413 protein-coding genes, 4 tRNA genes, 1 other RNA gene, 4 pseudogenes and 4 riboswitches (2 of these 426 cut by a window edge) are annotated in these 456,762 nt (G+C 68.9%); of the genes and pseudogenes, 254 read left to right on the top strand and 168 right to left on the bottom strand.

Annotation, left to right across the window (positions count from 1 at the left end):
• On the bottom strand, positions 1–566 hold the 5' portion of the coding sequence (locus TMO_RS14935) for a GlxA family transcriptional regulator (protein WP_014746479.1). The gene continues 421 nt to the left of window position 1, outside the view; 566 of the gene's 987 nt are visible here — the first part of the coding sequence; it begins with the start codon at positions 564–566; its stop codon lies beyond the left edge, outside the window.
• Between the two features lie 121 nt (positions 567–687).
• Here TMO_RS14935 and TMO_RS14930 point away from each other — a divergent pair, with 121 nt between their 5' ends.
• The 3 genes from TMO_RS14930 (at position 688) to TMO_RS14920 (ending at position 1,862) form a co-directional block, all read left to right on the top strand.
• A complete protein-coding gene (locus tag TMO_RS14930) occupies positions 688–1,233 on the top strand; it encodes a cysteine hydrolase family protein (RefSeq protein WP_014746478.1) in 546 nt (181 codons plus the stop codon).
• A gap of 76 nt (positions 1,234–1,309) precedes the next feature.
• Positions 1,310–1,573 (top strand): type II toxin-antitoxin system ParD family antitoxin, encoded by a 264-nt coding sequence (locus TMO_RS14925; protein WP_014746477.1) that lies wholly within the window; start codon positions 1,310–1,312, stop codon positions 1,571–1,573.
• On the top strand, positions 1,563–1,862 hold the full coding sequence (locus TMO_RS14920) for a type II toxin-antitoxin system RelE/ParE family toxin (RefSeq protein WP_014746476.1): 300 nt from the start codon (positions 1,563–1,565) through the stop codon (positions 1,860–1,862). Before TMO_RS14925 ends, TMO_RS14920 begins: the two co-directional genes overlap by 11 nt.
• A 10-nt stretch (positions 1,863–1,872) precedes the next feature.
• Here TMO_RS14920 and TMO_RS14915 read toward each other — a convergent pair whose 3' ends face one another.
• Positions 1,873–2,496: a LysE family translocator gene (locus tag TMO_RS14915; protein WP_014746475.1), complete on the bottom strand. Its 624-nt coding sequence runs from the start codon at positions 2,494–2,496 to the stop codon at positions 1,873–1,875.
• 137 nt (positions 2,497–2,633) lie between these two features.
• On the opposite strand from TMO_RS14915, the gene TMO_RS14910 reads away from it, so the two are divergent.
• Positions 2,634–3,419 (top strand): helix-turn-helix transcriptional regulator, encoded by a 786-nt coding sequence (locus TMO_RS14910; protein WP_051045523.1) that lies wholly within the window; start codon positions 2,634–2,636, stop codon positions 3,417–3,419.
• On the opposite strand, the gene TMO_RS14905 is transcribed toward TMO_RS14910, so the two are convergent.
• From TMO_RS14905 to TMO_RS14895, 3 genes are all read right to left on the bottom strand, one after another.
• On the bottom strand, positions 3,371–4,294 hold the full coding sequence (locus TMO_RS14905; protein WP_014746473.1) for an NAD(P)-dependent oxidoreductase: 924 nt from the start codon (positions 4,292–4,294) through the stop codon (positions 3,371–3,373). The genes TMO_RS14910 and TMO_RS14905 overlap by 49 nt on opposite strands.
• Before the next feature lie 151 nt (positions 4,295–4,445).
• Positions 4,446–5,357, bottom strand: coding sequence for a transglutaminase family protein (locus TMO_RS14900; protein WP_014746472.1), 912 nt, complete (start codon positions 5,355–5,357; stop codon positions 4,446–4,448).
• 99 nt (positions 5,358–5,456) lie between these two features.
• A complete protein-coding gene (locus TMO_RS14895) occupies positions 5,457–5,915 on the bottom strand; it encodes an Lrp/AsnC family transcriptional regulator (protein ID WP_014746471.1) in 459 nt (152 codons plus the stop codon).
• Between the two features lie 117 nt (positions 5,916–6,032).
• On the opposite strand from TMO_RS14895, the gene TMO_RS14890 reads away from it, so the two are divergent.
• Complete coding sequence (locus TMO_RS14890; protein WP_014746470.1) at positions 6,033–7,238, top strand: methionine gamma-lyase; 1,206 nt, start codon at positions 6,033–6,035, stop codon at positions 7,236–7,238.
• A 66-nt stretch (positions 7,239–7,304) separates the two neighbouring features.
• On the opposite strand, the gene hutC is transcribed toward TMO_RS14890, so the two are convergent.
• Positions 7,305–8,063 carry a histidine utilization repressor gene (gene hutC / locus TMO_RS14885; RefSeq protein ID WP_014746469.1) on the bottom strand — a complete coding sequence of 253 codons (759 nt, stop codon included), beginning with the start codon at positions 8,061–8,063 and terminating at the stop codon, positions 7,305–7,307.
• Positions 8,064–8,359: 296 nt separating this feature from the next.
• On the opposite strand from hutC, the gene TMO_RS14880 reads away from it, so the two are divergent.
• The 7 genes from TMO_RS14880 (at position 8,360) to TMO_RS14850 (ending at position 16,292) form a co-directional block, all read left to right on the top strand.
• The gene (locus TMO_RS14880; protein WP_322111269.1) at positions 8,360–9,349 is read left to right on the top strand and encodes an ABC transporter substrate-binding protein; all 990 of its coding nucleotides are present in this window, start codon (positions 8,360–8,362) and stop codon (positions 9,347–9,349) included.
• Positions 9,350–9,466: 117 nt separating this feature from the next.
• A complete protein-coding gene (locus TMO_RS14875; protein ID WP_014746467.1) occupies positions 9,467–10,324 on the top strand; it encodes an ABC transporter permease in 858 nt (285 codons plus the stop codon).
• Complete coding sequence (locus TMO_RS14870) at positions 10,317–11,138, top strand: quaternary amine ABC transporter ATP-binding protein (protein WP_014746466.1); 822 nt, start codon at positions 10,317–10,319, stop codon at positions 11,136–11,138. The genes TMO_RS14875 and TMO_RS14870 overlap by 8 nt, the downstream gene beginning before the upstream one ends.
• Positions 11,131–12,693 carry an HAL/PAL/TAL family ammonia-lyase gene (locus tag TMO_RS14865; RefSeq protein WP_228382234.1) on the top strand — a complete coding sequence of 521 codons (1,563 nt, stop codon included), beginning with the start codon at positions 11,131–11,133 and terminating at the stop codon, positions 12,691–12,693. The genes TMO_RS14870 and TMO_RS14865 overlap by 8 nt, the downstream gene beginning before the upstream one ends.
• A gap of 74 nt (positions 12,694–12,767) precedes the next feature.
• A complete protein-coding gene (hutU, locus tag TMO_RS14860; RefSeq protein ID WP_014746464.1) occupies positions 12,768–14,441 on the top strand; it encodes a urocanate hydratase in 1,674 nt (557 codons plus the stop codon).
• A gap of 39 nt (positions 14,442–14,480) precedes the next feature.
• Positions 14,481–15,077 carry a HutD family protein gene (locus TMO_RS14855; protein WP_014746463.1) on the top strand — a complete coding sequence of 199 codons (597 nt, stop codon included), beginning with the start codon at positions 14,481–14,483 and terminating at the stop codon, positions 15,075–15,077.
• A 102-nt stretch (positions 15,078–15,179) separates the two neighbouring features.
• Positions 15,180–16,292 (top strand): hypothetical protein, encoded by a 1,113-nt coding sequence (locus TMO_RS14850; protein WP_014746462.1) that lies wholly within the window; start codon positions 15,180–15,182, stop codon positions 16,290–16,292.
• On the opposite strand, the gene TMO_RS14845 is transcribed toward TMO_RS14850, so the two are convergent.
• Complete coding sequence (locus TMO_RS14845) at positions 16,289–17,083, bottom strand: DUF72 domain-containing protein (RefSeq protein WP_014746461.1); 795 nt, start codon at positions 17,081–17,083, stop codon at positions 16,289–16,291. The genes TMO_RS14850 and TMO_RS14845 overlap by 4 nt on opposite strands.
• Before the next feature lie 139 nt (positions 17,084–17,222).
• On the opposite strand from TMO_RS14845, the pseudogene TMO_RS32925 reads away from it, so the two are divergent.
• From TMO_RS32925 to TMO_RS14825, 4 genes and pseudogenes are all read left to right on the top strand, one after another.
• Positions 17,223–17,999: pseudogene (locus TMO_RS32925) on the top strand (FUSC family protein); the annotation flags it as partial.
• A 148-nt stretch (positions 18,000–18,147) separates the two neighbouring features.
• A complete protein-coding gene (locus TMO_RS14835) occupies positions 18,148–19,014 on the top strand; it encodes an FUSC family protein (protein WP_014746460.1) in 867 nt (288 codons plus the stop codon).
• The gene (locus TMO_RS14830; protein WP_014746459.1) at positions 19,011–19,526 is read left to right on the top strand and encodes a MarR family winged helix-turn-helix transcriptional regulator; all 516 of its coding nucleotides are present in this window, start codon (positions 19,011–19,013) and stop codon (positions 19,524–19,526) included. Before TMO_RS14835 ends, TMO_RS14830 begins: the two co-directional genes overlap by 4 nt.
• Before the next feature lie 60 nt (positions 19,527–19,586).
• Positions 19,587–20,915, top strand: a complete 1,329-nt coding sequence (locus TMO_RS14825) for a ferric reductase-like transmembrane domain-containing protein (protein WP_014746458.1) — start codon at positions 19,587–19,589, stop codon at positions 20,913–20,915.
• Here TMO_RS14825 and TMO_RS14820 read toward each other — a convergent pair.
• Positions 20,891–21,544, bottom strand: coding sequence for a TetR/AcrR family transcriptional regulator (locus tag TMO_RS14820; RefSeq protein WP_014746457.1), 654 nt, complete (start codon positions 21,542–21,544; stop codon positions 20,891–20,893). The two genes, TMO_RS14825 and TMO_RS14820, sit on opposite strands and share 25 nt — an antisense overlap.
• Before the next feature lie 91 nt (positions 21,545–21,635).
• On the opposite strand from TMO_RS14820, the gene TMO_RS14815 reads away from it, so the two are divergent.
• Positions 21,636–22,037 (top strand): cupin domain-containing protein, encoded by a 402-nt coding sequence (locus tag TMO_RS14815; protein WP_014746456.1) that lies wholly within the window; start codon positions 21,636–21,638, stop codon positions 22,035–22,037.
• On the opposite strand, the gene TMO_RS14810 is transcribed toward TMO_RS14815, so the two are convergent.
• Positions 22,021–23,271 (bottom strand): RNA polymerase sigma factor, encoded by a 1,251-nt coding sequence (locus tag TMO_RS14810; protein ID WP_014746455.1) that lies wholly within the window; start codon positions 23,269–23,271, stop codon positions 22,021–22,023. The two genes, TMO_RS14815 and TMO_RS14810, sit on opposite strands and share 17 nt — an antisense overlap.
• A complete protein-coding gene (locus TMO_RS14805) occupies positions 23,268–23,642 on the bottom strand; it encodes a YciI family protein (RefSeq protein WP_014746454.1) in 375 nt (124 codons plus the stop codon). Before TMO_RS14805 ends, TMO_RS14810 begins: the two co-directional genes overlap by 4 nt.
• Positions 23,643–23,841: 199 nt before the next feature.
• A riboswitch (cobalamin riboswitch) is annotated at positions 23,842–24,080 on the top strand.
• A 104-nt stretch (positions 24,081–24,184) separates the two neighbouring features.
• Here TMO_RS14805 and TMO_RS14800 point away from each other — a divergent pair.
• The 4 genes and pseudogenes from TMO_RS14800 to TMO_RS14780 all read left to right on the top strand — a co-directional run bounded on the left by TMO_RS14800 (position 24,185) and on the right by TMO_RS14780 (position 26,766).
• Positions 24,185–24,859, top strand: coding sequence for an energy-coupling factor ABC transporter permease (locus tag TMO_RS14800; RefSeq protein ID WP_014746453.1), 675 nt, complete (start codon positions 24,185–24,187; stop codon positions 24,857–24,859).
• The gene (locus TMO_RS14795; protein WP_014746452.1) at positions 24,856–25,185 is read left to right on the top strand and encodes an energy-coupling factor ABC transporter substrate-binding protein; all 330 of its coding nucleotides are present in this window, start codon (positions 24,856–24,858) and stop codon (positions 25,183–25,185) included. Before TMO_RS14800 ends, TMO_RS14795 begins: the two co-directional genes overlap by 4 nt.
• A pseudogene (gene cbiQ / locus TMO_RS32250) lies at positions 25,185–25,942 on the top strand (cobalt ECF transporter T component CbiQ). The gene TMO_RS14795 and the pseudogene cbiQ overlap by 1 nt, the downstream one beginning before the upstream one ends.
• The gene (locus TMO_RS14780; protein ID WP_014746449.1) at positions 25,942–26,766 is read left to right on the top strand and encodes an energy-coupling factor ABC transporter ATP-binding protein; all 825 of its coding nucleotides are present in this window, start codon (positions 25,942–25,944) and stop codon (positions 26,764–26,766) included. The pseudogene cbiQ and the gene TMO_RS14780 overlap by 1 nt, the downstream one beginning before the upstream one ends.
• Positions 26,767–26,830: 64 nt before the next feature.
• Here the strand turns inward: TMO_RS14780 and TMO_RS14775 are convergent, their stop codons facing one another.
• Entirely contained in the window at positions 26,831–28,792 is a 1,962-nt protein-coding gene (locus TMO_RS14775) for a sigma-54-dependent Fis family transcriptional regulator (RefSeq protein ID WP_014746448.1), read from the bottom strand.
• 669 nt (positions 28,793–29,461) lie between these two features.
• Here TMO_RS14775 and adhP point away from each other — a divergent pair.
• Positions 29,462–30,493, top strand: a complete 1,032-nt coding sequence (adhP, locus tag TMO_RS14770; RefSeq protein WP_014746446.1) for an alcohol dehydrogenase AdhP — start codon at positions 29,462–29,464, stop codon at positions 30,491–30,493.
• Between the two features lie 7 nt (positions 30,494–30,500).
• On the opposite strand, the gene TMO_RS14765 is transcribed toward adhP, so the two are convergent.
• The 5 genes from TMO_RS14765 to TMO_RS14745 form a co-directional block, all read right to left on the bottom strand.
• Positions 30,501–32,045: a hypothetical protein gene (locus TMO_RS14765; RefSeq protein ID WP_014746445.1), complete on the bottom strand. Its 1,545-nt coding sequence runs from the start codon at positions 32,043–32,045 to the stop codon at positions 30,501–30,503.
• Entirely contained in the window at positions 32,042–33,211 is a 1,170-nt protein-coding gene (locus tag TMO_RS14760; protein WP_014746444.1) for a hypothetical protein, read from the bottom strand. Before TMO_RS14760 ends, TMO_RS14765 begins: the two co-directional genes overlap by 4 nt.
• A gap of 311 nt (positions 33,212–33,522) precedes the next feature.
• The gene (locus TMO_RS14755) at positions 33,523–34,671 is read right to left on the bottom strand and encodes a hypothetical protein (protein ID WP_014746443.1); all 1,149 of its coding nucleotides are present in this window, start codon (positions 34,669–34,671) and stop codon (positions 33,523–33,525) included.
• 135 nt (positions 34,672–34,806) lie between these two features.
• The gene (locus TMO_RS29525; protein WP_014746442.1) at positions 34,807–36,639 is read right to left on the bottom strand and encodes an ATP-binding protein; all 1,833 of its coding nucleotides are present in this window, start codon (positions 36,637–36,639) and stop codon (positions 34,807–34,809) included.
• Positions 36,636–37,316: a response regulator gene (locus tag TMO_RS14745; protein ID WP_041605005.1), complete on the bottom strand. Its 681-nt coding sequence runs from the start codon at positions 37,314–37,316 to the stop codon at positions 36,636–36,638. The genes TMO_RS29525 and TMO_RS14745 overlap by 4 nt, the downstream gene beginning before the upstream one ends.
• A gap of 283 nt (positions 37,317–37,599) precedes the next feature.
• Between TMO_RS14745 and TMO_RS14740 the strand changes: the two genes are divergently transcribed.
• The 6 genes from TMO_RS14740 (at position 37,600) to TMO_RS14715 (ending at position 43,973) form a co-directional block, all read left to right on the top strand.
• Positions 37,600–38,538, top strand: coding sequence for a LysR family transcriptional regulator (locus TMO_RS14740; RefSeq protein ID WP_041605004.1), 939 nt, complete (start codon positions 37,600–37,602; stop codon positions 38,536–38,538).
• Between the two features lie 89 nt (positions 38,539–38,627).
• The gene (locus tag TMO_RS14735; RefSeq protein ID WP_187297787.1) at positions 38,628–40,628 is read left to right on the top strand and encodes a TonB-dependent receptor domain-containing protein; all 2,001 of its coding nucleotides are present in this window, start codon (positions 38,628–38,630) and stop codon (positions 40,626–40,628) included.
• A gap of 66 nt (positions 40,629–40,694) precedes the next feature.
• Positions 40,695–40,988, top strand: coding sequence for a DUF2218 domain-containing protein (locus TMO_RS14730; RefSeq protein ID WP_014746438.1), 294 nt, complete (start codon positions 40,695–40,697; stop codon positions 40,986–40,988).
• Positions 40,985–42,112 carry an ABC transporter substrate-binding protein gene (locus TMO_RS14725; RefSeq protein WP_014746437.1) on the top strand — a complete coding sequence of 376 codons (1,128 nt, stop codon included), beginning with the start codon at positions 40,985–40,987 and terminating at the stop codon, positions 42,110–42,112. The genes TMO_RS14730 and TMO_RS14725 overlap by 4 nt, the downstream gene beginning before the upstream one ends.
• On the top strand, positions 42,109–43,158 hold the full coding sequence (locus tag TMO_RS14720; RefSeq protein WP_014746436.1) for a FecCD family ABC transporter permease: 1,050 nt from the start codon (positions 42,109–42,111) through the stop codon (positions 43,156–43,158). The genes TMO_RS14725 and TMO_RS14720 overlap by 4 nt, the downstream gene beginning before the upstream one ends.
• Positions 43,158–43,973 carry an ABC transporter ATP-binding protein gene (locus TMO_RS14715; RefSeq protein WP_014746435.1) on the top strand — a complete coding sequence of 272 codons (816 nt, stop codon included), beginning with the start codon at positions 43,158–43,160 and terminating at the stop codon, positions 43,971–43,973. Before TMO_RS14720 ends, TMO_RS14715 begins: the two co-directional genes overlap by 1 nt.
• 92 nt (positions 43,974–44,065) lie before the next feature.
• Here TMO_RS14715 and TMO_RS29520 read toward each other — a convergent pair whose 3' ends face one another.
• On the bottom strand, positions 44,066–44,596 hold the full coding sequence (locus TMO_RS29520) for a GNAT family N-acetyltransferase (protein WP_014746434.1): 531 nt from the start codon (positions 44,594–44,596) through the stop codon (positions 44,066–44,068).
• A gap of 95 nt (positions 44,597–44,691) precedes the next feature.
• Complete coding sequence (locus TMO_RS14705) at positions 44,692–45,729, bottom strand: SMP-30/gluconolactonase/LRE family protein (protein WP_014746433.1); 1,038 nt, start codon at positions 45,727–45,729, stop codon at positions 44,692–44,694.
• Positions 45,730–46,010: 281 nt separating this feature from the next.
• On the opposite strand from TMO_RS14705, the gene TMO_RS14700 reads away from it, so the two are divergent.
• On the top strand, positions 46,011–47,249 hold the full coding sequence (locus tag TMO_RS14700) for a winged helix-turn-helix domain-containing protein (RefSeq protein WP_014746432.1): 1,239 nt from the start codon (positions 46,011–46,013) through the stop codon (positions 47,247–47,249).
• On the opposite strand, the gene eutC is transcribed toward TMO_RS14700, so the two are convergent.
• On the bottom strand, positions 47,236–48,069 hold the full coding sequence (gene eutC, locus TMO_RS14695) for an ethanolamine ammonia-lyase subunit EutC (RefSeq protein WP_014746431.1): 834 nt from the start codon (positions 48,067–48,069) through the stop codon (positions 47,236–47,238). The genes TMO_RS14700 and eutC overlap by 14 nt on opposite strands.
• Entirely contained in the window at positions 48,066–49,481 is a 1,416-nt protein-coding gene (locus TMO_RS14690) for an ethanolamine ammonia-lyase subunit EutB (RefSeq protein WP_014746430.1), read from the bottom strand. Before TMO_RS14690 ends, eutC begins: the two co-directional genes overlap by 4 nt.
• Positions 49,482–49,665: 184 nt before the next feature.
• Here TMO_RS14690 and TMO_RS14685 point away from each other — a divergent pair, with 184 nt between their 5' ends.
• Positions 49,666–50,514 carry a hypothetical protein gene (locus TMO_RS14685; protein WP_014746429.1) on the top strand — a complete coding sequence of 283 codons (849 nt, stop codon included), beginning with the start codon at positions 49,666–49,668 and terminating at the stop codon, positions 50,512–50,514.
• A 4-nt stretch (positions 50,515–50,518) separates the two neighbouring features.
• Here the strand turns inward: TMO_RS14685 and TMO_RS14680 are convergent, their stop codons facing one another.
• From TMO_RS14680 to TMO_RS29515, 6 genes are all read right to left on the bottom strand, one after another.
• Entirely contained in the window at positions 50,519–50,983 is a 465-nt protein-coding gene (locus TMO_RS14680) for a DUF3574 domain-containing protein (protein WP_014746428.1), read from the bottom strand.
• A 34-nt stretch (positions 50,984–51,017) separates the two neighbouring features.
• The gene (locus TMO_RS14675) at positions 51,018–52,706 is read right to left on the bottom strand and encodes a methyl-accepting chemotaxis protein (protein WP_014746427.1); all 1,689 of its coding nucleotides are present in this window, start codon (positions 52,704–52,706) and stop codon (positions 51,018–51,020) included.
• Positions 52,707–52,932: 226 nt separating this feature from the next.
• Positions 52,933–54,621, bottom strand: a complete 1,689-nt coding sequence (locus tag TMO_RS14670; protein WP_014746426.1) for a methyl-accepting chemotaxis protein — start codon at positions 54,619–54,621, stop codon at positions 52,933–52,935.
• A 159-nt stretch (positions 54,622–54,780) separates the two neighbouring features.
• On the bottom strand, positions 54,781–55,896 hold the full coding sequence (locus TMO_RS14665) for a lipid A deacylase LpxR family protein (protein ID WP_014746425.1): 1,116 nt from the start codon (positions 55,894–55,896) through the stop codon (positions 54,781–54,783).
• A 102-nt stretch (positions 55,897–55,998) separates the two neighbouring features.
• Positions 55,999–56,823: a type I methionyl aminopeptidase gene (gene map, locus TMO_RS14660; protein ID WP_014746424.1), complete on the bottom strand. Its 825-nt coding sequence runs from the start codon at positions 56,821–56,823 to the stop codon at positions 55,999–56,001.
• Positions 56,820–57,422: a TetR/AcrR family transcriptional regulator gene (locus TMO_RS29515; RefSeq protein ID WP_014746423.1), complete on the bottom strand. Its 603-nt coding sequence runs from the start codon at positions 57,420–57,422 to the stop codon at positions 56,820–56,822. Before TMO_RS29515 ends, map begins: the two co-directional genes overlap by 4 nt.
• A 162-nt stretch (positions 57,423–57,584) precedes the next feature.
• Here TMO_RS29515 and TMO_RS14650 point away from each other — a divergent pair, with 162 nt between their 5' ends.
• Positions 57,585–58,769 (top strand): NAD(P)/FAD-dependent oxidoreductase, encoded by a 1,185-nt coding sequence (locus tag TMO_RS14650; RefSeq protein ID WP_014746422.1) that lies wholly within the window; start codon positions 57,585–57,587, stop codon positions 58,767–58,769.
• 10 nt (positions 58,770–58,779) lie between these two features.
• Here TMO_RS14650 and TMO_RS14645 read toward each other — a convergent pair whose 3' ends face one another.
• The 5 genes from TMO_RS14645 to TMO_RS14625 form a co-directional block, all read right to left on the bottom strand.
• Entirely contained in the window at positions 58,780–59,895 is a 1,116-nt protein-coding gene (locus TMO_RS14645) for an ABC transporter ATP-binding protein (RefSeq protein WP_014746421.1), read from the bottom strand.
• Entirely contained in the window at positions 59,892–61,514 is a 1,623-nt protein-coding gene (locus TMO_RS14640) for an ABC transporter permease (RefSeq protein WP_014746420.1), read from the bottom strand. Before TMO_RS14640 ends, TMO_RS14645 begins: the two co-directional genes overlap by 4 nt.
• A 104-nt stretch (positions 61,515–61,618) precedes the next feature.
• Entirely contained in the window at positions 61,619–62,602 is a 984-nt protein-coding gene (locus tag TMO_RS14635; protein WP_014746419.1) for an ABC transporter substrate-binding protein, read from the bottom strand.
• 93 nt (positions 62,603–62,695) lie between these two features.
• The gene (locus TMO_RS14630) at positions 62,696–63,484 is read right to left on the bottom strand and encodes an anti-sigma factor domain-containing protein (RefSeq protein ID WP_014746418.1); all 789 of its coding nucleotides are present in this window, start codon (positions 63,482–63,484) and stop codon (positions 62,696–62,698) included.
• Positions 63,481–64,056 carry a sigma-70 family RNA polymerase sigma factor gene (locus TMO_RS14625; protein WP_014746417.1) on the bottom strand — a complete coding sequence of 192 codons (576 nt, stop codon included), beginning with the start codon at positions 64,054–64,056 and terminating at the stop codon, positions 63,481–63,483. The genes TMO_RS14630 and TMO_RS14625 overlap by 4 nt, the downstream gene beginning before the upstream one ends.
• Before the next feature lie 408 nt (positions 64,057–64,464).
• Here TMO_RS14625 and TMO_RS31700 point away from each other — a divergent pair, with 408 nt between their 5' ends.
• The 5 genes from TMO_RS31700 to TMO_RS14600 all read left to right on the top strand — a co-directional run bounded on the left by TMO_RS31700 (position 64,465) and on the right by TMO_RS14600 (position 69,704).
• A complete protein-coding gene (locus tag TMO_RS31700) occupies positions 64,465–64,881 on the top strand; it encodes a hypothetical protein (protein WP_041605001.1) in 417 nt (138 codons plus the stop codon).
• A gap of 342 nt (positions 64,882–65,223) precedes the next feature.
• Positions 65,224–66,321: an HlyD family secretion protein gene (locus TMO_RS14615; RefSeq protein WP_014746415.1), complete on the top strand. Its 1,098-nt coding sequence runs from the start codon at positions 65,224–65,226 to the stop codon at positions 66,319–66,321.
• Positions 66,322–66,336: 15 nt separating this feature from the next.
• Entirely contained in the window at positions 66,337–67,938 is a 1,602-nt protein-coding gene (locus TMO_RS14610; RefSeq protein ID WP_014746414.1) for a DHA2 family efflux MFS transporter permease subunit, read from the top strand.
• Positions 67,935–68,654, top strand: a complete 720-nt coding sequence (locus tag TMO_RS14605) for a TetR/AcrR family transcriptional regulator (protein WP_014746413.1) — start codon at positions 67,935–67,937, stop codon at positions 68,652–68,654. The genes TMO_RS14610 and TMO_RS14605 overlap by 4 nt, the downstream gene beginning before the upstream one ends.
• A gap of 57 nt (positions 68,655–68,711) precedes the next feature.
• Positions 68,712–69,704: an NADPH:quinone oxidoreductase family protein gene (locus tag TMO_RS14600; protein ID WP_014746412.1), complete on the top strand. Its 993-nt coding sequence runs from the start codon at positions 68,712–68,714 to the stop codon at positions 69,702–69,704.
• A 4-nt stretch (positions 69,705–69,708) separates the two neighbouring features.
• Here TMO_RS14600 and TMO_RS31260 read toward each other — a convergent pair whose 3' ends face one another.
• Both TMO_RS31260 and TMO_RS31255 read right to left on the bottom strand, forming a co-directional pair.
• On the bottom strand, positions 69,709–70,302 hold the full coding sequence (locus TMO_RS31260; RefSeq protein ID WP_041606502.1) for a lysine exporter LysO family protein: 594 nt from the start codon (positions 70,300–70,302) through the stop codon (positions 69,709–69,711).
• 2 nt (positions 70,303–70,304) lie between these two features.
• Positions 70,305–70,595 (bottom strand): LysO family transporter, encoded by a 291-nt coding sequence (locus tag TMO_RS31255; RefSeq protein ID WP_014746410.1) that lies wholly within the window; start codon positions 70,593–70,595, stop codon positions 70,305–70,307.
• A 190-nt stretch (positions 70,596–70,785) separates the two neighbouring features.
• On the opposite strand from TMO_RS31255, the gene TMO_RS14585 reads away from it, so the two are divergent.
• The 13 genes from TMO_RS14585 (at position 70,786) to TMO_RS14525 (ending at position 88,229) form a co-directional block, all read left to right on the top strand.
• On the top strand, positions 70,786–71,682 hold the full coding sequence (locus tag TMO_RS14585) for an alpha/beta fold hydrolase (protein WP_014746409.1): 897 nt from the start codon (positions 70,786–70,788) through the stop codon (positions 71,680–71,682).
• A 288-nt stretch (positions 71,683–71,970) separates the two neighbouring features.
• Positions 71,971–72,420, top strand: coding sequence for a MaoC family dehydratase (locus TMO_RS14580; RefSeq protein WP_014746408.1), 450 nt, complete (start codon positions 71,971–71,973; stop codon positions 72,418–72,420).
• A gap of 79 nt (positions 72,421–72,499) precedes the next feature.
• Positions 72,500–73,477 (top strand): bifunctional riboflavin kinase/FAD synthetase, encoded by a 978-nt coding sequence (locus TMO_RS14575; protein WP_014746407.1) that lies wholly within the window; start codon positions 72,500–72,502, stop codon positions 73,475–73,477.
• 127 nt (positions 73,478–73,604) lie between these two features.
• Positions 73,605–76,421, top strand: coding sequence for an isoleucine--tRNA ligase (gene ileS, locus TMO_RS14570; RefSeq protein ID WP_014746406.1), 2,817 nt, complete (start codon positions 73,605–73,607; stop codon positions 76,419–76,421).
• Entirely contained in the window at positions 76,414–76,950 is a 537-nt protein-coding gene (gene lspA / locus TMO_RS14565; RefSeq protein WP_014746405.1) for a signal peptidase II, read from the top strand. Before ileS ends, lspA begins: the two co-directional genes overlap by 8 nt.
• An 89-nt stretch (positions 76,951–77,039) precedes the next feature.
• The gene (locus tag TMO_RS14560) at positions 77,040–77,594 is read left to right on the top strand and encodes a DUF3035 domain-containing protein (protein WP_014746404.1); all 555 of its coding nucleotides are present in this window, start codon (positions 77,040–77,042) and stop codon (positions 77,592–77,594) included.
• A gap of 116 nt (positions 77,595–77,710) precedes the next feature.
• Positions 77,711–79,237 (top strand): M16 family metallopeptidase, encoded by a 1,527-nt coding sequence (locus tag TMO_RS14555; protein WP_014746403.1) that lies wholly within the window; start codon positions 77,711–77,713, stop codon positions 79,235–79,237.
• Positions 79,234–80,691, top strand: a complete 1,458-nt coding sequence (locus TMO_RS14550; RefSeq protein ID WP_014746402.1) for a M16 family metallopeptidase — start codon at positions 79,234–79,236, stop codon at positions 80,689–80,691. The genes TMO_RS14555 and TMO_RS14550 overlap by 4 nt, the downstream gene beginning before the upstream one ends.
• Positions 80,692–80,720: 29 nt before the next feature.
• A complete protein-coding gene (locus TMO_RS14545) occupies positions 80,721–82,004 on the top strand; it encodes a hypothetical protein (RefSeq protein ID WP_014746401.1) in 1,284 nt (427 codons plus the stop codon).
• A 14-nt stretch (positions 82,005–82,018) separates the two neighbouring features.
• Positions 82,019–83,947 (top strand): DNA mismatch repair endonuclease MutL, encoded by a 1,929-nt coding sequence (gene mutL / locus TMO_RS14540; protein ID WP_014746400.1) that lies wholly within the window; start codon positions 82,019–82,021, stop codon positions 83,945–83,947.
• Positions 83,947–85,131 (top strand): esterase-like activity of phytase family protein, encoded by a 1,185-nt coding sequence (locus TMO_RS14535; RefSeq protein WP_014746399.1) that lies wholly within the window; start codon positions 83,947–83,949, stop codon positions 85,129–85,131. The genes mutL and TMO_RS14535 overlap by 1 nt, the downstream gene beginning before the upstream one ends.
• A 282-nt stretch (positions 85,132–85,413) precedes the next feature.
• Positions 85,414–87,015 carry a B12-binding domain/radical SAM domain-containing protein gene (locus tag TMO_RS14530; RefSeq protein WP_145978142.1) on the top strand — a complete coding sequence of 534 codons (1,602 nt, stop codon included), beginning with the start codon at positions 85,414–85,416 and terminating at the stop codon, positions 87,013–87,015.
• Positions 87,012–88,229, top strand: coding sequence for a PLP-dependent transferase (locus TMO_RS14525; protein ID WP_081598932.1), 1,218 nt, complete (start codon positions 87,012–87,014; stop codon positions 88,227–88,229). The genes TMO_RS14530 and TMO_RS14525 overlap by 4 nt, the downstream gene beginning before the upstream one ends.
• Before the next feature lie 44 nt (positions 88,230–88,273).
• Here the strand turns inward: TMO_RS14525 and TMO_RS14520 are convergent, their stop codons facing one another.
• The 4 genes from TMO_RS14520 to TMO_RS14505 form a co-directional block, all read right to left on the bottom strand.
• Positions 88,274–89,167, bottom strand: coding sequence for a DUF4349 domain-containing protein (locus TMO_RS14520; RefSeq protein ID WP_014746396.1), 894 nt, complete (start codon positions 89,165–89,167; stop codon positions 88,274–88,276).
• Between the two features lie 101 nt (positions 89,168–89,268).
• Positions 89,269–89,904, bottom strand: coding sequence for an RsmD family RNA methyltransferase (locus TMO_RS14515; RefSeq protein WP_014746395.1), 636 nt, complete (start codon positions 89,902–89,904; stop codon positions 89,269–89,271).
• Between the two features lie 6 nt (positions 89,905–89,910).
• Positions 89,911–91,677 (bottom strand): pseudouridine synthase, encoded by a 1,767-nt coding sequence (locus TMO_RS32835; RefSeq protein ID WP_014746394.1) that lies wholly within the window; start codon positions 91,675–91,677, stop codon positions 89,911–89,913.
• The gene (locus TMO_RS14505; RefSeq protein ID WP_014746393.1) at positions 91,674–92,411 is read right to left on the bottom strand and encodes a gamma-glutamyl-gamma-aminobutyrate hydrolase family protein; all 738 of its coding nucleotides are present in this window, start codon (positions 92,409–92,411) and stop codon (positions 91,674–91,676) included. The genes TMO_RS32835 and TMO_RS14505 overlap by 4 nt, the downstream gene beginning before the upstream one ends.
• A gap of 99 nt (positions 92,412–92,510) precedes the next feature.
• Here TMO_RS14505 and TMO_RS14500 point away from each other — a divergent pair, with 99 nt between their 5' ends.
• The 3 genes from TMO_RS14500 to TMO_RS14490 are packed head-to-tail and all read left to right on the top strand — an operon-like array spanning position 92,511 to position 94,943.
• Positions 92,511–92,981 carry a nucleoside deaminase gene (locus TMO_RS14500; RefSeq protein ID WP_228382233.1) on the top strand — a complete coding sequence of 157 codons (471 nt, stop codon included), beginning with the start codon at positions 92,511–92,513 and terminating at the stop codon, positions 92,979–92,981.
• Between the two features lie 48 nt (positions 92,982–93,029).
• Positions 93,030–93,890, top strand: coding sequence for a flagellar motor stator protein MotA (motA, locus tag TMO_RS14495; protein ID WP_014746391.1), 861 nt, complete (start codon positions 93,030–93,032; stop codon positions 93,888–93,890).
• A gap of 3 nt (positions 93,891–93,893) precedes the next feature.
• The gene (locus TMO_RS14490; protein WP_014746390.1) at positions 93,894–94,943 is read left to right on the top strand and encodes a flagellar motor protein MotB; all 1,050 of its coding nucleotides are present in this window, start codon (positions 93,894–93,896) and stop codon (positions 94,941–94,943) included.
• Positions 94,944–94,983: 40 nt separating this feature from the next.
• On the opposite strand, the gene purD is transcribed toward TMO_RS14490, so the two are convergent.
• Complete coding sequence (purD, locus tag TMO_RS14485; RefSeq protein ID WP_014746389.1) at positions 94,984–96,255, bottom strand: phosphoribosylamine--glycine ligase; 1,272 nt, start codon at positions 96,253–96,255, stop codon at positions 94,984–94,986.
• A gap of 272 nt (positions 96,256–96,527) precedes the next feature.
• On the opposite strand from purD, the gene xseA reads away from it, so the two are divergent.
• Both xseA and TMO_RS14475 read left to right on the top strand, forming a co-directional pair.
• The gene (xseA, locus tag TMO_RS14480; protein ID WP_041606484.1) at positions 96,528–98,090 is read left to right on the top strand and encodes an exodeoxyribonuclease VII large subunit; all 1,563 of its coding nucleotides are present in this window, start codon (positions 96,528–96,530) and stop codon (positions 98,088–98,090) included.
• Between the two features lie 60 nt (positions 98,091–98,150).
• Positions 98,151–99,164 (top strand): M23 family metallopeptidase, encoded by a 1,014-nt coding sequence (locus tag TMO_RS14475; RefSeq protein WP_014746387.1) that lies wholly within the window; start codon positions 98,151–98,153, stop codon positions 99,162–99,164.
• Between the two features lie 6 nt (positions 99,165–99,170).
• Here TMO_RS14475 and TMO_RS14470 read toward each other — a convergent pair whose 3' ends face one another.
• Entirely contained in the window at positions 99,171–100,136 is a 966-nt protein-coding gene (locus TMO_RS14470) for a TerC family protein (protein ID WP_041604993.1), read from the bottom strand.
• A gap of 306 nt (positions 100,137–100,442) precedes the next feature.
• Between TMO_RS14470 and TMO_RS14465 the strand changes: the two genes are divergently transcribed.
• Positions 100,443–101,255, top strand: coding sequence for an alpha/beta fold hydrolase (locus TMO_RS14465; protein WP_014746385.1), 813 nt, complete (start codon positions 100,443–100,445; stop codon positions 101,253–101,255).
• Between the two features lie 69 nt (positions 101,256–101,324).
• Here TMO_RS14465 and TMO_RS14460 read toward each other — a convergent pair whose 3' ends face one another.
• From TMO_RS14460 to TMO_RS14445, 4 genes are all read right to left on the bottom strand, one after another.
• The gene (locus TMO_RS14460) at positions 101,325–102,230 is read right to left on the bottom strand and encodes an AraC family transcriptional regulator (protein ID WP_014746384.1); all 906 of its coding nucleotides are present in this window, start codon (positions 102,228–102,230) and stop codon (positions 101,325–101,327) included.
• Between the two features lie 9 nt (positions 102,231–102,239).
• Entirely contained in the window at positions 102,240–103,787 is a 1,548-nt protein-coding gene (locus TMO_RS14455; protein ID WP_228382231.1) for an MFS transporter, read from the bottom strand.
• Positions 103,768–104,808 (bottom strand): HlyD family secretion protein, encoded by a 1,041-nt coding sequence (locus TMO_RS14450; protein ID WP_228382230.1) that lies wholly within the window; start codon positions 104,806–104,808, stop codon positions 103,768–103,770. Before TMO_RS14450 ends, TMO_RS14455 begins: the two co-directional genes overlap by 20 nt.
• Before the next feature lie 300 nt (positions 104,809–105,108).
• Positions 105,109–106,071, bottom strand: a complete 963-nt coding sequence (locus tag TMO_RS14445) for a LysR family transcriptional regulator (RefSeq protein WP_014746381.1) — start codon at positions 106,069–106,071, stop codon at positions 105,109–105,111.
• Positions 106,072–106,243: 172 nt separating this feature from the next.
• Between TMO_RS14445 and TMO_RS14440 the strand changes: the two genes are divergently transcribed.
• The 7 genes from TMO_RS14440 (at position 106,244) to TMO_RS14410 (ending at position 113,310) form a co-directional block, all read left to right on the top strand.
• Positions 106,244–107,020 (top strand): ABC transporter substrate-binding protein, encoded by a 777-nt coding sequence (locus tag TMO_RS14440; RefSeq protein ID WP_014746380.1) that lies wholly within the window; start codon positions 106,244–106,246, stop codon positions 107,018–107,020.
• 84 nt (positions 107,021–107,104) lie between these two features.
• Complete coding sequence (locus TMO_RS14435) at positions 107,105–107,761, top strand: amino acid ABC transporter permease (RefSeq protein WP_014746379.1); 657 nt, start codon at positions 107,105–107,107, stop codon at positions 107,759–107,761.
• 1 nt (position 107,762) lies between these two features.
• Positions 107,763–108,422, top strand: a complete 660-nt coding sequence (locus TMO_RS14430) for an amino acid ABC transporter permease (protein WP_014746378.1) — start codon at positions 107,763–107,765, stop codon at positions 108,420–108,422.
• 29 nt (positions 108,423–108,451) lie between these two features.
• Positions 108,452–109,195, top strand: coding sequence for an amino acid ABC transporter ATP-binding protein (locus tag TMO_RS14425; protein ID WP_041606473.1), 744 nt, complete (start codon positions 108,452–108,454; stop codon positions 109,193–109,195).
• 13 nt (positions 109,196–109,208) lie between these two features.
• Complete coding sequence (locus TMO_RS14420; protein WP_014746376.1) at positions 109,209–110,882, top strand: N,N-dimethylformamidase beta subunit family domain-containing protein; 1,674 nt, start codon at positions 109,209–109,211, stop codon at positions 110,880–110,882.
• Between the two features lie 45 nt (positions 110,883–110,927).
• Entirely contained in the window at positions 110,928–112,304 is a 1,377-nt protein-coding gene (locus TMO_RS14415; RefSeq protein ID WP_014746375.1) for an aspartate aminotransferase family protein, read from the top strand.
• Positions 112,305–112,338: 34 nt separating this feature from the next.
• The gene (locus TMO_RS14410) at positions 112,339–113,310 is read left to right on the top strand and encodes a 3-keto-5-aminohexanoate cleavage protein (protein ID WP_014746374.1); all 972 of its coding nucleotides are present in this window, start codon (positions 112,339–112,341) and stop codon (positions 113,308–113,310) included.
• Between the two features lie 10 nt (positions 113,311–113,320).
• On the opposite strand, the gene TMO_RS14405 is transcribed toward TMO_RS14410, so the two are convergent.
• Positions 113,321–113,620: a hypothetical protein gene (locus TMO_RS14405; protein ID WP_041604992.1), complete on the bottom strand. Its 300-nt coding sequence runs from the start codon at positions 113,618–113,620 to the stop codon at positions 113,321–113,323.
• Between the two features lie 338 nt (positions 113,621–113,958).
• On the opposite strand from TMO_RS14405, the gene TMO_RS14400 reads away from it, so the two are divergent.
• From TMO_RS14400 to TMO_RS31250, 3 genes are all read left to right on the top strand, one after another.
• A complete protein-coding gene (locus tag TMO_RS14400; RefSeq protein ID WP_187297786.1) occupies positions 113,959–114,357 on the top strand; it encodes a helix-turn-helix domain-containing protein in 399 nt (132 codons plus the stop codon).
• Between the two features lie 301 nt (positions 114,358–114,658).
• Positions 114,659–114,850 carry a DUF4160 domain-containing protein gene (locus TMO_RS14395; protein WP_014746371.1) on the top strand — a complete coding sequence of 64 codons (192 nt, stop codon included), beginning with the start codon at positions 114,659–114,661 and terminating at the stop codon, positions 114,848–114,850.
• On the top strand, positions 114,822–115,316 hold the full coding sequence (locus tag TMO_RS31250) for a DUF2442 domain-containing protein (RefSeq protein WP_187297785.1): 495 nt from the start codon (positions 114,822–114,824) through the stop codon (positions 115,314–115,316). Before TMO_RS14395 ends, TMO_RS31250 begins: the two co-directional genes overlap by 29 nt.
• A 6-nt stretch (positions 115,317–115,322) precedes the next feature.
• Here TMO_RS31250 and TMO_RS14385 read toward each other — a convergent pair whose 3' ends face one another.
• The 9 genes from TMO_RS14385 to TMO_RS14345 form a co-directional block, all read right to left on the bottom strand.
• Positions 115,323–116,174 carry an IclR family transcriptional regulator gene (locus tag TMO_RS14385; protein WP_014746369.1) on the bottom strand — a complete coding sequence of 284 codons (852 nt, stop codon included), beginning with the start codon at positions 116,172–116,174 and terminating at the stop codon, positions 115,323–115,325.
• A gap of 115 nt (positions 116,175–116,289) precedes the next feature.
• Entirely contained in the window at positions 116,290–117,171 is an 882-nt protein-coding gene (locus tag TMO_RS14380) for an isocitrate lyase/PEP mutase family protein (RefSeq protein WP_014746368.1), read from the bottom strand.
• A 34-nt stretch (positions 117,172–117,205) separates the two neighbouring features.
• Positions 117,206–117,736: a 3-isopropylmalate dehydratase gene (locus TMO_RS14375; RefSeq protein ID WP_014746367.1), complete on the bottom strand. Its 531-nt coding sequence runs from the start codon at positions 117,734–117,736 to the stop codon at positions 117,206–117,208.
• Positions 117,726–119,003, bottom strand: a complete 1,278-nt coding sequence (locus TMO_RS14370; RefSeq protein ID WP_014746366.1) for a 3-isopropylmalate dehydratase large subunit — start codon at positions 119,001–119,003, stop codon at positions 117,726–117,728. The genes TMO_RS14375 and TMO_RS14370 overlap by 11 nt, the downstream gene beginning before the upstream one ends.
• A gap of 4 nt (positions 119,004–119,007) precedes the next feature.
• Positions 119,008–120,675 carry an ABC transporter ATP-binding protein gene (locus TMO_RS14365; RefSeq protein WP_014746365.1) on the bottom strand — a complete coding sequence of 556 codons (1,668 nt, stop codon included), beginning with the start codon at positions 120,673–120,675 and terminating at the stop codon, positions 119,008–119,010.
• Positions 120,672–121,511: an ABC transporter permease gene (locus tag TMO_RS14360; protein ID WP_014746364.1), complete on the bottom strand. Its 840-nt coding sequence runs from the start codon at positions 121,509–121,511 to the stop codon at positions 120,672–120,674. The genes TMO_RS14365 and TMO_RS14360 overlap by 4 nt, the downstream gene beginning before the upstream one ends.
• Positions 121,512–121,515: 4 nt before the next feature.
• Complete coding sequence (locus tag TMO_RS14355; RefSeq protein WP_014746363.1) at positions 121,516–122,493, bottom strand: ABC transporter permease; 978 nt, start codon at positions 122,491–122,493, stop codon at positions 121,516–121,518.
• 186 nt (positions 122,494–122,679) lie between these two features.
• Complete coding sequence (locus tag TMO_RS14350) at positions 122,680–124,278, bottom strand: ABC transporter substrate-binding protein (protein ID WP_014746362.1); 1,599 nt, start codon at positions 124,276–124,278, stop codon at positions 122,680–122,682.
• A gap of 167 nt (positions 124,279–124,445) precedes the next feature.
• Positions 124,446–125,036: a MarR family winged helix-turn-helix transcriptional regulator gene (locus TMO_RS14345; protein ID WP_014746361.1), complete on the bottom strand. Its 591-nt coding sequence runs from the start codon at positions 125,034–125,036 to the stop codon at positions 124,446–124,448.
• A gap of 242 nt (positions 125,037–125,278) precedes the next feature.
• Here TMO_RS14345 and TMO_RS14340 point away from each other — a divergent pair, with 242 nt between their 5' ends.
• The 8 genes from TMO_RS14340 to TMO_RS14305 all read left to right on the top strand — a co-directional run bounded on the left by TMO_RS14340 (position 125,279) and on the right by TMO_RS14305 (position 133,433).
• Entirely contained in the window at positions 125,279–126,340 is a 1,062-nt protein-coding gene (locus tag TMO_RS14340) for an ABC transporter substrate-binding protein (protein ID WP_014746360.1), read from the top strand.
• A gap of 287 nt (positions 126,341–126,627) precedes the next feature.
• Positions 126,628–127,707: an ABC transporter ATP-binding protein gene (locus TMO_RS14335; RefSeq protein ID WP_014746359.1), complete on the top strand. Its 1,080-nt coding sequence runs from the start codon at positions 126,628–126,630 to the stop codon at positions 127,705–127,707.
• Complete coding sequence (locus tag TMO_RS14330) at positions 127,704–128,558, top strand: ABC transporter permease (protein ID WP_014746358.1); 855 nt, start codon at positions 127,704–127,706, stop codon at positions 128,556–128,558. Before TMO_RS14335 ends, TMO_RS14330 begins: the two co-directional genes overlap by 4 nt.
• Complete coding sequence (locus tag TMO_RS14325; protein WP_014746357.1) at positions 128,555–129,340, top strand: ABC transporter permease; 786 nt, start codon at positions 128,555–128,557, stop codon at positions 129,338–129,340. The genes TMO_RS14330 and TMO_RS14325 overlap by 4 nt, the downstream gene beginning before the upstream one ends.
• A 278-nt stretch (positions 129,341–129,618) precedes the next feature.
• The gene (locus tag TMO_RS14320) at positions 129,619–130,440 is read left to right on the top strand and encodes a polysaccharide deacetylase family protein (protein ID WP_014746356.1); all 822 of its coding nucleotides are present in this window, start codon (positions 129,619–129,621) and stop codon (positions 130,438–130,440) included.
• Positions 130,437–131,210: an SDR family NAD(P)-dependent oxidoreductase gene (locus TMO_RS14315; RefSeq protein ID WP_014746355.1), complete on the top strand. Its 774-nt coding sequence runs from the start codon at positions 130,437–130,439 to the stop codon at positions 131,208–131,210. Before TMO_RS14320 ends, TMO_RS14315 begins: the two co-directional genes overlap by 4 nt.
• Before the next feature lie 33 nt (positions 131,211–131,243).
• On the top strand, positions 131,244–131,990 hold the full coding sequence (locus TMO_RS14310) for an SDR family NAD(P)-dependent oxidoreductase (RefSeq protein ID WP_014746354.1): 747 nt from the start codon (positions 131,244–131,246) through the stop codon (positions 131,988–131,990).
• 51 nt (positions 131,991–132,041) lie between these two features.
• Positions 132,042–133,433 carry an amidase gene (locus TMO_RS14305; RefSeq protein ID WP_014746353.1) on the top strand — a complete coding sequence of 464 codons (1,392 nt, stop codon included), beginning with the start codon at positions 132,042–132,044 and terminating at the stop codon, positions 133,431–133,433.
• 111 nt (positions 133,434–133,544) lie between these two features.
• Here TMO_RS14305 and TMO_RS14300 read toward each other — a convergent pair whose 3' ends face one another.
• Positions 133,545–133,892, bottom strand: coding sequence for a hypothetical protein (locus tag TMO_RS14300; protein ID WP_014746352.1), 348 nt, complete (start codon positions 133,890–133,892; stop codon positions 133,545–133,547).
• A gap of 264 nt (positions 133,893–134,156) precedes the next feature.
• Between TMO_RS14300 and TMO_RS14295 the strand changes: the two genes are divergently transcribed.
• Positions 134,157–134,357, top strand: a complete 201-nt coding sequence (locus TMO_RS14295) for a hypothetical protein (protein WP_014746351.1) — start codon at positions 134,157–134,159, stop codon at positions 134,355–134,357.
• A gap of 307 nt (positions 134,358–134,664) precedes the next feature.
• Here TMO_RS14295 and TMO_RS14290 read toward each other — a convergent pair whose 3' ends face one another.
• The 11 genes from TMO_RS14290 to TMO_RS14240 form a co-directional block, all read right to left on the bottom strand.
• On the bottom strand, positions 134,665–135,585 hold the full coding sequence (locus tag TMO_RS14290) for a lysophospholipid acyltransferase family protein (protein WP_014746350.1): 921 nt from the start codon (positions 135,583–135,585) through the stop codon (positions 134,665–134,667).
• Positions 135,582–136,670: a tetraacyldisaccharide 4'-kinase gene (lpxK, locus tag TMO_RS14285; protein WP_014746349.1), complete on the bottom strand. Its 1,089-nt coding sequence runs from the start codon at positions 136,668–136,670 to the stop codon at positions 135,582–135,584. Before lpxK ends, TMO_RS14290 begins: the two co-directional genes overlap by 4 nt.
• Positions 136,667–138,001 (bottom strand): 3-deoxy-D-manno-octulosonic acid transferase, encoded by a 1,335-nt coding sequence (locus tag TMO_RS14280; RefSeq protein ID WP_014746348.1) that lies wholly within the window; start codon positions 137,999–138,001, stop codon positions 136,667–136,669. The genes lpxK and TMO_RS14280 overlap by 4 nt, the downstream gene beginning before the upstream one ends.
• Positions 137,998–138,729 (bottom strand): lysophospholipid acyltransferase family protein, encoded by a 732-nt coding sequence (locus tag TMO_RS14275; protein WP_014746347.1) that lies wholly within the window; start codon positions 138,727–138,729, stop codon positions 137,998–138,000. Before TMO_RS14275 ends, TMO_RS14280 begins: the two co-directional genes overlap by 4 nt.
• A gap of 5 nt (positions 138,730–138,734) precedes the next feature.
• Positions 138,735–140,603, bottom strand: coding sequence for a lipid A export permease/ATP-binding protein MsbA (gene msbA / locus TMO_RS14270; RefSeq protein WP_145978140.1), 1,869 nt, complete (start codon positions 140,601–140,603; stop codon positions 138,735–138,737).
• Positions 140,604–140,670: 67 nt separating this feature from the next.
• Positions 140,671–141,537, bottom strand: coding sequence for a 3'(2'),5'-bisphosphate nucleotidase CysQ (locus TMO_RS14265; RefSeq protein ID WP_014746345.1), 867 nt, complete (start codon positions 141,535–141,537; stop codon positions 140,671–140,673).
• Between the two features lie 53 nt (positions 141,538–141,590).
• Positions 141,591–142,940, bottom strand: coding sequence for a TldD/PmbA family protein (locus TMO_RS14260; protein ID WP_041606445.1), 1,350 nt, complete (start codon positions 142,938–142,940; stop codon positions 141,591–141,593).
• Between the two features lie 129 nt (positions 142,941–143,069).
• The gene (locus tag TMO_RS14255) at positions 143,070–143,897 is read right to left on the bottom strand and encodes a metallophosphoesterase family protein (protein ID WP_041606444.1); all 828 of its coding nucleotides are present in this window, start codon (positions 143,895–143,897) and stop codon (positions 143,070–143,072) included.
• Positions 143,898–144,015: 118 nt separating this feature from the next.
• Positions 144,016–144,201, bottom strand: a complete 186-nt coding sequence (locus tag TMO_RS14250) for a hypothetical protein (protein ID WP_014746342.1) — start codon at positions 144,199–144,201, stop codon at positions 144,016–144,018.
• A gap of 56 nt (positions 144,202–144,257) precedes the next feature.
• Positions 144,258–146,021 (bottom strand): hypothetical protein, encoded by a 1,764-nt coding sequence (locus tag TMO_RS14245; RefSeq protein ID WP_014746341.1) that lies wholly within the window; start codon positions 146,019–146,021, stop codon positions 144,258–144,260.
• Positions 146,022–146,099: 78 nt separating this feature from the next.
• Positions 146,100–147,620 (bottom strand): UbiD family decarboxylase, encoded by a 1,521-nt coding sequence (locus TMO_RS14240; protein WP_014746340.1) that lies wholly within the window; start codon positions 147,618–147,620, stop codon positions 146,100–146,102.
• Between the two features lie 86 nt (positions 147,621–147,706).
• Between TMO_RS14240 and TMO_RS14235 the strand changes: the two genes are divergently transcribed.
• The gene (locus tag TMO_RS14235) at positions 147,707–147,988 is read left to right on the top strand and encodes a hypothetical protein (protein WP_014746339.1); all 282 of its coding nucleotides are present in this window, start codon (positions 147,707–147,709) and stop codon (positions 147,986–147,988) included.
• Here the strand turns inward: TMO_RS14235 and ubiA are convergent.
• Positions 147,954–148,910 (bottom strand): 4-hydroxybenzoate octaprenyltransferase, encoded by a 957-nt coding sequence (gene ubiA, locus TMO_RS14230; RefSeq protein WP_014746338.1) that lies wholly within the window; start codon positions 148,908–148,910, stop codon positions 147,954–147,956. The genes TMO_RS14235 and ubiA overlap by 35 nt on opposite strands.
• A 147-nt stretch (positions 148,911–149,057) precedes the next feature.
• Between ubiA and TMO_RS14225 the strand changes: the two genes are divergently transcribed.
• The 7 genes from TMO_RS14225 (at position 149,058) to TMO_RS14195 (ending at position 158,046) form a co-directional block, all read left to right on the top strand.
• The gene (locus TMO_RS14225; RefSeq protein WP_014746337.1) at positions 149,058–149,831 is read left to right on the top strand and encodes a 16S rRNA (uracil(1498)-N(3))-methyltransferase; all 774 of its coding nucleotides are present in this window, start codon (positions 149,058–149,060) and stop codon (positions 149,829–149,831) included.
• A 199-nt stretch (positions 149,832–150,030) separates the two neighbouring features.
• Entirely contained in the window at positions 150,031–151,272 is a 1,242-nt protein-coding gene (gene gshA, locus TMO_RS14220; protein WP_014746336.1) for a glutamate--cysteine ligase, read from the top strand.
• A gap of 172 nt (positions 151,273–151,444) precedes the next feature.
• Positions 151,445–152,824, top strand: coding sequence for an aspartate aminotransferase family protein (locus TMO_RS14215; RefSeq protein ID WP_014746335.1), 1,380 nt, complete (start codon positions 151,445–151,447; stop codon positions 152,822–152,824).
• Positions 152,825–152,837: 13 nt separating this feature from the next.
• The gene (locus TMO_RS14210; RefSeq protein ID WP_014746334.1) at positions 152,838–153,824 is read left to right on the top strand and encodes a MurR/RpiR family transcriptional regulator; all 987 of its coding nucleotides are present in this window, start codon (positions 152,838–152,840) and stop codon (positions 153,822–153,824) included.
• A gap of 42 nt (positions 153,825–153,866) precedes the next feature.
• Positions 153,867–154,730 carry a 3-keto-5-aminohexanoate cleavage protein gene (locus TMO_RS14205; protein WP_041604986.1) on the top strand — a complete coding sequence of 288 codons (864 nt, stop codon included), beginning with the start codon at positions 153,867–153,869 and terminating at the stop codon, positions 154,728–154,730.
• A 52-nt stretch (positions 154,731–154,782) separates the two neighbouring features.
• Positions 154,783–155,745, top strand: coding sequence for a TAXI family TRAP transporter solute-binding subunit (locus TMO_RS14200; RefSeq protein ID WP_014746332.1), 963 nt, complete (start codon positions 154,783–154,785; stop codon positions 155,743–155,745).
• 126 nt (positions 155,746–155,871) lie between these two features.
• Positions 155,872–158,046 (top strand): TRAP transporter permease, encoded by a 2,175-nt coding sequence (locus TMO_RS14195; protein WP_014746331.1) that lies wholly within the window; start codon positions 155,872–155,874, stop codon positions 158,044–158,046.
• A 78-nt stretch (positions 158,047–158,124) separates the two neighbouring features.
• On the opposite strand, the gene tldD is transcribed toward TMO_RS14195, so the two are convergent.
• Positions 158,125–159,570, bottom strand: a complete 1,446-nt coding sequence (gene tldD, locus TMO_RS14190; protein ID WP_014746330.1) for a metalloprotease TldD — start codon at positions 159,568–159,570, stop codon at positions 158,125–158,127.
• A 547-nt stretch (positions 159,571–160,117) separates the two neighbouring features.
• Here tldD and coxB point away from each other — a divergent pair.
• The 15 genes from coxB (at position 160,118) to TMO_RS14115 (ending at position 174,389) form a co-directional block, all read left to right on the top strand.
• A complete protein-coding gene (gene coxB / locus TMO_RS14185; protein WP_014746329.1) occupies positions 160,118–160,957 on the top strand; it encodes a cytochrome c oxidase subunit II in 840 nt (279 codons plus the stop codon).
• A gap of 38 nt (positions 160,958–160,995) precedes the next feature.
• Positions 160,996–162,591, top strand: coding sequence for a cytochrome c oxidase subunit I (gene ctaD, locus TMO_RS14180; RefSeq protein ID WP_041604984.1), 1,596 nt, complete (start codon positions 160,996–160,998; stop codon positions 162,589–162,591).
• Between the two features lie 230 nt (positions 162,592–162,821).
• Positions 162,822–163,754 carry a heme o synthase gene (gene cyoE, locus TMO_RS14175; protein ID WP_145978139.1) on the top strand — a complete coding sequence of 311 codons (933 nt, stop codon included), beginning with the start codon at positions 162,822–162,824 and terminating at the stop codon, positions 163,752–163,754.
• A complete protein-coding gene (locus tag TMO_RS14170; protein WP_014746326.1) occupies positions 163,751–163,966 on the top strand; it encodes a hypothetical protein in 216 nt (71 codons plus the stop codon). The genes cyoE and TMO_RS14170 overlap by 4 nt, the downstream gene beginning before the upstream one ends.
• 44 nt (positions 163,967–164,010) lie before the next feature.
• The gene (locus TMO_RS14165) at positions 164,011–164,682 is read left to right on the top strand and encodes a cytochrome c oxidase assembly protein (RefSeq protein WP_014746325.1); all 672 of its coding nucleotides are present in this window, start codon (positions 164,011–164,013) and stop codon (positions 164,680–164,682) included.
• A 172-nt stretch (positions 164,683–164,854) separates the two neighbouring features.
• Positions 164,855–165,664, top strand: a complete 810-nt coding sequence (locus tag TMO_RS14160) for a cytochrome c oxidase subunit 3 (protein WP_014746324.1) — start codon at positions 164,855–164,857, stop codon at positions 165,662–165,664.
• The gene (locus TMO_RS14155) at positions 165,664–166,071 is read left to right on the top strand and encodes a DUF983 domain-containing protein (protein ID WP_051045387.1); all 408 of its coding nucleotides are present in this window, start codon (positions 165,664–165,666) and stop codon (positions 166,069–166,071) included. The genes TMO_RS14160 and TMO_RS14155 overlap by 1 nt, the downstream gene beginning before the upstream one ends.
• Positions 166,072–166,080: 9 nt before the next feature.
• The gene (locus TMO_RS14150) at positions 166,081–166,866 is read left to right on the top strand and encodes an SURF1 family protein (RefSeq protein WP_041604982.1); all 786 of its coding nucleotides are present in this window, start codon (positions 166,081–166,083) and stop codon (positions 166,864–166,866) included.
• A gap of 78 nt (positions 166,867–166,944) precedes the next feature.
• Entirely contained in the window at positions 166,945–167,949 is a 1,005-nt protein-coding gene (locus TMO_RS14145) for a COX15/CtaA family protein (protein ID WP_014746321.1), read from the top strand.
• A gap of 35 nt (positions 167,950–167,984) precedes the next feature.
• Positions 167,985–169,523, top strand: coding sequence for a carboxypeptidase M32 (locus tag TMO_RS14140; RefSeq protein WP_014746320.1), 1,539 nt, complete (start codon positions 167,985–167,987; stop codon positions 169,521–169,523).
• A gap of 172 nt (positions 169,524–169,695) precedes the next feature.
• The gene (gene thrC, locus TMO_RS14135) at positions 169,696–171,099 is read left to right on the top strand and encodes a threonine synthase (protein ID WP_014746319.1); all 1,404 of its coding nucleotides are present in this window, start codon (positions 169,696–169,698) and stop codon (positions 171,097–171,099) included.
• 61 nt (positions 171,100–171,160) lie between these two features.
• Positions 171,161–172,438, top strand: a complete 1,278-nt coding sequence (locus tag TMO_RS14130) for a M16 family metallopeptidase (protein ID WP_014746318.1) — start codon at positions 171,161–171,163, stop codon at positions 172,436–172,438.
• Positions 172,439–172,476: 38 nt separating this feature from the next.
• Positions 172,477–172,821 (top strand): sulfurtransferase TusA family protein, encoded by a 345-nt coding sequence (locus TMO_RS14125; protein WP_014746317.1) that lies wholly within the window; start codon positions 172,477–172,479, stop codon positions 172,819–172,821.
• Positions 172,822–172,849: 28 nt separating this feature from the next.
• Positions 172,850–173,500 (top strand): GNAT family N-acetyltransferase, encoded by a 651-nt coding sequence (locus TMO_RS14120; RefSeq protein ID WP_014746316.1) that lies wholly within the window; start codon positions 172,850–172,852, stop codon positions 173,498–173,500.
• 61 nt (positions 173,501–173,561) lie between these two features.
• Positions 173,562–174,389, top strand: coding sequence for an urea carboxylase-associated family protein (locus TMO_RS14115; protein WP_014746315.1), 828 nt, complete (start codon positions 173,562–173,564; stop codon positions 174,387–174,389).
• A gap of 266 nt (positions 174,390–174,655) precedes the next feature.
• On the opposite strand, the gene TMO_RS14110 is transcribed toward TMO_RS14115, so the two are convergent.
• Positions 174,656–175,249, bottom strand: coding sequence for a YqgE/AlgH family protein (locus TMO_RS14110; RefSeq protein WP_014746314.1), 594 nt, complete (start codon positions 175,247–175,249; stop codon positions 174,656–174,658).
• A gap of 271 nt (positions 175,250–175,520) precedes the next feature.
• On the opposite strand from TMO_RS14110, the gene TMO_RS14105 reads away from it, so the two are divergent.
• The 3 genes from TMO_RS14105 (at position 175,521) to upp (ending at position 179,165) form a co-directional block, all read left to right on the top strand.
• A complete protein-coding gene (locus TMO_RS14105; RefSeq protein WP_014746313.1) occupies positions 175,521–177,746 on the top strand; it encodes a protein-disulfide reductase DsbD family protein in 2,226 nt (741 codons plus the stop codon).
• A 135-nt stretch (positions 177,747–177,881) separates the two neighbouring features.
• Positions 177,882–178,364 carry a peroxiredoxin gene (locus TMO_RS14100; protein ID WP_014746312.1) on the top strand — a complete coding sequence of 161 codons (483 nt, stop codon included), beginning with the start codon at positions 177,882–177,884 and terminating at the stop codon, positions 178,362–178,364.
• Positions 178,365–178,490: 126 nt separating this feature from the next.
• The gene (gene upp, locus TMO_RS14095) at positions 178,491–179,165 is read left to right on the top strand and encodes a uracil phosphoribosyltransferase (protein WP_014746311.1); all 675 of its coding nucleotides are present in this window, start codon (positions 178,491–178,493) and stop codon (positions 179,163–179,165) included.
• A 24-nt stretch (positions 179,166–179,189) separates the two neighbouring features.
• Here upp and rnhA read toward each other — a convergent pair whose 3' ends face one another.
• The 3 genes from rnhA to ispH all read right to left on the bottom strand — a co-directional run bounded on the left by rnhA (position 179,190) and on the right by ispH (position 181,661).
• The gene (rnhA, locus tag TMO_RS14090; RefSeq protein ID WP_014746310.1) at positions 179,190–179,645 is read right to left on the bottom strand and encodes a ribonuclease HI; all 456 of its coding nucleotides are present in this window, start codon (positions 179,643–179,645) and stop codon (positions 179,190–179,192) included.
• Positions 179,632–180,597, bottom strand: a complete 966-nt coding sequence (locus tag TMO_RS14085; protein WP_014746309.1) for a homoserine kinase — start codon at positions 180,595–180,597, stop codon at positions 179,632–179,634. Before TMO_RS14085 ends, rnhA begins: the two co-directional genes overlap by 14 nt.
• A gap of 83 nt (positions 180,598–180,680) precedes the next feature.
• Positions 180,681–181,661, bottom strand: a complete 981-nt coding sequence (gene ispH / locus TMO_RS14080; RefSeq protein ID WP_014746308.1) for a 4-hydroxy-3-methylbut-2-enyl diphosphate reductase — start codon at positions 181,659–181,661, stop codon at positions 180,681–180,683.
• A 293-nt stretch (positions 181,662–181,954) separates the two neighbouring features.
• On the opposite strand from ispH, the gene TMO_RS14075 reads away from it, so the two are divergent.
• From TMO_RS14075 to TMO_RS14040, 8 genes are all read left to right on the top strand, one after another.
• A complete protein-coding gene (locus TMO_RS14075) occupies positions 181,955–182,224 on the top strand; it encodes a CDGSH iron-sulfur domain-containing protein (RefSeq protein WP_014746307.1) in 270 nt (89 codons plus the stop codon).
• A 187-nt stretch (positions 182,225–182,411) separates the two neighbouring features.
• Entirely contained in the window at positions 182,412–182,978 is a 567-nt protein-coding gene (locus TMO_RS14070; RefSeq protein WP_014746306.1) for a hypothetical protein, read from the top strand.
• Between the two features lie 149 nt (positions 182,979–183,127).
• Positions 183,128–183,256: riboswitch (glycine riboswitch) on the top strand.
• A riboswitch (glycine riboswitch) is annotated at positions 183,257–183,382 on the top strand. It abuts the riboswitch before it with no gap.
• Between the two features lie 89 nt (positions 183,383–183,471).
• Entirely contained in the window at positions 183,472–184,611 is a 1,140-nt protein-coding gene (gene gcvT / locus TMO_RS14065) for a glycine cleavage system aminomethyltransferase GcvT (protein WP_014746305.1), read from the top strand.
• A gap of 42 nt (positions 184,612–184,653) precedes the next feature.
• Entirely contained in the window at positions 184,654–185,031 is a 378-nt protein-coding gene (gcvH, locus tag TMO_RS14060) for a glycine cleavage system protein GcvH (RefSeq protein ID WP_014746304.1), read from the top strand.
• 7 nt (positions 185,032–185,038) lie between these two features.
• Positions 185,039–186,403, top strand: coding sequence for an aminomethyl-transferring glycine dehydrogenase subunit GcvPA (gene gcvPA / locus TMO_RS14055; protein ID WP_014746303.1), 1,365 nt, complete (start codon positions 185,039–185,041; stop codon positions 186,401–186,403).
• Positions 186,400–187,965 carry an aminomethyl-transferring glycine dehydrogenase subunit GcvPB gene (gene gcvPB / locus TMO_RS14050; RefSeq protein ID WP_014746302.1) on the top strand — a complete coding sequence of 522 codons (1,566 nt, stop codon included), beginning with the start codon at positions 186,400–186,402 and terminating at the stop codon, positions 187,963–187,965. The genes gcvPA and gcvPB overlap by 4 nt, the downstream gene beginning before the upstream one ends.
• 211 nt (positions 187,966–188,176) lie before the next feature.
• Positions 188,177–190,558, top strand: a complete 2,382-nt coding sequence (locus tag TMO_RS14045; RefSeq protein ID WP_014746301.1) for an MFS transporter — start codon at positions 188,177–188,179, stop codon at positions 190,556–190,558.
• Positions 190,555–192,129 carry a glutamate-cysteine ligase family protein gene (locus TMO_RS14040; RefSeq protein ID WP_014746300.1) on the top strand — a complete coding sequence of 525 codons (1,575 nt, stop codon included), beginning with the start codon at positions 190,555–190,557 and terminating at the stop codon, positions 192,127–192,129. The genes TMO_RS14045 and TMO_RS14040 overlap by 4 nt, the downstream gene beginning before the upstream one ends.
• Here TMO_RS14040 and TMO_RS14035 read toward each other — a convergent pair.
• From TMO_RS14035 to TMO_RS14005, 7 genes are all read right to left on the bottom strand, one after another.
• Entirely contained in the window at positions 192,108–193,334 is a 1,227-nt protein-coding gene (locus tag TMO_RS14035; protein ID WP_014746299.1) for an ABC transporter substrate-binding protein, read from the bottom strand. The two genes, TMO_RS14040 and TMO_RS14035, sit on opposite strands and share 22 nt — an antisense overlap.
• Entirely contained in the window at positions 193,331–195,403 is a 2,073-nt protein-coding gene (locus TMO_RS29505) for a SpoIIE family protein phosphatase (protein ID WP_187297784.1), read from the bottom strand. The genes TMO_RS14035 and TMO_RS29505 overlap by 4 nt, the downstream gene beginning before the upstream one ends.
• 338 nt (positions 195,404–195,741) lie before the next feature.
• Positions 195,742–196,224 carry a F0F1 ATP synthase subunit B gene (locus TMO_RS14025; protein ID WP_014746297.1) on the bottom strand — a complete coding sequence of 161 codons (483 nt, stop codon included), beginning with the start codon at positions 196,222–196,224 and terminating at the stop codon, positions 195,742–195,744.
• A 5-nt stretch (positions 196,225–196,229) separates the two neighbouring features.
• On the bottom strand, positions 196,230–196,733 hold the full coding sequence (locus tag TMO_RS14020; RefSeq protein WP_014746296.1) for a H+transporting two-sector ATPase subunit B/B': 504 nt from the start codon (positions 196,731–196,733) through the stop codon (positions 196,230–196,232).
• Positions 196,734–196,950: 217 nt separating this feature from the next.
• Positions 196,951–197,178: an ATP synthase subunit C family protein gene (locus tag TMO_RS14015; RefSeq protein WP_014746295.1), complete on the bottom strand. Its 228-nt coding sequence runs from the start codon at positions 197,176–197,178 to the stop codon at positions 196,951–196,953.
• Between the two features lie 119 nt (positions 197,179–197,297).
• Positions 197,298–198,029: a F0F1 ATP synthase subunit A gene (locus tag TMO_RS14010; RefSeq protein ID WP_014746294.1), complete on the bottom strand. Its 732-nt coding sequence runs from the start codon at positions 198,027–198,029 to the stop codon at positions 197,298–197,300.
• A gap of 114 nt (positions 198,030–198,143) precedes the next feature.
• Positions 198,144–198,548, bottom strand: a complete 405-nt coding sequence (locus TMO_RS14005) for an AtpZ/AtpI family protein (protein ID WP_014746293.1) — start codon at positions 198,546–198,548, stop codon at positions 198,144–198,146.
• A gap of 722 nt (positions 198,549–199,270) precedes the next feature.
• Between TMO_RS14005 and TMO_RS14000 the strand changes: the two genes are divergently transcribed.
• The 7 genes from TMO_RS14000 (at position 199,271) to TMO_RS13970 (ending at position 206,418) form a co-directional block, all read left to right on the top strand.
• On the top strand, positions 199,271–200,428 hold the full coding sequence (locus TMO_RS14000) for a sirohydrochlorin chelatase (protein ID WP_014746292.1): 1,158 nt from the start codon (positions 199,271–199,273) through the stop codon (positions 200,426–200,428).
• Positions 200,425–201,063, top strand: a complete 639-nt coding sequence (locus TMO_RS13995) for a precorrin-8X methylmutase (RefSeq protein WP_014746291.1) — start codon at positions 200,425–200,427, stop codon at positions 201,061–201,063. Before TMO_RS14000 ends, TMO_RS13995 begins: the two co-directional genes overlap by 4 nt.
• Positions 201,060–202,298 (top strand): bifunctional cobalt-precorrin-7 (C(5))-methyltransferase/cobalt-precorrin-6B (C(15))-methyltransferase, encoded by a 1,239-nt coding sequence (locus TMO_RS13990; RefSeq protein WP_014746290.1) that lies wholly within the window; start codon positions 201,060–201,062, stop codon positions 202,296–202,298. The genes TMO_RS13995 and TMO_RS13990 overlap by 4 nt, the downstream gene beginning before the upstream one ends.
• On the top strand, positions 202,295–203,020 hold the full coding sequence (gene cobI / locus TMO_RS13985; RefSeq protein ID WP_041606407.1) for a precorrin-2 C(20)-methyltransferase: 726 nt from the start codon (positions 202,295–202,297) through the stop codon (positions 203,018–203,020). The genes TMO_RS13990 and cobI overlap by 4 nt, the downstream gene beginning before the upstream one ends.
• Positions 203,017–204,903 carry a precorrin-3B C(17)-methyltransferase gene (gene cobJ, locus TMO_RS13980; RefSeq protein WP_014746288.1) on the top strand — a complete coding sequence of 629 codons (1,887 nt, stop codon included), beginning with the start codon at positions 203,017–203,019 and terminating at the stop codon, positions 204,901–204,903. The genes cobI and cobJ overlap by 4 nt, the downstream gene beginning before the upstream one ends.
• Positions 204,900–205,745, top strand: coding sequence for a precorrin-4 C(11)-methyltransferase (gene cobM / locus TMO_RS13975; RefSeq protein WP_014746287.1), 846 nt, complete (start codon positions 204,900–204,902; stop codon positions 205,743–205,745). Before cobJ ends, cobM begins: the two co-directional genes overlap by 4 nt.
• Before the next feature lie 91 nt (positions 205,746–205,836).
• Positions 205,837–206,418, top strand: coding sequence for a HupE/UreJ family protein (locus tag TMO_RS13970; protein WP_014746286.1), 582 nt, complete (start codon positions 205,837–205,839; stop codon positions 206,416–206,418).
• On the opposite strand, the gene TMO_RS13965 is transcribed toward TMO_RS13970, so the two are convergent.
• Complete coding sequence (locus tag TMO_RS13965) at positions 206,405–207,199, bottom strand: cobalt-precorrin-6A reductase (protein WP_014746285.1); 795 nt, start codon at positions 207,197–207,199, stop codon at positions 206,405–206,407. The two genes, TMO_RS13970 and TMO_RS13965, sit on opposite strands and share 14 nt — an antisense overlap.
• A gap of 4 nt (positions 207,200–207,203) precedes the next feature.
• Entirely contained in the window at positions 207,204–208,385 is a 1,182-nt protein-coding gene (locus tag TMO_RS13960) for a cobalt-precorrin-5B (C(1))-methyltransferase (protein WP_014746284.1), read from the bottom strand.
• A 122-nt stretch (positions 208,386–208,507) separates the two neighbouring features.
• Between TMO_RS13960 and cobA the strand changes: the two genes are divergently transcribed.
• The gene (cobA, locus tag TMO_RS13955) at positions 208,508–209,353 is read left to right on the top strand and encodes a uroporphyrinogen-III C-methyltransferase (protein ID WP_041606399.1); all 846 of its coding nucleotides are present in this window, start codon (positions 208,508–208,510) and stop codon (positions 209,351–209,353) included.
• Complete coding sequence (locus TMO_RS13950; RefSeq protein ID WP_014746282.1) at positions 209,350–210,690, top strand: cobyrinate a,c-diamide synthase; 1,341 nt, start codon at positions 209,350–209,352, stop codon at positions 210,688–210,690. Before cobA ends, TMO_RS13950 begins: the two co-directional genes overlap by 4 nt.
• Here the strand turns inward: TMO_RS13950 and rhtA are convergent.
• Positions 210,672–211,568 (bottom strand): threonine/homoserine exporter RhtA, encoded by an 897-nt coding sequence (rhtA, locus tag TMO_RS13945; protein WP_014746281.1) that lies wholly within the window; start codon positions 211,566–211,568, stop codon positions 210,672–210,674. The two genes, TMO_RS13950 and rhtA, sit on opposite strands and share 19 nt — an antisense overlap.
• Positions 211,569–211,670: 102 nt before the next feature.
• On the opposite strand from rhtA, the gene TMO_RS13940 reads away from it, so the two are divergent.
• The gene (locus TMO_RS13940) at positions 211,671–212,237 is read left to right on the top strand and encodes a helix-turn-helix domain-containing protein (RefSeq protein WP_014746280.1); all 567 of its coding nucleotides are present in this window, start codon (positions 211,671–211,673) and stop codon (positions 212,235–212,237) included.
• A gap of 116 nt (positions 212,238–212,353) precedes the next feature.
• On the opposite strand, the gene TMO_RS13935 is transcribed toward TMO_RS13940, so the two are convergent.
• Genes TMO_RS13935 through TMO_RS13920 form a run of 4 tightly spaced genes read right to left on the bottom strand, consistent with a single transcriptional unit; the run spans position 212,354 to position 216,518 of the window.
• Positions 212,354–212,824, bottom strand: a complete 471-nt coding sequence (locus TMO_RS13935; RefSeq protein ID WP_041606397.1) for a group III truncated hemoglobin — start codon at positions 212,822–212,824, stop codon at positions 212,354–212,356.
• A gap of 22 nt (positions 212,825–212,846) precedes the next feature.
• Positions 212,847–213,809 carry an ABC transporter substrate-binding protein gene (locus tag TMO_RS13930; protein ID WP_014746278.1) on the bottom strand — a complete coding sequence of 321 codons (963 nt, stop codon included), beginning with the start codon at positions 213,807–213,809 and terminating at the stop codon, positions 212,847–212,849.
• A complete protein-coding gene (locus TMO_RS29500) occupies positions 213,806–214,567 on the bottom strand; it encodes a (2Fe-2S) ferredoxin domain-containing protein (protein WP_014746277.1) in 762 nt (253 codons plus the stop codon). Before TMO_RS29500 ends, TMO_RS13930 begins: the two co-directional genes overlap by 4 nt.
• Positions 214,551–216,518: a TonB-dependent receptor plug domain-containing protein gene (locus TMO_RS13920; protein WP_014746276.1), complete on the bottom strand. Its 1,968-nt coding sequence runs from the start codon at positions 216,516–216,518 to the stop codon at positions 214,551–214,553. The genes TMO_RS29500 and TMO_RS13920 overlap by 17 nt, the downstream gene beginning before the upstream one ends.
• A 147-nt stretch (positions 216,519–216,665) precedes the next feature.
• A riboswitch (cobalamin riboswitch) is annotated at positions 216,666–216,899 on the bottom strand.
• Between the two features lie 126 nt (positions 216,900–217,025).
• Between TMO_RS13920 and cobW the strand changes: the two genes are divergently transcribed.
• The 3 genes from cobW to cobO are packed head-to-tail and all read left to right on the top strand — an operon-like array spanning position 217,026 to position 222,545.
• Complete coding sequence (gene cobW / locus TMO_RS13915; protein ID WP_014746275.1) at positions 217,026–218,078, top strand: cobalamin biosynthesis protein CobW; 1,053 nt, start codon at positions 217,026–217,028, stop codon at positions 218,076–218,078.
• Between the two features lie 13 nt (positions 218,079–218,091).
• A complete protein-coding gene (gene cobN / locus TMO_RS13910; RefSeq protein ID WP_014746274.1) occupies positions 218,092–221,886 on the top strand; it encodes a cobaltochelatase subunit CobN in 3,795 nt (1,264 codons plus the stop codon).
• A 53-nt stretch (positions 221,887–221,939) separates the two neighbouring features.
• Positions 221,940–222,545 carry a cob(I)yrinic acid a,c-diamide adenosyltransferase gene (cobO, locus tag TMO_RS13905; protein ID WP_041606386.1) on the top strand — a complete coding sequence of 202 codons (606 nt, stop codon included), beginning with the start codon at positions 221,940–221,942 and terminating at the stop codon, positions 222,543–222,545.
• Between the two features lie 537 nt (positions 222,546–223,082).
• Here the strand turns inward: cobO and TMO_RS13900 are convergent.
• The 7 genes from TMO_RS13900 to TMO_RS13870 all read right to left on the bottom strand — a co-directional run bounded on the left by TMO_RS13900 (position 223,083) and on the right by TMO_RS13870 (position 231,552).
• Complete coding sequence (locus TMO_RS13900) at positions 223,083–227,339, bottom strand: AAA family ATPase (RefSeq protein WP_014746272.1); 4,257 nt, start codon at positions 227,337–227,339, stop codon at positions 223,083–223,085.
• A 27-nt stretch (positions 227,340–227,366) separates the two neighbouring features.
• Complete coding sequence (locus TMO_RS13895; protein ID WP_014746271.1) at positions 227,367–228,065, bottom strand: DsbA family protein; 699 nt, start codon at positions 228,063–228,065, stop codon at positions 227,367–227,369.
• A 179-nt stretch (positions 228,066–228,244) separates the two neighbouring features.
• The gene (locus tag TMO_RS13890; RefSeq protein WP_014746270.1) at positions 228,245–228,823 is read right to left on the bottom strand and encodes a DUF721 domain-containing protein; all 579 of its coding nucleotides are present in this window, start codon (positions 228,821–228,823) and stop codon (positions 228,245–228,247) included.
• A gap of 71 nt (positions 228,824–228,894) precedes the next feature.
• Positions 228,895–230,175: an RNA polymerase sigma factor gene (locus TMO_RS13885; protein ID WP_014746269.1), complete on the bottom strand. Its 1,281-nt coding sequence runs from the start codon at positions 230,173–230,175 to the stop codon at positions 228,895–228,897.
• Positions 230,156–230,578, bottom strand: coding sequence for a YciI family protein (locus tag TMO_RS13880; RefSeq protein WP_014746268.1), 423 nt, complete (start codon positions 230,576–230,578; stop codon positions 230,156–230,158). Before TMO_RS13880 ends, TMO_RS13885 begins: the two co-directional genes overlap by 20 nt.
• Before the next feature lie 103 nt (positions 230,579–230,681).
• A complete protein-coding gene (locus TMO_RS13875) occupies positions 230,682–231,299 on the bottom strand; it encodes a cysteine hydrolase family protein (RefSeq protein WP_041606382.1) in 618 nt (205 codons plus the stop codon).
• 40 nt (positions 231,300–231,339) lie between these two features.
• Positions 231,340–231,552: a hypothetical protein gene (locus tag TMO_RS13870; protein ID WP_014746266.1), complete on the bottom strand. Its 213-nt coding sequence runs from the start codon at positions 231,550–231,552 to the stop codon at positions 231,340–231,342.
• A 156-nt stretch (positions 231,553–231,708) separates the two neighbouring features.
• Between TMO_RS13870 and TMO_RS13865 the strand changes: the two genes are divergently transcribed.
• The 3 genes from TMO_RS13865 (at position 231,709) to TMO_RS13855 (ending at position 235,451) form a co-directional block, all read left to right on the top strand.
• Entirely contained in the window at positions 231,709–232,659 is a 951-nt protein-coding gene (locus TMO_RS13865; RefSeq protein WP_014746265.1) for a LysR substrate-binding domain-containing protein, read from the top strand.
• A gap of 80 nt (positions 232,660–232,739) precedes the next feature.
• Positions 232,740–233,915 (top strand): A/G-specific adenine glycosylase, encoded by a 1,176-nt coding sequence (locus TMO_RS13860; RefSeq protein ID WP_014746264.1) that lies wholly within the window; start codon positions 232,740–232,742, stop codon positions 233,913–233,915.
• A gap of 144 nt (positions 233,916–234,059) precedes the next feature.
• The gene (locus TMO_RS13855; RefSeq protein ID WP_014746263.1) at positions 234,060–235,451 is read left to right on the top strand and encodes a tetratricopeptide repeat protein; all 1,392 of its coding nucleotides are present in this window, start codon (positions 234,060–234,062) and stop codon (positions 235,449–235,451) included.
• A gap of 3 nt (positions 235,452–235,454) precedes the next feature.
• Here TMO_RS13855 and TMO_RS13850 read toward each other — a convergent pair whose 3' ends face one another.
• From TMO_RS13850 to TMO_RS13835, 4 genes are all read right to left on the bottom strand, one after another.
• The gene (locus tag TMO_RS13850) at positions 235,455–236,702 is read right to left on the bottom strand and encodes a site-specific DNA-methyltransferase (RefSeq protein WP_014746262.1); all 1,248 of its coding nucleotides are present in this window, start codon (positions 236,700–236,702) and stop codon (positions 235,455–235,457) included.
• Positions 236,699–237,358, bottom strand: coding sequence for a ribonuclease HII (locus TMO_RS13845; protein ID WP_014746261.1), 660 nt, complete (start codon positions 237,356–237,358; stop codon positions 236,699–236,701). The genes TMO_RS13850 and TMO_RS13845 overlap by 4 nt, the downstream gene beginning before the upstream one ends.
• A 129-nt stretch (positions 237,359–237,487) precedes the next feature.
• On the bottom strand, positions 237,488–237,859 hold the full coding sequence (locus TMO_RS13840) for a tellurite resistance TerB family protein (RefSeq protein WP_014746260.1): 372 nt from the start codon (positions 237,857–237,859) through the stop codon (positions 237,488–237,490).
• 82 nt (positions 237,860–237,941) lie between these two features.
• Positions 237,942–240,905 (bottom strand): ATP-dependent DNA helicase, encoded by a 2,964-nt coding sequence (locus tag TMO_RS13835; RefSeq protein ID WP_014746259.1) that lies wholly within the window; start codon positions 240,903–240,905, stop codon positions 237,942–237,944.
• A gap of 214 nt (positions 240,906–241,119) precedes the next feature.
• Between TMO_RS13835 and TMO_RS13830 the strand changes: the two genes are divergently transcribed.
• The 3 genes from TMO_RS13830 (at position 241,120) to TMO_RS13820 (ending at position 243,709) form a co-directional block, all read left to right on the top strand.
• On the top strand, positions 241,120–242,706 hold the full coding sequence (locus tag TMO_RS13830) for a lysine--tRNA ligase (protein WP_041606371.1): 1,587 nt from the start codon (positions 241,120–241,122) through the stop codon (positions 242,704–242,706).
• Positions 242,707–242,873: 167 nt separating this feature from the next.
• Entirely contained in the window at positions 242,874–243,194 is a 321-nt protein-coding gene (locus TMO_RS13825) for a DUF1778 domain-containing protein (RefSeq protein ID WP_014746257.1), read from the top strand.
• Positions 243,182–243,709 (top strand): GNAT family N-acetyltransferase, encoded by a 528-nt coding sequence (locus tag TMO_RS13820; RefSeq protein ID WP_041604972.1) that lies wholly within the window; start codon positions 243,182–243,184, stop codon positions 243,707–243,709. The genes TMO_RS13825 and TMO_RS13820 overlap by 13 nt, the downstream gene beginning before the upstream one ends.
• Here TMO_RS13820 and TMO_RS13815 read toward each other — a convergent pair.
• The 8 genes from TMO_RS13815 to gcvA form a co-directional block, all read right to left on the bottom strand.
• The gene (locus tag TMO_RS13815) at positions 243,702–244,871 is read right to left on the bottom strand and encodes a hypothetical protein (RefSeq protein ID WP_145978137.1); all 1,170 of its coding nucleotides are present in this window, start codon (positions 244,869–244,871) and stop codon (positions 243,702–243,704) included. The genes TMO_RS13820 and TMO_RS13815 overlap by 8 nt on opposite strands.
• A gap of 127 nt (positions 244,872–244,998) precedes the next feature.
• Positions 244,999–246,759, bottom strand: a complete 1,761-nt coding sequence (locus tag TMO_RS13810; protein WP_145978136.1) for a sensor histidine kinase — start codon at positions 246,757–246,759, stop codon at positions 244,999–245,001.
• Between the two features lie 14 nt (positions 246,760–246,773).
• Positions 246,774–247,379: a LuxR C-terminal-related transcriptional regulator gene (locus TMO_RS13805; RefSeq protein ID WP_014746253.1), complete on the bottom strand. Its 606-nt coding sequence runs from the start codon at positions 247,377–247,379 to the stop codon at positions 246,774–246,776.
• An 86-nt stretch (positions 247,380–247,465) separates the two neighbouring features.
• Positions 247,466–248,302 (bottom strand): metal ABC transporter permease, encoded by an 837-nt coding sequence (locus TMO_RS13800; RefSeq protein ID WP_014746252.1) that lies wholly within the window; start codon positions 248,300–248,302, stop codon positions 247,466–247,468.
• Positions 248,299–249,159: a metal ABC transporter permease gene (locus TMO_RS13795; protein ID WP_014746251.1), complete on the bottom strand. Its 861-nt coding sequence runs from the start codon at positions 249,157–249,159 to the stop codon at positions 248,299–248,301. Before TMO_RS13795 ends, TMO_RS13800 begins: the two co-directional genes overlap by 4 nt.
• Positions 249,156–250,070 (bottom strand): manganese/iron ABC transporter ATP-binding protein, encoded by a 915-nt coding sequence (locus tag TMO_RS13790; RefSeq protein WP_014746250.1) that lies wholly within the window; start codon positions 250,068–250,070, stop codon positions 249,156–249,158. The genes TMO_RS13795 and TMO_RS13790 overlap by 4 nt, the downstream gene beginning before the upstream one ends.
• 20 nt (positions 250,071–250,090) lie before the next feature.
• Positions 250,091–250,948 (bottom strand): metal ABC transporter substrate-binding protein, encoded by an 858-nt coding sequence (locus tag TMO_RS13785; RefSeq protein ID WP_322111267.1) that lies wholly within the window; start codon positions 250,946–250,948, stop codon positions 250,091–250,093.
• Positions 250,949–251,086: 138 nt separating this feature from the next.
• Positions 251,087–252,022: a transcriptional regulator GcvA gene (gcvA, locus tag TMO_RS13780; RefSeq protein WP_014746248.1), complete on the bottom strand. Its 936-nt coding sequence runs from the start codon at positions 252,020–252,022 to the stop codon at positions 251,087–251,089.
• 178 nt (positions 252,023–252,200) lie between these two features.
• On the opposite strand from gcvA, the gene TMO_RS13775 reads away from it, so the two are divergent.
• The 5 genes from TMO_RS13775 to TMO_RS13755 are packed head-to-tail and all read left to right on the top strand — an operon-like array spanning position 252,201 to position 257,382.
• Positions 252,201–253,751: an amidohydrolase family protein gene (locus tag TMO_RS13775; RefSeq protein ID WP_014746247.1), complete on the top strand. Its 1,551-nt coding sequence runs from the start codon at positions 252,201–252,203 to the stop codon at positions 253,749–253,751.
• Between the two features lie 5 nt (positions 253,752–253,756).
• Positions 253,757–254,860 carry an ABC transporter substrate-binding protein gene (locus TMO_RS13770; RefSeq protein ID WP_014746246.1) on the top strand — a complete coding sequence of 368 codons (1,104 nt, stop codon included), beginning with the start codon at positions 253,757–253,759 and terminating at the stop codon, positions 254,858–254,860.
• Positions 254,861–254,876: 16 nt separating this feature from the next.
• Complete coding sequence (locus TMO_RS13765) at positions 254,877–255,725, top strand: ABC transporter permease (RefSeq protein WP_014746245.1); 849 nt, start codon at positions 254,877–254,879, stop codon at positions 255,723–255,725.
• Entirely contained in the window at positions 255,722–256,531 is an 810-nt protein-coding gene (locus TMO_RS13760) for an ABC transporter permease (protein ID WP_051045385.1), read from the top strand. Before TMO_RS13765 ends, TMO_RS13760 begins: the two co-directional genes overlap by 4 nt.
• On the top strand, positions 256,531–257,382 hold the full coding sequence (locus TMO_RS13755) for an ABC transporter ATP-binding protein (RefSeq protein ID WP_014746243.1): 852 nt from the start codon (positions 256,531–256,533) through the stop codon (positions 257,380–257,382). The genes TMO_RS13760 and TMO_RS13755 overlap by 1 nt, the downstream gene beginning before the upstream one ends.
• Before the next feature lie 25 nt (positions 257,383–257,407).
• Here TMO_RS13755 and TMO_RS13750 read toward each other — a convergent pair whose 3' ends face one another.
• The 5 genes from TMO_RS13750 to TMO_RS13730 form a co-directional block, all read right to left on the bottom strand.
• Positions 257,408–259,165, bottom strand: coding sequence for a M14 family zinc carboxypeptidase (locus TMO_RS13750; protein WP_014746242.1), 1,758 nt, complete (start codon positions 259,163–259,165; stop codon positions 257,408–257,410).
• Positions 259,166–259,202: 37 nt separating this feature from the next.
• Entirely contained in the window at positions 259,203–260,048 is an 846-nt protein-coding gene (locus tag TMO_RS13745; RefSeq protein ID WP_014746241.1) for an ABC transporter permease, read from the bottom strand.
• Positions 260,049–260,060: 12 nt separating this feature from the next.
• Complete coding sequence (locus tag TMO_RS13740; protein WP_014746240.1) at positions 260,061–260,984, bottom strand: ABC transporter permease; 924 nt, start codon at positions 260,982–260,984, stop codon at positions 260,061–260,063.
• Between the two features lie 406 nt (positions 260,985–261,390).
• A complete protein-coding gene (locus TMO_RS13735) occupies positions 261,391–262,929 on the bottom strand; it encodes an ABC transporter substrate-binding protein (RefSeq protein WP_014746239.1) in 1,539 nt (512 codons plus the stop codon).
• A 117-nt stretch (positions 262,930–263,046) separates the two neighbouring features.
• On the bottom strand, positions 263,047–264,894 hold the full coding sequence (locus tag TMO_RS13730; protein ID WP_041604970.1) for an ABC transporter ATP-binding protein: 1,848 nt from the start codon (positions 264,892–264,894) through the stop codon (positions 263,047–263,049).
• Between the two features lie 344 nt (positions 264,895–265,238).
• Between TMO_RS13730 and TMO_RS13725 the strand changes: the two genes are divergently transcribed.
• A complete protein-coding gene (locus TMO_RS13725) occupies positions 265,239–266,930 on the top strand; it encodes a CHAD domain-containing protein (protein ID WP_014746237.1) in 1,692 nt (563 codons plus the stop codon).
• A gap of 30 nt (positions 266,931–266,960) precedes the next feature.
• Positions 266,961–267,650, top strand: coding sequence for an O-methyltransferase (locus TMO_RS13720; protein WP_014746236.1), 690 nt, complete (start codon positions 266,961–266,963; stop codon positions 267,648–267,650).
• 22 nt (positions 267,651–267,672) lie between these two features.
• Here the strand turns inward: TMO_RS13720 and TMO_RS13715 are convergent, their stop codons facing one another.
• The 4 genes from TMO_RS13715 to TMO_RS13700 all read right to left on the bottom strand — a co-directional run bounded on the left by TMO_RS13715 (position 267,673) and on the right by TMO_RS13700 (position 274,223).
• Positions 267,673–269,130, bottom strand: coding sequence for a sensor histidine kinase (locus tag TMO_RS13715; RefSeq protein WP_014746235.1), 1,458 nt, complete (start codon positions 269,128–269,130; stop codon positions 267,673–267,675).
• 18 nt (positions 269,131–269,148) lie between these two features.
• Positions 269,149–270,609, bottom strand: coding sequence for a dihydrolipoyl dehydrogenase family protein (locus tag TMO_RS13710; RefSeq protein ID WP_014746234.1), 1,461 nt, complete (start codon positions 270,607–270,609; stop codon positions 269,149–269,151).
• Positions 270,606–271,361, bottom strand: a complete 756-nt coding sequence (locus TMO_RS13705; protein WP_187297782.1) for a TVP38/TMEM64 family protein — start codon at positions 271,359–271,361, stop codon at positions 270,606–270,608. Before TMO_RS13705 ends, TMO_RS13710 begins: the two co-directional genes overlap by 4 nt.
• 123 nt (positions 271,362–271,484) lie before the next feature.
• Positions 271,485–274,223 (bottom strand): cation-translocating P-type ATPase, encoded by a 2,739-nt coding sequence (locus TMO_RS13700; protein WP_014746232.1) that lies wholly within the window; start codon positions 274,221–274,223, stop codon positions 271,485–271,487.
• Between the two features lie 175 nt (positions 274,224–274,398).
• On the opposite strand from TMO_RS13700, the gene TMO_RS13695 reads away from it, so the two are divergent.
• The 7 genes from TMO_RS13695 to argB all read left to right on the top strand — a co-directional run bounded on the left by TMO_RS13695 (position 274,399) and on the right by argB (position 279,820).
• Positions 274,399–274,893 carry a hypothetical protein gene (locus TMO_RS13695; protein ID WP_014746231.1) on the top strand — a complete coding sequence of 165 codons (495 nt, stop codon included), beginning with the start codon at positions 274,399–274,401 and terminating at the stop codon, positions 274,891–274,893.
• A gap of 200 nt (positions 274,894–275,093) precedes the next feature.
• Positions 275,094–275,228 (top strand): 50S ribosomal protein L34, encoded by a 135-nt coding sequence (gene rpmH, locus TMO_RS13690; RefSeq protein WP_014746230.1) that lies wholly within the window; start codon positions 275,094–275,096, stop codon positions 275,226–275,228.
• A 49-nt stretch (positions 275,229–275,277) separates the two neighbouring features.
• A complete protein-coding gene (gene rnpA, locus TMO_RS13685; RefSeq protein WP_014746229.1) occupies positions 275,278–275,775 on the top strand; it encodes a ribonuclease P protein component in 498 nt (165 codons plus the stop codon).
• A complete protein-coding gene (yidD, locus tag TMO_RS32245; RefSeq protein WP_014746228.1) occupies positions 275,772–276,188 on the top strand; it encodes a membrane protein insertion efficiency factor YidD in 417 nt (138 codons plus the stop codon). The genes rnpA and yidD overlap by 4 nt, the downstream gene beginning before the upstream one ends.
• Positions 276,181–277,887 (top strand): membrane protein insertase YidC, encoded by a 1,707-nt coding sequence (yidC, locus tag TMO_RS13675; protein ID WP_014746227.1) that lies wholly within the window; start codon positions 276,181–276,183, stop codon positions 277,885–277,887. The genes yidD and yidC overlap by 8 nt, the downstream gene beginning before the upstream one ends.
• 172 nt (positions 277,888–278,059) lie before the next feature.
• Positions 278,060–278,725, top strand: a complete 666-nt coding sequence (gene yihA / locus TMO_RS13670; protein WP_014746226.1) for a ribosome biogenesis GTP-binding protein YihA/YsxC — start codon at positions 278,060–278,062, stop codon at positions 278,723–278,725.
• 177 nt (positions 278,726–278,902) lie between these two features.
• A complete protein-coding gene (argB, locus tag TMO_RS13665) occupies positions 278,903–279,820 on the top strand; it encodes an acetylglutamate kinase (RefSeq protein WP_014746225.1) in 918 nt (305 codons plus the stop codon).
• A 96-nt stretch (positions 279,821–279,916) separates the two neighbouring features.
• Here the strand turns inward: argB and TMO_RS32775 are convergent, their stop codons facing one another.
• Positions 279,917–281,272, bottom strand: a complete 1,356-nt coding sequence (locus TMO_RS32775; protein WP_014746224.1) for a globin-coupled sensor protein — start codon at positions 281,270–281,272, stop codon at positions 279,917–279,919.
• 298 nt (positions 281,273–281,570) lie between these two features.
• The gene (locus tag TMO_RS13655) at positions 281,571–283,247 is read right to left on the bottom strand and encodes an EAL domain-containing protein (protein WP_014746223.1); all 1,677 of its coding nucleotides are present in this window, start codon (positions 283,245–283,247) and stop codon (positions 281,571–281,573) included.
• Between the two features lie 156 nt (positions 283,248–283,403).
• Here TMO_RS13655 and TMO_RS13650 point away from each other — a divergent pair, with 156 nt between their 5' ends.
• From TMO_RS13650 to TMO_RS13615, 8 genes are all read left to right on the top strand, one after another.
• A complete protein-coding gene (locus TMO_RS13650) occupies positions 283,404–284,171 on the top strand; it encodes a pyrimidine 5'-nucleotidase (RefSeq protein WP_014746222.1) in 768 nt (255 codons plus the stop codon).
• 74 nt (positions 284,172–284,245) lie between these two features.
• Positions 284,246–285,112: a 2,3,4,5-tetrahydropyridine-2,6-dicarboxylate N-succinyltransferase gene (dapD, locus tag TMO_RS13645; protein WP_014746221.1), complete on the top strand. Its 867-nt coding sequence runs from the start codon at positions 284,246–284,248 to the stop codon at positions 285,110–285,112.
• Between the two features lie 50 nt (positions 285,113–285,162).
• Positions 285,163–286,344 (top strand): succinyl-diaminopimelate desuccinylase, encoded by a 1,182-nt coding sequence (dapE, locus tag TMO_RS13640; protein ID WP_014746220.1) that lies wholly within the window; start codon positions 285,163–285,165, stop codon positions 286,342–286,344.
• A complete protein-coding gene (locus TMO_RS13635) occupies positions 286,341–286,946 on the top strand; it encodes a hypothetical protein (RefSeq protein WP_014746219.1) in 606 nt (201 codons plus the stop codon). Before dapE ends, TMO_RS13635 begins: the two co-directional genes overlap by 4 nt.
• A gap of 113 nt (positions 286,947–287,059) precedes the next feature.
• The gene (locus tag TMO_RS13630; RefSeq protein WP_228382228.1) at positions 287,060–287,584 is read left to right on the top strand and encodes a sigma-70 family RNA polymerase sigma factor; all 525 of its coding nucleotides are present in this window, start codon (positions 287,060–287,062) and stop codon (positions 287,582–287,584) included.
• The gene (locus TMO_RS13625) at positions 287,577–288,557 is read left to right on the top strand and encodes a FecR family protein (RefSeq protein WP_014746217.1); all 981 of its coding nucleotides are present in this window, start codon (positions 287,577–287,579) and stop codon (positions 288,555–288,557) included. Before TMO_RS13630 ends, TMO_RS13625 begins: the two co-directional genes overlap by 8 nt.
• Before the next feature lie 83 nt (positions 288,558–288,640).
• A complete protein-coding gene (locus tag TMO_RS13620) occupies positions 288,641–291,115 on the top strand; it encodes a TonB-dependent siderophore receptor (RefSeq protein ID WP_014746216.1) in 2,475 nt (824 codons plus the stop codon).
• A gap of 4 nt (positions 291,116–291,119) precedes the next feature.
• A complete protein-coding gene (locus TMO_RS13615) occupies positions 291,120–292,589 on the top strand; it encodes a PepSY-associated TM helix domain-containing protein (RefSeq protein ID WP_014746215.1) in 1,470 nt (489 codons plus the stop codon).
• On the opposite strand, the gene truA is transcribed toward TMO_RS13615, so the two are convergent.
• The 3 genes from truA to def are packed head-to-tail and all read right to left on the bottom strand — an operon-like array spanning position 292,505 to position 294,900.
• Positions 292,505–293,320, bottom strand: coding sequence for a tRNA pseudouridine(38-40) synthase TruA (gene truA / locus TMO_RS13610; protein WP_081598918.1), 816 nt, complete (start codon positions 293,318–293,320; stop codon positions 292,505–292,507). The genes TMO_RS13615 and truA overlap by 85 nt on opposite strands.
• A gap of 14 nt (positions 293,321–293,334) precedes the next feature.
• Entirely contained in the window at positions 293,335–294,303 is a 969-nt protein-coding gene (gene fmt / locus TMO_RS13605) for a methionyl-tRNA formyltransferase (RefSeq protein ID WP_014746214.1), read from the bottom strand.
• 42 nt (positions 294,304–294,345) lie between these two features.
• The gene (gene def / locus TMO_RS13600) at positions 294,346–294,900 is read right to left on the bottom strand and encodes a peptide deformylase (protein ID WP_014746213.1); all 555 of its coding nucleotides are present in this window, start codon (positions 294,898–294,900) and stop codon (positions 294,346–294,348) included.
• Between the two features lie 199 nt (positions 294,901–295,099).
• Here def and TMO_RS13595 point away from each other — a divergent pair, with 199 nt between their 5' ends.
• The 3 genes from TMO_RS13595 (at position 295,100) to TMO_RS13585 (ending at position 299,590) form a co-directional block, all read left to right on the top strand.
• On the top strand, positions 295,100–296,257 hold the full coding sequence (locus TMO_RS13595; protein ID WP_014746212.1) for a DNA recombination protein RmuC: 1,158 nt from the start codon (positions 295,100–295,102) through the stop codon (positions 296,255–296,257).
• Positions 296,258–296,382: 125 nt separating this feature from the next.
• Complete coding sequence (locus TMO_RS13590) at positions 296,383–298,137, top strand: hypothetical protein (RefSeq protein WP_014746211.1); 1,755 nt, start codon at positions 296,383–296,385, stop codon at positions 298,135–298,137.
• Positions 298,138–298,459: 322 nt separating this feature from the next.
• Positions 298,460–299,590, top strand: a complete 1,131-nt coding sequence (locus tag TMO_RS13585) for a hypothetical protein (protein WP_014746210.1) — start codon at positions 298,460–298,462, stop codon at positions 299,588–299,590.
• A 2-nt stretch (positions 299,591–299,592) separates the two neighbouring features.
• Here the strand turns inward: TMO_RS13585 and TMO_RS13580 are convergent, their stop codons facing one another.
• Together TMO_RS13580 and recR are read right to left on the bottom strand one after the other, a co-directional pair.
• Positions 299,593–300,903 (bottom strand): glycosyltransferase, encoded by a 1,311-nt coding sequence (locus TMO_RS13580; RefSeq protein WP_014746209.1) that lies wholly within the window; start codon positions 300,901–300,903, stop codon positions 299,593–299,595.
• A gap of 16 nt (positions 300,904–300,919) precedes the next feature.
• Complete coding sequence (gene recR / locus TMO_RS13575; protein ID WP_014746208.1) at positions 300,920–301,519, bottom strand: recombination mediator RecR; 600 nt, start codon at positions 301,517–301,519, stop codon at positions 300,920–300,922.
• Between the two features lie 152 nt (positions 301,520–301,671).
• Here recR and TMO_RS13570 point away from each other — a divergent pair, with 152 nt between their 5' ends.
• A complete protein-coding gene (locus TMO_RS13570) occupies positions 301,672–302,208 on the top strand; it encodes a DUF4269 domain-containing protein (RefSeq protein ID WP_014746207.1) in 537 nt (178 codons plus the stop codon).
• A gap of 7 nt (positions 302,209–302,215) precedes the next feature.
• On the opposite strand, the gene TMO_RS13565 is transcribed toward TMO_RS13570, so the two are convergent.
• From TMO_RS13565 to ffs, 7 genes are all read right to left on the bottom strand, one after another.
• Entirely contained in the window at positions 302,216–302,719 is a 504-nt protein-coding gene (locus tag TMO_RS13565) for a Dps family protein (RefSeq protein WP_014746206.1), read from the bottom strand.
• A gap of 180 nt (positions 302,720–302,899) precedes the next feature.
• Positions 302,900–304,039, bottom strand: a complete 1,140-nt coding sequence (locus TMO_RS13560; protein ID WP_014746205.1) for an AAA family ATPase — start codon at positions 304,037–304,039, stop codon at positions 302,900–302,902.
• 80 nt (positions 304,040–304,119) lie between these two features.
• Positions 304,120–304,521 carry a VOC family protein gene (locus TMO_RS13555; protein ID WP_014746204.1) on the bottom strand — a complete coding sequence of 134 codons (402 nt, stop codon included), beginning with the start codon at positions 304,519–304,521 and terminating at the stop codon, positions 304,120–304,122.
• A gap of 27 nt (positions 304,522–304,548) precedes the next feature.
• A complete protein-coding gene (locus tag TMO_RS13550) occupies positions 304,549–305,355 on the bottom strand; it encodes a helix-turn-helix domain-containing protein (protein ID WP_014746203.1) in 807 nt (268 codons plus the stop codon).
• A 16-nt stretch (positions 305,356–305,371) separates the two neighbouring features.
• A complete protein-coding gene (locus TMO_RS13545; protein ID WP_014746202.1) occupies positions 305,372–305,695 on the bottom strand; it encodes a YbaB/EbfC family nucleoid-associated protein in 324 nt (107 codons plus the stop codon).
• 98 nt (positions 305,696–305,793) lie between these two features.
• Entirely contained in the window at positions 305,794–307,875 is a 2,082-nt protein-coding gene (locus TMO_RS13540; RefSeq protein WP_014746201.1) for a DNA polymerase III subunit gamma/tau, read from the bottom strand.
• A gap of 101 nt (positions 307,876–307,976) precedes the next feature.
• An RNA gene (gene ffs / locus TMO_RS30470) (signal recognition particle sRNA small type) lies at positions 307,977–308,075 on the bottom strand.
• Positions 308,076–308,255: 180 nt separating this feature from the next.
• On the opposite strand from ffs, the gene nudC reads away from it, so the two are divergent.
• The 6 genes from nudC to TMO_RS13510 all read left to right on the top strand — a co-directional run bounded on the left by nudC (position 308,256) and on the right by TMO_RS13510 (position 314,452).
• Entirely contained in the window at positions 308,256–309,221 is a 966-nt protein-coding gene (nudC, locus tag TMO_RS13535; RefSeq protein WP_014746200.1) for an NAD(+) diphosphatase, read from the top strand.
• Positions 309,222–309,253: 32 nt separating this feature from the next.
• Positions 309,254–309,958 (top strand): response regulator transcription factor, encoded by a 705-nt coding sequence (locus TMO_RS13530; RefSeq protein ID WP_014746199.1) that lies wholly within the window; start codon positions 309,254–309,256, stop codon positions 309,956–309,958.
• Positions 309,945–311,399, top strand: a complete 1,455-nt coding sequence (locus TMO_RS13525; protein ID WP_014746198.1) for a sensor histidine kinase — start codon at positions 309,945–309,947, stop codon at positions 311,397–311,399. Before TMO_RS13530 ends, TMO_RS13525 begins: the two co-directional genes overlap by 14 nt.
• Positions 311,400–311,556: 157 nt before the next feature.
• Entirely contained in the window at positions 311,557–312,459 is a 903-nt protein-coding gene (locus TMO_RS13520) for a glycosyltransferase (protein WP_014746197.1), read from the top strand.
• The gene (locus tag TMO_RS13515) at positions 312,456–312,800 is read left to right on the top strand and encodes a lipid-A-disaccharide synthase N-terminal domain-containing protein (protein WP_014746196.1); all 345 of its coding nucleotides are present in this window, start codon (positions 312,456–312,458) and stop codon (positions 312,798–312,800) included. The genes TMO_RS13520 and TMO_RS13515 overlap by 4 nt, the downstream gene beginning before the upstream one ends.
• The gene (locus TMO_RS13510; RefSeq protein ID WP_014746195.1) at positions 312,797–314,452 is read left to right on the top strand and encodes an ArnT family glycosyltransferase; all 1,656 of its coding nucleotides are present in this window, start codon (positions 312,797–312,799) and stop codon (positions 314,450–314,452) included. The genes TMO_RS13515 and TMO_RS13510 overlap by 4 nt, the downstream gene beginning before the upstream one ends.
• Before the next feature lie 7 nt (positions 314,453–314,459).
• Here the strand turns inward: TMO_RS13510 and TMO_RS13505 are convergent, their stop codons facing one another.
• The 7 genes from TMO_RS13505 to TMO_RS13475 all read right to left on the bottom strand — a co-directional run bounded on the left by TMO_RS13505 (position 314,460) and on the right by TMO_RS13475 (position 321,768).
• Positions 314,460–315,668, bottom strand: a complete 1,209-nt coding sequence (locus TMO_RS13505) for a PA0069 family radical SAM protein (RefSeq protein ID WP_014746194.1) — start codon at positions 315,666–315,668, stop codon at positions 314,460–314,462.
• Between the two features lie 75 nt (positions 315,669–315,743).
• Entirely contained in the window at positions 315,744–316,283 is a 540-nt protein-coding gene (gene moaB / locus TMO_RS13500) for a molybdenum cofactor biosynthesis protein B (protein ID WP_014746193.1), read from the bottom strand.
• A 76-nt stretch (positions 316,284–316,359) separates the two neighbouring features.
• A complete protein-coding gene (locus TMO_RS13495) occupies positions 316,360–317,205 on the bottom strand; it encodes an energy transducer TonB (protein WP_014746192.1) in 846 nt (281 codons plus the stop codon).
• On the bottom strand, positions 317,202–317,660 hold the full coding sequence (exbD, locus tag TMO_RS13490; RefSeq protein ID WP_014746191.1) for a TonB system transport protein ExbD: 459 nt from the start codon (positions 317,658–317,660) through the stop codon (positions 317,202–317,204). The genes TMO_RS13495 and exbD overlap by 4 nt, the downstream gene beginning before the upstream one ends.
• Before the next feature lie 4 nt (positions 317,661–317,664).
• Entirely contained in the window at positions 317,665–318,621 is a 957-nt protein-coding gene (gene exbB, locus TMO_RS13485) for a tonB-system energizer ExbB (RefSeq protein WP_014746190.1), read from the bottom strand.
• A gap of 229 nt (positions 318,622–318,850) precedes the next feature.
• Positions 318,851–320,599 (bottom strand): lytic transglycosylase domain-containing protein, encoded by a 1,749-nt coding sequence (locus TMO_RS13480; RefSeq protein ID WP_145978132.1) that lies wholly within the window; start codon positions 320,597–320,599, stop codon positions 318,851–318,853.
• 260 nt (positions 320,600–320,859) lie between these two features.
• Entirely contained in the window at positions 320,860–321,768 is a 909-nt protein-coding gene (locus TMO_RS13475) for a uracil-DNA glycosylase (protein ID WP_014746188.1), read from the bottom strand.
• 219 nt (positions 321,769–321,987) lie between these two features.
• Here TMO_RS13475 and TMO_RS13470 point away from each other — a divergent pair, with 219 nt between their 5' ends.
• Complete coding sequence (locus TMO_RS13470; RefSeq protein WP_014746187.1) at positions 321,988–323,616, top strand: electron transfer flavoprotein-ubiquinone oxidoreductase; 1,629 nt, start codon at positions 321,988–321,990, stop codon at positions 323,614–323,616.
• 429 nt (positions 323,617–324,045) lie between these two features.
• Here TMO_RS13470 and TMO_RS13465 read toward each other — a convergent pair whose 3' ends face one another.
• The 4 genes and pseudogenes from TMO_RS13465 to TMO_RS13450 all read right to left on the bottom strand — a co-directional run bounded on the left by TMO_RS13465 (position 324,046) and on the right by TMO_RS13450 (position 328,483).
• Positions 324,046–325,551 (bottom strand): hypothetical protein, encoded by a 1,506-nt coding sequence (locus tag TMO_RS13465; protein WP_228382226.1) that lies wholly within the window; start codon positions 325,549–325,551, stop codon positions 324,046–324,048.
• 46 nt (positions 325,552–325,597) lie between these two features.
• Positions 325,598–327,031 (bottom strand): toll/interleukin-1 receptor domain-containing protein, encoded by a 1,434-nt coding sequence (locus TMO_RS13460; protein WP_041604964.1) that lies wholly within the window; start codon positions 327,029–327,031, stop codon positions 325,598–325,600.
• An 83-nt stretch (positions 327,032–327,114) separates the two neighbouring features.
• Positions 327,115–327,682, bottom strand: a pseudogene (locus TMO_RS13455) (transposase); the annotation flags it as partial.
• A 105-nt stretch (positions 327,683–327,787) separates the two neighbouring features.
• Positions 327,788–328,483, bottom strand: coding sequence for a TetR family transcriptional regulator (locus TMO_RS13450; RefSeq protein ID WP_014746183.1), 696 nt, complete (start codon positions 328,481–328,483; stop codon positions 327,788–327,790).
• A gap of 297 nt (positions 328,484–328,780) precedes the next feature.
• Here TMO_RS13450 and TMO_RS13445 point away from each other — a divergent pair, with 297 nt between their 5' ends.
• The 6 genes from TMO_RS13445 (at position 328,781) to TMO_RS13420 (ending at position 337,124) form a co-directional block, all read left to right on the top strand.
• Positions 328,781–329,977, top strand: coding sequence for an efflux RND transporter periplasmic adaptor subunit (locus TMO_RS13445; RefSeq protein WP_014746182.1), 1,197 nt, complete (start codon positions 328,781–328,783; stop codon positions 329,975–329,977).
• Positions 329,974–333,126: an efflux RND transporter permease subunit gene (locus TMO_RS13440; RefSeq protein WP_014746181.1), complete on the top strand. Its 3,153-nt coding sequence runs from the start codon at positions 329,974–329,976 to the stop codon at positions 333,124–333,126. Before TMO_RS13445 ends, TMO_RS13440 begins: the two co-directional genes overlap by 4 nt.
• Complete coding sequence (locus TMO_RS13435) at positions 333,113–334,672, top strand: efflux transporter outer membrane subunit (RefSeq protein WP_081598914.1); 1,560 nt, start codon at positions 333,113–333,115, stop codon at positions 334,670–334,672. The genes TMO_RS13440 and TMO_RS13435 overlap by 14 nt, the downstream gene beginning before the upstream one ends.
• A gap of 170 nt (positions 334,673–334,842) precedes the next feature.
• Positions 334,843–335,064 carry an SDR family oxidoreductase gene (locus TMO_RS13430; RefSeq protein WP_014746179.1) on the top strand — a complete coding sequence of 74 codons (222 nt, stop codon included), beginning with the start codon at positions 334,843–334,845 and terminating at the stop codon, positions 335,062–335,064.
• A 6-nt stretch (positions 335,065–335,070) separates the two neighbouring features.
• On the top strand, positions 335,071–336,687 hold the full coding sequence (locus TMO_RS13425) for a cryptochrome/photolyase family protein (RefSeq protein WP_014746178.1): 1,617 nt from the start codon (positions 335,071–335,073) through the stop codon (positions 336,685–336,687).
• Positions 336,684–337,124, top strand: a complete 441-nt coding sequence (locus TMO_RS13420) for a nuclear transport factor 2 family protein (RefSeq protein ID WP_014746177.1) — start codon at positions 336,684–336,686, stop codon at positions 337,122–337,124. Before TMO_RS13425 ends, TMO_RS13420 begins: the two co-directional genes overlap by 4 nt.
• 19 nt (positions 337,125–337,143) lie before the next feature.
• Here the strand turns inward: TMO_RS13420 and TMO_RS13415 are convergent, their stop codons facing one another.
• The 11 genes from TMO_RS13415 to TMO_RS13370 all read right to left on the bottom strand — a co-directional run bounded on the left by TMO_RS13415 (position 337,144) and on the right by TMO_RS13370 (position 350,004).
• Positions 337,144–337,944 carry an SDR family NAD(P)-dependent oxidoreductase gene (locus TMO_RS13415; RefSeq protein ID WP_014746176.1) on the bottom strand — a complete coding sequence of 267 codons (801 nt, stop codon included), beginning with the start codon at positions 337,942–337,944 and terminating at the stop codon, positions 337,144–337,146.
• Complete coding sequence (locus TMO_RS13410; protein WP_014746175.1) at positions 337,934–339,184, bottom strand: SAM-dependent methyltransferase; 1,251 nt, start codon at positions 339,182–339,184, stop codon at positions 337,934–337,936. The genes TMO_RS13415 and TMO_RS13410 overlap by 11 nt, the downstream gene beginning before the upstream one ends.
• The gene (locus TMO_RS13405) at positions 339,181–339,948 is read right to left on the bottom strand and encodes a DUF1365 domain-containing protein (RefSeq protein WP_014746174.1); all 768 of its coding nucleotides are present in this window, start codon (positions 339,946–339,948) and stop codon (positions 339,181–339,183) included. Before TMO_RS13405 ends, TMO_RS13410 begins: the two co-directional genes overlap by 4 nt.
• A gap of 95 nt (positions 339,949–340,043) precedes the next feature.
• Positions 340,044–341,450, bottom strand: coding sequence for an NAD(P)/FAD-dependent oxidoreductase (locus TMO_RS13400; RefSeq protein WP_014746173.1), 1,407 nt, complete (start codon positions 341,448–341,450; stop codon positions 340,044–340,046).
• Positions 341,451–341,455: 5 nt separating this feature from the next.
• Positions 341,456–342,925 (bottom strand): cryptochrome/photolyase family protein, encoded by a 1,470-nt coding sequence (locus TMO_RS13395; RefSeq protein ID WP_014746172.1) that lies wholly within the window; start codon positions 342,923–342,925, stop codon positions 341,456–341,458.
• Between the two features lie 112 nt (positions 342,926–343,037).
• Positions 343,038–343,982: a DMT family transporter gene (locus tag TMO_RS13390; RefSeq protein WP_014746171.1), complete on the bottom strand. Its 945-nt coding sequence runs from the start codon at positions 343,980–343,982 to the stop codon at positions 343,038–343,040.
• Positions 343,983–344,179: 197 nt separating this feature from the next.
• Positions 344,180–344,356: an RSP_7527 family protein gene (locus tag TMO_RS31695; protein WP_014746170.1), complete on the bottom strand. Its 177-nt coding sequence runs from the start codon at positions 344,354–344,356 to the stop codon at positions 344,180–344,182.
• A gap of 186 nt (positions 344,357–344,542) precedes the next feature.
• The gene (locus TMO_RS13385) at positions 344,543–345,130 is read right to left on the bottom strand and encodes a hypothetical protein (protein WP_014746169.1); all 588 of its coding nucleotides are present in this window, start codon (positions 345,128–345,130) and stop codon (positions 344,543–344,545) included.
• Positions 345,127–346,995 (bottom strand): ABCB family ABC transporter ATP-binding protein/permease, encoded by a 1,869-nt coding sequence (locus TMO_RS13380; protein ID WP_228382225.1) that lies wholly within the window; start codon positions 346,993–346,995, stop codon positions 345,127–345,129. The genes TMO_RS13385 and TMO_RS13380 overlap by 4 nt, the downstream gene beginning before the upstream one ends.
• A complete protein-coding gene (locus TMO_RS13375; RefSeq protein ID WP_014746167.1) occupies positions 346,992–349,397 on the bottom strand; it encodes a molybdopterin-dependent oxidoreductase in 2,406 nt (801 codons plus the stop codon). The genes TMO_RS13380 and TMO_RS13375 overlap by 4 nt, the downstream gene beginning before the upstream one ends.
• A 531-nt stretch (positions 349,398–349,928) precedes the next feature.
• A tRNA-Thr gene (locus tag TMO_RS13370) sits at positions 349,929–350,004 on the bottom strand.
• Between the two features lie 278 nt (positions 350,005–350,282).
• On the opposite strand from TMO_RS13370, the gene TMO_RS13365 reads away from it, so the two are divergent.
• The 3 genes from TMO_RS13365 to TMO_RS13355 all read left to right on the top strand — a co-directional run bounded on the left by TMO_RS13365 (position 350,283) and on the right by TMO_RS13355 (position 354,294).
• A complete protein-coding gene (locus tag TMO_RS13365) occupies positions 350,283–351,839 on the top strand; it encodes a DegQ family serine endoprotease (RefSeq protein WP_014746166.1) in 1,557 nt (518 codons plus the stop codon).
• Between the two features lie 255 nt (positions 351,840–352,094).
• The gene (locus tag TMO_RS13360) at positions 352,095–352,811 is read left to right on the top strand and encodes a response regulator transcription factor (RefSeq protein WP_014746165.1); all 717 of its coding nucleotides are present in this window, start codon (positions 352,095–352,097) and stop codon (positions 352,809–352,811) included.
• Entirely contained in the window at positions 352,798–354,294 is a 1,497-nt protein-coding gene (locus TMO_RS13355) for a sensor histidine kinase (protein WP_014746164.1), read from the top strand. Before TMO_RS13360 ends, TMO_RS13355 begins: the two co-directional genes overlap by 14 nt.
• Here the strand turns inward: TMO_RS13355 and rlmB are convergent.
• Entirely contained in the window at positions 354,255–355,109 is an 855-nt protein-coding gene (rlmB, locus tag TMO_RS13350; RefSeq protein ID WP_014746163.1) for a 23S rRNA (guanosine(2251)-2'-O)-methyltransferase RlmB, read from the bottom strand. The two genes, TMO_RS13355 and rlmB, sit on opposite strands and share 40 nt — an antisense overlap.
• Positions 355,110–355,334: 225 nt before the next feature.
• Between rlmB and TMO_RS13345 the strand changes: the two genes are divergently transcribed.
• From TMO_RS13345 to TMO_RS13065, 57 genes are all read left to right on the top strand, one after another.
• Positions 355,335–355,420, top strand: a tRNA-Tyr gene (locus TMO_RS13345).
• Positions 355,421–355,504: 84 nt separating this feature from the next.
• Positions 355,505–355,578: transfer RNA gene (locus TMO_RS13340), tRNA-Gly, on the top strand.
• 90 nt (positions 355,579–355,668) lie between these two features.
• Positions 355,669–356,859 carry an elongation factor Tu gene (gene tuf / locus TMO_RS13335; RefSeq protein WP_014746149.1) on the top strand — a complete coding sequence of 397 codons (1,191 nt, stop codon included), beginning with the start codon at positions 355,669–355,671 and terminating at the stop codon, positions 356,857–356,859.
• A 559-nt stretch (positions 356,860–357,418) separates the two neighbouring features.
• Positions 357,419–357,493: transfer RNA gene (locus TMO_RS13330), tRNA-Trp, on the top strand.
• Positions 357,494–357,570: 77 nt separating this feature from the next.
• Positions 357,571–357,768, top strand: coding sequence for a preprotein translocase subunit SecE (secE, locus tag TMO_RS13325; RefSeq protein WP_014746161.1), 198 nt, complete (start codon positions 357,571–357,573; stop codon positions 357,766–357,768).
• 21 nt (positions 357,769–357,789) lie between these two features.
• The gene (nusG, locus tag TMO_RS13320) at positions 357,790–358,323 is read left to right on the top strand and encodes a transcription termination/antitermination protein NusG (protein ID WP_014746160.1); all 534 of its coding nucleotides are present in this window, start codon (positions 357,790–357,792) and stop codon (positions 358,321–358,323) included.
• Between the two features lie 188 nt (positions 358,324–358,511).
• Positions 358,512–358,940 carry a 50S ribosomal protein L11 gene (gene rplK, locus TMO_RS13315; RefSeq protein ID WP_014746159.1) on the top strand — a complete coding sequence of 143 codons (429 nt, stop codon included), beginning with the start codon at positions 358,512–358,514 and terminating at the stop codon, positions 358,938–358,940.
• 4 nt (positions 358,941–358,944) lie between these two features.
• Positions 358,945–359,664: a 50S ribosomal protein L1 gene (gene rplA / locus TMO_RS13310; RefSeq protein WP_014746158.1), complete on the top strand. Its 720-nt coding sequence runs from the start codon at positions 358,945–358,947 to the stop codon at positions 359,662–359,664.
• 338 nt (positions 359,665–360,002) lie between these two features.
• On the top strand, positions 360,003–360,521 hold the full coding sequence (gene rplJ, locus TMO_RS13305; protein ID WP_014746157.1) for a 50S ribosomal protein L10: 519 nt from the start codon (positions 360,003–360,005) through the stop codon (positions 360,519–360,521).
• Positions 360,522–360,662: 141 nt separating this feature from the next.
• Positions 360,663–361,040 carry a 50S ribosomal protein L7/L12 gene (rplL, locus tag TMO_RS13300; RefSeq protein ID WP_014746156.1) on the top strand — a complete coding sequence of 126 codons (378 nt, stop codon included), beginning with the start codon at positions 360,663–360,665 and terminating at the stop codon, positions 361,038–361,040.
• Between the two features lie 432 nt (positions 361,041–361,472).
• Entirely contained in the window at positions 361,473–361,658 is a 186-nt protein-coding gene (locus tag TMO_RS13295) for a hypothetical protein (RefSeq protein ID WP_014746155.1), read from the top strand.
• A 118-nt stretch (positions 361,659–361,776) separates the two neighbouring features.
• Positions 361,777–365,865 (top strand): DNA-directed RNA polymerase subunit beta, encoded by a 4,089-nt coding sequence (gene rpoB, locus TMO_RS13290; RefSeq protein ID WP_014746154.1) that lies wholly within the window; start codon positions 361,777–361,779, stop codon positions 365,863–365,865.
• A 119-nt stretch (positions 365,866–365,984) separates the two neighbouring features.
• Positions 365,985–370,220, top strand: a complete 4,236-nt coding sequence (gene rpoC / locus TMO_RS13285; protein ID WP_014746153.1) for a DNA-directed RNA polymerase subunit beta' — start codon at positions 365,985–365,987, stop codon at positions 370,218–370,220.
• A gap of 512 nt (positions 370,221–370,732) precedes the next feature.
• Positions 370,733–371,104, top strand: coding sequence for a 30S ribosomal protein S12 (rpsL, locus tag TMO_RS13280; protein WP_014746152.1), 372 nt, complete (start codon positions 370,733–370,735; stop codon positions 371,102–371,104).
• Positions 371,105–371,130: 26 nt separating this feature from the next.
• Positions 371,131–371,601, top strand: coding sequence for a 30S ribosomal protein S7 (rpsG, locus tag TMO_RS13275; RefSeq protein WP_014746151.1), 471 nt, complete (start codon positions 371,131–371,133; stop codon positions 371,599–371,601).
• Between the two features lie 44 nt (positions 371,602–371,645).
• Positions 371,646–373,727 (top strand): elongation factor G, encoded by a 2,082-nt coding sequence (gene fusA / locus TMO_RS13270; protein ID WP_014746150.1) that lies wholly within the window; start codon positions 371,646–371,648, stop codon positions 373,725–373,727.
• A gap of 54 nt (positions 373,728–373,781) precedes the next feature.
• Positions 373,782–374,972, top strand: a complete 1,191-nt coding sequence (gene tuf, locus TMO_RS13265) for an elongation factor Tu (protein ID WP_014746149.1) — start codon at positions 373,782–373,784, stop codon at positions 374,970–374,972.
• Positions 374,973–375,163: 191 nt separating this feature from the next.
• A complete protein-coding gene (gene rpsJ, locus TMO_RS13260) occupies positions 375,164–375,472 on the top strand; it encodes a 30S ribosomal protein S10 (protein WP_041606294.1) in 309 nt (102 codons plus the stop codon).
• 14 nt (positions 375,473–375,486) lie between these two features.
• Positions 375,487–376,197 (top strand): 50S ribosomal protein L3, encoded by a 711-nt coding sequence (gene rplC, locus TMO_RS13255; RefSeq protein WP_041604962.1) that lies wholly within the window; start codon positions 375,487–375,489, stop codon positions 376,195–376,197.
• A 10-nt stretch (positions 376,198–376,207) separates the two neighbouring features.
• Positions 376,208–376,831, top strand: a complete 624-nt coding sequence (rplD, locus tag TMO_RS13250; RefSeq protein WP_014746146.1) for a 50S ribosomal protein L4 — start codon at positions 376,208–376,210, stop codon at positions 376,829–376,831.
• Complete coding sequence (locus TMO_RS13245; RefSeq protein ID WP_014746145.1) at positions 376,828–377,121, top strand: 50S ribosomal protein L23; 294 nt, start codon at positions 376,828–376,830, stop codon at positions 377,119–377,121. Before rplD ends, TMO_RS13245 begins: the two co-directional genes overlap by 4 nt.
• A gap of 4 nt (positions 377,122–377,125) precedes the next feature.
• Entirely contained in the window at positions 377,126–377,950 is an 825-nt protein-coding gene (rplB, locus tag TMO_RS13240) for a 50S ribosomal protein L2 (RefSeq protein WP_014746144.1), read from the top strand.
• Positions 377,951–377,968: 18 nt separating this feature from the next.
• Entirely contained in the window at positions 377,969–378,247 is a 279-nt protein-coding gene (rpsS, locus tag TMO_RS13235; RefSeq protein WP_014746143.1) for a 30S ribosomal protein S19, read from the top strand.
• A gap of 2 nt (positions 378,248–378,249) precedes the next feature.
• On the top strand, positions 378,250–378,630 hold the full coding sequence (rplV, locus tag TMO_RS13230) for a 50S ribosomal protein L22 (RefSeq protein ID WP_014746142.1): 381 nt from the start codon (positions 378,250–378,252) through the stop codon (positions 378,628–378,630).
• Entirely contained in the window at positions 378,630–379,307 is a 678-nt protein-coding gene (rpsC, locus tag TMO_RS13225) for a 30S ribosomal protein S3 (protein WP_014746141.1), read from the top strand. Before rplV ends, rpsC begins: the two co-directional genes overlap by 1 nt.
• A gap of 38 nt (positions 379,308–379,345) precedes the next feature.
• Positions 379,346–379,765, top strand: a complete 420-nt coding sequence (rplP, locus tag TMO_RS13220) for a 50S ribosomal protein L16 (protein WP_014746140.1) — start codon at positions 379,346–379,348, stop codon at positions 379,763–379,765.
• Positions 379,766–379,769: 4 nt separating this feature from the next.
• Entirely contained in the window at positions 379,770–379,973 is a 204-nt protein-coding gene (gene rpmC / locus TMO_RS13215) for a 50S ribosomal protein L29 (RefSeq protein WP_014746139.1), read from the top strand.
• Positions 379,974–379,977: 4 nt separating this feature from the next.
• Complete coding sequence (gene rpsQ / locus TMO_RS13210; protein ID WP_014746138.1) at positions 379,978–380,214, top strand: 30S ribosomal protein S17; 237 nt, start codon at positions 379,978–379,980, stop codon at positions 380,212–380,214.
• A 32-nt stretch (positions 380,215–380,246) separates the two neighbouring features.
• On the top strand, positions 380,247–380,615 hold the full coding sequence (rplN, locus tag TMO_RS13205) for a 50S ribosomal protein L14 (RefSeq protein WP_014746137.1): 369 nt from the start codon (positions 380,247–380,249) through the stop codon (positions 380,613–380,615).
• Positions 380,612–380,932 carry a 50S ribosomal protein L24 gene (rplX, locus tag TMO_RS13200; RefSeq protein ID WP_228382325.1) on the top strand — a complete coding sequence of 107 codons (321 nt, stop codon included), beginning with the start codon at positions 380,612–380,614 and terminating at the stop codon, positions 380,930–380,932. Before rplN ends, rplX begins: the two co-directional genes overlap by 4 nt.
• Positions 380,933–380,949: 17 nt before the next feature.
• The gene (gene rplE, locus TMO_RS13195) at positions 380,950–381,489 is read left to right on the top strand and encodes a 50S ribosomal protein L5 (RefSeq protein ID WP_014746135.1); all 540 of its coding nucleotides are present in this window, start codon (positions 380,950–380,952) and stop codon (positions 381,487–381,489) included.
• 21 nt (positions 381,490–381,510) lie between these two features.
• On the top strand, positions 381,511–381,816 hold the full coding sequence (gene rpsN, locus TMO_RS13190; protein WP_014746134.1) for a 30S ribosomal protein S14: 306 nt from the start codon (positions 381,511–381,513) through the stop codon (positions 381,814–381,816).
• Between the two features lie 16 nt (positions 381,817–381,832).
• Entirely contained in the window at positions 381,833–382,231 is a 399-nt protein-coding gene (rpsH, locus tag TMO_RS13185) for a 30S ribosomal protein S8 (RefSeq protein ID WP_014746133.1), read from the top strand.
• Between the two features lie 11 nt (positions 382,232–382,242).
• Positions 382,243–382,776, top strand: coding sequence for a 50S ribosomal protein L6 (gene rplF / locus TMO_RS13180; RefSeq protein ID WP_014746132.1), 534 nt, complete (start codon positions 382,243–382,245; stop codon positions 382,774–382,776).
• A gap of 14 nt (positions 382,777–382,790) precedes the next feature.
• Complete coding sequence (rplR, locus tag TMO_RS13175) at positions 382,791–383,150, top strand: 50S ribosomal protein L18 (RefSeq protein WP_014746131.1); 360 nt, start codon at positions 382,791–382,793, stop codon at positions 383,148–383,150.
• A 13-nt stretch (positions 383,151–383,163) separates the two neighbouring features.
• Positions 383,164–383,727, top strand: coding sequence for a 30S ribosomal protein S5 (gene rpsE, locus TMO_RS13170; protein ID WP_014746130.1), 564 nt, complete (start codon positions 383,164–383,166; stop codon positions 383,725–383,727).
• A gap of 5 nt (positions 383,728–383,732) precedes the next feature.
• On the top strand, positions 383,733–383,927 hold the full coding sequence (gene rpmD, locus TMO_RS13165; RefSeq protein WP_014746129.1) for a 50S ribosomal protein L30: 195 nt from the start codon (positions 383,733–383,735) through the stop codon (positions 383,925–383,927).
• 56 nt (positions 383,928–383,983) lie between these two features.
• Entirely contained in the window at positions 383,984–384,466 is a 483-nt protein-coding gene (gene rplO, locus TMO_RS13160) for a 50S ribosomal protein L15 (RefSeq protein WP_014746128.1), read from the top strand.
• Positions 384,467–384,695: 229 nt separating this feature from the next.
• A complete protein-coding gene (secY, locus tag TMO_RS13155; protein WP_014746127.1) occupies positions 384,696–386,039 on the top strand; it encodes a preprotein translocase subunit SecY in 1,344 nt (447 codons plus the stop codon).
• Positions 386,036–386,689 carry an adenylate kinase gene (locus TMO_RS13150; protein ID WP_014746126.1) on the top strand — a complete coding sequence of 218 codons (654 nt, stop codon included), beginning with the start codon at positions 386,036–386,038 and terminating at the stop codon, positions 386,687–386,689. Before secY ends, TMO_RS13150 begins: the two co-directional genes overlap by 4 nt.
• Before the next feature lie 104 nt (positions 386,690–386,793).
• The gene (gene rpsM, locus TMO_RS13145) at positions 386,794–387,162 is read left to right on the top strand and encodes a 30S ribosomal protein S13 (protein ID WP_014746125.1); all 369 of its coding nucleotides are present in this window, start codon (positions 386,794–386,796) and stop codon (positions 387,160–387,162) included.
• 9 nt (positions 387,163–387,171) lie between these two features.
• Positions 387,172–387,564 (top strand): 30S ribosomal protein S11, encoded by a 393-nt coding sequence (gene rpsK / locus TMO_RS13140; RefSeq protein WP_014746124.1) that lies wholly within the window; start codon positions 387,172–387,174, stop codon positions 387,562–387,564.
• Between the two features lie 198 nt (positions 387,565–387,762).
• Positions 387,763–388,779 (top strand): DNA-directed RNA polymerase subunit alpha, encoded by a 1,017-nt coding sequence (locus TMO_RS13135; RefSeq protein WP_014746123.1) that lies wholly within the window; start codon positions 387,763–387,765, stop codon positions 388,777–388,779.
• Between the two features lie 157 nt (positions 388,780–388,936).
• Positions 388,937–389,356, top strand: coding sequence for a 50S ribosomal protein L17 (rplQ, locus tag TMO_RS13130; RefSeq protein WP_014746122.1), 420 nt, complete (start codon positions 388,937–388,939; stop codon positions 389,354–389,356).
• Positions 389,357–389,535: 179 nt separating this feature from the next.
• On the top strand, positions 389,536–391,008 hold the full coding sequence (locus tag TMO_RS13125) for a DegQ family serine endoprotease (RefSeq protein ID WP_014746121.1): 1,473 nt from the start codon (positions 389,536–389,538) through the stop codon (positions 391,006–391,008).
• Between the two features lie 60 nt (positions 391,009–391,068).
• A complete protein-coding gene (locus TMO_RS13120) occupies positions 391,069–392,406 on the top strand; it encodes a replication-associated recombination protein A (protein ID WP_014746120.1) in 1,338 nt (445 codons plus the stop codon).
• Positions 392,403–392,798, top strand: a complete 396-nt coding sequence (gene crcB / locus TMO_RS13115) for a fluoride efflux transporter CrcB (RefSeq protein WP_014746119.1) — start codon at positions 392,403–392,405, stop codon at positions 392,796–392,798. Before TMO_RS13120 ends, crcB begins: the two co-directional genes overlap by 4 nt.
• Entirely contained in the window at positions 392,795–393,775 is a 981-nt protein-coding gene (locus TMO_RS13110; protein WP_014746118.1) for an RluA family pseudouridine synthase, read from the top strand. The genes crcB and TMO_RS13110 overlap by 4 nt, the downstream gene beginning before the upstream one ends.
• Positions 393,772–394,488, top strand: coding sequence for an HAD-IA family hydrolase (locus tag TMO_RS13105; RefSeq protein ID WP_014746117.1), 717 nt, complete (start codon positions 393,772–393,774; stop codon positions 394,486–394,488). Before TMO_RS13110 ends, TMO_RS13105 begins: the two co-directional genes overlap by 4 nt.
• Complete coding sequence (locus TMO_RS13100) at positions 394,485–395,222, top strand: ATP12 family chaperone protein (protein ID WP_014746116.1); 738 nt, start codon at positions 394,485–394,487, stop codon at positions 395,220–395,222. The genes TMO_RS13105 and TMO_RS13100 overlap by 4 nt, the downstream gene beginning before the upstream one ends.
• A gap of 275 nt (positions 395,223–395,497) precedes the next feature.
• Complete coding sequence (locus tag TMO_RS13095; RefSeq protein WP_014746115.1) at positions 395,498–397,030, top strand: acyl-CoA carboxylase subunit beta; 1,533 nt, start codon at positions 395,498–395,500, stop codon at positions 397,028–397,030.
• A 40-nt stretch (positions 397,031–397,070) separates the two neighbouring features.
• The gene (locus tag TMO_RS13090; RefSeq protein WP_014746114.1) at positions 397,071–397,337 is read left to right on the top strand and encodes a hypothetical protein; all 267 of its coding nucleotides are present in this window, start codon (positions 397,071–397,073) and stop codon (positions 397,335–397,337) included.
• A gap of 22 nt (positions 397,338–397,359) precedes the next feature.
• Entirely contained in the window at positions 397,360–399,342 is a 1,983-nt protein-coding gene (locus tag TMO_RS13085) for an acetyl/propionyl/methylcrotonyl-CoA carboxylase subunit alpha (RefSeq protein ID WP_014746113.1), read from the top strand.
• Between the two features lie 211 nt (positions 399,343–399,553).
• A complete protein-coding gene (locus TMO_RS13080; RefSeq protein ID WP_014746112.1) occupies positions 399,554–400,993 on the top strand; it encodes an FAD-binding oxidoreductase in 1,440 nt (479 codons plus the stop codon).
• A 165-nt stretch (positions 400,994–401,158) separates the two neighbouring features.
• On the top strand, positions 401,159–401,425 hold the full coding sequence (locus TMO_RS13075; RefSeq protein WP_041606286.1) for an acylphosphatase: 267 nt from the start codon (positions 401,159–401,161) through the stop codon (positions 401,423–401,425).
• Between the two features lie 38 nt (positions 401,426–401,463).
• Complete coding sequence (locus tag TMO_RS13070; RefSeq protein WP_014746110.1) at positions 401,464–401,940, top strand: DUF2937 family protein; 477 nt, start codon at positions 401,464–401,466, stop codon at positions 401,938–401,940.
• Between the two features lie 119 nt (positions 401,941–402,059).
• Positions 402,060–402,608: a biotin transporter BioY gene (locus TMO_RS13065; RefSeq protein ID WP_014746109.1), complete on the top strand. Its 549-nt coding sequence runs from the start codon at positions 402,060–402,062 to the stop codon at positions 402,606–402,608.
• A gap of 17 nt (positions 402,609–402,625) precedes the next feature.
• On the opposite strand, the gene lipB is transcribed toward TMO_RS13065, so the two are convergent.
• Positions 402,626–403,321: a lipoyl(octanoyl) transferase LipB gene (lipB, locus tag TMO_RS13060; RefSeq protein ID WP_014746108.1), complete on the bottom strand. Its 696-nt coding sequence runs from the start codon at positions 403,319–403,321 to the stop codon at positions 402,626–402,628.
• Between the two features lie 275 nt (positions 403,322–403,596).
• Between lipB and TMO_RS13055 the strand changes: the two genes are divergently transcribed.
• Together TMO_RS13055 and mgtE are read left to right on the top strand one after the other, a co-directional pair.
• On the top strand, positions 403,597–405,906 hold the full coding sequence (locus TMO_RS13055) for an NADP-dependent malic enzyme (RefSeq protein WP_014746107.1): 2,310 nt from the start codon (positions 403,597–403,599) through the stop codon (positions 405,904–405,906).
• Between the two features lie 86 nt (positions 405,907–405,992).
• Entirely contained in the window at positions 405,993–407,402 is a 1,410-nt protein-coding gene (mgtE, locus tag TMO_RS13050) for a magnesium transporter (protein WP_014746106.1), read from the top strand.
• Here the strand turns inward: mgtE and TMO_RS13045 are convergent.
• On the bottom strand, positions 407,384–408,430 hold the full coding sequence (locus TMO_RS13045; RefSeq protein WP_014746105.1) for an acyltransferase family protein: 1,047 nt from the start codon (positions 408,428–408,430) through the stop codon (positions 407,384–407,386). The genes mgtE and TMO_RS13045 overlap by 19 nt on opposite strands.
• Positions 408,431–408,550: 120 nt before the next feature.
• On the opposite strand from TMO_RS13045, the gene TMO_RS13040 reads away from it, so the two are divergent.
• Positions 408,551–409,039, top strand: coding sequence for a YbjN domain-containing protein (locus TMO_RS13040; RefSeq protein WP_145978131.1), 489 nt, complete (start codon positions 408,551–408,553; stop codon positions 409,037–409,039).
• A gap of 59 nt (positions 409,040–409,098) precedes the next feature.
• On the opposite strand, the gene TMO_RS13035 is transcribed toward TMO_RS13040, so the two are convergent.
• The 5 genes from TMO_RS13035 to TMO_RS13015 form a co-directional block, all read right to left on the bottom strand.
• Entirely contained in the window at positions 409,099–411,354 is a 2,256-nt protein-coding gene (locus TMO_RS13035; protein WP_014746103.1) for a TonB-dependent receptor, read from the bottom strand.
• A 117-nt stretch (positions 411,355–411,471) separates the two neighbouring features.
• Entirely contained in the window at positions 411,472–412,437 is a 966-nt protein-coding gene (locus tag TMO_RS13030) for a FecR family protein (protein WP_051045382.1), read from the bottom strand.
• Between the two features lie 70 nt (positions 412,438–412,507).
• A complete protein-coding gene (locus tag TMO_RS13025; protein WP_014746101.1) occupies positions 412,508–413,023 on the bottom strand; it encodes a sigma-70 family RNA polymerase sigma factor in 516 nt (171 codons plus the stop codon).
• Between the two features lie 83 nt (positions 413,024–413,106).
• Complete coding sequence (locus tag TMO_RS13020; protein ID WP_014746100.1) at positions 413,107–414,291, bottom strand: multidrug effflux MFS transporter; 1,185 nt, start codon at positions 414,289–414,291, stop codon at positions 413,107–413,109.
• 97 nt (positions 414,292–414,388) lie between these two features.
• On the bottom strand, positions 414,389–415,087 hold the full coding sequence (locus TMO_RS13015) for a DJ-1/PfpI family protein (RefSeq protein ID WP_014746099.1): 699 nt from the start codon (positions 415,085–415,087) through the stop codon (positions 414,389–414,391).
• Between the two features lie 134 nt (positions 415,088–415,221).
• Between TMO_RS13015 and TMO_RS13010 the strand changes: the two genes are divergently transcribed.
• Positions 415,222–416,232, top strand: a complete 1,011-nt coding sequence (locus TMO_RS13010) for a GlxA family transcriptional regulator (RefSeq protein ID WP_014746098.1) — start codon at positions 415,222–415,224, stop codon at positions 416,230–416,232.
• Positions 416,233–416,300: 68 nt separating this feature from the next.
• Positions 416,301–416,630 carry a hypothetical protein gene (locus TMO_RS13005; protein ID WP_014746097.1) on the top strand — a complete coding sequence of 110 codons (330 nt, stop codon included), beginning with the start codon at positions 416,301–416,303 and terminating at the stop codon, positions 416,628–416,630.
• 21 nt (positions 416,631–416,651) lie between these two features.
• Here TMO_RS13005 and TMO_RS13000 read toward each other — a convergent pair whose 3' ends face one another.
• A complete protein-coding gene (locus tag TMO_RS13000; RefSeq protein ID WP_014746096.1) occupies positions 416,652–417,557 on the bottom strand; it encodes a LysR family transcriptional regulator in 906 nt (301 codons plus the stop codon).
• Between the two features lie 356 nt (positions 417,558–417,913).
• Between TMO_RS13000 and TMO_RS12995 the strand changes: the two genes are divergently transcribed.
• The 15 genes and pseudogenes from TMO_RS12995 (at position 417,914) to TMO_RS12925 (ending at position 436,045) form a co-directional block, all read left to right on the top strand.
• Positions 417,914–418,402 carry a PaaI family thioesterase gene (locus TMO_RS12995; RefSeq protein ID WP_014746095.1) on the top strand — a complete coding sequence of 163 codons (489 nt, stop codon included), beginning with the start codon at positions 417,914–417,916 and terminating at the stop codon, positions 418,400–418,402.
• A 58-nt stretch (positions 418,403–418,460) separates the two neighbouring features.
• Positions 418,461–419,630 (top strand): isovaleryl-CoA dehydrogenase, encoded by a 1,170-nt coding sequence (locus TMO_RS12990; RefSeq protein WP_014746094.1) that lies wholly within the window; start codon positions 418,461–418,463, stop codon positions 419,628–419,630.
• A 95-nt stretch (positions 419,631–419,725) separates the two neighbouring features.
• Positions 419,726–420,919 (top strand): acetyl-CoA C-acetyltransferase, encoded by a 1,194-nt coding sequence (locus TMO_RS12985; protein WP_014746093.1) that lies wholly within the window; start codon positions 419,726–419,728, stop codon positions 420,917–420,919.
• 190 nt (positions 420,920–421,109) lie between these two features.
• Positions 421,110–422,243, top strand: a complete 1,134-nt coding sequence (locus tag TMO_RS12980; protein ID WP_014746092.1) for an acyl-CoA dehydrogenase — start codon at positions 421,110–421,112, stop codon at positions 422,241–422,243.
• A 79-nt stretch (positions 422,244–422,322) separates the two neighbouring features.
• Positions 422,323–422,925, top strand: coding sequence for a 2-hydroxychromene-2-carboxylate isomerase (locus TMO_RS12975; RefSeq protein WP_014746091.1), 603 nt, complete (start codon positions 422,323–422,325; stop codon positions 422,923–422,925).
• Between the two features lie 128 nt (positions 422,926–423,053).
• Positions 423,054–424,661, top strand: a complete 1,608-nt coding sequence (locus tag TMO_RS12970; RefSeq protein ID WP_014746090.1) for a carboxyl transferase domain-containing protein — start codon at positions 423,054–423,056, stop codon at positions 424,659–424,661.
• A 60-nt stretch (positions 424,662–424,721) separates the two neighbouring features.
• Positions 424,722–425,519 carry an enoyl-CoA hydratase/isomerase family protein gene (locus tag TMO_RS12965; protein ID WP_014746089.1) on the top strand — a complete coding sequence of 266 codons (798 nt, stop codon included), beginning with the start codon at positions 424,722–424,724 and terminating at the stop codon, positions 425,517–425,519.
• 63 nt (positions 425,520–425,582) lie between these two features.
• A pseudogene (locus TMO_RS12960) lies at positions 425,583–427,605 on the top strand (acetyl-CoA carboxylase biotin carboxylase subunit).
• Positions 427,606–427,631: 26 nt separating this feature from the next.
• A complete protein-coding gene (locus tag TMO_RS12955) occupies positions 427,632–428,543 on the top strand; it encodes a hydroxymethylglutaryl-CoA lyase (protein ID WP_041604960.1) in 912 nt (303 codons plus the stop codon).
• Between the two features lie 27 nt (positions 428,544–428,570).
• Entirely contained in the window at positions 428,571–429,971 is a 1,401-nt protein-coding gene (locus TMO_RS12950) for an SLC13 family permease (protein ID WP_014746087.1), read from the top strand.
• Between the two features lie 110 nt (positions 429,972–430,081).
• Positions 430,082–430,651, top strand: a complete 570-nt coding sequence (locus TMO_RS12945; RefSeq protein ID WP_014746086.1) for a MarR family winged helix-turn-helix transcriptional regulator — start codon at positions 430,082–430,084, stop codon at positions 430,649–430,651.
• A 235-nt stretch (positions 430,652–430,886) separates the two neighbouring features.
• Positions 430,887–431,954 (top strand): Glu/Leu/Phe/Val family dehydrogenase, encoded by a 1,068-nt coding sequence (locus tag TMO_RS12940; RefSeq protein ID WP_014746085.1) that lies wholly within the window; start codon positions 430,887–430,889, stop codon positions 431,952–431,954.
• A gap of 136 nt (positions 431,955–432,090) precedes the next feature.
• Positions 432,091–433,494, top strand: a complete 1,404-nt coding sequence (locus TMO_RS12935) for a bifunctional enoyl-CoA hydratase/phosphate acetyltransferase (protein ID WP_014746084.1) — start codon at positions 432,091–432,093, stop codon at positions 433,492–433,494.
• Positions 433,491–434,669, top strand: a complete 1,179-nt coding sequence (locus TMO_RS12930) for an acetate/propionate family kinase (RefSeq protein ID WP_014746083.1) — start codon at positions 433,491–433,493, stop codon at positions 434,667–434,669. The genes TMO_RS12935 and TMO_RS12930 overlap by 4 nt, the downstream gene beginning before the upstream one ends.
• A gap of 299 nt (positions 434,670–434,968) precedes the next feature.
• Positions 434,969–436,045, top strand: a complete 1,077-nt coding sequence (locus tag TMO_RS12925; protein WP_014746082.1) for an agmatine deiminase family protein — start codon at positions 434,969–434,971, stop codon at positions 436,043–436,045.
• A gap of 43 nt (positions 436,046–436,088) precedes the next feature.
• Here TMO_RS12925 and TMO_RS12920 read toward each other — a convergent pair whose 3' ends face one another.
• Positions 436,089–437,450 (bottom strand): OmpP1/FadL family transporter, encoded by a 1,362-nt coding sequence (locus tag TMO_RS12920; RefSeq protein WP_014746081.1) that lies wholly within the window; start codon positions 437,448–437,450, stop codon positions 436,089–436,091.
• 326 nt (positions 437,451–437,776) lie between these two features.
• Here TMO_RS12920 and aguB point away from each other — a divergent pair, with 326 nt between their 5' ends.
• The 3 genes from aguB to TMO_RS12905 all read left to right on the top strand — a co-directional run bounded on the left by aguB (position 437,777) and on the right by TMO_RS12905 (position 440,197).
• Positions 437,777–438,658, top strand: a complete 882-nt coding sequence (gene aguB / locus TMO_RS12915) for an N-carbamoylputrescine amidase (protein ID WP_014746080.1) — start codon at positions 437,777–437,779, stop codon at positions 438,656–438,658.
• A gap of 126 nt (positions 438,659–438,784) precedes the next feature.
• Positions 438,785–439,714, top strand: a complete 930-nt coding sequence (locus TMO_RS12910; RefSeq protein WP_014746079.1) for a cell envelope integrity EipB family protein — start codon at positions 438,785–438,787, stop codon at positions 439,712–439,714.
• A gap of 45 nt (positions 439,715–439,759) precedes the next feature.
• Positions 439,760–440,197, top strand: a complete 438-nt coding sequence (locus TMO_RS12905; RefSeq protein ID WP_228382224.1) for a PaaI family thioesterase — start codon at positions 439,760–439,762, stop codon at positions 440,195–440,197.
• A 4-nt stretch (positions 440,198–440,201) separates the two neighbouring features.
• Here TMO_RS12905 and TMO_RS12900 read toward each other — a convergent pair whose 3' ends face one another.
• A complete protein-coding gene (locus TMO_RS12900; protein WP_014746077.1) occupies positions 440,202–441,347 on the bottom strand; it encodes a DNA polymerase IV in 1,146 nt (381 codons plus the stop codon).
• Positions 441,348–441,560: 213 nt separating this feature from the next.
• Positions 441,561–442,550, bottom strand: coding sequence for an ROK family protein (locus TMO_RS12895; protein WP_014746076.1), 990 nt, complete (start codon positions 442,548–442,550; stop codon positions 441,561–441,563).
• 269 nt (positions 442,551–442,819) lie between these two features.
• Between TMO_RS12895 and TMO_RS12890 the strand changes: the two genes are divergently transcribed.
• On the top strand, positions 442,820–443,185 hold the full coding sequence (locus TMO_RS12890) for a response regulator (RefSeq protein WP_014746075.1): 366 nt from the start codon (positions 442,820–442,822) through the stop codon (positions 443,183–443,185).
• A 6-nt stretch (positions 443,186–443,191) separates the two neighbouring features.
• A complete protein-coding gene (locus TMO_RS12885) occupies positions 443,192–444,568 on the top strand; it encodes a PleD family two-component system response regulator (protein WP_014746074.1) in 1,377 nt (458 codons plus the stop codon).
• Positions 444,569–444,718: 150 nt separating this feature from the next.
• On the opposite strand, the gene rpmG is transcribed toward TMO_RS12885, so the two are convergent.
• Positions 444,719–444,886, bottom strand: a complete 168-nt coding sequence (rpmG, locus tag TMO_RS12880; RefSeq protein ID WP_014746073.1) for a 50S ribosomal protein L33 — start codon at positions 444,884–444,886, stop codon at positions 444,719–444,721.
• 315 nt (positions 444,887–445,201) lie between these two features.
• On the opposite strand from rpmG, the gene TMO_RS12875 reads away from it, so the two are divergent.
• Complete coding sequence (locus TMO_RS12875; RefSeq protein ID WP_014746072.1) at positions 445,202–445,798, top strand: PAS domain-containing protein; 597 nt, start codon at positions 445,202–445,204, stop codon at positions 445,796–445,798.
• Between the two features lie 31 nt (positions 445,799–445,829).
• Here TMO_RS12875 and TMO_RS12870 read toward each other — a convergent pair whose 3' ends face one another.
• The 6 genes from TMO_RS12870 to dprA all read right to left on the bottom strand — a co-directional run bounded on the left by TMO_RS12870 (position 445,830) and on the right by dprA (position 455,386).
• Complete coding sequence (locus TMO_RS12870; protein WP_014746071.1) at positions 445,830–446,603, bottom strand: ferredoxin--NADP reductase; 774 nt, start codon at positions 446,601–446,603, stop codon at positions 445,830–445,832.
• Between the two features lie 126 nt (positions 446,604–446,729).
• Positions 446,730–447,980, bottom strand: a complete 1,251-nt coding sequence (locus tag TMO_RS12865) for a Bcr/CflA family multidrug efflux MFS transporter (RefSeq protein WP_014746070.1) — start codon at positions 447,978–447,980, stop codon at positions 446,730–446,732.
• 24 nt (positions 447,981–448,004) lie between these two features.
• Positions 448,005–448,775, bottom strand: coding sequence for an HpcH/HpaI aldolase family protein (locus TMO_RS12860; protein WP_014746069.1), 771 nt, complete (start codon positions 448,773–448,775; stop codon positions 448,005–448,007).
• Positions 448,775–451,120: a ribonuclease R gene (rnr, locus tag TMO_RS12855; protein WP_014746068.1), complete on the bottom strand. Its 2,346-nt coding sequence runs from the start codon at positions 451,118–451,120 to the stop codon at positions 448,775–448,777. The genes TMO_RS12860 and rnr overlap by 1 nt, the downstream gene beginning before the upstream one ends.
• A gap of 192 nt (positions 451,121–451,312) precedes the next feature.
• Positions 451,313–454,141, bottom strand: a complete 2,829-nt coding sequence (gene topA / locus TMO_RS12850) for a type I DNA topoisomerase (RefSeq protein WP_014746067.1) — start codon at positions 454,139–454,141, stop codon at positions 451,313–451,315.
• Positions 454,142–454,240: 99 nt separating this feature from the next.
• Positions 454,241–455,386 carry a DNA-processing protein DprA gene (gene dprA, locus TMO_RS12845; RefSeq protein ID WP_014746066.1) on the bottom strand — a complete coding sequence of 382 codons (1,146 nt, stop codon included), beginning with the start codon at positions 455,384–455,386 and terminating at the stop codon, positions 454,241–454,243.
• A 196-nt stretch (positions 455,387–455,582) separates the two neighbouring features.
• On the opposite strand from dprA, the gene TMO_RS12840 reads away from it, so the two are divergent.
• Complete coding sequence (locus tag TMO_RS12840) at positions 455,583–456,581, top strand: hypothetical protein (protein ID WP_014746065.1); 999 nt, start codon at positions 455,583–455,585, stop codon at positions 456,579–456,581.
• On the top strand, positions 456,578–456,762 hold the 5' portion of the coding sequence (locus TMO_RS32585) for an AMP-binding protein (RefSeq protein WP_051045380.1). The gene runs 2,560 nt beyond the window's last position; the window shows 185 of its 2,745 coding nt (coding positions 1–185); the start codon lies at positions 456,578–456,580; its stop codon lies beyond the right edge, outside the window. The genes TMO_RS12840 and TMO_RS32585 overlap by 4 nt, the downstream gene beginning before the upstream one ends.

Here is a 456,762-nt window from a genome sequence, read left to right as displayed (position 1 = left end):
ACCATCAGCGCCGGCCCCAGCAGGCGGGCGATCAGCGCCAGGCCCAGATCGGTCCACGACATCACCCCGCCCGCGGTCATCAGATCGCCGTCGTCGATCAGCAGCCGGGCGGTATCGACCCGGATGGCCGGGAAGCGGCTGGCGAAGTGGTCGTGATAATTCCAGTGGGTGGTGGCCGGGCGGCCGTCGAGCAGCCCGGTTTCGGCCAGCAGGAAGGCGCCGGCGCAGACCGAGCACAGCACGGCGCCGTCACCATGGCGGGCGGTCAGCCAGCGGGCCAGCGGTGCGGCGGCTTCGGGCGAGATCGGCGCCGCCAGGCTGGGCGGCAGGATCAGGGCCGCCGGCCGGCCGGGGCGGCCGGGATGGCTGTCGAAGACCCGCCGTACCGCACCGGCCGCATCGGCCTGCCAGTGGCTGAGGCGGAGCGCCGGCCCCGCAGGCTGATCTTCCGCGCGCAGCCGGTCGGCGATCAGGATCAGATCGCCGAGCCCGTGGATCGCTGCCTGCTGGACCTCGGGATAGAGCAGGAGGCCGATTTCGATCAGCTCCGGCAGGGCCTCGGCCATTTGTCGGTTTTGCCTCTCTGAATGTCGGTTCCGCCAATCCACAGCCTGCCTGCATCCCGCTAGCCTGTCCATCACTGCCCGGGCGCGTCCGGGCGGAATCCCCTGTCAGGAGGCAGCCATCATGGGCAAGCGCGCCCTCGTCGTGATCGACGTCCAGAACGACTATTTCCCGGGCGGCCGCTGGCCGCTGGTCGGCATCGAGGCCGCGGCGGCCAATGTCGCCCGGCTGATCGCCACCTTCCGCGCGGCGGGCGAGCCGGTGATCCATGTCCGCCACGAATTTGCCGGTGAGGGCGCCCCCTTCTTCGCGGCAGGCTCCGACGGTGCCCGCATCCATGACAGCGTCAGCCCGGCAGAGGGCGAGCCGGTGGTGCTGAAGCACTTCCCCAATGCCTTCCGCGAGACCGGGCTCGATGCGCTGCTGCGCGAGATGGGCGTGGATCAGGTCGTGATCGCCGGCGCCATGAGCCATATGTGCATCGATGCCGGTGCCCGCGCCGCCCGCGATCTGGGCTTCGAGGTCACCGTCGCCCACGATGCCTGCGCCACCCGCGACCAGGAATTCGGTGGCGTGACGGTCCCGGCCGCCCAGGTCCATGCGGCCTTCATGGCGGCGTTGGGTTTTGCCTATGCCAATGTCGTGGCGACCGGCGAGCTGGCAGACTGACCGAAGCCGGTCCGTCCCCCTTGGTCAGTGGCAGTCTTTGGCAATTTATGCCAAAATCTTCCCGAACTGAGGGGGTATGGCCATGGCGACGATGAATGTGTCGGTCACCGACCAGATGAAGATCTGGGTGGAAGGACAGGTCGAGAGCGGGCGGTACGGAAACGCCAGCGACTATATAAGAGACCTCATCCGACGGGATCAGGAACGCAGGGCCGCACTTGCCGACATCCAGCGCCTGATAGACGAGGGATTGGCGAGCGGCAGCAGCGGCCTGTCCATGCAGGACGTGCTGACGGAAGCTCGGCGGCGGGCTGCTCTGTCGGCAGACAATGGGCTATGAGCTTTCGCGTGCTGCGGTAGAAGATATCCTCGCCGCTTACGCCTACGGAATGGCTCAATTCGGCGTCCGTCAGGCGGAAGACTATCAGGCGGGCCTTTCGCGCCTTCTGCTTTTGATCGGGGAGCATCCGGAAATGGGGCGGGTCCGCCCCGAGTTCAGGCCGCCGGTCCGTATGCTGGGGTATCGCCGTCACGTGATCGTCTATACGCGACGGCCGGACGGGAACGTGTTCGTTCTGCGCCTCCTCCACGGGCGGCAGGATATCGAGCGTCTTCTCGCAGACCTCTGAGTCCCCACCCTCACCCCCTGACCGCCACCACCATCGATCCCACCAGCAGAACCGCCAGCACCAGATTGACCGCCCGCGACACCCGCGGCCGGCGGAGCAGGCGGGCGAAGCCGGCGCCGAGCAGCAGCCAGACGACATGGCTGGCGAAGATCGAGGCCGCCAGGATCAGGATCCGCGGCCCGATCTCGCCCGGTGTGGTGCCGGTGCCCGCGAAGAGGGCAGCGAAGGCGAGCCAGGCCTTGGGGTTGGTGACCGCCAGCACCACGCCGCCGGCCGGCCCCGGCGGGCGGCTGCCGGCCTCGGGTACGCCCGGGGGCGGGGCGGTGGCGATGCGCAGGGCCAGGTACAGGATGTAGCCGGCCGATATGATCAGCAGGATGGTCGCCACGGCCGGCTCCGCCAGCAGCAGCGAGGCGAGGCCGGCGGCGACTGCCGCCATAACCGAGATCGTCCCGAGCGCGCTGCCCAGGGCATAGGGCACGGCCCGGGCCAGACCGAAGGCGCTGCCGGTTGCCGTCATGGCGATGGTGCTGGGGCCCGGGCTGAAGGTGATCGCGAGGCTTGCGGCGGCAAATCCGGCAAGCTCGGGCAGGGCGGCAGGCCCGGGCAGGGCGAGGCTGGAGAGAGCGGCCATCGATCCGGCTCCTGTACGCTGAACGAAGACGGGGGTAGTATGGCAGTATGACTGACCTATCTGCCAACCCTGGACCAGAGGCCCCGCTGCCGGGGCTGGATGCGGCTCCCGCCGCCGAGGCGGGGGTGCGGCTGCGCATGGGCGCAGGGGCGCCGGGCGTCGAGCGGCTGGCCGCGGCCTTCGACGGCCGGGCCTTCGCGCCCCATCGCCACGACACCTATGCGATCGGCATCACCACCCATGGCGTGCAGAGCTTCCGCTATCGCGGTGCCCGCAGGGCCTGTCTTGCCGGGCAGATGCATGTGCTCCATCCCGACGAGATGCATGACGGGGCCGCCGGTGCGCCCGGTGGCTTCGGCTATCGCATCCTCTATGTCGACCCGGCGCTGATCCTGGCGGCGCTGGACGGTCGGCCGCTGCCTTTCATCGCCGATCCGGTGGTGGGCGCGACGGCGATCGATCCGGTCCTGTTGCAGGGGCTGGCCGATCTGGATGCGCCGCTGGGAGACATAGAGAGCGCCGAACTGGTCGGCGGTCTGGCGGATATGCTGGGCCGGCTGGATGGTTCCATCCCGCAAGCGGCCCCGGGCGGCCGGCTGCCGGTCGCGGCGCTGGAGCGGGTGCGCCGGCTGATCGCCGACGATCCCGCCACTCGCCACACCGCCGCTGCCCTGGAAGCCGTTTCGGGCCTGGATCGCTGGACGCTGGCCCGTCAGTTCCGGCGCGCCTTCGGCACCAGCCCCAGCCGCTATCGCACCATGCGCCAGCTGGACCTCGCCCGGGCGGCGATGAGGCGGGGCATGGCGCTGTCGGAAGCCGCGCTGGACGCGGGTTTCGCGGATCAGAGCCATATGAGCCGCGCCTTCAAGCGCGGCTACGGCCTGACCCCTGCCCGCTGGGCCGGGGCGGTCGCGGCGCGCTGAGCCGCCGTCCGGGCCTGGATCGCCTTCACCACCGCCGCCATGTCGAGGCCGTCATGGCCGGCGGCGAGCGTCTCGCCGAACAGGCTGTGGCAGATGTCGAGAACCGGCGAGGCGATCTCAGCCGCCCGGGCCGCTTCGGCCACCAGTCGCGCATTCTTGAACACATCCGGAATCGATGCCTGGACGCCGTAGTCGCCGGCCCGCAGCTTGGCGAGCTTCATCCGCGACACCGCACTTGCCATCGGACCTGCATCCAGCACCTCGACGAAGCGGTCGAGATCGAGCCCATGGCCTTCGGCGAAATGGAAGGCTTCGGCGAGCCCGGTGACCATGGTGATCAGGAACAGGTTGACCGCCAGCTTCATCTGCAGCGCCTGGGGCACGGCGCCGCAGGCGACGGTCTGGCGGCACATCGGCGCCAGCAGCGGCTCGACCCGCGCCACGTCTTCGGGCGCACCGGCCAGCATGGCGACCAGTTGCCCGGCCTCGGCCGGCGCGCGAGAGCCGGAGACCGGCGCCTCGACATAGCGCCCGCCGGCGGTGCGGATTTCGGCCGCAAGGGCGCTGGAATAATCGGCCGGCAGGGTGCCCATGTTGACGATCACATGGCCTGCGACATTGGTCCGGAAATGCGCGACGCTGCGGCCCAGAACCAGATCGGTCGAGGCCTCGTCGATCATCATCAGAATGACGACATCGGCGCGGCGAAAGACCTCGTCCGGGCTTGCCGCCACTTGGGCACCGGCCGCGGCCAGGGCGTCGCATTTCTCCCGCGTGCGGTTCCACACCACCAGCGGCGTGCCGGCGCGCGCCAGGTTGAGCGCCATCGGCTGGCCCATCACGCCGAGCCCGATGAATCCGACGGTTTCGGTCATCTCGTCCTCCCGATCCGGGGCGGCCTTCGATGCCGGGGCCGCCAGTCGTGAGGAGGCTAGGGGAGGTCAGGGGCCGGCGTCTTGAACGGTTGTGACATCACCTGCCGAGACCGGGTGCAGGCGGCGCCAGCCGCTCTCCCGGGCCCGCCGTCTACAGATCTTCGACCTTCACGACGACGTCCATGACCGGCCGGTCGACATCCGCGCCGGCGAAACTTCCCGCGATCGGCAGGATCTGCTGGATATTGCGGGCCACCGCGACCGGGATCAGATTGGCAGAGCCGACCGCGCGATTGGTCGGGTCGAACGGGATCCAGCCGGCGCCGGGCACGAAGACCTCGGCCCAGGCATGCGTGGATCCGGCCGCCGCCGATCCCAGCTGATCACCGGCCGGATCGTAGAGATAACCCGAGACGAGCCGCGCCCCGAATCCCAGCGTTCTTGCCGCTTCGGTGAACAGCACGGCAAAATCGCGGCAGGATCCCCGCCCCCTGTCCAGGGTTTCGAGCGGCCCCTGCGTGCCCTCGGTTTCGCGGCTTTCATAGGCGATCCGGGCGGCAACGCCGTTGCTGAGGTCTTTCAGCAACGACAGGGTGTCGGTCGGCCTGCTCATCACGAAACCTTCGACCCAGTCGGACAGCCGTCCCGTCGCATCGACATATTGGGGCACCGCAAGTGCGCCCAGATCCGTCCAGTCGTCTGCGGCATAGAGGAACGGATAGCTGATCGCGGAGGCTGCGATCGGAAAGACCGGCCAGGCCGGCGCGCACAGTTCCATGACCGTCCGGGCCTGGATCGTCAGCGTGTCGGACGGGGTCTCGAACGTGGTGGATGCCACGGCATTCCCCGCGACGTCGTGCGACCAGTCCACGCGGGCTGTCGGAGAAATGTCGAGATCGAAGGCAAGCAGCCTGTGCTCCCGGCTCTCGCGCGGCCGGAGCATCAGCCTGTGGGGCCCCAGCGTGACGGCACGGTCGTACTGATAGGACGTCATATGCGTAATTCTGACCCGCTGGTCCGGGCCCGCGGCGGCGGCCTGTCGACGGTCGCTTCCTTCGGCCATGAATTCTGCTCCTCGCGTCTTCAGGCGGGTCGGTGTCTCGCAAGCACCTTACCGCAGGGATCCGGCCCGGATAGCCGTCATCTTGGCGAAAGGCCGGCGTCACGCCGGATCGGGCCAGGCCCCCGCATCCTTGACCGAGCTGTAGACGAAGATCGATTCGATCGAGGTGATCCCCTCGATATCGTGCAGGCGGTTGCGGACGAAATCCTCATAGGCCGCGAGGTCGGCCACCATCACCCGCAGCAGATAATCCGACTTGCCGGTGACCAGATGGCATTCGACCACCTCGTCGATCACGCCGATCCGGCGTTCGAAGCCGTCCACCACCGCCCGGTTGTGCCGGTCCAGGCGGATATGGACGAAGGCGGTGAGGCCGAGCCCGAAGGCCTTGGCATCGACCCGGGCGCCATAGCCGCGGATGACGCCGGTCTCTTCCAGGGCGCGCACCCGGCGCAGGCAGGGCGAGGGCGACAATGCCACCCGGTCGGCCAGCTCCAGATTGGTAATCCGCCCCTCGGTCTGGAGGATGCGGACGATCTGCCGGTCCTTGTCGTCCATGGCGCTGCCTCTTCCCTGGCATATATGACCCCGATCTTGCCGATTTAGGGCGAAGATGGCAATCAAATGCCCTGAGCGAGGGCGTATCATGCCTCAAGAGACAGAGGGAGACGCCCCATGACCACCTCGCGCAGCTTTTCGACCCGTGCCATCCATTCAGGCTATGATCCGGCCGCCAATGACGGGGCGTTGACCCCGCCGCTTCATCTCACCTCCACCTTCGTGTTCGAGACCGCCGAGGCAGGTGGCGAGATGTTCGCCGGCACCCGCCCCGGCCATGTTTATTCCCGCATCTCCAACCCCACCCTCGACCTGCTGGAGCGCCGCATGGCCGATCTGGAAGGAGCGGAGGCGGGGCTGGCGCTGGCGTCGGGCATGGGGGCGATCACCGCAACGCTCTGGACGCTGGTCTCGCCGGGGGACGAGGTGATCGTCGACCGCACGCTCTATGGCTGCACCTTCGCCTTCATGCGCCACGGCCTGGCGCGTTTCGGGGTGACCATCACCCATGTCGACCTGACCGACCCCGAAAACCTTGCCGCCGCCATCGGCCCGCGCACCCGGGTGGTGTATTTCGAAACCCCGGCCAATCCGAATATGCGGCTGGTCGACATCCGCCGCGTGTCGGAGATCGCCCGTGCCGCGGGTGCCGTGACCGTGGTCGACAACACCTATGCCACGCCCCGTCTTACCCGGCCGATCGAGCTTGGCGCCGATCTGGTGGTGCATTCGGCGACCAAATATCTGGGCGGCCATGGCGATCTGGTGGCGGGGCTGGTGGTCGGTGATGCCGAAACCGTTGGCCGGATCCGGCTGGAGGGGCTGAAGGACATGACCGGCGCGGTGATGGCGCCGTTCAACGCCATGCTGATCCTGCGCGGGCTCAAGACCCTGTCGCTGCGCATGGAGCGTCATTCGGCGAGCGCGCTTGCGGTGGCGCAGATGCTGAATACCCATCCGGCCGTGGCGTCGGTCTGGTATCCGGGACTGGCGGATTTCCCGCAGCACGATCTGGCCCGGCGCCAGATGGCGCTGCCGGGCGGGATGATCGCCTTCGAACTGACCGGCGGGCTTGCGGCCGGGCGCGAGACCATGAACCGGCTGGGGTTGATCGGCCGGGCCGTGTCGCTGGGCGATGCCGAAAGCCTGATCCAGCATCCGGCGTCCATGACCCATTCGACCTACACGCCCGAGGAGCGCGCCGCCTATGGCATTTCCGACGGGCTGATCCGGCTTTCGGTCGGCCTGGAGGATCCTGAGGACCTGCTGGAGGATCTGGAGCAGGCCCTGCCGCGGCCGGCGCTGCGGCGGCAGAGCGCCTGAGGCTGCGGATCACTCAGGTTGTATAGGTAAGCTGGCGGCTCCTCCGGGGGCCGCCGGCTGTTTTTGTCAGTAGCTGCTCTCCAGCCGGTAGCGGGTGCCGGGGTAGAGCAGGCGCACCGCCGTCACCACCCGCGCGCCCGACCAGGTCCGCCTGCGGACCATCAGGCACGGTTCGGTCCGGGCGATGGCGAGCAGCCGGCATTCCCAGGCTTTGGGCAGGATCGCCTCCACCGACTGTTCGGTGCGCGTGATCGGGGCGAGCGCCGTCAGATAGGCATTGGGCGTGGTGCTCCGGAAATCCTGGCCAAGATAATCCGGCGCCACCGCCGGGTTGACGAAGCGGTCCTCGATCTGGATCGGCACATCGTCCTCGCGATGGACGATCACGGTGTGGAAGACCTCGGCCCCCATCGCCACCTCCAGCGCGTCGGCAAGGTCGGGGCCGCAATTTTCCGCCTGGCTCAAGGTGATGGCGACCGTGTGGGCCGCGCCGCGCTCGGCGATTTCATCGGCGATGTTGCGCACGCCCAGAAAGGGCGCGCTGCGCTTCGCAGGCGCCACGAAGGATCCCTTGCCCTGAATGCGCAGGATCACACCTTCCGCCGCCAGCTCACGGAGGGCGCGATGCGCGGTCATCCGGCTCACCCCCATCTCCTCGACCAGCTCGTTTTCCGACGGCACCCGGTGATTGGCCGGCCAGTCGCCGCTGGCGATGCGCGATTTGATCCGCGCCTTCAGCTGCTCGTAAAGCGGCAGCTCGCGCAGCCCGTCTTCGCCGGCCGGGGTCGGCCGGGTCGCCTCGATCTGGACGCCGATCTGGGTCATGGGGGGCTGCCTGTATGGTGGGCATGCGCGAAGTTGCATGTTTTTCGACCATACAGGATTGCGTCCCTTCGGGAAATGGGTCATCTTGCATATACAACTTGCCTGTGGCGCTCCGGGGAACGACGGGGGGCGCGCGGGCCAAAGCGCACCCCCGGCCCGGCGGCCCCTGTCCGTGCGGCCCGGCGAGGAGGCGACGACCGAAGATCCTGACCGGGTACGCCAAGCAATAAAGGGAACGCACGGTGTCGAATTTCACCTTCACCACGCTCAAGCTCGCGCTCGCCACCACGGCCGCCGTGTTCGCGGTCTCCACCGGCAGCGCCCAGGCCTCGTATTGCGGGGACGGCAAGACCGTCACCTTTGCCGGCATCGACTGGGAAAGCGGTGCCTTCATCACCGAGGTGATGAAGACCATCCTGTCCGAAGGCTATGGCTGCGCCGTGGATGCGATCCCCGGCAATTCGGTGACGCTGGAACAGGCGACCGCCAATAACGACGTCCAGATCTTCGCCGAGGAATGGATCGGCCGCAGCGACGTCTGGAACAACGCTGCCGCCGCCGGCCAGGTGGTGTCGGTCGGCAAGACCTTCGTCGGCGCCAGCGAGGGCTGGTATGTCCCGGCCTATATGGTCAAGGGCGACACCACCCGCGGCATCGCCCCCACCGCGCCCAAGCTGGAGACGGTGGAGCAGCTCAAGGATCCGGCGATCGTGAAGCTGTTCACCGACCCGGAGGAGCCGTCCAAGGGCCGCTTCCTGAACTGCCCCTCGGGCTGGACCTGCGAGGGCGTCAACACCGCCAAGCTCCAGGCTTACAAGCTCACCGACGACTATGTGAATTTCCGCCCCGGCACCGGCACCGCGCTGGATGCGGCGATCTCGGCCGCCTATCTGCGCGGCGAGCCGATCCTGTTCTACTACTGGACGCCGACCGCGATCATGGGCAAGTACGATCTGGTCCAGCTGAAGGAACCGGCCTATGACGAGGCCTGCTGGACCGAGCTGACCAGCGCCACCGGCAAGCGCGACCGCGGCTGCGCCTTCCCGGCGGTCGAGGTCGCCTATGGCCTGAACGCCGATTTCGCCAAGGCGGCGCCCGAGATCGTCGAGATGCTGGAGAAGGCGACCTTCCCGCTGGCCGAGGTGAATGCCAGCCTCGCCTACATGGTCGACGAAAAGGCCGATGCCGAGGCTGCCGCGAAGCGCTTCCTGGCGACCAAGGGCGATGTCTGGGGCGGCTGGGTTCCGGCCGAGGCCCGGGCGAAGATCGAGGCGGCGGTGAAGTAAGGGGCCGCGCCTCGCCCGCAGCCTCCATCCCTGCCTCTCGCACGGTCCGCCGCCGGCCCCCGCCCGGCGGCGGGGCCGCGCCATCCTCCGCTTCACCCGCGGCAAGGAAGCCAGCCCATGTTCCCTGAGTCCCTGCACATCTCCATTCGCGGGCCGATCAACGACTTCGTCCGGATGCTGGTGGTCGATTACGGCTTCGTGTTCAAGGCCGTGTCGAACGTCATCCTCCAGGGCATCCTGGTCATCGAGCAGATCCTGCGCGGCCTGCCCTGGTGGGTGGTGTTCCTGGTGTTCACGGGGCTCGCCTGGCAGGCGACCCGCCGGATCGCACCGACGGTGATGATCGCCGCGATGCTGCTGGTCGTGGGCGTGCTCGGGCTCTGGGATCTGACCATGCAGACGCTGGCCCTGATGCTGATGGCGACCCTGGTCTCGGTGGTCATCGGCATCCCCGTCGGTATCTGGGTCGCCAAAAGCCGGATCATGCGCGGCATCACCCTGCCGGTGCTCGACGTGATGCAGACCATGCCGAGCTTCGTCTATCTGATCCCGGCGATCATGCTCTTCGGCCTGGGCAAGGTGCCGGCCGTGCTGGCCACGATCATCTATGCCGTGCCGCCGCTGATCCGCCTCACCGATCTGGGCATCCGTCAGGTCGACCGCGAGGTGATCGAGGCGGCGCAGGCCTTCGGCGGCAGCCCGCGCCAGATCCTGTTCGGGGTGGAACTGCCGCTGGCCACGCCGACCATCATGGCCGGCCTCAATCAGACGATCATGATGGCCCTGTCGATGGTGGTGGTCGCCTCGATGATCGGTGCCCGCGGCCTGGGCGAGCAGGTGCTGAACGGCATTCAGACGCTCGATGTCGGCAAGGGGCTGGAAGCCGGGCTCGGCATCGTGATCCTGGCCATCGTGCTCGACCGCATCACCCAGGGCTTCGGCCGGCCGCGCAACGAGGACGCCCGTCATGGCTGAGATCGAGATCCGCAATGTCTACAAGATCTTCGGCCGCGATACCGGCACGGCTCTGAAGCTTGTCAAGGACGGGCTCGACAAGGCCGAGGTGCTGGCCCGCACCGGCTGCAGCGTCGGTCTCGACGATGTCAGCCTGACGATCGGTGCCGGCCGGATCTTCGTGATCATGGGGCTGTCGGGCTCGGGCAAGTCGACCCTGGTCCGCCACATCAACCGGCTGATCGAGCCCACCGCCGGCGAGGTCCGCTTCGACGGCCGCAACATCCTGGATCTGGGGGCGAAGGCGCTCAGGGATTTCCGCACCCACCGGGTCAGCATGGTGTTCCAGAGCTTCGGGCTGATGCCGCATCGCACCGTGCTGCAGAACGTCGTCTATGGCCAGCGGGTGCGTGGCCTGTCGCGCGCCGAGGCCCGGCCGATCGGCATGCAGTGGATCGAGGCGGTCGGTCTCTCGGGTTATGAAGACAAATATCCGCACCAGCTGTCGGGCGGCATGAAACAGCGCGTGGGTCTGGCCCGGGCGCTGGCCGCCGATACCGACGTGATCCTGATGGACGAGGCCTTCTCGGCGCTGGATCCGCTGATCCGCACCGACATGCAGGACCAGCTGCTTCAGCTGCAACAGAACCTCGCCAAGACCATCGTCTTCATCACCCATGATCTGGACGAGGCGCTGCGCATCGGCTCGGAGATCGCGATCCTGAAGGATGGCCGCCTGGTTCAGGTCGGCAGCCCCGACGAGATCCTGACCAATCCCGCCAATGACTATGTCGCCCGTTTCGTCCAGCGCCGGACCGGAGGTGGACATGACTGATCCCATGCAGGATCCGGCCGCGCCGGACGGCTTCCTTTCCGGGGACGTGACCGCGGAGGCGCTCGTGCAGGCGAACCGCATCATCCTCGACCGCGTCCTCGGCTGGCGCGATCTCGCCTCCATTGCCGAAGGGGCCGGGCTGGAGCTGTCGCCCGCTGCCTGGGCGCGGATCGAGGCGGCACGCCGGGTGGTCGACGCCCTGGTCGACCGTGGCATCCGCGGCTATGGCATCAACACCGGTGTCGGCGCGCTCTGCGACGTGATCATCGACCGCTCCGCCCAGCAGAGCCTGTCGCGCAACATCCTGTTCAGCCATGCCTGCGGCGTGGGCGAACCTTTGGGTGAGGCCGAGACCCGGGCGATCATGGCGGCCCAGATCGCCAATTTTGCCCATGGTCACTCGGGCGTGCGGCCGCAGACGGTCGAGGTATTGCTGGCGCTGCTCAATGCCAACATCCTGCCGGTGATCCCGTCGCGCGGCTCCGTCGGCTACCTGACCCATGCGGCCCAGATCGGGCTGGTGCTGATCGGCCATGGCACGGCCCGCCACGGGACCGAGCTGCTGACCGGCCGCGAGGCGCTGGCCAGGATCGGGCTGGAGCCGCTGGTGCTGGAGGCCAAGGAAGGTCTCAGCCTGGTCAACGGCACACCCTGTGCCACCGGCCTCGCCTGTCTGGCGCTCTCCCGCATGGACCGGGCGATGGACTGGGCGGATGCCGCGGCGACGCTGGCTTACGAGAATCTGGGCGCCCAGGCGGGGGCCTTCGCGCCGGCACCGCTGGCGCTGCGCACCTCCCCGGGCCTGCAGACTGTCGGCGCCAGGCTCGATGCCTGGCTTGCCGGCAGCGAGCTGCTGGCCGCCGCCGCCGGCAGCCGCACCCAGGATCCGCTGAGCCTGCGCGCCGTCCCCCAGATCCATGGTGCGGTGCGCGACCAGGTGGAGCAGCTGGCGGTGGTGGTCGATCGGGAGCTTGCCAGCGTCACCGACAACCCGGCGGTGTCGGGCACACCCGAGGCACCCGAGGTGCATTCCCAGGCGCATGCCGTGGGTGCGGCGCTGGGTCTTGCCATGGACGGGCTGGCGGTGGCGGCGGCAGAGCTTGCCGCGATTTCGGAACGCCGGGTCGACCGGCTGGTCAACCCGCTGGTCAGCCGGCTGCCGGCCTTCCTTGCCGGCGACAGCGGGGTGTGTTCGGGCTTCATGATCGCCCAGTACACCGCCGCGGCGCTGGCTGCCGAATGCCGGCGGCTCGCCGCCCCGGCCAGCCTGGATGGTGGCATCACCTCGGCGCTTCAGGAAGACATCCTGACCCACGCCACCCCGGCCGCGGGCAAGGCGCTGGCGGTGCTCGACAATCTTGAGCGCATCCTGGCGATCGAGCTGCTGGCCGCCGCCCAGGCCTATGATCTGCAACCCCCGGCCCTCGCCCGGGCGCCGCGCACCGACGCGCTCTATCGCCGCATCCGGGCACGCGTGGCCCCCTATGCCGACGACCGGCCGCTCAACGGCGATTTCGCCGCCCTGCACACCATCCTCAGGACCACCCGTCCCTGACGGCGATGTCCGCCTTTCAGCCCCTGCCGCCCCCAGACCGACCCGGCCTACACTTCGCCCGAGGAGCACATCCGATGAGCAATCCGCGCCACAACATCCGCGAGATCAGGGCGCCGCGCGGACCCGAGATCAGCGCCCGGAGCTGGCTGACCGAGGCCCCGCTCCGCATGCTGATGAACAACCTCGATCCGGACGTCGCCGAGAACCCCAACGAACTGGTGGTCTATGGCGGCATCGGCCGCGCCGCCCGCACCTGGGCGGATTTCGACCGGATCGCGGCCACGCTGCGCACGCTTTCGGATGACGAAACCCTGCTGGTCCAGTCGGGCAAGCCGGTGGGCGTGTTCCGCACCCACAAAGATGCGCCCCGGGTGCTGATCGCCAATTCCAACCTGGTGCCGCATTGGGCGACCTGGGACCATTTCAACGAACTGGACCGCAAGGGCCTGGCCATGTACGGCCAGATGACCGCCGGATCCTGGATCTATATCGGCACCCAGGGCATCGTTCAGGGCACCTACGAGACCTTCGTCGAAGCCGGCCGCCAGCATTATGACGGCAATCTGCAGGGCCGCTGGATCCTGACCGGCGGGCTCGGCGGCATGGGCGGCGCCCAGCCGCTGGCGGCGGTGATGGCCGGCGCCTGCTGCCTGGCGGTGGAGTGCAACCCCGACTCGATCGATTTCCGCCTCCGCACCCGCTATCTGGATGCGAAGACGGAATCGCTCGACGAGGCGCTGGAGATGATTCGGGTCTGGACCGGGGCCGGCGAGGCGAAATCGGTCGGTCTGCTCGGCAATGCCGCCGAGATTCTGCCCGAACTGGTCCGCCGCGGCGTCCGCCCCGACATCGTCACCGACCAGACCTCGGCCCATGATCCGATCAACGGCTATCTGCCGATCGGCTGGAACATGGCCGAATGGCGGGCGAAGCGCGAGAGCGACCCCAAGGCGGTGGAAGCGGCGGCACGGGCCTCGATGAAGGTCCATGTCCAGGCGATGCTCGACTTCTGGAACCAGGGCGTGCCGACCCTCGACTATGGCAACAACATCCGCCAGGTCGCGAAGGATGAGGGGCTGGAAAACGCCTTCGCCTTCCCGGGCTTTGTGCCGGCCTATATCCGCCCGCTCTTCTGCCGCGGCGTCGGCCCGTTCCGCTGGGCAGCGCTCTCCGGCGATCCGGAAGACATCTACAAGACCGATGCCAAGGTGAAGGAGCTGCTGCCCGACAACGCCCATCTCCACCGCTGGCTGGACATGGCGCGGGAGCGCATCTCCTTCCAGGGTCTGCCGGCGCGGATCTGCTGGGTCGGCCTGGGCGATCGTCACCGTCTTGGTCTCGCCTTCAACGAGATGGTCGCGAAGGGCGAGCTGAAGGCACCGGTGGTGATCGGCCGCGACCATCTGGATTCGGGGTCGGTCGCCAGCCCCAACCGCGAGACCGAGGCGATGAAGGACGGCTCGGATGCGGTGTCGGACTGGCCGCTGCTGAATGCCCTGCTCAACTGCGCGAGCGGCGCCACCTGGGTCAGCCTCCATCATGGCGGCGGCGTGGGTATGGGCTTTTCGCAGCATTCGGGTATGGTCGTCGTCTGTGACGGTACCGAGGATGCGGCGCGCCGGGTGGAGCGGGTTCTGTGGAACGACCCTGCGACCGGCGTGATGCGCCATGCCGATGCCGGCTATGACATCGCGCTCGACTGCGCCCGCGAACAGGGGCTGCGTCTGCCCGCGATCCTGGGGAACTGAGACCGGCCGTCGGCGGCCGGGCAAGACGGAGGAACGGTCATGGCCCCGATGCGTCTGCTGCCTGCGGCCGGACATCGGCGCATGCCCTGGAAGAACGGCGGCGGCGAGACCGTGGAAATCGCGATCTCGCCCGCCGATGCCGGGCTCGACGGCTTTGACTGGCGGTTGAGCATGGCGACCGTCGCCACCGACGGGCCGTTCTCGATCTTCCCCGGCATCGACCGGTCGCTCGCGGTGATCCGGGGCGCGGGGATGGAGCTGTCGGTGGCAGGGGTGGGCAGCTGCAGCCTGGACCCCGCCGCCGAGCCCTTCGCCTTCCCCGCCGATCAGCCCACCACCGCCCGGCTGATCGACGGGCCGATCACCGATCTCAACCTGATGACCCGGCGGGCGGGATTCGTCCACGAAATGGAGCGGATGCGGGTCGCCGGCCCCGTCGATCTGGCCGTGGTGTCCGAGATCGTGCTGCTGCTGTGCGTCAGCGGTCAGGTCGGCGTGCAGATCCGGGGCGAAACGGTCGATCTTGCACCGCTCGACGCCCTGCTCATCGACCGCCGCGGCCTGGCCGAGGCCGGCGGGGTCAATGGCGAGGGTCTGCTGATGGTCTGCCGGATCCGCGAGCGCATGCCGGCCTGAGGCGCGGGGTTTGCCCGGCGCAGGCGAAACCTCCTGACAGGTTTCTGTCATCTTCCATGGCAGGATGCCGGTTCCAGCACCACCGAACCGCGCCCGGATGCCATGACCGATACTGCCGTCCAACCTGACCTCAAAGAGCCTGCCCTCAAAGAAATCTTCGACCGCGCCCGGATCGAGACGATCGCCGGTCATCTGGCCGATCTCTCGCCCGCCTTCGATCGCGCGTGCTTTCTTGAGGCGGCGCTGCGTGACCTCGACGATCTGGCCCTGATGGCCCGGCTTGGTCAGGTCAGCGGGGCGATGCATGCGGCGCTCGACCTGCCGGTCGAGCGGGCGCTCGATGTGCTGCGCGACCTGGCGCCGCGCATGGGATCGGGCTTCGCGACCCTGATCCTGCCCGACTGGGTGGCCCGGTTTGCGTCCGACGACACGGATCGGGCGCTGGATGCACTCGCCTTCTTCACCCGGTTCGGCTCGTCGGAGTTCGGCATCCGCCCCTTCATCCGCCGCGACCCGGCCCATGTGCTGGGGGTGATGACCGACTGGACCGCCGATGCATCCGAACATGTCCGCCGCCTGGCGAGCGAGGGGGGCAGGCCGCGCCTGCCCTGGTCCTTCCGGCTGGAGGCGGTGGTCGCCGATCCGGCGCTGACCTGGCCGATCCTCGACCGGCTGAAGACCGATCCCGCGATCTATGTCCGCCGCTCGGTCGCCAACCACCTGAACGACGTCTCGAAGGACCATCCCGACTGGCTGCTGGATCGGCTTGCCGGCTGGGACCGGGATCATCCGCATATCGCCTGGATCATCCGCCACGGTCTGCGCAGCCGGATCAAGGCCGGCGATACGCGGGCGCTGGCGCTGATCGGTGCCGACCGGCCCGCAGAGCTGCGGGTGGAGGCGGCGGCGATCACCCCGGCCAGGATCCGTCCGGGCGATCGCATCACCCTTGCCGTCGATCTGGTCTCCACCGCGGCAACGCCCCAACGACTGGTGATCGACTATGCCATCGGCTATGTCCGCCCGACCGGCATTTCCCGCAAGGTCTTCAAGCTTCGTACCGTCGATCTCGGGCCCGGCGAGCGGCTGCAACTCTCCCGCTCCCAGGTGATCCGCGACTTTTCCACCCGCCGCCATCATCCCGGCCATCATACGGTGGAACTGCTGGTCAATGGGGTGGTGCTGGCGGTGACCGGCTTCGACCTTGGAAGCTAGCGGCTCAGCCGCTCGATCAGTGCCATGGCGGCTGCCGGATTGGCGGGTTTGAAGCCCGAGATGACATAGAGGAAGACGTCACGTGGCGTGGGCGTCGCAGGCGGTTGCCCCACCATCGTCAGGCCCTCGGGCGTGGTCCCGGCGGCGATGGCACGAGCGCGGGTGGCCCAGAGGTCAAGCGCCTCCGGCGTATAGCCGGTCTCCGCGTCCTCGTGCGTGCCCATGATCCGAAGATAGGCGAAGTCGGCGGTGGGGTCGGCGATCTGCGGATGCTCCGAATCGCCCGCGATCACGATCGCCACACCGCGGGTCCGGGCCAGGGTGATCAGCTCCGGAACCGCGAAGCTCTGATGGCGAAGCTCCACTGCATGGCGGAGGCGCAGGCCGTTGCGCTCCGGCGGCAGCAGGTCGAGGAAGGCTTCGAAATCCTCGGGCAGGAAGGCCTTGGTGGGCATGAACTGCCAGTTGATCGGGCCCAGTTTGGGGCCGAGCACCACCGCGCCTTCAAGAAAACGTTCCACGGACGCCCCGGCCTCCGCCAGCACCCGACGATTCGTGGTGAAACGCGGCCCCTTGAGGGCAAAGACGAAATCCTCGGGCGTCTCGTCACGCCAGCGGGCGAAGGTCTCGGGCTTTTGCGTGCCGTAATAGGTGCCGTTGACCTCGATCGAACTGAGCCGACCGGCGGCATATTCCAGCTCGCGCTTATGGGGCAGCCCGTCGGGATAGAAGCGGCCGCGCCAGGGCTCGAAGGTCCAGCCGCCGATGCCGATACGGATGGTGCCGGTCATGGGATCCACCAGGTTGAAGGAGGGAAGGCCCGGGTGCGGTGTCCATCATCGCCCGCATGTGTCCTCTGCGCAAAGTGCATAAAGATAGCTCACCTACCTAATGATAATCTGACTCCCATGCTCATCATCGGGGTTCGTCATGATGTCTCTCGCCGTTCACGGCTGGCCGGCGCGGCTCGGGCTCGATCGGGCCGGGCTCTTCCAGGCGGTGCGCCTTGCCGCCGCCGCCCTGATCGCCTTCTCGATCGCCGCCCTGCTGCATGTTCAGAACGCCTATTGGGCGGCGATGCCGGTCTGGGTGGTCGCCCAGTCCGCGCGCGGCCTGCTGATCGAGCGCGGCATCTTTCGCATCCTCGGCACCCTGATCGGGGCGGGCTTTGGGCTGGCGGCGGTCACGTTTGCGGGGGATCCCCTGCTGACGCTGGTCGTTCTCGGGTTCTGGATGGCCGCCGGCGCCGGTGCCACGCGGCTGATCCGCGGCACGGCGTCCTATGCGCCACTGATGGCCGGCATGACCGCGGCCGTGGTGGTGCTGCCATCGCTCTTTGCGCCGGATCAGTCGATCGCACTCGCCATGGCGCGGGTGGAATGCACGCTGATCGGTGTGGTGGTGGTGACTCTGGTGACCGGCCTCTTCACGCCGCCCGCGCGCCATGCGGATTTCCTCGACGGTCTCGACCGTCTGGTCGGAGGTGTGCGCGATTTTGCCGGCCTGTGCCGTGCCCGGGCGCCCGAGGCGGAAGTGGCCGCGGCTGAACATCGCCTGCTTACACAGATGACCCGGCTCGATGCCCTGACGGCGCCAGTGACCGCCGGATCGGTCGACGGTTATCGCCGGCGCCGCCATGTCGATGCGCTGCTCTTCGCCTGCTTCGACATGATGGCGGCAGCAGAAACCCGACGCCTTGGTCTGGATGACGGCGCGCGACCCGATGCAGCAGAGATCCGGCTTGAAGTGGCCCGTCGGCGACTGGCCGGCCAGGGGACGCCGCCGGAAGCGACCCGGCTGACGTCCGACCGCCCCACACTCGGCGCCGATCGCGACTGGCGGGGCGGCCTGGCGCATGGGAGCGGTCGCAGGCGGCGCCAGTTTTCTTGCCGGTGCCGCAGGTCTTGCCACCGGTTGGCCGGCGGCAGAGCTTGCGGCGCTCGGGGTCTGCATCTTTTCGATGGTGCTGGGATCGATGCCGCTGCCGCAAAAGGTGGCGCCGCTGATGTTCCTGGGGGTGGTCAGCGGCGTCGCGCTCGCGACCGGCTATCGCTTGCTGGTTCAGCCATATCTGGACGGCACGGCCATGCTGATCCTGACCATGGCGCCGATCTTCCTGATCGGCGGGCTCGGGCGCGCCTCGACCCGCACCGCCCTGCCGGCGCTGGATGCCAATATGTGCTTCCTGCTCGCCTCTCAGGCCGGCATGCCGGCGGCCGGGGCGTCCGAGATTCTGGCGGGCTCCGCCGCCCTGATCCTGGGGGCGGCGCTGGTGGCGGGGACCTGCATCGCCCTGCCGCGCCGGCCCGAGGGTCAGGCGGCGCGGGTTGCGGCCGTGCTGCGCGACGATCTGCGCCGGCTGATCGCCGGCCCTGCGACCGAAGCGGCGGCTGCCCGCCATGCGGCGCGGAGCACCCGCGGCATTCTGCGGCTGATGCTGCATCTGGGCCGGGCCGGCGGCATGGCGGCCTTGCCCGGGCGGCCGCTCGCCGTCCTGGTGCTGGCCCGTGCGGTGGCGATGCTGGCCGCCCACCCCGAAGGCCGGCCGGGGCTTGCGGCGCTGGCGGGCTTCGCCCAGGATCCGGCAGGCACCGCGCGTGCGTTGGAGGCCCTGTCCGCAGCAGCTGCGGATCCCGATCTCGGCCGGTCGCTTCTGCTGGCGGCCGCGGCGCTGAAGGCGGGCGGCAGGATCCTGGGGCCGGTCGGGAAGGGAGTGGCATGACGGACGACGCCCGAACCACTGACGACGCCACCACCACCGACGACGCCCCCCTCGGCCGGCCGGGCCGCATGGAGCGCTTCGGCATGCACCTGGTCCTGATTGCCCGGCTCTATCGCCGGCTGCTGGATCAGGCGTTGCACGGTCACGGCCTGTCCGAGGCCAGGGCTTTGCCGCTCCGCTATCTGGCGCGGCTGGGCGACGGCACCCGTCAGGGCCGGCTGGCCGAGGTGATGAACCTGGAGGGCCCGACCCTGGTCCGGGTGATCGACCAGCTGGTCGCCGACGGCCATGTCGAGCGGGTGGAGGACAGCGACGACCGACGGGCCCGGCTCGTCCGCCTGACGCCGGCCGGGCGGGAGCTGGCGGAACGGCTCGGCCGTGACCTGACCACGCTGCGCGAGGGTATCTTCCGGGGCGTTGCCGATGCCGATCTGGCCGTCACGCTCAAGGTCATGGCGCAGGTGGAGGCCAATCTTCGGGATGCGGCACCGGGTCGCATGCGTGCCCCGTAGGTTTCCCAGTCAGGCGGCGTAAAAAGGAGCGATGACGTCGCCTGATGGAGTACCCGTCCCATGTCCGCGCCCAAGCGGTTGCTGATTGCCTTCCTTGTCGTCCTGCCCGGCCTCTGGCTCGCCACCGGGCAGATCTTCCAGGCGCCCGCAGAGATTTTCGCCATCCGCCCGGCGATGATGCAGGGCACCGGCATCCTGGCGATCGGTGCGATGAGCCTGGCCCTGGTGCTGGCGATGCGGCCGGTGCGCCTTGAAGGCCTGCTCGGCGGGCTCGACAAGGGCTATCGGCTGCACAAATGGCTGGGCATCACGGCGCTGGTCGCGGCCGTCATCCATTGGCTGTGGGCCCAGGCGCCGAAATGGGCGGTGGGCTGGGGGCTGCTCGACCGGCCGGCGCGCAACCGGGTGCCAGTCGAGCCGGGCACGTTGGAGGCGACCCTGCGCAGCTGGCGCGGCTTCGCGGAAAGCGTCGGCGAATGGGCCTTCTATGCGGCGGCGGCACTTATCCTGCTGGCGCTGATCCGGCGCTTCCCCTATCGCCGGGTCTTTCAGGTCCACCGGCTGCTGGCCCTGGCCTATCTGGTGCTGGTCTTCCATGCCGCGGTGCTGTTCACCTTCGATCAGTGGGTCCAGCCGGTCGGCATCGTGGTGGCCCTGCTGCTGGCGGCCGGCACCGTCTCGGCCCTCCTGGCCCTGTTCGGCCGGATCGGGATCCGCCGGCGCGTGGCCGGCCGGGTCTCCCGCCTGGCGCATGATCCGGCCACCCATGTGCTGGAGGTCGATCTGGCGCTCTCGGGCAGCTGGCCGGGGCATCGGGCGGGGCAGTTCGCCTTCGTCACCTTCGATGCCGCCGAAGGCCCGCACCCCTTCACCATTTCCTCCGCCTGGCAGGGCGACGGGCGGCTGCGCTTCCATGTCAAGGCGTTGGGGGATCACACCCGGGCCCTGCCGGCCCGGGTGAAACAGGGTGATCCGGTGACCGTCGAAGGGCCCTATGGCCGCTTCGACTTCATCGATCACCAGCCGGCCCAGCTCTGGGTGGCCGGCGGTATCGGCATCACGCCCTTCCTTGCACGGCTGGAGGCGCTGGCGGCAGCACCCGAGCGGCGGCCGGTCGATCTGGTCTATTGCGCGGCGGCGCCGGCGCCGGATGTCGTCGCCCGGCTCCAGGCGCTGGCGACGGCGGCCGGTGTGCGGCTGCATATCCTGGCCAGCGGTCGCGACGGCCGGCTCGATGCCGGCCGTCTGGCGGGGCTGGTGCCGGGCTGGCGCGAGGCTTCGATCTGGTTCTGCGGTCCGGCCGGGTTCGGCCGCAGCCTCCGTCGCGGGCTCGAACGTCTTGGCCTCGCCCGCGGCCGCTTCCATCAGGAAGCTTTCGAGATGCGCTGATCCTGTCGGGGTGTGTCCGGCGCCAGATGCCGGGCGAGCATGGTGACCAGTTCGTCATGCAGCGCCCGGGGCAGGCGGTCATGCCCGTCGGCGAGGGCGCCGTGGACGACGGCCTCGATGCTCCGCTCCACCAGCACGGCAAGAATGGCGGGATCCCGGCCGGGGGCCAGGGGCAGGGTGGCGATCCAGCGGGCGACATGGCTGGTGATCGTGGCCGAGACGTCCCTGATCCGGGCCATGTCGCCGATCCGCGGCACCTGTTCGTTCAGCACCCGGTGCAGGGCCGGGTGCAGCCGGTGGGCATCGGTCGCGGCCGCGACGATCATCGCCACCGCCTCGGCCGGCGGTCTGCCGGCAAGCCGCGGCGCCAGATCGTCGAACACCCGGGTCAGGGCCGCGGCGTGGCGGTCGATCAGCGCCGCGACCACCGCTTCCTTGGACGGGAAATACTGATAGAGCGAGCCGATGCCCACGCCTGCCGCCTCGGCGATGCGAGTGGTGGTGGCACGGTCGAAGCCGTCGCGGATCAGAATGTGAGCGGCGCCGTCCAGGATCGTCTCGACGGTGGCGCGCGATCGGGCCTGAACCGGCCGTTTCCGCGGGCTTGTGGCAAGGGGGACAGGCGGCATCGGCGGGGCTCCGGATGCGAATTCAGAAACCGAAGGAATCTTCGTATTCTGAAGGCGACCGATCAAGCCCCCCGATGAACGAGGTGTTCCGATGAAGCCGGCCGTGTTCTCGATTGCCCAGGAACTCGCGACACTGGTGCCGGGCGGCGATTTCCGTCTGCTCGATCATCATCTGGCCGACGGGCCGGTGATGACCGGGGTGATCCGGATCGATGCAGGCAGCGTGAAAGGCTTCTGGGAACGCCATGACGGCGGCGACGAAATCCTGGTGATCCTGGCCGGCCGCGCCACTTTTACCATCAGCACGGGCACCATCGGCACGGGTGGGGAAGACATGCAGCTGGAGGTCGGGCCCGGCGACGTCCTCTGTGTGCCCAGGGCCATGACCCACGGCGCGGTCCTGCACACGCCCGCCCTCGACATCCTGTTCTTCACCCCCCGCGACGGCAGCAGCGCCTGGACCGATGATCCGTCGGTCACGCCCCGTCATTGAGGCCGGCGGCCGCGGCCGCAAGCCAGCTGCGCACGGCCGGATCCTCGGCAAGGCCGATCGCCCGGGCATAGGCGGCGCGCGCCGATGCGGCATCGCCCGACGCCGCCAGCAGATGGGCCCGAAGCGCCCAGGCGGGCTGATAGGTCTCAAGCCCGGCGACGGCGTCGAGGGCATGAAGGCCGTGCATCGGGCCCGCCGTTCCGGCGAGCGCGGCGGCATGGCCAACGGCGGCCCCCGCGGATGGGGCGATCGCCATCAGGGCCTTATAGAGGGCCAGGCGGATGTCGGGGCCGGGTTGCGGCCGGCCGGCCGGGTCGGCGCGTGCGTTATGGGCGGACTGGATCGCCGCTTCCAGCTGATAGCGGCCGGGGCGCCCCAGGGCTGCGGCCGCGGTCAGCTGGGCTTCGGCCTCGGCGATCAGATCGGCCCGCCAGAGCGTGGTGTCCTGAAGATCGATCGGGACATAGCGCCCGGCGGTGTCGCGCCTTGCCGGGCGGCGTGCCTCGCAATGGGCCATCAGGGCCAGAAGACCGCGCGCCTCGGCCGCGGACGGCATCAGCTCCACCAGCAGCCGGCCCAGCCACAGGGCCTCGCCGGTCAGGTCGGCGCCGCGGGTATCGCCGCCGGCCACCATCTCCCAGCCGGTGCCGAAGGCGGCGTAGACGGCATCCAGCACATGGTTCAACCGTTCCGGCAGATCCTGCGGCTCGGGCAACTGAAAGCCGATGCCGGCGCTGCGGATCCGCGCCTTGGCCCTGACCAGCCGCTGCCCCATGGTGGCGGGCGCTACCAGAAAGGCCGATCCGATCCGGGCTGCATCCAGCCCCAGCACCGCCTGCAGCATCAACGGCGCGCGCATCTCGGGGGCGATCGCGGGATGGGCGCAGACGAACAGCAGGGCCAGGCGGTCGTCGGGCAGGGGGCGCGCCGCCATCGCCGCATCCTCCGCCTCCCCCGCCAGCAGGGTCAGGGCCGGTTCGGCCGCCCGACGCACGGCCCCATGGCGCAGGGCATGGGTGATCCGGCGGCGGGCGACCGTGGTGAGCCAGGCCTCCGGCGCGTGCGGCACACCCTGCCGGGGCCAGAGGTCGAGCGCGATCCGAAAGGCATCGGCCACGGCATCCTCTGCCGCGGCGAGGTCGCGGAACCGTGCGGCCAGGAAGGCGACGAGGCGGGCACGGGAATGCCGTGCCGCCGCCTCGACCGCCCTGTGTGCCGCGTCGGGGCCGGTCACGCCGCGCCCCCGGGTTCCTGCACCGGCGGCATCACCGGCCGCAGCTCCACCGCGCCCTCGGCCGCCGCGGGGCAGCGGGCGGCCCAGTCGAGGGCCGTGTCCAGATCCGGCACCTCAATCACGAAATAGCCGGCGAGCCGCTCCTTGGTATCGGCAAAGGGGCCGTCCTGCACCTCGCGGCGCCCGTCCGTGATCCGCAGCGTCGTCGCCGTCTCGGGCGGCAGCAGCCCGTGGCCTTCCAGCATGATGCCCGAGGCGCGGATTGCCTCGACATAGGCGCCCCAGCCGCCCCAATAGGCCCCGGCCCGGGCCGGATCCTTCTGCTTCGCATGGGCTTCGGCGGTTTCGTAGATCACCATCATGTACTGCATCGTTCGCATCCCTCATCTGCGGACGGCACGCCGTGCCCGCACCCCGCGGGCCGCTCTTCCCCGTCCGGAATGATGAGCCCCGGGCCATGGCGATTTCGACAGCGACGCCGTGCGGCCCGAGATTTTTTTTGAGGCGGGGATGTCCGGTGCCGACCCCACCCGCGGGCCGACGACTTGACACCCGATACAACCACAGATCAGAATCACCCCCCATGAAGGTCCGCCTCTCGCTCCTGACGGGGGAGGGCGGTGTAAAAGGGAACATGGGCACGGGCGCTGCGTCCGGGAGCCATGGCTGCCCCCGCAACTGTAAGCGGAGAGTTCGTCGCCCGCCCGGGACCTGAGGTTCCGGGCCGTCAGGCCACTGGGCAACCGGGAAGGCCGGCGACGGATGGTGACCCGCAAGCCAGGAAACCTGCCTTCGCATCTGACAGGGCCACTCTCCGAACGGGGTGTTCGGATGGGGGCGGGGTCCCCGGAACCTGCCGGGATTTCTCCGAAGGCCTTGCCGCACGTGGCCAACGCCTTCGGAGGATCGGCCCTTGCATATTATGGAAGGTTATCTGCCGGCGACCCATGCCGCCCTCTGGGCGGCGGTCTCGGCACCCTTCGTCATTCACGGTGCCCGCCGCATCACCTGGCTGGTCCGCGAAACGCCGGAAGTGAAGCTGCTGCTGGCGGCATCCGGCGCCTATGTCTTCGTGCTCTCGGCGCTGAAACTGCCCTCGGTGACCGGCAGCTGTTCCCATCCGACCGGAACGGGGCTGGCCGCCACCCTGTTCGGCCCCACGGTGACCACCGTGCTCGGCACCATCGTGCTGCTGTTTCAGGCCCTGCTGCTCGCCCATGGCGGGCTCACCACCCTTGGCGCCAACGTATTCTCCATGGCGATCGCCGGGCCCTTCGTTGCCTGGGGGTTGTTCCACGGCCTGACGCGCATGGGGGCCGGGGCCGCGCTCGCGATCTTCTTTGCGGCGACGCTCGGCGATCTTGCGACCTATGTGGTGACCTCGCTGCAACTGGCGCTCGCCTTCCCCGATCCGGCCGGCGGCATCGCCGGGGCGGCGTCGAAGTTCCTGGGCATTTTCGCCCTCACCCAGGTGCCGCTGGCGATCAGCGAGGGGCTGCTGACCGTGGTGGTGTTCAACATGCTCGGCCGCTACAGCCGCTCGGAACTGAAGGCGCTGGATCTGTTCCGCGGGCGGGTGGCGTCATGATGAAGCGCAATCTGGTTCTGCTCGCCCTGGTCGTGATGCTGGCGATCGCGCCGCTGCTGATCCATCCGCCCGGCACGGTGGAATTCGCCGGGGCCGACGGTCAGGCGGAACTGGTGATCGGCGAGATCGCGCCGGACTACGTGCCCTGGTTCCAGCCGCTGTGGGAGCCGCCGAGCGGCGAGATCGAAAGCCTGCTCTTCGCCCTTCAGGCAGCGATCGGCGCCGGTCTGCTCGGCTATTATTTCGGCCTGCGCCGTGGCCGCCGCGAGGCGGATCCGGCCGGGGACGAGGCGGCGCCGGCACGTGCCGACGGACCCCGCGCCTGATGCGGGCCATCGATCGTGCCGCGCAGACCAACCGCTGGCGCAGACGACCGGCTGCCGAAAAGGCCCTGATCTTCATCGGGCTGATGCTGGTCTCGCTCATCGCGGCCGGCTGGATCGGCCAGATCGTGATCCTGATGCTGGTCCTCTGCCTGGTGCTGGGGGCGGCACGGGTGGCGCCGCGGGATCTGCGCGCCGCGGCCGTGGTGCCGGCCGGTTTCATCCTGGCCGGTACTGCGGTGCAGATGATCACGCTGCATTGGGCGGGCGGGCCAGAAGTGGTGGGGCCGGTTGTGGGCATCGCCGGGCCCGAGATGCTGTCTGCCGCCGCCTTCACCGGCCTCAGAAGCATCACCTGCGTCGTCTGTCTGATCGGGCTTGCGCTGACCACGCCGCTCACCTCGCTGCTGCAGATGGTTCAGCGTCGCGGGCTGCCCCCGACATCTCGGATCTGGCGATGATGATGTTCCGCATCGTCTGGCTGGTGCTGGACTGTCTGGAGACCGGGCAGCGTGCCCAGGCGGCCCGGCTGGGGCATGCCGGCTGGGGCCGGCAGATCCGTTCGGGCGGGCGGCTGCTTGCCGGGCTTCTGCCCCGGGTGCTGGATCGGGCGCAGCGGATGAATGCCGGGCTCGCGGTGCGCGGCTATGACGGCCGGCTGCGCTTTGCCGGCACCGAGGCGGTTGCGGCCCCGGCGCGGCTTGCCCTGCTTGCCGGTGGTCTGGTGCTTGCTGCGGCCGGCGCGGTCTGGATCGGCTGATGCTCGAAGCCCGCGGTCTGGTCCATCATTATCCGGGCGGCGTCACGGCGCTCGACCATGTTGATCTGGCGATCCCGGCCGGCGGCCGGCTGGCCATTCTGGGCGCCAATGGCGCCGGCAAATCGACCCTGCTGCTGGCGCTGGCCGGGGCGATCCGCACCGATCAGGGGCAGGTCGTGCTGGACGGCACCCCGGTCACCCACGACCGCAAGGGGCTGACCCGGCTGCGGCACCGCGTCGGTCTGGTGTTTCAGGACCCGGATGATCAGCTCTTTGCGGCGACCGTCGCCGAGGATGTGAGCTTCGGCCCGCTCAATCTGGGGCTGACGGCAGCCGAGGCCAGGGAGCGCACGGCCGAGGCGCTGGCGATGATGGGCGTCGCCCACCTCGCCGACCGGGCCACCCATATGCTCAGCTTCGGCCAGCGTAAGCGGGTCGCGATCGCGGGGCTGCTCGCCATGCGTCCCGGCATTCTGCTGCTCGACGAGCCGACGGCGGGCCTGGATCCGGCGGGGGTGGACGAACTGATGCAGCGCCTGGATGCGGTGGCGGACACCGGCACCGCCGTGGTCATCGCCACCCATGACATGGATCTGGCCAATGGCTGGGCCGACCGTGTCGCCGTTTTCGGCCGTGGCCGGATCGTCCTGGACGGGGCGCCCGACACGGTTTTCGAAGACGAGGTGCTGCTGTCGGGGCTGGGGCTGCGCCTGCCGATGCTGCACCGTCTGGCCTCTGCCCTGGCATCCCGCGGACTTTTGCCGGCCGGGCCCCTGCCGCGGCGGCTGGAGGATCTGGTGGCGGCACTACCGCCATTGCGATAACCGGGGCGCCATTGCGATAACCGGGGCCGGGTGCCCACCCGGCCTTCGTCAGCCCCCGCCTTCCTCAGCCCGAAGCCTTCAGCCGGCGGTGAAGCGTGGCGCGGTGAATGCCCAGCACACGGGCGGCTGCGCTGATATTGCCCCCGGTCCCCGCCAGGGCGCGGAAGACCGCCTCATCGGTCAGGGCGCGGAGGGAGGCGGGGCCCGGCGAGGCCGAAACCGCCGGCGTGACCAAAGAGGCCTGAGACGGCTGTGCCGGGGCCTCGGCCCCGGCCATGGGGTTGGTGGGGTTAGCGGGGTTGGGTTTTGCCTCTGCCCTGATGTCTTCCGGCAGGTCTTCCGCCTCGATCACCGCTCCGTCATCCGCCAGCGCGACCAGGGTGCGCAGCAGGTTGGCCAGCTCGCGCAGATTGCCGGGCCAGCCGTGACCGATCAGCCGGCGGCGGGCCTCGTCCGACAGGCGGATGGCGCGTGTGGCGGCCCCGGTGGCGGCGAAGACGGCGTCGACGATGCCGTCCAGCGGCCGGCGGTCGCGCAGCGGCGTCAGCGTCACCGACAGATGGTTCAGGCGGTAATAGAGGTCGCTGCGGAAGCGCCCTTCGGCCACGGCCGTCTTCAGGTCCTGATGGGTGGCGGCGACCAGCCGGAAATCGACCTTGACCGGCTTGCCGGCACCCAGCGGCAGGACCTCGCCATCCTGAAGCACCCTCAGCAGCCGCGCCTGCAGGCCAAGCGGCATGTCGCCGATTTCGTCCAGAAACAGGATACCGCCCTCGGCCTGGCGGATGCGGCCGGTGGAGCCACGCCGCCGGGCGCCGGTGAAGGCGCCATCCTCGTAGCCGAACAGCTCGCTTTCCAGCAGGCCTTCCGGAATGGCGGCGCAGTTCACGGCGACCAGGGGCCGGTCGGCCAGGCTGGACCGGCGGTGCAGCGCGCGCACGAAGACCTCTTTGCCGGTACCGGTTTCCCCCTGTAGCAGCACCGGGATATCGGCATCTGCGGCCCGCACGGCGCGGGCGAGCAGGGCATCGGTGCCGCTGTCCCACACCATGCCGCCGCGAACGGTCACGGCCTGGGCCTCGGCGACGGGGCCAGGCGTCGGGCGGCGGCGCGGTGCCGCGGGGGCGGGGCGCGAGACGCGCAGATGCATCGGCACACCGCCGGCACGGGTGTGCAGAAGCCGGGCCTCGCCGGTCATCGCCCCGTCGAACAGGGCTTCCCAGTCGGTCTCGCCGATCGTCGAGGCATCGACGCCGAGCAGGCCGAGGGCGATGCGGTTGGCCGCGGTCAGCCGCCCGTCTCGGAAGGCCAGCAGCCCCTCATGCGGGGTGCCGAGCCAGGAGGGGTGGGAATGCAGCCGCACCAGCAGATCGGCACCGTCGGCCTCTGCGGCCTGCATCGCCCAGCGATGCTCCAGATTGACGACCGCCAGGCGGATCAGGGTCCGGGCATGGGTTTGCGGGCGGCGGGCATCGGCCGACAGATCGAACAGTCCGGCGATCCGCCCGGACGGATCGAAGACCGGCATCGCGGTGCAGACCAGGAAGCGGTTCTCGTCCAGATAATGCTCCGCCCCGTCGACCTCCACCAGGCCGCCTTCGGCCAGCGCCGTGCCGACCGCATTGGTGCCTTCATGTTCTTCCGACCAGCAGGCGCCCGGCTGCAGGAACACCCGGCGGGCCCGGCCGGCGAAGCCGTCATCGCCGCGGGCATCCAGGATCAGGCCGCGGGAATCGGTCAGGATCGCCACGCCGCGCGCATCCGCCATGGCATGGGCGAGCAGGTCGAGTTCGGGGGTGGCAAGGCGCAGCAGGTCGTGATTGCGCTCCCGCTGGCGGCGCAGCGCCGCCAGGCCGAGCGGATCCTGTCGCGCCGGCCGGTTCATCGCCAGCCCGCGAGAGGCGCAGCGTTGCCAGGACCGGCCGATCACCTCGGGCACGGATCCGTCAGGCAGGTGGCCGGCATCGCGGAACTGGCCGCGGACGCCGGTGATCGTCTGCATCTGCAGCCCGGACTGCTGGGACATCCGGTCGTTCTCCCCGCGGCGCCCCTTGATGTTCATCGACCGTCGGTTATGGCTGTGGCCGCCGTCACCCCGGTCCCGGTTGCGGCGGCGGGCGCCTGCCTTGCCGCAACACTATCCCTCCAGAATGCCCCGGCGGTGACAGTTATGCAAGGGATGCAAGGGTTTGCGCATCAGGATGGCGGCCCGGGGACGGCGTGACATTGCGGCCTTTTGCGACATCTGTCGCACAACTGTCGCGTCTTGCGACAGGCGGTCGACAACGGCCGCTGTCGCCGGGGCCGTCCACCCGGCGCTGTCTCGCGGTTTCCGGGGGGAAACCTCAACTGGCACGGCCTTTGCCAATAGATCCGTCGGAATGGTGTCGGGCGTCCCTACCCGCCATTTCCCCCACCGCGTCAGCATATCCCTCGCGGATGCGGTGCTTAACTTGCGGGGGCGGTGTTCCCGTGCGCCGCCCCCGTCATCGTCTCCGGACGGCCGGATCCTGATACGCCCCGGGGCAGCGGGCGTGCGGTTCCGCCCGGAACGCGCTATGCTGATCGTGTTGCGCCACCTGCGCGATCATCTCTCTTTCCAGACCATCCACAACGAGACCCCCCGCCGGCTGCGTCCGCATGAAGGGGGGCGGACAAACCGTCCGGACGTCTCACCGATGGAGGAAACGCGAAGATGTCTCTGCCGAACACGATGAAGGCGGCCGTGGTGCGCGCTTTCGGCCAGCCGCTGGTCATAGACGAGGTTCCCGTGCCGCGCCCGGATCCCGGGCAGGTCCTGATCAAGGTCGTGGCCTCGGGTGTCTGCCATACCGATCTTCATGCGGCCGAGGGCGACTGGCCGGTGAAGCCGGAACCGCCCTTCATCCCCGGCCATGAAGGCGTGGGTTATGTCGCCGCCGTGGGCGCCGGGGTGCGGTCGGTGAAAGAGGGCGACCGGGTGGGCGTGCCCTGGCTGCACACCGCCTGCGGCCATTGCGAGCACTGCATTACCGGCTGGGAAACTCTCTGCGGCGATCAGCAGAACACCGGCTATTCCGTCGACGGCGGTTTTGCCGACTATGTGCTTGCCGACCCGGCCTATGTCGGCCACCTGCCCCAGGCGCTGGGCTTCGAGGCGGCGGCCCCGATCCTTTGTGCCGGCGTCACCGTCTACAAGGGCATCAAGGAGACCGAGGCCCGGCCCGGCCAGTGGCTGGTGGTCTCGGGCGTCGGCGGCCTCGGTCATCTGGCCGTGCAATACGGCAAGGCGATGGGGCTGCATGTGGCGGCGGTCGATATCGGGGATGAAAAGCTGGCCCTCGCCCGCCGGTTGGGCGCCGATGTGGCGCTGGATGCCCGCGACCCCGAGGTCGTGCAGAAGATGATCACCGAGACCGAGGGCGGCGCCCATGGCGTGCTGGTCACCGCGGTTTCCGAGAAGGCCTTCGCCCAGGCCGCCGACATGCTCCGCCGCCGCGGCATCATGGCGCTTTGCGGCCTGCCGCCCGGCACCTTCCCGATCTCGATCTTCAACATGGTGTTGAACCGTCGCACCATCCGCGGATCGATCGTCGGCACCCGGGCCGATCTTGCCGAATGCCTCACCTTCGCCGGCGAGGGCAAGGTGGCGGCGACCTATTCGACCGCGCGGCTGGAAGACGTCAACGACGTCTTCGATCGCATGCGGGCCGGCAAAATCGAAGGCCGGGTCGTGCTGAAGATCTGACGGGCGATCAGCCCTCAAAACCGGTGCCCGAAAGGGCACCGGTTTTGAGGAAGGCTGGCAGGAAGTCGAGAAGGTCCGGTGCCAGATGGACAATCCTGCGACGTTCGATCATGTCATATCCCATCACCTCGACACCCATGCCCCGCATCGCATCAAGTACCCGTTGCTCGTGCGAGCCATGGAAGGCAGATGGGACAGACAATCGGGCGAGGATCAGTGTGTCTGATGTCGCAAGCTGTGTGTCCGACTGCCCAAAAGCACCGCCGACCAGAGGAATGCGGTCGAGGACAGTCTGACCGCTATTGGTGTGTTGTTTCGTGGTGTTGGCAATCGTGCCGAGAACCACTGGCCGGCCATAGGGGAAATAGCCGGTGATTTGATAGGTGTTCTTCGACACGTTCAGGACCTGTGCCAGGGCTGATGGTTCGAAGGTTGCGATCGAGCTGAACTCGAACTGCAATTGCAGACTGGCATATCTGGGTGTCGCCCGATCCGGTTCTATATGGAGCGTCAGCCCTGTCTCGGCCGTGTACTCCTCGGCATCGCCGGTCGAGTTGTAGAGGATCGTCAGATTGGCCCCTTCATGGATCTCCGAGGTATTTCCGATGGACGTTACCACCGAGGGTGCCGCGTCGACATAGACCTTGCTGTTGCTGGCCTGGGGGGTGATGCGGACCGCATACTGAATCTCGGGGATTGAGAGCGTGACTTCGTTCAGGATGCTCATTTGCCAGTCCTGACCGGAGTTTTTCTCCCAGCTCTGGGTTCGTTCTGCGCCGAGCTGAACCGTGAGTTCGTTGAAGAAGTCGGTGCCTCGGGCCATCGTTTCGGACGACGTCCGGCGGACGAAGTAAAGATTGGCGACGATGTTCAGGTCGCGGCACACGTCGTCATCAGATGTATCGTTGCAGATGAGATCATCGTCCAGGCCTTCAATCCTGGCCTGATAGGGGATCCTGGTTATGGCGGCCTCTGACGGAGGGTTTTCTGCCAGATAGACCTCTCGCACGAAGCGGCTCGCCGGGTCGTCACTCTGGATTTTCGCGGATTGCATCGCATCGAAGAGGGTGCGTGCGACAGCCTCGTCACCGTTGCGCAGGGCTGCAATGGTCGCGAGTGCCCAGTACAGGCTACGATCCTCGATCAATGCGGCATTTAGAAAGGCGACCTCAGCCTCTCCCTGATTGCCGAGCATGCTCTCGGCGAGGCCGAGCCCGACATAGGAAGGGGCATGGTCACGGGCAAAACGTGCGGCACTGGCGAAAGCGGCACGCGTGAAGACTGCCCGGTTGTTGAGCGGGGTGTCCTGGTCGAGCAGATCCAGCCCGTAGCTGAAGTGCTTGCGCCAGTCATGCCCGAGTTCATGGATCGGAGCCATGGGTTCGGCGAAGTGTGGTGTGCCGCCGAAGCAGGCCGACAGGATGATACAGGCGCTGGCGGCTGCGGCCGCCCGGATGCGCCGGCCCGGAATGGCCCGGCGTTCGGGCGGCCTGAAAAAACCGTGTGGGCGCCGGGGGGACGTCGGGGCCGCAGGAGACGGCACCAGGTTCATTTGCAGGACTTCTGCCAGGCTTCGGCCTTCTCCGACACCGCATCATAGGCGTCAAAGAGCGAGGCGACGCGATGCACGACCTTTGACTGGAGGTCCTGCATCTTCTTTTCCTTCATGTCGGAGAGATCGGCGAGATAACCAAAGGGCGCCGGGATGGTCTGGGTACCGAAACCGACCTCTTTCGTGTCGCCTTTGTATTTGAATTTGGCCTTCGCCCCGACCTTGAGTTTATCGGCACTCGCCGCTTCGACCTTGACGCAGAGCGTCGCCTCCACGTGGCTGGTCATGTGGAAATAGGGGGCGCAGGTGTAGTCATCCTTCCGCGTATCCGAAATAATATACTGATACAGGTTGAGTGTAGTCCAGTTATCATCACTCCACTTGAAATAGCTATTATACGACAAGTCGATTCCCTGGATCTGTCCAAGGAGGACGGGTTGGTCTTTTCCATCCACCTTCATTGTCTTGTCGGGGTAGATTGGAAACATCCGCAGGTCGACCTTCAGCTGGATAGTCCGGCTGTGGCCGGCAAATTTCTTCTTGTCCTTGGCATGGAGAAAAAACAGCGGATATCCGTTTTCACGGATATCGTTCAGCTTCTGCCGCTTGTCCTGAAGGTCGGCCAGGATGTGGATGACCTTGCAGGCTTCGTATTTTGCGGTCTTGTAGGCGGAGACGGTTCCTGCATCCGCCTGGGCGAGATAGGTGGCGAGCGCAGTCTGTTCAGTCGACTGGCTGCAGCGCAGGCTCAGGATGTCCAGTTTCGTCTTGTCACCATCGGCCGCCACCTGGGCGAGGGCTTCGGCATTGCTCATGGTGTTGGTCACGACTGGTGGCATCTTTGTCTGGATCTGGCCTTCCTGGAAGACCGCCGTGTAGCCCGCCAGCTTGTAGCCCTGACCGACAAGTTGAGATGCCTCATTGGCCTTTTTGTTGAGGTCATCGAACGCTGTGAAGAAGCTCTTTGCGTAGTCCTTAGAGGTCGCCGAGGCATAGTCGTTCTGGACGTCTCCCGGTGCAGCATCGGCCTTCTTTTTCAGGTCGGTGATTCTCGCGCCGACATCGCCCGCCAGGCCGAGACAGTCCTGGGCAGCGGCAGTTGAAACATTGAGGATGACGGCAAGGGCCGCAATGCTGCATGCCCAGTTATGCATCTGCTTTTTCATTATCTTTCTGTCTCATCCGAGGGACGCGCGATACCTCCTAGAGGGGCACACGATCGCCGGTAGCGGAATACCATCAACATGGTACCCGGAGCGAATCTCCGGCCCGGATCCCGGACGATGGTCATGAATGCTGGCAGTCGTCGAACCGGACCTTTGCAGTGGCAGGTCACTGCGGCCTGGTCTCCGGCCCGGAATTTCTCATGGGCCCGGAATTTCTCACGAGCTGGGACCGCCATGAACCCGGGCTCTCATGGAAATGTGGCTGGGGCACGGCGGCATCCAGCATCCGTGCCCCCTGAATGTGGTGAGGATCACGAGCAGGATTTCTGCCAGCTCTGGGCTTTCTCGATCACGTCACCATAGGCTCCGAACAGGGATGCAATGCGATCGACGACCTTCGCCTGCAGATCCTGCATTTTCTTCTCCTTCATGTCCGACAGATCCGACAGATATCCGAACGGCGCCGGGACAGTGACCGTACCGAGGCTGACGGCATGCGTGTCACCGCTGTACTTGAATTTCGCCCGGACTTTGATCTTCAAGCTGTCGGTGCTGATGTTGTAAACCTGGGAACAGATGTCGGCTTTCACGCTGCTGGTGATCTTGATGCTGCCCCAGCAGACCTCCTTTTCATCATTCTGGTCGTCGACCAGTTTCTGGAGGACGTTGAGCTTGGTCCAGTTATTGTCGCTCCACTTAAAGTACGAATTGTAGGACAGGCGAATTTTCTCCAACTTACCCAGAAGAATGTCCTGATCCTCATGCTCCGGGTATACGGGGTAGAGCCGGAGGTCAACTTTGAGCTGGATTGTCCGGCTGTGGCCGTCATAGCTCTTCTTCTCCTTTTCATGGAGATAGAAGAGTGGATATCCGTTCTCGCGGATGTCATTCAGCTTCTGTCGTTTGTCCTGGAGATCGGCCAGAATGTGAACGACCTTGCAGATGTTGTATTTGGCAGCCTCGTAGGACGAGACGGTGCCGGCATCAGCCTGGGCAAGATAGGCTGAGAGCGCAGTCTGTTCGGTGGACTGGCTGCAGCGCAGGCTCAGGATGTCGAGTTTGGTGTTGTCGTCATCCGCCGCGGCCTGAGCGAGGGCTTCAGCATTGCTCATCGTATTGGTCACAACCGGTGGTATCTTGGTCTGCTGCTGCCCTTCCTTGAATGGTGAAGTGTAACCGGCAAGATTATATCCTTGGTTGATGAGCTGCGAGGCCTGTATTGCCTTCTTGTTGAGATCCTCAAATCTGGAGAAGAGCTTGTTCGCATAGTCCTTCGACGTTGCCGACGCATAGTCGCTCTCGACGTCGTCAGGCGCCGTATCTGCCTTCTTCTTCAGATCCGCGATCCGCGTACCAACGTCGCTTGCCAGGCTGGCACAGTCCTGGGCGAAGGCTGCTGAACCGTTGAGGATCAGGACGATGCTCGACACGCTGCAGGCCCATTTGCGTATTTTCATCATCATTGTCTCCCATGTTTCATGTGAGGGGCGATCAAGTACCCTCGTAGAGAGACACGTGAAACATCTGAGCAAAATACCATCAATATGGTATAAGCTTGCAGAAAATCTCTCAAAATAAATACGTATTTACGCGAATTAACAGTCGTTAAGCCGAGTTGGCAAACATAATTGCAGCGCATTGCCATTTGTGTTCTTGACCAGGGAGATGCTGCCGCCAACCTGTCTGGCGCGCCGTCGCATGTTCTCAAGGCCGAAGCCTTTGCCGATGGGCGCGGTCGATGTGCCGTCATCTGTGACGACGATCTTTCCGCCGGCACCTGCGGGGTCGGGGGTGCCCCTGATCTCGATCAACCGTGCGGGGCCGTGCTTCAGGGCATTCGTCACGGCTTCCTGCAGGATCCGGAGGATCGACAGGGCGTTGCCTGGTGTGACGCCCTGGATTTCGGGTAGCGCTTCCATCGACCAGACCAGCCGGACATCCAGCCGCCGAAGCCGCGGGGTCAGTCGTTCTCGGAAGCCGGCCAGCGCCAGCGGCAGATCGGTATCGCCGAGGTCGAGCGAGTGGATGACCAGCCTGAGATCGTCGAGGGCCTCGCGCGCGGTCCGCTCGATGTCGTCGCGCCGCTGTCCGGTCTCGGAGAGGGCGATGATCGACACCAGATGGCCGCTCAGCCCGTCATGCAGATCCTGCATCAGCCGGCGGCGTTCCTGTTCGCGGACCGCCTGGCCGACCAGATGTTTCTCCGTCTCGTGCAGGATCGACAGCTCGGCTTCGCGCTCCGCCAGCCGGGCGCGCAGATCGTCATTGGCCCGGTCGAGCCGGTTGAGACTGGTGGCGAGCCGCGACATCAGCAGGATGAGGAAGGCGAGATAGGTCAGCAGCCGCACGAAGGTCGACAGCAGGAACGCGCCCGGGATCAGGCCGAAGGCCACGGCAACGTCGTGAATGCCGAACCAGGCGGTCAACAGCGCGGACACGCCGAGCAGCCCCCCTGTCCACAACCGCTGTGTGACGAAAGCATGCAGAAGCACCAGGCCGGCCACGGCATGGCCGGCAATGCCGATGCCCGCCCCCAGAAGCTGCGTGGGAGCGATCGGCGCATCGGCGAGGATCCGGACCGTCAGCAGCAGGGCGGGGACGAGGATGATGGCCGGTACCAGCCAGCGCGGTCTGGGGCGTCCGGTGATCGCCAGGGCAAGGCCGATCATCATCAGCCCGAAAGCCGGCAGCATCAGCACGATATGAGACGTCGCGAACGGGATGAGACGCGGGAAGGGCCAGAGCTCGATCCCGGCCATCGCCAGACTGCTGACGCTGAGCACCATCAGCCAGCGAAACACCGGATCGGAGGGTCGCCCGGCCCAGATCGCGAACAGCCCTGCCGCGATGAACAGATGCAGCGCCAGCGAAATGCTGCGCAGCTCGGTATTGATGAGCGGCCTGAGCCACGGAGGATCGATCATCCCCTCGGCATCACCGATATAGATCCGGGAGAGATGGGCCGGGATCAGCCCGTCTGTGCGGGTCAGCGTCAGTACCAGATGATTGGTGCCGGTGACCAGAAGATCGGGCGGGATCTGCCGCAGCTCGAAATAGCCGCGCGACAGATCGGCCCATGATGCCGCCCGCTGGCGATACAGAACCCGGCCGTTCAACTGCACCGCCAGCTTCTGCCGGATCGACGGGATGAACAGGCTCTGTGGCCGGTCGGGAACCGCATCGATGACGACATCGATCAGATAAACCGCTTGCGTCCGCTCGGGCAGATCGCGTTGCCAGCTGTGCGGCAGCCGGACCGGATGAGCCGGGCCGCCGTTCAGCGACAGCTGTGCCCGATCCAGCACCAGCGCGGCCTTGGGGGAAGGCAGGCCGACCAGAAAGGGAAGCCCGGCAAGAGCGATCATGACCGCCAGCAGCACAGCGACCGCAACGCCGTGCCGGTGATCTGCCGGGCCCGCCGCGGTCACAGGCGGATCAGCCCCAGGCGGGTCGCCTCATAGACGGCCTCCGAGCGGTTGGACGCCTGAAGCTTGCGATAGATGTTCCGGACATGCACGGGCACGGTCTGGTGCGAGATGCCCAGCCGCTCGGCCAGTTCGGCATAGGTGAAGCCCTTGGCGATCCCCCAGAGGATATCCATCTCCCGCGGCGTCAGGGTCGGGGCCGGAACCGTCGCTGCCTCCTGCGCGCCGGGGCGCGCAGTATCCGACAGGCGGCGCACCAGAACCCGGGCGATGCTGGACGAGATGGGGGATCTGCCGAGCATCACATCCAGCACGGCCTCGCAGAGATCGTGCGACTCCATGTCCTTGAGCAGATAGCCGGTCGCCCCGGCCTCGATCGCCGCCAGCACGGTGGTCTCGTCGGCCAGTGCCGAGATGACCATCGCCTGGGCGTCGCGCTGCCGGCGGGACAGCAGGCGGATCGCCTCGATGCCGTTGCCGTCGGGCAGTTTGAGGTCGGTGATCAGCAGGTTGATCGGCTCGGCCTCGATCACGGCGCAGGTCTCGGCCAGCGTGGCGCAGGCCCCGACCAGTTCCGCCATCGGCCAGCCCCGGATGATCTGGGCCAGCCGGTCGCGAACCGGGGCATCGTCTTCGGTCAGCACGATGCGTATGCGGCGCGTCTCGCGTTCTTCCGTCATTCACTCCCCGATCACAGCGATGCGCCGATCAAATGGCACCGCCAGTCTATGCCGGGGGGGCGGCGCTGGCTCTACCTGAAACATGGTAAACGCCGGGGCTGGGCCCGAACCGGCAGGCAGACCCGTCACCGCCGGACCGTCACGATTGTGGCCTTCCGCACCCGGGTCCGCGCGAAAGCGTCGCGGGGCATGGTTGCAGGCTTGCGCTCAAGGTGCACTTGCGACTTATTTGCGGTTCGAGATGCCGGCCCGCCTGCCGGCACCTGCCTTCGCCGCGAGACCCATGTCCGACGACGACCTCACCCGGATCGATCTCAACCTTCTGGTCGTGTTCTCGGCGCTGATCGAGACCGGCAGCGTGACCCGTGCCGCCGAACGGCTGCGATCCAGCCAGCCGGCGGTCAGCCGCTCGCTCGCGCGGCTGCGCGAGCTGTTCGGCGACCCGCTGCTGATCAAATCCGGCAAGGAGATGGTGCCCACGCCCCGGGCGCTGGCGCTGAAGGGGCCGGTCGCGGCGGCACTTGGCGACATCCGGCGGCTGTTCAAGCCGGCCGGCTTCGACCCCGCCACCGATCGGCGACGCTTCCGGGTGTCGTCGACCGATTACGGCGTGCTGTCGGTGCTGGCACCCGTGATGGGCGAGCTTGCCGCCACCCCCAATATCGAGATCGCCGTCGATCCGTTGAGCGACGACGATCATCAGAAGCTGGCCGCCGGCGCGCTCGACATGGTGATCATCGGCCGCACGCCCGAGCGGCCCGAGCTGTATCGCCGCCGGCTGTTCACCGAACGCCGTGCCTGTCTGGTGCGCGAGCATCACCCGATCACCCGCGACCCCGATGTCATGGCCGGCCGGCCGCCCACCATCGATGCCTGCCTTGCCTGGCCGCATGTGGTGATCACGGTGCTGGGCGATCTGACCGGCAGCCATGTCGCCCGCCAGCTGCGCCGCCTGGACAAGCGGCGCCAGGTGGCGGTGCAGATGCCGTATTTCTCGGTGGCGCCGCTGCTGGTCGAGCAGTCGGATGCGCTGCTGATCCTGCCGGAGCGCGCTGCGAAGCGCTTCGCCGAAGCCCGCGGGCTGGTGATGTTCGAGGCGCCCGACGTGTTCGGCACCTTCGACTACTGGCTGGTCTGGCATGAACGCGCCCGCAGGGATCCGGCGCTCCATTGGCTCATTGAGCGCATAACGGCGGCCGTCGGTGATCCGGCATGCGCATAACCGATATCCGAACCGCGTATTTCCCTTTCCGTTATGCAAGTGCGAGTTACTCGCAAAGTTTGAGTAAACCCTTGCACGGGAGTGGGATGATGACGGATCGCCGCGGACGGCGCGCGCGCTGGCGCGCCACCACCACCACGACGGCCGGGGCGGCCATGGCGGGCATGATGATGTCGGTGGCGGCCGAAGCGCAGGAGCGGAGGGCGGTGGAGCTGGACCAGATGGTGGTCTCCGCCACCCGCACCGAAGAAGAGGCGCGCACCGCGCCGGCCTCGGTGACCGTGGTCGACGGCGAGGATCTGAAGGCCTATCCGGTCTCGGACCTGACCGAGGCGATCCGCGACATTCCCGGCATCAGCCTGACCGCCGGCAGCCAGGGGCGCCGGCAGATCAGCATTCGCGGTATGGACCCGTCCTTCACCCTGATGCTGCTCGACGGTAAGCGGGTCAATTCGACCGAATCCGTTTTCCGCCACAATGATTTCGACATCGGCGCCATCCCGGTCGCCGCCATCGACCGGATCGAGGTGGTCCGGGGCGGCATGTCGGCCCTCTACGGCTCCGAAGCCATGGGCGGCGTGGTGAACATCATCACGAAGCCGGCCGCACGGCACTGGACCGGCAGCGTCGATCTGGGCTTCGACATGCCGACCGAGGGCGACCGGGGTACCGAAGCCCGGACCAGCTTCTTCCTGTCGGGGCCGCTGGTCGACGAAAAGCTCGCCGTCACCGTCACCGGCACCTTCGATCGCCGGGAGATCTGGAACGGGCTGGATGGTGGCGCGGTCACCGACGGCAGCGGCAACCCGGTCATCCGTCCGAACGGCACGGTCGTGAACCGGTCCGATCTCGCCACGCTCGAAGGCCGCGAGGATTATCAGGGCCGGGTCAAGTTCACCCTGACCCCCGACGACGACCAGACAATCGAGGCCGAATACGGCCAGTCGCGCCAGACCCGCTTCGGCGAGTACTATATCAGCGGCTGGGGCGATGCCGATGCGGTGGTGAAGCGCCGCGACATGGGGCTGTCGCACGAAGGCGACTGGGATTGGGGCACCACCTTCATCCGCGCCTATGCCGAAACCTCCGAGACCGCGGAAGACAGCATCCGCCAGGAGAACCGGGTCATCGAGGGCAATGTCTCGCTGCCTCTCGACCGCCATACCCTGGTGATGGGTGCCGAGGCGCGATGGATCGAACTCAAATCGCCGGAAGAGTTCGACAGCGGGCGGGCCGAAACCGATGCCCAGGCGCTCTATCTTCAGGACGAGTTTCGTCTGACCGACGAGATCAAGCTGCTCGCGGGCGGTCGCCTGGATGAAGATAAGTATTTCGGCACCCATTTCACACCCCGCGGCTATGTCGTCTGGACACCGACGCGCGAGATCACGATCAAGGGCGGCGTCTCCACCGGTTTCAAGGCGCCGACCCTGCGTCAGCTGACCGAGGATTCGCGCACCTCGTCCTGCCGCGGCAGCTGCTACATCAAGGGCAATCCGGATCTGAAGCCCGAGGAGAGCGTGAACTACGAACTCTCCGCCGGCTATGACACCGGTTCCTGGGGGGCGACCGTCACCCTGTTCCAGAACGATATCGAGAACCTGATCGAGACGCCGCGCGGCAATGGCGTGACCCCGGTCGGCCAGGAGAACGGCCGCAATGTCTTCGTGCCCGTGAACATCAACGAGGCACGCATCCGCGGCGTCGAAGCCAATGCCTACACCATGCTCTGGGATTTCGGCCGGCTGTCGGCCAACTGGACCTGGCTCGATCCGCGCAACGAGGTGACCGGTGCCGTGCTCGACAACCGGCCCAAGCACACGATCAACGGCAAGCTCGACTGGTTCGTGTCGGACGAGGTGACCGCCTATACCCGTGCCACCTATACCGGCCGCCAGCGGTCGGGAGCCCTGACCCTCGACCCTTATACCGTCGTCGACCTCGGCGCCGACTGGATGATCAACGAGACCTTCTCGGTGCGCGGCGGCGTGCTGAACGTGGCCGACAGCCGCACCGACGACCCGGACGATGCCTATGCCTTCGTCGAACGCGGCCGGACCGTGTTCGTCGGCGCCTCGGCGCGCTTCTGATCACCCCTCATCCACGGCTCCGGCCCCCGGACGCGGGGGCCGGAGCCGCGGCAAGGAGCAAAGCCCATGACCACGATCTTCGAGGCCTCGGTCACGACGCCGCTGGCGCGGCGTTACATGACCCAGCTTGCCAAACACTGGAGCCACCGCTTCGCCGTCGAATCTGATGCCGTGTCGGCACGGATCCCGTTCTCCGGGACCAGCTGCTGCATCATGCAGGCGTCGGAAGACCGGCTCGGGATCGTGGTCGAGGCGGAGGATGCCGAGACGGCCGGGCAGCTGACCGGGGTGGTGGCCGACCATCTGAACCGCTTCGCCTTCAAGGACCCGCTCACCATCACCTGGAGCCGCCGGCCATGATCATTCTGCGCAAGCTCAAGGCCGCAGCCGCCGCGGTCGCCCTCGTCGTCGCGACCGCCGGGATGGCGGTCGCCGATCCGATCACCGTCACCGACGTCGCCGGCCGCGAGGTGACCATTCCGGCGCCCGCAAAGCGGCTGCTGCTGGGCGAGGGGCGTGATCTGGTGACCCTGTCGGTGGTGCATCCCGATCCGGTGTCGGTGCTGGCCGGCTGGCTGGGGGATCTGCGCCTGCTCGACACCGACACCTATGACAGGTTCAAGGCCGCCTATCCGGCGATCGAACGGGTGCCGCTGGTCGGCAGCACCAATGAGGAGAGCTTCTCGATCGAGAAGGCGCTGTCGGTGGCACCCGATCTGGCGGTGCTGGGCTTTGCCGGCCACGGACCTTCGCCGCGATCGAAGGAGGTCATCGACCGGCTGACCGAGGCGGGCATTCCGATCGTGTTCATCGACTTCCGCGGCAAGCCGCTGGAGAACACTATCCCGAGCCTGGAAATCCTGGGCAAGGTGCTGGGCCAGGAAGAGCGGGTCGCGCGCTATATCGATTTCTATCGCGCGCGGCTGGAGCTGGTGAAGAGCCGGGTCGCCGCCTCGACCGCCCCCCGGCCGAAGGTGCTGGTGGACATGCGCCCGACCATGGATGGCGGCTGCTGCGGTTCTCCGGGCAAGGGCAATCTGGGTGAGTTCGTCGACCTTGCCGGCGGCCACAACATCGGCGCCGACGTGCTGCCCGGGCCGCTCGGGCAGCTTGATGCGGAATATGTCCTGACGCAGGATCCGGCGGTCTACATCGCGACCGGCACGGCCGGTGGTGCCGAGACCGGCGGCATCCAGATGGGGGCGGGGATCGATCCGGCGGTCACCCGCGAAAGCCTCGACCGTCTGGCGCACCGTCCGGTGGTCGGCGATCTGTCGGCCGTCCGCGATGGCCGGGTCTATGCGCTCTGGCACAGCTTCTACAATTCCCCGCTCAACATCGTGGCGGTGGAGGCGATCGCGAAATGGGTCCGGCCGGATCTCTTCGCCGATCTCGACCCGGATGCCGTGCTGGCGGATATCAACACCGGCTTCCTGCCGGTTTCCCTCGACGGTTCCTATGCGGTGGCCCTGAAGCCCGAATGACCACAACGCCTCTTGAAGCTCTCGCCGGCCATCGCCGGCAGATGGCGCGCCGGGTGTCGACCGTGTCGGCACTCGGCTTTCTGCTGTGTCTGGCCGTGATCGCCGATATCGCGACCGGCGCCTCGGGCATGGGGCCGGGCACCGTGATCCGCGGGCTGATCGACCCCGAAACGCTGAGCCGCGTCCAGTCGGTGATCCTGTTCCAGGTCCGTCTGCCCCAGGCGCTGATGGCGGTGCTGGTCGGGGCCGCACTCGCCCTGGCCGGGGCCGAGATGCAGACCATTCTCTCCAACCCGCTGGCCAGCCCCTTCACCCTCGGGGTTTCGTCGGCGGCGGCCTTCGGCGCCTCGATCGCGATCGTGCTCGGGATCAGCCTGCCGGGCATTCCGGCCAACTGGATCATCTCGGCCAACGCCTTCATCTTCGCCTTCCTGTCGGTGCTGACGCTTCAGGCGCTGGCCCGGCTGCGTGGCGCGGGGATCGAGACCCTGGTGCTGTTCGGCATCGCCCTGGTCTTCGCCTTCAATGCGCTGACCGCGATGATCCAGTTCGTGGCATCCCAGGAAGCCCTGCAGCAGCTGGTGTTCTGGAGCATGGGCTCATTGTCGCGCACCGACTGGAACAAGGTCGGCATCCTGGCTCTGGTGGTGGCGGTGGTCCTGCCCTGGGCGCTGGTGCAGGCGCCCGCCCTGACGGCGCTGCGCCTTGGGGAGGAACGGGCGCTCAGCTTCGGGCTCAACGTGGCACGGCTGCGTTTCGTGGCCTTGCTTCGGGTCAGCCTGCTGGCCGCCACGGCCGTCGCCTTCGTCGGCACGATCGGCTTCGTGGGGCTGGTCGGCCCCCATCTCGCGCGGCTGCTGCTGGGAGAGGATCACCGCTTCCTGCTGCCGGCCAGCGCCTTTGCCGGCGCGCTGGTGATGTCGCTGGCGAGCCTGGCCGGCAAGCTGCTGATGCCGGGGGTGACGATCCCGGTCGGCATCGTGACCGCGCTGATCGGCGTTCCGGCCTTCCTGGCGCTGATCATCGGACGCAAGGAGCGGAGCTGATGCGCGATATCGGCATCTTCGACGGTGCGGGCGAGATTCTGGCGCTTGACGGCATTTCGGCCGGCTATCGCCGCAGGCCCGTGGTGCATGATGTCCGCCTCGGCCCCCTGCCGCCCGCCAGCATCACGGCGCTGGTCGGGCCTAACGGGGCCGGCAAGTCCACCCTGCTCAAAGGACTGGCGGGCGCCATGCCGGTTCGCGGCCGGGCGATGTTGGGCAGCCGCGACCTGATCGCGATGACGCCGAGAGACCGCGCGCGGCTGGTCGCCCACATGCCCCAGGCCCTGCCCGACCGGGTGGCGCTGACGGTGCTGGATGCGGTGATCGGCGCCCTGCGCGCCGGCCCTGCCGGCGATCCGCCGCCGGGCACGCCCAAGGGTGATGCCGAACGCGCCGTGGCGGTTCTGGACCGGCTGGGCATCACCGCGCTGGCGCTGCAGCCGCTCGACACGCTTTCCGGCGGGCAGCGGCAGATGGCGGCGCTTGCCCAGGCGCTGGTCCGCGATCCGCGGGTGCTGCTGCTGGACGAGCCGACCAGCGCGCTCGACCTGCGCCACCAGTACCGGGTGATGGCCACCGTCAGAGATCTGGCACGCGAGCGGGCCTTGCAGGTGATCGTGGTCCTGCACGACCTGGACCTCGCCTGCCGCTGGGCCCATCGCATCGCCGTGCTCGGCCAGGGCCGCCTTCATGCCTTCGGCACCCCCGCCGAGGCCGTCACCCCCCGGATCCTGCACGACGTCTGGGGCGTCGCCGCCAGGGTGGATGCCCGGGATGACGGCCGGGTGAGGGTGGAGGTGGAGGGGTTGGCCTGAGGACGCAGCCCGACCCCCGGCTTGCGGCCAGAAAAGCGGACATCCTGCCGGGTGAAAAGCGTTGAGCGGAGGGGGCCGAGCAGACGGGGGTATCAGACAGGATTGCCGAGGTTCAGCAGGAACTGCCTGACCTCCACCTCCCGCCCCCGTGCCGGAAACGCTGCCCGGGCCCGGCCGGTTTCGGTGAAGCCGAGGCGGGTGAGGACGGCGGCGGAGCGGGTGTTGGACACCATCACATCGGCCTCGATCCGGGCGATCTCCGGGTGGTCGCGGGCGAGGAGCAGAACCCGGCGGACGGCTTCGGTCATCAGGCCGCGCCCCCACCAGGCCCGCCCCAGTACATAGCCGAGGGCGGCGCCGCCCTCGCCATCGAGGCGCAGCGTGACCATGCCGATAAGGCTGCCCGTCTCGGGATCGGGGCCATCGATGATGGCGACGGCGATCTCCCGGCCGGCGGCGCCGCGACGGGCGAGATCGGCCAGGTGCTCCGCGGCTCCGCCCGGCGGATAGGGATGCGGGATGGCGGCGGTGGGCAGGGCCACTTCCGGGTCCGAGACCACAGCTTCGAGCGCTGCGGCATCCGCCGGGCGTGGTGGGCGGAGGGAGAAAGCGGGCAGTGTCATGAGCGGGACTCCAATCCTTGCTCCCCGATCATGGCGCCGCCCGACCGCGGCGTGAAACGAGCAATGCTCACCCGCCATCCCGACCTGATCTCGCGTCAGCGGTGGGAGAAATCCACCGGTGCGGCGGCCAGGGCCTTGCAGTGGAAGATCGTCGATCCCTCGCCCGCCTTCCAGTCATTGGTCAGGATGTACATGTCGTTGGTGCCGGGCCGGATCACCATGCTGGTCGAGCGGAGATTATGGCCGGTCTCGCGGCCGGGCAGAAGGATCTGGGCGATCGGCATGCCGTTCGGATTGAACACCAGCACCCGCCCCTGGCCGTACATGGCGACATAGACATTGCCGTCGGCATCGGTGCGCAGCGAATCCGGGGCCGGCCCGGTGAAATGATAGGGCACCGTGGTCCCGAAGGGCGCGATGGTGGTGGCGTCGCTGAGCGACACCCGATGCAGCAGCCCCTTGCTGAACTCCGTCACCCACAGCGTCTTGCCGTCGGGCGACAGGCCGACGCCATTGGCGACCGAGAGGTTCGGCAGCACGGCCACCGGCTCGCCGCCCTTCTCACCGCCCTCTGGTCCCACATAGTAGACCCCGCCGGTCGGATCGGTGGAGGTGCCCTTGAAGTCGGTGAAATAGAAGCCGCCCTTGTCGTCGAAGACCAGATCGTCGGGCAGGAAACCCGCCGTGTCGGGGACGATGGCGGTCAGCCCGGATCCGTCCGGGTTCATCGCCACCACCGAGCCCGCATCTTTGAAGTCACCGAGCCCGGCGATGAAGATCCGCCCGTCCCTGTGGATGGCCAGCCCTGCCGGTGCCAGCGCATTCTCGCCCAGGATCGTCTCGAGCCTCTTGTCGGGGGTCAGGCGGAAGACCTTGCCGCCGAAGACCTCGGTGAAGATCAGGTTGCCGGCCCGGTCGAAGACCGGTCCCTCCAGCTGCAGCCCATCGTCGGATACCTTGAACCAGGGCGTGGCGGTGATGGTCTGCAATCCCTGCTCTGCCGGCGGGATCGGGGCGGGGCCGCGCATCTCCGCCGTGTATTCAAGGGCCGGTGCCCCGGCGGCGTGAAGCGCGGCGGGCATGGCAACCCAGGCGCAGCCGGCCAGCGCCAGCGCGATCAATCGTCTCTGCATGGTTTCCTCCGTGGCGTTTCTTGATCGTGCGGTGCCGGCGGTTCATGACCTGGATGGGGGGCACCGGTATTTCATGAATTGTCCACCGGCTGGCGGATTGATGAAGGGACGATCTGCGGGAATCTCACGATGACTGTACCAGCTTGCGCAATGGGACAATCATCCGGACGCGTCAGGAGGATGGCAGGACGACAGCACGTGGCCGGGCCGGAGGCTCGCCTTGCGGATTCGTCCGGGGCTATGATCGGGGCAGCCATGCTGAGATTTTGGGGAGAGAGAGTTTGCGCGACGGCAGCGTGACGGCGCAGGCGAGCCTCAGCCTTGCAGACGCCCGGCGGATCGCGATCGCAGCCCAGGGGCTGGGCGGCGGCCGGCCGTCGGGCGGCATCGGCATCCGTCGGCTGGCGAGCCAGGTCGATCGGTTGGGGCTGGTGCAGATCGACAGCGTCAACGTGCTGGCCCGTGCGCATTACCTGCCGCTCCATGCCCGGCTCGGCGCCTATGATCCGGGGCTGCTGGATGCGGCGGCGACCGATGCCCGCCATCTGTTCGAGTATTGGGGGCACGAGGCCTCGCTCATCCCCGTGGCGATGCAGCCGCTGTTTCGCTGGCGCATGGCCCGGGCCGCCCAGGGCATCGGCATCTGGCGCGGCGTCGCGACATTCGGCCGCGAGCGGCAGGATTTCATCCGCGCGGTGCGCGACCGCATCGCCGCCGAAGGGCCGATGACGGCCGGCGCTTTCGACCAGGGCCGCCGTGGAGCCGGCGGCTGGTGGGGATGGGGGGAGGCGAAGCAGGCGCTGGAATGGCTGTTCTGGGCGGGAGAAATCACCACCCGTCGCCGTCAGGGGGGCTTTGAACGGCTCTATGACCTGACGGAACGGGTGCTGCCGGCCGAGGTGATGGAGGTACCGACGCCGGATGTCGCCGATGCCCATCGCGCGCTCGCCGACATCGCCGCCCGGGCGCTGGGCATCGCCACCGCATCCGACATTGCCGACTATTTCCGCCTCGCGACCGCCGAAACCAGGCCCGCCATCGCCGATCTGGTCGAGGCCGGCCGGCTGCTACCGGTCGAGGTGGAAGGCTGGCGCCAGCCCGCCTTCCTGCATGTCGAGGCGCCGGCGCCCAAAGGCTGCCGCAGCGACGCGCTGCTCGCCCCCTTCGATCCGCTGGTCTGGGAGCGCGACCGCGCTGAACGGCTGTTCGGCTTCCGCTATCGGATCGAGATCTATGTCCCTGCCGAAAAGCGGGTCCATGGCTATTACGTGCTGCCCTTTCTGATGGGGGAGCATCTGGCCGCCCGGGTCGACCTCAAGGCCGACCGGAAGAGCGGGGCGCTGCTCGCCAGAGCCGCCCATGCCGAGCCGGGCCATGCGGTCGGCAAGGTCGCGGCCCGTCTGGCACTCAGGCTTCAGCTCATGGCCGGGTGGCTGGGGCTCGACCGTGTGGAGGTCGAGCCCCGTGGCGATCTGGCCCCTGCATTGTCGCAGGCCGTCGCCGCGCTCACTCCGCCGTGAGCACGCGTGGCTGACCGGCGGCCGGCACCGCGACACCCGATGCCTCCTTCAGCCCGACGCCGGTCAACTGGCGGCGAAGGGCTTCCGCCGCCAGCCAGGCGATCTTGGCGGCGGCGGTCGCCGGATCGAGCCCGCCCGGACGGATGTTGGAGATGCAGTTGCGGGCACTGTCGAGCGTGCCCGGCCGGGGATCGAAGGTGAGATAGCAGCCCAGGCCGTCGGCGGCGCTGAGGCCCGGCCGCTCGCCGATCAGCACGATCGCGAGCCGGGCACCCAGGATCGCGCCGACCGGATCGCCCAGGGCGACCCGCGCCTGGGTCGCCACCACACCGGCCATCACCCCGATGCGGGCGGCGGTGAGCCTCGGCAAAAGCGCGTCGATCAGCGCCAGGCCGTTCAGCATCACCGCGGCGGCCGACAGCCCGTCCCCCAGCATCAGCACCACCTCCGCCCCCGGTGCCGGCGGCGGCAGGGCGCCCAGCGCGGCCGCCCCCTCGGCCGACAGCCGCCGGCCCAGATCCGGGCGGCGCAGATATTCTGCACGGTCACGTGCCGTGCTGGAAACGTGACAAGAACTCAGGCCCCGTCCGTGAAGCGCATCGACCAGCGCTCCGGCATCGATGCCCGACCAGACCGCGTCCCGGGCGCGGGCATGGTCCAGGCCGAAGCGCAGATGGGCGGCGGTGGGCAGGCCCGATCCGGCGCGGCCAAGGCCGATGCGTGCCTCGGTGAAGCGGCGCAGGCGCGTGATCTCGTCCGGCGCCGGCAGGACCACCTGATCCGCATGGATCGTGGCGGGCAGTTTGGTGTCACGGGTCATGCGCCCCCCCGGATCAGGCCCAGGGCCGGGCGCAGCGCTGCGGCGGCATTGGCGTCGGCCAGCCGGCCGGCCTGGTCGATCAGCCCGACCTTCACGAGCCAGGCCTCGAATTCGGGCGCGTGGCGCCGGCCGGTCAATTCGCGGATATAGAGCGCGTCGTGATAGGACAGGCTCTGATAATTCAGCATCACGTCGTCGGCCCCCGGCACCGTGATCACGAAGGTGACGCCCGCCTGCACCAGCAGGGTGAGCAGGGCGTCCATATCGTCCTGATCCGCATCGGCATGGTTGGTGTAGCAGACATCCACCCCCATCGGCAGGCCGAGCAGCTTGCCGCAGAAATGGTCTTCCAGCCCGGCCCGGGTGATCTGCTTGCCGTCATAGAGGTATTCGGGGCCGATGAAGCCCACGACCGTGTTGACCAGCAGCGGCCTGAACCGGCGGGCGACCGCATAGGCGCGCGCCTCCATGGTCTGCTGATCGACCCCGTGATGGGCGTCGGCCGACAGCGCCGAGCCCTGACCGGTCTCGAAATACATCACATCGGTGCCGGCGGTGCCGCGCCCCAGCGCAAGCGCCGCCTCCTGTGCTTCGGCCAGAAGGGCGAGATCGACGCCGAAGCCGCGATTGGCGGCTTCGGACCCGGCGATCGACTGGAAGACCAGATCGACCGGCGCACCGCGGCCGATCGCCTCGATCGCGGTGGTGACATGGCCCAGGCAGCAATGCTGCATCGGCACCTCGAGCTTCAGGCGCACCTCCTCCATCAGGCTGCAGATCCGGATGTAGTCGTCCACGCCGTCGGTCGCGGGGTTGACGCCGACCACGGCATCCCCGGCACCGGTGATCAGCCCGTCGAACAGCGCCGCGGCGATGCCGCGGTCGTCGTCGGTGGGATGATTCGGCTGCAGCCGGGTCGCGAGCCGGCCCGGCAGGCCGAGGGTGGTGCGGAAGGCGGTGGTGACGCGCGCCTTGGCAGCCACCGCGATCAGATCCTGCAGCCGCATGATCTTGGAAACGGCCGCGACCATTTCCGGGGTAAGCCCGGGGCGGAGCGCCGCCAGCGCCTCTGGCGTCGCCTCGGGCCCCAGCAGCCATTCGCGAAAGGCGCCGACCGTCAGGGAGCGGATCGGTGCAAAGGCGGCCGGGTCGTGATCATCGATGATCGCCCGCGTGACCTCGCAGTCCTCATAGGGAACGACCGCTTCGTCGAGGAAGGTGGAGAGCGGCAGGTCGGCCAGCAGCATCTGTGCGGCCATGCGCTCGACGGCCGTGTCGGCGGCAAGGCCCGCCAGCTGGTCGCCGGAACGCAGGGGCGTTGCCCGGGCGAGCAGGGTTTTCAGATCGTCGAAGGCCCAGCGGGTTCCGCCGAGATCGATCGTATGGCGTGCGCGCGGTGAGGTGGCGGACATGGGGGTTCGGCATCCCTCCTGAGCGGGCGCGGGGGTAACCCAGTCTGCGACAAACCCGTTCCCGGCGCCAGCGGCCCGCTGATCATGCCGGCGCCAGCGGTCCGCCGACGTGATAGGCCCGCCGACGTGATATGCTCGTCTGCGGGAGACGGGGTGGCTTGCGATATCCGACGAGGAGACGATCATGTTCCCATCCCGCGCCGGTCTGCATCATCTGGCCTTACTGGCCCCCATGGCGGTCGTGCTCTCGGCATCCGTGCCGACCCGGGCGTCGGATCCGACGCGGCCGGATCCGGGACCGCAGGCGGCCAGCATCCGCGGCATGAGCTGCGTGGGCGAGGAGCCGTTCTGGGGGCTGGAGATCGGCCGTACCGAGGCGCGGCTGTCGCGTCCGGGGGCGGCCGGCATCGACGAGATCATCCTGACCGGCCGGCTGGATACGCTGGATTTTCTGGAGCCGCCGGCCGCGGTCTTCCGCGGGGACGGGCGGGAAGGGCTGCTGGTCGCCACCATGCGCCGGGAAAGCTGTGCCTCGACCATGTCGGACCAGACCCCCGAGAGGCCCTGGCGGGCCGTGGTCTCCTTCCCCGATGGCAGTGTCGCCGCCGGATGCTGCAGTCTTGCCGGTGCCGATGCCACCCGGGTGGCGCCCGATGTCGAGCCCGACGACTGGACCCGCCATCTGGCCGATCTGCTGCCAGCCATCGGTGCCTGTATCGCCGATGGCCGGGTACCGGTCGAGGCGGTGGTCTCGGCCTGGCCGATGAACCGGGGCATGGCCGGCATCCGGCTGCGTGCGCCCGACGGCTCGCGCCACGACTGCATCGCCGATGCGACCGGATCGCGGGTGGAAACCCTGGTGCCGGTGCGGGAAAGCCCGGCCGATGCGCCTGCGGAAGGGAACCCCGTCTTCCTGCCGGCAGACCCCGACGTCGCCGGCCCGCCGAACGTCGCCTGCGGCCGGATCGAAGAGGTTCTGGCGAGCGGCGGGGCGCTTGCCGGCTGGCTGCACCGGGATCCCTGCCGGGAGTGATGTCTCAGAAGTCCACGCAGGCCCGCGCGCTGGCAAGGCCCACGGCCTGCTGGTCGAAGGCCTGGATATAGGCCGACCGGACCCGGTCGAGCCGGTCCCGGAGTGCCGACGCCTCGGCCGCATCGGCGGCCGGCGCCAGGATCAGGATGGTCCGTGAGGGTTCGCGGATCGTGGCGCCGGTTTCGGTGTCCCGCCAGCCGCCTTCGGCCTGCTGGATGGTGAAGCCGTCCGGAAAGGTCGGGCTCACCACCTCGTCCACGAAGCGGTCGAATTCGCGGGGGGTGATCTGCGGCGCGCCGCCGGGCCGGTCCAGGCCGAAGAACAGCGTGGTCTGGACCATTGCCGTATCGCCGGCCGGGCAGGCGGGGGCACCGGGTGCGGGCCCCTGCGGATGGCCGGCGCAGGCGGCCGTCAGCAGCAGCAGCGCTGCAACGGCCGGCAGACGGATGACCGATGCGGAACCCGCCATGGTAGGTGTCCTCCGAAGATGTCGGGTGCGGGGGTCAGGCCGCCTTGATCTCGGCGACATAGCCCTCGACCAGGTTGCGCAGCCGCTGGGCCTGGTCGGACAGCGATCCCGCGGCATTGCGGACATCGCTGGCGGCGTGGCCGGTTTCGACCGCGCGTTCGGCGACACCATGGATCGTGCGCAGCACCTCCCCCGTCCCCGACGAGGCCTGCTGGGTGTTGCGGGCGATTTCAGAGGTGGCGGCGACCTGCTGTTCCACCGCGGCGGCCACGGCCGAGGTCTGCTCCCCCACGTCGCCGATGGTGGTGGAGATGGAACGGATCGCATCCACCGCCCGGTCGGTCGCCTTGACGATGGCATCGATCTGGGCCTGGATTTCCTGGGTCGCATTGCCGGTCTGACCGGCGAGGTTCTTCACTTCCGCCGCGACCACCGCGAAGCCCTTGCCGGCCTCGCCGGCCCGTGCCGCCTCGATCGTGGCATTCAGCGCCAGCAGGTTGGTCTGTTCGGCGACCTGCTGGATCAACAGCACGACATCACCGATCTTCTGCGCCGAGCTTGCCAGATCCTGGACCACGGCATTGGTGGTCTCGGCCTGATCGACCGCCCGGCGGGTGACGTCGGCTGTGGCGGCGATGCGGCTGCCCACTTCGCGGATCGAGGCGGCGAGTTCCTCGGCGGCGGTGGCGACCGTCTGGACGTTGACGGTCGCCTGCTCGGCCGCGGCTGCGACCGTGGTGGTGCGGCTCTGGCTGTCGTCGGCGGTGCGGCTCAGCTTTTCGGCATTGCCGTGCATCTGGCTGGCGGCCGAGCCCAGATGGGTGACGATGCTGGCGATTTCCTCCAGGAAGCGGGAGGTCGAGGCGTCACGCTTCGCGCGTTCCGCCTCCCGCGCGGCACTGGCCTGCTCCTGCTCGGCGGTCAGGCGGTCGGCACGGATCATGTTGTCCCGGAAGTAGGCCACGGCCCCGGCCATCTCGCCGATCTCGTCGCCGCGCCCGGCGCCGGGGATCTGAACCGAGGTGTCCTTGTCGGCCAGCCGCCGCATGGCAGCCGTCATCGACGACACCGGGCGCGACACCGACAGGATCAGAAGATAGACGATGCCGGCCGAGATCAGCGGGCCGATGGCGGTGACGATGACCAGCAGCGTCCGGGTCAGCTGATAGTCGGTGCGGGCGGCCTCGCCTTCGCGATGGATCCCCTCGACCGTGGCATTGGTCATCGCGGCCAGCGTGGTCGCAACCTCCTGGCGCAGCCGGCGGGCGTCGCCCTCGTAGATCGCCCGGGCCTCCGCCGTCTTGCCGTCGCGCGACAGGGCGAGCAGCCGATCGCTCACCCGGCGATAATCCGCCCAGCCCCTGGCCAGCCGCTCCAGCTGTGCCCGTTCATCCGCATCCGAGACCAGCGGCCGGAGGGCCGCGAGCGCCCGCTCCACACGCGCGGCATCTTCCGCGGCGGTGGCTTCCAGTTTCGCCTTGGCCGGGGCGGTGTCGGCAAGCAGGTGGCCTGCCACCGATACCCGGTGTTCCAGGGCGGCCACGTCGAGTTCTGCGATCGTCACCATGCCCGGTGTCCGGTTGTCGCGCATGTCCGCCGAAGCGGCCTCGAGCTGGTCCAGCCGGTCGATCGTGAAGACCGCGACCACCACGCTCGATCCGATCAGCAGGACGAAGGCGAGGATCAGCTTGGTGCCGATCCTGAGAGAGTTGAGCGACCGCATGCAGCTTCTCCGTTGGGGCATTCGTGACCGACGTCCGGGGACGGCGTGCTGGAGATGTCTTATCCTGGAATGATTACATCATGCGGCTCAATGGCGAATTGATCTGCCGCAATCCGCGACGGATCAGCCTGACAGAAGCGTATGGTCGTGTGATGGACCACGCAAAAAGAGCCTCCCGCCCGGAAGGGCGGGAGGCTGCAGTCGGGGTCGGAACGCGTGGGTGTGGTCAGGCAGCCTTGATCTCGGCGACGTAGCCCTCGACCAGGTCGCGCAGGCGCGCGGCTTCGCCAGTGAGCGATCCGGCGGCGCTGCGGACATCTCCGGCGGCCCGGCCGGTCTCGATCGCCCGTTCCGCGACGCCGTGGATGGTGCGCATGACCTCGTCGGTCCCGCTGGAGGCCTGCTGGGTGTTGCGGGCGATCTCGGCGGTGGCGGCGACCTGTTCCTCGACGGCCGCGGCAACGGCCGAGGTCAGCTCGCCCACTTCGCCGATGGTGGTGGAGATCGACCGGATGGCACCGGCGGTGCGGTCGGTGGCGCCGACGATGGCGTCGATCTGGCTCTGGATCTCTTCGGTCGCCTTGCCGGTCTGGCTGGCCAGGCTCTTCACCTCGGACGCGACGACCGCGAAGCCCTTGCCGGCCTCGCCGGCCCGTGCCGCCTCGATGGTGGCATTCAGCGCCAGCAGGTTGGTCTGTGCGGCGATCTGCTGGATCAGCAGCACCACATCGCCGATCTTCTGTGCGGTGCGGGTCAGGTCCTGCACAACGGCATTGGTGGTCTCTGCCTGATCGACGGCCCGGCGGGTGACGTCGGCGGTGGTGGTGATGCGGCTGCCGACCTCGCGGATCGAGGCGGCGAGTTCTTCCGCCGCGGTGGCGACGGTCTGGACGTTTACCGTGGCCTGTTCGGCGGCGGCGGCGACGGTGGTGGTGCGGCTCTGGCTTTCATCCGCCGCATGGCTCAGCGTTTCGGCATTGCCGTTCATCTGGGTCGCGGCCGAGCCCAGATTGCTGACCACGCGGCCGATCTGGTCCAGGAAGCGGCTGGTGGCCGCATCCCGGCGGCTGCGCTCCGCCTCGCGGGCGGCGCGGCCGGCTTCCTGCTCGGCGGCAAGCTGGTCGGCGCGGATCATGTTGTCGCGGAAATGCGCGACCGCCTTGGCCATGTCGCCGATCTCGTCACCGCGGCCGGCGCCCGGAATCTCGACCGAGGTGTCCTTGTCGGCCAGACGGCGCATGGCGGCGGTCATGGCACTGACCGGACGGGCGACCGAGCGGACCAGCAGCAGAACGGCGGCAATCGCGATGACGAGGCCGATGGCGAGTGCCGTCAGAAGGGCGAAACGAGCCCCCTCATAAACGCCGAGCGCATGTTCCCCCGAAGCCTTGACGGCGGCGACGTTCATGTCGGTGATCTGGTCGAGCATGCTCGCGACCGCCTCGCGTGCGACACGGCTCTCGCCCTCGTAATTGGCCATGGCCTCGGCGGTGCGGTTCTCGCGCGACACGGTCAGAAGAGCGGCAGTGCCGCGGGTATAGTCGCTCCAGGCGCTGGTCAGCTTGTCGAAAGCCTGCCGTTCAGCCTCGTCGGAGATCAGCGGACGATAGGCGTCCAGCTGTTTCTGCATCTGATCGGTCAACGAGCCGATGGTCGCTTCGACCTCCGCCATGGTCTTCGCATCCTGCGAGATGACATGGCGCGCAACCGCCACGCGATGCTCCAGTGCGGTCGAATCGAGATTCGCAAGTGCAGTGAGACTGGGAACGCGATTGTTCCGCATCTCGGCGGCGGTGCTCTCCACCAGGGCCAGCCGGTCGATCGCAAAAAGCGCAATGGCCAGGATGATCAGGATCAGGGCGGCAAACGCGAGAACGAGCTTGCCGCCGATTTTGAGGGAACGGACGGACGACATGATGACGGGTGCTCCGACGTGGCTCTGAGGCGGGGCCACGAGAGGGCCGGCCGCACTCGGAGCCTACGTCGGAGGATTTAACAAAATACTTATGGAAACCGGAAATACGGAAAATCAAAGCGTCATGTCAATTGATGAGGGCGTTCAAATTCGCATCCTTTAAAAGTTAAACGATACTGACAGAGCGCCGAATTCATCATGCTGATCCTGGCCGTCGAACTCCTTCGACCGGATCACATGGGTGTAGGCGATGCGGGCGCCGTTGATGGTGATGGCGAGACCGGCCTGCAGGTCGCCGACCAGCGGCTTTTTGTCGACGCTGCGGCTGTCCTTCCAGGTGTTGCCGTCCAGGAAGATGTTGCGGGCGACCGCACGACCGTCGACGCCGGCGAAGAGATACCAGCCCCAGCTGTCGGTCGGGCGGAAATAGGTTGAGCCGGGCAGGCTGGGGCTGATCCGCGGCGGGCCGTAATCGCGCGGCAGATCCTGGCCCAGGCGGAAGGTGACGCCGGTATTGGCATAGGTGAAGGCATTGCCGAGGGCGAAGCCGGCATGCGGCGTGACATCGGCGGCAAAACCCCAGGCGGAGCCGGCCGCAAGGGCGCGCCAGCTCTTCTGATAGGTCAGCTGGACGATCGGCTCGTCCTTGAGCTGGGTGTCCCAGCCCTGGGGGTCGTCGCTCGAAATCAGCTCGTGAACGCCCTTCTGGGTCTGCTCGGCAAGCGAGGAGGGGCCGACGATGCCGAGTGACAGTTCGATCTGGTCGAGCACGCCGCCGGTTTCGGCGATCACGCCGACCGAGCCGTACAGCCAGCCGGCATAGGGACGGTCGTCGGGGTCGGGATTGCGGAGCGAGGTATCGCGCGGCGTGTACATGTTCTGGCCCAGCGACCAGACCACGCGGATGTCGCCGCCAAAGCCGGTGAAGGGGATCGCGCCCACCGCATCGCGCAGCCATTGCGGGTCGCCGCCCGGCGGGGTCATGTATGAAAAGCGGAAGCCGTTGGTGTAATGGCGGTCGGTATCGGCGAAATAGTCGTTTTCGAACACCAGCGAGAAGGTGCCGTTCTCGGCGTCGTGCTCCACCGCCACCGGCTGGTCCGGCGTGCCCTCCGCCGTGCCGACCACTGCGGTCACCGAGCCGGTCACGGCACTGCCATTGGCCGCCTGTGCGGCCGCGGGATCGGGAAGCAGGGCAAGCCCAAGCCCGGCAACCAGCGTACCACCGAATGCGGAACCGGTCCGAGTGAGGCCGGCCCGTTTGATCATCTTCATTCTTGTCGCCCCGATGGAGTTTACGTTAACGGCAGTGTTCCCCGCAGGTGACACGCCCGTCCAGCGACAAGAATGGGATGAAAAGCGTCCGGTTCCCTGCCGTCAGTCAAAATTCCACGATCTGGGGGATGGATCATCGGGAGAGAGTGTCAGCACCTCCACCCCTGTATCGGTCACGGCTACGGTGTGTTCGAACTGTGCCGTGGGGGCCCGGTCGGCGGTCACGGCCGTCCAGCCGTCGGGCAGAATGGTGGTGCGGTCGCGACCGGTGGTCAGCATCGGTTCGATGGTGAAGACCATGCCCGGCTCCAGCAGCATCCCGTCACCCGCACGTCCGACATGCAGCACCTGGGGCGCGTCGTGGAAGATGCGGCCGGTGCCGTGGCCGCAGAAACTGGTCAGCACCGCCAGCCGGTCGGCGGCGGCCCGGGCCTGGATGGCGGCGCCGATATCGCCCAGGCGCGCCCCCGGCCGGACGGCGTCGATCCCCGCCCACATCGCCTCGAAGGTGGCCAGCACCAGGCGCTTCAGCTTCAGCGGCAGTGGCCCCACGCCGAAGGTGCGGCTGGTATCGCCGTGCCAGCCGTCGACCAGCGGGGTCACGTCGACATTGACGATGTCGCCGGCCTTCAGCCGCTTCATGTCGGACGGGATGCCATGGGCCGCCACATGGTTGATCGAAATGCAGCTGGCATGGGCATAGCCCTTGTAGCCGATGGTGGCGGCTACGGCACCGGCTGCCCGCATGAAGGCATCGGCTTCGTGATCGATCTCGGCGGTGGAGATGCCCGGGCGGATCAGCGGGGCGATATGGTCCAGGGTGAGCGCCGCGATCCGGCCGGCTTCACGCAGGGCGGCGATCGCCTCAGGACCATGGATCGGCGTGTGGCGGCCGGTATCGTCGGCCTCGATCGACAGGCGGGTCATGCTGCGTCCTCTTCGATGCCGGGTGCGGTGGGCAGCAGGGTGGCCAGTTCCTCGATCAGGCGCCGTTCCCCTGGGCCGGGTGTGCGGCCTGCCTTGAGCGCCGGGCGCAGTGCCGCAACCGGCGCGTCGATGACCAGAAAGCGCAGCCGATTGCGTGCTGCCGCATCCTCGGCTGCGATCCCGAGCCGTGCGGCACAGGCATCGAAGGCGGTCTCGATCCGTGCCTCGGCGGCATCGATCGCCGCGGCCGTGCCGCCTTCGGGCGGGGCGTCGAGCACGGTGTCGAGATCGGCCAGCAGCAGGGCGCGCGCCGGGCGCGGCCGTGCCGCCGCCCAGTCGGCGAGGGCCAGGGCCGCCCGGGCCGGTTGTCCTGCGGCAAGCGGCGGGGCGAGGATGCCGGCGAGTTCATCGAGCAGGGCCGCCCACATCGCCCCCATCACCGCGGCACGGCTGTCGAAGCGATGATAGAGCGATCCCGTCGGCGCCCCCACGGCCCGGGCGATCGAGGCCATGGTCGCAGCCGAAGGGCCGCCCTCGGCCACCAGCCCGATCGCGGCTTCCACAAAGTCTTCGGCGGCGAAGCGGGGGGTGCGGACCATCCGGGTCTCCCGAATTAAATTATTTATTCTAATTGAGAGGTTCTAATTGGGCTGGCCGCCGGCGTCAAGCGCCATCGCTGGCGCCGCCCGTGGCGCCGGTTTAACGTGGGCGCGCGCAACCGGCCGGGCCGGTTGCGGATTGCGAGGGAGGAGGAGACCGGGATGTCGTCCGCAGAGACGTTCGACGTCGTGATCATCGGCGGCGGAGCCATGGGCTCGGCGGTCGCCTATTTCCTGGGGCTCGACCCGGCCTTCGATGGCCGGGTGGCGGTGGTCGAGCGCGACCCCGGCTATGCCCGGGCGTCCTCGGCGCTGTCTGCGGGATCGATCCGCCAGCAATTTTCCACCCCGGCCAATATCCACATGTCGCGCTTCGGCTATGCGCTGTTGCGCGATCCGTCGCTGCTGGCGGTCGACGGCGCCGTACCTGATCTGGGGCTGGTGCCCAGGGCCTATCTGCTGCTGGCGGGCCCGGCGGGCGGTGCCCATCTGCCGGCGGTCCATGCCGCCCAGGCAGAGGCGGGCGCCCGGTCGGCGCTGCTCGATCCGGCCGACCTCGCCGCCCGTTTCCCCTGGCTTGCGACCGAGGGGCTGTCGGGCGGCACGCTCGGGCTTGAAGGCGAGGGCTGGTTTGACGGCTGGGCGCTGCTTCAGGCCTTCAAGCGCAAGGCCCGGGCGCTCGGGGCGGTCTATCTCGACGACGAGGTGGTGGGGCTGGACAGGGACGGGGATCGGATCGCCTCGGTCCGCCTCGCCTCGGGCCGCAGGCTGGGCGCAGGCCAGGTGGTCGACGCCGCAGGCCCCCTGGCCGCGACCGTGGCGGCGATGGCCGGGCTCGATCTGCCGGTGCGGCCGCGCTGCCGCTCGGTCTTCGTGTTCGATTGCGAGCACGGCCCCCACGACGCCCCGCTGACCGTTGACCCGGCCGGCGTCTATTTCCGGCCGGAAGGCAACCGCTTCATCTGCGGCTGGTCGCCGGGAGAGGGGGATGCGGACCCCGATCAGCTCGAACTGATCGTCGATCATCCCCTGTTCGAAGAGCGGATCTGGCCCGTGCTGGCGGCGCGCGTGCCGGCCTTTGAAAGGCTGCGGCCGGGGGCGTCCTGGGCGGGGCATTACGAGATGAACGTCTTCGATGCCAACGCCCTGATCGGCCCGATGCCGGACCTCGCCAATTTCCAGGTCATCGCCGGGTTCAGCGGTCATGGTCTGCAGCAGGCCGCCGCCGCCGGCCGGGGGCTCGCCGAGCTGATCGTCCATGGCCGCTTCGTCACGCTCGACCTCGGCCAGTTCAGCCCGGCCCGGGTTGCCGAGGGGCGGCCGCTGGTAGAACTGGCGGTGATCTAGCCCGGGGGATCTAGCCCGGGGTCGGCAGGACCCAGCCGTCCCGCACCACCACCCCCAGCACGTCGCCCGGGCGCGGGGCCTCGCGGCCGGTGCGCACCGGCACCGGCTCTGGCGACCAGGGGGCGGACAGCCAGAGCAGGCGTCCTGCCCCCTCGAACACCCGCCGGTCGACGAGTGCCGGCAGGCTGCCGGTGGTGCCGCGCGGCACCGGCACCAGCTGTTCCGGCCGGAACACGGCGCGTGCCGGACCGGCGGCGGTGCCGGGCGGCACATGAAGCACCGCCTCGACCAGATCGGGCCCGGCACCAATGCGGGCGCGGGCGCGGCCGTCGGCTTCGGCCCTCAGGATCGTGACCGGCAGCACGGCGCCCTGACCGATGAAACCGGCCGTCCAGGCATCGGCCGGCCGGTCATAGATCGCTTCGGGCGTGTCGATCTGGGTGATCCGGCCGCCTTTCAGCACCGCGATCCGGTCGGCCAGCGCCATCGCTTCGGCCTGATCATGGGTGACGTAAAGCGTGGCGGCACCGGTGGCATCATGCAGGCGCCGGATCTCTTCGCCGATGCCGCGGCGCAGATGCGGGTCCAGATTGGCCAGCGGCTCGTCCATCAGCACGACCGGGGGGCGCGCCGCCAGAACCCGGGCCAGGGCGACGCGCTGGCGCTGGCCGCCCGACAGCGCATCGGGCATGGCCCCGGCGCGGTCCTGCAGCCCCACCGCCGCAAGCGCCTCTGCCACCAGGGCGGCGGTTTCGGCCGGTGCCCGGCGGGCGCGTTCCAGCGCATAGGCGACATTGCGCGCGACCGTCATCTGCGGCCACAGGGCATAGCTCTGGAACACCATGCCCACGCCGCGCGCCTCGGCCGGCACCAGGACCCGGCCGTCGCGATCCACCGGCCGGCCAGCCAGGCTGATCCGTCCGTCATCGGCGCCGTCGAGCCCGGCGACCAGGCGCAGCAGCGTGGTCTTGCCGCAGCCGGACGGGCCGAGCAGGGCCACGAATTCGCCGGGCATGACCTGAAGATCGACCCGGTCGAGCGCCGCCTTGCGGCCGTGACGGCGGGTCACCGCCTCCAGCCGGATGGCATCCGGCGGGGGTGATGAGGCAGGGGCGCGCGGCGTCATGGGCGGTCTCCGAAAGCGCTTTCAAGCCCGGGCAGGCGGGCGATCATCCGGAAGGCGAGGCCTGCAAGCCCGAGGGCTGCGGCCAGGGCGACCACGGAGAGCGCAGCGGCGCCGGCACTGTCGCCTTCGGCCTGGCGGGCATAGATCGCAACACCCACGGTCTCGGCCCCCCGCGACCAGAGCAGGGCCGAGAGGGTGAGTTCGTTGAAGGCGGTGAGCAGCACCAGCAGCGCGCCGCCGGCCGCGGGGCCGGCGAGTGCCGGCCAGGCGCCGACGCGGATCCGGGCCGGGAAGCCGGCGCCGGCCAGACGCGCGGCCTGTTCCGGGGCCGGGTCCAGCCGTTCCGCGGCGGCCCGCACCGGCGCCAGCACCAGCCCCGGAAACCGGCCGAGATAGGCGGCGAGCAGAATGGCGGGTGTGCCGTAGAGGGTGAGCCCGATGCCCGGCAGCGGCGGCAGAAAGGCCAGGATCACCCCGATCGCGAACACCGTGCCCGGCAGGGCGAGGGCCAGATCGAAGCCGCCGGCGGCCAGCCGGGCGGCGGGTGCGCCGCGCGCCGCCAGCAGGCCCAGCGGCAGCGCCACCGCAACCGACACGAGCGCGGTGACCAGGGCGAGCCAGGCCGAGGTGATCACGGCGCTGCCCGCCCCGTGGCGGAGGTCCAGTGCCGCGCGATAGCCGTCGAGACTGGCGGTGGCCGCTGTCAGGGGCACGCCGGGTGCCGGCACCAGCGAGGCCACGACCAGGGCCGCCAGCGGCAGCAGCGACAGGGCGATCATCAGCATCCAGGCCGGCCCCGCGATCTGACGGCGGCGCCTGCCCAGCGGCAGGCGGGGCACCAGCCGGCCGCCATCGGCGACGCGTGCGGCACGCCCGGCCATCAGGGATTGCAGGCGCAGCAGGCCCAGCGTGCCGAGGCCGAGCAGGCCGGCCAGGGCAGCTGCCTCGCCGAGCGCCGCCGGCCCGAAGCCCGACAGACGCTGATAGATCAGCGTCGACAGCACCGGATAGTCGCCGGGAATGCCGAGCAGGGCGGGTACGCCGAAATTGCCCGCGGCGGACACCAGCGACAGTGCCGCGGCCGCGGCAAACGCCGGGGCGACCAGCGGCCGGGCCGCGACGGCCAGGGCCGCGGCGGGGCCGGCACCTGCAACCCGTGCCGCCTCGGCGGGTTCGGCCGGAATGCGGGTGACGGCGCCGATCACCGCCAGAAAGGCGATCGGCATATGCTCCACCCCCATCACCAGCCACACGCCCCAGGCGCTCTCCAGCGGGTTGGGGCCGAACCCGCCCAGCCCCAGCACCCGGGCCAGCGGGCCTGCGGGATCGAAGGCCCGCCCCCAGGCGAGCGCCGCAATCTGGCTGGGGATCAGCATCGGCAACAGGGCGAGGGCCGCGAAACCGCGCCGGCCCGGCAGGTCGGTCAGCCCGGCCAGCAGGGCGGTCCCACCGCCCAGCACCAGAGCCGCGACCGTGGAGGCCACGGCCGTCACCAGCGTGTTGAGCCCGGCCTGCAGCACCCGCCCGTCGCCGAGCAGGCCGAGGCCGAGCCCGCCCGCCACCGCTTCCACCGCGATGAAGCCGAGCGGCAGGCCGGCCAGCAGCAGTGCTGCCGCCACCGCCGGCAGGCCCGCGCGGCCGGCGCGGGGATCGCCCGGCGGGCCGCCGGCCTCCGCCAGTGAGAGGCGGGGACGCGCCTGAAATCGGAGGCGAAAGGCCGGGATCACCCGCCGAACAGCGCCGCGAAGTGGCGGCGGGTCTCCTCGCCGATGGCGGCGAGGGTGTCGGGCGCAACCTCGAGCAGCTTGACGCTGGCCGGCCGGCCAGGCGGCGCGCCGGCCTCGGGCCGCAGCGGCATATAGCCCTGGGCGACCGTGAAGCGCTGGCCATCTTCCGACAGCAGCCAGGCCACGAAGGCGCGGGCGGCGTCGACATTGCGGGCGGTCTTCAGAATCGCGACCGGCTCGGTGACGGCGGTCGCCCCTTCCGCGGGGTAGACGAAACCGACCGGCGAGCCCTTGGCGGCGGCATTGAAGGCCATGAAATCGACCAGCACACCATAGGCGGCGCGGCCGGTCGCGACCGCATCCAGTACCGCGCCATTGCCCTGCAGGGCGGTCGCGCCATTGGTCTTCAGCGCCTCCATGTAGGACCAGCCGAGGTCTTGAGTGGCGGTGACGGTGCCGACATGGATGGTGGCGGCACCGGAATAGAGCGGGCTCGGCATCACCACCCGGTCCTTTGCGGCGGGGGCGGCGAGATCGGCCCAGCCGGTCGGTGCGGGCAGGCCGGCGGCAGTGTTCCAGGCGATGCCGGTGGCGATGATCTTGGTGCCGAACCAGGTGCGATCCTGGTCATACGACGAGACGGGCAGCCCCTCGACCGGCGCGTCGGGCCAGGCCGCCAGGCGATCGCGTGCCTTCAGCCCGGCCATGGCCACACTGTCCGCGATCAGCAGCAGGTCGGGTTCTGGGCTGCCGGCGGCGAATTCGGCATCCAGCTTGGCCAGCACCTCGGTGGTGCCCGACCGGAAGAACTCGACCGTGACCTCGGGTTCCGCCTTGTTGAAGGCGGTGATCAGATCGGCCATCGCCTTGTTGGGGGTCGAGGTGTAGACGACCAGGCGGCCCTGGGCGGCATCGGCGGCGGCGGGCATCAGGGTGGCTGCGGCAAGGGCCGCGGCCAGCAGCAGGGCGGGCGTCTTCATGGGGCGTGATCTCCACGGGCGAACCGATCTGCCCGCATACCACGTCCGTGTTGCAGGCAGATGTCGGCCGTCGCGGGATCGAGGCGTCGGTGCTCAGCCGCCGGTGCGGGTCAGCGCGCCGATCAGCACCACCGGTCCGGTGGGGGCGCCGGATGGCGAGCCGCCGGCGGGTTCGATCGAAACCGCCAGGCCCAGCCCGTCACCCAGGCGGGGGCCGAGCGTCGCGGGCAGGTCGACCCGGGTCTCGTGCGCCGGATCGATCAGGCCCAGCGAAACCGGTGCCGCGCCCTCGCCCGGCAGGGCCCAGAGTTCGAAATCCCGGGGCCCGGGCGCGGTCTCTGCCACGGTCCCGGCCGCCGGCACGCCCAGCGTGCGGACCAGCAGCCGCTTCCGGCCGAAGCCTTCGCCCGGCTCGGCCGATACCACCCAGGTCGGGGCTTCGGCGGCCTCCAGCGGGCGCAGCACCGCCACCAGCCGGGTGGCGTCGGGATCGGGCAGAGGCTGGCGGATCAGCAGGAAGGCGGCCATGGCCGCAGCCGCCACCGCGGCAAGCCCGGCCGCCCCCGCGGTCCAGCGCCAGAGGGTCAGACCGCGGCGGAGGTCGATCACCTGCGCCGCCTCGCTCCGGCTGGTGTCGCCCGCAAGGCTGGCATCGATGCCAGCCTTCAGGCGGGCGGGCGGCGTGACCGGATCCAGCGCCAGCACCATCGGGGCCAGCCGGCGTTCCCAGTCGGCGACCGCTGCGCGCAGCGCCGGATCCCGGGCGATCTCGGCGCGCAGCGCCGTCCGCGCCGGCTCGTCCAGCGTCCCCAGCACGTATTCGGCAATGTCGACGTCGCGCGGATCGGGAACCTCCCGCGGATCGGTCGGGCCGGCGGTCATTGCTCCAGGCACTCCTTCAGCGCGGCCAGGCCGCGACGGATCCAGCTCTTGACGGTGCCGAGCGGCTGGCCGGTGCGGCCGGCGATCTCGCCATGGCTCAACCCGTCGACATAGGCAAGGCGGATGCTGCCGCGCGCTCCATCGGACAGCTCGGCCAGACAGGTTTCCAGCCGGTTGAGCCGGCCGGGCAGTTCCGGTGGCGTGAAGGCGGGGGGATTGTCGGGATCCGCGGCGGCCGCCTGATCGGCCAGATCGGCGACGATGACCGGGTCGGCGGCGGTTTCGCGGCCGCGCCGGCGCAGCAGATCGAGCGCCCGATAGCGCAGAATGCCGATCGCCCAGGCGGTGACCTCGCCGCGGGCGCGGTCGTAGCGCCCGGCATTGCGCCAGATCTGCACGAAGGCGTCGTGGACGGCGTCCTCGGCCAGATCGGCATCCCTCAGCATGCGCAGGGCGACCGCGTGCAGCCGGCCCGACAGCCTGAGATACAACGCGTCGAAAGCACGCCGGTCGCCGGTGCCCACGGCTGTCAGCAGGTCGTGCAGACGGTCGGTTTCCGGCCCGTGGTCCATGGACCCGCCCCGCCCCCTCGCAATGAATGACGGGCAACCCTATCACGTCGGTGGCGGGCGGGGGGTTTCCAAAAAGCCGCGGCCCCGGCAGGCCGGCCCTTTTCCGGTCACAACTCTGGCTCTCGGATGCCCGGTATCGCTCACGTGCATGGCGGGGCGATCCGGGCGACAGTCGGGATGTGGCCGCGACGGGCACCAGCACACCTCCCGCCCGTCCCGACCGCGCCGGTCCACCGATCCCGTCGCCCATGTCCCGGCCCCGTCCCGCCGCTCATGGGAGCCCCTCTCTCTCCCGAGGGGCACCTCCTTTCCCGTAGGAGGCATCGGACCGGCCGTGCGGCGCCCGCCGCGGCCCACCTGCCCCTCTCCCCGGGGGCAGCCGAGACATCATCAGGAGCAACATCTCACATGGGCATCGCTTTCCCCCGCGTCGCAACCCGTCTCGCCTTCGCCGCAGCCGCGGTTCTGGCGGTCGCGGCCTGTGACGACGCCGACGCCCCGAGCACGCCGCCGGCCGAACAGTCGGCCCCGGCCCCCGCGCCGTCGGCGCCTGCACCTGCCCCCGCCCCATCCGCGCCTGCCAGCCCTTCGGCGCCGACTGATCAGAGCGGTGCCCCGACCGCTCCGAACACGCCGGCGCCGGTTTCTCCCAGCCCGACCACGCCGGCACAGCCCGCCCCCGATGCGCCGGGTGACGCCAGCAGCGGCGCCACCACCCCCGGCGCGGGCGATACCGGTTCGGCCGGCAGCTCCGGATCTGGCAGCAGCAATCTTGAGCCGCAGAGCGGGACGCCTTCGGGCAACCCCGCCGGCGGCGCCACCTGATCGGTCCGACCGTGAAGCAGGCCGTCGGAAGGGTGCGCCGACGGCCGGGTTCCCCTCAAGGACCGACAGGACGGGTCGGGTGTGCCGCAAGGCGCATCCGACCCGTTCCCTTTCGGGTACCCTCTCACACTGTCCGCAAGCCCGCCGTCTGGCGGGCTTGCGCCGTTTTGTGACCCCCGTCACCGCCATGCGTTGCCCGAAGGTGACCCCTCCGGAATTTCTGGACCCGATCATCCAGAAATGTCTTGAAGCCCCCGCCGGATCGGCCATCTTGTGCGGAAACCAATTCGTGGTCGCCCTGGTCCAGTAATTCGGGCGGTCCGGTCATTCGGCGGAGGCGGTATGAAAAAGATCATCCTTGGCGCGGTGGTCGTTGCGGCACTGGTCGGCGGTGGCTGGTACGGTGCGGAATGGTGGCGCCATGGCCGCTTCGTCGAAAGCACCGACGACGCCTATGTCCATGGCGACATCGCCAACATCGCGCCGCGTGTGGCCGGCCAGGTCACCGAGGTGGCGGTGAAGGACAACACCGCGATTGATGCCGGCGCCCTGCTGTTCCGGATCGACGATGCCGACTACAAGGCCAAGGTCGCCGAAGCCGAGGCGGCGCTGGCCCGCGCCCGGGCGTCGGTCGACGTGATCGACCGCCAGCTGGAGCTGCAGAAGACCGAGATCGCGCGCGCCGAGGCCGGCGTCGCCTCGGCCGAGGCGGAACGCGCCCGCGCGGCCGGCGACCTCAAGCGCTATGCCGAACTGAACCGCACCGCCGCCGCCAGCGCCCAGCGCTACGACACCGCCCGCGCCGATGCCCGCAAGGCAGAGGCGTCGCTGGCCGAGGCCAAGGCCGCCGTGGCGGCGGCCCGGGGCCAGGTGCCGGTGCTGGAGGCGAACCGCGTGGAGGCCGAAGCCCAGATCGCCTCTGCCGAGGCGACGCTTCAGGCGGCCCGGCTGGATCTTGCCCATACCGTGGTGCGGGCGCCCCAGTCGGGGATCGTGGCCAACCGCTCGGTCGAGCCCGGCGAATACGTCAAGGCCGGCCAGACCGCGCTTGCGATCGTGCCGCTGCCCGAGACCTATGTGGTTGCGAATTTCAAGGAGACCCAGCTTGCGGCGATGCGCCCCGGCCAGCCGGTGACCATCGCTGTCGACGCCCTCGGCGGGCGGGAGCTGCATGGCCGGGTCGAAAGCCTGTCGCCGGCCAGCGGCGCGCGCTTCAGCCTGCTGCCGCCCGAGAACGCCACCGGCAACTTCACCAAGATCGTCCAGCGTGTGCCGGTCCGCATTGCGGTGGACGAGGCCGATCCCGTGGCGAAGCTGCTGGTGCCGGGCCTGTCGGTCGTGGTGGCGGTCGATACCGCGGCCGAACCCGCGGCCGAAGCGGTTCAGCCCCAGTACGGCCTGGGTGCCGAGCCCACGGCCCCGCGTCTCGCACAGCGCTGAGCGGAGGCGGGTCCGATGACCGAGGCCACGTCTACAGCGGGCAGCGCACCGGCAGCGCCTGCCGCCGCGGCGCCCAAGGGGCCCTCGGTGGGGCAGATCGCCGGCTTTATCGCCATGATCTTCGGCATGTTCATGGCGATCCTGGACATCCAGATCGTGTCGTCCTCGCTGTCGGAACTCCAGGCCGGCCTTGCCGCCAGCCCCGACGAGGTCTCGTGGATCCAGACCAGCTATCTGATCGCCGAAGTGGTGATGATCCCGCTCTCGGGCTATCTCTCCCGGGCGCTGTCGACCCGCGGTCTGTTCCTGATCTCGGCCGCGGGCTTCACGGTGATGAGCGCGCTCTGCGCCACCGCCACCACCCTCGACGAGATGATCCTCTGGCGGGCGCTGCAGGGCTTCGTCGGCGGCGCGATGATCCCGACCGTGTTCGCGGCGGCCTTCCAGCTCTTCCCCGGCAACCGGCGGGCCGGCGTGTCGGTGGTGATCGGTCTGGTCGCGACACTCGCCCCCACCATCGGCCCGACCCTCGGCGGCTGGCTGACCGAGATCTTCTCGTGGCACTGGCTGTTCCTGGTGAACGTCGTGCCCGGCATTCTGGTCACGCTGGTGGTCTGGCGCGCGCCCTCGTTCGATACCGGCGATCGCAGCCTGCTGCGCCGGCTGGATCTGCTCGGGCTGGTGCTGATGGCGCTGTTCCTGGGTTCGATGGAATATGTGGTCGAAGAGGGGCCGCGTGACGACTGGTTCGACGACCGCACGATCACCTTCCTGTTCGTCGTGATGGTCGCAGCCGGCATCGGCTTCTTCTGGCGGGTGCTGAGCCACCACAACCCGATCGTCGATCTCAAGGCGTTCCGCGACCGCAATTTCGCCACCGGCTGCGTGTTCAGTTTCGTGATCGGCGTCGGCCTCTACGGTCTGGTCTATGTGCTGCCGCTCTACCTGGCGCGGATCCGCGATCTCAACGCCATGCAGATCGGCGAGGTGCTGTTCGTCACCGGCCTTGCCCAGTTCTGTTCGGCCCCCATTGCCGGCATGCTGTCGCGCAAGATGGACGTGCGGGTGATGCTGGCGATCGGCTTCACCATGCTCGCCGGGTCCACCTGGTGGATGTCGCACATCACCGCCGACTGGCAGTTCGACCAGCTGCTGTGGCCGCAGATCATGCGCGGCATGTCGCTGATGCTGTGCATGCTGCCGGTCAACCAGATCGCCCTCGGTACGCTGCCGATGGAGATGCTGAAGAATGCGAGCGGGCTCTATAATCTGATGCGCAATCTGGGCGGGGCGGTGGGGCTTGCCGGCATCAACACCCTGATGATCGACCGCAACGCCCTTCATCTGGAACGCATCGCCGACGCTGCCAATCCGAACCGGCCCGAGGTCCAGGCGGCACTCGATGCGCTTGGCCAGCGCTTTGACGGGGCGATTGCCGGCGACAGCTCGCTCGCGGCGCTCAAGACGCTGATGAACATGATCCAGGCTCAGGCGCAGGTGATGACCTTCGGCGACGTCTTTCTGGTGCTGGCGGGGATCTTCGTCGCCGCGGCGGTGATCACCACCACCGTGCGCCGGCCGCAGATGGCCGGAGCCGGCGGGGGAGGCGGGCATTGACCGAGGCGAGCCGGACCGACATCCGCCGGGTGCGGGCCGCGGTCGCCGCCGCCCGGGAAGCTGCGGCCGAAGCCTGCGGTACCGGCTGCCCGCCGGCCCGGCAGGGGCCCGGCCGGCCGCCCGACACGGAAAAGCGCCGCGCGATCCTGGAGGCAGCCCGCCGGCTGTTCACCCGCGACGGCTTCGTGGCCGGCATGGGCGAGATCGCGGCCGAGGCCGGGGTCTCGAAGCAGACGATCTACAACGCCTTCCGCAACAAGGACGAGCTTTTCCTGGCGGCGATCGCCGAGGTCGCCGACCAGATCACCGCCCATCTGGAAACCCCGGACCCCGAGGCCTCACCCCACGAGATCCTGACCCGCATCGCCTGGCATTTCATGGATGTGGTCATCACGGGTAAGATGGTCTCGGTCATGCGCATGCTGACCGGTTCGGGGCCGGGCGGCATGGCGCCGGAGCTCGCCGCCGCCTTCTACGAGATCGGCCCGGCCCGCAACGGCCGCAGGCTGGCCGACTGGCTGGCGGCACAGGATCGTGCCGGCCGGCTGTCGGTCGATGATCCCGATCTCGCGTCCGAACACTTCTTCGGTATGCTGAACGGTAAATTGCAGCTCCGCCAGCTGTTCCACGCCGCGCCGCCGCCCGACGACGCCGAGGCCGAACGGCGGGTGGAGGCTGCGGTCAGGCGCTTCCTGAAGGCCTACGCCCCCGACTGACCCGGCGGCGCTGCGCCCCCCGGGGGCCCGCGAACCGGATGCCGGGAAGGAACACGCATGCTGCGCTGGGAAGGTACGGCCCTGGGCCGCGTCGAGGATTTCACCCTGGTCGAGCGACCGATGCCCGAGCCGGGGCCCGGGCAGATGCGGCTGCGGACAGAGGCCGCCGCCCTCGGCTATGTCGACGGGCTGATCGTCCATGGCCGCTATCAGATCCGCCCCGACCTGCCCTATGTGCCGGGCGGCGAAATCGCCGGCATCGTCGATGCGACGGGCCCCGGCGTCACCCGGTATGTGCCGGGCGACCGGGTGGTGACCTGGCAGATGGGCGGCGGCCTCGCCACCCATGTCGTGGTGGCGGAGGACGAGGCCGATCCGGTGCCCGACGGGCTGTCGGGGCTCCATGCGGCGGCCATGCTGGTCGACTATCAGACGGCGGCCTACGGCCTGTTCCCGCGCGGAGGCCTGATGCCGGGGGAGCGGGTGCTGGTGACCGGGGCGTCGGGCGGGGTCGGGTCTGCGGCGGTGCAACTGGCGGCGCGGGCCGGCGCCCATGTCGTGGCGCTCGCCAGCACCGAAGAGGGACGGGCGCGGGCGATCGCGCTGGGCGCGGCTGCGGCCATATCGTCGCTCGACCCCGACATCCGGGCCCGGATCCGCGAGACCCTGCCGGGCGGCGCGATCGATATCGTGTTCGACCCTGTCGCCGGCCCCGGCTTCGAGCCCCTGTTCCGCTCGCTCGACAAGGAAGGGCGGCATCTGATCCTGGGCTTCGTCGGCGGCGCGATCCCGGCCCTGCCGGTCAATCTGCCCCTGCTCAAGAGTGCGGCCCTGATCGGGGTGGAGATCCGCCACTATCTGACGGCCCATGCCGACGAGGCGCGCGCGGTGCGGCTTGCCCTTATGGGCCGTGTGGCAGCGGGCGAGATGGAGCCGCCCCGGGTTGTGGCCATGCCGCTGGATCAGGCCCGCGAGGCGTTGACGGCGACCCTGTCTCGGAGCAAGGGCGGCAAGATTGTGGTGGTGCCGGGCGTGGTGGGGCCGGACTGAAGCGTCAGAGCGACAGGAAGAAGCCCACGAAAACCGGCGTGGCCAGGCTGACGGCGAAACCGCTGGCCAGGGCCACCAGCCCGGCCTCCCGCCCGCCATGGATGGTGATGATGCCGAGCGAGACATCCATGGCGGTGGCACCGGCCGAGGCGACCGGCGCCATCGGGCCGAAGGCGCGCACCATCAGCCCGGCGAAGACCAGGGTGATGACCTCGCGCGAGATGTTGGCCATCAGCGCCAGCGCGCCCATCACCTCGCCGCGCGCCTCGGCGATCATCACGGCGGAGAGGCTGTACCAGCCGAAGCCCGAGGCGACGGCCAGCACGTCCGGCAGGCTCATCCCCGGCAGCAGCGGCGCCACCAGCGCCGCACCGCCGAGCGTGCCCAGGATCACCGCGACAGGCACGGCGATCGCGCGCGGGCCGGCGCTGCGCAGCCGGGCCCAGGCCGACGGATCCAGTGCCGTGCCGATCCCGACCAGGAAGACCAGCAGCATAAGGGCCGGCTGGGTCGCCGCGGATGTCTGGTCTGCAAGAGCTGGTGCGAGGGCACCGAGGGCGATGCCGGCGACATAGGCGCCGAGGATGATCAGGGTCATGATCACGGCAGCGGCCTCCGCCGGGTGCGGCCGATCAGCCCCAGCAGCAGCAGCGCCACCAGGATCGACCCCGCCACTGCGGCGGCCGAGATCGTGACCGCCTTCAGCCCCGAGGCGGCGAGGGTGGCGCCAAGATCGGGCATGGCGCCGGTGCCGATGCCCATCAGCACCAGCAGCACGACGATCGACACGGTCGTCAGCCGGTCCACCGGCCGGGCGATGCGTGTCCGATGGCCGCGGAGCAGGCGGCCGAGCACGAGGCCGGCCAGAAAGGCGAGGGCAAGGGCGAGCATGGGGCGGGGGCCTTGTGCGCAGGGGTGGAACGGCGATCAGCCAGAGCTTTACGGCGACCGGTGGCGGCTGTCCATCCCATGTCCACCGCCTGAGTGGTGGCGGTGCCGGGCGGATGTCGCTAGCATGCATAAAAACAAACGTATGAATGCGGACCGGCAAGGCCCGGCCGCGCCAGGGAGGATGACCCGCATGGTCGAAATCACCCATCGCCGCGTTCCGGTCGGCGAGGTCACGCTGCATGTCGCCGAAGCCGGCCGGGCCGACGCCCCGGTCATGCTGTTCCTGCACGGCTTTCCGGAATTCTGGTACGCCTGGAAGGGCATGATGTCCCGCTTCGCAGGCGAGTATCGCTGCGTGGCCCCCGATCTGCGCGGCTTCGGCGAGAGCGACGCCCCGGCCGAGGTGGAAGCCTACCGGACGAAGCGGGTGGTGGGCGACATCCTGGGGCTGATCGATGCGCTGGGGGTGGAAAAGGTGATCCTGGTCGCCCATGACTGGGGCGGGGCGGCGGCCTGGTCCTTCGCCATGGCCCATCCGGGCCGCATCCACCGGCTGATCATCCTGAACTCGCCCCATCCCGCGACCTTCCAGCGCGAGCTGATGCGCAATCCCGAGCAGATCCGGGCCAGCCAGTATTTCCGCCTGTTCCGCACGCCCGAAGCCGAAGAGAAGCTGTCGGCCAATGATTTCGACTGGCTGTGGCGGTTCTCGATGCGCCCGGTCTACGACAAGGGGCTGATGACCGACGAAGACCGTGCCGCCTATCTGGAGGCCTGGGGCCGGCCCGGCCGGCTGACCGGCGGGCTGAACTGGTACCGGGCCTCGCCCATCGACGTGGTGCCGGCGGGCACGACCCCGCCCGAGCAGCCGCTGCTCGATCCCGCGGTCTATTCGGTCAGGGTGCCGACCCTGGTGATCTGGGGGCTGGGCGATACGGCGCTCGTGCCCGGGCTGATCGAGGGGCTGGAGGCCTGGGTGCCGGATCTCAGAATTGAGCGTGTGCAGCATGCCACCCACTGGATCGCCCATGAGGCGCCGGACGAGGTGGAGGCCCATATCCGCGATTTCCTCAGCAAGCGCGGATAGGTTTGTACGGATATTACCGTCAGGCACGATTTATGGACATCATGATACTCTGAATGGGCATTCGGCGGTTGTATCCGTATCGAGTGCCCATTTCTGCCCGCCATGTGCCACTTGCTCCACCTGCCGGCCCGGTTTATAGTGCACTGCACATAAAACAAGGGACCGGGGCCGGCATCGCCCTGCCACCGGACGAGAATGCAGTCGCCCGCGGCCCGCCCGCGGGCTCGTGGAGAGCATGACGGGTCCGGCCGCGCGCGACCGGGCGCAGTATCGAAAGGTCTGGTTCCCATGACCGCGATCAGCGGCCTGAGCCTCGAAGACATGACCGTCGGCATGGAGTCGACGATCTCCCATACCGTGACCGACGCCGATGTGCGGGCCTTTGCCGACATTTCGGGCGATCACAACCCGGTCCATCTGGACGAGGACTTCGCACAGACGACGCCGTTCAAGGGCCGTATCGCCCACGGCGCCTTCACCACGAGCTTGATTTCCGCGGTTCTCGGAACCAGACTGCCCGGGCCCGGCGCCATCCTGGTCGACCAGAGCTTCCGGTACCGCGCGCCCGTGCGCATCGGCGACACGGTGACGGCACTGGTCCGGGTGAACGAGATCGATCCGGCGCGCCGGCGCGTGACGCTCGCCACCGAATGCCTGGTGGGCGGCACGGTCGTCGTCGACGGCATCACCAAGGTCATGGTGCCGGCCCGCGCGGCCGCACTCGCTGCCGCCGGCTGATCCGCCGGCCCGGGCGGGGCGGCGGCGGTCCGCGCGACCCATCGCCCCGCCTGCCCGGGGCCGGACACATGGACGGGGAATGCGGCTCTACAGACGTTTCGAAGGTTTGGGCCCCGAGGCACGCGGTCTTGCCGTGGCGCTCGGGAATTTCGACGGTGTGCATCGCGGCCATCAGGCGGTGATCGGCGCCGCGGAATCGGCCGCACGCCGCCTCAACACCCGGCCGGCGGTGCTCACCTTCGAGCCCCACCCCCGCAGCGTGCTGCAGCCCGATCGGGCGCCCGGCCGGCTGCAGACCCCGGCCGACAAACTGCGTGTGCTGGACGATGCCGGCATCGCCGCGGTGTTCATGCTGCGCTTCGACCGCCTGCTGGCCGCCATGCCGGCCGAAGACTTCGTGGAGCGGGTGCTGTGGCGCGGGCTGCGCGTCGCCCATCTCTCCATCGGCCATGATTTCGTCTTCGGCAAGGGCCGGGGCGGCGATGCCAAGATGCTGGAAGCCGCCGCCCAGGCCCATGGCTTCAGCCTGTCGGTGGTGGAGCCGCGCGCCGATGGCGACACGATCTTTTCGTCCACCGCCATCCGCGCCGCGATCACCGGGGGCGACATGGTGCGTGCCGCCCGCCTGCTCGGCCGGCCCTGGTCGGTGTCGGGCCGGGTGCGCGGCGGCGACCGGCGCGGGCGGACCATCGGTTTTCCCACCGCCAATGTCGCGATCGGCCGCTATGTCGAGCCGGCGACCGGTGTCTATGCGATCCGGGTGAATGTCGCACCCGGCCGCGGTCCCGGTGGCGAGGTGCTGCCCGGCGGCCATTTCGGCGGTGTTGCCAATTTCGGCCGCCGCCCCACCTTCGACAAGCGCGACCTGCTGCTCGAGGCGCATCTCTTCGATTTTGCCGGCGATCTTTACGGCCGGCGGGTGGAGATCGCCTTCATCGAGCGCATTCGTCCCGAGCGCCGCTTCGACGGGATCGAGGCCCTGAAGGCCCAGATCGCCGCCGATGCCGAACAGGCGCGATCGCTTCTCGCCAGGGCAGCCGACCGGCGCTATCCATGAGCCTCGCCCCATGGCATGATGCGGCCCGCCCGGGTTCGGGCGTGCCTGCCCTTATGCCATCGGCCGTGCATTCCGCCGGCCGGTGTCTCCCCGTCACCAACCTGAAGCCCGGAAGGGCCGGACCTCGATGAGCGTGGACTACAAAGCCTCGGTTTTCCTGCCCCAGACCCGTTTCCCCATGCGCGGCAACCTGCCGGCCAACGAACCCGGTCTGCTCGACCGCTGGTCCGGCCAGGACCTTTATGCACGCCTGCGCGAAGACGGCCGGGACCGCGAGCGCTTCGTGCTCCATGACGGGCCGCCCTATGCGAACGGCCATCTCCATATCGGCCATGCGCTGAACAAGATCCTGAAGGACGTGATCAGCCGCTGCCAGCAGATGCAGGGCCGCGATGCACCCTACGTCCCCGGCTGGGATTGCCACGGTCTGCCGATCGAGTGGGAGATCGAGAAGCGCTATCGCGAGAAGGGCCGGAACAAGGACGAAGTGCCGCTGGTCGAGTTCCGCCGCGAATGCCGTGAATTCGCGAGCCACTGGATCGATGTGCAGCGCGAAGAGTTCAAGCGCCTGGGCGTCCTCGGCGACTGGGAACGGCCCTATCTCACGATGACCTTCAGCGCCGAGGCGCAGATCGTGCGGGAGCTGGGCAAGTTCCTCACCTCCGGTCAGCTCTATCGCGGCCCCCAGGCCGTGATGTGGTCGCCGGTCGAAAAGACCGCGCTGGCCGAGGCCGAGATCGAATATCACGACAAGACCTCGACCACGATCACCGTGCGCTTCCCGGTGGTGAAGGCCACCCATCCGGCGCTGGACGGGGCCGCGGTCCTGATCTGGACCACCACCCCCTGGACCATCCCCGGCAACCGCGCAGTCGCCTATGGCCCGGATCTCGACTATGTCGCGATCCGCGTGACCGGCATCGCCGACGGCTCGCTCGCCCGCATGGGCGAGGTGCTGGTGCTGGCTGAGGCGCTGGCCGCTCAGGTGCTGGCCGAGGCCGGCATCACCGGCCATGAGGTGGTCGCCACCTTCAAGGGCAGCGCCTTCGAAGGCGCCGTCTGCGCCCATCCCTTCCATGGCCGCGGCTATGATTTCGAAGTGCCGCTGCTGCCGGGCGACCATGTCACCACCGAGCAGGGCACCGGCCTTGTCCACACCGCCCCCGGCCATGGCGAGGAAGACTTCCTGCTGGGCCGTGCCTTCGGGCTGGAGGTGCCGGACACGGTGGCCGAGGACGGCACCTATACCGATCAGGTGCCGATCTTCGCCGGCGACCATGTCTTCAAGGTCGACGACCGGATGTGCGACGAGCTGACCGGGGCGGGCGCGCTGCTTGCCCGTGGCAGGCTGCGCCACAGCTATCCGCATTCCTGGCGGTCCAAGGCGCCGGTCATCTTCCGCGCCACTCGCCAGTGGTTCATCTCGATGGAGCATGCCCGGCTGCGCGAGAAGGCGCTGGCCGCGATCGATCAGGTGCGCTGGGTGCCCGAGACCGGGCGCAACCGCATCCGCTCGATGGTGGAAACCCGTCCCGACTGGCTGGTCTCGCGTCAGCGCGCCTGGGGTGTGCCGATCACCGTGTTCGTGGACCGGAAGACCGGTGAACCGCTGCGCGATCCCGAGGTCATCGACCGGGTGGCGATCGCGGTGGCCGAAGAGGGCGCAGAGGCCTGGTATACCCGCGATCCGGCCGAATTCCTCGGCAAGGGCCGCAACCCCGAGGATTACGAGCAGGTCACCGACATCCTGGATGTCTGGTTCGACAGTGGCTCGACCCATTCCTTCACGCTTGAAGGCCGCAACGACCTGAAGTGGCCGGCCTCGCTCTATCTCGAAGGCTCGGATCAGCATCGCGGCTGGTTCCAGTCGTCGCTGCTCGAATCCTGCGGCACCCGCGGCACGGCGCCCTATGAAGCGGTGCTGACCCATGGTTTCGTGCTCGACGGCGAAGGCCGCAAGATGTCGAAATCGGTCGGCAACGTCATCGCCCCCCAGCAGGTGATCGAACAGTACGGCGCCGACATCCTCAGGCTCTGGGTGGTGTCGGCCGACTATTCGCAGGATGTGCGCATCTCCAAGGAGATCCTGTCCTCGCAGGCCGATGCCTATCGCCGGCTGCGCAACACCTTCCGCTATCTGCTGGGCGCGCTCGACGGCTTCACCGAGGCCGAGCGCCTGCCCCTGGCCGAGATGCCCGAGCTGGAGCGCTTCATCCTGCACCGGCTGTGGGAGCTGGACGGCCAGATCCGCAAGGCGATCGCGGCCTATGACTTCCACACCATGGCGACGCTGCTGCACAATTTCTGCGCCGTCGACCTGTCGGCCTTCTATTTCGACGTCCGCAAGGACGTGCTCTATTGCGACGCGCCCGACAGCATCCGCCGCCGGGCGACCCGCACCGTGATGGACCTGCTGTTCGATCGTCTGACCGTCTGGTCGGCGCCGATCCTGGTGTTCACGGCCGAGGAAGCCTGGCTCGCCCGCTTCCCCGAGGGCCAGGTGCCCGAGGGCGAGAGCGTGCATCGCCGGATCTTCCCCGACACCGACGACGCCTGGCGCAACGACGCGCTGGCCGATCGCTGGCGGCGGGTCCGTCAGATCCGCCGGGTGATCACCGGCGCGATCGAGGTGGAGCGCCGCGAGAAGCGTATCCGGGCGAGCCTCGAGGCGCATCCGACCGTCTGGCTGGCGCCGGAACATGCCCATGTCTTCGACGGGCTGGATCCGGCCGAGCTGTCGATCACCTCTGACGCCACGCTCACCGGCGGCGATGCCCCGGCCGATGCCTTCCGGCTGGACGACGTGCCGGGCGTGGCCGTGGTGGTCGGCCGGGCAGATGGCGAGAAATGCGCCCGGTGCTGGAAGGTCCTGCCCGAGGTCGGCACCCATGCCGATCATCCGGAGCTGTGCGACCGCTGTGCGGATGCCGTGGCCCATGGCTGAACGGGGATCGGTGGCCGAGGCGGCCTGGCACCAGGCGGCGAGGGCCCGCAGCCGGCGCATGCTGGTCGTGGGCTTCCTGCTGGTGTTCCTGGCCGACCAGATCACCAAGCAGCTGGCGCTCGCCGCCTTCGACATGCCGGGTGACGGCGTCGTCGTCACCTTCTTCTTCAACCTGACACTCGTGTTCAATCGCGGGGTCAGTTTCGGTATGTTGGCCCAGCATGGCGAGCTTGCCCGCTGGGGGCTGGCGGTGATGGCGACGGTGGTGGCCGTTCTCCTCGGCCGCTGGGCCTGGAAGGGCGAGCGGCCGCTGACGGCGCTGGGGCTGGGTTTCGTGGCCGGCGGCGCCATCGGCAATGCGCTCGACCGGGTCCGGATCGGTGCGGTGGTGGACTTCCTGGATGTCCACTATGCCGGCTGGCACTGGCCCGCCTTCAACATCGCCGATGCCGGCATCACGCTCGGCGTGATCCTGCTGTTGGTGGACGGCCTGTTCGGCCGCGATCCGGCCGGCCCGGAAAAGACCTGACCAGGGGGGCGAAGATCCGCCTCCTGTCGCCTATCATGGACGCTGTCCCCGGGCTTCGGGCCCTTGGACGGGATGAGGGAGCAGACCGCATGAGCCGCCTGACCGCGTTGTCGGTGATCGCCATTCTGAGCGTCGGCCTGGCCGCCTGTGATTCGGCGCGCGAGACCCTGGGCCTCAACAAGCGGGCGCCCGACGAATTTGCCGTCGTGCCGCGCGCACCGCTCGTTCTGCCGCCGAATTACGATCTGCGCCCGCCAGAGCCCGGTGCGCCGCGCCCGCAGGAGGCGACGCCCGCCCAGACGGCGCGCCAGGCGCTGACCGGCACGGCGCCGGCTGCGGCACCGGTGGCCAACGGCATCGATCCGCTCGACCAGGCGGTGCTGGCCCGGACCGGTGGTGACCGGGCGGATCCGTCGATCCGCGCGACCATCGCGCAGGAGAACACCCAGCTGGCCGAGGCGAGCGAGAGCTTCGTCGACGATCTGCTGTTCTGGCAGGAGCGCGAGCAGCCGGGCACCGTGATCGATGCCGGTGCCGAGCAGCGCCGCCTGCAGACCAATCAGGCGGTCGGCCGGCCGATCGACACCGGCGAGACGCCGATCATCGAGCGCAAGCGCCGCGGCCTGCTTGAAGGCATCTTCTGAGCGACACGAGCCGCTGTCGTCATCCGGGCGGGGTTGCACCGGCCGCCGTCGAGGCCCATCCTGTGATGCGGCCGCATGTGCCCCGCGCGGCCGGTCAACCGAAGAGGAGACGACGCTTGTCTGCGTCCCCATCACCCGCCCGGCGTGGATTGCGTCCCGGGCGGCTGGTCGCATCGCTGCTGGTGACGTCGGCCCTGATGGCCGCCCCGGTCCTGCTGGCAGCGGCGCCAGCCCTTGCCGCAACCTCGCCGTCGATCGCCGCAGCGACCGCCACTGCCGCCGCCGAGGCGGCGACGCCTCTGCTCGGCGCGAAGAGCCGGGTGCTGGAGAACGGGCTCACCGTCGTGGTGGTCGAAGACCATCGGATGCCGGTGGTTTCGCACATGGTCTGGTACCGGGTGGGTGCGGCGGACGAGCCGGCCCGCCGCTCGGGTATCGCCCATTTCCTGGAACATCTGATGTTCAAGGGCACCGAGCAGACCTCGGGCGATGAATTCTCGCGGCTGATCGCCGAGAATGGCGGCCGCGACAACGCCTTCACCTCTTACGACTACACCGCCTATTACCAGAACATCGCGGCCGACCGGCTCGATCTGGTCATGCGGCTCGAAGCCGACCGGATGACCGGGCTGAGGCTTCGGCCCGAAGACACCAAAACCGAACTGCAGGTGGTGATCGAGGAGCGTCGCAGCCGCACCGACAACGATCCCCAGACCCGGTTCGGCGAGGCCTATCGGGCCATGGTCTATGCCGGCCACCCCTATGGCCGGCCGGTGATCGGTTGGCCGGACGAGCTGAAGACGCTGGACCGCGATGATGCGGTGGCCTTCTACAAGGCGCATTACCACCCTTCCGCCGCCATCGTCGTGGTCGCAGGCGACGTCCGGGCAGAAGACGTCTTCCGCCTGGCCGCCGAGACCTATGGCCGGATCCCGGATACCGCCGGCTTCGACGAGGCGAAGCGCGTGCGTCCGGCGCCGGCGCCGCTGGTGGGCGACCGCCGGCTGGTGCAGGACGCCGCCGGCGTGGCCTCGCCCTCGTGGCGCCGCTCCTGGCTGGTGCCCCGTGCCGATGTCTTCGGCCGCGACCGCGAAGAGGCGCTGGACCTCATGACCTTCGCCATGGGCGGCAGCTCGACCTCGCCGCTCTACCGCCGGCTGGTGGTGGATGAAGGCGTCGCCGTCCAGGCCGGGGCCTATTACGCCGGCGCGCGCGACGAAGGCCAGCTGATGGTCTATGCAGCCCCGGCGCCGGGTGTGTCGATCACCAGACTTGAAGCGGCGGTCGGCCGCGCGCTGGCCGACATCCTGAAACAGGGCGTCGCCCCCGACGTGCTGGAACGTGCCCGCACCCGGATGCTGGCCGATGCCGTCTATGCCCGCGACAGCGTGTCGTCCACCGCCAATATGGTGGGGGCGGCCCTTGCCACCGGCGAGACGCTGGAACGGATCGAGACCTGGCCGCAGCGTGTGGCGGCGATCACCGGCGATCAGGGCATGGAAGCCCTGCGGGCGGTGATGGGGCCCGATCAGGGCACGGCGACCGGCGTGCTGCTGCCTGAAGGGCTGGGTGTCGACGATCCCGCACCCGCCGTTGCGGCCACGGCCGTGACCCCGCCCTCCAGCGAGGGGACCGTCCATTGATCACCACCCTGTCGTCTTTCCGTCGTCACATGTCGCCGATTGGTCACGAGGTGCGGCGCCTCGGCCTGCGTATGATCGGCACCATCCTGACCGCGCTGGTGCTGCTGGTGGTGATCGGGCCGGTGCCGGCGGCACGCGCGCTCGACATCCGCACGCTCACCAGCCCGCAGGGTATCCCCTTCTGGCTGGTACAGGTGTCGGAGCTTCCGGTGGTCACCGTCGATTTCGCCTTTGCGGGTGGTACCCGGATCGAACCGGCGGCCAAGGCCGGCGCCGCGACGCTCGCGTCGGGCCTTCTGGTCGAAGGGGCGGGCGACATGGATGGTCCGGCCTTCCAGGATGCGCTGGCCGCACGTGCGGTGGAATTCTCGACCGGTGTCGATCGTGATGCCTTCTCGGGCAGCTTCCGCAGCCTTGCGACCGAAGCGGAGGAGGCCGCGAAGCTGGTCGGGCTGGCCCTCACCGCGCCGCGGTTCGATGCCGACGATATCGAGCGCGACCGCAGGCAGCTGCTGGTCTCGCTGGCACGCTCGGCCGAAAACCCGCAGGCGATCGCCTCGCGCAGCCTGCTCGCCGGGCTGTTTCCGACCGATTCATACGGCCGTGACACCGACGGCACCCGCGAGACCGTGGCAGCCCTCACCCACGAGGATCTGGTGGCCTACGTCTCCCGTCAGTTCACCCGCAACCGGCTGACTCTGGGGGTGGTGGGCGACATCACGCCCGAGGCGGCCGGGCGGGTGGTGGATCTGGCCTTCGCAGGCCTGCCTGCGGGCGACAGCCGGCCGAAGACCGATCCGGTTTCGCCCAGCTTCTTCGGCGAGACGGTGGTCGACCGGCCGATCCCGCAGACCGTCATCACCTTCGCCCTGCCGGGCATTCTGCGCAGCGATCCCGACTGGTTCCCGGCCTTCGTGATGAACCACATTCTGGGCGGCGGTACCTTCACGGCGCGGCTGTTCCGGGAAGTCCGCGAGACGCGCGGGCTTGCCTACAGTGTCGGCACCACGCTCTATCCGCTCGACCGGGCCGGCCTGCTCTATGGCTATGCCGCCACCCGCAACGACCGGGCGCGGGAGACGGTTCAGGTCATCCGCGATCAGATCGCCCGTTTCGCCGAAGGGGGGCCGACCGAGGCAGAACTCGCCGGCGCCAAGAAGTACCTCACCGGATCCTTCCCGCTGTCGCTCGACGGCAGTGGTGCTGTGGCCGGGCTGCTGGTCACGATGCAGATCCACAATCTGCCGCCCGGCTATCTCGACGATCGGAGCAGCCTGATTGAGGCGGTAACGGCCGACGACGTCAAACGGGTGGCGAAGCGGCTGCTCGATACCGACAAGCTGTCGGTGGTGATGGTCGGGCAGCCGGCAGACGGGGCCGGATCCGCCGCTCCCGCCGCCGCCCGGATTTCGGAAAATGGTGCCCGAAGCACCGCGCCCGACAGCACCCAGTGACGTCCCAACAAGGACAAAGCATCAGCATCATGGCCAAGACTCTGCCGTTCTCGATCGATTTCTCCGGATGCCTCGCCGATACCGGGGCGGAATGTGGGGCGCTGCTCGACCAGACCCGGTCGGCACTGGCGCGTCTGCGTGGCTGTCAGGCCGACGGAACCCTGCCCCTGCTGCGCCTGCCGGCCGCCCGCGACGATCTGGCGGCTCTGGAGCCGCTGGTGCTGCGCTGGCGCGACGAGGCGTCGGATGTGCTGGTGCTGGGCATCGGCGGCTCCAGCCTGGGCGCACAGGCGCTGCTGGAGCTGCGCGATCCCGAGGATCGCGGACCGCGCATTCACACCCCCGACAATGTCGATCCGGTGAGCTTCCGCCGGCTGGTGGACGGCCTGGATTGGGCCGGGACGCGGGTGCTGGCCGTGTCGAAATCCGGCGGGACGGTCGAGACGGTGGCGCAGCTGCTTCTGGTCCTGGACCGCATGGAAGCCTCGCTCGGCCGGGATGCGACGGCCGCGCGGCTGGTGGTGGTGGCGGAGCCCGGCAACTCGCCGCTGCGCCGGATCGCCAACGACTACGGCGTCGAGACCTTCGATCACGACCCGAATGTCGGCGGCCGGTTCTCGGTGCTGTCGCTGGTCGGCCTGCTGCCGGCCATGCTGGGCGGCGTGGATGCGGTGGCCATCCGCGAGGGCGCTGCGGCGGTTCTCGACCAGGCCTTTGCCGGGAGTGATCCGGCGGAGATCCCGGCGGCGATGGGGGCTGCGGCGACGGCGGCGCTGATGCAGCACAAGGGCGTCTCGCAGGCGGTGCAGTTCGGCTATGTCGACCGGCTGGCCCGCTTCGGCGAGTGGTGGCGGCAGCTGGTGGGGGAAAGCCTCGGCAAGCAGGGCATTGGTCTGGCGCCGGTCTTCGCGCGCGGGGCGACCGACCAGCACAGCCAGCTGCAGCTCTATCTCGACGGTCCGCGCGACAAGCTGGTGACGGTGATCGAGCCGCCGGCGGAGCAGCAGCCGGCCTGGCGGATCACGCCCGAGGCGGCGACGCGCTATGGCGTTCCCTATCTCGCCGGCCGCAGCCTGGGCGATCTGATCGCGGCCGAGGCCCGGGCCACGGCCGAGAGCCTGATCGCCGAAGGCCGCCCGACCATCCGGATGAAGCTGGATGCGGTCGACGGACGGACGATCGGCGCGCTGATGATGACGGCGATGATCGAAACCATCCTTCTGGCCGATCTGCTGGCGGTGGATCCCTTTGATCAGCCTGCGGTTGAGAAGGGCAAGATCCTGACCCGCGAATACCTGGCCGCCGCCGGCTGAGGTATCGTCGCCCGATGTCCCGGATCCGCCGCCTGCCCGAAACCCTGGTCAACCGCATCGCCGCCGGCGAGGTGGTGGAGCGGCCGGCGGCGGCGGTGAAGGAACTGGTCGAGAATGCGATCGATGCCGGTGCCCGGCAGGTCGATGTGGTGCTGGGGGCCGGCGGGCGCAGCCTGATCGCCGTCACCGATGACGGCATCGGCATGGATGCCGATGATCTGGAACTCGCCATCGAGCGCCATGCAACCTCGAAGCTCGCCGATGACGATCTGGTCGAGATCGACACGCTGGGTTTCCGTGGCGAGGCCTTGCCCTCGATCGGCGCGGTGGCGCGGCTGCGCATCACCAGCCGTCGGCGCGGGGCGGATACGGCGCTTGAAATTGTGGTCGAGGGCGGCATAAGGGCACCGGTGAAGCCGGCATCCGGCCCGCCAGGCACCCGGGTCGAGGTCCGCGACCTGTTCTATGCCACGCCGGCCCGGCTCAAATTCCTGAAGGCGGAACGCACCGAGACCCAGGCTGTGGCCGATGCGCTCCGCCGCCTGGCCATGGCCTATCCCGAGATCGGCTTTTCGCTGGCCGACGGCGAGCGCCGGATCTTCGCCTTCCGGCCCGAGACGGGAACCGGTGCCGAGGCGCGCCTCGCCCGGCTCGGCCGGATCATGGGGCGGGATTTTGCCGCCAATGCGCTGGAGATCGAGGCCGAGCGCGACCTGCTGCGCCTGGAGGGCCATGCCGGCCTGCCGACGCTGAACCGCGGCACGGCGCAGCACCAGTATCTGTTCGTCAACGGCCGGCCGGTGCGCGACCGGCTGATGCAGGGGGTGGTGCGGGCCGCGTATCAGGATTTCCTGGCCCGCGACCGGCATCCGATGGTCGCCCTGTTCCTGACCGTGCCGGCCCGGCTGGTGGACGTGAACGTCCATCCCGCCAAGGCCGAGGTGCGGTTCCGCGACCCGCAGCTTGTCCGTGGCCTGATCATAGGGGCTCTGCGCCACGCCCTGGCCGAGGCCGGCCACCGCGCGGCGACGGCTCTGGGTGGGGTCGGGGCCCTGGGTGGGGTGGGGCCGCTCGGCACCGTCAATCAGGCGGTCCTGCCGGCCGCGGCACCCCGGCCGATGCCGGGCGCTGTCGGGGCGGGACAGGACTCGCTCTGGTCGGCGGCCCGGGCCGCGGCGGCCGGCGTCCTGCCGGACCGTCCCGACCCCCAGGCCGCCGCGCGGGCGACGGCCTTTTGGGCACCGCCGGCCGGAGAAGGCGCGCTGCCGCATGAACTTGCCGATCGGGGCGTAGCCCCTCCCGCACCACCCGCTGCCCGCGGGGCGGCCCCGGCAGATCATGTCGCCGACGAGGCGACCCGCGCCCATCCTTTGGGGGCGGCCCTGGCGCAGCTGCACGACACCTATATCCTGGCCGAGACCCGCGACGGCCTGGTCGTGGTCGACCAGCATGCCGCCCATGAACGTCTGGTCTATGAGCGGATGAAGCGGCATATGGCCGAGGCCGGCGTGCCCTCGCAGGGGCTGCTGCTGCCCGAAGTGGTGGAGCTGGACGAAGCGGTGGCCGACGGCCTGCTCCGACGGGCGGCCGAACTCGGCCGGCTGGGGCTCGAGATCGAGGCCTTCGGGCCCGGGGCGGTGCTGGTTCGTGGCGTGCCGGCCCTGCTGGGGCGCGTGGATGCGCAGGGGCTTGTCCGCGACCTCGGCGACGAGATCGCCGAATATGACGAGGCCCTGGCGCTGGCGGACCGGCTGGAGGCGGTCTGTGCGACCATGGCCTGCCATGGCAGCGTGCGTGCCGGCCGCCGGCTGACCATCCCTGAGATGAACGCCCTGCTGCGCGAGATGGAGATCACGCCACATTCCGGCCAGTGCAATCATGGCCGGCCGACCTGGGTGTCGCTTGACCGAACTGCCATAGAGCGGCTGTTCGGGCGGCGGTGATGGCGGAGCATCTGCGGCAGTTGTTCCGTCTGTCGATCGCTTTGATGGCGCTGCCATTCCTCGCCGGTTGTGCCATCCCGGCTGCGGCCGACCCGGCGGCGGCCGGGGGCGTGGAGCTGCTCGATCAGCGCGTGCTCCGTCGAGAGGATGGGCCGCTTGGGATTCCGGTGGGTGGCCTGTCGGAGATCGCCGTCATGGCGCCGGTTGACGATACCGGTCTCGGCCGCTTCCTTGCCATCAGTGACGATCGAGGCGAATGGGGCCCGCCGCGCGCGCTGCGCCTGGACATCCGCTTCGATCTGAAGAGCAATCGGTTCCGGGTTTTCGATCGGGACTGGCAGTGGCTGGTGGCGACAGCCGCCGATGAGGTCACGAAACCCGATGTCGTGGACGGAGAGGCCCTGCGTTACGACCCGTCCACGGAACGCATGATCTGGTCTTCGGAAGGCTGGCCGCAATCCCGGGTTCCGCCCGGTCTGTACGAGAGCACGCTCGACGGAGAACTGGTCCGACAGCTGCCCTTGCCGGCACATTTTTTGCCGGATGCGGGCAAGCCTCAGCGGCGTGGCATCCGGCCGAACAAGGGCATCGAAGGGCTGGACCTGTCGCCCGACGGGCGGCAGATCACCTTTCTGAGTGAGTTTGCACTTGCACAGGACCAGTATCCGGGCCGTGCCGTTCATCGGCCGATCCTGAGGGTCGCCACATATGATCGCCGCACCGGTCGCGAGGTTGCTGAACATGGCTATCGCCTTGAGCTGCAGCCGGACCCGCAGCAGCCGGGAATGAGCGGTGGAACCGAGATCAATGGTGCCGTCTCCATTCTGATGCTGGGCGACGGACGATATCTGGTTCTGGAACGCGGATTCTGGTTCGGCTATCGGTTGCGCGTGCGTCTGTATCTCGCAGATCCGGCGGAGGCGGAAGACCTGTTGGCGCGGGAAGCTCCGCTGGATGCCGATGTGGTGACCGCACAAAAATGGCTTGTTTCCGATCTGATCGGGGCCGGCCTGCCGGCAGATAACTGGGAGGGCATGGCCTTCGGTCCCGACCTGCGCGACGGACGCAAGACGCTGATCCTCGTCAGCGACGACAATTTCAACCAGATCTTTCAGTCCACCATCATCGCCTGGATCGCCCTGCCGCCTCTTGATCCCGAAGCGCACCGGGCGAAAGCTCCTTAAGGCACATCATCAATTATTGGTTGATATATTGGATTAAGAAAAGTCCGCACAAGATCGCAACCTTCGCGTTTTGTAATGGCAAACACCTTGACCAGAGCGTGTGTCTTTCAGGCATAATCTCCTTGGGTTGCATGTCTCTTGACTGGTTCTACCTGAAGGGCTTCATGGCTTTCCCCTGCCATGGGGCTGTCGGGTACGGGTCGCGGGATACGGAAAAATCCGTGGCCGCGCCCGGAGCCGGTACAGGGGGTGCGCCATCATTCATCGAACCGGGAATCGACCATGACGCTGAGGGCTGTTGCCGTCTCCGCTCCCGATTGGGTGGCGGGTGCGAAGGATGATCGTGCGCTCAATAGCCGCGATGCGGCGAGCCTCTACAATGCCTGCCGGGTCGCCGCGGCCGAAGCAGCGGCGGGCCGTGGCGCCTGGGGCGCTTCCAACTGGGCGGCGGCCGATCCCCGCGCGGCCCGTGCTGCCGCCCGGGCCTCGACCCTGCTGATGTATTCCATGGACGACATGCCCGCCTTCCGGGCATTGATCGAGCGGCAGCGCCCGAACCTGCTGCTGATCGGCGCCATGTCGCTCTGTCTGCCGGGCGCCGTGGCCTGCGCGCGGGAGGCCCGGGAGATTCTGGGGGATCGGGTGGCGATCGTCCTCGGCGGGCGCCATGCCAGCGAGACGGTCTGGCTGCCCGACCGCAGCGACCGGCGGGCGGCCACGCTCGGGCGGCATGCCGGCGCACCGCTGGAGCTGATCCATGCCGGCCGGCTGCCGGCGGTATTCGATGCCGTGGCGATGGGCGATGGCGAATATCTGATCGCCGCTCTGGGGCGGGCGGTGGAGGCGGCGGTCCGCCGGAGCCTGCATCCGGCGGCGCTGTTCCACGAGATCGACCCGGCAACCCCGGGCGACTGGATCCTCGGCCTGGATGATCGCGGCCGCCCCGGCTATCTGGTCTCGCGGGGGGTGGCGATGAACCAGATGGCCCTGCCCAGCCCGGCCCGGACCTTCGGGGTCTCGGCCAGTTTCGGCGTGTTCGGCGGGCGCATGACCGCACATGTCTTCAGCGATATCGGCCGCGGCTGCGTCTACGACTGCAATTTCTGCTCGGAGCGGGTGTCGGCGACCGGCGGGGTGCGCGACCTTGCCAACAGCGCCGACCGGCTGCACGGCCAGCTCGCCGCTGCCTGCCGGACGATTGCCGAGGACTGGCCGGGCCGCCGGGCCAGCGCATTCTGCGAGGATTCGGTGCTGCTGGGCGGTGCCACCCGGCTGATCGACCGGTTCTGCGACCTGATGGACCGCCAGCCGCTCGACATCCGCTTCGGCGGGCAACTGACCATCGACCAGATCCTGACCCGGCCCGCCGAGGTGGCGCGCCTGGCCCGTGCCGGCCTATCCTATGTGTTCATCGGGGTCGAGACCCTGTCGCCAGAGGAGATCGGGGGCATGAGCAAGGATGTCGGCCGCAAGCGGGCCTCGTGGACCGATCGCATGCACCGCGCCTTCGACGTGCTGGGAGAGGCCGGCATCGATTGCGGCTGTGCCGTGCTGTTCGGCCTGGGCGAGCGCCATGAAAGCCGCCTGGCCCTGCTCGACACCCTCGACCGTTTCCGCCTGAGCCATGGCGCGCCCGACCCGATCAGCCTGAACTGGGCGGTCCAGCATCCGCTGTGTGGCGAGGATGGCGGGGCCGGCTACGACTATGTCGACTGGGGGACGCCTGAAGGCCCCTATCTGGACCTGTTCCACAATTTCGGCGAGGCCTCGCTGCGCTATCCGCTGCCGCAGGTGGGGGCGCCGCGTCTGGCCGAGGTGGCGGAGGTCGTCGCCGCTGCCGATGCCGTGCGCGGCCGGCCCCTCGGCGGCAGGCTGGCCTCGTGAGCGGGCAGCGACCGACCCGCCCGGCGACGACGCTGGCGCAGGGCGCGCGCTTTCCGCTGGGACCCGTGGAAACGCCGGTGCCGCCGGTGACCGAGGCGACCACGGTGCTGTTCCGCGACCTGGATGCCATGGCGCCGGTCGACCGGGAGAGCCTGGCGCGCCAGGGCCATGATCCCTTCGCCGGCTTCTATTACGGCGCGGTCGGCACGCCCTCGTCAGGGGCGCTGGCGCGGATGGTGGCGGCGGCCAATGGTCTGGCCCATGCGGTGATCGCGCCGGCCGGGCTTTCGGCCTTCATCGCGGCGCTCTGGGCGTCGGTGAAACCGGGGGAGCGGGTGGCGGTCACGGATGCCGTCACCTATTCGCTGCGCTGGCATCTGGACCGGCGGGCGGCTGCGGCGGGCATCGGCATCGACTACTTCCCGCCGGGGATCGGCGCCGGTATCCGCGATGTGCTCCGCCCCGACACCCGGCTGGTCTGCGTCGAAACGCCGGGGGCCTTCACCTTCGAGGTCGAGGACCTGGCGGCTGTGGCCGAGGCCACCCATGCGGCCGGCGCCCGCCTGCTGGTCGACGACACCTGGAGCGCCGGGCTGCATTACCGGCCGGCCGATCACGGTGCCGATCTGGTGCTGCAGTCTCTGGCCAAGCTGCATGCCGGGGTGGCCGGCGTGTCGCTCGGCGCGATCTCGACCGGGGATCGGGCGCTCTACGAGGACGTGCTGGAAGAGACAGCCCTGCAGGGCATGGCCGTCTCAGCCGATGCCACCCAGAAGGCGGCGGTGGCCATGCAGACGCTGGCCGTGCGCCTGGCTGCCCAGGACCGCACCACCCGCCGCCTGCTGGCGGCGGTGGCGGCGCTGAACGTGCGCGGTCTCTGCCTGCTGCATCCAGCCATGCCCGACCATCCCGGCCATGATGTCTGGGCCCGCGACTTCACCGGTGCCGGGACGCTGTTCTCGCTGGTGGTCGACGGGGGCGGCCCGGCCGACGCCGCGGCCATCGGCCGGGGGCTGACCCTGTTCCGGCCGGGTTACGGCTGGGGCGGCGCGGTCTCGCTGGTCTCGCCCTTCACCGCCGGCGAGGGGCGGACGGTATCGCGGCCACCGGCCGAGGGAGCCGGCCTCCGGCTTTATGCAGGGCTGGAGGATGCCGAAGATCTGGTCGAGGATCTTTGCGCTGCGATCTGCCGGGCGGGCCGGGCCGGCGCCTGACCCGGTCCCGGCCCCTTCCGGCGGTGTCACCCCCTCGGGCGGTGTCAACCCTTCCGGCGGCGGCGGATGGCGCGCACGGCCAGGGTCAGCAGCAGGACCAGCGGGATCAGGGCAGGCAGCATGCCGATGATCCAGACCAGCACATCCAGCGCATCGCGAAGCGTGTAGAGCAGCGAGTAGAGCAGGTCTTCGCCCAGATTGCCGAAGGGGGCGAGGAGGCCCGGTTCCGTCACCGGTGCCCGCAGTTGGGCGCGATAGATGTCGCGATCGATCCGGCTCTCCAGGCGGCCGAACTCCCCCTCGGCGCGCTCGAGCCTGGTCTGGGTGTCGGCCAGTTCGCGGCTGATGGTGATCAGGTCTTCCAGCCGGGCATCACTGCGCTGATAGAGTGCCTGCAGCCGGTCGCGATGGGTGGTCAGCAGGGCGATGCGCTGCTTCACGTCGACCATCTGATCCGACAGGTCTTCGGCGCTGGTCTGGCGGTCGATCTCGCCGTTTTCGGCAATGCTCGAGAGATAGTCGTCCAGCCGGGCGACGCCCGGCTTGGGCAGACGGGCCTCGAAATAGCCGGATCTGCTGCCGTCGACACGCACCGTCAGCACGCTGCAGCCTGCCATCTCGCGGCAGAGCTTTTCCAGCGCGGCGACGCGGCTGTCCGGGGCCTCGGTTATCAGGTTGCGGTCATGGGTATAGGCCAGGAAGCCGGCGGCGTCCGGCTGAAGAGCCTCCGCCATGGGGGGGGCCGCCATCTGGCCAACCGCCATCGGCTCCGGCGCGGCGCCTGCCGACTGGATCTCGGTCGACATCGGTGCCGTGGCGACCATGCGGCCCATGCCGGTCTGGGCGCTGTCATCGCTGCCGGTGCTGCTGCCGTCTTCATTACAGGCGGCAAGGGGCAGGGCTAGCAGAAGGGCAACGGCAAGGGCACGAAGCATCATCGGCGGCATCCGGGAAGAGAGGGGGCGGGGGCACCGGTCAGGGCCGGCCCGTCCACTCTTCATGATGCAGTCCCGTCAGGCGAGGGGCTTTTCTGGGGCGATCAATCTGCGGTGCCGATATGGTCGGCATCGTCACCCTCGTCCGCGACCGCGTGGCCAAGGATCAGAAGGTCGGCCTTGCCGTAACGGCGCCGGTCGAGAACACGAAGCGCCTCGGGCAGCACGATGTCCGTGCCGCGGGCCAGCTCCACGGTGACGAGTGCCGGGCTGGCGAGTCGGCCTGAACGGACGAGCCCGGCAAGGATGGCCTCGGCCACTGCGGGGGCGTCGTAGGGCGGGTCGAGCAGGATCAGATCGAAGGGCCGGTCGCTGCGCAGCGCCGCCGCCACGGTCTCTGGGCGGCCGAGATCGGCCGCGGCGAAGCGACAGTTGCGCTCCTCGCCGAGCTTCGCGGCATTGGCCCGGGCGATGGCGAGGGAGGCGCGGTCGCGGTCGATGAACACGGCCGAGGCGGCACCGCGCGACAGGGCTTCCAGCCCCAGCGCGCCGATGCCGCAGCAGAGATCGGCGACGTGGCGGTCACGGACCGCCGCCTCGCCATCCCCTCTCAGGTCGCGATGGCCGAGGATGTCGAACAGGGCTTCACGGGCACGCTCGGAGGTCGGGCGGATGACCGCCCGACCTTCGGGAGCCTGAAGCGTGCGGCCGCGATGGCGGCCGCCGACGATCCGCGGCATGGCCGATCAGTCCTCGCCGCCGCTCTCGCCCTCGGGACGACGCCCGCGGGGCGCGCCGAAGGGCCGGTCGCCGCCGAAGCTGCGACCGCCACGATCGCCGCCACGGTCGTCACGATTGCCGCCGAAGCGCCGCTCGCCACTGCCGAAGCCGCCGCGGTCACCGCCGCGGCCGCCACGATCGTCGCGATTGCCGCCGAAGCGCCGCTCGCCGCCACCGAAGCCGCCACGATCGCCGCCACGGTCGTCGCGGCCACGGAAGCCGCCGCGATCACCGCCGCGGTCGTCGCGGTCACCGAATTCGCGCCGGCCGCCGCCGAAGCCGCGGCGGTCGCCACGGCCGGCCTCGCGGGCGCGCTGCTCGGCGATGGCGGCATCGACCTCTTCGTCCTGCTCGTCGTTCAGCGGGCTCCAGCCTTCGCGGCGATCGTCACGGCGGTCGTCGCGACGATCGTCACGCCGGTCGCCGGCGACATGCAGGCCACGGGTCGGGCGATCGGTGTTGTGGAACTCGCGCTGACGGCGCTTGTCCTGGATGGCACGCGACGACGGGGCCTGGGGGGCATCGACAGGGCGCGCGAGCGTCAGCAGCTCGTCGTCATCCTCGTCGTCGCCGTCCTCATCCTCGTCTTCGTCGTCGTCGAAATCTTCGGCCTCGTCGTCGCCTTCGGTCAGCTCTTCGGCCCGGGCGATCAGGGCTTCGAGATCCTCAAGCGTCTCGACCTCGATCTCGTCGAGTTCCTCTTCGAACGCGTCGTCCTCGAACTCTTCCTCACCGTCGAAATCGTCCTCGCCCTCAAGGTCCTCGTCCTCGATGAAGCGGGCGTCCGGAATCTCGTCGGCCGCGGGGCGCGTGGCCTGGGCGGCGGCAGGGGCGGCGGCGGCGGTCTCGTCCGCGGCAGGCCCGGTCTTCTCGACCTTCTTGGTCTCGTCGGTCATCTTGTCGATCATTTCTGGTGCAGGCGCGCCGGTCTTGGCGGCCTGGCGCCGGAGCGGGGCGTCACGCCCGGTCTCGGGCAGATGAAGGCCTTCGGCGAGTGAGCCCAATTGGTCTTTCAGCATGCGGGCGGTCACCTCGCGCACCTCTCCAGGGTGCATGCGGCCGATCTGGAACGGTCCATAGGCAACACGGATCAGCCGGCTGACCGGGTGTCCGAGGCTTTCGAGGACCCGTCTGATTTCGCGATTCTTGCCTTCGGTCAACACCACCGAAAGCCACGCATTCGTGCCCTCGTGCTCGATCTCCACTTCGATCGGGCCGTAACGGACACCTTCGACGGTCATACCCTGGGCCAGCCGTCCGATCGCATCGGCGTCGGGCGTGCCGTAGACACGCACCCGATAACGGCGGCGCCAGGCGGTTTCGGGGCTCTCGAGACGACGGGCGAGTTCGCCGTCGTTGGTGAGGAGCAGGAGCCCTTCAGAGTTGTAGTCGAGGCGCCCCACGCTCACCACGCGGGGAAGATCTGCCGGCAGGCGGTCGAAGACGGTTTCCCGGCCTTCGGGATCATGGTTGGTCGTGATCAGCCCGCGCGGCTTGTGATAGAGGAACAGCCGCACCGGCTCGCGCGCTGGCAGGGGCCGGCCGTCGACGGTCACCCGGTCGGCGGGCGTCACGTCCAGTGCGGGGCTGTCGATGCGGCGGCCATTGACCGCCACCCGGCCGTCGAGGATCAGACGCTCGGCGTCGCGGCGGGAACACAGGCCCGCACGGGCGATGGCCCGGGCGACGCGCTCACGCGCGCGGTCCGGCTCGGTCGGAAGGCTGCGGGTCATCTGGTCTCCAGGGCGGCGGCGACAAGGCCGTCAAAAATCAGGCGATCGCCGGCATCGATCAGGAATTCGGGGTGCCACTGCACACCCAGACAGAAGCGGAAGCCGGGATGTTCCAGCCCCTCGATCACCCCGTCGGGGGCCGCGGCATTGCGCACCGCGCCGGGCGCGATCCGGTCCACCGCCTGGTGATGGGCGCTGTTCACAGTCATCCGGGCCGTGCCGACCAGACGCGAGAGCAGGGTATCGGGGTCGATCAGGACCTCGTGCCCCGGCTCGTTGCGCGGGTTCGGCTGCTCGTGGGCCAGCGCCTCGGGAAAGGCGTCGGGGATGTGCTGCACCAGGGTACCGCCGAGCGCGACGTTGAGCAATTGCTCGCCCCCGCAGATGCCCAGCACCGGCATATCCCGGTCCAGCGCGGCACGAACCACGCCCAGCTCGAAAGCCGTGCGCCGGTCCTTGGTCGTGACCGTGGCATGCCGCATCCCGGCACCGAACAGGGCCGGGTCCACGTCGAACGCACCGCCGGTCACCACCAGCGCGTCCAGCCGGCCGACCAGTTCGGCCGCCAGCTCCGGTTCATGGGGCAACGCCACCGGCAGGCCGCCCGCGGTGACGATCGCATCCATGTAATTCACACGAAGCGCGTACCACGGGAACCTCGAATAGCCGCCGGGCTGTTCGACGTCGAGGGTGACGCCGACGAGCGGGCGGTATGCGGAAGCGGATGTACCCATGGGCGCAATTCATGGGGCTTCCCGCGTCAGGATGCAAGGGCCGCTTGACGTGAAACCCCATGCAGGCTTCGCTTGGCTGCCATGCCGAACCACGTCCCGATGCCCGTTCCGTATCCGTCCCAGCCGCTTCGTCCCATGGAGGCGGCGCTTGAACAGGCACGCGCCGCGGCGGCACGGGGGGAGGTTCCGGTGGGCGCGGTGGTGGTCGATCCGGTCCGGCGGGTCATCCTGGCCGCGGCCGGCAACCGCACCGAAGCCGACCACGATCCCACCGCCCATGCCGAAATTCTGGCGATCCGCCAGGCCGCGTCCCTGATCGGCAACCCGCGCCTGACCGGGCTGGATCTCTGGGTAACGCTGGAGCCTTGCGCCATGTGTGCGCAGGCGATCTCCTTCGCCCGGATCCGCCGCCTATATTATGGGGCAGCGGATCCCAAGGGCGGCGGCGTGGACCACGGCGCCCGCGTCTTCGCCCATCCGACCTGCCATCACCGGCCCGAAATCTTCGCCGGGATCGGGGAAACCGCGGCGGCCGACTTGCTTAAGGTTTTCTTCAAAAGCCTGAGATAACCTCTCTCCAGCCAGAGCCTACCGCGTTGCAGCAGGAGCCTTCGCCCCATGGGTCCGATTATCGGCATCATCCTCACCCTCGTCCTGGTTTTCGGCGGGTTCATCATCGCCGGCGGCCATATCGAGGTGATTCTGGAGGCCCTGCCGATCGAGGGCATGATCATCGGCGGCATCGCGCTCGGTGCCTTCGTCACCGGCAACAGTGGCGAGGTGATCAAGCACACGCTGGGCGGGCTCGGTAAGGCGTTCAAGGGCGCCAAGTGGAAGAAGCAGGACTATATTGACCTGATCAGCCTGATGTACATCGCGCTCTACAAGCGTCAGCGCGAAGGGACCAAGTTCAACGATTTTGAGGACCCGAAAAACAGCGCGCTGTTCAAGAAGTATCCGAAAATCCTGAACGACCATCTTGCGATCAACATGATCTGCGACACGCTCCGCAACATGAGCATGCGCCATGAAGATCCGCATCAGGTGGAGGCCTATCTCGAAAATCTGCTCGAGAAGGTCGAAGAGGAACACATGGAGCCGTCCCATGCGCTCCAGGGTGTGGCCGACGGTCTGCCGGCCTATGGTATCGTGGCGGCAGTGCTGGGCGTGGTGAAGACCATGTCCTCGATCGACAAGCCGCCGGCGGTGCTGGGCGGGCTGATCGCGAGCGCGCTGGTCGGTACCTTCCTCGGCATCTTCCTGGGCTATGGCATGGTCGGCCCGCTGGCCGGGCGCATCAAGCAGATCAACGAGGCCGATGCCCGGTTCTACAAGCTGATCCGCGACGTCTTCGTCTCGACGCTGTCGAAGAATGCGCTGCAGGTGGCGATCGAGGTCGGCCGCGCCAACATTCCCTCCAGCATGCAGCCGACCTTCGCCGAGGCGGAGGCGGCGATCAACAAGGCCAAGGGAAGCTGATCGATGGCGGAGGACGGCGGCCACGCGACGATCATCAAGAAGGTCAAGAAGGGCAAGGGCGGCGGCCATCACGGCGGTGCCTGGAAGGTGGCCTATGCCGACTTCGTGACCGCGATGATGGCCTTCTTCCTGCTGCTCTGGCTGCTGAACGCGCTGGACGAAAAGAAGCTCAAGGGCATCGCCGACTATTTCACGCCGACCTGGACCGTGTTCCGCGATGCCGGCGCCTCGCACACCATGCCCATGCAGTCGGGCACGCCCGACATCAATGTCGGCCAGGGCGGTGTCAGCATGCCGTCCTTCGAACGATCCGACCTGACCCCGCCGCCCTCGCCGATGGATCTGCAGCCCGATATGGCCAAGCGCCCGGCCGCCAATCCGGCCGACGAGGCGCCACCCGAAGAGCTGCCGGTGAACGACCCGGCCGAGGCCATGCGCCGGGTGCTCTCGGGCGAGCGGCTCGAGGCGCCCAAGACCATGCAGACCTTCGAACAGGCGGTGCAGGATGCCGCCCAGCGCATGGTCGAGGCCCGCGACCGGGCCAGGGAGCGCGACATCGCCGCCCGTGGCGCGGCCGAGCGCCGGTCGTTCGAGGATACCGCCGACCGGCTGCTCAAGGCGATTTCCTCCGACCCCTCCACCCGCGAACTGTCGGGCAACCTCACCCTGCGCGTGACCGACGAGGGGCTGGAGATCAACATCATGGATCGGGAAGACGAGCCGGTCTTCCCCTCCGGCGGCGCCGAGCCCTATCCGGCGGCGCGGCGCCTGCTGGCGCTGGCGGCGACCACGGTCCGGGCCTCACCCAACCAGATCGCCGTGCGCGCCTATCTGGGTGGCGAGCCCGGCACCCGGCCCGATGCCTGGGCATTGACCGCCGAGCGGGCGATCGCGGCCCAGAAGGTGCTGACCGATGCGGGTGTGCCGGTGGCGCGCGTCGAAGAAGTGTCGGGACGTGGTCAGTCGACCATGCTGGTGCCCGATCAGCGGGCAGACCCGCGCAACAACCGGATCACCGTGGTGCTGCGGCGGGCCGTGCCGGTTTCTTCATAGCCGTCCTGTTCTTTGTCGTCGTCTCGCGTCGGGGATCGGTTCAGCCGACCGCCCGCCAGCCGATATCGCGGCGGCAGAACCCGCCCGGCCAGTCGATCGCATCGACCGCAGTATAGGCGCGGCTCTGTGCCTCCGCCGGGCCGTCGCCCAGGGCCGTGACCGCGAGCACGCGCCCGCCATTGGAAAGCAGGCGGCCCGCATCGTCGGTCTTCGTGCCGGCGTGGAACACGATCACCTCCGGGGCGGCCGCACGGGCAGCGTCGAGGCCGCGAATCTCATCGCCCTTGGCATAGTCGCCGGGATAGCCCTTTGCGGCCAGCACCACGGTCAGGGCGGTGCGCGGATCAAGCTCGATCATCGACGGGTCGAGCCGGCCGTCGCGGGCGGCCAGCAGGATCTGGGCAAGATCCCCCCAGAGCCGCGGCAGCAGAACCTGGGTTTCGGGGTCACCGAAGCGGACATTGTATTCGACCAGCTTCGGCCCGTCTTTGGTCAGCATCAGCCCGGCATAGAGCACGCCGACGAAGGGCGTTCCCTCGGCCGCCATGGCGTCGACGGTGCGCTGAACGATCTCGGTCATCGCGCGGCCGGTGATCTCGGGCGTCATGCAGGGGGCCGGGGAATAGGCGCCCATGCCGCCGGTATTGGGGCCGGTATCGCCGTCGCCCACGCGCTTGTGGTCCTGGGCGGTGCCGAGCAGGATGGCGGTGGTGCCGTCCGAGAGTGCGAACAGGCTCGCCTCCTCGCCCTCCATGAATTCTTCGATCACCAGCGAAGCGCCGGCGCTGCCGAAGCGGCCGCCCAGCATCTCGTCCACGGCCTCCAGTGCCTCGGCCTCGGTCATCGCCACCACCACGCCCTTGCCGGCCGCCAGACCGTCGGCCTTGACCACGATCGGCGCGCCCTGTGCGCGGATATAGGCCTTGGCCGCCCCGGCATCGGTGAAACGGGCATAGGCGGCGGTGGGAATGCCGTAGCGGGCGCAGATGTCCTTGGTGAAGCCCTTGGAGCCTTCCAGACGCGCGGCGGCGGCCGAGGGGCCGAAGGCCGGCACGCCGGCCGCTTCCAGCACATCGGCCAGGCCCGCGACCAGCGGGGCCTCGGGACCGATCACCACCAGGCCGATGCCTTCTGCCTTCGCGAAGGCGGCAATGCCGTCCATGTCGGCGGGATCGAGGTCCAGAAGCTCGGCATGCTCGGCAATACCGGCATTACCGGGGGCGGCACACAGATAAGACACGGAGGCACTGGCTTCGAGCGCACGCGCCAGTGCATGCTCCCGACCGCCCGATCCGATCAGCAGAACCTTCATCGCACGCTCCCGTCGGCCTGATTCAATCGATTCTGGTCCCCCGGCGCGGTCATACCGCCGACGGTGCACAACCGCCCCGGGTTGCCCGTCTTCGGGCACCATGCTTCTATCATGGCACCCGTCCGGGAGAAACCCCACCCGCGACCGCGCCTGCCATGCCCCGTCCCGCAGTCCGATCCGGAGCCGATGCCTTGAGCCGCCTGCCCTTCGATACCGACCGCCCCTTCCGCCAGCGTGATCCGGGCGCAGAGACGGCCACGGGCGGCCACAACCTGCCGGTCTATACCGTGAGCGAGATTTCGGGCGAACTGAAGCGCACGGTCGAAAGCCGCTTCGCCGCCGTCCGGGTCAGGGGCGAGATCAGCGGTTTCAAGCGGGCCGCGTCCGGCCATTGCTATCTGGCCCTGAAGGACGAGGACGCGCTGATCGACGCGGTGGTCTGGCGGGGGGCCGCCATGCGGCTGGGCTTCAAGCCCGAAGACGGGCTGGAGGTGGTGGCGACCGGGCGGCTGACCACCTATCCGGGCCGGTCCAAATACCAGCTGGTGGTGGAGCAGATGGAGCCCGCCGGCGCCGGCGCGCTGATGGCGCTGATCGAAGAGCGCCGCCGCCGGCTTGCCGCCGAAGGCCTGTTCGATGCCGGCCGCAAACAGCCGCTGCCCTTCCTGCCCGAGGTGATCGGCGTGATCACCTCGCCGACCGGTGCCGTGATCCGCGACATTCTTCACCGCCTGGCCGATCGCTTCCCGCGTCGGGTGATCCTCTGGCCGGTGATGGTTCAGGGGCTGGGCGCCGCCGAGCAGGTGGCCGCGGCCATCCGCGGTTTCGATGCCCTGGGCCCGGGCGACCGGGTGCCGCGCCCCGATCTGCTGATCGTCGCCCGCGGTGGCGGCAGCATTGAGGATCTGATGGCCTTCAACGAGGAGAGCGTGGTCCGTGCCGCAGCCGATTGCACGATCCCGCTGATTTCGGCGGTGGGGCACGAGACCGACACCACGCTGATCGATTTCGTAGCCGATCTGCGCGCGCCCACGCCGACCGCCGCCGCCGAGAAGGCGGTGCCGGTGCTGGGCGAACTGCTGCTGGAACTGGGCGATCTGGGTGCCCGCCTGCCCGCTGCCGCCTTCCGGCTGATCGAGCGCGGCAGCGAACGCACCGCCGGCCTTGCCCGCGGCCTGCCCAGGCCGCAGAGCCTGATCGATGCCGCCACCCAGCGCCTGGATGATCGGGCCGAGCGGCTGGATGCCGGCATCGACCGGGTTCTGGAGCGCCGCGCGGCCCGCGTGCGCGAGTTGTCGGCCCGGCTGAAGAGCCCGGGCGAGCGTTTCGCCGAGGCGGCCGGCCGGCTGGACCTGACAGGGCAGCGGCTGGAGGCCGTGATGGGCCGGGTTCAGGACCGCGCCCGGGCCCGGCTGGACCGGGTGGCGGCGGGGCTTTCGCCCGGGGCGGCCATCCGGGTCGGCCGGCTCGGCCGCGAGCGGCTGGACGGGCTGGGCGCCCGCCTGGATACCGGCCCCCGGCTGAAGCTGCAGCGGCTGGCAGAGCGGCTGGAGGCGCAGGGCGCGCTGCTGGAAAGCTATTCCTACCGCCGGGCACTCGCGCGCGGTTTCGCGCTGGTCGAGACGGTGGACGCGACCGGCGGTACCGGTCAGCCGGTCACCCGGGCGGCGGCGGTCAGCCCCGGCCAGGCCCTGGCCCTGGTCTTCGCCGACGGACGGGTGGATGTGCAGGCATCGGGAGAGGGCGGCGTGCCGCCGCCGCCCGAGGCGGGCCCCGCAGCCCCGCGCCGGCGCGGCCGCAGCCGCGGCCCGGCAGCCCAGCCCGACCTCTTCTGAATGCGCACCCGCAGCCCGCAAGCCTTTGGGCAGGATCGTCGACGGAAAGGGTTCTCCCTCATGCCCCTGAACTCCCTTCTTCTGCGTGGCACGGCCTGTGCGCTGCCGGTACTGCTGATGCTGGGGGGCATCGCACCGGCCCAGACCCGGGCCTCGGATCCTGGCCAGACCAATGCTGGCCAGCCGCCCGCAATGCCGGCACCGCTCCAGGATCCCCCCACGGCCGAAGCACCGGCGATCCGGATCGAGGGGCCGGCAAGCCAGGGCAGTCTCAATCTCGGGCGGGTGCCCAAGGGCTGGCAGGTGACGGTCGACGGCGTGCCGGCCCGGGTCGACGATGCCGGCCGCTTCGTCTTCGGCATCGGGCGGGATGCCGCCACGGCCGATCTGGTCGCCCGCGCGCCCCATGGCGCCACGCTGGAGCGGCGGGTGACGGTGGCCGCGCGGGACTGGGCGATCGAGCGGATCGACGGCCTGCCGCCGCCCAAGGTGACGCCGGATCCCGAGCTTCAGGACCGGTTGCGTCACGAGCGCGAGCTGATCCTGAATGCCCGTGCCGCATCGGATGACGGCATCATCGGCTTCGAGATCGCGACCAAGGGCTTCCGCCTGCCGGTCGAGGGGCGGATTTCGGGCGTGTTCGGCAGCCAGAGGGTGTTGAACGGCACGCCGCGCAGCCCCCATCGCGGGCTCGACCTGGCGGCGCCCGAGGGCACGCCGGTGCTGGCGCCGGCGGGTGGCAGGGTGGTGCTGGTGATGCCGGATCTCTGGTACACCGGCGGCACGATCATGATCGATCACGGCCAGGGCGTGACCTCGATCTTCGCGCATCTGTCCGAGACGCTGATCGCGCCCGGCCAGCTGGTCAAGGCGGGCGATGCCATCGGCCGGGTCGGGATGACCGGCCGGGCCACGGGCCCGCATCTGCATTGGGGCGTGTTCTGGAAAGAGGTCGCGGTCGATCCGGCGCCGCTGGTGCCGGCCCTGCAGGGCCGGATCGATCCGATGAAGCCGCGGCCAGAGCCGAAGCCCCAGCCGTCTGCGGCGGCGAGGCCGCAGACGGATCAGGGTTGAAGACGGCTAGCGTTGCGGGCTGGGCTTCTGTGCCCGCCCTGCGCCGCGACTGCGGACCATCGAGACCGCGATGCCGCCGACGATCAGGGCGAAGGTGACGATCAGCGACAGCTCCGCCGGCGGCTTGCCGATGAACTGGGTCCAGAAGATCTTAGCGCCGATGAACACCAGGATGATCGACAGCGCGTATTTGAGATCGTGGAAGCGGTGGATCATGGCGGCGAGCGCGAAATAGAGCGCGCGCAGGCCCAGGATCGCGAAGATGTTGCTGGTATAGACGATGAACGGATCGGTGGTGACGGCGAAGATCGCCGGCACGCTGTCCACCGCGAAGACGACATCCGCCGTCTCGATCAGCAGCAGGGCCACCAGCAGCGGCGTCGCATGACGCCGGAGACGGCCCTTGTCGTCGGGCAGTCGCGCGGTGAAGTCGTGGCCGTGCAGCTGGGGCGTCACCGGCATCGCCTTTTTCAGCAGCCGCATGAAGATGCCCTGGGTGAAGTCCGGCGGGTCGCCGCCATCCTTGAGCATCTTGATGCCGCCCCAGATCAGGAAGGCGCCGAAGAAGAGCAGGATCCAGTGGAATTCATGCACCAGCGCCGCGCCGATGCCGATCATGAAGGCCCTGAGCACGATCGCGCCCAGGATGCCCCAGAACAGCACCCGGTGTTGCAGATGCCGGGGGATGGCAAGCGCCGCGAAGATGGTCGCGATGACGAAGACATTGTCCATCGCGAGCGTCTTTTCGAGCATGAAGCCCGTGGCGTATTCCATGGCGGCCGTGCCGCCCGACGACCACCAGACGAAGCCGCCGAAGCCCAGACCGGCGGCGATGTAGAAGGTTGAGAGCACCAGGCTCTGGCGCACGCCGATCTCGCGGTCGCGCTTGTTGAGGACGCCCAGGTCGAAGGCGAGCAGACCTGCGACCAGGGCGACGAACAGGCCCCACTGCCACAGCGGATGTCCCGCCATGCTGAGGCTTGCCGCGGAGACGATCTCCGCCGGCAGGATTGATGATGTTTCGGGGAACACGCGATCACCCCTCGATCGCGGTTGCGCTGCGTCCTAGCGCGAAATGGGTGAGGGATCCGACATCACGACCGACGCCTCGATCGCCAGAGGGGCCCGGATCCGGCAATTCCGCTTATGTGGCGCAGCCGGTGACGGGCGTCAAGGCAGGGGATCTTCGTGCTGCATGCGGTGATGCAGGGCGGGCTCGACGCCCGGCGCCGGATCATGCAATCATGAGATGATCTGAACCGTCGGAGAACGGCCCCCATGATGCAGAACATCGCCATGGATGATGGCGTGGAGATCGCCGTCGAGCAGTCGGGGAACCCCGAAGGCCCGGCCCTGGTGCTGGTCCATGCATTGGCAGTCGACCATACGGTCTGGGATCTGGTGGCCGCACCGATGCGCGCCAGCCGGCGGATCGTCGCCATCGACATCGCCGGTCATGGCATGAGCGGCGTGCGCGCATCCACCACCGAAACCCCCCAGACCCTCGATCGGCTGGCCGATGATGTCGAGCAGGTGGTCGCGGCGCTGGGCATCACCCGGGCCGATTTCGCCGGGGTGTCGATCGGCGGCATGATCGGGCAGGTGCTGGGTGTGCGCAACCCGGCCTGGCTGCGCAGCCTGACCCTGGTCTGCACCGTGTCCGACGTGCCGGACGAGGCACAGGCGATGTGGGACGCCCGCATCGCGGCCGTGCGCGACCAGGGCATGGACGGCCAGGTCGATGCCACGCTGGAGCGCTGGTTCACCCCGGCTTTCCGCGATCTCGCCCCCTCGGCGCTGGATCAGGTGGCCGCCATCATCCGCACCACCCCGCCCGAGGGTTTTATCGCGGCCGCCCATGCCATCAAGGGGCTGGCGATGGGGGCGAAACTGCCGGGTGTGAAGGTGCCGACGCTGGTCGCCTCGGGCGCCCAGGATGTCGGATCACCCCCCGAAGCCGGCCGCGCCATCGCCGCCGCCATCCCCGGCGCCCGCTTCGAACTGCTCGACCCCTGCGGCCATATGGGCCCGATCGAGGCGGCGGACCCGCTGTGGAAGCTGATGGATGCGCATCTGACCAAGCTCGCCTGATGGCCTGAGACCCGCTGCGGCGGCGGCAAGGCTCTGGAAACCGGCACCGGGCGGGACAGCATACCAGCTTCAACCGGTGCTTCGGGTGCGTGAAAGCGGCACGACATTGCTCGCAGGTCGCTTCTTGTTGTGAGGGCATCGGTCGCCGCAGATGTGGATGACATCCTCTTTGCGACCGCCGCTCGTGTCCGTCGCCGTCACCGTCAGATAGCGGGCCGGGGTCGTGCCGAGCATCCGTCGGAACATGGCGATGAACGCGCTTGGACTCTCATAGCCGAGGTCGATGGCGATCGTCGTCACCGAGTCGCCATCCGCCAGCCTCTGGAGGGCCAGACCGACATGCAGCTGCTGCCGCCACCGGCCGAATGACATGCCGGTCTCACGCTGGAACAGCCTCGTCAGCGTGCGATTGCTCGCGCCGACGCGCGCACCCCATTCTTCCAGATTGAGCCTGAGTGACGGATCGCCGATCAGCGTCTCCACCAGCCGCTTCAATCTCCGGTCTGTAGGTATGGGAAGGCGCAGCGGCTCCACCGGCGCTCTTTCGAGTTCATCCATAAGGACCGATGCCAGCCGCATCTCCCGGATATCTCCCTCCGGGCCTCTGTACGGTTCATTGACGAAACGCAGGATCAATTCGCGCAGGAGGGGCTGAACGAACAGGATCCCGCAATCCGACCGCTGACTGCGGCTCTGGTCGGGCTCGACATACAGATTGCCGATCGATACCTGACCGGTCGCCCGGGCGAAATGGGGGACGCCGCTTGGAATCCAGATGGCGCATTGCGGCGGGACGGTCCACACACCATCGGCAGCCTCAACCGTGATGAGGCCTTCAATGACATACAGCAACTGGTCCTTGCGGTGCTTGTGGGGCTCCGTTTCGCCGGCAAAGGCGAGTTCGATTTTCAGGCCGAGGACGGGGCGCGCAATCGTATCCGGATAGTCATGAGAGGGAGGGGCCGGCATACTCATAAACACACCTCAATTGGATCTCGGTGGCGTCAGTGGGTTGACCGGTGCAGTCTTCAAGGTCGCAGACAACAGCAAGGCAAGAATTCCGACCCAGAAGACGAGATAAAAGCCATCGATATAGGATAGCACGGTCGCTTCCCGGTTTATGATCAGGGCGATGTTGGAGATGCTCCCCAGGGCCGCGCGCTGGAGCACGGCGGGGTCTCCGGTTTCCACACCCGCTTTCAACATGGCCCCGTGGGTATCTGCGGAAATCCGCAAGGCCGCAGACATCAGACCACTCGCGATGCCCGGTGCAAAAAGCCGTGCCAGGGGGGCATAAAATCCGATGGCGACTGCGTGCAGTGGGTTCATGTTGACGACGATGATCGGAATGAGCCCCATCAGCGTCAGGCATTCACCGGCGGCGAACAGGATCAGAGCCGGCAGATACTGATCCGTTCGCCACTCGTTGCTGATATGCGCCCCGCAGCAGGCCGAAGTGAAGGTGATGATAGTCAGGCCGGCGATCAGAAGAAGGCGGGCATCCACACGCCTGGCAAGCCAGACTGCCGTCGGTGTCAGGACCAGATAGGTCGCAAATACCATCAGGGAGGCGGTCCCGGTCTGGAGAGGTTTCAGCTTGCCGATTGCGGCAAGGAAATTCGGAACGAGAAGAGAGGTCGGTGCCATCAGCACCGCATAGAGACAGGCGATCAGCAGTGCCGTGCGAACATTGTGATTGGCGAGCGGCGTGACATCGACGAAAGCCTCCCTGTTGAGGAGGATGTTGGCGACGGAGATGGCGAGCAGGATGGCGCCCGCCCCCAGGCAGGCTGTCACGATCCCCGAGCTGAACCATCCCAGGGTTTCACCGAGCGAGCAGCCGGCAAACAACATCGCCAGGCTCAGGCAGAACATGGCCATGCCTCCCCAATCGGTTTCCCGCAGTTTTCCGCGGTCCACAGGGGGGATCGGCAGCGCCTTCCAGGCTGTGAACGCGATCAGCGGGCCGACGATCGATGCGGTCCAGTAGACCCACCGCCAGTCGATCACATCGACATAGATCCCGGAGATCTTCACCCCGATATCGGTCCCGAAGGAAACCCGCAGGCTGTAGACCGCCATCGCCAGCAGCCAGAATTGCGGCTTCAGGCTCCGCAGTGCCAACGAAATCGTCAGCGGCAGATACACGCCCAGGCACAGGCCCATGACGAGATGCAGGACAAGGAGCAATTCGTAGCCCTGCACGAAGGGTATCACCAACGTCGCCAGGGCGAGACACAGGCTCGGGACGATGATGACCCGCGCCGGTCCGAAGATCAGGGACAGCCAGACGGTGACGGGCATCGTCAGCAGCTGGGCCGCATTCGCCGTCGTGCTCAGCCAGGCACTCTCGATGACATCAAGGCCGAACTGCCCTCTCAAATCCGCGAGCGACATGGAGAACAGGCGTCCCTGGAAGGTCGTGAGAAAGGCCCCGAGGAAAACGGCCGTTACCGTCAGAGCCGGGTTCGGGAGACGAGCCGGGAGGAAAAACCGGCCGACGGAGAGTGATCTATTGCCGGGCATCGGCATGGGCCCGATCCGCCCCCTCAGGCCGCTGACGGGAATAGGCGGCCACCCGAGCGTCCTGGGTATCGATCCGCGTCTCGACCGACATGCCGGCGCGCAGACGATCAAGACCGGATTGTCCGGGGGCAAGCTCTATGCGCACCGGGATACGCTGCACCACCTTTGTGAAGTTGCCCGTTGCGTTGTCCGTCGGAACGATCGACGACTCGTTGCCGCTCATCGGAGAACTCTGCTCGACGCGCCCACGGAAACGATGATCAGGAAGGGCATCGACGATGACTTCGACGGGTTGTCCGGGCTGAACGTTCCTGAGCTGGGTCTCCTTGTAGTTCGCGATGACATAGGCAGGGACGCGCGGCACGATCGTGATGATCTCTGTTCCGGATCCCACCAGGCTGCCGACCTGAATGTCACGCCGCCCGAGGACGCCATCAAAGGGAGCCACAATTCGGGTGTGGTGCAGATCCAGCTTTGCCAGGGCGAGAGACGCGGCCGCCGCATCCCGATCCGCCACAAGCTGAGCGCGCTGTCCCGACAGCGTGTCCAGCCCCCGTTGCGCAAGGCCGAGGGCTGCCGCTTCGGTGTCGCGGGACGCCGTTGCGGACGCCAGCGCCGCTTCGGCGTCGCCGAACGATTTACGGGAGACGGCCCCTTTTTCCACAAGCCGGGACTGCCGGACATAGTCGCGCCGGGCTTCGACAAGGTTGGCCTCGCGACCACGAAGCGACGCCCTCGCCTGCGCTATTACAGCACGTTGCTGCGCTTCTTCATTGTCCAGATTGGCGAGCACCGCCCGCGCCTTCGCCAGCGCCGCTCCAGCGCTTCTTACGCCGATCGCATAGGCATCGCTCTCGATCTCGGCGATCACGTCTCCGGCTCTGACGGTCTGGTAGTCCGTGACGGGGAGCTGTCGAACATAGCCGCTCACGCGCGCGCTCAGGATGACGGGATCTGACTTCACGAAGGCGTTTTGCGTCGACTGGATCGGACGGCTGCCTGTCCAGGCATTCCAGTTCCAGGTCACGTAAACGACCGCGGCGATGGCAAGGGCACAGGCCAGCCATGGCGCCAGTCTGAGAGGCCATGCCCGAGGCTGTGACGGCATAGCCGTGTCGGGCCCCGGCGCCGTTGATGTGGTTCCTGCCGAGCTTGACATGGGGTGATGAACTCGAATGCCGTGAAGATCTGATGAATATTCTTTCACGGCCGTCCGGCTCGTGCGCGCGAGATGCGGACAGAAGATCGTGCAATACGGCCAACCGGGCGTTCCTTGAGAGAGCCGCTTCGGGCCATCGCCCCATCTTGTTCAGTCTCAAGACACCCCTCACTCCGGCCCATAGGTCCGTGCCGGCAGTGGCAGGGCCTCGACCCGTTCGCACAGCAGGGCCAGCAGCCCGGCCTCGGCGCGGTTCAGGCTGGCCTGCGGGTTGAAGACCAGGTGGATGTCGATCGCCGGCGGGTCCTGATAGGGCGGCAGCCGCCAGAGCAGGCCGTCGCGGACGTCGCGGCGGACCACATGCAGGGGCAAGGGGCCGATGCCGAGCCCGGCGGTGATCATCCGGCGCACCTCTTCCAGGCTCGACGACACGCCGACCACTTCTTCGTCGACGCCGGCCCGGGCGCGCAGCAGCGCCACCGGGCGCAGCGCGTCGGAGGTATGATCGGTCTGGAACGACACCGAGGTCTCGCCGCGCAGATCTTCCAGCGCCAGCCCGGTGCGGCCATAGAGCCGGTGGGTCGGGCCGCAGAAGAAGCCGAAGAATTCCCGATAGAACACCCGGTAGTCCAGCCTGGGGTCCTGGGTGTGCACCAGGCACAGGCCGAAGGCGGCGCGTTTCTGGGCGACCGCTGTCGCCACGTCCAGGCTGGTCATCACCTGGATGCCGAAGGTCGCCCTGGGATGGCGGGCATGGAAATCCGACAGCGCCTCGTCGAACAGCGGCGAGGCGATGTGGCTCGCCACCGCGATCAGGACATGGCCGGTCACATCTTCCTTCACATCGCGCAACCGGATCGGCAGGCGTGAGACCGTACCGAAGATCTCAACGCAATCGGCGTAGAGCAGCTGGCCGGCGCGGGTGACCTCGAAGACATTGGGCTTGCGCTCGATCAGCCGGCGGTCGAGCCGCCGTTCCAGCCGCGCCAGCGCGTTGCTGATCGTGGGCTGCTTCAGCCCCAGCCGCTCGGCCGCCGCCGTGATGCCGCGTTCCTCCACCACCACCATGAAGGTGCGCAGCAGGTTCCAGTCCAGGTCCCAGGCCAGGCGCTGGGCTTCGTGCTTTTTCATCGGACCCCGCAGATCATTCTTCAGAACTATGTTTTACATTTTCATTATCTATTTGATCAATGGTCTCGGCATCCGCGAGCATGAGGTGACGCGGCGGCGAGGACCTGGGCGGAACCGGGGCCCGCGCGGGGGAACAGGGACCCGGCCGCAGATCTCGAGGGAGACCACGACAATGAAGCGTTTCTGGACGGGCGTGCTTGCCGCCGGCGTCGCGCTGGTGATGGGCGCCGGTGTCGCCGCGGCCGATGATCTGGCGAAGATCAAGGACGACGGCGTGATGAAGATCGCCATGAGCGGCGCCTACCCGCCCTTCAACTTCGTCAACGACCGCAACGAGGTGGTCGGCTTCGATGCGGCGATCGGCCGCGAGATCGCGAAGCGCATCGGCGTCGAGGGTGAGATTGTCACCACCGCCTGGGACGGCATCCTGGCCGGTCTGCTGGCGAAGAAATACGACACCATCGTCGGCAGCATGACCATCACGCCCGAGCGCGAGAAGGTGGTGGATTTCGTCGGCCCCTATTATCACGCCGGCCGTGCGGTCTTCGTGACCGAGGCCTCCGACGTGAAGACCCTGGCCGATCTCAAGGGCAAGACCGTCGGCGTCACCCTGGGCGAAACCCACGAGAAATGGGCCCGCACCCAGAACGGCTGGTCGGTGCGCACCTATAAGGGCCTGCCCGAACTGCTGCTGGAGCTGAAGGCCGGCCGGGTGCAGGCGATCGTGAACGACAACATCCCCGTCCGGGTCGCGATCAAGGAAAACGGCGAGAAGCTGCGTCAGCTCGACACGCCGGACATCGAGGGCGGTGCAGTCGCGATCGGCATCGCCATCCGCAAGAACAACCCCGATCTCCACGCCGCCATGCAGACGGCGCTGGACGGGATGATGGCCGACGGCACCTACGAGAAGATCTCGATGGAGTGGGTCGGCGCCGACATCCGCTGATCCGTCGCGCGGGAGGCGCCCCCTCCCGCGCATCCTGCGCGCCCCTTCCGGGGGCGGAGCCTATGCCATCGGGAGACGGAACCCATGGATGTCGACCTGATGATCCGGGTCTTCCCCTTCTTTGCGGAAGCCGCCTGGATCACGGTGCAGATTTCGGTTCTGGCGCTGGTCCTGGGCCTCGCCATGGGGGCATGCGGTGCTGCGGCGCGGCTGTCGCGTGTCGCCGTCATCCGGTATGCCGGCGGGGCCTATGTCAGCCTGTTCCGCGGCACGCCCTGCCTCATTCAGCTGTTCGTGCTCTATTTCGGCGGGCCGCAGATCGGGATCGAGCTGGACCCGTTCGCGGCCGGTGTCATCGGGCTCGGCATCAATATCGGGGCCTATATGACCGAATCGATCCGGGGCGCGATCCTCGCCGTCGATCGCGGCCAGACCGAGGCCGCGCGCAGCCTGGGCATCGGCCGCGGCCAGACCATGACCCGGGTGATCCTGCCCCAGGCCGCCCGGCTGATGATCCGGCCGCTCGGCGTCAACACCATCGCCCTGATCAAGGGCTCGGCGCTGGTATCGGCCATTTCTCTGGTCGAACTGACCTACACCGCCCAGCGCTATATCGGCTCCACATACAAGCCGTTCGAGATGTTCGCGATCGCGGCGCTGTTCTACATGGTGATGATCTGGGTGGCGCTTCAGGCCATCGGCTGGCTCGACCGGCGCTTCGCCATCGACGGGGGGCGCTGAGATGGAGGGCCTCGATTTCTCGGTCGTGCCGCCCTATGCCGACCTGATCCTGACAGGCGCCCTCTGGACGGCGGTGCTGACGGTTGCGGCGGCTGCGGTCAGTTTTGCAGGCGGCATCGGCTTCGCCGTCGCCACCATGTACGCGCCCTGGTTCATCCGCCTGCCGGTGCGCGGTTTCGCCTGGCTGTTCATGGGCACGCCGCTGCTGTTGCAGCTGTTTCTGATCTATTTCGGCCTGGTGCAGATCGGCATCGACGTGCCGGCTCTGGTCGCCGGCATCATCGGCCTCGGCCTGCATTTCGCGGTCTACAACGCCGATGTCATCCGCGCCGGCATCACCGCCGTCGACCCCGGCCAGAACGAGGGCGCGCGCAGCCTGGGGCTCAGCCGCTATCAGAGCTTCCGCCATGTGATCGTGCCCCAGGCGGTGCGCTCGGTGGTGCCACCGATCGGCAACAACCTGATCGCGCTGCTGAAGGAATCGGCTCTGGTCTCGGTGATCGGCGTCGCCGAATTGGTCCATGCCGCCCAGCTTGCGATCAGCGAGACCTTCCGGCCCTTCGAGTTCTACATCGTCGCGGCCGCGCTCTATTACGTCCTGAACCTGATGCTCGAAGCGGGCCTGCGCCTGATCGAGAAGCGCGTGGAGGCGACGCGATGACGACGACCAGCTCCTCCGCCCCCCGGCCCATGGTCGAGGTCCGCAATGCCCACAAGCGCTATGGCGCGCTCGAGGTGCTGAAGGGCATCGACCTGACCGTCGACCGTGGCCGGATCATCGCGATCATCGGCCCGAGCGGCTCGGGGAAGAGCACTTTGTTGCGGTCGATCAATCATCTGGAGACGCTGAACGAGGGCGAGATCTTCCTCGACGGCGTCCAGGTGAACGCGCCGCTCACCGGGGCGGCCTTCGAACGGCACATCAATGCGGTGCGCCAGCAGATGGGCATGGTGTTCCAGCACTTCAATCTGTTCCCGCATCTGACGGTCGGGCGCAACGTCACCCTGGCGCTCACCCTGCTCAAGGGCATGAGCGAGGCCGAGGCGCGCGAGGTGGCGCGGGACCAGCTGGCGAAGGTGGGCCTCGCCGACCGCATGGACACCCATCCAGCCCGGCTGTCGGGCGGGCAGAAGCAGCGGGTCGCCATCGCCCGCGCGCTCGCCATGGGGCCCAAAGTGATGCTGTTCGACGAGGCGACCTCGGCGCTCGATCCCGAACTGGTCGACGAGGTCAATCTGGTGATGAAGCAGCTCGCGGCCGAGCACATGACCATGCTGATCGTCACCCACGAAATGCGTTTCGCCGAAGAGGTCGCCGACGAGGTGCTGTTCATGGATGGCGGCGTGGTGGTGGAGCAGGGACCGCCGGCCGAGATCTTCCGCAACCCCCGGCAGGAGCGCACCCGCGGCTTCCTGCGCAAATACCTCGCATGACGGGATCACGGCCATGAACGCCCCCCTCGGTACCGCCGCCGCCCCCGATGCCGCCGCCCCCGATGTCGCCGGCTGGCCGGATTACGGCCTGACCGCCGCCCAGCGGCGCATCGCCGTACTCGGTCATACCTATGAATACCCTGGCATGGATGGCGCCCGAGGGGAGATCTGGTGCTATACCGACCGGCTCTCCTATGCCCCCGGCGACACCGTCGCTTTCCACGTCTCGTCGACCTCGGCCAACTGGCGGCTGGAGATTGCCCGCGACGGCGCGGCACTCGAACTGGTGCATGTCGAAGAGGGCCTGACCGCCGGCCATCACGACGCCCCCGATCAGTGCTCGGTGACCGGCTGCGGCTGGCCCGTCGCCCATCGGCTGGTCATACCGGCGGGCTGGCGATCCGGCGCCTATCGGGTGACGGCCACGGGCGAAGGGGCCGACGGGGCGCCGATCACCTGCCACCATCTGTTCATCGTCACCGCCGCAGGCCAGCATCGCCTGCCGGGCCGGGTGCTGCAGATCGCCGCCACCGGAACCTGGACCGCCTATAACACCTGGGGCGGATCCAACCACTATCAGGGCATCACGGGGCCCGAGCGCAATCAGTATGCCCCGCGGGTCAGCCTGCAGCGGCCCTTCTGCCGCGGCTTCGTGGTCCTGCCGCCCGAGGCGCCGCGGGTGCCGCTGGAGGTGCCGGTGCCGCCGGCCATGCCGCCGCGCTACCCGCATATGGAATGGGCCTATGCGACCGGCCATTCGAAGAAGTATGCCTCGGCCGGCTGGGCCTCTTACGATGGCCATTTCTTCCGCTGGGCGGAGCGCGCCGGCTATGCCGTAGACCTCGCCAGCCAGCACGATCTGCATGATCGGCCCGAAATCCTGTCGCGTTACGACTGCGTGGTCTTCGTCGGTCATGACGAGTACTGGACGGCAGAGATGCGCGATGCCGTCGATGCCTATGTCGAGGCCGGCGGCCGGGTCGCGCGCTTTGCCGGCAATTTCATGTGGCAGACCCGGCTGGAAGACGAAGGCCGCACCCAGGTCTGCTACAAATACCGGGCCCGTGCTGAAGATCCGCTCGCCGGCACCCCCCGGATCACCACCTCGTGGGAAGCGGCAGAGATCGGTCGCCCCGGTGCGATGACCTTCGGACTGGATGCCACCCGCGGCCTCTATGTCGGCTGGGGTGGCTGCGCGCCCCGCGGCGTGCGGGGCTTTCCGGTCTACCGGCCGGAGCACTGGGCCTTTGCCGGCACAGGGCTCTATTACGGCGACCTGCTGGGGGCCGATTCCCACGTCTTCGGCTACGAGGTCGACGGGCTCGACTACGTCATCCAGAACGGCCTGCCCGAACCGGCCCCCGGTGCACAAGTGCCCGATGGGCTGCAGATCCTGGCGCTGGGCCTGTCGTCACTGATCGAGGAATCGGCCGACATCCCCGCCGACGACCAGTTCCTGTCCGATGCCGATGCCCGGTTCGTGGCCGGCATCCTGGCGGGCGGCGACGACCCTGCCGCCGTCGAGCGGGTCAAGCGCGGCTCGGGCGCCATCGTCAACTTCCGACGCGGGGCCGGCGAGGTCTTCCATGCCGGCAGCTGCGAATGGGTGGCGGGCCTGCTCCGCCAGGATCCGATGGTCGAGCGGGTCACCGCCAACATCCTCGACCGTTATCTCACCCCCCGCTGACGTTTTTCACCCCCCGGAATCCGTCCTTTCCCGGAGCCTGCCCCCATGGCCACCCCTGCAGCCCCCGCCGCCGGCGACAACCGGCCGCCTTCGCATCTGTTCTATCAGGCCCGCCTGCGCCGGCCGCTCGCCAGCCGTGCCGAGGGCATCTACATCTGGGACGAGACCGGTCGCCGGGTGATCGACGGTTCCAGCGGCGCCATGGTGGTCAATATCGGCCATGGCAATCCGCGGGTGCTGGAGGCGATGAAGCGGCAGATGGAGGCCGCGACCTTCATCTATCGCCTGCATTTCGAGAACGAGCCGGCCGAACGTCTGGCCGCGGCGCTCGCCGATCGCTGCCCGGCCGGGCTCGACCGGGTGTTCTTCGTCTCGGGCGGCTCGGAAGCGGTGGAATCCTGCCTGAAGCTCGCCCGGCAATATGCGGTGGCGACCGGCCAGGGCAGCCGCTTCAAGGTGATCTCGCGCTTCCCCTCCTATCACGGCAGCACCCTCGGCGCCCTGTCGGTGACCGGACATGCCGCCTTCTCGGCGCCCTTCGCGCCGATGATGCACGAGATGCCGAAGATCCCCGCGCCCACCGCCTATCTCGACCGCGACGGGCTCGACATGGCCGCTCGTGGCCGGCGCTACGCCGACATGCTGGAAGACGAAATCCGCCGCCAGGGCCCCGAAACCGTGCTGGCCTTCATCATGGAGCCGATCGGCGGCGCCTCCACCGGGGCGCTGGTCGCGCCCGATACCTACTATCCGCGCATCCGCGAGATCTGCGACCGCTATGGCGTGCTGCTGATCCATGACGAGGTAATGTCGGGCGCCGGCCGTACCGGCCGCTATCTGGGCGGCGACCATTGGGGCATCACGCCTGATCTGGTGGCGCTCTCCAAGGGGCTGGGGGCGGGGTATGTGCCGCTCGGCGCCATGATCGCCTCTGAAAAACTGGTCAGGCCGGTGCTCGATGCCGGCGGTTTCCAGCACGGCTTCACCTATGCCGGCAATCCGCTGGCATCGGCCGCGGGCCTCGCGGTGCTGGACGAGATCGACGCCCATGACCTGATGGGCAATGCGGCGCGGATGGGCGCCCTGCTCAAGGCGCGGCTCGAAGCGCTGAAGCCCCGCTTCCCTTTCATCGGCGATGTGCGCGGCAAGGGCCTGCTGCTCGCGGTCGAATTCGTCTCAGACCCCGAGACCATGGCGACGCTGCCGCGCGAGCTGAACGCCCATGCCCGCGTCGTCGACCTCGCCTTCGAACGGGGGCTGATCATCTATTCCCGCCGCACCCGGGGCGGCATCGACGGCGATCATTTCCTGGTCTGCCCGCCGATGATCGTTACGGCCGGCGAGATCGACGAGATCATGGCGATCCTCGACGACACCCTGCTCGCGCTCGCCCGCGAGCTGAACCTGCCCCATTCCGCCTGATATCCCCGTTTATCCGACGATCGAGGAGCCCCCAATGTCTGTCCAGATCAGGGATGCCGGGACCAGATCCGCGCCCAAGGTCGTCATCACCTGCGCGGTCACCGGGTCGATCCACACGCCGACGATGAGCCCGCATCTGCCCTGGCGGCCCGAAGACATCGCCGCCCAGGCGATCGAGGCGGCCGAGGCGGGGGCCGCCATCCTCCATCTTCACGCCCGCGACCCGAAGGACGGCCGGCCCAGCCCCGATCCCGAGGTCTTCCTGCAATTCCTGCCCCGGATCGCGGCCGCAACCGATGCGGTGCTCAACATCTCGACCGGCGGCAGTTCGCTGATGACGCTGGAGCAGCGCCTGGAAGCGGCGCTCCGGATCGCGCCCGAGATGTGCTCGCTCAACATGGGCTCGATGAATTTCGGCCTGCACCCCCTGGCCGACCGCTATCAGGATTGGCAGTTCGCCTGGGAACCGCAGCTGCTGGAGGCGACGCGCAGTTCGATCTTCCAGAACACCTTCGCCGATATCGAGGCCATCCTGCGCCGTCTGGGCGAGGACTGCGGCACCCGCTTCGAATTCGAGTGCTACGACGTCGGCCATCTCTACACGCTCGCCCATTTCCGCGACCGCGGCCTGATCCCGCATCCGCCTTTCATCCAATTCGTGCTGGGCGTGCTCGGCGGCATCGGCGGGGATGCCTCACATCTCTTCCACATGAAGCAGACCGCCGACCGCCTGTTCGGCACCGACTATATTTTCTCGGTGCTGGGGGCCGGCCGGCGCCAGATGCCGCTGATCACCATCGGCGCGGCGCTGGGCGGTCATGTCCGTGTCGGGCTGGAAGACAATCTCTACGATGGCCGTCAGGGGCTGGCTCCGTCCAACGCCGTCCAGGTCCGCCGCATCCGCACCATCCTCGAAGCCCTGTCGCTGGAGGTGGCGACGCCGGCGGATGTCCGCGCCATGCTCGGCCTTAAGGGCGCGGATCGGGTCAATCTGGTCCGGAGCTGAAGCGGGCGGTTCACCGGCCGGTCAGGTAGTCCGTCAGGTGTCGCAGTCCCTGGGCCGCCTGCTCCAGCGCGCGCCGACGGTCTTCCGCCGCCCCGTCCGGTGCGGCCGCTGCCCGAATGCAGCGGCCGATCATCTCCGCCTGCAAGGCGGCACCGCCCGCGGACCGCGGCGTAAGTTGCAGTGCGCGGCGGGTCACGGCCGCGTCCAGTACGTCGATTGCTGCGGTCAGAGCATCCTCCGGGGCCACCAATGTGGCAGCATGGATGGCGTGTCCGGACAGAAGCGCCCAGTCCGAGATAAGGGATGTCACGGGACAGGCCTTTCTAGATGACGCCTTTGAGGCGTCATTCCCGGCTGGAGATGTGTCGGTTTCCCGATGTCTGGCGGGCATGGCGCTTCGTCATCCCCTGTCGCCTGCGCGCCCGGTGTCGCGCGGAAAGGTTGGATATGCCGGCATGGTGGCCGCTGGTTTTCTGCCATGATGCCACCGGCGGTGCCATCGGGCACTCGGGCTTTCGCCTCGACGTGTATGTAACTTTTTAAGCCTGAATTCTTCCGGAAGCTAGCCCTATACAGCCACTCGCGTTCGTTGCGGACGGCACGCATAGTCCTGCTATGACGAGCATTCCGCCGAACCGCATCCGCGAGATGAGAGACCGCGCCGGGCTGACGCAGGAGGCCCTGGCCAATGCGATCGGCCAGACGCGGCAGGCCGTGCATCGCCTTGAGACCGGCCGCACCGGCCTGACCGAGGCGACGCTCCGGCGGATCGCGACCGCGGTGGGGTGCGAGGCCTGGCAGCTGCTGGCCGGATCGGAAACGGCCGACGACGCACGGGCCGCAGACCTGGTATCGCCGGCCGAGGTGCGGATGGTCATCCTGGCGGTGGAACGCACGCTGGCCAATCGCGGCATTGCGGCCAGCCCCGACCAGCGCGCCGATATGGTAACTTCGATCCTGAGCAATTACGCCCGCCTGTTCCGCGGCCTGGATCAGGACACCCTGCAGCGTATCGTCGAGACGTCTCAGGTGATTGTGCGGATCTGAAGTCGCCTCTTTTGGGCTTGCAAGTTAAGTTGTAGGCCCATGGGAAAATAAAACTTATGGCATCATTATTCGCGCGTATGTGTTCGAGTTCTATTTATGTATTGCGTGATTTTTTGAGATACTTAATTAAAAGTTGATCGCTCACCATTCGGTATGGGAATGGCTCGACGCGAGGGGCCTGTAGCGTCCGGATATGCCACTGGTCCGCTGGGCATTGAAATAATGCACAGGGTGCACTATTTCAAGACTGAAGATTCCATGAATGCCTACTATCGTGCGATTCGGGAATCTCAAGGTCCAGATGTTCGCTGATGATCACAATCCGCCCCATTTTCACCTTCTGACACCGGATTATGAGGCACTGATCAAGCTTGCCGATTTTTCGGTGATAGCGGGGCGGATTGACGGGCGAAGCTATGAAATCGCCACCAGATGGGCGGCGAATAACCGGGAGCTTCTTGCGCATGAATGGGAGCGGCTCAATCAAAGATGACCTGATCGTTGCGGGAGCCCCACTTCCGCGTCTTGCGGCCGCGGAACCGCTCGACGGGCGTAAGGTACGTCTGACCTGGGTATCGGGTGAGCCGACAATTGTTGATCTGGCACCCGTGCTGGCGAGTCGCCGGATCTATATTCCCCTGCGAGAGGACGACGCGCTGTTTCGCTCGATGCGGGTTGCGGAATGGGGGAACGCCATCGAATGGGGAGGAGATCTTGAGCTGTCTGCAGTGTGGCTGTCGAGATTGCCGCCGGTGGTGTTCGACAATGAGGATTTCCGGCGGGCGATGGATCACCTGGGAATGACGCTGGAAGGCATGGCCGCTGCCCTCGAGGTGTCGCGACGGCTGGTCGCTGATTACCGAAAGAACAAGCCGGTTCCGCGTCATATCGGGCTGGCGGTGCGATATCTGCTGGAACATCATGGCGCGCCCGAGCGCGGGGACGCAGTGCGGGTATAATGATTTTCACCGCGCCCAGTGCATATCCTGCAACTGACGGCTGATCTCGGCCGCTGCCGTGCGGACCCGGGTGAGGGCGTCGGTGAGCGGCTGGCCGTCCTGGCCGATCAGTTGGGGGGTGAGGCCCGAGACGCTGACCGCGGCTGCGACGCGGCCGCGGGCATCGCGGACCGGGGCGGCCAGGGCGGAGACGCCTTCGACGATGTCGTCGACCGCGACCGCCCAGCCGCGCTCGCGGATCAGGGCGCCATCCGCTTCAAGCGCGGCCGGCGCCGTCAGGGTATGGGCGGTCGCGGCGCCGAGCGGGCGGGCGAGGCGGCGGGCGCGTTCTTCGGCGCCAAGATGCGCCAGCAGCAGCCGCGGCGCCGCACCTCGGTTCACCGGCAGGCTTTCGCCCACATTCCAGATCCGGACATCGACCGGCGGGTTGCCGTGGCTGCGCTCGATGCACATCGCGCCGTCCTCGCGCAGGATCGACAGGAAGGCCATGGCGCGGGTTTCACGCGCCAGCCCGGCCAGATGCGGGGCGGCCACATTGCGCAGATCCACCGTCACCGGCACCGAGGCGCCGAGTGCCACGACGCCCAGCCCCAGCGCATAGCGCTGGCCGATCGGTTCCTGCTCCACCAGATCCATACCGATCAGGGTCAGCAGCATGCGCCGGGCGGTGGCCTTGTCGACCACGGCTGCCTCGGCGATTTCGGCCAGGGTCAGCCAGGGACGTTCGGGGGTGAAGGCGCGCAGGATGCGCACCGCCCGTTCCACGGCCCGCACGCCGCCGCGCGACGGCTCGTCGCGGCCGTCGGTCTCGTGTTCCGCGGCGTGGAGGCCGGCTTCGGCGCCGGACGCCTGGACCATGGCGGGCTTTCCCCTCGGCATGTGGTCTCGATATCCTCTCTGGGCTTATACGCGATGCGCGCCGACCGCAAGGCCGGCGCGCGTTTCAGGTGATCGGCGGAACCAGGGTTCCCGGTCAGCGGGGCTCGGTGCCGGTCAGGAACTGCGCCTGCAGGTCCATCACCCGGTCGAAGCCGATGAAGGTCTTGAAGTCGCCGAGCGGCGTCTGGCCGACCGGCAGGTTGATGCGGGTGCTGCGCGCGGCCCTGACCGCCGCCAGATTGCGGCGCATCGCATCGGTCGCGGTCAGCAGCGCCACCAGCGGATAATGCGCGATGCCGGCCACTTCCTCGATCTGGTCGGGGGTGAGGTCGGTCTCCAACCAGCGCATGATCTGCAACGAGAGCGGCACGCCGGCGGCATCCCTCAGCCGCTTCAGACTGTCGAGATCGGTGAAGCCGCGGCTGATCGGCTGGATCATGTCGGCGCCGGCAGCGGCATAGCGCTTTGCCCGGGCGATGGTCTCCTCTTCGGTGCCGGCATCGGTGCGGGCCACGATCACCAGATCCGGATCGGTGCGCGCGGCGACGGCGGCGCGGATCTTGGCCTCGCCTTCCTCGACCGTCACCAGTTCCAGCACGTCGGCGATCGCCGGGCAGCGCTTGGGCACGGCCTGATCCTCGATGATCACGGCGGCGACACCCGCCTGCTCGAACTCGCGGACGGTGCGCATCACGTTGATGGCATTGCCATAGCCGGTATCGACATCGGCGATCAGCGGGATCGAGGTCGCGCGGACCATGTTGCGCACCACGGCCAGGTTCTCGGTCATGGTGTAAAGCTCGACATCGGGCTCGCCCAGATGGCTCGCCGAAATGGCGAAACCCGACGAGAGCATGACGTCGAAACCGGCTTCCTCGATCAGCTTCGCGCTGACCGCATCGAAGGCGCCAGCCGACCAGGCGGTCTTGCCGGAGGCGAGCATTTCGCGCAGGCGTTTGCGGGTGGTCAGGGACATGGGGCGGGTTTCCTCTTGAGGCTTTTTATGTGGGTCAGACGCCTAGGGCGGCCTTGAGTGCCGGCAGATGGCCGCCGAGGGCCAGCAGGCGGCGCTCGGCCGGGCTCGGCGGCTCGAAGGGCAGGCTCAGGCCGCGGCTGTGGTTGACGACCAGATGGCGGTCCCAGTCGATCTCCAGCTCGTCGCCGCGCTGCGCCAGCCCCAGAACCCCCGGGCAGGCGATCTGCGGGAAGCCCAGGCTCATCTCGCCGCGGTAATAGGTGGGGGCGAAACCCTCGGCGATGACTGCGGCGATGCCCAGATGGCGCATGGCCCGCATCGGCGGCGCATGCGGGTGGCCGTAGCCGAAATTGTCGGCGGCGACCAGCACGTCGCCCGGCGCGGTCCGGGCGGCGAAGTCCGGGTCCTGATCGGCCATGGCGATCGCCGCCAGCTGATCCAGATCCTGGATCTTGATGTTCTTCACACCCACGATCTGGTCGACATCGTAATCGGGCTGGTCGAACACCCAGGCGACCCGGCCGCGGATGGCCGGCAGCTTCAGGTCCTGCGCATCAGAGGGCATGAGCGAACTCCGGATGGCGGCGTGGATCGGTGATGCGGCCGGCAAGCGCCGAGGCGGCGACGGTGGCGGCGCTGCAGATGAAGATGTCGGCCTCGGTGCTGCCCATCCGGCCGGGAACGTTGAGCGTACCGGTGGAAACCGCCGTCTGCCCCGGCGCCATGGTGCCGATGCGGCCATAGCAGAAGTCGCAGGTGGCGGCGCTGATGAAGGCCCCGGCCTCGACCAGTGTGGCGATCAGCCCCTCGCGTGCGGCCTGGACCATCACCGCATTGCTGGTCGGCACGATGTTGAGCTGAAAGCCCGGCGCGATCTGCCGGCCTTCGAGCAGCTTCGCCGCCACCCTGAGATCCTCGATCCGGCCCGAGGCACAGGAGCCGAGATAGCCCACCTGGACCGGCCGGCCCTCGAATTCCGCCAGATCCCGGGTATCGGCGGGGCTGGGCGGCGCCACCACGATCGGTCCCAGTTCCGAGAGGTCGAGGGCGATGCGTTCGCGATAGACCGCATCGGCATCGCTGCGCAGATCGGGCAGACGGATCCGGCCGCGGGCGGCCGAGGCGGCCAGCCGGTCGTCGGGCAGGTCGACCAGGCAGGAGAGCGCCCCCAGGAACATCACCTGGCCGGCGATCGACTGCAGCGCGTCGTCGGAGAGCGTCGCCACCGCGGGGCCGCCCAGTTCCAGCACCGCGAACCGGCAGGTCTTCACCCCCAGGCGGCGGATCAGATGGTGGATGACGTCGCGGCCCATCACGCCCGGCTTCAACTGCCCGGTCATATCGACCCGCACCGTCTCCGGCACCTTGATGTCGACGCCCGAGCGCACGAAGGCTTCGATCAGCGTGCGCCGGGGCAGGTTGACGCCCAGCGCACCATAGGCGCCGATCTGCGAGACATGGCCGTCGTAATGCACCACGAAGGCGCCCGGGGCGGCATAGCCTTCCTCGACGCAGACCTGATGGCCGATGCCGCGGCGTTCATAAAGCGTGGCGCCGGTTTTCGCGCACCAGTCGCGGGTCGCCTGATGGACCTGTTCCTCGGCCGGGGTCGAGGAGGGGACCATATGGTCGATGAAAATCGCGAAACGTTCGGGCGCATCGAGCGCGTCGCGGCCGAAATCCTCGGCCATCATCTTGAAGAACTGGTCGGTGTAGCCCGGGAACTCGTAGGCGAGGACGAAATCCGGCCGGGCCTGCACCTCTTCCCCCGCCCGGACCGTCTCGCGGCCTGAAGCGCGGGCGAGGATCTTCTCTGCCATGGTGAAGCCCATGGGGTCAGCCTCCTTGCGCGAGCGCGGCGCCGGCGATATCGCCCTGGCCCGGGGCGGCGGGTGCCGTCCAGTGCCGTCCGGGGATCGCGGCCAGCAGCGCGCGGGTATAGTCGTGGGACGGGGTCTCGAAGACCCGGGCGGTCGGCCCTTCTTCGACGATGCGGCCGCGGCGCATCACCGCCACCCGGTGGCAGATGCGGGCCGCCACGCGCAGATCATGGGTGATGAACAGGATCGCGAGATCGAGGCGCGTGCGCAGATCGTCGAGCAGCGCCAGGACCTGGGCCTGGACCGAGACATCCAGCGCCGAGACCGCCTCGTCGGCGATCAGCACCTTGGGATCCAGCGCCAGGGCCCGGGCGATGCCGATTCTCTGGCGCTGGCCGCCCGAGAATTCATGCGGCCAGCGATCGGCCGCGGCCTCGGGCAGGCCGACCAGTTTCAGCAGTTCGAACATCCGCCGACGCACCTCGGCCGCCGGCCGGCCATGGGCAAGCGGCGCCTCGCAGATGATGTCGCCGACCTTGCGCCGCGGGTTCAGCGAGGCGAAGGGGTCCTGGAAGACCACCTGCATCCGGCCGCGCGCCTGTTTCAGCCCGCGCGCGCCCTGCGCCATCATATCCGTGCCATCCAGCATTACCCGGCCGCCATCCGGCTCGATCAGCCGGACCAGGCATCGGCCGACGGTCGATTTGCCCGAGCCGCTTTCGCCGACGATGCCCAGCACCTCGCCGCGCCTGAGGGTCAGCGTCACATCGTCCGCCGCATGGACCTCGCGGCCGGATCCGCGCGAGAACAGGCTGCGCTCGCCGCGATAGACCTTCTCAAGCCCCGCCACATCCAGCACCACCGGCGCATCGGCGGGGATCGGCGGGGCCGCCGCTTCCAGCCGCGGCACGGCGCCGATCAGTTTGATGGTATAAGGATGGCGCGGCCGGTTCAGCACCTCGTCGGCCGTGCCCTGTTCGACCACGCGGCCCGCACACATCACCACCACCCGATGGGCGATTTCGGCCACCACGCCGAAATCATGGGTGATGAACATGACCCCCATGCCGGTGCGGGCCTGGATCTCGCGGATCAGCTCCAGGATCTGGGCCTGGGTGGTGACGTCGAGCGCCGTGGTCGGTTCGTCGGCGATCAGCAGGTCGGGTTCGTTGGCAAGTGCGATCGCGATCATCACCCGCTGGCGCTGCCCGCCCGAGAGCCGGAAGGGGTGGCTCTTCACGATCTTCTCAGGGTCCGGCAGATCGACCCGGGTCAGCAACTCGATCACCCGGCGGCGGATCGCGGCGCGGTCGCGCATGCCGTGGGCGACCAGCGCCTCGGCGATCTGGTCGCCGACCGTCATCACCGGGTTGAGCGCGGTCATCGGCTCCTGGAAGATCATCGCGGCCTTGCCACCGCGCAGCCGCCGGCGTTCGGCGGCGGGAAGGCCCAGCAGATCGCGCCCGCCGAAGACCACCCGGCCGGCCGAGGGCGTCAGACCTTCGGGCAGCAGACCCATCACGGCGCTGGCCGACATCGACTTGCCGGAACCGCTTTCGCCCACGATGCAGACGATCTCGCCGCGGCCGATGTCGAAGGACACGTCCTCGATCGCATGCGGGCGGTCAGCCCCTTCGGGCAGCGGGATGGTCAGGCCCTCGATCGAGAGCAGCGCGCCGCTCATACCCGCCCCCGGCGCGCCAGGCGCGGGTTGAGGGCGTCGTTCAGGCCTTCGCCGACGAGGTTGAGCGCAAGCACGGTCAGCACGATGGCGACTCCGGGGAAGAAGCTCATCCACCAGGCCTGGCGGATTACGGTGCGGGCGGCGCCGACCTGATAGCCCCAGCTCATGAGGTCGGGATCGCCGAGGCCCAGGAAGCTGATTGCGCTTTCCATCAGGATCGCGGTCGCGATCATCAGCGAGGCCGAAACGATGATCGGCGCCATGGCGTTGGGCAGGATCTGGCGGCAGATGATCACCAGATCGCTCTGCCCGCCCATGCGTGAGGCGAGCACGAATTCTCGGCCGCGCAGGCTGAGGAATTCGGCCCGGACCAGGCGGGCCACCGGCGGCCAGCTGACGGCCGCGATCGCCGCCACGGTCGAGGCGATGGAGGGGGTGAGGATGGCGACCAGCACCACCGCGAAGATCAGGCTGGGGACGGTCTGGAACAGCTCGGTCAGCCGCATCAGCGCGTCGTCGACCCGGCCGCCGAAATAGCCGGCGGTGGCGCCGATCACGACCCCGACCCCCACCGTCACCAGGGTGGAGACCAGGCCGATCAGCATCGAGATGCGGGCGCCATGGGCGATGCCCGCGGCAAGGTCGCGGCCGAGCGTATCGGAGCCGAGCAGGAAGCCGCCGGTCATCGGCGGGGCGAAGGGGCGCCCGGCCATGGTCCAGGGGCTGCCGGGGAAGAGCAGCGGTGCCAGCAGGGCCAGCGCCACCAGGGCCACCAGCACCACTAGGCCGATCACGGCCCCCTTGTGGCGGGCGAAACGGGTCCAGAAGGCGATCATCGACTCAACGCTCGAAACGGATGCGGGGATCGATCAGGCCGTAGACCAGATCGGTCAGAAGATTGATGACCACGACCATGGTGGAGGTGACCAGGAACACGCCCAGCAGCACCGAATAGTCGCGCTGGAGCAGGGCGTTGAAGGCCAGCCGGCCGATGCCGGGCCAGGCGAAGACCGTCTCGACCAGAATGGTGCCGCCGACCAGATGCCCGGCCTGGACGCCGGCCATGGTGACCACCGGCAGCAGGGCGTTGCGCAGCACATGGGCGCGTTCCACCCGGGGCTCCGTCAGCCCCTTGGCGCGGGCGGTGCGCACGAAATCCTGCGACTGCACCTCCAGCATCTGGGCCCGGGTCAGGCGGGCATAAACGCCGGTGTAGAACAGGCCCAGCGTCATGGCCGGCAGCACCAGATGTTTCGCGACCTCGGCCAGATAGGCGAAGCCGCCTTCGGGCGGGGTTGCGCCATGCATGCCGAAGGCCGGCAGCCAGCCCAGTTCCAGTGAGAACAGCAGGATCGCCATCAGCCCCACCCAGAACAGCGGTGTCGCATAGAAGGCGAGCGCCAGGGTGGAGACGGTCGTGTCGACCCAGCCGCCGGGGCGGCGTGCGGCGATCACCCCGGCGGTGATGCCCAGCGCCAGCGAGATCACGAAGGCGGTGATGGTCAGCACCAGGGTTGCCGGCAGCCGTTCCAGGATGATGTCGGCAACCGGCCGGCCCTGGCGGTAGGAGGTGCCGAAATCGAGGGTGGCGACATTGCCCAGATAGACCATCAGCTGTTCGTGCACCGGCCGGTCGAGACCGAATCGCTCGCGCAACTCGTCGAGATAGGCCTGGTCGGTCATCGCGGCCTCGCCGGCCATGACCGCGACCGGATCGCCCGGGGCCATGCGGATCAGCACGAAATTCATGCAGGCGATGGCGAGGATGACGGCGACCGCCTTCACGAGGCGCGATGCCGCGCGGTCGAGCTTGACCATCGGTGGCAGGTTTCCTGTGGTGGGGCGGAGAGAAGGGGGGAGCGAAGACAGAGATCCGGGCGGTGGCAGTGATCGCCACAAGGGGAGACAGATGGCGGCCTGAAGAGGGAGGGCGCCACCGCCCGGCCCGGCGGGGGGACGCCGGGGAGGGGAGGGAGGTGAAAAGACGGGAAGATGGACGGGGGCTCAGCGCTTCGGCAGGCGCACGTCTTCCATCTCGCCATTCAGCCCGGTGGCCCCGGTCACCAGGTTCTCGATGCCCGAGCGATAGAGCGTCGGGAACTGCACCTCGATCAGATAGCCGAAATAGGCCTGGTCCGAGATCCGCTGCTGAAGATCCGAGAAGAGCGCCGCGCGGGTCTCGCGATCGGTCGCGACCGCCGCCTCGCGGAACAGCCGGTCGACCTCGGGATCGTTCAGCCCCGACACATTGGCCGAGGGCGAGCCCTTGACCAGATTGGTCGAGACATAGGCCCGCTCCACGCCTAGCGACGGGTCGCCATACTGGTAGAGCAGGTTGAGGCTGAGATCGTAATCCCAGTCGCCGAGCCGCTTGGCCCAGCCGGCATGATCGGTCGCGACCGTCTGGGTCCTGATGCCGATCTGCTCCAGCTGCTGGCGGATGTATTCGCCGAGGCGGATATAGGTCTCGCCATAGGGCAGCGGCAGGAAGCGGACGGTGGTCCGCACGCCGTTCGCGTCCTTCTTCAGCCCCATCTCGTCGAGCAGGGCTTCGGCCTTCTTCAGGTCGTAATCATAGGTGACCAGCGCCTTTTCATCGTAGAACGGCGTGGTCGAGGCGATCGGGCCGGCCGAGGGCTTCGCGAAGCCGAACCAGAGATTGTCGACGATGAACTGGCGGTCGATCGCATGCATCACCGCGCGGCGGAAGCGGGCGTCGTCCATCGGCGCGCTGCGCAGGTTGAACTGCACCCACATCGTCGGCGACAGCATCTCATAGCCGGCGCGGGTCTCGGTGACGCCGTCGGACGCCGCAAGCCGCTGGACGTCGAAATACTCGACATCGCCGCCGCGCAGCACATCGACCTCGCCGGTTTCGAAGGCGAGCGCGCGGCTGGCCGCATCGGGCACGATCACGAAGTTCAGCCCGTCGAGATCGGGCTTGCCGGCCTGCCAGTAATCCGCATTGCGTTCCAGCCGGATGAAGGCGCCGCGCTTCCATTCGGCCAGCTTGAACGGGCCGGTGCCGATCGGGGTCTGGTTGGCCGGATTGGTCTGGTAGTCGGTGCCTTCATAGATATGTGCCGGGATCATCGGCGCCGACGAGGTCTCGAAGCCCATGATGAAGGGCGCGAAGGGCGCCTTCAGGGTCATGCGGACGGTGTGATCGTCCAGCGCCTCGATCTTCTCCGCCCGGCCGAAATGGCCGCGGGCACGCGGGTGGACCTTGGCCAGGAAGTCGGTCGCCGAGAACACCACATCCTTCGCGGTGAAGGGCTGGCCGTCATGCCAGCGCACGTCCTTGCGCAGATGGAAGGTGTAGACCAGCCCGTCTTCGGAAATCTCCCAGCTTTCGGCCAGATGCGGCCGCGGCTGCAGATCGGGGCCATAGGTCAGCAGGCCTTCATAGATCTTGCCGGCCACGAACTGGGTGGGGCCCTGCTGGTTCAGGCCCAGCATCAGGGTCGGTGGCTCGGGGTGCGCGATCAGGCGCAGCACGCCGCCATTGCGTGCCTCTTCGGCCGAACCCCCCGCCGGCAGGCTGAGGGTGAGCAGGGCCGTTGCGGCGGCGCCAAGCGCCGCCCGCTTCCACAATGTCCGCATCTTCGGTCGTCCTCCCGTCGGCCGGCCTGTCGGTACCCGGGCATGGGGCACCCGCCAGCTTCACATCTGCCGGCAGGATTCCGTTAAACGGAAGGCATGTCAATTTATAAAATGAATTTCATTCAATGAAATGATCAAGGCAACCGACCGCAGGTATGGCCGGGCTCTCAGACATAGCCCGGCGCATCCGCATTCACCGCCAGCATACGCGCAAGCATGCTGGCCAGCTGGCCGCGTTCGTCCTGGGTGAACATGCGGATCAGGTGGCGCTCGGTCGCGGCATGGTCCGCCATGGCCGCATCGGCCAGCGCCACGCCCTTCTCCGTCAATTCCACGATCACGCTGCGCCGGTCGTTGCGGTCCGAGGTGCGGCGGATCAGCCCGTCCTTTTCCAGCCGCAGCAGCAGGTTGGAGATGCCGCCCGATGAGAACAGCATGGTCTGTTGCAGCTGCGACGGCGACAGCCGGTAGGGCGCGCCTTCCACCCGAAGCGTCGCCAGGATGGCATAGGCCGGGTATTTCAGCCCATGGGCCGCCAGCGTGGCATTCACCGCCTTCAGGATCACCCCTTCCAGCCGGAGGATCCGCCCGACCACGGCCTTGCCCGAGCTGTCGATATCCGGCCGCTCGCGTCGCCAGCGGGCCATGCCGCGGCCGACGGTGTCGAAATCGGCCGGATCGCCCGGCCCCGCATCGGTGGCGGGCTGGTCAGTGGCAGTCTCGTCGGTGGTGGGGGCTGGGGCCGGATCGGTCTGCATCGGCGGGTGCTGCTCCTGACAGTGGCGTTGCCACATCGTGGCCCGGACGGCGATATCTCACAAGTTTCTTTCTTGAAAGATAATCGGAAGAGACCTAGGCTTGCAATCCAGGGAACGCATCGCGGCGGGGAGAGGCTGCGAAGACGCCCCGCCGGCACCACGAACCGGCACCACGAACAAAAGCGCCCCCATGGGCGGGCACCGGCCCGATGGCCGGGTCACAGGCTGGGAGAACACGGGATATGGCGATCGAACGCACCGACCGCGCGCGGCGGCGGATGACGGCAGGCACCGCTGCGGCGGTCATCACGGCAGCGGTTGCGGTTGCGGCACCGGCCGTGGCATCGGCGGAAGAGCTGGTGATCGCGACCTTCGGCGGCTCCTTCGCCGAGGACACCAAAACCTGCCACATCGCGGCTTTCGAGAAGGCGACCGGCGCGACCGTCGCCATGAAGGTCGGCTCGTCCGTGCAGCATGCGGCCGCGATCCGCGCCATGGGCGGGCGCAGCCAGTTCGACGTCGCCTATATGGACGACTCGCTGGCCACCCAGCTCGCCAATGAAAAGCTGCTCTCCGAGATCGACACCGCGGAGCTCGGCAACGCAGCCGATCTGATCGCGGGCGCCATCCCCGACAACAAGCGCTTCGTGGTGTTCATGCTGGGCGCCACTGCGCTTGCCTACAACCCCGAGATGATGCCCGAGCCGCCGACCTCGTGGACCGATCTCGCCGATCCGAAGTGGAAGGGCAAGATCGCGCTGGGCGACGTGACCGGCACCTCGGGCATGCAGTTCCTGCTGGCGATGAACCGGATGCATGGCGGCACGATCGACAATATCGATCCGGGGATCGCGGCGCTGAAGGAGCTGGCGCCCTCTGCCGTCACCTTCTACACCCAGGCCGACCAGATCGTGTCGCTGTTCGAGCGTGGCGAGATCGCGATGGCGCCCTGGTACCCCGACCGGGTCGGCTCTGCGGCCGACAAGGGCGTGAAGGTGGCGGTCGCCTATCCGAAGGAAGGGGCCGTCGGCATCCGCCCGACGCTCAGCATCCCCGAAGGCGCCCCCCATGCCGATCTTGCGCATAAGTTCATCGATGTGGTGCTCTCGCCCGAAGGCCAGGCCTGCTTCGCCGAGCGGAAATATGCCGGGCCGGTGAACACCAAGGTCGACCTCAGCGACAAGGTCGCGAAGATCGTGCCGACGGGCGAGGCGCGCGACAATCTCTGGTTCCCCGATCCGCAGACGGTCGCGAGCAACATGCCCGACTGGATCCGGCGCTGGCAGCGCGAAGTCACCCGCTGATCCACCCCATGCACCGCTGCGCCGACACCTCCCCCCTCCCTGGGGCGGCGCGGCGGTCCTGAACGGCGGCAGGGACGGGGCTCTCCCCTCCCTGGCCCCCCGGACGCCTGTCTCCCCCCTTGCGGGCGCCCCCTGCCGCCGTTTCTTTCCTGTTTTCAGGTTTTTCGCTTCAGACCGTTCTCTTCGCCGGCTGCCCCGCCGGCCGGTGCGCGCCTGCGCCGACCGGCCGGAACGGGAAAGCTCTGGCATCGAGGCGCAACCCGACTGCCCTGGATGGACCACCGCCGATGGCCAAGCTGACGATCGACCGACTGCACAAGCGCTATGGCGACACCGAGGTGGTGCGCGACGTTTCCATCACCGTCGCCGACGGGGAATTCGTCTCGCTGCTCGGGCCGTCGGGCTGCGGCAAGACCACGATCCTGCGCATGGTCGCCGGGTTGATCGAGCCCAGCGCCGGGCGGATCCTGGCCGGCGAGGAAGACATCACCCGCCTGCCGCCGCACCGGCGCCGGATCGGGCTGGTCTTCCAGTCCTATGCCCTGTTCCCGCATCTGACGGTGGCCGAGAACGTGGCCTTCGGCCTGAAGCGTCAGGGCGTGCGCGGGGCCGAGCTGTCCTCGCGGGTCAAAGAGGCGCTCGCCCTGGTCCGGCTCGACCATCTGGCCGACCGCTATCCCCGCCAGATGTCGGGCGGGCAGCAGCAGCGGGTGGCGATCGCGCGGGCGGTGGCGCCGCGGCCGCGGATGATGCTGTTCGACGAACCGCTCTCCAACCTGGATGCCCAGCTGCGCGACGAGATGCAGATCGAGCTGAAGCGCCTGCAGGGCCGGCTCGGCATCACCAGCCTGTTCGTGACCCATGACCAGTCCGAGGCCCTGTCGCTGTCGGACCGGGTCTGCGTGCTGGCCCATGGCGTGATCCAGCAGTTCGATGCGCCCGAGGCGATCTATGCCCGGCCGGTCAACGGCTTCGTCGCCAGCTTCATCGGCCGGCCCAACCGGCTTCAGGGCCGGGTGGAGACGGCGGGGCCGGCGGGCCGGGTGCGGATCGGCCCCGATCTCACCCTCGCCGCCGCCGATCCCCAGGTCGCGGCAGGCGGTGCGGCCGAGATCATCATCCGGCAGGAAGCGATCCGGCTTCTGGCGCCCGAGGCCGATGCCCCGCATGCGGTGGCGGGCGAAATCGCCTTCCGCTCCTTCACCGGCGCCCGGGTGCAGTATGTGGTGAAGCTGGCGGGCGGGGTGGAGATGATCGCCGAGACGTCTTCCGCCGGTCCCGGCGCCGATCTGGCCCCGGGCGCCGCCGTCCGGCTCGCCATCGATCCCGGCCAGGTGTTTGCGATGCCGGCGGGAGGTGCCGCATGATCATGCGCCGCCGCACCGGGCTGGGGCTGGTCTCGCCGCTGATGCTGGTGCTGATCGCGTGCTTCCTGGCACCGGTCATCCTGATGCTGCCGACCAGTTTCCGCGAATACCTGCCGGGCATGGGCATCACCCCCGGCAGCTGGACCCTCGACAACTATGCCCAGATCGTCACCGACGACTATTACCGCGAGGTGGTCTGGCGGACCTTCGGCCTGGGCTTGCTGGTCACCGCCATCGCGTTGGTTATCGGCTATCCGCTGGCGCTGATGATCGCCCGCGGCCCGGCGCGCTGGCGGGTGCCGCTGACGCTGGCGGTGATCTTCCCGATGATGCTGAACCTGGTGGTGCGCTCCTTCGGCTGGATCGCGCTGCTCGCCAACCGCGGCCTGCTCAACAACCTGCTGATCGATCTCGGCCTGATCGACACGCCGTTCAAGCTGATGTTCAACATGACCGGCGTGGTCATCGGCCTGGTCCATATCTACCTGCCCTTCATGGTGCTGATGCTGGTGGCCGCCATCCAGGCCGTGCCGCGCGATGTCGAGGCGGCGGCCGCCACCCTCGGCGCCGGGCGGATCCGGACCTTCTTCATGGTCACCCTGCCGCTGACCGCCTCGGGTATCCTGGCGGGCTCGATCCTGGTCTTCGTGCTCACCATCAGCGCCCTGGTCACGCCGCGCATGCTCGGCGGTGCCACCTACCGGGTGCTGGCCACGGTCATCTACGACGAATACATGCAGCTTCTGAACTGGCCGGGCGGGTCGGCACTCGCCTTCGCGCTCACCGTCACGGCACTGGTGGTGGTGTGGATCTCGGGCCGGCTCGCGAAGCGCTGGGGAGGTCTCGCATGACGCTCGCACCCGGACGCGCCGTGGCGGTCACCGCCGTGCTGGTGGTGATCTTCCTGCAATTGCCGGTGGTGGTGACGGTGCTGGCCGCCTTCAGCAGCACCTCCTATCTCACCATCCCGCCCCAGGGGCTCACACTCGGCTGGTTCGCCAAGGTGTTGAGCGACCCGGACTATCTGAGCGCCATCTGGCTGAGCCTGCTGCTGGCCGTGGTCTCGACCACGATTTCGCTGGTGCTGGGGGTTGCCGCCGCCTGGGCGTTGCACGCGAAGGCCCTGCCGGGATCGGAGGCCATCGCCTCCTTCCTGATGGCGCCGCTGGTCTTCCCCTCGGTCGTGATCGGCGTCGCCCTGCTGCAATATGTCAGCCTGCTCCGGCTCTATGGCGGCACCGGCGTGCTGATCGCCGCCCATGTGGTGATCACCGTGCCCTATATCGTTCGCGCGGCGCTTTCCAGCTTGGGCGGTATCGACCGCTCGCTCGACGAGGCGGCGCGGGTGCTGGGCGCTACCGGCTTCGAAGCCTTCCGCCTGGTCACCCTGCCGCTGATCCGCCCCGGGCTGATCGCCGGCGCGCTCTTCGCGCTCGTCACCTCGCTCGACAACGTGCCGGTCACGATCTTCCTGCTCGGCCCTGGCCAGCAGACCCTGCCGGTGCTGATCTTCTCTTCCGTCGAACACGGCGTCGACCCCAGCGTCGCCGCGGTCTCCACCCTCATGATCGTGCTGACCGGGCTGATCCTGTTCGTCGCCGAACGCCGCACCGGTTTCCACAAATTCGTGTGAGCGGGAGGGAGTCTTTTTTAGCCCCTCGCCGGGCGGGCGCTGCCGCGCCCTTGGCCGCCGCCGCAATGGCGGCTGGGAGCCTGGTCAACCCACACCGGGCGGGCGCTGCCGCCTCAATGGCGGGAGTCTTTTAGTCCCTCGCCGGGCGGGTGCTCCCGCACCCTTGGCCGCCGCCTCAATGGCGGCTGGGAGCTGGTCAGTCCCCACCCGGCGGGTGCATCCGTGCCCCTGCTCGCCGCCATGTTGGCCGAAATCCTAAAGTCGGAACGCTGCATCCCATGTCCTTCCATCCCGACGGCTTCCCCCTCTTCCTGACCTTCGACCTCGATGCCGAGACCATGTGGACGGCGCGGGATCCCAACAATGCCAACCGGCCGATCCTGATGTCGCAGGGCGCCTATGGCTGGAAGGTCGGCATCTGGCGCATTCTCGACCTGCTCGACCGCTATGGCATCAAGTCGACCTTCTTCGTGCCCGGGCTGGTGATGGAGCAGCGCCCCCAGGTGGTCGAGGCCCTGCTGACCCGCGGCCACGAAATCGCCCATCACAGCTGGAGCCATGCCTGGATCGTCAACCTCACGCCCGAGCAGGAGCGCGAGGAGATGGAGAAGGGGATCGAGATCATCAGGCGGATGACCGGCCGGGCGCCGCGCGGCTGGCGCTCGCCCGCCGCCGAGTTCAGCCCGATCACCATGGATCTGCTGGTCGAGAACGGCTTCGACTATTCCTCGAACTTCTTCGACGACGACAGCCCCTATATCCACAGCCACAAGGGGCAGAAGACGAAGCTGGTCGAGCTGCCCTTCCGCTGGGTGCTGGATGATGCACCCTTCTTCCAGTACTCGATCATCCTGCCCGGCCGCACCCTCCAGGCGCCCTCGGCGGCGCTCGAGGCCTGGACGCTCGAATTCGACACGCTCTATGCCGAGGACCGGATGATGATGCTGGGCATGCACCCCCAGCTGATCGGCCAGCCCTCGCGGCTCAAGCTGCTCGAAGGCATCATCGAACATGCGCTGAAGCATCCGCGCGTGGTGATCGGCCGCTGTGACGAACTGGTCGACGCCATGCGTCCCTGCCTCGAAGCGGCGGCGTCATGAACCGCAACCGGGATTTCGAAGGCCGGCGGATCCTGATCACCGGCGGGGCCAGCGGCATCGGCCTCGCCACCGCCCGGATGATCGCGGATCGCGGCGGCCGGGCCGCCGTGCTCGATCGCGACCGGGCGGCGCTCGACCGGCTCGACATCACCGGCGTCACCGGCCACCTGGCCGATGTGGCCGAAACCCCCGATGTCGAGGCGGCCGTGGCCGCGGCGGCGGCAGAGATGGGCGGCATCGACGGCGTGGTCTGTGCCGCCGGCATCGACCATCAGGAACCGCTGGCCCGGATCACCGATGCCGCCTGGGCGCGCAGCATCGGCGTCAACCTGACATCGCCCATGCTGGTGATGCGCGCGGCCCTGCCGCATCTGGCCGGGGCGGGAGCGATGGAGGGGGCGGGTGCGGCCTCGGCGGTGTTCATCTCCTCGGCCGCCGGCCTCGTGCCGCTCAAGGGCCGGGCCAGCTATTGCGCCGCCAAGGCCGGTGTCGTGATGCTCGCCAAATCGCTGGCCATGGAGCTGGCGGATCAGGGCGTGCGGGTGAACGCGATCTGCCCCGGCGCCATCGACACGCCGCTTTTCCGCACCTCGTGGGAGCCGACGCCAGACCCGGAAGCGACGCTGGCCGCGATCCGCCGCCGCTATGCGTTGGAACGGATCGGCACGCCCGACGAAATCGCCGCGGCCGTGCTCTGGCTGCTCGGCCCCGAGGCCGGCTACGTCACCGGCGTCGCACTCGCCGTCGATGGCGGGCGCAGTTTCCACTGACAAGATCCGCGGGCAATCAGAGAGAGGCCGGCCATGGCACGGTTTTCGGGCAGAGTGGTGATCGTCACCGGTGCCGCGAACGGCATCGGGGCCGCAACGGTCCGGCGCTTCCTGGGTGAGGGTGCGCGCGTGGTCGGGGTCGATCTGGATGATGTCGGGCTGGCCGCGGTCTTCGATGGCGCCGGCACTGACGGGATGGCGGTTGCGGGCGACTGTACCGATCCTGCCGTGCTCGGCCGCGCCTATATGCAGGCGGTCGACCGCTTCGGCCCGATCGACGTGCTGTTCAACAATGTCGGCCAGAGCGCCCGCGAGCGCGCCGGCCCCTTCCATGCCTCGGAAGAGGGCACCTGGCGCTTCGTGATGGAGGTGAGCCTGATGACCACGCTCCGCATGACCCGGCTGGTGTTGCCGGAGATGCGCAGCCGCGGCACCGGCCGGATCATCAACATGTCGAGCGACGGCGCCTTCGCCGGCGATGCCGGCATCGTCGACTATGCCGCCGCCAAGATGGGCGTGATCGGCTTCACCCGCGCCCTGGCGCGCGAGAATGCCGGCCTCGGCATCACCGTCAATGCCGTTGCCCCCGGCGCCATCGCCACCCGCGCTCACGACCGGCTGACGCCCGAGGTGGTGGACCGGATCAAGGCCCAGACCCCGGCAGGCTTCGTGGGCGAGCCCGAAGACGTCGCCGGCGTGGTCGCCTTCCTCGCCAGCGACGATGCCCGCTACGTCACCGGCCAGACCCTGCTGATCGATGGCGGCCGCTGGATGATCTGACCCGGCGAGGTATGCCGGCTGCCGTTGCTTCCGAACACGAGGACCGCCCCCATGACCACCGACATCACCGGCCTCTCCGCACGTGATCTTGCCCGTCTGATCCGCCGCCGCGAGGTCTCGGCGGCGGAGGCGACCGAGGCGGTGCTCGCCCGGATCGAGGACCGTGCGGACCTCAACGCCTTCATCACCGTCTGTGCCGACGAGGCCCGCGCCGAGGCCCGCGCCGCCGATGATCGCGTGCGGGCGGCCGAGGATCCCGACGCCCTGCCGCCGCTGCTCGGCGTGCCCTATTCGGTCAAGGATCTGACGCTGACCCGGGGGGTGCGCACCACCATGGGCTCGGCCATCTTCCGCGACTTCGTGCCCGCCGAAGATGCCGTCGCCGTCGCCCGCGCCCGCGCCGCCGGCGCGGTGCTGGTCGGCAAGACCACCACCCCCGAATTCGGCCACAAACAGGCCGCCGACGCGCCGATCTTCGGCCGCACCCTGAACCCGATCGACCCGAAGGTCACCTGCGGCGCCTCCAGCGCGGGTGCTGCGGTCGCGGTCGCGGCCGGCATGGGGCCGATCGCGCTCGGCACCGATGGCGGCGGCTCGATCCGCATCCCGGCCGCCTGCTGCGGCATCGTCGGCCTGAAGGCCACCCTCGGTCGCATCCCGCATCTGCAACTGCCCGATCTGATCGCCGCCAATTCCTTCGTTGGCCCCATGGCCCGCGACGTGGCCGACACCGCTTTGCTGTTCGACGCCATCCAGGGCTTCGACGCCCGCGACCCCTGGGGCCAGGGCACCCTGCCGGCCGAACGCCGCGCCACCACGCTCGATGGCCTGCGGGTCGCCTATCTGCGCAGCTGCGGTACCCGGGTCGACCCGCGCGTGCTCACCGCCACCGACGCCGCCGTCGCCCGCATGATCGAGGCCGGCGCCCGCGTCCACGAGATCGAGATCGATTTCGCGTCGGAAGAGCGCCACTTCCTGGTCATCCTGCAATCCGGCCTCGCCGCCCGCGTCGGCCCCCAGCTCGCCCGCTTCCGCGACCAGCTCGACCCCTCGCTGGTGACGACCATCGAGAAGGGCCTCACCCACTCGGCCGTCGACCTCTCCGCCGCCGCCGCCGCCCGCACCGCGCTCTTCGGCCGCCTCCAGGCCGAACTCGCCCGCGCCGACGTCATCGTCTCTCCCACCCTGACCGCGCCGCCGCTGCCGGTCGACCAGGACCCCAACGGCATCGTCACCATCGCCGGCGAGCCCGCCGGCACCATCCGCGGCGCCTGGTACCCCTATACCTTCCCCCTCAACCTCACCGGCCACCCGGCCCTCTCCATGCCCTGCGGCACCACCTCCGATGACGGCCTGCCCCTCGCGCTCCAGATCATCGGCCGCTGGCACGACGACCGCTACATCCTGGACGTCGCCGGGCTGGTGGAGACGGCGCTCGGCTGACGGACAGGCCGGTGCCTCCTGCTCCGCAGGGCCAGGGCTGCCGCCCTGGACCCGCCCGGAGGCGGGGGCCTCCGGACCTCGGGGTTTCAGGGGGCTATGGCAGGGCTGGCGCTACGCTTCCCGGAGCCGAAGCGTGGTCAGATACCGCAGCAGATGCCGCGCGCCCTCGGCCGCGAGCCGCAGATGCCGGGTCCGGGCGTCTTCATCCAGCTCCGGATCGTCGGCGATCGAGACATGCAGCCCCACCAGCCAGGCCTGAAACGCGGCCCCTGACACCGACCCCGCCGTCACCCCCACTGCCCGCGCCATCACGGCATTGCGCAGCGCATCCAGCGCCAGCGCCAACCCTGGCTCCGCGGTCACATCGACCCAGCCGCCGGCGATCTGGTCGTCCAGGATTGCCCAATCGGTGGCGAGGGTGGCGACGGGGCAGGGCGCGGTGGGAGGCTGGTCGGTCATCGGTGGCTCCGGCGTTGTCTGAAGGTTCCTCCGGAGCCTGGGGCAGTCCGTCCCGTTTAACCACGGACTATAGGCCTCATGTAGAAGGCGAGGCGGGTAAAGGTGCCGCGTCGGATGCGTTGCATGAGCGGGAAGACATGGTGTGATCCTGATAAGTCCCTGAAATAAATAGATAAATACGAGGGAATTAGTTTGATGTTGCAGCTTACGGACGAAATATAGCAGGCGATCGATCGCGTTATCCGTGAGCGATTTGCCGACAAGGTGGAAGCCGTCGAGATCGATACGGCCGAGGACGAAGTGGGGGACGAGGTGTTGTTCATCCGTGTCGTCATGTCGCCCGACACCACGTCACGGGACTTTGCCGGCCGGTTCTTCGGGCTGACCGGGCGGGTGCGCGATGTCTTGGGAGACGAGATGCGCGACGTGTTCCCGATCATCCGGCCGGTGGGTGCGCATGCCTGACGCGACGCTGGCGCGCGGGTTGATTGCGTCGGCGAAAGCTCTTTGTCCCGACGGTGTCAGACGAAGGCCCAGGCAGGCAGATCTGCGACGGGCCGTCAGCGCTGCCTGTTACGCGGCGTTTCACGAACTGGCACGCAGTCGCGCGGACTCCCTGGTGGGCTCAAGCAGAAGCCGCCGTCCGAACCGCGCCTGGGTTGAAGTATATCGGGGGCTCGATCATGGTGCGGCACGCAACGCCTGTGACGGGGGCATGCATGTCAGCATCCGGCGGATCTGAGTTCCGGCGGATCTGAGGACTGCCCCCCCCTCAATCCGGCCACCGCTTATGCACCCAGAACCACAGATCCGGCCGTTCGCGGATCCAGCCTTCCAGGCGGGCATTGACCAGCCGTGTCAGGCGTTCCGCGGCCTGTTCCAGGGTTTCGCCGGGCTCCGGGGTCGGGTCGATCGGCGGGTCGATGGTGATGCGGAAGCGGGGGCCGCCCAGGCGTTCGACATGGGCGGTGACCAGGGGGGCGTTGAAGCGCACCGCGAATTCGCCGTGGGCCGTGGTGGTCATGGCGTCGCGGCCGAAGAAGGGCAGGGCGGTGCCGGTGTTGAGTTTCTGGTCGATCATCATCGCCAGATGACCGCCGGCCTTCAGGCGTTTCATGATCTCGCGGGCGGCTTTTGCGCCCTTGGGCAGGAAATCGGTCGCACCGCCGGCGCGGCGGCGGGACTGCTGGATCAGCTTCTCGATTTCGGTGTCGTTGGCCTGGCGATAGACCTGGGTGAGGGTGATGCCCGACTGGGTGGCGACAAGCGAGGCCAGTTCCCAATTGCCGTAATGGCCCGAGACGAAGATGCCCGGCCGGCCGTCGTCGCGGGCGGCCAGCGCGTGTTCGTGGCCGATCACCTCCACCCGGGCGGGGTCGCGGCCCGTGCAGTCGAAGCGGTCGAGATGGGCGATCTCGAAGGCGGTGCGGCCGAGATTGTCCCACATGGCGCGGAGGATGCGCTCGATCTCGTCGGGGCCGAGCTCGGGAAAGGCACGGGCCAGGTTGCGGCGGGCGATCCGGCTGACCTTGATCCGCGGGCCGATATTGCGCGCCAGCCAGCCACCGAAGGCCGAGGCGCGTTCCAGGCCGAGCAGGCGGGCGAAGCCGAAGGCCAGGCGGCCGGACAGGCTCTCCAGCCGCCGGCGGAAGGTCATCGGCGGGGTGTCGGGGGTGGGGGTGTTGGAAGTCATCTGCGGCGTCCGGTACCGTCCTCGTGTCCGGTGCCGTCCTCATGCCCGGCCCGGCCGTCGATCAGCCGCGACAGCCCGGCCGGCGTGGCGGGTTCCGGCCGGCGCGGGTCGATGCGGTCCAGCAGCCGGTCCAGCGGGTCGGCATCCAGCCATTCCAGGCTGATGGTCAGGTGGTCGACCAGGTCGCGCGCCTCGGGCGGCAGGCGGACCAGATCCTTCTCGGTCGTCACCAACACGGCATCCATGCGATGGGCGACCTCCACCAGCCGGGCGATCTCGTCCGGATCATAGGGGTGATGGTCGGGGAAGGACCAGCTGCCGGCGATGCGGCAGCCGATCGTGCGCAGCGTGTCGAAGAATTTCTCGGGCCGGCCGATGCCGGCGAAGGCCACGACCTTGCGGTTGCGCAGCCGCCGGGTCTCGGGGCCGGGCACGGTCACGGCGCGCAGCACCGGGCGTTCGAAGGGCAGGGCTGCGGCGACGTCGATCGTGTCCTCGCCCACCACCACCACGCCATCGGCGCGGGCCAGGCCCCGGGCCAGCGGTTCGCGCATCGGGCCGGCCGGGATCACCCGGCCATTGCCGAAGCCATAGCCGCCATCGACCACGATCAGCGACAGGTCCTTTTCGATCGACGGGTTCTGGAAGCCGTCATCCAGGATCACGACATCGGCCCCCGCCGCCGCAGCAGCACGTGCACCCGCCACCCGGTCGCGGGCGACCCAGGTCGGCAGGCGGCGGGCGATCAGCAAGGCCTCGTCGCCCACCTGCTCGGCACGATGGGCGATGGGGTCGACCAGCACGGGGCCCTTCACACTGCCGCCATAGCCGCGCAGCACCACATGGGGTCTGCGGCCGCGTTCACGCAGCCGGGCGGCGATGGCAAGTGCGGTCGGGGTCTTGCCGGCGCCGCCGGCGGTCAGATTACCGACACAGAGCACCGGCACGCCGGCACGGGCCGGCCGGGCCAGCAGTCGGCGCAGTGCGCCCGCCGCCCGGAAGACGAGCGACAGCGGCGCCAGCGCCCAGAGCAGCGGGCGCTCCACCGGTTTCGCCTGACGTCCCCAGAATTCCGGTGCCTTCACGACGGATCTCCCGATGCCTCGGCCGGTTCGAGAAGCGGTTCCAGTGCAGCCGCGATGGCCTCCACCGCGGCACGTCCCTCTTCGGCCACCCGGGCGCCGGCCCGGGCCAGTCTCTCGCACGCCGCCGGATCGTCGAGCAGCTGCCCGGCCGTCCGGGCGAGTGCGGCGGCATCCTCGACGATCTCCGCGGCCCCGGCTGCCCGGAAGCGGGCGGCCAGGCTCTCGAAATTGCCGAGATGCGGCCCGGTCGTCACGGCGGCGCCGAGGCGCGCGGGTTCGAGCAGATTATGCCCGCCGACCGGGACAAGCGAGCCTCCGATAAAGGTGAGGGGGATTGCGCGAAAAAAAAGACCCAGTTCGCCGAGCGTGTCGGCAAGGTAGACCTGCGTCTGCCTGGTCAGCGGTTCGCCGACGGCCCGCCGCGCCACCCGAAGCCCCGCCGCACGGATCTCGTCGGCGATGGCCGGGCCGCGTTCGGGGTGGCGGGGGACGATCACGGTCAGCAGATCGGGGCGGGTCGCGCGCATCGCCCGGTCGGCGGCCAGGATCTGCGTCTCTTCGCCGGGATGGGTGCTGGCGGCGAGCCAGACCGGCCGCGCGCCGATCGCGGCCTTGAACGCTGCGACCGCCGCCGGATCCGCCGGCAGCGGCTCGGCCGCATCCTTAAGGTTGCCCGGGGCCGGCACCGGCCGGCCGAGCACGGCCGAAAACCGGGCGGCGCTGTCGGCATCCTGGGCGAGCAGCGGCCGGAAGCCGCCGATCAGCCGGGCGGCGAGGCCGGGCAGCTTCGCCCAGCGCCGGGCAGAGGTCGCCGACATCCGGGCATTGACCAGGGCGCGCGGAATGCGCCGCCGGTCCAGCCCGTCGATCAGATTGGGCCAGATCTCGCTTTCGACGAAGACCGCGGCATCCGGCCGCCAGTGATCCAGGAAGCCGTCGACCGCCACGGGCAGGTCGACCGGGGCGAACTGATGCAGGGCACCGACGCCCCCCCCGGTTTCCGTCAGCCGGCTTTCCATCAACCGGGCCGAGGTGACGGTGCCGGTGGTGACCAGCACCGTGGTCGCGGGCGCCATCGCCTTCAGCCGCGCGATCAGCGGCAGCAGCGACAGGCTTTCACCGACACTCGCGCCGTGCAGCCAGACCAGCCGCCCGGCCGGACGCGGCAGGCCGGGGCGCCCCAGCCGTTCCGGCCACCGGGTATCGTGCTCGCGCCCCGCCACCCGGCGGCGCTCCAGATGGCGCTTCACCAGCGGCGTGCCCAGCCGGGCGAGGCCGCGATAGAGGCCGAGAGCCAGACCTGCCGTACTGATCGATCCCGCCCCGCTCATCGATCCGCCGCCGCCTGTTCGGCATCCAGCGGCGGCGGCAGCTCCAGCGGCGCATGGCCGGTGGCGCGGTCCGCCTCTGCGGTGATGCGGTTCAACTCGTCCTCGATCCGGATCCGGTAGCGGTCCAGCGTCGCGGCATCGGCATCGCGGGGGACATGGATCGGCTCGCCCCAGATGAACACCCCGCGGCTGAACGGCATCGGCACCAGGAACCGGTCCCAGCTGCCCAGCAGCCGCCGCCGGCGCATGCCGAAGGTGGCCGGGATGACCGGCACCCCTGAAAGCCGGGCAATCGCCGCGATGCCGCCGCTCGCCCGCTGGCGCGGCCCGCGGGGTCCGTCCGGGGTGACGCCGGCATATTCGCCGGCGCGGATCGCCTTCACGATCTGGCGCACCGCCGCCGCCCCGCCTTTCGACGACGAACCGGCGACCGAGCCCAGGCCGAAATGGGCGATGGTATCGGCGATCAGCCGGCCGTCGCGGTGCTGGCTGATCAGCATGTTCATCGGCATGCCCGTCCGCCAGACATGGGGCATCATCAGCAGCCGCCCGTGCCAGAAGGCCAGGATGAAGGGCCGGCCCTCGTCCCAATGGGCGCGGGGAGCGGCGTCGCCGCTCACCTGCCAGCGGCCGGTGGCATGGACCAGGCGGATGTAGGCGGCGGCGATCCGGCAGGCGAGGCGGCGCGCCCGATCGCTCTTCAGCCAGCGCTTGACCAGCCCCGCCATCGGCCTCAGCCCTTCCGCACGGCCGGTGCGGCCACGTCCGCCGCATCCTCGACATCGATATGGCCGACAGGCGCCTCGGACTGGTCGGCGAATTGCAGCGCATGCAGCCGGGCATAGGCCCCGCCCTGGGCGATCAGCTCGGCATGGCTGCCCTGTTCGATCACCCGACCGCGATCCATCACGCAGATCAGGTCGGCATCGACCACGGTCGACAGCCGGTGGGCCACCACCACCACCGTGCGCCCGGCCATCAGCCGGGTGAGCGCATCCTGCACCGCCCGCTCGCTTTCGGTGTCGAGTGCCGATGTCGCCTCGTCGAGCAGCAGGATCGGCGCGTTCTTGAGCATGGCGCGGGCGATGGAGATCCGCTGGCGCTGGCCCCCCGACAGGCTGGAGCCGTGCTCGCCCACCGGCGTGTCATAGCCCTTGGGCAGGGCCATGATGAAATCATGTGCCGCTGCATCGCGCGCGGCGGCCTCGATGTCTTCGCGCGTGGCATCGGGCCGGCCATAGGCGATGTTGGCTGCGACGCTATCGTTGAACAGCGTCACCTCCTGCGAGACCAGCGCGATCGAAGCCCGCAGCGATGCCAGGGTCACCGCGCGGACATCGGCCCCGTCGATTGTCAGCCTTCCGCCGTCGAGGTCGTAGAAGCGCGGGATCAGGTTGATCACGGTCGACTTGCCGGCGCCCGAGGCGCCGACCAGCGCCACCCGCTTGCCCGCCGGCACCACCAGATCCAGCCCGTCGAGCGCCGGCGCCCCGTCGGCACCATAGCCGAAGCGCGCATCCTCGAACCGGATCTCGCCCTTCACCGGTCCGCCGATCACCTGCGGCAGGGGCTTTGCGTCCGGCCGGTCGGTGATCGTCGCCGGCAGGTCGACCAGTTCGAACACCCGATGGGCGGCGGCCAGGCCTTCCTGGAGATTGGCGTTCAGATTGGCGAGGGTCTTGGCCGGGCGATAGGCCATCAGCAGGGCGGTCACGAACGAGAAGAAGGCCCCGGGCGTGGTCTCGCCCGCGACCACCTGTGATCCGCCATAGAAGATGACGAGGCCGACCGCCACGCCGCCCAGCGCCTCCATGATCGGCGAAGAGGCGGCACGGATGCGTTCGGCCTTGCCGGTCAGGCGGTAGATTTCCTCGACCGTCACCCCCATCCGCCGGGTTTCATAGCCCTCCATGCCATAGGCCTTGACGTGGCGGGCGCCCAGGAAGGTCTCTTCCAGAATGCCGGTCAGCCGGCCGATCTGGTCCTGGGCACGGTCCGACACCTTGCGCATCCGCCGGCCCAGCTTCGCGATCGGCAGGATCGCGACCGGGAAGACCACGAAGGCGATGATCGCCAGCAGCCAGTCCTGCCAGAACATCAACCCGACCAGGAAGATGACGGTCAGGCTTTCCTTGGCCAGGCTGGTGATCGCGGCGGCGGCGGATTTGCGGACCAGCTGCACGTCATAGGTGAAGCGCGCGATCAGCCGCCCCGATCCGGTGCGGTGGAAGAAGGCGAGATCGGCGGCCATCAGCCGCTGATACATCCGGTGCTGCAGATCGGCCACCACGCGGGTGCCCAGCCGTTCCATCAGCACCCGTTCGGCATAGGTCGCAAAACCATTGGCGGCGGCAATGGCGAGCACGGCGGCGGGCACCAGCAGCAGCATGGTCTCGTCGCGCTTCAGGAACACGTCATCCAGCACCGGCTGCATCAGCCAGGCATTGGCGGCGGTTGCAGCCGCGGTCACGATCATCGCCCCGATCGCAAGCGCGATCCGCCGCCAATAGGGGCGCAGATGCTCGCGGGCGAGGCGGGTGATCAGGGCCCGGGTGCCGGCGGCACCTGCGGGGCGGGGAGACTTCGGCTTGCGGCGCGACATGGGGCGGGGATGGATCCCGTGAAGAGGCGGCGGCCGGCGGATGCGGTCGGCATCCGGCCGGCGCGGGTCATGGCTGCGGTTGTACGCCAGCCGGCGCCGGGCTTCCAGCCGCATCGACCGCAAGCCGGCCGATCAGGGCGGCATGCAGCGCCGGATTTGCGGCGATCAGCGAGGGATGTTCGGTGGTGTCGGGCCTGGCATAGAGCAGGTCGCGGCCCTCGGCATCGGTCATCCGCCCGCCCGCCTCAGCGACGATCAGATCGGCGGCGGCGAGATCCCAATCGGCCTTGGGGCGCAGCGACACCGCGGCATCGAAGCGGCCGGCGGCGACCAGCGCCAGCTTGTAGGCGATGGAGCCGAGCGCGATGACCGCGCTGCCGTCCAGGCCTGAACCCCAGCGACGTTCATGAAGTTCCCGGCGCGAGACCAGCAGCCGGGCGGCCAGCGGATCGGCCCCCTCGCCCACCCGGCAGGGGATGCCGTTCAGCCGGCAGCCATGGCCGGCCACCGCCTCGAAAAACTCGCCCGTCGCCGGGTTGAAGACCTGGGCGATCACCGGGCGTCCGGCCTCGACCAGGGCGACCGAAATGGTGAATTCCGGCCGCCCGTCCACGAAGGCCCGGGTGCCGTCGATCGGATCCACCACCCAGATCCGCGGCCGGGCGCGTTCCGAGAGATGGGCGACGCTTTCCTCCGACAGCCAGCCATAGCCGGGCCGGGCATGGAGCAGATGGTCGCGCAGCACCGTGTCGATGGCGATGTCGACCTCGGTCACCGGATTGTCGCCGCCCTTGTCCCAGGTCACCGGTGCCTTGCCGAAGGCGTTCATGGCGATCCGCCCGCCCGTCCGCAACGCCCGCTCCAGCAGCAGGCGGTCGTCGACGAGGTCGGCCGGCAGGGCGCCGTCGGGCAGGGCGAACAGGGGTGGGGTCATCGGTGGCGGGCACTCCCGGTCGTGGATATGGGGTCGTCTGGTCGTCTCGCAGATCAGGCGCCGGCGACGGTCAGGCCGCCGACGGCAAGCGTCGGCGCATCGGTGCCGCTGCGGAATTCGAGATCGGAGGCGGGTTCCACCGACATCAGCATGTCCTGGATGCGCCCTGCAACCGTGATCTCGTTCACCGGATAGGCAATTTCGCCGTTCTCGATCCAGAAGCCTGCCACACCCTGGCTGAAATCGCCGGTGACGACGTTCACACCCGAGCCCATTGTTTCATCGACCAGCAGGCCGGTGCCGATCTTCGCAATCAGCTCGTCGCGGCTGAGCGTGCCCGGCGCCAGATAAAGATTGCTCGAGGCCGGGCTGGGGGCCGATCCGGCGCCGCGGGCGGCATGGCCGGTGCTCTTCAGCCCCAGCTGACGGGCGGAGCGGCAGTCCAGCAGCCAGGATTTCAGCACCCCGCCTTCGACCACGGTCAGCGGCGCACCGGCAATGCCCTCGCCGTCGAAGGGATGTGAGGCGGGTGCCCGCTCGCGGAACGGGTCGTCGATGATGGTGAAGGCGTCGCAGGCGATGCGCTCGCCCATCCGGTCCTTCAGGAAGCTGGTGCCGCGGGTGACCGCCGCCCCGTTGACGGCCGACGCGATGGCCGCGACCAGCATGCGCGACACCCGCCGGTCGAACACCACCGGCACCCGCGCGGTCTTCGGCCGGCGCGGGTTCAGCCGCGCGACGGTCCGCTCGCCCGCGATCCGGCCGATCGTGGCCAGATCGTCCATGTCGGCCACGAAACGCTTCGAGGTGTATTCATGGCCGCGGACCATGTTCAGCCCCTCGCCCGCGATCACGCTGGCACCGACCGTGAAGCGGCTGGTGCGATAGGCGCCGCGGAAGCCGTTGGAGGCGGCGAGCGCGATCATGCTGTGGGATTGAGAGGCACCGGCGCCCTCGGAATTGGTCACGCCCTCGACCCCGCGGGCCGCCTCTTCGCAGGTCTCGGCCCAGGCGAGCAGATCCTCGGCGCTGAATTCGGTCGGGTCGTAGATCTCCAGCGCCGGAATCTCGCGCGCGATCTCGCCCGGCTCGGCCAGGCCCGCAAAGCGGTCCTCGGGCACGACATTGGCCATGGCGACCGCGCGCTCGGCCAGCGCGTCCAGGCTGCCGGGCCTGAGATCGGCGGTCGAGACGATCGCCTGACGGCGCCCGACCAGGACCCGGAGCCCCAGATCGCCGCCATCCGACCGGGTCAGTTCCTCGATCTTGCCCAGCCGGCGCTGCACCGACAGCGCACGGCTTTCGACCATCAGCGCATCCGCCTGGTCGGCACCGGCACGCTTCGCGCGCGCGATCAGGTCTTCGAGCAGGTCGAGAGCGTTTCCAAGTCCGGTATCGGTCATCTGGTCCTCGTGCGGCATCGTCCCGGGCCTCGGGGTGCATCGCCCGACGGGGTGCGCAGGCCCGAGGCCTAGATATGGGACGAAGCGGCGCGGAACACCAGCGCCACGGCATATGGAATGGTCGGCCGGTCAGCTGCGCGGCGGATAGACCTCGTGCGCGACGTCGTCGATCACATAGGTGTCGAGCCCTTCGGGGCTCAGCAGGCGCGATTCGACCGTGCCCTTCTCGTCCAGCAGGTGCAGCGTCGCCCCCAGCCGCTTTTCACCTGGAATATCGGCCGGGGCGAGCTTGTCGACGATGAAGCCCGAGGAGGCGCCGAAGGCGAAGACCGTGCCGTCGCGGCGGAAGATCCGGGCGGTGTGGAGATGGCCCGAGGCGACCAGTTTCACCGTGCCCCGGCGGATCGCCTCCACATAGCGCCCGCGTGCGCGGCCAGGCACGCTCCAATAGCCGCGGTCGTCTTCGTCGGGGTCGTTCAGGAACAGCGGCTTGTGCAGGAAAAGCGCCACGGGACGGCCGGTGGCGTCCGCCTCGGCCAGCACCTCGCCGGCCCAGTCCGCCTGCTCCGCCTCACGCGGATGGCCCGATCCCATCAGCATGGCGTTCAGCCCGATCAGCCGCCACGGCCCGGCGTCGCGCAGCCAGCGGTCCGGGCCGAAATGGGCTTCCCAGCGCGAGATGCGGAGATCGTTCACCGCCTGGAAATGTTCGGGGTTCTCGCTGCCGACATCGTGATTGCCGGGCACGGCCGCCCAGGGCAGCTCCAGCCCGTCCATCAGCCAGCGGCAATGGGCCAGATCCTCCACCATATCGGCGCCGTCGACGGTCACGTCACCGGTGTGGACCACCAGATCCGGCGCAATCGCCCGCGCCAGCGCCGCGACCGGCGCCCAGTTCGATGCGAAATGCGGCTTGGTGGGGCTGATATGGGTGTCGGTGATCTGGAGGATGCGCAGCATGCGGGTGTCATCCGTGGCCATGGGCGGGACGGACGACGGTAGCATGGATGCGTGGCAGCTTCGCGACGGTCGGGCAGTATCGTGAACGAAGGGCGGGTGTGCGCTTCCGATCGGCTCAGCCGGCCAGCCTCTGGCGCCGCGCTTCTTCGTCGGCCAGGACACGTTGCGTCATGGCGCGCAACCGCCGTGAGACCGCTTCATCCGTCTCACTTGGCGGCAGGGCTTCAAAGATCCTGCGCAGATCAGCGACAAGGGAGGGTTCTGCCCGGGTATCGTTGATCTGATAAATTCGCTTGTTCATTTGTCAGCGCCTGATTTTGGCGGGTGATCACCGGGAGTAGACGTCAAGTTAGGATGCTACGTCGGTTTGTTCAATGACTTCCTGCGTGGCAACACCGCCGGATCGGGAGGCTTCACGGCCCGGACGCCTGCCAGCGACAGAAAGAAGCTGTTCCTGGAGCGACCATCGATGGATATCTGTTGCCGATGCTCGCGGACAAGGCACAAGGCGAGAGCCTGATCATCCGGGCCGATCGACAGTTCCTGTGCCAGGCCACGGGGCTGTTTCCAGAGTGCGATCGTGCGGATGTTCGGCGCGCCGGCCTGATGCTGTCGGTCGATCAGGGCCGTGGACGTGAAGGTCAGGACCGATGAGCCCGGATCCTCGGCAAGGACGGTGGCATATCGGCCCGGCCAACGTTTCTCGAGTTGCGGTCCATCCATCAGCAGCGCCACCACGAGACTGGGGCCGATGGCGTTGATCACCGGCAGGACCGGGTCGAAGCGGGCGAGATCTTCACAGATCAGAACCGCCAGGGACAGATCATTGTCAATGACGCTGAAATGGCAGGTCCGGCCGCTCACGTCGATATATTCCCACCATTCGCGCGTGGGGTCGAGAACGTGCCCCATATGGTAGCGCCGGATCTGATCACCGTTGAGCTTCCAGCGATGGTGCTTGCTCTGCGTCCAGCTGCGTTGGACGGTGCCGTCTGCCGTCGACGCGGTGAAGGCGAGATTGCGGGGCATTGCCTCGGAGTGGGCCGGCTTGCCGATGGCGCCGGAGATGAAGAGCTGCAGCCGCGGATGGCGTCGTGCGACCTCTTTCGCCAAGTCCTCCGCGATCTCGGTCGGCAGGGCGCATTCCGGAAGAAAGACGGCATGAATCTCGCCCAGTTCCTTCTCGCCTGCCTGGATCAGGCCGGCGATCATACCGGCCAGTCTTGAGACGTTGGTTGGCCCGGAGAGGGCATCATCATAGCCTGCGACATCGACGGTGAAGTATCCGGGTTCTTCCGCGTCTCTACGCTCGGCCTTGAACAGGCTGCCATTCACGCGTGTGGGCCACGGTATCAACAGGATGCCGAGCGGCCGGTGATGTTCCGGATCAGTCGCGAGGCCTGAGATAAGCCAGTTGGCTTCCACCATGCTCCGGGGCGGCAGCAACGCCAGATTGTGCGACATAGACCGCAACGTGCAGCCGACATCGGGAAGCCGGCTTTTCGGGAAGACGACGGCCTCCAGCGGCGTGACGGCAAGCGTCAGGCTCCGCGGGAAATGCGGCAATTTCGGCATAACCGCCGATGTAGCCGTCGCGTCTCGCGTCGTGTAGGCGGGTTCCGCCGCAATGGTTGCACCGAGCACTGCCCGCGTGAACGGGGATATTCTGTCCGGGGACGGCCCGTTGGCAGGCACGTGGGTCTTCGGAACGAATCCCATACCCTCTGCCGCTTCATCTGCGATGCACATCAAGGTGATCAGCTTGCGGGCGAGGGGGTGGGAAGGTGCCGTGTGGGCCAGAGCCTGGAGATCGACGTGATCTGCGCCGCCTGTGACCTCGTGCCACAATCGCTTGGTGTACGAGTCCGGCACGCCTTTGTCGCGCCAGCCGCGTCCGGCGGCTCGGATGGAACTTTTTTCAGACGAGGCCATCGAGGCATGCGTCGATTGATGAGCGTAAAGCCAGGCATGTGAGTAGAGGCCCGTACGCTCGATCAGTGTCGCAGTGACGCCAAACAGATCCGGAGGCCATTCCGGGCAGGTCGACCAATCCGGATCGTCGCCGCCCGGATTGGTTCCCGAGGGCATCATGTTTCTGATCACGGCCCCGATCGTCGTCATGCAGGCTCCCTGGACCCCGGTTTCCAGGAGGGTACGATGACACGGGGCCGGGGGATCATCAACCGGAGCGTTTGCGTTTCAGTCCTTCACCGGCTTCCAGATCGCCTGCCCCGATCCCGGCAGTCCCAGCTTCGGCCAGATCTGGTCGATCCGGTCGATGACCGCCTGGTCCATGCGCAGTTCCCTGCCCCATTCGCGCTTGGTCTCGGGCGGCCATTTGTTGGTGGCATCCAGGCCGATCTTGGAGCCGAGGCCGGATTCGGGGCTTGCGAAGTCCAGATAGTCGATGGGGGTGTTCTCGATGACGGTGATGTCGCGCGCCGGGTCCATGCGGGTCGACATCGCCCACATCACGTCCTTCCAGTCGCGCGCATTGATGTCGTCATCCACCACGATCACCCATTTGGTGTACATGAACTGGCGGAGATAGGACCACACCCCCATCATCACCCGCTTGGCATGGCCCGGATAGGCCTTGCGCATCGACACCACGGCGATGCGGTAGGAACAGCCCTCGGGCGGCAGCCAGAAGTCGACGATTTCGGGGAATTGCTGGCGGATCAGCGGGATGAACACCTCGTTCAACGCCTCGCCCAGCACCGAGGGCTCGTCCGGCGGCCGGCCGGTGAAGGTGGAGAGATAGATCGGCTGGCGGCGCATGGTCACCGCCGTCACCCGGAAGACCGGGAAGGGCTCGACATTGTTGTAATAGCCGGTGTGGTCGCCATAGGGCCCCTCGTCGCCGTAATCGTCGAGGCTGACCTCGCCTTCCAGCACGATTTCGGCCGTGGCCGGCACCTTCAGCGGCTGGCTGACCGCATCGACCAGCTCCACCTTGCGGCCGCGCAGCAGGCCGGCGAACTGGTATTCCGACAGCGTGTCGGGCACGGGCGTCACGGCGGCCAGGATCGTGCCCGGATCGGCGCCGATCACCGCTGCGGCCGGCAGCGGCTCGCGCTTGTTCAGCCCCCAGCGGCGATGATGCTGGGCGCCGCCGCGATGGCGCAGCCAGCGCATCAGCGTGCGGTCGCGGCCCAGCACCTGCATGCGATAGATGCCGAGATTGTAGCCGTCGGTCTTGTCGCCGCCAGGGCCGCGGGTGACCACCAGCGGCCAGGTGATCAGCGGCGCCGGCTCTCCCGGCCAGCAGGTCTGGACCGGCAGGCGGGTGAGGTCGATCTCGTCGCCGCGCAGGACCACCTCCTGCACCGGCGCGCGCGAGACCGTCTTCGGCCGCATCGCCATCACCGTCTTCATCAGCGGCAGCATGTCCAGCGCCTCGCGCCAGCCGCCCGGCGGTTCGGGCTGGCGCAGGAAGGCCAGCGTCTCGCCCACGCCGCGGAGCTGCGGCGGTTCCCGGTCCATGCCCCAGGCGACCCGTTCCACCGTGCCAAACAGATTGACCAGCACCGGCATGGTCGACAGGCTGCCATCCGGCATCACCGGCTTTTCGAACAGCACCGCCGGGCCGCCTTCGGCCAGCAGCCGGGTCTGGATCTCGGTCATCTCGAGCACGGTGGAGACCGGCTCGCGGACCCGGACCAGACGGCCGGTGGCCTCGAGGCGGGCCATGAAGTCGCGCAGGCTGTCATAGGGCATCGGTGGCGGCCTCGCTTCGGCTTTCGGGGGGTGTGCGGACTTGACCCGTCCCGGGGGCCGCGGTCAAGTGCAGAGGCGATGTTCAGATGGTCATGGAGCAGATGATGGCGGCGAAGGATCCCGAGACAAGTCCCGTCGCCCCGGCCGGCGTCAAAGGACGGCTGCGGGGCATCTGGGCGCGGTTCGATCTGGTCGACCGCCAGCTGGTCAAGGTGGCGGGCGCCGTTCTGGTCATCCTGATCCTGCGCCCGTTCCTGCCACCCGCGGTCGACATGCCGGCCGGTGCCTGGATCCTGGCCCTCGCCCTGCTTCTGGCCCGGCCGCTCGCCCGGCTCATCCGCCGAGGGGGACCTGGCGGGCCAGGATGATGGTGGCGAGCAGGATCAGCCCCATGTCGCGGTTGGACTTGAACAGTTTCAGGCACAGCGCCGGATCGTCGATGTCGAGCCTGCGGATCTGCCAGAAGAGGTGAGAGCCGGTGAAGGCCATGGCCAGCACCCAGCCGGCGCCGAAACCGGCCTCCAGTCCCGCCGCGACCGTGAAGCCCCAGAAGATCAGATAGAACACCGCCACCGCCGGCTTCGTGCGCCGGCCCAGGGCGAGGGCGGTGGATTTCACGCCCACCAGCAGGTCGTCCTCGCGGTCCTGATGGGCATAGATCGTGTCGTAGCCGAGCGTCCAGAAGATGCCGCCCGCATAGAGCAGCAGCCCCGGCGTCATGGCTGCCAGATCCCCGGCCCCGCTGGCCGCCGCCCAGCCGACCAGGGCCGCCCAGTTGAAGGTGAGGCCCAGCCACGCCTGCGGCCAGTAGGTGATCCGTTTCATGAACGGGTAGGGCACGATCAGCGCCAGCGAGGCGAGGCCGATGACGATCGCCGGCACCGGCAGCATCACCAGCACCGCCAGGCCCACCAGCCCCTGCGGTACCAGGAAGAGCAGCGCCTGGAACGGCGTCACCCGGCCGCTCGGGATGGGGCGGCTGCGGGTGCGTTCCACCTTCGCGTCATAGTGCCGGTCGGCCAGATCGTTGATCGTGCAGCCGAAGCCGCGCATGGCCACGGCACCGACCAGAAAGGCCGCCATCAGCAGCAGGTCGGGCAGGCCGCCCTGAGGCGCCGCCAGCGCGATCGCCCACCAGCCGGGCAGCAACAGCAGCCACCAGCCGATCGGCCGGTCCCAGCGCGCCAGCAGCGCATAGGGCTTCAGCCCCTCGGGCAGCAGGCGCATCAGCCCCTTGTCGGTGTGGATGTCGGTATGACCGGTCCTGGACTTCGCGGCCGGTTCGGCCATGGCGCTGGCTCCTCGGGCTCTGGCTCCTCATGCCGGTTTATCCGCTGGGCGCAGGGTTGCCAAGCGCGGCAATGCACCGGCTTGGGCTTCAAACCCGTGGTCAGGGGCGCTATAGCTCTTGGGGAGAAGAGCCGATACGGAGATCCCATGGCTGCCGATGCGCCCCGCCTCTACCTCGATCCCGACCGTCTGACCGGGCCCATGACCCCGGGGGCCGAACTGCTGCTCGACGAGGATCAGGCCCATTATCTTCGGGCGGTGATGCGGCGCGAGACCGGGGCGGCGCTCGCCCTGTTCAACGGCCGGGACGGCGAATGGGCTGCCGAACTGGTGGCGGTGGGCAAGCGCGGTGCGGCCGCGCGTCTGGTGGCGCAGCACCGCCTGCCGGGATCCGAACGGCGGCTGGAACTGGTGATGGCCCCGGTCAAGCGCGGTCCGGTGGAGTTTGCGGTCGAAAAGGCGACGGAACTCGGCGTCACGGCGATCCGCTTTGCGGTCACCCGCCGCACCGTGGTCGACCGGCTGCGCATGGACCGGCTTGCCGCCATCGCGCGGGAGGCGGCCGAGCAGTGCGAACGGCTGACGGTGCCCGCCATTCATGCGCCCGAACCGCTGGATACCGTGCTGGACCGCCTGGATGACCTGCCGGTCGTCTTCGGCGACGAGACCGGGGCCGGGCGTCCGGCTGCGGCCGTCGCGGCCATGCTGGGGGATGGCCCGGCCGGCCTGTTGACAGGCCCCGAAGGCGGCTTCGATCCGGCCGAGCTTGACCGGCTTCGTGCCCGGCCCCATCTGACCGCGATCGGCCTGGGCCCGCGCGTGCTCAGGGCGGAAACCGCGGTCATCGCGGGGCTTGCCATCCTGCAGGCCCTGGCGCCAGATGGCGGCGGTGCCCGCCATCGACCTACCGCCACGGGCTGAGGCCCGGACGGGAGATCCGTTTCAGGGGCGCCCTGCATGCGGTGCCCCCGGCGTTGCCGCCAGAAGGGGGCGCGCCGCCCGGTCCGGCCCTGCCGGGCCGCATGCCCCGCCGGCCGGTCATCACGATCAGGGTGGCGGGCGCTCTTCCCGCCGACAGACGTCCGTCTGCCGGATCCGACACCCGGAGGCCGCCCGTCCCATGCAGACGCTCATTCTGCCGCTTCTCGACGACATCCTCGCGTCCCAGGCCGACAAGGTCACCGCCTGGTTCGACGCCCGTTTCGCCGAGACCCCGGCACTTCCCTATGCTTCGGTCGATCTGCGCCATTCGGGCGTCAAGATCGCCCCGGTCGACACCAACCTGTTCTCGGCCGGGTTCAACAATATTTCCCGCGCCGCCCGCGGCCGGGCCGCCGAACGGTTCAAGACCCATCTGGCGCGGGTGGCGCCCGATGGCCGGCGGCTGCTGATCGTGCCCGAGAACCACACCCGCAATCTGCACTACCTTGAAAACGTGCGGGTGCTGGCCGGGATCATCGAAGAGGCCGGCTGGGAGGTCCGTCTCGGCAGCCTGATGTACGACCTGGACGAGGCGATGGTGCTGGAGACGGCGGCCGGTGCCGATATCCGGGTCGAGCCGCTGCGCCGTGAGGACGGCCGGATCGGCACCGCCGACGGTTTCGTGCCCGATGTGGTGCTGATGAACAACGACATGACCGCGGGCGCGCCCTCGATCCTGGTCGATCTGGAACAGCCGGTGATCCCGCCGCTGTCGCTCGGCTGGTATCGCCGGCGCAAGAGCGGCCATTTCTCGGCCTATGCCCAGGTCGCCGATGCCTTCGCCGAAGAGTTCGACGTCGATCCCTGGCTGATTCAGGCACTCTGGCACCAGTGCGGCCAGATCAATTTCCGCGAAAAGGCCGGGCTCGGCTGCGTCGCCCGCGGCGTCGACAAGGTGCTGCACCTGACCCGCGAAAAGTACCGGCAATACGGCATCGAAAGCGACCCGTATGTCTTCGTGAAGGCCGACAGCGGCACCTATGGCATGGGTGTCATGACCGCGCGGTCGGGCGAGGACATCCTGGAGATGAACAAGAAGACCCGGCACAAGATGAACGTCATCAAGGAAGGTGCCCTCAACACCGAGGTCATCGTCCAGGAGGGCGTGCCGACGGTCGACCTGATCGAGGGCGAAAGCGCCGAGCCGGTGATCTATCTGGTCGACGGCCGGGCGGTCGGCGGGTTCTACCGGGTCAACAAGGGCCGGGGCGAGTATGACAGCCTGAACGCCATGGGCGCCTATTTCACCCAGATGTGCGACGAGGTCGAACCGCGGATCGAGCCCGCGGGCAATGGCGGCGACGCCCCCTGTCCCTTCCGGGTCTTCGGGGTGCTGGGCAGCCTGGCGGCCCTGGCCGCGGCGCGCGAGCAGGTCATCTGACCCGTCCTGACATGGCGGTCGGAGGAACACGGGGGCCGTCGGGCCTCCGTGATTCGTTTCGGCCGCCGATGAAACATATGCAACATTCATGTTTCAGTAAAACGGACGTTGCATCCGCGATTTCAGCGGCCTAGCATCATCCGGACCCCCCGCATCATCCGGATGAGACGCCATGTCCGAGATCCCGCTGCGCCGCAACCGCGCCCAGTCCCGCGTGCTTCACCGGGCTTCCGCCGCCGAGCCTGCCGTCGCCGTGGGCGGCGAGGGCTGCTGGCTGATCGACCAGGACGGCCGCCGCTATCTGGATGCCTCGGGCGGGGCCGCCGTCTCGTGCCTGGGCCATGGCGACCCGCGGGTCCGGGCCGCGATCCTGGCCCAGTTGGATCGGGTCGCCTTCGCCCATACCGGCTTCTTCACCAACGAGCCCATGGAGCGCCTGGCCGATCTGCTGTCCGAGGCGGCACCCGAAGGCTTCGGCAAGGTCTGTTTCGTCTCGGGCGGGTCCGAGGCGATCGAGAGCGCGCTCAAGATCGCCCGGCAGCATGCGGTGGAGCGCGGCGATCTGGCCCGCACCCGGGTGATCGCCCGCCGGCAGAGCTATCACGGCAATACGCTGGGAGCCCTCTCCGCCACTGGCAATGTCGGCCGGCGCCGGCCCTTTCTGCCCTGGGTGATGGGCGATGTGGTCCATGTCGCCCCTTGCCATGCCTATCGCTATCGCCTGCCCGGAGAGAGCGACACCGGATACGGCGCCCGGCTGGCGGCGGAGTTCGAGCGCGAGCTGCTGATCCAGGGGCCCGAGACCGTGCTCGCCTTCCTGGCCGAGCCGGTGGTCGGTGCGACGCTTGGTGCCGTCCCGGCCGTCGAGGGTTATTTCAAGGCGATCCGCGAGATCTGCACCCGCCATGGCGTGCTGCTGATCCTCGACGAGGTGATGTGCGGCATGGGGCGTACCGGCCATACCTTCGCCTGCGAGGCCGACGGCATCGCCCCCGACATCATCGTCATGGCCAAGGGGCTGGGAGCCGGCTACCAACCGATCGGCGCGGTGCTGGTGTCGGACGAGATCGCCCGGGTGATCGAAACCGGCCGGCTGGGTCTGACCACCGGCCATACCTATATGGGCCATCCGGTCGCCTGCGCCGCGGCGCTGGCGGTGCAGGAGGCGATCCGCGATGACGGGCTGGTGGCACGGGTGCGCGAGATGGGCCCGGTTTTCGAGCGGCTGCTGCGCGAGGGGCTGGGCGACCGCCCCTATGTCGGCGACATCCGCGGCCGCGGCTTCTTCCGCGGCATCGAACTGGTCGCCGATCGCGAGAGCAAGGCGCCGTTCCCGGCCGGCGCGGGGCTGTGGAAAAAGATCAAGGAAGAGGCCTTCGCCCGCGGGCTGATCTGCTATCCGGGCGGTGGCACCGTCGACGGGCTCTCGGGCGATCATGTGCTGCTGGCGCCGCCCTTCATCGCGACGGAAGAGGAGCTGGCGCTCGCCATCGACCGGCTGGGGGCGGCGATCGATGCCGCCCTGGCCGCCACGGGCCTTGCGGCCGCCTGAACCAGAGGGGCAGATGAGCGGAGCGGCGGGCGCGGACGAGGTGCTGCAGCGGATCGAGGCCGGCATGGACGGTCTCAGCCCGCAGCTGCGCCGGGCGGCGCGCCATCTGCTCGACCATCCCGACCGCGTGCCCCTGGTGTCGATGCGCCGTCTTGCCGACGAAGCGGGGGTGACGCCCGCCACCTTCGTGCGTCTGGCCGAAAAGCTGGGCTATGCCGGCTTCACCGAATTGGGGGCGCTGTTCCGCGACCGGCTGGCCGGTGGCGGCGACGGCCGCTATGCCGCGCGGTCACGCCGGCTGCAGCGTCTGGGGGCCGGTGACGGCCCTGCCGGGCTGGTCGCCGACTTTCTGGCGGCCGACCGGGCCAATCTGGATCGCAGCCTGGGGGGCGACGCAGCCCCGGCGCTGGCGGCAGCCGCCGGGGCGATCGTGGCCGCCCGCCGGGTGGTGGTGGTCGGCCAGCGCAAATGCCATACCCTCGGCTTCTTTCTGGCCTATGCGCTCGATCTGGTCCGGCCCGCGGTGGAGCTTGCGGGGGACGCGGCAGGGCTTCTGCCCGACCGGCTCCGGGATCTGGGGGCGGGTGACGTGCTGATTGCCGTCACCATCACCCGTTATGCCCGCGCGACCCGTGATGCGGTGGTCTTTGCGGCCGGGGCCGGGGCAACGGTGGTGGTGCTGACGGACGACCGCGATGGTGCGATCGCAGCCTATGCCGATCATGTCCTGGTGATGGCCCATGACGGGCCCGGGATCTTCCGCTCCCTGACCAGTGGGCTGGCGCTCGCCCAGGCCCTGGTCGGCCTGGTGGCGGTGGGCATCGGCGCCCCTGCCGACGACCGTGTGGCCCGGGCCGAAGCCCATCTCGACGGATTTCGCACATTGCTCGACGGTCCGGCGCAACGACGTTCCATCGCACCCCGCGGATCGCGAAAAGATCGCTCAACTTCGAAGCCCGGTGCGATCACGGGCAGACAAGGCGGGATCGATGATGGATGATCGGTGGAGCATCTTGTCCGCCCCCAGCAAGAGGCAGCGTTGATGACGACGGCTTATGACACGCCAGTGGTTCTGGCGGTGGCACCCAATGGTGCGCGCCGCGGCAAGGCCGATCATGCCGCCTTGCCGCTGACGCCGGCCGAGCTGGCGCAGGCCGCCGCCGATGCCGTGGCGGCAGGGGCGTCAATGATCCATCTGCATGTTCGCGACACCGATGGCCGGCACAGCCTGGATCCCGAGCTTTACCGTGCGGCCGTGGCGGCGGTGGAAGATGCGCTGGGCGACCGGCTGGTCATCCAGGTGACCAGCGAGGCGGCCGGCATCTATGACGCGCCGGCCCAGATCGCGGCGATGCGGACGCTGAAGCCCCGCTTCTGCTCGCTGGGGCTCAGGGAATTCCTGCCGGAAGGAGTCGGGCGTGCGGCAGAGGCCGATCTTGCCCGTTTGTTGAATGATCTGGCCGCGGCGGGTGGCCGCTGGCAGTGGATCCTCTATGATGCGCAGGAGGTGGAGCGGCTTGCCCGCCTGCGCGACCGGGGCATCCTGCCGGTGGCCGACGGGCTGGAGGGCAGTGCGGCACCGGTGCTCTATGTGCTGGGGCGCTATGCGCCGGGCGGTGGCCGGCCGGGGGATCTGGTCGGCTTCCTGGCCGCCCGTGCCGAGACGGGGTTCGAGGATCCCTGGATGGTCTGCGCCTTCGGGCCCGCGGAACTGGCCGCGACCGGGGCGGCGATTTCGCTGGGCGGCCATGCGCGGCTCGGCTTCGAGAACAACATGACCTTGCGCGACGGGGCCCCCGCCCCGGACAACGCCGCACTGATCGGCCAGGCGGCCGGGGTGGCGGCGGCGCTGGGGCGGCCCGTCGCCGATGCGGCGACGGCGCGTGCCCTGTTCGGGCTTGGGTAAGCCGGAGCCCGAAGACTTCCAACGATCGAGTAACGAGGGGAAAGGGAGAGCGATGTTCGTTCGCAAAACGGCCCTTGCGGCCACCGTCCTTGCCGCCGGTATGGCGGGCGCCACGGTTCCGGCCGCGGCAGCCACCGACATTCTGATCGGCGGCGGTGCGGTCACCGGCGTCTATTATCAGGTGGCGCTGCAGGCCTGTGCCATCATCAACAAGCAGGCGGCCGACAAGCTGAACTGCGTCGGCCGTCCGGCGCTGGGTTCGGTGTTCAACGTCAATGCCGTCAGCCGTGGTCTGCTCGACTTCGGCGTCGCGCAGTCCGACGCCAACTACAATGCCTGGAGCGGTGCGGCCGACTGGGACGGCAAGAAGGTCGAGAACCTGCGCAGCGTGTTCTCGGTCCACCCTGAGACCGTGCTGCTGGTCACCCGCAAGGAGACCGGCATCAAGTCGGTCGAGGATCTGAAGGGCAAGACCGTCAATATCGGCAATCCGGGCTCGGGCCAGCGCGGCAATGCCATGGACGTGCTGGACCTTTACGGCATCAATCCGGATTCGGATCTGAACGCCCAGGGCCTGCAGCAGGGTGAGGCCTCGCGCGCCCTGGTCGACAGCAAGATCGACGCCTTCTTCTACACCGTCGGCAACCCGTCGGCGGCGATCGAGGATCCGGCGAACTCGACCGAGATCGACCTGATCAACGTCAACTCCGACGCGATCAAGAAGTTCGTCGGCGAGCGGCCGTATTACGTGATGACCAGCATCCCGGCCAACACCTATCGCGGCGTCGATCATCCGACCGAGACCTATGCGGTCAAGGCGACGATGATCACCAGCTCCGACGTCTCGGAAGACACGGTCTACACCTTCGTGAAGACCTTCTTCGAGAACTTCGATGCCTTCAAGGCGTCGAACGCCGCCTTCCGCGACCTGGAGCCCAAGCAGATGCTGGAGGGCCTGACCGCCCCGCTGCATCCGGGCGCCGAGAAGTACTACAAGGAAAAGGGCTGGATGTAATCCGGCCGTGATGCCGCCGCCCGGTTGGGGAACCGGGCGGCGGCATCGTCTTTTCAAATCTGGTTCACGAGGTTTCATGCGCATTCCGAGCCGCGCCTGCGGCGAATGCCGGGGAGGAGGGGCCTGATGGCTGCATCGCAAACGGGGGGCCGCGGCGCGCCGCCGACGGGTGAGGGCGAGGGCGACATCGCGGCGGCAGAGGCCCTGGTCGCACAGGTCGAAGCGGGTGCACGCGCGCCGACAAGCTCGGTGATGCGTTGGCTGATCGTCGCCCTCTGCCTCGGCTGGTCGGCCTTTCAGCTCTATATCGCCTACGTGCCTTTCGACCAGTTCCTGGCGCGGGTCTTCCATCTGACCTTCGCCATGCTGCTCGCCTTCCTGTGCTATCCCGCCTATCGCGAGCCCGATGGCCGCCTGGCGAAGCTGCTCGACCGCCTGTCCGGCGGGCCGCGTTCGGCGCTGGCAAAGGTACCGGTTTACGATCTCATGCTGGCGGTCGTCGGCGCCGTCGCGGTGCTCTATCTCTGGTGGGATTACGAAGAGATCGTCATGCGCGCGGGTCTGCCGCTGGAGCGTGACATCTGGTTCGGCCTCGCCACCATCATTCTGTTGCTCGAAGCCGCCCGGCGCACGCTCGGGCCGGCACTCGCGATCCTGGCGATCGTGTTCCTCGGCTATTGCATCGTGGGGCCGTGGCTGCCCGGGATCATCCGTCATCAGGGTGTGCCGCTCGACTTCCTGATGAGCGACATGTACCTCAGCGACACCGGCATTTTCGGTGTGCCGATCGGTGTGTCGGTCAGCTTCGTCTTCCTGTTCGTGCTGTTCGGCGCGCTGCTCGATCGGGCGGGGGCCGGGCGCTACTTCATCGATGTGGCCTTCTCGCTGCTCGGTCATCTGCGGGGCGGACCGGCCAAGGCGGCCGTGGTCGCCTCGGGTCTGACCGGGCTGGTGTCAGGCTCGTCGATCGCGAACACCGTCACCACCGGCACCTTCACCATCCCGCTGATGAAGAAGGTCGGCCTGCCCGCCCACAAGGCCGGCGCGGTCGAGGTTGCGGCCTCTACCAACGGCCAGCTGATGCCGCCGGTGATGGGGGCTGCCGCCTTCATCATGGCGGAAATCCTGGGCATCCCCTATCTGGACGTGGTGCGCGCCGCCCTGATCCCGGCGGTGATCTCGTATCTGGCGCTGCTCTATGTCGTCCATCTGGAAGCCTGCAAGCTGGACCTGAAACCGGTGCCGCGGTCGGAACTGCCGCGCTTCCGCCAGACCTTCTTCGCCGGGCTGCACTTCCTGATCCCGGTTGTGGTGCTGGTCTGGTACCTGGTGGTGTTGCAGCGCTCGGCCACGCTGTCGGTGCTGCTGGCGATCGAGGCCATGGCCGTGATCATGATCGTGCAGCGGCCGATCCTGGCCTGGCTGACCCGCGAGCCGGGCACCCCTGTCGGGCAGGTCCTGCGCGACGGCGTCGCCCAGGGGCTGCAGGACATCTTCGAAGGGCTGATCAACGGCGCCCGCAACATGGTGGCGGTGGGCATCGCCACCGCGGCTGCCGGCATCATCGTGGGGGCCGTCACCATCACCGGCCTGGTCGGGCGGTTCGTCACCCTCATCGACGTGATCAGCTTCGGCAACATCTATCTGATGCTGGTGCTGACCGCGATCACCTCGATCATCCTCGGCATGGGCCTGCCGACCACAGCCAACTACATCATCATGGCGACGCTGACCGCGCCGGTGATCGTGCAGCTGGGCGGCGATGCCGGGCTGATCTTCCCGCTGATCGCGGCGCATCTCTTCGTGTTCTATTTCGGCATCCTGGCCGACGACACGCCGCCGGTCGGGCTCGCCGCCTATGCCGCCGCTGCCATCGCCCGCGCCGACCCGATCAAAACCGGCGTCCAGGGCTTCACCTACGACATGCGGACGGCGATCCTGCCCTTCATCTTCCTGTTCAACACCGATCTTCTGATGATTTCGGGGGTGGACGATGCCGGGCGGGCGGTGTGGATCGACGATCCGATCCATCTGGCCTGGATCTCGATCTGTGCGGTGGCGGCGATGTTCGCCTTCGCCGCCGGCCTGCAGGGCTGGTTCGCCCGGGCCTGCAAGGGCTGGGAGCGGCTGGCGCTGTTCGCCGTGGCCTTCGCGATGTTCAGGCCCGGCTTCCTGGCGCCCTACATCCCGCTGATGGGCCGGATAGAGGTGCAGGCGCTGGCGCTGGCGCTGCTGGCTGCGATCTATCTCTGGCAGCGGCGCACCGCGGGGCCGGGCCGGCGGCCCGCCACGGCCGGCTGAGCCGAAAGACCGCGCATGAGAAAACCCCCGCCGGACGGTTTGCCCGGCGGGGGTTTTTCATGTCGGGTGGTGAGACGATCAGGCGGCGATCTCGGTGCCGCCGACCGTCAGACCGTCGATGCGCAGGGTCGGCTGGCCCACGCCCACCGGCACCCACTGGCCGTCCTTGCCGCAGGAGCCGATGCCGCCGTCGAGCGCCATGTCGTTGCCGATCATCGACACCCGCTTCAGAACGTCGGGGCCGTTGCCGATCAGCGTGGCGCCCTTCACCGGCCGGGTGATCTTCCCGTCCTCGATCAGATAGGCGAGCGAGGCCGAGAAAGTGAACTTGCCCGAGGTGATGTCGACCTGGCCGCCGCCGAATTCCTTGGCATACAGGCCGCGTTTGACCGAGGCGATGATCTCGGCCGGGTCCTTGTCGCCACCCAGCATGTAGGTGTTGGTCATCCGCGGCAGCGGCTGGTGGGCATAGCTTTCGCGGCGGCCGTTGCCGGTGACCGGCACGCCCATCAACCGGGCATTCATCCGGTCCTGCATATAGCCCTTCAGGATGCCGTCCTCGATCAGCACGGTGCGCGAGGATGGCGTGCCCTCGTCGTCGATGGTGAGCGAGCCGCGCCGGTCGGGGAGGGTGCCGTCATCGACCACGGTGACGCCCGGGGCGGCCACACGCTCGCCGATAAGCCCTGAGAAGGCCGAGAGCTTACGGCGGTTGAAATCGCCCTCCAGCCCGTGGCCCACGGCTTCATGCAGCAGGATGCCGGGCCAGCCGGAGCCCAGCACCACGGTCATTTCGCCGGCGGGGGCGGGGGCGGCTTCCAGATTGATCAGCGCCTGAGACAGCGCCTCTTCGACCAGCGCCTGCCAGCGTTCCGGCGCCACCCAGGCGGTATAGCCGGCGCGGCCGCCGGCACCGGCATAGCCGCTTTCCTGGCGGTCGCCTTCGCCAACCAGCAGCGAAACACCGATGCGGACCAGCGGCCGCACGTCGCGGGCGGAGCTGCCGTCGGGGCGCAGGATCTCGACCACCTGCCAGTTGGCCGACAGCGTGGCGCTGACCTGGCGGACCCGGTTGTCGCGGGCCCGCGCCCAGGCATCGATCTCGGCCAGCAGCTTCACCTTGTCGGCAAAGGGCATCGCATCCAGCGGGTTGCCGGGCTGGTAGAGCGCAGGGCCGGGCTTTGCGGGCGCCAGATCCAGCGTGCCGCCATGGCCGCGCAGCACGGCGCCGACCGTGTCGGCGGCACGCGCCAGCGCGTCGTCGTCGATCTGGCTGGCATGGGCGTAGGCGACTGTGTCGCCGGCCACGGCCCGCATGCCGAAACCCTGGACGGTGTCGAAGGTGGCGGAGCGCAGATGGCCGTCGTCGAAGCCCAGCACTTCGGACTGACGGTATTCGAGGAAGAGTTCGCCGTCATCCGCCCCCGCGAGCGCCTCGGCGACCTGGCGTTCCAGGCGCGAGCGATCGAGTGCCCCCGAGGCGAAGAAGGGATCGGTGGCGGTGAGCTTGGCGGTATCGGGCATTGATCTCGGGCCTTACCTGGTCGGACGGGCGGAACTCGTGACGGGGCGGAAGGTTGCCCCGATGTGCGGCAGGCGGCCGGTGCCAGCCAGAGGGTTGGACGTCGGCCTGCCGTTCATGCATGGTATATGGAGCGGTCGGCCGGGGGATATAAGGGATCGTGCGCGCGACGCTCTGCTTCCGCCCGTTTCAGCCCTCACCGGCATCGTCTTTCCCTCCGGACCGCCATGGGAGCATGCCGGACGGAAGGACCCGCCGAATGGACCGGACCGCATGGCGGATTCACCTCCAGGTTCTGTGCGACAAGTTGTCGCATTTTTCCCGAGCGGACTCCGCTTCAGCCTAAGAAGCACAGAAAAACCGCGGAGACTCCAACCGTGGTTGAGCTGCATGGATACCATATCCGTGCGGCTTGTTAGACTTACGGGCGTCGTGTAGCCTTGGTCGCAGCCAATGCGGCCAATTGCCACACGAAGGCGAACTGAGGACGTGGTCTAACGCCGTCCGGCAGAAGACGGGCGGAGCCATCCGCAGGGGGAAGGCCCAAGAATGAGGTCCAAGGATCTAGTCTCTTCGCTGATCGCGGTCTGCGCCGTCCTGTTCGGGACGACCGGGGCGGCGTTCGCGGAAGGAGTTGCCCATGACTGGCAGCTCAATCTCCAGGCGCCGGCGACGCCTGTCATGGAGCGGGTCGTCGATCTGCATGACATCCTGCTCTACATCTGCTTCGGCGTGTCGATTTTCGTGCTCGCCCTGCTGGTCGTCGTCGTCCTTCGCTTCAATCGGAAGTCCAACCCGACTCCGTCGAAGCGCTCGCACCACACCCTGCTCGAGATCGGCTGGACCGTTGCCCCGATCCTGATTCTGGTCGTGATCGCGATCCCCTCTTTCCGCCTGATCTATTTCGAGAACAAGGTGGAAGAGGCCGATCTGACCATCAAGGCGATCGGGCACCAGTGGTACTGGTCCTACGAATACCCGGACAACGGCAATTTTACCTTCATCAGCAACCTGCTGGAAGGTGACGCGCTCCCGGCCGGCGGTCATCGCCTGCTGGAGGTCGACAACCGGGTGGTCGTGCCGGCCGGAAAGACCGTCCGCCTGCTGATCACCAGCGAGGACGTGCTGCACAGCTTCGCGATGCCGTCCTTCGGCGTGAAGATGGACGCCGTGCCGGGCCGGCTGAACGAGACCTGGTTCCGGGTCGAAAAGCCGGGTGTGTATTACGGCCAGTGCTCTGAAATCTGCGGCGTGCGGCACGGCTTCATGCCGATCGTGATCGAGGCGCGGGCCGAGGGCGATTTCGAAAACTGGGTGACCGAAGCACAGGGCAGGTTCGCCCGCGTCGACGGGACCGACGAGGTCCGGGTCGCGCTGGCGGGCCGGTGAGCTTCCGCGGGCACATCCGACAACGAGAGGGATTGGTTATGGCACACGCGGGCGCACATGACGCTCACGGCGCACACCATCCGACGGGCTGGAAGCGGTGGGTCTTCTCCACGAACCACAAGGACATCGGCGTGATGTACCTTGTGTTCGCGGTGGTCGCGGGTCTGATCGGCGGGTTCTTTTCGATGCTGATCCGGGCCGAGCTGGCGTCTCCGGGCGACCAGATTTTCGGCGGCGACTATCAGTTCTACAACGTGGTCATCACTGCGCATGGCCTGATCATGATCTTCTTCGTGGTCATGCCGGCGCTCATCGGCGGGTTCGGTAACTTCTTCGTGCCGCTGATGATCGGGGCGCCCGACATGGCGTTCCCGCGGATGAACAACATCTCCTTCTGGCTGCTGCCGCCGTCCTTCGCGCTGCTGCTGGGCTCCGCCTTCGTCGATGGCGGTGCGGGCACGGGCTGGACGATCTATCCGCCATTGTCGGGCAATGTGTCCCATGGCGGCGCGGCGGTGGACATGGCGATCTTCTCGCTGCATCTCTCGGGTGCGGCGTCGATCCTGGGCGCCATCAACTTCATCGTCACCATCCTGAACATGCGCGCCCCGGGCATGACGCTGCACAAGATGCCGCTGTTTGCCTGGTCGATGCTGGTGACGGCCTTCCTGCTGGTGCTGTCGCTGCCGGTGCTGGCCGGCGCCATCACCATGCTGCTCACCGACCGCAATTTCGGCACGGCGTTCTTCGACCCGGCCAAGGGCGGTGACCCGATCCTGTTCCAGCATCTGTTCTGGTTCTTCGGGCACCCCGAAGTCTACATCATGATCCTGCCGGGCTTCGGCATCATCAGCCATGTGATCTCGACCTTCTCCCGCAAGCCGATCTTCGGCTATCTGGGCATGGCCTATGCCATGGTCGCGATCGGTGTTGTGGGCTTCGTGGTCTGGGCGCACCACATGTTCACGGTCGGCCTCGACGTCGACACCCGCGCCTATTTCACCGCGGCGACCATGGTCATTGCGGTGCCGACCGGCATCAAGATCTTCTCGTGGATCGCCACCGCGTGGGGCGGCTCCATCGAGTTCAAGACCCCGATGCTGTTCGCGATCGGCTTCATCTTCCTGTTCACCGTCGGCGGCGTGACCGGTGTCGTGTTGTCGAATGCGGGGGTGGACACGGTGCTTCACGACACTTATTACGTTGTGGCGCACTTCCACTACGTGCTGTCGCTGGGCGCGCTGTTCGCCATCTTCGCCGGGTTCTACTACTGGATCGGCAAGATGTCGGGCCGGCAGTATCCCGAGACGCTGGGCAAGATCCACTTCTGGCTCACCTTCATCGGCGTGAACCTGACCTTCTTCCCGATGCACTTCCTGGGGCTGGCCGGCATGCCGCGCCGTATCCCCGACTATCCGGATGTGTATGCGGGCTGGAACCATGTCGCGTCGATGGGTGCCTATATCTCGGGCTTCGCCGCGCTGTTCTTCATCTTCGTGGTGTTCCGCACGTTGACCGCCGGTCAGAAGTGCGCCGACAATCCGTGGGGCGAGGGTGCAACCACCCTCGAATGGACGGTGACCTCGCCGCCGCCCTTCCACACCTTCGAGGACGGCCTGCCGCGCGTGAAGTGACGGCAGCCTGACCGAGACCGGTCCTTCGGGGCCGTGGCCGGCGGCATCCACACCGCCGGCCACGGCCCCGAAACCGCCCGACCCCGTTCCGACCCGCCCGGTCGGGCCGGTCGGCCGGGCAGGTGCCGGAACGGGTGGATCGGGATGCGACGGAACATCCGTCCGATACGCAGCTCATCCAGGTCGGTGCCTTCCCCCGCACCGCGTCCAGAAGACCAAGGCCCACGCCCGTGACCGACTCCGTCTACACCTCCACCGCCGTTGCCGCAGATGCCGCGTCCCCCGCGGCCGATCCGTCGGTGCGGGATTTCATCGCCCTTCTCAAGCCGCGCGTCATGTCGCTGGTGGTGTTCACGGGCGCCGTCGGCATCTATCTGGCGCCCGGTCATCTGCATCCGGTGCTCGCCTTCGTGGCGCTGCTCTGCATCGCGGTCGGTGCCGGGGCGTCGGGGGCGATCAACATGTGGTACGACCGCGACATCGACGCGGTCATGGCCCGCACCGTCGACCGGCCGATTCCGGCCGGGCGCATGGAGCCTGAAACCGCGCTCGCCTTCGGCGTGGCGCTGGCTGTGGCGTCCGTGGTGGTGATGGGCCTTGCGGTCAATCCGGTGGCGGCGGCGCTGCTGGCGCTGACCATCGGCTTCTACGTCTTCATCTACACCATGTGGCTGAAGCGCAGCACGCCGCAGAACATCGTCATCGGCGGTGCCGCCGGCGCCTTCCCGCCCATGGTCGGCTGGGCGGCGGTCAGTGGCGACGTGTCGCTGGGCGGTCTGGTGCTGTTCGCGCTGATCTTCATGTGGACCCCGCCGCATTTCTGGGCACTGGCGCTCTACCGCGCCGGCGATTATGCGCGTGCGGGTGTGCCGATGCTGCCGGTGGTGGCCGGCCGGCGCGAGACCAAGAAGCAGATCCTGATCTACACCGTGGCGCTCATCCCGCTGTCGGTGGCGCCCTGGGCGATGGGTCTGGCCAGCATCTGGTACGGCCTGGCGGCCGGCGGGCTCAGCCTGATCTTCCTCGGCCATGCGATCCGCGTGGCCAAGAGCGAGGGCGATCGGGCCCCCAAGGCGATGTTCGGGTTTTCCATCCTCTATCTCTTCGCCCTGTTTGCCCTGCTGGTGGTGGACAAGGCGGCAGGGCTGGGGGGCTGGTCATGACGCCTGCCGACACCCGCAACGGTCCCGTCGATCACCATGACGCGGCGGAATACGATCCGCAGCGTGCCGAGGTGGAAGAGCGGATCGACCCCGCCTCGGCCGAGGCGAAGGACCGGATGCGGCGCATGCGGCAGCGCAACTGGGCGCTCTTTGCCCTGCTCTGGGCGATGGTGGCTCTGTTCTTCGCCATCACCATCGCGAAGATGAGCTGACGGAGAGGTAACGGGTTGTGAGCGAGGCGGACGGACGAGATGAGATGGCGACCGAGCGGGCGCGGCGGCAGCGGCGCGGCAAGCTCGGCACGCTGATCGGCGTCGGCGTGCTGCTGGGCGGCATGACCGTGCTGACCTCGTATTCGACCACGATCTACAACCTGTTCTGCCAGGTCACCGGTTATGGCGGCACCACCCAGGTGGCGGATGCGGCCGAGGTGCCGGTGCTCGACCGCGAGATGAAGGTCCGCTTCAACGCCGATACCGCCCGCGGCATGCCCTGGGGCTTCTTCCCCGAGCAGCGCGAAATGGTGGTGAAGGTGGGCGAGCGCCATCTCGCCTTCTACAAGGCGGTCAACAACAGCAACCGACCGGTTCTGGGCCAGGCTGCCTACAATGTGACGCCCCAGAAGATGGGGCTCTATTTCGACAAGATCGACTGCTTCTGCTTCACCGAGCAGCTGCTGATGCCCGGCCAGTCGATGGACATGCCGGTCAGCTTCTACATCGACCCGAAGATGGCGGAAGACGAGAATGTCGACGAGGTCCGCACCGTGACGCTGTCCTACACCTTCTTCGATCTGGGGGAGGAAGGGCTGCAGAGCTATCTGGAGCGGACCGGCCGGAAGCTTGAGGATTTCGCGACGGCGGCACCGGGCACCAGCCTGGCCGACGGCGCCCGGACCGGCAGCCTGCCCCGTCCCGCGGGCGGATAGGGCGGCCGGTCGAAGAACGACAACGGGAAGGAAACGCCCGGACCAACCCTGCGGTCCGGTGCAGGGAGCTGCCGGGGGCGGGGGTGCGCCCCGTTCCCCGGGCCGACGGCCGACGCCGGACGAGGGCGACTGCCAGGGGTCATGCGGCATCGGCCTTGAGGAGGAGTGTAGAATGAGCGAAGCACACGCCGCGCACACCAAAGTGCACGATTATCATCTCGTCGATCCGAGCCCGTGGCCCTTCCTGGGTGCCATGTCCGGCCTGCTCATGGCGGTCGGCGGGGTCATGTTCATGCACGACAACCCGGTGGGCTGGCTGGTCCTGCTGGTGGGCTTCCTCTGCGTGCTCGGCGTGATGGCCGGCTGGTGGCGGGACGTCATCAAGGAATCGGTGCAGCACAAGGCCCATACCGGCGTTGTCCAGATCGGCCTGCGCATGGGCATGGTGCTGTTCATCGCTTCGGAGGTGATGTTCTTCGTCGCCTTCTTCTGGGCCTATTTCAACGCCTCGCTGTTCCCGACCGAAGCGGTCGGCGGGGTCTGGCCGCCCGAGGGCATCGAGACCTTCGATCCCTGGCACCTGCCGCTGATGAACACCACCATCCTGCTGCTCTCGGGCACCACGGTGACCTGGGCGCATCATGCGCTGCGCGAGGGCGACAACCGCACCACCGTGCAGATGCTGGCGATCACCGTCGGCCTCGGCGTGTTTTTCTCCTGCGTCCAGGCCTATGAATACAGCCACGCCACCTTCGCCTTCACCGATGGCGTCTATGCCTCCACCTTCTACATGGCGACCGGGTTCCACGGCTTCCATGTGCTGGTCGGCACCATCTTCCTGGCCGTCTGCCTGCGCCGGGCGATCGCCCGCCAGTTCAGCCCCCAGAAGCACATCGGCTTCGAGGCGGCGGCCTGGTACTGGCATTTCGTCGACGTGGTCTGGCTGTTCCTGTTCGTCGCAATCTACGTCTGGGGCCGCTGATGACCGATCGGCAGGGCGGAGGCGGGGACTGGCCGGCGGTTAACCCGCTGGTCGCCGGCCTTCGCTGCCGCTGTCCACGCTGCGGCGAGGGGCGCCTGTTCCGGGGGCTTCTCGCCGTTCGTGATTCCTGCGACCGCTGCGGCCTGGACCTGCGGGACGTGGCGAGCGAGGACGGTCCGGCCGCTTTCGTGATCCTGATCGCCGGCTTCATCCTGATGGCGCTGGTGCTCTGGGTGGAACTCACCTGGGCGCCGCCGATCTGGTTGCATCTCGTGATCTGGCTGCCGCTGGCGGTGGTCCTGTCGATCGGCCTGCTCCGGCCGATGAAGGCATGGATGGTCGCCCAGCAATACCGCCACCGCGTCCTCGGCCTCGGCCGGGATGCGGACGGCACCACCGGAGACTGACCCCCCATCATGCCCGCCGCTGATCCGTCGCCGTCCGGTCCCCCCCATGCCGGTCGCGCCGGCCGCCCCGCTGCCAGAAAGCCTGAACGGGCGGGACTTCTGCTCGTCCTCGTGGTGCTGGCCGTGGCGGCCATGCTCGGCCTCGGCACCTGGCAGGTTCAGCGCCTGGCCTGGAAGACCGATCTGATCGAGCAGCGTGCGGCAAGCCTCGCCGCCGATCCGGTCGCGCTCCCGGTCTTCGGCCCGGCCACCACACCCGAAGAGCTGGCCGAATGGTCCTTCCGCCGGGTGCGGATGACCGGCCATTTCCGCCACGACAAGGAACTCTATCAGGCGGCCAAATCGCTCAACGGCAATTCCGGCTACCACATCCTGACGCCGTTCGAGCGCACCGACCTGCCCGAGGGCGCGGCGCAGACCGTGCTGGTCAGCCGCGGCTGGGTGCCGCTCGACCACAAGGATCCGGCCACCCGTGCCGCCGGCCAGATCCCGGGCGAGGTGACCGTCACCGGCGTCGCCCGTGTGCCCAGAACCACAGCCTGGGTGGTGCCCGACAACCGGCCGTCCGAGAATTTCTGGTTCACCATCGACCCGAAGGTGATGGGGGATTTCGTCGGCGAGACCCTGGCACCGGTCTATGTCGAGGCCGATGCGACCCCGATCCCGGGCGACCTGCCCAAGGGCGGCCAGACCCGGTCGGAGCTGCCCAACGACCATCTTCAGTACGCGATCACCTGGTATGCGCTGGCGATCTCGCTGATCGTGATCTATGTCGTCTACAGGCGGCGGCATTGATCCGCCCGCCTGCGGCCGATCGCCGACCGCCTGCCTGCCGCCTGATCGCTCTCTGACCCGAACCGTTACGGCCGTCCGATGAAACCCTCTATCCGTCGCTTCCGTGCCGTCACCGGCATCGCCATCGTCGCCACCTTCGTGCTGATCGTTCTGGGTGCCGTCATCCGCGCGACCAATTCCGGGCTGTCCTGCCCCGACTGGCCGCATTGCTACGGCTTCTGGGTGCCGACCCCGGCGAAACTCGCGACCGTGCCCGGGATCGACTACACCTTCACCCAGGTGATGTATGAATGGGTGCACCGCTTCATCGCCGGCATCATCGTCGGGCCACTGACCCTGATTCTGGCGATCTGGGCGCTGGTGATGCGGCGTGAAAACCTGCGCCCGGCCCTGTTCGGCATCGCGGCCCTGGCGCTGCTGCTGGTGCAGGGCCTGCTCGGCGGATTGACGGTGCTGGACCGGAACTCTCCCTGGAGCGTCGCGGTTCACCTCTCCAACGCCCAGCTGGTGCTGGCGATGCTGATCGGCATGTATGTCTCGGCCGGCCGCCCGGCACAGAGCGCGCTGGTCTGGACCGAGCCTGTCGCCCGCGGTGCCCGGCTCGCCGTCTTCGCGGTGGCCCTGCTTGCGCTCTCGACCATCGCCGCCGGGGCGATGATGGCCAAGAACGGCGCCTCGCTCGCCTGCTCGACCTGGCCGCTCTGCGATGGCGCGGTGGTGCCGCCGCTCGACGATCCGCTGATCGCGCTGCACTTCACCCACCGGGTGCTGGCCGGCGTCACGGCGCTCGCCATTCTGGGGTTGTTCCTCTGGGCGCGCCGCACCCGGCGCCGGGCGCCGGGCTTTGCGCGCGACATGCACCGCACCATCGGCCTGGTCGCGCTTCAGGTCGGTGTCGGCGCGGCGGTCATCTTCCTGCAGGTGCCGGTCTGGACGGCCGCCACCCATCAGGGCATGGGCGTGCTGGTGCTGGCCTCGCTGGTCGTGACCCTGCTGCATCTGGCCTTCGGCCCCGGCACCGCGGTACCCCGCGGCCGGCCGGAGCCTGCCGCCGGCCAGGCGATGCCCGCGCGCGGCGCCTGACTATTTCTGATCCGCTCACAAGGACGCTTCCGCCCATGCCGGCCATGACCGAACTCGAGGCGCGCTTCCGCCGCCTGTCGCATATCGAGGGCGCCGAGGGCGTGCTCAGCTGGGACTGGGCGGTGAACATGCCCAAGGGCGGCGCCACGGTCCGTTCGGCCCAGATGGCGACGCTGGCCGAGATCGGCCATGACATCCTGACCGCGGCCGACCTACCGGCGCTGTTCGACGATGCGGCAGCGGAGCTGGCGGCGACCGCCCCGGCGGACCAGGCGGCAGCCGACCGGTTGGGCTGGCAGCAGGCCAATCTGGCCGAAATGCGCCGGCGCCACGCCCATGCGACTGCCTTGCCGGCCGATCTGGTCCGGCGACGGGCGGAAGCGGCCTCGACCTCCGAGATGATCTGGCGCGAGGCCCGGGCGGCGGATGATTTCGCCCGCTTCGCGCCGGCGCTCGCCGAGGTGCTGAAGCTGGAGCGCGAGGCCGCCGCCGCCAAGGGCGCCGCCCTCGGCCTGCCGCCTTACGAGGCCCTGCTCGACGCCTATGATCCGGGCCGGCGCACGGCCGATATCGACCGGATCTTCGCGCGGCTGGAGACGGAGCTGCCGGTGATCCGCGACGCGGCACTTGCCGCCCAGGCCGCGCGTCGCCAGCCGGTCCGGCCGCAGGGGCCGTTCCCGGTGGCGGCGCAGCGCGCGCTCGGCATCCGGCTGATGACCATGGCGGGCTTTCCCTTCGATCATGGCCGGCTGGATGTCAGCCACCACCCGTTTTCGGGCGGCGTGCCCGACGATCTGCGCATCACCACCCGCTATGACGAGGCCGATTTCGCCGAAAGCGCCATGGCGGTTCTGCACGAAACCGGCCATGCGCTCTATGAGCACGGCCTGCCGCGCGACTGGCGCGACCAGCCGGTGGGGCTTGCCCGCGGCATGACCATCCACGAAAGCCAGTCGCTGCTGACCGAGATGCAGGCCAGCCGGAGCCGGCCCTTCATGACCGCCTTCGCCGCCGCGGCGCGCGAGGCCTTCGGTGCGGATGCCGACGATCCGGCCTATGATGCCGACAATCTCCATGCGCTGATGGTGCGGGTGCGGCCGGGCTTCATCCGGGTCAATGCCGACGAGGTGACCTATCCCGGCCATGTCATGCTGCGCTACGGGCTGGAGCGGGCGATGATCGCCGGAGACCTCGCCGTGGACGACCTGCCCGGCGCCTGGCGCGAGGGCATGGCCCGGCTGGTCGGCGTGGTGCCCGACACCGATCGCGACGGCTGCCTGCAGGACATCCACTGGCCGAGCGGCGCCTTCGGCTATTTTCCGACCTATTCGCTGGGGGCGATGGCGGCGGCACAGCTGTTCCAGGCCGCCCGCCGGGCCCTGCCGGCGCTCGACGACGATCTGGCCCGCGGCGACTTCTCGGGCCTGCTCGGCTGGCTGCGCGCCCACGTCCACGGCCAGGGCTGCCGCTGGTCGGCCGACGAGCTGATCGAACGGGCGACCGGCGCGCCACTCTCGGCCGATGCCTTCCTCAGCCATCTGCGCCGCCGCTATCTGGGCGAAGGCCCGGCCTGACCAGGGTCCCGGCGCCGGGGCGGACAGGTCCACATGGCTGACCGGCGCCGCTGGTCGATTGATCGGGCGCGCCGGTCCCGGTAGTCTCGGCGCGTCCAGGCTTTTCCGGCCGGTCGCGCGCCCCTCTTCTGCCTCCCCCCTCTTCTGCCTCCTACGACGAAGGTTGACCTCCGTGCAGTACATCAGCACCCGCGGCCGCGCGCCGCGGCTCGATTTCGGTCAGGTTCTCCTCGACGGTCTCGCCCGCGACGGCGGCCTCTATCTGCCCGAGAGCTGGCCCCGGGTCGAGCCGGCCACCATGCGGGCCTGGCGGGGGCTGGATTATGCGGGCCTTGCGAAGCAGGTGATGCGGCTCTTCGTCGGCACGACCATTGCGCCGGCCGATCTCGACCGGATGATCGACGACACCTATGCCGGCTTCGGCCACAAGGCGGTGGCGCCGCTGAAGCAGCTGGGCGCCAATGAATGGGTGATGGAGCTGTTCCACGGCCCGACCCTCGCCTTCAAGGATTTCGCCCTGCAGCTGCTGGGCCGGCTGTTCGATCATGCGCTGGATCGGTCCGACCGGCGCGGCGTGATCCTGGGCGCCACCTCGGGCGATACCGGCTCGGCGGCGATCGAGGCCTGCCGCGACCGCGCGCGGCTGGACGTGTTCATCCTGCATCCCTTGGGCCGCACCTCCGAGGTGCAGCGCCGGCAGATGACCACCGTGCTCTCGCCCAATGTCCACAACATCGCCATCCGCGGCACCTTCGACGATGCCCAGGACATGGTGAAGGCGGCTTTCGGTGACGAGGCCTTCCGCGACCAGGTCGGGCTGACCGCGATCAACTCGATCAACTGGGCCCGCATCGCCGCCCAGGTGGTCTATTACTTCCACGCCGCTCTGGCCCTGGGGGCGCCCGATCGCGAGGTCGCCTTCGCCGTGCCGACCGGCAATTTCGGCGACGTCTATGCCGGCTATATCGCGGCCTCGATGGGCCTGCCGGTGGCGAAGCTGATCGTGGCCACCAACGAGAACGACATCCTGGCGCGGTTCTTCCGCAATGGCGACTATTCCTCGGCCGGCGTGCGGCCGACCTGGAGCCCGTCGATGGACATTCAGGTCGCCAGCAATTTCGAGCGGCTGCTCTTCGATCTGAAGGGCCGCGACGGCGAGGCGACCGCGGCTGCGATCCGCACCTTCCGCGAAACCGGCCATCTGCCGGTCAGCGATGCCGAGATCGCCAAGGCCCGACTGCTCTTCGATGCCGGTGCGGCCGACGACGCCCGCACCATCGACACCATCGCCCGTGTCTTCGCCGAGACCGGCGAGATCCTGGATCCGCACACCGCCGTGGGCGTGGCGGTGGCCCGCGACCGCCGCGAGGGCGTGCCGGCCGGCACGCCGGTGGTGGTGCTGGCGACCGCCCATCCGGCCAAGTTCCCGGATGCGGTGGAAAAGGCGATCGGCCGTCGTCCGGCCCTGCCTGCACGCATGGCAGACCTGATGGAGCGGCCGGAGCGATATGACACGCTGGAGGCTGACGTTTCGATCCTGACCTCCCATATCCTGTCGCACCGCCGCAACGCCTGACCGCTCCGGTCGGGTACGATCCGCCGGTTACATCTCCGACAGAAGGGCAGAAGACGCCATCATGAGTCTCGACGGTTCCAGCATCCGCATCACCACCCTGCCCAACGGCATGCGTGTGGCCACCGACAGCATGGCCCATGTCGAGACCGTCACCGTCGGGGTCTGGGTGCATGCGGGCACACGCCACGAGCCGGCGGAGATCAACGGCGTCTCGCATCTGCTCGAGCATATGGCCTTCAAGGGCACCGAGCGGCGCACCGCCCAGGGTCTGGCCGAAGAGGTCGAGGCAGTGGGCGGCTACATGAACGCCTATACCTCGCGCGAGCAGACCGTCTATTACCTGAAGCTGATGGCCGAGGATCTGGAGCTGGGCGTCGACGTGCTCGCCGACATCCTGCAGCATTCGGTCTTCGACCCGGACGAGCTGGAGCGCGAGCGCTCGGTGGTGGTGCAGGAGATCCTGTCGGCCGACGACATGCCGGAAGATGTGGTCTTCGACCATTTCCAGATCGCAGCCTATCCCGATCAGGGTCTGGGCCGGCCGATCCTGGGGCCGGTGGAGATCGTGCGCGGCATGCCGCGCCAGGCCATTGCCGGCTATATGCGCCGCCAGTATACCGCCAGCCGCATGGTGCTGGCGGCGGCGGGCAAGGTGGATCACGACCGGCTGGTCGATCTGGCGACCCGCTTCTTCGACGCCCTGCCCGCGACCGAGCCGCGCGACATCGACCCTGCCGCCTATGTCGGCGGCGATCTGCGCCGGCGCAAGGATCATCTGGGCCAGGTGCATCTGACGCTGGGCTTCCCCGGCATCGGCTATGCCCACGAGGACTATCACGCCTCGCAGCTGCTCGCCACGCTGCTGGGCGGCGGCATGTCCTCGCGCCTTTTCCAGGAGGTGCGCGAGAAGCGCGGCCTCTGCTACAACGTCTATTCCTTCGCGAGCCCGTTCGAGGATCATGGCCTGTTCGGCATCTATGTCGCGGCCGCCGAGGACGAGATCGCCGAGGCGATGCCGGTGATCATCGACGAGACCCTGGGCGTTGCCGACCGGGTGGGCGAGGAAGAGCTTCGCCGCTCGTTCGCGCAGCTCAAGGCCGGGCTGCTGATGGGGCTGGAAAGCACCACCGCGCGCGCCGAACGCCTTGCCCAGTCGCTGATCATCCATGGCCGGGTACAGTCCGTGGCCGAGACCGTGGCGGAGCTGCAGGCGGTGACGCCCGATCAGGTGTCGCGACTGGCGGGCCGGCTGCTCGGCGGCGGCGCGCCGACCCTGGCGGCGCTGGGGCCGATCGCCCGGGTGCAATCCTACGACGATCTCCGCCGTCGCTTCGGTTGACGGCAGGGCTCAGGATCCGACCGCAGGCAGGAGACGGCATGACGGCAGGACGAAGCATGCAGGCGGGCACCACCGGGGCGGGAGAGCCGCAGGCCCCAGGCAATCCCCAGGCCCCAGACAATTCCCAGGCCCCAGGCAATCCCGACGAGCCGGTCGCCCTGGTGGTCGATGCCGAGGGGCTGGTCTGCCCCTGGCCGGTGCTGAAGGCCCGCAAGGCGCTGAACACCCTGGCCGCCGGTGCGGTGATCGAGGTGATCGCCACCGATCCCGCCTCCTATATCGACATTCCGGCCTTCTGCGACACCGGCGGCCATGTCCTGCTCGACCAGCGCCGCGACGGTCCCCGTTTCGTCTACCGCGTCCGCAAGGGCGCGGGCGACTGACCGGCCGGCGGACGGGGAGGCACCCGGAATGTGGCCCTTTGCCTCGATGGATGGCGGCGACCGGCCGCGGATCATCACGCCGCGGGTGGTGATGCGTCCGGCGCGTCTGGTCGACTATCGCGAATGGGCAGAGGTGCGCGAGGCCTCGCGGGAGTTTCTGGAGCGCTGGGAGCCGTCCTGGGGCAATGATCCCTTGAGCCGCGGGGCCTATCGCCGCCGGGTCGGCCACTATCGCATGATCGCCCGCCGGGGCATGGGGCTCGCCTTCCACGTCTTCGTCCGTGACGCGGGCGACGGCTGCAGCGAAGGGCGCGAGGCGTTGAGCCTGGCTGGCGGGCTCACCCTGAACAACATCCGCTATGGCGTGGTCCAGTCGTGCAATGTCGGCTACTGGATCGGCGCGCATGTTGCCCGCAAGGGCTATATGACCGAGGCCCTGGCGGGTGCGGCCGATTTCGTCTTCGACACGCTGGGGCTGCACCGGCTGGAAGCGGCCTGCCTGCCCGAGAACCATCGCAGCATCGGCCTGCTGGAAAAGCTCGGCTTCGAATCCGAAGGCTATGCGCGGGAATATCTGCTGATCGACGGCCGCTGGACCGATCATCGCCTGTTCGGCCTGATCGCGACCGACTGGCGCCGCCGCCGGCCGCTGCCGCCGGCGGTGATCGACGCCGGCTGAACCCATTGCCCACCTTCTGTTACCCTTGGGCGAACCGCGCTTCGCAGAAGGGGAGGGCATGATGACGATCGAGACGCAGGAAACGGCCGGTCCGCGACCGGTGGTGGTCTATCCGAACGGCAGCCTGCCCGCCCCCGACATGGCGGCGCTGGAGGCGGCGCGGGCAGGGATGGAGAAGATCGACGAGCTTGTGGTGCCGCCCCGCGACGGGCGGGCCTTCCGCGTGCCCCGGGGGCATTTCTTCCGCATCCTCTCGATCGAGGGGCCGCAGGTCGGCGATCTCAATCTCTGGAATGCGCATGATCTGTCGGAGCGGTTCTTCAGCGGCAAGACGCGGGCGCTGCATGCAACCCATGTCACCACCGGCCACCGGCTGTGGAGCACGCTGCCTGCCCTGCGGCCGATGGCGACGATCAGCCACGACACCCTCGGCTGGTATGGCTGGGATGCCGATGGCGGCGGGGTGCACGACGTGATCGGCACGCGCTGCGACCCCTATACCAACCGGCTGCTGACCGGCACCGATTATCATCACTGCTGCCATTCCAATCTCTGCCGGGCACTGGCGGAGGCGACCGGGCTCAGCCCGCGGGCGGCGGAGCCCCATGTCCACGACGTGCTCAACGTCTTCATGTGCACCGGCTTCACCCGCGACACGCACCAGTACTTCATGAAGGCGAGCCCGGTCCGTCCGGGAGACTATCTGGAACTCTTCGCCGAGATCGACCTGCTGGCGGCGCTCTCCGCCTGTCCCGGCGGCGATTGCAGCGCCAGTCATTCAAGCGATGCGGCGCGCTGCTACCCGCTCAAGGTCGAGATCTTCCGGCCCGATCCCGCCCCACTCGCCGCCTGGCCCTGGCCGGCGCCGAACGGTTATGACGGGCTCTGAGTCGGGCGCGCAAAAAAAAGGCCGGCCAGGGAGTACCTGGCCGGCAAAGTCGCGTGTGTGAGGACGAGTCGTGCGAAACGGGAATGAAACGTTTGCACGCCGTTGATAATATGAGACTGAGAATGATTCGCAATAGTGAATCGACAGACGCTGCGAAGTTTTTTCCAGGCGTGGTCTCATCTCACACGAAATCAAGGGGTTGTGGCGCAGCACCCGCGGGGCCGGGACCGGGGGGCCGTGGGATGCTGCATGCCCACGCGTCGCAGTCAGGCATGGCCGCCTTCGCCGGAGAGATGGCCGAGGTCGACGCCCAGCCGGCCGATCGCCTCGCGCCACTTCCCCTCGACATCGCCTTCGAACAGCAGCTCGGCATCGGCATCGACCACCAGCCAGCTGTTGCTCTGAATTTCGGTCTCCAGCTGACCGGGGCCCCAGCCGGCATATCCGAGGGCGACGAGCGTGCGATCGGGGCCGTGGCCCTCGGTCATCGCCTTCAGCACGTCGAGGGTCGCGGTCAGCGCCACCTCGTCATCGATCCGCAGGCTGGTCGCCAGCACATAGTCGGTAGAATGGAGCACGAAACCGCGGCCGGTCTCCACCGGTCCGCCGAAATGCACCTTCACCGTTGCGGCTTCCGGGCTGCAATCCAGGCCCAGCTGTGAAAGAAGCTCGGGGAAGTCGACCGTGTCGAGCACCCGGTTGACCACCAGCCCCATGGCGCCGTCGTCGGAATGGGCACAGAGATAGATCACCGTCTTGGTGAACCACGGGTCCTCCAGCCGCGGCATCGCGATCAGCACCTTGCCGGTCAGGCCCTCGGGGCCCGACATCTCGAAAGGCGTGGTGGTTGCTGCCGCCATGGGGCGGTCTGCCCGCATCCCTGCCATTGCCCGACTACCTTCTCGCCCGTGTTGTTGCGGTCGCCCGCTGTGGGGAAGCGCACGAAGGATCATCACAATCACGTGGTCGCCGCCACATGACGCCCTGTCGCATGTCCTTCCGGCGCCATGCCGCCTATAGTTACGTCTGGATTAGGTAGGCTGGCGCCGGAGCATGCGCAAGGGCACATCTGTTCGCCCCGCGAATGGCCGGCTGCTGCCGGCCCGGCTCAGGAACCCATGGGACCGCCGCATGCATATCCGCCGCACAGACCGCCAGCCCCTCCGGCAGAAGGCCATAACCGCCTTCGGTTCGGGCATCATGCTGGCCTTCGCCTGTCTGACGATAATGGCGCCCGCCCTGGCGGCAGAGGCGCCGCACGGCTGGATCGGCCCCTGGGCGGAGGGGCAGCGCTCGGCGGTGCGGCTGGTGGCGGCGCCGCAGACCCCGGATGAGGCGGCGCGGGGGGAGCTGTCGCTCGGTCTGGATTTCCGGATGGAGCCGGGGTGGAAGCTCTACTGGCGCTCGCCCGGCGATGCGGGCCTGCCGCCCGCAATCGATGGGGCCAGCCCCTCGATCGCCGACGGACAGATCGCCGCCACGCAGATCCACTGGCCGCTGCCCGAGCGTTTCACCGCCTTCGAGACCATCCACACCTATGCCTATGAGAAACGCGTCCTGCTGCCGGTGACAGCCGGACTGGCGGCGGCCGCACCGGCAGCGCCACTGCGGTTGCGGGTCGACTATCAGGTCTGCGAGGCGCTGTGCATTCCGGTGACCGCCGACCTTGTGCTCGACGTGCCGGCGGGGCCGGCCGATCCGCTCGACCGCACCGCGGCCGAGGCCGAAGCCGCGATCGCTGCGGCCCGGGCAGCGGTGCCGGCCGTCGCCTCCGACCCGGCTGCCGCTCCCTTCGCAGCGGTCTCGGCCGGCTGGATCGCGGGCGAGGGCGATGCACCCGCGCGGCTGGTGGTGGAGGCGAAGAGCGATACGCCCTTCGGCCCCACGGCGGATGTCTTCATCGAGGGGCCGGACGGCTTCGCTTTCCTGCCGCCCGAGGCGCGACGGCTGGATGACGGCCGGCGGATCCGCTTCGTGAGCGACGTCGCCCCGCCTGCCGCCGATGCCCGGCTTCTGGGCGAGACGGTCCGGCTCACTTTGGTCGACGGCACCGGAGACGACCGCCGGGCGGTCGAGACCACCGCCCAGGTGGTGCCGGCGCCCGCCACCCTGCTCGGCCCCGAAGGCGGGCTGGCCGCCGCCCTGCTGATCGGCCTGCTCGGCGGGCTTATCCTGAACGTCATGCCCTGCGTGCTGCCGGTGCTGTCGATCAAGCTGATGGGGCTGGTCGCGACCCGCGGCCTCGGCCGCGGCGATGTCAGGGCCAGCCTGCTGGCGACGGCTGCCGGCATCCTGTTGTCCTTCCTCGCGCTGGCGCTGGCGGCGGCCGGGCTGAAGCTGGCCGGGGTCGCGGTCGGCTGGGGCATTCAGTTCCAGCAGCCGGCCTTCATCGGCGTGATGATCGTGATCATGGCGCTGTTCGCGGCCTCGCAGCTGGGGGTCTTCACCATCCGGGCCCCCGTGCTGTCGGGCGGGCTCGCCCGCGATGTGGTGCCCGAGGCCGGGGGGCGGCCGAAGCTCGGCCGGGCGATGATGAGCGGCGTGGTGGCGACCCTGCTCGCCACCCCCTGTTCTGCGCCCTTCGTCGGCACGGCGCTGGGCTTCGCGCTCGCCGGCGGTACGGCCGACATCCTGGCGGTCTTTGCCGCCATGGGGCTGGGCATGGCGCTGCCCTATCTGGCGATCGCGGCGGTGCCCTCGGCCATCCGCCTGCTGCCCCGGCCGGGGCGCTGGATGGTCTGGGTGAAGGTTGCGATGGGCGTGGCGCTGGCGGGGACCGCCCTCTGGCTCACTCTGGTGCTCAGCCGCCTGGTTCAGCCGGGTGCTGCTGCGGCGGTGGCGGTGCTGGCGGCGCTCGCCGCCCTGCTGCCGCTGGTCATCACCAAGGCCCGGCTGCTGCGCTGGGCCGGTGTCGGCGGTCTGGCGGTGGCGGCGGTCGCAACCGCGGTTCTGGCCTCGCCCCCGTCCGGCCGCGGCCTGCAGTCGATTGCGGCCGAGGGGCCCTGGACGGCGTTCGAGGCCGGGGCGATCACCGCCGAGGTGGCGAAGGGCCGGGTGGTGTTCGTCGACGTCACCGCCAGCTGGTGCGTCACCTGCATCGTCAACGAGGAACGGGTGCTGGCGGTGGATCCGGTGGCCGGCCGCCTGGCCACGCCCGATGTGGTGGCGATGAAGGCCGACTGGACCCGGCCCGATCCGGTGATTGCCGACTATCTGGCGGGCTTCGGCCGCTATGGCATTCCCTTCAACGTGGTCTACGGGCCTGCGGCGCCGCAGGGGCTGGTGCTGCCCGAACTGCTGACCGCCGATGCCGTGACCCGGGCGCTGGATCAGGCGCGCGGCGCAGGGGCCGGTTGAGCGCGAAACCCGCGCCCGCGGACTTGCGCCCGTCACCGGAACCGGCCTTAAATGGCGGCGATCCGGAGGGCCGGCCACACCGACAGGGCCGCCCCCGCAGACGAGACGCGAGTTCCGAGCCAGGAGAGCGAGATCATGACCATTTCCATCGGCGACAAGATTCCGGCAGCCACCCTGGTCGAGATGACCGCGGACGGCCCGAACAAGGTGTCCACCGACGAGCTGTTCGCCGGCCGCACCGTGGCGGTCTTCGCCGTGCCCGGCGCCTTCACCCCCACCTGCTCGGCGCGTCATCTGCCGGGCTTCGTGGAGCAGGCCGATCAGATCGTCGCCAAGGGCGTCGACGAGATCGTCTGCATCTCGGTCAACGACGCCTTCGTGATGGGCGCCTGGGGCAAGGCCCAGGGCGTCGACGGCAAGGTCCGCCTGCTGGCCGACGGCAATGGCGACCTGACCAAGGCGCTGGGCCTGACGCTCGACGGCACGGGCTTCGGCATGGGCCTGCGCTCGCAGCGTTATTCGATGCTGGTCAAGGACGGCGTCGTCACGCAGCTGAACGTCGAAAAGCCCGGCGCTTTCGAGGTGAGCGACGCCGGCACCCTGCTCGGCCAGCTCTGATCCTGCCGCGGAGCCTTCGGGCTCCGCCTGCCGCATCGGCGGCGCGGCCGGCATCCCGTCCCGGGTGCCGGCCGTATCGCCGTACCGGCATCTTTTCAACGCCCGCCCAGCCATCGCGGAGCCCATATGACCAAGACCACCACCGACCACCGCGACCTGGCCGCGCGTTTCCCCAACCTGCATGTGCTCGACCATCCGCTGATCCTGCACAAACTCAGCCATATGCGGAACCAGGCGACCTCGACCAAGACCTTCCGCCAGTTGCTGCGCGAGATCGCCCTGCTGATGGGCTACGAGATCACCCGCAGCCTGCCGATCACTCATGAAGAGCTGGAGACGCCGCTCGAACGCGTGGCCGTGCCGGTGATCGAGGGCAAGAAGGTCGCGGTGGTGCCGATCCTGCGCGCCGGCCTCGGCATGGCCGACGGCCTGACCGAGCTGATGCCCTCGGCCCGCATCGGCCATGTCGGCCTCTACCGCGACGAAGAGACCAAAGAACCGGTCGAATATCTGGTGAAGCTGCCCAAGGCCGAGGGTCGGACTTTCATCCTGGTCGACCCGATGCTCGCCACCGGCAATTCGGCGGTGCATGCGGTCGAGGTGCTGAACCGTTATGGCGTCGCCGACGACCAGATCCGCTTCATGGCCCTGATTGCGGCCCCCGAAGGCCTGGAGGTCTTCACCCGCGCCCATCCGCAGGTGAAGGTCTATGTCGCCGCCGTCGACCGCTGCCTGGACGAAAACGCCTATATCCGCCCGGGCCTGGGCGATGCCGGCGACCGGCTGTTCGGGACGCGATAAACCCGTCAGATCCCTCGGGCGAGGTCAACCCCGCTTCGGAATCCCGGCGCGCGCCAGCGCGTCGGCGCGTTCGTTTTCGGGGTGGCCGGCATGGCCGCGGACCCATTCCCATTCCACCGTATGGCCGCGGACCAGCCCGTCCAGTTCCTGCCAGAGATCGGCGTTCTTGACCGGATCCTTGGATGCGGTCTTCCAGCCGTTGCGCTTCCAGCCATGGATCCATTTGGTGATGCCGTCGCGCACATAGGTGCTGTCGGTGCAGATCCGGATCGTGGTCGGGCGTTTCAGCGCGCGCAGCGCCTCGATCGCCGCGGTCAGCTCCATGCGGTTGTTGGTGGTGAGCGGCTCGCCGCCGCTCATCTCGCGTTCCAGCTCTCCCCAGCGCAGCAGCACGCCCCAGCCGCCGGGGCCGGGATTGCCCGAACAGGCGCCGTCGGTGAAGGCTTCGACGATCTTCTTCGGTGCGTCAGTCGAGGCCATAGGCGCCCGGTCCCGTAACGCTGCGGTGGAAGCGCAGCTTGTGGAGGTATTCGAGCGGATCCTTGGGCTTCACCAGCGCCCCCTCGACCTGATTCAGCCAGTCATAGGCGCGGGTGAGGAGGAAGCGCAGCGCCGCCCCTTCGCAGAGCAGCGGCAGGGCCGCCAGCTCGGCGTCCGAGAACGGCCGGACCTTGCGATAGGCGCCCAGCATCAGCCGGGCCTTGGTCACGTTGAACTGCCCGTCCGGCTCGAAGCACCAGGCATTGATGCAGATCGCGATTTCGTAGGCGAAGGCGTCGGAGCAGGCGAAGTAGAAATCGATCAGCCCCGACACCCGGTCCGACCGCTCGTAGAACACATTGTCGGGGAAGAGGTCGGCATGGATCGTGCCCGCGGGCAGATCGGCCGGCCAGGCCGTGGCCAGCCGGTCAAGCGTGTCGGCGATCTCGGCGGCCAGGCCCGGCACGATCTCGTCGGCGCGACCGCCGATGCGGGCGGCGAGCCCCTGCCAGCCGGGCAGGGCCAGCGCATTGGGGCGCCGGCCGGTGAAATCCGCGGTCGCGAGATGCAGTTCGGCCAGCGCCGTGCCCAGCGCCCGGCAATGGGCGGGCAGGATCCGGCCGGGGCCGCGGCCGGGCAGGAAGGTGAAGATCGCCGCCGGCTTGCCGGCCAGTTCCACCAGCGCCCGGCCCGACCGGTCGTGCACCGGTTCCGGGCAGCGGATGCCGCGCCGGGTGAGGTGCTCCATCAGGTTCAGGAAATAGGGCAGATCCGCGGGGTCGACCCGCTTCTCATAGACCGTCAGCACGTAGCGCCGGCCGCCGGCGTCGAGAAACCAGTTGGAGTTCTCCACCCCCTGCTGGATGCCCTGCAACCGCTCGAAAGGGCCGATATCATAGCCGCTGAGCAGTGCGCGCATGTCGTCGTCGTCGACCGCCGTATAGACCGCCATTCCGGTCGATGCCTCCTGTTGCGCCCGGGCGGATCCCGTGGCGCGTCTCCTCTGGTTGCGGGGGGTGGTCCGGGGGGAACCGCTCAGTGATTGAGTTCGGGCGGCAGCTTGAACACCACCCGTTCCTCGGCCGTGGTCACCCGTTCGATCGAGACCGGGCCGCGGGCGCGGAAGGCCGCGATGACCTCGTCCACCAGCACTTCGGGGGCAGAGGCGCCGGCGGTGATGCCGATCCGGGTGATCCCGTCCAGAAGCGACCAGTCGATCTCGGCCGCGGTCTGGATCAGCCGGGCATTGGCGCAGCCCGACACCGCCGCCGTTTCGACCAGCCGGCGGGAGTTCGAGGAATTCGGCGCCCCGATCACCAGCACCGCCTGAACCTCGGCCGCGATGCGGGCGACGGCCTCCTGGCGGTTGGTGGTGGCATAGCAGATATCCTCGCGCCGGGGGCCGGCAATCTCGGGAAAGCGGCGGCGCAGCACTTCGATGATGCCCGAGGTGTCGGCCACCGACAGGGTGGTCTGGGTCGCGAAGGCAAGCTCCAGCCCGAGCCGCGGCGGCTGATAGGCCTCGGCATCGGCGATGCTCTCGATCAGGTCGACGGCGCCCTCGGGCAGCTGGCCCATGGTGCCAATCACCTCGGGGTGGCCGGCATGGCCGATCAGCAGCACATGGCGCCCCTCGCCGTGATGGCGCTCGGCTTCGCGATGAACCTTGGAGACCAGCGGGCAGGTGGCGTCGATCGCGTGCAGCTCCCGCCGTGCGGCCTCGGCCGGCACCGATTTGGGCACGCCATGGGCCGAAAAGATCACCGGCACCCCGTCCGGCACCTCGTCCAGCTCCTCCACGAACACCGCGCCCTTGGCTGCCAGATCCTGCACCACGGTCTTGTTGTGGACGATCTCGTGGCGGACATAAACCGGCGCGCCGAAGCGTTCGATCGCCCTCTCGACGATCTGGATCGCCCGGTCGACCCCGGCGCAGAAACCGCGGGGTTCGGCCAGCACGATGGTCACCGTGGCAGGAGTGGCTGCTTCTGGGGAGGTCGGGGCCGCCTGGGTCATCGCGTCGGCTCTCCGGGCTGAAGGATCCGACGGGCGGATCCGGGGAGGGGGGCTCGCATAGGGTGCGGTATGGCACGGGCGGCGCCCGAGTTCAACACCATGCGCACGCATCCCGTTGCCTGGAAAGACCAATCCCGGCCCTTGCCCGCGGCGATTCTCCGCCACTACACTCATAGATGCTTGTCCCGGAAATAAAGCAATCAAAGCGCGCATCACGCCGACGGGGCGGCACCGAGGCACGAGATGACGACCCATCGGCCGATCCGGCCGGCAAGAGACGGGAAGGGTGAGACATGACCATGGAGAACGACGCCACGCCGCCGGCCGCGGCACCGGTGGTGGCGCAGGCGGAGCCCTTTGAGGTGGCGGTGAAGGCGGGGCGGACCTATTGGTGGTGTTCCTGCGGGCTGAGCACGAAACAGCCTTTCTGCGACGGCACCCACAAGGGCACCGGGCTCGGCCCCAAGGCCTGGAAGGCCGAAGAGGACGGCACGGTCTGGTTCTGCGGCTGCAAGCAGACCGCCGACGGACCCATGTGTGATGGCAGTCACGAAAGATTGTGACCTTGATGACGCGGCTATGAGGTGACGCGGACACGCGCGGGCGGCGGCATTGCGCGCCCGCGCGCCATCGCTATAAAGTGGCGCTTGTCTCAGCCGGCCGCCCGGTCCCCGGGCGATCCGGCGATAAACGATCACGGAGCGCTTCGTCGTGGCACAGTCCCATTCCGCGTCCGGTCCCGAAACGGCAATGAACAGGACGACGACGCGGGCGGCCCTGCGCCGTCGGGCGGCCCTGGCCCTGGCCGCGTCGGGTGTGGCGCTGGTCGTCTCCGGCTGCGGCGCCTTCTCGCGCGCCGAGCCGCCGGTCTGTCCCCGCGTGGTGGTGCTGCGCGACACCGCCCAGGCGGTGCAGATCGAACCGGGTGCCAAGGACGTGACCGGCGTGCGTTTCCTGGGCCGGATCGCCGATGCCCAATGGACCTGCGATGCCGACACCGACGACGGCAAGCGCTATCTGGATGTGGCGCTGACCGTGGTGATCGATGCCGAACGCGGCCCGGCCGCCCCCGATGCCACCGCAACCGCCTTCGATTATTACGTGGCGGTGGCCGACCGGGAACAGACCATCCTGAACAAGCAGGTCTTCCGGTCGGATCTGCCCTTCCCGGCCAACCGGCTGAAGGCCGGGTCGAAGGAAGAGCTCAGCATCCGCGTGCCGCTGCCCGGCACCAGCACCGGTGCCGACTATGCCCTGCTGATCGGCTTTCAGCTCGACCGCGAGCAGCTGGAGTTCCAGCGCGGCCACAGCCGGTAAGAGGGCAGCAGGACCCGGGGGGGACGCGCAGCCCGGGCCGGAACCATCCCGGTCCGGATCGCGATCCGTTGACGCGAGAGGGCTGCGGGCCGGATTGTGCCCTGCGGCCCTCTCGTGTATCCTGGCCACGCTCGGAGGCTACGTGACAGACGAACCCTGTGGGAGAGCGCGCTGCGCGACGCCCGACCGGTCGATGGTCGGGAGAATGTCGAGGCAGTGCCGCCGAAGGAGCAACCGGCCCCGGTAAACTCTCAGGCACCAGGGACCGCAGGGGAATGTCACTCTGGAAAGCAGGCGGCGCGGAAGATCGCGGCGTCTCACCGAAGGGGTAAGTGCGACGACGGCCCACCGCATCCGCGGGGGCATGGCGGCGCACAATCTTTCAGGTCCGAAGACAGAGCGGGGCCATCTCCGGGGACGGAACGTCGGATCGACCGGCGGCGCCGGACCTGGGAGATGCGCGGCCGCAATCCTGTTTTCTCGGAGCGACCCGATGTCCGGTCCGGACCAGCCGACCCAGGGCGGTACCCCCGCCGATCTTCTCAAGACCCCGCTTTACGATCTGCATCTGGCGCAGGGCGGCAAGATGGTGCCCTTTGCGGGCTATCTGATGCCGGTCCAGTATCCCATGGGCATCAAGGGCGAGCATCTGCACACCCGCACCCATGCGGGGCTGTTCGACGTCTCGCATATGGGCCAGGCACGGATCACCGGGCCGGATGCGGCGGCGGCGCTCGAAAACCTGGTGCCGGGCGACATCACCGGCCTCGGCCTCGGCCGGATGCGCTATACCCAGCTGACCACCGATGACGGCGGCATCCGCGACGACCTGATGGCGACGCGGTTCGACACCCATGTCTTCCTGGTGGTGAACGCGGCCTGCAAGGCCGATGATTTCGCCCATATCGCGGCGCATCTGCCGGCCGGCCACAGCCTCGACATCCTGGATGATCGCGCCCTGCTCGCCCTGCAGGGCCCCGAGGCGGCAGCCGTGCTGGCGGCGCTGGCGCCCGCGGCGGCCGACATGGCCTTCATGTCGATGCAGCCGCTCGACATCGCCGGCATTCCCTGCCTGGTCAGCCGGTCCGGCTATACCGGCGAGGACGGCTACGAGATTTCGGTTCCGGCCGATCGGGCGGAAAGCCTGGCCGGCAAGCTGCTGGCCGACCAGCGGGTGGCGCCGATCGGTCTCGGCGCCCGCGACAGCCTGCGCCTCGAAGCCGGGCTCTGCCTCTACGGCCACGATATCGACCTCTCGACCAATCCGGTCGAAGCCGGGCTCGGCTGGTCGATCGCGAAGCGTCGCCGCACCGCCGATGCCGGCTATCCCGGGGCGGCGGTGATCGCCGCCGCCTTTGCCGAGGGCCCGGCGCGCAAGCGCGTCGGCCTCATCCCCGAGGGCAAGGTGATCGCGCGCGAAGGCACCGACGTGATCGACCCTGCAACCGGCGAGACCGTCGGCCGTGTCACCAGCGGCGGCTTCGGCCCCAGCGTCGACGGGCCGGTGGCCATGGCTTATGTCCGCGCCGATCTGGCCGCCCCCGGCACCGCCCTTGCCCTCGACGTCCGCGGGAAATCCCGCCCGGCGACCGTCGCCCCCATGCCTTTCGCGCCGCATCGCTACCGGCGCTGACCTGCAACACTCCCGCCCCATCAGGGAACAGCGAGCTTCCTCATGAGCACTCTGCGTTTCACCAAAGACCATGAATGGATCGACCTCGACGGCGAGGTTGCAACCGTCGGCATCACCGATTACGCCCAGGGACAGCTGGGCGATGTGGTGTTCGTCGAACTGCCCGAGGTCGGGCGGTCTCTGGCCGCCGGCGACGATGCCGCGGTGGTCGAATCGGTCAAGGCCGCGAGCGACGTCTATGCGCCGATCGACGGCGAGGTGGTCGAAGCCAATCAGGCGGTGGTCGACGACCCGAGCCTGGTCAACAGCGACCCTGCGGGCGAGGGCTGGTTCTTCAAGGTCCGCGTCACCGATGCCGGTCAGCTCGACGAGCTGATGGACGAGGACGCCTATGCGTCCTACATCGCGGAGCTGGAGTGATCTCATCATGCGTTATCTGCCCCTGACGGGTGAGGACCGCGCGGAGATGCTCCGCGTGATCGGGGCCCCGTCGATCGATGCCCTGTATTCCGACGTGCCGGCCGGTCTGCTGCACGGCCCCGAGGCCTTCCAGGCCGTGGCGCCGGGCAAGAGCGAGCTTCAGGTCGAGCGCGAGATGGCCGCTTATGCCCGGGCGAGCCGGGCCGCCGGTGACGGACCGTTCTTCGTGGGCGGCGGGCTCTACCGCCACCATGTGCCGGCCGCCGTCGACCATCTGATCCAGCGGTCCGAATTCCTGACCGCCTACACCCCCTACCAGCCGGAAATCGCCCAGGGCACCCTGCAGACCCTGTTCGAGTTCCAGACCCAGGTGGCCCTGCTGACCGGCATGGACGTGGCCAATGCCTCGCTCTATGACGGCTCTACCGCGGCGGCCGAGGCCGGCATGATGGCGGTGCGGATCACCCGGCGGAACAAGGTGGTGGTGGCGGGCTCCGTCCATCCCCATTACCGCGCCGTGGTGCAGAACCAGCTGGGCTTTGCCGGCATCGAGGTCGACCTCGCCCCGGCCGACCCCATGGCGGAAGATGATGTCGCGGCCCGGGTCGATGCCGGCACCGCGGCGGTGATCGTGCAGAACCCCGGCTTCTTCGGCCAGGTCCGCGACCTGACGGCGCTGGCCCAGGCGGTGCATGCCAAGGGCGCGCTGCTGATCGTGGCGGTGACCGAGGCGGTGTCGCTGGGCGCGGTCGAAAGCCCCGGCGCCATGGGCGCCGATATCGTGGTCGGCGAGGGCCAGAGCTTCGGCAATGCGCTCACCTTCGGCGGGCCGACCGTCGGGCTCTTCGCCACCCGGTCCAAATTCCTCCGCCAGATGCCGGGCCGGCTCTGCGGCGAGACCGTGGATGCCGATGGCCGCCGCGGTTTCGTGCTGACGCTGTCGACCCGCGAGCAGCACATCCGCCGCGACAAGGCGACCAGCAACATCTGCACCTCGGCCGGTCTCTGCGCCTCGGCCTTCACCATTCATCTGGCGATGCTTGGTGAGCGGGGGCTGACGCATCTGGCGGCGCTGAACCATGCGCTGGCGGGTCGTGCCGCCGATCGCCTGGCGGCGGTGCCGGGTCTCAGCCTGGTCAACGACACCTTCTTCAACGAATTCACCCTCGATCTGGGGCGGCCGGCGGCACCGGTGGTGGAGCGGCTGGCGGCGCGCGGCATTCTGGCGGGCATCGCGCCGGCGGTGCTCGACGGCGTCGAGGCCGATGCGGCGGCACTGCAGAACCTGCTGGTGGTGGCGGTGACCGAACTCGTCACCGACGAGGATGTCGAGGCGCTGGCCTCGGCGCTGACCGAGGAGCTTTCGGCATGACCGCGATGGACCGTTCCCAGGGCCGGGTCTCGCGTGACGAGACGCCGGAGATCTCGATGATCCCGGAAACCGCGACCGGCAATCGCGGCCTGCAGCTTGAAGAGCCGCTGATCTTCGAACAGGGCACCCCCGGCCGGATCGGCGTCGATCTGGCGCCGGTGCCCGAGACGAAGAGTCGGCTGGGCGGTGTGGTGCGCAAGGCCCCGGTCGGCCTGCCCGACCTGGCCGAGCCGCAGGTGGTGCGCCATTTCGTGCGCCTGTCGCAGAAGAACTACTCGATCGATTCGGGGCTCTTCCCGCTCGGCTCGTGCACGATGAAGTACAATCCGCGCCTGAACGAAAAGGTGGCGCGGATGCCGGGCTTCGCCGATCTGCACCCGCTGCAGCCGGTTTCCACCATCCAGGGCGCGCTCGGCATGATGCACGAGCTGGGCACCTGGCTGACCGAGCTGACCGGCATGACCGAGGTGACGCTGGCCCCTGCCGCCGGCGCCCATGGCGAGCTGGCCGGGCTGATGGCGATCCGTGCCGCCCATGTCGCCCGCGGCGATGCCCGCAGGCGCGTGATCGTGCCCGACAGTGCCCATGGCACCAACCCCGCCTCGGCCGTGCTCTGCGGCTATACCGTGCAGAGCATTCCGGGCACCGATGACGGCCGGGTCGATGTGGCGGCGCTGAAGGCGGCGCTTGGCCCCGATGTCGCGGCGGTGATGCTGACCAACCCCAACACCTGCGGCCTGTTCGAACGGGACGTGAAGGTGATCGCCGATGCGGTGCACGAGGTGGGCGCCTATTTCTACGGCGACGGCGCCAATTTCAACGCCATCGTCGGGCGGGTGAAGCCGGCCGAACTCGGCTTCGACTGCATGCACATCAACCTGCACAAGACCTTCTCCACCCCGCATGGCGGCGGCGGCCCGGGCTCGGGCCCGGTGGTCTTCGCCGAAAGCCTGGCCCATGTGGCACCGGGTCCGCGGATCCGCCGGCAGGACGATGGCAGCTACACGGTCGAAGCCGTGCCGGGCGGCCCGGCGGTCGGCCGGCTCAAGGCCTTCTTCGGCCAGGCGGGCATGTTCACCCGGGCGCTCGCCTATATGAAGAGCCTGGGCCGCGACGGCCTGCATGCGGCTTCGGGCGATGCGGTGCTGGCGGCCAACTACCTGATGGCCCGGCTCTCGGAAGAGATGACCCCGGCCTTCCCCGGCCCCGCCATGCATGAATGCCTGTTCGATGACGGCTTCCTCGAAGGCACCGGGGTCAGCACGCTCGACTTCGCCAAGGCGATGATCGACGAGGGCTTCCACCCGATGACCATGTACTTCCCGCTGGTGGTGCATGGCGCGATGCTGATCGAGCCGACCGAGACCGAATCGAAGCAGGCGCTGGACCAGCTGGTCGACGCGCTGCTCTCGCTCGCCCGCCGCGCCAAGGCGGGCGAGGCGGAAGCCTTCCATGCCGCCCCGCGCTATGCGCCGCGCCGGCGTCTCGACGAGACGCTCGCCGCCCGCAAGCCGGTGCTGCGCTGGACCCCGCCGGCAGAGGCCCGCGCCGCGGCCGAGTGACCGCCCGCAGACCTGTCCCGACCGCCCCGGTAGCATCGCTACCGGGGCGGTTCGCGTTTCGGTCGGCAAATCCCGCGATGCGGCATATGGGCGTCAATCCGGGTTGACCTGGGCACAGGAAGCGCGGGCCAAAATCGATACATCCGGGTAGGATGCGGGGAATCCGGCCCCCTTGGTGGGGATGGTCCTGCATAGCGGAAAATCACTTTCCATGAGCCTCGCCACCCGGGCCCGCGGGCCGATCTTCCGTCTCACCCTTGCCCTGGCGCTGCTGCTGCCGGTGTGCATGGGCATTGCCGGTTTCCTGAACCTCACCGCGCTGAAGCGTGTCGATGCCGAGGCGACCGTCAGCGAGGTGACCGCGATCGGCGGCAAATGGGCCGACCGGTTGCAGGTCGCCGTGCGCTACGGCAAGCCGATCGAGAAATTCTCGGGCCTCGACGACCTGCTCGACGATGTCCGCCAGGACATCCCGCTGGCCGGTCAGGCGGCGGTGATCGATCTGAAGGGCCATGTGCTGGGCAGCCGCGGCGAAGAGGCGGCGGTGCCGGTGGTCGGCGCGGACAAGGGGGGTGAGGTGGTCGAGCGCGTGGCGGCCGGCCGCCGCTGGGTGCTGTTCCCGATCCGCGATGCCGGTGGCGCGGTGGTCGCTCATCTGGGCGTGGCGCTGCCCGAAGAGGCCCATACCGCCGAAATCGGCCGCACCGTTCAGGCGATGGTGGCTGCGGCGGCCGCGGCCACCATTCTGGGTGTACTGGTCACGCTGGGGCTGGGCTTCGCCTCGGCCCGCGGCCGGGCGGCTGATGCGGTGCGGCTGAAGCGGATGCGGGTGGCCGGCATCGCGGTCGTGGTGCTGGCCCAGGCGGGGTTTGCCGCCTATGCGATCGGCGAGTTCCGCAGCGCCGTCGAAACCGCGGCCGCGCGTCAGGGCGAGCGCCTGGCCGCCTCGGTGGCCAATGATCTCGATCAGCTGATCAACAAGGGCATCGGCCTCCGCTTCATGGGGCGGATCGAGGACAATTTCGCCCGGTTGATCGATCAGGTGCCGCTGATCGGCGGTGCTGCCCTGGTCGGCCCCGACGGCACGCGCATCGCCGCCGCCGGCGTGACCGGCCCGGATGCCGGGCCGGTGGTGATCCGGGATCTGACCACGGTCGCCGGCAGCGGCGGCCGCCCCGCCGGCCGCATCGAGATCACGCTGTCCGGCGCCGCCATCGCCGACAGCGTCCAGTCCCGCGTGCTCGACGCCGTCACCCTGGCGCTGGTTTCGGCCATGATCGTGGGCGAGGGGCTGATCTTCGTCTTTGCCGCGGTCCGCGGCCGCGTCGGGACGGGCGGCATCGCCGATTCGCGCTTTGCCCGGCCGATGGCCTTCCTGTTCCTGCTCGCCTGGTCGCTGCCGCTGTCCTTCGTGCCGCTGGCCATGCGCCTGCTGGCCGCGGGTAATGGCGCTGCAACCAGCGACATCATGATGGCCGCCCCGGTATCGGCCGAGATGATGTGTGCCCTGGTCACCGCGCTCATCGCCGGGCCCATGGCCGATCGCCGCGGCTGGCAGGTGCCGGTGCTGACCGGTTTCGGCCTCTGCATGCTGGCCAACATGGTTTCGCTGGTGGTGATGGCGACCCAGACCCACCCCGCGGCCTTCATCGCCGCGCGCGCCCTGGGCGGGCTCGGCTATGGCTTTGCCTGGATGGGCATCCAGAGCCATCTCTACGCGACCACGCTGCCCGAGCGCCGGGCCAGTGCCACGGCCGGGCTGATCGCCGGCATCTTCGTCGGCCAGATGTGCGGCACCGCCATCGGGGCGATGCTGGCCGAGCAGCTGGGCTATGCCAATGTCTTCCTGGTCGCGGCCCTGTTCATGGTCATGCCGCTGGTGGTGGCGCTGGTCGCCGTCAGCGTCGGCCGCGAGCTGGCGGTCGAGACCGACAGCAAGCCTGTTGCCGCAGCCCCTGTGACGGCCGAGGAAGGCGGCGGCTGGCGCGGCCTGCTCACCGATCGCACCTTCATGCTGGTGCTGGTCTGCAGCGTGATCCCGTTCTCGATCGCCCAGGTCGGCCTGCTCAACTTCGCGGTGCCGGTCTATCTGGCCGAACAGGGCATCAATCAGTCCGATATCGGCCGCGTGCTGATGGTCAACGGTCTGGCCGTCATCCTGCTCGGCCCGCTTTTCGGCCGGTTGACCGACAAGGTGACCGACAAGCGGCCCTTCATCGTGGCCGGTGCGCTGGCGGCCGCCGCCGCCCTGGTCGTCGCCAGCATCGGCGGCAATCTGATGGCGCTGGTCGCCGCCGTGTTCCTGATCGGCGTTTCGGGCAGCATTGCGGGTGGCGCGCAGAGCGCCCATGGCCTGCAGGGGGCCGGTGTCGCGCGTGCCGGCATCGGCCGGGCGGTCAGCATGAAGCGCTCGGCCGACAAGTTCGGCCAGATGCTGGGGCCGCTGATCGTGGGCGGCCTGTTCGCGGTGGTCGGCACCACGGCGGGGCTGGCGGCCACGGCCGGGCTGATGCTGGCGGCCGGCCTGCTCTTCCTGGTGCTCGACCGTCGCCCCGCCCCGCCTGCGGCGGGGGAGGCGGAGGCCAGCTCATGACCGTCGAGCGCCTGCAGGTGCCGCGCCCGGTCAAGGTCGGGGTGGAGATCGAACTGCCGATCGCCTCGGCCGCGGACGCCACCAGCCTGGCGGTCCCCGATGTGTTCGACCGCCTGGTCGCCGATGGCGATGCCGAAGGCCGGGCGCCGCAGCCGCTCAGCCTCGGCGGCCGGGTGGTCGGCCTGCGCGATGCCGCGGGCATGATCTCGGTCGACAACGGGTTCAACAATCTCGAAGCCTCGCTCGGGCCGGTCACCGGTCTGGAGCAACTCGACGACGAGGCGCGCGAGGCGCTGGATCGGGTGGGGGCCGCCGTGGCGGCCTCGGGCGGCATGCTGGTCAATCTGGCCGAGCATCCCTTCCAGCCGGTGTCACAGGCCTTCTACCACGCGACCCGGGCGCCCAAGCCGGTCTACGACTACTGGAACGAGGTGCGGGGTTGGGATCATTCGGCCGGCATCGACGCCAAGGCCCATAACAGCCCGTCGACCGATGTGCCCGTAGATCGCGGCGCCGATGCGGTCAATCTGGTGCTGGGCTTCTCGGCCGCCTTCATCGCCCTCTTTGCCAACAGCCCCTACGAGAACGGCCGCGCGACCGGCTTCAGGGAAAACCGGCTGACCCTCTGGTCGCGGATGTGCGGGGGGGCCCATGCCGCCCGCGACCGCAGCTGTTTCGTGCCGCCAGCCGAGCCCTTTGTCGGGCTTGCCGCCTATATGCGCTGGGCGCTGGGCGTGGATGCACCACTGCCGGCCCTGCCGCATGGGCCCGCAGACCTGGCCCCCACCTCGAAGATCGGCGGCCTGGTAGAGGTCGAGGGCCAGCCGACCCTGCGGGAGTTCCTCGGCCAAGGCCGCAGCTGGAGCGGCCGGCTGCGCGGCGACGACATGGTGGTGCAGATCCGCCCCTCCGCCACCCATTTCGCGGCGCTGCAATCGTCGAACTTCCTGGATGCCCGGCTGCGTTTCGCCTTCGCCCCCGGCCGCATGCCCGAGCCGGCGACGCTCGCCGCGGTGGTCGACAGCGACGCGGCCCTGGCCCGGCTGATGGCCGAGACGACCTCCGCGGTCTATCTGGAAGGCCGCGCCCCCGGCGCCAATCTGCCCGATCAGGAGCTGATCGATCTGGGCGGCGAGGCCGTGGCGGCCAGTGTGGTGAGTGCGGCCGGCGCCCTGCAGAAGGGGCTGCTCGCGGTGATGGACCGGGGCCTGGCCGTCATTGCCCGCCATGGCTGGGCGCGGCTGATGCTGCTGCGCGAACGCGCGATGCGCGACGGGCTGGCGGCCGAGGTCGACGGCCTGACCGCGGCCCGTCTGGCGGCGGAGCTGGTCGATCTGGCGGGGGCCGGGCTCGATGCGCGCGAGGCGCGCTTCCTCGCCTATCCGGCCTTCGTGCTTAAGACGGGGCAGAGCGGCGCCGATCGGGCGATCGCGATGGTCGAAGCCGGCCATGACGACATGGCCGCGCGGCTGGCGCGTCTGGTCTTCGCCCGGCGGCATGTCGCCCTGGGCGGGGCGGCGCCCAAGGCGTCCGCCGCCGCCGGGCTCGGTCAGCGTTCGATCTTGCGGTAGATCTCGTCGGCGGCCAGCAGAATGTCGACCGGCGGGTTGAAGCCGATGATCTCCATGGTCTCCAGATTGAGCGCGATCTTGGCCGGCGCCACCCAACGCTGATCCAGCGCCCAGGGTTCCGCACCGTTGAAGATCCGGCCGATCACCTCGGCATGGAACAGCCCGACATACGAGAAATCGCCCTGGGCGATGCTCATCAGCACGCCCCGGCGAACGTCGCCCGATCCGGCCATCGAAAAGGTGGGCACGCCGGCATCCAGCGCCGCATCGACGATGGCGGCAAGGCTGCTGCTGGTCACGCCGCGATGGACGGTGATGTAAAGCGCGTCGACCTTGGGCGCCAGTTCCTTGTAGCAGCGCACCGCCTCGGCCTTCGCGACCTCTTCCGGCACGCCGTTGAAGGGTGCGAAACAGGTGACGAGATCGAAGCCGCGGGCGGCGGACACCGCCTCGACTTCCTCGATCGCGGCGAAGGTGCGGCCTTCCAGCGTGTTCTCGTAGACCACGCCCAGGCGTTTCGCCCGGACGATATCGTCGAACAGCTCCACCTGGCGGCCATAGCGGCCGGGTTCGACCTTGGCATGCAGGTTGGGACGGCCGGAATCATCCGGCGACGGGATGATCTTCGAGGCGACGGGATCCGAGGTGGAGGCGACGACGATAGGCGTGGTGACGGCGTCATTGGCCAGATCCTGGCCCGCCCAGGTGCCCATGGCGATCATCAGGTCGATATCCTGCCGGCCGGTCAGCCGTTCGATGATCTCGGGCCGGACCTGCTTGCGGCGCTCGGGGTCGAAATCGCCGGCGGTGTAATGGGCGTCGCCGACGAATTCGACATGGCCGCCATTGGCATTGGCGACCAGGAACCGCCAGAGGGTGGCGGAATCCGGCACCTGGTCCATCGGCGGCAGATCGATCTGGGGCACCCAGCCCAGCTGCATCAGCCCGCGGACGATGGCGGCCAGGATGATCTTGTAGTCGCCGTACTGGCCGCCTTCGTAATAGCCGATGCGGAAGCGCTTTTCGGGGGTCTCGGGCCCCGGCACCGGCGGGATCGCCTCCGCCGCGGCGCGGATTTCGGGCGAGGGCGGGGCGGCATGGGCCGAGGCGGGCACCAGGCCGATCAGCAGTCCGGCGAGCGCCAGGCCGATCAGCAGCGACAGCAGGACACGTCCGAACAGGGTCGAGGGCTTCCAGAGGGTCATCCGATGCTCCGTAGTGCCTCGGGGGCTGCGGTGGTGGCGTCGGCCCCGGGGCCGGCGTAGTGCAGGGCGAAGACGGTGATATCGTCCGACTGGTCGGCACCGGCAACGAAATCGTCGATGTCGTCGAACAGCCGGTCGACGAAGCGCTTCGGATCGGCCGCCATGCCGCCGGCCGACACCCGGAGCAGCCGGTCGTCGCCGTAGAGCGCCTTGTCGGGGTTGTGGGCCTCGGTCACGCCGTCGGTATAGACCAGCAGCTCGTCGCCGGCGCAGAGGTTCAGCGACATCGCCCGGTATGGCATGTCTTCCATCACCCCCAGCGCCGGGCCGCAGACCGTGCTCAGGGCCTCGGGCGCCGTGGCGCCGCGGCGCAGCAGCAGCGGCGGGTTGTGGCCGGCATTGCAGTATTCCAGCCGTCCGGCCGCCAGATCGATCCGGCCGCAGAACAGGGTGACGAACATGGTGTTCGGGTTGTCGCGCGCCAGCATGTCGTTCACCTCGGCCAGCATCTCGGCCGGGGTCAGGCCCTTCTCGGCCGAGGTCTTGAGCAGGGTGCGGGTGATCGCCATGAACAGCGCCGCCGGCACGCCCTTGCCCGAGACGTCGCCGACCACGAAGTAGAAATGGCGACCTTCGGCGAAATAGAAGTCGAACAGGTCGCCGCCGACCTCCTTCGCCGGCACCAGGCGGGCATGGAGATTGATTTCGGGCCGGTCGGGGAAGGGCGGGAAGGTCTTGGGCAGCAGGCCTTCCTGAATGTCGCGCGCGGCGGCGAGTTCGCCTTCGATCCGCATACGCTCTTCCGTCACCCGGATCAGCTCGCGGATCTTGGCGCGGAGCGTTTCGTCCATGAAGGCGAAGGCAGAGGCCAGCCGGCCGATCTCGTCGGCACGATCGTCGATCATCCGCCGGAGCCCCGGATCGGGTGGCGCATCCCGGGTGAAATCCTGCGAGGCGAGGGCGCGGACCCGGACCTCCAGCCGGCGCAGCGGCCGCACCAGCCAGCCCGAGAGCGGATAGGCCGCCAGGAACGACAGCACCAGCACGGAACCCAGCAGCAGCGCCTGATTGCGGGTGACCTCGTGCGCCGGGCCCAGAATGTCGTCGCGCGACAGCAGCATCGTCACCCGCCAGTCCAGCGGCTTGAACAGATGGGCGTAGAGCACGACGTCGTCCGCCCCGGCCGGCGGCGGCACGGCCACCGTGTCCTGGCGGGGCAGGTCCTGCGGCAGCATGGCGAAGGCGTCGGCGCAGCTGTCGACGGCGGTACTGATCGCCGCACAGGCGGTATCGCCGCCCTGGGGCGGGATCACCAGCCGCCCCTGGCCGTCGAAGATCATCGCCCGGCCGCGATCGCCCAGGCGGAGAGCATGGACGCTGTTGGTCAGATCCCGGATCATCTGCGCCATCTGGGCATCGGCTGCGCGCTGCACGTCCTCGGCATCGGCGATCACCGCCACCGTCCAGCCCCAGGGCTCGAAATTGCGGAAATAGCCAAATTTCAGCCGGGTCTCGGTGGCGTCCAGGCTCTGCCAGGGGAAGGTGGAGAAGGTGTCGCCATACTGAAGGACGTCCTCCTGCGCCGCCCTGAAGGCCGGGCGACCCTTCATGTCGCGGCCGTCGATCAGCGTCTGGCCCAGCAGCGATGCATCCGGGTGGATCAGCACCCGCATCTCGCCGTCATAGACGATGACATAGCGGGCCTCGCTGCGCGGCTGGTCCGACAGCCATTGCAGGGCGGTGTTGCGGGCAGCGGTCTCGCTCATCCCGCCATTGGCGGCCAGGCGGCGAAGGGCCGAGAGCACCGAGACCACCTGGTCTCCCTGGTCGCGCAGCGCCGTCTTGCGCTGTTCGACGGCATCGACCTTCTGGCGGATCAGCGACTGGAAACGCTCGCGCAGGCTGGTGGCGAAGAGATCGATGGTGTTGGTCGCCTCGCGCTCCCGTTCCGAGACGAAGCTCCGCTCCAGCAGGGCGGTGGTCGATGGCAGGATCACGGCGGCGGTGACGCCCAGGATGGCGGCCACGCCCAGAAACACCGCCACTCTCAGTGATCGAAACTGCCGCACGCCCTGTCCCCGTCGCCATATGCCCCGGCCGTCCGGCAGGTCTTCGCCCGGCCGGCCGTCATTTCTCCCGCCGGTGCATCCTGCCTGATCACCGGCCGCATGGCGAGCCTCCAGACGCACCGGGTCAACGGTGGGCCACATTGGTGACGGAACATTACATCGACGCCGGAGGATCATTCCGGTGACGCGACATTACATCGACGTCGATACATCTGACCAATGACGCAGCATTATATTGACGTCGGAGTACCTGCGGGGGCCGGTCCCGAAACGCGAAACGCCCCGCCGGCAAAACCGGCGGGGCGTTTCGGAACTGCCCGGATCGCGGGAGACGCGGATCAGTGCAGGGTCTTGAGGCCGGCGATGGTGTCGTCCACCAGTTTGGCCTGACGGTCGGCCGAGAGCTGGGTGCGCAGCACCTGCTCGGTCGCCGCCATCGCCACATCGACCGCGGTCGCACGGACCTCGGCGATCGCATCGGCTTCCGCCTGGGCGATCTTGGTGGCGGCCATGCGCTCGCGACGCTCGATCGACTGGGCCAGCTGGGTCTGGCCCATCTCGACGATGCGCTTCGCTTCGGTGCGCGCATGGGCGACCATCTGCTCGGCTTCCTGCATCGCCTCGCGCTGCTTGCGCTGATACTGGGCGAGGAGCGCCTGGGCGTCCTCACGCAGCTTCTGCGCGGCATCGAGTTCGGCGCGGATCGCGGCTGCACGGGCGTCGAGCATGCCCCCGATGGCCTTGTGGACCTTCAGGAAGCCAAGCCCGGCGATGCAGAGGACGAAGGCGACGGCGACCCAGAAAGTGGGATCGGAGAACATCGGCCTCACTCCTTCCGCGACGAGGTGGCAGCCAGGGCGGCATCGACGGCGCTGCGGACCGCAGTACCATCGACCGGCGCACCGGCCAGCTTCGCGGTGGCCGCCTCGGCGGTCTCGGTCGCGAGCGACGCGAGATCGGCCATGGCGTCCGCCTTGGCGGCGGCAACGGCGGCTTCGGCCTCGCGGACCTTGGCGGCCAGACGCTCGTCAAGCGCGTCGAGCTGCCGCTGGGCCTCGGCCTGGGCCTGCTCGCCGGCCTGCTCCAGAAGCTTCTGGGCTTCGGCGCGGGCATTGGCGAGTGCCGCTTCATAGGCCGCACGCGCCTCTTCGGCCTCGCGCTTCAGCGCTTCGGCACGATCGAGATCGGCGGCGATACGGTCCTGGCGCACCTCGAGGATATCGGCGATGCGCGGGAGCGCGATCTTCGACATCAGCAGATAGAGCAGGCCGAAGGACACCACCAGCCAGAAGATCTGCGACGCGAATGTGCTCGGTTCGAACTGAGGCATGGGTCTCCCGGGGCATTTCGTGGACGGGGCCCCGCGGGGCCGGCCGTCATGGCGAAAGTCTGGCGTGGCAGGCGGATCGTGCCCTGGTCGGAAAGTCGTACCCTGACGGGCTTCATTCCGGAGGCCGTCTGCCGTCCCCGCCCTCACGAACGCGCCCGAGGCGGTGTTTTCACACCCCTCGGGCCCGCTCGGTACCGGTTCCCGGCCGTCGTGCTGATCAGAACACGAAGAGGATGATCAGCGCGATCAGCAGGGCGAAGAGGCCGACCGCCTCGACCAGCGCGAAGCCGAGCATCGCGAGGGGGAACACGGTGGTGCGGACCGAGGGGTTCCGCGCCAGCGAGCTGACCAGCGAGGAGAAGATGTTGCCGATACCGATACCGACGCCGAACAGCGCAAGCACCGCGAGGCCGGCACCGATCATCTTTGCGGCTTCCAGTTCCATCGCTCAACTTCCTTATCTTGACAAAGGGACTGGTTTTCAGAGAGGCGATCGCCTGATACCTGCCCGTGACCGGGGACCGGCCGGCGACATCGCCGGTCGGTCGGATCCGGTCCCGGATCTCAATGCAGGTGCAGCGCGTCGTTGAGGTAGATGCAGGTCAGGATCGCGAAGACATAGGCCTGCAGCGCGGCGATGAAGAGTTCGAGGGCGGTGAGGCCCACGACCACCACGAGAGGCGCAATGCCCGCGACACCGAGCGCGACGATGAAGCCGGCCAGCACCTTCAACATCGTGTGCCCGGCAACCATGTTCGCGAACAGTCGCACCGACAGGCTGATCGGACGCGACAGATAGGAGATGATCTCGATCGGCACCACCAGCGGCATCATCCACAGGGGCACGCCCTGGGGAACGAAGAAGCTGAAGAAGTGACCGCCATGCTTCACCAGACCGATCACAGTGGTCAGCAGCCAGACGAACAGCGCCATCGCAAAGGTGACGACGATATGGCTGGTGGTGGTGAAGCTGTAGGGGAGCATGCCCGCCAGGTTGGCGAACAGGACGAACATGAACAGCGTGAAGATGAAGGGGAAGTACTTCCGGCCTTCCGACCCCACGTTGTCTCGAAGCATGTTCGCGACAAACTCGTAGGACATCTCCGCCATCGACTGTCCGCGGCCCGGAACGAGGGCGCGATTGCGCGAGCCCAGCGTCAGGAACAGCGTAACGGCCGCGATGGCGATGAACATCCACAGCGACGAGTTGGTGAAGGAGATGTCGACGCCGCCGATCTGGAGGTCGACCAGACGCTTGATGTGGAACTGCTCAAGCGGGCTATGTGCTTCCGCCACCGTGGCCCTCGCTCTTCGTTAAGAACTCAACCCTGGCCGGAGCCGTCGGCACCGGGGAGTTCCCGCATGCCGGCCACCTTCCGCACCCTTGCCCGCGGTCGACCCGCAGACCCGTCAATCTTTCCGTCCGGCATCACGGGTGCCGTCCTGTCGTCCCGACCCATCCCCTTGCGGGGGCCCGGCCGGGCCGTTGCCCTGCGCTTCGCCTTCATCGATCTCGTTCATCGTCCGTTTGGCGAAGGCATAGGCATTGCGTATGCCGGCCGCCGCACCAAATAGAAAGAAGACGAGCATTCCGAAGGGTGCCGTGCCGAGCCAGCGGTCGATAAACCAGCCAAGCCCGAGCCCGACGACGAGAGCCGCCAGGAGGTCCGTCCCGACGCGAGCGGCGAACCCGATGCCCTTCACCGGCTCACGCGAATTCCCCGGACCGTCGCCCGTGCGGCGGCCGGTGGAGGATCGTGCCTGCTTCAGTCGGGCTTCAAGCTCTTTCAGTCCCGAGTCGTCCCGGTCATCCATGAGCGTCGGCCCGCCTTGAGCATCCGGTCGGTGGAAGGCGCCTCTGGATTTCCGGCACCAGGCGGGCCGCATCTCTGCTGCCGCACCTTGGCACCCGGTCACCCGGGCACGCCGGCCGCGCCGCAACAGCGCTGCCGAAGGCGCGTGAACCATACGGGGAAGCCCTATGCGTGTCAAGAATGAAAACCCCTTGCTTTACAAGGGATTGGCTTGGCCAACCCATTGATTTTTCAGCACTCGCCTTTCAGGCTCGTGCCCGCCCGGGCACCCTGTGCCCCGGTGTCGCAGGTGCGGGCGGTGCAACCTCAGGGTATCCGGCGCGGGCATCCGCAGCATGGTGGGGGACAGAGTTCGATGCCCCGGGATGCGTGACGGGACGAATTCTCCCCCATTGATTGAAAATCGGCGAGATGTTGCATCCTTCGCGCGGTTGACGCATGGTGGTTGCACAAGGCCGGCCCGATGCGGGACCGGCCACCACGCCCCGGGACGCCAGACGCGACGGGGCTTCGCGGGCGGGATCATCGCCGGCGGACGGGCGGATCCTGGATGGAAGCCCGCGTGGACGATCGCGATGGCATCGCCGCCTGCACCCCGCCGGCGGCTACGGTTTTCTGCTGCCACGCGACGCCGACGCAGCGCGCTTCCTCTCGGTATATATATGCCCCTCGTCCATCGGCCGCTTCCGCACCGACAGCAGTGTGACGGAGGGACGGAACGCGATGTTCGGGCTTGGAGCCGGTCAGGGATTGATGATCTGCGGCCATGGCAGCCGCGATCAGGGGGCGGTCGACGAATTCGCCGAGCTGGCCATAGAGCTGCGCCGCCGCTTTGCCCCGGTGCCCGTCGAATACGGCTATCTGGAATTCGCCCGCCCGATCATCCGCGACGGCCTGGACCGGCTGCGAGCCCAGGGGGTGCGCGAGGTTCTGGCCGTGCCGGGCATGCTGTTCGCCGCCGGCCATGCCAAGAACGACATCCCCTCGGTGCTGAACACCTATCAGGAAAGCGTGCGGTCGGGCGGCGACATGGCCGGCGGCCGGGCCGATCCCGGCTTCACCATCCGCTATGGCCGTGAACTGGGTATCGACCCGCGGATGCTGAAGGCGGCGGGAGAGCGGGTAGAGGCGGCCATCGCCCGTGCCGACGCCGCCCGCCCGGCCACCGACCCCATCCCGCGCCACGACACCCTGCTGGTGGTCGTGGGCCGCGGCGCATCCGACCCGGATGCAAATTCCAATGTCGCCAAGGTCGGGCGCATGCTGTGGGAAGGGCTGGGCCTCGGCTGGGCCGAGACGGCCTATTCGGGCGTCACCTTCCCGCTGACCGAACCGGCGCTCCGCCATGCGGTGCGGCTGGGCTTCCGGCGGGTCGTGGTGTTCCCGTATTTCCTGTTCACCGGCATTCTGGTCAACCGGATCTACGACGCCGTCGACCGGGTGGCGGCCGATTTCCCCGGGATCGAATTCGTGAAGGCCCGCTATCTGCGCGACCACCCGCAGGTGGTGGAAACCATGATCGACCGGGTGCAGGAAATCCTGCAGGGCACCGGCAACATGAACTGCCAGATGTGCAAATACCGCGTTCAGGTGCTGGGCTTCGAGGGCGAGCGCGGCCTGCCGCAGGAAAGCCACCACCATCATGTGGAGGGCATCGGCACCGGTGCCGCGGGGCATGATCACGGGCCTGCGCAGACCCATGACCATCATCACCATCATGATCACGATCATCCCCATGGGCACGACCACGGGCACCACCACCATGGGGCCGGCCATGATCACGGCCATCACCACCACCCCTATCCCCATGCCGACCATCCGCTCGGCCCATCCAGCCTGAACAGGGAAGCGGCCAGCCTGAAGAAGGCTTCGGGCGGATGAGCACGGCCTGGCTGCGTGTGCCCGACCAGATCTATGCCCGATCCTTCGCCATCATCCGGGCCGAGGCGGAGCTTGACCGGCTGCCGCCGGCCCTGGTGCCGCTGGCGCTCAGGGTCGTTCATGCCTGCGGCATGGTCGAAGTGGCTTCCCGACTTGCCTGGCAGGGGGATCCGGCGACGGCCGGCCGTGCCGCGCTGGCCGCAGGGCGGCCGGTGATCGCCGATTGCCGCATGGTCGCCTCGGGCATCATCCGCCGCCGGCTGCCGGCCGGCACCGAGATTCTCTGCGGGCTGGACTGCGATGAGACCGCGGCGATCGCGGCGCGCGACGGCACCACCCGCTCGGCCGCGGCGCTCGACGCGCTGGGCGACCGGCTGGCCGGCGCCGTGGTCGCGATCGGCAACGCGCCCACGGCCCTGTTCCGCCTGCTGGAGATCATCGCCGCCGGCGGGCCGCGCCCGGCGGCGATCCTGGCCTTTCCGGTCGGCTTCGTGGGGGCGGCCGAAAGCAAGCAGGCGCTGATCGAGGCCGGTTGCGGCGTGCCCTTCCTCACCCTGCCGGGGCGGATGGGCGGCAGTGCCATGGCCTCGGCCGCGGTCAACGCCCTCTGGGCACCGAATGAGGAGGGTGGATGATGGACGGGGCCAGCCTGACGACCGCACCAGCGCCCTGGATCACCGTGATCGGCATCGGCGAGGACGGTCTGGCCGGGCTCGGCACCGAGGCCAGGGCCGAGGTGGTCGCGGCGGAGCTGCTGATCGGCGGCGATCGCCATCTGGCGATGCTGCCGGATGACGACCCCCGCCCGCGCCTGGCCTGGCCCAGCCCGCTCAAGGATCTGCGGCCGGCGATCGAGGCCGCGCGCGGCCGGCGGCTGGTGGTGCTGGCGAGCGGCGACCCCTTCTGCTGGGGTGTCGGCACCACGCTTGCCCGCTGGTTCGGGGCCGATGCGCTCTGCGTGCACCCGGCCCCCTCGGCCGCCAGCCTGGTCTGTGCCCGGCTGGGCTGGCCGCTGCCCGAGGTGCGGATCATCACCCTGCACGGCCGGCCGCTGGCGCTGCTCGACCGCCATCTTCAGCCCGGCGCGCGTCTCGTTATATATACCGACGACGGCGCGGCCCCGGCGGCGATCGCCGCCCGTCTGGCCGAACGCGGTTTCGGCGCCAGCCCGATGGTCGTGCTCGAATGCCTGGGTGGCCCGCGCGAAGCCCTGCGCCGCGGGACGGCCGGCGACTGGGATCCGCGCCCGGCGGCCGATCTCAACACGGTCGCGGTCGAACTGGTGGCGGCACCCGCGACCGACTGGCTGCCGACCCTCGCCGGGCTCGACGACGACGCTTTCGATCATGACGGCCAGCTGACCAAGCGCGAGGTGCGGGCGATCACCCTGGCCCGGCTGATGCCGGCACCCGGTGCGCTGCTCTGGGATCTGGGTGCCGGCAATGGTTCGGTCGCGATCGAATGGCTGCGGGCCGAGCCGACCGCCAGGGCGATCGGCATCGAACAGCGGCCCGACCGGCTGGATCGGGCGCGGGCCAATGCGCTCAGGCTGGGCGTGCCGGGACTGACGCTGATCGAGGGCCATCTGCCCGAGGCGCTGGCCGGGTTGCCGGTTCCGGATGCGATCTTCCTGGGCGGCGCCGTGGCCCAGGCGGGGCTGATCGACCAACTGGTCACTCTGTTGAAGCCGGGCGGCCGGCTGGTGGCCAATGCCGTGACGCTGTCGGGAGAGGCGGCGCTGATCGAGGCTCAGGCCCGCCATGGCGGCGATCTGACCCGCATCCAGATCGCCCGCGCCGAGCCGGTCGGGCCGCATCTGGGCTGGCGGACGGCGATGCCGGTCACCCAATGGGCCTGGCGGCGCGCATGAGCGGGGCAGGTTCGACGACCGGCCGGCTCATTGGTCTCGGCCTCGGGCCGGGCGATCCGGAGCTGATCACGCTGAAGGCCGCCCGGCTGCTCGGCAGGCTGGGGGTGATCGCCCATATCCGCGCGGCCGGCGCCGGCCGGGGGATGGCGCTCAGCATCGCAGGCGGGCTGATCGCGCCCGGGGCGGTGCTGGTCGAGATCGAGATGCCGATGCGCGACGACCGCAGCCCCGGGGCCGCTGCCTATGATGCCGGCGCCGCGGCCATCGCCGCCCATCTGGCGGAGGGCCGCGATGTCGGCCTCTTGTGCGAGGGCGACCCGCTCACCTTCGGCTCGTTCATGTATCTGGCCGCCCGGCTCCAGGGCCGCTTTCCGGTCGAGGTGGTGCCGGGCATCACCTCCATGGCCGGGGCGGCGGCGCGGATCGGCCTGCCGCTCGCCGCCCGCACCGACTGTCTGGCGATGATCCCCGCCACCCTGCCCGCACCCGAGCTTGCGGCGCGGATAGCCGCGGCCGACGGCATGGCCTTCCTCAAGGTCGGCCGGCATCTGCCCAAGCTGCGCCGGGTGTTGGAGGAAGCCGGCCTGCTGGCCCGGGCCTGGTATGTCGAGCGCGCCACCTGGCCGGGGGAGCGCATCCTGAAGCTTGCCGACCTCCCCGACGAGGTGGCGCCCTATTTCAGCCTGATCCTGGTTCACCGGCGCGGCGAGGCGACAGCATGACCGACATTCCTTCCACCGCCGCTCCGGCCGTTCTGATCCTGGGACCTTCGGGGCTGCCGCTGGCCCGGCGGGTTCAGGCACTGCTGCCCGGCGCCGTGATCACCGGCCCCCATGCCCGGCTTGCGGCCGATGATCGCGCCCTGGTCGCGCCGCTCGACCCCGTCGCTGAGGGGCTGCGCAGCCTGTTCCTGGCCGGCCGGCCGATCCTGGGCATTGCGGCTGCCGGCGCGCTGATCCGCATGCTCGCCCCGGTCCTGGCCGACAAGACGGCCGAGCCGCCGGTGCTGGCACTCGCCGAGGACGGCAGCGCGGTCGTGCCGCTTCTGGGCGGCCATCACGGCGCCAATGATCTGGCCCGACAGCTGGCGACGGCGCTGGGGGCGGTGGCCGCCGTCACGACCGCGGGCGATCTGCGCTTCGGCGTCGCGCTCGACGACCCGCCGGCCGGCTGGCGGCTGGCGGCGGGGCTGGATCCGAAACCCGCCATGGCGGCACTGGTCGCCGGGGCCTGGGTGCGGGTCGAGGCGGATCTTCCCGACTGGCTTGCCCCCCTGCCGCAGGCGGCGGAGGGCGGCGTGCCGCTGGTGATCGATCACCGGCTCCGGGAGGTGCCGGCGGGCGGGCTGCTCTATCATCCGGCCCGCCTTGCCGTCGGCATCGGCTGCGAACGCGGTGCCGGGGCCGAGGAGATCGGCGGGCTGATCGACGAGACCCTGGCCGGTGCCGGTCTGGCACCCGGGGCCGTGGCCCTGATCGCGACCATCGACATCAAGGCCGACGAGGCCGGGATCGCCGCCGCCGCCGCCGCGCGCGGCCTGCCGGTGCGGGTCTTCCCCGCCGCACGGCTTGCCGAGGAAACCCCGCGGCTCGCAACGCCGTCCGACTATGTCAGGGCGACGGTGGGGGTGGCGGGCGTCGCCGAGGCGGCGGCCCTGGCGGCGGCGGGCCCCGCGGGGGAGCTGATCGTGGCCAAGCGTAAATCGCCGCGCGCGACCTGTGCGGTGGCGCTCGCCCCGGCGCCGATCATGGCGGGCGACGTCGGGCGCGCGCCGGGCATGCTCTATGTCGTCGGCATCGGCCCCGGCCGGCCCGACTGGCGCACGCCCGAGGTCGACCGCATGGTCGCAGAGGCGACCGACCTGGTCGGCTATGGCCTCTATCTGGATCTGCTGGGACCGGCGGCGGCCGGCAAGCGCCGCCACGGTTACGAGCTGGGCGAAGAGGAACGCCGCGTCGCCGCGGCACTCGATCTGGCGGCGGAGGGGCGGAGCGTGGCTCTGGTCTGTTCGGGCGATGCCGGCATCTATGCCATGGCGGCGCTGGTCTACGAGCTGATCGAGCGCGGCGAGGATCTGGGCGAGCCCCGCCCCGGCTGGGCCCATGTGCCGGTGCAGGTCTCGCCCGGCATCTCGGCGCTCCAGGCTGCGGCGGCACGGGCGGGCGCGCCGCTCGGCCATGATTTCTGCACCATCTCGCTGTCCGATCTCATGACGCCGTTCACGGTGATCGAACGCCGGATCCGGGCCGCGGCCGCCGGCGATTTCGTGGTCGCCTTCTACAACCCGGTCTCGCGCCGCCGGCGCCATCAGCTGGCCCGTGCCCGCGAGATCCTGATCGAGGCGCGCGGCGGCGCCACCCCGGTGATCCTGGCCCGCAATCTGGGCCGGCCCGACGAGACGGTGACGATCACCGATCTGGACGGGCTGGCGGTCGATGCGGTGGACATGCTGACCCTGGTGATGGTCGGCGCCCGGGGCAGCCGGCGGCTGGAACTGGGGCAGGGCACCCGGGTCTACACCCCCCGCGGCTATGGCAGCCGCGGCGAAGACAGTTTTGCAGATGCCGGTTTCGGCCGGACCGGATCAGGGGAGGCCGTGGCATGACGGTTCATTTCATCGGTGCCGGCCCCGGTGCGGCCGATCTGATCACCATCCGCGGCCGCGACCTGATCGCCGCCGCCCCGGTCTGCCTCTATGCCGGCTCTCTGGTGCCGGCGGAGGTGGTGGCCTGGGCACCGCGGGGCGCCCGAGTCATCGACACCGCCCCCCTCACCCTCGACGAGATCGTGGAGGAGATGCGGGCGGCGCATGAGCGGGGCGAGGATGTCGCCCGGGTCCATTCCGGCGATCCCTCGATCTATGGGGCGACGGCCGAGCAGATGCGTCGGCTGAAGGCGCTGGGCATCCCCTTCGACGTGACGCCGGGGGTGCCTGCCTTCGCCGGTGCCGCGGCAGCGTTGCAGAGCGAGCTGACCCTGCCCGGCATCTCGCAGACGGTGATCGTGACCCGCACCGGCCATGCCTCGTCGCCCATGCCCGAGGGCGAGACGCTGGAAGAGCTGGGTCGGTCGCGGGCGACGCTGGCCATCCATCTGTCGATCCGTTTCCTGCCCCAGATCCACCGGACGCTGGCCCCCTATTACGGCGATGACTGCCCGGTGGTGGTGGTCTATCGGGCGACCTGGCCTGACCAGATGATCATCCGCGGCACGCTGGCCGATATCGCCGCCCGGGTGCGCGCGGCGAAGATCACCCGCACCGCGCTGATCCTGGTCGGCCGGGTCTTCGAGCCCGGCGACTTCGCCGACAGCGCGCTTTATGATCCGGGACATGCGCATGTGCTGCGGCCGGTGCGTGCTGCCCCGAAACGTCCCCGGGGCAGCCTGCCCGATCCCGTGGCCGGCGCTGCCCCCCGCGTCGGGGACGCCGATGTCATCTTCCGCTGATCCGGCCTCCCCCCTCGACTCTGGCGCTCCCTCAGGAGCCTTGTCCAAACCCTGTCCGCACCGGACGCCCCGACGACGGAGACACGATCCCATGTTCCGACGCAGCCTGATCCTGCCGCTGACCGCCGCTGCCGCCCTGGTGGCCGGCCCGGCCTTCGCCCATACCGGCCACGAGGTGGCCGGTTTCGCCAGCGGCTTCGCCCATCCGATCGGTGGTCTCGACCATGTGCTGGCCATGCTGGCGGTCGGCTTCTGGGCCGGGCAGACCGGCGGCCGGATGATCTGGGCGGCGCCGCTCGGCTTCATGGCGCTGATGATCGCAGGCGGTGCGCTCGGCATGGCCGGGATCGGCCTGCCGGGGGTGGAGCTGGGCATCGTCGCCTCGATCGTGGTCTTCGGCCTGATGATCGCCTTCGCCTTCCGCCCGAACCCGGTGGCGGCGGCGGCCATCGCCGGCGTCTTCGCCCTGTTCCACGGCCATGCCCATGGCACCGAGATGGCGGGCGACGGCTCGGCGGCGCTTTATGCGCTGGGCTTCCTGGCGGCGACCGGCCTGCTGCATCTGGCCGGCATCGGCATCGCCATGGGGCTGCAGAAGCTGCAGGTGGCCAGGGTCGAGCGTCTGATCGGCGCCGGCATCGCCGCCGCTGGTCTGGTGCTCATGGTCGGCTGACCGGGGGGAGCGCCTGGTCTTCCGCCACCGGCCGGGCCAGCCAGTCGACCACCTCGTCGACCCGGCTGGCCCAGAGGCCCGGCGGCGAGGGGGGACGGTCGATCATGAGCACGGCGATGTGGCATTCGCGCGCGACCTGGATCTTGGCCTCGGCACCGGTGCCGCCGGCATTCTTGGCGATGACCGCCGAGACCGCGTGTTCGGTGAAGAAGCCGCGTTCGGCGGCAAGGTCGAAGGGGCCGCGATCGCGGATCAGCGTGACGTCGACCCCGGGCGGCAGCACGGCCACCGGCTCGATCGTGCGGACCACGAAACTGTATTCTGCCCGCGCCGCCAGCAGGTTCAGCCCGCGCCGGCCGGTGGCGACGAAGACCCGCCCGTCTTCGGGTGCGGCCGCGCGCGGCAGGGTCTCCAGCGCCTCGGCCAGATCCGCCACACCGTACCAGCGGTCGCCGATGCCGGCGGTCCAGGGCGGACGGCGGAGCGTGATCCGCGGCACGCCTGCGCGCAGCGCCGCCTCGACCGCATTGGCCGAGATCGTCTCGGCGAAGGGATGGGTGGCATCGACCAGCCGGTCGAAGCCCTCGCCGGTCAGCAGCCGGGTCAACCCGTCGATGCCGCCGAGCGGGCCTGAAACCAGCCGGCCGGGCGGGCGCCGCGGTGCATGGGTGGCGCCGGCGAGCGAGGTCCAGACCTCGTGGCCGGTGGCGGTGGCGGCCTCGGCCAGGGCGGCGGCTTCGGCCGTGCCGCCGAGGATCAGAAGCTTGAGCGGCTCGACCATCGGCTCAGATCCGGATCCCGGCGGTGGCGGCGACGGGCTTGCCCGCCCGGTCGGCGACCACCACGTCTATCGCCACGGCGGCGGGTGCGACCGCGGCGGCGAGCGTCGCTCCGGCCGCCTCGGCCACCGGCCGGGCGATGTCGAGCCCGGCGGCACTGCAGAGGTCGAGCACCTGTTTGGCGGTGTTGGCGGACGCAATCGCGGCGGTCAGCTCCGCCCCGGCGCCGATGCCGGCGGCAAGGCCCGCAAGACGGCTGAAATCCACCGTCGAGCGGCTGGAATGCAGGTCGAGCGCCCCCTGGGCCAGCTTGACCAGCTTGGCGAAGCCGCCGGCCACCACCAGCCGGGGGACGGGGTGGCTGCGGAGATATTTGGCGAGCGCGCCCGCGAAATCGCCCATGTCGATCAGGGCATGGTCGGGCAGATCGGGCAGCAGCCGGCGCAGCATGGCTTCCGAGGTCGACCCGGTGCAGCCGGCGACCATGTCGAGGCCGGTGGCGCGGGCGACATCGACGCCGCGATGGATCGAATGGATCCAGGCGGCGCAGGAATAGGGCACCACCACGCCGGTGGTCCCCAGGATCGAGATCCCGCCCAGGATGCCGAGGCGCGGGTTCCAGGTCCGCTCGGCAAGGGCCGCGCCGCCGGGGACCGAGATGGTGACGACGACATCGCCCGGATGGTCGAGCAGGGATGCGAGTTCGGCCACGGTATCGGTCATCATCCGCCGCGGCACCGGGTTGATCGCCGGTTCCCCGGGCGGGATCGGCAGGCCGGGCCGGGTGACGGTGCCGACGCCGGCGCCGGCGCGGAAGGTAACGCCCGTCCCCCGGGGCCCCGGGTGCAGCGTCGCCAGGATCAGTGCGCCATGGGTGACGTCGGGGTCGTCGCCGGCATCCTTGACGATGCCCGCGGTCATGGCGCCGTCGGGCTCCACCCGGCGCTCGGCGACATCGAAAACCGGGCGTTGCCCCGTGCGGAGGGTGGCCTTGGGCAGGGTGATCTCCACGCGGTCGGGGAAGCGGCCGGTGGCGAGTGCGGTGAAGGCGGCGGCGGTGGCCGCGGTGGCGCAGGCACCGGTGGTCCAGCCCGAGCGGAGCTGAGGCGCAGCCGGCCCGCCCCCCGGCTTGCGGCCGGAGGTCTGATTGCCGGGCAGGGTTTCCGGTATGGCGCGGGTCGTGGTCATGGCGCGACGATATCATCAAGCGGCGGAAGGGTCATGGGCCCGGCCGTGACAAACGGAGGAATGGCGCGATGAGCGAGGCAGAGGGCAAGGAGATGCCGGGGGCGGCCCCGGGTGGTGCCGGCATGGTGCTGCCCGGCCTGCTGGGCCTGCCTGCCTTCGCGCCCGGCCAGGTCTGGCTGGTGGGGGCGGGGCCTGGCGATCCGGCGCTGCTGACGCTGGGGGCGGCCCATGCCATCGCCTCGGCCGACGTCATCGTCTATGACGCCCTGGTGGATGAACGGATCCTGGCCCTGGCCGGGCCCCATGTGCGGCTTGAATATGCCGGCAAGCGCGGCGGCCGGCCCTCGCCCAAACAGGCCGACATCACGCTCAGGATCATCGCGCTTGCGCGTGAGGGGCTGCGGGTGCTCAGGCTCAAGGGCGGCGATCCCTTCGTCTTCGGCCGGGGCGGCGAAGAAGGGCTGGCATTGGTCGAGGCCGGTATTCCCTTCCGGGTGATCCCGGGCGTCACCGCCGGGATCGGCGGCTCCGCCTATGCCGGCATTCCCGTCACCCATCGCGACACCAATCATGTGGTCAGCTTCATCACCGGCCACGACACCACCGGCGGCGTGACCGGCAGCATCGACTGGGCGGCGCTGGCCAAGGGCTCGCCGGTGATCGTGCTCTATATGGGCCTCAAGCATCTGGGCGAGATTTCGAGCCGGCTGATCGCCGGTGGCCGCGACGCAGAAGAGCCGGTGGCGGTGATCAGCCGGGCGACCACCCCCCATCAACGGGTGCTGGAAACCACGCTCGCCCGCGCCCATGACGATGTCGTGGCGGCCGGGCTTGAAGCGCCGTCGATCGTGGTGATGGGGCCGGTGGTCCGGCTGCGCGCCGCGCTCGACTGGATGGGGGTGCTGGACGGCAGCCGCACGCCCAAGGCCGACCCGCTCGGCACCCGCGGACACAAGGCCGCCTCGTGACCCCGCCGCCAGCGCTGATCCTGGCGGCCCCCGCCTCTTCGGGCGGCAAGACCACCATGACGCTGGGCCTGCTTCGCGCCTTCCGGCGCCGTGGCCTGGCACCCGCTGCGGCCAAGATCGGCCCCGACTATATCGATCCGGCCTTTCACGAGGTCGCCGCGGGCCGTCCGTCGGTCAATCTCGACGGTTGGGCGATGGCCCCCGACCGGCTGGCTCGCCTGATCGAGACGCAGGCGCCTTCGGGGCTGCTGGCCATCGAAGGGGTCATGGGGCTGTTCGACGGCGCGCCCGCGCCGGGGGCCAGTGGCGACGGGTCGGCGGCGGCGCTGGCGCGTATGTTCAGCCTGCCGGTTCTGCTGGTGGTCGATGCCGGGGCCCAGGCGCGATCGGCGGCGGCGCTGATCCACGGCTTCCGCAGCTTCGATCCGGCGGTTCAGGTGGCGGCGGTGATCTTCAACCGGGTCGGCGGCCCCGGCCATCGGCGCGTGCTGGCGGCGGCTGCCGCCGAGGCGGGGGTGCCGGCGCTGGGCTTCGTGCCCCGCCGGGCCGATATCGCCCTGCCGTCGCGCCATCTGGGGCTGGTGCAGGCCCGCGAGACCACCGATCTCGACGCGCTGCTTGACCGGTTGGCCGATCTGGTGGCGGCCCATGTCGATCTGGATGCCGTGGTGGCGCTGGCCCGACCTGCGAGCCCGGGTGCCCGGCTGGTGGCGGCGGAACCCGGGCCGGCGGTGCCGCCGCCGGGCGGCCGTATCGCCCTTGCCCGCGACGATGCCTTTGCCTTCATCTACCCGCATCTGCTGGCGGACTGGCACGCGGCCGGGGCCGAGGTGCTGCCCTTCTCGCCGCTGGCGGGCCAGGCGCCTGACCCGTCGGCCGATGCCGTCTGGCTGCCCGGCGGCTATCCTGAGCTGCATGCCGGCCGGCTTGCGACCGATCGCGCCTGGGTGCGCGGGCTGGTCGCGGCCCGCGACCGGGGTGCGGTGATCTTCGGCGAATGCGGCGGCTATATGGCGCTGGGGGAGGTGCTGACCGATGCCGACGGCCGCGACTGGCCGATGGCCGGGCTGCTGGGGCTTTCCACCAGCTTTGCCGCACGGCGGCTGCATCTCGGCTATCGCCTGGGCCGGATGGTCACAGGGCCGCTGGAGGGCAGGCTCTGGCGCGGCCATGAATTCCACTATGCCACCATCATCGCCGAGCGGGGCGACCCGCTCTGGTCGTCGGTGGAGGATGCGACCGGGGCCGCGGTCGAAGGGGCGCGGGGCTTGCGCGCCGGACGGGTCGCCGGCTCGTTCCTGCACCTGATCGCGGCCGGTCAGTCGGTCGCAGGCTGAGCCCGGGCAGGGGCGGGGGCGGCCTCGCGCCTGGCGGTCAGCGTGGTGCCGGCCGAGGCCGAGATGATCGCGCCGATCGCCAGCCATTGCAGGCCCGACAGCTGCTCGCCCATGAAGACCAGGCCCGACAGCGCGGCCATGGCCGGCTCGACGCTCATCAGAATGCCGAAGGTGCGGGTCGGCAGGCGGGTCAGCGCCATCATTTCCAGCGAATAGGGCAGCGCGGTCGACAGCACCGCCACCACCAGCGCCACCGGCAGGATCGTGGGGTTGAGCAGGCCGGTGCCGGCATGCAGGATGCCGAAGGGCATCACCAGCGCCGCCGCGATCAGCGCGCCATAGGCCGAGGTCTGCATGCCGTGGGTGGCGCCGGCCTTCTGGCCGAACAGGATATAGAGTGCCCAGCAGGCCCCGGCCCCCAGCGCATAGGCGGCTCCCAGCGGATCGATGCCGTTTTCCAGCCCGCCTACGGGCAGCAGCAGGACAAGCCCCGCCACCGCCAGCGCTACCCAGAGGAAATCCATCGGCCGGCGGGCACCGGCCAGCGCCACGACCAGCGGACCGGTGAATTCCAGCGCCACCGCCACGCCCAGCGGTACGGTGCGCAGCGCCATATAGAACGACAGGTTCATGCCGCCCAGCGCCAGGCCGTAGACCGCCACGGATTTCAGCGCCGAGGTGGTGAAGCGCACCCGCCAGGGCCGGAACACCGCCATCAGCAGCATCGCGGCGAAGACCAGCCTGAGCGTCACCGCCCCTTGAGCCCCGATCTCGGGGAAGAGCGTCTTGGCGAGCGAGGCGCCGCTCTGGATGGAGGCGATCGCGATCAGCAGCAGCCCGACGGGCAGCAGGATCGAGCCCTGATGACGGGAGGACATGGTGCGCAGCGGCTTTCGGGCGGGGCGGGTGCGAGGGAGGTGCTTCCGGTGACCGGAGCATGGTGTAGTATACTGCTCAGAGCGGAGGATATGGGCAATATAATGCACAGTCAAGACGGGGAGCGGCCGCCGATCCTTGAGCATGTGGCGGGCAATCTGCGCCGGCTGCGCCAGGAGGCGGGGTTGAGCCAGGAAGCGCTGGCCGCGCGCGCCGGGGTCAGCCGCCGGATGCTGGTCAACATCGAACGCGGCGATGCCAATGTCAGCCTCGCCACGCTCGACCGGCTGGCGGCGGCGCTGGCCGTGCTGTTCGTCGATCTGGTCCGCAGCCCCGACCCGGCGGCAGATCGCGGCCGCATCGCGGCTCTCGCCTGGGCCGGTGCGGCACCTGAAAGCCGCGGTACGCTGCTGACCGGCGTCGCGGCAGCCCAGGCGGCCGAACTCTGGCTCTGGTCGCTCGGCCCCGGCGACCGCTATGCCTCGGGCCCCGATCCTGCCGGCTGGCAGGACATGGTCTATGTGCTGGAAGGCCGGCTGCATGTCGAGGTCGACGGCATCACCCGCATCGTCGAGGCGGGCGACTTCCACGCCTTCCCCACCGACCGCCCCTTCGCCTATGTGAACCCGGGGCCGGGCCTGCTGCGTTTCCTGCGCAACGTCGTCTATTGAGCCGGTCCCGGCCGTTCCGGCCCGGGGGCTGGCCCCACGCTTATTTAAGGCGTTTAATCAGCCGGCGGGCTTATTAAAGAAAATCGCGAAAATTTAAATAAGGGGTGTGGCGGGCGCTATGCCTCTGTCGCCGGCAGCCGCTCGCCCCGGCGGAGCATATGGCCGCGGCCGGCGGCGATGCCGAGTTCCAGGCTGGCGGCGACCCGTTCGGCCTTGTCGATCAGCAGGGCGGCGCCCGCGGGTGTGCAGAGGTCGGTGGCGGTCTCGCGGAAGAGGGCGAGCCAGCGGTCGAAATCGGCGCCCGAGACCGGCAGCGGCAGATGGGCCTGCATCGGCCGGCCGTGATAATCGCCGGTCATCAGGGCGAGGGATGACCAGAAGCGCTTCATCTTCGCCAGATGCGGCCCCCAATCCGCATCCGACAGCCGGGTGGCGAAGAGCGGCGCCAGCACGGGATCGGCCCGCACCCGATCGTAGAAGCGGTCGACCACCAGACCGATCATCGCATCGTCGAGGCCGGTGGCCGCCATCACCTCGCGGGTCAGTGCCTGGCGGCGGGCGGGCCCGCCTTCGGGATGTGCGGTCATGTCGGCCTCCATAGATGCATTTTCAGGGAATGTTATGGGGCGATGGGGCATCTCCGGCAAGGGGTGCGTCTGCGGCCGATTGGCGCGCCGCAGCCAGGATCCGGGCCAGATGGCGGGCGGCGGTGCCGGTGCGGATGCCGGCGACGGTTTCGGAGAAGGGGATGGTCGCCACATGCCCGGTCTGAAGGGCACGAAGACCGGCAAGCGCCGGATCGGCTTCGAGCCGTCGGCGCTTCTCGGCGGCAGGGTCGGCCGTGGTGCCGACCAGCAGGATCAGATCCGGGTCGCGGGCCAGAACGGCCTCCCAGGATACCGTCGCCCAGCGGCCGGGCGTGTCGTCGAAGACGTTGCGCGCACCGCCGCGGGCGAGCAGGCGGGTGAGCAGGCCGTCGCGGCCGATGGTATAGGGCGCTTTCTCGCCGCCGTCATAGATGAAAACCGTCAGTGCCGGCCCGGGCTGCAGGGCCTCCAGCCCGGCCTCGATCTCCGCCACGAGCGCATCGGCCCTTTGCCGCCGATCGAACAGCGCGCCCATCTGCCGGATGTCGGCGATGGCGGTCGCGACCGGATCATCGCCTGCGGTCATGCAGCCCGAGGCCAGCACATGGGTCGGGATGCCGAGCCCCGCGAAGGTCTCCCGCGGGCCCAGCCCGCCGGCACCGAAGGCCGCGGCGAAGCCGCCCAGCACGAGATCCGGCAGCAGACCCGCGACGGCTTCGGTCGCGAGATAGCGGTCGAACCGGATGGGGATGCGGTCGAACCCGGTCTGAAGATCGGGCGGCAGAGCGTCATCGAGATAACCGGCGGCGGCGATCCGGTCTTCAAGGCTCAGGGCGAGCAGGATCTCGATCGCCTGCTGATGCACCACGACCACCCGCTGCGGGGGGATCTGGGGCAGGGGCGGGTTGCCACAGGCATCCGCCGCGCGGGCGGGGCCGGCCCCGAGCGCTGTGCAGAGCAGGAGCAGGGCGACCAGACGCCTCAATCACCCCGCTCCCGGAACAGCAGATCGGCCACCGGCCGGCCGTTCTTCAGATGCTCGACCGCGATCCGGCGGGCGGCCTCGGCATCGGGCACCGCATACCAGAAGCCGCCCGGATGGATCGTCGCCACCGGCCCGCGATTGCAGGGATAGAGGCAGCGGGTGCGGGTGACCATCACCCGCTCCGCCGTCTTGCCGCGCAGCCCCGCCTCTTCCAGCGCATCCAGCATCGCCGTCCAGACGGCGCCCGATCCGCGATGGGCGCAGCGTGGCCCGTCGCAGGCGAAGAGATGGAAGGCATGATCCGGCGGGTCGTTCCAGGACGGCCGGCTGTCGGTGGCGGGGCTCTGGCGGACATCTTCCGCCGCCCCGCTGGTGATCCGCGAGACCACCGCCGAGACGAAGGCGGGGTCGCCGTCCACCGGGTCCGAAAAGGCGATGTCGAGTGCGACGCCCCGGCGGTTGGCCCAGTCATGCAGCGCGCCGGGCAGCCAGCCCCGCAGGCTCATATCCGCGGGCACGATCAGATCGACCACCAGCACCCGGATCCGGCCTTGATCGGCCAGGCCATCCAGTGCGCCCGAGACCGAAGGCACCGCCAGTTCTGCGAAACCCAGCACCACCGGCCCTGCAAAACCGGTCTCGTCGGCGAGACGCGCCGCCACCGCGGCACGCAGGGCCTCCAGCCGCCGCGGACTGCCATAGCCGCGACGGACGAGCAGAAGGATCAGATCGGGGGATCGCTCAGAAACTGTAGCCATAGCGCAGTTCCGCGGTGAGCGGCCGGCCGAGCTGGTCGACCTGACCCGAGGCGCCGGTGGTGCGGCCGGTGGCGTAGTTGCGGTCGAAGAGGTTTTCGACCGTCAGGGTCAGCCGGTGAGCGCCGTTCGGGCCGAAGGCATAGAAGCCCGAGGCATCGAAGACGACATAGTCGCCATATTCTGTGCCACGCGCGCGGACATCGCCGACATGACGGGCATAGAGATCGGCGCCCCAACTGTCACCCGGCGCAAAGCCCCGCGTGTCATCCGGCGTTTCATAGCCGATGCGGACGAAGCCGTGGCGGGTCGGGATGTTGTCGAGCTGCAGCCCGGTGTCCCGACGTTCGGTCGAGACGAAAGTGACCCCGGCCCCGGTCGACCAGCCGCGGGCGAAATCGAGCCCGGCCTCAAGCTCCACGCCTTCCGAGAGCACGCCTTCCGAAATGTTGACGAAGCGGTCGCCGGAGCCGTCGATCATGTCGTCGATCTCGCGGCGGAAGGCCGTGACTTCCAGGGTGAGGCGGGCATCGCGGCCGAGATCGAAGTCGACGCCGCCGCCCAGTTCCACCTCGCGGCTGGTCTCGGGATCGAGGCCCGGATTGCCCTTGGCGCAGCAATCGTCGTTGGCATAGAGCTGCTCGGCGGTGGGCAGGCGGAAGGAGGTGCCGGCAAGCGCGCGGATGAAGGCCGGACCGAAGCCCTGGCGGATGCTGGCCGACCAGACCAGGGCCTCGGCGCCGTCGGCCGTCCAGTTGTAGCGGGTGCCGATCGACAGATCGGTCTCGGGCAGGGCCTCCAGATGTGGCCGGAGCTGGGTGAACAGGCCATAGGCCTCACCGGTCTGCTTGCCGATGACCAGCACATCGTCGGCGCCCCGGTAGAACTGGCTGTCGGCCCCGAAGAGCAGTTCCTGGCCGGCGAAGCGCCAGCGGCCCTGGGCCTTCAGCCCGTAATCCTTGAAGCCCCAATAGTCGCCGTCATTGACCGTGGTCGTGCCGCCGCCGGGCTGATTGTAGATCCGGGTATAGTCCGTATCCCAGACATTGAGATGGGCACGCAGTGCGTAGTCGAAAGCCTGAGAGGGCGTGTGCTCGAAGCTTGCGGTCACGATGTGCTGGGTGCGGTCGTTGAAGGTATCGTGGTTCGACACCGGGCGGGCAAAATCCAGCTTGCCGGCGGCATACTGGTAAAACAGATCCGCGCGTGCGGTATCGCCCAGATGCTGCGTGGCGCGAAAGCCCAGATTGGCGACGCGATAGGACCGGCGGCGGTCGCTGACCGTGGCGTCGATGTCCTCGCTGCGATAGGGGATATACCCGTTGCTCTGGTCGTGGGAGCCGAACACCATCAGATCCAGGGCACCGAGCGCGTTCGGGAAGCGGTCGCCGACCCGGCCGTCGAGATGGCGGGCGCCGTCGCTGGCGAGCCCGGCCGTGATCGCGCCCTCCGGATCGTCGCCGGTCACCCGCCGGGTGACGATGTTGATCACGCCGGCGACCGCCTCAGTGCCGAAGATCAGCCCCTGGGCGCCTTTCACGACCTCGATCCGCTCGATCGCGGCGGTCGATATCGTGTCGATGTAGAGCCCGCCATAGAGCCGGTTGTTGAGCCGTACCCCGTCGAGCAGGATCAGGATATCCGCCGATCTGGAGCCGCGCAGCGAATAGGTGCCGTAGTCGAAGGGGCCGTTCTTGGGCGCGACGTAGAGCCCCGGCACATAGCGCTGCAGCACCCGGGTGACGTCGGCCGAGGGGCCGGCCCGCTCGATCTGGGCGCGGGTCACCACCTCCATCTCCCAGCCCAGGCGGGCGAGGTCTGACGTCGCCGTCTCCTCGATGCCCGGCGCTTCGACCGCCAGGGGGGCGAGGTGGGTTTCCGCCGCGCCGGCAAGGCCTGCGGCGAGAAGGGGTGGCAGGGCTGCAAGCCCCTGAATCCAATAGGTCAAACGCATAAACAGGGTCGCATCCTCGTCGACGGAACGGGACAACGACCGCAGCTAGACTGGTCTGTAAACGGATCCGGAACGGGGGCAGATGGCGGCCGGAACACGGCCCGGAAGGCTACCCCCTTGGGATCAGCGCTCACCGCCCACCGCGGCCTGCCGGTCATGTCACGGGCTGGTATCCGGGCTCGGAAGCCGGACCGGAGATCCGGACCGGGGGCCGTCCCTTCCCAGGTCTTCCGACCCAGTGGTTTCGACGGCCTTTAAGCTTCCACACCGTTGCGGGGGCAGCAGCGGCTTTGCGGGGCTATGAGCCTTCCGCGTACCGCTTTCCCAATTCTCCACCCCCTCCGCCTGGATCGGGGTGGCACCACGTGCGGGCACGATGCTAGCGGCCCGATCCGGCGCGTGCAACGTGATTTCGCAGCCCGGACCGGCTGTCAGAGAGTGGATTGACGACGCGGCCATTCGGCCTCTACCGTTGCCGCGATCGGATCGAACCAACGCGAGGCGCGCATGAGCACCCGGGCGAAAATACCTGCGACGATCGTCACCGGCTTCCTGGGCGCGGGCAAGACCACGCTGATCCGGCATCTGATCGAGAATGCCGGCGGCCGTCGCCTGGCCCTGATCGTCAACGAATTCGGCGATGTCGGCATCGACGGTGACCTGCTAAAGGGTTGCGGAATAGACACGTGCCCGGATGAAAACGTGATTGAGCTGGCGAATGGCTGCATCTGCTGCACCGTCGCCGACGACTTCCTGCCGACCATGGAAGCCCTGCTCGCCCGCGAGCCGCGGCCCGATCACATCATCATCGAAACCAGCGGCCTGGCCCTGCCCAAACCGCTGGTTCAGGCTTTCGCCTGGCCGGGGGTGAAGACCCGCGCCACCGTCGACGGCGTGATCGCGGTGGTCGACGGCGCCGCCCTGGCCGAGGGCCGCGTCGCTAACGACCCCGAGGCGCTGGACCGTCAGCGCGCCGCCGATCAGACCCTCGACCACGAGGCCGAGGTCGATGAGCTGTTCGAGGATCAGCTGGCCTGCGCCGATATGGTGGTGGTGACCAAGGCCGACATGCTGGATGCCGACGGTATGGCCCGGGCCCGGGCCGCGATCGCGCCGGAACTCCGCCCCGCCACCCGGGTGGTGGAGGCGGCGCGCGGCATGGTCGACCCGGCCGTGCTGCTGGGCCTGGGGGCTGCGGTCGAGGACGATCTTGCCGCCCGCCCCAGCCATCACGACGGCGAAAGCGAGGAAGAGCACGGCCACGACGCCTTTGCGAGCTTCGTGGTCGAACTGCCGGAGGGCGTGGATCACGAGGCCCTGCCGGGCCGCATCGGGGCCGCGGTCGAGGCGCACCCGATCTATCGCGTGAAGGGCTTCGTGGCCGTGCCGGGCAAGGCCATGCGCCTGCTGGTTCAGGGCGTGGGCCCGCGGCTGCAGCAGCAGTTCGACCGGCCCTGGCAGCCGGGCGAGGCACGCCGCTCGCGCCTGGTGGTGATCGGGGCCCAGGGGCTGGATCCCGCCGCGGTGGCCGAAGCCCTCGGCGGCCGTCCGGCGAGCTGAGGGTATCGGCGTCATGCATCTGCTTGCAGCCGAACCCGGCCGGATCGACGATGGCGACGAGGCGATCGACCTCCGCCAGAGCCCGGCGGAGATGGTCGTGGTCACGGCTGCGGATACCGAACTCGCCTGTCTTTCGGCCGCGAAGGCCCGGCTGGGCGCCGATGCGCCTGATCTCCGGCTGGTCAACCTTCAGCGGCTGAAGCACCCGATGTCGGTCGACCTCTGGGTCGACCGCACGTTGGCCCGCGCCCGGCTGGTGATCGTGCGCCTGCTGGGCGGCGCCGCCTACTGGTCCTATGGGCTGGAGCGGTTGACGGCGCTGGCCCGCAGCCGCGCCATCGCTTTGGTGGTCATTCCCGGCGACGATCGGCCCGACAGTTCGCTCGACGGCCTGTCGACCGTCTCGGCGCGGGAACGGGCGCTGATCTGGGCCTATTTCAACGGCTATGGCATCGACAATGCCGCCGGGCTGCTGATCCATGCGCAGCATCTGCTGGGTCGGCGGGATGTGCCCGGTCCCGCACCTGTCCGGCTGCCGCCGGCGGGGCTGCATCCGGCGACCACCGGCGCCGTCCCGGCCGATGCCGGGCTGACCGGGGCGGATCTGGCGCGCATCGACGCCCTGGTGGCCGGCGGCCGACCGGTGGCGGCGATCGTCTTCTACCGCTCTCTGGCGCTCGGCGGCCAGACGGCGGCGGTGGAGGCGCTGGCCTCGGGGCTGGAGGCCTGCGGTCTGGCACCGCTGATGGTCCACGCCCAAAGTCTGAAAGACCCGGCAGCGGCCGCTTTCGTGCGCGCGGCGCTGGAGCGGGCGAAGGCCGCGATCGTGCTGAACACCACCGCTTTCGCGCTGGGCGATGCCAATGGCCGGGGCGCGGCGCGCACCCCCTTCGACGGCCTGCCCGGCCCCGTTCTGCAGGTGGTGCTGTCCGGCGCGTCCGAGGCGGCCTGGGCCGGCAGCAGCCGGGGGCTGGGCCCGTCGGACCTGGCCATGCATGTGGCCCTGCCCGAAATCGACGGCCGGGTGCTGACCCGCGCCGTCGCCTTCAAGGCCGAGGCGCGCTGGGACGAGGCGACCGAATGCCCGATCCTGGTTCAGGCACCCCGGCCCGACCGGATCGATCATGTGGCAGAGCTTGCCGCCGCCTGGGTGCGGCTTGCGCGCACGGCGGCGGCCGATCGCCGGGTGCTGCTGGTCATCGCCAATTATCCCAACCGCGATGGCCGGCTGGGCAACGGCGTCGGGCTCGACACGCCCGAGAGCGTGGCCCGGATCCTGGCGGCGCTGAAGGATGCCGGCTATGACACCGGCGATGCGCCCACCGACGGTGCCGCGCTGATGGCCCGCCTGCTGGCGGGGCCGACCAATGATCTGACCCGCGATCGCCAGGGCGGCGTCGCCTGGAGCATCGACAGCTACCGGTCACATTTCGAGACGCTGTCACCCGGTGCGGCTGCCCGGATCGGGGATCGCTGGGGCGCGCCCGAGGCCGACCCCTTCGTGGCCGAGGGCGCCTTCCGGCTGCCGGTGCACCTCTTCGGCAAGGTGGCGGTCGCGGTACAGCCGGCCCGCGGCTACAACATCGATCCGTCCGAGAGCTATCACGACCCGGCATTGCCGCCGCCCCATGGCTATGTCGCCTTTTATGGCTGGGCGCGGCGGAATTTCGGCGCCCATGCCATCGTCCATGTCGGCAAGCACGGCAATCTGGAATGGCTGCCGGGCAAGGCGCTGGCGCTGTCGGCCGATTGCCTGCCCGAGGCGGTGCTGGGTCCCGTGCCCAATCTCTATCCCTTCATCGTCAATGATCCGGGCGAGGGCGCGCAGGCCAAGCGCCGGATCGGCGCGGTGGTGGTCGACCATCTGACCCCGCCGCTGACCCGCGCCGGCACCTATGGCCCGCTCGGCCGGCTGGAGGCGCTGGTCGATGAATATTACGAGGCGGCGGGCATGGATCCGCGCCGCCTGCCCGAGCTTGGCCGCGGCATCGTCGCCGAGGCGGCGAGGCTGGGGCTCGACCGGGATTGCGGCGTGGAAACCGGCATGGCCGAAGAGGCGGCGCTGGCCCGGATCGACGCCCATCTCTGCGACCTGAAGGAACTTCAGATCCGCGACGGGCTGCACATCTTCGGCGAAAGCCCCGATGCGGCCCGGCGCCTGGATCTGCTGGTCGCCATTCTGCGCAGCCCCCGCCATGCGGGCGAGGGCGGCGATGCCTCGATCCTGCGGGCGCTTGCCCGCGATCTGGGGCTGATGGCCGAGGGCTTCGACCCGCTGTCGCGCGATTTCGCCGCCCCCTGGACGGGGCCGCGTCCGGCGGTGCTGGGCCCCTCTGCCGGCTGGCGCAGCCTGGGCGATACGGTCGAGCGGCTGGAGACCCTGGCGCGGGCGCTGGTGGCGGGAGAGATCGCCTGCGATCCCGCCTGGACCGACACCGCGGCCGTGCTGAAGACGGCGGAGACGGTGATCGGCCCCGCGCTCGATGCCTGCGGGGGCGCCGAGATGGCCGCGCTGCTCGCCGGGCTCGACGGCCGGTTCGTGCCCCCGGGCCCCTCGGGGGCACCGACCCGCGGCCGGCCCGAGGTTCTGCCCACCGGGCGCAATTTCTTCTCGGTCGACAGCCGGGCACTGCCCACGCCGGCCGCCTGGGCGCTGGGCTGGAAATCGGCCGGCATGCTGGTCGATGCCCATGTTCAGGAACAGGGCGACTGGCCGCGGCGGATGGTGCTGACCGCCTGGGGCACCGCCAATATGCGCACCGGCGGCGACGACATCGCCCAGGCGCTGGCCCTGATCGGGGCCCGGCCGCGCTGGGACGACGCCTCGGGCCGGGTGATCGGCTTCGAAGTGCTGCCGGCGGGGGTTCTGGGGCGGCCGCGGGTGGATGTCGTGCTGCGCGTCTCGGGCTTCTTCCGCGATGCCTTCCCGGCCCAGATCGACCTCTTCGACAGTGCGGTGCGCGCGGTCGCGGCGCTCGACGACGAAGGTGACGAGACCAACCCGATCGCGGCCGCGATGCGCGACCAGGCCGCGGGCTTTGTGGCCGACGGCATGGAACCCGACCTTGCCCGGCGTGCAGCCGGCTTCCGGGTGTTCGGCTCAGCCCCCGGAGCCTATGGCGCCGGGCTTCAGGCGCTGATCGACGAGGGCGGCTGGTCCGGCCGGGCCGATCTGGCCGAGGCCTATCTCACCTGGGGCGGCCATGCCTATGGTGCCGGCGCCGAGGGTGAGGGGGCGAAGGCGCTGTTCGAGGCGGCGCTGTCGCGCGCCGATGCGGTGGTCCAGAACCAGGACAATCGCGAGCATGATCTGCTCGACAGCGACGACTACTACCAGTTCGAAGGCGGCGCGGCTGCGGCGGTGGAGGCGCTGTCGGGCAAGGCGCCCGTGGTCTGGCACCCGGATCACAGCCGGCCCGAACTGCCGGTGATCCGCAGCCTGGGTGCCGAAATCGGCCGGGTGGTGCGCGGTCGCGCCGCCAACCCGAAATGGATCGAGGGCGTGATGCGCCATGGCTACAAGGGCGCCTTCGAGATGGCGGCGACGGTCGACTATCTCTTCGCCTTCGCCGCCACCACCGATGCGGTGAAGGGCCATCATTTCGATCAGCTCTACGACGCCTATCTGGGCGATCTGCGGGTGCGCGATTTCATCGCCGGGGCCAACCGGCCGGCGCTGGACGAGATGGCCGCCCGCTTTGCCGAGGCGATCGAGCGCGGGCTCTGGCAGCCCGCCCGCAATGCCGTTCAGGACGAACTCGTCCAACTTCGCGCCGAGGCGCGCGCCATCAGGGAGACCACCCCGTGACCGAGGCTTCCGAGACCCCCGCCGCCACCGCTGCCCCCACCGCTGCCGACGCACTGTCCGAGGATCAGGACCGCCGCCATGCAGAGAAGATGGCGAAGAAGAAGGCGGTGCGCGACAAGATCGTCGCCGGCAAGACCATCGAGAAGGGGCTGCTGATCGTCCATACCGGCAAGGGCAAGGGCAAGTCGACCGCCGCCTTCGGCATGGTGCTGCGCGCGATCGGCCACGGCTTCAAGGTGGGGATCGTCCAGTACGTCAAGGGCGCCTGGGACACCGGCGAGCGCACGGTGCTGGAGCGCTTCCCCGACCAGGTGACGATCAAGGCACTTGGCGAAGGCTTCACCTGGGAAACCCAGGACCGCGCCCGCGACATCGCCGCCGCCCGCGCCGCCTGGGATGCGACGCTGGAAATGCTGGCCGATCCGTCTTATCGCATGGTGCTGATGGACGAGATCAACATCGTGCTCCGCTATGGCTATCTGCCGGTCGAAGAGGTGGTCGAGGGCCTGTCGCGCCGCCACCCGGACACCCATGTCATCGCCACCGGCCGCAACGCCCCCGATGCGCTGATCGAGGCCGCCGATCTGGTGACCGAAATGACCATGATCAAGCACCCCTTCCGCGACGGCGTGAAGGCGCAGGCGGGCGTTGAGTTCTGAGGCTGCGGCCGGGATCAACCGTTGTAAACGTCATGAATGCCGTCTCTTTCCCTTGACGCGGGTGGCGTCTGATCACGAAATGTTCTGGTCAGAGGCTGGCCGGCCGCTGGCCTTTCGTCGCAGGGGATGTTCCATGGCTCTCTGGTTCAGGCGGATCTTCGGCGGTGTCAGCCCGACAAGCGGCGGTGGAAAGCAGCCGTTCCAGTCACTCTTCGTGCTGGTCCGCGGGTTCGATGGCGCATTCCGACGCAGCTTGCGGGCTGATGTCATGGCATGTGCGGTCGCGGCCGCTCGTGCGTCTCTGGTGAAGACGACGGCGGCACGGCGGCAGTTCTCCGAACTCCGGCGCATCCACGGAGCGTTTGTGGTAGTCGACCGCGCCGACGGTTCCCGCTATCGGACTCTGCACCCTGCTGTTCGCGAAAGGGTCCTGGCACGCGCGGCGGAGGTTCTGCGCGAGCCTGGACATGCGCGGAAGCAGCCTTGACGACAAGGTGAGATCAGCCGATCCCCAGCCTTCGGGTCGGCTGACCCCGCTCAATCCACCATCCGTTCCGCTTCGGTCAGATCCACCGAGACCAGGCGGCTGACGCCGCGGTCGACCATGGTGACGCCGTAGAGCCGGTCCATCCGGGCCATGGTCATGCGATGGTGGGTGACGACCAGGAAGCGGGTGCGGCCGGCGGCGGCGATTTCTTCTACCAGCGACAGGAAGCGGTCGACATTGGCGTCGTCCAGCGGCGCGTCGACCTCGTCCAGCACGCAGATCGGTGCCGGGTTGGACAGGAAGACGGCGAAGAGCAGGGCCAGCGCGGTCAGCGCCTGCTCGCCGCCCGAGAGCAGGCCCAGAGACTGAAGCTTCTTGCCCGGCGGGCTCGCCAGGATTTCGAGCCCGGCATCCAGCGGATCATCCTTCTCCACCAGCTCCAGCCGGGCACGGCCGCCGCCATAGAGCCGTTCGAACAGGCGGCCGAAGGCGGCATCCACCTCTTCGAAGGCGGCAAGCAGCCGGGCGCGGCCGTCGCGGTTGATGTCGGCGATCGCCCGGCGCAGCCGGTCGATGGCGCCCTGGACATCCTCGCGCTCGGCGAGCGTCGCATCATGGGCGGCCCTGGCCGCGGCATATTCCTCGGCCGCCCGAAGGTTGACGGCGCCCAGCGCCTCGCGCCTGCGGGTGAGATCGGCCACCCGGCGGACAAGCACCGGTTCTTCGGCCGATGGCAGCACCGGCGCCACGAAGCGCGGCCCCGTCTCCGCCACGGGGGGCGGCGGCGCGAGCGGCAGTTCTGGCTCTCCGTCGTCGGACCCGCCATCATCTTCGTCCTCGCCGGCCTCGCCTATGGCGCGGCGCTCGGCGCGCACCGCATCCTCCAGCGCATCGGGGCCCAGATTGAGCCGTTCGCGCAGATCGGCGACGAAGGCGTTCCAGGCCTCGCGGACCTGGTCGCGCTGGCCGCCGGCCCGGGTGCCGGCCTCGCGCGCCTCGGCGAGCTTCTGTTCGGCGGCGCGTTCCTCGGCGGCGGCGGCGGCCCGTGCAGCTTCGGCCTGACGCAGGGTTTCGGTCGCGGCCTCCAGCCGGGCCGTGGCCTCGGCAAGCGCGGCTTCGGCGGCGCGGGCCGCCGCCTCCAGCGCCTCGGGCTGCCCGGCAATCTCCTGCGCGCGCCGGTCGATCTCGGCGGCGCGCCGGTCCAGGGCCGCACGGCGGTCCAGGGCGGCCCGCGCGCGCTCCGCCGCCCGCGCCCTATCGGCAGAAAGCCCCTCGCGCCGGCGCGCGAGCGCCTGAATCTCCGCCGCATGGCCCGCCCGGCGGCGGGCGATCTCGTCACGGGCCGCGCGGAGCGGCGCCAGCGCGGCCTCGGCGCGGGTCACGGCGGCACGGGCCTCGTCCACCGCCGGATCGGCGGCGAGGCGGTCGGCAAGCGCGTCATGGCGGGCAACGGCCGTCCGGGCCTCTTCATCGGCGCGGGCGGCGGCGGCTTCGGCCTGTTCCAGACGCCGCGCCAGGGCCTTGCGTTCAGCCTCCACCCGGTCGAGCTGGCCGCGCGCCTCGGCGGTCTGGCGGTCGAGCTGGCGCAGCCGGCCATCCGCCGCACGCAGGGCCTGGTCGGCCTCGGCGCGGCCCCGGCGGGCCTCGGCCAAGGCCCGGTCGGCCGCGGCCAGGGCCGCCCGGGCGCGGGCCTCTTCGGCCGTGGCCTGTTCAACCGCGGCCCGCGCCGGATCGATGGCGGCTTCCGGATCGACCGCGTCGGCGAGGCTGCGGGCCGCGGCGGCCGCATCCGCCAGGTGCTCTTCGGCGGCGGCGAGCGTCTCGCGGGCAAGCGCCATGCGGGCCGCGGCATCCCGGGCGGCGCTGTCGGCCCGGGCGGCGGCATCGGCGGCCGCCATTGCCTGACGCCGTGCCTCGGCCGCCGCCTTGCGCGCGGCATCGCGCCGGGCGAGTGCGGCCGTCTGGTCCGCGGCTGCGGCGTCGCCGGCGGTTGCGGCCGCCGCCTGTGCCGCATCGGCCGCGGCGATCTCGGTCTCCAGCTGCCGGCGGCGCGCCCGGCGGCGCAGATCGGCGGTGCCGGCATCCTCGGCCGCCCCGCCCCGGCGGCGATAGCCGTCCCAGCGCCACAGCCCGCCATCGGGCGTCACCAGCGCCGCCCCGGCGGGCAGCAGGGGCGCGAGCCTCTGCGCGGTCGCGGCATCCGCCACCAGCCAGCAGGCGGCGAGGGCGGGCGTCAGCACCTCGGGCCCCCGCACCAGCTCCAGCAGCGGCCGGGCGCCGGCATCGATGATCGCCGGGGGCATGGCGGGCGGCGTGCTGCCCGCCACCCAATGGCGCCGCGCCGCCGCATCCAGCCCGGCGCCGAGCCCGTCGCCGAGTGCCGCGGCCAGGGCGGCGGCATGGGTGTCGTCGAGCGTCAGGCTTGCCGAGACGGGTCTTTCCCCTGGTCCACCCGCGGCTTCGGCCGCGATCAGCCGGTCGAGAGAGGCGGCCTCGGCGCCGAGCGCCGCGCGGGTCGCCTCGGCCTCTGCCCGCAGGCGGCGGGCCTCGCGCAGCCGGGTTTCGGCCGCGGCAAATCCGGCCTCGGCTTCCGCTTCGGCGGCGTCGGCCGCGGTTTGCGCCTCTGCCGCCCTGGCTGCGCGTTGTCCGGCTTCCGCCGCGGCGGCGGCACGTCCGGCCGGGTCGGGCAGGGCCGTCAGGGCGGCCTGCGCCTGGTCGCGCCGGGCGGTCGCGGCCGTCAGCCGGGCCTCGATCTCCCGCGCGCGGCGCCGGGCGGCCTCTGCCGCGGCGCGGGCCTCGTCCAGGGCGCGTTTGCGGGCGCCCAGCACCTGGCCGGCCTCGGCTGCGGCGGAAACCGCCGGGTCGCGGGCGGCTTCGGCGGCGCCGAGCGCCGTGTCGGCCGCGGCAAGCGCCGCCTCGGCCGCATCGCGCGCCGCTGCGGCGCGGGCGGCTTCGGCCTCCATCCGGCCCAGGCGGGTTTCGGCCTCGTCCAGTCGGCGGCGGTCGTCCAGCCGGCGGCGCAGATCCTCCAGCTCGCGGGCGGCCAGGCGGGCCGCTTCCTGCAACCGGTCGCGGTCGCGGGCCAGGGCCGCAAGGTCGCGTGCCGCGGCGGCGGCGGCCGCTTCGGCGGCACTGCGCGCGGCCTGGGCCTCTGCGTGTCCGGCCTCGGCGCGGGCCAGGGCGGCCTCGGCTTCTGCGGCGGCGGCGTCGTCGGCGGCGGCCGCCTCGGCCGCCCGGCCGGCTTCGGCCTGCAGCGTCTCCGCCTCGGCGGCAAGCCGGCCGGCTTCCGCCTCCGCCAGCCCGGCCTCGCGCGTGGCGGCCTCGCGGTCCTCGTCCAGGGCAAGGCGGGCGCGGGCCAGTTCCTGGGCCAGCGTGTCGATCCGGGCGCGCTCGGCGGCGATCCGGGCGCCATCGGCCTGGGCGAGATCGCGGGCGGTTCTGGGGGCGTCGAGTGCGGCGCGGGCGGCCTCCGCCGCAGCACCGGCCGCGGCAGAGGCGCGGGCGGCGCGCTCGGCTGTGGCGGTGGCCTGGGCAAGCCCGGCCTCGGCCATGGCCTCGCGCTCGGCGGCGCGTGCCCGGCGTTCCACCAGGGCGATCCGCCGGGCCAGCATCAACTCGGCCTGGGCCAGGCGCAGGCGCTGCGACAGCCGGCCGTAACGCCGGGCTTCGCGCGCCTGCTGGCGCAGCGCCGTCACCCGCTCGGCCAGGGTAGCGATGATGTCGTCGAGCCGGGTGAGATTGGCCTCGGCGGCGCCGAGCCGCTGTTCGGCCTCGCGGCGGCGGGCATGCAGCCCGCCGATACCGGCCGCCTCTTCCAGGATCGCACGGCGGTCAGAGGCGCGGGCCGAGATGATCTGACCGATCTGCCCCTGGCCGACGATGGCGGTGGACCGGGCCCCGCTGGCCGCATCGGCGAACAGGATCTGGACGTCGCGGGCGCGGGCCGGGCGGCCGTTCACCCGGTATTGCGTGCCCTGGCCGCGTTCGATCCGGCGGCGGACCTCGATGGTCTCGGCTTCGGTCCAGGGCGGCGGCGCCCGGCCGTCGTCGTTGTCGAGGACGAGGGTGACTTCGGCGAGGTTGCGCCGGCCACGGCCTTCGGCCCCGGCGAAGATCACGTCGTCCATCTCGGTGCCGCGCAGGGTGCGGGCGGACGCCTCGCCCATCACCCAGCGCAGCGCTTCGGTGAGGTTGGATTTGCCGCAGCCGTTCGGACCCACCACGCCGGTCATCCCCGGCGCGATCTCGACCGTGGTCGGATCGGCGAAGGATTTGAACCCGCTCAGGACCAGCCGGACGAATTGCATCGGCGCGAAGCGCGGTGGTCTGCCGGTTTACGGCAGTTTGTCGTCGATCACCTTGGCGAAGGCATCGATCGGCTGGTCGCCCACCACCTTCTCGCCATTGACGATGAAGGTCGGCGTGCTGTTGATCTCGAAGACCCGCGAGCCTTCAAGGCGCTGGTTCAGGATCTTCTCCTCGATGGCACCGTCGGTCAGGCAGGCCTGCATCTGATCATCGCTGAGGCCGGCAAGGCGGCCATAACGCTTCAGCCCCTCGGTCGGATCCTGCATCACGGCCCATTCGGCCTGCGAGCGGAACAGCACGTCGACGAAACCGGCATAGCGTTCGGGCTGCACGCATTCCGCCAGCTTGGCCGCGACCAGCGCCGGCTCGTTCAGCGGGAAGTGGCGCAGAACCAGCTTGGCCTTGCCGGTGTCGATATAGCGGGTCTTCAGCTCGGGCAGGGTGCCGGCATGGAAGGCGGCGCAATGCGGGCAGGTCAGCGAGGAATACTCGATGATCGTGACCGGCGCCGCCGGGTCGCCGATCACATGATCGCCGGGCATCGCCTGGGCGAGCTGGGCTGCGGCATTGCCGCCCGTGGCGGGGCTCTGGCTGGCCTGGCCGTGCTGGGCGGCCGGCGCCGCTGTCGGTGTCGGGGCTTCGTCCTTCAGGGCGAACTGCCAGGCACCGAGGCCGACGACGGCGACGGCGGCGATGCCGATCAGGCCATAGGTCAGATTGCGCACCGGACGACGAAGCTCCCTAACAACTGGAAATACGGGTGGAAATCGCTGATGCGTCGGCGGCGAGACCCGCCGCGCGACCGGAGTTTAGTGCGGGACGGCGCTGCAAACCAGTCTCGATCCTGCGGCGGCGGGCCGCAGCCGGTGCATGACGGTGCGGAACCCCACAGGGCGCAACCGCATCAGGCACGTCGGCGGGCCGCCTTGTCATAGACCGCCCGGCCCAGCCGTTCCAGCCGCGCGGCCAGATCGGCATCGGGCACGGTGGCGACCAGCTGGCCCAGCCGGCGTTCTTCCGCGGGCGGCAGCGGCCGGACCACTGGATGGGGGCGGGTCTGGGGGGCGGGGATCGGCCCCTGCTGGATGCGCAGCCGCTCCACTGCGCCATAGCCGAAATAGGCGTTCACCCGCTCGATCACCAGATGGCTCAGCATCTGGATCTCGGTCGCGAAGGGGCCGGCGACCTTCACGATCAGCGTGCCGCCGGCGCGGCGCCCGGGCGGGAATTTCAGTTCCAGCGGCATGGTCACCCGGTCGAGCGGCCGGCCGATGATCTGCGGCCAGTCGGTGACGATGCGCCCGGCCATGAAGCCCCGGCGCCTGAGATCGCGGTCCAGAAGCCCGGGCACCAGATCCGCCAGCCGGCGTTCCGCCCGGATCCGCTCGGCCTCCCCCTCTTTGCGCGGGCCAGCGGGCCGCGCTGCGCGGCGGCTGGCGGCGCGGCGGCGCTCGGGGGCGGTATCGGCGGCGGTCTCTGCCATCGGGGCTCCGGCGGCTGGCGGGGTTCGGCGCCCATTCTAGCCCCGTGCGGGCCGGAAGGCGAACCGCATCGTCAGACGACGCAGGCGGCGGCGCGCGCCAGCAGGAAATCCCGCTCCCTGGGATGGCTGGCAAGGGATGCGGCGCGGGTGAACCGCGCCTGCGCTTCCCCCGGCTGGCCAGCCCGGGCGAGCATGTCGCCGATCGCCGCCTGCAGGGGCGCATAGCCGGCAAGCGCCGGTAGCCCGTCGAGCGGTGCCAGCAGGGTGAGCCCCGCCGCAGGCCCGAAGGCCACGCCATGGGCGACCGCCCGGTTCACCTCTACCACCGGCGAGGGCATAACCACGGCCAGCCGGTCATAGAGCCCGGCGATCCGCGGCCAGTCGGTGTCTTCCGCCCGGCCCGCGCGGGCATGGCAGGCGGCCAGGGCCGCCTGCAGGGCATAGGGGCCGTCGGCACCGCCCGAAGCTTCGGTGCGGCGGAGAGCATCCAGTCCCTGGCGGATCAGCGTCCGGTCCCAGAGCCGGCGGTTCTGATCGGTCAGGGGCACCGGCAGGCCGTCAGGGCCGACCCGGGCCGCGAAGCGCGAGGCCTGCAGATCCATCAGCGCGCACAGCCCGTGGATCTCCGCCTCGGCAGGCATCGCCGCGGCCAGGATCCGCCCCAGCCGTCGGGCTTCGTCGGCAAGCGCCGGGCGGATCAGATCGTCGCCGGCGGTGGCGGCATAGCCCTCGTTGAAGACCAGATAGATCACCTCCAGCACCGAGGCGAGCCGGGGCTTCAGGGCGTCGCCCTCGGGGATCTCCCAGGCGAGACCGGCGCGCCCCAGTGTCTTCTTCGCCCGCAGGATCCGCTGGGCGATGGTGGCGTCTTTCGCCAGAAAGGCGCGGGCGATTTCGTCGGTGGTAAGCCCGCCGATCAGGCGCAGGGTCAGCGCCACCCGGGCCTCGGCCGTCAGCAGCGGGTGGCAGGCGGCGAAGATGAGGCCCAGGATTTCGTCGCCGAGGTCATCATCCATCGCCGCCTCTGCCGCCGTCACCTGTGCCGCGCCGTCATCCTCGGGCGCGTGGCCGAGTTCGGCGAGCTTGCGCGCCTGCATCCGCCGGTGGCGGAAGCGGTCGATCGCCCGACGCTTCGCCGTCGCCATCAGCCAGGCGCCGGGCCGGACGGGAATACCGCTGCGCGGCCAGTCGGCCAGGGCGGCAAGCAGGGCCTCCTGCGCCAGGTCCTCCGCCAGATCGATGTCGCGCAGCATCCGGGCGAGCCCACCGATCAGGCGGGCCCGCTCCATCCGGAACACGGTTTCGACCGCGCGGCGGACCGCCGCGTCGGGGTCAGTGTCCGGCAAGGTCATCGCGGACCCGGTCGTGGATCGCCGCCACCTCGGGGGTCAGGACATCGGCGAAATCGGCCATCTCGTAGAAGGGCCGGATTTCGAGCTCGCTGGGGCCGGGCATCGGGTTGGGGCAGCGCTTCGCCCATTCGACCGCCTCGGCCATGTCCTTCACCTCCCAGATCCAGAAGCCGGCGACCAGCTCGCGGGTCTCGGCGAAGGGGCCGTCGATCACGCTGCGGGCAGGGCCGTCGAATGCCACGCGCTTGCCCTGGGCGGAAGGCTTCAGGCCGTCGCCCGACAGCATGATGCCGGCCGCGACCAGCTCTTCATTGAAGCGGCCCATCGCCTCGAACAGATCGACCGAGGGCATGATGCCCGCTTCGCTGTCGGCCGTTGCCTTTACCAGAACCATGACACGCATCGTCTTATCTCCGTTGTCGATGAAGGCTCCGTTGCCCCCTGACATGACGACGAACCGGTCGGGCCGCAATCGACAGCCTGCGGAGATTTTTTGAACGACGGGGTCAGCCGCCCCAGGCGCCGGCATCCGGCACCACCGCCGCGAAGCGGTCGGCGAGGGCCGCGAGCGTTGCGCGATGCAGGATTTCGGCCGGGACCGGCTCGGTCTCACCCGCCGCGGCCGGCAGGTCGCGGGTGGCCGAGGCGCGGCCGACCACGGTTGGCGCAAAGCCCAGATGCAGGGCGGCGCGGGCGGTGCTGGAGATGCAGAGATGGGTCATGAAGCCGGCAAAGACCGGTTGGTCGCGGCCCTCTGCCCGCAGCCGCGCCGCCAGATCAGTGCCGGTGAAACCGTCGGGCAGGGATTTGTCGATCACGATTTCGCCGTCGCGGGGGCCGGCGGCCGGGATGATCAGCGCCCCGGTTCCGCCCGGATCGAACAGCCCGCCGCCGGGCCGATCGAGGTGCCGGAGGTGGATCACCGGCACCTCCAGCCGGCGCATGCGGTGCAGCAGGCGGCAGATTTCATCCAGCGCTGCATCCACCCCCACCAGCGGCAGCCGGCCGTTGCGATATTCCTCCTGCACGGCGACCAGCACCAGGGCGGCCCGCGCCGGTTCGGCCGGCTGAAGCGTGGTGCCGGCATGGGCGAGCAGGGTGGTGGCCGGGGCAGTCAGTGGCATCGGCATGGCTTTCCGTTGGGGGCGGCGGATGGATCCGGTTTCAGAAGGGCCAGCAGGGACGGGGCGGTTCGCAATACGGATCGCCGAGGCCATAGGCCTGGCGTTCGGCGGCCGGAATCCGGCCGGGACGGTCGCTCCGCACCAGGCGGTCGATGTGCCGGACAAGGGAGATCAGGGCCGCAGACAGCGGTGCCACCGACGGAAAGACGGCGCGCCGCCGGTCCATGCAGGGGGCCGACGGGGAGGGGGACATGGTTCGTCTCCGGAGTTCATGATACGGTCCTGAGACTACGGCGAGCCGGCCCCGGCCGCGACGGAGCCTTTCTCGCCCATAGCCTCAATCAGGCTGAGCCTGGGTCGGGCAGGACCCGGACCCGACGGCTCGCCCTCCAGGACGGGATCCACCTGCGTGAGCCAGCCGCCGCTTCGCCGTCGCCGGTTGCCGCCCTTGCTGGCGCTGCGTCATTTCGAGGCCGCCGCGCGCCTTGGCGGCTTCTCCCGCGCGGCCGAAGAGCTGGGCGTCACGGCTGCGGCCGTCAGCCAGCAGGTCCGCCAGCTTGAAGACTGGCTGGGCCGGCCGCTCTTCGCCCGCCATGCGCGTGGGGTGGAGATGACCGAATATGCCCGCCGCCTGCAGCCGGCGCTGACCGACCAGTTCGACCAGCTGGAAACCGAAATCCGGCGGGTGCAGGAGGTCACCTCCGAATTCGGCCTGACCGTCTCGACGCTGGCGAGTTTTGCCGGCCGCTGGCTGCTGCCGCGGATGGAGCGGCTGACCGCGGCGCTCGGCGGCCGCCAGGTCAGCCTGCTTGCCGCCTCGACGCTGGCTGATTTCAATCGCGACGGCGTCGATGTCGCGATCCGCTATGGCGGTGGCCGCTATCCGGGGCTGGTGGCGCACCGGATCCTGCCCGGGCGGATGGTGGTGGTTTGCGCGCCGGCGATGGCTGCGCGGCTGCGCAGCCCGGCGGATCTGGCCCGCGTTACCCTGCTGCATGACGAGATCGACCCGGCCGGCAGTTTCGTCGATCCGGGCTGGACCGATTTCCTGCGCCATCATGGGCTGTCGGGCGTCGATGGCGGCCGGGGGCCGCGCTATGGCCTGACCTTTCTGTGCCTGGACGCGGCGGCGGCCGGCATGGGGGCGGCGATCGTGCCGCTGGGGCTGGCGGTCGATGCACTGGTGACCGGCGCGCTGGTCCGGCCCTTCGCCGAAAGCCTGGACGTCCCCCACGACTATTGGGTGGTCTATCCCGAAGACCGCGAGGGCGCGCGGCCGATCCGCGATTTCCTGACCTGGATTCAGGCGGAAGCCGAATGCCAGCTGAAGGCCCTGCCGCCGCCGCGGGGCGGCGGTTGAGGCGCAGCCGGGCCTTGCCGCCGGCATTGCTCCGGTCTATGTCAGGGCCTTCTCTCGTTCAGCCAGGATGTCCGCCGCCGATGCCCCGAGGCCGCCCGCCCAAGACCCGGATCGCCGCCGGTCCTGCCGTGCCGCCGATCGATCCCGCGCGCCGCGACCGGCTGCGCATGCGGCTGCTGCACTGGTACGACCACAACCGCCGGGTGCTGCCCTGGCGGGCAGCGCCGGGCGAGACCGCAGATCCTTACGCCGTCTGGCTGTCCGAGATCATGCTTCAGCAGACCACGGTTGCCGCGGCCGGGCCCTATTTCCGCGCCTTCCTGGACCGCTGGCCGCGGGTGACCGATCTGGCCGCCGCCCCCCGGGAAGAGGTGCTGGCGCGCTGGGCGGGGCTCGGCTACTACGCCCGCGCGCGCAACCTTCATGCCTGTGCTCAGGCGGTGGCAGCGGATCATGGCGGCCGCTTTCCCGATACCGAGGCTGGGCTGCTGGATCTGCCGGGTGTCGGCCCCTATACCGCGGCGGCGGTGGCGGCGATCGCCTTCGACCGGCCGACCGTGCCGGTGGACGGCAATGTCGAGCGGGTGACCGCGCGGCTTTATGCCGTCACGACGCCCCTGCCGGATGCCAAGCCGGAACTGCGCGCCCGCGCCGCCCAGTTCGCCCATGACTACCGGCCGGGCGATTTCGCCCAGGCGATGATGGATCTGGGCGCCACGCTCTGCACCCCGCGCCGCCCCGCCTGCCATCGCTGCCCCTGGACCGGCGAATGCGCTGCCGAGGCACGGGAGATCGCCGACGACCTGCCCGCCCGCCTGCCCAAGGGGGAGCGGCCGGTGCGCCATGCCGTGGCCTTCGTGGCCCTGGCGCCCGGCGATGCGCTGCGCATCCGCACCCGCCCCGAAGGCGGGCTGCTGGGGGCCATGACCGAAGTGCCGGCCACGCCCTGGCGCGAGGGGGCGCCCTGGGACGAGGCAGAGGCCCTGGCCCATGCCCCGCTCGGCCCCACCGGCTGGCGGATGCTGCCGGGCACGGTGGTTCATGTCTTCACCCATTTCCGGCTGGAGGCGCGGGTGATGCTGCGCCGGATGACCAGGGCCGAAGCCGCGGCCCTGGATGCGGCCGAAGCGGGGGAGGCGGGCGATCCGCGCTGGTGCAAGCCCGAACATCTGGGCGTCGCCGGCCTGCCGAGCGTGATGGCCAAGCTGGTCGAACATGCCGGTGTCGGTGGCCGCCAGCAGGGGCTGCCCTTCTGACCCCGGCCGGTGGATCAGGGGGGCTGCGGCAAACGGAACCCTTGATCCGCCGGGCCCGGCGCACCCAGACTGGTGCAGGCGGCGGTGACGGCCATCCGGCCCGGTCACCGCCCGCCGCAGCGCGACAGCAGGGGATGCCTGGACATGCCGATCAGCCGACAGACCGACCGTCTCGACAATGCCGTGACCACCGGCCGGTCGGGCACCATCGACGGCATCGACGCTTTCATCGGCGGTTTCCTGGGCTACAGGACCGAGGCGGTCGACCTGCTGCCGGCGGCGGATGCCGATCATGATTCGGCCCTGGCCCAGGCCTATGCGGCAGCCCTGCACATGTTCGCCGAAACCCCCGATGCGGTCGCCAATGCCACGCCCTATCTGGCCCGGGCCGAGGCCGCGGCCGGCGATGCCACCCCGCGCGAGCGGCTGACGGTAGAGGCGGTGGGCGCCTGGGTCCGGGGCGACATGCCGCGGGCGATCCGTCTGCATGAAGAGACGGTGGCGCGCTTTCCCCGCGATCTGGTCGCCGCCAAGCTCGGCCAGTATCACGCCTTCAATCTGGGCGACAGCCCGACCATGCTGCGCATCGTCGACCATGCCGTGCCCCATGCGCCCGAGGTGGCGGAACTGCACGGCATGCGCGCCTTCGCGCTGGAACAGTGCCATCTGATCGACGAGGCGGAGGCGGAAGCGCGCGAGGCGATCCGGCTGCGCCGCGACGAGCCCTGGGCCCATCATGCCATCGCCCATGTCTGCCTCAGCCGCGGCCGCACCGATGACGGGCTCGCCTTCATGCAGGAGATGAGCGAGACCTGGGTCGGGCTCAACTCGTTCATGTCGACCCACAATTGGTGGCATCTCTGCCTGTTTCTGCTGGATCGCGACCGGGTGGACGAGATTTTCGCGATCTATGACGGCCGGGTCTGGGGGGTGTGGAAGGAATATTCCCAGGACCAGATCAATGCGGTCTCATTGCTGATGCGGCTGGAACTGGCCGGGATCGATGTCGGCGACCGCTGGGCCGATCTCGGCAGCTATCTGGCGCTGCGCACCGGCGACCATGTCCAGCCCTTCCTGGACCTGCAATATCTCTACGGTCTGGCCCGCGCCGGGTTGACCGAGAAGGCCGATGCCCTGCGGCTGGCGATCCATGCCCATGCCCGCGCCGTGCCGCCCTTCCTGGTGCCGGCCTGGGCGGAGGTGGCGGTTCCGGCCGCGGACGGCCTGCTGGCCCATGCGAAGGGCGAATGGCAGGCGGCGATCCGCGGCCTGGGCCAGGCCCTGCCGCGGATGACGGAGATCGGCGGCAGCCATGCTCAGCGCGACCTGTTCGAACAGGTCTATCTGGATGCCCTGATCAGGGCCGACCGGCTGGTGCCGGCCCAGCAGATGCTGGAACTGCGCCGGGCGGCCACGCCCGAGGTGCCGGCGACCCTGCGGGCCCTGTCGAATGTGTATGGCAGGCTTGGTCTGGATGCCCGTGCCCAGGCGCTGCTGACCCATGCCGACGCGCTGACCCGCCGCTATCGCGGCTGACGCTCAGGTCGTGACGGAGAGGGGGGCCGGGATGTCGGTCCCGGCCGCATTCTCTTCTGCAGCATCCTCTTCCGCGGCGGTCAGCGGCTCTTCGGCCATTTCGGCGCGCAGCCGGCGGCGCAGTTCATCGATCGGGGTCAGCGTGCCGTTGCGGGCGCGGGTGTGCCAGAAGGTCCAGCCGTTGCAGGAGGGGCCGCCCGAGGCCTTTACCCCCATCTGATGGATGGAGCCGAAGGCGGCGTTGCGGCCGCGGCCGGTTTCCACCAGACCGTCGGCGCGGACCTTGACCGAATGGCGGGCCTGCCGGTCCCAAAGCTTCGTGCCCACCGGCAGCAGGCCGGTTTCCACCAGCAGGCCGAAGGCGATGCGCGGCTCGCGCTCCACCCCGTCGCCGCCCAGCAGCTTCGGGTCCGGCGTCTCGGGCGCCTCGGCAAGGCGCCGCATCGCCAGGTCGACATAGCCCGGGTCGCGCTCGATGCCGATGAAGCGCCGGCCCAGCGCCTTGGCGGCGACACCGGTCGATCCGGTGCCGAAAAACGGATCCAGCACCAGATCCCCCGGCGCGGTCGCGGCCTGAAGCACCCGGTAGAGCAGGGCCAGGGGCTTCTGGGTCGCATGGGCCTTGCGGCCCTCGCCATCCTTCAGCCGCTCGGGGCCCGAACAGATCGGCAGCAGCCAGTCGCTGCGCATCTGCAGCCCGTCATTCAGCCGCTTCAGCGCCTTGTAGTTGAAGCGATAGCGGGTGCGGGCGTCGCGGGCGGCCCAGATCAGGGTCTCATGGGCATTGGTGAAGCGCCGGCCGCGGAAATTGGGCATCGGGTTGGTCTTGCGCCAGATCACGTCGTTCAGGATCCAGAAGCCCAGATCCTGGATCGCGGCGCCGACCCGGAAGATGTTGTGATAGCTGCCGATCACCCAGATCGTGCCCTGGGGCTTCAGCACCCGGCGGGCCTCGGCCATCCAGGCATGGGTGAAGGCGTCATAGGCGGCGAAATCGGGGAATTTGTCCCAGGCATCCTCGACCGCGGCCACCCGGCTGTTGTTGGGCCGGTGCAGCGGCCCGGCCAGCTGCAGATTATAGGGCGGGTCGGCGAAGATCATGTCCACCGATCCCGCAGGCAGGCGGCGCATCACCTCGATGCAGTCGCCGGCAAGCACGCTGCCGGCCACGGCGTCGGGGTCGATCGGGTCGATGGGCGCCGGCTCTGCCGGCGATGGAGCGGACGTCCTGTCGCTGCGCCGGCGCCTCATTCGGCCGCAACCTCGTCTGCTGCCGGCTCGGTCTCCACCGGTGCACCGGCGATCAGCCGGGCGATCGGCGCGAAACTGGTCCGGTGATGGCCGGTGGTGCCCTGGCGTTCCAGCGCGGTCAGATGCTCGGCCGTGCCATAGCCGGCATTGTGCGCCCAGCCGAAGCCCGGATGGATCAGGTCCAGTTCGGCCATGATCCGGTCGCGGGTGACCTTGGCTATGATCGACGCCGCGCCGATCGCGGCCGAGCGGCCGTCGCCGCCGATCACCGGCACCGTCGGCACCGGCAGTTCGGGGGTGTGGTCGCCGTCGACGATCGCGAGTTCCGGCGGCCGGCCGCCGGCATCGAGGTCGGCAAAGGCGCGGCGCATGGCCAGCATGCTCGCCTTCAGGATGTTCAGCCGGTCGATCTCGCGCACCGACGCCTCGCCGATGCCGACCCGGGCGCGTTCCATGATCAGCGGGAACAGGGCTTCGCGCCTTTTGCGGCTCAGCTTCTTGCTGTCGGCCAGACCTTCGATCGGACGCGCGGGATCCAGGATCACCGCCGCCGCGACCACCGGCCCCGCCCAGGGGCCGCGCCCGGCCTCGTCGATACCGACCACGGCCAGCGGATCGGTCAGTTCGCGGACCAGCGCCGCCTCGGCCGCAGCCATGGCCGCGGCCGCCCGTTCACCCCCCCTGCGGCCACGCTTGCGTGGCGCCGCTTCGGTGGCGGGGGCGGCCGGTCTGCGCCTTGCGCGCGACGGTCGGGGCGGGGTGGTTTCGTTCACCGGCTCTGCCGATCAGAGATGGGCATAGCGGGCGCGGACGCCGCGCTCGATCGCAGCCGCGATCAGGCGGTCGATGTTCAGATGATGGCGCAGGATTTCGAGCAGGCGCATCACCTCCTGGCTGACCGAGCCGTTGGCGGCGGCCACTTCGCAGGCCAGCGCATAGGCGGTCTCGCGCAGCTTCGCCGGCAGGTCGGCTGCCAGATGGTCGAGAACGGCATCCAGCCCGTCCTCGTTCTGGAGCATGCCGACGCAATCCGATGCGATGGCGGGCAGCGTGGTCGCGTCGAAATCGCGGAACACGGGCAGGCCCTGCACCGTGTCGCCGATCGCCTTCATCTCGAAATCGGTCATCTCGCGATCGGCGGCGGAGATCAGAACCATGGTGTGGATCAATGCGGAGTGATGAGCAGCCATTTACCGTCAACCGTCGAGGGGCGGGAGATGCGATGAGGAGGTGGTGTCGTCAGCCGGAGATGTCGTCCGGGCGCCGGTTGTCCTGTTGCCGGTCGCCCGGTTGCCGGGTGCCCGGCACCGCCGGTCCCCGATTGTTACCGGAAGCCTCGGGCAGGGGCAAGCCGGCCCCGTCCCGCCGGTCCCGATCCTGGCCGGCTTGCGGGTGCAGAAAGGCACGGGTGCGACGGATTGCCTCGGCGATGCCGACCCGTTCCACCGTCACGCCTTCGGGGAAGGCGGTGGTCAGCCTTGTTGGCAGGGCACCGTCCAGCAGCACGAAGACGCCGCGATCCTCCCGCGCCCGGATCAGCCGGCCGAAGGCCTGGCGCAGCCGCAGCCGGACGATGGCGTCGTCGTAATGGCTGCCGCCGAAGGCGAGCCGCCGGGCCCGGTGCAGAATGTCGGGCCGCGGCCAGGGCACCCGGTCGGCCACCAGCAGGCGCAGCGACCGCCCGGGCACGTCGACGCCGTCGCGCACCGCATCGGTGCCCAGCAGGCAGCTTTCTTCCTCGGCGCGGAAGATGTCGACCAGGGTGGCGGTGTCCAGCGGATCGACATGCTGGGCGTAAAGGGACACCCCCGCCTCTTCCAGCGCCGCCGCGATCCGGTCGTGCACGACGCGCAGCCGGCGCACGGCGGTGAACAGGCCGAGCGCGCCGCCCTCTGCCGCCAGAAACAGTTCGCGATAGGCGGCCGAGATCTGGTCGGCCGAGGACCGGCGCAGATCGGTCACCACCAGGGCCAGTGCCGAGGCGCCGTAGTCGAAGGGCGAGGGCAGGCTCAACGTCTGCGGCGTGCCGGGAATGTGGCGAGCGCCCGAGCGGGTGAAGGCCGTCCGCCAGTCCAGACCGTCGCGGGTTTCCGCCGTGGCTGGCGGGTCGCCGTCGCCGTCGGGCGCCGTCGCTTTGGCCCGGGCGGGCAGCCGTCCGCCGGTCAGGGTGGCGGATGTCACCAGCAGGCCGCGGGCGCGTTCGCCGAACACCCGCGCGAAGGGCAGCATCGGGTCGATCCAGCGCCGCTTCAGCGCCACATCGACATCACGGCCGAAGGCGCGGTCGATCGCCAGCCAGTCGACATGATGGGCGGGCGGGCCCTCTTCCACCGCACCCAGCATCTCGCGCCAGGATTTGACCAGGCCTGCGGCGCGGCGGCTGATCGCCCGGGCGGTGGCATCGATCCGCGCCCGGTCCCCCGGCTCCAGCGTGTCGGCCTCTTCATCCAGCATGCCGGCCAGCGCTTCCGACAGCCGGCCGAGCGGCACTTCCAGCAGGCGGAGTGCGGCTTCAAGCTCTGTGGCTGCCACGATGAAATCGGGGGCCGGCGGGGCGACCGGCGCCTCCAGCCCATAGGGCGCATCGGCATCGCCGGCGGCACGGGCAAGCACGGTGCCGCGGGCGCGGGCCAGGAACACCTCGAACGGCCCCTCGGGCAGGCCGTCTTCCAGCCGCTGGCGCCAGCCCTCGGCCGGCAGGGCGCGGGCGGCGCGCATCGCCTCGGCCAGCGCCTCTTCCGCAGCCGGGCGGCCGGCGACCAGATCGCCCACCCGGTCGCGCAGGCCGCGGGCACGGCTGCGGCGCTGGGTCTCGCGGCCGGCGATCCAGCGGCGCAGCTCCTCGCCCTCGCGGCCCGACAGGTCGACGGCGAAAGCGGCATCGGCCGCGTCGAACAGGTGATGGCCCTCGTCGAAGACGAAGCGGTCGGGGCCGTATTGATCATCGCCGCCGGTGGCCGCCTGAACCATCACCAGGGCATGATTGGCAACCACGATCCGCGCGCGGCGCGAGCGGCGCTGCGCGCGTTCGATGAAGCAGCGGCGATAGTGCTCGCAGGCGGAATAGATGCACTCGCCCCGATGATCGGTGAGATCCAGCGTCGCCCGCCGGCCGACCAGTTCCGACAACCAGCCCGGGAAATCGCCGCCATAGAGCGCACCGTCGCGGGTGGCGCCGATCCAGCGGGCGGTCAGCACCAGCCCCGCCCGGTCGGGGCCGGTATCGGTGCGGCGCATGGCCTCCTGATAGTTCAGCAGGCAGAGATAGTTCTCGCGGCCCTTGCGCACCACCACGCGCCGCGCCTTCTCGTCCGGATCGGGATAGAGCCGGTCGAGTTCGTCGTCGATCTGCTTCTGCAGGTTCTTGGTATAAGTGCTGATCCAGACCGTGCCGCCATTCTTCTCGGCCCAGAGGCTGGAGGGGGCGATATAGCCGAGCGTCTTGCCGGTGCCGGTGCCGGCTTCGGCCAGCACCAGGGCCGGGCCCTGGCCTTCATGGCGGGCGGCGAAGGTCAGGCTGGCATGCATGGCATAGCGGCGCTGTTCCGGGCGCGGCTCGGCGCCGGCGCCGGTCAGCCGCTCCAGCCGCTGCACCGCCTCTTCGGGCAGCACGCCAAGCTGGGTGGGACGGCCTTCGGGCGGCTGTTCCTGCCATTCGGGCAGCCGTCCCCAGACCCTCAGCCCCCAGCTGTCGGCGGGCGGCACCGCGCCCGAGGCCTGGATCAGCGGCCGGGCCCAGATCCAGCCGGCCTGCGCCGCCTCGTGCAGCAGGGCGGCGGGTTCCGGCAGGCGCAGCTTGATCGAGGCGACCTTGAGCAGCCGGCGGGCGATGGCACGGATGCAGGCGATCTCGCCCGCGGGATCGGCGCCGGGCAGCTCCACGTCCAGCGCCGCGGCAAGGCCGCGCGCGGTGGGCGGCGGGGTTTCCGCCGGGTTGATGAAGGCGAAAAGTTCCAGCAGGTCGAAGGCTTCGAGCTGGACGGGGTCCAACCCCAGCCGTCGCGCCGTCGCCGGCTTGTGGATCACCAGCGGCTGATGATCGTGCCAGGCGGTCGCCACCCGGTCGGGACGCAGCGCCCGCGAGGTCTCGCCCGGCCGCGCGCTCCAATAGCCGCGGCCGCGACGCGCGACCAGGACGGGCGCGTTCAGCGGGTCGGTGCGGGCGGGATCGAGACCCCGGAAGGCGTCGTCTTGGGCTGGCATCGGGGTCCGGTCGCGGGGCTCGTTCGTCAGGGATGATGGCTGCGATCGCGCGGGCGTGCCCGTAGGTTATAGGGGTTGTTCGCGTCTTGTACCAGTTCGGCCATGCAGATGAAGCCGGCCTTGTATGAGATCGGCTCGATTGACCCTTGCCGCCGCTGCGCATACCTTCGCCGCGTTCCCATCCATCAACCCCTTCGCAGGGATGCGTCCCATCATGACCGTCGATCGCCGTCTCGCGGCCGAGGCCAAGGCCTGGCCGTTCAAGGAAGCCCAGGATCTGGCAAAGCGGCTGGACGGAAAACTGCCCGCGAAGGGCTATGTGCTGTTCGAGACCGGCTACGGCCCTTCGGGCCTGCCTCATATCGGCACCTTCGGCGAGGTGGCCCGCACTACCATGGTGCGCCGGGCCTTCGAGCAGCTGACCGGCATGCCCACCAAGCTGATCGCCTTTTCCGACGATATGGACGGGCTGCGCAAGGTTCCGGACAATATTCCGAACCAGGAACTGGTGCGCGGTGCGCTGGGCAAGCCGCTGACCGCGGTGCCGGACCCCTTCGGCACCCATGCGAGCTTCGGCGCCCACAACAACGCCCGGCTGCGCGCCTTCCTCGACGCTTTCGGCTTCGATTACGAGTTCCGCTCGGCGACCGACTGCTACCGCGCGGGCGCCTTCGACGATGCGCTGCGCCGGGTGCTGGAGCGCTATGACGAGATCATGAAGGTCATGCTGCCGACGCTGGGCGAGGAACGGCAGAAGACCTACAGCCCGATCCTGCCGGTCAGCCCCTCGACCGGCCGGGTGCTGCAGGTGCCGATCCTGTCTTATGACGCCGCCGCCGCCACCATCGTCTTCCAGGACGAGGACGGCACGACGGTGGAGCAGCCGGTGACCGGTGGCCGGGCCAAACTGCAGTGGAAGGCCGATTGGGCGATGCGCTGGGTGGCGCTCGACGTCGACTACGAGATGTACGGCAAGGATCTGATCCCCTCGGCCGAGCTGTCGGGCAAGATCGCCCGCATCCTGGGCGGCCGCCAGCCGAACGGCTTTGCCTATGAACTGTTCCTCGATGCCGAGGGCCAGAAGATCTCGAAGTCGAAGGGTAACGGGCTCAGCATCGAAGACTGGCTGCGCTATGGCTCGCCCGAAAGCCTGTCGCTGTTCATGTTCCAGCAGCCCAAGCGCGCCAAGCGGCTGTATTTCGATGTGATCCCGCGGGCGGTGGACGATTATTATGCCCATCTCCGCGGCTTCCACGCCGCGGATGAGCCGGCGAAGACGCTGGAGAACCCGGCCTGGCACATCCATGGCGGCAACCCGCCGGCGGGCGAGCCGCCGGTCGGCTTCTCGATGCTGCTCAACCTGGCCAGCGCCTGCAATGCCGAGGACAAGTCGGTGCTGTGGGGCTTCATCACCCGCTACGCCCCCGAGGCGACGCCCGAAACCCAGCCCGATCTGGACCGGCTGGTCGGCTATGCGGTGAACTATTACCAGGATTTCGTGAAGCCGCAGAAGCGCTACAAGCTGCCGGATGCGGCCGAGCGCGCGGCGATCGAGGCCCTGGCGGCAAGGCTCGGCGACCTGCCGGCCGACGCCACCGCCGAGGCGATCCAGGACGAGGTCTACGAGGTGGGCAAGGCCCATGGCTTCGAGAACCTGCGCGCCTGGTTCAAGCTGCTCTACGAAGTGCTGCTCGGCCAGGAACAGGGCCCGCGCATGGGCTCGTTCATCCAGCTCTACGGCCGGCCCGAGACCATCCGCCTGATCGAGGACGCCCTGGCCGGCAAATTCGCTACCGCCTGACCGCGGGGACGGAGATCCGCAAGCGACGGGCCGGACGGGGTGACCTGTCCGGCCCTTCTTCGCCAACACCTTGACAGCTGCGGCTTCAGCGTCTTGGTGAGCGGCGTATTGACGATGTAGATACGCCGAGCCATATTCGGATCATGACCAGGATCCGCAGACCCGCCATGCATGATGCTCCGGATGCCTTCGCGACCACAGTTGCGGAGCGTGGCGCTGCGCCGGATGCCAAGGCCAGCATCAATCTCAGGATTGATGCCGGAACCCGGCAGCTTATCGACGAGGCAGCGCAGGCACTGGGCAAGACCCGCACCGAGTTCATGGTCGAAAGTGCCCGCAGTCTCGCCATTGACGTGATCCTCGACCAGCGGCTCTTTCTGCTCGATCCGGCGCGTTACGACGCCTTTCTGCAGGTGCTCGACAATCCCCCCGCGCCCGGACCGAAGCTCCGCAAACTCGTCAAGCGGACACCGGCATGGGAGAAATAGGCGGCGAGATCGAGGGTGGAGAGGCGCTGACCTCTCCCCAGCCCCTCAGCCCTGAGCATGATTTATCAACTTTTAGTTGCGGGACGCCTGAGCTGGATGCCTGGCTGCGGCATCGTGCCCTCCGCAACGAAGGCCGTTTCTCAAGAACCTATGTGATGTGCCGCGGCCGGAAGGTGGTTGGCTATTACTGCATTTCAGCGGGGGCTCTCGGGCGTGCTGCCGTTCCCGGCAAGCTGCGTCGGAATGCCCCCGACATGATACCTGTGTCGGTCATCGGCCGTCTGGCGGTCAGCCTGGATCACGCCGGGCAGGGCCTCGGCGCCGATCTGTTGTTGGACGCGTTTGGTCGTATCGCCGCCGCATCTCGCACCCTTGGCATAAGTGCCGTGCTCGTACAGGCGAAGGACGAACGCGCCAGGCGCTTCTACCTGAACTGCGCTGATTTCATCGAGTACCCGGAAGAAAGCCGCCTGCTCCTGCTTCCGATCGAGACGGTCATCGCGGCCTTCAGCTGACGCTGACTGGAACTGTCGGAGAGGCTGAGGAGGGCAACTCGTCCACCTCTTTGATCGCCAGCCGGAAACTCTCCACCGGCCGCCCGAAACAGCGTGGTGCAGGGGGTTCGAAGCCGATGCCGGTCATCAGGGTTTCGACCTCGGCGAGGTTGGCGTCGTCGATGACGAACCAGTCGCGGGCGGCGAGGTCGGTGCGGCCCTGGCGGTGGATGGCGTGGTGCAGGGTCATGGCCTCGGCGAAGCAGCCGAAGACCACGCCGCGCGACAGGGTGAGCTTGCGCCACGACAAGGCGCCCAGCACATAGCGCAGCCCCGGGGCATGGCCGTTGCCGGCATCCTGGCGCACCACCACCGCCGTCTGGCGTTCGTAAACCGCCTGATCCAGATTGGCCGGCTCGGCCACATCCACCACCAGCAGGCGGCGGCCGGGGCGGCGTAGCATGGCGATGCCCTCAGCCGTCAGCTTCGACGCGTCGTTATGGGTGCAGGCCACGACCGCGTCCACCCGGCCCACCCGATCGAGATCGGTGGTGGTGGCGATGCCGAACTCCGCGGCGGTCTCGGCCAGGGCGGCCGGGTTGGCGCCATAGCCGACGACCTCGAAACCGTCGCCGACCAGCCGGCGGGTGATCATCCGGCCCAGAATGCCATAGGGGCAGATCACCATCACCCGTGCCCGGCCGGGGGCGAGATCCGCCCGCGACAGGGCGGCGCGGACGTCGCGGATCAGCAGGCTGGAGGTGCCGTTGTCGCCGATGGTGAAGACCAGGTTGGGGAACATCTCTTTCAGCGCCCGGCCGTCGCGGCCGAACAGCCGCTTGGTGGAGGCGGCGAGCAGCACCGTGCGGGCACCGCGGGCCTCTGCCCACTGGCAGGCGGCGATGAAGCGGTCGCGGGCCTCGCGGCGGCCGTCCCTGGTCATCATCTCGGCCGCCGTGACATAGATGCCGCGCACCCGGCCGGCGACACCGTCCAGATGCATGCGCGGCCCGTTGGCATGGCCCAATACCGGCGCCTTGCGGCCGAAGAAGCGCCGCCGGTCGGCCTCGTCCCGCAGATTGGTGATGAACACCACGTCGACCTCGGGTCGTCCGGTTGCGATCCGCAGCCAGCCCTGCCAGTCCGCAAGGGCCACCATTCCCCGCCAGATGTCACTCAGCATCGTTCTCGTCCCCGTCTGTCCCGCAACGCCCGTCGCGTCGTCATGGCGGCAGACTAGGCCGCGGGGCCGGGGGCGATGAATACGCTCAGGCGCGTAATTCGCGGGGGGCGGGCGCGGTTTTCGCGGCTCAGCGGGGCTTGCGAGGGATGCTGATCGTGAACACGCTGCCCCGCCCGGGGCGCGCGCGGATGTCGAGCCCGAAGCCGGACTGGGCCGACAGCCGCTGCACGATGTGCAGGCCGAGCCCGAAGCCCTCGGCCCCGGCCTGGCCGCCGCCCTGGACGAAGGGGGCGAGCAGGCGGTCGCGCTCTGCCGGGCTGATACCCGGCCCGTCGTCATGGATCTCGATCGACAGGAAACCCGGCCGGTGGCGCACCCCGGCCACCACGCGGCTGCGGCCATAGCGCAGCGCATTGCCGATCAGATTGTCGAGGATCCGGGTCAGCACCAGCTGCGAGGCCTCGACCCGGGCGGTCGTCGGCACCATGCGAAGCCGCATCCGCCGCGCCGCGGCCTGGGGGCGGTGGCGTTCGGCCAGATCCTCGAACACCTCGGCGAGATCCAGCGGCAGCACGGCGGGTGCGCGCCGGGCCCCCTGGATCAGCTCGTCGATCATCAGCCGGGTGAGGTCGAGCGCCCGGTCGATATGCGCCCGGATCCGGCGGTTGTCCTCGTCGTCGCGCATGGCGGTGAGGGCCAGGCGGATCGATTGCAGGGGTTGGGCGAGATCGTGGCCCGAGGCGGCGAGTTGCAGCTGCCGGTCATGAGCGATGCGCAGCGCCTGGTATTTCCCGGCCTCGGCGCGGGCGAGTTCCTCGGCATCGATCAGCCGCAGCCGCAGCGCCGTTTCGGCCTGTGCCCGCGCCACCCGCAGCCGGTCGGCCAGCGCGCCGGCGAAACAGGCGGCCTCGATCAGATAGCCGAGCTTGGGATAGAGGAAAACATCGCCCCCGGGCAGCGGAACCCCGCCGACCACCCCGGCCCCGAAGGCGAGATTCACGAACAGCACCAGCGCGGCGGCACCAGCCAGGAAGAAGCGGGCACCGGCCACCCCGTCCCGCACCGCCCCCAGACCTGCGATCAGCAGCAGGGGCGTGTAGAGCACCGAGAGCGCGAAGAGCGGCGCCAGCGTTCCGGTCAGGAAGAAGACCGCGAAGCCCGCCGGCACCGCCGCCACGATCAGGAGCATGGCCCGGCGCAGAAGTGGCGCGCGCCGGCGCAGATCGAGCAGACGGATGGTGAAGGCGAGATGGGCGAGCTGCACCCCGCCCATGAACAGGATCGGTGCCACCTGGTTCCAGCCCGGCGCCTCCGGCCAGAGATACATGAAGCCATAGCCGCCGATCTGGGCCAGGAAGGCGAGCACCATGCCGCAGGTCGCGACATAGAGCAGGTATTCCGGGCTGCGCAGGGCGAAGAAATGCAGCAGCGCCACCAGGATCATCGCCACGAACAGGCCAAGCAGCACACCGTCGAGCAGATGCCGCGTCGCCTGCCAGTGGTCGTAATCCGCGGCCGTGCGGAGCCTGAGCTGAAGGGGGGTGTCGGCATGCAGCCGGTAGCCGATCACCAGGGTCGAGATGCCGGGCGGAAGCTGCACGGGCATGGCCAGCATCGGTGCCGCGATCGGGCGGGTGGCGAAGCCGCTGTCGGGGGTCTGGACCAGCAGCAGGCGGCTTTCCCCGTCATGGTCGAGCCGGACGATCAGCGCTTCGGCATCGGCAACCCCGAAGCTCAGCACGAAATCTCCCGCCGCCGCCTCCCCCGCCGCCGCCGTCTCGACCGGCAGGGCGGTCCAGCGCAGCGGCCCGGTTGCGGGCGAGGCGATGGCAGCGGCGGCGAAGACGAGCGGCAGCAGGCCCGGGATCATCGTCAGCAGCCGTAGCATCCCGGCCGCCACGGTCAGATCAGCCCCAGTTCGGCGGCGCGGTTGATCGCCTGGGCGGCGCTGCCGACGCCGAGCTTGCGGAACAGGTTCTCGCGATGTTTGGCGATGGTCCGGTCCGACAGGTTGAAGCGGGCGGCGATCTCGGCATTGCTCAATCCCTGGCAGACCAGCCGCAACACCTGGTATTCGCGCTGGGTGAGCGACAGCGCCTCTGCCCCGGCCGCGATCCCCTCGCGGATCGCCTGGGGCAGCACCTGCCGGCCGGCGGCGACCGCCTCCAGCGCCTTCAGCAGGGTTTCGGCATCGCCCGCCTTGGGCAGCACGGCATCGGCGCCCGCCGCGACCAGCCTTGCATGCAGCACGCCCGAGGTGGTGCCGGTCAGGATCACGATCCTGAGCGCCGGAAACCGCTTCTTCAGCCAGGCGGTCACCGCGGTGATCTCGGCCCCCGGCATCTGATAGTCCAGCACCGCCAGATCGGGGGCATGGGTCTGGACCAGCCGGCCGATCTCGCTCCCCGATGCCGTCTCGCAGACGATGCGATGCGGGGTGCGCGCCTCGATCAGCATGCGGATGCCATCGCGGAAGATCTCGTGATCATCGGCGAGAAGAAGCTTCATGCGCGCGCCGCACCCCGGGTCCTGGCCGCGGCACCGGGCGGGCCGCACGATGCCCAGAATAGCCGGGCGCCGCAGACGGCGCCATGTCAGCCGCGTGCCGCGATCGCCGCCCGTTGACCCGATATGGCGAAGGCCACCACGAAGCCGGCCGCCAGCAGCAGCACGATGGTCGGTGCCGGGGCCGCATCGATGTAGAAGGCGGCGATGAGGCCCGCTGCCGAGGCGCCGGCGGCCACCGCCACGGCGACCAGCAGCATCCGCCCCAGGCTGCGGGTGACGAGCAGGGCGATGGCGCCCGGGGCGATCAGCAGGGCGATCACCAGGATGATGCCGACGGCGGCCAGGGCGCCGACCACCGTTGCCGAAATCAGGCAGAGCAGGCCGTAGTGCAGAAGCCGGGTCGGCAGCCCGACTGCGCGTGCCTGCACCGGATCGAAGGCATGAAGCTGCAGGTCGCGCCATTTGACGGCGATCGCCGCGGTGGTCACCAGTGCGATCCCGCCGGTGAGCAGGATGTCGGCACGCGCGACCCCCAGCATGTCGCCGAACAGGATGTGGTCCAGATGCACATCCGGGCGGATCCAGACATAGAGCACCAGCCCCGCGCCGAACATGCCCGAATAGACCACGCCCATCACCGTATCAGGTTTGACGCGCGAATGGTCGCGGATATAGCCGGTCCCCACCGCACAGGCGAGGCCGGCGACAAAGGCGCCCGCGACATAGGGCAGGCCCAGGGCGTAGGAGATCACCACCCCCGGCAGGACGGCATGGGAGATGGCATCGCCCAGCAACGACCAGCCCTTCAGCACCAGAAAGCAGGACAGCAGTGCCGCCGGCACCGCCACCAGCAGCGAGATGATCAGGGCATCCGCCATGAAGGCGAAGCGGAAGGGGGTGATCAGGGCGTCGATCGGGTTCATGCGACCGATCCTCCCTCCGGCGAGGCGCGGTGGCGCCGGGCGGCGATCAGCCCATGGCGCGGGGCGGCGACGAAGGCGGCGAGAAACACCAGGGTCTGCAGCACCACGATAATTCCGCCGGTGGCGCCGTCCAGGAAATAGCTGACATAGGCGCCGGCCAGGCTGGTGAGCGATCCGATCAGGCCGGCGATGATCAGCAGCCTTGGGAAGCGGTCGGTGAGCAGGAAGGCGGTTGCACCGGGTGCCACCACCAGGGAGATCACCAGAAAGGCGCCGACCGTCTGGAGGGCGGCCACGGTTGCGGCGGCGAGCAGGGTAAAGAAGATGAGTTTCAGGCGGGTGACCGCCAGCCCGACGGAGCGGGCATGGACCTCGTCGAAGAACACCACCATCAGGTCCTTCCAGGTCACCGCCAGCACGGCCAGGGTGACGGCCGAGATCAACACGAGCTGAAGGGTGTCTGCCGGCGTCACCGCCAGGATGTTGCCGAGCACGATCGCCTGGACGTCCACGGGCACCGGCGAGACCGAGACCATGAACAGGCCGAGGCCGAAGAAGGCCGAGAAGATCAGCCCGATCACCGCATCTTCTTTCAGGCGGCTGCGGCGGCGGATGAACAGCATCGCGCCGGCCGCGAGCCCGCCGGCCAGGAAGGCCCCGAGCGAGAAGGGCAGGCCGATCATCCAGGCGCCGGCCACGCCCGGCACGATGGCATGGGACAGCGCATCGCCGATCAGCGACCAGCCCTTCAGCATCAGATAGCAGGAGAGCAGGCCGCAGACCCCGCCGACCAGGGCCGAGACCCAGATCGCGTTGACCATGTAGTCATAGGCGAAAGGTTCGAGCAGCAGGCTCATCGCGGCACCTCCACATCCCCCGAGCCATCACGTCGGGTGGCGGCGCGGCCGCCGCGCAGCAGCAGCGGCCGCTCGTCATCGGTGATCACGCCCAGCGACCCGCCGTCGGCACCGGCCGCTTCCAGCACCACATGACGGAGCGCGCCGCCGAAGGCCGCTTCCAGATTGCGGCGGGTGAAGACTTCGGCCGTCGGCCCAGCGGCCAGGACCGTGCCCTTCACCAGCACGCAGCGGTCGCAGAATTCGGGCACGCTGCCCAGATTATGGGTCGAGACCAGCATCACCCGGCCTTCGTCGCGCAGGGCTTCGAGCAGGGCGATGATCTGGTCTTCGGTGCCGACATCCACCCCGGTCATGGGTTCGTCGAGCAGGATGACCCGGGCATCCTGGGCGATGGCGCGGGCCAGGAAGACCCGCTTCTTCTGCCCGCCCGACAACTCGCCGATCTGGCGGCGGCGGAAGGCGGTCATGCCGACCCGATCGAGTGCGGCCGCGACGGCGGCATGATCGCGCGGGCGTGCCCGGCGCATCAGCCCCATATGGCCGTAGCGGCCCATCATGACCACGTCCTCCACCAGCACCGGGAAGGTCCAGTCGACCTCCTCGCTCTGCGGCACATAGGCGACCAGATTGGCCTTGAGCGCCTGGGCGGCAGGCCGGCCCAGAATGCTGATCCGCCCGCCTCGCGGCCGGATCAGCCCCATGATCGCCTTGAACAGGGTCGATTTGCCGGCACCGTTGACGCCGACCAGCGCGGTGATGCTGCCGGGCGGGATCCGGAAGCCGGCATCGCGGAGCGCGGTCAGGCCGTTGCGATAGGTAACGGTGACGCCCTCGACCTCGATACCGGCGACGGTTTCGGGGAACCGGGCGCGGGCGCGGGCGGCGGTGCGGGGAAAGGACAGGGTCATCGCACGGGCATCCTGTCGGATCAGGGACGGGAGAGTTCGTCGGCGATGCGGCCGGCGGTGACGCGAAGCAGGTCCAGATAGGTCGGCACCGGCCCGTCGGCGTCGGTCAGCGTGTCGACATAAAGCACGCCGCCATAGCGCGCGCCTGTCTCGCGGGCGACCTGCCGGGCCGGATCGGGCGAGACGGTGCTTTCCGAGAACACCACCGGGATCTGATGCTCGCGCACGGTGTCGATCACCCGGCGAACCTGCTGGGGCGTGCCCTGACCATCGGCATTGATCGGCCAGATCCAGGCTTCTTTCAGCCCGAAATCGCGGGCGAGATAAGAGAAGGCGCCTTCGCTCGTCACCAGCCAGCGCCGGTCCGGCGGCAGGGCCGCCAGCCGTTCGCGGATCGGTGCCGCCACCGCATCGATCCGGGCCGTATAGGCGGCGGCATTGGCGGCATAGGTTGCGGCATGGCCCGGATCGGCGGCCGAGAGGGCGTCGCGGATATTGGCGACATAGATCTTCGCCGCCTCGGGCGACATCCAGGCATGCGGGTTGGGCTTGCCCTCATAGGGGCCCTCGGTGATGCCGATCGGGCTGATGCCGTCCGAGACGGTCGCGGCCGGCACCTCGCCCAGGTTGCGCAGGAATTTCTCGAACCAGAGTTCGAGGTTGAGCCCGTTGCGTAGCACCAGCCCCGCCCCCAGGGCCCGACGGATGTCGCCGGGGGTGGGGCTGTAGGTGTGGATATCGGCACCGGGCTTCGTGATCGACACGACCTCGGCCGCATCGCCCGCGACATTGGCGGCGATGTCGGCGATCACCGTGAAGGTGGTCAGCACCTTCAGCTTATCCGCCGCCTGCGCCGGCAGGGCCGCGGCGCCGGACATTACGAGGGCGAGCAGAACGGCGGCGATGGAACGCATGCCCATGGCGGGGCCTCATCAGAGAATGATACTCATTCTCAGATCTACGCTTCGCCGCAAGATTTGCAAGTTAGAATTATTCTTAAATTATCCAATACTGTGTCACAGGGTGGCGCAGTGCGCGACCAGCCAGCCTGCAAAAGCCTGAACCGGTGGGCGATCCAGCCGTTCGGGCGGGCAGACGAACCAGTAGGCGAAGTCGACCGGCACCGCGCCGCCGAAGGGTCGGACCAGGCGGCCGGCGGCGAGGTCGGCCTCGGCGAGGCGAAGCCGGGTCAGGGCCACACCCTGGCCGGCGATCGCGGCCTCGATCGCCAGGTTCGACTGGTCGAAGCGCGGGCCGCGGGTGGCGTCGATGTCCCGGATGCCGGCTGCACGCAGCCACATCCGCCAGTCGGGGCAGCCGGGATCGTCCCTGAGTTCATCGTCATGAAGCAGGACGCGGCCGGCCAGGCGGCGGGGATGGTCCAGCGGTTCAGGCCCGTCGATCAGAGTGGGGGCGCAGACCGGCACCACCCGCTCGGTCATCAGCCGCGTGACATGCATGCCGGGATATTGTCCCGCACCGTAGCGCACCGCGCAGTCCGCTTCCTCGCGGGCAAAGTCCACCAGAGCCATCGAAGCGGCGACCGACAGCCCCACGCCGGGATGGCTGGCGGAGAAGTCGGCCAGTCGGGGGACAAGCCATTTGGCGGCGAAGGCCGGGGGCACCGAGACCCGGACCGTGGCGGCATCCGCCGCTTCGCCCAATCGGGCAAGGGTTTCGACCATGGTTTCAAAGGCACGTGCCAGGCCGGGCAGCAGATCGCGTCCGTCCTCCGTCAGCTGAAGGCTGCGGCCGACCCTGCGGAAGAGCGGCCGGCCCAGATGGGCTTCCAGCTGGCGGATCTGCTGGCCGACGGCGGCAGGTGTGACGAACAGCTCGTCCGCCGCCGCCGTGAAGCTGAGCTGGCGGGCGGCAACGACGAAGGCCCTGAGGGACGTCAGCGGTGGCAGGCGCCGCAGGCTCGCACCGGATACGGCAGACGGGGTGGTCATGGCGCAGCTCTCCGTTGATTGGCGGTTGATTGGCGGTCTTCCGGCAATTCACGGCACTCTGGAAATTCACGAGGCTTGGGCGTTGAAAGCCTGATTTTGCCGTTCTGGGAAGAATATCTAATTTTTCTACAGAAAATATAGACTGTTTAATGGAGGCATCACCAAGGAGGCCCTGTCCATGACCTTTTCATCTCCGACCCCCCGGTCGTCCAGGCCGTCTGGCCGCAGAATTTCGCCCGCGGAGCGTTCACCCTCGGCGAAGATCCGCGACCTGCTCGACCATCCCGTGATCGACACCGACCTGCACACCGTCGAATACGGCCCGCTGGTCGAGGCCTATATCGACGACATCGGCGGCGCCCGCGCGGTCGACGCCTGGCGCGCGGCGCTGGTCCGCGGCTTCGGCCAGCTCGGCAATGACTGGTATGCCCTCACCCCCGACGAGCGCCGCGACCGTGCCGCACCACGGCCGCCGTGGTGGGCTCTGCCGTCGGAAAACACGCTCGATCTTGCCACGGTATCCATCCCGCGGCTGCTGCACGAGCGGCTGGGTGAAAGCGGTACCGATTTTGCGGTGCTCTATCCCAACATCTCGACCTTTGCGGTTCATATCGGTGATCCGGAGCTGCGCCGGGTGATCATCCGCGCGGTGAACACCTACAATGCCGATGTCTTCCGCCCCTATGCCGACCGGCTGACCCCGGTGGCGGCGATCCCGCTGCATACACCGGAGGAGGGGATCGAGGAACTGGAGTTCGCGGTCAACACGCTCGGCCTCAAGGTCGCGCTGATCCCGGGCAATCTGCGCCGGCCGATCCCGGAACTCGCCCGCCGCTATCCCCGCGATGCCTTCCCGGATCTCGTCCGCTATACCACCTGGCTCGACACTTTCGGCGTCGATTCGGCCCATGACTATGATCCGTTCTGGGCGAAGGCGGTGGAGCTGAAGGTTCCGCTGACCACCCATTCGATCGGCATGGGCTGGACCAGCCGGTCGTCCTGGTCGAACTACATGTACAACCATATCGGCCATTTCGCCTCCGCGTCGGAAGCGCTCGCCAAATCACTCTTCTTCGCTGGCGTCACCCGCCGTTTCCCTGATCTGCGGCTGGGGCTGCTGGAAGGCGGGGCGGGCTTCGCATCGTCGCTCTATGCCGATCTGGTCGGCCACTGGGAAAAGCGCGGGGCCCCCTTCATCGGCCGCTACGATCCCGACCGGCTGGATGCGGATCTGCTCCACGATCTTTACCTGCTTCATGCCGACGGGCCGGTGCTGGAGCGGCTGGGCTCGGCTCAGGATCTGGCAGAGGTCGCGTTCGGCGCCAATCAGGCCCGTCGCATTCCCCAGGACCGCAACGCGCTCGACGACTTCGCCGCGGCCGGCATCGAGCGGATCGAGGATATCCGCGACCGCTTCGTGCCGAACTTCTATTTCGGCTCCGAGGCCGACGACCCGACCGTGGCCCATGCCTTCAACACCCGCGTCAATCCGCTGGGCGTGGAGCTGAATGCGTTCTGGGCCTCGGACAGCGGCCATTGGGACGTGCCGGATCTGCGCCTGGTTCTGGCCGAGACCTGGGATCTGGTCGAGCGCGGGACCCTGACCGAGGCCAATTTCCGCAGTCTGGTGTTTGAAAACCCCTATCGCTTCTATGCCGGAACCAACCCCGCCTTCTTCCGCGGCACCGCGGTTGAAGAGGTGCTGAACCGGCAGGCGGCGGCGGAATGACGGGCATGCGCCGCCGTCCTGCCGGGCCGAAGCTGGCCGCGATCCTCGCGGTCGGCTTCGGCCTCCTCACCGCCTTTGTCACAACGACGCCCGCCCGGGCCGAACCGGTCGAGGTCCGGATCGGCTTCGCTCAGATCGGTGTCGGCAACCGGGAATACGGCAGCGGCAACACGCTGGCCGTGGTTCATGCCGGGGATTATCTCCGCGACGCCTTTCCAGAGGGAGAGGTCCGGCTCCGCTGGTCGTTCTTCAAGGGTGCCGGCCCTGCGGTGAACGAGGCGATCGCCAACGGTCAGCTCGACTTCGCCCTCCAGGGCGACCTGCCGTCGATCGTGGGGCGGGCCAACGGGCTCGAAACCCGGATCATCGCCGCCAGCGGCATCCGGTCCAATCTCTACCTCGCCGCCACGCCCGCTTCGGGCATCACGTCGGTCGAGGATCTGCGAGGCCGCAAGGTGGCACAGTTCCGTGGCACCAACCTCCAGCTCGCCACGGACAAGGTGCTGGCGGCCCATGGTCTGGGGGAGCGTGACGTGAAGTTCATCAACATGGACTTCCCGACCGCGACGGCCGCACTGGCGACCGGTGATATCGATGCCGCCTTTGGTCAGGCGGATTTCCTGGGGCTGGAGGAGAAGGGCATCGCCCGGATCGTCTACAACACCAAGGGTGACGATCCGGCCTTCACCCGCCATGCCCATCTGCTGGTGACCCGGGCTTTCGAGGCGAAACACCCCGAGATCGTCCAGAAGATCGTGACCGGCCTGGTGCGCGCCGCCGCCTGGGCGTCGGACGAGGCCAATCGCGAGGAACTGTTTCGGATCTGGGGTCTGTCGGGCGTGCCGGTCGGCATCTTCCGCGCCGATTTCGACGGCACCCCGCTTGCCGAACGCTCCAACCCGCGTCTCGACGCCTTTCTTTTCGCCCGCTACGCCGATCAGGCCGAGGCCGCCCGCAAGCACGGACTGATTCGCCGCCCGGTCGATATCGAGGGCTGGTTCGAGCCTCACTATGTCGAGACGGCGATCCGTGACCTGGGCATCGATGCCGACCGGCTCTGGCCGCGACACGATGCCACCGGTGCGGTGATCGCCGGGGGCGGCTCATGACCGGCGGAGACAGCTCATGTCGATCGAAACCGAATACGGCACGGTCATTCACCCGGCGGTACCGGCCGCCCGCACCCGCCGGCAGCACGGTGCAAGTCTGTTCGGCACGGTCCTTCAGCCGCTCACCGGCCTGATTCTGCCTGCAGTCGGACTGCTGGTCTGGCAGGTCGGTTCCGCCATCGGGCTGGTGCCGATCCAGATCCTGCCCGAGCCGGGCTTCGTGCTCGACACGGCCCGGCAGCTGATTGCCGATGGCGAGCTTGGCCACCACACCGCGGTCAGCCTGACCCGGGTCGCAGCCGGCTTCACCCTGGGCAGTCTCGCGGGCCTCGTGCTCGGCGCCCTGATGGGTCTGTCGGAGGGGCTGCGGCGGCTGGTGGAGCCGTTGTTCCTGGCCATTGCCCAGGTACCGGCCCTGGGCTGGCTGCCGCTGCTCATGCTGGCCGTGGGTATCGGTGAGCCCATGACCGTCATCGTGATCGCCAAGGCGGCCATGGTGCCGGTGGCGCTCAACACCCTCGACGGCATCCGGGCCGTGCCGGCGGGCTTTCTGGATCTCGGCCGGGTGCTGGGCTTCGGTCCGCTGCGCAGCCTCACACGTGTCGTGCTGCCGGCGGCGGTGCCATCCGTCTTCACCGGCATCCGCAGCGGCCTCGGCCACGCCTGGGCGGCGCTGGTGGCGGTGGAGCTGCTCGCCTCCTCGGAAGGCCTCGGCTACCTGATGGTCTGGGGGCGCCAGCTTTTCCAGCTCGATATGGTCCTGGTGGCGATGGCCGAGGTCGGCCTGATCGGGCTGGTGCTCGATCGCATGCTCGGCCTGATCCAGCGCCGCCTGGACCGCTGGAAGATCGGGACCGGGTCATGAGGGGCCTGATCCTGCCGGTACTCCTGCTCGTCCTCTGGGACCTGGCGACACGAACCGTGTTTGCCGGCCATCCCCTGCTGCCGGCCCCGGCGGCGGTGGTCGGGGCGTTCCTTGCAGCCGCCGGTGACGGTAGTCTGGCACGGGATCTGTCGGCGACACTCGCCCGTGATCTCGGCGGTTTTGCGATCGCGGTGGCCATCGGCCTGCCGCTCGGGACATGGCTGGGGCTGTCGCGTATCGCCGCCCGGCTGGTGGCGCCCGGCTTCGATGCCCTGCGCCAGATCGCCGTCTTCGCCTGGATCCCGCTGATCTCGATGTGGTTCGGCGTCGGCGAGGCGGCCAAGCTCGCCTTCATTGCCCTGGCGGCACTGGTGCCGGTGGTGCTCAACACCGCAAGCGGTGTCGCCGCCGTGCCGGCCAGGCATCTGGAAGTGGCCGCCGTGCTGCGCTTCGGCCCATTGCGGCGGTTCGGGTCGGTGATCCTGCCGGCCGCGGCACCGGCCATCGCCACCGGTCTGCATCAGGGCCTGATCTATGCCTGGCTCGGGACCATCGGTGCCGAATACTTCATGACGGTCGGCCCCGGCATCGGCGGGCTGATGAGCGGTGCCCGTGAACATATGCAGATGGAGGTGGTGATCCTGGGCGTGGTGCTGCTCGGCGCTCTCGGTACCGCACAGACCCTGCTTGCCCGGCGTCTGACCCGCCTGCTGACCCGACACCCGACCGGGGCCGTGAGCGGCCCATCCGTTTTCAGGAGCCCGTCCGTTTTCAGGAGCCCGTCCGTTTTCAGGAGGACGTCGTGATGTCCGAGACCCGTCCGATCGATTTTCCGTTCTTTGCCCTGCCCGATGCGGATCCCGCCGATGCTGCGGCGACTGCGCATCCGCCGGTCGTCGCGGCACGCGGCGCGGCGCTCGATCTCGACCGGGTCGGGCGGCGCTTCCCGCTCGATGGCCGCGAGGTCGAGGTGCTGTCGGGGATTTCGCTTGCGGCCGCCCCTGGCGAGACACTGGTCGTGGTCGGCGCCTCGGGCTGCGGCAAATCCACCCTGCTCCGGCTGATCCTGGGGCTCGACCGACCGGACACCGGCCGGATTCTCGTCGATGGACGGCTCGTGGACGGGCCCGATACCGATCGCGGCATCGTCTTCCAGGACCACCGACTGTTCCCGTGGACCAGGGTCGAGGACAATGTCGCCCATGCTCTGGTCGCACACAGCGTGCCGCGCCGGGAACGGCTGGCGCGGGCACGGGCGGAGCTGGCGCGTGTCGGGCTCTCCGCCCATGCCCGATCCTGGCCGGGGCAGCTGTCGGGCGGGCAGGCGCAGCGGGTGGCCCTGGCGCGGGCGCTGGTCGCGCGACCGCGCATCCTGCTGCTCGACGAACCCTTCGCGGCACTGGATGCCATCACCCGTCGTCGGCTGCAGGACGAGGTGGCCGGCATCATCCGGAGCGAAGGCCTGACGGCGGTGATGGTGACCCATGACGTCGACGAGGCGATCCGGATGGGCGACCGCATCGTGGTGATGCGGCCGCATCCGGGGCGGATCTCGCGCATCCTGACCACGGGCGAGGCCCGCGGCACGGGACCGGCTGCGGAGACCCGCCGCCGTCAGATCACCCGCCAGGTGCTGGACGATCTGGGTCTGCGATGAGGGGCCGGAATGACGGGGGGCGGCCTCAGTCGGCGCCGGTCATGATCTCCTGCCAGGCATCATAGGCCGCCAGCACCGCCCGGCTCTGGGCCTCATGGGCCAGGCGGAAGGCCGCGCCATAGACGGTTTCGTCGGGATATTCGGTGATCAGCGTGACCGCCGGCACCTGGGCCGGCTGTTCCGAGACCATGCAGGGGAAGCCGTCGATCATCTCGAAACCCAGCCGGCCGGCGTGGATTTCGTAAAGCGCGATCTGCCGGGCGTTGAGGGCGGCCAGTTCGGGCAGGTCGGCAAGTTCGGCGGTCACCCGGGTCAGCAGCCGGCGGGCGCGGTCTTCCCAGCCCGGATGATGGCGCAGGATCAGGAAGAAGCCCTTGGGCACCGTCCACATCTCGAAACCGCGCGGCACATAGCCGGTCAGCGGCCGGGTCCATTCATGGGACGGGTAGCCGTGCAGGTTGAGATGCAGGTCGGCACCGGTCCGCGCCCGTGCCTCCACCCGGATCGCAGCCTCGTAGAGCGGCCCGGTCTGGCCACGATACTCGAGGTCGTCGCCGAGTGCGGTGTAGCGCGCCGCATGATGCATATGGTCGGGCTGGCTTCGGGTCAGCCGGCGGTGCATGGCATAGCCGTCGGGGTTCTCGACCGGGGCGATGGTGAAATGCGCGGTCGGGCGATCGGCGAGCAGGGCGGCGGCACGGATCGCACCGGCGACGCCCGAGACCTCGTTGGCGTGCTGGCCGCCGCTGATCATCACCGGATGATCGCTGCCCTGGCGATGGCGGGCGAGCACCGGCCGGCCCGCGCGCGAGCCGGCGACGAAGACCTCGCCGCCGATCCGGTCGAGTTCGGCCCTGATCTGAGCCATGCCGAAGGGGGCTTCGGCCTCGTGCAGCGGCTGGTCGGGCCAGTCGGCCTCGCCGCTATCCAGCGGCCGGGTCTCGATGACCAGCCGGACCAGCCCGTCAGAGCCGCGGATCTCGGGCAGGATCCGGCCGGGCTGAAGGTCGCGGGCGCCGATCGGCCGGCCGGACCGGCGCTGGAAATGTTCCAGCAGCGAGAAATACAGCTCCTCGTGCAGCGCCTCGTGCAGGCTGATCACCTCCTCGCCGACCGGCAGGCGCGTATCGGCGCCGGGCAGCTCGACGCGGATCTCAAGCGTCTCGAAGAAGGGTTCGTCCGCGCCCCAGTCCCAGGCCGCGATCACCGCCATGGCGCGGTGAAACAGCGCCTCGTAATCGGTTTCCAGCCGCTGGTCGATCCGCCGGCCATCGGGATGGGCCAGTTTCAGCCAGCCGGTCGGCGACAGCCGCATTTCGCCTGCATGATCTTCCGCCAGATGGTTGGGGGCGGGCAGGGTGAGGTCGGTGAGGCTGCCGTCGGCCGCTTCCAGCCGCAGCCGGTAGACGGGCATGGTGCCCGGCGCCACGGCTTCGGGCACCAGATCCAGCCGGGCATCGCCGATCATGCCGGCCAGCGGATAGGCCTCCAGCCGGAAGCGGTTCTCGCCCGCCTCGGGCACCACCGGATAGCCGAGGTCCACCCGGGTGAAGGGGCCTTTGGCGCGGGCGTCCTCGATGAAGAAGCCGATCAGCGGCTTGTAGGCCGGGTGCAGCCGGGCATCGATACCGGCCGCCCGGAACCGCGCCTCGGCGGCGCGGCGCTGGCCGGCATCCTCGAACAGCCAGGCATCCAGGCTGGCGCCCTGCCAGTCGGGGGTGGCGTAGGTGGCGAGCAGCCGGTCGAGGGTGCGCTCGAAGGTCTGGTCGATGAGCAGCGTCATGTCCGGCTCCGGAGAGGGCGGGAGAGCAGAAGGTGGATCAGGCCTGGGTACGGCCGGTGGGGTCCAGGCGGTCGCGCAGCCAGTCGCCCAGCAGGTTCAGGCCCAGGACGGTCAGCAGGATGGCGAGACCGGGGAAGACGCTGACCCACCAGGCGTTCTGCAGATAGGTGCGGCCGTCGGCGAGCATGCCGCCCCAGCTGGGAATGGTCGGGTCGACGCCGAGGCCCAGGAAGGTGAGCGAGCTTTCGAGCAGGATGTTGGTCGCGACGTTCAGGGTCATCAGCACCACCACCGGCCCCGCCAGATTGGGTAGCAGATGGATGAACAGGATCTTCACGTCCCGCACGCCGATCGCGCGCGCGGCATGGATGAATTCGCGATCGACCAGGGAAAGCACCGAGCCGCGGACCAGGCGGGCATACTGCACCCATTGGGCCGCGATCAGCAGGATGATGGTGTTGGTGAGCCCGCCGCCGACGATGGCGATGAAGGTGATGGCGAGCAGGATGAAGGGCAGCGCCAGCTGCACATCGGCGAAGCGCATCACCACCATGTCCCAGAAGCCGCGGTAATAGCCCGCGACCAGGCCCATCACCACGCCGATCACCACCGCGCCCACCACCGAGGTGAAGCCGACCAGCAGCGAGATCTTGCCGCCGGTGATCACCCGGGCGAGCACGTCGCGGCCGAGCGGATCGGTGCCGAGCGGATGGGCCCAGGTCTGGAAGGGCAGGGTCAGCCGGGCCATCAGGTTGATCTTCTCGCCGCCATCGGGGAAGAGCAGCGGCGAGAGCAGCACCGCGGCGGTCATGCCGCCGGCCAGCAGGAGGCCGAGGACCAGCTCCAGCTGCGGGCCGCTTTTATGCGTGCGGGCGCGTGCCATGGGTCTCGTCTCCTAGCGGGTGCGGATGCGCGGATCGACCAGGCCATAGGCGATGTCGACCAGCAGGTTGATCGCGACGATGAGCAGGGCGAGCACGGTGATCACCGCCTGCAGCACCGGATAGTCGCGCCCGGCGACGGCATCGAAGGCGAGCGTGCCGAGGCCCGGCCAGTTGAACACCCGCTCGATCACCACGATGCCGCCGAGCAGCCCGCCGAACTGGAGGCCGAAATAGGTGATCAGCGGAATGGCGCAGTTCCTGAGCGCATGCTTGTAGAGCACCTTGCTCTCGCTCAACCCTTTGGCACGGGCGACCTGGACATACTGGGCGCGGAGCGTTTCCAGCATGGCGGTGCGCACCAGGCGGACATTGGTCGCGGTCAGGATGATGCCCATGGTGACGGCGGGCATCACGAAGCTCAGGATCCCGTCCATGCCCGAGGGCGGCAGCCAGCGCAGCGTGATCGAGAAGACCAGCACCAGCATGATCGCCAGCCAGAAATTCGGGAAAGACAGGCCGGTCAGTGACAGGATGCGGATCACCTGATCGGCCGGCCGGCCACGATTGACCGCGGCATGGATGCCGAGCGGGATCGAGAGCGCGATCGAGACGATCATCGAGGTGAAGGCCAGCGCCAGCGTCGCCGGCAGCGCCTTGGAAACCAGCAGAGACACCGAGGTGCCGCCCAGGAAGCTGCGGCCCAGATCGCCGGTGACGAGGCCGGTGACGAAATCGAGATATTGTGACAGGAAGGGCTCGTTCAGGCCCAGCGCCTGGCGGATGTTGTCGAGATCCTCCTGGGTGACGCTGCCCGCCCCCTGCGCCAGCATCAGCGCCGGATCGCCGGTCAGGCGGATCGCGAAGGACACCGTCAGCGTCACGGCGAAGAGGACGAAGATCGCCTGCAACAGGCGCTTGAGGAGAAAGCCGGCCAAGGGTCAGCCTCCGGAGGATGGATCGACGAAAGACCCGCCGGACCCGAAGGCCCGGCAGATCCGCGATGGTACTTGTCGCCAGGCGCCGTGCTGCCCCGAAAGCCGGGTGCTTCGCGCCCCAGCCGCCATTGCGGCGGCGGCCAAGGGTGCGGAGCACCCGCCCGGCGAGGGCCAAACAGACTCTCGCCATTGCGGCGGCGGCCAAGGGTGCGGAGCACCCGCCCGGCGAGGGCCAAACAGACTCTCGCCATTGCGGCGGCGGCCAAGGGCGCGGTAGCGCCCGCCCGGCAAGTGCCCAGGCACAAGTCGTGTTCAGGCGGTGGCCGGAAACCGGCCACCGAAGCCGCCATTGAGGCGGCGGCCAAGGGTGCGGAGCACCCGCCCGGCAAGGGACTAAACTAACGACTCACTCCACCGTCACGCCGGTCAGGCGGATGCGGTTGTCCGGCGGGGCCACGAAGCCCTTCACCCGCTTGGAGACGCCGTAGATTTCGTTCAGGTTGAACAGCGGCATTTCCAGCGCCCTGTCGGCCGCATAGGCGGCGATGCCGTGCAGCACCTTTTCGCGTGCCGCGGGGTCGGTCATCGACCGCTGACGCTCCAGCAGCGCATCCAGCTTGGGATCGCTGTCATAGGGGTTCCAGCGCTCGCCGGTGTGGTACATCAGATAGGCGGTGTTGTCGTAGTCGAGGGTCCAGCCGCCCCATTTCTGCTGGAACATCGCGCCGGTCTTGCCCTGCGGGATGATGTCGTTCAGCAGCACATTGGTCTCGTAAGGCTTGATGGTGGCGTTGATGCCGACCATGCCCAGATAGCTGGCGACCGCCTGCGACACCTCGGCGAAGGTGGCGTCGTTGCCGCGGATGTCGATCTGCACCTCTGCGCCCGGCTTCACGCCGGCTTCCGTCAGCAGCTCTTTTGCCTTCGCCTGATCGAAGGGCAGCGGCTTCATGTTCGGGTCGTAGCCGAAGGACAGCTCGGACTGGAAGCTGGCGATCTGCTTGGCCTGGCCGCCCAGGATGGCATCGATGATGGTGCCGCGGTCCACCGCCATGATCATCGCCTTGCGCACGCGCGGATCGGCGGTGATGCCGTCGCGGGTGTTGAAGCGCAGCGCATAGACCGTGGGGCTGGTGACGCTGACCAGGTTCAGGTTCGCATCGGCCTTGATGGTGTCGACCATCGAGATCGGGATGGTCGGCGGGATCACCACGTCGACGCGGCCGGCCTGAAGCTCGGCAACCGCGGTCGCGGGCTCGGCGATGAAGCGGTAGGTGACCTTGTCGAGGGCGGGCGCGCCGTCCCAATAGTCGGCGAAGGGCTCCAGCGTGACCGAGACCTTGGGGTCATAGGCGGTCATGCGGAACGGGCCGGTGCCGACCGGATGGGCGTTGATGTAGGCCTCATCATGCTCGGCGGTATATTTCGGCGGCACGATCATCGCGCCATAGCCGGCGAGCTTGGTGATCAGCACCGGATCGGGCTGCTTCAGCACCAGGTCGACGGTGTGGTCGTCGATGACGTTGACCCGGTCGATGACCGCGTAGTTGGAACGCTGCGGGCCCTTCTTGCCTTCCTCGCCCAGCAGGCGGTCGAAGGTGAACTTCACCGCTTCGGCGGTGAAGGGCTCGCCATTATGGAAGGTGACGCCGTCGCGCAGCTTGAAGCGCAGCCGCTTGCCCTCGTCCAGAACCTCCCAGCTGGTGGCGAGCGCCGGGACGATCTTCAGGTCGGGCGTGCGATAGACCAGGCCTTCATAGACGTTGGTCGCCACCGACGACCAGTTGACCAGGAAGGTGTCGATCGGGTCCCAGCTGCCGGGATCCTGGGGGGAAGACAGCGTCAGGGTGCCGGCGGCAGAGGCGGATGCCGCCATGCCGAAGGGCAGGGCCGCCGCCAGCGCCGCGGCCAGCAGCAGGCGTTTCGTGGTCTGGAGATGTCTCATGCGTCGTCTCCGCGTGGAATGCGAGTGGACGTTGGCCTCAGGGCCGGCCCGGTCGGATGGGCAGATCGGGTCGGCTGCTGGTCAGGACGTGGCCCCGGCCCTTGATGCGGGCACGGTTCATGCCGTTTCGGCGACCTTGTGGTCGGGGGCCACGGATGTGAGGGAGAGGATCCGGGGCGCATCGCCGACCCGGCGCACCGGGCTCGGGATCTCGCCGTCGAGCATCGGCCGGTCGGGGCGTCGGGTCGGATCGGCGACCGGCACGGCCGACAGCAGCTTGCGGGTATAGGGATGCATCGGGCGTTCGAACACCGCGGCGCGCGAGCCGATCTCGACGATCTGGCCCAGATAGAGCACCGCCACCCGATGGCTGATCTTTTCCACCACCGCCATGTCGTGGCTGATGAACAGATAGGCCAGCCCCTCTTCGGCCTGCAATTCCATCATCAGGTTGATGATCTGCGCCTGGACAGAGACGTCCAGTGCCGAAAGCGCCTCGTCTGCGATGATCAGCCGGGGTTTCGAGGCAAGCGCGCGGGCGATGCAGATCCGCTGGCGCTGCCCGCCCGAGAATTCATGCGGGTAGCGGTCGGCGAATTCCGGCTTCAGCCCCACCCGTTCCAGCAGTTCGGCGACCCGGCTGCGGATGGCCTTCGCGCCGTCGATCAGCCCGTGGGTGGTGATCGGCTCGGCGATCGAGAAGCCGACGGTCCGGCGCGGGTCGAGCGAGGCGAAGGGGTCCTGGAAGACGTATTGCACCTGGCGGCGCAGCCTGCGGCGTTCATGGGCCGACATCTCAGACATCGGCCGGCCTTCGAAGCGCACCTCGCCGCCGGTCGGGTCCTGAAGCTGCTGGATGGTGCGGCCGATGGTCGACTTGCCCGACCCGCTTTCGCCCACCAGCGACAGGGTCTCGCCCGGCCAGAGATCCAGATCGACGCCTTCCACCGCATGCACCCGATGGGTGACCCGGCCAAGCAGGTTGCGGCGCACGTCGAAGCGCGCTTCCAGCCCGCGCAGGCTCAGGATCGGCGCCTGATCATAGCGGGCGGTGTCCTGGATGCTCTCGACGCCCACCACCCGCGACTGCTCGCCATCCATCACCGTCAGCGGCAGGCGCTTGGGGAAGGGCTCGCCGGTCATGGAGCCGAGCGCCGGCACCGCCGAAAGCAGGGCCCGGGTATAGGCATGGGCGGGGCGGGCGAAGATCTCTTCGACCGGGCCTTCCTCGACCTTGCGGCCGCGCCACATCACCACCACCCGGTCGGCGATTTCGGCCACCACGCCCATATCGTGGGTGATGAAGATCACCGCCATGCCCAGCTTCTTCTGCAGGTCGCGGATGATCGACAGGATCTGGGCCTGGATGGTGACGTCGAGCGCCGTGGTCGGCTCGTCGGCGATCAGCAGTTTCGGCCGGCAGGCCAGCGCCATGGCGATCATCACCCGCTGGCGCATGCCGCCCGACAGCTGATGCGGATAGCGCTTCAGCATCGCGGCGGCATCCGGCAGGCGGACCATCTCCAGCAGCTCCCGTGCTGCGGTCAGCGCCCGGGATTTCGGCAGCCCCTCGTGCAGCATCAGCACCTCGGCGATCTGGTCGCCGACGGTGAAGACCGGGTTGAGCGAGGTCATCGGCTCCTGGAAGATCATCGCGACGTCCTTGCCGCGGATCCGGCGCATCTCGTCCTGGGAGGCGCGGGCGATGTCGACCGGATCCGCCCCCTGGCCGAAGCGGATCTCGCCCTGATCGATGGTGCCGTTCATGTGGTCGATCAACCGCATGATCGCGAGCGAGGTGACCGATTTGCCCGATCCGCTTTCGCCCACGATCGCGAGCGTCTGACCGGGCGCCACCGCAAAGGACACGTCGTCCACGACCCGGTTCGATCCGAAGCGGACGCTCAGGGAGCGCACGTCGAGCAGGGGGCCGTCGAGCTGGTGATCTCGGCTCAGTTGCGTCATCGGTGCTCCCATGAAACCCGGCATCCCGACCCGCCCCGGCCGGATGCATCGCACCGCCCCGTCCTGGCGGTGCTGGCCGGCGTCCGATTGGACACCTCACTCTGACGAAATTGTTTTCCCGACATTTTGTCAATAAATTCTCATCGTTATGTCGCATGTTTCCATTATACGGCGCTCTGCGACCACCGGCTGCGACCCTTCGACGCCATTGCGTGCACTGGCGGACGTGGCCGGCAGCAGGCATAATCGCTTGCGTGTCATGCGGTCCCTGCCCGGTCTCGCAGCCTGCGCCCGTTCCGGCGCATCTCCCCAATCGTTCCGGGTCTCACAGGAAACCTGCCCCCATGCATCGCGTCGAACTCGGGCTGAAATTCGCCCTCGATCCCGCGGGGCTGAAATGCCTCCGGCAGCACCGCGCCCTGCGTGACCTCAGGCTTGCCAAGCCGGTGACCCGGTCGCAGAGCGCGGTCTATTTCGATACCGAAGACAGGCAGCTTCATGACCGCGGCGCGGTGGTGAAGGTGGTCACCATCGGCCGGCGCCATGTGCAGTCGGTGAAATGCGCGATGGAGCCGCCGGCGGGCTCGGCCCTGATCCGGCGCGACGCATTCGAGGATGCGGTGGCCGACGACCGGCCGGACCTCCGGCTGCTGACCGGCACGCCGCTGGGGGTACTGGGCACCGAGACCGAACTTGCCGCTGCGCTGAGGCCGGTTTTCGTCACCGATCTCAGGCGCAGCCTGCACCGGCTGGGTGATGCCGGCTGGGCGGTCGAACTGGTGATCGACGAGGGCAGCATCGCCGACGCCGAAGACCCGGAACACCGGCTGCCGGTTGCCGAAATCGAACTCCGCCTGCTGGAGGGCACGCCCGACCGGCTCTATCTGGTGGCGCTCACCCTGCTCGACCGGGTGCGGCTGCAGCCGCTGCTGCCGCCCAAATCGGAGCGCGGTTTTGCCCTGGTCGCCGGGGCCGCTGCCGCGGACGAGGTGACCGCCGAGAAGGCCGCCCCCGTCGCGCTTGACCCCGACATGACCGCGGCCGAGGGCTTCCGGGCGATCGCCCGCGCCTGTCTGGGCCAGCTGGTCGCCAACGAGCCTGCGGTGCGGGCGGGGCTGCCCGAAGGCGTGCATCAGATGCGGGTCTCCGTCCGGCGGCTCAAATCGGCGCTGTCCACCTTCAAGGAGATTTTCGGCGAGGCGACCGGGGCGACCGTCGCCGACCCGCTGGCGCCGGGTGTCGATCCGGCGCTGCTGACGCCGGGCCACGTTAAGGCGGCGCTGGGCTGGCTGATGGCGGTGCTGGGGCCGGCGCGCGACGCCGACGTCTTTGTGGGCGAAACCCTGACCGGGGCGGAAAAGCTGCTGGGGGCCGGCCCGCTCGCGGCGCTGCGCGGTGCGGTGGAAGACGACCGGCGCGCGGCCTGGGATGCCGTCGCCGCGGCACTCGACGATCCGAAATTCGCCCGGCTGCCCCTGGTGCTGGGCGCCTGGATCGAGGCCGGCCACTGGCTGCCCGATGGCGGCGTGGCGCCGGAGCCCTTCGACGGGCTGGCGCTGTCCGGCGGGGATGCCGATACCTCCGAGGCAGGGGAGGCGCCGGTGGTCCACCTGTCTCCGGCACCCGGTCTGGAGCCGCTGGGGGCCTTTGCGGCCCGCGTGCTCGACAAGCGGCTGCGCAAGGTGCTGCGCCGGGGCCGCGGTCTCGGCAAGCTGGCGCCCGAGGCCCGGCACGAGGTGCGCATCCAGGTCAAGAAGCTGCGCTATGCCTGCGAGTTCTTCGGCGGGCTCGCCACCGACCAGAAGCAGGCGACCCGCTTCGGCAAGCGGCTGAAGGCGTTGCAGGATGCGCTCGGCCTGCTGAACGACATCGCCGTCGCCCGCTCCCGGCTGGAAGAGCTGTCGGCCCGGCCGGCGCTCGCCTTCGGTGCCGGCATGATCGCGGGCGCCCATGCGGCCGGCCAGGACGAGGCCCTGCGCAAGGGGGTGAGCGCCTGGAAACGTTTCGTGAAGGATGCCGATCCCTTCTGGTCCTGATCTTCTCTCCACCCGCGGAGCCTGTGCCCCATGACTTCGACCGACCCCGATCGCTGGCAGGCGGTCGACCTCTGGTTTGCCGACCACCTGCTGCCGGTGGACCCGGCGGGGGAAGCGGCGCTTGCCGCCAATGCCGCAGCCGGCCTGCCGCCCCACGACGTCTCGCCGCTTCAGGCCCGGTTTCTGGGGATGGTCGCGAAGATGGTCGGCGCGCGGCGGGTGCTGGAGATCGGCACGCTCGGCGGCTACAGCACCCTGCATCTTGCACGGGCGCTGGGGCCGGCGGGGCGGGTGGTGACGCTGGAATTCAATCCGCATCATGCCGATGTCGCGCGCGCCAACCTCACGGCCGCCGGGGTGATGGACCGGATCGATCTGCGCGTGGGCCCGGCCCATGATCATCTGCCCGATCTTGCTGCTGCGGTCGAAGACGGGTCCGAGCCGCCCTTCGACCTGATCTTCATCGATGCCGACAAGCCGTCGAACCCGGTCTATCTCGACTGGTCGATGATGCTGGTCAGGCCGGGTTCGGTGATCCTGGCCGACAATGTGGTGCGCGACGGGCGGGTCACCGATCCCGATGGCGATGCCTCGGTACAGGGCGTGCGCAGCTTCACCGGCATGGTCGCGGCCGATCCGCGGCTTGAGGCGACGGTGCTGCAGACCGTGGGCGTGAAGGGCCATGACGGCTTCATGCTGATCCGGGTAGCCTCCGTCTGACATCCGTCTGACAGAGGCGGGGCTACCTGACCGGCAGGTGCAGGGTGAAGCGGGTGCCCTCGGGCCCGGTCGAGTCCAGGGTCAGATCGCCGCCATGGGCGCGGGCCAGATCGCGGGCGATCACCAGCCCCAGCCCGGTGCCGCCCGGCCGGGCTGAGCCGGTGAAGGGCTCGAAGAGATGGGCGGCCGCCTTGGACGGCAGGCCCGGCCCGGTATCGTCGACCCGGATCGCGATCTCGTCCCCGCTGCCGCGGCCGATGGCAACCACCAGCCGGTGGCCGTCGGGCGGCGGTGTGGTCGCCTGCATCGCCTCCAGCGCATTGCGCACCAGATTGGCCAGGATCCGGTAGAGAAGGTCATGGTCGGCCGACACCATGGTGCCGGCCGGTATGGCGCAGGTCCGGGCGATCGGCCCGGGATCGGCGGCCGGCAGCAGCGGATCGTCGGGGGCGGCCGGCGGGTCGGGTTCAACGGTCGCCAGCACCTCGTCCACCACCTGCGCCAGATCGAGCCGGGTTCTGTCGGGGGCCGGCGTCTCGGTGGTGGCGAAGCCCAGGGACCGGCCGCAAAGCGTGATCGCCCGGTCGAGCGCGGTGATCATCGGCGGCAGCAGCCGGCGCACCGCGGGGCTTGCCTCGCGCTCGATCCGGTCGGCATTGAGCAGCGCGGTCGAGAGCAGGTTGCGCAGGTCGTGGTTCAGCCTGGCGACCGCTGCACCCAGCCCCGCCAGCCGGCTTTTCTGTTCCAGCGCCCGGCGCACGCTCTGCTGCATCATCGCCAGTTCCCGCTGCACGATGCCGATTTCGTCGCTGCGCCCCGAGGTCGGCATCATCCGGGCCGGATCTTCCGGCGCCTCGCGGAAGGCGATCACCGCGGCCGCCATCTGGCGCATGGGCCGCACCATCAGCCGTTCGATGGCTGCGTAGAGCAGGGCGGCCACGATCGCCGACAGCACGATGGTCAGGGTCAGGATGCGGATCGAATAGGCGCGCATCTCGTCGCGCAGATCGCGTTCCTGGAACAGCACGTCGACCATCATCTCGGGCGCCATCGGCGCCGGGCCGATCACCTGGATCAGCCGGGGTTCGGTTTTCAGCAGACAGTCGAGCGCATCGCGGATCAGCGTGAACGGGGTCTGCTGGCGCAGATCCACGGTCCGGGCGGCCGGCGCCAGCTCGCCCAGCATCAGATCCGGCCGGCCCGGGCGGCTGAGCGTGACGGCGACAACCATGGAATTGTCGAGCAGCACCTTCTCCAGCCCCGGCGTCACCTCCATGTCGCGATCTTCCAGCGCCAGACTGGCCAGATGGGCCGCGGCAAGCCGGGCCTCCAGGAAGACCAGGCGAAAGCGGGCGATCGAGGGCAGATAGATCAGCACCTCGCCCAGGATCACGAAGATCACGGTCAGCAGCAGCAGCCGGCCCGACAGGCTGTCGACGAAGGGCAGACGAAAACGGCGGCGGGGCCTGCTGTCGGGCATAAGGATCACCCTTCGCGGTCAGGGCAGCCGCAGCAGCAGCCGCACCAGACGGCGGCTGCGGCTGCCGAACAGCAGCTCGGTGAAGGCCTGGCCGGCAGCGCGTTTCGAGGCCTCGGCGCGGGTGGGATAGGCGGTGATCAGCCCGGCCATGGCACCGATCTTCAGCTTCTCGCGGATCGCCAGTTCCCAGCTTTGCAGCAGCTCGCCCGCGCCTTCGCCCACGATCCCGGCGCCCAGAATACGGCCGCGGCGCCCGACCAGAACCTTGACCAGCCCGTCGGTGCGCTCCTCGGTGCGGGCGCGGTCGACCTCGGCGAAGGGCCAGCGCAGCACCCGGATGTCGCCATGTATGGCGCGGGCCTCGGCCTCGGTCGGGCCGACCCGGGCAAGTTCCGGATCGGTGAAGATCACCCGCGGCACCGCCCGGGTCTCCACCCTGGCCGGCAGGCGGAACAGCGCCTGGCGGATCACGATGCCGGCATGATGACCGGCCAGATGGGTGAAGCGCTGCGGTGCCGCGCCATCGATGCCGCCGATGCAGTCACCGATGGCGAAGATCCGGCCATTGCTGGTGCGCAGCCGCGCATCGACCCGGATGCCGCCGGCATCGACCTCGACGCCGGCTGCCGCGAGGTCGAGCCCCTCGGTCACCGGCCTGCGGCCGGTCGCAACCAGAAGCTGGTCGCCCTCCACCACCTGCCCCGCACCGGCGGATCCCGCCAGATGCAGCCGCACCCCGTCGCCGGAACTTCGTGGCCGGGCGGCCACGGCGCGGGCCTGTTCCAGCACCACCACGCCCTCGGCCAGCAGGCGCGCGCGGATCACCGCCACCAGCTCCGGATCCTCGGTCGGCAGCAGGCTGCCCGAGGTGACGAGGGTGACCGCCGATCCCAGCCGGCGATGGGCCTGGGCCATCTCCACCCCCACCGGCCCGCCGCCCAGCACCACCAGATGTTCGGGCTGCATCCGGTCGCTGAAGATGGTCTCGTTGGTGTGGACCACCACCCGCTCCAGCCCCTCGATCGGCGGCAGGGCCGGGCGGGATCCGGTGGCGATCACGAAGCGCCGGGCGGTGACGATCCGGTCGCCCGCCATCAGCCGGTTGCGGTCCAGAAACCGGGCATCGGCTTCGATCACTTCGACGCCCAGGCTGCGGAAGCGTTCGGGTGAATCATGCGGGGCGATGCCGGCGATCACCTGCGCAATGCCGTCCTTCACTGCCCTGAAATCGACCATGGGCGCGGCACCGGAGAGACCCAGCTCCGGCCAGCGCGCCGCCTCGGCCACCGCCCGCGCCCGTGCGATCAGCGCCTTGGAGGGGATGCAGCCGACGTTCAGGCAGTCGCCACCCATGCGATTGCGTTCAACCAGCACCACGCGCGCGCCCATCTGCACGGCGCCTGCGGCGACGCTCAACCCCGCCGCGCCGGCGCCGATCACGCAGATGTCGGTGTCGAGCATCCGCTCGGGGCTGGTCATGGGCGTCTCCGTGCGGCGCGGCGGGCCTTCACATGCGACACCAAAGCCGGCAGCAGGGCAAGCACCGCAAGCCCCGACAGCCCGGCCATGATCTCGACGGTCATCAGATCGGCCAGATCCGGCACCCGGCCCTCGGCGATCACCTGACCCAGCCCCGCGCCCAGCGACACATAGACCAGCGCCCCCGGCACGATGCCGATCAGCGTCACCGCCGCATAGGGCAGAAGCCGCATGCCGAACAGGGCCGGGGCGACATTGACCAGGAAGAAGGGGAAGACCGGCATCAGCCGCAGAAACAGCAGATAGCTGGTGGCATTGCGCCGGAAACCGGTCTCCATGCGGCAGAGCTTCGCGCCGGTATGGCGCAGCATCAGCGGCCGGAGCGCGCCGCGGGCTGCGAGGAAGACCGTCACCGCGCCGGCGGTCGCCGCCACCAATACGATGGCGAGGCCCAGCTGCACGCCGAAAAACACCCCCGCCGCCAGGCTCAGCAATGCAGCACCCGGCAGCGAGATGGCGACCGACACGGCATAGACCAGGCAGAAGCCGGCGATCGCCGCCAGCGGATGGGTCTCGATCAGCCCGGTGATCCGGTCGTGATGGCGGGTCAGGGCCTCGAGCGTCAGCTGATGATGCAGCCCGCCGGCCAGCGCCAGCGCCAGGGCAGCCACCAGGATCGCGAGCGGCAGGCAGCGCAGCAGCGGGCGGCGGCCATCTGTCTCGGGATCCCGGGGGTTGCGGCACATGGTCATCGGCGGCGGGTCCATCGGCGGGCGGCCGGGATGGTCGCCCCTCATCCAGATGTAGCGACCGCCCGACCCGCCCGCCAATAAACTTGCCGTGATCGCCGCGCGAGCCCGGTCTGCGCCGGTGGATCAGTGCCGGCGGGTTATCAGCCGCGTGATGCGCTTTTCGATCTCGATCACCGCGAAGAGGGAGACACCGGCGCCGGTGGCGATCAGGATCTCGACCGGGCCCAGCGGCACGGTCTGGAACAGCCGGTTCATCGGCGGCCACCAGGTGAAGGCGGCCTGGGCGGCGACGGTGACGGCGATGCCGGTCAGCACCGCCCGCGTGCCCATGATGCCGGTCAGCGTCAGCGAGGGCCCGGCCATGTAGCGCACGGCGAAGAGATAGAAGATCTCCATCGCCACCACCGCATTCACCACCAGGGTCCGGGCTCCCTCCAGCCCCAGCCCGCGCGCCTCGCCCAGATGGAAGACGGTGAAGGTGCCGATGACGAACAGAAGGGACACGAAGCCGATCCGCCAGAACAGGAAGGGCGTCACCAGCGGCGCATCGGCGGCGCGGGGCGGCCGGCGCATGGCGGCGGGCTCGGTCGGCTCGAAGGCGAGCGTCAGGCCAAGGCCCACGGCGGTGATCATGTTGATCCACAGGATCTGCACCGCGGTCAGCGGCAGGGTCAGGCCCAGGATGATGGCGGCCACGATCGCCATGGCCTCGCCGCCATTGGTGGGCAGGGTCCAGGCGATCACCTTGCGCAGATTGTCATAGACCGTGCGGCCCTCGCGGATCGCCGCCACGATCGAGGCGAAATCGTCATCGGCCAGCACCATCTGCGCCGCCTGCTTGGCTGCCTCGGTTCCCTTGTTGCCCATGGCGACGCCGACATCGGCGCGCTTCAGTGCCGGGGCGTCGTTGACGCCGTCGCCGGTCATCGCGACCACGGCGCCTTTCGCCTGCAGGGCCTCCACCAGCCGCAGCTTGTGTTCGGGGCTGACCCGGGCGAAGACCTGGCGCTCGTGGGCAAGCTTCGCGAAGGTCTCGGCATCGGCGGCATCCAGCTCGGCACCGGTCGCCGGCGGATGGGTGACGTCCATGCCCATGTCGCGGGCGATGGCGGCGGCCGTGACCGCATGATCGCCGGTGATCATCTTGACCTTGATGCCGGCGCTGCGCGCCGCGGCCAGCGCTTCCACCGCCGCCGGGCGCGGCGGATCGATCATGCCGACCAGGCCCAGCAGCACCAGCCCCTGGCCGATCTCGCCCGCGGCGGGCATTCCGGCGCCTGCGCTCAGGCGGCGGGCAGCGATCGCCAGCACTCGCCGGCCGCGCCCCGCCAGGGCCTCGACTTCGGCCTCCCAGGCCGGCCGGTCGATCGGGCGGGTGCCGATCCCGGCATCGATGCCGATGGCTTCCGCCTCGCACAGGCCGATCAGCACTTCGGGGGCGCCCTTCACGCAGAGCAGCGGCCCGGGATCGTCGGTGCCGGCATGCAGGCTCGCCATCCAGCGATGGCGGCTGTCGAAGGGGATCAGCCCGATCCGCGGCCGCGCGGCGCGGGTCTGGTCCGGGTCGAGCCCGGCCTTGGCGGCCAGGCGCACCAGGGCCGCCTCCATCGGGTCGCCCTCGACCCGCCAACGGCCCTCTTCATCGGCGAACAGCCGGGCGTCGTTGCAGAGCAGCCCGGCCAGGGCGAGATCGGCAAGCACGGCCGCCGCCGCGGTGGCGGGGTCCTCGCCGGCCTCGGTCGCAACCCGTCCGTCGGGATCGTAGCCATGGCCTTCGACCGCAAGCCGCCCCTCGGCCAGCACGCAGTCGCGCACCGTCATCTCGTTCGCGGTCAGCGTGCCGGTCTTGTCGGAACAGATCACCCCGATCGCGCCCAGGGTTTCGACCGCCGGCAGGCGGCGCACGATCGCGCGGCGCCGGGCCATGCGCTGCACGCCGATCGCGAGCGTGATGGTCATGACCGCCGGCAGCCCCTCGGGGATGGCCGACACCGCAAGCCCCACCACCGCCATGAAAGCGTCGTCGAAGGCATAGCCGCGCAAGCCCACCGCCACCGCGAAGACCACGGCCGACATCGCCAGGATCACCGCCGACAGCCGGCGGCCGAATCCGGCCATCTGGCGGACCAGCGGGGTCTCCAGCGTCTCCACCGTCTCGATCATCCGGCCGATCCGGCCGATTTCGGTGGCGGAGCCGGTGGCGACCACCAGCCCACGCGCCTGGCCGGCCGTGGTCATGGTGCCGGAATAGGCCATGCAGACGCGGTCCGCCAGGGCGGCCTCGGGGTGAGTGGGGGTGGTGGATTTGGAAACCGGCACCGACTCGCCGGTCAGTGCGCTTTCATCGACATGCAGCCCGGCTGCATCCAGCAGGCGCAGATCGGCGGGCACCCGGTCGCCGGCCTCGATCAGCACCACATCGCCCGGCACCAGTTCGGCCGCATCCACCCCCACCCGCACGCCGCCGCGCAGTACCGCCGCCCGGGGTGCGATCATGTCGCGGATCGCCGCCAGCGCCTTTTCGGCCCGGCCTTCCTGAACGAAGCCGATCACCGCGTTGATCACCACCACGCCCAGGATCACCCCGGCATCGACGTAATGGCCGAGCAGGATGGAGATCGCGGCCGAGACCAGCAGGACATGGATCAGCACGTCGCGGAACTGGCCGGCGATCCGGGCGATCAGGCTGCGCCCGGCCTTGGCCTCCAGGCGATTGGGCCCGAACGCGGCCAGGCGGCTGGCGGCCTCGTCGCCCGCCAGGCCGTCGGCCCGGACATTGAGGGCTGCGAGGGCCGTCTCCGGGGGCACCGCGTGCCAGGCGGTCTCGGCGATGGTCAGGGGGCCGGGGCTCTGTCTGGTCATGATCGCTCGGTCGTCCACGGGAAGTGAGGGGGGGATGGGCGCGTCGCCTGAACGCCAGGATAGCATGATGCAGTGCAGCATCTCCCGCTTTGATCCAGGGCAAGTCGCCGCACTTGCCCGCACCGGGCGAAGCCGCCACACTCGGCCCACAACCGGTCCATACTGGAGAACCGCCATGCGCCCGGGGCTCGTCGCCGGCCTTCTTGCAGGCCTCGTCACCGCCGCCTGCTCGCCCCATGATTTCGGCACCCGCTCCACCCTCGGGCGGGTGGAGCACCGCTATTATGTCGGCGACCAGCCCACTGCCGACGGCATGGGGCCGGTGGTGATGTCGCTGGAACCCGCGGATCGCGACTGCGCCGAGGCGCGCCACTGGTCCTATCGCTATCCGGATGATCATTTCGCGGGCTATGGCTATGCGATCCGCGACGGCCGCGGCCGTGCCGCCAATTTCTGCCCGCCGCTCACCGCCATGCGGCCGCTGCCCCAGGCGGCGCCCGACCTCTCGGGCCGGGAACTGCTTGCCCTGCATGCCGCCCGCGCCGCCCGCGCCGACGAGCGCATGCGGGAAGACCGCCTGTTCGAACTGGACGACCTGCTTGCCCGCGGCCGGATCGATGCCGACTACCATGCCCGCCGGCGTGCCCAGCTGCTGAGCGGGGACTTCTGAGGCTTCGGCAACCCACCGCGCGGCAACAGATGATCGTGGCCCTCGCTTGCGATTGACAGGCAGGGGGCGTGCCCGTATAAGCCCGTGGTTATTCGGGTTTCGCCGGCAGGCGCGGCCCGCCCGGCGCGTGCGTGACCCGCATGAAAAGGCGCCGGTATCGGGGCCTCAGTGCCGGTCACAGCAGATATGGAGTTCCTACCGTGAAGCGGACTTATCAGCCGAGCAAGCTCGTTCGCAAGCGCCGTCATGGCTTCCGGTCGCGCATGGCGACCGTGGGCGGCCGCAAGGTGCTGGCCAACCGTCGTTCGCGCGGCCGCAAGCGCCTGAGCGCCTGACCGGACCGTCTTCGTCGGGCCGCGCACCCCGGACCGTTCGGTTCCGGCGGTGGCGCGGCCCCGATCGTTCGAGGGCCGGGTGGTGAAGGCGGGTGCAGCCGGGTTGAAGCGCCGCGGTGAGTTTCTTGCCGCTGCGCGCAGCGGGATGAAATGGGCGACGCCGGGGGTTGTGGTGCAGGCCCGTCCTTGGACGGCGGCCGAACGCGATGCCCGTGCCGCCGAACGGATTTCGGTCCGCGTCGGCTTCACCGCCAGCCGCAAGGTCGGCAATTCGGTGGCGCGCAACCGGGCCCGCCGGCGCCTGCGCGCAGCGGTCGATGCCTGCATCGCCGATGCGATGCCGGCGCATGACTATGTGCTGATCGCGCGCACCCAGACCGTCGACCGCGACTATGACCGCCTGCTGGCCGATCTTGCCGAAGCGCTGCGCAAGGCGCCGCGGCCCAGGCGCCCCCGGCGCGGTGGAGAGGATGGCGGGAAGGTGCGGCCGGCCCCGGCCGCCGGGGCTGTGGTTTCCGCAGGCCCGGCGGGAGACGGCGACGCATGAGCGGCCATCTCCATCACGCCGGTTGCGGCTGTCCGGTCGTGCCGGCCGAAGGTCGGTCGGGCCATGACGAGAGTCGGTCGGGCCCGGGCGATCGCGGTTCCCGCGCCACCGGTCGCAAGCCCCGGCAGGGCATCGTCAGTCGTGGCCTCGCCATGCTGATGATCGTCTTCGTCCGGGGCTATCAGCTTGTGATATCACCCTATCTGCCGCCGCGATGCCGGCATCTGCCGACCTGTTCGGCCTATGCGATCGAGGCGGTACAGCTTCACGGACCCGTCCATGGCGCCTGGCTGGCGCTCCGGCGGATCCTGAGGTGTCATCCGTGGGGGACGTCGGGCTACGACCCGGTGCCGCCGCGCCCCGGATCCGGTGCTGAGCCAGGCGCCGGCAAATCAGGTGAGGCCGATGCCTGAACAGCGCAACCTGATGATCGCGATGGTCCTGATGATCGCGATCCTCTTCGGTTACTACCTCCTGGTCCCGCAGCCGAAGCCGCAGCAGCCTGCCGAAGCCGTGTCGACCGAAGCCCCGGCGACCGCCGGCGGCTCGGCGCCCTCGGCCCCCGGTGCGACGCCTGCGGCCCCCGCGCCGCTCGACCGCGAAGCGGCGCTGGCCCGTGATCCGCGGGTGAAGATCGATGCGCCGCGCGTGTCGGGCTCGATCAGCCTGGAAGGCGGCCGGATCGACGATGTCGCCCTGGTCGACTATCACGAGACGGTCGATCAGACCTCGCCGCGGATCGAGCTGCTCTCGCCGCTCGGCACCAAGGCCGCCTATTACACCCAGACCGGCTGGGTCGCCTCATCCAACGACGTGAAGCTGCCGGGCGCGGAGACGGTCTGGACGCCGGCCGACGACAAGCCGCTGACGCCTGAACATCCGGTGACGCTGACCTGGGACAACGGCCAGGGGCTGGTGTTCGAGCGCCAGATCGCGATCGACGCCAACTATATGTTCACCGTCACCGACAAGGTGACGAACACCGGCGACGCGGCGGTCACGCTCTACCCCTATTCGCTGGTCTCGCGCAGCGGCACGCCGCAGACGCTCGGCTACTACATCCTGCATGAAGGTCCGCTCGGCGTCGTCGACGGCACCCTCAAGGAATACAAGTACAAGGATCTGGCCGAACAGCAGCAGCCGGTCTCGGCCAGCTCGACCGGCGGCTGGTTCGGCATCACCGACAAGTACTGGCTGGCCGCCGTGATTCCTGATCAGTCCGAGGCGGTGACCGCACGCTTCGGCCATTCGGTGGTCGGCACCACGCCCAAATATCAGGTCGACTATCTGGGCAGCGTCCGCGAGGTCGCACCCGGTGCGACCGCCAGCACCGTGTCGCGGGTTTTTGCCGGCGCCAAGGAACTGGACGTTCTGGATGGCTATGGCGACGCACTCGGCATCAAGAACTTCGACCTGGCGATCGATTTCGGCTGGTTCTACTTCCTGACCAAGCCGATCTTCCTGGTTCTGCTCTGGATCGAGAGCATCGTCGGCAATCTCGGCATCTCCATCCTGATCCTGACGCTCTGCACCAAGGCGCTCTTCTTCCCGCTTGCCAACAAGTCCTATGTGGCGATGAGCAAGATGAAGAAGCTGCAGCCGGAACTGGTGAAGCTGCGCGAGCGCTACAAGGATGACAAGGTCCGTCTCAATCAGGAGATGATGGGCCTCTACAAGAAGCAGAAGGTCAATCCGGCCGCCGGCTGCCTGCCGATCCTGGTCCAGATCCCGGTCTTCTTCGCGCTCTACAAGGTGCTGTTCGTGACCATCGAGATGCGGCACAAGCCCTTCTTCGGCTGGATTCACGACCTGTCGGCACCCGACCCGCTCTACATCACCAACCTCTTCGGCCTGCTGCCCTATACCCCGCCGCACTTCCTGGCGATCGGCATCTGGCCGGTGCTCATGGCCTTCACCATGTTCCTTCAGCAGAAGCTGAACCCCGCGCCGGCCGATCCGACGCAGGCGAAGATCATGATGTTCCTGCCGGTGATGTTCCTGTTCCTGTTCGCGGGCTTCCCCGCCGGTCTGGTGATCTACTGGACCTGGAACAACCTGCTCTCGATCGGTCAGCAGTGGCTGATCATGCGGCGGATGGGCGTCAAGGTCTGACGACGTCCGCCATCACCCGAACCATCCGAGGAGTGCCGGAGATGAACGCCGGACCAGATCAGACGCGGGACGGCGGTCCCGACATCTCCCCGGAGACCGTTGCGACCACCCCGACCCCGGCCGCGGAAGCGGCCGGGGTTCCGGTTTCGGGGGGGCTGCGTCCGAACCGGACGTGATCGATCTCGCAACCGATGCGCTGGATCCCGACCTCGTACAGGCCGGGCGGACCCTCCTGCTCGGGCCCGTCTCCTTCGTGATGGGGGCTGCCAGCCTGCGCGATCTGCCGCCCGACGAACTGCCCGAGATCGCCTTTGCCGGCCGGTCCAATGTCGGCAAGTCGAGCCTGATCAACGCGCTGACCGAGCGCGGCAACCTGGCCCGCGTCTCGAACACCCCCGGCCGCACCCAGCAGCTCAACTTCTTCCGCTTTGCCGACCGGATGATGATGGTCGACATGCCCGGCTATGGCTATGCCGAGGCGCCCAAGGCCATGGTCAAGGCCTGGCAGAAGATGGTGTTCTCGTATCTGCGCGGCCGCAGCAATCTTGCCCGGGTCTATGTGCTGATCGACGGTCGCCACGGCGTGAAGGAGAACGACCGCGAGGTGTTCAAGCTGCTCGACGATGCGGCGGTGAGCTATCAGGTGGTCGTGACCAAGGCCGACAAGGAAAAGGCGCCGGTGCTGGCGAAGCGGCTGCAGGCGATCGAGACCGAGCTGCGCCGCCATGTGGCGGCCTATCCTGAGGTCATCGTCACCAGCAGCCGCAAGATGCGCGGCATGGAGACGCTGCGCGCCGCGATCGCCCGGCTGCTGCTCGAAAACAATCAGGGCGGCTGAACCATCGCCCCGGACGTCGCGCATTTTCCGGGGGCGTCGCGCATTTTGTCGTCATCCGGCGGTTTTCGCGCCGCCCGGTTCGGCGTATGGTCCCGGCTTGGAAAAGGCCGGCCCCTCAGGGGCCGGCCGTCACGAAGCTTGGGCCTGCCACCCGCAGTCTTTCAGGAGCGCCGCCGCATGAGCACCTCCAAGACCCCCAATTCGATCTCGGACACCAAGCACTGGCTGCGGACGGCCGCGACGATTTCGGACGCGCTGCCCTATCTGCGCCGTCATTCCGGCAGCACCTTCGTCATCAAATATGGCGGCCATGCCATGGGTGACGAGAGCCTGGCCGAAACCTTCGCGCGCGACATCGTGCTGCTGAAGCAGGTGGGCATCAACCCGGTGGTGGTCCATGGCGGCGGGCCGCAGATCGGCCAGATGCTGGAGCGGCTGAAGATCACCTCCAGCTTCGTCGACGGGCTGCGCGTCACCGACAAGGCGACGGTCGAGGTGGTCGAGATGGTGCTGGCCGGCTCGATCAACAAGCAGATCGTGGGCGCGATCAACGCGGCCGGCGGCACCGCCATCGGCATCTGCGGCAAGGACGGCAACCTGATCCGGGCCGAGAAGCTGCGCCGCACCAAGCGCGACCCCGACAGCAATATCGAACGGATCCTGGATCTGGGCTTCGTGGGGGAGCCGACCGAGATCAACGACAAGGTCATCACCACCATCGCCCAGTCCGACATGATCCCGGTGATCGCGCCGGTGGGCGTCGGTGCCAAGGGTGAGACCTTCAACATCAATGCCGACACCGCGGCCGGCGCCATCGCCGCCGCCGTCCAGGCGCGCCGGCTGCTGATGCTGACCGACGTGCCGGGCGTGCTCGACAAGGAAGGCAATCTGATCTCGGATATGAGCGTGGCCGAGGCCCGCCGCTACATGGCCGACGGCACCATCACCGGCGGCATGATCCCGAAGGTCGAGACCTGCATCGCCGCGGTCGAGGGCTCGACCGAAGCGGCGGTGATCCTGGATGGCCGGGTCGCCCATGGCATGATGCTGGAGACCTTCACCCATCGCGGCATCGGCACGCTGATCCACGCCTGAGGGCTGATCGCGACGGGGCTCCGGGGCTGGAAAAAGAAGGGAGGCGCCGACGGATCGGCGCCTCTCTTTTTTGGCGGCAGCAGAGTTTGCGACCGGTCAGGAGGTCTTGCGGACCTCGTCGAGGAAGGCGTCCACCGCCTGGCGCAGATGCTGCGACTGGTCGGTCAGCATCGCCATGGCCGTGTTCACTTCGCCGGCCGCGGCGCGGCTGGTGCCGGATCCGGCTTGCAGCCCGTCCATCAGCTCCGACACGCGGTGATTGCCCCGGGCGGCATCGGCCACGGCACGGGCGATTTCGCGGGTGGTGGCAACCTGTTCCTCGACGGCGGCGGCCACCGAGGTCGAAATGGCGTCGATCTCGCCGATGCCGCTGGTGATGGCGCTGATCGCCTCCACGGCGTCACGCGTCGCCTGCTGGACCTGGGCGATCTGGCGGCCGATATCGTCGGTCGCCGTGGCCGTCTGGTTGGCCAGGGTCTTCACTTCGCCCGCGACTACAGCAAAGCCCTTGCCGGCCTCGCCGGCCCGCGCCGCCTCGATCGTGGCGTTGAGCGCCAGAAGATTGGTCTGCTGGGCGATGCTGCTGATCAGCGTGACCACCTCGTCGATCCGCTGGGCGGTCTCGGCCAGGGTGCGGACCACTGCATCGGTGCGCTTTGCATCCTCCACTGCGCGGGTCGCCATGGCGGCAGACTGTGCCACGCGGCTGCCGACCTCGGCGACCGAGGCCGCCAGTTCCTCGGTGGCGCTGGCCACGGCCTGGACGTTGCCGGCGGCATCACGGGCGATGTCCGCGGCCTTCGACGCGTCGTCGAGCGCCCGGACCGCTGTCTCGGCCATGCGGCGGCTGGCGGCATCGGCATCCTGGGACGCCTGGCCCATGGCCGAGACCACGCGCCCCATCTGGCGATCGAAACTGCCGGCCAACCCCTCGATCACCTGGGCGCGCTTCGACGCTTCGGCTTCGGCATAGGTCTCCAGCAGAAGTTCCAGATCCAGCCAGGCGATTTTCGACAGGGCCGTGGCGAAGGCGGCATCGCCGTTGCGGCGCCGGTTGTGGCCGAACAGGCCGCCGCCGGTTCCGGTGGCGGAGATGTCCTCGATGATGGCGCGCGAGACCGTGGAATGACAGATCGCGACCGCATAGCCCGGCACACCATGGTCGTAGAAGGCCGAGGCGAGGCTGCGGGCCGAGGCGGCGAAGCCGTTGTCGATCTGGCCGCCGGCGGCCCGGCTCCAATGGGCCAGACGAATGGCGTGAACCTCCGGATCCTTTAGCGCGGCCTGAATTTCGGGCCAGGGTGCGAAACGCACGTGCAGCGCATCCAGCAGGGCAGGAAGCCGCTGCTGAACCCGCGGCCGGTACGCGGCCAGAGCGTTCAGATCGTCATCGGTCAGGTCAAAGGCCGCACAGCGGCGGCGCTCATCGTCGTCAAGCGTCTGGAGGCTCATGGGGCCCGGTCCCGTCTCGCAACTAGAAGGTCTACCCTATCGGCCGGTGCTGAGATCGTTCGACGCCGCAACATGACAAGGTCGATGTACCGATGTCATGAGAAAACCGTCGGCTGTGGCGATTTGCCCATAGTCTCACCAGGAGATCAATTCATGATGATCTCAACCAGTTCTCGAGGCGCGAAGGGGTGGTCGTTCATGAGGGTGGTGAGATCTATCTAACACCAGAAAACTTGCTAGAAAATGAAGACGGAGGTCTTTGCAGACGGTCGGCAGAAATACGTAGATAAATTACCGCTTATTTTTGTGTGGTATTCTGTTCATGGAAGTCCGAGATGTCCACGGATGGCCGTCCGAACAGATACCCCTGTCCGTATTGCACGCCGTTGGAGCGCAGGAAATTGGCCGTGGCTTCGTTCTCGATCATTTCACCGACGGTGATGATACCCAGGCTGTTGCACAATTGAATGATCGCGCGCAGGAACTTGCGGTCGTCATCGGTCTTCAACGCGTTGCGCACATAGGATCCGTCGATCTTGACCAGATCGACCTTCAGCGACCGCAGATACTGGAACGAGGCCTGGCCCGATCCGAAGTCGTCCAGGCAGACCCGGTGGCCAGCGCGGCGGAGATCCTGCAGGAAGGCGTTGGCGCGGCCCAGATCGTCGATCCGCGCGGTTTCCGTCACCTCGAACATCAGCCGGTCGCGCATGGGGCCCAGCGTCGCCAGCAGCTTGTTGAAGGCGATCACGAAGCTCTCGCTCTCGATCGATCGCGCCGACAGATTGACCGCGAGCCGCAGCACCTGGCTGCGCTGCTCGGCGCGCTTGATCTTGTCGATCACCATCCGGCAGATGGCGAGGTCGAATTCCTCGATGAAGCCGGCCTGCTCGGCGAAAGTGATCACCTCGAACGGGCTTTCATCGACCCGTTTCAGCCGCAGCAGTGCCTCGTAATGCTCAACCTGACGAGAAGCCAGATCCACGATCGGCTGCAGCGCCACCCGGAAATCCCTCCGGCGGATGATGCCGCGATATTCCGAAATCCGCCGGGCGGTGTCGTCGACCATCTCGCCATGCTGGCGGCGCAGGCTGTTGATCCGGCCCGACAGCTTGCGTTCCTTCAGCTGTTCGGCCACGAAGCTGATCGCGCGTGCGACATCGGTAGAACCCAGTTCCGCACCGTCCAGCGGCATGGTCGCCATGCGCAGGCCCAGCACATCGCCCTTCGGGTCGACGGTGCGGGCCAGCTTGCTCACCTGTTCGCGGAGCTTGGCGACATCGGTCTCGGCGCCGTGGATGACGCTGTAGGTGTCCTGATCCAGCCGGGCGGCGCTGTCGCCCACCACCGAATTGGCGCGCAGCAGGCTGGTCAGATTGGCCATGAACTCGTCGGTCAGCGACCGGTCGAGCTGCTGGCGCAGCAGGCCAAACCGTTCGAGATGCAGCAGGGTCATCTCGTAGTTGGAGCCGATATCATTGGCTTCCTGCTGGCGATGTTTGGCGATCTGGGCGAAGGACCGGGCCGAGATCAGGCCGGTCTCCACGTCGCGCGCCTCGGTCGACACGTCGGTCGCGACCATGTATTTGGGCAGCGACAGGGCCAGAAAATAATGGCCGCCCAGATCCGGCAGCCGATAGCCACTGACGATCGCGCGCCGCGTGACGGCGGAATGCGGGTTGGCCAGCCGCACCATCACCGCTTCGAAGCGGCCGGCGACGCCGGGGCGGTCCAGCACGGCGGTGACCATCCGCCGGTCGTCTTCCGCCACCAGCTCTTCCAGCGCCACGCCGATCAGCCGGTCCTGGTCACGGCCCAGCAGGCCCGAGGTGGCGCCGGCCACGAAACGGATGATCCGTGCCTCGTCCAGTTCGAGCAGGATATCGGCAGCCGTAAAGGCCAGCGCGACGAAACGGTCGCGTTCCTGCTTCAGACTGCGAATGGGCTCTGGCGTCTGCACGCTCTGCCGGGACATCGGACCCTTGTCTCGAAAACCTCGTCCCCCGATCTTCCGCCAGGAACGTGGCCAAGTATATCTCCAACGTGCGTCAAGGAAGCCTTAACGTCGTATCCGGGATGTGCGGGCGGCGGGCCCGCGCAGGATCTCCTTCGCTTCGAGGAACCGCAGCCGATGACTCATACCCCATCCACACCCCCGGAGGACAGCCTGCTCGGGCCCGTCGCTCTGAAACCGGGCCTGGACTGGTCGGCGCTCGACCATGTCGATACCTGGATCTTCGATCTGGACAATACCCTGTATGCGGCTGGCTCGCGGCTGTTCGATCAAGTCCACCGCCGGATGACCGCCTTCATCATGGAGAGCTTTTCGCTCGACCGCGAGGCGGCGCTGACCCTCCAGCGCGATTATTTCCGCGCCCACGGCTCCACGCTGCGCGGGCTGATGCTCCGCCACGGCCTGGATCCGCATGACTATCTGAACTATGTCCACGACATCGACGTCTCGGTGCTGCCGCCGGCGCCCGAACTCGGGGCGGCGATCGACCGGCTGCCGGGGCGCAAGCTGGTGTTCACCGCCGGTTCCACCGCCCATGCCGACCGCATCCTGACCCGCATGGGTATTGTCGACCGGTTCGAGGCGATCTTCGACATCGTCGCCGCCGATTTCGTGCCCAAGCCTGCGCCCGAAGTCTACGACCTGTTCTGCAGCCGCTACGGCGTCGACGCCGCGACCGCGGTGCTGTTCGAAGACAGTGCCCGCAATCTCGCCCCGGCGGCGGCGCTGGGCATGCGCACGGTCTGGATCAATACCGGAGAGCCGTTCTCGCTGCTGGGATCGAAGGGCGATCACATCGACTGGGTGTCGCCGGACCTGTCGCTCTGGCTGGAGGCCTATCTCGCCCATCTGGATACGGCAGAACAGGATGGGAGCGCACGTTGACACCCGCCCCGCGCGGCCTAAACTGCGATCCGTGCGCGCCTGCGCGCCCCCCAACCTGTCCCGAGGGAGACGACATGACCGCGACCGCCGCACCCGCCACGGCAGAACTGGCCGCCGTGATCGAGGCCGCCTGGGAAAACCGCGCCGAGATCGGCATCGCCACCAAAGGCGAGGTCCGCGATGCGGTCGATGCCGCGCTCGAGGCGCTGGACGGCGGCCATCTGCGCGTCGCCGAAAAGGCGGCCGATGGCAACTGGGTCGTGCATCAGTGGCTGAAGAAGGCGGTGCTGCTGTCCTTCCGCCTGAACGACATGGCGCCGATCCCGGGCGGGCCCGGCGGCAATGCGCCCTGGTTCGACAAGGTGCCGTCGAAGTTCGAGGGCTGGAACGACAATCGTTTTCGCGCCGCCGGCTTCCGCGCCGTGCCGAACTGCGTGGTGCGCCGTTCCGCCTATATCGCCCCCGGCGCCGTGCTGATGCCGAGCTTCGTGAACATCGGCGCCTATGTGGGCGAGGGCACCATGGTCGACACCTGGGCGACCGTCGGCTCCTGCGCCCAGATCGGCCGCAATGTCCACATCTCGGGCGGCGCCGGCATCGGCGGCGTGCTGGAGCCTTTGCAGGCCGGCCCCGTGATCATCGAGGACGGCGCCTTCATCGGTGCCCGCTCGGAAGTTGCCGAGGGCGTGATCGTGGGCGAGGGGGCGGTGCTGTCGATGGGCGTGTTCCTCGGCGCCTCGACCAAGATCGTCGATCGCGAGACCGGCCAGATCCATATCGGCAAGGTGCCCCCCTTCGCGGTGGTGGTGCCGGGTGCTCTGCCCGGTCGGCCGCTGCCCGACGGCACCCCCGGCCCCAGCCTCTATTGCGCCGTGATCGTGAAGACGGTCGACGCCCGCACCCGCGAGAAGACCGGCATCAACGACCTGCTGCGCACCTGATCGCCGGCCGCGCCGCCCCTGATCGTCCAACCAGACCGGATCCCCGCCCCATGGCCGTCATCGACACCCTCGACCTCGCCCGCGACCTGATCCGCCGGCCGAGCGTGACCCCGGCCGATGCCGGCGCGCTCGACGTGCTCCAGGCGGCACTCGAGGGGCTGGGCTTCACCTGCCATCGGCTGCCCTTCGAACAGCCGGGCTGGGATCCGGTCGACAATCTCTATGCCTGCATCGGCGATCGCGACGGCGATCTGCCGGTGCTGGGCTATGCCGGCCATACCGATGTCGTGCCGGTGGGCGATGCCGCCGGCTGGACGGTCGACCCCTTCGGCGCCGAGGTGATCGACGGCCATCTCTACGGCCGCGGGGCCGTGGACATGAAGGGCTCGATCGCAGCCTTCGTGGCGGCGGTCTCGCGCTATATCGCAGGCGGCGGCAAGCCCCGGCTCGCGCTGGTCATCACCGGCGACGAGGAACGCGACGCGATCAACGGCACGGTCAAGATGCTGGGCTGGATGCGCGAGCGGGCCGAGCGCATGGATCACTGCCTGGTGGGCGAGCCGACCAACCCGATGCGGCTGGGCGAGATGATCAAGATCGGCCGGCGCGGCAGCGTCACCGGCCATCTGACCGTCTATGGCATGCAGGGCCATGTGGCCTATCCGCATCTCGCCGACAACCCGGTGCCGCGGCTGCTGAAGATGCTTTCAGGTGTGGTGGAGCACGAGCTGGACGAGGGCACGCCCTATTTCCAGCCCTCCAGCCTGCAGGTCACCACCATCGATATCGCCAACCCGGCGACCAACGTCATTCCCGGGATTGCGAAGGCGAGCTTCAACATCCGCTTCAACGATCTGCACACCCCGGCCAGCCTCGAAGCCTGGTTGCGGCGCAGTTTCGATGCGGTCGGCGGGCGCTGGGAGATGGATTACCGCATCACCGGCGATGCCTTCGTCACCGAGCCGGGGCCGTTCTCGTCGCTGGTGGCCCATGCGGTCAAGGCCGAGACCGGGCTCGACCCCGATCTTTCGACCACCGGCGGCACCTCGGACGCCCGGTTCATCAAGGATTACTGCCCGGTCTGCGAATTCGGCCTGATCGGCCAGACCATGCACAAGACCGACGAGCGGGTGCCGGTTGCGGCGCTGGAGGCGCTGTCGCGCATCTACGAGCGGGTGATCGCCGACTACATGGCGACGCCGCCCGCCCGGACCGGCACGGCCGGAGCGTGAGCGCCGGGGGCGGTGATCTGCTCCGCGGCATCCGCGGAGGCCTTGGCCTCGCCCGCTTCGACCGGCGGGCGCTGGAGCTGTTGCGGATCGACGTCGGCGGTTTCTGGCACTCCTTCACGGCCCTGCTGCTGGCGATCCCCGGCTATCTGCTGCTCTACAGCCTGCCTGTGCCCGGCCAGGGGGCGGCCACGCCGTCGCCCGATGAAGAGGCCGCCGCCGACGTCATCGCGACCATGGCCGCCGGCACCGATCATTTCGGCCTGCTGGGGGATGTTCTGGTCGATCTCCTCGCCTGGGCGAGCTTTCCCCTGGTGTTGCTGATCCTGGCCCGGCGCACCGGTGTCGACCGGGGCTTCGTGCCCTATGTCGTCGCCCGCAACTGGCTGTCGATGGTTCAGGTCTATGTGATGGTGGCGGTGATCGCGACCGCCGGCGTGCTGCCGGCGCCGCTGGCCGGCCTGCTCACCACCCTGGCGCTTGCGGCGCTGATCGGCATGGAATGGTTCATGACCCGGCTGACCCTTGGCCTCAATTCCGGGGCGGTGACGCTGATCGTGCTGATGGCGATTCTCTGGCCGATCCTGCTGGCCCGGCTGCTCTGACTGCGCTGGCCTTGTTCCGGGACCGGATGGTGAAACGGGCATTCCACTCGATATTGATACGCACTCGCATTCGGGCTAGGGTTCAGCCCTGAATGATTTCCGGTGCGGCTGCATTGACCCAAGATCACGGCAAACTGGCGCTGTTCATGGCCCATCGCGCGGACCTGATCGACTATGCGACGTCGATCACGGGCGGCGATCGCGCGCGTGCCGAGGATGTCGTGCAGGATGCCTTCCTGCGCTTCGTACCCGCAGGCCAGGCCGATGCGGCGCTGGATCAGCCGCTGGGCTATCTGTACCGGATCGTGCGCAATCTGGCGCTGGACTGGAGCCGCCGACGGGCGGTGGAGGTCCGCAGCCAGGACGAAGGCGCCCCCTGGTGGATGCTGCCGGCTGTGCCGCGCACGCCCGAGGAAGAGGTCACCCATCGCCGCACGCTGGCGCGGATCGTGACGGTACTGAACCGGCTGGAGCCCGATATCCGCATGGCGGTGGAGATGCACCGGTTCGGCGGCCATACGCTGGGCGAGATTGCCGCGCGTCTGGGGGTGTCGGTGCCGACCGCCCATCGGATGGTGCGCGGGGCCCTGATGCAGATCGCTGCGGCGATCGGGCCGGATGATGCCGGTCATGGCTGAGGATCCGGTTCTGGAAGCGGCGTTCGACTGGCTGCTGCAGCTTCAGGAAGCGCCCGACGACCCGGCGATCCGGGCCGGATGGGCGGCCTGGCGGCGGTCCGATCCGGCGCATGAGGCCGCCTGGGCGCGGGTCTGTGCGACCTGGCGGGATCTGGGGGAGGCGGGCCCCCTGCGGGGGGCGCCTGTGCAGGTCGGTCCCGCACCGGTGGCTCGCGATACCGGGGTCGTGCCCCCGCGCCGCGCCTTGCGGCGCCGGGCCATGATGGCAGCCGCGGCGGTGGTCGTTGCGATGGTGGCGGTCGCGAGCGTCAGGCCGGGCGGCTTTGCCGGTCTTGGCGCCGATGCCGCGACCGGTGTGGCCGAGACCCGCCGGGTGGTGCTGGACGATGGCAGCCGGGTGGAACTCGACGGCCGCACCGCGATCCGCAGCCGCTTCGACGACGGCCGCCGCGAGGTGACCCTGATCGATGGCGGCGCCTTCTTCGACGTGATGCCCGATCCCGCCCGGCCGTTCATCGTCCGGGCGGGCGATGTCGCGGTCACCGTCACCGGAACCACCTTCGACGTGGCTGCCGATGGCGGCCGGGTGGTGGTCGAGGTGGCGAGCGGCACCGTCCGGGTGGCGCCGGCCAGGGGCAGGCGTGTGGAGCAGCTGGCGGCCGGCGACCGGCTGGCGGTCGATACCGCAAGCGGCGCCGTCACCCGGGGGCGGCTGGCGCCCGAGGATGTCGGTGCCTGGCGGGATGGCCGGCTGTTCGTCTCCGATGCCACGGTCGCCGAGGTGGTGGCGGAATTGCGGCGCCACCAGCCGGGCTGGATCGTGATCACCGATGCGGCACTCGGCGCCCGCCGGGTGACCGGGCTTTACGATCTGCGCGATCCGCAGCGCGCGCTGAAGGCGATGATGCGGCCGGTCGGCGGCGAAGTCCGCGCCTTCGGTCCGCTTCTGACGCTGGTCACCGCCGGGGGCTGAGAGGCCCGGTCATTTTTCCTGAAAAGAAAAATCGCGCCGTCCGTTGTTGGGATGAGAACGCAAATGATCCGCATTTGCGTGAGATGGTCTCCGACGAGGAAGGGTTCGACGGTATGCGGGATGGGGCAGGGCGGGTAACGATCGCCGCCGGGGTCGGCTTCGGGCTGATGACGGTGCTGGCGCCGGTCGGGCTGATGGCCCTGACGGCCGGGGCGTCGGTGGCGGTGGCCGCCGGTATGGACCGGATCGCCTTCGACATCCCGGCCCGGCCGCTGGACGAGGCGCTGGCCGCCTTCGGCCGCCAGGCCGGGGTTCAGGTCAGCGGCGCGGCCGAGGTGGTCGCGGGCCGGCGGGGCGGCGCGGTTCAGGGGCAGTTCAGCGTCGACGAGGCGCTGGGCCGGCTGCTCGCCGGCACCGGCATCGGCTGGATCACCGAGGCGGACGGCACCGTGACCCTGCTGCCGGCCCCGCCATCCGACGGGACCACCCGGCTCGACCCGCTGACCGTCACCGGCAGCCGCCGGGCAGTTGAGACGGCGACCGGCCCCGTCGAGGGCTATCTCGCCACCCGCAGCTTCACCGCAACCAAGACCGATGCGTCGATCCTGGAGACCCCGCTCTCGGTGCAGGTGGTGCCGCGCGACGTGATCGAGGATCAGGGGTCGCTCAACCTCAAGGACGTTTACGAGAATGTGAGCGGCGTCCAGCAGGCCGGCAATACGCTGAACGCCCAGTCCGAAGTCCTGCCGATGATCCGCGGTTTCGAATCGCCCGGCCTGCTGCGTAACGGGCTGCGGGCCACGTCGACCGGTGCGGTCGATCTGGTGAATGTGGAACGGGTCGAGGTGCTGAAGGGGCCGGCCTCCATCCTCTACGGCGCGCTCGAGCCGGGCGGCGTGGTCAATGTCGTCACCAAACGCCCGCAGGCCGAGGCGGCCTATGTTCTGGAGCAGCAACTCGGCACCGACGAGCTGTTCCGCACGTCGGTCGATCTGACCGGGCCGGTGACCACCGACCGCGACCTGCTCTATCGCCTGAACGCCGCCTATACCGATGCCGGCTCGTTCCGCGACGAGATGGATGTCGACCGCTATGCCGTGGCCCCCAGCCTGCTCTGGCTGCCGGATGACGACACCGAGCTTCTGGTCGACCTTGCGGTGGTGCACGAGGAACAGCCCTACGACACCGGCATCCCGCTCGGCACCGACGGCCGGCCGCTGGTCGATCCGTCGACCTTTTTCGGCGATCCCGACCTCGACGGACGCACCATCGACGACTACACCGCCGCCTATCAGCTGACCCACCGCCTCGACGACACCTGGACGCTGCGCAACCAGCTTCAGTTCCATCGTGCGGATTCGAAGAACGAGGCGCTCCGGCCGCGGGGTGTGGTCGACACCGCCACGGGCTCGCTTCTGCCGACGCGCTACCAGAACGAGGACCGGCGCGAGGACGAGATCCAGTTCGTGCTCGATGCCACGGCGGCGTTCCAGACCGGGACGGTCGACCACGAAGTGCTGCTTGGCGCCGAACTGATCCGTCAGGACTCCGACGTCCGGCGGTCGCGGGTCAACGGCCCGGTCATCCCGATTTCAAATGATCCGCAGGTCGATTTTCCGGTGCCGGCCAATCTCGCCGTCGAGCGGGTGCAGGGCACGACCGAATGGGCCGGGTTCTATCTTCAGGATCAGATCTCCCTGCTCGATGACGGCCGGCTGAAGCTTCTGCTCGGCGGGCGCTACGACACCTTCCGCCAGGACAATGAGAGCAACGGCGTCGCCACCCCCGATATCGAGGAAGGCGCCTTCACCGGCCGTGCCGGGGTGCTTTACCGGCTGACGCCGCAATATTCGGTCTATGCCAGCGTCACCCAGTCCTTCCTGCCGCAACGGCCGGGCATTCTCGATCGCTCCGGCTCGCCGATCCTGCCCGAGGAGGGGCTGCAATACGAGGTCGGCGCCAAGGCGGCCTTCTTCGACGAGCAGCTTCTGGCCACGGTTTCGGTCTTTCAGATCGAGAAAGAGAATGTCGCGGTCTTCGACAATGCCCTCTACAACGCGACCGGCGCCTCCGCCTATCTGGCGGATGTGCGCGAGCGCAGCCGTGGCTTCGAATTCGATCTGACCGGTCAGGTCACTGACGGGCTGAAGGTGATCGCGAACTACGCCTTCACCGAGACCGAGACCCTGTCCAATCCGGACGATCCGGCCGCGGTCGGCCAGCCGCTCGGCGGCGTACCCCGCCGCAAGGCGCGGCTGTGGATGACCTATGACTTCCAGGAGGGCGACCGCGCGGGCGGGCTCGACCTCTATGGCTGGGGGCTGGGCGGCGGCGTGCGCTATACCGGCACCAGCACGGCCCAGTTCGACCCCAGCATCGAACTCGACGACTACATCGTGACCGATGCAGCGCTCTGGTATGCCTGGGGCGGCGGCCGGGTCGGGCTCAACCTCTACAACCTGTTCGACGAGGACTATATCGTCCGCGCCAGCGACCGGTCGATCGCCCATCCGGGCCAGCCCTTCGCGGTGCTCGGCTCGCTGACGCTCAGGTTCTGAGCCGGTGCCGCCGATCGATCGCCCAGCCAGTCCTGCCCGCATCGGCCTCTTCAGCCGCAAGGGTCTGTTCCGGATCCATGCCTGGATCGGGCTGGTCCTCGGCTATCTGCTCTATGTGATCTGCCTCTCGGGCACGATGGCGGTCTTCGGCCATGAACTCGCCTGGCTGGGCGATCCGGCGAAGCGGGTCGCGGCCCCGGCGGCCGGCACGCCGCGGATGTCGTGGCAGGGGCTGTACGACCGGGTCGCCGCCGCCCATCCGGATCTCAGCATCCTGGGGCTCGCCATGGATCCGGACGCTCTGCGCCGGCCGGCCTGGGCACTGGTGGCGGGGCGAGAAGGCGATCTCCGCCGGGTGCCGGTGGATCCCTGGACGGGGGAGCCCGGCCCCCAGAAGGCCGGGCTGGACCTGCATCTCTGGCTCAGGGTCTTCCACAAGCAGCTCTATATCGTGCCCGGGGTGACCGGGGTGCACGGGGCGCTGATCGTGGGGGCGCTGGCCCTGCCGCTGCTGGTGGCGCTGGTCACAGGCCTGATCACCACCCGCCGCTGGTGGCAGGCGGCGGTGATCCTGCGCATGGGGCGGAGCGCCCGACTGTTCTGGTCGGATCTCCATCGTTTCGCGGGCGTGTGGTCGATGCTGATCGGCATCCTGATCTGTCTGACCGGGGTCTGGTATCTGGTCGAGACGGCGGCCGATACCGCCGGCACGGGCTTCACCGAAGGCCCGGCTCTGCCCGGAATCACGGCGGTGCCGGCACCAGCGGCCCCCCTGATCGATCTCGATCTGGCCGTAGCACGTGCTGCCGAGGCCTTTCCGGCGCTGGTGGTGACCACGATCATGCCGCCCCGCCGACCGGGCCATCCGCTGGTGCTGGCGGGCCGGGGGGATGGCGTGCTGCTGCGCGACGGTACCGAGGGTGTCGCCCTGGACCCCACGACCGGCGCCGTGCTTCAGATCCGCGATGCGGCCGGGCTCACTTTGCTTCAGCGCTGGGTGAACACCGCCGATCCGCTGCATTTCGGCACCTTCGGTGGCGTGGCGACCCGCATTCTGTGGCTGGTGGCGGGGCTGCTCACCAGCGCCGGCATCCTGGCCGGGCTGATCGGGGCCTGGCTGCGGCTGGACCGCCGGCAGGCCGGAGGCCCCCCGGGTCGGGTGCGGATGGGCGCTCTTGCCACCATCCTGCCCTGTCTGGGGCTGCTTCTGGCCGCCATCCATGGCAGCTGGGTCTATGGCGTGGTGGCGGCCCGGCCGAAGCTGCTGCCGGGCGAGATCGCCTCGATCGGGCTGGCCCCGGGAGAGATGGCGATCCTGGCCATGATCCTGGCGGCACTGGTGGCGCCGTTGCCGCTCTGGCTCAGGCTGACCTGTCGCCGCGCGGCGGTTCAGTCGCCGCCATCCTCGTCTCCTGATGCCGGTCGCAGCCGGCGGCGGCTCGCCATTTCGGCCCAAAGCTCCGGCGGCGGATAGGCGACCAGGTCCAGGCACAGCCCCTGGGGCGGTGCGGTCTGGCCGGCGGCGGCGCGCTTGCGGGCCTGAAGCGCCCTTGTGACGTCGTCGGGCGTCCAGCGGCCGCGGCCGACCATGGCGAGCGTGCCGACCATGATCCGCACCTGGTTGTGCAGGAAGGCCTGGGCGCGGGTGCGGATCAGCACCTCGTCGCCCGCGCGCCGGATGGTCAGCTCGTCGAGCGTGCGCATCGGCGACTTCGCCTGGCAGTCTGAGGATCGGAAGCTTGAGAAATCGTGATGGCCCAGCAGCCGGGCGGCGGCGGTGGTCATCGCCTCCAGATCCAGCGGCCAGGGCACATGCCACAGCCGGTTGCGGTCCAGCGCCGGCTGTGCCCGGCGGTTCAGGATCCGGTAGGTATAGCCACGGCCGATGGCGGTGAAACGGGCGTCGAAACTGTCCGGCACCGCTTCGGCATCCACCACCGCCACCGCTTCCGGCTTCAGGAAGTGGTTGATCGCCGACATGGTGGTGAAGGGGCTGTCGGCGCGGGGCAGATCCACATGCACCACCTGGGCCGAGGCATGGACGCCGGCATCGGTGCGCCCCGCCGCGCGGAGCGTGCAGGGGCTGCCGGTATAGGCTTCGATCGCCTCTTCCAGCACCTGCTGGACCGAGGGCAGCCCGTCCTGGCGCTGCCAGCCGACATAGCCGGTGCCGTCATATTCGACGGTGAACTTCCAGCGCTGCATCCGCGGCGGCTGCATCAGCCGAGCCGGGCGCCGGGGGCAACCGCCGGAAAGCCGCGGGCCAGATCATCCAGGGTCATGGGCTTGCGGCCGGCACGCTGGGCGCGGATCAGCCGGAGCGCCCGGCCGTCGCCGCAGGCGACCGACCGGCCGTCGGCCAACAGCGTGCCCGCCACGGTGCCGGCCGGCACCGCGGCATCGGACGGTGCCGCCTCGATCAGCCGCAGGCTTTCGCCCTCCAGATCGAAGAAGGCGCCGGGCCAGGGGGTGAAGGCGCGCACCAGCCGGTCGATCCGCGCGGCATCGGCCGTCCAGTCGATCCGCCCCTCGGCCTTCTCCAGCTTTTTCGCATAGGTCACGCCGGCTTCCGGCTGCGGTTCCGCAGTGATGCTGCCGTCCAGCACCCCCGGCAGGGTGCGGGCCAGCAGGGCCGCGCCGTCGGCCGCCAGCCGGTCATGCAGCTCCTGCGCCGTCATCCGCGGGCCGATCGGCACCCGGCAGGTGGCGAGCATCGGCCCGGTATCCAGCCCGGCTTCCATCTGCATGATGGTGACGCCGGTTTCGGCATCGCCTTCCAGCAGCGCACGGTGAATGGGCGCGGCACCGCGCCAGCGCGGCAGCAGAGAGGCATGGACGTTGATGCAGCCATGGGCCGGCGCATCCAGCACCGGCCGGGGCAGGATCAGCCCATAGGCCGCGACCACCGCGATATCGGCGCCAAGATCGGCGAAAGCCGCGCGGTCGGCCGGATCGCGCAGCGTCGCCGGGGTGCGCACGGGGATGCCCAGCGCTTCCGCCCGGGCCGCCACGGGGGTGGGCTGCAGCTTCTGGCCGCGCCCGGCCGGCCGGGCCGGCTGGGTATAGACGCAGATCACCTCGTGCCCGGCGGCAACCAGGGCATCGAGCGAGGGGACGGCGAAATCGGGCGTGCCCATGAAAACGACGCGCGCCCGGTGCGGGGCGCGGGCGGGGGTGTCGGTGCTCATCGGGCGCGCGGATCCGGTTCGGTTCGATGGAAGAGGGGAGGTTCAGACTGCGGCGGTGATCGGCGCCTTCTCGGGCTTGTCGTTGCCCAGGCGGCGGGCCTTGACCAGCTTGCGCAGGATCATGTTGCGCTTGATCGACGACAGATGGTCGACGAACAGCACCCCGTCCAGATGGTCGATCTCGTGCTGGACGCAGACCGCCAGCAGGCCGTCATCCTCGATTTCCTGCACGGCGCCGTCACGGTCCAGATAGCGCACCCGCACGGCGGCCGGCCGCACCACATCGGCATAATGGCTGGGCAGCGACAGGCAGCCCTCTTCATAGGTCTTGTCCTCGTCCGAGACCCAGACGATTTCAGGATTGGCCATGAAGAGCGGCGTCGGCTCCTTGCCTTCGCGGCCCCAGCAGACGTCGATCACGATCACCCGCTGCAGCACGCCCACCTGCGGCGCCGCGAGCCCGATCCCCTCGGCGGCATACATGGTCTCGAGCATGTCGTCCATCAGCCGGCGCACGTCGTCGTCGACGCGCGCGACCGGGGTCGCGGTCTTGGTCAGGCGCGGATCGGGCGCGGTGAGGATGGGCATGATGGCCATGAGAGGTCACGACTCCAATTCTGTTCAAGGGTTAGGTATTACGGCGACATCGCGGGGTCAAGATCGCCCGGCGCCGGCCAGCCCTGCATCGGGGCTGCGCGCGGGGGTGCAGGTCGCTTGTACCGGGGCCCGTGCCGGCGCATGATCCCGCCCCCGGCGACCCGTCCGGGCCCTGTTTCATCCGGGAGACGACCCGCCGATGCCTGATTTCGCCACCCTCGACCCCGTTCCGCTCGCCATCGCAGCCCTGTTGCTGGTGGTGCTGGTCGCCGGCGGCTGGGTTGCGGCGGCGGCCGCCCGCCGGGCCCGTGCGGCCGAGGATGCCGCCCTCGACCAGGCGGAGATCCTGGAACGGCTGGCGGGGGATCTGGCCCGCGCCCAGGCCCAGCAGGCGGGGCGGATGGAGCAGGTGGTGGCGGCCCTTGCCGCCCAGCAGGCGCAGGTGGATGCCCGGCTTCAGACCCAGGAGCGGATGATCGCCGAGACGGTGGATGCCCGCCTGACCACGCTGTCGGCCCGGCTGGAGCATCGCTTCGATCTGGAAGGCACCCGTGCCGCCCAGGCGACGGCGGATCTGCGCGCCCGGCTGGCGGTGATCGATCAGGCTCAGCGCAACATCGCCGATCTGGGACAGAAGGTGGTCGGGCTGCAGGACATCCTGGCCAACAAACAGGCCCGCGGCGCCTTCGGCGAGGTCCAGCTTGCCGATCTGGTCGGCCAGATGCTGCCGCCCGGCGCCTATGCGATGCAGGCGACACTGTCAAACGGCCGCCGCGCCGACTGCCTGATCCATCTGCCGCATCCGCCGGGGCCGATCGTCGTCGACGCCAAATTTCCGCTGGAAAGCTTCCATCTGCTCCGCCAGGCCGACAGCGACGCCCGGCGGACCGAGGCGGCGCGCGCCTTCCGCACGGCGGTCATGGCCCATGTGAAGGCGATTTCCGAACGCTATCTGATCCCCGGCGAAACGGCGGACGGCGCGGTGATGTTCCTGCCCTCGGAAGCCGTCTATGCCGAACTGCACGGCAATTTTCAGGACGTGGTGGAAAAGGCCTTCCGCGCCCGGGTCTGGATCGTTTCTCCCACCACGCTGATGGCGACGCTCACCACCATCCGGGCGATACTCAAGGATGTGCGGGTGCGCGAGCAGGCGGCCGAGATCCGGGCCCAGGTCACCGCCCTGCTCGACGATCTGGCCCGGCTCGACGACCGGGCGGCCAAGCTGGTCCGCCATTTCGAACAGGCGGCAGAAGATCTGCGCGGCGTCCGCCTGTCGGCCGACCGGGCCGCCCGCCGGGCGGAGCGCATCGACGCCCTGCAGCTGGGCGACCGGGGCACGGAGGACGAGGCCGGCTGAGGGTGCGCCGGTCTGTTGCAACATGTTGCAACAGAAGACGAATCGGGAAGACGGACGCCGCTTGCCATGCTGGGCGATGCCGAAGGTGCCGACGGGGCGCCTTCCATCCCAGGAGCAGGAGGCCAATGGCCACTTTCACCTATCAGACCGTCGCCGCGATGCAGCAGCCGCCTGTGGGGGCCCTGCCGAGCCCGGGCGACGTGGCGATCGTCGCCGGATATCACGTCTACGACGATGATGGCGGCGGCACCTTTCGTCTTGAAGTCCCGACCGGCCCGTATGCCGACAGGATCGACGAGGGCATGGTCTTCGACTGCGTCAACTCCGACACCGATACCCGGATCGGGGTCTGGCGCCGGATCGATCAGGGGCCGGTGCGGACGGCCTGGTACGGTATCGGCAATGTCAGGGCGAATGGCGCCACGACGGTAACGATCCCCCACGCGGCGGCGCAGATCGAGCGGGCGATCAATGCCGCGGGATTCGGTGGTGTCGTCGTCTTCAGCGGTACCATCACGCTGGACCGTACCGTCCACATCCCGACAACCACGCAGCTGAAGGGGGAAGGCGAGGGCTGGGACCGGCCGGTGATCAAGGCGGGGGAGAATCTCAAGGTCATGTTCACCCGCGCGTCATCCACGCGCATCTGGGTCACGGGCATCAGTTTCGAAGGCTGGATCGACGGCAGTGCGCCCCTGCCCGACGGCATCTCGACATCGGTCAACGGGTATGGGGCGCGGACCATCGGCTTCGTGCTCTGTAACACCACAGGCCGGGCCGACCTGGACAGTGAGTTCGCCTTCTGTCGCTTCTACAATATGCGCATGGGAATTGTCGGCTTCGGCCGCAACTTCCTCGTGACCCGGACCCATTTCAGCTCGTGCCGCTATGGGATCGTGATCCATCCGGCGGCGAAGTCCACGACCAATGACGTCACGATCCGCGGGTTCAATTTCATCGCCAACCGCTTCCATGGTTGTGGTGGCCCCCGGCAGCAGGTCGACGTGGTACTGACGTCCTCCGTGACCACCCAGACCACGGGGCTCGACGCGTTCGAGGTCGGTGACATCGTGGTCTATCGGGCAGGAACCGCCCCCACCGGTCTTGAGGACAACATGCTTTATGTCGTCGGGGCTGATGGTGTTCTTTATGACCGTGCGGCACCGGACATGTACATCATACAAGACGCGAGCGAGGAAGAGAGCGAGACCGACGAAACACCACCGCCGATTGATCCGCAAGTCATTACCCCCGAAGCCTGGGGCGCCACCGCTCAGACCATTCAAAAGGTAAATGGTGGCGGGCTCTTTGACCGCTCGTCCACCTGCATCATGGTCGCGGGGCTTTCCGATGCCCTGAAGGGCGGGCTGATCGCCGACTGCTATGCTGATGATTGCCGCCGTTTCTATCACGGCCCGATGGGCGATATGCGGATCACCGGCGTGACAGGTTATCGGGGCTATGAAACGCTGGTCGAAACGGTGCCCGAAGGTACACCCACGGCGAGCAAGGCGATCAATGGTGCGATCACCAACTGCCAGTGGACCTGTGATCTGGCCAGCCCGACCACCTATCGGCATGGTCCCACCATTCTGATCCATGGTTCGGGCGTCCAGGTCTCGAACAACCTCATCGCCAACTCTGTGGAGCATGGGCTTTATGTCCGGGCGGACGACTGCCAGGTGACTGGCAATGTCGTGCGGCGTTCGGGAACTGCTGCGGCTCCCTTCCCCGGTATCCGGGTGACAGGCACCGGCTGTCTGATCGATGGCAATCTCATTGATGGCTATGAAGGGGCCCCGGGGCTCGACCTGCCGTCGCCGACGACCAGCATGGTGGGCACGAACCGGATTGCCGCCTATCCAGCGGGCACTACCTGAACCCATCCGACCGATCGATGACATTCCCATTACGGTTGCACATGATAATTATGATTCTTTTGTTAGTTGAATGAGTCCGTCTCCCATGAAACCATCAAGTCGACCGGATGGATGGGGTCCTCCGGTCTCTCAACCAAGGGAGACGTGTCATGCAGAACCGTAAGAAGAATGCCGACTATCTCGGCAGCCTGCTGGGCTGATCCAGCGGCCTTCTCATCCGTTGACTGACGGATGCGGGGTGGCGTGGTGCGCGCACGCAGCGTGTCGCACCACGCCACTTGATGAAGACTTGCATGTCATGTGATCAGGCAAGAGGTGGGCAATGGACCGGATCATCATCGACCCGACCGCGATGCGGCAGTTCGGCGACCCGGAGGGCGCCACCTTCGTTTTCGTCACCAACCGGTCGGCAGCCGATCGTTTCGAGGTCCGGCTGGGGCGGGGTGGCGGCGGCTATGCCGGTGACATGACGCTGTTCTACGAGAAGGGGCAGTCCTTCTCCGAGATTCTGGACCAGATGCCCGAGACGGCGCATATCCTGGTCATTTCTCCCGACGTCTATTACAAGTCGCCGCCGGCCGGCACGATCGGCGCCCGGCGCAAGCTTCTGGCGCTGGCCTGCAATTCGACGCCGACCGACATGGACAAGCTGGCCCACGGCATCCGGATGATCGAGGCGACCGACCCGGCCGCCCAGCAGGAGCTGGTCGATCAGTTCTTCGCGACGGCCGAGCAGTCGGCCTTCATGGAGATCGTTGATCCGCGCTACGGCACCCGCGCCCGCTTCGACCACATGTCGGACAGGTACGTCTGGAACGAGCAGGCCGGTTTCCTCGGCTGGGGAGAGCAGCAGCTGGCGCCGTCGGGTGAAGTCAGCGCCCTGCCGCTGGACGTCTATGATTACAGCGCCGACCTCTCGCTCGGCATCGACGGGCAGATGGTGATCGAGGGCTATCCGATCCTGCACAATGGCGCCCCCAGCTATCATCCGGCCGATCAGGCGCGGATCCACAGCCGCCTGGCGGCCATGCAGCGCGGGCCGATGCTCGCCACCATCGAACGCGGCCATATCGTCCGGCTGGAGGCACTGACGCCCGAAGCGGCGCCGGCGGTGGAGATGCTGGAGCGGATGTTCGACGTCGACAGCCGCTATCGGATCATGTGGGAGTTCGGCTTCGCGGTGAACTGCACACTGGAACTCTACGACGCCAACACCGCCATCAACGAACTCTATGGCGGCCGGACCGGCACCATTCATATCGGCCTGGGGCTGACACCCCACACCCAGTATCACCTGGACATCGTCTGCCCGGCGATCACGATTCTGGGCGATCGCGGCCAGCACATTTTCGGGCCGCGGGCCGATGACATCATCGCCGGCACGGCCGCGACCGGCCGCGCGGGCTCGCTGGTCCGCATCCGCAGCGCCGCCTGCGGTTGCGTCGCCGCCTGACCTCACCTGCTGCGCAGCATATCCTCGATCGCCAGCATCGCCGCATGCGCGCCATCCTCGGCGCGCAGCCTGCGGCCGATCCGGCGGGCGGTGTCGGTCAGCGGGCCGTGGCGGAGCGCGCGGCGGATCGTGCGGCCAAGCCGGTCGCCGGTGCCCAGCCCCCCCGCCGCCAGCTGGCGCAGCCCGGGCCCGCGCAGGCCATAGCCGCCGTCCACGGCCCGGGCCGCCCAGAAGGGCTGATCGGCGCCCCAGGGGCAGATCACCGCCGCGCGGTCGGCCATCAGCCCGCTCGCCAGCGTGCCCACCCCGCCGTGATGAACCACCAGATCGACATGCGGGAAGACCCGGGCATGGGGCATGCGGTCCAGCACCAGCACCCGGTCGCCGGCCAGGCGGTCCAGCGCCCGGCCGTCGATCCCGCCCCAGCCGGTGGTGACCAGCGCCGCCACGTCGGCGCGCTCGATCGCGCGGGCCAGAGAGCGTGCGACGCCGTTGCCGTCCACCCCGCTCATGCTGCCGAACCCGATATGGATCAGCGGCCGCCTGCGGGCGGTTGCGCGGGTGGCGAAGGCCGCCGCCTCGATCGGCAGGCCGGCATCGGCCGCCGCGTCGTCTTCCGCACGCCAGAAGCCGGTGGTCACGACCTCGGGCCCCCAGTCGTCGATACGCGGCAGCAGGGCCGCGGAAAAGGCGTTGAGCACCAGCCGGGCCGCAGGCGGCGGCGCCTTGCGCCTGGGGGGCAGGCCCAGGATGTCCGCCCGCCAGCGATCGGTGCGGCCGGCCAGCGGCCGGGCGAGCAGGGGGGTGAGGCAATAGCTCGCCCGGTTCGCCCAGGGGCCCATGTCGCGGGCAAAGAGGGCGGCATTGGGCACTACGGCGGTCGGGGCGATGCAGGGCAGCAGCGCCACCTGCGCCCAGGGCACCTGCAGCGCCTGGGCCAGATCGGCGGCGCCGGTATATTTCGGATGGGCGATGATCGCGTCGGGCCGGAAGCTGCGTCCGCGGGCGGTGGTCTCGAACAGCGCGTCGGCAACGCGGGTCAGCGTGCCGGCCCCGGTAAGCGTGTGGGTACGGGTCAGCCGGTCGATCAGCCCGGGCAGGCCGGCGGCATGGGCTTGCCCCTGCCGGGCCATGTCGCGGAAATCGATGGCGAGTTTCAGATGCTGCGCGCCGCTTTCGGCGACCATCTCCGCATCGCCTGCGGGGGCGGCCAGCCCCACCTCGTGACCGCGTGCCACCAGCCGCGTCGCCAGATTGACGAAGGGGCGGACATCCCCCTCGGTTCCGGCGGTGAGCAGCAGCAGGCGGGCCATCGGCGCGGGCGTTCCCTCAGACCGGCCGGCGCGCCTTGAGCGCCGCCTGAATGGTGCCGTCATCCATATAGTCGAGCGCGCCGCCCACCGGCATGCCATGGGCGAGGCGGGTGATGTTGGCCTCGGGCGCCGCTTCCGCCAGCCGGTCGGCGATGTAATGGGCGGTGGTCTGGCCGTCGACGGTGGCGGGGAGGGCCATCACCACCTCGGTGACGCCGCCTTCCGCGACCCGTGCCGCCAGTTTCGGGATGCCGAGTTCGTCGGGACCGATGCCGTCGAGCGCCGAGAGCGTGCCCCCCAGCACGTGATACCGGCCGCGGAAAGCACCGGCGCGCTCCATCGCCCAGAGATCCGCCACCTGTTCCACCACGCAGAGCTGGGCCGGGTCGCGCCGCTCGTCGGCGCAGACCCCGCAGGGGTCGCGGGCATCCAGATTGCCGCAGATCGTGCAGCTCTTGACCTCGGCCGCCGCCTTGGCCAGCGCGTCGGCCAGCGGCAGCATCAGCGCCTCGCGCCGTCTCAGCAGGGTCAGCGCCGCGCGCCTGGCCGAGCGCGGGCCCAGCCCCGGCAGGCGGGCGAGCAGGGTCACGAGCTTCTCGATCTCGGGTGCGGCCATGGGGTCTCGTGGGTCCGGGGTGGGGCGTGTCGGGGGGGCGGGTCGCGTCGGGGCGGGCGGATGCCGACTATAGGTCAGTCTTCCGCCGCTTCCTAGGCCTGCGGCAGTGCGTGGCGCTGGACGGCGAGAGGGCGGGATTGCAGGATCGGGGCATGATCCGACAACGTCCGCCCTATCAGGAAGCCCTGCGCCGGATCGGCTGTCCCGGCCGTCTGGAAGGCTTCGATCCGCATCCGGCCGGCACGCCGCCGCTTGGCCTCGACCGGGCGGAGAGCGATATCGACCTGCTGTGCCATGCCCCCGATCCCGAGGCGCTGGCGGCGGTGGCCTGGGCCGATTTCCGCCACCTGCCCGGCTTTTCGGTGCATCGCTGGTGCGGCGACGGCCGACCGGTGGTGGTGCGCTTCGTCTCGGCCGGCTGGCCGGTCGAAATCTTCGGCAGCCCGCTGCCGGTGGCGGAGCAGCCGGGCTGGCGCCATTTCGAGGCGGAGCGCCGGCTGCTCGCCCTCGGCGGGCCGGGTTTGCGGCGGCAGGTGATCGGCGCGCGCAACCGAGGCCTCAAGACCGAGCCCGCCTTCGCGGCGGTGCTCGGTCTGGAAGGCGACCCTTATGCGGCGATGCTGGCTGTGGCGGATCTGGACGATGACGGGCTCCGCCGCCTGCTCCGGCGGGCGAAGGTCAGCGTCTGAGCCGGGTTCAGCCCTCGCGCGCGGCCTCGAACAGGAACCAGGCGCGCTGCTCGGCAAGATCGGTCCACTCGTCCAGGATGCCGGAGGTGGCGTTGTCCTTGGCTTCGTCGACGATCTCCTTAGCCTCGCGCAGCTGCTTCACCAGGGCCAGATTGTCCTCGCGCAGCTCCGTCAGCATGTCGCGGGCCGATACGAACTCGGCGTCGTTGTCCTTGATCGACTGCAGTTTCGAGATGTGGCCGATCGAGCGCAGCGTGGTGTGGCCGATCTTGCGGACCCGCTCGGCGATCTGGTCGGTGGTGCCCAGGATCTGGGTCGCCTGCTCGTCGAGCAGCAGGTGATAGTCCCGGAAATGCGGGCCCGACACGTGCCAGTGGAAATTCTTGGTCTTGAGGTAGAGCGCGAAGCTGTCGGCCAGAATGGCGTTCAGCACCTCGGCCACTCCGCGGGCATTCTTGCCGCCGAGATCGGACGGGGTGGCGAGGTCGGCGGCGGGCGTTTTCTTCGGCATGATGCTCGGGCTCCGTGTTCCGGGTCTGGAGGGGAAATCCGCCGGGACATGGGCCGGTTCCGGCCTGTCCCGCCCCTGACATGTCGGGCGGCCACGGCTGCCGTACAAGCCCGGCAGATGGATGGCTGGGCGGCATGAATGTCATGACATCTGGCGGGCAGACTGTGCGTCTGTCGCGGCTCAGCGCAGCACCACCGCGATTTCGTGCGCTTCGGTCCGATCCGGGATTTCCCAGCGGCTGATCATCCGGTCGATCACCGGATCGGGGACCCGGCCGGCCCGCCTGCGGTTGCCGTGGCGCAGCCCGGGCTCGTCGGTTTCGACATAGACGATGCGCACCCGCGCACCATAGGCGCGGAACAGGCCGATCCACTGGCCGCGGGCCTCGCGGCCGATATTGGTGCCGCTCCAGGCGAAATCGGTGCCGGCCCGCAGATGAGCCTTCGCCCGGGCTTTCGCTTCCTGCAGAACCCGGCCCTCGATCTCGCCGTGATCGACGCCGAAGCCGGTGCGGATCTCGTCCAGCCCCACGACCGGCAGTTCCGGCCGGGCGCGCTTCAGCCAGCTCGTCTTGCCCGCGCCGGGCAGGCCGGCAAGCATCGTTACCGTCAGCCGGGTATCGTCGTGCTGGACATGTCCCGGATCGGTGCCGCGGGTTTCGAAGAACCGCACCCGGCTGTGGTCGTCCGGAAAGGCGAAGGCGGTCTCAAGGCAGGCGGCCTCGGTGCACAGCTCGCGGAACAGCTCGATATTGTCGAGCAGGCGCTGCGGGTTGCGGCAGATCCGGCCCCGGGCATCGGCCTCGGCCAGCATCGCCAGCAGATGGTTCGGGGCGCCGAGGCTGATCTCGATCGCCCGCCGCCGCGCTTCCAGCGGGTCCTTCTCGATCAGGAAAAGCGGGATCTGGTGGTGCAGGATCAGGGTGCAGATCCGCTCGCGGAGGGCGAAAGGCAGCCCCATCCGCCAGAGGATCGCCCGGGCCATGATCGCGCCCTTGCGGGAATGGCCTGGCTGCGACACCCGGCCATCGGCATCGATGCGGGTGGTTGCAGGCTTGGCGATGTCGTGGAGCAGGGCGGCTGCGAAGACGCAGAGACGGTCCATCTCGGGCAGCCGTGCCCAGGCGTCGGATGCCGTCAGCGCCTCTACCACCATGCGGGTGTGAACCAGCACATCCCCCTCGGCATGATGAACGGGATCGTGCGGGCAGCCGGCGAGGTCGTTCAGCCAGGGCAGCTCGGACTCAAGCGCGATCCAGTCCGGCGCTACACCAGGCGCGGGCATGAGATCGGCCATCGACGCGTCGGCCACGACAGGCATGACACAGGCTCCAGAAAGCAAACAGCCTTTCAGAATAAAGGGTTTTATCCGTGCGTGTCATGCCTGTTCGCCCGGCTGGTTCAGCCGCCCACCGGGCCGCAGACCTCGATCAGCAGGCCGTCGGGGTCGTGGAGGAAGGCGACCAGCTGGCCCCAGGGCTGGCGGACGGGGGCGACGGCGAGCGTGGCGCCGGACGAGACGGCACGGGCGACGGTGGCCTCCACCTCGGCATCGGCGACCACGAAGGCCAGTTCGCTGCCGAAGGGCGGGGCTTTGCCGGCGGTGCCGGGGTCGACGCCCAGATTGCGGATCAGGCCCGGGGTCGCGAAGGCGAGGGTGGTGGTGCCGGTGTCGAGTTCGATATAGCTGCCGCTTTCATGGATCAGCCGGGCCGTGAGGCCGAAGACGGCTTCGTAGAAGCGGGCGCTGCGGGCGACGTCGGGGACATGGCGGATGACATAGCCGAGCGTGGCGGGGGTCATGGGCTCTCTCCGGGGTTGGATACCGGATCAGTCTGCCCCCAGGACGGGGGCGGCGTCTTGAAGCTTTCGGACACCCAGCTCCGCCAGCAGCCGGCCGGTGGAGAGGCCGGTGAGGGCGCGGGTTTCGCGGGTCATGTGCGGCTGGTCGGCGAAATTAGCCGAAACGGCTAATTCTGCGAGAGAAATAGTCGGATCGGCCATTACGGCGGTGAGCAGCCGCTGCAGGCGGAAGATCCGGGCGAGGTGGCGGGGGGAGAGGCCGGTGGCGCGGCGGATGGCGCGGTCGAAGCGGCGCTGTCCGAAGCCGTGGGCAGTGGCTGTCTGACCGACAAGCGCCGGGGCGTCAAGGGCTGCGAGTGCGGCCGCAAGTGCCGGGCCGGGCAGGTGGCGGCGGCGGGTTTCGGCCAGGCCCGCGAGTGCTGCGGCGAGTGCCCGGCGGGACCGGGCATCATCGGGGCGGTCAAGCAGGTGCCGGGCGGCGTCGCGCAAGGGCTGCGGCAGCAATGGGGCCGCATCGGGCGACTGGCCGAGAAGATCGCGGGGGGTACAGTCGATCAGGGCGCCGAGACAGCCCGGGCGGAAGCGCAGGCCCAGACGCTGCCGGCCGGGCCGGTGGTCCACCATCCGGGCGACGGGATCGGTGCCGGCCAGAATGAGTTCGGGATCGGCGCCGCCACCCCAGGCCAGGATCAGATCCATGCAGCCATCAGGCAGAACCCGGAACGGGGCCGCGGGCCCGGCGGCGGCCCGCGACGACCACACCGCCCGGACCAGCCCGCCAAGGGCCGGGGGCGGCGGGGTCTCGACATAGGCGGCCCCGCCGGTATCGGTCATGGGTCTGCCGACGGGATCAGAAGGGCAGGTTGCCCATGCCGGGGATGTTCAGCCCGCCGGTCATCTTCTGCATCTCGTCGTTCACATAGGTCTCGACCTTCTTCTTCGCGTCGTTCACCGCCGCGACGATCAGGTCTTCCAGCATCTCGACCTCTTCCGGATCGACCAGCTTGGGATCGATCTTCAGGCTACGCAGCTCGGACTTGCCGGTCATCACCGCAGTGACCATGCCGCCGCCCGACTGGCCGGAGATCTCGACCTTGGCGAGCTGCTCCTGCATCTCGGCCATCTTCGACTGCATCTTCTGGGCCTGCTTCATCAACTGGCCGATGTTGCGCATCACAAGGGCTCCTCGGGTCGGGATCGGATGTTGGCTGCTATATAAAGGCGGGGGGCGGCCGGCGCCAGCCCCGCGCGGCACCCTTGGGCGATGCGCGGTCAGAAATCGGCAAACCGGGCGTCGTAGTCGGCCCCCGCGGCATCCTCGTCGCCGGCCCCATAGGCCTCTTCGTCGAAGACGCCGTCGAACATCTCGGCATCCAGGCGTTCGATCTCGGTCTGACCGCCGCTCTCGTCGGCGGCGGCGCCGGCGGCGAAGATCGGGGTGACGGCTTCGAGCGTCGCACCGGGGAAGGCCGCGAACACCGCCTCGACCATCGGATGGCGGCGGGCCAGCGCCAGCATGCGCCGGTTGCGCATCTCGTCGTACTGCACCAGCGTCGGCGTCGCCCGCGCGGCGGCGGTGAGCGCCGGATCGTTGAGGGCGCCGGCCGCCAGCACCTGCCAGGGGGTATCGTCGATCCGACTCAACAGATCCTGCAGTTTCGTGGCGAGCCCGCCATCGGTCCCCGGCTCGAAGGCCAGCACCAGCCGGCGCTCGGCCGCGGTGACGGTGATCTCGGCGACATGGGCGGCGGCCCGCAGCTCGGGCACGATCCGGATCTCGCGATGCCGGCGCAGCAGATCGATGATCTCGCGCCAGCGATCGAGCCGGGTGCGGATCTCGTCGGGCAGCAGCTGTTCGGGTTCGGCGGCCGGTTCGGGCCTGGGCGCGGGCACCCTGGCCGCAGGAGCCGGCGCGGGTTTCGCTGCCTCGACCGGACGTGGTGTCTCCACCGGACGGGGCGGCGGAGCCGGGCGTGGCGGCGGGGGAGCCGCGCGGGGCGGTTCGGGGGGGCGCCGGTCTGGCGCCGCCGGGGTCGGCGCTTGAGACGCCCCGGCGGCCGGGCTAGGGCGGGGCGGGGGCCCCCCCGGGCCACCACCCGCGGGGCCACCCGTCCCGGCATCCTTCAGCATCCGGGCAAGCTCGGCCGGGTCGGGCAGGTCGGCGGCATGGGCCAGACGGATCACCACCATCTCGGCCGCAGCCTGGGGCACGGGGGCGAGGCGCACCTCTCCCAGACCCTTGAGCAGCATCTGCCAGGCGCGGCCCAGATGAGCCATGCCCAGACGCTGGGCAATGCGGTGAGCGGCATCACGCTCGGCGGCGGTCAGCACCGGGCCCTTGCCCTCGGCGCCGGCCAGCTTGACGCGGGTCATCAGATGCACCAGCGCCAGCATGTCTTCCACGATCACCGCCGGATCGGCACCGGCACGGGCCTGATCGTCCATGATCGCGAGCGCACCGGCGACATCGCCCGACAATGTCCGGTCCAAGAGGTCGACCACGATCGCCCGGTCGGCCAGGCCCAGCATGTCGCGCACCTGATGTTCGGTGACGCGGCCCGCCCCATGGGCGATGGCCTGGTCGAGCAGAGAGAGGCCGTCACGCACCGAACCGTCGGCGGCCCGCGCGATCAGCGCCATGGCCGCGTCGTCGATCTCCGCCCCCTCGATCCCGGCAATGCGGGAGAAATGGGCGGAAAGCACCTCGGGCTCGACCCGCTTCAGATCGAAGCGCTGGCAGCGCGACAGCACCGTCACCGGCACCTTGCGCAATTCAGTGGTGGCGAAGATGAATTTCACATGCGCCGGCGGTTCCTCAAGCGTCTTGAGCAGCGCGTTGAACGCGCTGGTCGAGAGCATGTGGACCTCGTCGATGATGTAGATCTTGAACCGCGCGCCCACCGGGCGGTAGCGCACGCCCTCGATGATCTCGCGAATGTCGTTGACGCCGGTGCGGCTGGCCGCGTCCATCTCCAGCACGTCGACATGGCGGTCTTCGACGATCATCCGGCAGTTCTCGCACACCCCGCAGGGTGCGGGCGTCGGCCCGCCGCTGCCGTCGGGGCCGGTGCAGTTCAGCGCCCGGGCGATGATCCGCGCGGTCGAGGTCTTGCCCACGCCGCGCACGCCGGTCAACAGGAAGGCATGGGCCAGGCGGCCGGTCTCGATCGCATTGGTCAGCGTGCGGACCAGGGCATCCTGGCCGATCAGCTCGGCAAAGGTGCGGGGGCGGTATTTGCGGGCGAGAACGCGGTATTCGACGGGTGTCCCCGTTGCAGCCGATCCCGTCGCCGTGGCGCCGCCGGCCGCATCTGCGGTCGGGGCTGGCTCTGCGGCGATGTCGGATGCGGTCATGCCGGGTTCCGGTCGGGATCTCTGGGAAGAGGGCGGCGCGGCCCGGAAGAGGGATCGAAGCAGGCAGGCGAAGACAAGCGAGGTGGAAGGCTGGCAAGTGAGGTGGAAGGCTGGACAGCGACCCGGATCGCAACTCGTTACGGCTGCTGCCTTCCGGCCCTGACCGGGTTGGCGAGGCTCTCCGTCCGCGCCAGCCTTCCGCGGGTCACTATGGGGATGAGGCCCCTGGTTTGCAAGCCCGCTGTGCAGCATCCGCGGGAGGCGGGGCCGGCGGATGCGGCGGCGTGCCGGCGGCGGGACAGCCCCGGGCGATGGTGCTATCGTTCCCGCCATTGCCGTGAAGAGCCGCAACGTTCCGCCAAAGTCCGAGGACGACCCCGATGTACGACCCGCATGATCCCGACCGCCCCAATGTGCTCGCCGGCCTGCGCATCGATCGCGCCGGACGTCACCGTCGGGATCCGGACTGGATCGCCGCCCGCGCCGCCGCCCCGGAAGCGCGCAGCGTGCTGATCTGGCGCGACCAGACCATCGTCGCGCCCACGGCGGGCGGCATGACCATGGCGCTGCTGGCCGAACTGGGCCGGCTGGTCGATGCGGCCGGCGACCTGCTGGAAGACCCGCCGGTCTTTCTGGGCGACATGGACGGCCGGCCGGTCTTTGCGGTGGACGTGACCCGGGTGGAGGATCTGCCCGGGCTGATCGGCCGTCTGCCCATGGACGACCCGGCGATGGAGGCGGCGGCCGCGATCCCGATCGATCTGCGCCAGGCGGCCGCGACGCTGGATCCGCAGCAGGCGGCCCTGGTCGCCTATGGCAGGGCGATGGCCTATTGGCACAGCCGCCACCGGTTCTGCGGCGTCTGTGGCGCCCCCACCCGGTCGGAGCAGGGGGGACATGTCCGCCACTGCACCGGCTGCGGCGCCGATCATTTCCCGCGCACCGACCCGGCGGTGATCATGCTGGCGCACAAGGACGACTGGTGCGTGCTGGGCCGCCAGCCGCGCTTTCCGGCGGGCATGTATTCCACCCTGGCGGGGTTCGTCGAACCGGGCGAGAGCCTGGAGGAATGCGTCCGGCGCGAGATCGCCGAAGAGGTGGGCCTGAAGATCGGGAAGGTGACCTATCGCCACAGCCAGCCCTGGCCGTTCCCGGCCTCGCTGATGGTCGGCTTCCGGGCCGAGATTCTGGAAGGCGGGCCGCTGGACGTCGATCGCCACGAGCTGGAAGACGCGATCTGGGTGCAGCGCGACGAGCTGAAGGACCCGGAACTGTCGCCGGTCAGCCTGCCCAACCGGATTTCGATCGCCCGCCGGCTGATCGACGAATGGCTGGCCGAGGGCTGAGGGGCTGACGGCGGAGAGGGGCGGGAACCGCCATGCGGGTGCTGCTGGTCGAAGACGATGACCGCCTGTCGGAAGGCGTGGTGATGGGGCTGACCGCGGCCGGCTTCGCGGTCGACCGGGTGGAGGATGGCGAGGGCGCCGAGGCGGCGCTGGCCGTGACCAGTTTCGACGTGGTGGTGCTGGATCTGGGCCTGCCCGATGTCGACGGGCTGGAGCTGGTGCGCCGCTGGCGGGGGCGTGGGCAGGGGCAGGGCATCGCCGTGCCGGTGCTGATCCTGACCGCGCGCGACGGCGTTCAGGACCGGGTGGCGGGGCTGGATGGCGGGGCGGACGACTATCTGCCCAAACCCTTCGCCATGCCCGAACTGGTGGCGCGGGTCCGGGCGCTGATGCGCCGGCCGGGCGGGGCGCTGGGCCTGGCGATCACCTGCGGCGACCTGTCGTTCGACACGGTCGGGCGCGAGACCCGGGTCGGCGGCCGGCTGGTGGCGCTGGGCCGGCGCGAAACCGCGCTGCTGGAGGTGCTGCTGCGCCGGCAGGGCCGGGTGGTGCCCAAGGATTCGGCCGAAGCCGCGGTCTATGGCTTCGACGACGCGGCAAGCGCCAACACGCTGGAAGTGCTGGTCCACCGGCTGCGCAAGCGGCTGGAGGGCGCCGGATCGGCCGTGCGCATCCACACATTGCGTGGGCTTGGCTATCTGCTGGACGGCGGAGAGGGCGTCGATGGCGGGGCCTGAAGCGTATGATCGCGGCTGGTCGCTGAGCCGGAGGGTCGCGGTCCGCGCGGCACTGGCGGCGCTGGTGGTGCTGGCGGCCATGCTGGCGGCGCTGGTGCTGGAACTGGAGGATGTTCGCGGCGATCTGGACGACCAGTCGCTGCAGACCCAGGCCCGCCAGGTGCTGCGGTACATGACCATCGGGGCCGGGGGCGATCCGGTTTTCGATCCGCCGGCCGCGATCGCAGCACTTTATGCCGATCCGGCGGGCAACGAGGCCTTTGCGTTGCTCGACGAGGCCGGCACCTTTCTGCTGGGCTCGGCCGGGGTTCGGGCGCCGCTGAGCGAGCTGCTGCCGGCCGAAGACAGCCGCACCTCCGCCGATGCCGATCCGCACGGGCTGGGCGATCTGGGGCGGCCCTTCCGCGGCGAGGCCGCCGGGCGCCCGGTCACCGGCACCGGTTTCCGGGTGCAGGTCGACGGCCGGCCGCTGATCCTGCAGGTGGGCCAGGGCAACGACCATCCGGACGTGCTGGCCGACAGCCTGATCGAAGAGTTTCTGGAAAACGCCGCCTGGTGGGTGATCGGGTCGTTTGCCGTGCTGATCGGGGTGACGCTCTGGACGATCCGATCGGCACTGGCGCCGCTGAGACGGCTGTCCGCCAGTGCGGCCAGGATCGGACCCGCGACCAGCGGGGTTCGCCTGGGCGGGGGCGCGGAGGGTGGCGACCTGCCGCGGGAGGTGGCACCGTTGGTCGCCGCGATCGATGGCGCGCTGGACCGGCTGGATGGGGCGCTGGAAACCCAGCGGGTGTTCGTGGCCGATGCGGCGCATGAGCTGCGCACGCCGATCGCGGCCTTGAGGGCGCGGATCGAGGCGACCCTGCCCCGCGATCAGGCGGCGCGGATCACCCCCGATTTCGACCGGCTGTCGCGGCTGGCCGATCAGCTGCTGCGGCTGGCCGAGGTCGACACGCTGGCGGTGGCGCCGGGGGATCGGGCCGATCTTGCCGCGGTGGCGCGGGACGTGCTGGCCGAACTGGCGCCGCTGGCCGTGCAGCGTGGCCGCAGCCTGGCGCTGGATGGTGCCGAGCGGCCGGTGCCGGTGCAGGGCAGGGCCGAACCGCTGGCCCGGCTGCTGCGCAATCTGGTGGAAAACGCGCTGGCCTGTATCCCCGAAGACGGCACCGTCACCGTCCGACTGGTGCCGGCGCCGACCGGCGATGCCGAAGGGCCGGAGCTGCTGGTGGACGACAACGGCCCCGGCATTCCGCCCGATCGCCGGGCCCGGATCTTCGAACGTTTCTGGCGGGCCGACCGGCGGCGCGGCGACGGCGCCGGGCTGGGGCTTGCGATCGTGCAGCGCATCGCCGATGCCCATGGCGCCGGGATCACCGTCGAGGATGCACCCGAAGGCGGGGCGCGGTTCCGCCTGCGCTTCCCGCCACCCGGCCGGGGATGAGTCGGGCGGCGCAAGACAAGGAGGGGGGCGCAAGACAAGGAGGGGTGGTGTAAGCACAGGGTGGTGTAAGCACAGGGTAAGGGCACAAGCCTAGGGTCATGCGGACCAGGATGCCGTGCCGGCATCGATCCGAACCCATAGCGAGCGAGGCCCAGCCATGCTCCCCAGCCGTAATCCGGTTTCCGCCGCTCCGCTGATCAGCCTGGTGCTGCCGGTCCGCGACGAGGCGGCCGCCATCCTGCCCCTGATCGCCGAGATTCACCGGGCCTTCGCGACGCCGGACATCCTGGCCGGCGGCTACGAGATCATCGCCGTCGACGATGGCAGCAGCGACGGGTCCGACCGTCTGCTGGCCGCTGCGGCCTCGGCCGATCCGCGGCTGGTCGCGATCGCCCATGATCGCGGCCGCGGCCAGAGTGCGGCCATGACCACCGGGTTTCGTGCGGCGCGCGGGCGGGTGATCGCCACGCTGGATGCCGACGGCCAGAACGACCCGGCCGATCTTGCCCGGCTGATCCGGCGCTGGATGATCGAGGCGGGCGGGCCCGCGCGCGGGGTGATGGTGGCCGGCCACCGCAAGGGCCGGGCGGATGGCGCCTGGCGCAAGCTGGTGTCGCGGGTCGCCAACGGCATCCGCAGCCGGGTGCTGCAGGACGGCACCCCCGACAGCGGCTGCGGGCTGCGGGTGATTGCGCGCGACGACCTGCTGTCGCTGCCGCTGTTCGACCATGCCCATCGTTTCATGCCGAGCCTGGTGACCGCCGCCGGCGGCCGGGTCGTGTCGGTAGAGGTGACGGATCGCCGCCGCCGGGGCGGGCGGTCCAAATACCGCACCCTGACCCGCGCCCTGCAGGGCATCGTGGATCTGGCCGGGGTCGCCTGGCTGCAGCACCGGCTGCGGCCGTTGGACCCGATCGGCCGCGCGCTGGCCATGCCTGCCCCGTCTGCCATGGCCCCCCTGTCTGCCGGGCCGGCCGGGTTTGCCCTTCAGAAGCCGTCTGCGGCCGCCGAACCGGCGGCATCCCGGGCGGCGATCAGCAGCGGAGAAGCCGCAGCATGACCCTGCTTGGCGCAATCCTTGATGCCATCACCCCTTCGGATGACTGGTTCGACCTGTGGCTGATTGTGGGCTTCGCCGGCCAGGCGCTGTTTTCCGCGCGGTTCATCGTGCAGTGGGTGGCGAGTGAACGGCGCCGGCGCAGCTATATCCCGGTGTTGTTCTGGTATTTCAGCCTGGGCGGCGGGGCGCTGCTGTTCGTTTATGCGGTGAAGCGGGGTGACCCGGTGTTCATCGCCGGCCAGGGCATGGGGCTGCTTGTCTATCTGCGCAATCTGGTGCTGATCCGCAAGGAAGCGGCTGCGTCGCGCCAGCCGGCCGATATCGCGGTATCGGCCGGATGACCACCACCACGACGGAACATGCCGCCCGTCCGGGTCTGGCCCGGACGGCTGCGGCCGATCTTGCGCTGGCGGCGGCCATGCTGCTGGTGCTGGGCGTGACCGCCATTCTGTTCCGCCCGCCGCTGCCGGTGGACGAGACCCGCTATCTGACGGTTGCCTGGGACATGACCCGCGCCGGCAACCTGCTGGTGCCGCATCTGGACGGCCAGGGCTATACCCACAAGCCGCCGCTGCTGTTCTGGGCGATCCGCCTGGTCTGGGCGGTGGCGGGCGTGTCGGAAACCGCCGCACGGCTGGTGCCGGTGGGGTTTGCCGCCGGTCTGCTGTGGGCGACCCATGCGCTGGGCCGCCGGCTGTGGCCCGAACGGCCGGGGGTGGCACCGCTTGCCCTGCCGCTGCTGGTGGGCATGGGGCCGGTCACGCTGTTCGCCACCATGGTGATGTTCGACGTGCCGGTGGCGCTGGGGGTGACGATCGCCCTGATCGGCCTGCATGATCTGGCCCATCGCGGCCTGCCGCGGGACATGGTGGTGACCGGTCTGGGGCTGGGCATCGGCCTGCTGGCCAAGGGGCCGGTGGCGGCGGTGTTCGTGCTGCCGGCGCTGATCGCGGCCCCGCTCTGGGCGGGCCGGGTGCCGCCGCATGGCTGGAAGCGCTTCGCCCTGCAGGGGCTGGGGGCCGTGGCGATCGGCATCGTCCTGATCCTGGGCTGGGCCCTGCCGGCGGCGCTGGCGGGCGGGCCTGAATTCGCGCGCATGCTGCTGTGGGGCCAGACCGCCGGCCGGGTGGTGCAGGCTTTCGACCATGCCCGGCCCTGGTGGTTCTATCCGGCGATCCTGCCCGCGATGCTGCTGCCCTTCCTGGTGGTGCCGGCCTTCTGGCGCCGGCTGCGCGCCAGCCTGGGCCGGCCCGATGCCGGCAGCCGCCTGTGCCTGGTGGTCGCCGCCGGCGCCTTCCTCACGATGAGCTTCGTCAGCGCCAAGCAGATCCATTATCTGCTGCCGGCGCTGGGGCCGGTGGCGCTGCTGCTGGCCCGCATGGCCGACGGCGCGCCGATGCGGCCGCTGAACCGCTGGCTGCGCCGGACCTGGCTGCTGCCGGCGGCCCTGGTTGTGGTGGCGGGCATCATTGCCGCCCTGCCGCCTGTGGTGGGGCGGCTGGCCGGTATGTCCGGGACCGTCATCGCCTGGGGGCCGCTGGCGGTGGCGCTGGTGGCGGGGCTGGCGGTGGTGGCGGCGGCGATCTACGCCTCGCCCGATCTCGACCCGGCCGCGGCGCTGAAGCGGGCGGCGCTTGCCTGGGTGGGCGTGCTGGTGATGCTGACCGTCTATGGCGGGCTCGGCCCCTTCCGGGCCTTCGACATCCGGCCGGCGGCGCAGGAGGTCGCCCGGCTGGTGGCCGCGGATGGCGGGCCGGTGGTGTTCGTCGGCGGCAGCCATGACGGCATGCTCGATTTCCAGGGCCGGCTGACGGCGCCGGTGACCGAATTCCCCGCCGATGGCGACATCACCCGCTGGGCGTCGGACAACCCCGGCGGCATCATCGCCGGACGCATCGATGCCCGGGGCGCACCCGGCTGGCCCCCCGTCTATGTCCAGCCCTTCCGCAGCCGGCAGATGGCGGTCTGGCGGGCGGCAGACCGGCCGCAGTGACGCGCGCTTACCCCCGCCCGAACAGATCCATCTGGCCCGCACGCTCCGCTTTTGTGGGGCGGGCCGGTGGGGTGAACAGGGCGGTGGTGAGTTTGTAGGAGCGTTGGTTGAGGCCAAGCTTGCGGCAGGCGAGGCGGAAGCGGTCGGCGATCAGCTTCGCCTCGATGCCGGTGCCGGTCATCCGCCGGCCGAAGCCGCTGTCATAGAGCGCACCGCCGCGGGTGGCGCGTACGGCGGCCAGAACCCGTTCGGCCCGGGCCGGGCGTTCCAGGCGCAGCCATTCCTCGAACAGGCCGGCGATTTCCCGCGGCAAGCGCAGCATGATCCAGCCGGCGCGCACCGCGCCCGCCTCTGCCGCGGCGGCGAGAATGCCCTCCAATTCGTGATCGGTGAGGCCGGGGACCAGCGGTGCCGCCATCACGGTCACCGGTACGCCGGCTGCGGCCAGGCCGCGGATCGCGTCGATCCGCCGGCCGGGGGTGGCGGCGCGGGGTTCCATGGCGCGGGCGAGGCCGGCATCCAGCGTGGTGACCGAGACGGCCACCTGGGCAAGTCCCGCGGCGGCGGCCGGCGCGATCAGGTCCAGATCGCGCAGCACCAGCGCCGATTTGGTGATGATCGCGAAGGGGTGGCGATGCCGGGTCAGCACCTCGATCGCCGCCCTGGTCAACCCCTCGGTCTTTTCGGCCGGCTGATACGGGTCGGTATTGCCGCCGATGGTGATCGTGGACGGAACATAGCCGGGCTTCGACAGGTCGCGGATCAGCGCCTCGGCCAGGCCGCGCTTCACCTCGATCACCGTTTCGAAATCGAGCCCGGGCGAGAGGCCGAGATAGGCATGGCTCGGCCGGGCATAGCAGTAGATGCAGCCGTGCTCGCAGCCCCGATAGGGGTTGATCGAGGCATCGAAGGGGATGTCGGGGCTGTCGTTGCGGGCAAGAGCCGTGCGCGCGACCACGCCGCGCAGTTCGGTTCTGCGGCGCGCGCCGGCCGGCGCCTTCGACGTGGCCTCCGCGTCGGAAGCGTCCTCCGCCTCGGGACGGCCCCAGCCGTCATCGGCGGCCTGGTGGCTGAAACGTTCGAAGCGGCCGTCGCGATTGCTGACGGCACCCCGGCCGCGATGCGGGTCGAGACCGAGCCGTGCCGCGGCGGCCGCACGATCGGCCTCGGCCTGGCGCTGGCCGGGCCGTCGGGTCAGGGGTTTGAAGGGGTCCATGGGCGACCTCCCCGCGAACATAACGGGAACATCGCTGCACTATACGGGGGCAATGCCCGGCTGTGAAGCCCGCGATCAGGCTTCGTGTTCGCGCAGCCGCGGCATCAGCTCGACGAAATTGCACGGGCGGTGACGGTTGTCGAGCTGCAGGACCAGGATCTCGTCCCAGGCATCGCGGCAGGCCGAGGTGGAGCCGGGCACGGCGAAGAAATAGGTGCCTTTCGCCACGCCGGCGAGGGCGCGGGACTGGACCGTCGAGGTGCCGATCTTGGCGAAGGACAGCCAGCGGAACAGCTCGCCGAAGCCCTCGATCGGCTTCTCGATCACCCGGCGCAGGGCTTCCGGGGTGACGTCGCGGCCGGTGACGCCGGTGCCGCCGGTCGAGATCACGACGTCGATTTCGGGATCTGCGGCCCAGGCGGCGAATTGTGCGGCCAGACGGTCTTCGTCATCGGGCAGGATCAGCCGGGCGGCGAGGTTGTGGCCGGCCTCTGCGATGCGGCCGGCGAGCAGGTCGCCGGAGGTGTCGGTCTTGGGCGTGCGGCTGTCGGAGACCGTCAGCAGGGCGATGTTGACGGCCAGAAACGGGCGGCTCTCGTCGATGCGGCCGGGCATGGGGGTCGGTCCTCCGCCGGTGGTCGGGTGGGCCGAGAAGGCTAGCCCGACCGGGGGCGGAGGTCCAGGACGGCGCTCAGCGCAGAGAGAAGATGACGGGCACCACGAAGGTGAGTTCCGTCGACGGGATGTCGTCGGGCGGCGGCGGCAGCGGATCGGCGCGCTTCATCATCGCCAGGGTCTCGCGGTCGAAGAGCGCATTGCCAGACGGGCGCTCGATCGACGAGGCGAGCACATGGCCCTCGCGGTCGATGCTGAAGCGCAGCGTCACCTGGCCCTGCTGGTTGCGCAGCTGGGCCTGGCGCGGATAGCGGCGATGGCGTTCCAGATGGGCGAACATCTCCGCCTGCCAGCTGCGCGCGGCATCGGTGGTCATGTACGAGGCAGGCGCTGCGGGCGTGGGCGGACCGGCCGGGGCCGACGACTGTGTCGGTGCGGCCGGGGCGCCCGATGCCTGGGCGGTCGCGTTCTCGGGCACGGTTTCGGGCGGCTGCTCTACCGGCTTCTGCACCTTGGGCGGCACGGGCTTGGGCGGGGTCTGGACCCGGGGCTTGGGCGGTGCCGGCGGCTTGGGCTTGGGCTTGGGCTTCGGTGCGACCTGCAGGGGTTCCGGGTCCGGCACCGGCACGGGCGGTGGCGGCGGCAGATCGGGCAGGTCGGGCTCCACCACCTCGGGCTCGGGGGCCGGCGCCGGATCGGGGGCGGCCTCCTGCGGCGGGGTGGGGGCGGGCGAGGGCGGTGCGGCCGGCAGCGGGGCGAGATCGATCATCACCGCCGCTTCCGGCAGCGGCGGCGGCGGGGTCATCTCCCAGGGGGCGGCCGCGACCAGCAGGGCGCCGCCGTGCAGCGCCAGGATCACCAGCCCGGCGGCCCCCCAGCGCATCGCGCCGGGGCCGTGCAGCATGTCGGCGCCGGCGCTCATCTGGCGGCGGCCTGCTGCTGCCCGGCGGCCGCGGCCGCGGCGGTGGCGGATTCAAGGCCGACCAGGCCGATCTTGAGATAGCCGGCGGTCCGCAGCTCGTTCATCACCCCCATCAGCTGGCCGTAATCGACGCTCTGATCGGCGCGGAGCAGGATGCGCTCGTCGGGGTTGTTCTGCGTCGCCTTGTCGAGTGCGGCCTTCAGCTGATCGCGCGGCACGGCCTCTTCGCCGAGCGCCAGGCTCAGATCCTGCTTGATGGTCAGGAAGACCGGCTTGGCGGGGCGCGGCTGCGGCGTGGCCGTGGAGGTGGGCAGGTTGACCGGCACGTCGACGGTGGCCAGCGGGGCTGCGACCATGAAGATGATCAGCAGCACCAGCATCACGTCGATGAAGGGCGTGACGTTGATCTCGTGCGATTCGGTCAGATCGTCGCCGTCGTCCAATCTCGCGGCCATGGGGTCAGCCTCCGATCGTCTGGGCGGGCACCACCGCGATGCCGCCGCGGTCCAGATCGCGCGACACCAGGCGCGCGACGGCCGCCGAGGCGTCGGCCAGCTCGGCGCGGTAGCCGGTGATGGCGCGGGCGAAGATGTTGTAGATGATCACCGCCGGGATCGCGGCCACCAGGCCGATGGCGGTGGCGAGCAGCGCCTCGGCGATGCCGGGGGCGACCACGGCCAGGTTGGTGGTCTGGCTTTCGCTGATGCCGATGAAGCTGTTCATGATGCCCCAGACCGTGCCGAACAGGCCGACGAAGGGGGCGGTGGAGCCGATGGTCGCCAGGATGCCGGTGCCGCGGGCGATCATCCGCCCCGCCCGGGCCTCGATGCGGGCAAGGCGCGAGGCGACGCGGGATTCAAGGCCGGCACCGGATGCGGGCGGGCGGCCGGCGGTCACCTCGCGGGTGATGCGGGTCTCGGCCACCGCCGCGCGGACCAGGGCGGCGGCGGGGCCGCGCTGCCCGTCCATGCCGGTCACGGCTTCGGCCAGGCTGCGCGCCTCGTCGAGCATCGCCAGATCGCGCCGGACCCGGCGGCGGGCGGCGGCCAGCTCCAGGCTTTTCACCAGCCAGACCGTCCAGGTGGCGATGGAGGCGAGGGCAAGCCCGGTCATCACCGCCTTCACCACGATGTCGGCGGCCATGAACATGCCGATCGGCGACAGGTCGTGGGGCAGGGTGGCGGCCATCGCGGCGTCTTCTTCGATTGCCGTCTCTTCGGTCGCCGCGTCTTCAGCGGCTGGCAGGGCCTCTCCGGTGACCGGCTGCGGTGCGGCCTGGATGCCCGGATTCGTCGCAGGGCCCGGATTCGTCGCAGAGCCCGGGTCCGTCACAGGGCTTTGGGCCATCGCCGGGGCCGTTGCCGTCATCGCAAGCAGGATGGCGGCGGTGAGGTGTCTGAAAGCCGTGTGGCGCATCGGGTGGGCACTGCCTCGAGCGAGGACCGGCGCACATCGCAGCATGTGGCACCGGCCGTTTGTGGTTTGCAATTGCGAGTCGTTTGCAAACTACGCCCGGGCCGGCTGTGAAGGCAAGTGCGATGCCTGCAGGGCGGTGCTTCGCAAATTGCGGCCCGGCCAATGAAAAACCGGCGCCGTCCCTCTGAACGACACCGGCTCGACGCCCGGCCCCCGGAGCTGTTGTGGATCAGCGGCGCGAGGCGATGGCGGCGTTGTCGCTGCCAACATTGCCGTCGATGGTCTCGTAAGACGGCCAGTCGCCCTCCGCCAGGGCCGCCAGCGACGGCGAGGTCTGGCCCAGACGGTTGCGATAGATCCAGAGATTGGTCAGCACCTGCTCAAGGAAGTCGCGGGTCTCGGCGACCGGGATGGTTTCCACGAAGAACAGCGGATCATCGTCGGCAGAGATGCCGCGGCCGTCCTGCCAGCGGCGCAGATTGCCCGGGCCGGCATTATAGGCGACCAGCACATTGACCAGATTGTTGCCGATATAGGGCTCGTCCATCAGCCGGCGGAGATAGGCCTGGCCCAGCTGCAGGTTCACGTCCGGCCGGTTGAGCGACAGCCCGCCGCCCAGCCCCAGGCTGTTGGCCACCAGCTGCGCCGTGCCCGGCATCAGCTGCATCAGGCCGCGGGCGCCCGCGGGGCTGACGGCATGCGGGTTGAAATTGCTTTCCTTGCGGGCCAGCGCATAGAGCAGCGCCCGGTCGACCGAGAAGCCGCCGCGGGGCGTGTAGTCCGGCACCGGAAAGATCGAGGCGACATCGGGCATGCCCGAGGCGGCGGCGACCTTGCGGCCGATCACGGTGGCGGCCTCGGGCGCGTTCACCTGCTCGGCCAGTTCGACCACGGCCGGCGCCTCTTCGGGGGCGGCTGCGGCCGCGACCAGCTCCACCTCGCCCGCGGCACGGTCGTATTCGCCGATCTGGGAAAGGGCCAGCGCCCGGCGGGCCCCCTCGTTCTGCAGCAGCGCCCGGCGCAGGCCCGGCGTCACGCCGCCGGCGAGCGAGGGCTGCCAGACATCGCCGGTGGGCGCGCCCAGCATCGCCCGCGCGATCTGGCCATAGAAGGTCAGCGGCTGCCGGGCCGCCCGGTCGAGCCAGGTCTGCGCGGTGTCGAAATCGCCCAGCGCCATGTTGGTCCGCGCTGCCCAGAAGGCGCCGGCGGCCTCGTTCCAGGCCGAGAGGCCGGCGGTGCGGGCGAAGAGTTCGAAATGCCGCCGCGCGGTTTCGGCACGGCCGAGCTTCCAGGCCGCGAGACCCGCGGTCCAGTGGCCATAGGGCACGATCGCGGCCGAACGGTCGGCGGCGGGGCCGGCCAGTTCATAGGCGCGGGCGATCTGCCCCTGCATCAGCAGCAGCGAGGCGACGCGGATGCGCGCCTGGTCGAGCGCCGGGCGGTCGAAGAGCTTCTGAACCTCGGCCGAGCCGATCAGCTTTTCGGCGGCTTCGGCCTCGCCCTTGCGGACACGGGCGGCGATCTGGGCTTCGAGCGCACGCGCACGCTTGGCCTGCGCCCCCTTCAGCCGGTCGGCGGCGGAATAGCTGTCGAGCTGGTCGATGGTGCTGGGCTGGCGGCTGACCACCGGCATCGCGGTCTCTTCCGGACGCTCCGGCTCGCGCGGGCGGGCCTCGCCGCCCGGGCGACGCTTCATCGCCAGCGCATAGATCCGTTCGGCATCGGGGTGGTCGCCATAGAACGCCATCCAGTCCCGCAGCTCGTCGTAGCTCGCGGTATAGGCCGTCGGATGCATCAGTCGCTGTTCGGTCACATGGCCCATCAGCAGCCGGTCGCCAAGCCGCGCGATCAGCCTGTCCGCCTCGTCGAAGCGGCCGTCGGACTGCAGTGCAAAAATCCGGGCATAACGCTCGGCATCCGCATCAGAGAGGACCTGGGGCCACTCTTCGAACGAATCGACCAGACCGAATCCAGCCATTCCGAAGTCGGCGTCATCCGCCGTCTCCAGGCCGGTCGGCAGGGAGGTCTCTGCATGCGCGCGTGTGATGAACACACCCGTTGCGACAGGACCGCCGAGCAAGAGGGCCAGCGTCACCGCAGGCGCCACGATCGCACGCGCGAAGCTACGTGCCGACCGCGGTTGGTGACGCGCGTCGTTGCTTTCCGAAGCCATGATGGCAACGTTTATAGGGGAGGATGTGGTGTCCCGGCAAGCCCCCGCTTCGCGACACGACATTGTCACGGAACCGGGGATGATTGCTTTTCAAGGATTTCCGCGATTCTGAGCCAGTCGCCCCAGGCCAGACGCTTCTGCGCCGGCTGGCGCAGCAGGTAGGCGGGGTGGAAGGTCGCGAAGACCGGCAGAGGCCCCGCCAGCCCCGGAAGATCGAGGGTTGCCGAGCGTCCGCGCAGCCGGGTGATGCCCTCGGGCCGGTCGAGTAGCGCCTTGGCGGAGACCCCGCCCACCGCCACGACCAGCTTCGGGCGGACCAGGGCGATATGTCGCAGGGCAAAGGGCAGGCAGGCGGCGATTTCCGCCGGGGTGGGGGTGCGGTTGCCCGGCGGGCGCCAGGGCAGAACATTGGTGATATAGACGGTGCTGCGGTCGCGGCCGATCGCCTTCAGCATCCGGTCGAGCAGTCGGCCCGACTGGCCGACGAAGGGCAGGCCGCGCCGGTCCTCTTCCGCACCCGGCGCCTCGCCCACCAGCATGAGATCGGCTTCGGGGTTGCCGTCGGCGAAGACGGTGTTCGAGGCCGTGGCCTTGAGCGCACAGCCTTCGAAGGCGCGGATCGCCTGTTCCAGCTCCGCCAGGTTTTGGGCGGCCCCCGCATGGCTGCGGGCAAGTGCGGCCGCCCCTTCGGGCGAGAGCGGGTCGACGGCCGCCGGGTCCGCCCGCGGCACGGCAGGCGCCGGCGCCCTGCCGTCACGCAGCAGCGCGCCACGCGCACGCAGCCCTTCGCCTGCCCGCGCCGGGGCATCCTCGGCCACCCTGGGCCGGTCGCGCAGCAGCCTTTCCCGGGCGGCCGCGGCGGCGGCATACCAGTCGGCCGGGGTATCGGTGGTGGCGGTCTCTACCCCCCACTCCATATACCACGTGGCGAGTGCGGAGATGGCCGCTGCCGGTGTCGGATCGATCGTCGTCATGGCCTGGACTGTAGCAATTTCACGGCGGCGCTGATAGATAACCTTACTGAATCGCGATTCGCGTCTCGTATCAGGCGACCCCTGTCACGGGCACGGATCGGGTCCATATCCGAGGAGCGAGGGCCGAACGTAGCGAGGGGGACGCGAGCGGCGCCGCGTGACGAGCGAGAACGAGATCACCCGGCCGCACTGCAGGACGAGGCGGCTTGAGGAGGGGTCATGGAACGGGAAGTGATGGAATTCGACGTGGTCATCGTTGGCGCCGGCCCGGCCGGTCTGTCAGCGGCGATCCGTCTCAAACAGCTCGCCGCCGAGAACGACCACGAGGTCTCCGTCTGCGTCATCGAAAAAGGGTCGGAGGTCGGTGCGCATATCCTGGCCGGCGCCTGCTTCGAGCCGCGGGCGCTCAACGAACTGATCCCCGACTGGAAGGAGAAGGGCGCGCCCCTGAACCAGCCGGCCGACGAGGATCGGTTCCTGCTGCTGACGGAGTCCAACCATATCCGGCTGCCGACGCCGCCGCAGATGAACAATCACGGCAACTACGTCATCAGCCTGGGCAATCTGGCCCGCTGGCTGGCGGAGCAGGCCGAGGCGCTGGAGGTCGAGGTCTATCCCGGCTTCGCGGCGGCCGAGGTGCTGTATGACGAGCAGGGCCGGGTGAAGGGCGTTGCCACCGGCGATCTGGGCATCGGCCGCGACGGCGAGCAGAAGTCGGGCTACACCCCGGGTGTCGAGCTGCACGCGAAGTATACGCTGTTCGCCGAGGGCGCCCGCGGCTCGCTGACCCGCATGCTGACCGACAAGTTCGGCCTGCGCGACAATTGCGACCCGCAGACCTATGGCATCGGCATCAAGGAGCTGTGGGAGATCGACCCGGCCAAGCACAAGCCGGGCCTGGTCATCCACACCATCGGCTGGCCGCTGGATACCAAGACCTATTCGGGGTCGTTCCTCTATCATATGGAGAACAACCAGGTCGCCGTCGGCCTGGTGATCGGCCTCGACTATCAGAACCCGCATATCTCGCCCTTCGACGAGTTCCAGCGGCTGAAGCAGCACCCGGCACTGCGCGACTATTTCGAAGGCGCCAAGCGCATCGCCTATGGCGCCCGCGCGCTGACCGAGGGCGGCTTCCAGTCGGTCCCGCAGCTGGCCTTCCCGGGCGGCGTGCTGATCGGCTGCACGGCCGGCTTCATGAACGTGCCCAAGGTCAAGGGCAGCCACACGGCGATGAAGACCGGCATGCTGGCCGCCGAAGCCGCCTTCGAGGCGCTGAAGGACGGCCGGGCGAACGACGTGCTCGACGCCTATCCGGCGCTCTATGAACAGAGCTGGGTGCATCAGGAGCTGAAGAAGGTGCGGAACATCCGCCCCTCCTTCAACAGGGGCCTGCTGGCCGGCCTCGCCTATTCGGCGCTGGACACCTATCTGTTCCGCGGCAATGCGCCCTGGACCTTCCACCACCACGAAGACCACAAGTCGCTGAAGCCGGCCTCGGCCTGTAAGAAGATCGTCTATCCCAAGCCCGACGGAAAGATCAGCTTCGACAAGCTGTCCTCGGTGTTCCTGTCGAACACCAATCACGAGGAGGATCAGCCGATCCATCTGCGGCTGAAGGATCCGTCGGTGCCGGTGACGGTGAACCTGCCCACGTATGACGCCCCCGAGCAGCGCTATTGCCCGGCCGGCGTCTACGAGATCGTGCAGGAAGACGCCGGCCCGCGGCTGCAGATCAACGCGCAGAACTGCGTGCACTGCAAGACTTGCGACATCAAGGACCCGACCCAGAACATCGTCTGGACCGTGCCCGAGGGCGCGGGCGGCCCGAACTATCCCAATATGTGACGACGGCAGCGCCCGCCACGATCAGCGGCGGGCGGCCTGACGACGGAAGGCGGCATCTCCGTGAGGGGGGGCCGCCTTTTGCGTGTCTGCGGCGCGCCGGCTACCGGCGGTGGATTGACATCCGCCGGGTGCGTCGGCACGATATGACCGTTTTAACGGGCGTAAAAGCCGTGCAGTGCCATCATCGCGTTCGTCATCGGGGTCACCCTCGGTTGGGTTTTGTTGTGGTGACCAAGCTTTACCGAAGAACCATGATGACCGCTCGGCGGGTCAAACCTGTAGGCCGGCATAGCCGGTTGGAAGATGTGCCCAGGTGACCGTACTGCTACACCACGGTGGGACGGCACCCCGAAAGGCGGGCCTGTGTGACGAAAGCCATCTTTTGTTCTCGGTTCTGTCACGTCATCAACTTGGCGCTGACATGCGGCACTAGATGTAGAATTTAAACGGCAGCTTCGGTTCTCCATCCATCGGCGCGGAGATCAGGACATCGCCCACGGCGTTGGCGAACCGGATTGTCACCGGCAACCGGTCGTTGTGAAGGCACGAATTGAAGTTGATTTTGGTGAGGCCGAGCACGTCGGAGAGTACAGTCGTCAAAGCGCAATCGCCCCGAAGAACGCGCACGGAGACCGGATTTGGGGTCTCTGGTCCCATATAGGTGTCGAGGCGCGGAACGTAACCGGACGTCCAGAGCAGCGCGTGGCGTTCTCCGATCTGGAGTGCCGTGCCACGGATAACGGGATATTCGCCGGGCCGGTAGAGTTTCAAATCATCGTGGGCGTCGCCGATCTGCACGCCAACGAGGTTCGTTTTCTCTCCACAAGCGGATGAGAAGCCTCCCCACTCGTCATCCGTGAAGGCGGACTTTGCGTGGATGAAGAGTTCGGTGGGCGGGCCGTCATGCAAACGAGCGTACTCGCCCACCACCATCTTTATGAGGTTATGGGCGGCGTCTCTATCGAGGTGGAATTGTTTCGTGTCGGTCTGGAACCAGGGACCGAGCGCACCGCGAAACACGACGCCCTCGCCATCCGACAAGAACATCTGCGCTGCACAGCAGGCATGCCGCCTGTCACTTGTCAATTCGCTGCGCTTGTAGACGAGACCGACATAGCACACGCCGGGGCGAACGTCGGCCAGCTGCCATGGTTTTCCGCCTGCCTTGTAATAGGCGCCCGTGCCAAGCTTCCAGGCGATCGTTGCCGGATCTTCGACGCGGCGGATAGGCATTCCGCTCTCGCGGCGGAAATCGCCTGGCGCCAAGGTCGTTTCGCGCACGATTTGCGTGACGATCCGCTCCTTGAGGAGGCGCGCCTTCAACTGTCGACGGAAATGCGTTGCATATTGATAGACCTGAGCTTCGCGCTCATCGTCGCCAAACAGGGTGGGTTGGCTTTGCAACGCCCGAGCACGGCGTTGCGAGATGGTCACCGCACCGGCGACCCGATCATTGCGTCTTACCGTCGATTTCGGCCGGCCGAGTTCGTAGACCTTTTCGGGAATCACGACGAACCAGAATTGCGGCGCACTCTCTAGCCGGTTGTTCTCCGCGACGAGGCGGGATACAAATATATCTACAGTACCGCGCACGGCCTCATGGCGGTTGGCGATCCGAAGAGTTCTCTCGATCTCGTCGGGGTCAAGATTGTCAATGACACAGGGCGGTTCGACCGGCCAGGCGGCATGGAAGGCTTCGGCGAAGCCAGGGAAAGGCACATGCTGGGGTTCGACGGCTCGCGACCGCGGCCCCGGGGCCGGGATGTCGATGAAGCCCTCCATGGTCTTTGCCCAGCCCTTGAAGCGGCGCACGCCGTCCGGTGTACCGATCACCCCATAGCGGATGGTCGGCAATTCCTTTGTATCCCCGACAGGTCCGTAGAGATAAAGACCATCACGGGGATAGACGAGGCGCTGCCCGTGACGGAATTCCAACCGCGGTTCCTCAAGATACAGCATCCGAGGCGTGAATGGTTGCGGTCTAGACGTCATCGCCTGCCTCCTCCGGGCCACCGACCGCGCTGGGACTGTCGGATTCGTCCGGCTCGTCGTCGTCGCTGGGATCGTCATCATCAGGCTCAGGCGCCTCATCCTCGACAGGCAGGCTGACTGGCACCTCCCAGGACATCGGCGGCAATCCGAGAACAACGCCTTCTTCGGAAGTGACGGGCACAGAGAGCGAGTCCTGCCCTTCGGCAAGCCAATGCAGGAAGGCGAGGAGCATGTCGCGCCAGCGGGCGTTGCGCCAGGTTTTGGCAAAGGAGCGCCTGAGCCTATGCATTTTCGCAAGATCGTCGAAGGGCTTGTCGCCATCTTCTGTAAAGACAAGGCGGCTGACGATCCGAATATGGGGCACAGGCGCCGAGCGCGCGGCGACGCTCACAGCGAAATGCCAGTTCATCTGCCGCTTGTGCGATACGCCTTGGATCTGGCGCAGACCGGCGACATCCCCCCAGCGGAAGCCAATCTTCGTCGTCGGCGCGATATGGACAGGAGGCCACCATGCCGACTGGGTACCTGACAGCGCGTAGTGGCGAAGGCCGCGCTCAGCGAACAGCTTTTCAAACGCCTGGCGGGCGAGATCGCTGAAATGGTTGCGGGCGTCGAGCCGTACGATATCGAGCTCGGACCAACCGCTTTCCAGAAAGTCCGCGACGCGACGCTCCTCTTTCGGCCTGATCGGAAGGTTCGGTCCGAAATGGTCTTGCAGATCGTGGATGGGCGCGAAAGTGAGGAAGCCCAGGCGAAACCGCTTTAATGGCCATGGCGCTTCCCTCATCCGTTCCTGGGCTCGACGCTCGGACACCTGCCCCTTGAACTCGTAGTAGCGGATCTTTGTCGGCAGTTGATCGATCGAGAGCCAGTTCGAGATCAGCCGCTCGGGTTCGGTGACAAGCGTCTTGCCGTGAATGAGTTGGATTTCGCGCCAGTTCTTCTCCTCACCCGCGGGATTGCGCGGGACACGATAGGTTTCTTGCAGCGTCTCTAACAGCTCCGAAAGCCCGTGCGCCCAGCCGCGGGTGAAGTCGATGTATTGAGCATGTGCGATCAGGAAGGGGGCCTCGAATGGCTCCATACGCAGAGGGATTATGAAGGCAGCGTCGCCGAGCTTGTGCGCGACATCTGAAGCAATCTGAATTTCGTTGCGCACGCCCTGCTTGTCGACCGCCCGGGGGTTGGCGACGAGCAGCATCTTGCAGGCGCGGTGGCGCAGCGCGTTTTCGAGCTTGCGTTGCCAGTCGTCACCACCCCTGAGCTTGAGCACGTCGGCCCAGACTTCGTAGCCCATGGCGGCAAGCTTGGCGCCCAGCCAGAGTGTGAACGCATTGTCCTCCGGTGCAGCGTGACTGATGAAGATAGCCTCGCGCGGCTCTTCCTCTGCTTTCAGCCGTGTGCTTGGCGACTGCGAACTCATGAACCAGCCTCCCGATCGTGCCCCACCCCGTGATTTAGCTCGCGCCATAGCGTCGAAGTTTCCGGCATGTCTGGCCGGCTGTCTCATGCTGCGACGACGGGAAGCATGATGTGTGGATCATCGCCGAGAGAAGCGATGGTCTCAAGGGTCATGTATCGGTTACGCTAAATAGCCCACTCATCATTCTGCTCCAGGAGAATGGCACCGATGAGCTTTGTGATGGCGGCCTCGCCGGGAAAGGTGCCGACGACCTCGGTCCGGCGCTTGATCTCGTCGTTCAGGCGCTCGATGGGATTGGTGCTGTGCAGCCTGGCCCAATGGTTCTTCGGAAATGTCATGCAGGCGAGCACGTCCTTTTCGACCTCGTCCAGCAATACCGCCAGTTTTGGAACTTTGGGCCGGATCTGATCGGCGACCTGACGCCACTGTGCCCTGGTAGCGCCGGCATCATTCCGGGCGAAGGCCGTGGTAATGAAAGCCGAAACGACCCGGCGGCCCTGCTTGCCGGCATGGGCGAGGGCATTGCGCATGAAGTGGACCCGGCAGCGCTGCCATGTTGCCCGAAAACACGCTGGTCACCGCGGCTTTGATGCCTTCATGTGCGTCAGACACCACCAGCTTCACGCCAGCCAGACCTCGGCGCGTCAGCTGGAGCCGTCCCGCCCCGTGGTGTAGCAGCGGCAGTTGCCGGGTCACGTCATTCCCGCCGGCTATGCCCGGTGTCAGACGGGCATAGCGCCCCTCAGCGGCTGGGGATCACCCCTCACCCACCGGCAGCGCCGGCCGCAGCAGGCAGCCCTGGCCGTCGTTGAGGCGGGGGTCGTAGCGGCTGCCGAGGGTGTGCATCAGGGTGTCGGCGGCGTCGAGGTAGAGGGCGAGTTCGTCCGCGAGCCGGGCTTCGTCGAGCACCAGCATGTCCGACACCGCGCCGTGGAACATGGCATGGGCGACCCGCATGGCGGTCTCGGGCGTCCAGCCGGGGGCGAGGTCGCCGGCCTCGGCGGCCCGGGCCATGATCTGGCGTATCAGCGTCATGAAATGCACCCGGTCGGCCTGCTGGCGTTCATGCAGGGGCGACTGTTCATGCGCCTGATCGATGCGGGTGAAGATGATCCGGAAGACCAGGCGGCGGCGCTCGTCGTTTACGATCATGCTGAGGGCGTCGCGGCTCGTTTCATGGAAGAGGTCGAGCGGCCGCCGGTCGGTGATCCGGCCGGCGGCCAGATCCTCCATCACCTGTTCCTGGGGCAGGCGCACCCGTTCGAGCATGGCGTCGAGCAGGTCGGACTTGTTCTTGAAATGCCAGTAGATCGCCCCGCGGGTGACGCCGGCCAGACGCGCCACATGTTCCAGGGCGCAGGCGGCCACACCTTCGGCATCGAAGGCGGCCGCCGCAGCATCCAGGATCTGCTGGCGGGTCTTTTCGGCATCTTCCTTGGTGCGTCTGGCCACGATCGGTCTCGGCTTCCTCAGGCAGGGGGTGATCAGGGACGCCCCGGCTCGCCCCGCGCGGTTTGCGCCCGGGGCGCATATAGCACGTTTCCGCAAAAATAACGGATCCGGCGGCGAATGCCGTGATGGACGTCACTTTACATACATTCATGCACGTATATTACTTGTGCAGTGCACTCGCCTCCACCCCCTTCGTGCCACACCCTTTTGTGAGGGCGGAAGACCCAGGCCGCGGCGGCAGCCCGCCCCCCGGGGGAGCGGCAGGCGGCGGGTCTCGACAGGAATTGAGGAAGATCCATGGTCCGGTACCGTTTCGGGCGGCGCGACAGACGCGCCGGCCCCGCTGTCGTTCTGTCGACGATCGCCGCCCTCGCCCTTGCAGCGTGTGATGCGGCGGAATCCAATGCGCCGGCGCAGCAGCAGGGCGGGCAGATGCCGCCGGCACAGGTGAGCGTCGTCGAGGCGACGCCGCGCAATCTGCCATTGTCCTATGAATATGCCGGCCGTGTGGCCGGGTCGAAATCGGTCGAGGTTCGCGCCCGCGTCCAGGGCATTCTGCTGGAGCGGACCTATGTCGAGGGCGCACGCGTCGAGGCGGGCGATCTGCTGTTCCGCATCGACCCCGACACCTACAAGGCGGCGGTCGCCGAAGCCGAGGCCTCGGTCGCCGAGGCCCGCGCCAATCTGGCCAAGGCCGATCGCGACTGGGCGCGCGGGTCGAAGCTGTTCCAGCAGAACGCGATCAGTGCGTCGGAACGCGACCAGCTGCTGTCGGCCCGCGATCTGGCCCGCGCCTCTCTGGCCTCGGCCGAGGCGCGGCTCGACACCGCCAAGATCAACCTCGCCTATACCGAGGTGCGGGCGCCGATCGACGGCGTGACCAGCATCGAGGAAGTGTCGGAAGGCAGCCTGGTCGGTACCGGCTCGACCGACAGCCTGCTGACCACGATCACCCGGCTCGACCCGGTCTACATTAACTTCTCGGTCCCCGACAGCGAGCGTCAGCGCCAGCTGCGGCTGATGGCCTCGACGCCTGCGACCGAGCAGAAGCTCGACGTGGCGGTCAAGGTCGAGGGGCGTGACGAGGTGGTGCGCGGCGAGGTGAACTTTGCCGACAGCACCATCGACCCGGCCACCGGCACCGTCCGGCTGCGCGCCGAGGTGGCGAACCCCGACGAGACCCTGATGCCCGGCCAGTTCGTGCGGGTGTCGCTGCAGGGCCTCACCCTGCCCAATGCCATCGCCGTGCCGCAGGAAGCCGTGCAGCAGGGCCCGAACGGCACCTTCGTCTATGTCGTGGAAGAGGGCGGCAAGGCCGGCGTGCGGCCGGTGGTGCTGGGCCCGACCGTCGGCAAGGACTGGGTGGTCGAACAGGGCCTGGCCTCGGGTGACGACGTCATCGTCGGCGGCACGATCAAGGTCCGCCCGGGTGCCCCGGTGCAGGTCGCCAAGGGCGGTGATGCCGCCCCGGCACGCCCGGAGGGTGGTGCATGATCTCGCGCTTCTTCATCGACCGGCCGGTCTTTGCGGCGGTCATCTCGATCGTGATCGTGCTGGCCGGTTTCATGGCCATGCGCGCCCTGCCGATCGAGCAGTATCCCGAAATCGTGCCGCCGCAGGTGGTGGTGAGCGCGAGCTATCCGGGTGCGAGCCCGGAGGTGCTGGCGGAATCGGTGGCGTCCCCCATCGAGCAGGAGATCAACGGCGTCGAGGGCATGCTCTACATGACCTCCAACGCCTCGGCTGCGGGCTCGCTGGAAATCACCGTCACCTTCGAGATCGGCACCGATCCCGACCAGGCGACCATCAACATCAACAACCGCGTGCAGGCGGCCGAGCCGCTGCTGCCCGAGACGGTGCGCCAGCAGGGCGTGCGCGTGGAAAAGCGGTCGTCTTCGATCCTGCAGGTGGTGACCATGCAGGCCCCGGTCGACCGCTACGACCCGATCTATGTCAGCAATTACGCCCTGCTGAACGTGATCGACGAGCTGAAGCGCGTGCCGGGCGTGGGTGATGCCACGCTGTTCGGCGCCAAGGACTATTCGATGCGCATCTGGCTGAAGCCGGATGAGCTGGCCCGCTACGACATGACGCCGTCGGACGTGGCCAGCGCCATCGAAGAGCAGAACGACAATTTCGCGGCCGGCAAGTTCGGCCAGGAGCCGGATGCCGGCGGCCAGGCCTTCACCTATACCGTCCAGACCCCCGGCCGGCTGCCGGATGCCGAGGCCTTCGGCAACATCATCCTGCGCTCGGATTCCAACGGTGCCGTGCTCCGGCTGCGCGATGTGGCGCGGGTGGAGCTGGGCGCCAAGGACTACGCGTTCCAGTCCTATTACAATGGTCAGCCCTCGGTCGCGATCGGCATCTATCTGCAGCCGGGCGCCAATGCGCTGTCGACCGCCCAGGCAATCAGCACGCGGATGAGCGAGCTGTCGGAGCGTTTTCCCGAAGGCATCACCTACGCGCTGCCCTATGACACGACCAAATTCGTCCAGGTGTCGATCGAGGAGGTTATCAAGACCTTCGCCGAGGCGATCGCGCTGGTGATCGTGGTGGTGTTCCTGTTCCTGCAGAGCTTCCGCGCGACGCTGATCCCGATCATCGCGGTGCCGGTGTCGCTGATCGGCACCTTCGCCGGCATGTATCTGCTGGGCTTCTCGATCAATCTGCTCACACTTTTCGGCATGGTGCTGGCCATCGGTATCGTGGTCGACGACGCCATCGTCGTGCTGGAGAATGTGGAACGCGTGATGCGCGAAAAGGGCCTGCACCCGCGCGAAGCCGCCATCCAGGCGATGCAGGAAGTGTCGGGCGCGGTCATCGCGATCGTGCTGGTGCTGTGCGCGGTGTTCGTGCCCGTGGGCTTCCTGGGCGGCCTGACCGGCCAGATGTACAAGCAGTTCGCCATCACCATCGCGATGTCGGTGTTCATCTCGGGCATCGTGGCGCTGACCCTGTCGCCGGCGCTCTGCGCCCTGCTGCTGAAAGAGGGCGAGCACAAGCCCTGGGCCTTCTTCCGCTGGTTCAACCGCAATTTCGATCGCCTGACCCGCGGCTATGTCTATGGCGTGTCGGTGATCGTGAAGCGCGCCTTCCTGGCCATTCTGGTGCTGGCGGCGGTGGGCTTCGCGTCCTGGACGCTGTTCCAGCGGATCCCGGGCTCTCTGCTGCCGAACGAGGACCAGGGCTATATCATCGCCCAGACCTATCTGCCGCCGGCGGCGTCGCTGTCGCGGACCGAGGACAGTGCGCTGGGCCTGACCGAGAAGTTCATGCAGCATCCGGCGGTGAACGAGGTGGTGACGCTGTCGGGCTTCGACCTGCTGTCCTCGGCCCAGAAGACCAATGCCGCCGCCTATTTCCTGCCGCTGAAGGACTGGAGCCAGCGTAACGATCCGTCGCTGGATGCCCGCAACCTGCCCGGCCCGATGATGGGCATCGGCATGAGCGACCCCAACTCGTTCACGCTGGCCTTCAACCCGCCGCCCATTCAGGGCATCAGCATGACCGGCGGTTTCGAGGCCTATGTCCAGGACCGCACCGGTGGCACCGTCGCCGACCTTCAGGCCGCCGTGCAGGGCCTGATCCAGGCGGCGTCGCAGCGGCCGGAACTGACCGGCCTGTCGACCACCTTCTCGGCCTCGGTGCCGCAGTACGACGTGGCCGTCGACCGCGAGAAGGCCAAGGCGCTGGGCGTGCCCATCGCCGATGTCTACACCACCATGCAGGCGACCTTCGGGTCGGTCTATGTCAACGACTTCACCCTGTTCGGCCGCACCTTCCAGGTGAACCTGCAGTCGGAAGGCGATTTCCGCCGCACGCCGGACGATATGCGCTATGTCTTCGTGCGCTCCAATTCGGGCGAAATGATCCCGCTCGACGTGCTGGTGACGGCGAAGCGCATCGTCGGTCCCGACATGCTGGAACGCTTCAACCTGTTCACCGGCGCCAAGATCATGGGCCAGCCCGCCCCGGGCTTCAGCTCGGGCCAGGCGCTCTCGATCATGGAGCAGGTGGCGGCGGAAAGCCTGCCCGAGGGCTATACGCTGAGCTGGACCGGCTCGGCCTATCAGGAAAAGGCGGCCGCCGGGTCGAGCATGCTCGCCTTCGGCTTCGGCATCGTGATGGTGGTGCTGATCCTGGCCGCCCAGTATGAACGCTGGACGATGCCGCTGGCGGTGGTGGCCGCCGTGCCCTTCGCGGTTCTGGGCGCGCTGCTCGCAATCTGGCTGCGCGGCATCGAGAACGACGTGTATTTCCAGATCGGTCTGGTTACCCTGATCGGCCTGTCGGCGAAGAACGCCATTCTGATCGTGGAGTTCGCCATGCAGCAGCGCCGGGCGGGGCGGAGCATCATCGATGCGGCGGACGAGGCGGCGCGCCTGCGCTTCCGGCCGATCGTGATGACCTCTCTCGCCTTCATCCTGGGCGTCGTGCCGCTGGCGATCAGCACCGGTGCCGGCTCTGCCAGCCGTCACTCGATCGGCACCGGCGTCATCGGCGGCATGCTGGCGGCCACCTTCATCGCGATGTTCTTCGTGCCGGCCTTCTATACACTGGCGGCGAAGCTGTCGCGGAAAGACCGCCACAAGGCAGCAGCCCCGACCGAAACTCCGGAGAGCGCCCATGTCCGTAGCTGACCCGAGCCTCGCGGCACCCGTGATCCGGGGCGATCTGCCCCGCCGCGCGGCCCGGCCCCTTGTCGCGGCCCGGCCCCTTGTCGCGGTACTGGCCGCAGCCCTGATGTCCGCCTGTGCACTGGCCCCGGCCGGGGATCCCCCGGCCATCCAGACCGGCGCCAGCTGGGGCGAGCGCGGCCAGGCCGCTGCCGAGGCGCGCGCCGCGGAACTGCCCGCCGCCCGTGTCGACGGCACCTGGTGGCGCAATTTCGGCGATCCCGCCCTGACCCGTCTGGTCGAAGAGGCGCTGGTCGCCAATGACGACCTGCTGCTGGCGGTGGAGCGGGTGAACGAGGCCCGGGCCCTGGCCCGGGGCACCTCGGCCGACCGGCTGCCGTCGCTGGATGGCAGTGGCAGTGCCCAGCGCAACCAGACATCGAGCTTCGGCTCGTCGGGTGGCCAGCTGGCCAATACCTTCTCGGCCTCGGCGGCGCTGTCTTATGAGCTGGACCTCTGGGGCCGGCTCAGCAATGCCGACCGGGCCCAGCGTGCCCAGCTGCTGCAGACGGTGGCCAATCGCGATGCGGTGCGCCTGACCGTCGCGGCCGACACCGCCAACGCCTATCTGCAGCTTCGGGCGCTGGACCTGCAGCTGGAGATCGCCCGCCGCACGCTGTCGGCGCGCGAACAGACCCTGGAGCTGCAGCAGGCCCAGTACGAGGCCGGCACGATCGACGCGCTCGACCTGGCCCAGGCGCGGTCGGAGCGGGAATCGACCCGCGCCCGGATCCCGGAGCTGGAAGGCTCGCGCGATCAGGCCGCCAATGCGCTGGGCGTGCTGCTGGGGCGCACCCCGGCCGAGCTGATCGGCAAGGATGTCGAGCGCGGCGTGGCGCTGGACGTTCTGCCGGATGCACCGGTGCCGCCGCTGGGCCTGCCGTCGGAACTGCTGCTGCGCCGCCCCGACGTGGCGGTGGCCGAACAGCAGATCGCGGCCGCGGCCGCCAATGTCGGCGTCGCGCGGGCGGGCTATTTCCCGCAGATCAGCCTGACCGCTTCGGCCGGACGACAGAGCACGCAGCTGTCTGACTTCCTGTCGAACGGCGCCGGCATCTGGGGCCTGGCCCTGGCGCTGACCGGGCCGATCTTCGATTTCGGGCGCACCGATGCCCAGGTCGAGGCGGCGAAGTCGCGCTATGAGCAGACCGCGATCAGCTATCGCCAGACGGTGCGCACCGCCTTCCAGGACGTTCTGGATGCGCTGGCATCGCGCACGGCGGCCATGGGCCAGCTGGAGGCGCAGGACGCCCAGGTGGCCGAGCTGCAGAGGACGGTGGAACTGGCGCGGCTGCGCTATGACGCCGGCTATGCCGCCTATCTGGACGTGCTGGATGCCGAGCGCACCCTGCTCGACGTCGAGCTGTCGCGGGTGACCACCCGCCAGAACCTCTATGTCGCCTCGGTGAACCTGTACAAGGCGCTGGGCGGCGGCTGGGAAGGCCTGCCCCAGGGGGCGGAAGACCCCGGCCCGGTGCTGGCCGACCCCTATGGCGGGCTGAAAGACTGATCCGACGGACCCGCCCTATGCAGACGTATCCCCGACGGCCCGCAGTGCAAGCTGCGGGCCGTCGGCCGTTTCCGGACGCAGCGACCCTTTCCGGATGCGTCGACCCTTTCCGGATGCGCCGCCAGATCTAGCTTGCCTGTCCGGAAGACGAGGTCTGCTGGAGCGGTTCGATGACGGATATCCTGGAAGGGGATGAGGCCCCGGTGCTGATCTATGGCGCCACCGGCGGTGTGGGATCGGCTCTGGCCCGCCTGCACCCCATGCGCCGGCTGGGTGAGCCCGAAGATGTGGCGGTGATGATGGCCCTGCTGCTGTCGGCCCGCGCCGGGTGGATCACCGGCCAGGTGATCGCGGTGGATGGCGGGCGCGGCGCCCTGCATGTGAAAAGCTGACCGCGCATGGCCCGGACGCTGCGCCTGGTGCTGGGCGACCAGCTGAGCCGGGGGCTGACTGCGCTCGACGGCGCGCAGCCCGGCGAGGCGGATGTGATTCTGATGGCCGAGGTCGCCGAAGAGGCGACCCATGTGCCGTCCAGCCGGGTGCGGATCGCGCTCTTCCTGTCGGCGATGCGCCATTTCGCCGATGATCTCGTGGCCGGGGGGCTGACGGTCGACTATGTGGCGCTGGATGATGCCGGCAATACCGGCAGCCTGGCGGGGGAGCTGACCCGCGCCATCGCCCGGCACGGCACCCGGCGGGTGGTGATGACCGAAGCCGGCGACTGGCGGGTGGAACAGGCGCTGATCCGGGCGGCCGCAGCCGCGGGCGTGGATCTGGACATCCGCCCCGACACCCGTTTCCTGTGCAGCCGGAATGATTTCCGCGACTGGGCGCGCGGGCGCCGCCAGCAGCGGATGGAGCATTTCTACCGGATGATGCGCCGCCGGACCGGGCTGCTGATGGCCGATGACGGCGACAGCCCGGCGGGAGCGCGATGGAATTTCGATGCCGAGAACCGCAAGCCCTTCGATGCGAAGGCGGCGGGCGGGCGTCCGCCCGTACCGGCGGGCTTTCCGCCCGATGAGGTCACCCGTGCGGTGATCCGGCTGGTCGATGCGCGGTTCGGGGCCCATGTCGGCGACACCGCCGGTTTCGACTGGCCGGTGACCAGGGCCCAGGCGCTGGCGGCGCTGGAGGATTTCATCACCCGGCGGCTGGAGCGGTTCGGCGACTATCAGGATGCGATGGCCGCGGGTGAGGAGGTGCTGTTCCATGCCCGGATCTCGCCCGCGCTCAATCTGGGCCTGCTGGAACCGCTGGAGGTCTGCCGGCGGGCCGAGGCGGCATGGGCGGAGGGGCGTGCGCCGCTCGCCGCGGTCGAGGGCTTCATCCGCCAGATCCTGGGCTGGCGGGAATATGTCCGCGGGATCTACTGGCTGGAGATGCCGGGCTATGCCGCGACCAATGCGCTCGACGCAACCCGGCCGCTGCCCTGGATGTACTGGTCGGGCGAGACCGACATGGCCTGCATGGCGGCGGCCCTGGGCCAGACGCTCCGCACCGGCTATGCCCATCACATCCAGCGGCTGATGGTGACGGGCAATTTCGCGCTGCTGACCGGCACCCGGCCGGAGGAGGTCGCCGCCTGGTACCTGGCGGTCTATGCCGATGCGGTGGAGTGGGTGGAGCTGCCCAATGTCCAGGGCATGGCGCTGCATGCCGATGGCGGGCGGATGGCGAGCAAGCCCTATGCGGCGGGGGCCGGCTATATCTCGCGCATGTCGGATCATTGCCGCGGCTGCCGCTATGACCCCAAGCGGCCGACCGGCGATGGCGCCTGCCCGTTCAATGCGCTCTACTGGGATTTCCTGATCCGCAACCGCCGGCGGCTGGACGGCAATCCGCGGCTGGCGCTGGCCTATCGCTCGCTGGACCGGATGGCCCCGGCGCGGGTGGCGGCGCTGGAACGCCAGGCTGCGGATTTCCTGGCCCATCTGGACCGGCACGGCAGCGACCGGGGCTTCGGCCGACCGACGGACGCCCCGACGGATGCCACAGGGGATCTTTTCGCATGACCGACCGGATGAATGCCGGGCTGGACGCCTGGTGCAGCTTTTTCGAGAGCCTGTCGCCGGAAAGCCTGGACCGGATCGGCGATCTGGCGGTGGCGGAGCTGCGCTTTGCCGACCCGTTCAACGACGTGACCGGGCGCGATCGGGTGAAGGCGCTGCTGGCCCATATGTTCGAGACGCTGGAGGTGCCGCGCTTCCGGGTAACGGCCCGCGCCTCAGACGGCGCCACGGGCCTCATCCGCTGGCGGTTCACCGCCCGGCGCAAGGGCCGAACGCAACCCTTCACGCTGGAGGGCATGAGCGAGGTGACGCTGGCGGAAGACGGCCGGGTGCTGGCCCATATCGACCATTGGGACCCGGCGGCACAGCTTTACGAGCGGGTGCCGGTGCTGGGGGCGGTGCTGCGGATGATCCGGCGCCGGCTGGCGGCGCCGGTCTGAGCGGCGTCGCGCTGGCCGATCACCCCTTGACCATGCGGGCGGAGAGCGCCAGCCACCAGCGGCTGGGCAGGAGGCGGGCGGCGACCAGCAGACCGGTGAAGCGCTTCGGGAAATGGATGTGGAAATGGCGTGAGGCCAGGCCGTCGCGCATCGCCCGGGCGGCGGCCTCGGGCTCGATCATCGCCGGCATGCGGAAATCGTTCATGTCGGTCAGCCGGGTGCGCACGAAACCGGGGTTGATAACGCGCACGTCGATGCCGCGCGGCGCCAGCTCCACCGCCAGGGTTTCGGCCAGATTGTAGAGCCCGGCCTTGGAGGCGCCATAGCCGATCGCCCGCGGCAGACCGCGATAGGCCGAAGCGCTGGCGGTGAGGGCCAGCTGGGGCGCGTGGCCGCGTTCGAGCAGGGGCAGGGCGGCAGCGGTGACCCTGAGACCGCCGGTCAGGTTGACCTCGATCATCTTCGCGGCCTTTTCGACATCGAATGTGTCGATGCCCATCGGCCAGTAGACGCCGGCGGTATAGATCACATGGTCGACGGCGCCCCAGGCGGCCTCCAGACGGGCGGCGGCGGTGGTGAGGGCGGCCTGATCGGTGGCATCGACGGGAAGCGCCAGGGCCTCGGGGCCGAGATCGCGGGCCAGTGCCTCCAGCTCGTCCACGCGCCGGGCGCTGACCGCGAGCCTTGCGCCGTCGGCGGCGAGCAGGCGGGCCAGTTCGCGGCCGATGCCGTCGCTGGCGCCGATCAGCCAGACCCGCCGGCCCTGCCAGCTTTCCAGCCGGCGGAGCAGGGGGGCGGTGCGTCGTCGGTCATCGGCCATGGGCCATCTCCACCTGAACCACGTCGATGCGGCCGGTCTCGAACCCGGCGGCGCAATAGGCGAGGTAGTACCGCCAGAGCCGGATGAACCGGGTGTCGAAGCCGGCCGCCAGCACGCGGGCGCGGGCGGCATCGAAGCGGGCGAGCCAGGCGACCAGCGTGCGCGCATAGTCGCGACCGAAGGCGAATTCATCGGTGACGGTCAGCCCGACCGCGGCGGCCTGGGCGCGGATGACCGTGCGGGTCGGCAGCATGCCGCCGGGGAAGACATAGCGCTGGATGAAATCCGCCCCGCGCCGGTAGCGCTGGTAGTGCCGCTCGTCGATGGTGATCGCCTGGACCAGGGCCCGGCCGCCCGGCGCCAGGCGGTCGGCGAGGGTGCGGAAATAGGTCGGCCACCAGCGCTCGCCCACCGCCTCGATCATCTCGATCGAGACGATGTGGTCGTAGCGGCCCTGAAGGTCGCGATAGTCGCGGAATTCCAGATGCGCCCGATCGGCCCAGCCGCCGTCGCGGGCACGGGCGCAGGCATGGTCCAGCTGGGCGCGGCTGATGGTGATGCCGTGGACGTGATGGCCGCGGGCGGCGGCGCGTTCGGCAAAGCCGCCCCAGCCGCAGCCGATCTCCAGCACCCGGCCGGGGCTGTCGAGCCCTGCTTCCGCCAGGGCGATCCGGTCGAGCAGGCGGTCGTATTTGGCGGCCTGGGCCGCCGCCAGATCGCCGGTTCCGTCCGGCCCGTAGATGCCCGAGGAATAGGTCATGCTGTCGTCGAGCCAGAGGGCGTAGAAGCTGTTGCCCAGATCGTAATGGGCGTGGATGTTGCGCTTCGAACCGCGCCGGCTGTTGCGGCGGAACAGGGCATGGGCCATCCAGCCCAGCAGACGCGCGGTGCGCCCGCCCGAAAAGCCGCGGGCGATCACGTCTTCATTGCGGGCGAGCAGGGTGAGCAGGGCGACCAGATCGTCGGTATCGACCGCGCCGTCCATATAGGCCTCGGCAAAGCCGACCGCGCCGCGCTTCAGGCAGCGGCGGACCACCGACCAGTCGGTCAGGCGCAGCACCGCATGTTCGCCCGGCGTGGCGCCCCGCGCTGTGACCTTGTGCCCGTCGGGCAGAATGACCGTCAGCTCGCCCACGGCCCAGCGCCCCAGGATGCCGCTGAAGAAGCCCGGCAGATCCAGACCGGCAAGGCCGGCCGGGCCTGCGAAACCGCTTCCCGGGGACAGACTGTCCGTGCTCATCGGGTCGTCTCCTCCATCGGTGGGGCCGGGCGGCGGTGAAACCTGGTGCCGCGCAGCCAGAGCCTGAGCGCCTGCCAGTGGATCCGCGCCACCACCTGGAGCGTCATCACCGGCATGGACGCCAGCAGCCGGGCGGCATTGGCAAAGTCGAGCGGGCGGCGCTTCAGGGTGACGGCGGTCAGCAGCAGCGGACCGGCCGCATCGTGATAATCGATCGCTGCCGCGATCATCCCGTCTTCCACCCGGAAGCGGAAGAGGTAGTGACCGTCGACGGCACAGAAAGGCGAGACGTGGAACACCTTGCGGGCCGTGATCCGGTCTTCCGGCAGGATCGGCCGGCCGTCGTCATGGGCCACGAGATAATTGTGCCGGTCGCCGAAGGTGTTGTTCACCTCTGCCAGCACCGCCCGTAAACGGCCGTCGTCATCGCGCACGAACCAGAAGCTGACCGGGTTGAACACATGCCCGAAGACCCGGGGATGGGTCATCAGCAGCACGTTGCCGGTGCCCAGATCGCCAAGGCCGAAACGGTCCAGAATGTCCTGAAGCCAGGGCCGCCAGGGGCTGCCGTCGCGGGGGCCGTGATCGCGGGTGAGCAAGGCGAGCGGGCGCAGACGGTCCACCCCGAACAGGGCGTTGCCGGCCCGGTCGATCCGGTCCAGGGGCAGGGCGACGTAAAAGGCCGGATAGACGAAGGCATTCTCCCGCGGCCGCAGCCGCCGGTGCATCACCTTCGCAGATCCGAGCCCGCCTTCGATCCTCATGCGGCCTCCGGTGGCTGCAGCGAATGAACCGTCACGGGTTCAGGATGGGGGCAATGCGCGGACAATTCCAGACGTGGCGTCGCCGGGAGTGCCGCCTATTCCGCAGCCAGGGCCCAGCTGCGGCTGCGGGCCTCGATCCGCGCGGGCAGGGCGGTCAGGGCCGGCAGGCGACGCAGGGTCGCCTCGCCCAGCAGCTCCGGCCAGGGCAGGTCGGCGCCGGCCATGACCGCCGCGGCAAGGCCGCTCGCACAGGCATCCTCGTGGAAGCCGAAGCCGAAATGTGCCCCGGCGAACCAGACACCGCCGGTGCCCTGGATGTCGGCCAGGGCCGGCTGGGCCGCGATGGCGGGGCCATCGAAGACCGGATGGGCATAGGTGATGTCGGCGATGACGTCCCGCGGCTCCACCGGCGGGTTCAGGGTGACGAAGAGGTCGGTTTCGGTCGCGAGCGGCTGCAGGCGGTTCATCCAGTAGCTGACCGCCAGCTGCTCAGTACCGCTGCCATCGGTATGGCCCAGATAGTTCCAGGAGGCCCAGGCCCGGCGGCGGCGCGGCATCAGCCGCGCGTCGCGATGCAGCACCGCCCGGTTGGGCTGATAGCCGAAGGCCATCAGAACCCGGCGTTCTGCGGCATCCGGACGGTCGATCAGGGCCAGTGCCTCGTCGGCGTGGGTGGCGAGGATGACGGCCGAATAGGTCTCGGCCATGCGGCCGCGGCATTTCACCATCGGCCCGGCCGGGCTGCGGATCACCGCCTCCACCCCCGCCGAGGTTTCGAGCGTGATCAGCGGATGGGCCAGGACCCGATCGGCATAGCTGCGCGTGCCGCCGGCCACCGTGCGCCAGACCGGCCGGCCGCGATAGTCGAGCAGGGCATGGTTGCGGAAGAAGCGCACGAAGCTTTCCGCGGGGAACTCCAGCAGGGTCGCGATCGGCGCCGACCAGATCGCCGCCCCCATCGGCAGCAGATAGCGGCGGGCGAAATCGGTCGAGAAGCCGTTGCGGCCGAGGAACCGCCCCAGGCTTTCGGTGCCGTCGACGGCGAGCGCCGGGGCCTGGCGGTTGAAGCGGTGCATGTCGCGCAGCATCCGCCAATGGCTCATGTCGATCAGGTTGCGGCGGGCGGCGAACAGCCCGCCGGCACTGCCGCGATATTCATAGGCGCCCCCCGCCAGGCTGACCGAAAACGACATGTCGCTGGCGGCGGTTTCGGTGTCGAGCGCCCCGAACAGCCGGACCAGGTTGGGGTAGTTGCGCTCGTTATAGACGATGAAGCCGGTATCGACCGGCACCGGATGCGGGCTGCCCAGCGCGGGGCCGGCATCGATGGTGTTGATGTGGCCGCCAGCACGGGGCGCGCGCTCCATCAGCGTCACCGGCCGGCCGGAACGGGCCAGCGCCCAGGCGGCGGCGAGCCCGGCCCCGCCGGCGCCGATCACCGCCACCGGCCGCAGGCGTTCGGCGGTCCCGCCCGCCTGCTCGATCTCGTTCAGACCGTACATCCGGCTCACTCCTTGCGGGTCTGCGCATACCCCGCAAGCGCACGCTCGCGGGCCTGATCGTGATCGACGATCGGGGCGGGATAGGTCTGGCCGGGCCTGATGCCGGCGGTGGCGAGGACGGAGGCGGGGGCCGTCCAGGGTTTGTGCAGATAGCGGTCGGGGAGTTTTGCAAGCTCGGGCACCCAGCGGCGGACATAGGCGCCGTCGCCGTCGAACCGCTCGCCCTGCAGCACCGGGTTGAAGATCCGGAAATAGGGGGCGGCATCGGCACCGGTGCCGGCCGACCATTGCCAGCTGGCGGTGTTGCTGGCCGGATCGGCATCGACCAGCGTGTCCCAGAACCAGGCCTCGCCCGGCTTCCACCAGATCATCAGATGCTTGACCAGGAAGGACGCGACCACCATCCGCACCCGGTTGTGCATCCAGCCGGTGTGCCAGAGCTGGCGCATGCCGGCATCGACGATCGGATAACCGGTCCGGCCGCGCTGCCAGGCATCGAGTGCCGCGGCATCTTCTCGCCAGGGAAAGCCGGTCAGCGTCTCTTTAAGGTCGCGTGCCGGCAGATGCGGGAAATGATGCAGCAGGTGATAGCTGAATTCGCGCCAGCCCAGCTCGGTGAGGAAGGTGTCGGCCGAGGCCCGTGCCGGCCCCGTAAGACCCTGGGCCTCGATCGCATGGTGGACGGCATGCCAGACCGTGCGCGGGCCGATCTCGCCGAAGCGCAGATGCGGCGACAGCCGCGAGGTGGTCTCCCCCGCCGGCCGGTCGCGATCGGGCTTGTAGCCGGTGAGGGCGCGGTTCAGGAAGCCGGCCAGACGGTCGCGGGCGCCGGCGGATCCGGGCGTCCAGCTGGCGGCGATGCCGCCCGCCCAGTCGATCCGCGGCAGCAGGTCGAGAGCTGCGAGCGGCACGCCTTCGGGCGCGTCTTCGACCAGGTCCAGCCGGTCGGGTGCCGCGAGCGGCGGCGGGATCTCACCCTTGTCGCGGGCGGCGCGCCAGAAGGGGGTGAAGACCTGATAGGGGCCGCCGGTCTTCGTCTCGATCGTCCAGGGCTCGTGGAGCAGCAGGGCGTTGTGGCCGGCCATGTGGATGCCATCGGCCTTCAGCCGCTCTCCGATCGCCCGGTCGCGAGCGGCGCCTTCGGGATCATAGACCCGGTTGATCAGCACGGCCCCGGCCCCGATCCGGCGGGCGAGCGCCGGGATCTCGCGCGCGGCCGGCCCCTTCAGCAGCAGCAGCCGGCCGCCGATCGCGCGCAGATCGGCATCGAGCGCCAGGAGCGACCGATGCAGCCACCAGCGCGCCGCACCGCCGAGCGGCCGCGGCGCCGGCACGTCGTCATGGGCGGGATCGTCGTCTTCATGGACATAGACGCAGACCAGCCGGCTGCCGCTCCGGGATGCGCGGTGAAGCGCCGGGTTGTCGGCGATGCGCAGATCCTGGCGGAACCAGACGATCAGGGGACGGTCGGTCATCGGGCCTCGGCGGGCAGGGACGTGACTGGCATGCCGGCATCTCCGGCAGGGTTCACGTCACTATACGGACCCGCTCCGGTGGCGGATCACCCAGTTCCGCGGCAGGCCCGGTTCAGCCGCGGGCGGCCCGGGATGTCCTGGTGGTGAGCACCAGCCCGGCCAGGATGGCGATACCACCGACCAGATGATGGGGCCCCAGCCTTTCGCCCAGAAACAGCATGCTCCAGACCGGTGTCAGGATCGGCATCAGATGCATGAACAGCCCGGCGCGATTGGGGCCGATCTTCGCCACCGCCCCGTTCCACAGGATATAGGCGATGATCGAGGGGAAGATCGCGACATAGGCGACCGCCGCCACCGTGGTCGCCGAGACCACCGGCAGGCGGCCGTCGAGCACTTCGGTCAGCGCCAGCGGGCTGAGCGCCAGCATGCCGATCAGCATATTGGCCCAGAGCAGCGAAAAGGGGTGCAGCCAGGCCGGCTTGAAGCGCAGCGCCACCGAATAGACGCCCCAGGACAGCGTGGCGCCCAGAATCCACAGATCGCCCGCGCCGATCTTCAGATGCAGCAGCGCCATGGGGTCGCCGCCGGCGACGATATAGGCGACGCCGCAGAAGGAGACGATGATCCCGGCCAGCTGGTTGCGGCCCAGCCGGTCGACGCCGGCCAGCGCCGCCATCACCGCGATCGCGATCGGCATGGTGGCGTTCAGGATGACGGCGTTGATCGCGGTGGTCCGCTCCAGCGCCAGATAGACGAAGGTGTTGTAGCCGGCGACCGAGGTCAGCCCCATCAGCAGCAGCTTGGGCCAGGCCCGGATCAGCCCCGACCGGTCGCGCAGGACATGCGGCCAGGCGATCAGGCTGAACAGCAGGAAGGCGAAGAACCAGCGCAGGAAAGACAGCGTCAGCGGCGGGATCTGCCCGGCCACCGCCCGGCCGACCACGAAGTTGAACGACCAGAAGGTGACGGTCAGCACCAGTGCCGCCATGGCGCGGCGGCGGGTCGCGGTATCTATCGTGGCGTCGGTTGCGGCGCGGGGGGTATCCGATGCCACTGTCTGACCTTCCCGAAACACTGCGGCACCCGATATCCGGGGCCCGAACGACATGAGGCGCCGACCTTAACGGGTCGGCGCCTCATGGTCGAGACCGGGCTGTGGCAAGTCCCCGAACCGACGGCACGACGTCCGGGATATGCTGCGCTGCAGCACGGATATGCGGGGGCGTGGGAACTGCCGGAAGAGATGTCCGGTCAGCGGGCGGCGAGGCCGCCATTGGTGCCCTGGTGACCGCCGAACAGGCGGCCGATACGGGCGAAGAGGTTTTCGATCGACTGGGCGAAGGCGCGGGCGCGCATCTGGCGGGCTTCGCGGATCAGCGCGTCGATTTCGTCCTGAGAGGGGACCTGGGCGATCTTGGTGGCGGCCATGGGGTAAGGCTCCGGTTTCAGTCGGCTCCGGGGCGTCCGTGACTGTCGGGCGCCGCGCCGGAGCGGTCGTGTTCGATGACTGAAAGGTAGGCCTGCAGGCGGCGTTTGCCCAATGCGCCTTTTGCAATGCAGCACATACTTCCGGACGTATCCCGGCTTCCGGACGTATCCCGGCTTCCGGACGTCTCAGCGCTTCCTGCCGCCGGGCGGGATGCCCGCCGCAGCCAGCGCCGCCGGCACATGGCGCTGCATGATCATCGCGATGACCTTCTCGCGGCCGCCGGCAAAGATGTTGGGCAGGGCGATGTCGACCTCGACCCTGCCGTCGTCGAGCCGCCGGCCCCCCGGGCCGAACAGCCGGGCGGGGCCGGGGCGGCCGGTATGGACGGCGGGGTCGATCCTGACCGCGAGCACGATGCCCATGAACCAGGCGCCGAGCGCGGAGCGGCGCATCTGGACATCCGCCCAGGGGATCGGCCGGTCGCTGCCGAGGAAGGGCGCGATCAGCCCGTCTGCCGCCAGCACCATCACCGGCCCCGGGCGGCGGACGAGATCGATCACCGTCCAGACCAGCATCCCGGCGATGCCGGCGAGCAGGGCCGAGAACACCAGCAGCGCCGCCGGATCCTCGATCGCGCCGCTGAGCCCCTGGACCGCGAACCAGGCACAGGCGGCGATCCAGACCAGCCCGACCACCAGCAGGGTGGCGATGCGCATCGGGCTTTTGGCCACGGCGATTTCGGGGAACGACGTGGTCCTGGCGCGTCGGGTCATGATGCCGCCTCTTCGGACGTGCCCGCCGGCGCTGCCTCGGGCTCGGCACTCTGCTGCGCCCAGAGCCGGGCATAGAGCCCGCCCGCGGCGACCAGCTCGTCATGGCGGCCCTGTTCGACCGCCCGTCCGTCTTCCATCACCACGATCAGATCGGCATCGACGATGGTCGACAGGCGGTGGGCGATGACCAGCATGGTGCGGCCGCGCCCGGCCAGCGCCAGCCCGTCGCGGATCGCGGCCTCGGTGCGGGTGTCGAGGGCCGATGTCGCCTCGTCGAAGATCAGGATCGGCGGATCCTTGAGCAAAGCGCGGGCGATCGCCACCCGCTGCTTCTCTCCGCCTGAAAGCTTCAGCCCGCGTTCGCCCACCCGGGTTTCCAGCCCGTCGGGCAGGCTGGCGAGCAGGGGCCCCAGCGCCGCGCGGTCGAGCACGGCGCGGATCTCGTCGGGCGTCGCATCGGGGCGGCCATAGGCGACGTTGTAGCCGAGCGTGTCGTTGAACAGCACGGGATCCTGCGGAACCATGCCGATCGCGGCCCGCAGGCTTTCCTGGGCGACGGCCCCGATCTCCTGGCCGTCGATCAGGATCCTGCCGGAGCCGGGGTCGAAGAAACGGAACATCAGCCGCGAGACCGTGGATTTGCCGGCGCCCGAGGGGCCGACGATGGCGACCGTGCTGCCGGCGCGGGCGGTGAAGCTCAACCCCTTCAGGATCGGCCGGCGCGGATCGTAGCCGAAGACGACGTCTTCGAACCGGATCTCGCCGCCGGTGACCCGAAGCGGTGGGGCGTCCGGGCGATCGGCGACCTCTGGCGCGACCGCCGCCAGCGAGAACATGGTCTCCATATCGGTCAGCGACTGGCGCAGCTGCCGGTAGACGAAGCCCAGCACGTTGAGCGGCACATAAAGCTGGATCAGATAGGCGTTGACCGCGACGAAATCGCCGATGGTCATGCTGCCGTCGGCGATGCCGCTGGCCGCCAGCAGCATGATTGCGACCAGCCCCGAGGCGATGATCAGCCCCTGGCCGACATTGAGACCCGAGAGTGAGAGCTGGGCGCGGACGGCGGCGGTTTCATAGGCGGCGAGCGCACGGTCATAGCGCTCTGCCTCGCGGGTTTCGGCGCCGAAATACTTCACCGTCTCGTAGTTGAGCAGGCTGTCCATCGCCCGGCCGCCGGCTTCCTGGTCGCGTTCGTTCATCACCCGGCGATGAACGACGCGCAGCTCCGAGACCCGGATGGTGAAGGCGACATAGATGCCGACGGTGGCGAGCGTCACCGCCGCGAAGCGCCAGTCATAGAGCCGCCAGAGCACCACCGCGACCAGGCAGAGTTCGATCAGCGTCGGCACGATGCTGAACAGCACCGTCGACAGCAGGAACTGGATGCCCTGGACGCCGCGCTCGATGGCGCGCGCCAGCGCCCCGGTGCGCCGCTCCAGATGGAAGCGCAGGCTCAGCCGATGCAGGTGGCGGAAGACGTCGAGACCGGCGGCGCGGGTGGCGTTCTGGGCGACGCGGGCGAAGACCGCGTCGCGGACGTCGCCCAGCGCCTGGCCGGCCAGACGCGCCACGCCATAGGCCAGGATCAGCATCACCGGTACGGTGACCGCGGTCGCGGCCGTGCCGGCCCCCGTGCCCAGCGCATCCACCGCCTGTTTGTAGAACAGCGGCACGGTCAGCATCGCCGCCTTGGCGCCGACCAGCGCCAGCAGGGCGAACACCACCCGCATCTTCATGTCCCGGCGGCCGCGGGGCCAGAGATAGGGCAGAAGATCGCGGGCGGCGGCGAATTGCGGGCGTTCCACCGGTGCCGGCGGCAGATCGGCGGGCAGGCCCCCGCCGCGGCGCATGCCACGGCTCATGCGGCGGGTCCGGTGTCGGGGCTGGCGGTGGTTACGGTGTCTCGATCTGCGAACATCGGGCCTTCATAGGGGCTGGGGCGTTCCGCGGCGGCGGTGGCCGGATCGACGCGCCGGATGTCGACCAGACAGGTCTGGGCGGCCGGCGCCTGGGCGATCGGCGAAGAGCCGGCATCGCGGGTGAGCAGGTTGGGATTGCCGTGGCGGCAGACCGGCCGGCCGGCGGCATCCTTCAGGGTGGGAGAGGGATCATACCAGGCGCCGGTCGGCAGGGCCGCCACGCCGGGCATGATGTCGGTGGAGAGGCGGGCCGCGGCAAGGCAGGCACCGCGATCATTCCAGATCATCACGCAGTCGCCGTCGGCAATACCGCGGGCGGCGGCATCTTCCGGATGCAGCATCACCCGCTCGCGCCCGTCATGCTTGGCCGCAAGCGAGGGGGCGGCATGGTCCAGCTGGCCGTGCAGCCGCGTCGCCGGCTGGGGCGATAGCAGATGCAGGGGGAAACGGGCGGTGAGGTCGCTGCCCGCCCATTCCGCCGGCGGCTGCCAGCAGGGATGGCCCGGAAGCCCCATCGCCGCGATCCTGTCCGATGCCAGTTCGATGCGCCCCGAAGGCGTCGGCAGCGGGTCGGCCGCGGGATCGGCGCGGAAGCGGGCAAGCCTCCCGGCGCGGGTGCGGACGGCATCGGGCAGGGGGGGCGGGTCGATGCGGCCTGCGGCGCGCAGCCCGGCCAGATCGGGAAGATCGTCGGTGCCGCTGCGGGCGCGGTCCCAGAGCCGGGCGAGCCAGGCTTCGGCGTCGAGCCCGTCATCGAAGGCTGAGCGGCAGCCCAGCCGGTCGGCGATGGCCGCCAGGATGGCGTGATCGTCGCGGGCCTCCGCCACCGGCGGCACCAGCGCATCGGCGGCGATGATCGTGGGGCCCTGCAGACCGCCCGCGATATCGGCGCGTTCCAGCGGCCCGGTGGCGGGCAGGACCAGATCGGCGCGGCGGGCGGCCTGGGTCCAGACCATATCCTGCACGATGATCGTGCGCGGCACCGCCCAGGCGCGGATCAGCCGGTTCAGATCCTGATGATGGTGGAAGGGGTTGCCGCCCGCCCACCAGACCAGCCGGATATCGGGGGCGGTGATCCGGCGGCCGTCGTGATCGATGGTGGCGCCGGGGGCGAGCAGGATGTCGGCGAAGCGCGAGACCGGCACCTCCATGCCGTTGGGGTTGGGCAAGGCCCCGATCAGCCCCGGGCGGCGCCCGGTCTGGGGCAGGCCGAAGCCGCCGCCGGCGCCATAGCCGATGCCGACCCCGCCGCCGGGCAGGCCGATCTGGCCCAGCGCCGCCGCCAGGGCATGGGCGGCCCAAACCGCCATCTCGCCATTCTGGTGGCGCTGCACGCCCCAGGCCATGGCGATCACCGCCCGGCGGCCGGCGAGCCTTCGGGCGAGGGCGGTGATGGCGGCATCCGCGATGCCGGTGATGCCGGCCGCCCAGGCCGGGGTTTTGGGCGGCGTGCCGTCGCGGCCCAGGATATGGGCTTCCAGCACCGGCCAGCCATGGGTGAGCCGGTCCAGCGCCGGCCGGTCGATCAGCCCTTCGCTGACCAGCACATGCAGCAGAGCCAGGATCAGCGCGACATCGGTGCCGGGGCGGATGCGGAGCCATCGGGCCCGGCCGGCCGCGGCCGCATCATCGGCCATCGGCGCCACGGTGACCATGTCGAGGCCGCGATCGAGCGCGCGTTCCAGCGCGGCACCCACCCGGTGGCCGGGGATGCCGCCCCAGTCGAGCTGGGTGTTGCGCAGCGGGATGCCGCCGAAGCTCAACAGGATGTCGGTCGTGGCCGCGATCTCGTCCCAATCGGGGGCGGCGGCGCCGGCGGCGGCGAAATCCAGCCCCAGAACATGCGGGATCATCCGCTCGGCCGCGCCGTGGGAATAGGTGCCGACCCCCATGGTGAAGCCGCCGGCGGCGGCCAGCAGCCGGTGCAGCTGGGCGCGGGCACGGTGGAACCAGCCGGCGGAGCCCCAGCCATAGCTGCCGCCATAGATGGCGGTGGGGCCGTGGTCGCGATGGATGCGGGCCAGTTCGGCGGCCGCCAGATCCAGCGCCTCGTCCCAGGGCAGTTCCACGAAGGGGGCCTCGCCGCGCCCGGTCCCTTCCGGATCGCGGCCCGCTTCCACCGCCGCAAGCCAGGTGCTGCGGGCGGCGGGGCGGCGGATGCGCAGCCGGTGATCCACCTCCGCCAGCGCCAGGCCAAGCGGCGTCGGCGCCGGATCCGCGGGATCGGGCGCAAGCTGCGGCCGGCCGGCCGCGTCCAGGCCGGCCTGATAGGGCCCGTAATGGGTCATCAGCCAGCGGGTCGGATGGGTACCGGTGGCGCCCGGTTCGATGGAACGATCACTCATCCCCTCAGACTAGCTGCGCCTGCGGTCCGCTGGAAGCCTCCAGCTTTTCCCCCGTTCTGGTGGAGAAGTCTGTGGACAACGAGTCCAACCCCCTGACTCCATCCGAGTCGTTCAGGGGCTGCCTAAGAATCGGGCAGGTTGTGCCGACTGTGGATCAGGCCGCCCGCCCGCAGTGCACAACACATTGTTGCGTTGCGGTGAAGCGCGGGCGGCGTCAGGACAAAAAGAAAGCCCCGCAAGGCACGCGGACGCGCCGGGCGGGGCTCAAGTCAAGCATCAGCACCAATCGGGTAGGGTCCATCCGGGCACGGGCGCCAGAATGGACGGGATGCCGGGGAGTGGGAGCTGCCGCCGGCATCACGGCTACGCAAGTCACTATAGGAAACGGCGGACGCACGTGAAGTGACGGCGGTCACAGGTGAAGTGACGTTCCCGAAAAGGCTGTGTGAAGCCGGTAACCGGAGCCGTGGCGGGTCGTGCTGGGGATGGTCGTGGCGTGCAGCGGGCGGGACATCTGAGCGGGGGCCGCGCTGGTGCCGGATGGGGGACTTGAACCCACAACCTTCCGCTTACAAGGCGGGTGCTCTACCAATTGAGCTAATCCGGCAGCCGGCGCCGCATCGGGCCCGGGACGCGTCCCGGCCGGGGCCGGGTACAGCCTGTGCGCGACGGCACCCGCACTACATACCGCGTGACGGTGATCGGGACAAGGCTACGAAGGTCGGAAAGATGAACGGGCGTTCATGTTCCTGACATCCGGCGGTGAGGGCCCGGCTGCTTGAATGATCCTCGACGACGCAGCCGGGGAGAGGTCTTCCCCCTCTCTGCTTCCCCCAACGCTCCTCCCCGCCGGGGGCAGGCTGCACTGACCGAGGATCTGACGCCATGACCGAACAGCTTCCCCAGCCGGCCGCGATCCGCACCCGCGACTTCGCCGCCCGCCGCCACGCCAACCGCCTGCGCCGCTATGGCGCCGGGCTGATGGCCGGCGTAGCGCTTGCCCTGCCGCTGGCCGCCGTCGGCGGCACGGTGATCGCGCCGGTGCCCGCCAATGCCGCATCGCTGCCCGAAAGCTTCGCACCGCTGGCCGAGAAGGTGATGCCGGCGGTGGTCAACATCTCCACCACCCAGGAAGTGCAGCAGCCGAGCGGGCCCGAGCAGATGCTGCCCTTCGACCTGCCCGAGAACTCCCCCTTCCGCCGCTTCTTCGAACCCTTCATGCAGGGCCAGCAGCCGACCCATCCCCAGGTGGTGAATGCGCTGGGATCGGGCTTCATCATCGATCCCTCGGGCTATGTCGTGACCAACAACCACGTCATCGACGGCGCGACGGAAATCAAGGTCACGCTGGAAGACAAGAGCCAGTACACCGCCAAGCTGGTGGGCCGCGACCCGCTGACAGACCTTGCGCTGCTGAAGATCGAGGCCGGCCACGACCTGCCGGCGGTTCAGTTCGGCGACAGCGACGCCGCCCGGGTGGGCGACTGGGTGCTGGCGGTCGGCAACCCGTTCGGCCTGGGCGGCACGGTGACCGCCGGCATCGTCTCGGCCCGCAACCGCGACATCAATGCCGGCCCCTACGACGATTTCCTGCAGATCGATGCCGCGATCAACCGCGGCAACAGCGGCGGCCCGGTCTTCGACGAAAGCGGCAAGGTGATCGGCATCAACACCGCCATCTACAGCCCCAATGGCGGGTCGGTCGGCATCGGCTTTTCGATCCCGGCCAATATCGCGACCAAGGTGGTGGCGCAGCTGAAGGAAAGCGGCAGCATCTCCCGCGGTTGGCTGGGTGTTGAAATCCAGCCGCTGACGCCTGAAATCGCCGAGGCGCTGGGCATGGACAAGCCCGAAGGCGCGCTGGTCGCCCGGGTGCTGCCGGGCAGCCCGGCGGGTGATGCCGGGCTGGAACGCGGCGATGTGGTGGTGCAGATCGACGGCCAGCCGGTGAAGGATGCCCGCGATCTGACCCGCAAGGTGGGCGATCTGCAGCCGGGCGACCGGGTCGGGCTGGCGGTGAAGCGCCAGGGCGATGAGAAGGAGATCCGCATCCGCCTGGGCGAGCGTCCGCAGGATCTGGCGGCCAACCAGCAGGGCGATCATGCAGATCCGGGCGCCGGTGTGGCGGTGGATGCGCTGGGCGTGCGCCTGGCCCCGATCGATGACGGGCTGCGCCAGCGGCTGGGCATCGACGACAGCGTCAAGGGCGTGGCCGTGGTCGACATCCTGCCGCCCAAAGGCGACGACAAGCGGCCCCATGCCGGCCCCGGCCCGGAGCTGCGCCCCGGCGACGTGATCGAGCAGGTGGCCGGCACCGCGGTCGACCGCCCGTCGCAGGTGACGGCGCTGATCGACGAGGCCCGCGCCCGCAAGCGCGATCATGTCCTGCTGCTGGTCGCCCGCGGCAATGAAAGCCGCTTCGTCGCGGTCGAGATCAAGTGACCGCCGGACCGGTTCATGGTTGACGTCACCCGGGCCGCGCACCGGCCCGGATGACGCCTTCCGGAGCGGCTGACCCTCCCTCCTGGTCGCTCCGGATCCAAGACCCGCGGGCAGCGCAGGGCAGATGCGATGCTTGCGGGGGGATGCGGGCGGGTGCCACCATTCCGGGGGTGCCCGCCCGCTCCGTCTTCTGACCGGGGCTTGCGATACCCTTCCCTGAACTCTTCTGCCCAATGCTTCGGGACATGCCGGCCCATGAAGATCCTGATCATCGAGGATGACGACCGCACCGCCCAGCAGGCGACGCGCGCGCTGACCGAGGCCGGCCACGTCGTCGACCGGGCACCCGATGGGCGCGAGGGGCTGTTTCTCGCCACCGGCGGCGGCTATGACGTGATCGTGCTCGACCGCATGCTGCCGGGGCTGGACGGGCTGGCGGTGCTGGGCGCGCTGCGGGGGGCCGGTCAGGGGGTGCCGGTGCTGATCCTCTCGGCGCTGGCCCATGTGGATGAACGCGTGCGTGGCCTGAAGGCCGGCGGCGACGACTATCTCTCCAAACCCTTCGCCGCCGTGGAACTGGTGGCGCGGGTCGAAGCGCTGGGCCGCCGACCGGTGCAGGCCACCGCCACCGACCGGCTTGTGGTGGCGGATCTGGAGGTCGACCTGCGCACCAGGCGGGTGACCCGCGCCGGCCGCGCCATCGACCTCCGGCCGCAGGAATACCGGCTGCTCGAATTCCTGATGCGCCACGAAGGCCAGGTGGTGACCCGGGCCATGCTCTATGAAGGGGTCTGGGACTTCCATTTCGAACCCCAGACCAATGTGGTCGAGGTCCATGTCAGCCGGCTGCGCCAGAAGATCGACAAGGGTTTCGGTCGACCGCTGATCCGCACCCATCGCGGCGGCGGCTATTCGCTGGGCATGGAGGATCCGGTGCCGGCCGGAGGAGACGGAGAGCATGATGACCGCTGATGCGGCCGGTCTGTTCCGGCATCTGCGCCGGACATCGGCCGCGCGCATCGTTGCGATGTATCTGGCGGTTTTCGTGGCCTCGACCGGCATCGTGCTGGGGGCGGTGACCTGGGCGGCGCTGACGCTCATCGACCAGCAGATCGACCAGACCCTGGATGCCGAGGTGCGGGGCCTGGCCGAACAGTACCGGATCGAGGGGCTGGGCCGGCTGATCGAGGTGGTGCGGGCACGATCCGGTGCGCCGCGCGGCCGGCCCGGGCCCAATCCGGGCGCCACGCCCGGCATGGGGCTGGGCGGCATCTACCTGCTGGCGGCCCCCGACGGCGTACCGATCGAGGGCACGCTTGATGCCTGGCCGCGGGCCGCCGAGGTGACCGCCGACGGCGCCATCGATGCCGAACTGGCCGACGGCCGCACCGCCCGGGTCCGGGTCTATCAGCTGGCGGGCGGCTTCCGCCTGCTGGTCGGTCGGGATCTGGCCGAGCGCGCCCGGTTCCGCGAGCTGGTGACCGAGGCCTCTGCCTGGTCGATGGGGCTGGTGCTGCTGCTCGGGCTCTATGGCGGCTGGATCCTGGCCCGGCGATCGCTCGCCCGGGTGGATGCCATGGCCCAGGCCGCGCGCCGGATCATGGCCGGCGACATGGAGAAGCGGCTTCCGGTAGCCGGCAGCGGCGATGAATACGACCGTCTGGCGGATGCGGTGAATGCGATGCTCGACGAGATCGCCCGGCTGATGACCGCAAGCCGGCTCGCCTCGGACGCTATGGCCCATGATCTGCGCGGGCCGCTGGCCCGGGCCCGCGTGTCGGCCGAAGACGCGGCGGCGGCGGTCGGGCGCGGCGATGGTGCCGCGGCCCGCGCCGGGCTCGACGAGGCGGTGGCGGAAATCGACCGGGTGATCCAGACCTTCGAGGCGCTGACCACCATCGCCCGCGCCGAAAGCGGCGCCGGCCGCACCGCCTGGGCGCCGGTGGACATCTCGGCGCTGGTCGCGGAACTGGCCGAGATCTACGAATTGCCCTTCGAGGACGAGGGCCGGCCGGTCACCAGCGTTCTCACGCCCGACATCACCCGGCCGGGTGACCGGGCGCTGCTGCAGCGGGCGGTGGCCAATCTGCTGGAGAACAGCCTGAAACACGGCGCCGGGCCGGTGGTGATCCGCCTCGCCGTCGAGGCGAACGGGGACTGGATCGTGATCAGGGTGGAGGATCGCGGAGCCGGCGTTCCGGCGGCGGAACGCGCGCGGGTGGTGGAGCGCTATGCCCGGCTGGATCCGGCGCGCAGCCGCCCCGGAAGCGGCCTGGGGCTTGCGCTTGCCGATGCCGTGGCCCGGCTGCATGGCGGGCGGCTGGTGCTGTCCGACACGGCACCCGGCGAGCCCATGCCCGGGCTCGCCGTAGAGTTGAGGCTGCCGCGCGAGGGGGCCGCCCCCCGGCCGCTGGATCAGGCGCCCGAAGCGCCCCGGCTGGGGCCCAGCGCATAAAGGGCGACGGCGGTCGCGGTGGCGACGTTCAGGCTCTCCACCTGGTCCGAAATCGGCAGGCGCAGCAGCAGGTCGCAGGTCTCGCGGGTCAGCCGGCGCAGCCCCGGGCCTTCGGCGCCCATCACCAGGGCCAGGCGCTCGGGCAGGCCGGCGGCGCGGACATCCTGTGTCGCATGGCCGTCGAGGCCCACGCACCACCAGCCCAGCCGCTTCAGCTCGTCGAGCGCGCGGGCGAGGTTGCCGATCTGGACCAGCGGCACGAGTTCGAGCGTGCCCGAAGCGGCCTTGGCGAGCACGGCGCTTTCGGGCGCCGCCCGCCGTTCGGTGGTGATCACTGCGGCCGCGCCGAAGGCGGCGGCGGCCCGCAGGATCGCGCCCACATTATGCGGGTCGGTCACCTGGTCCAGCACCACGATCAGCGCCGGCCCCTCGGGCACGGCGGCGAGCGTCGCCTCAAGATCGCGCTCGGGCAGGGGGGCGAGCTGCAAAGCCAGCCCCTGATGGACGGCATCCTCGCCGAAGCGCCGGTCGATCTCGGCGCGGGGCACGGTTTCGATCTGCAGGTTGCGCCGGCGGGCAAGGCTTGAGAGTTTCGGGTCGCTTGCGGCCTCGGACCGTTCCGCGACCAGCAGCCGGTGCAGGCTGCGCGCCGGATTGGCCAGCGCCGCCTCGACCGGGTGGCGGCCGTAGAACCACAGCCCGCCGCCGGTCTCGCGGCCGCCCTGGTCGCCCCGTCCGCGGCTGCGGCCGGCCCGTGCCTGATCACGATGTGTTGAATCACGATTTGACGGTCGGCGGCGATCTTGGTTTGACATCGGTCCTCGGTTTCGTTACGAACGCGCTACACCGCGTTCGACGCGGCCGGTTCCGGCCTCTTCATGGGGCAGGGAACAAGGCTTCGTCAAGCGGACCCGTACTCCGGTACCGGTTCGCGATCGTGGGACAAGGTCTTCGAATGCGTGCTCTGCAACATTCTCGTTGACTTCTTCCCGCGAATTTCCATAGTGCCGTCGCCAAGGCGCGGTGCAGGAAGCACCCATGGAGGGGTGGCCGAGCGGTCAATGGCAGCAGACTGTAAATCTGCCGGGTTTTCCCTACGTTGGTTCAAATCCAACCCCCTCCACCACTTTCCCTGCAGCGCAGCCTGGTCGCGGATGCAGGCGTGACCGGCCTCCGCCCCAAGCGGGGCGGCCCTTATGGTCGCGCGGGCGCGGGTGTAGCTCAATGGTAGAGCTCCAGCCTTCCAAGCTGGCTATGCGGGTTCGATTCCCGTCACCCGCTCCAGATCCCGGAAATGCTACCCTCGCGGGCCCGAAATCTTTGGGCAGCCGCGTTTTCTCCGTCGGTACAGCTCTCTAGTCGGGTTTGAGCAGGATGGGTAAGGAAAAGTTCGAGCGCAGCAAGCCGCACGTGAACATCGGCACGATCGGTCACGTGGACCATGGCAAGACGACGCTGACGGCTGCGATCACGAAGGTTCTGGCCGAGACGGGCGGTGCGACCTATACGTCGTACGACTCGATCGACAAGGCTCCTGAAGAGAAGGAGCGCGGCATCACCATCAACACGGCGCATGTCGAGTACCAGACGGAAGCCCGTCACTATGCGCATGTTGATTGCCCCGGCCATGCCGACTACGTGAAGAACATGATCACGGGTGCTGCGCAGATGGACGGCGCGATCCTGGTGGTGTCGGCGGCGGACGGCCCGATGCCGCAGACCCGCGAGCACATCCTGCTGGCGCGCCAGGTTGGCGTTCCGGCGCTGGTGGTGTTCATGAACAAGGTCGACATGGTCGACGACGAGGAGCTTCTGGAGCTCGTCGAGATGGAAGTGCGCGAGCTTCTGTCGAGCTACGACTTCCCGGGCGACGACATCCCGGTGATCAAGGGCTCGGCCCTGGCTGCGATCGAGGGCAAGAACCCCGAGATCGGCGCCGAGCGGATCCTTGAGCTGATGCGGTCGGTCGACGAGTACATCCCGACCCCGGATCGTCCGAAGGACCAGCCGTTCCTGATGCCGATCGAAGACGTGTTCTCGATCTCGGGCCGCGGCACGGTTGTGACCGGCCGTATCGAGCGCGGCGTGATCAAGGTCGGCGAGGAAGTGGCGATCGTGGGTCTGCGCGACACCACGAAGACCACGGTGACCGGCGTCGAGATGTTCCGCAAGCTGCTCGATCAGGGCGAGGCGGGCGACAATGTCGGCGTGCTGCTGCGCGGCACGAAGCGCGAGGACGTGGAGCGCGGTCAGGTTCTGGCGAAGCCGAACACGATCACCCCGCACACGAAGTTCGCCGCCGAGGCGTATATCCTGACCAAGGAAGAGGGCGGCCGTCACACCCCCTTCTTCACCAACTATCGTCCGCAGTTCTACTTCCGGACCACGGACGTGACCGGTGTCATCACCCTGCCGGAAGGCACGGAGATGGTCATGCCGGGTGACAACGTGTCGGTCACCGTCGAGCTGATCTCGCCGATCGCCATGGACGAAGGCCTGCGCTTCGCGATCCGCGAAGGCGGCCGTACCGTCGGCGCCGGCGTCGTCGCCAAGGTGATGGGCTGACGAGACCCCGGAGGCCCGGAACCCCGGTTCCAGCGGCCTCCGGACCCGCTTTGCGGCCCCTGCCGGACAGTGTTCCGGCAGGGGCCGCGGCGTTTTCCCGACGGCGCCGGACGGTGCTTCAGGGGTGACGTGAAGAACTGCGCGCAGGGCGTCGAAAGTGTCTCGACAAGTCGGACATGACGCGCTAGAAGGCTGACGAGACCCCGGAGGCCCGGAACCCCGGTTCCAGCGGCCTCCGGACCCGCTTTGCGGCCCCTGCCGGACAGTGTTCCGGCAGGGGCCGCGGCGTTTTCCCGACGGCGCCGGACGGTGCTTCAGGGGTGACGTGAAGAACTGCGCGCAGGGCGTCGAAAGTGTCTCGACAAGTCGGACATGACGCGCTAGAAGGATGGCCCGTCCGCACCTGCGGGCGACGGCGATCCTTGTCTGCCGAACCGGGCCTTGTCTGCCGAACCGGGCACCTTACGGCGTCGATCGTAGGGCAGGCCTTCAGGAAGGCGGGCCGTGATCTTTGAAGGGCACGTCGCATCGGCCAGTCCGGTGTGTCGTGCGGCGGTGGAGGAGTGTAGCTCAATGGTAGAGCACCGGTCTCCAAAACCGGGGGCTGGGGGTTCGAGTCCCTCCACTCCTGCCAACCTCTCCGCCGCGCGTTCGTGACCCCGACCCAGAGCCGCCCGGGCTGACCGGCGGCAGATCCGGAACAGAGTAGCCATGGCCAAGACTTCCCCCGGCGAGTTCGTGCGGCAGGTTCGTCAGGAGGCGCGCCGCGTCACCTGGCCGACCCGCAAGGAAACGCTGATCACCACCGCCACCGTGTTCGTGATGGCGTTCGTCGCGGCGATCTTTTTCTTCGTCGCCGACCAGGTGATCGCCTGGGGCGTTCGGCTGATCCTCGGCCTCGGCGCCTGACCTGAACGAGGAGCCGGCACCATGATCAGCAACTGGTACATCATCCACGTCTACTCGGGCTTCGAGAAGAAGGTGGCGCAGTCGATCCGCGAACAGGCCGCCCGCAAGGGCATGGAAGGCCTGATCGAAGAGGTCCTGGTGCCGTCGGAAGACGTGGTCGAGGTCCGCCGCGGCGTGAAGGTCAACACCGAGCGCAAGTTCTTCCCCGGCTATGTGCTGGTGAAGATGCAGCTGACCGACGACACCTGGCATCTGGTCAAGGACACGCCGAAGGTCACCGGGTTCCTGGGCGGCGGCGGCTCGCGCCCCGTGCCGATCACCCAGGCGGAAGCCGACCGGATCATCAATCAGGTGAAGGAAGGCGTCGAGCGCCCCAAGCCGTCGATCAGCTTCGAGATCGGCGAGCAGGTGCGGGTGGCCGACGGTCCGTTCACCTCGTTCAACGGTGTGGTCGAGGATGTCGACGACGAGCGGGCCCGCCTGAAGGTGGCCGTTTCGATCTTCGGCCGCTCGACCCCGGTCGAACTGGAATTCTCTCAGGTCGAAAAGGTCTGAGACATCAAGGCTTCGGGCGAAGCCGGCCTCTTCAGGGCCGGCTTCGCCCGCATCCGTTCCGGCATCCGCCGGGCGGATGCAGCCCGCAGCTCCGGAGCCGGTGACGGCACGGGTGATCGCGGGTGGTGCCGGCGGGAGGCCTTGCCAGGGCCGCCACCGCCGCCCCGTCTGAATGGAAGGGTCTGAACATGGCAAAGAAGATTACCGGCTATATCCGGCTTCAGGTGCCGGCCGGTAAGGCGAACCCGTCGCCGCCGATCGGTCCCGCGCTCGGTCAGCGCGGCCTGAACATCATGGAGTTCTGCAAGGCGTTCAACGCGCAGACCCAGGGTATGGAAGTCGGCATGCCGATCCCGGTGGTCATCACGGCCTACCAGGACCGCAGCTTCACCTTCATCATGAAGAAGCCGCCGGTTTCGTACTACATCAAGAAGGCCGCGGGCATCTCCAAGGGCGGCGCCACCCCCGGCAAGGCCCAGTCCGGTTCCATCACCCTCGAGCAGATCGCCAAGATCGCCGAGGACAAGATGGTCGATCTGAACGCGAACGACCTGGACGGCGCGATTCAGATGGTGAAGGGCTCGGCCCGGTCCATGGGCCTCGTGGTGGTGGAGTAATCGGATGGCGTTCCACGGCAAGCGACTGAAGCAGGCCCGCGCGACCGTCGATCGCGAGAAGCTCTACGGCCTTGACGAGGCGGTGGCTCTGGTGAAGGCCAATGCCGGCGCGAAGTTCGACGAGACCGTCGAAATCTCGGTCGGCCTGGGCGTCGATCCGCGTCACGCCGACCAGATGGTCCGTGGCGTGGTGCAGCTGCCCAACGGCACCGGCAAGAGCGTGCGCGTGGCGGTTTTCGCCCGCGGCGACAAGGCCGAAGAGGCCCGCGCGGCCGGCGCCGAAGTGGTGGGTGCGGAAGATCTGGCCGAAGAGATCCTCGGCGGCAAGATCGATTTCGAGCGCGCCATCGCGACCCCGGACCTCATGCCGGTGGTGGGTCGTCTGGGCCGCGTGCTCGGCCCCCGCGGCCTGATGCCGAACCCGAAGCTCGGCACCGTCACCCCGAACGTCGCCGATGCGGTCAAGGCCGCCAAGGCCGGCCAGGTTGAATTCCGCGTCGAAAAGGCCGGTATCATCCATGGTGGCGTCGGCAAGGCGAGCTTCTCGGAGACCGCCCTGGTCGAGAACATCCGCGCCTTCGTGGATGCGCTGATCAAGGCGAAGCCGTCGGGTGCCAAGGGCACCTACCTGAAGAAGCTGGCGCTCAGCTCGACCATGGGTCCGGGCGTGCGCGTCGACGTTGCCGAGATCACCCAGCCGGGTGGCCAGGGCAACGCGGCCTGACTTCAAGACCTTCATCCGGCCGGCGGGTTTCCGCGGGCCGGATGACTGAAGACCGTCCTGTCCGAGACGGCAGGTGTGCCGGACCCCCGGTTCCGACCGGAGCGCCCGGCATTTAATGGATCCTCCGGGATCCGCCTGTCCAGACGGCGAGCAATCGATCCGGTACGGCGTCTTGCCGGTCCGGACGGTTCGCAGACTCGCGGCAGGTGCGGACGGCACCCCGACGGTTCCCGGCCCGGCCGGAGACCGGAGACGGTGCCACCGAGCCGCGATGCGGCGTCCCCCCTTATCCGGGGGAGCCGGCGCGTCGCATGGTAACCCACACGCGGAGACGAACCGTGGATCGTGCAAGCAAGGAAGAGCTGGTCGCAGAACTGCGCCAGTCCTTCACGTCCGCGGGCGTCGTGGTGGTGACCCATTACCGGGGTCTGACGGTGGCCGAGTCCACCCAGCTCCGGATCGGGATGCGCGAGGTTGGCGCGTCCTTCAAGGTCACCAAGAACACGCTCGCCCGTCTGGCACTCCAGGGGACGGCTTTCGAGGGGATCATCCCGCTGTTCAACGGCCCGACCGCCATTGCGGTGTCGTCGGATCCGGTGGCGGCGGCCAAGGCCACGATGAAGTTCGCCAAGACCAACGAGAAGCTCGTTGTTCTGGGCGGCGGCATCATCGGTCAGACCCTCGACGCCAACGGCATCAAGGCCCTTGCGGACCTGCCGTCGCTCGACGAACTGCGCGGCAAGCTCATCGGCGTCCTTCAGGCGCCCGCGAGCCGCATCGTCGGCGTGCTGCAGGCCCCCGGCGGCCAGCTGGCCCGTGTCCTCAAGGCCTATGCCGAGAAGGACCAGGCCGCCTGACCCCAGGCTGCCCACCCCTCGGACCAAACCCATCATCGAAGGCCCGCCCGACCCAGGGCACCGGTTGGTGGCACGGCAGATGCCGGCCCGTGACCGGACCCCGCGCGGGCCGACCCGGATCGAAGTTCAGGAGCTACTACAATGGCCGATCTCGCCCGCCTGGTTGACGAGCTGTCCGCCCTCACCGTTATCGAGGCCGCCGAGCTCTCGAAGATGCTCGAAGAGAAGTGGGGCGTCTCCGCCGCCGCTCCGGTCGCCGTGGCTGCCGCCGGTGGCGCCGCCGAGGCTGCCGCCCCGGTCGAGGAGAAGACCGAGTTCGACGTGATCCTCGCCGATGCCGGTGACAAGAAGATCAACGTCATTAAGGAAGTCCGTGCGATCACGGGCCTTGGCCTGAAGGAAGCCAAGGACCTGGTCGAGGGCGCGCCGAAGCCGGTGAAGGAAGGCGTGACCAAGGACGAAGCCGAGGCGATGAAGAAGAAGCTGGAAGAGGCCGGTGCGAAGGTCGAAGTGAAGTAATTCACCCGACCCGACGCATCGCTCGACCGAGCGATCCGCCGCGACGCCCAAGGGTGTCGCGGCAGCTGCGCCGCCCGACCCCGGTTCGCCCGGGGGCGGGCGGCGTTGCCTTGCCGGGAGGATCCTTCGGTGGCTCGCCACCGGGGGCGGGACGGGCAGGGCCGTGTGGCCGGCGGACCGGACCATCGATCGATCGCCGCCGTGATGGGCGCAGCCGCATGCTGCAACAAAAATCTTCCCATCCGCCTCGCTTTCGGATATGGTCACAGGCTCGCAAGTGGTGACGGGCAGCTTTGGCTCCGCGACAGGCTGGACACACGCAACTACTTACGGGTTTCATCGGGCGTCATGCAGGATCCGGCATGGCGCCGCAACCGCATGTGTATGTGGCTGGATCGGACGCGTCTTCGGGTGTGTGGATTTCAGACGGATATGCAGGCGATCGTCCCTCGGCGGAAGGATGCGATCCCGTCATGGACGGGCACGCAGCAGGACGTGAACGACGGATGGCTGGTCGGCTCATCGCAGCGCGCGACGCGCGCGGGCGGAGTGCCGGCCGTTTTCGTCGAAACGTCCGACTTCACCGGCGCGTCGGCAGCCGGTGGCCTGGGGCGGTGAGTGCGGGATCGACTGTCTGAGGACCGGCTCCGGTGAATGCCGGGGGTCCTGCAGGCGGGGCGGGCGCATGAATTGACGGCGCCGACGCCGTTAGAAAAACGGTTCGAGAGGAACGACGATGGCATACTCGTTTACGGGTCGCAAGCGCGTTCGGAAGAGCTTCGGTCGCATCCCCGAAGTCACGACGCTGCCGAACCTGATCGAGGTCCAGAAGAAGTCGTACGACCAGTTCCTTCAGCTCGACGCCGATCCGGCCCAGCGCCCGGATAGCGGTCTGCAGGGCGTGTTCAAGTCGGTTTTTCCGATCAAGGACTTTTCCGACCGCGCGACTCTCGAGTTCGTGCGCTATGAACTCGAGACCCCGAAGTTCGACGTCGAGGAATGCCAGCAGCGCGGCATGACCTTCGCCGCGCCGCTGAAGGTTACGCTGCGTCTGGTCGTGTGGGACATCGACGAAGACACCGGCGCCCGGTCGATCCGCGACATCAAGGAGCAGGACGTCTACATGGGCGACATGCCGCTCATGACGGACAAGGGCACCTTCATCGTCAACGGCACCGAGCGCGTCATCGTCAGCCAGATGCACCGCTCGCCGGGCGTCTTCTTCGACCATGACCGCGGCAAGACCCATGCCTCGGGCAAGCTGCTCTACGCCGCCCGGATCATCCCCTATCGCGGCTCGTGGCTCGATTTCGAGTTCGACGCCAAGGATCTGGTCTATGTGCGCATCGACCGTCGCCGCAAGCTGCCGGCGACCACGCTGCTGCGCGCGCTCGGCTATGACAACGAGCAGATCCTCTCGACCTTCTACGCCACGATCACCTACGAGCAGAACGACAAGGGCTGGCAGACGCCCTTCGTCGAAGACCGCCTGCGCGGCATCAAGCTCGCCCGCGACCTGATCGACGCCGATACCGGCGAGGTCGTCGCCGAGGCCGGCAAGAAGCTGGCGCCGCGGGTGATCCGCAAGCTGGTCGAAAGCGGCCTGCGCGCCTTCGTGGTGGCGCCGGAAGACCTGATCGGCGCCTATGCCGGCGAGGACGTGATCGACGAGACCACCGGCGAGGTCCTGATCGAGGCCGGTGACGAGATCACCGCCGAGCATCTGGTGAAGCTGGAGGAGCTGGGCATCACCCGGCTGCCGACGCTGGCGATCGACCACATCAATGTGGGCGCCTATATGCGCAACACGCTGATGCTGGACCGCACCGACACCCGCGACGAAGCGCTCATGAACATCTACCGGGTGATGCGCCCGGGTGAGCCGCCGACCCCCGAGACCGCCGAGGCCCTGTTCGAGAGCCTGTTCTTCGACAGCGAGCGTTATGATCTCTCGGCCGTCGGTCGCGTGAAGATGAACATGCGCCTCGGCCTCGACACCGACGACAGCGTGCGGGTGCTGCGCCGCGAGGACATCCTCTCGGTCATCAAGACCCTGGTCGACCTGAAGGACGGCAAGGGCGAGATCGACGACATCGACCATCTCGGCAATCGCCGCGTCCGGTCGGTCGGCGAGCTGATGGAGAACCAGTACCGCATCGGTCTGCTGCGCATGGAGCGCGCGATCAAGGAGCGTATGGGCTCGGTCGACATCGAGTCGGTCATGCCCCACGACCTGATCAATGCGAAGCCGGCGGCGGCGGCGGTGCGTGAATTCTTCGGCTCTTCGCAGTTGTCGCAGTTCATGGACCAGACCAACCCGTTGTCCGAGATCACCCACAAGCGTCGCCTGTCGGCGCTTGGCCCGGGCGGTCTGACCCGCGAGCGCGCGGGCTTCGAGGTCCGCGACATCCATCCCACGCATTATGGCCGCATCTGCCCGATCGAGACGCCGGAAGGCCCGAATATCGGTCTGATCAACAGCCTGGCCACCTATGCACGGGTGAACAAATACGGCTTCATCGAAAGCCCCTATCGCAAGGTGGTCGACGGCCGCGTCACCGACGAGGTCGTGTACCTCTCGGCGATGGAAGAGGGCCGCTACACCATCGCGCAGGCCAATGCCGATCTCGATGCCGAAGGCCGCTTCGTCAACGAGCTGGTGACCTGCCGCGAGATGGGCGAGTTCGTGATGTCGCCGCGCGAGCAGATCACCCATATCGACGTGTCGCCGAAGCAGCTGGTTTCGGTTGCGGCTTCGCTGATCCCGTTCCTTGAGAACGACGACGCGAACCGCGCGCTGATGGGCTCGAACATGCAGCGTCAGGCGGTGCCGCTGGTCCGTGCCGAGGCGCCGCTGGTCGGCACCGGCATCGAGCCGGTGGTGGCACGCGACTCGGGCGTGGCGCTGGCTGCAAAGCGCGGCGGCGTGGTCGACCAGGTCGACGCCACCCGCATCGTGATCCGCGTGACCGACGGCGACGGCGCGACCAACGGCGTCGACATCTACAAGCTGTCGAAGTTCCAGCGGTCGAACCAGAACACCTGCATCAACCAGCGTCCGCTGGTGAAGGTGGGTGACCGGATCCAGGCCGGCGACATCATCGCCGACGGCCCGTCGACCGAACTTGGCGACCTCGCCCTCGGCCGGAACGTGCTCGTCGCGTTCATGCCGTGGATGGGCTACAACTTCGAGGACTCGATCCTCATCTCGGAACGCATCGTCTCGGACGACGTGTTCACCTCGATCCATATCGAGGAATTCGAGGTGATGGCCCGCGACACGAAGCTGGGGCCTGAGGAAATCACCCGCGACATCCCGAATGTCGGTGAGGAAGGCCTCCGCAATCTCGACGAGGCCGGCATCACCTATATCGGTGCCGAGGTGAAGGCGGGCGACATTCTGGTCGGCAAGGTCACGCCGAAGGGCGAAAGCCCGATGACGCCGGAAGAGAAGCTGCTCCGCGCCATCTTCGGCGAGAAGGCCGCGAATGTTCGCGATACCTCGCTGCGCGTGCCGCCGGGTGTGACCGGCACCGTCGTCGAGGTGCGGGTGTTCTCGCGCCGCGGCGTCGACAAGGACCAGCGCGCCCTGGCGATCGAGCGGGAAGAGATCGACCGTCTGGCCAAGGACCGCGACGACGAGCGCGCGATTCTGGAGCGCAACGCCTATCGCCAGCTCCGCGACCTGCTCGACGGTCAGAAGATCGTCGGCGGCCCGCGTGGCATCAAGGCGGGCGAGGTGGTGACCGACGAGGTGCTCTCGTCCTTCACCCGCGGTCAGTGGTGGCAGATCGCCATCGCCGACGAGGCGCGCATGGCCGATATCGAGGCGGTGAAGAAGCAGCTCGACCAGCGGGTCGATCAGCTTCAGAAGCGCTTCGAGAACAAGGTCGAGAAGCTGCAGCGCGGCGACGAGCTGCCGCCCGGCGTGCTCAAGATGGTCAAGGTCTTCATCGCCGTGAAGCGCAAGCTTCAGCCGGGCGACAAGATGGCCGGCCGTCACGGCAACAAGGGCGTCATCTCGCGCATCATGCCGATCGAGGACATGCCGTATCTGGAAGACGGCGGCAATGTCGACATCGTGCTGAACCCGCTGGGCGTGCCGAGCCGCATGAATGTCGGGCAGATCCTCGAGACGCATCTGGGCTGGGCTTCGGCCGGGCTCGGCCGCAAGATCGGCAAGATCGTCGAGGAGATGGATCGCGGCAAGACCATGGACGACCTGCGTGCCTATCTGCGTCAGGTCTATGAACGGGAAGACGACTGCCGCGAGATCGACGCGATGTCGGACGCCGAGGTGCTGGAGCTGGCGCGCAATCTGAAGCGCGGCGTGCCGATGGCGACCCCGGTCTTCGACGGTGCCAACGAAGGCGACGTCGTGCGCATGCTCGAAGAAGCCGGTCTCGACCATTCCGGTCAGGTCCAGCTGATCGACGGCCGCACGGGTGAGCCCTTCGACCGCAAGGTGACCGTGGGCTACATCTACATGCTGAAGCTCCACCACCTGGTCGACGACAAGATCCACGCCCGGTCCATCGGCCCCTACAGCCTGGTCACCCAGCAGCCGCTGGGCGGTAAGGCGCATTTCGGCGGTCAGCGTTTCGGTGAAATGGAGGTGTGGGCGCTCCAGGCCTATGGTGCCGCCTACACGCTGCAGGAAATGCTGACGGTGAAGTCCGACGACGTGTCGGGCCGGACCAAGATCTACGAGGCGATCGTCAAGGGCGACGATACCTTCGAGGCCGGCATCCCCGAGAGCTTCAACGTTCTCGTGAAGGAAATCCAGGCACTCGGCCTCGACGTCGAACTGGTCCGTAACGACTGACGCCATCGGCCCGGCCGATCTCCGGCGCGGCGGATGGATATGGCTGCCATATCCGTCCGCCGCGCCGTCCGCACTCCGCAGACCTTGCGGAAGACGCGCTAAGGGAGAGCGACTTTCCCATGAACAACGACGTGCTCAATCTGTTCGGCTTCGGTTCGGGGGCGCAGTCCTTCGATGCGATCCGCATCTCCATCGCCAGCCCGGAGAAGATCCGGTCGTGGTCGTATGGCGAGGTCAAGAAGCCCGAGACGATCAACTACCGCACGTTCAAGCCGGAGCGCGACGGCCTGTTCTGCGCACGCATTTTCGGTCCGATCAAGGACTACGAATGCCTGTGCGGCAAGTACAAGCGCATGAAGCATCGCGGCATCGTCTGCGAGAAGTGCGGCGTCGAGGTCATTCAGGCCAAGGTGCGTCGTGAACGCATGGGCCATATCGAACTGGCCTCGCCGGTCGCGCATATCTGGTTCCTGAAGTCGCTGCCCTCGCGCATCGGCCTTCTGCTCGACATGACGCTGAAGGACATCGAGCGGGTTCTCTATTTCGAGAACTACGTGGTGATGGAGCCGGGCCTGACCCCGCTCAAGCAGCATCAGCTGCTGACGGAAGAGCAGTTCATGCGTGCGCAGGAGGAATACGGCCCGGACGCCTTCCAGGCGGGTATCGGTGCCGAAGCCATCCGCGACATGCTGAAGCAGCTCGATCTCGATCGCGAGAGCGAGGAGATGCGCACCGAGCTGGTCGAGACCTCGTCTGAAGCCAAGCGCAAGAAGCTGGTCAAGCGGCTGAAGCTGCTCGAATCCTTCATCGAGTCCGAGAATCGTCCCGAGTGGATGATCCTGGAAGTCGTGCCCGTCATCCCGCCGGATCTGCGCCCGCTGGTGCCGCTGGACGGTGGCCGCTTCGCGACCTCGGACCTGAACGACCTCTATCGCCGCGTCATCAACCGCAACAACCGCCTGAAGCGTCTGCTCGAACTGCGCGCGCCCGACATCATCGTGCGCAACGAGAAGCGCATGCTGCAGGAAGCGGTGGACGCGCTGTTCGACAACGGCCGTCGCGGCCGCGTCATCACCGGCGCCAACAAGCGTCCGCTGAAGTCGCTGTCCGACATGCTGAAGGGCAAGCAGGGCCGGTTCCGTCAGAACCTGCTCGGCAAGCGCGTCGACTATTCGGGTCGTTCGGTCATCGTGGTGGGCCCGGAGCTGAAGCTCCACCAGTGCGGCCTGCCCAAGAAGATGGCGCTCGAACTCTTCAAGCCGTTCATCTACTCGAAGCTCGAACTCTATGGCCTCGCCACCACCATCAAGGCGGCGAAGCGCATGGTGGAGAAAGAGCGCCCCGAGGTCTGGGACGTGCTCGACGAGGTCATCCGCGAGCATCCGGTGTTCCTGAACCGCGCGCCGACCCTGCACCGCCTCGGCATCCAGGCTTTCGAGCCGGTGCTGATCGAGGGCAAGGCGATCCAGCTGCACCCGCTGGTCTGCGCGGCCTTCAACGCCGACTTCGACGGCGACCAGATGGCGGTGCATGTGCCGCTGTCGATCGAGGCGCAGCTCGAAGCCCGCGTGCTCATGATGTCGACCAACAACATCCTGAGCCCCGCGAACGGCAAGCCGATCATCGTGCCGTCGCAGGACATCGTCCTCGGCCTCTACTACCAGACCCAGATCGGCGAGAACGAGCTGGGCGAGGGCATGGTGTTCGCCGATGTGGGCGAGATCGACCAGGCGCTCGACGCCGGCGTCGTCAGCCTGCATGCCAAGATCCGCTGCCGCTACCGCACGGTGGACGACGACAACAACCCGATCACGGTGATGGTGGATGCGACCCCGGGCCGCATGCTGCTGTCCGAGATCCTGCCGCGGAACCCCAAGATCAAGTTCGACCTGATCAACCGGGTTCTGACCAAGAAAGAGATCACCAACGTCATCGACGCCGTCTACCGCCACTGCGGTCAGAAGGAAACGGTGATCTTCTGCGACCGGCTGATGGCGCTCGGCTTCCGCCGTGCGGCGCGCGCCGGCATCTCGTTCGGCAAGGACGACATGATCGTCCCCGACGAGAAGGCGGAGCTGGTGGCCGTCACCACCGAAGAGGTGAAGCAGTACGAGACCCAGTACCAGGAGGGTCTCATCACCAAGGGTGAAAAGTACAACAAGGTCGTCGACGCCTGGGCGAAGTGCACCGACCAGGTCGCGGACGCCATGATGCGCGTCATCTCGGGTCAGGGGCAGGCGGGCATGGCCAAGAGCCCCCGCCACATGAACTCGATCTACATGATGGCCCATTCCGGCGCCCGTGGTTCGGCGGCCCAGATGAAGCAGCTCGCGGGCATGCGCGGCCTGATGGCCAAGCCCTCGGGCGAGATCATCGAGACGCCGATCATCTCGAACTTCAAGGAAGGCCTGTCGGTGCTCGAGTACTTCAACTCGACGCACGGTGCCCGTAAGGGCCTGGCCGACACGGCGCTGAAGACCGCGAACTCGGGTTACCTCACCCGCCGTCTCGTCGATGTGGCGCAGGACTGCGTCATCACCGAGGAAGATTGCGGGACCGAGCAGGGCCTGATGACCCGTGCCGTCATCGACGGCGGCGTGGTGATCGAGACCCTGGCCGATCGCATCCTGGGCCGGACCGCCGCTGAGGCGGTGACCCATCCCACGACCGGCGAGGTCGTGGTGGCTGCCGGCGAGCTGATCGACGAGGCGGTGGTCGAGCGGGTCGACGAGGCCGGTGTCGAGGCCATCCGCATCCGCTCGGTGCTGACCTGCGAGAGCGGCCACGGCGTCTGCGCAGCCTGCTATGGTCGCGATCTGGCACGCGGCACGCGGGTGAATATCGGCGAGGCGGTCGGCGTCATCGCGGCGCAGTCGATCGGTGAGCCGGGCACGCAGCTGACCATGCGGACCTTCCATATCGGCGGTGCGGCGCAGCGCGGCGCGGTCGTCTCCAGCATCGAGGCCAATTACGAAGGCCGCGTGCAGCTGGTGAACCGCAATGTGGTGCGCGACAGCCAGGGTGCCCTGGTCGTCATGTCCCGCAATCTCGAAGTCGTCCTCCTTGCCGAGGACGGCCGCGAGAAGGCGCGGCACAAGGTGCCCTATGGTGGTCGTCTGTTCGTGGACGAGGGCCAGATGGTCACCGCCGGCCAGCGTCTGGCGGACTGGGACCCGTATACGGTGCCGATCATCACCGAAACCAGCGGTGTGGCGCATTACGTCGACCTGGTCGACGGCATCTCGCTGCTGGAACGGATGGACGAGGCCACCGGCATCGCCAACAAGGTCGTCATCGACTGGCGCCAGCAGCCCCGTGGCGCGGATCTGCGCCCGCGGATCACGCTGCGCGACAGCCAGGGCGAGGTCCTGACCCTGCCGAACGGCATGGAAGCCCGCTATTTCATGAGCGTGGATGCCGTGCTGTCGGTGGAGAACGGACAGCAGGTGAACGCAGGTGACGTTCTGGCGCGTATCCCGCGCGAGAGCAGCAAGACCCGCGACATCACCGGTGGTCTGCCGCGCGTCGCGGAACTGTTTGAGGCCCGCAAGCCCAAGGATCATGCGGTCATCGCCGAGATCCAGGGCAAGGTCGAGTTCGGCCGCGACTACAAGAGCAAGCGCCGCATCCTGATCGTGCCGGACGAGGCGGATCAGGAGCCGCGCGAGTACCTGGTCCCGAAGGGCAAGCACCTGACGGTCCAGGAGGGCGACTATGTCCGCCGCGGCGACCTGCTGATGGACGGCAACCCGGTGCCCCACGACATCCTGCGCGTGCTGGGTGTCGAGGAGCTGGCCTCCTATCTGATCAACGAGATCCAGGAGGTCTACCGGCTGCAGGGCGTGAAGATCAACGACAAGCACATCGAGGTGATCGTTCGCCAGATGCTGCAGAAGGTCGAGATCCTGGATCCGGGCGACACCACCTTCCTGCTCGGCGAGCAGGTCGACCGGTTCGAGTTCGACCAGATCAACGCCAAGGTCCGGCAGCGCAATGCCGAGCGTCTGGCGTCGGAAGGCGGCGAGCGTCAGCCCGACATGCGCGAGGCGAAGGCCGAGCCGGTGCTCCAGGGCATCACCAAGGCCTCGCTGCTGACCCGGTCGTTCATCTCGGCGGCGTCGTTCCAGGAGACCACCCGCGTGCTCACCGAGGCGGCGACCGCCGGCAAGATGGACACGCTGGACGGCCTGAAGGAGAACGTCATCGTCGGCCGGCTGATCCCGGCCGGCACCGGCGCCGCCGTGAACCGGCTGAAGTCGATCGCGGCCAACCGCGATAAGGCCCTGCTCGGCAACGAGGACGGCGACGAGACGGCGCTGGAAAGCTCCGCCGACGTGCCGGGCGCTGCGGAGTAACTCTCCAGGCCAGGACGCCCTGGACGACATCCGCGGCCCTGTTGCTGCCCTTCAAGGGGCGGCAACAGGGCCGTCGGCGTTTGAGGGGAGGCGGGGAGGGGATGAGGTCGGGGCATGCAGATGATGCAGGTCCGCTACCCGCCCCGGAGGGCCGGCCCCTCGCTTTTCGCGGGAATCCTGCAGGATTCCGCAGAGTCCCGCGGGATTCCCCGACGGGCCGGAAACCCTTGCGTGTCAAGCCTTTTGGGGTTGACGGGGGGAGGGGCCACAACTAGTATGCGCGCTCACTTCGGGGGCTGGTGTGCGGACCCCCATGGGCGGGCGCGTCCATGCCGCACGGACATCCGGTCCCCTCCATGCCGTAGGGGCCGGCGAAAACAGCCCCCGGAAGGTAAAGCCTTTCCCGAGCCGGCATTTGTGCCGTTGGCGGGAAAGGGGCTTTGCCCTCCGACGGTTTTTGTGTGGACGCAGGGTCGCAAACCCTGCAGCCCAAGTTTGACGGGATCGATTGGATGCCCACGATCAATCAGCTGATCCGCAAGCCGCGCCTCGCGCCGGTGGATCGCAACAAGGTGCCGGCCCTCGAGGCGTGCCCCCAGAAGCGTGGTGTCTGCACCCGCGTGTACACGACCACCCCGAAGAAGCCGAACTCGGCGCTTCGTAAGGTCGCCCGCGTGCGTCTGACCAACAGCTTCGAAGTCACCAGCTACATTCCGGGCGAAGGTCATAACCTTCAGGAGCACTCGGTGGTGCTGATCCGTGGCGGCCGCGTGAAGGACCTTCCGGGCGTGCGCTACCACATCCTCCGCGGCACGCTGGACACCCAGGGCGTCAAGAACCGTCGTCAGCGTCGTTCGAAGTACGGCGCCAAGCGGCCGAAGTGATCCGGCCGTCAAGGAGAGGTTGATCCATGTCCCGTCGTCATGCCGCTGAAAAGCGCCAGGTTCTCCCGGATCCGAAGTTCGGCGATGCCGTCGTCAGCAAGTTCATGAACGTGCTGATGTATGATGGCAAGAAGTCGGTCGCGGAAGCGATCGTCTACGGCGCCTTCGATCTGATCGAGCAGAAGACCCGTCAGGAAGGCCTCCGCGTCTTCCACGAGGCGCTCGAGAACGTGCGCCCGGCGGTCGAGGTGAAGAGCCGCCGCGTCGGTGGCGCCACCTATCAGGTCCCGGTCGAGGTCCGCCCCGATCGCGCCCAGGCCCTGGCCATCCGCTGGCTGATCACCGCCGCCCGGAACCGTTCCGAGAACACGGCGGTGGAGCGTCTGGCCGGCGAACTGCTCGATGCCGCGCAGAGCCGTGGCACCGCAATCAAGAAGCGTGAAGACACCCACCGCATGGCGGACGCCAACAAGGCGTTCTCGCACTATCGCTGGTAACGGGTCGGCCGTCTCTTAGAAACCCCAGCTTCCTGGACGCGAACATGGCACGCACGACGCCCATCGAGGCCTACCGCAACATCGGCATCATGGCGCACATCGATGCCGGTAAGACGACGACGACCGAGCGCATCCTCTATTACACCGGCCGGTCCCATAAGATCGGTGAGGTGCACGAGGGTGCGGCCACGATGGACTGGATGGAGCAGGAGCAGGAGCGCGGCATCACCATCACGTCGGCCGCGACGACCTGCTTCTGGAACAACCACCGCATCAACATCATCGACACCCCGGGCCACGTCGACTTCACCATCGAGGTGGAGCGTTCGCTCCGCGTTCTCGACGGCGCGGTCGCGGTGTTCGACAGTGTCGCGGGCGTCGAGCCCCAGTCGGAGACGGTGTGGCGTCAGGCGGACAAGTACCGCGTGCCGCGCATCTGCTTCGTCAACAAGATGGACCGCATGGGCGCCAACTTCTACCGCTGCGTCGACATGATGGTCGACCGGCTGGGCGCCAACCCGCTGGTTCTGAGCCTGCCGATCGGCTCCGAGTCGGAATATGTCGGCATCGTCGACCTGGTGAAGATGAAGGCGGTCGTCTGGAAGGACGAGAGCCTCGGCGCCGAGTTCGAAGAGCGTGACATCCCGGCCGATCTCGCCGACCGCGCCGAAGAGTACCGCCAGAAGCTGGTCGAGACGGCCGTCGAGGCCGACGACGAGGTGATGGAGGCCTATCTCGAGGGCAACGAGCCGGACGTCGCCACCCTGAAGCGCTGCATCCGCAAGGGCACGCTGGCGCGTCAGTTCGTCCCCGTGATCAACGGTTCGGCGTTCAAGAACAAGGGCGTGCAGCCCCTGCTCGACGCCGTGATCGACTTCCTGCCCTCGCCGGTCGACGTCCCCTCCGTCCGCGGCACCGCCGTCGACGATCCGGAGACCACGCTGGTCCGCGAGAGCAAGGACGAGGCGCCCTTCTCGGCGCTGGCCTTCAAGATCATGTCGGACCCCTTCGTCGGCTCGCTGACCTATATCCGCGTCTATTCGGGTGTGGTCGAGAGCGGCTCCTACGTGCTGAACACCGTGAAGGGTGATCGCGAGCGCGTCGGCCGCATGCTGCTGATGCATGCGAACAGCCGCGAAGACGTCAAGGAAGCCCGCGCCGGCGATATCGTGGCGCTCTGCGGCATGAAGGGCACCACCACCGGTGACACCCTCTGCGCCTCGGATGCCAAGATCATCCTGGAGCGCATGGAGTTCCCGGATCCGGTGATCGAGGTCGCGGTCGAGCCGAAGACCAAGAGCGACCAGGAGAAGATGGGCCTCGCCCTGTCGCGTCTGGCGCAGGAGGATCCGTCCTTCCGCGTGTCGACCGACGAGGAAAGCGGCCAGACCGTGATCAAGGGCATGGGCGAGCTCCATCTCGAGATCATCGTCGATCGCATGCGCCGCGAGTTCAAGGTCGAGGCGAATGTCGGTCAGCCGCAGGTGGCCTATCGCGAGCGCTTCGGCCAGCCGGTCGAGGTCGACTACACCCACAAGAAGCAGACCGGCGGTTCGGGCCAGTTCGCGCGGGTGAAGCTGAAGTTCGAGCCCGTCGAGGGCGAGGAAGGCTTCGCGTTCGAGAACAAGGTCGTCGGCGGCTCGGTTCCGCGCGAATACGTCCCCGGCGTTCAGAAGGGCATCGAGTCCTGCCTGGGCAACGGCGTGATCGCGGGCTTCCCGGTGGTGAACCTCAAGGCCGAACTGATCGACGGCGCCTATCACGACGTCGACAGCTCGGTGCTCGCCTTCGAAATCGCGTCGCGTGCCGCGTTCCGCGAGGCCATGGGCAAGAGCCGTCCGGTCCTCCTCGAGCCGATCATGAAGGTCGAGGTCGTCACTCCGGACGAGTACATGGGCGACATCATCGGCGACCTGAACAGCCGCCGTGGTCAGGTGAGCAGCATGGACAGCCGCGGCAATGCCCGCGTCGTGAACGCCATGGTGCCGCTGGCCAGCATGTTCGGCTACGTCAACCAGCTGCGCTCGATGTCCCAGGGCCGCGCCCAGTACACGATGCAGTTCGACCATTACGAGCCGGTTCCGCAGCATCTGGCGGACGAGGTCAAGGCGAAGTACGCGGGCTGATCCGCGGATCGACGACCGGTTTGAAAAACGTTTGGAAAGACGGAGGCGAGAGCCATGGGTAAGGAAAAGTTCGAGCGCAGCAAGCCGCACGTGAACATCGGCACGATCGGTCACGTGGACCATGGCAAGACGACGCTGACGGCTGCGATCACGAAGGTTCTGGCCGAGACGGGCGGTGCGACCTATACGTCGTACGACTCGATCGACAAGGCTCCTGAAGAGAAGGAGCGCGGCATCACCATCAACACGGCGCATGTCGAGTACCAGACGGAAGCCCGTCACTATGCGCATGTTGATTGCCCCGGCCATGCCGACTACGTGAAGAACATGATCACGGGTGCTGCGCAGATGGACGGCGCGATCCTGGTGGTGTCGGCGGCGGACGGCCCGATGCCGCAGACCCGCGAGCACATCCTGCTGGCGCGCCAGGTTGGCGTTCCGGCGCTGGTGGTGTTCATGAACAAGGTCGACATGGTCGACGACGAGGAGCTTCTGGAGCTCGTCGAGATGGAAGTGCGCGAGCTTCTGTCGAGCTACGACTTCCCGGGCGACGACATCCCGGTGATCAAGGGCTCGGCCCTGGCTGCGATCGAGGGCAAGAACCCCGAGATCGGCGCCGAGCGGATCCTTGAGCTGATGCGGTCGGTCGACGAGTACATCCCGACCCCGGATCGTCCGAAGGACCAGCCGTTCCTGATGCCGATCGAAGACGTGTTCTCGATCTCGGGCCGCGGCACGGTTGTGACCGGCCGTATCGAGCGCGGCGTGATCAAGGTCGGCGAGGAAGTGGCGATCGTGGGTCTGCGCGACACCACGAAGACCACGGTGACCGGCGTCGAGATGTTCCGCAAGCTGCTCGATCAGGGCGAGGCGGGCGACAATGTCGGCGTGCTGCTGCGCGGCACGAAGCGCGAGGACGTGGAGCGCGGTCAGGTTCTGGCGAAGCCGAACACGATCACCCCGCACACGAAGTTCGCCGCCGAGGCGTATATCCTGACCAAGGAAGAGGGCGGCCGTCACACCCCCTTCTTCACCAACTATCGTCCGCAGTTCTACTTCCGGACCACGGACGTGACCGGTGTCATCACCCTGCCGGAAGGCACGGAGATGGTCATGCCGGGTGACAACGTGTCGGTCACCGTCGAGCTGATCTCGCCGATCGCCATGGACGAAGGCCTGCGCTTCGCGATCCGCGAAGGCGGCCGTACCGTCGGCGCCGGCGTCGTCGCCAAGGTGATGGGTTGATCGACGGACGACGGCAGCGGGTGCGCCGGGCGGGTTGATCCCGCTTGGCGCATTCGCCGCCTGATATCCTGACGCCACGAGCGCCCGGCCGGTCCGCCCGGCGGGCCGGTCTCATGCAAGGACGCGCGGCGCTGCGGCACCCCGGATTCATCCGGCAGGTCGCACCGCCGAGGCCAAGGTAGAAGCCCATGATGGAAGGCCAGAACATTCGCATCCGCCTGAAGGCGTTCGATCATCGCGTGCTCGATCAGTCGACGCGCGAGATCGTGAACACCGCCAAGCGGACCGGCGCCAGCGTGCGGGGCCCGATCCCGCTGCCGACCGAGATCGAGCGCTTCACGGTGCTCCGTTCGCCGCACATCGACAAGAAGTCGCGCGAACAGTTCGAGATCCGGACGCACAAGCGCCTTCTCGACATCGTCGAGCCCACCCCGCAGACCGTCGACGCGCTGATGAAGCTCGACCTCGCGGCCGGCGTCGACGTCGAGATCAAGCTCTGAGGGGGTAACGCCAGATGCGTACTGGAGTCATCACCCGCAAGCTCGGGATGACCCGCGTTTTCGACTCGGCCGGCATTCACATTCCTGTGACCGTGCTGAAGGTCGACAATCTGCAGGTCGTCGCCCACCGCACCGACGAGACCGACGGTTACACCGCGGTTCAGGTCGGCTACGGCGCGGCCAAGGTTAAGAACGTCTCGAAGGCCCAGCGTGGCCACTTCGCGAAGGCGAAGGTGGAGCCGAAGGCGAAGCTCGCGGAATTCCGCGTGACCGCCGATGCGCTGCCGGAGATCGGGGCCGAGATCGGTGCCAACCACTTCGTCGTCGGCCAGTTCGTCGACGTCGTCGGCACCTCGATCGGTAAGGGCTTCGCCGGCGCCATGAAGCGCCACAACTTCGGCGGTCTTCGTGCCACCCACGGCGTGTCGGTCTCGCACCGCTCGCACGGTTCGACCGGTAACCGTCAGGATCCGGGCCGTACCTTCAAGGGCAAGAAGATGGCCGGCCACATGGGTGCCCGCCGCGTGACCGTGCAGAACCTGCGCGTGACCGTGGTCGACGCCGACCGTGGCCTGCTGCTCGTCGAGGGCGCCATCCCGGGTGCCGCCGGTTCGTACGTTCTCGTGCGTGACGCCGTCAAGAAGGCGCTGCCCGAGAGCGTGCCGTTCCCGGCCGGCCTCAAGGCGCAGGCCGCCGGGGCGGCCGCCGAGACCACGGAAGGCTGAGGGCCGAGCGATGGATGTGAAGGTCATTACCCTCGATAACGAGGATGCCGGCACGATCGCGCTGGCTGACGAGGTGTTCGGTCTCCCGGCCCGCGTCGACATCCTGCACCGGATGGTGCGCTACCAGCTCGCCAAGCGGCGCGCCGGGACGCACAAGGTGAAGACGATCTCCGAGATCGCCGGCTCGACCGCGAAGATCTACCGCCAGAAGGGCACGGGCCGCGCGCGGCACGGCGCCAAGCGGGCGAACATCTTCCGCGGCGGTGCCACGGTCCACGGTCCCGTGGTCCGCAGCCATGCCCACGACCTGCCGAAGAAGGTGCGTCGTCTGGCCCTGAAGACCGCGCTGTCGGTCAAGGCCCAGGGTGGCAAGCTGGTGGTGGTCGACGAGCTGAAGGCCGACGACGCCAAGACCAAGGCGCTGGTGGCCCGTCTCGAGAAGGCCGGTCTGGGCAGCTCGACGCTGTTCATCGGCGGCACCGAGGTCGACCAGGGCTTCCGCCTCGCCGCCCGCAACCTGATCGGCATCGACGTTCTGCCGAGCCAGGGCGCCAATGTTTACGACATCCTGCGCCGCGACACCCTGGTGCTGTCGCGCGCCGCGGTCGAGAGCCTGGAGGCGCGGCTGAAATGAACCCGGAGCGGATGTACGACATCATCCTGAGCCCGGTCGTCACCGAAAAGTCGACGATGGGTTCGGAGAATGACCAGGTCACCTTCAAGGTGACCCTGGATGCGACCAAGCCCGAGATCAAGCAGGCCGTCGAGAAGCTCTTCGGCGTGAAGGTCAAGGCGGTGAACACCTTGGTGCAGGCCGGCAAGACCAAGCGCTTCCGTGGCCGCCCCGGGCGTCGCTCGGACTTCAAGAAGGCGATCGTGACTCTGGCCGAAGGCCAGCAGATCGATCTGACGGCGGGGATCTGATCCGATGGCTTTGAAGGCATACAAGCCGACTTCGCCCGGCCGGCGTCAGCTGGTTCTGGTCGATCGCTCGGAGCTTTGGAAGGGCAAGCCGGTCAAGTCCCTGACCGAAGGCCTGACCAAGTCGGGTGGCCGCAACAACATGGGCCGCATCACGGCGTTCCAGGTTGGCGGCGGTCACAAGCGTCGCTACCGTCTGGTCGACTTCAAGCGCCGCAAGTGGGACGTGGAAGCCTCGGTCGTGCGCCTCGAGTACGATCCGAACCGCACCGCGTTCATCGCGCTGATCGAGTACACCGACGGCGAGCAGGCCTATATCCTGGCCCCGCAGCGCCTGAAGGCCGGCGACAAGGTCGTCGCCGGTGCCAAGGTCGACGTGCGGCCCGGCAATGCCATGCCGCTGTCGTCGATTCCGGTCGGCACGATCGTCCACAATGTCGAGCTGAAGCCCGGCAAGGGTGGTCAGATCGCGCGGTCGGCCGGCACCTATGTTCAGGTGGTCGGCAAGGACGGCAACTACGTCATGCTGCGCATGGCGTCCGGCGAGCAGCGTATGGTGCGCGCCGAATGCATGGCCACCATCGGTGCGGTGTCGAACCCCGACCACCAGAACGTCAGCCTGGGCAAGGCCGGCCGTTCCCGGTGGATGGGTCGCCGCCCGGTTGTCCGTGGCGTTGCGATGAACCCGGTCGATCACCCGCATGGCGGCGGTGAAGGCCGCACCTCGGGCGGTCGTCATCCGGTTACTCCGTGGGGCAAGCCGACCAAGGGCAAGCGCACCCGCAATAACAAGGCTACGGACAAGTTTATCGTCCGTCGCCGCAAGCCCTAAGGTCTGAAGGAGGACACCGTGCCCCGTTCGGTTTGGAAAGGCCCGTTTGTCGACGGGTACCTGCTGAAGAAGGCCGACGCGCTGCACACCTCCGGCCGCAAGGAGGTGATTCGCACCTGGTCGCGTCGTTCGACCATCCTGCCCCAGTTTGTGGGCTTGACCTTTGGGGTCTATAACGGGCACAAGTTCCTGCCCGTGCTTGTCTCCGAGGACATGGTCGGGCATAAGTTCGGCGAGTTCGCGCCCACCCGCACGTTCTACGGCCACGCCGCGGACAAGAAGGCCAAGAGGAAATAACCATGGGCAAGCCTAGTGCCGAGCGGCGGGTTGCCGAAAACGAGGCGCGCGCGGTTTCGACGATGCTGCGCGTGAGCCCGCGCAAGCTCAACACCGTCGCCGAGCTGATCCGTGGTCGGAGCGTCGAGTCGGCGCTGGCTGCGCTGACCTTCTCGCGCCGCCGGATCTCGAACGACGTGAAGAAGACCCTGCAGTCGGCGATCGCCAATGCGGAAAACAACCACGAGCTGGACGTGGATCGTCTGTTCGTGGCCGAGGCCTTTGTCGGCAAGGCGCTGGTCATGAAGCGGTTCAGCGCCCGCGCCCGTGGCCGTGTTGGTCGCGTGGAGAAGCCTTTCAGCCAGCTGACCGTGGTGGTCCGCGAGCGTGAGGAGCAGGACTAATGGGTCATAAGGTCAATCCCATCGGGCTCCGGCTCGGGATCATCCGTACCTGGGACAGCCGCTGGTACGCGGATGACAATTATGGCGACCTGCTTCAGGAAGACCTGCGCCTGCGCAAGTACCTGAAGGGCCGCCTGAAGAACGCCGGCGTGTCGGGCATCGTGATCGAGCGGGCTGCGCAGAAGGTGCGCATCACGCTCAACAGCGCGCGTCCCGGCGTGATCATCGGCAAGAAGGGCGCCGACATCGACAAGCTGAAGGCCGATGTCGGCAAGCTGGTCAAGGGCGAGGTTCATCTGAACATCGCCGAGGTCCGCAAGCCCGAACTCGACGCCACCCTGGTGGCCGAGAACATCGCCCAGCAGCTGGAGCGCCGCGTGGCGTTCCGTCGGGCGATGAAGCGTGCCGTGCAGTCGGCGATGCGTCTGGGTGCCGAAGGCATCCGCATCACCTGCAGCGGCCGTCTGGGCGGCGCCGAAATCGCCCGTACGGAATGGTACCGTGAAGGTCGCGTGCCGCTGCATACGCTGCGCGCCGACATCGACTATGGCCAGGCGACCGCCTTCACCACCTATGGCACCTGCGGTGTCAAGGTCTGGGTGTTCAAGGGCGAAGTGCTGAGCCGCGATCCGCTGGCAGCGGAAGCCGAGCGTCGTGAGACGCGGGCTTCGCGCTGATCCGGCGGCGATCAGCTTAGTGAGAAAGGCTGGAACTTATGCTGAGTCCGAAGCGGACGAAATATCGCAAGGCGCATAAGGGCCGCATCCACGGTGATGCCAAGGGTGGTACGGCGCTGAATTTCGGCGCCTACGGCCTGAAGGCGATGGAACCCGGCCGGTTGACGGCGCGGCAGATCGAGGCGACCCGTCGCGCGATCACCCGCCACATCCGCCGCGTCGGCCGCGTGTGGGTGCGTATCTTCCCCGACGTGCCGGTTTCGAAGAAGCCGGCCGAGGTGCGCATGGGTAAGGGCAAGGGCTCTCCGGAATTCTGGATGGCCCGCGTGAAGCCCGGTCGCGTGATGTTCGAACTGGATGGTGTCCCCGCCGACCTGGCCCGCGAGGCCTTCGAGCGTGGCGCCGCCAAGCTGCCGATCCGCACCCGCGTGATCCAGCGCATCGGTGTGGAGGGCTGAGGCCATGAAGGCTGAAGAACTGCGCGCGAAGTCGGCGACCGAGCTGAACACCATGCTGCTCCAGCTGAAGAAAGAGCAGTTTAACCTGCGCTTTCAGCAGGCTGGCGGCCAGCTCGAAAACACCGCGCGCGTGCGCGAGGTGCGGCGCGACATCGCCCGGATCAAGACCGTGATCGGCCAGTCGGCCGGCGCCGCGGCGAAGGAGTGATCAGATGCCCAAGCGTATCCTTCAGGGCGTCGTGGTGAGCGACAAGGGCGACAAGACGATCATCGTCAAGGTCGAACGTCGCTTCCAGCACCCGATCTACAAGAAGTTCATTCGCCGCAGCAAGAAGTATGCCGCGCATGATGAGGACAACCGGTTCAAGGCCGGCGACATCGTCCGCATCATTGAATCGGCTCCGATCTCCAAGCGCAAGCGCTGGACGGTCGTCGCTGACGGCGAATGAAGCCCGGCCCCTGCTGATTAAGGAACGGTCCCGTGATCCAGACCGAAACCAATCTGGAAGTGGCGGACAACAGCGGCGCCCGGCGTGTGATGTGCATCCGCGTTCTCGGCGGTTCGCGTCGCCGCGTCGCGCGTGTCGGCGACGTGATCGTCGTCTCCGTGAAGGAGGCGATTCCGCGTGGTAAGGTGAAGAAGGGCGACGTCCACCGTGCGGTGGTCGTTCGTACCGCCAAGGAGCTGCGTCGTCCGGACGGCACCGCCATCCGCTTCGACCGCAATGCCGCCGTGCTCATCAACAAGCATGGCGAGCCGATCGGTACCCGTATCTTCGGGCCGGTCACCCGCGAGCTCCGCGGCAAGAAGTTCATGAAGATCATCTCTCTGGCCCCCGAGGTCCTCTGATGGCAGCCAAGATCAAGAAAGGCGACAACGTCGTCGTTTTGACCGGGCGTGACAAGGGCAAGGCCGGGACGGTTGCGCAGGTTCTCCCCAAGGAGAACCGCGTCGTCGTTCAGGGCGTTAACCTCGTCAAGCGGCACACCGCTCCCAAGCCGGGCAATCCCGGCGGTATCGTGGAGAAGGAAGCGTCGCTGCACCTGTCGAACGTCGCGATCGCCGACCCCAAGGACGGCAAGCCGACCCGCGTCGGTTTTACCACGCTCGAAGATGGCCGTAAGGTGCGCGTCGCCAAGCGGTCCGGCGAGCAGATCGATCGTTGACGGCGGAGCAGCCCAAAATGGCACGCTTGTACGAGTACTACGTTAACGAGGTTCGCCCGCAGCTGCGCGAGCAGTTCAGCTACGCGAACGTCATGGAGATCCCCCGTCTCGATAAGATCGTCCTGAATGTGGGCGTCGGCGAGGCGGTTGGCGATCAGAAGAAGATCAACGGCGTCGTGACCGATCTGGCCAAGATCACCGGCCAGAAGCCCGTCGTGACCCGCGCCTCGAAGTCGATCGCCGGCTTCAAGCTGCGCGAGGGCATGGCGATCGGCGTCAAGGTGACGCTGCGCCGCGATCGGATGTACGAGTTCCTGGATCGTCTCGTCACCATCGCTCTGCCGCGCGTCCGCGACTTCCGCGGGCTGAACGGCAAGTCGTTCGACGGGCGTGGCAATTATGCCATGGGCCTCAAAGAGCAGATCGTCTTCCCCGAGATCGAGTACGACAAGGTCGATACCGTCCGGGGCATGGACATCGTCTTCGCGACGACGGCCAAGACGGATGCCGAGGCGAAGGCGCTTCTTGCCGCCTTCAAGATGCCCTTCGTGAACTGAGCAACGGCAAGCGAGGCGATTATGGCCAAGACCAGTGCCGTCCAGAAGAACAAGCACCGCGAGCAGCTGGTTGCGCGTTTTGCGAACAAGCGCGCTGCCCTGAAGGCGGTGGTTGACGATCGTGAGCTGTCGCCCGAGGAGCGTTTCGCGGCGACCCTGAAGCTCGCCGCCCTCCCGCGCAACGGCTCGAAGACCCGCATCCGGAACCGGTGCGCGCTGACCGGCCGCCCCCGTGCGGTGTACCGCAAGCTGCAGCTGTGCCGCGTGGCGCTCCGCGACCTGGCGTCGCAGGGGCAGATCCCCGGCATGACGAAGTCGAGCTGGTAAGAGAGGAGGACCGGATATGTCCATGACCGATCCCCTCGGCGATATGATCACCCGTATCCGCAACGCTCAGCTGGCGCGCAAGTCGACGACTCTGTGCCCGGCCTCGAAGCTGCGCGGTTGGGTGCTCGACGTGCTGACCCGCGAGGGCTACATCCGTGGCTACGAGCGCAGCGAGTCGTCTGAAGGCAAGCCGGTGTTCGAGATCGCGCTGAAGTATGTGGACGGCGAGCCCGCCATCCGCGAAATCGGCCGCGTTTCCCGCCCCGGTCGCCGCGTCTATTCGTCGATCAAGGCCCTGCCGAAGCACTATAACGGCCTCGGCATCCAGATCCTCTCGACCCCCCGTGGCGTCATGTCCGACGCGGAGGCCCGCACCGCCAATGTTGGCGGTGAGGTTCTCTGCAAGGTGTTCTGAGGAGACGTCCCATGTCGCGTATCGGTAAGAATCCGGTTGCGGTGCCCCAGGGCGTCGAAGTGGCCGTCGACGGCAACACCGTCCGCGTGAAGGGCAAGCTCGGCGCGCTCGAGCGGACCCTGCCGTCGGACGTGAACGTCGCGCTCGAGGACGGCAAGGTCGTCGTCGCGCCGGCCAACGACGAACGCCGCGGCCGCGCCATGTGGGGCCTCTCGCGCACCCTCGTCGCCAATATGGTGAAGGGTGTGTCGGAAGGCTTCACCGTGAAGCTCGACATCAACGGCGTCGGTTACCGCGCCGCTGTTGACGGCAAGCTGCTGACCCTGCAGCTCGGCTACAGCCACGACATCAAGTACGCCGTTCCGGCGGACATCGAGATCAAGGCTGAAAAGCCGACCGCGCTCGCCATCTCTGGCATCGACAAGCAGCGCGTCGGTCAGATTGCCGCCGAGATCCGGTCCTTCCGGTCGCCCGAGCCCTATAAGGGCAAGGGCGTCAAGTACGAGGACGAGATCATCGTCCGCAAGGAAGGCAAGAAGAAGTAAGGAGCCGCAGGGGCATGAACGCGAATTCGCTCTTCGAGCGGCGCAAGCGGCGTGTGCGTACGCAGCTGCGCAAGAAGTCGCACGGCCGTCCGCGGCTGAGCGTCTACCGCTCCAATCTGAATATCTACGCCCAGATCATCGACGATGTGCAGGGCGTGACCCTGGCTTCGGCCTCCACCCTCGACAGCGAGCTCAAGGGCGAGCTGAAGAACGGTGCGGGCATCGAAGCCGCCAAGGCGGTCGGCAAGCTGATCGCCTCGCGCGCCGCGGCAAGCGGCGTGACCGAGGTGGTCTTCGACCGCGGTGGCTACATCTATCATGGCCGCGTGAAGGCGCTGGCCGACGCCGCCCGCGAGGGCGGGCTGTCGTTCTGAGGGGGCCGAACGCATGGCACGCACGGAAAACGAGCGCAAGCCTCGCGAGGAAGATGGCGAGTTCATCGACAAGCTCGTCACCATCAATCGCGTCGCGAAGGTGGTGAAGGGCGGTCGCCGGTTCGGCTTTGCCGCGCTGGTGGTTGTCGGTGACGGTCGTGGCCGGGTCGGTTTCGGCCAGGGCAAGGCCCGCGAGGTCCCCGAGGCAATCCGCAAGGCCACCGAGAAGGCGAAGCGCGGCATGATCCGCGTTCCGCTTCGCGAGGGCCGCACGCTCCACCACGACATCGACGGGCATTTCGGTGCCGGCCGGATCCTGATGCGCGCGGCCCCTCCGGGCACCGGCATCATCGCCGGCGGCCCGATGCGCGCGGTGCTGGAGAGTCTGGGTGTCGCGGACGTCGTGGCGAAGAGCCACGGCACCTCGAACCCCTACAATCTCATCAAGGCGACCTTCGACGGCCTCAAGGCCGTGCAGTCGCCGCGTGAGGTTGCCCGCCGCCGCGGCCGCAAGGTCAGCGACATCATCGGGCGCCGCGACGGCCAGGCCGCCGCTGCTGCCGCGGGCAAGGAGTGAGATCCATGTCCGAGGCGAAGAAGCAGGTGAAGGTGACCCAGATCGGCAGCCCGATCGGCCGTCCCGACTACCAGCGCCAGACGCTGATCGGTCTGGGCCTCAACAAGCGGCATCGCAGCCGGGTGCTCGAGGATACCCCCTCGGTGCGCGGCATGATCGCCAAGGTGGCCCATCTCGTGGTGGTGGAGGAGGTGGCCTGAGGGGGTGACCCCGGGCTTCCTTCCCCAGACACACGAACGCAAGGAACAGCCGTGTCATGAAGCTCAACGAGCTCAGGGACAATCCCGGCGCGACCAAGGACCGCAAGCGCATCGGTCGCGGCCCCGGCTCCGGCACCGGCAAGACTGCCGGCAAGGGCCACAAGGGTGCGAAGGCGCGCAGCGGCGTGGCGATCAAGGGCTTCGAGGGCGGTCAGATGCCGCTGCATCGTCGCCTTCCGCGCCGTGGTTTCACCAATGCGCCCTTCCGTAACGATTTCGTCCATGTCAATCTGGGTCGCATCCAGAAGGCGATCGATGCCGGCAAGCTCGGCACCGAGATCACCGAAGCGGCCCTGATCGAGGCGGGCCTCGTGCGTCGCATCCGCGACGGCGTGCGCCTCCTCGCCAAGGGCGAGATCACCGCAGCCGTCACCATCCGCGTCAGCGGCGCCTCTGCGGCGGCCGTGGAAGCGGTGGAGAAGGCCGGCGGCAAGGTCGAGCTGCCGGCGGCGCCGGTGGCCGACGAGGCCCAGGCCTGATCCAGGCCGGGGCTTGCGTCGAGCAGGCTTGACGGGTGACCGTCCGCCGGTCCTGACCGGGGGATGGTTGCCCGCGCTCGCATTCCCGGACCGCGGTAGCCGCGGCCCTGGAATGTGAGTGGCCCGGGCGACGCCATGGACCACTCGACGACCTGTGTGTCCGCGGACGGGGGACGACCCCGGCCGCGACATTCCTGATCCCCATCTTCAAGCCGGGAGCGCATCCGCGATGGCGTCCTCCGCCGACCAACTTGCGGGCAGCCTGAATTTCGCGGCCTTCGGCAAGGCCACGGAACTGAAGAAGCGGCTCTGGTTCACCCTGGGCGCGCTGCTGGTCTATCGCCTGGGCACCTATATCCCGGTGCCGGGGATCAATCCCGCCGTGCTCGCCGACGTGTTCAATCAGAACGCCGGCGGCATTCTCGGCATGTTCAACGTCTTCGCCGGCGGCGCGCTCGGTCGCATGACCATCTTCGCGCTCACCGTGATGCCCTACATCTCGGCCTCGATCATCGTGCAGCTGCTGACCGCGGTTCTGCCGAGTTTCGCGGCCTTGAAGAAGGAGGGCGAGAGCGGGCGCAAGCTGCTGAACCAGTACACCCGCTACGGCACGGTGGCGCTGGCGATCGTGCAGGCCTACGGCATCTCGGTGGGCCTTGAAGGGCTGCAGGCCGGCGGCATGTCCGCCGTGGCCGACCCCGGCGCCTATTTCCGCGCCGCGACCGTGATCACGCTGGTCGGCGGCACGATGTTCCTGATGTGGCTGGGCGAGCAGATCACCGCCCGTGGCGTCGGCAACGGCATCTCTCTGATCATCTTCACCGGCATTGTGGCCGAGCTGCCCGGCGCGCTGGCCCGCATGCTGGAACTGGGCCGCACCGGCGCGCTGTCGACCGGCTTCATCCTGGCGCTGCTGATCATGTCGGTCGCCGTGATCACCTTCATCGTGTTCATGGAGCGGGCCCAGCGCCGGATCGTGGTGCAGTATCCCAAGCGCCAGGTCGGCAACCGGATCTATGGTGGCGAGAGCTCGCATCTGCCGCTGAAGCTCAACACCGCCGGCGTGATCCCGCCGATCTTCGCCAGCTCGATCCTGTTGCTGCCGACCACCATCGCGAGCTTCAACGCCACCGGCGGTCCCGCATGGCTGACCTGGCTGACGGCGAACCTGGCCCATGGCCAGCCGCTCTACCTGGCGCTCTATGTCGGCGCGATCCTGTTCTTCTGCTTCTTCTACACCGCCATCGTCTTCAACCCGGAAGAGACGGCCGACAACCTGCGCAAGCATGGCGGCTTCATTCCGGGCATCCGGCCGGGCAAGAACACGGCAGATTACCTCGATCACGTCCTCACCCGTCTGACCGTGATCGGCGCGGCCTATATCGCAGCGGTCTGCGCGCTCCCCGAAATTCTGATCAGCGAGTACTCGGTTCCGTTCTATTTCGGCGGCACCAGCCTGCTGATCGTGGTCAACGTCACCATCGACACCGTGGCCCAGATCCAGTCCCACCTGCTGGCACACCAGTATGAAGGGCTGATCAAGAAGGCCCGACTCAAAGGACGGCGGTCGTGATCCTGATCCTCCTCGGACCTCCCGGTGCCGGCAAGGGCACCCAGTCGCAGCGTCTGGTCGACGCCTACGGCATCGTGCAGCTGTCCACCGGCGACATGCTCCGCGCCGAAGTGAAGTCGGGCAGCGCGCTCGGCAACCGCGTGAAGGCGATCATGGATGCCGGCCAACTGGTGCCGGACCAGGCGATCATCGACATGATCGCCGGCCGCATCGGCCAGGACGATTGCAGCAACGGCTTCATCCTCGACGGTTTCCCGCGCACCGTGGCCCAGGCCGAGGCGCTGGACGGGATGCTCGCCTCTCAGGGCCTGAAGCTCGATCACGTGATCGAGATGAAGGTCGACGACGGTGCGCTGGTCGAGCGCATCACCGGCCGTTTCGCCTGCGCCAAATGCGGTGCCGGCTATCACGACACCTTCCAGAAGCCCAAGATCGAGGGCGTCTGCGACGTGTGCGGGTCGACCGAGTTCACCCGCCGTAAGGACGACAATGCCGAGACGGTGAAGAGCCGGCTCGAGGCGTATCACGCCCAGACCGCACCGCTGCTGCCCTATTACGAAGCGAAGGGGCTGCTGCGGACGGTGGACGGCATGGCAGACATCGATGATGTGACCCGGGCGCTGAAGGCCATTTTGGACGCCGGATCCTGACATCTGAGTGTTGACTTGAGCGACGGTCATCCTATAATCGCGCCCCTCCGCGCCGAGTGGGCGCGTGCGGGCGCAGACCGTCGGTCGACGAAGGAGAATCAAGCGTGGCGCGTATTGCAGGTGTGAATATCCCGACCGCGAAGCGAGTCGAGATCGCGCTGACCTACATTCACGGCATCGGCCGGGCGAAGTCGCAGGAGATCTGCGGCAAGGTCGGTATCCCCGCCGAGCGGCGTGTGAACGAGCTGTCGGATGCCGATGTTATCCGCATCCGTGAAGTGATCGACAGCGACTATACGGTCGAGGGTGACCTCCGCCGCGAAGTCGCGATGAACATCAAGCGCCTGATGGACCTCGGCTGCTATCGCGGCCTGCGCCATCGTCGCGGCCTGCCGGTGCGCGGCCAGCGCACCCACACCAACGCGCGGACCCGCAAGGGCCCGGCGAAGCCGATTGCGGGCAAGAAGAAGTAAGGACGCACCATGGCTAAGGATACGGGTGCGCGTCTGCGCCGCCGCGACCGGAAGAACATCACCTCCGGCGTCGCGCACGTGAACGCGAGCTTCAACAACACCATGATCACCATCACCGACGTTCAGGGGAACACCATCTCCTGGTCGTCGTCGGGGACCATGGGCTTTAAGGGCTCGCGCAAGTCGACCCCCTATGCGGCGCAGGTCGCTGCCGAAGACGCCGGCCGCAAGGCCGCCGAGCACGGCATGCGCACCCTCGACGTCGAGGTGAAGGGCCCGGGTTCGGGCCGCGAGTCGGCTCTGCGCGCCCTTCAGGCGGCCGGCTTCGCGATCACGTCGATCCGCGACGTGACCCCCATCCCGCACAACGGCTGCCGCCCGCCCAAGCGGCGCCGCGTCTGACGTCCAGGACCGCACGCGCCCCCGCCGGTCGGACGCGCCAGCCCCGATGAGCGGGGCGCGCACCGGCCGGCGTAAGCCTGTCTGGTTCCGCGTCACCGGCACGGCGGGTGCCATATGCCCGCCGTATCACCGCAACGCCGGATCCCCGCAACGACCGGCATCCACCACTTGCGGCGCGAGCAACGAGAGGTCGTTCACGTGATCCATAAGAATTGGCAGGACCTGATTAAGCCGAACAAGCTCGAAATCGAGCCCGGCGCCAATCCGGCCCGTCAGGCGACCGTGGTTGCCGAGCCGCTTGAGCGCGGCTTCGGCATGACGCTCGGCAATGCCCTCCGCCGGGTGCTGCTGTCGTCGCTCCAGGGCGCCGCTGTGACCGCCATCAAGATCGACGGCGTTCTGCACGAGTTCTCGTCCGTCCCCGGCGTGCGCGAGGACGTGACCGACATCGTGCTGAACGTGAAGACCATGTCGCTGACCATGCATGCCGACGGCCCGAAGCGGATGACGCTGAAGGCGACCGGCCCCTGCGAGGTGAAGGCGTCGATGATCCAGACCGGGCCCGATATCGGGATCCTGGATCCGGATCTGGTGCTCTGCACCCTCGACGAGGGCGCGGTGCTGAACATGGAATTCGTCGTCAACACGGGTAAGGGCTATGTCCCGGCCTCGGCCAACCGGCCCGAGGACGCGCCGATCGGCCTGATCCCGGTCGATGCCCTGTTCAGCCCGATCAAGAAGGTCTCGTACAAGGTCGAGAACAGCCGCGTCGGTTCGTACACCGACTATGACCGTCTCTCGCTCTATGTCGAGACCAACGGCGCCATCACGCCGGAAGACTCGATCGCGCTGGCCGCGCGCATCCTGCAGGACCAGTTCCAGCTCTTCATCAACTTCGAAGAGCCGGAAATGCCGACGGAGCGCGAGGAGCAGGACGAGCTGCCGTTCAACCCCAACCTCCTCCGCAAGGTCGAGGAACTGGAGCTGTCGGTGCGTTCGGCGAATTGCCTGAAGAACGACAACATCGTCTACATCGGCGACCTGGTCCAGAAGACCGAGGCCGAGATGCTCCGGACGCCGAATTTTGGTCGCAAGTCGCTGAACGAGATCAAGGAGGTTCTGTCCTCCATGGGTCTGAAGCTCGGCATGCAGATCAGCAACTGGCCACCGGAGAACATCGAAGAGCTGGCGAAGAAGCTCGAAGAGCCGTACTGAGCCTCTTCGGGCGCCTCGCGGCACCGGACGACATCCCAGGGGGCGGGTAGTGCCTGCGCACGTCCGCCCCGTCAGAACAGCATCAAGGCCCGGAGACCGGGCCCCGCACCGCGGATGGCCCCCGCATGCGGATGATGCCAAGGCAGGAGTTCCCCTCATGCGTCATGGCATGAACCAGCGCAAGCTGAACCGCACCACCGCCCACCGCAAGGCGATGCTCGCCAACATGGCGGTCGCGCTGCTGAAGCACGAGCAGATCAAGACCACGCTGCCGAAGGCGAAGGAACTGCGCCCGGTGGTGGAGCGCCTGATCACCCTCGGCAAGCGCGGCGACCTCCACGCCCGCCGTCAGGCCGCCTCGCGCCTGCCCGACGGCGTGATCGTGCAGAAGCTGTTCGGCGAGCTGGCCGAGCGCTACCAGGCCCGCGCTGGCGGTTATACCCGCGTGCTGAAGGCCGGCTTCCGCTATGGCGATGCGGCCCCGATGGCGATCATCGAGCTGGTCGACCGCAACCTTGCCGCCAAGGGCCAGGATTCGGGCCCGAAGCAGGTTGCCGAGGACGGCGCCGAGGATTGATCCGGGCGGCGGTGCCGGTATCGGCATCGCGACGGGACCCTTGGGAACGGGCGGTGTGCCGCAAGGCGCACCGCCCGTTCTGCGTTCGGGGCGCGTGCGTGGCTCTGGTCACTTGTGGTCCGGGCGGCGGGGACTATGCTGTCGGACCTGGACGAGACAACCGGGCGGGAATGAGAGTGATGAACCGACTGCCTGAACGGGATGCAGACCTGGCCGCGGCGATCCGCGGCGGCCTGCGGTCGAGGATGCTGGCGCTGGTGCTGGCCCTGGCGGCATTGCAGGTGCCGCCGGCGGTGGCGGCCGATGCCGAACGGCGGGTGCCGGAAAGCCGGAGCGAAATGCAGCTGTCCTTCGCGCCCGTGGTGCGTCAGGCGGCGCCGGCGGTGGTGAACATCTACACCCGCCGCACGGTGGTGGTGCAGCAGCGCTCTCCGTTCTTCGACGACCCGTTCTTCCGCCGCTTCTTCGGCGACCGGATGGGCATCGGCAAGCCGTCGGAGCGGGTGCAGAACGCGCTCGGATCGGGCGTCATCGTCGACGGCCGCGGCTATATCGTCACCAACAACCATGTGATCGACGGCGCCGACCAGATCACCGTGGTGCTGAACGACCGCCGCGAATTCGCGGCCGAGGTGGTGCGGCTGGACCCGCAGACCGATCTGGCGGTGCTGAAGATCGACACCGAGGGCCAGACCCTGCCGGCGCTGAGCTTCGGCGACAGCGACTCGATCGAGGTCGGCGATCTGGTGCTGGCGATCGGAAATCCCTTCGGGGTGGGGCAGACGGTGACCAGCGGCATCGTCTCGGCGCTTGCCCGCACCATGGTCGGGGTCTCGGACTTCCAGTCCTTCATCCAGACCGATGCGGCGATCAACCCCGGCAATTCGGGCGGCGCACTGGTGACGGTGAACGGCGAGCTGATCGGCGTGAACACCGCGATCTTCAGCCGCTCCGGCGGCTCCAACGGCATCGGCTTTGCGATCCCCGCCACCCTGGTGAAAACGGTGGTGCAGGCGGCGATCGAGGGCCGGCCGGTGGCGCGCGCCTGGCTCGGCGCCCGCGGCCAGCCGGTGACGCAGGAGATCGCCGAAAGCCTGGGCATGCCGCGGCCCACCGGCGTGCTGGTGAGCGACGTACATCCCGAAGGTCCCGCCAAGGGTGTGCTGAAGCGGGGTGACGTGATCCTGGAGATCGGCGGCAAGCCGGTCGACGACCCGCGGGCACTGCGCTTCCGTCTGGCGGCCGCCGGGATCGGCGGCGAGACCGCGGTCACCATCTGGCGCGAGGGCCGCCGGCAGACCGTGTCGCTGCCGCTGGTCGCCGCACCCGAGACGGTGGCCCGCGACGAGCGCGAGATCACCGGCAGCAACCCGCTTGCCGGCGCGCGGATCGCCAATCTCTCGCCCGCCCTGGCCGAGGAGCTGGGGATCGACGGCTTCGAGGAAGGGGTGATCGTGGTCGACATCACCCGCAATTCCGCCGCGGCCTCGATCGGCCTCAAGCCCGGCGACATGGTGCTGGCGGTGAACGGCAAGCGCCTGTCGCGTACCGCCGATGTCGAGACGACCCTGAAGCAGATGCAGGGCCAGCGCCGCTGGCAGCTGACCTTGCGCCGCGAGGGCCGCGAACTCACCTTGGATCTGATGGGCTGATCGCGGGCCCTCCCGCGCTCTCTGCCCTTACGTCAGCCCCCCGGAGCCCGCCCGACCCCCATGGCCACGCTGTTCGATGCCGCCGCCCCACGTCCGCTTGCCGACCGGCTCCGTCCGGGCCGGATCGGCGAGATCGTTGGCCAGGACCATCTGTTCGGCCCCGACGGGCCGGTGACCCGGATGGTCCAGGCGAAGCGGCTGGCCTCGCTGATCCTGTGGGGGCCGCCGGGCACCGGCAAGACCACGCTGGCGCGGCTGCTGGCCGAGGCGACCGGCATGCGCTTCGCGGCACTTTCGGCCGTGTTCTCGACCGTCGCCGATCTGCGCAAGGCCTTTGCCGAGGCGGCGGCGCTGCGCGATACCGGCCGCCAGACCCTGCTGTTCGTCGACGAGATCCACCGCTTCAACCGCGCCCAGCAGGACAGTTTCCTGCCCTATGTGGAGGATGGGACGGTCACGCTGATCGGTGCTACGACCGAGAACCCGTCTTTCGAACTGAACGGCGCGCTGTTGTCGCGCACCCAGGTTCTGGTGCTGCGGCGGCTGGACGAGGCGGCGCTGGGCGAGCTTCTGATCCGCGCCGAGGCGGCGGAAGGCCGGCCGCTGCCGGTGGACGACGAGGCCCGGGCCGTGCTGGTCGGCATGGCCGACGGCGACGGCCGCTTTCTGCTGAACCTGGCCGACACGCTCTATGCCCTGCCCGAGGGCGAGCGGCTGGATACGGTGCGGCTGGGCCAGCTGCTGCAGCGCCGGCTGCCGCTCTACGACAAGGCGCAGGAAGGCCATTACAACCTGATCAGCGCGCTGCACAAATCGCTGCGCGGATCGGATGTCGATGCGGCGCTCTACTGGTTCGCGCGCATGCTGGATGGCGGCGAGGATCCGCTCTATGTCGTCCGCCGGCTGATCCGCTTCGCGGTCGAGGATATCGGCATGGCCGATCCGCGCGCGGTGGAACAGGCGCTGGCGGCCCAGCGCGCCTACGAGACCCTGGGCAGCCCCGAGGGCGAACTCGCCATTGCCCAGGCGGTCGTCTATCTTGCGACCGCGCCCAAGTCGAACGGGGTCTATATGGCCTACAAGACCGCGCGCCGGCTGGCCAAGGAAACCGGTTCGCTGATGCCGCCGATGCACATCCTGAACGCGCCGACCAAACTGATGAAGCAGCTGGGCTATGGCCATGGCTATGACTACGACCATGACGCGCCGGACGCGTTTTCAGGCCGCGACTACTGGCCCGAGGGCATGGGCGCGCGGGTGATCTATGAGCCCCGGCCGCGGGGGTTCGAGCGTGACATCGCCAAGCGGCTGGAATATTGGTCGAAGCTGAGAGCCGAGCGCCAGGCGGAGATGCGGGCCGCCGCCCGCAGATCCAGGGACGAAGAGGGAGAGGCATGACCGCATTCGCACCGGCGACGCTGGCGGTGATCGCCATCGGCGGGGCCGCGGGCGCGCTGGCCCGTCACGGCGTCAACACCTGGAGTGCGGCGGCCTTCGGCCTGGGCTTCCCCTGGGGCACGGTGATCGTGAACATCCTGGGCTCGTTCCTGATGGGCGCGATCGCCGGCGCCGCCGCCCATGGCCTGCCGATGTTCCCCCATGCCCGCACCCTGATCGCGACCGGATTTCTGGGGGCGTTCACGACCTTTTCGACCTTCTCGCTGGATGCGGTCTCGCTCTGGCAGCGCGGCGAAACCATGGCCGCGGCGCTTTACGTGCTGGGATCGGTGGTGGCGGGCGCGCTTGCCCTGCTGGCCGGGCTTGCGACCGTCAGGATGATCGCCGGATGAGCGTCGATCCGCTGCATAGGGAAGTCGGGCCCGACGAGGACGGCCAGCGGCTGGACCGCTGGCTGCGCAAACACCTGCCGGCGCTGAGTTTCGGCGAGGCCCAGCGCTGGGCCCGCACCGGCCAGGTGCGGGTGGACGGCAAACGCGCCAAGGCCGATCAGCGGCTGACGGCCGGTGCCGTGGTCCGCCTGCCGCCGCCGGCCCTGCCGATGCTGGAGGCAAAGGCCGAGGGCCGGGTCGGGGCCCGCCAGACCACGGCCGAGGAGGCGGATTTCCTGCGCGGGCGGGTGCTGCTGGAAACCGCCGACCTGATCCTGATCGACAAGCCCTCGGGGCTGGCGGTGCAGGGCGGCAGCGGCACCGACCGGCATCTGGACGGTATGCTGGATGCGCTGAAGCGCCACCCGGACGACGAGCGGCCGCGGCTGGTGCACCGGCTGGATCGCGACACCTCGGGCGTGCTGGCACTGGCGCGCAATGCCCGCGCCGCCGCCTGGGCGACCCGGGCCTTCCGCGAGCGCACCACCACCAAGATCTACTGGGCGGTGACGCTGGGCGTGCCGCGGCCGGCGCGGGGCGTGATCGACCTGCCGCTGGCCAAGCGCCAGGTGGAACGCGGCGGCGAACGCATGGTGGCGGTGGACGAGGGCGACGGCCAGACGGCGGTCACCGAATACGAGGTGCTGGCGGCGGGCGGACCCTGCGCCCTGGTGGCGCTGAAGCCGCTGACCGGCCGCACCCATCAGATCCGCGCCCATCTGGCGGCGATCGGCACGCCGATCGTGGGCGACCTGAAATATGGCGGACAGGCGGTGGATCTGCGGGGGCAGGGGTTGCCGCGGCGGCTGCATCTGCATGCACGGCGCCTGACCCTGGACGGGCCGGACGGGCGGCGGATTTCGGTGCGCGCCGCCATTCCGCCCCATATGGCACAGAGTTTCGACCGGCTGGGCTTTGATCCGGAGATGGATGGATGACGATGACGGCGGACGGGATCGGGCTGGTGGTGTTCGACTGCGACGGCACGCTGGTCGACAGCGCCGGGCATATCGCCGACACCATGGCGGATTGCTTCCTCGCCGCCGGCATTGCAGCCCCGACACCGGCCGAGGTGGCGCAGATCATCGGCCTGTCGCTGCCGATCGCGATCGGCCGGCTGCTGCCGCATCTGGACGATCTTGCCTGCCATGATCTGGCCCGGGGCTATCGCGATGCCTATCGCCGCCGGCTGGCGGCCGGGCTGATGGGCGACGAGCGGCTGTTCGATGGCGTGGAGGCGGCGCTGAAGCGGCTCGACGGGGCGGGCTATGTGCTGGGCATGGCGACCGGCAAATCGATCCGCGGCGTGGAGCGCACGGTGGCCCGCTTCGGCTTCGAGCGGCTGTTCGTGACCATACAGACCGCCGACACCCATCCGAGCAAGCCGCATCCGGCGATGATGCTGGCTGCGATGGACGAAACCGGGGCCGATCCGGCGCGCAGCGTGCTGATCGGCGATACCAGCTACGACATGGAAATGGCGCGGGCGGCGGGTGCCAGGGCAATCGGGGTGGCCTGGGGCTGCCATGCCCATCAGGACCTGCTGGATGCGGGGGCCGATCTGGTGGTGACGGCGGCGGCCGAGCTGGATGCCGCGATCGCGACCCTGATCGGGGCGCCGCTTGCGCCGGAACGGAGGATCGGGGCATGAGCGACGCCGTCACGCGCCGCAAGCGTTTCTACAAGGCGGCCGAGGCCGCACCATCGGCAGGGGAGGGGGCCGCGGGCGGCGGCTGGGCCGTTCTGCTCGACGGCCGCGGCCTGCGCACCCCGGCCAAGGCACCGCTGGTGGTGCCCGGCCGGGCGCTGGCCCAGCTGATTGCCGATGAATGGGCGGCGCAGGAGACCCATATCGCGCCCGAGACCATGCCGGCGACGAAGCTCGCCAATGTGGTGATCGACCGGGTGGTGCCGCACCGGGCGCAGATCGCGGCCGAGCTTGCCGGCTATATCGGTACGGATCTGGTGTGCTATCGCGCCGACAATCCGAAGGAACTGGCGGCCCTTCAGGCCCGGCACTGGGATCCCCTGGTGGACTGGGCCCGCACCCGCTACGATATCCATCTGGTGACCACCACCGGCCTTCTGGCCGTGGACCAGCCACCCGCGACGGTGGAAAGGCTGACGCGCGCGATCGAGGCCGCCGACCCCTGGCGACTGGCGGTGCTGCATGGCGCGGTGACCACCGCCGGATCGGTGGTGATCGGCCTGGCGCTGGCCGAGGCGGGAATCGATCCCGCGACGGCATATGATGCCGCCTTCGCCGACGAACATTTCCAGATCGCCCGCTGGGGCGAGGATGCCGAGCAGGCCGAGCGCCTCGCGCTGCTCCGCCGCGACCTGGATGATCTGGCACGGATCCGCGACGCGCTCAACGCAGGGTAGGGTCGGTCTAATTCCGCAGCTGCAGATGGCCGTTGCGCAAAGTTGCGCAACCGGGCGTGCGATGTCGCACACCTTTCGCATATGCGGCAAGAATTTGCCAAAGCCTTGCCGCAAAAGCCCTGTTCACGGCAAAGGATGTGGCGCAGCCGGGTTCGTCATGCTATCAGCACAGGCGAACAAGGAAACGCCGTGTAAGGCGCTTTGCGTGCCGCATCCGGTCCGGGGGGGCCGTCCGCGGACGGCGCCCTACCATTCGAGGATGAAGAAGACCGGAGATGCAGGCGATACTCGAAGAGCTTGAGAAGCGTCGTCAGGCTGCCCGGATGGGCGGCGGCGAGCGCCGTATCGACGCCCAGCATGCCAAGGGCAAGCTGACTGCCCGCGAGCGCATCGAACTGCTGCTCGATGCCGGGTCGTTCGAAGAATACGACATGTTCGTCGAACACCGCTGCACCGAATTCGGGATGGAAAACACCAAGATCCCGGGCGACGGCGTCGTCACCGGCCGCGGCACGATCAACGGCCGCCTGGTCTTCGTGTTCAGCCAGGACTTCACCGTGTTCGGCGGCGCGCTGTCGGAAGCGCATGCAGAGAAGATCTGCAAGATCATGGACCAGGCGGTTCAGGTCGGCGCCCCGGTCATCGGGCTCAACGATTCGGGCGGCGCCCGCATCCAGGAAGGCGTGGCCTCGCTCGCAGGCTATGCCGACGTGTTCCTGCGCAATGTCGAAGCCTCGGGCGTGGTGCCGCAGATCTCGATGATCATGGGTCCCTGCGCCGGTGGTGCGGTGTACTCACCCGCCATGACCGACTTCATCTTCATGGTGAAGGACACGTCCTACATGTTCGTGACGGGTCCGGACGTCGTGAAGACCGTGACCCACGAGGTGGTGACGGCCGAGGAACTGGGTGGTGCGGTCACGCATACCACGAAGTCTTCGGTTGCGGACGTCGCCTTCGAGAACGATGTCGACGCGCTGCTGCAGCTGCGCCGCTTCTTCGACTTCCTGCCGCTGTCGAACCGCGAGCCGGCGCCGCTGCGCGAGACGCAGGACCCGGTCGCGCGTCAGGAGCCGTCGCTCGACACCCTGGTTCCGCCGAACCCGAACAAGCCCTACGACATGAAGGAGCTGATCGAGAAGGTGGTCGACGAGGGCGACTTCTTCGAGATCCAGCCCGAGTTCGCCAAGAACATCCTGGTCGGCTTCGCGCGCATGGACGGCCAGACCGTCGGCATCGTCGCCAACCAGCCGATGGTCCTGGCCGGCTGCCTGGACATCGACAGCTCGCGCAAGGCCGCCCGCTTCGTGCGGTTCTGCGACTGCTTCAACATCCCGATCGTCACCTTCGTGGACGTGCCGGGCTTCCTGCCGGGCACCAGCCAGGAATTCGGCGGCATCATCAAGCACGGCGCCAAGCTGCTTTATGCCTATGCCGAGGCGACGGTGCCGAAAGTCACCGTCATCACGCGCAAGGCCTATGGCGGCGCCTATGACGTGATGAGCTCCAAGCATCTGCGCGGCGACGTGAACTATGCCTGGCCCTCGGCCGAGATCGCGGTCATGGGCCCCAAGGGCGCGGTGGAGATCATCTTCCGCCAGGATATCGGCGACGCGGAGAAGATCGCGGCGCGGACCGAGGAATATCGCGGCCGCTTCGCCAATCCCTTCGTCGCGGCCTCCCGCGGGTTCATCGACGACGTGATCCGTCCGCACAACACCCGCGCCCGCATCTGCGGCGCGCTGGACATGCTGCGGAACAAGCGTCGCGAGAAGCCGTGGAAGAAGCACGGCAACATTCCGCTGTGACCGGGCAGCCGTGAGCGGGCCGGAGCAGGAGACGGATCTGGTGAAGGCGGCGCATGCACGACGCGCGCGGCGCCTGACCGGCTTCTATCTCCACGGCTTCGGCTTCGCGGCGGCGAACGGCCTGATCGCCCTGCTGACGCAGCTGCTGAAGATCGACGACCCCGAAGGTCGGATCGGCTTCGCGCTCGCGATCTGGGCAGGTGCGGTGGTCCTCCACGGTCTCTGGGCCTACGGCGTGCTGTCGTGGGGCCGGGGGCGGACGGGAGGCGGGGCCGAACCGCCGCAACCGCCGTCATCCTCTTCCTGATTTCCAGTCGAGACGCGCTCCCATGTTCGAGAAGATCCTCATCGCCAATCGCGGCGAGATCGCCTGCCGGGTGATCCGGACTGCCCGCCGTATGGGCATCAAGACGGTGGCGGTGTATTCGGATGCCGATGCCGACGCGCTGCATGTCCGCATGGCCGACGAGGCCGTGCATATCGGCCCGAGCCCCAGCAATCAGAGCTATCTGATCGCCGACCGCATCGTCGAGGCCTGTAAGGCCACCGGCGCCCAGGCGGTGCACCCGGGCTATGGCTTCCTGTCCGAGAACCAGAGCTTCGCCAAGGCGCTGGATGCCGCCGGCATCGCCTTCATCGGCCCGAATGTCGAGGCCATCTATGCGATGGGCGACAAGATCGAGTCGAAGAAGCTGGCCAAGAAGGCCGGTGTCTCGACCGTCCCCGGCTATGTGGGCGAGATCAAGGACGCCGACGAGGCGGTGAAGATCGCCGACGAGATCGGCTATCCGGTCATGATCAAGGCCTCGGCCGGCGGCGGCGGCAAGGGCATGCGCCTGGCCCATGACGCGAAGGAGGCCCGCGAAGGCTTCCGCTCGGCGACCTCGGAAGCGAAGTCGAGCTTCGGCGACGACCGCGTCTTCATCGAGAAGTTCATCGAGCAGCCGCGCCATATCGAGATCCAGATCATCGCCGACGCCCATGGCAACATCTGCTATCTGGGCGAGCGCGAATGCTCCATCCAGCGCCGTCACCAGAAGGTGATCGAAGAGGCCCCGAGCCCCTTCCTGGACGAGGCGACCCGCAAGGCGATGGGCGAGCAGGCGGTCGCGCTGGCGCGCGCGGTGAACTATCGTTCGGCCGGCACGGTCGAGTTCATCGTCGGCCCCGATCGCAGCTTCTACTTCCTTGAGATGAACACCCGCCTGCAGGTCGAGCATCCGGTGACCGAGCTGATCACCGGCTACGACCTGGTCGAGCTGATGATCCGGGTGGCGGCGGGTGAGCATCTGCCGTTCTCGCAGGCGGATGTGACCCTGACCGGCTGGGCGATGGAAGCCCGCGTCTATGCCGAGGACCCGTATCGCGGCTTCCTGCCGTCGATCGGCCGTCTGGCGCGCTATGTCGAGCCCAAGGGCCCGGGCGTGCGCGTGGACAGCGGCGTCTATGAAGGCGCCGAGATCAGCATGTTCTACGACCCGATGGTCGCCAAGCTGGTCACCTACGGCGAGACCCGCGCCCAGGCGGCCGAGCGCATGAGCGATGCGCTCGACGCCTATTACATCCGCGGCATCACCCACAACATCCCCTTCCTGACCGCGCTGATGAAGCATCCGCGCTTCCTGGAAGGCCGGCTGTCGACCGGCTTCATCGCCGAGGAATACCCCGACGGCTTCCACGGTGCGCCGCTGGACGCCGAGGCCCGCCGGGCGCTGGCGGCGATCGCCGTGATGGCCGATCTGGCCGACCGTGCCCGCCAGGGCCGCATCACCGGCCAGATGCGCGGCTATGTTCACCATGTCCCCGACGAGTTGGTGGTCATGCTGGACGACGAGCAGGTCGAGGTGAAGGTGGTGCAGCACGCGCCGGCGCTGGTGCTCGACATGGGCGGCAAGCCGGTGACGCTGGACTGCAGCTGGAAGCTGGGCGACCGGCTGCTGTCGGCGACCGTCGACGATCGGACCCGGGTGGTGCAGATCGAGCGCGTGTCGGCGGGCTGGAAGCTGACCCATGGCGGATCGGTGCTGGTGGCGCGGGTCTACACCCGCAAGGGTGCCGCCTATGCTGCGATGATGCCGGTCAAGCAGGCCCCGGACATGAGCCGGTTCCTGCTCTCGCCGATGCCGGGCCTGGTGCTGTCGGTTGCGGTCGAGGTGGGCCAGGAGGTCCAGGCCGGCGAGGAGCTGGCGGTGATCGAGGCCATGAAGATGGAAAACGTGCTGCGCGCCGAGCGCAATTGCACGGTGAAGGAGATCAAGGCCGGCGCCGGTTCCAGCGTCGCCGCCGATCAGGTGATCATCGAATTCGAGTGATCGCCGACATCTCCGCCGTCTCTTCGAAACCCCGCCGGGCCGCGTGTCCGGCGGGGTTTTTCCTGTCTGAGAGGGGGCCGGACCGCAGCCCGTGCATGGCTGCCCCGCCGCCCATGGCCGTTGTCGTGATCGCAAACCGGCGACAGAATCATCCCCACTCTCGCCCTGAGAGATCCCCGACAGATCCCATCCCGTCCGACCGGAGTGCCGCATGACCCGTCGTCCGCCGTCCGTCGCCGATCTGGAACGCCATGTCGAACAGCTCGGCAGCCTGGTCGATACGGCCGGTCTGATCACGGACCCGGCGCAGATGGCGGCCTATGAGCGCGACTGGATGGGCAAGTTCCAGGGGCGGGCCTTCGCGGTGCTGCGCCCGCGCGACACCGCCGCCGTCTCGCGGCTGCTGTCCTATCTGAACACCCATCGCCTGGCCGTGGTGCCCCAGGCGGGCAATACCGGCCTGGTCGGCGGCTCGGTGCCCGATGCCGCCGGCGCTTTCGTGCTGAGCGTCGAGCGGATGACCCGCATCCGCGAGGTCGACACCGTGGGCGCCAGCATCACCATGGATGCAGGTGTGGTGCTGGAGACCGCCCAGGCGGCGGCGCGCGAGGCGGGGCTGATGCTGGCGCTGGATCTGGGATCCAAGGGATCCTGCCGGATCGGCGGCAACATCTCGACCAATGCCGGCGGGCTGAAGGTGCTGCGCTACGGCCATATCCGCGACCAGGTGCTGGGGCTGGAAGTGGTGTTGGCCGACGGCACGGTGCTCGACGGGCTGACGACGCTGCGCAAGAACAATACCGGCTACGACCTGAAGCAGGTTTTCATCGGCGCCGAAGGCACGCTGGGCGTGGTGACCGCCGCCAGCCTGAAGCTGCACCCGGCCGAAGCCGGGCGCGCCGTCGCCATGGTCGCGGTCGACCGTTTCGAGGACGTGACCCGGGTGCTGGGGGCGGTGCGCAGCACCTTCCCGGGCCGGCTGAATTCCGTGGAGCTGATCGGCGCCGATGCGGTGACGCTGGTCGCCACGGCGCTCGACGGGGCCCGCAGCCCCTTTGCCGACACCCACACCTATGCGGTGCTGATCGAGGTGGGCAGCGACGATGCCGCCGCCGCCGCCGAGCGCGAGCGGCTGGAGACGGTGATCGGCCGGCTGATCGAAGACGAGCATGTGGCCGATGCGATCATCGCCCAGAGCGAGGCCCAGGCCGAAGCGCTCTGGCTGCTGCGCGAAGGCGTGCCCGAGGCGGTGGGCCGCACCGCGCCGGTGCACAAATACGACCTGACCTTTGCGGTGGGCGATATCGGCCATTTCATCGCCGATTGCGATCTGGCGCTGGCCCGGGTCGCCCGCGGGCTGCGGCCGATCTATTTCGGCCATGTCGCCGACGGCAATGTCCATGTCAACGTGATGGCGCCGCAGGGCATGTCGGCCGAGGGCTACCGCGCCCTGCAGGCGCCAATCGACGAGGCGGTGTTCGACCTGGTCGGCCAGTATCGCGGCTCGATTTCCGCCGAACACGGCATCGGCCAGGTGAAGCGGGCCTATCTGGACCGCAACCGCTCTGCCGCCGAGATCCGGACCATGCAGATGCTGAAGGCGGTGCTGGACCCGCACGGCATCCTGAATCCGGGCCGGCTGCTGCCCTGAACCGCTTCCGTGCAGCCGGTGGCTGGGCTAGGCTTAAGGCAGGCCCACGGCACATACGGACGCGCCATGACCGACGATCGATCCCCTGACGAGGACATGTCCGCCCCCGCGGCCCGGGATGCGCCGGCACCTGTCGCCGGCACGGCGCCGGGCGACCGGGTGACCATGGCGCTCGCCATCACCGGCCGGGTGCAGGGGGTGGGCTATCGCTGGTGGTTCGAGGGCCAGGCCCGCCGCTACGGGCTGGACGGCTGGGTGCGCAACCGCCGGGACGGATCGGTGGAGGCGCTGATTTCCGGGCCGCGCGCCGCGGTGCAGACCGTGATCCGCCGCGCCCAGGACGGGCCGCCCGCGGCACGGGTCGAAGCCGTGCGGAGCAGCCCGGCCGAGGCACCCGATGGGCCCGGCTTTCGCCGTAAGCCAACCGTTTGAACCGGGCCGACCGTCTGAAAAATGGGACACTGCCATTCATGGGACGCTGGCTTCTGGGCCGCATAGACCGCCTGGCCGGCAGCATCTGCGCCCTGGTTCTGGGGCTTGGCGCGGCACAGGCGCAGGGCTTCGCGCTGGCCTATCTGCAGCGCCTGGGCGGCCATCTGGACGAGGCGCGCCGGTTGCTGGATCAGATCCGCATCGGCGTGGCCCCCTATGACCAGGTGGCACAGCCGGCCCGGGCGGCGCTGGAGGCGGCCGCCGCGGCGCGGGTGGACGAGCTTGCCGTCGCGCGCGATGCCGTGGCCGCGGCCGACCCCTTCCTCAGGCCGCTGGAGCTGCTGCGGCGGGTCGATCCCGAGATCGCCCGGGCGACCTGGGCCGATTACGTGCCGACCCTGCCGGTGGAGCCGGCCAGCCTGACCTATGGCCTGCTGGGCATGGTGGTGGCGTGGCTGGTCTATGACGCGATTACCGGGCTGATCGCCTGGCCCTTTCGGCGCCGCGCCGGGTGATGCCGTCATGCCCGCGCCATGGGCGATTGACGAAGGTACAAACATAACCGATAAGGGAGTCAGCGCCTTCGGCTCTCCCGTCCTGAAGAGAGGAGACCGGCGGCAGGAGGATCGACCCGATGCGCGCCCGCGATGTCTTCCACATTCTGTTTTTTACGGCGCTGACGGCCGTGCTGGGCCTGTTCCCACCGCTGGATGTGCCGCTGATGGGCGTGCCGATCACGGCCCAGACATTGGGCGTGATGCTCTCGGGCCTGGTGCTGGGCTCGTGGCGGGCGGCGCTGGCCCAGATGGTATTCGTGGCGCTGGTGATGGCCGGCGCACCGTTGCTCGCCGGCGGCCGCGGCGGCATGGGCATTCTGACCGGGCCGACCGGCGGTTTTCTGATCGGCTGGATCCCGGCGGCCTTCGTCATCGGGCTGCTGGCAGAGGCGGGGCGCGCCGGCTGGCTGCGCTTCATCCTGGCGACGATCACCGGCGGCATCGGCGTGGTCTATCTGATCGGCGTACCCTGGGCTGCGATGGTGACCACGCTGTCGCCCTGGCAGGTGCTGACCGGCAGCATGGCCTTCCTGCCCGGCGACCTGATCAAGGCGGTCACGGCGGCCGCGATCGCCGTCACCCTCCGCGACCGCGGCCGGTCGACCGCGATGCCTCTTCGATGGTGATCGGCCTTCGACGGTGATCAGCTGCCGCGACCGTCGTCGCCCGCGTCGGTGGTGGGGCCGAAAACCTCCTCGAAGGCTTCGCGCAGCGCCATGTCGGCCTCGACCATGCCCACCGGCCGGCCCAGCGCCACCAGCGAGGTGATGCCGTGGCCCTGCACGCCGCAGGGCACGATGCCGGCATAGTGGCCGAGATCCGGCTCCACATTCAGCGAAATGCCGTGGAAGCTGACCCAGCGGCGCACGCGCACGCCGATGGCGGCGATCTTGTCGTCGAACCCGTCGCCGCGTTCCACCCAGACCCCCACCCGGTCGTCGCGGGTGAGGCCCTTGACGTTGAAGCGGTCGAGCGCCCGGATCACCCAGTTTTCCAGCCCGTGCACATAGGCCCGGATATCGGCGCCGCGGGCCTTGAGGTCGAGCATGACATAGGCCACGCGCTGGCCGGGGCCGTGATAGGTGATCTGGCCGCCGCGGCCGGTCCGGTAGACCGGGAAACGCGGCGGCACCAGCAGGTCGCGATCCTGCTGCGCACTGGTGCCGGCGGTCAGGATCGGCGGATGCTCGACCAGCCACACCCGCTCTGCCGCCGTGCCCTCGCGGATCCGGGCGGCGCGCGCCTCCATCTCGGCGACGGCGGCCTCGTAGTCGGTCAGGCCGGGGGCGATGACCCATTCGACCGGTCTGATCCCGTCACCCTGCAGCGTTCCCGCCATCCGTCTCGTCCTCGTCTTCATCTTCGTCAGCGACAGCTGGCCCCAATCTAGTGCGCCGGGGCCGGTTGCGCCATATCGGGCGACATCCCGCACGATGGTGCGGCGAGGCCCCGCCCATGCGATGGTTGCAAACCGGACCTCCGGCGGCTGCGGCCGGGTGCCGGTGGCCTTTCGGGGCGTGGCGGCTATACTGTGCCCGCACGCGGGAAAAGGGCGCGGATGAAGAGGCCGCAGCCCGGGCCCGCGGCGTAAGATACCGGGGGAGACGACCGCGAATGTCGAAGGAACTGCGCGACGGCGCGCTCGAATATCACCGCCTGCCGAAACCGGGCAAGTTCAGCATCGAGCCGACCAAGCCGCTCGCCAACCAGCGCGACCTCGCGCTCGCCTATTCTCCGGGCGTGGCCTATGCCTGCGAGGCGATCGTCGAGGACCCGCTCAACGCCTCGCTCTATACCACCCGCGGCAACATGGTCGCGGTGGTGACCAACGGCACCGCCGTTCTGGGCCTGGGCGCGATCGGCCCGCTGGCGGCCAAGCCGGTGATGGAAGGCAAGGCGGTCCTGTTCAAGAAGTTCGCCGGCATCGACGCGGTGGACATCGAGATCGACGAACGCGACCCCGACAAGCTGGTCGAGATCATCGCCAGCCTTGAGCCGTCTTTCGGCGCGATCAACCTTGAGGACATCAAGGCGCCGGAATGCTTCGAGATCGAGGAACGGCTGAAGGACCGGATGAAGATCCCGGTCTTCCACGACGACCAGCACGGCACCGCGATCGTGGTTTCGGCCGCGATGCTGAACGCGCTGCGCGTGGTGGGCAAGCCGCTGGATCAGGTGAAGCTGGTGGCCTCGGGCGCCGGTGCCGCGGCGCTGGCCTGCCTGGACCTGCTGGTCGAGCTGGGTCTGCCGCGCGCCAACATCACCGTCACCGACATCGTCGGCGTGGTCTGGAAGGGCCGCAACGAGCAGATGGATCCGCGCAAGGAGACCTATGCGGTCGAGACCGACGCGCGGACGCTGGCCGAGGTGATTTCGGGCGCCGACATCTTCCTGGGCCTGTCGGCCCCGCGGGTGCTGACGGCCGAGATGGTCAAGACCATGGCGCCGCAGCCGATCATCATGGCGCTGGCCAACCCGACGCCCGAGATCCTGCCCGACGAGGCGCGCCGGGTGCGCCCCGATGCGATCATCGCCACCGGCCGGTCGGACTTCCCCAACCAGGTCAACAACGTCCTCTGCTTCCCCTTCGTGTTCCGCGGCGCGCTGGATGTGGGCGCGACCACGATCAACATCGAGATGAAGAAGGCGGCCGCCCAGGCGATCGCCGATCTGGCCATGGCCGAGCCCTCGTCGGAAGTGGCGCAGGCCTATGGCGGCCAGGAACTGCGCTTCGGCCCGGACTACCTGATCCCCAAGCCGTTCGATCCCCGGCTGGTGGTCGAGGTGTCGTCGGCGGTGGCCCGGGCCGCGATGGAAAGCGGCGTCGCCACCCGGCCGATCGAGGATTTCGACGCCTATCGCCAGGTACTGTCGTCCTATTTCTTCCGCTCGGGCCTGGTCATGCGGACCGTGTTCGAGCGCGCGAAGGCGCAGCCCAAACGCGTGGTCTATGCCGATGGCGAGGATGAGCGCGTGCTGCGTGCCGCCCAGATCGTGGTCGACGAAGGCTTCGCCCAGCCGATCCTGATCGGCCGCCGCGCGGTGGTGCAGCGGCGCATCGAGCGGCTGGGTCTGCGGCTCAAGCTCGACAAGGATATCGAGCTGTGCGACCCCGAGGATGATCCGCGCTACAACACCTATTGGTCGGAATACCACCGGCTGATGTGCCGCCGCGGCGTCACGCCCGAAAGCGCCCGCACCGTGGTGCGCACCCGGGCGACGGTGATCGGCGCGCTGATGGTCCATATCGGCGAGGCCGACGCCCTGATCTGCGGCCCGGTCAGCCGGTTCGTGAAGAACCTGCGCCACCTGAAGGAGATCTTCGGGGTGCGCCGGGGGGTGAGTGAGCCCTGCGCCATGCAGGCGCTGATCCTGCCCACCAAGACCATCTTCGTGGCCGACACCCAGGTGGAGCACAAGCGCAGCCCCGAGCAGATCGCCGAGATGACGATCATGTGCGCCGAGGAGGTCCGCCGCTTCGGCATCACGCCCAAGATCGCGTTGCTGTCGTCGTCGAGCTACGGAACCGGCGAGACGCCGTCGGCGCAGATGATGCGCGATGCCTTCGCACTGGTCCGCGAGCAGGCGCCGGAGCTGGAGGTCGAGGGTGAGATGCAGGCCGATGCCGCCATCTCGGAAGAGGTGCGCCATCGGGTCTTCCCGGGCTCGCTGCTTCAGGGCTCGGCCAATCTGCTGATCACGCCGGACCTTGATTCCGGCAACATCGCCTTTAATCTCGCCAAGGCGCTGACCAGCGGCACCTCGGTCGGGCCGGTGCTGATCGGGCTCAACCATCCGGCCCATATTCTGACCCCCGCGGTGTCGGTGCGCGGTATCGTCAACCTGTCGGCCCTGGTGGTCGTGGACGCGATCGAAAAGTCGCGCGACACGCCCTGGTGCCCGATCCCGGCGGAACCTGCCTGACATGATCTGAGCGGCCGGCTTTCCGGGGACGGGATGCCGGCCGGCATTCCCCGACCCCCCTTCCCGATCCCCGGAGATCCGACAGCTTGCGCGACGACGACGACATCCAGGGACGCGACGGTGAGACGGCCACCGCGGCGGGCGAGGCCGAGGCGCTTTACGGCGTCTCGGACGAACTGGTCCGGCGGGTGGCCGATGCCCTGGACGAGGGGGACGCGCCCACGGCGCGCATGCTGGTCGCCGAACTGCATGCCGCCGACATCGCCGATCTGCTGGAACGGCTGTCGGGAGAGGAACGCCGCGCGCTGGTGGAGCTGCAGCGCGACGGCTTCGACCCTGAAATCCTGCCGCATCTGGGCGGCAATGTCCGCGATCAGGTCATCGCCCAGCTGGGCCCCCGGGCGCTGGCCGAAGCGCTGTCGGAACTGGACAGCGACGATGCGATCTATCTGATCGAGGATCTGGACGACGACATCCAGGCGGCATTGCTGGCGGCGGTGCCCCCCGCCACCCGGCGGGCGCTGGAGGAAAGCCTCGCCTATCCGGAATATTCCGCCGGCCGCCTGATGCAGCGCGATCTGATCGCGATGCCGGCCTTCTGGACGGTGGGGCGCGCCATCGACTTCCTGCGCGAAACCCCGGACCTGCCCGAGGAATTCTACGAAATCTTCGTGGTCGACCCGCGGCACAAGCCGATCGGATCGGTGCCGCTGGCCCGCATGCTGCGCCATCCGCGCAAGGTGCTGCTGCGCGACATCATGGACCGCGACGTCGATGCCATCGCCGCCGCCACCGATCAGGAAGAGGTGGCCCGGCTGTTCCGGCACTATTCGCTGGCCTCCGCCCCGGTCGTGGACGATCAGGGCCGGCTGATCGGCGTGATCACCTTCGACGACGTGGTCGACGTCATTCAGGAAGAGGCCGAAGAGGACATGGCCCTGATGGCCGGTGTCGGATCCGAGGTCGACGTGAATGCCGGCCTGGTTTCGGTGGTGCGCCAGCGCATCGCCTGGCTCGGGGTCAATCTCGGCACGGCGCTGATGGTCAGCTCGGTGATCTCGCTGTTCGAGGCGACGATCGAACAGATCGTCGCCCTGGCGGTGCTGATGCCGATCGTGGCCTCGATGGGCGGTAATGCCGGCACCCAGACCCTGACCGTGGCGGTCAGGGCGCTGGCGCTGAAGGAACTGACGCCGTCCAACGCCATGCGCATCCTGACCCGCGAGGTGGGGGTGGGCACGATCAACGGCCTGGTCTTCGGCATCGCGGTCGGCGCCGTGGCGGCGGTGATCTTCGACCCCTTCATCGGCGGCGTGCTGTTCTGCGCCCTGCTCGCCAATCTGGTGACGGCGGGCCTGGCGGGGATGCTGATCCCGCTCGCCCTCGACCGGCTGAAGGTCGACCCGGCGGTCTCGGCCGGCGTGTTCCTGACCGCGGTCACCGATGTGGTCGGCTTCTTCGCCTTTCTGGGGCTGGCTCAGCTGGTTCTGCTCTGAACCCTGTCTCTGTGGTTCAGGCGACGTTGCAACCAGGCCTGCGCGGGACGCTCGACGAGATGGCGGCAGGGGAAAGCCGCCAGGACCGAGAGCGTCATCATGATCAGGGCGAGCGGCAGGGCCTGGCGGAGATGGCCGGTATCGATAAGCAGCTTCGCGACCGTTGCCAGCACCAGTGGGTGAACGAGATAGAGGGCATAAGAGGCGTCGCCCAGACGGATGGCCGCGCGGGAGCACCACCCGTGGGGAACGTGGAGCAGCGCGGTGCCGAGGACTATGCCGAGGCCGGGCACGCCGTAGATCAGGGCCCGATGGCCGCCCACCGGCCAGATCCCCTGCAAAACCAGCAACAGGATACCTGCCGCCAGCAGCCAGGGCCCGCCTGGGCGCAGATGCTCCGCCCTGTGCCGACAGAGAAGGGCCGCCCCCATGCCGGCAGCGAATTCGAGCAGCAGGGGGCTGGTATAGAAGGCGATGACCGGATCGGCCGGATCGAAGATCTGCCCGGCAATGACCAGCCCGACGAGAACGCCGGCACAGCGACCGGCTGTGCGGCTGGCCGTCCCCGCGAAGCAGGCGGCGAAGAGGGTGTAGAAGGCCATTTCGTAATTGAGGGTCCAGCCGACATGAAGCACGGGCTCCACGATCCTCCCTGACAGCGTCTGTGGCAGGAATGAGAGTGCCATCAGCCAGGCTGAGGGATCGGCATCAACGGTATTGAAGCGCTGCGGCGCCGCGACGGCCATCCCCCAGAGGAGAGTGGTGAGCAGCCAGTAGAGCGGTACGATGCGGAAGATGCGTTTCAGCATGAAGGCGGATCGACGGCCATTCGGGCTGAAGGCATGCACCATGATGAAGCCCGACAGCACAAAGAATATGTCGACGCCCGCGATCAGTCCGGGGATCCGTGGGATGCCGTCGATGTTCCGGCTGTGAAGGATGCTGATCGTGTGGTGCAGAACGATCAGCCCCGCAGCGATGAAGCGGAGGATCTGGAGAGCGTCGATCCGAAGAGGTGCGGTCGGCATGCGGGGCTTTTCATCGGCAGGTGTCGAGGGGCGGCTCTGATCTTGTGCCAGCTTGCCGCTGCCGGCGCCATCCCGTAGGCTCCGGTTTCGTGACATCAAAACCGGAAGGCAGGTTCAGGCATGACTGGCATGACGTCGATCCGCGGGGTGGTGGTCGCCGCCGCACTGGGCATGATAATGCTGGCGCCGCAGGCGGTGGCCGCGCAACAGATGATCGACGGTTCCGACCCCGACCAGATCCTGAATCTGGCCCGCGGCTACGGCTCTGCCAATCTTGAAAAATCGGACAACGGCGATCCGCTGATCCGCGGCCGCATCGACGGTGTCGGCTATGCGATCTTCTTCAACGACTGCACGAACAACCGCAATTGCGACACGCTGGGCTTCTATGCCGGCTGGACGGACACCAACGTGACCGAGGCCCATGTCGCGGAGTGGAACCGGACCAAGCGCTTCAGCCGCGCCTATATCGACGACGAGGGCGACCCGGTGATCGAGTTCGACGTGAACCTGAAAAGCGGCGTGAGCCGGCGCAATTTCGACGACACGCTGGACTGGTGGAAGACCGTCATGCTCGATTTCCGCGACCAGGTGATCGACGCCAACTGAGCAAATGAAAACGCCGGCCTCGTGGGGCCGGCGTTTTGCATGTCCGGTAGCGCGATCGTTCAGAAGGCCATGGTCGCCTTGATCAGGAAGGACCGGCCCGGCTCGTAGATCGGGTCGACGTTCGAGAATTCCTGGCCATAGGTCGTACGGTCGGCATAGGCCTGGTCGAAGACGTTGTTGACCTCGCCCCGGAGCGTCAGCCCGCGCACGATATCCGGGGTGTATTCCGCATAAAGGTTCAGCGACTGATAGGCTTCGAGCGTTTCATAACCTTCTGAAACCAGGTCGTCGTTTTCGAAGCCGGCTTCGACGGTGGCGCCGACCAGGAGGCCGGTGGTCTCGAAGCGATGGGCGATTTCGGCTGCGATCAACTGTCCGACCGGGCTGCCCAGATAGAGGCCGATGTCCGAATCGCCCGGCTTGCCTTCGATGGTCAACCGGGTGTCGGTGTAAGAGATGCGTGCGAAACCGGGCCCCCAGTTATAGGCGGCCGACAGGACGTAGCCCTCGGTCTCGAAGTCGAGATTGCCGGCCGGGCCGTCACGCCAGCTTTCGTTGCGGGCATCTTCGAACCGGCTGCGGAACATGCCGGCACCGAAAGTGAAGCCGTCGAGCCGGTACTCGGCGCCGAGGGTCACATTGTTCGATCGGACCGGCTTGATGCCGCCGAAATAGTCCCACCCCGAATTCATGACGAAATTCTCGGCCAGAGCGACGCCGCCGAAGACGTTGGAATAGCCCGCTTTCAGCGTCAGATCGTCGCGCAGGTCCCAGGCCACCGAGGCATTGCCGCTGAGGCCGGCATGGTCGATTTCGGTGCCGTTCACACCCTCGAACCACTGCTGGTCGCCGCGCAGGCCGAAGGAGAGACGCAGCGGGTCGATCGGCTGCAGGCGAGCCTGGGCATAGACGCCGACATTGGTCGCCGTCTCGGACATGTCGCTGCTGCGGTCTTTGTAGGCGGCCTCGTCGTCGTAGAAATCGACACCGGCGGTGACGCTGTCATCGGGGGTGAAGAACATCCGGTTTTCGATCCGGCCCGACAGGCTGGTGGTCTCGCCATGGCTGTAGACGACCGTGTCGTCCGGGCTGGGGACGCCCAGATCGGTTTCGTTCCAGCCCAGCACCAAGCGCGGGTTCCACATCCCCTCGCGGGTTGTGTCTTCGTAGGTCGCGACCAGATTGCGGCGGCGGAGATCGTAGAGCCGGTTGTCGGCGGGGCGGTTGGTCAGACGGCCGATATTGGCGCGGAAGGGGCGAACCGAATCATCCTGCACCTGCTCGCCCGACAGCTCCAGGCGGTGGCCGTCGGTGCTTTCCCAGGCGCCCTTCAGCAGGATGCTCTGCAGCCCGGCGCCGGTGCCCGAAACCTCGCGGCCATTGCCGGCTTCGTAGTCGTCGCCATCGGCCTGTTTGAAGAAGGCGAGCCCTTCGAATCCGTCGGTGGTGCGGCCATAGACCGAGCCGCCCTTGGTGAAGGTGTTGCCGTTGCTGTCCCAGCTGGTCGAGACATAGCCGCCGGCCATCTCGCCCGGGTCGAGCAGGTCGGCGGCATCGGCGGTTTCATAGACGATGGCACCCCCCAGCGCACCCGGCCCGGCATCGGCGGGGGCGACGCCCGGATCCACCCGCACGGCCTTGAGCAGGGCCGGGTCGATCAGCGTGGTGGCGTTGTGGTGGAAGACCTTGTTGTTCTGGCGGGCGCCGTCGATGGTGACCGCCAGATTGGTCTCTTCGATGCCCTGGACATAGATCTTCTGTGCGACCGGCTGGCCGCCGCCGACCGAGACCGTGGCCTCGCCCGCGAAGACGTCCTTGAGGGTGGCCGGGTTGCGCCGTTCCAGATCCTCGCGGGTGACGGTCAGCGATCCGGCGCGGTCGGCGGCGCCGGCGAAAGCATCGGCGCTGCGGGCACCCTGGACCATCAGCGGATCGAGGGTGGTAGTGCCGGCCGCCGTATCGCCCGTCTCAAAGATCACCACACCGCCGGCGTCCTGTCGGTGGGCGAGCCCCGTGCCGGCGAGCAGACGGTCGAGCGCCGCCGGGACACTCAGCCGCCCCGAGACGCCAGCGGTCATGGCCTCGCGCACGACATCGCCATGGGCCGAGACCTGGATGCCGGCCTGGCGACCGAAGGCGGGCAGGGCGTCGCCCAGCCTCTGGGCCGGAATGTCGAAATCGTGCAGGGCGTCCTGTGCCGCCGTCTGGGCCTGTGCCCCTGCCGGCCAGAGGATACCGCCGGTCGCCAGGGCCGTGCCCAGCATCAGTGCCGCCGCGACGGCCCGTCCGGCCGTCCTGTTCGTCGCCTTGTCCATAAGCCCCGACCCTTCGGATGCGATCTCAGGCGTCGCCCGCCATGTGCGCCATGGCTTCTTGCGCGTGCGACGCAATTGCAGATGTCGAAGCCTTGACGACGGGGCCGGGCCGGGTGTTCAGATTTTTTTCGAGAGCAGCAGGATCCAGGGCGTGATCTCGACGACGCGGGCGCCCTGGGCGGCGGCGATGGCGTCGAGCGCGGCGCGGGGGCGGCGCAGGTCGTAGATGCCGGTCAGCGGCTGACGGGCAAGGTCGTCATCGGAGAGGACGATCACCTGCGCGGCATAGGGACGAAGGGCCGCCACCACCTCGGCAACCGGGCGATCGCGCGCGATCAGCTGGCCAGAGGTCCAGGCTGCGACCTCGTCGGCGCGCGACCGATCCTCCATGATGTCGCCATTGGTGCGGATGGTCAGCCGGTCACCGGCTTCCAGCAGGCGGGATGCGCCGCCGGCCGCCACCTCCACCCGGCCATGGCGTACCGCCACTTCCAGACCGGTATCGGTCTCCGCGACCTCGAAACCGGTGCCGCGGACGGTGACCGTCGCCGGGCCGGCCGAGACCACGAAGGGGCGTGTGGGATCGGTTGCGACCTCGAAATAGGCCCGGCCCTGGATCAGGCGGATCCGGCGGCCGATGGCGTCGATCTCGACATCGGCGGCACTTCGTGGCGCCAGATCCATGCGGCTGCCATCAGCCAGCGCGACCTGCCGGGTTTCGGCGCTGCCGGTCGACTGGTCGGCAAGGCCGCTTCGCAGCTGGCCCGGCAGGACGGCGATGGCGGCGATGCCGGCTGCGAGGGCAAGGCCGGCAACCGCCATCCGCATCCGCCGACGCGGGCGGAGGCTGTGCAGCTCCGCCTTGCGGGCTGGCGCCGCGCCAGGTGCGGGCAGCACCTGGCCCATCAGCCTGTAGGTCCGGGAGATTTCTGCCCAGTCGCGCTGATGATCGGGGTTGGCGGCCAGCCAGGCGTCGAAGCGTTCCCGCAATCCGGCATCGCCGGGTGCGTCGTGCAGGCGCACCAGCCAGTCCGAGGCCCGGACCGGTTTCTCGTCTCCGCGCATCGACGCCTTCCCGTTCATCTGCGGCTCCCGGAAGAACAGACCTTCGAGACAGAGACGTTCGAGACGGGGCTTCTGTTCAGATGAAAGGTCATTGATCCCGCCCCCGCAGCCGCTGCCGGCAGTGTTCCAGCCCGTCGGTGACCAGGGCATGGGCGAGGCCGGTGGAGATGCCGAGCCGGGTTGCGATCTCGCGGATGGTCAGCCCCTGCATGCGGTGCAGCTCCAGTGCCTGGCGGGTGCGTGCCGGCAGTTCCGCCATCGCCTCGGAGAGGCGCCGGAGATCCGAGCGCGCCTCGGCCTCCGTCTCGGGCGACGGATCGTCGGTGGCGAGCCCGGCCAGGGCCGCGCCGGGATCGGCCGCCCGGCGCAGATGATCGCGGCCGACGCGGCGACGCAGATCCAGCGCCAGATTGCGGACGATCCGGAACAGATAGGCGCGCGGCGCGTCGAGCCGCCGTTCGGGCTCGGCCGCCTCGAAACGCAGATAGGCATCCTGGACGACATCCTCGGCATCGGCGCGTTCGCCGACGATACGCGTGGCATAGCTCACCAGCGCGCCGCGATGGGCCAGAAAGGTGTCGAGCCGGTCGGGGTTCTGATCCAAGCCGCAGCCTGTGGCAGGAAGGGTGACCGGCATTCCATAGCACGAGCTGCAGCCATATTGCGACTGATTCTCAATGCCATGCTTCAGCGCGGGATCAGCTTCAGGCAGGCGAGGGCGGCAAGGGCGCAGGCGGCGAGGGCGAGGCCGAGGCCGGCGGCATCGTCATGGGGCAGCAGGGCGGCGCTGGCCGCGATCACCGCCGATCCGCCGAGTTGAAACAGGCCGAGCAGAGACGAGGCAGTGCCGGCCAGCATCGGTTCCAGCTGTACCGCCCGGGTCATGACATTGGGCACCTGGATGCCGAGCCCGGCGCCGAACAGGGCCATGGGCGCCATCAGGGCGATGGCCGAGAGCGGTAGCAGCAGGGCGGCGGCGGCCATGGCGATGCCGGCCGCGACCAGCACCAGCGTGCCGATCCGGATCATCCGGCGGCCGCCGAGGCGCAGCCCCGCCCGGCGCACCACCTGGGTGCCGGCCAGGAAGCCCAGAGAGGGCAGAAGCGACCAGAAGCCGTAATGGTCGGCGCGGATGCCGAGCGTGCCGATCAGCAGCACGGGGGCGAGGCCGACGAAGATGAACAGCCCGCCGAAAGTGAAGGTCAAGGTCAGCCCGTAGCCCCAGAAGGCCGGCATACGCAGGAAGACGCCATAGCCCGAAATCACACCGGTATGGCGCGCGCGGCTGCGGTCGGCGGCCGACAGGGTTTCCGGCAGATGCAGCCGGCAGGTAATCCAGGCGGCGACGGCGGCAAGCGCGATCAGGCCGAAGCTCCAGCGCCAGCCGCCCAGGCGCTCGATCACCCCGCCGATCACCGGCGCGCTGCCGGGGGCGAGTGCCAGCGCCAGACCCAGCGACGACATCGCCACCACGAGCCGTTCGGGCGGCACGGCATCGCGCAGCACGCCGCGCCCGACCACCGGCCCGGCGGCGGCCCCCAGGCCCTGGATGAAGCGGCAGACGAGCAGCTGGCCGGCATCGGCGGCGAAGGTGGCGCCGACCGAGCCGAGCGTCAGCAGGCCCAGGCCGATGAGCAGCGCCGGCCGCCGGCCGGCGCGGTCGGCGATCGGGCCGTAGAGCAGCTGGCCGGCACCATTGCCGATCAGGCAGATGGCGAGGGTGAGCTGCGCCGTGGCGGTATCGGTGTCGAGATCGGCGGCCAGCGCCGCCAGTGACGGCAGATGGATCGTCCCGGCGCCCTGGCCGACGATCACGGCGCCGATCACGATCCAGAAGGCCCAGCTGGCGGCGCGGTCGGGGGAGGGCGGCATCGGGGCTCCGGCGATGAGGTCCGGCGGGGCGATCCCGCCGGAGCCCCTGACGATAGCCGCAGGCCTCCCCGGCCGACAAGCCGGGCGGCGGACAGGGTCAGGCGAGGCGGGCGGCCGCCGCCTCCACCAGCCGGCGCCGGGCGGCGATCCGGTCGGCGAAAGCGGTCTCGACCATGGCCAGCACGGCGGGCGGGGCCAGTTCCGGCCGGCCGGCGCCCATCGGCGGTTCCGGCGCGTATTCGATGGCAAGCTCGGCGGCGGCGGCGATGTCGGGGCCGGCGATCCGGGCGGCGAGGGCGAGGGCGATGTCGATGCCGGCGGTGACGCCGCCGCCGGTGGCGACCGGCCCGTCGATCACCACCCGATCGGCCGAGGGTTCGGCTCCCAGCGCCGCCAGTAGCGGGCGCGAGGCCCAGTGGGTGGCGGCTCGCCTGCCGCGGAGCAGCCCGGCTGCCCCCAGAACCAGCGCGCCGGTGCAGACCGACGCCACGCCATACTGTGCCGCTTCGGCACGGCCGCGGACAAAATCCAGCACCTCCGGGAGGTCGAGCAGGGCATCGACGCCGCCGCCGCCGGGCACGATCAGCAGGTCGAGCGGCGGGCAGTCGGCGATGGTGGCCTGCGGCGTGATCATCAGCCCGCCATCGGCCGCGATCGGCTGATCGTCGAGCCCGATGGCGACCGGCGCCCAGCCGGGCAGGCGCAGAAACACCTCCCACGGGCCGATCATGTCGAGGGCGGTGAGGCCGGGGAAGATCAGCAGCCCGGCGCGGCGGCGGATGGCGGTGTCGGTCATGGATGGGGCACTCCTTCAGGGACGGGTGCCGTCATGCTGCCGCGGCGACGCCCTGGCCGAAAGGTCATCAACGCCTCCTTTTCGGCAGGCGCATGGTGTAAGCTCGGTCGACGGCCTGTTCGCGGAGGGCGCCGATGCGCGAGATCCTGTTCCTGAGCTTCCCCGGCGCCCAGCTTCTGGACGTGACCGGCCCCTTCCAGGTTTTTGCGACCGCCAATGATCTGGCCCGGCTGGGCGGGCGGGCGGCGCCCTACCGGCTGCGCCATGCGGCGGGGGCGGGCGGGGCGGTCGAGACCACATCGGGCATGCAGCTGCTGGCAGAGCCGGCCGCGGTGCTGAGAGAGGCCCGGCCGCATACCCTGGTCGTCGCCGGCGGCGACGGGGTGAATGCGGCCGGGCGGGATGCGGATTTCCTCGACCTGCTGAAAACCGGGGCGAGACGGGCGGAGCGGGTGGCCTCGGTCTGTTCGGGCGCCTTGCTGCTGGCGGCGGCCGGCCTGCTGGAGGGGCGGCGCGCCACCACCCACTGGTGCCGGACGGCGGAGTTCCGGCGGCGCTTCCCGGCGGTCCGGCTGGAGCCTGATCAGATCTGGGTGCAGGACGGGCCGGTCTGGACCTCGGCCGGCATCACCGCTGGCATCGATCTGGCGCTGGCCCTGGTGGAGGCGGATGAAGGCCAGGCCCTGGCCCGGGCCGTGGCGCGCCAGCTGGTGGTGTTCCTGCGCAGGCCGGGCGGCCAGTCGCAGTTCAGCCCGCTGGTGCCGGAACCGGTGACCGCGCCCGAAGGCGGCTTCCTGCAGCTGCGCATCCAGGCGACCGCCGATCCGGCCGCCGACCTGACGGTGCCGGCGCTGGCCGAACGGGCGGGGATGAGCCTCAGGGCCTTTTCGCGCGCCTTCCTTGCGGAAGTGGGCGAGACGCCGGCGCGCTGGGTGGAGGGCATGCGGCTGGATGCGGCCCGCCGGGCGCTGGAGGCGGGGGCCGCCTCGATCAAATCCGTGGCGGTCCGCAGCGGTTTCGGCGATGACGAGCGGATGCGCCGCGCCTTCCTCAGGCGGCTGGGTGTGACGCCTGAGGCATACCGGTCACGTTTCGGAAACGGCCATGAAAATCGCGGGATGGCGGCCGGTGGGACAAGGCTGTAACGTGCGGCATGCGGCACCGCATATCGGCGCCGCCTTCCGAAACCTCGTGAGACAGAATCGAGGACGACATGAAGACCGTGCTGCGCATTGCGGCGCTGATGGCCCTGACCGCCTGGAGCGGGACGGCAGCCGCCAACACCTTCTCTCTGACGATTGTGAACAAGACGAGGTCGGTGGTGGAGGCGTTCTACACCTCGCCGGTGGGCGAGGACGACTGGGAGGAAGACATGCTGGGCGACGAGGTGATCGCCCCGGGCAAGCAGAAGACCATCCGCTTCAAGGACGACCGCAATGTCTGCAAATACGACATGCGGTTCGAATTCGGCGGTGGCGATCTGGAACCGCTGGAAGACACGCAGAATCTCTGCGACCTCGGCACCTATACGATCACTGAGTGACCGGCATGCCGGGTGGGGGCTTCAGCGCATCCACCCGGCGGCCACCTGCGGCACCGGCGCCGAACTGCCGGCATGCCAGTCGTGAGAGGCGGCGAAGGCGCGGAACAGGGTGGTCGCCTCGTCGGGCGCGCCATGCCAGGCCAGGCCGATCAGCCGGGTCGGCTCGTAATCGATGATCGGGATCATGGCGATCCCCGGCCGCTCGAAGCTCTGCGGCATCAAAGCGAGCCCCAGATCGGCGGCGACCAGGGCTACGGTCCATTCGTCCTGGGTGGAGCGGTGGACGATGCGCGGACGGGCGCCGCCGGCCAGGAAATTGCGCCGGATGTCGCCCATCAGCTCGCAATGCCGCCTGAGGATGAAGGGCAGGCCGTCGAGTTCGGGAATGCGCAGCTGGCTGCGCCGGGCGAGCGGGTTGCGCTCCGACACGGCGATGCGATAGCGGTCGCGGAACAGGGGCGCCGCCTGGGCGCGGTCGGCATCATCGGCGATGCGGGTGATGGCGGCATCGATCCGGCCGGCGGTGAGCGCCTCGTCGATCTCGGGCACCGTGCCCTCGAACAGGTCGACATCGACATCGCGCTGGCCGTCGGCGAACTGGGTGAGCAGGGCCGCGATCCGCTCCACCGGCAGGGTCTTGAGTACGCCCAGCCGGAAACCCTGCCGATCGGCACCGCGCCGCGCCGCCTGCTCGGCGATCGCGGCCTCCTGCAGGATCACCCGCGCATGGGGCTGAAACCGCTGCCCCGCCTCGGTCAACTCCACCCGCCGCGCCCGGCGGATGAAGAGCGGCGTGCCGAGCCCGTCCTCGAGCTTGCGGATGCCGGCCGACAGGGTCGGCTGGGTCACGAACACCCGCTCCGCCGCCTTGGTAAAGCTGCCGGTCTCCGCCACCGCCAGAAAATACCGGATCTGATACAGGTCCACGCTACCCGTCCGATGGAAGCTGCCACTGCGATGGCATGATCAGGCCCCGCTAACCAGCCCGGGGAGGCGCGAGCCTCCCCCAGCCGCCATTGCGGCGGCGGCCAAGGGCGCGGCAGCGCCCGCCCGGCGAGGGCCATACACATAGACGCTATCGATGCGTCGCATGAAAAGATACAATTTCGTCTATGGCCGAGCCACTGCTATGGTTCGACCCGAACCGGAGCTGCCGCACCTTAAGACGGAGGCCCGGGAAGCCTCGATGGACACGATCTTCCATGCCGGGAACACGCGGCCGCACCAGCGGGTGCCGGCCGGGCATGTCGGAACGATCCCGAGGGAAGAGGGAGTGACCGCCCATGACCATCACCCTGGCCGAGGCCGAGCGCCTTTTGCCGGCACATGAGCTGCCGGAGTTCCGGGTCCAGGATCCCGATTTCGAGGCGCGCGTCCGGGCGAGCTTCGACGCGCAGGCGATCATGCGCACCATTGGTGCGGTCATGACCCTCTGTGCGCCGGGTCTCTGCGAGATCGAGCTGCCCTGGTCCGAGATGGTGACCCAGCAGGACGGTTTCTATCATGGCGGCATCGTCGGCGCGGTTGCCGACAGTGCCTGCGGCTATGCCTGCCACACCCTGATGCGGCCCCAGACCCGCGTGCTGACGGTCGAATACAAGCTGAACCTGATGGCGCCGGCGGTCGGCCGCAAGCTGATCGCGCGTGCCCGGGTGCTCCGGTCCGGGCGGACGCTGTCGGTCGCGCAATGCGACGTGTTCGGCGACCGCGACGGCCGGCCGATCTTCTGTGCCGCCTCGCAGTCGACCCTCATCGAGGTGAGCGAAATCTGAGTCTGCTCCGGCAGTGCCGCCCGCGGCGCCGGACCGGGATCCAAGGGAGACGATCCAGATGCTGTCGAACTATCCGACGCTGAACTTCGATCTGGGCGAGACCGCCGACATGCTGCGTCAGACCGTGACCAGCTTCTCGGCCCAGGAGATCGCGCCGCGCGCGGCGGAGATCGACCAGACCAACGACTTCCCGGCCGACCTGTGGAAGAAGATGGGCGATCTGGGCCTGCTCGGCATGACCGCCGAAGAGGAATACGGCGGCACCGGTCTCGGCTATCTGGAACATGTGATCGCGATGGAAGAGATCAGCCGCGGCTCGGCCTCGGTGGGTCTGTCTTACGGTGCGCACAGCAATCTCTGCGTCAACCAGATCAGCCGCAACGGCAATGAAGAACAGAAGCGGCGCTATCTGCCCAAGCTGATCTCGGGCGATCATGTCGGCGCCCTGGCGATGAGCGAGCCCGGCGCCGGCTCCGACGTCGTCTCGATGCGGCTGAAGGCCGAGAAGAAGGGCGACCGCTACATCCTGAACGGCACCAAGATGTGGATCACCAACGGCCCCGATGCCGACACGCTGGTGGTCTATGCCAAGACCGATCCGGAAGCGGGCCCGCGCGGCATCACCGCCTTCCTGATCGAGAAGGGCTTCAAGGGCTTCTCGGTCGCCCAGAAGCTCGACAAGCTGGGCATGCGCGGCTCCAACACCGGCGAGCTGGTGTTCGAGGATTGCGAGGTGCCGGAAGAGAACGTGCTGGGCGGCGTGAACAAGGGCGTCCATGTGCTGATGAGCGGGCTCGATTACGAGCGCGCGGTGCTGGCCGCAGGCCCCCTCGGCATCATGCAGTCCTGCATGGACGTGGTGCTGCCCTATGTCCACGAGCGCAAGCAGTTCGGCCGCCCGATCGGCGAATTCCAGCTGATGCAGGGCAAGCTCGCGGACATGTATGTGACGCTGAGCGCCACCCGCGCCTATGTCTACGCTGTGGCCAAAGCCTGCGACCGGGGTGAGACCACGCGCAAGGATGCCGCCGGCGCCATCCTCTACGCGGCGGAAAAGGCGACCTGGATGGCGCTGGAAGCGATCCAGGCCCTGGGCGGCAACGGCTATATCAACGATTATCCCACGGGGCGCCTGCTGCGCGACGCCAAGCTCTACGAGATCGGCGCCGGCACGTCCGAGATCCGCCGCATGCTGATCGGCCGCGAGCTGTTCGGCGAGACGGCGTGACCGATGGGGGCAGCCCGCGCCGGCCGATGACGGCCGGCGGGGCGCGCTGCCCGTGCAGGGGCCCGCGATAAGAGAGATCGAGGAGAGCAGACGTCATGACCACCGCCACCGATCCGATCGTCATCGTCGGCGCCGCCCGCACGCCCATGGGCGGCTTCCAGGGCGAGCTTAAGGACCTGACCGCTTCCGAACTGGGCGCTTCGGCGATCCGCGCGGCCCTGACCCGCGCCGGCGTCGATGCCGCCGATGTCGAGGAAGTGGTGATGGGCTGCGTGCTGCCCGCCGGCCAGGGCCAGGCGCCCGCCCGTCAGGCCTCGCTCGGCGCCGGCCTGCCGCTGGATGCCGGCTGCACCACCATCAACAAGATGTGCGGCTCGGGCATGAAGGCCGCGATGTTCGCCCATGACCAGCTGCTGGCCGGGTCCAACACCGTGATGGTGGCCGGCGGCATGGAGAGCATGACCAACGCCCCCTATCTGCTCGACAAGGCCCGCGGCGGCTATCGCATGGGCCATGGCCGGGTGATGGATCACATGTTCCTGGACGGGCTGGAGGATGCCTACGACAAGGGCCGCCTGATGGGCACCTTCGCCGAGGACACCGCTCGCCATTACCAGTTCACCCGCGAATCGCAGGACGACTTCGCGATCACCTCGCTGAAGCGCGCCCAGAAGGCTGGCGAGGACGGCAGCGCCGCCGTCGAGATCACCCCGGTCAGCGTCAAGACCCGCAGCGGCACGGCCGAGATCGGCATCGACGAGCAGCCGCGCAAGGCCAATCTCGACAAGATCCCGACCCTGCGCCCGGCCTTCGCCAAGGACGGCACGGTGACGGCCGCGAATTCGTCGTCGATTTCCGACGGGGCCGCGGCGCTGGTGCTGATGCGGGCCTCGGAAGCCGAGCGTCGCGGCCTGACCCCGCTCGCCCGGATCCTCGGCCATGCGACCCATGCCCAGGAGCCGGCCTGGTTCACCACCGCGCCGATCGGCGCCATGAACAAGCTCTTCGCCAGGACCGGCTGGTCGGCGAAGGATGTCGACCTCTACGAGATCAACGAGGCCTTCGCGGTCGTCACCATGGCGGCGATGAAGGAGCTGGATCTCGACCACGAGCGGGTGAACATCTATGGCGGCGCCTGCGCCCTCGGCCACCCGATCGGGGCCTCGGGCGCGCGCATCCTGGTGACCCTGCTCAACGGCCTGAAGCGCAACGGCATGACCCGTGGCGTGGCCAGCCTGTGCATCGGCGGCGGCGAAGCGACCGCCATGGCCGTCGAGCTGATGAACTGACCAGACGCCATGTCCGGCCGCCGCAGGGATGCGGCCGGCCGGATCCGATTGCGGCGACAGGCATCCCCACCCCCTCTCCAGCCTGTCGCCGCCGGCCCCGCCGCCGCCGTCCGATGCGGCCCGACCCCCGGTCCCCACTGGCCGGTGGCGGCGGTCAAGCCCGACCAGACCATCTGCCGGAGCGCTTTCGATGATCCTCACCGAAGAGCAGAAGATGATCCGCGACATGGCGCGGGACTTCGCCCAGGGCGAACTGCTCCCCCATGCCGCCGAGTGGAGCCGCGAACACGCCTTCCCGCGCGAGGCGCTGGCCAAGATGGGCGAACTTGGCCTGCTCGGCATGATCGTGCCCGAGGAATGGGGCGGGGCCGGCGCCGACAACGTGTCCTATGCGCTGGCGATCGAAGAGATCGCCGCCGGTGACGGCGCCACCTCGACCATCATGAGCGTGCATACCTCGGTCGGCTGCATGCCGATCCTGAAATTCGGCACCGAAGATCAGAAGCGCCGCTTCCTGCCCGACATGGCCAAGGGGCGCAAGATCGGCGCCTTCTGCCTGACCGAGCCCCAGGCCGGATCGGATGCGAGCGCGCTCAAGACCCGGGCGGTGTTCGAGAACGGCGTCTGGTCGCTGAACGGCACCAAGCAGTTCATCACCTCGGGCGCCAATGCCGATGTCGCCATCGTGTTTGCGGTGACCGATCCGGCGGCGGGCAAGAAGGGCATCTCGGCCTTCATCGTGCCGACCGACACCCCCGGCTACAAGGTCGGACGGGTGGAGGAAAAGCTGGGCCAGCACGCCTCAGACACCTGCCAGATCATCTTCGAGGATCTGAAGCTCACCCCCGATCTGATGCTCGGCAAGCCGGGCGAGGGGTACAGAATCGCGCTGTCGAACCTGGAAGGCGGCCGCATCGGCATCGCGTCCCAGTCGGTCGGCATGGCGCGGGCGGCGCTGGACTATGCGGTGCAGTACGCCCAGGAGCGCGAGAGCTTCGGCGTGAAGATCTTCGAGCATCAGGCGGTGTCGTTCCGCCTGGCCGATATGGCGACCCAGGTGGAAGCGGCGCGGCTGATGGTGGTGCGCGCGGCCCAGATGCGCGATGCCGGCCTGCCCTGCCTGAAGGAAGCCTCGATGGCCAAGCTTTTCGCCTCCGAGATGGCGGAACGGGTGTGCTCGTCGGCGATCCAGACGCTGGGCGGCTATGGCTATCTGGCCGAGTATCCGGTGGAGCGGATTTACCGTGATGTCCGCGTCTGCCAGATTTACGAGGGCACCAGCGACATTCAGCGGCTGGTGATTGCCCGCGCGCTCGCCGCCTGAGTGCCGGACTGATCGAAACGAGGGGGCGACCGGGCCGCAGAAGACCCGGCGCCACCGGTGCGGAGGAGACGCCCCGACCATGGCCGAGCCGATCGACTTCTATTTCGACTTCACCTCGCCCTATGGCTATATCGCCGCCCACCGGATCGAGGACGTGGCCGGCCGCCACGGCCGGGCGGTGCGCTGGCATCCCTTCCTGGTGGGCGCGGTGTTCAAGCTGACCGGCACCCGCGCCGCGATCGAGGATCCGCTGAAGGGCGGCTACGCCCGGCGCGATTTCGTGCGCTCGGCGAAGCTTGCCGGTCTGCCCTTCAACATGCCGTCGACCTTCCCCTTCAATCCGGTCGCCGCCTCGCGCGCCTTCTATTGGGCCGATGCGATCGACCAGGAGGGCGCGAAGCGTCTGGCGCTGAAGATCTACGACAAGGTCTTCGTGACCGATACCGGCCCGGTGACGCCGGAAGCCGTTGCCGATACCGCCGCCGAAGCCGGGTTCGACCGCGAGGCCTGCCTTTCAGCCCTCGGCTCCGACGAGATCAAGGCGAAGCTCCGCGCCGCCGGCGATGCCGCGGTGGCGCGCGGGGTTTTCGGCAGCCCCTTCTTCCTGGTCGATGGCGAGCCCTTCTTCGGGGCCGACCGTCTGCCGCAGGTGGATCGCTGGCTGGAAACCGGCGGCTGGTGAGCATGCCCGACCACCGCCATCCGGCCACGGCTGCCTGATTCCGTCTTCAGTCTGGCTCCGTCTTCAGTCGGACCCCGTCTTCAGTCCGTCTCCGTCCTCAGTCCTAGACGTCCGGGAACCTGCCTGCCATGCGACAGATCAGAAGCGCGGTGAACACCCGCTCCGACGAGTTCCGCGACAACGCCGCCCATATGCGTGCCCAGGTCGACGACCTGAAGGCCAAGGTCGCCGGGATTGCGGCGGGCGGCGGCGAGGCGGCGCGGCAGCGCCATGTCTCACGCGGCAAGCTGCTGCCGCGCGACCGCGTGCGGGCGCTGCTCGATCCCGGTTCGCCCTTTCTGGAGCTGTCGCAGTTCGCGGCCTTCGGCATGTATGGCGAGAACATTCCGGGCGCCGGCATCATCACCGGCATCGGCCGGGTGTCGGGCGTGGAATGCGTGATCGTCGCCAATGACGCCACGGTCAAGGGCGGCACCTATTACCCGATGACGGTGAAGAAGCATCTGCGCGCCCAGGAAGTGGCGATGCAGAACCGGCTGCCCTGCATCTATCTGGTCGACAGCGGCGGTGCCAACCTGCCGCAGCAGGACGAGGTCTTCCCCGACAAGGAACATTTCGGCCGGATCTTCTACAACCAGGCCAATATGTCGGCCATGGGCATCCCGCAGATCGCGGTGGTGATGGGCTCGTGCACCGCAGGCGGCGCCTATGTGCCGGCGATGTCGGACGAGACCATCATCGTCCGCAACCAGGGCACCATCTTCCTGGGCGGCCCGCCGCTGGTGAAGGCCGCCACCGGCGAGGTGGTGACGGCCGAGGATCTGGGCGGCGCCGACGTGCATTCCCGCATCTCGGGCGTGACCGACCACTATGCCCAGAACGACGCCCATGCGCTGGAGATCGCCCGGCGGATCGTGGCCGATCTGAACTGGCGCAAGCCCGCCTCGCTGGCGCTGGCCACGCCCCGCGATCCGGCCTACGACCCGTCGGAGCTGGGCGGCATCATCCCGCGCGATTCCCGCAAGCCCTATGACGTGCGCGAGGTGATCGCCCGCGTGGTCGACGGCTCGGAATTCGACGAGTTCAAGGCGCTCTACGGCACGACCCTGGTCACCGGCTTCGCCCATCTTTACGGCTATCCGGTCGGCATCGTCGCCAATAACGGCATCCTGTTCTCGGAATCGGCCCAGAAGGGCGCGCATTTCATCGAACTCTGCGCCCAGCGCGGCATTCCGCTGATGTTCCTGCAGAACATCACCGGCTTCATGGTCGGGCGGAAATACGAAAGCGGCGGCATCGCCAAGGACGGCGCCAAGATGGTGACCGCGGTGGCCTGCGCCCAGGTGCCGAAATTCACCATGCTGATCGGCGGCAGCTTCGGCGCCGGCAATTACGGCATGTGCGGCCGCGCCTACAGCCCGCGCTTCCTGTGGATGTGGCCCAATGCCCGCATCTCGGTGATGGGCGGCGAGCAGGCGGCGAGCGTGCTGGCCCAGGTGAAGCGCGATGCCATGGAAAAGCGCGGCCAGGATTGGGATCCGGCCGAGGAAGACGCCTTCAAGGCACCGATCCGCGAGCAGTACGAGGTTCAGGGCCACCCCTATTATTCCTCGGCGCGGCTGTGGGACGACGGCATCGTCGACCCGGCCGACACCCGCCGGGTGCTGGGGCTGGGACTGTCCGCCTCGCTCAACGCACCCATCGAGCAGACGCGCTTCGGCGTGTTCCGCATGTGACGGACGCCCTCCCTTCCTGCCTCCGTCCCTGCCAGACAGCCAATCGAGGATGCCCGGACGATGACCGATACCTCTCCCGTTGCCGTGGTCGTCTCGACCGATGACCGGGGTGTCGCACGCGTCACCATGGCGCGGCCCGAGATCCACAACGCCTTCGACGACAAGCTGATCGCGGAACTGACCCGGATCTTCCGGGCGCTCGACGACGATCCCGCGGTGCGGGTGGTGGTGCTGGCCGCCGAAGGCAAGAGCTTCTCGGCCGGTGCCGACCTGAACTGGATGCGGCGCATGGCCGGATACAGCCGGGACGAGAACCTGACCGATGCGGGCGCGCTGGGGGCCATGGTCCGGGCGCTGAACGATCTGTCGAAGCCGACCCTGGCCCTGGTGCAGGGGGCGGCCTATGGCGGCGGGGTCGGACTGGTGGCAGCCTGCGACATCGCGATCGCCACCCCGCGGGCCAAATTCGCGCTGACCGAGGTCAAGCTCGGCATCATCCCGGCGGTGATCAGCCCCTATGTGATCAACGCGATCGGCCTGCGCTGGGCCCGGCGGCTGTTCGTGACCGCCGAGGCGATCGATGCCGACCGGGCGCGCGAGATCGGGCTGATCCACGAGGTGGTGGCCGCCGAGGAACTGGAGGCGGCGGGCGAGCGGCTGGTGCAGCTGATGCTCGCCAACGGCCCCGAGGCCATGGCCGCCGCCAAGGATCTCGCCTTCGCCGTGGCCGGCCGGCCGATCGACGATGCGGTGGTGGCCGATACCGCCGCCCGCATTGCCGACCGGCGTGCCTCGGACGAGGGGCGCGAGGGGCTGACGGCCTTCCTTGAGAAGCGCACGCCGTCCTGGCGCGGCTGACGCCCGAAAAACCTTCCGCTTCCGTCATTCACGCCAAGACTTCAGAACCGGGGACCGACACGCATGTTCGGCAAAGTCCTGATCGCCAACCGCGGTGAGATCGCCTGCCGCGTGATCCGCACCTGCCGCCGGCTCGGCATCGCCACGGTGGCGGTCTGTTCCGAGGCCGACCGCAACGCCGCCCATGTCGAAATGGCCGACGAGGCGGTGCTGCTCGGGCCCGCGCCGGCGCGCGACAGCTACCTGAAGGCGGATCTGATCCTGAAGGCGGCCCGCGACACCGGCGCCCAGGCGATCCACCCGGGCTATGGCTTCCTGTCCGAAAATGATGCCTTCGCCGAGGCCTGCGCCGCGGCCGGGGTGGTGTTCATCGGCCCGCCCGCCGATGCCATCCGGGCGATGGGATCGAAGAGCGCCGCCAAGCGGATCATGGAAAAGGCCGGCGTACCGCTGGTGCCCGGCTATCACGGCGAGGATCAGGATCCGGAGCTGCTGCTGTCGGAAGCCCGCCGGATCGGCTGGCCGGTGCTGATCAAGGCGACCGCCGGCGGCGGCGGCAAGGGTATGCGCGCGGTGCATTCCGAGGCGGAATTCCCCGCGGCCCTGGCCGGTGCCAAGCGCGAGGCGGCGGCGAGTTTCGGCGACGACCGGGTGCTGATCGAGAAGTATCTGGTGACGCCGCGCCATATCGAAATCCAGGTCTTCGCCGATCAGAGCGGCCAGGCGGTCTATCTGTTCGAGCGCGACTGTTCGATCCAGCGCCGCCATCAGAAGGTGGTGGAAGAGGCCCCGGCACCCGGCATGGACGAGGCGACCCGCCGTGCGATGGGCGAGGCGGCGGTGAAGGCTGCCCAGGCGATCGGCTATGTCGGCGCCGGTACGGTCGAGTTCATCGTCGATGCCTCGCCCGAGGGCAAGGGTGCCTTCTACTTCATGGAGATGAACACCCGTCTGCAGGTCGAGCATCCGGTGACCGAGGCGATCACCGGCCAGGATCTGGTCGACTGGCAGCTGCAGGTGGCCGATGGCCGGCCGCTGCCGCTGGCCCAGGACGAGCTGACCATCAACGGCCATGCGATCGAGGTCCGGCTCTATGCCGAGGATCCCGACGGCGACTTCCTGCCGGCGACCGGCCGGCTGGCCCACCTGGTGCCGCCCATCGGGCCCGGGGTCCGGGTCGACAGCGGTGTCCGCGCCGGCGACGAGGTGTCGATCCATTACGACCCGATGATCGCCAAGCTGATCGTCCACGGCGCCGACCGGGCCGAGGCGATCCGGCGGCTGCAGGCGGCGCTGGCCGATTACGAAGTCGCCGGCCTGAAGACCAATCTCGCCTTCCTGCGCCGGGTGGCGGCCCATCCGGCCTTCGCCGCCGCGGAACTCGACACCCGCTTCATCGAGCGGCACCGCGCCGATCTGCTGCCCGGGCCGGTGCCGGTCTCGGACCGGGTGCTGGCGACGGCGGCGCTCCACCGGCTGCTGGTGCTGGCCGGCGCCACGGCGGAGCGGGCGGCGGCATCCAGCGATCCGCACAGCCCATGGGCGATCGCCGATGGCTGGCGGATGAACGCGGTCAGCCATGTCGATGACCATTTCCGCGACGGCGAGCGCGAAATCGCGGTGCGGGTGCATTTCCATGCGGCCGGCTATGGCGTGTCGGTGGGCGAGGGGCCGGAGCAGCCGGTCCGCGCCACGATCGAGGCCGACGGCCGGATGATCGTCGATCTGGACGGTCATCGCTTCACCGCCCGGGTCGCCGAGGTCGGGGCGCGGGTGCATGTCTGGGCGGCGGGGGAGGCATGCCGCGGTCGAGCGCTTCGACCCCTTCGCCTTCACGGGCGACGAGGGGGCGGGCGGCGGCCGGCTGGTGGCGCCGATGCCGGGCAAGGTGGTGCAGGTGCTGACCGAGGCGGGGGCCGCGGTCACCAAGGGTACGCCGCTGATCGTGCTGGAGGCGATGAAGATGGAACACACCATCTCGGCTCCGGTCGACGGAACGGTCGATGCGGTCCATTATGCCGCGGGCGACCTGGTCGAGGACGGGGCGGAGCTGATCGCCTTCGCCCCCGCCGAGGCCAAGGCGTGAGGCAATTCCAGACGGAGGACGAGATCATGGCCCTGCCTTCCGAGGTCCGGATCGTCGAGGTCGGCGCGCGCGACGGCCTGCAGAACGAGAAGGAGGTCGTGCCCACGGCCGTGAAGATCGAGCTGATCGAGCGTCTGGCCGCCGCCGGCCTGCCGGCGGTGGAGGCGACCGCCTTCGTCAGCCCGAAATGGGTGCCGCAGATGGCCGATCATGCCGAGGTGATGCGCGGCCTGACCCGGCGCCCGGGCACCCGCTACCCCGTGCTGACCCCCAATCTGAAGGGGCTGGAATTGGCGCTGGAAGTGGGGGCCGACGAGGTTGCGGTGTTCGGCGCCGCATCGGAAGCCTTCAGCAAGCGCAACATCAACTGCACCATCGCCGAAAGCCTGGAGCGCTTCCGCCCGGTGGTGGAGCGGGCGCGCGAGGCCGGCGCCCAGGTGCGCGGCTATGTCTCCTGCGTGCTCGGCTGCCCCTATGAGGGCGAGATCGACCCCGCGAAGGTGGCCGAGGTGTCGAAGGCGCTCTACGAGATGGGCTGCTACGAGGTCTCGCTGGGCGACACGATCGGCACCGGCACCGCCGGCAAGGTGAAGACGCTGATCGACACCGTCGCGGCCGTGGTGCCGCGCGAGAAGCTGGCGGTGCATTTCCACGACACCTATGGCCAGGCCCTGGCCAATATCCTGGCGGCGCTGGAAGAAGGCATCGCCGTGGTCGATGCCTCGGTCGCGGGTCTCGGCGGCTGCCCCTATGCCAAGGGGGCGACCGGCAATGTCGCGACCGAGGACGTGCTCTATATGCTGAACGGCATGGGCATCCGTACCGGCATCGATTTCGATGCGGTGCTGCAGGCCGGCTGGTTCATCTCGGATCAGTTGGGCCGGCCGCCGGCAGGGCGGGTGTCGCGCGCCCTACGCGCGAAATGCGAGGCGGCCTGACCGGCCGTGTCCGCCGCTCCACGCAGAATGCCGGGCCTGATATCAGCCGCCCTGCCGCCGATCGTCTCGGCGGCAGGGCTTCTGCTTGCCGTGATCGCCCCCTGGATGTTCGGGGATGTGGCCCCGGCCTGGCAGGCGGGCGGGCTCGCCCTCGCCATGCTGGTTCTGGTGGCGACTGCCGCCGCACCCGAGGCCTATGCCGCGATCCTGTTCTTCGCCGGGGCCGCCATCCTGGGGGTGGCACCACCCGATACGGTGTTCTCGGGCTTCCATTCCGGCGCCTTCTGGCTGGTGCTCTCGGGCCTCGTCTTCGGGGCGGCGGCGCGCCATGCGGGGCTGGCCGACCGTCTGGCCCGCCAGGCGGCGGGCGTGTTCGGCACCTCTTACGCGGCGCTGATCGCCGGCATGGTGGCGGCGGGCGTGCTGCTCGCCTTTCTGGTGCCGGCCGCGGTGGGGCGGGTGGCGCTGCTGGTGCCGATCGCGCTGGCCCTGGCCGAGCGCGCGGGCTATGACGCCGGCCATCCCGGCCGCACCGGGCTGGTGATGGCGGCGGCGCTGGGCACCTTCTTTCCACCCTTCGGCATTCTGCCGGCCAATGTGCCGAACATGATCCTGACCGGCGCGGCGGAAACGCTCTACGACCATCATTTCAGCTATGGCGGCTGGCTGGCGCTGCATTTCCCGGTGCTGGGCATCCTGAAGGCGGTGCTGCTGGTGGTGCTGCTGGTGCGGCTGTTTCCCGCCCCGCCCCCGCGTGAGGCCGGGGCGCGTGAGGCCGGGGCCATGGCGCCGGGTGTGGCGGCCGACCCGCGGGCGCTGGGCCGGCTGGCGTTGATTCTGGGGGCCACGTTGGCGCTTTGGGCAACCGACTGGCTGCACGGGTTGAAGCCGGCCTGGGTCGGGCTTTCGGCCGCGGCCCTGATCCTGACCCCCGGCCTGCGCCTGGTGCCGGCGGATTTCATCCGCACCGGCCTGCCGGTCGGCACGCTGATCTTCATCGCCGCCATGCTGTCGCTGGGGGCCGTGATCTCGGCCGCGGGGCTGGGCGATGCCATGGGCGGGGTGATGATCGACCTTGCCGGCTTCGAGCCCGGGGCCGATGCGCTCAACGTCTACAAGCTGGGGCTGATCTCGACCGTGGTCGGGCTGCTGGGCTCTCTGCATGGCACACCGGCGATCATGACACCGCTGGCCGCCCGGCTGGCGGAGGCGACCGGGCTGTCGCTCGACACCGTGCTGATGACACAGGCGCTGGGCTTTTCCACCGCCCTGCTGCCCTATCAGTCGCCGCCGGTGATCGTGGCGCTTGGCCTGTCGGGCATCGGTCAGGGCGCGGCGGCGCGGGCGATGATCGCGCTCGGGTTGGCGGCAATGCTGCTGCTCTGGCCGCTTGATCTCGTATGGTGGACTGTTCTGGGCCGGATCTGACGGGGAGCCGTTTCCGGCGGCAGAATGAACGCGCCCAGGCCCTTGGCGGGGGCGATAGCCGTGGTATGCTTCAATCGTAATGCGACATTGTTTACGATCGGAAGCAACTGATGGTGTCGTCGGATCCTCGAAGACCCGGTCATGGCGCGCGACCGGCCGCCGAAGTCTACGAGCAGGCCATGGCCGGGGCGGATTTCCCCCTGCTGGAGAGCATCGGCTACCTGGTGCGTGATGCCCATCGGGCCTATCTGCGTGCCATGCAGATGCGGGTGGCGGATACCGAAGTCACCATGGGCATGTGGTTTTTCCTGCGCATCCTGTGGCAGGAAGAGGGGATCACCCAGCGCGACCTCAGCCGGCGCATCCGGATGATGGAGCCGACGACGGTGACGGCGCTCCGGCTGATGGAGCGACGCGGTCTGGTGCGCCGTGAGCGCGACGTGCATGACCGCCGCCGCAGCCTGGTCTACCTGACCGATCGCGGCCGGGCGCTGCGTCACGAATTGCTGCCCCGTGCGGCCGAAACCAATATCGCCGCCATCGACGGCCTTGCCAGCGATGAGATTTACGGTCTGCGCGACCTGCTGGTGCGGGTGATCGCCAATCTGGATCGCGACATCGCCGAACGCGGCGCCGACCCCGAGGCGGTCGAGGACGAGATCGCCGATCGCGGGAGCTGAGCGCCCCGAATCCCCCTGTCACGACAGGTAATTTTATTACCAATTCTTCCGGGTGCTTTCGAAGGGAAAATGACGTCGAATTGGCGGCCAGCAACTTTCCCTCTATTTCAGACGGGCGTGCGGTGGGCGATTGAAAGCCCTGCGGCGCGGTGACAGATTGACTCCCAACAGCAACAGAATTCGCTTCGGCGAAGACAGTCGGCCATCTTGGGAAGATGGCCGAAGGGGAGAAAACATGTCCGTATTTTCTTGTGCCGCGTTCGACGGTCACGAGCAGGTGATCTTCGGCCATGATCCCGAAACCGGGCTGAAGGCGATCGTGGCCCTCCATTCCACCGTGCTGGGCCCCGGTGTCGGCGGCTGCCGGATGTGGGCCTACCCCGACGAGGCCGCCGCCGTGACCGATGTGCTGCGGCTGGCCCGCGGCATGACCTATAAGAACGCCATGGCGGGGCTGGATTTTGGCGGGGCCAAGGCCGTCATTCTGGGCGATGCCCGCCGCGACAAGACACCGGCGATGATGCGCGCCTTCGGCCGCTTCGTCGAAAGCCTGGCCGGCCGCTACATCACGGCCGAGGATGTCGGCATCGGCACCGACGATATGGCCCATGTGCGGCGCGAAACCGGCCATGTTCTGGGCCTGGCCGAGACCAGCGGCGACCCGTCGCCCTTCACGGCACTGGGCGTTTTTCTGGGCATCCGCGCGGCCCTGGCCCATGCCCGCGGCAGCGACGAGCTGACCGGCGTGACCGTGGCGGTTCAGGGGCTGGGCCATGTGGGGGCCGATCTGGCCCGGCGGCTGCACGAGTCCGGTGCCCGGCTGGTGGTGGCCGATATTCACCGCGATGCCACCGACCGCGTGGCGGCCGCGACCGGCGCCCGCGTCGTCGACCCGGCGGTGATCCATGCCGAGCCGGTCGATGTCTATGCCCCCTGCGCGCTGGGCGCGGTGCTGAACGACCGCACCATCCCCGAGATCAAGGCCGGCATCGTCGCCGGTGCCGCCAACAACCAGCTGGCGGAGCCGCGCCATGCCCGGATGCTGGCCGATCGGGGCGTGCTTTATGCCCCCGATTACGTGATCAATGCCGGCGGCGTGATCAACATCGCGGTCGAGCACGGGCCGGCGGGCTATGACGTGGCGCGGGCGACGGCGCTGGTTCGGGGTATCGGCGACACCATGTCGCGCATCTTCGCCGAAGCGGCGAGGACGGGCCGCACCACCGCCGAAGTGGCGGATGCCATGGCCGAGGCGCGCATCCGGGCGGCTGCCGCGAAGAAGAAGGCGGCCGACGCGGCCTGACCGGGCGCCATGGGCGGCGGGACGATCGGCCGCGGGGGCAAACTCGAGGTCGCAATCGTCACGCATTCCGGCGAGGATGGTGCAAAGCAACAAGCCAAGCGTCCGTCCACACGAGGCCCGGAAACCGACCGTTCCCATGCTCAGGATCGCCAACCGACCGTTCGAGGATATCCGTGCCGGCGACAGCGCCTGCCTGGTTCACGAGGCAGGCCAGCCGCTTGCCGACCGGCTGGGCGAGATCGCCCGCGAGATCGACCCCGCCCATATCGACCCGGCACTCGCGGCCGATGCCGGCTTTCGCGGCGTCGCCGCCTTCACCGCTCTGCCGGGGCTGATGATCGACCTGCTGATCGCGGCCGAACTGCCCGGCCCCGGCGCCGAAATCCTGGGCTCGCGGCTGGACCGCACCGGCCAGGTGGCGGCCGGTGACCGGCTGACGGCAAAGCTGGTGGTCCGGACGCTGGGCGCCGATCGCCGCCTGACGCTGGATGCGACCGTGGTCGCGGCCGATGGCCGGCTGGTCGCGACCGGATCGGCCGAGGTCCGTGCCGCAGAGGCCCGTGTCGACCGGCCCTTCGTCGTGACCCCGCAGGCGACCGTCGCCGCCGAGGCGGCGGCGCCCGAGAACCGGCCGGTCTATCGCCGCCTGCTGGCGGCCACCGCCGATCTGCCGCCGATCGCGACCGCCGTGGTCCATCCGGTCGATGCCAATTCGATCGAGGGCGCGCTGGATGCGGCGGCGGCCGGGCTGATCCAGCCGATCCTGATCGGCCCCGAGGCCAAGATCCGGGCGGCGGCAGAGGCCGCCGGGCGCAGCCTGTCGGGCATCCGCATCGTCGACCAGCCACACAGCCATGCCGCCGCCGAACGGGCGGTGGCGCTGGTGCGCGAGGGCGAGGCCGCGGCGATCATGAAGGGCGCGCTGCACACCGACGAGGTGATGGCCGCCGCCGTCGACAAGGTGACGGGTCTGCGCACCGGCCGGCGGATGAGCCATGTCTTCGCGCTGGACGTGCCGGCCTATCCCAAGCCGCTGTTCGTGACCGATGCGGCGATCAACATCTATCCGGATCTCGCCGCCAAGCGCGACATCGTCCAGAACGCCATCGATCTGGTCCGGGCGCTGGGGACCGATCGGCCCAAGGTCGCGATCCTGTCGGCGGTAGAGACGGTCTATCCGGCCATCGCCTCGACGCTGGAAGCGGCGGCGCTGTGCAAGATGGCCGATCGCGGCCAGATCACCGGCGGCCTGCTCGACGGCCCGCTCGCCTTCGACAATGCGGTCTCGAAGGCGGCGGCCAAGGCCAAGGGTATCGTGTCCGAGGTGGCGGGCGATGCCGACATCCTGGTCACCCCGGATCTGGAAGCCGGCAATATGGTCGCCAAGCAGCTGATCCATCTGGCCGGCGCCGAGGCCGCAGGCCTGGTGCTGGGCGCGCGCGTGCCCATCATGCTGACCAGCCGTGCCGACGGCCCGGCCGCCCGCCTCGCCTCGGCGGCACTGGCGCAGATCTTCGTCCATCGTGGGGCACGGCCATGACCGAGCAGCTGATCATCACCGTGAATGCCGGCTCGTCGAGCCTGAAATTCGGCGTCGTCCGCCTGTCGGACATGGAGGAGATCGGCCGGGCCGAGGTCGAATCCATCGGCACGCTGAGGGGCCCGTCGGCCAAGGGGCGCGGCGCGCATCTGGAGGAGATCGGCCAGCCACCGGAGGGCCTGGCCGATCATGCCGGGCTGACGGCCTGGGCGCTGGACCGGATCGCGGCGGTCGTCCACAACCTGGGCGAGGTGGCGGCGGTGGGACATCGCGTGGTCCATGGCGGTGCCCGCTTCGATGCGCCGGTGGTGGTGGATGATGCGGTGATCGCGGCGCTGGAGGGCTTCGTGGCCCTGGCGCCCAATCACCAGCCGCACAATCTGTCGGGGATTGCCGCGACCCGGAAGCTCTGGCCGGATCTGCCGCAGGTCGCCTGTTTCGACACCGCCTTTCACCGCAGCCAGCCCCGGATCGCCCAGACCATGCCGATCCCGCGGGAGCTGACCGACGAGGGCGTGCTGCGCTATGGCTTCCACGGCCTGTCTTACGCCCATATCGCCCATGTGCTGCCGGATCATGCCGGCCCGCGCGCCGACGGGCGGGTGATCGTGGCGCATCTGGGCCACGGCGCCAGCCTTTGCGGCATGCTCGCCCGGCGGTCGGTGGCGACCACCATGGGCTTTACAGCACTCGACGGGCTGATGATGGGCAAGCGGTCGGGGGCGATCGACCCCGGCGTGGTGCTGCATCTGATCCGCGACCGGGGCATGACGGCGGCCGAGGTCGACCGGCTGCTGAATGCCCGCTCGGGTCTGCTCGGCGTGTCGGGCGTCTCCGACGACATGCGCGTGCTGGAGACCTCATCGGATCCGAAGGCCGAAGAGGCGATGGCCCTGTTCGCCTATCGTGCCGGTCGCGAGGCGGGCTCGGTGGCGGTGGCGATCGGCGGACTGGACGTGCTGGTGTTCACCGCCGGCATCGGGCGGTATTCAGCCGGCATGCGGGCGCGCATTGCCGCCCATCTGGGCTTTCTGGGCGTGACCCTCGATCCGGCGGCCAATGCCGCCCACGGCCCGGTGATTTCGGCCGCTGCGAGCCCGGTGCTGGTTCTGGCGCTCGACACCGATGAAGAGGCGGTGATCGCGCGCGAAACGGCGCGGCTGATCTTCGGATAGGGGCGGGCTTCGGATGGAGGAGGGGGCGGGGTGCTGCTGCGGATTGCACCTCTTCCCCCACACGCGCTAGGATGGGATCCGGGACACGACCAGACGTGCCGTCGGCAACGACGGGAACACCAGACGAGGCAAGGCCCGACCTCGGCGGCACGCCATCCGCACCAGCGACGATCGATCCCCCTCACGCCGGAGACTGCGGCCCGACATGCCGGGCAGGACCGGCCCCGCCTGTTTAGCGGGCCGCCCCCGGTCATGATCGCCCTGCCAGCATCCCGGCGCTCCGGAGCGGAGACGCCCTCATGTCCGAGATGTTCATGCATCCGGGTGCCCCGCCGCACCCCTCCTGCCACCTGCCGGCCCCCGACCAGCCGGCCCGGCTGTGGCTTGCCGTCTGGCCGTCGGCGGCCGACGGCATCAGCGATCCCCGCGATGCCGGCCTCGCCATCGCCGAGGCCGCCCGCATTCTGGCCCGCGACACCCAGGTCGCCATGCTGGCTCGCGCCGGCGATCTTGCCGACGCCTCGATGCGCTGCGGCGCCGGGGTGGGGGTGTCGTCCTGGGAAGGCAGCCTGGCCTGCTTTGCCGATCGCCGCCCGTCGATGGGGCGGACGGCCGATGGCGCGCCCTGCGCGGTGGAATGGCCGGTCGACCGCAGCCACCATCACGACGATTGCGACGTGGCCGGCCGCCTGCTGGCGCTGGCCGGCGACGAGACGGTGGGCCGCATCCTGCTCGACATCGACGGCCGGGCCGGCATGGTCGCGGCCGATGGCGGCGGGGTGCTGGTAGCAAGCGAGGTGCTGGTCGGCGGGCGAGAGGCCGACCGCGAGGCCATGGCCGTGCATCTGGCCGCAACCTTCGGCGCGACCCGCGTGGTCTGGGTGCCGGGTGGATTTTCGGGCGACGAGCGGCCCGGCAATCTGGATGGCGTGGTCCGTTTTCTGGCGCCGGGGGTGGTCGCCGTGGCGGTGGCGCCCGAAGGCGATCCGGATCATGCCGCCCTGGCCGAGATCCGGCGCCGGCTGGAGGTGGTGACCCTGGCCGACGGCATGCCGATGAGCGTGGTGCCGGTGCCCCTGCCGAAGCGCCGGCCGCGGGACGACGCCGGGCGGCTGCTGCCCGCAAGCTATCTGAGCCTGCTGCGTGACGGCCGCCGGCTGGTGGTGCCGGGCTTCGAAGACGGCAACGATGCAGCGGCGCTGAAGGCCCTGTCCAGGGCCCTGCCCACCGCGGCGATCGAGCAGGTGCCCTGCCCGGCGCTGGCTCCCTTCGGCGGCTTCGCCCGCCTGGCCGTGGCCCTGCCGCAACCGGCCCCGATGCCCGAGGCCGATGACGCCGGCCTGATCGAGGCCGCCCCGGCCGACGACCTCCGCTAGACGGAGGTCGTCGGCCGGGAGGGCGGCGAGAGGGGCCGGGTGATCAGAACTTCAGGCGCGCCTGAAGGCTGACGATATCGATGCTGCTTTCCACATCGGCGCGGACATTGACCTGACCGGTGCCGCCGATGCCCGGCTCGATCAGGTCGATCCGGGTGTCGTCGACGAAAATGTGGGCATAGGCCATGTCGATGCCGATCCAGTCCGAGACTTCCCAGCTGGCACCGGCCGCCAGCCACAGCCGGTCGGCATCGGGGGTGCGGGTGGTGCGGTATTCATCGACCGTCGGCGTCTGGTCCCACTGCACGCCGCCGCGCAGCGTCCAGGCCGGATCCAGCCGGTATTCGGCACCGAGGCTGACACCCCAGCTGTCTTCGTAATTCTGGGTCTTCACCGAATCCGGCAGGCCGTTGGAGAACTGCACCCGGATCTCGTCGAACCGGCTCCATTCGTAGAAGTTCACCTGGCCGAGCAGGGTGAGCCGGTCGGTGACATCCACCGCCACCGCTGCCGAGGCGACGGCCGGCAGGTCGAGCGCCGCCTGACCATCGGAGCGGAAATTGGCCGCCGCCAGCGGGCCGGTCAGATCGGTGAGCGAGGCCGTGCCCTTCAGGTCGTGGGAAATGGCCGAGCGGTAATGCAGGCCGATCCGCGCCTGAGGCACCGGGGTGAAGATCACACCCAGATTGTAGCCCACGCTCCAGTCATCGCCCTCGACGCGGGCATGGCCGTCGGTTGCGGGGCTGGGCCCGCCCGGGGCGAGGCCGTTGGCGACCGCATTTTCGAGCGTCGCCTCGGCATACTGGATGTCGAGGCCGCCGCCCACCGACAGCCAGTCGCTGGCCTTGAAGGCGATGCTGGGGGCGATGTCGATGGTCTTGAGTTCGGTCTTGGTCGAATCGTAGCGGCCGAACCAGCCGTCGCCATAGTCGGCGACCAGGCCGAAGGGGGCCGAGATGCCCACACCCAGCCAGACCCGGTGGTCGTCGTCCACCGGCATGGCGGCGTAGAAATTCGGCACCGGCGTGGTGTCGAAGGGGTCGCCATTGGCGCCGCCATAGCGCACCGCGGCACCGCCGGTGCCGAGGGTGGTGGCGGTGGAGCCGGCATCGGTCAGATCCGCCTTCAGGATCAGCACATGGCCGCCCAGTTGAACCTGGCGACCGTCGAGCCGGGTCATGCCCGCCGGGTTGGTGAAGATGGTGGAGGCGTCGGAACCGAGGGCGGCTTCGCCGGCAAAGGCGCGGCCGACGCCCTTGACGCTCTGTTCCTGGATGAAGAAGCCGGCAGCCCCGGCAGGGCCGGCGGCGAGCAGGGCCGCCGCAAGCGCGGGCAGGCCGAGAAGGGTTGGCAGGCTGGCCGCGGCGGCGCGGCCCGGATGACGTCTGGGCGGACGGGCGTGCATCGGACGTTTCCCCATTAAGATTCTTTTGATCCGGAAAGATTCCCTTTCAGGATGTGTCGTGGGTATCCAAAGCGGGTGTACAACCCGGATTGAATTCCCTCGAACCACTCGATGGTTAAGTAACGTTTACGTTAACGTCAATTATAGAAAGCACTGCTCGTCGATCATGAGAGGAATTATGTCCAGGATTGGAAACCACCTGTTGCGAAACCGCCACGGCGCCGCAGCCTTGTCACAAGGGCTTCGGTTGCGGCGAGAGGCCGGGGCCGGATAGGCTGAGCGGATCATATGTCCCGGATTTCAGACGCCGCAGACGGAGTTCCGACATGACCGACGGCCTGCTGACGGTTGCCGCCCTGCAGATGGCGGTGGCCGACGACCGTGACCGGAACCTCGACCGGGTCGAGGAGATGATCCGCACCGCCGCCGCGGCCGGCGCCCGGCTGGTGCTGCCGCAGGAACTGTTCGAGCTGCCCTATTTCTGCAAGGACCAGGACCCGGCCTGGTTCGATGCCGCACGCCCCTATGAGGGCAATCCCGCGATCGCCCGGCTGTCGGCCCTGGCGGCGGAACTGGGGGTGGTGATCCCGGTCAGCTTCTTCGAACGCGCCGGCCAGGCCTTCTTCAACAGCCTGGCGATGATCGATGCCGACGGCCGGGTGCTGGGCCTCTACCGCAAGAGCCATATCCCCGACGGGCCGGGCTATCAGGAGAAATTCTATTTCTCGCCCGGCGACACCGGCTTCAGGGTGTTCGACACGAAGCTGGGGCGGATCGGCGCCGCGATCTGCTGGGACCAGTGGTTTCCCGAAGCAGCCCGGGCGATGGCGCTGGCTGGGGCCGAACTGCTGCTCTATCCGACGGCGATCGGGTCCGAGCCTCAGGCCCCGGACTGGGACAGCCGCGACCATTGGCGGCGGGTGATGCAGGGCCATGCCGGCGCCAATATCTTGCCGGTGATCGCCGCCAACCGGGTGGGGACCGAGGCGGGCCGCGATGCCACGCTCACCTTCTACGGATCCAGCTTCGTGGCCGACCCGACCGGCGCGATCCTGGCCGAGGCCGGGCGCAGCGGCGATGCGGTGGTGACCGCAGAGCTGGATCTGGCGATGGCGCGCCGGCTGAGAGCCTCGTGGGGGCTGTTCCGCGATCGCCGTCCGGATCTTTACGGCGCGGTTGCAACACTGGATGGCGGGATCCGCCGCTGAGAGAAGCCGGCCGCGCGGGCGGGCCTTCCGGGCAGGTTCCGCCCGTGGCACACTCTTGCGCCCGCGGCGCCGGCGGCCTGCGCCCCGCAGACGTCTTCCCGACCGCAGATCCCGGAGCTTTCGCCCATGCCTCTGCCCAGCCGTTCCGCCGCCGCCCGTCGAGCCGTGATGTCGCGTCTGGTCGTGATGCCGCGCCTGATCGCAACCGGAGGGCGGTTCCGGATCGGGCAAGGGATCCTGGGATGCGTGGCGGCGGCCGGAACCGTCCTGGCCCTGATGCCCGCGGCCCTGGCGGCCCCGCATTCGGTGCCGCACCGCGCGCATTACGCGATGAGCCTGCTGAAAGCCCAGCCCGATGCCGCGATCGCCGGCGTCGCGGGTGATATGGCGGTGATCTTCGACCGGGCCTGTGACGGCTGGTCGGTGCTGCAGGCCAGCCGGATGGAGATCGATTTCGACGAGGCGGAACCGGTGGTGTCGGACATCCTGTTCGATTCCGAGGAGTCGGACGACGGCACACGGTTTCGGTTTCGTTACGAAGAGCGAGAAAACGGCGAGAGCGTCGAACTGGCCATCGCCCATCTCGATCGGACGTCACCGGATCGTCCTTCGAAACTTCGTTTCGCCAATCCGCCGGGCGTAACCGAGAGCGTGCCGGCCGGTGCCCTGCTGCCCACCGCCCATACCGAGCGGCTGCTTCAGGCGGCGGAGGCCGGGGAGGCCTTCATCCGCGCCCAGGTTCTGACCGGATCGGGGCAGGACAGCCTGTCCTTCGTGAGCGCCCATATCGGCCGGCCGACGGAGATCGCGGCCGACCAGGACTGGCCGGTCCAGGCGGGGGAGGCGGCGGATGCGCTGCGCACGGCGACCGTCATTCCGATGCGGCTGGCCTTCTTCAAGCCCGACGATCGGTCCGAGACGCCGATCTATGAGCTTCTTTACCAGATCCAGCCGAACGGGGTCGTCCGGCGATTCGATATAGATTACGGTGAATTTGCGATATCTGCTCGTCTCGTCTCGGTAGAAAACCGGCCGACGGCGGAAGAGTGCGACTGATAGAACCCGTTCCCTCAGTGCGTTCCGAACAGAGAGACGCCACGCATGACTGTAATGGTCGAACCCGGCCTCGACCGGATCCGTCCCGACGCCTTCAATCAGATCATTCGTGATGAATTGCCCATGGCCGAGCTGCTCGGCATCCGTATCGAGCGGATCGACGACGGTAGCGCCCGGGGCCGCCTTCCGGCCACGGTGCAGCTGATCCGCCCCGGTGGCACGTTGAGCGGCCCGGCCCTGGCGACGCTTGCCGACGTCACCTTCTATGCCGCGATCATGGGCCGGCTGGGCCCGGCGCGGATGGCGGTGACCAGCAATCTGACCATCAATTTCCTGCGCCGCCCGGCCATGGTCGACGTGCTTTCCGAAGCACGGCTGATCCGGTGCGGCCGCAGGCTGGCCTATGGCGAGGTGTCGCTCTATTCCGACGGCGACGACGAGCCCGTGGCCCACACCACGCTGACCTTCGCGCTGCCGGGCTGATCCGTCAGCCGGTGCCGAAGAGATCCGGGGCGGCGGGGTCGCCGTCCCGGTCGCGCACCGGCTGGGCGCCCAGCCCGATCAGCCGGAAGGCGGTATCGCCGGTCGCCTCGGCGGCGAGCAGGTCCTGTGCCGCGGCGATCAGGGGCGCCGATCGATCGGTCGGCGCCTTCAGCCGCCGGCTGCGGGTCAGGGTCTGAAAATCGGCGGTCTTCAGCTTCAGCACCACGCCTTCGGCCACCAGACGGCTGCCGGCCAGACGGGCCGCCACCCGTTCGGCCAGCGGCGGCAACAGCTCTGCCAGGCGGTCGGCGGCGCGTTCGTCGCGGGCCAGCGTGGTTTCGGCCGACACGCTTTTGGCCGGGCGCGAGGGCGTCACCCGCCGCGGGTCGCGCCCCGTGGCAAAGCCCGCGATCTGGGCGCCGATCCGGCCATAGCGGCGGGCCAGCGCCTGCGGCCCCAGTGATTGCAGCTGGCCGATCCGGGTGATGCCGTCTGTGGCAAGCCGGCGTTCGAAGGCCGGGCCCACCCCCCACAGCATGCGCACCGGCTTGTCGGCCAGGAAGGCGGCGGCTTCGGCTGTACCGATCACCGCAAAGCCGCGCGGCTTGTCCAGTTCCGAGGCCAGCTTGGCCAGAAACTTGTTGGGGCCGAGCCCGACCGAGACCGTGACCCCCACCTCGCGCTCCACCCGGCGGGCCAGGGCGGCCAGGCGCTGGGCGGGGCTGGCCCGACTGTCGGGCGCCCCCGCCTCCGGCCCCAGATCCAGATAGGCCTCGTCGATCGACAAGGGCTCGACCAGCGGGGTGAGGGCACGCATCAGCCGGCGGATCTTCAGCCCCGCCTCGCGATAGCGCGCCATATCGGGCGGCAGCACCACCGCATCCGGGCACAGTTCGCGCGCCTTGAACATCGGCATGGCCGAGCGCACGCCCTTCATCCGGGCCAGATAGCAACAGGTGGCGACGACACCGCGATGGCCGCCGCCCACGATCACCGGCCGTTGCGCCAGATCGGGCCGGTCGCGCTTTTCGACCGAGGCGTAGAAGGCATCGCAATCGACATGGGCGATGGTCAGCCGGTGCAGTTCGGGATGGATCACGATCCGCGCCGAACCGCAGGCCGGGCAGCGCCGGTTGCCGTCTTCGGCCATGCGGGTGGATCCGCAGTCGCGGCACAGCCACCCCGCGGCCGATGCAGGGGCGCAGCCTGCGGGTGGGTAAGCCTGATCTGTGCCGCCGTCATCGGCGGCAGGGGCTGCGGACATGGGCTGTGGCACTCGCCAGGAACGGCCGGATGTTCCGGTCATGTTCCCACGCGGCGGGCTTCGCGTCCAGTGCCGAGCCACGGCCCGCCGATCCTGCGGTCAGGCGCTGTCCCACAGCCGGGCGGCGCCGCGCACGCCGCTGTCGTCGCCATGGCGCGCAATGCGCACCGGCGTGCGCATCCGGTCGGAAAACAGCCAGGGCGCGACCAGAGGCCCGGGATCCGCCACCAGTGCCGGCACCTGCGACAGCCCGCCACCCAGCACGATCACATCCGGGTCCAGGATGTTGACGATCATGGCCAGCGCCCGGCCGAAGCGATGGCGCCAGCGCGCCACGGCCGCCAGCGCCCAGGGGGCGCCGGCCCGTTCCGCCGCCAGCACGGCCTCGGCGCTGTGTTCCAGGGCGGCGGCGTCGTCGTCCAGCCCGCGCAGCCGGGCGCCATCGCGGGCAAGCCCGGGGCCCGACAGCAGCGTCTCGATGCAGCCCGTCCGGCCGCAATAGCAGGCAGGGCCCGGCAGTTCCGGCAGGTCGGCGGCCTGCGGCGGCGGGGTTTCGCCGGGGGCCCGGCTCCAGGGCTGGGCCCAGGGCATCGGGGTGTGGCCCCATTCGCCGGCGATCGCATCGGCGCCGTCATGCACCCGGCCATCGATGGCGATGCCGCCGCCGATGCCCGTGCCCAGGATGGCGGCAAAGACCAGACGGGCCCCCGCCGCCGCCCCGTCGACGGCTTCCGACACCGCCAGGCAATTCGCATCATTGGCAAGTCGCACGGCCCTGCCGGTGCGTGCCGTGAAATCGCGGTCCAGCGGCCGGCCGTTCAGCCAGGTGGAGTTGGCGTTCTTCACCAGACCGGTTTTGGGGCTGATGGCGCCGGGCATGCCGATGCCCAGCGGCAGGCGCTCCGTCACTCCGGCCGCCTGTTCCGCGCGGGCGGCAATCTCGTCGATGGTCCGTATGGTGGCATCATAGTCGCCACGCGGCGTCGGCATGCGTAAATGTGCAAGCGTTCGCCCTGTTGCCCGTTCGATGGCGACTGCCGCAATCTTCGTGCCGCCCAGATCGATGCCGACAAGCACCCGGGACTGCATACGGGAGCCATCGTTTGCGGCAGCCGGGTCCAACATGTGTGGCCGTTCTCCTCCAGCTTGACCGGGCCGGGGCATGATCGGAAACGGCCCATCGGACACGCATGATGTTGCACCGCCTGACGGATGGCCACAAAATGATTGCTGCGGTCATCGGAACCGGGCATCGTGCGCCGGTACGAGGCGAACCGCCGGTCGCGGGCCGTTCGACGTGAGGTCGGGCCGCCGCGGCGGCCGAGGGGACCTCCTGATGGCGCGGGGCGGAATTGGCCATGCCGAAGACGGTTCTGATCGTCGAAGACAACGAACTGAACATGAAGCTGTTCAATGACCTCCTTGAGGCGAACGGCTACGTGACTCTGCAGACCCGTGACGGTATGGAGGCCCTGAAGATCGCACGGGATCAGCATCCCGATCTGATTCTGATGGACATTCAGTTGCCTGAAGTGTCAGGACTGGACGTGACCAAGTGGATCAAGGCCGACGACGATCTCCGCACGATCCCGATCATCGCGGTCACGGCCTTCGCGATGAAGGGCGACGAGGAGAAGATCCTGGATGCCGGCTGTGAGGGCTATATCTCGAAGCCGATCTCGGTGACCCCGTTCCTCGAAACGGTGCGCAAGTTTCTGGATTGAGGGGCAATGCCCGGTCGCGTTCTGGTGGTCGACGATCTCCTGCCCAACCTCAAGCTCTTCGAAGCGAAGCTTGCGGCGGAGTATTACGACGTCGATCTGGCGCAGAACGGCGAGATGGCGCTTGCCCGTGCCCATGCCCATCCCCCTGACATCGTTCTGCTCGACATCATGATGCCGGGCATGGACGGCTACGAGGTCTGCCGCCGGCTGAAGAGCGACCCCGAGACCGCCCATATCCCCGTGGTGATGGTCACGGCCCTCAGCGACAGCGTGGAACGGGTGCGGGCGCTGGAAGCCGGCGCCGATGATTTCCTGACCAAGCCGATCAACGATCTGGCGCTCTTCGCGCGCGTGCGCTCTCTCACCCGGCTCAAGATGATGCTCGACGAGCTGCGTCTGCGCGAGCAGACCATCTCGGATTTCGGGGGCGGTGCCGCGGCGCCGCTGCCGCTGGACGAAAGCGGCGACAATGCCCGCGTGCTGGTGGTGGACGACAGCGAGATCGAGCGCGACTTTCTGGCCGACCGGCTGAAGCGCACGCACAGCGTCTCGGCGGTCGGCACGGCGACCGAGGCGCTGGATCTGGCGCGCACCGCCGGTTTCGACCTGATCGTGATCAACCTGCTGATCGAAAGCTTCGATCCGCTACGCCTGTGCAGCCAGCTGCGGGCGATCGACGAAACCCGCCAGACCCCGATCCTGGTGATCGTGGGCCATGACGATGTCGAGCGCATGGCCAAGGCGCTGGATCTGGGCGTGAACGACTATCTGATGATGCCGCTGGACGTGAACGAACTGGGCGCGCGGGTGCGTACCCAGGTCCGCCGCAAGCGCTATCAGGACCGGCTGCGGCAGAATTATCAGCGCTCCATTGCCTTGGCCGCCACCGACGGCCTGACGGGGCTGTACAACCGCCGCTATCTGTCGGCGCATCTGCACCGGATGTTCATGCGCGCCGGCAATGACGGCCGCCCGCTGGCGGTGCTGATGCTGGACATCGACCGCTTCAAGCAGCTGAACGACACCTATGGCCACGATGCCGGCGACCGGGTGCTGCAGGCGATCGCCGACCGGATGAGCCGCCATGTCCGTGGCGTCGATCTGGTGGCCCGCTATGGCGGTGAGGAATTTGTGATGGTGCTGCCCGACAGCGACCACCGCTCGGCGCACGAAGTGGCCGAGCGGGTCCGGGCGGTGATCTCGGGCCAGCCGATCGTGATCGACGACGAGGGCACCAAGGTCACCGTCACCGCCAGCCTGGGCGGGGCCCAGCGCATCCCGGCCGACCAGGATGCCGACGACATGCTCCGCCGCGCCGACCAGGCGCTCTATCGGGCCAAGGCCGCCGGGCGCGACTGCTTCATCTTCGACCGGCCCACCTGATCCTGCCTCCGGACGCTCAAGACGCGCCTCGGATGCCTCAGGTAAAAAGTCTGCCAAATGAAAAGGCCGCGTACCCGGATCGGGCATGCGGCCTTTTTCGCGTCGTCGGTCGCCTGAGCGATCCGCATCCTCCCCGAAGGGAGGGCGGGATCACTTGATCTTGGCTTCCTTGAACAGCACGTGCTTGCGCAGCTTCGGGTCGTACTTGCGCAGCTGGAGCTTCTCGGTCTGGGTGCGCGGGTTCTTCTTGGTCACGTAGAAGAAGCCGGTCCCCTCGGAGCTGACCAGCTTGATCTGCACGGTGGCGGGCTTGGCCATCGCTCAATCCTCGTATCGCTATCCGGTTGCCCCGGAGGGCGGCGGCATCTGGGCCACCGGCGCCCCGCCGTCCCCCGGTCTCCCGGGGGCGGGCGACCGGCTGGCGGCCGATCGCGCGGGTGTTCGTTGACGGCGCCGTAACGTCGGCGCCGGACGTAGAGACGTGCACCTTATTCATGGGCGCAGCCTTGTCAAGCGCCGTGTCCGGTTGTGATGATTTCCAAGGGGGCACTGCCCATTTCACCCCGGTGCGGCTAAGCTGCGGGCCGCGTGCGGAGGCGGGCGGCAGACCGGCTGCCCGGACCAGATCGGGGAATGGCGGTGGCATACGAGGTTGATGAAGAGGGGTTCCGGCGGCTGCTGGGGCGGAGGGGCGCCTTCGCGACCCTGTTCGACCTCTGGCGCGACTGGCGGCCGGCTTCAGCGGCCCTGCCACCCCCGTCTGCCGTCGATCCGCAGGCCCTGCGCCGGATCCTGCCCCAGCTGATGCTGCTCGACGTGCTGGCCGCCGATCGCTGGCGGGTGCGCACGGCGGGCGAGCGCCTGCGCGAGATGTTCGACCGGGATCTGACCGGGCGTGAGCTGCCCGACGCGCTGCCGGAAGAGCTGCGCAGCCGCGCCGCCGCCAGCTATGGGCCGTCCACGGCCGAGGGGCTGTGCTGGCTGGCGCTGGCGCTCTATGTCCGGCCCGGCAGCCGGCGCCGGCTGCATTACGCCCGGATGGTGCTGCCGCTGGGCCAGGGCGACGGCAATGGCGCCAGGCCGGTTGTGACCCGGCTGCTGGTCGCCTTCCACTGGCGGGTGGTGCCGCCGCTGTCCCTGCCGCTCTGGGAACTGCTGGAAAGTGCCGAGCTGCCGGCCAGGCGGCGGGATGTCGTCTGCAGGCCGTGCGTGCCGTCCCCGGCCGGCTGAGCCGGGCCGGGGCCTGAAGGTGGCGCGTCGATCAGCGGTCGACGAAGGCCTTCTCGATCACGTATTCGCCGGGGCGGCTGCTGTTGCCCTCGGTGAAGCCGCGGTCCTCGGCCCGTTTCTGCAGGTCGGCGAGCATTTCCGGGCTGCCGCAGATCATGATCCGGTCATGCTCGGGCGTGAATTCCGGCAGGCCGATATCGGTGAACAGCTTGCCGCTGTCGATCAGGTCGGTGATCCGGCCCTGGTTGCGGAACGGCTCTCGGGTCACCGAGGGGTAGTAGATCAGCTGCTCGCGCACCGCATCGCCGAAATACTCGTGCGCCGGCATCTCTTTCGAGATGTAGTCGTGATAGGCCAGCTCGCTGACCTCGCGGCAGGTATGGGTCAGCACCACTTTCTCGAAGCGGTCATAGACGTCGGGATCGCGGATCAGGCTCATGAAGGGGGCAAGGCCGGTGCCGGTCGACAGCATATAGAGCGTGCGGCCCGGGCGCAGATTGTCCTTCACCAGCGTGCCGACCGGCTTGGCACCGACCAGCAGCGCGTCGCCGCGCTTGATGTGCTGAAGCCTGGAGGTCAGCGGGCCGTCCTGCACCTTGATGCTGAGGAATTCCAGCGTCTCTTCATAGTTCGGGCTGGCGACGCTGTAGGCGCGAAGCAGCGGCTTGCCGTTGACCTCGAGCCCGATCATGGTGAACTGGCCGTTTTCGAAGCGGAATGCCGGATCACGCGTCGTCGTGAAGCTGAACAGCCGGTCTGTCCAGTGGTGAACGTCGATCACGCGCTCGGTACGGATGTTGCTCATCGCTCAAGCTTCCAAGGTCTGGCGTGGAGAGGGCCGCATCGCGAAACGAGAAAAACACAAATTCGTTTCGCGTTTTAAGATGGTCGCGCTTCTTCGATTAGTAGTGGTTTCGTCCGGGCATGGCAATCATCGCCTCGTCCCCGCGGGTGCCGGTGCGGCAAGACGTGCCGCGATCGCCCCGGCGATCCCCATGCCCGCGATGACCGCCGCCATCGGCCAGGCCGTGCCGTCGTCGAGCGCGCCGACGATGGCGGCCGAGATGGCGCCGGTGCCGAACTGGATCAGCCCCAGCAGGGCGGCGGCACTGCCGGCCCGGGCACCGAAGGGGGCCATGGCGACCGCGGTGGCATTGGGATTGATCAGCCCGTTCATGGCGATGCACAGGAACAGCGGCAGCATGATCGCCACCAGCGCCAGCGTGGTGCCGGGGGTGGAAACGGCGCTGATCGCCACTGCCACCAGCACCAGCCCCGCCACGGCCTGGACCAGATTGGCCCGGCGCATGATCGCGGCCGGGCTCGTGCTCCGCACCAGCCGGGCGTTGAACTGCGAGGCCAGGATCAGGCCGGCGGCATTGGCGCCGAACAGCCAGCCATAGGCGGCCGGCGGCACCTGGTGCAGCTCGATGAAGACGAAGGGCGAGCCCGAGATATAGGCGAACATCGCCCCCATCGCCGCACCACTGGCGAGCGCCGGGGCGATGAAGCGCCGGTCGATGGCGAAGCGCAGATAGGTGAGGGCGATCTCTCCCGGCCCCTGGCGCCGGCGGCGTTCGGCCGGCAGGCTTTCGGGCAGGAACAGCGCCACCACCACCAGTGCCAGCACGCCCACCCCCGACAGCAGCCAGAAGATCGCCCGCCAGCCGGCGATCTCCAGCAGCTGGCCGCCGATCAGCGGTGCCAGGATGGGGGCGGCACCCATCACCAGCATCAGCCGGGCCAGCATCACCGCCGAATGGCGTTCATCGAACAGATCGCGGATCACCGCCCGCGACATCACCATGCCCGCACAGCCGCCCAGCGCCTGCACCAGACGGAAGGCGATCAGCTGGTCGACATCGGTCGCCAGCGCGCAGCCGATACTGCCGGCTGCGTAGAGCAGACAGCCGGCCAGCAGCGGCCGCCGTCGGCCGAAGCGGTCGGCCAGCGGCCCATAGACCAGCTGGCCGCCGGCGATGCCCATAAAGAACAGCGCCAGCGTCGCTTGCACGGCCGCGGCATCCGCCTTCAGATCGGCGCCGATCGCCGGGAAGGCCGGCAGGTACATGTCGATCGACAGGGGCCCGAAGGCCGCGAGCAGCCCCAGGATCAGGGCAAGCTTCAACATCGGCGGCTGGCCGGCACCGGCGGCGGCGGCATGCTCGGGGCGGACAGACATGGAAAGGATTGGCCTTCGTGTGGATCAGGAGGCGCGGGACTGGTCGGCGCTGGCGGCGGCCGCCTGGGCCATCAGCCCAAGATCACTGCCGACCGTGGCGAAGCGGTAGCCAAGGCCGCGCATCGCCCGGGCCATCGCCGGATCGGTACAATGGATGCCGGCCGGAATGCCGGCACCGCGGGCGCGGGTGACGATGGCGGTCACGGCTTCGGCCAGCGCCGGCTGTGTGTCGGTCCGCCCGCCGGTGAAGCCGAGGCCGAGTGCCAGCCCCAGATCATTGGGGCCGACAAAGATCGCATCCAGGCCGGGCACCGCCAGAATCCGGTCCAGCGCATCCAGCCCGGCGCGGGTTTCGATCATCGCGATCGCGAGCACGCTGTCGTCGATGGCCTGCAGATAGCTGCGGCCATGGATGGGGGCTGCGCGCACCGGCCCGAAACTGCGCCCGCCGCGGGGCGGGAAACGGCAGGCGGCGGCCAGTGCCGCAGCGCCGACGTCGTCGTCGATCAGCGGTGCGATCACGCCCAGCGCCCCATGGTCCAGCGCCCGCATCGCATCCTCGGGCCGGTTGGCCGGGATGCGCACGATCGGCGTGGTGCCGTGACGGCCGCATTCGGCCAGCAGGCGCAGACAGGTGGCGTCGTCGATCACGCCGTGCTGGCGGTCGATCGCCAGGAAATCGTAGCCCGCGGCATCCATCAGCGCCGCCGAGGTGGCGCTGTCGGACATCAGGAAGGTGCCGACGGCGAAGCCGTCCGCTTCCTGAATGATGCGGCGCAGCCGGTTCTCGATCATCAGCGTCTCCTCGATCCCCCATGACGGCCGTTCTGGTTGCGGCCGGTTTTCGGACCCCGGCCGCCGCCGCCATCGCGGCGGTTGCGGGCCCGTTCGGCTGCCACCTCGCGGGCGATGGCCTTCAGGCGCTTGACCTGGCCCGGGGTCGGCGGCTTGCCGGCACGGCCGCCTTCAATCAGTTCGAACAGCAGCCCGCCCGCCACGATATCGGCCTCGCGCAGCCGCACCTCCACCCGGTCGCCCAGGGTGAAACGCATGCCAGAGCGTTCGCCGATCAGGGCCTGTTCCGACGGATCCAGGATGAAGAATTCGCGGCCGAGGGTGGAGATCGGGACAAAACCGTCGGCCCCGGTCTCGTCGAGTTCGATGAACAGGCCGACACCGTGGATGCCGGTGATCCGGCCGCCGAAGGTGGCGCCGACCCGGTCGGCCAGGAACACCACCAGCAGGCGGTTGGTTACCTCGCGCTCGGCCAGGTCGGCGCGGCGCTCGGTGATCGACAGATGCTCGCCCAGCGCATGCAGACCGTCGGCGGCCGCCCCGTCCAGCCCGTCGGAGCCGAGGTTCAGCGCCTTGATCAGCGAGCGGTGCACGATCAGATCGGCATAGCGCCGGATCGGCGAGGTGAAATGGGCGTAGCGTTCCAGCGACAGGCCGAAATGGCCGATATTGTCGGGGCTGTAGGTCGCCTGCGACTGGCTGCGGAGTACGGTGGTGTTCACCTGATGCTCCAGCGGCGTGTTCGCCACCGCCTTGAGCAGGCGGTTGAAGTCGCGCGGGTCGACATGCACCGAGTTGGTGAAGCTGAGGCCCAGCGACTTCACATAGTCGCGCAGCACCGAGACCTTGTCGGCCGGCGGCTGGTCGTGGACGCGGAACAGGCAGGGCCGGTTGCGCCGCAGCAGCGTATCGGCGGCGGCCACATTGGCCAGGATCATGAACTCTTCGATCAACTTGTGGGCGTCGAAGCGCTGGCGGGTGCGGATATCGGTCACCCGGCCGGTCTCGTCCATGACCACCCGGCGTTCGGGCATGTCGATCTCGAGCGCGCCGCGCCGGCGCCGGGCGGCATCCAGCACCTGGAAGGCGGCGTAGAGCGGCCGGATGACCGGCGCCATCAGCGGCTCGATCTCGGCATCGGGCCGGCCCTCATGCGCGGCCTGAACCCGGTTATAGGTCAGCCGCGCGGCCGAGCGCATCAGCCCGCGGACGAAGCAGTGTTCCAGCAGGGTGCCCTGGCCGTCGATGCGCATCATCGCGGCCAGGCAGTAGCGATCCTCGTGCGGGCGCAGCGAGCACAGCCCGTTGGACAGTGCTTCCGGCAGCATCGGCACCACCCGGTCGGGGAAGTAGACCGAATTGCCGCGCTCTTCGGCCGACCGGTCGAGCGCGCTGCCGGCGGTGACGTAATGGGCGACATCGGCGATCGCGACCCGGATGATGTGGCCGTCGGGATTGGTCGGATCCGGGTCGGGCTCGGCATGGACCGCATCGTCGAAGTCGCGGGCATCCTCGCCGTCGATGGTGACGAAGGGGATGGAGCGCAGATCCTCGCGACCGGCGGAAAGTTTCGGCGCCGTCGCCGCCTCGGCCTCGCGCACGGCGGCGGCCGGGAAGTGATCGGGAATGCCGTGGGCCTCGATCGCAAGGTCGATGATGGCGGGCGCCGTCTGCTCCTGGCCCAGCCGCTTCACCACCCGGGCCCGCGGCAGGCCCAGCCGCCGGCCGGGCAGGGTTTCGGCGACGACGAATTCGCCGTCCTCGGCGCCGCCCAGATCGGCCTCTTCGATCGAATAATCGGTCTTCGCGCGGCGGTCGGCCGGGATCAGCCGCCAGCCGTAATCGATCGAGCGGATGGCCCCGGTCACCCGGCGCGACCGGGTTTCCAGCCGGCGGATCACCCGCGCTTCATAGGCATCGGCATCGCCGCGATGCAGGCGGACCAGCAGCCGGTCGCCGAAGCCGGGGGCCGCCTCGTCACGCGGGCGCAGACCGCCTTCGCGCAGCACCACGATCGGCGGAGGGGGCCCGCGCTCGTCGTCGTCCCAGACCGCCGGCCGGGCTTCGGCCTCGCCGGTCTCGTCGTCGATGGAGACCACGTCGACCACCAGCACCGAGGGCAGGACGCCGGGTTCGGCGACGCGGCGCGGCCCGGCGCGCTTCAGGGAGCCGTCCTCTTTCAGCTCGCGCAGGATCCGTTTCAGCGCAATGCGGGCGCCGCCGGTGATGTTGAAGGCGCGCGCGATCTCGCGCTTGCCGACCGGTCGGTCGCTCTCGGCGATGAAGGCCAGGATCTGTTCGCGGGTGGGCAGGCGGTCGGTGCCGTCGTCCGAGGAGGAGGTCAAGGCTGCTGGTGGCTTTCTCTGCGGGCGCCGCCCGTGGACACACGGCCGGCATCATCCTGCGGCACGGTACGCCGCCCGCGTCCGCCCCGCAAGCCGTGGGCACGCAAACCTGCCGTGTGCGATCAAGTGGTTGGAGGTCGGTGCCCGCTGTTTCGGGCGAACATCCGGGGGCGCGAAAGGTTGCCGCCGGCCTCAGCCGGCGGCACTCGTCTTCGCGGCAGTCTTCTTCGGCGCGGGCTTCTTCGCAGCGGCCGCCTTGGGGGTGGCTGCCTTCTTCGGGGCCGCCTTGCTCGCAGCCGGCTTGCGCGCAGCTGCCGTCTTCGCAGCCGCCTTCGCCGGCACGGCATCGTCGAAGGGCACCTCGTCGGGCTCGGCCGCTGCGGCGGCCTTGCGCTTGGGGGCGGCCTTGGCGGTGGATGCCTTCGTCGCCTTGGCCGCGGGCTTCTCGGCCTTGGCCTTCGATGCGGACGTCTTCTTCGCCGGCTTTGCCTTCTTGCCGGTCGCGGCCGCGCGGGCATCGACCAGGGCCACGGCCTCGTCCAGCGTCAGCGCCTCGGGATCGGCCGCGCGGGGCAGGGTGGCGTTCACCGATCCATGCTTCACGTAAGGCCCGTAGCGGCCCTTGTAGAGCGCGATCTCGCCGCCCGAGGGATGTTCGCCCAGCACGCGCAGCGGCGCGACCGAACCGCCGCGGCCCTTAGGCGCCTCGGCGAGCAGGGCGACCGCCCGGTTGATGCCGATGGTCAGAACATCGTCGTCGGGGGTAAGCGATTTGAAGGCGCCGTTATGCTTCAGATACGGACCGAACCGGCCGATGCCGGCGGTGATCATCTCGCCGGTTTCCGGATGTTGGCCGATCTCGCGCGGCAGGGCCAGCAGGCCGAGGGCGATGTCGAGGGTGACGGCCTCTGGCGTCAGCCCCTTGGGCAGCGAGGCGCGCTTGGGTTTTTCTTCCCCCTTGCCGCCGTCGCCCAGCTGGACATAGACGCCATAGGGGCCCTTGCGCAGGGTGACGGGCAGGCCCGTCGCCGGGTCGTCGCCCAGATGCTTGGGGCCGACATCCAGCCCGGTGGCACCCGCTTCCGATGCCCCGTCGCCGGTGCCGGCGGCACCGCCGACCGGCCGGGTGAACTTGCACTCGGGATAGTTGGAGCAGGCGACGAAAGAGCCGAACTTGCCGAGGCGCAGCGACAGCCGGCCATTGGCGCAGGCCGGGCAGGCGCGCGGATCGCTGCCGTCGCCCTTGTCCGGGAAGACATGGGATTCGAGCCGCGCCTCGACCGCCGTCAGCACATCGGAGATCTTGAGGTCGCTGGTGCCGTCGATCGCCATGTGGAAGGCGTCCCAGAAGGCGCGCAGCACGGCCTTCCAGTCCACCTCGCCCTCTGCCACCTGGTCGAGTTCGTTCTCCAGCCGGGCGGTGAAATCATATTCGACATAGCGGTCGAAGAAGCTGACCAGGAAGGCGGTGACCAGCCAGCCACGGTCTTCCGGCACGAAGCGCTTCTTGTCCAGCACCACATAGTTGCGGTCCTGAAGCACCGAGATGATCGAGGCATAGGTCGACGGGCGGCCGATGCCCAGTTCCTCCAGCTTCTTCACCAGCGTCGCCTCGGTATAGCGCGGCGGCGGCTCGGTGAAATGCTGGTCGGATTTCAGCGGGCCGCGATCGAGCGGTTCGGCCCGCTCGAAATTGGGCAGACGCTTTTCCTCGTCCTCTTCCTCGTCGTCGCGGCCTTCCTGGTAGAGCGCCAGGAAGCCGTCGAAGGCGATGACGCTGCCGGTGGCGCGGAAGGTTGCGACCTTCGCACCATCGGTCACCTCGATCGCGACCTGATCCAGGATCGCCGCCGCCATCTGGCTCGCCACCGTGCGCTTCCAGATCAGCTCGTAGAGCCGGAACTGATCGTCGTCGAGATGGGAACGGATTTCTTTCGGCCGGCGGAACACGTCGGTCGGGCGCACGGCTTCATGTGCTTCCTGGGCGTTCTTGGCCTTGTTGGCGAAGCTGCGCGGCCGGTCGGGCAGGTAGCGGGGGCCGTTGACCTGGTCGACCATGTCGCGGATCGCGGCCACCGCCTCGTTCGACAGGTTGACGCTGTCGGTTCGCATATAGGTGATCAGACCGACGGTCTCGCGGCCGAGCGAGATGCCCTCGTAAAGCTTTTGGGCGACCTGCATGGTCTTTTTGGCCGAGAAGCCGAGCTTGCGGCTGGCTTCCTGCTGCAGGGTCGAGGTGGTGAAGGGGGGCGCCGGGTTGCGGCGGCCCTGCTTGCGCTCGACATCGGAGACGCGCCAGTCGGAGAGCGCCTCCAGCCGGCCCAGCACAGCCTTGGTCTCGTCCTCGGAACCAAGGGCGAATTTGTCGAGCTTCTTGCCGTCGAGCGCGTGAAGCCGGGCGAGCAGCCGGCGCTCGCCTGCGGCGAATTCGGCATCGATCGTCCAGTATTCCCGGCTGCGGAAGGCCTCGATCTCGGCCTCGCGCTCGCAGATCAGCCGCAGCGCCACCGACTGGACGCGGCCGGCCGAGCGGGAGCCGGGCAGCTTGCGCCACAGCACCGGCGACAGGTTGAAGCCGACCAGATAGTCCAGCGCCCGGCGCGCCTGCTGGGCGTTGACCAGGTTCATGTCGATGTCGCGCGGATTGGCGATCGCCTTCTGCACCGCGCTTTTGGTGATCTCGTGGAACACCACCCGCTTGACGGGCACGCCCTTGAGCGCGCCGCGCCGGGTCAGGGCATTGTGGACATGCCAGCTGATCGCCTCGCCCTCGCGATCGGGGTCGGTGGCGAGGAAGAGCTGATCGGCGCCCTTGAGCGCGCTGGCGATGGCCTTCAGATGCTGTTCGGACTTCGGATCGACCTCGTAGGTCATCGCGAAGTCCTCATCCGGGCGCACCGATCCGTCCTTTGCCGGCAGATCGCTGACATGGCCGTAGCTCGCGAGGACCTTGAAGTCATCGCCGAGATACTTGTTGATCGTCTTGGCTTTCGCAGGCGATTCGACGACGACGACCTTCATGAGCTGCCTTGCTGGTCTCCGCGCTTCAACGGACCCGCCGGTACCCATCTCACGAAGGGAACGTCGGGCCTTCCTCGCGCCGCGGCCGGGGCGCGGGGATCAGCCCATGCTCAGCGACACTTTCTGTCCGGGCAGGCGATCGAGCCGCCCGGCAAGTTCCAGTTCCAACAAAATCGTGAGAATGGTCGCCGCCGTCAAGCCGGACTCATGGACGAGATCGTCGAGACGTGCGGCAGACGCGCCGATCCGGCGGGGAATTTCGCGTCGGGCACGGTCGAGTTCCGCCGGATCCGGGGCCATGGGCGGCGGGGCGACGGCCGTCTCCATGACCGGTTCGGCAAGCGGCCGGTCGATCAGCGGGCGGATCGCCTCCAGCACGTCGGCGGCATCGCGGACCAGGGTCGCGCCGTCGCGGATCAGCCGGTTGGCGCCTTCCGAACGCGGATCGGCGGGGGAGCCCGGCACCGCCAGCACCTCGCGGCCATAATCGCCCGCAAGCCTGGCCGTGATCAGCGAGCCCGAGCGCGGCGCCGCTTCCACCACCACGGTGGCGAGCGTCGCGCCGGCGACGATCCGGTTGCGGCGGGGAAAATGGCGGGCCTGGGGTTCGGTGCCCGGCGGCTGTTCGGCGACCAGCAGCCCCTCGGCCGCGATGCGCGCCTGGAGGGCGGCGTGTTCCGGCGGGTAGACCACATCGATCCCGCCCGCCACCACCGCCATCGTGCCGGCACCGCCCGGGCCGGCGCGCAGGGCGCCGTCATGGGCGGCGGCATCGATGCCGCGGGCAAGGCCTGAGACCACCACCACACCCGCCGCGGCCAGATCTGCGGCCATGCGGCCGGCGAGGCGCATGGCGGGCAGGGCGGCGGATCGGGCGCCGACCAGGGCCACCGCCGGTGCGGCGGCGACGGCATCATGGCCGCGGATCTGGAGCAGGGGTGGCGGGTCGGGGATGCGGGCCAGCGGCGCCGGATAGCCGGGCTCGCCCAGCGCCACCAGCCGGGCGCCGGCCGCGGTAATCCGGCGCAGTTCCGCCTCTGCCGCGCTGCGCGAGGGCGGGGTCAGCGGACGGGACCTGCCGCCGCGTTTCGCCAGCTCCGGAATGGCCTCCAGCGCCGCCGCGGCATTGCCATAGCGGTCGAGCAGGTCGAAAAAGGTGATGGGGCCGACCTGCTCGGTCCGGATCAGCCTCAACCAGTCGAGGCGCTCCGCCCGCGTCAGCCCGCCGACGCGGGTTCTGGACATGGGCCACAGAATGCATGCGCATCCCGTTCTGCGTCAATGATCCAGGAATTATGCGCGTACGTCGCTTTTCAGTTGTAGATTCATCACCGGGCGGCGCCGGAATGTGTTGCTCCGGTCTGGCCGCCGGGGCGCGGCTCGGGGTAGGGTGCGGCGGTCTTCATACCAGGCGGATCTGTGGATAAAGAGAGGTGAGGCCGTGTCTGGCAGAGCCGGGACAGGATGGCGGGCGGATGGGCGCCGGACGAAGGTCGCGCTGTGGCGACATCATCCGCGGCGTGACGTCACCGCCCCGGCCCTGGTCACCGCCACGCGTGCTCTGGATCGGCGGCTCGAAGGCGATCTGATCAAGCTGACCCCGGCCGGCACCTGGCAGGCGGCGGCCTTCGGCCTGACGGATTGCTGGCGGCCCGATCCGGTGGGCCTGCGCACCATTCTGCACCGGCCGGTCGCGGCCGTGTCGGACTGGGTAGGGATCGGGTGGGCTGCGGCGGCAGCCCCCTGGCATCCGCGCGAGCAGGCGGTTCTGAAGGCGACCGCCGATATGGCCGCGACCCGCACCCGGCCGGTGCCGCTGCTGACCACGCTGTTCGCCCCGGCGACGGTTCTGGCCCAGCTGGCGACGACGGATGTGCTGGCCCGGCATCTGGCCGAGGCGCCCGAGGCCGTGATTGCGGCGCTGGGCGCGGTTGCCGCGCGGGCCGTGCGGCTGGTGGCGGCGATTGCGGCCGCGGGTGCCGACGGGGTCTATCTTGCCGCGAAGCATCGCGGCCATGGCCGCTGGCCCCTGCCCGCAGGTGCCGCCGGAGACCGGCTGGCGGCCGCGATCGACGACACCGACCGCCGCGTGATGGCCGCGGCGGACGGGCTGGGGTTCAACATGCTGCATCTTCACGAGGCCGATGCCACGGCCTGGTGGCCCCTGCCGGCCGGGGCGGCGCGCTGGGCGGTGCATCTGGATCAGGCCGTGCTGGAGGCGCTGCCGGCACAGGCGCTGGCGGGGGCCCTGCCGGCCGTGGGGCTTGACCACCGGCTGATTGGCCGGGGCGGCCGCGATCTGGCTGCGGTGGTGGACCGGCTGCGCGCCGGGCCGGGGGCCGGGGGCATGATCCTGGCCAGTGCCTGCGTGCTGCCGCTGTCGGTGGATCTGCGGGCTGCGGCGCGGATGATGTGGCAGCTGCGCCGGGTGACGACATGATCGGGCGGCCTGCCGCGACGCCCGAGGCGCTGCTGGTGCCGATCGCGCCCGACCGTCTGGAACGGCCGGTCTTCGCGGTTTTTGCCGATTGCGCGGCCCGCAACCCCCGCGCCCCTGCGGTTCTGGGGCCCGGGGCTGCGACGACTTATGGCGACCTGCTGGGGCAGGCGCTGCGGATCGC

The sequence above is a fragment of the Tistrella mobilis KA081020-065 genome, from assembly GCF_000264455.2.
Classification (GTDB): Bacteria; Pseudomonadota; Alphaproteobacteria; order Tistrellales; family Tistrellaceae; genus Tistrella; species Tistrella mobilis.
This window is presented reverse-complemented; position numbering and strand designations above follow the sequence as displayed.

Bases quoted from the DNA above. Each gene is read 5' to 3' on its own strand.
- TMO_RS14930 (WP_014746478.1), top strand. From the start codon at position 688: ATGGGCAAGCGCGCCCTCGTCGTGATCGACGTCCAGAACGACTATTTC.
- TMO_RS14925 (WP_014746477.1), top strand. From the start codon at position 1,310: ATGGCCATGGCGACGATGAATGTGTCGGTCACCGACCAGATGAAGATC.
- TMO_RS14920 (WP_014746476.1), top strand. From the start codon at position 1,563: ATGGGCTATGAGCTTTCGCGTGCTGCGGTAGAAGATATCCTCGCCGCT.
- TMO_RS14915 (WP_014746475.1), bottom strand. From the start codon at position 2,496: ATGGCCGCTCTCTCCAGCCTCGCCCTGCCCGGGCCTGCCGCCCTGCCC.
- TMO_RS14910 (WP_051045523.1), top strand. From the start codon at position 2,634: ATGGGCGCAGGGGCGCCGGGCGTCGAGCGGCTGGCCGCGGCCTTCGAC.
- TMO_RS14905 (WP_014746473.1), bottom strand. From the start codon at position 4,294: ATGACCGAAACCGTCGGATTCATCGGGCTCGGCGTGATGGGCCAGCCG.
- TMO_RS14900 (WP_014746472.1), bottom strand. From the start codon at position 5,357: ATGGCCGAAGGAAGCGACCGTCGACAGGCCGCCGCCGCGGGCCCGGAC.
- TMO_RS14895 (WP_014746471.1), bottom strand. From the start codon at position 5,915: ATGGACGACAAGGACCGGCAGATCGTCCGCATCCTCCAGACCGAGGGG.
- TMO_RS14890 (WP_014746470.1), top strand. From the start codon at position 6,033: ATGACCACCTCGCGCAGCTTTTCGACCCGTGCCATCCATTCAGGCTAT.
- hutC (WP_014746469.1), bottom strand. From the start codon at position 8,063: ATGACCCAGATCGGCGTCCAGATCGAGGCGACCCGGCCGACCCCGGCC.
- TMO_RS14875 (WP_014746467.1), top strand. From the start codon at position 9,467: ATGTTCCCTGAGTCCCTGCACATCTCCATTCGCGGGCCGATCAACGAC.
- TMO_RS14870 (WP_014746466.1), top strand. From the start codon at position 10,317: ATGGCTGAGATCGAGATCCGCAATGTCTACAAGATCTTCGGCCGCGAT.
- TMO_RS14865 (WP_228382234.1), top strand. From the start codon at position 11,131: ATGACTGATCCCATGCAGGATCCGGCCGCGCCGGACGGCTTCCTTTCC.
- hutU (WP_014746464.1), top strand. From the start codon at position 12,768: ATGAGCAATCCGCGCCACAACATCCGCGAGATCAGGGCGCCGCGCGGA.
- TMO_RS14855 (WP_014746463.1), top strand. From the start codon at position 14,481: ATGGCCCCGATGCGTCTGCTGCCTGCGGCCGGACATCGGCGCATGCCC.
- TMO_RS14850 (WP_014746462.1), top strand. From the start codon at position 15,180: ATGACCGATACTGCCGTCCAACCTGACCTCAAAGAGCCTGCCCTCAAA.
- TMO_RS14845 (WP_014746461.1), bottom strand. From the start codon at position 17,083: ATGACCGGCACCATCCGTATCGGCATCGGCGGCTGGACCTTCGAGCCC.
- TMO_RS14835 (WP_014746460.1), top strand. From the start codon at position 18,148: ATGGGAGCGGTCGCAGGCGGCGCCAGTTTTCTTGCCGGTGCCGCAGGT.
- TMO_RS14830 (WP_014746459.1), top strand. From the start codon at position 19,011: ATGACGGACGACGCCCGAACCACTGACGACGCCACCACCACCGACGAC.
- TMO_RS14825 (WP_014746458.1), top strand. From the start codon at position 19,587: ATGTCCGCGCCCAAGCGGTTGCTGATTGCCTTCCTTGTCGTCCTGCCC.
- TMO_RS14820 (WP_014746457.1), bottom strand. From the start codon at position 21,544: ATGCCGCCTGTCCCCCTTGCCACAAGCCCGCGGAAACGGCCGGTTCAG.
- TMO_RS14815 (WP_014746456.1), top strand. From the start codon at position 21,636: ATGAAGCCGGCCGTGTTCTCGATTGCCCAGGAACTCGCGACACTGGTG.
- TMO_RS14805 (WP_014746454.1), bottom strand. From the start codon at position 23,642: ATGCAGTACATGATGGTGATCTACGAAACCGCCGAAGCCCATGCGAAG.
- TMO_RS14795 (WP_014746452.1), top strand. From the start codon at position 24,856: ATGATGAAGCGCAATCTGGTTCTGCTCGCCCTGGTCGTGATGCTGGCG.
- TMO_RS14780 (WP_014746449.1), top strand. From the start codon at position 25,942: ATGCTCGAAGCCCGCGGTCTGGTCCATCATTATCCGGGCGGCGTCACG.
- TMO_RS14775 (WP_014746448.1), bottom strand. From the start codon at position 28,792: ATGTCCCAGCAGTCCGGGCTGCAGATGCAGACGATCACCGGCGTCCGC.
- adhP (WP_014746446.1), top strand. From the start codon at position 29,462: ATGTCTCTGCCGAACACGATGAAGGCGGCCGTGGTGCGCGCTTTCGGC.
- TMO_RS14765 (WP_014746445.1), bottom strand. From the start codon at position 32,045: ATGAACCTGGTGCCGTCTCCTGCGGCCCCGACGTCCCCCCGGCGCCCA.
- TMO_RS14760 (WP_014746444.1), bottom strand. From the start codon at position 33,211: ATGAAAAAGCAGATGCATAACTGGGCATGCAGCATTGCGGCCCTTGCC.
- TMO_RS14755 (WP_014746443.1), bottom strand. From the start codon at position 34,671: ATGATGAAAATACGCAAATGGGCCTGCAGCGTGTCGAGCATCGTCCTG.
- TMO_RS14745 (WP_041605005.1), bottom strand. From the start codon at position 37,316: ATGACGGAAGAACGCGAGACGCGCCGCATACGCATCGTGCTGACCGAA.
- TMO_RS14740 (WP_041605004.1), top strand. From the start codon at position 37,600: ATGTCCGACGACGACCTCACCCGGATCGATCTCAACCTTCTGGTCGTG.
- TMO_RS14735 (WP_187297787.1), top strand. From the start codon at position 38,628: ATGACGGATCGCCGCGGACGGCGCGCGCGCTGGCGCGCCACCACCACC.
- TMO_RS14730 (WP_014746438.1), top strand. From the start codon at position 40,695: ATGACCACGATCTTCGAGGCCTCGGTCACGACGCCGCTGGCGCGGCGT.
- TMO_RS14725 (WP_014746437.1), top strand. From the start codon at position 40,985: ATGATCATTCTGCGCAAGCTCAAGGCCGCAGCCGCCGCGGTCGCCCTC.
- TMO_RS14720 (WP_014746436.1), top strand. From the start codon at position 42,109: ATGACCACAACGCCTCTTGAAGCTCTCGCCGGCCATCGCCGGCAGATG.
- TMO_RS14715 (WP_014746435.1), top strand. From the start codon at position 43,158: ATGCGCGATATCGGCATCTTCGACGGTGCGGGCGAGATTCTGGCGCTT.
- TMO_RS29520 (WP_014746434.1), bottom strand. From the start codon at position 44,596: ATGACACTGCCCGCTTTCTCCCTCCGCCCACCACGCCCGGCGGATGCC.
- TMO_RS14705 (WP_014746433.1), bottom strand. From the start codon at position 45,729: ATGCAGAGACGATTGATCGCGCTGGCGCTGGCCGGCTGCGCCTGGGTT.
- eutC (WP_014746431.1), bottom strand. From the start codon at position 48,069: ATGACCCGTGACACCAAACTGCCCGCCACGATCCATGCGGATCAGGTG.
- TMO_RS14690 (WP_014746430.1), bottom strand. From the start codon at position 49,481: ATGTCCGCCACCTCACCGCGCGCACGCCATACGATCGATCTCGGCGGA.
- TMO_RS14685 (WP_014746429.1), top strand. From the start codon at position 49,666: ATGTTCCCATCCCGCGCCGGTCTGCATCATCTGGCCTTACTGGCCCCC.
- TMO_RS14680 (WP_014746428.1), bottom strand. From the start codon at position 50,983: ATGGCGGGTTCCGCATCGGTCATCCGTCTGCCGGCCGTTGCAGCGCTG.
- TMO_RS14675 (WP_014746427.1), bottom strand. From the start codon at position 52,706: ATGCGGTCGCTCAACTCTCTCAGGATCGGCACCAAGCTGATCCTCGCC.
- TMO_RS14670 (WP_014746426.1), bottom strand. From the start codon at position 54,621: ATGTCGTCCGTCCGTTCCCTCAAAATCGGCGGCAAGCTCGTTCTCGCG.
- TMO_RS14665 (WP_014746425.1), bottom strand. From the start codon at position 55,896: ATGAAGATGATCAAACGGGCCGGCCTCACTCGGACCGGTTCCGCATTC.
- map (WP_014746424.1), bottom strand. From the start codon at position 56,823: ATGACCCGCCTGTCGATCGAGGCCGACGATACCGGCCGCCACACGCCG.
- TMO_RS29515 (WP_014746423.1), bottom strand. From the start codon at position 57,422: ATGGTCCGCACCCCCCGCTTCGCCGCCGAAGACTTTGTGGAAGCCGCG.
- TMO_RS14650 (WP_014746422.1), top strand. From the start codon at position 57,585: ATGTCGTCCGCAGAGACGTTCGACGTCGTGATCATCGGCGGCGGAGCC.
- TMO_RS14645 (WP_014746421.1), bottom strand. From the start codon at position 59,895: ATGACGCCGCGCGCCCCTGCCTCATCACCCCCGCCGGATGCCATCCGG.
- TMO_RS14635 (WP_014746419.1), bottom strand. From the start codon at position 62,602: ATGAAGACGCCCGCCCTGCTGCTGGCCGCGGCCCTTGCCGCAGCCACC.
- TMO_RS14630 (WP_014746418.1), bottom strand. From the start codon at position 63,484: ATGACCGCCGGCCCGACCGATCCGCGGGAGGTTCCCGATCCGCGCGAC.
- TMO_RS14625 (WP_014746417.1), bottom strand. From the start codon at position 64,056: ATGGACCACGGGCCGGAAACCGACCGTCTGCACGACCTGCTGACAGCC.
- TMO_RS31700 (WP_041605001.1), top strand. From the start codon at position 64,465: ATGGGCATCGCTTTCCCCCGCGTCGCAACCCGTCTCGCCTTCGCCGCA.
- TMO_RS14615 (WP_014746415.1), top strand. From the start codon at position 65,224: ATGAAAAAGATCATCCTTGGCGCGGTGGTCGTTGCGGCACTGGTCGGC.
- TMO_RS14610 (WP_014746414.1), top strand. From the start codon at position 66,337: ATGACCGAGGCCACGTCTACAGCGGGCAGCGCACCGGCAGCGCCTGCC.
- TMO_RS14600 (WP_014746412.1), top strand. From the start codon at position 68,712: ATGCTGCGCTGGGAAGGTACGGCCCTGGGCCGCGTCGAGGATTTCACC.
- TMO_RS31260 (WP_041606502.1), bottom strand. From the start codon at position 70,302: ATGACCCTGATCATCCTCGGCGCCTATGTCGCCGGCATCGCCCTCGGT.
- TMO_RS31255 (WP_014746410.1), bottom strand. From the start codon at position 70,595: ATGCTCGCCCTTGCCCTCGCCTTTCTGGCCGGCCTCGTGCTCGGCCGC.
- TMO_RS14585 (WP_014746409.1), top strand. From the start codon at position 70,786: ATGGTCGAAATCACCCATCGCCGCGTTCCGGTCGGCGAGGTCACGCTG.
- TMO_RS14580 (WP_014746408.1), top strand. From the start codon at position 71,971: ATGACCGCGATCAGCGGCCTGAGCCTCGAAGACATGACCGTCGGCATG.
- TMO_RS14575 (WP_014746407.1), top strand. From the start codon at position 72,500: ATGCGGCTCTACAGACGTTTCGAAGGTTTGGGCCCCGAGGCACGCGGT.
- ileS (WP_014746406.1), top strand. From the start codon at position 73,605: ATGAGCGTGGACTACAAAGCCTCGGTTTTCCTGCCCCAGACCCGTTTC.
- lspA (WP_014746405.1), top strand. From the start codon at position 76,414: ATGGCTGAACGGGGATCGGTGGCCGAGGCGGCCTGGCACCAGGCGGCG.
- TMO_RS14560 (WP_014746404.1), top strand. From the start codon at position 77,040: ATGAGCCGCCTGACCGCGTTGTCGGTGATCGCCATTCTGAGCGTCGGC.
- TMO_RS14545 (WP_014746401.1), top strand. From the start codon at position 80,721: ATGGCCAAGACTCTGCCGTTCTCGATCGATTTCTCCGGATGCCTCGCC.
- mutL (WP_014746400.1), top strand. From the start codon at position 82,019: ATGTCCCGGATCCGCCGCCTGCCCGAAACCCTGGTCAACCGCATCGCC.
- TMO_RS14535 (WP_014746399.1), top strand. From the start codon at position 83,947: ATGGCGGAGCATCTGCGGCAGTTGTTCCGTCTGTCGATCGCTTTGATG.
- TMO_RS14530 (WP_145978142.1), top strand. From the start codon at position 85,414: ATGACGCTGAGGGCTGTTGCCGTCTCCGCTCCCGATTGGGTGGCGGGT.
- TMO_RS14520 (WP_014746396.1), bottom strand. From the start codon at position 89,167: ATGATGCTTCGTGCCCTTGCCGTTGCCCTTCTGCTAGCCCTGCCCCTT.
- TMO_RS14515 (WP_014746395.1), bottom strand. From the start codon at position 89,904: ATGCCGCGGATCGTCGGCGGCCGCCATCGCGGCCGCACGCTTCAGGCT.
- TMO_RS32835 (WP_014746394.1), bottom strand. From the start codon at position 91,677: ATGACCCGCAGCCTTCCGACCGAGCCGGACCGCGCGCGTGAGCGCGTC.
- TMO_RS14505 (WP_014746393.1), bottom strand. From the start codon at position 92,411: ATGGGTACATCCGCTTCCGCATACCGCCCGCTCGTCGGCGTCACCCTC.
- TMO_RS14500 (WP_228382233.1), top strand. From the start codon at position 92,511: ATGCCCGTTCCGTATCCGTCCCAGCCGCTTCGTCCCATGGAGGCGGCG.
- motA (WP_014746391.1), top strand. From the start codon at position 93,030: ATGGGTCCGATTATCGGCATCATCCTCACCCTCGTCCTGGTTTTCGGC.
- TMO_RS14490 (WP_014746390.1), top strand. From the start codon at position 93,894: ATGGCGGAGGACGGCGGCCACGCGACGATCATCAAGAAGGTCAAGAAG.
- purD (WP_014746389.1), bottom strand. From the start codon at position 96,255: ATGAAGGTTCTGCTGATCGGATCGGGCGGTCGGGAGCATGCACTGGCG.
- TMO_RS14475 (WP_014746387.1), top strand. From the start codon at position 98,151: ATGCCCCTGAACTCCCTTCTTCTGCGTGGCACGGCCTGTGCGCTGCCG.
- TMO_RS14470 (WP_041604993.1), bottom strand. From the start codon at position 100,136: ATGGCGGGACATCCGCTGTGGCAGTGGGGCCTGTTCGTCGCCCTGGTC.
- TMO_RS14465 (WP_014746385.1), top strand. From the start codon at position 100,443: ATGATGCAGAACATCGCCATGGATGATGGCGTGGAGATCGCCGTCGAG.
- TMO_RS14460 (WP_014746384.1), bottom strand. From the start codon at position 102,230: ATGAGTATGCCGGCCCCTCCCTCTCATGACTATCCGGATACGATTGCG.
- TMO_RS14455 (WP_228382231.1), bottom strand. From the start codon at position 103,787: ATGCCGATGCCCGGCAATAGATCACTCTCCGTCGGCCGGTTTTTCCTC.
- TMO_RS14445 (WP_014746381.1), bottom strand. From the start codon at position 106,071: ATGAAAAAGCACGAAGCCCAGCGCCTGGCCTGGGACCTGGACTGGAAC.
- TMO_RS14440 (WP_014746380.1), top strand. From the start codon at position 106,244: ATGAAGCGTTTCTGGACGGGCGTGCTTGCCGCCGGCGTCGCGCTGGTG.
- TMO_RS14435 (WP_014746379.1), top strand. From the start codon at position 107,105: ATGGATGTCGACCTGATGATCCGGGTCTTCCCCTTCTTTGCGGAAGCC.
- TMO_RS14430 (WP_014746378.1), top strand. From the start codon at position 107,763: ATGGAGGGCCTCGATTTCTCGGTCGTGCCGCCCTATGCCGACCTGATC.
- TMO_RS14425 (WP_041606473.1), top strand. From the start codon at position 108,452: ATGGTCGAGGTCCGCAATGCCCACAAGCGCTATGGCGCGCTCGAGGTG.
- TMO_RS14420 (WP_014746376.1), top strand. From the start codon at position 109,209: ATGAACGCCCCCCTCGGTACCGCCGCCGCCCCCGATGCCGCCGCCCCC.
- TMO_RS14415 (WP_014746375.1), top strand. From the start codon at position 110,928: ATGGCCACCCCTGCAGCCCCCGCCGCCGGCGACAACCGGCCGCCTTCG.
- TMO_RS14410 (WP_014746374.1), top strand. From the start codon at position 112,339: ATGTCTGTCCAGATCAGGGATGCCGGGACCAGATCCGCGCCCAAGGTC.
- TMO_RS14400 (WP_187297786.1), top strand. From the start codon at position 113,959: ATGAGAGACCGCGCCGGGCTGACGCAGGAGGCCCTGGCCAATGCGATC.
- TMO_RS14395 (WP_014746371.1), top strand. From the start codon at position 114,659: ATGTTCGCTGATGATCACAATCCGCCCCATTTTCACCTTCTGACACCG.
- TMO_RS31250 (WP_187297785.1), top strand. From the start codon at position 114,822: ATGAATGGGAGCGGCTCAATCAAAGATGACCTGATCGTTGCGGGAGCC.
- TMO_RS14385 (WP_014746369.1), bottom strand. From the start codon at position 116,174: ATGGTCCAGGCGTCCGGCGCCGAAGCCGGCCTCCACGCCGCGGAACAC.
- TMO_RS14380 (WP_014746368.1), bottom strand. From the start codon at position 117,171: ATGTCCCTGACCACCCGCAAACGCCTGCGCGAAATGCTCGCCTCCGGC.
- TMO_RS14375 (WP_014746367.1), bottom strand. From the start codon at position 117,736: ATGCCCTCTGATGCGCAGGACCTGAAGCTGCCGGCCATCCGCGGCCGG.
- TMO_RS14370 (WP_014746366.1), bottom strand. From the start codon at position 119,003: ATGGGCTTCACCATGGCAGAGAAGATCCTCGCCCGCGCTTCAGGCCGC.
- TMO_RS14365 (WP_014746365.1), bottom strand. From the start codon at position 120,675: ATGAGCGGCGCGCTGCTCTCGATCGAGGGCCTGACCATCCCGCTGCCC.
- TMO_RS14360 (WP_014746364.1), bottom strand. From the start codon at position 121,511: ATGATCGCCTTCTGGACCCGTTTCGCCCGCCACAAGGGGGCCGTGATC.
- TMO_RS14355 (WP_014746363.1), bottom strand. From the start codon at position 122,493: ATGGTCAAGCTCGACCGCGCGGCATCGCGCCTCGTGAAGGCGGTCGCC.
- TMO_RS14350 (WP_014746362.1), bottom strand. From the start codon at position 124,278: ATGCGGACATTGTGGAAGCGGGCGGCGCTTGGCGCCGCCGCAACGGCC.
- TMO_RS14345 (WP_014746361.1), bottom strand. From the start codon at position 125,036: ATGCAGACCGATCCGGCCCCAGCCCCCACCACCGACGAGACTGCCACT.
- TMO_RS14340 (WP_014746360.1), top strand. From the start codon at position 125,279: ATGGCGATCGAACGCACCGACCGCGCGCGGCGGCGGATGACGGCAGGC.
- TMO_RS14335 (WP_014746359.1), top strand. From the start codon at position 126,628: ATGGCCAAGCTGACGATCGACCGACTGCACAAGCGCTATGGCGACACC.
- TMO_RS14330 (WP_014746358.1), top strand. From the start codon at position 127,704: ATGATCATGCGCCGCCGCACCGGGCTGGGGCTGGTCTCGCCGCTGATG.
- TMO_RS14325 (WP_014746357.1), top strand. From the start codon at position 128,555: ATGACGCTCGCACCCGGACGCGCCGTGGCGGTCACCGCCGTGCTGGTG.
- TMO_RS14320 (WP_014746356.1), top strand. From the start codon at position 129,619: ATGTCCTTCCATCCCGACGGCTTCCCCCTCTTCCTGACCTTCGACCTC.
- TMO_RS14315 (WP_014746355.1), top strand. From the start codon at position 130,437: ATGAACCGCAACCGGGATTTCGAAGGCCGGCGGATCCTGATCACCGGC.
- TMO_RS14310 (WP_014746354.1), top strand. From the start codon at position 131,244: ATGGCACGGTTTTCGGGCAGAGTGGTGATCGTCACCGGTGCCGCGAAC.
- TMO_RS14305 (WP_014746353.1), top strand. From the start codon at position 132,042: ATGACCACCGACATCACCGGCCTCTCCGCACGTGATCTTGCCCGTCTG.
- TMO_RS14300 (WP_014746352.1), bottom strand. From the start codon at position 133,892: ATGACCGACCAGCCTCCCACCGCGCCCTGCCCCGTCGCCACCCTCGCC.
- TMO_RS14290 (WP_014746350.1), bottom strand. From the start codon at position 135,585: ATGACTTCCAACACCCCCACCCCCGACACCCCGCCGATGACCTTCCGC.
- TMO_RS14280 (WP_014746348.1), bottom strand. From the start codon at position 138,001: ATGAGCGGGGCGGGATCGATCAGTACGGCAGGTCTGGCTCTCGGCCTC.
- TMO_RS14275 (WP_014746347.1), bottom strand. From the start codon at position 138,729: ATGGCGGGGCTGGTCAAGCGCTGGCTGAAGAGCGATCGGGCGCGCCGC.
- msbA (WP_145978140.1), bottom strand. From the start codon at position 140,603: ATGTCGCGCCGCAAGCCGAAGTCTCCCCGCCCCGCAGGTGCCGCCGGC.
- TMO_RS14265 (WP_014746345.1), bottom strand. From the start codon at position 141,537: ATGACCCCACCCCTGTTCGCCCTGCCCGACGGCGCCCTGCCGGCCGAC.
- TMO_RS14260 (WP_041606445.1), bottom strand. From the start codon at position 142,940: ATGACCGATACCGGACTTGGAAACGCTCTCGACCTGCTCGAAGACCTG.
- TMO_RS14250 (WP_014746342.1), bottom strand. From the start codon at position 144,201: ATGAACAAGCGAATTTATCAGATCAACGATACCCGGGCAGAACCCTCC.
- TMO_RS14245 (WP_014746341.1), bottom strand. From the start codon at position 146,021: ATGACGACGATCGGGGCCGTGATCAGAAACATGATGCCCTCGGGAACC.
- TMO_RS14240 (WP_014746340.1), bottom strand. From the start codon at position 147,620: ATGCCCTATGACAGCCTGCGCGACTTCATGGCCCGCCTCGAGGCCACC.
- TMO_RS14235 (WP_014746339.1), top strand. From the start codon at position 147,707: ATGGTCATGGAGCAGATGATGGCGGCGAAGGATCCCGAGACAAGTCCC.
- ubiA (WP_014746338.1), bottom strand. From the start codon at position 148,910: ATGGCCGAACCGGCCGCGAAGTCCAGGACCGGTCATACCGACATCCAC.
- TMO_RS14225 (WP_014746337.1), top strand. From the start codon at position 149,058: ATGGCTGCCGATGCGCCCCGCCTCTACCTCGATCCCGACCGTCTGACC.
- gshA (WP_014746336.1), top strand. From the start codon at position 150,031: ATGCAGACGCTCATTCTGCCGCTTCTCGACGACATCCTCGCGTCCCAG.
- TMO_RS14215 (WP_014746335.1), top strand. From the start codon at position 151,445: ATGTCCGAGATCCCGCTGCGCCGCAACCGCGCCCAGTCCCGCGTGCTT.
- TMO_RS14210 (WP_014746334.1), top strand. From the start codon at position 152,838: ATGAGCGGAGCGGCGGGCGCGGACGAGGTGCTGCAGCGGATCGAGGCC.
- TMO_RS14205 (WP_041604986.1), top strand. From the start codon at position 153,867: ATGACGACGGCTTATGACACGCCAGTGGTTCTGGCGGTGGCACCCAAT.
- TMO_RS14200 (WP_014746332.1), top strand. From the start codon at position 154,783: ATGTTCGTTCGCAAAACGGCCCTTGCGGCCACCGTCCTTGCCGCCGGT.
- TMO_RS14195 (WP_014746331.1), top strand. From the start codon at position 155,872: ATGGCTGCATCGCAAACGGGGGGCCGCGGCGCGCCGCCGACGGGTGAG.
- tldD (WP_014746330.1), bottom strand. From the start codon at position 159,570: ATGCCCGATACCGCCAAGCTCACCGCCACCGATCCCTTCTTCGCCTCG.
- coxB (WP_014746329.1), top strand. From the start codon at position 160,118: ATGAGGTCCAAGGATCTAGTCTCTTCGCTGATCGCGGTCTGCGCCGTC.
- ctaD (WP_041604984.1), top strand. From the start codon at position 160,996: ATGGCACACGCGGGCGCACATGACGCTCACGGCGCACACCATCCGACG.
- TMO_RS14170 (WP_014746326.1), top strand. From the start codon at position 163,751: ATGACGCCTGCCGACACCCGCAACGGTCCCGTCGATCACCATGACGCG.
- TMO_RS14165 (WP_014746325.1), top strand. From the start codon at position 164,011: ATGGCGACCGAGCGGGCGCGGCGGCAGCGGCGCGGCAAGCTCGGCACG.
- TMO_RS14160 (WP_014746324.1), top strand. From the start codon at position 164,855: ATGAGCGAAGCACACGCCGCGCACACCAAAGTGCACGATTATCATCTC.
- TMO_RS14155 (WP_051045387.1), top strand. From the start codon at position 165,664: ATGACCGATCGGCAGGGCGGAGGCGGGGACTGGCCGGCGGTTAACCCG.
- TMO_RS14150 (WP_041604982.1), top strand. From the start codon at position 166,081: ATGCCCGCCGCTGATCCGTCGCCGTCCGGTCCCCCCCATGCCGGTCGC.
- TMO_RS14145 (WP_014746321.1), top strand. From the start codon at position 166,945: ATGAAACCCTCTATCCGTCGCTTCCGTGCCGTCACCGGCATCGCCATC.
- TMO_RS14140 (WP_014746320.1), top strand. From the start codon at position 167,985: ATGCCGGCCATGACCGAACTCGAGGCGCGCTTCCGCCGCCTGTCGCAT.
- TMO_RS14130 (WP_014746318.1), top strand. From the start codon at position 171,161: ATGAGTCTCGACGGTTCCAGCATCCGCATCACCACCCTGCCCAACGGC.
- TMO_RS14125 (WP_014746317.1), top strand. From the start codon at position 172,477: ATGACGGCAGGACGAAGCATGCAGGCGGGCACCACCGGGGCGGGAGAG.
- TMO_RS14120 (WP_014746316.1), top strand. From the start codon at position 172,850: ATGTGGCCCTTTGCCTCGATGGATGGCGGCGACCGGCCGCGGATCATC.
- TMO_RS14115 (WP_014746315.1), top strand. From the start codon at position 173,562: ATGACGATCGAGACGCAGGAAACGGCCGGTCCGCGACCGGTGGTGGTC.
- TMO_RS14110 (WP_014746314.1), bottom strand. From the start codon at position 175,249: ATGGCGGCAGCAACCACCACGCCTTTCGAGATGTCGGGCCCCGAGGGC.
- TMO_RS14105 (WP_014746313.1), top strand. From the start codon at position 175,521: ATGCATATCCGCCGCACAGACCGCCAGCCCCTCCGGCAGAAGGCCATA.
- TMO_RS14100 (WP_014746312.1), top strand. From the start codon at position 177,882: ATGACCATTTCCATCGGCGACAAGATTCCGGCAGCCACCCTGGTCGAG.
- upp (WP_014746311.1), top strand. From the start codon at position 178,491: ATGACCAAGACCACCACCGACCACCGCGACCTGGCCGCGCGTTTCCCC.
- rnhA (WP_014746310.1), bottom strand. From the start codon at position 179,645: ATGGCCTCGACTGACGCACCGAAGAAGATCGTCGAAGCCTTCACCGAC.
- TMO_RS14085 (WP_014746309.1), bottom strand. From the start codon at position 180,597: ATGGCGGTCTATACGGCGGTCGACGACGACGACATGCGCGCACTGCTC.
- ispH (WP_014746308.1), bottom strand. From the start codon at position 181,661: ATGACCCAGGCGGCCCCGACCTCCCCAGAAGCAGCCACTCCTGCCACG.
- TMO_RS14075 (WP_014746307.1), top strand. From the start codon at position 181,955: ATGACCATGGAGAACGACGCCACGCCGCCGGCCGCGGCACCGGTGGTG.
- TMO_RS14070 (WP_014746306.1), top strand. From the start codon at position 182,412: ATGAACAGGACGACGACGCGGGCGGCCCTGCGCCGTCGGGCGGCCCTG.
- gcvT (WP_014746305.1), top strand. From the start codon at position 183,472: ATGTCCGGTCCGGACCAGCCGACCCAGGGCGGTACCCCCGCCGATCTT.
- gcvH (WP_014746304.1), top strand. From the start codon at position 184,654: ATGAGCACTCTGCGTTTCACCAAAGACCATGAATGGATCGACCTCGAC.
- gcvPA (WP_014746303.1), top strand. From the start codon at position 185,039: ATGCGTTATCTGCCCCTGACGGGTGAGGACCGCGCGGAGATGCTCCGC.
- gcvPB (WP_014746302.1), top strand. From the start codon at position 186,400: ATGACCGCGATGGACCGTTCCCAGGGCCGGGTCTCGCGTGACGAGACG.
- TMO_RS14045 (WP_014746301.1), top strand. From the start codon at position 188,177: ATGAGCCTCGCCACCCGGGCCCGCGGGCCGATCTTCCGTCTCACCCTT.
- TMO_RS14040 (WP_014746300.1), top strand. From the start codon at position 190,555: ATGACCGTCGAGCGCCTGCAGGTGCCGCGCCCGGTCAAGGTCGGGGTG.
- TMO_RS14035 (WP_014746299.1), bottom strand. From the start codon at position 193,334: ATGACCCTCTGGAAGCCCTCGACCCTGTTCGGACGTGTCCTGCTGTCG.
- TMO_RS14025 (WP_014746297.1), bottom strand. From the start codon at position 196,224: ATGTTCTCCGATCCCACTTTCTGGGTCGCCGTCGCCTTCGTCCTCTGC.
- TMO_RS14020 (WP_014746296.1), bottom strand. From the start codon at position 196,733: ATGCCTCAGTTCGAACCGAGCACATTCGCGTCGCAGATCTTCTGGCTG.
- TMO_RS14015 (WP_014746295.1), bottom strand. From the start codon at position 197,178: ATGGAACTGGAAGCCGCAAAGATGATCGGTGCCGGCCTCGCGGTGCTT.
- TMO_RS14005 (WP_014746293.1), bottom strand. From the start codon at position 198,548: ATGGATGACCGGGACGACTCGGGACTGAAAGAGCTTGAAGCCCGACTG.
- TMO_RS14000 (WP_014746292.1), top strand. From the start codon at position 199,271: ATGTTCGGGCTTGGAGCCGGTCAGGGATTGATGATCTGCGGCCATGGC.
- TMO_RS13995 (WP_014746291.1), top strand. From the start codon at position 200,425: ATGAGCACGGCCTGGCTGCGTGTGCCCGACCAGATCTATGCCCGATCC.
- TMO_RS13990 (WP_014746290.1), top strand. From the start codon at position 201,060: ATGATGGACGGGGCCAGCCTGACGACCGCACCAGCGCCCTGGATCACC.
- cobI (WP_041606407.1), top strand. From the start codon at position 202,295: ATGAGCGGGGCAGGTTCGACGACCGGCCGGCTCATTGGTCTCGGCCTC.
- cobJ (WP_014746288.1), top strand. From the start codon at position 203,017: ATGACCGACATTCCTTCCACCGCCGCTCCGGCCGTTCTGATCCTGGGA.
- cobM (WP_014746287.1), top strand. From the start codon at position 204,900: ATGACGGTTCATTTCATCGGTGCCGGCCCCGGTGCGGCCGATCTGATC.
- TMO_RS13970 (WP_014746286.1), top strand. From the start codon at position 205,837: ATGTTCCGACGCAGCCTGATCCTGCCGCTGACCGCCGCTGCCGCCCTG.
- TMO_RS13965 (WP_014746285.1), bottom strand. From the start codon at position 207,199: ATGGTCGAGCCGCTCAAGCTTCTGATCCTCGGCGGCACGGCCGAAGCC.
- TMO_RS13960 (WP_014746284.1), bottom strand. From the start codon at position 208,385: ATGACCACGACCCGCGCCATACCGGAAACCCTGCCCGGCAATCAGACC.
- cobA (WP_041606399.1), top strand. From the start codon at position 208,508: ATGGTGCTGCCCGGCCTGCTGGGCCTGCCTGCCTTCGCGCCCGGCCAG.
- rhtA (WP_014746281.1), bottom strand. From the start codon at position 211,568: ATGTCCTCCCGTCATCAGGGCTCGATCCTGCTGCCCGTCGGGCTGCTG.
- TMO_RS13940 (WP_014746280.1), top strand. From the start codon at position 211,671: ATGCACAGTCAAGACGGGGAGCGGCCGCCGATCCTTGAGCATGTGGCG.
- TMO_RS13935 (WP_041606397.1), bottom strand. From the start codon at position 212,824: ATGACCGCACATCCCGAAGGCGGGCCCGCCCGCCGCCAGGCACTGACC.
- TMO_RS29500 (WP_014746277.1), bottom strand. From the start codon at position 214,567: ATGGCTACAGTTTCTGAGCGATCCCCCGATCTGATCCTTCTGCTCGTC.
- TMO_RS13920 (WP_014746276.1), bottom strand. From the start codon at position 216,518: ATGCGTTTGACCTATTGGATTCAGGGGCTTGCAGCCCTGCCACCCCTT.
- cobW (WP_014746275.1), top strand. From the start codon at position 217,026: ATGAGCACCCGGGCGAAAATACCTGCGACGATCGTCACCGGCTTCCTG.
- cobN (WP_014746274.1), top strand. From the start codon at position 218,092: ATGCATCTGCTTGCAGCCGAACCCGGCCGGATCGACGATGGCGACGAG.
- TMO_RS13900 (WP_014746272.1), bottom strand. From the start codon at position 227,339: ATGCAATTCGTCCGGCTGGTCCTGAGCGGGTTCAAATCCTTCGCCGAT.
- TMO_RS13890 (WP_014746270.1), bottom strand. From the start codon at position 228,823: ATGGCAGAGACCGCCGCCGATACCGCCCCCGAGCGCCGCCGCGCCGCC.
- TMO_RS13885 (WP_014746269.1), bottom strand. From the start codon at position 230,175: ATGACCTTGCCGGACACTGACCCCGACGCGGCGGTCCGCCGCGCGGTC.
- TMO_RS13880 (WP_014746268.1), bottom strand. From the start codon at position 230,578: ATGCGTGTCATGGTTCTGGTAAAGGCAACGGCCGACAGCGAAGCGGGC.
- TMO_RS13875 (WP_041606382.1), bottom strand. From the start codon at position 231,299: ATGCCACTGACTGCCCCGGCCACCACCCTGCTCGCCCATGCCGGCACC.
- TMO_RS13870 (WP_014746266.1), bottom strand. From the start codon at position 231,552: ATGTCCCCCTCCCCGTCGGCCCCCTGCATGGACCGGCGGCGCGCCGTC.
- TMO_RS13860 (WP_014746264.1), top strand. From the start codon at position 232,740: ATGCCCCGAGGCCGCCCGCCCAAGACCCGGATCGCCGCCGGTCCTGCC.
- TMO_RS13855 (WP_014746263.1), top strand. From the start codon at position 234,060: ATGCCGATCAGCCGACAGACCGACCGTCTCGACAATGCCGTGACCACC.
- TMO_RS13850 (WP_014746262.1), bottom strand. From the start codon at position 236,702: ATGAGGCGCCGGCGCAGCGACAGGACGTCCGCTCCATCGCCGGCAGAG.
- TMO_RS13845 (WP_014746261.1), bottom strand. From the start codon at position 237,358: ATGGCTGCGGCCGAGGCGGCGCTGGTCCGCGAACTGACCGATCCGCTG.
- TMO_RS13840 (WP_014746260.1), bottom strand. From the start codon at position 237,859: ATGGTTCTGATCTCCGCCGCCGATCGCGAGATGACCGATTTCGAGATG.
- TMO_RS13835 (WP_014746259.1), bottom strand. From the start codon at position 240,905: ATGCCAGCCCAAGACGACGCCTTCCGGGGTCTCGATCCCGCCCGCACC.
- TMO_RS13830 (WP_041606371.1), top strand. From the start codon at position 241,120: ATGACCGTCGATCGCCGTCTCGCGGCCGAGGCCAAGGCCTGGCCGTTC.
- TMO_RS13825 (WP_014746257.1), top strand. From the start codon at position 242,874: ATGCATGATGCTCCGGATGCCTTCGCGACCACAGTTGCGGAGCGTGGC.
- TMO_RS13820 (WP_041604972.1), top strand. From the start codon at position 243,182: ATGGGAGAAATAGGCGGCGAGATCGAGGGTGGAGAGGCGCTGACCTCT.
- TMO_RS13815 (WP_145978137.1), bottom strand. From the start codon at position 244,871: ATGCTGAGTGACATCTGGCGGGGAATGGTGGCCCTTGCGGACTGGCAG.
- TMO_RS13810 (WP_145978136.1), bottom strand. From the start codon at position 246,759: ATGCTACGGCTGCTGACGATGATCCCGGGCCTGCTGCCGCTCGTCTTC.
- TMO_RS13805 (WP_014746253.1), bottom strand. From the start codon at position 247,379: ATGAAGCTTCTTCTCGCCGATGATCACGAGATCTTCCGCGATGGCATC.
- TMO_RS13800 (WP_014746252.1), bottom strand. From the start codon at position 248,302: ATGAACCCGATCGACGCCCTGATCACCCCCTTCCGCTTCGCCTTCATG.
- TMO_RS13795 (WP_014746251.1), bottom strand. From the start codon at position 249,159: ATGAGCCTGCTGCTCGAACCTTTCGCCTATGACTACATGGTCAACGCG.
- TMO_RS13790 (WP_014746250.1), bottom strand. From the start codon at position 250,070: ATGACCCTGTCCTTTCCCCGCACCGCCGCCCGCGCCCGCGCCCGGTTC.
- TMO_RS13785 (WP_322111267.1), bottom strand. From the start codon at position 250,948: ATGTCCGGCGCCGCGGCCCTGCCGGCGCAGGCGGCGGATAAGCTGAAG.
- gcvA (WP_014746248.1), bottom strand. From the start codon at position 252,022: ATGACCACCCCGTCTGCCGTATCCGGTGCGAGCCTGCGGCGCCTGCCA.
- TMO_RS13775 (WP_014746247.1), top strand. From the start codon at position 252,201: ATGACCTTTTCATCTCCGACCCCCCGGTCGTCCAGGCCGTCTGGCCGC.
- TMO_RS13770 (WP_014746246.1), top strand. From the start codon at position 253,757: ATGCGCCGCCGTCCTGCCGGGCCGAAGCTGGCCGCGATCCTCGCGGTC.
- TMO_RS13765 (WP_014746245.1), top strand. From the start codon at position 254,877: ATGTCGATCGAAACCGAATACGGCACGGTCATTCACCCGGCGGTACCG.
- TMO_RS13760 (WP_051045385.1), top strand. From the start codon at position 255,722: ATGAGGGGCCTGATCCTGCCGGTACTCCTGCTCGTCCTCTGGGACCTG.
- TMO_RS13755 (WP_014746243.1), top strand. From the start codon at position 256,531: ATGTCCGAGACCCGTCCGATCGATTTTCCGTTCTTTGCCCTGCCCGAT.
- TMO_RS13750 (WP_014746242.1), bottom strand. From the start codon at position 259,165: ATGACGCTGCTCATCGACCAGACCTTCGAGCGCACCCTCGACCGGCTG.
- TMO_RS13745 (WP_014746241.1), bottom strand. From the start codon at position 260,048: ATGGCACGCGCCCGCACGCATAAAAGCGGCCCGCAGCTGGAGCTGGTC.
- TMO_RS13735 (WP_014746239.1), bottom strand. From the start codon at position 262,929: ATGAGACATCTCCAGACCACGAAACGCCTGCTGCTGGCCGCGGCGCTG.
- TMO_RS13730 (WP_041604970.1), bottom strand. From the start codon at position 264,894: ATGACGCAACTGAGCCGAGATCACCAGCTCGACGGCCCCCTGCTCGAC.
- TMO_RS13725 (WP_014746237.1), top strand. From the start codon at position 265,239: ATGCATCGCGTCGAACTCGGGCTGAAATTCGCCCTCGATCCCGCGGGG.
- TMO_RS13720 (WP_014746236.1), top strand. From the start codon at position 266,961: ATGACTTCGACCGACCCCGATCGCTGGCAGGCGGTCGACCTCTGGTTT.
- TMO_RS13715 (WP_014746235.1), bottom strand. From the start codon at position 269,130: ATGCCCGACAGCAGGCCCCGCCGCCGTTTTCGTCTGCCCTTCGTCGAC.
- TMO_RS13710 (WP_014746234.1), bottom strand. From the start codon at position 270,609: ATGACCAGCCCCGAGCGGATGCTCGACACCGACATCTGCGTGATCGGC.
- TMO_RS13705 (WP_187297782.1), bottom strand. From the start codon at position 271,361: ATGACCATGTGCCGCAACCCCCGGGATCCCGAGACAGATGGCCGCCGC.
- TMO_RS13700 (WP_014746232.1), bottom strand. From the start codon at position 274,223: ATGACCAGACAGAGCCCCGGCCCCCTGACCATCGCCGAGACCGCCTGG.
- TMO_RS13695 (WP_014746231.1), top strand. From the start codon at position 274,399: ATGCGCCCGGGGCTCGTCGCCGGCCTTCTTGCAGGCCTCGTCACCGCC.
- yidD (WP_014746228.1), top strand. From the start codon at position 275,772: ATGAGCGGCCATCTCCATCACGCCGGTTGCGGCTGTCCGGTCGTGCCG.
- yidC (WP_014746227.1), top strand. From the start codon at position 276,181: ATGCCTGAACAGCGCAACCTGATGATCGCGATGGTCCTGATGATCGCG.
- argB (WP_014746225.1), top strand. From the start codon at position 278,903: ATGAGCACCTCCAAGACCCCCAATTCGATCTCGGACACCAAGCACTGG.
- TMO_RS32775 (WP_014746224.1), bottom strand. From the start codon at position 281,272: ATGAGCCTCCAGACGCTTGACGACGATGAGCGCCGCCGCTGTGCGGCC.
- TMO_RS13655 (WP_014746223.1), bottom strand. From the start codon at position 283,247: ATGTCCCGGCAGAGCGTGCAGACGCCAGAGCCCATTCGCAGTCTGAAG.
- TMO_RS13650 (WP_014746222.1), top strand. From the start codon at position 283,404: ATGACTCATACCCCATCCACACCCCCGGAGGACAGCCTGCTCGGGCCC.
- dapD (WP_014746221.1), top strand. From the start codon at position 284,246: ATGACCGCGACCGCCGCACCCGCCACGGCAGAACTGGCCGCCGTGATC.
- dapE (WP_014746220.1), top strand. From the start codon at position 285,163: ATGGCCGTCATCGACACCCTCGACCTCGCCCGCGACCTGATCCGCCGG.
- TMO_RS13625 (WP_014746217.1), top strand. From the start codon at position 287,577: ATGGCTGAGGATCCGGTTCTGGAAGCGGCGTTCGACTGGCTGCTGCAG.
- TMO_RS13620 (WP_014746216.1), top strand. From the start codon at position 288,641: ATGGTCTCCGACGAGGAAGGGTTCGACGGTATGCGGGATGGGGCAGGG.
- truA (WP_081598918.1), bottom strand. From the start codon at position 293,320: ATGCAGCGCTGGAAGTTCACCGTCGAATATGACGGCACCGGCTATGTC.
- fmt (WP_014746214.1), bottom strand. From the start codon at position 294,303: ATGAGCACCGACACCCCCGCCCGCGCCCCGCACCGGGCGCGCGTCGTT.
- def (WP_014746213.1), bottom strand. From the start codon at position 294,900: ATGGCCATCATGCCCATCCTCACCGCGCCCGATCCGCGCCTGACCAAG.
- TMO_RS13595 (WP_014746212.1), top strand. From the start codon at position 295,100: ATGCCTGATTTCGCCACCCTCGACCCCGTTCCGCTCGCCATCGCAGCC.
- TMO_RS13590 (WP_014746211.1), top strand. From the start codon at position 296,383: ATGGCCACTTTCACCTATCAGACCGTCGCCGCGATGCAGCAGCCGCCT.
- TMO_RS13585 (WP_014746210.1), top strand. From the start codon at position 298,460: ATGGACCGGATCATCATCGACCCGACCGCGATGCGGCAGTTCGGCGAC.
- TMO_RS13580 (WP_014746209.1), bottom strand. From the start codon at position 300,903: ATGGCCCGCCTGCTGCTGCTCACCGCCGGAACCGAGGGGGATGTCCGC.
- recR (WP_014746208.1), bottom strand. From the start codon at position 301,519: ATGGCCGCACCCGAGATCGAGAAGCTCGTGACCCTGCTCGCCCGCCTG.
- TMO_RS13570 (WP_014746207.1), top strand. From the start codon at position 301,672: ATGATCCGACAACGTCCGCCCTATCAGGAAGCCCTGCGCCGGATCGGC.
- TMO_RS13565 (WP_014746206.1), bottom strand. From the start codon at position 302,719: ATGCCGAAGAAAACGCCCGCCGCCGACCTCGCCACCCCGTCCGATCTC.
- TMO_RS13560 (WP_014746205.1), bottom strand. From the start codon at position 304,039: ATGCCTGTCGTGGCCGACGCGTCGATGGCCGATCTCATGCCCGCGCCT.
- TMO_RS13555 (WP_014746204.1), bottom strand. From the start codon at position 304,521: ATGACCCCCGCCACGCTCGGCTATGTCATCCGCCATGTCCCCGACGTC.
- TMO_RS13550 (WP_014746203.1), bottom strand. From the start codon at position 305,355: ATGACCGATACCGGCGGGGCCGCCTATGTCGAGACCCCGCCGCCCCCG.
- TMO_RS13545 (WP_014746202.1), bottom strand. From the start codon at position 305,695: ATGCGCAACATCGGCCAGTTGATGAAGCAGGCCCAGAAGATGCAGTCG.
- TMO_RS13540 (WP_014746201.1), bottom strand. From the start codon at position 307,875: ATGACCGCATCCGACATCGCCGCAGAGCCAGCCCCGACCGCAGATGCG.
- nudC (WP_014746200.1), top strand. From the start codon at position 308,256: ATGTACGACCCGCATGATCCCGACCGCCCCAATGTGCTCGCCGGCCTG.
- TMO_RS13530 (WP_014746199.1), top strand. From the start codon at position 309,254: ATGCGGGTGCTGCTGGTCGAAGACGATGACCGCCTGTCGGAAGGCGTG.
- TMO_RS13525 (WP_014746198.1), top strand. From the start codon at position 309,945: ATGGCGGGGCCTGAAGCGTATGATCGCGGCTGGTCGCTGAGCCGGAGG.
- TMO_RS13520 (WP_014746197.1), top strand. From the start codon at position 311,557: ATGCTCCCCAGCCGTAATCCGGTTTCCGCCGCTCCGCTGATCAGCCTG.
- TMO_RS13515 (WP_014746196.1), top strand. From the start codon at position 312,456: ATGACCCTGCTTGGCGCAATCCTTGATGCCATCACCCCTTCGGATGAC.
- TMO_RS13510 (WP_014746195.1), top strand. From the start codon at position 312,797: ATGACCACCACCACGACGGAACATGCCGCCCGTCCGGGTCTGGCCCGG.
- TMO_RS13505 (WP_014746194.1), bottom strand. From the start codon at position 315,668: ATGGACCCCTTCAAACCCCTGACCCGACGGCCCGGCCAGCGCCAGGCC.
- moaB (WP_014746193.1), bottom strand. From the start codon at position 316,283: ATGCCCGGCCGCATCGACGAGAGCCGCCCGTTTCTGGCCGTCAACATC.
- TMO_RS13495 (WP_014746192.1), bottom strand. From the start codon at position 317,205: ATGAGCGCCGGCGCCGACATGCTGCACGGCCCCGGCGCGATGCGCTGG.
- exbD (WP_014746191.1), bottom strand. From the start codon at position 317,660: ATGGCCGCGAGATTGGACGACGGCGACGATCTGACCGAATCGCACGAG.
- exbB (WP_014746190.1), bottom strand. From the start codon at position 318,621: ATGCGCCACACGGCTTTCAGACACCTCACCGCCGCCATCCTGCTTGCG.
- TMO_RS13480 (WP_145978132.1), bottom strand. From the start codon at position 320,599: ATGGCTGGATTCGGTCTGGTCGATTCGTTCGAAGAGTGGCCCCAGGTC.
- TMO_RS13475 (WP_014746188.1), bottom strand. From the start codon at position 321,768: ATGACGACGATCGATCCGACACCGGCAGCGGCCATCTCCGCACTCGCC.
- TMO_RS13470 (WP_014746187.1), top strand. From the start codon at position 321,988: ATGGAACGGGAAGTGATGGAATTCGACGTGGTCATCGTTGGCGCCGGC.
- TMO_RS13460 (WP_041604964.1), bottom strand. From the start codon at position 327,031: ATGAGTTCGCAGTCGCCAAGCACACGGCTGAAAGCAGAGGAAGAGCCG.
- TMO_RS13445 (WP_014746182.1), top strand. From the start codon at position 328,781: ATGGTCCGGTACCGTTTCGGGCGGCGCGACAGACGCGCCGGCCCCGCT.
- TMO_RS13440 (WP_014746181.1), top strand. From the start codon at position 329,974: ATGATCTCGCGCTTCTTCATCGACCGGCCGGTCTTTGCGGCGGTCATC.
- TMO_RS13435 (WP_081598914.1), top strand. From the start codon at position 333,113: ATGTCCGTAGCTGACCCGAGCCTCGCGGCACCCGTGATCCGGGGCGAT.
- TMO_RS13430 (WP_014746179.1), top strand. From the start codon at position 334,843: ATGACGGATATCCTGGAAGGGGATGAGGCCCCGGTGCTGATCTATGGC.
- TMO_RS13425 (WP_014746178.1), top strand. From the start codon at position 335,071: ATGGCCCGGACGCTGCGCCTGGTGCTGGGCGACCAGCTGAGCCGGGGG.
- TMO_RS13420 (WP_014746177.1), top strand. From the start codon at position 336,684: ATGACCGACCGGATGAATGCCGGGCTGGACGCCTGGTGCAGCTTTTTC.
- TMO_RS13415 (WP_014746176.1), bottom strand. From the start codon at position 337,944: ATGGCCGATGACCGACGACGCACCGCCCCCCTGCTCCGCCGGCTGGAA.
- TMO_RS13410 (WP_014746175.1), bottom strand. From the start codon at position 339,184: ATGAGCACGGACAGTCTGTCCCCGGGAAGCGGTTTCGCAGGCCCGGCC.
- TMO_RS13405 (WP_014746174.1), bottom strand. From the start codon at position 339,948: ATGAGGATCGAAGGCGGGCTCGGATCTGCGAAGGTGATGCACCGGCGG.
- TMO_RS13400 (WP_014746173.1), bottom strand. From the start codon at position 341,450: ATGTACGGTCTGAACGAGATCGAGCAGGCGGGCGGGACCGCCGAACGC.
- TMO_RS13395 (WP_014746172.1), bottom strand. From the start codon at position 342,925: ATGACCGACCGTCCCCTGATCGTCTGGTTCCGCCAGGATCTGCGCATC.
- TMO_RS31695 (WP_014746170.1), bottom strand. From the start codon at position 344,356: ATGGCCGCCACCAAGATCGCCCAGGTCCCCTCTCAGGACGAAATCGAC.
- TMO_RS13385 (WP_014746169.1), bottom strand. From the start codon at position 345,130: ATGACCCGACGCGCCAGGACCACGTCGTTCCCCGAAATCGCCGTGGCC.
- TMO_RS13380 (WP_228382225.1), bottom strand. From the start codon at position 346,995: ATGAGCCGTGGCATGCGCCGCGGCGGGGGCCTGCCCGCCGATCTGCCG.
- TMO_RS13375 (WP_014746167.1), bottom strand. From the start codon at position 349,397: ATGAGTGATCGTTCCATCGAACCGGGCGCCACCGGTACCCATCCGACC.
- TMO_RS13365 (WP_014746166.1), top strand. From the start codon at position 350,283: ATGACCGAACAGCTTCCCCAGCCGGCCGCGATCCGCACCCGCGACTTC.
- TMO_RS13360 (WP_014746165.1), top strand. From the start codon at position 352,095: ATGAAGATCCTGATCATCGAGGATGACGACCGCACCGCCCAGCAGGCG.
- TMO_RS13355 (WP_014746164.1), top strand. From the start codon at position 352,798: ATGATGACCGCTGATGCGGCCGGTCTGTTCCGGCATCTGCGCCGGACA.
- rlmB (WP_014746163.1), bottom strand. From the start codon at position 355,109: ATGTCAAACCAAGATCGCCGCCGACCGTCAAATCGTGATTCAACACAT.
- tuf (WP_014746149.1), top strand. From the start codon at position 355,669: ATGGGTAAGGAAAAGTTCGAGCGCAGCAAGCCGCACGTGAACATCGGC.
- secE (WP_014746161.1), top strand. From the start codon at position 357,571: ATGGCCAAGACTTCCCCCGGCGAGTTCGTGCGGCAGGTTCGTCAGGAG.
- nusG (WP_014746160.1), top strand. From the start codon at position 357,790: ATGATCAGCAACTGGTACATCATCCACGTCTACTCGGGCTTCGAGAAG.
- rplK (WP_014746159.1), top strand. From the start codon at position 358,512: ATGGCAAAGAAGATTACCGGCTATATCCGGCTTCAGGTGCCGGCCGGT.
- rplA (WP_014746158.1), top strand. From the start codon at position 358,945: ATGGCGTTCCACGGCAAGCGACTGAAGCAGGCCCGCGCGACCGTCGAT.
- rplL (WP_014746156.1), top strand. From the start codon at position 360,663: ATGGCCGATCTCGCCCGCCTGGTTGACGAGCTGTCCGCCCTCACCGTT.
- TMO_RS13295 (WP_014746155.1), top strand. From the start codon at position 361,473: ATGCAGGCGATCGTCCCTCGGCGGAAGGATGCGATCCCGTCATGGACG.
- rpoB (WP_014746154.1), top strand. From the start codon at position 361,777: ATGGCATACTCGTTTACGGGTCGCAAGCGCGTTCGGAAGAGCTTCGGT.
- rpoC (WP_014746153.1), top strand. From the start codon at position 365,985: ATGAACAACGACGTGCTCAATCTGTTCGGCTTCGGTTCGGGGGCGCAG.
- rpsL (WP_014746152.1), top strand. From the start codon at position 370,733: ATGCCCACGATCAATCAGCTGATCCGCAAGCCGCGCCTCGCGCCGGTG.
- rpsG (WP_014746151.1), top strand. From the start codon at position 371,131: ATGTCCCGTCGTCATGCCGCTGAAAAGCGCCAGGTTCTCCCGGATCCG.
- fusA (WP_014746150.1), top strand. From the start codon at position 371,646: ATGGCACGCACGACGCCCATCGAGGCCTACCGCAACATCGGCATCATG.
- tuf (WP_014746149.1), top strand. From the start codon at position 373,782: ATGGGTAAGGAAAAGTTCGAGCGCAGCAAGCCGCACGTGAACATCGGC.
- rpsJ (WP_041606294.1), top strand. From the start codon at position 375,164: ATGGAAGGCCAGAACATTCGCATCCGCCTGAAGGCGTTCGATCATCGC.
- rplC (WP_041604962.1), top strand. From the start codon at position 375,487: ATGCGTACTGGAGTCATCACCCGCAAGCTCGGGATGACCCGCGTTTTC.
- rplD (WP_014746146.1), top strand. From the start codon at position 376,208: ATGGATGTGAAGGTCATTACCCTCGATAACGAGGATGCCGGCACGATC.
- TMO_RS13245 (WP_014746145.1), top strand. From the start codon at position 376,828: ATGAACCCGGAGCGGATGTACGACATCATCCTGAGCCCGGTCGTCACC.
- rplB (WP_014746144.1), top strand. From the start codon at position 377,126: ATGGCTTTGAAGGCATACAAGCCGACTTCGCCCGGCCGGCGTCAGCTG.
- rplV (WP_014746142.1), top strand. From the start codon at position 378,250: ATGGGCAAGCCTAGTGCCGAGCGGCGGGTTGCCGAAAACGAGGCGCGC.
- rpsC (WP_014746141.1), top strand. From the start codon at position 378,630: ATGGGTCATAAGGTCAATCCCATCGGGCTCCGGCTCGGGATCATCCGT.
- rplP (WP_014746140.1), top strand. From the start codon at position 379,346: ATGCTGAGTCCGAAGCGGACGAAATATCGCAAGGCGCATAAGGGCCGC.
- rpmC (WP_014746139.1), top strand. From the start codon at position 379,770: ATGAAGGCTGAAGAACTGCGCGCGAAGTCGGCGACCGAGCTGAACACC.
- rpsQ (WP_014746138.1), top strand. From the start codon at position 379,978: ATGCCCAAGCGTATCCTTCAGGGCGTCGTGGTGAGCGACAAGGGCGAC.
- rplE (WP_014746135.1), top strand. From the start codon at position 380,950: ATGGCACGCTTGTACGAGTACTACGTTAACGAGGTTCGCCCGCAGCTG.
- rpsN (WP_014746134.1), top strand. From the start codon at position 381,511: ATGGCCAAGACCAGTGCCGTCCAGAAGAACAAGCACCGCGAGCAGCTG.
- rpsH (WP_014746133.1), top strand. From the start codon at position 381,833: ATGTCCATGACCGATCCCCTCGGCGATATGATCACCCGTATCCGCAAC.
- rplF (WP_014746132.1), top strand. From the start codon at position 382,243: ATGTCGCGTATCGGTAAGAATCCGGTTGCGGTGCCCCAGGGCGTCGAA.
- rplR (WP_014746131.1), top strand. From the start codon at position 382,791: ATGAACGCGAATTCGCTCTTCGAGCGGCGCAAGCGGCGTGTGCGTACG.
- rpsE (WP_014746130.1), top strand. From the start codon at position 383,164: ATGGCACGCACGGAAAACGAGCGCAAGCCTCGCGAGGAAGATGGCGAG.
- rpmD (WP_014746129.1), top strand. From the start codon at position 383,733: ATGTCCGAGGCGAAGAAGCAGGTGAAGGTGACCCAGATCGGCAGCCCG.
- rplO (WP_014746128.1), top strand. From the start codon at position 383,984: ATGAAGCTCAACGAGCTCAGGGACAATCCCGGCGCGACCAAGGACCGC.
- secY (WP_014746127.1), top strand. From the start codon at position 384,696: ATGGCGTCCTCCGCCGACCAACTTGCGGGCAGCCTGAATTTCGCGGCC.
- rpsK (WP_014746124.1), top strand. From the start codon at position 387,172: ATGGCTAAGGATACGGGTGCGCGTCTGCGCCGCCGCGACCGGAAGAAC.
- rplQ (WP_014746122.1), top strand. From the start codon at position 388,937: ATGCGTCATGGCATGAACCAGCGCAAGCTGAACCGCACCACCGCCCAC.
- TMO_RS13125 (WP_014746121.1), top strand. From the start codon at position 389,536: ATGAACCGACTGCCTGAACGGGATGCAGACCTGGCCGCGGCGATCCGC.
- TMO_RS13120 (WP_014746120.1), top strand. From the start codon at position 391,069: ATGGCCACGCTGTTCGATGCCGCCGCCCCACGTCCGCTTGCCGACCGG.
- crcB (WP_014746119.1), top strand. From the start codon at position 392,403: ATGACCGCATTCGCACCGGCGACGCTGGCGGTGATCGCCATCGGCGGG.
- TMO_RS13110 (WP_014746118.1), top strand. From the start codon at position 392,795: ATGAGCGTCGATCCGCTGCATAGGGAAGTCGGGCCCGACGAGGACGGC.
- TMO_RS13105 (WP_014746117.1), top strand. From the start codon at position 393,772: ATGACGATGACGGCGGACGGGATCGGGCTGGTGGTGTTCGACTGCGAC.
- TMO_RS13100 (WP_014746116.1), top strand. From the start codon at position 394,485: ATGAGCGACGCCGTCACGCGCCGCAAGCGTTTCTACAAGGCGGCCGAG.
- TMO_RS13095 (WP_014746115.1), top strand. From the start codon at position 395,498: ATGCAGGCGATACTCGAAGAGCTTGAGAAGCGTCGTCAGGCTGCCCGG.
- TMO_RS13085 (WP_014746113.1), top strand. From the start codon at position 397,360: ATGTTCGAGAAGATCCTCATCGCCAATCGCGGCGAGATCGCCTGCCGG.
- TMO_RS13080 (WP_014746112.1), top strand. From the start codon at position 399,554: ATGACCCGTCGTCCGCCGTCCGTCGCCGATCTGGAACGCCATGTCGAA.
- TMO_RS13075 (WP_041606286.1), top strand. From the start codon at position 401,159: ATGGCGCTCGCCATCACCGGCCGGGTGCAGGGGGTGGGCTATCGCTGG.
- TMO_RS13070 (WP_014746110.1), top strand. From the start codon at position 401,464: ATGGGACGCTGGCTTCTGGGCCGCATAGACCGCCTGGCCGGCAGCATC.
- TMO_RS13065 (WP_014746109.1), top strand. From the start codon at position 402,060: ATGCGCGCCCGCGATGTCTTCCACATTCTGTTTTTTACGGCGCTGACG.
- lipB (WP_014746108.1), bottom strand. From the start codon at position 403,321: ATGGCGGGAACGCTGCAGGGTGACGGGATCAGACCGGTCGAATGGGTC.
- TMO_RS13055 (WP_014746107.1), top strand. From the start codon at position 403,597: ATGTCGAAGGAACTGCGCGACGGCGCGCTCGAATATCACCGCCTGCCG.
- TMO_RS13045 (WP_014746105.1), bottom strand. From the start codon at position 408,430: ATGCCGACCGCACCTCTTCGGATCGACGCTCTCCAGATCCTCCGCTTC.
- TMO_RS13040 (WP_145978131.1), top strand. From the start codon at position 408,551: ATGACTGGCATGACGTCGATCCGCGGGGTGGTGGTCGCCGCCGCACTG.
- TMO_RS13035 (WP_014746103.1), bottom strand. From the start codon at position 411,354: ATGGACAAGGCGACGAACAGGACGGCCGGACGGGCCGTCGCGGCGGCA.
- TMO_RS13030 (WP_051045382.1), bottom strand. From the start codon at position 412,437: ATGAACGGGAAGGCGTCGATGCGCGGAGACGAGAAACCGGTCCGGGCC.
- TMO_RS13020 (WP_014746100.1), bottom strand. From the start codon at position 414,291: ATGCCGCCCTCCCCCGACCGCGCCGCCAGCTGGGCCTTCTGGATCGTG.
- TMO_RS13015 (WP_014746099.1), bottom strand. From the start codon at position 415,087: ATGACCGACACCGCCATCCGCCGCCGCGCCGGGCTGCTGATCTTCCCC.
- TMO_RS13010 (WP_014746098.1), top strand. From the start codon at position 415,222: ATGCGCGAGATCCTGTTCCTGAGCTTCCCCGGCGCCCAGCTTCTGGAC.
- TMO_RS13005 (WP_014746097.1), top strand. From the start codon at position 416,301: ATGAAGACCGTGCTGCGCATTGCGGCGCTGATGGCCCTGACCGCCTGG.
- TMO_RS12995 (WP_014746095.1), top strand. From the start codon at position 417,914: ATGACCATCACCCTGGCCGAGGCCGAGCGCCTTTTGCCGGCACATGAG.
- TMO_RS12990 (WP_014746094.1), top strand. From the start codon at position 418,461: ATGCTGTCGAACTATCCGACGCTGAACTTCGATCTGGGCGAGACCGCC.
- TMO_RS12985 (WP_014746093.1), top strand. From the start codon at position 419,726: ATGACCACCGCCACCGATCCGATCGTCATCGTCGGCGCCGCCCGCACG.
- TMO_RS12980 (WP_014746092.1), top strand. From the start codon at position 421,110: ATGATCCTCACCGAAGAGCAGAAGATGATCCGCGACATGGCGCGGGAC.
- TMO_RS12975 (WP_014746091.1), top strand. From the start codon at position 422,323: ATGGCCGAGCCGATCGACTTCTATTTCGACTTCACCTCGCCCTATGGC.
- TMO_RS12970 (WP_014746090.1), top strand. From the start codon at position 423,054: ATGCGACAGATCAGAAGCGCGGTGAACACCCGCTCCGACGAGTTCCGC.
- TMO_RS12965 (WP_014746089.1), top strand. From the start codon at position 424,722: ATGACCGATACCTCTCCCGTTGCCGTGGTCGTCTCGACCGATGACCGG.
- TMO_RS12955 (WP_041604960.1), top strand. From the start codon at position 427,632: ATGGCCCTGCCTTCCGAGGTCCGGATCGTCGAGGTCGGCGCGCGCGAC.
- TMO_RS12950 (WP_014746087.1), top strand. From the start codon at position 428,571: ATGCCGGGCCTGATATCAGCCGCCCTGCCGCCGATCGTCTCGGCGGCA.
- TMO_RS12945 (WP_014746086.1), top strand. From the start codon at position 430,082: ATGGTGTCGTCGGATCCTCGAAGACCCGGTCATGGCGCGCGACCGGCC.
- TMO_RS12940 (WP_014746085.1), top strand. From the start codon at position 430,887: ATGTCCGTATTTTCTTGTGCCGCGTTCGACGGTCACGAGCAGGTGATC.
- TMO_RS12935 (WP_014746084.1), top strand. From the start codon at position 432,091: ATGCTCAGGATCGCCAACCGACCGTTCGAGGATATCCGTGCCGGCGAC.
- TMO_RS12930 (WP_014746083.1), top strand. From the start codon at position 433,491: ATGACCGAGCAGCTGATCATCACCGTGAATGCCGGCTCGTCGAGCCTG.
- TMO_RS12925 (WP_014746082.1), top strand. From the start codon at position 434,969: ATGTCCGAGATGTTCATGCATCCGGGTGCCCCGCCGCACCCCTCCTGC.
- TMO_RS12920 (WP_014746081.1), bottom strand. From the start codon at position 437,450: ATGCACGCCCGTCCGCCCAGACGTCATCCGGGCCGCGCCGCCGCGGCC.
- aguB (WP_014746080.1), top strand. From the start codon at position 437,777: ATGACCGACGGCCTGCTGACGGTTGCCGCCCTGCAGATGGCGGTGGCC.
- TMO_RS12910 (WP_014746079.1), top strand. From the start codon at position 438,785: ATGCCTCTGCCCAGCCGTTCCGCCGCCGCCCGTCGAGCCGTGATGTCG.
- TMO_RS12905 (WP_228382224.1), top strand. From the start codon at position 439,760: ATGACTGTAATGGTCGAACCCGGCCTCGACCGGATCCGTCCCGACGCC.
- TMO_RS12900 (WP_014746077.1), bottom strand. From the start codon at position 441,347: ATGGCCGAAGACGGCAACCGGCGCTGCCCGGCCTGCGGTTCGGCGCGG.
- TMO_RS12895 (WP_014746076.1), bottom strand. From the start codon at position 442,550: ATGCAGTCCCGGGTGCTTGTCGGCATCGATCTGGGCGGCACGAAGATT.
- TMO_RS12890 (WP_014746075.1), top strand. From the start codon at position 442,820: ATGCCGAAGACGGTTCTGATCGTCGAAGACAACGAACTGAACATGAAG.
- TMO_RS12885 (WP_014746074.1), top strand. From the start codon at position 443,192: ATGCCCGGTCGCGTTCTGGTGGTCGACGATCTCCTGCCCAACCTCAAG.
- rpmG (WP_014746073.1), bottom strand. From the start codon at position 444,886: ATGGCCAAGCCCGCCACCGTGCAGATCAAGCTGGTCAGCTCCGAGGGG.
- TMO_RS12875 (WP_014746072.1), top strand. From the start codon at position 445,202: ATGGCGGTGGCATACGAGGTTGATGAAGAGGGGTTCCGGCGGCTGCTG.
- TMO_RS12870 (WP_014746071.1), bottom strand. From the start codon at position 446,603: ATGAGCAACATCCGTACCGAGCGCGTGATCGACGTTCACCACTGGACA.
- TMO_RS12865 (WP_014746070.1), bottom strand. From the start codon at position 447,980: ATGTCTGTCCGCCCCGAGCATGCCGCCGCCGCCGGTGCCGGCCAGCCG.
- TMO_RS12860 (WP_014746069.1), bottom strand. From the start codon at position 448,775: ATGATCGAGAACCGGCTGCGCCGCATCATTCAGGAAGCGGACGGCTTC.
- topA (WP_014746067.1), bottom strand. From the start codon at position 454,141: ATGAAGGTCGTCGTCGTCGAATCGCCTGCGAAAGCCAAGACGATCAAC.
- dprA (WP_014746066.1), bottom strand. From the start codon at position 455,386: ATGTCCAGAACCCGCGTCGGCGGGCTGACGCGGGCGGAGCGCCTCGAC.